Source organism: Labilibaculum antarcticum, assembly GCF_002356295.1.
Taxonomy (GTDB): Bacteria; Bacteroidota; Bacteroidia; order Bacteroidales; family Marinifilaceae; genus Labilibaculum; species Labilibaculum antarcticum.
Genome location: NZ_AP018042.1, coordinates 3,575,631 through 4,037,003, shown reverse-complemented (window position 1 = coordinate 4,037,003; position 461,373 = coordinate 3,575,631). Strand labels below are relative to the sequence as shown.

General features: G+C 36.1%; 332 protein-coding genes and 12 tRNA genes (2 of these 344 running past the window's edge). 153 read left to right on the top strand and 191 right to left on the bottom strand.

The window, feature by feature from the left end; genetic code table 11:
* From ALGA_RS15895 to ALGA_RS15865, 7 genes are all read right to left on the bottom strand, one after another.
* On the bottom strand, positions 1 to 547 hold the 5' portion of the coding sequence (locus tag ALGA_RS15895) for a TetR/AcrR family transcriptional regulator (protein WP_162845461.1). 68 nt of this gene lie to the left of the window's left edge; only the first 547 of its 615 coding nucleotides appear in the window; it begins with the start codon at positions 545 to 547; its stop codon lies off the left edge, out of view.
* A gap of 210 nt (positions 548 to 757) precedes the next feature.
* Positions 758 to 3,181, bottom strand: coding sequence for an ABC transporter permease (locus ALGA_RS15890; RefSeq protein ID WP_162845460.1), 2,424 nt, complete (start codon positions 3,179 to 3,181; stop codon positions 758 to 760).
* 189 nt (positions 3,182 to 3,370) lie between these two features.
* The gene (locus ALGA_RS15885) at positions 3,371 to 4,621 is read right to left on the bottom strand and encodes a DUF1015 domain-containing protein (RefSeq protein ID WP_096430789.1); all 1,251 of its coding nucleotides are present in this window, start codon (positions 4,619 to 4,621) and stop codon (positions 3,371 to 3,373) included.
* Between the two features lie 117 nt (positions 4,622 to 4,738).
* Positions 4,739 to 5,662 carry a 3-phosphoglycerate dehydrogenase gene (locus ALGA_RS15880; protein WP_096430787.1) on the bottom strand — a complete coding sequence of 308 codons (924 nt, stop codon included), beginning with the start codon at positions 5,660 to 5,662 and terminating at the stop codon, positions 4,739 to 4,741.
* A gap of 148 nt (positions 5,663 to 5,810) precedes the next feature.
* Positions 5,811 to 6,887 carry a 3-phosphoserine/phosphohydroxythreonine transaminase gene (serC, locus tag ALGA_RS15875; protein WP_096430785.1) on the bottom strand — a complete coding sequence of 359 codons (1,077 nt, stop codon included), beginning with the start codon at positions 6,885 to 6,887 and terminating at the stop codon, positions 5,811 to 5,813.
* Positions 6,888 to 7,326: 439 nt separating this feature from the next.
* On the bottom strand, positions 7,327 to 8,430 hold the full coding sequence (gcvT, locus tag ALGA_RS15870) for a glycine cleavage system aminomethyltransferase GcvT (protein WP_096430783.1): 1,104 nt from the start codon (positions 8,428 to 8,430) through the stop codon (positions 7,327 to 7,329).
* Between the two features lie 152 nt (positions 8,431 to 8,582).
* On the bottom strand, positions 8,583 to 10,292 hold the full coding sequence (locus ALGA_RS15865; RefSeq protein ID WP_162845459.1) for a PD40 domain-containing protein: 1,710 nt from the start codon (positions 10,290 to 10,292) through the stop codon (positions 8,583 to 8,585).
* A gap of 334 nt (positions 10,293 to 10,626) precedes the next feature.
* Here ALGA_RS15865 and ALGA_RS15860 point away from each other — a divergent pair, with 334 nt between their 5' ends.
* The 4 genes from ALGA_RS15860 to ALGA_RS15845 are packed head-to-tail and all read left to right on the top strand — an operon-like array spanning position 10,627 to position 13,404.
* A complete protein-coding gene (locus tag ALGA_RS15860) occupies positions 10,627 to 11,082 on the top strand; it encodes an Hpt domain-containing protein (RefSeq protein WP_096430779.1) in 456 nt (151 codons plus the stop codon).
* Between the two features lie 24 nt (positions 11,083 to 11,106).
* On the top strand, positions 11,107 to 11,457 hold the full coding sequence (locus ALGA_RS15855; protein WP_096430777.1) for an STAS domain-containing protein: 351 nt from the start codon (positions 11,107 to 11,109) through the stop codon (positions 11,455 to 11,457).
* Between the two features lie 9 nt (positions 11,458 to 11,466).
* Positions 11,467 to 13,029, top strand: coding sequence for a fused response regulator/phosphatase (locus ALGA_RS15850; RefSeq protein WP_096430775.1), 1,563 nt, complete (start codon positions 11,467 to 11,469; stop codon positions 13,027 to 13,029).
* Between the two features lie 57 nt (positions 13,030 to 13,086).
* Positions 13,087 to 13,404 carry a PQ-loop repeat-containing protein gene (locus ALGA_RS15845; RefSeq protein WP_096430773.1) on the top strand — a complete coding sequence of 106 codons (318 nt, stop codon included), beginning with the start codon at positions 13,087 to 13,089 and terminating at the stop codon, positions 13,402 to 13,404.
* A 48-nt stretch (positions 13,405 to 13,452) separates the two neighbouring features.
* Here the strand turns inward: ALGA_RS15845 and ALGA_RS15840 are convergent, their stop codons facing one another.
* The 5 genes from ALGA_RS15840 to citD all read right to left on the bottom strand — a co-directional run bounded on the left by ALGA_RS15840 (position 13,453) and on the right by citD (position 18,955).
* Positions 13,453 to 14,526 carry a [citrate (pro-3S)-lyase] ligase gene (locus ALGA_RS15840; RefSeq protein ID WP_096430771.1) on the bottom strand — a complete coding sequence of 358 codons (1,074 nt, stop codon included), beginning with the start codon at positions 14,524 to 14,526 and terminating at the stop codon, positions 13,453 to 13,455.
* Between the two features lie 157 nt (positions 14,527 to 14,683).
* Positions 14,684 to 16,096: a triphosphoribosyl-dephospho-CoA synthase gene (locus tag ALGA_RS15835; protein WP_096430769.1), complete on the bottom strand. Its 1,413-nt coding sequence runs from the start codon at positions 16,094 to 16,096 to the stop codon at positions 14,684 to 14,686.
* 85 nt (positions 16,097 to 16,181) lie between these two features.
* Positions 16,182 to 17,741, bottom strand: a complete 1,560-nt coding sequence (gene citF / locus ALGA_RS15830; protein WP_096430767.1) for a citrate lyase subunit alpha — start codon at positions 17,739 to 17,741, stop codon at positions 16,182 to 16,184.
* Between the two features lie 30 nt (positions 17,742 to 17,771).
* Entirely contained in the window at positions 17,772 to 18,644 is an 873-nt protein-coding gene (locus ALGA_RS15825) for an HpcH/HpaI aldolase/citrate lyase family protein (RefSeq protein ID WP_162845458.1), read from the bottom strand.
* Positions 18,645 to 18,667: 23 nt separating this feature from the next.
* Positions 18,668 to 18,955: a citrate lyase acyl carrier protein gene (citD, locus tag ALGA_RS15820; protein ID WP_096430763.1), complete on the bottom strand. Its 288-nt coding sequence runs from the start codon at positions 18,953 to 18,955 to the stop codon at positions 18,668 to 18,670.
* A gap of 875 nt (positions 18,956 to 19,830) precedes the next feature.
* Between citD and ALGA_RS15815 the strand changes: the two genes are divergently transcribed.
* Positions 19,831 to 22,113 (top strand): GH92 family glycosyl hydrolase, encoded by a 2,283-nt coding sequence (locus ALGA_RS15815; RefSeq protein WP_096430762.1) that lies wholly within the window; start codon positions 19,831 to 19,833, stop codon positions 22,111 to 22,113.
* A gap of 187 nt (positions 22,114 to 22,300) precedes the next feature.
* Here the strand turns inward: ALGA_RS15815 and ALGA_RS15810 are convergent, their stop codons facing one another.
* The gene (locus tag ALGA_RS15810; protein WP_096430760.1) at positions 22,301 to 23,734 is read right to left on the bottom strand and encodes an ADP-dependent glucokinase/phosphofructokinase; all 1,434 of its coding nucleotides are present in this window, start codon (positions 23,732 to 23,734) and stop codon (positions 22,301 to 22,303) included.
* 248 nt (positions 23,735 to 23,982) lie between these two features.
* Positions 23,983 to 26,574: an ATP-dependent chaperone ClpB gene (gene clpB / locus ALGA_RS15805; RefSeq protein WP_096433693.1), complete on the bottom strand. Its 2,592-nt coding sequence runs from the start codon at positions 26,572 to 26,574 to the stop codon at positions 23,983 to 23,985.
* A gap of 264 nt (positions 26,575 to 26,838) precedes the next feature.
* Between clpB and ALGA_RS15800 the strand changes: the two genes are divergently transcribed.
* Positions 26,839 to 27,252, top strand: coding sequence for an OsmC family protein (locus tag ALGA_RS15800; RefSeq protein WP_096430758.1), 414 nt, complete (start codon positions 26,839 to 26,841; stop codon positions 27,250 to 27,252).
* Between the two features lie 381 nt (positions 27,253 to 27,633).
* Positions 27,634 to 28,215 carry a peroxiredoxin family protein gene (locus ALGA_RS15795; RefSeq protein WP_096430756.1) on the top strand — a complete coding sequence of 194 codons (582 nt, stop codon included), beginning with the start codon at positions 27,634 to 27,636 and terminating at the stop codon, positions 28,213 to 28,215.
* A 1-nt stretch (position 28,216) separates the two neighbouring features.
* Here the strand turns inward: ALGA_RS15795 and ALGA_RS15790 are convergent, their stop codons facing one another.
* The 8 genes from ALGA_RS15790 to ALGA_RS15760 form a co-directional block, all read right to left on the bottom strand.
* Positions 28,217 to 29,050 carry an AraC family transcriptional regulator gene (locus tag ALGA_RS15790; protein WP_096430754.1) on the bottom strand — a complete coding sequence of 278 codons (834 nt, stop codon included), beginning with the start codon at positions 29,048 to 29,050 and terminating at the stop codon, positions 28,217 to 28,219.
* Positions 29,051 to 29,155: 105 nt separating this feature from the next.
* Positions 29,156 to 30,586 (bottom strand): glycoside hydrolase family 47 protein, encoded by a 1,431-nt coding sequence (locus tag ALGA_RS15785; RefSeq protein ID WP_096430752.1) that lies wholly within the window; start codon positions 30,584 to 30,586, stop codon positions 29,156 to 29,158.
* A 170-nt stretch (positions 30,587 to 30,756) separates the two neighbouring features.
* Positions 30,757 to 30,891 (bottom strand): 4Fe-4S cluster-binding domain-containing protein, encoded by a 135-nt coding sequence (locus ALGA_RS22825; RefSeq protein ID WP_145957649.1) that lies wholly within the window; start codon positions 30,889 to 30,891, stop codon positions 30,757 to 30,759.
* Between the two features lie 197 nt (positions 30,892 to 31,088).
* Positions 31,089 to 34,157 (bottom strand): ATP-binding cassette domain-containing protein, encoded by a 3,069-nt coding sequence (locus tag ALGA_RS15780; protein ID WP_096430750.1) that lies wholly within the window; start codon positions 34,155 to 34,157, stop codon positions 31,089 to 31,091.
* A gap of 1,611 nt (positions 34,158 to 35,768) precedes the next feature.
* Positions 35,769 to 36,224, bottom strand: a complete 456-nt coding sequence (locus ALGA_RS15775) for a GNAT family N-acetyltransferase (RefSeq protein ID WP_096430748.1) — start codon at positions 36,222 to 36,224, stop codon at positions 35,769 to 35,771.
* A complete protein-coding gene (locus tag ALGA_RS15770; RefSeq protein ID WP_096430746.1) occupies positions 36,224 to 36,658 on the bottom strand; it encodes an SRPBCC family protein in 435 nt (144 codons plus the stop codon). The genes ALGA_RS15775 and ALGA_RS15770 overlap by 1 nt, the downstream gene beginning before the upstream one ends.
* On the bottom strand, positions 36,655 to 36,906 hold the full coding sequence (locus tag ALGA_RS15765) for a putative signal transducing protein (RefSeq protein WP_096430744.1): 252 nt from the start codon (positions 36,904 to 36,906) through the stop codon (positions 36,655 to 36,657). Before ALGA_RS15765 ends, ALGA_RS15770 begins: the two co-directional genes overlap by 4 nt.
* Before the next feature lie 69 nt (positions 36,907 to 36,975).
* Entirely contained in the window at positions 36,976 to 38,100 is a 1,125-nt protein-coding gene (locus ALGA_RS15760) for a hypothetical protein (RefSeq protein ID WP_096430742.1), read from the bottom strand.
* 372 nt (positions 38,101 to 38,472) lie between these two features.
* Between ALGA_RS15760 and ALGA_RS15755 the strand changes: the two genes are divergently transcribed.
* Both ALGA_RS15755 and ALGA_RS15750 read left to right on the top strand, forming a co-directional pair.
* Complete coding sequence (locus tag ALGA_RS15755; protein ID WP_096430741.1) at positions 38,473 to 38,862, top strand: BlaI/MecI/CopY family transcriptional regulator; 390 nt, start codon at positions 38,473 to 38,475, stop codon at positions 38,860 to 38,862.
* A gap of 2 nt (positions 38,863 to 38,864) precedes the next feature.
* On the top strand, positions 38,865 to 40,439 hold the full coding sequence (locus ALGA_RS15750) for a M56 family metallopeptidase (RefSeq protein WP_096430740.1): 1,575 nt from the start codon (positions 38,865 to 38,867) through the stop codon (positions 40,437 to 40,439).
* Positions 40,440 to 40,649: 210 nt separating this feature from the next.
* Here the strand turns inward: ALGA_RS15750 and ALGA_RS15745 are convergent, their stop codons facing one another.
* Together ALGA_RS15745 and ALGA_RS15740 are read right to left on the bottom strand one after the other, a co-directional pair.
* Complete coding sequence (locus tag ALGA_RS15745) at positions 40,650 to 40,970, bottom strand: thioredoxin family protein (RefSeq protein ID WP_096430739.1); 321 nt, start codon at positions 40,968 to 40,970, stop codon at positions 40,650 to 40,652.
* 322 nt (positions 40,971 to 41,292) lie between these two features.
* Positions 41,293 to 42,804: a sulfatase-like hydrolase/transferase gene (locus ALGA_RS15740; RefSeq protein WP_096430737.1), complete on the bottom strand. Its 1,512-nt coding sequence runs from the start codon at positions 42,802 to 42,804 to the stop codon at positions 41,293 to 41,295.
* A gap of 345 nt (positions 42,805 to 43,149) precedes the next feature.
* On the opposite strand from ALGA_RS15740, the gene ALGA_RS15735 reads away from it, so the two are divergent.
* Genes ALGA_RS15735 through ALGA_RS15720 form a run of 4 tightly spaced genes read left to right on the top strand, consistent with a single transcriptional unit; the run spans position 43,150 to position 47,831 of the window.
* Positions 43,150 to 44,436, top strand: coding sequence for a cytochrome b N-terminal domain-containing protein (locus ALGA_RS15735; RefSeq protein WP_096430735.1), 1,287 nt, complete (start codon positions 43,150 to 43,152; stop codon positions 44,434 to 44,436).
* A gap of 22 nt (positions 44,437 to 44,458) precedes the next feature.
* A complete protein-coding gene (locus ALGA_RS15730) occupies positions 44,459 to 44,920 on the top strand; it encodes a QcrA and Rieske domain-containing protein (protein ID WP_096430733.1) in 462 nt (153 codons plus the stop codon).
* Entirely contained in the window at positions 44,921 to 47,215 is a 2,295-nt protein-coding gene (locus ALGA_RS15725; protein WP_096430731.1) for a tetratricopeptide repeat protein, read from the top strand. It abuts the gene before it with no gap.
* 28 nt (positions 47,216 to 47,243) lie between these two features.
* A complete protein-coding gene (locus tag ALGA_RS15720) occupies positions 47,244 to 47,831 on the top strand; it encodes a DNA-3-methyladenine glycosylase I (RefSeq protein ID WP_096430729.1) in 588 nt (195 codons plus the stop codon).
* 51 nt (positions 47,832 to 47,882) lie between these two features.
* Here the strand turns inward: ALGA_RS15720 and ALGA_RS15715 are convergent, their stop codons facing one another.
* Both ALGA_RS15715 and ALGA_RS15710 read right to left on the bottom strand, forming a co-directional pair.
* Positions 47,883 to 50,177 carry a M56 family metallopeptidase gene (locus tag ALGA_RS15715; RefSeq protein WP_096430727.1) on the bottom strand — a complete coding sequence of 765 codons (2,295 nt, stop codon included), beginning with the start codon at positions 50,175 to 50,177 and terminating at the stop codon, positions 47,883 to 47,885.
* Position 50,178: 1 nt separating this feature from the next.
* Entirely contained in the window at positions 50,179 to 50,550 is a 372-nt protein-coding gene (locus ALGA_RS15710; RefSeq protein WP_096430725.1) for a BlaI/MecI/CopY family transcriptional regulator, read from the bottom strand.
* A 176-nt stretch (positions 50,551 to 50,726) separates the two neighbouring features.
* Between ALGA_RS15710 and ALGA_RS15705 the strand changes: the two genes are divergently transcribed.
* Positions 50,727 to 51,182, top strand: a complete 456-nt coding sequence (locus tag ALGA_RS15705; RefSeq protein ID WP_096430723.1) for a hypothetical protein — start codon at positions 50,727 to 50,729, stop codon at positions 51,180 to 51,182.
* 141 nt (positions 51,183 to 51,323) lie between these two features.
* Positions 51,324 to 53,252 (top strand): BamA/TamA family outer membrane protein, encoded by a 1,929-nt coding sequence (locus ALGA_RS15700; protein ID WP_096430721.1) that lies wholly within the window; start codon positions 51,324 to 51,326, stop codon positions 53,250 to 53,252.
* Positions 53,253 to 53,274: 22 nt separating this feature from the next.
* On the opposite strand, the gene ALGA_RS15695 is transcribed toward ALGA_RS15700, so the two are convergent.
* Positions 53,275 to 54,606 carry an MATE family efflux transporter gene (locus ALGA_RS15695; protein WP_162845457.1) on the bottom strand — a complete coding sequence of 444 codons (1,332 nt, stop codon included), beginning with the start codon at positions 54,604 to 54,606 and terminating at the stop codon, positions 53,275 to 53,277.
* 143 nt (positions 54,607 to 54,749) lie between these two features.
* Positions 54,750 to 56,906, bottom strand: a complete 2,157-nt coding sequence (locus ALGA_RS15690; RefSeq protein ID WP_096430717.1) for a S9 family peptidase — start codon at positions 56,904 to 56,906, stop codon at positions 54,750 to 54,752.
* Between the two features lie 254 nt (positions 56,907 to 57,160).
* Between ALGA_RS15690 and ALGA_RS15685 the strand changes: the two genes are divergently transcribed.
* Genes ALGA_RS15685 through ALGA_RS15675 form a run of 3 tightly spaced genes read left to right on the top strand, consistent with a single transcriptional unit; the run spans position 57,161 to position 61,644 of the window.
* Positions 57,161 to 58,093, top strand: coding sequence for a hypothetical protein (locus tag ALGA_RS15685; RefSeq protein ID WP_096430715.1), 933 nt, complete (start codon positions 57,161 to 57,163; stop codon positions 58,091 to 58,093).
* A 21-nt stretch (positions 58,094 to 58,114) separates the two neighbouring features.
* Entirely contained in the window at positions 58,115 to 58,534 is a 420-nt protein-coding gene (locus ALGA_RS15680) for a hypothetical protein (protein WP_096430713.1), read from the top strand.
* Between the two features lie 41 nt (positions 58,535 to 58,575).
* Positions 58,576 to 61,644 (top strand): ATP-binding cassette domain-containing protein, encoded by a 3,069-nt coding sequence (locus ALGA_RS15675; protein ID WP_096430711.1) that lies wholly within the window; start codon positions 58,576 to 58,578, stop codon positions 61,642 to 61,644.
* 72 nt (positions 61,645 to 61,716) lie between these two features.
* On the opposite strand, the gene ALGA_RS15670 is transcribed toward ALGA_RS15675, so the two are convergent.
* The 4 genes from ALGA_RS15670 to ALGA_RS15655 form a co-directional block, all read right to left on the bottom strand.
* Positions 61,717 to 62,097 carry a DUF1987 domain-containing protein gene (locus ALGA_RS15670; protein ID WP_096430709.1) on the bottom strand — a complete coding sequence of 127 codons (381 nt, stop codon included), beginning with the start codon at positions 62,095 to 62,097 and terminating at the stop codon, positions 61,717 to 61,719.
* A gap of 21 nt (positions 62,098 to 62,118) precedes the next feature.
* Positions 62,119 to 62,658 carry a SiaB family protein kinase gene (locus ALGA_RS15665; RefSeq protein ID WP_096430707.1) on the bottom strand — a complete coding sequence of 180 codons (540 nt, stop codon included), beginning with the start codon at positions 62,656 to 62,658 and terminating at the stop codon, positions 62,119 to 62,121.
* A gap of 83 nt (positions 62,659 to 62,741) precedes the next feature.
* Positions 62,742 to 63,905, bottom strand: coding sequence for a THUMP domain-containing class I SAM-dependent RNA methyltransferase (locus ALGA_RS15660; RefSeq protein ID WP_096430705.1), 1,164 nt, complete (start codon positions 63,903 to 63,905; stop codon positions 62,742 to 62,744).
* A 199-nt stretch (positions 63,906 to 64,104) separates the two neighbouring features.
* Positions 64,105 to 65,718: a S41 family peptidase gene (locus ALGA_RS15655; protein ID WP_096433691.1), complete on the bottom strand. Its 1,614-nt coding sequence runs from the start codon at positions 65,716 to 65,718 to the stop codon at positions 64,105 to 64,107.
* 104 nt (positions 65,719 to 65,822) lie between these two features.
* Here ALGA_RS15655 and ALGA_RS15650 point away from each other — a divergent pair, with 104 nt between their 5' ends.
* Complete coding sequence (locus ALGA_RS15650) at positions 65,823 to 66,557, top strand: response regulator (protein WP_096430703.1); 735 nt, start codon at positions 65,823 to 65,825, stop codon at positions 66,555 to 66,557.
* 95 nt (positions 66,558 to 66,652) lie between these two features.
* Here the strand turns inward: ALGA_RS15650 and guaA are convergent, their stop codons facing one another.
* The 6 genes from guaA to rpsA form a co-directional block, all read right to left on the bottom strand.
* Positions 66,653 to 68,185, bottom strand: coding sequence for a glutamine-hydrolyzing GMP synthase (guaA, locus tag ALGA_RS15645; protein WP_096430701.1), 1,533 nt, complete (start codon positions 68,183 to 68,185; stop codon positions 66,653 to 66,655).
* A 121-nt stretch (positions 68,186 to 68,306) separates the two neighbouring features.
* Positions 68,307 to 68,567, bottom strand: coding sequence for a SemiSWEET transporter (locus ALGA_RS15640; RefSeq protein WP_096430699.1), 261 nt, complete (start codon positions 68,565 to 68,567; stop codon positions 68,307 to 68,309).
* 52 nt (positions 68,568 to 68,619) lie between these two features.
* A complete protein-coding gene (locus ALGA_RS15635) occupies positions 68,620 to 69,867 on the bottom strand; it encodes a C1 family peptidase (protein WP_197705590.1) in 1,248 nt (415 codons plus the stop codon).
* A gap of 61 nt (positions 69,868 to 69,928) precedes the next feature.
* Positions 69,929 to 70,858 (bottom strand): ribonuclease Z, encoded by a 930-nt coding sequence (locus ALGA_RS15630; protein ID WP_096430697.1) that lies wholly within the window; start codon positions 70,856 to 70,858, stop codon positions 69,929 to 69,931.
* Positions 70,859 to 70,861: 3 nt separating this feature from the next.
* Complete coding sequence (locus tag ALGA_RS15625; protein ID WP_096430695.1) at positions 70,862 to 71,221, bottom strand: STAS domain-containing protein; 360 nt, start codon at positions 71,219 to 71,221, stop codon at positions 70,862 to 70,864.
* 17 nt (positions 71,222 to 71,238) lie between these two features.
* Complete coding sequence (rpsA, locus tag ALGA_RS15620) at positions 71,239 to 73,044, bottom strand: 30S ribosomal protein S1 (protein WP_096430693.1); 1,806 nt, start codon at positions 73,042 to 73,044, stop codon at positions 71,239 to 71,241.
* A gap of 294 nt (positions 73,045 to 73,338) precedes the next feature.
* Here rpsA and ALGA_RS15615 point away from each other — a divergent pair, with 294 nt between their 5' ends.
* From ALGA_RS15615 to ALGA_RS15580, 8 genes are all read left to right on the top strand, one after another.
* Positions 73,339 to 73,917, top strand: coding sequence for a PhnA domain-containing protein (locus ALGA_RS15615; RefSeq protein ID WP_096430691.1), 579 nt, complete (start codon positions 73,339 to 73,341; stop codon positions 73,915 to 73,917).
* Positions 73,918 to 74,125: 208 nt separating this feature from the next.
* Entirely contained in the window at positions 74,126 to 75,466 is a 1,341-nt protein-coding gene (locus tag ALGA_RS15610; protein ID WP_096430689.1) for a UDP-glucose dehydrogenase family protein, read from the top strand.
* Between the two features lie 26 nt (positions 75,467 to 75,492).
* Entirely contained in the window at positions 75,493 to 76,446 is a 954-nt protein-coding gene (locus tag ALGA_RS15605) for a UDP-glucuronic acid decarboxylase family protein (protein ID WP_096430687.1), read from the top strand.
* On the top strand, positions 76,447 to 77,349 hold the full coding sequence (gene rfbA, locus ALGA_RS15600) for a glucose-1-phosphate thymidylyltransferase RfbA (RefSeq protein WP_096430685.1): 903 nt from the start codon (positions 76,447 to 76,449) through the stop codon (positions 77,347 to 77,349).
* A complete protein-coding gene (gene rfbC / locus ALGA_RS15595; RefSeq protein ID WP_096433687.1) occupies positions 77,336 to 77,896 on the top strand; it encodes a dTDP-4-dehydrorhamnose 3,5-epimerase in 561 nt (186 codons plus the stop codon). The genes rfbA and rfbC overlap by 14 nt, the downstream gene beginning before the upstream one ends.
* 3 nt (positions 77,897 to 77,899) lie before the next feature.
* Positions 77,900 to 78,772 (top strand): dTDP-4-dehydrorhamnose reductase, encoded by an 873-nt coding sequence (gene rfbD / locus ALGA_RS15590; protein WP_096430683.1) that lies wholly within the window; start codon positions 77,900 to 77,902, stop codon positions 78,770 to 78,772.
* A gap of 25 nt (positions 78,773 to 78,797) precedes the next feature.
* Positions 78,798 to 80,543 (top strand): phospho-sugar mutase, encoded by a 1,746-nt coding sequence (locus ALGA_RS15585; RefSeq protein WP_096430681.1) that lies wholly within the window; start codon positions 78,798 to 78,800, stop codon positions 80,541 to 80,543.
* Positions 80,544 to 80,588: 45 nt separating this feature from the next.
* Positions 80,589 to 81,809 carry a response regulator gene (locus ALGA_RS15580; RefSeq protein ID WP_096430679.1) on the top strand — a complete coding sequence of 407 codons (1,221 nt, stop codon included), beginning with the start codon at positions 80,589 to 80,591 and terminating at the stop codon, positions 81,807 to 81,809.
* On the opposite strand, the gene ALGA_RS15575 is transcribed toward ALGA_RS15580, so the two are convergent.
* The gene (locus tag ALGA_RS15575; protein WP_096430677.1) at positions 81,806 to 83,239 is read right to left on the bottom strand and encodes an ATP-dependent DNA helicase; all 1,434 of its coding nucleotides are present in this window, start codon (positions 83,237 to 83,239) and stop codon (positions 81,806 to 81,808) included. The genes ALGA_RS15580 and ALGA_RS15575 overlap by 4 nt on opposite strands.
* A gap of 87 nt (positions 83,240 to 83,326) precedes the next feature.
* Between ALGA_RS15575 and ALGA_RS15570 the strand changes: the two genes are divergently transcribed.
* The 13 genes from ALGA_RS15570 to ALGA_RS15510 all read left to right on the top strand — a co-directional run bounded on the left by ALGA_RS15570 (position 83,327) and on the right by ALGA_RS15510 (position 91,037).
* On the top strand, positions 83,327 to 83,968 hold the full coding sequence (locus ALGA_RS15570; RefSeq protein WP_096430675.1) for a hypothetical protein: 642 nt from the start codon (positions 83,327 to 83,329) through the stop codon (positions 83,966 to 83,968).
* Positions 83,969 to 83,979: 11 nt separating this feature from the next.
* On the top strand, positions 83,980 to 84,828 hold the full coding sequence (locus ALGA_RS15565) for a DUF3822 family protein (protein WP_096430673.1): 849 nt from the start codon (positions 83,980 to 83,982) through the stop codon (positions 84,826 to 84,828).
* The gene (gene rsmD, locus ALGA_RS15560) at positions 84,819 to 85,367 is read left to right on the top strand and encodes a 16S rRNA (guanine(966)-N(2))-methyltransferase RsmD (protein WP_096430671.1); all 549 of its coding nucleotides are present in this window, start codon (positions 84,819 to 84,821) and stop codon (positions 85,365 to 85,367) included. The genes ALGA_RS15565 and rsmD overlap by 10 nt, the downstream gene beginning before the upstream one ends.
* A 152-nt stretch (positions 85,368 to 85,519) precedes the next feature.
* Positions 85,520 to 85,593 (top strand) — tRNA-Asp (locus tag ALGA_RS15555).
* Between the two features lie 72 nt (positions 85,594 to 85,665).
* Positions 85,666 to 85,742 (top strand) — tRNA-Asp (locus ALGA_RS15550).
* Between the two features lie 54 nt (positions 85,743 to 85,796).
* Positions 85,797 to 85,873 (top strand) — tRNA-Asp (locus ALGA_RS15545).
* A gap of 54 nt (positions 85,874 to 85,927) precedes the next feature.
* Positions 85,928 to 86,004 (top strand) — tRNA-Asp (locus ALGA_RS15540).
* Between the two features lie 54 nt (positions 86,005 to 86,058).
* Positions 86,059 to 86,135: transfer RNA gene (locus ALGA_RS15535), tRNA-Asp, on the top strand.
* Positions 86,136 to 86,622: 487 nt separating this feature from the next.
* Complete coding sequence (locus ALGA_RS23645; RefSeq protein ID WP_394339916.1) at positions 86,623 to 86,829, top strand: PLP-dependent transferase; 207 nt, start codon at positions 86,623 to 86,625, stop codon at positions 86,827 to 86,829.
* Between the two features lie 59 nt (positions 86,830 to 86,888).
* Positions 86,889 to 87,233: a PLP-dependent transferase gene (locus tag ALGA_RS23480; RefSeq protein ID WP_197705588.1), complete on the top strand. Its 345-nt coding sequence runs from the start codon at positions 86,889 to 86,891 to the stop codon at positions 87,231 to 87,233.
* Entirely contained in the window at positions 87,190 to 87,462 is a 273-nt protein-coding gene (locus ALGA_RS15520; RefSeq protein ID WP_096430665.1) for a PLP-dependent transferase, read from the top strand. Before ALGA_RS23480 ends, ALGA_RS15520 begins: the two co-directional genes overlap by 44 nt.
* A gap of 12 nt (positions 87,463 to 87,474) precedes the next feature.
* Positions 87,475 to 88,278, top strand: coding sequence for a DUF1338 domain-containing protein (locus ALGA_RS15515; protein ID WP_173804020.1), 804 nt, complete (start codon positions 87,475 to 87,477; stop codon positions 88,276 to 88,278).
* 131 nt (positions 88,279 to 88,409) lie between these two features.
* Positions 88,410 to 91,037 (top strand): M1 family metallopeptidase, encoded by a 2,628-nt coding sequence (locus ALGA_RS15510; protein WP_096430661.1) that lies wholly within the window; start codon positions 88,410 to 88,412, stop codon positions 91,035 to 91,037.
* A gap of 185 nt (positions 91,038 to 91,222) precedes the next feature.
* On the opposite strand, the gene ALGA_RS15505 is transcribed toward ALGA_RS15510, so the two are convergent.
* From ALGA_RS15505 to ALGA_RS15485, 4 genes are all read right to left on the bottom strand, one after another.
* Positions 91,223 to 91,666, bottom strand: a complete 444-nt coding sequence (locus tag ALGA_RS15505) for a DMT family transporter (protein ID WP_096430659.1) — start codon at positions 91,664 to 91,666, stop codon at positions 91,223 to 91,225.
* An 857-nt stretch (positions 91,667 to 92,523) separates the two neighbouring features.
* Positions 92,524 to 93,306 carry an HNH endonuclease gene (locus ALGA_RS15495; protein ID WP_162845456.1) on the bottom strand — a complete coding sequence of 261 codons (783 nt, stop codon included), beginning with the start codon at positions 93,304 to 93,306 and terminating at the stop codon, positions 92,524 to 92,526.
* Positions 93,307 to 93,415: 109 nt separating this feature from the next.
* On the bottom strand, positions 93,416 to 94,723 hold the full coding sequence (locus ALGA_RS15490; protein WP_162845455.1) for an AAA family ATPase: 1,308 nt from the start codon (positions 94,721 to 94,723) through the stop codon (positions 93,416 to 93,418).
* Positions 94,724 to 94,961: 238 nt separating this feature from the next.
* Positions 94,962 to 95,561 carry a hypothetical protein gene (locus tag ALGA_RS15485; protein ID WP_096430651.1) on the bottom strand — a complete coding sequence of 200 codons (600 nt, stop codon included), beginning with the start codon at positions 95,559 to 95,561 and terminating at the stop codon, positions 94,962 to 94,964.
* Positions 95,562 to 96,286: 725 nt separating this feature from the next.
* Between ALGA_RS15485 and ALGA_RS23475 the strand changes: the two genes are divergently transcribed.
* Entirely contained in the window at positions 96,287 to 96,412 is a 126-nt protein-coding gene (locus ALGA_RS23475) for a hypothetical protein (protein ID WP_262496402.1), read from the top strand.
* Between the two features lie 215 nt (positions 96,413 to 96,627).
* Here ALGA_RS23475 and ALGA_RS15480 read toward each other — a convergent pair whose 3' ends face one another.
* From ALGA_RS15480 to ALGA_RS15440, 9 genes are all read right to left on the bottom strand, one after another.
* Positions 96,628 to 97,206 (bottom strand): DJ-1/PfpI family protein, encoded by a 579-nt coding sequence (locus ALGA_RS15480; RefSeq protein ID WP_096430649.1) that lies wholly within the window; start codon positions 97,204 to 97,206, stop codon positions 96,628 to 96,630.
* Between the two features lie 100 nt (positions 97,207 to 97,306).
* Complete coding sequence (locus tag ALGA_RS15475) at positions 97,307 to 97,840, bottom strand: GNAT family N-acetyltransferase (protein WP_162845454.1); 534 nt, start codon at positions 97,838 to 97,840, stop codon at positions 97,307 to 97,309.
* Positions 97,841 to 98,088: 248 nt separating this feature from the next.
* Positions 98,089 to 99,285 (bottom strand): PAS domain-containing sensor histidine kinase, encoded by a 1,197-nt coding sequence (locus tag ALGA_RS15470; protein WP_162845453.1) that lies wholly within the window; start codon positions 99,283 to 99,285, stop codon positions 98,089 to 98,091.
* A gap of 1 nt (position 99,286) precedes the next feature.
* On the bottom strand, positions 99,287 to 100,462 hold the full coding sequence (gene ercA, locus ALGA_RS15465) for an alcohol dehydrogenase-like regulatory protein ErcA (protein WP_096430643.1): 1,176 nt from the start codon (positions 100,460 to 100,462) through the stop codon (positions 99,287 to 99,289).
* A gap of 260 nt (positions 100,463 to 100,722) precedes the next feature.
* Positions 100,723 to 101,343, bottom strand: a complete 621-nt coding sequence (locus tag ALGA_RS15460; protein ID WP_096430641.1) for a hypothetical protein — start codon at positions 101,341 to 101,343, stop codon at positions 100,723 to 100,725.
* Between the two features lie 80 nt (positions 101,344 to 101,423).
* Positions 101,424 to 102,005: a Crp/Fnr family transcriptional regulator gene (locus tag ALGA_RS15455; RefSeq protein ID WP_096430639.1), complete on the bottom strand. Its 582-nt coding sequence runs from the start codon at positions 102,003 to 102,005 to the stop codon at positions 101,424 to 101,426.
* 551 nt (positions 102,006 to 102,556) lie between these two features.
* Positions 102,557 to 103,417, bottom strand: a complete 861-nt coding sequence (locus ALGA_RS15450) for a YkgJ family cysteine cluster protein (RefSeq protein ID WP_096430637.1) — start codon at positions 103,415 to 103,417, stop codon at positions 102,557 to 102,559.
* Between the two features lie 226 nt (positions 103,418 to 103,643).
* Positions 103,644 to 105,140, bottom strand: coding sequence for an IMP dehydrogenase (locus ALGA_RS15445; RefSeq protein WP_096430635.1), 1,497 nt, complete (start codon positions 105,138 to 105,140; stop codon positions 103,644 to 103,646).
* Positions 105,141 to 105,343: 203 nt separating this feature from the next.
* Positions 105,344 to 106,285 (bottom strand): radical SAM protein, encoded by a 942-nt coding sequence (locus tag ALGA_RS15440; RefSeq protein WP_096430633.1) that lies wholly within the window; start codon positions 106,283 to 106,285, stop codon positions 105,344 to 105,346.
* A gap of 355 nt (positions 106,286 to 106,640) precedes the next feature.
* Here ALGA_RS15440 and ALGA_RS15435 point away from each other — a divergent pair, with 355 nt between their 5' ends.
* Both ALGA_RS15435 and ALGA_RS15430 read left to right on the top strand, forming a co-directional pair.
* Entirely contained in the window at positions 106,641 to 107,384 is a 744-nt protein-coding gene (locus tag ALGA_RS15435) for a slipin family protein (protein ID WP_096430632.1), read from the top strand.
* 136 nt (positions 107,385 to 107,520) lie between these two features.
* Positions 107,521 to 108,186 (top strand): CPBP family glutamic-type intramembrane protease, encoded by a 666-nt coding sequence (locus ALGA_RS15430; protein ID WP_096430630.1) that lies wholly within the window; start codon positions 107,521 to 107,523, stop codon positions 108,184 to 108,186.
* On the opposite strand, the gene ALGA_RS15425 is transcribed toward ALGA_RS15430, so the two are convergent.
* Both ALGA_RS15425 and ALGA_RS15420 read right to left on the bottom strand, forming a co-directional pair.
* Positions 108,183 to 108,917, bottom strand: coding sequence for a DUF6320 domain-containing protein (locus tag ALGA_RS15425; RefSeq protein WP_145957648.1), 735 nt, complete (start codon positions 108,915 to 108,917; stop codon positions 108,183 to 108,185). The genes ALGA_RS15430 and ALGA_RS15425 overlap by 4 nt on opposite strands.
* Complete coding sequence (locus ALGA_RS15420; protein ID WP_096430626.1) at positions 108,892 to 110,199, bottom strand: hypothetical protein; 1,308 nt, start codon at positions 110,197 to 110,199, stop codon at positions 108,892 to 108,894. Before ALGA_RS15420 ends, ALGA_RS15425 begins: the two co-directional genes overlap by 26 nt.
* A 257-nt stretch (positions 110,200 to 110,456) precedes the next feature.
* Between ALGA_RS15420 and ALGA_RS15415 the strand changes: the two genes are divergently transcribed.
* Entirely contained in the window at positions 110,457 to 110,903 is a 447-nt protein-coding gene (locus ALGA_RS15415) for a hypothetical protein (protein WP_096430624.1), read from the top strand.
* A gap of 101 nt (positions 110,904 to 111,004) precedes the next feature.
* Here the strand turns inward: ALGA_RS15415 and ALGA_RS15410 are convergent, their stop codons facing one another.
* Positions 111,005 to 112,852 carry a glycoside hydrolase family 13 protein gene (locus tag ALGA_RS15410; protein WP_096430622.1) on the bottom strand — a complete coding sequence of 616 codons (1,848 nt, stop codon included), beginning with the start codon at positions 112,850 to 112,852 and terminating at the stop codon, positions 111,005 to 111,007.
* 32 nt (positions 112,853 to 112,884) lie between these two features.
* Positions 112,885 to 113,748, bottom strand: a complete 864-nt coding sequence (locus ALGA_RS15405) for an alpha/beta hydrolase (protein WP_096430620.1) — start codon at positions 113,746 to 113,748, stop codon at positions 112,885 to 112,887.
* A 246-nt stretch (positions 113,749 to 113,994) separates the two neighbouring features.
* Between ALGA_RS15405 and ALGA_RS15400 the strand changes: the two genes are divergently transcribed.
* Both ALGA_RS15400 and ALGA_RS15395 read left to right on the top strand, forming a co-directional pair.
* Positions 113,995 to 115,059, top strand: a complete 1,065-nt coding sequence (locus ALGA_RS15400; protein ID WP_096430617.1) for a sensor histidine kinase — start codon at positions 113,995 to 113,997, stop codon at positions 115,057 to 115,059.
* Between the two features lie 91 nt (positions 115,060 to 115,150).
* On the top strand, positions 115,151 to 115,876 hold the full coding sequence (locus tag ALGA_RS15395; protein ID WP_096430615.1) for a LytR/AlgR family response regulator transcription factor: 726 nt from the start codon (positions 115,151 to 115,153) through the stop codon (positions 115,874 to 115,876).
* Between the two features lie 461 nt (positions 115,877 to 116,337).
* Here ALGA_RS15395 and ALGA_RS15390 read toward each other — a convergent pair whose 3' ends face one another.
* The 8 genes from ALGA_RS15390 to ALGA_RS15355 form a co-directional block, all read right to left on the bottom strand.
* Entirely contained in the window at positions 116,338 to 117,717 is a 1,380-nt protein-coding gene (locus tag ALGA_RS15390) for an alpha-amylase family glycosyl hydrolase (protein ID WP_096430612.1), read from the bottom strand.
* A 152-nt stretch (positions 117,718 to 117,869) separates the two neighbouring features.
* Positions 117,870 to 119,522: an alpha-amylase family glycosyl hydrolase gene (locus ALGA_RS15385; protein WP_096430609.1), complete on the bottom strand. Its 1,653-nt coding sequence runs from the start codon at positions 119,520 to 119,522 to the stop codon at positions 117,870 to 117,872.
* Positions 119,522 to 121,927, bottom strand: coding sequence for a glycoside hydrolase family 31 protein (locus ALGA_RS15380; protein ID WP_096430606.1), 2,406 nt, complete (start codon positions 121,925 to 121,927; stop codon positions 119,522 to 119,524). Before ALGA_RS15380 ends, ALGA_RS15385 begins: the two co-directional genes overlap by 1 nt.
* A 39-nt stretch (positions 121,928 to 121,966) precedes the next feature.
* Positions 121,967 to 123,820 carry a glycoside hydrolase family 13 protein gene (locus ALGA_RS15375; protein WP_096433686.1) on the bottom strand — a complete coding sequence of 618 codons (1,854 nt, stop codon included), beginning with the start codon at positions 123,818 to 123,820 and terminating at the stop codon, positions 121,967 to 121,969.
* Positions 123,821 to 123,925: 105 nt separating this feature from the next.
* Positions 123,926 to 126,238, bottom strand: coding sequence for a glycoside hydrolase family 65 protein (locus tag ALGA_RS15370; protein WP_096430604.1), 2,313 nt, complete (start codon positions 126,236 to 126,238; stop codon positions 123,926 to 123,928).
* Between the two features lie 36 nt (positions 126,239 to 126,274).
* The gene (pgmB, locus tag ALGA_RS15365; protein ID WP_096430601.1) at positions 126,275 to 126,922 is read right to left on the bottom strand and encodes a beta-phosphoglucomutase; all 648 of its coding nucleotides are present in this window, start codon (positions 126,920 to 126,922) and stop codon (positions 126,275 to 126,277) included.
* Between the two features lie 13 nt (positions 126,923 to 126,935).
* A complete protein-coding gene (locus tag ALGA_RS15360) occupies positions 126,936 to 128,270 on the bottom strand; it encodes an MFS transporter (RefSeq protein ID WP_096430598.1) in 1,335 nt (444 codons plus the stop codon).
* Between the two features lie 571 nt (positions 128,271 to 128,841).
* A complete protein-coding gene (locus tag ALGA_RS15355) occupies positions 128,842 to 129,861 on the bottom strand; it encodes a LacI family DNA-binding transcriptional regulator (protein WP_096430595.1) in 1,020 nt (339 codons plus the stop codon).
* Positions 129,862 to 130,283: 422 nt separating this feature from the next.
* Here ALGA_RS15355 and ALGA_RS15350 point away from each other — a divergent pair, with 422 nt between their 5' ends.
* From ALGA_RS15350 to ALGA_RS15330, 5 genes are all read left to right on the top strand, one after another.
* On the top strand, positions 130,284 to 133,256 hold the full coding sequence (locus ALGA_RS15350; protein WP_197705587.1) for a SusC/RagA family TonB-linked outer membrane protein: 2,973 nt from the start codon (positions 130,284 to 130,286) through the stop codon (positions 133,254 to 133,256).
* An 18-nt stretch (positions 133,257 to 133,274) separates the two neighbouring features.
* Positions 133,275 to 134,840, top strand: coding sequence for a RagB/SusD family nutrient uptake outer membrane protein (locus ALGA_RS15345; protein ID WP_096430592.1), 1,566 nt, complete (start codon positions 133,275 to 133,277; stop codon positions 134,838 to 134,840).
* A gap of 19 nt (positions 134,841 to 134,859) precedes the next feature.
* Positions 134,860 to 135,963 (top strand): SusE domain-containing protein, encoded by a 1,104-nt coding sequence (locus ALGA_RS15340; RefSeq protein ID WP_162845452.1) that lies wholly within the window; start codon positions 134,860 to 134,862, stop codon positions 135,961 to 135,963.
* 3 nt (positions 135,964 to 135,966) lie between these two features.
* Complete coding sequence (locus tag ALGA_RS15335; protein WP_096430585.1) at positions 135,967 to 137,706, top strand: SusF/SusE family outer membrane protein; 1,740 nt, start codon at positions 135,967 to 135,969, stop codon at positions 137,704 to 137,706.
* 140 nt (positions 137,707 to 137,846) lie between these two features.
* Entirely contained in the window at positions 137,847 to 140,894 is a 3,048-nt protein-coding gene (locus tag ALGA_RS15330; protein ID WP_096430583.1) for an alpha-amylase family glycosyl hydrolase, read from the top strand.
* Between the two features lie 73 nt (positions 140,895 to 140,967).
* On the opposite strand, the gene ALGA_RS15325 is transcribed toward ALGA_RS15330, so the two are convergent.
* The 4 genes from ALGA_RS15325 to ALGA_RS15310 form a co-directional block, all read right to left on the bottom strand.
* Positions 140,968 to 142,422, bottom strand: coding sequence for a hypothetical protein (locus ALGA_RS15325; protein WP_096430580.1), 1,455 nt, complete (start codon positions 142,420 to 142,422; stop codon positions 140,968 to 140,970).
* A 173-nt stretch (positions 142,423 to 142,595) separates the two neighbouring features.
* Positions 142,596 to 145,043 (bottom strand): sensor histidine kinase, encoded by a 2,448-nt coding sequence (locus ALGA_RS15320; RefSeq protein WP_096430577.1) that lies wholly within the window; start codon positions 145,041 to 145,043, stop codon positions 142,596 to 142,598.
* 136 nt (positions 145,044 to 145,179) lie between these two features.
* On the bottom strand, positions 145,180 to 146,556 hold the full coding sequence (locus tag ALGA_RS15315; RefSeq protein ID WP_096430574.1) for a sensor histidine kinase: 1,377 nt from the start codon (positions 146,554 to 146,556) through the stop codon (positions 145,180 to 145,182).
* Positions 146,546 to 147,910 carry a sigma-54-dependent transcriptional regulator gene (locus tag ALGA_RS15310; protein ID WP_096430571.1) on the bottom strand — a complete coding sequence of 455 codons (1,365 nt, stop codon included), beginning with the start codon at positions 147,908 to 147,910 and terminating at the stop codon, positions 146,546 to 146,548. The genes ALGA_RS15315 and ALGA_RS15310 overlap by 11 nt, the downstream gene beginning before the upstream one ends.
* A gap of 281 nt (positions 147,911 to 148,191) precedes the next feature.
* Here ALGA_RS15310 and ALGA_RS15305 point away from each other — a divergent pair, with 281 nt between their 5' ends.
* Together ALGA_RS15305 and ALGA_RS15300 are read left to right on the top strand one after the other, a co-directional pair.
* On the top strand, positions 148,192 to 148,890 hold the full coding sequence (locus ALGA_RS15305; RefSeq protein WP_096430568.1) for an ABC transporter ATP-binding protein: 699 nt from the start codon (positions 148,192 to 148,194) through the stop codon (positions 148,888 to 148,890).
* Positions 148,891 to 148,907: 17 nt separating this feature from the next.
* Positions 148,908 to 151,340, top strand: a complete 2,433-nt coding sequence (locus ALGA_RS15300) for an ABC transporter permease (RefSeq protein ID WP_096430566.1) — start codon at positions 148,908 to 148,910, stop codon at positions 151,338 to 151,340.
* Positions 151,341 to 151,884: 544 nt separating this feature from the next.
* Here ALGA_RS15300 and ALGA_RS23220 read toward each other — a convergent pair.
* Positions 151,885 to 155,325, bottom strand: a complete 3,441-nt coding sequence (locus tag ALGA_RS23220) for a hypothetical protein (RefSeq protein WP_197705586.1) — start codon at positions 155,323 to 155,325, stop codon at positions 151,885 to 151,887.
* Positions 155,326 to 155,933: 608 nt separating this feature from the next.
* Between ALGA_RS23220 and ALGA_RS15285 the strand changes: the two genes are divergently transcribed.
* The 3 genes from ALGA_RS15285 to ALGA_RS15275 all read left to right on the top strand — a co-directional run bounded on the left by ALGA_RS15285 (position 155,934) and on the right by ALGA_RS15275 (position 159,134).
* The gene (locus ALGA_RS15285) at positions 155,934 to 156,797 is read left to right on the top strand and encodes a CvfB family protein (RefSeq protein WP_197705585.1); all 864 of its coding nucleotides are present in this window, start codon (positions 155,934 to 155,936) and stop codon (positions 156,795 to 156,797) included.
* A gap of 49 nt (positions 156,798 to 156,846) precedes the next feature.
* Positions 156,847 to 158,433, top strand: a complete 1,587-nt coding sequence (locus ALGA_RS15280) for a dipeptidase (protein WP_096430560.1) — start codon at positions 156,847 to 156,849, stop codon at positions 158,431 to 158,433.
* 161 nt (positions 158,434 to 158,594) lie between these two features.
* Positions 158,595 to 159,134: a glutathione peroxidase gene (locus tag ALGA_RS15275; RefSeq protein ID WP_096430557.1), complete on the top strand. Its 540-nt coding sequence runs from the start codon at positions 158,595 to 158,597 to the stop codon at positions 159,132 to 159,134.
* Positions 159,135 to 159,197: 63 nt separating this feature from the next.
* Here ALGA_RS15275 and ALGA_RS15270 read toward each other — a convergent pair whose 3' ends face one another.
* Both ALGA_RS15270 and ALGA_RS15265 read right to left on the bottom strand, forming a co-directional pair.
* Complete coding sequence (locus ALGA_RS15270) at positions 159,198 to 160,835, bottom strand: ABC-F family ATP-binding cassette domain-containing protein (protein WP_096430554.1); 1,638 nt, start codon at positions 160,833 to 160,835, stop codon at positions 159,198 to 159,200.
* A 162-nt stretch (positions 160,836 to 160,997) separates the two neighbouring features.
* On the bottom strand, positions 160,998 to 162,284 hold the full coding sequence (locus ALGA_RS15265) for a citrate (Si)-synthase (protein WP_096433679.1): 1,287 nt from the start codon (positions 162,282 to 162,284) through the stop codon (positions 160,998 to 161,000).
* A gap of 279 nt (positions 162,285 to 162,563) precedes the next feature.
* On the opposite strand from ALGA_RS15265, the gene ALGA_RS15260 reads away from it, so the two are divergent.
* Entirely contained in the window at positions 162,564 to 162,926 is a 363-nt protein-coding gene (locus tag ALGA_RS15260) for a DoxX family protein (protein ID WP_096430552.1), read from the top strand.
* A gap of 109 nt (positions 162,927 to 163,035) precedes the next feature.
* On the opposite strand, the gene ALGA_RS15255 is transcribed toward ALGA_RS15260, so the two are convergent.
* The 3 genes from ALGA_RS15255 to ALGA_RS15245 all read right to left on the bottom strand — a co-directional run bounded on the left by ALGA_RS15255 (position 163,036) and on the right by ALGA_RS15245 (position 166,399).
* Positions 163,036 to 163,905 carry a Cbp1 family collagen-binding glycoprotein adhesin gene (locus tag ALGA_RS15255; protein ID WP_096430550.1) on the bottom strand — a complete coding sequence of 290 codons (870 nt, stop codon included), beginning with the start codon at positions 163,903 to 163,905 and terminating at the stop codon, positions 163,036 to 163,038.
* A gap of 292 nt (positions 163,906 to 164,197) precedes the next feature.
* Positions 164,198 to 165,163: an ROK family protein gene (locus tag ALGA_RS15250; RefSeq protein ID WP_231705979.1), complete on the bottom strand. Its 966-nt coding sequence runs from the start codon at positions 165,161 to 165,163 to the stop codon at positions 164,198 to 164,200.
* Positions 165,164 to 165,172: 9 nt separating this feature from the next.
* Positions 165,173 to 166,399: a sugar MFS transporter gene (locus ALGA_RS15245; RefSeq protein WP_096430544.1), complete on the bottom strand. Its 1,227-nt coding sequence runs from the start codon at positions 166,397 to 166,399 to the stop codon at positions 165,173 to 165,175.
* A 254-nt stretch (positions 166,400 to 166,653) separates the two neighbouring features.
* Here ALGA_RS15245 and ALGA_RS15240 point away from each other — a divergent pair, with 254 nt between their 5' ends.
* Positions 166,654 to 167,514 (top strand): AraC family transcriptional regulator, encoded by an 861-nt coding sequence (locus tag ALGA_RS15240; RefSeq protein ID WP_096430541.1) that lies wholly within the window; start codon positions 166,654 to 166,656, stop codon positions 167,512 to 167,514.
* Between the two features lie 19 nt (positions 167,515 to 167,533).
* On the opposite strand, the gene ALGA_RS15235 is transcribed toward ALGA_RS15240, so the two are convergent.
* Entirely contained in the window at positions 167,534 to 168,406 is an 873-nt protein-coding gene (locus tag ALGA_RS15235) for a metallophosphoesterase family protein (protein ID WP_096430538.1), read from the bottom strand.
* Positions 168,407 to 168,520: 114 nt separating this feature from the next.
* Between ALGA_RS15235 and ALGA_RS15230 the strand changes: the two genes are divergently transcribed.
* The 4 genes from ALGA_RS15230 to murB all read left to right on the top strand — a co-directional run bounded on the left by ALGA_RS15230 (position 168,521) and on the right by murB (position 171,729).
* A complete protein-coding gene (locus tag ALGA_RS15230; RefSeq protein ID WP_096430535.1) occupies positions 168,521 to 168,859 on the top strand; it encodes a hypothetical protein in 339 nt (112 codons plus the stop codon).
* Positions 168,860 to 168,983: 124 nt separating this feature from the next.
* Positions 168,984 to 169,535, top strand: a complete 552-nt coding sequence (locus ALGA_RS15225) for a hypothetical protein (protein ID WP_096430533.1) — start codon at positions 168,984 to 168,986, stop codon at positions 169,533 to 169,535.
* A 123-nt stretch (positions 169,536 to 169,658) separates the two neighbouring features.
* Positions 169,659 to 170,684, top strand: a complete 1,026-nt coding sequence (locus tag ALGA_RS15220; RefSeq protein ID WP_096430530.1) for a threonine aldolase family protein — start codon at positions 169,659 to 169,661, stop codon at positions 170,682 to 170,684.
* 31 nt (positions 170,685 to 170,715) lie between these two features.
* On the top strand, positions 170,716 to 171,729 hold the full coding sequence (gene murB / locus ALGA_RS15215; protein WP_096430527.1) for a UDP-N-acetylmuramate dehydrogenase: 1,014 nt from the start codon (positions 170,716 to 170,718) through the stop codon (positions 171,727 to 171,729).
* A gap of 948 nt (positions 171,730 to 172,677) precedes the next feature.
* Here the strand turns inward: murB and katG are convergent.
* Both katG and ALGA_RS15205 read right to left on the bottom strand, forming a co-directional pair.
* On the bottom strand, positions 172,678 to 174,882 hold the full coding sequence (katG, locus tag ALGA_RS15210; protein ID WP_096430525.1) for a catalase/peroxidase HPI: 2,205 nt from the start codon (positions 174,880 to 174,882) through the stop codon (positions 172,678 to 172,680).
* Between the two features lie 35 nt (positions 174,883 to 174,917).
* Positions 174,918 to 175,343: a Fur family transcriptional regulator gene (locus ALGA_RS15205; RefSeq protein WP_096430522.1), complete on the bottom strand. Its 426-nt coding sequence runs from the start codon at positions 175,341 to 175,343 to the stop codon at positions 174,918 to 174,920.
* A gap of 728 nt (positions 175,344 to 176,071) precedes the next feature.
* On the opposite strand from ALGA_RS15205, the gene ALGA_RS15200 reads away from it, so the two are divergent.
* The gene (locus tag ALGA_RS15200; RefSeq protein WP_096430519.1) at positions 176,072 to 177,136 is read left to right on the top strand and encodes a zinc metalloprotease; all 1,065 of its coding nucleotides are present in this window, start codon (positions 176,072 to 176,074) and stop codon (positions 177,134 to 177,136) included.
* 267 nt (positions 177,137 to 177,403) lie between these two features.
* On the opposite strand, the gene ALGA_RS15195 is transcribed toward ALGA_RS15200, so the two are convergent.
* From ALGA_RS15195 to mltG, 13 genes are all read right to left on the bottom strand, one after another.
* Positions 177,404 to 178,138 carry a DUF6261 family protein gene (locus ALGA_RS15195; RefSeq protein ID WP_145957647.1) on the bottom strand — a complete coding sequence of 245 codons (735 nt, stop codon included), beginning with the start codon at positions 178,136 to 178,138 and terminating at the stop codon, positions 177,404 to 177,406.
* A gap of 2,175 nt (positions 178,139 to 180,313) precedes the next feature.
* Positions 180,314 to 183,670, bottom strand: coding sequence for a type VI-B CRISPR-associated RNA-guided ribonuclease Cas13b (cas13b, locus tag ALGA_RS15180; RefSeq protein ID WP_096430507.1), 3,357 nt, complete (start codon positions 183,668 to 183,670; stop codon positions 180,314 to 180,316).
* 4 nt (positions 183,671 to 183,674) lie between these two features.
* Entirely contained in the window at positions 183,675 to 184,400 is a 726-nt protein-coding gene (gene csx27, locus ALGA_RS15175; RefSeq protein ID WP_096430505.1) for a type VI-B CRISPR accessory protein Csx27, read from the bottom strand.
* 535 nt (positions 184,401 to 184,935) lie between these two features.
* Positions 184,936 to 185,643 (bottom strand): ZIP family metal transporter, encoded by a 708-nt coding sequence (locus ALGA_RS15170; RefSeq protein WP_096430502.1) that lies wholly within the window; start codon positions 185,641 to 185,643, stop codon positions 184,936 to 184,938.
* 298 nt (positions 185,644 to 185,941) lie between these two features.
* Positions 185,942 to 186,844, bottom strand: a complete 903-nt coding sequence (locus tag ALGA_RS15165) for an NAD-dependent epimerase/dehydratase family protein (RefSeq protein ID WP_096430499.1) — start codon at positions 186,842 to 186,844, stop codon at positions 185,942 to 185,944.
* Between the two features lie 363 nt (positions 186,845 to 187,207).
* On the bottom strand, positions 187,208 to 188,197 hold the full coding sequence (locus tag ALGA_RS15160; protein WP_096430496.1) for an aldo/keto reductase: 990 nt from the start codon (positions 188,195 to 188,197) through the stop codon (positions 187,208 to 187,210).
* Positions 188,198 to 188,285: 88 nt separating this feature from the next.
* A complete protein-coding gene (locus tag ALGA_RS15155; RefSeq protein ID WP_096430493.1) occupies positions 188,286 to 189,170 on the bottom strand; it encodes a helix-turn-helix domain-containing protein in 885 nt (294 codons plus the stop codon).
* Between the two features lie 341 nt (positions 189,171 to 189,511).
* On the bottom strand, positions 189,512 to 190,441 hold the full coding sequence (locus ALGA_RS15150) for a DMT family transporter (RefSeq protein ID WP_096430491.1): 930 nt from the start codon (positions 190,439 to 190,441) through the stop codon (positions 189,512 to 189,514).
* A 298-nt stretch (positions 190,442 to 190,739) separates the two neighbouring features.
* Positions 190,740 to 191,456 (bottom strand): DUF3592 domain-containing protein, encoded by a 717-nt coding sequence (locus tag ALGA_RS15145; RefSeq protein WP_096430488.1) that lies wholly within the window; start codon positions 191,454 to 191,456, stop codon positions 190,740 to 190,742.
* 73 nt (positions 191,457 to 191,529) lie between these two features.
* A complete protein-coding gene (locus ALGA_RS15140; protein ID WP_162845451.1) occupies positions 191,530 to 192,177 on the bottom strand; it encodes an ankyrin repeat domain-containing protein in 648 nt (215 codons plus the stop codon).
* Between the two features lie 121 nt (positions 192,178 to 192,298).
* The gene (locus tag ALGA_RS15135) at positions 192,299 to 194,356 is read right to left on the bottom strand and encodes a hypothetical protein (protein ID WP_096430481.1); all 2,058 of its coding nucleotides are present in this window, start codon (positions 194,354 to 194,356) and stop codon (positions 192,299 to 192,301) included.
* Positions 194,357 to 194,359: 3 nt separating this feature from the next.
* Positions 194,360 to 195,070, bottom strand: a complete 711-nt coding sequence (tssD, locus tag ALGA_RS15130; RefSeq protein ID WP_096430478.1) for a type VI secretion system tube protein TssD — start codon at positions 195,068 to 195,070, stop codon at positions 194,360 to 194,362.
* A 509-nt stretch (positions 195,071 to 195,579) separates the two neighbouring features.
* Complete coding sequence (gene mltG, locus ALGA_RS15125; RefSeq protein ID WP_096430476.1) at positions 195,580 to 196,650, bottom strand: endolytic transglycosylase MltG; 1,071 nt, start codon at positions 196,648 to 196,650, stop codon at positions 195,580 to 195,582.
* Positions 196,651 to 196,874: 224 nt separating this feature from the next.
* Here mltG and ALGA_RS15120 point away from each other — a divergent pair, with 224 nt between their 5' ends.
* On the top strand, positions 196,875 to 198,002 hold the full coding sequence (locus ALGA_RS15120; RefSeq protein WP_096430473.1) for a M14 family metallopeptidase: 1,128 nt from the start codon (positions 196,875 to 196,877) through the stop codon (positions 198,000 to 198,002).
* 185 nt (positions 198,003 to 198,187) lie between these two features.
* Here the strand turns inward: ALGA_RS15120 and ALGA_RS15115 are convergent, their stop codons facing one another.
* Positions 198,188 to 199,627 carry a S8 family serine peptidase gene (locus ALGA_RS15115; RefSeq protein ID WP_096430470.1) on the bottom strand — a complete coding sequence of 480 codons (1,440 nt, stop codon included), beginning with the start codon at positions 199,625 to 199,627 and terminating at the stop codon, positions 198,188 to 198,190.
* A 199-nt stretch (positions 199,628 to 199,826) separates the two neighbouring features.
* Here ALGA_RS15115 and ALGA_RS15110 point away from each other — a divergent pair, with 199 nt between their 5' ends.
* Positions 199,827 to 200,807, top strand: coding sequence for a transglutaminase domain-containing protein (locus ALGA_RS15110; protein ID WP_145957646.1), 981 nt, complete (start codon positions 199,827 to 199,829; stop codon positions 200,805 to 200,807).
* Positions 200,808 to 200,899: 92 nt separating this feature from the next.
* Here ALGA_RS15110 and ALGA_RS15105 read toward each other — a convergent pair whose 3' ends face one another.
* Positions 200,900 to 201,946 (bottom strand): nucleoid-associated protein, encoded by a 1,047-nt coding sequence (locus tag ALGA_RS15105; protein WP_096430464.1) that lies wholly within the window; start codon positions 201,944 to 201,946, stop codon positions 200,900 to 200,902.
* Between the two features lie 167 nt (positions 201,947 to 202,113).
* On the opposite strand from ALGA_RS15105, the gene ALGA_RS15100 reads away from it, so the two are divergent.
* Positions 202,114 to 202,746: a carboxylesterase family protein gene (locus ALGA_RS15100; RefSeq protein ID WP_197705584.1), complete on the top strand. Its 633-nt coding sequence runs from the start codon at positions 202,114 to 202,116 to the stop codon at positions 202,744 to 202,746.
* A 121-nt stretch (positions 202,747 to 202,867) separates the two neighbouring features.
* Here ALGA_RS15100 and ALGA_RS15095 read toward each other — a convergent pair whose 3' ends face one another.
* The 3 genes from ALGA_RS15095 to ALGA_RS15085 all read right to left on the bottom strand — a co-directional run bounded on the left by ALGA_RS15095 (position 202,868) and on the right by ALGA_RS15085 (position 206,875).
* Positions 202,868 to 204,481, bottom strand: a complete 1,614-nt coding sequence (locus ALGA_RS15095) for a PepSY-associated TM helix domain-containing protein (protein WP_145957645.1) — start codon at positions 204,479 to 204,481, stop codon at positions 202,868 to 202,870.
* 123 nt (positions 204,482 to 204,604) lie between these two features.
* The gene (gene hcp, locus ALGA_RS15090; RefSeq protein ID WP_096430458.1) at positions 204,605 to 206,251 is read right to left on the bottom strand and encodes a hydroxylamine reductase; all 1,647 of its coding nucleotides are present in this window, start codon (positions 206,249 to 206,251) and stop codon (positions 204,605 to 204,607) included.
* A 258-nt stretch (positions 206,252 to 206,509) separates the two neighbouring features.
* Positions 206,510 to 206,875: a hypothetical protein gene (locus tag ALGA_RS15085; protein ID WP_096430455.1), complete on the bottom strand. Its 366-nt coding sequence runs from the start codon at positions 206,873 to 206,875 to the stop codon at positions 206,510 to 206,512.
* A 306-nt stretch (positions 206,876 to 207,181) separates the two neighbouring features.
* On the opposite strand from ALGA_RS15085, the gene ALGA_RS15080 reads away from it, so the two are divergent.
* The 3 genes from ALGA_RS15080 (at position 207,182) to uvrB (ending at position 210,974) form a co-directional block, all read left to right on the top strand.
* Positions 207,182 to 207,766: an HAD family hydrolase gene (locus tag ALGA_RS15080; RefSeq protein ID WP_096430452.1), complete on the top strand. Its 585-nt coding sequence runs from the start codon at positions 207,182 to 207,184 to the stop codon at positions 207,764 to 207,766.
* A 19-nt stretch (positions 207,767 to 207,785) separates the two neighbouring features.
* The gene (locus tag ALGA_RS15075; RefSeq protein ID WP_096430449.1) at positions 207,786 to 208,802 is read left to right on the top strand and encodes an endonuclease/exonuclease/phosphatase family protein; all 1,017 of its coding nucleotides are present in this window, start codon (positions 207,786 to 207,788) and stop codon (positions 208,800 to 208,802) included.
* A gap of 162 nt (positions 208,803 to 208,964) precedes the next feature.
* On the top strand, positions 208,965 to 210,974 hold the full coding sequence (gene uvrB, locus ALGA_RS15070) for an excinuclease ABC subunit UvrB (protein ID WP_096430447.1): 2,010 nt from the start codon (positions 208,965 to 208,967) through the stop codon (positions 210,972 to 210,974).
* Positions 210,975 to 211,025: 51 nt separating this feature from the next.
* Here the strand turns inward: uvrB and ALGA_RS15065 are convergent, their stop codons facing one another.
* Together ALGA_RS15065 and ALGA_RS15060 are read right to left on the bottom strand one after the other, a co-directional pair.
* Positions 211,026 to 211,886 (bottom strand): sigma-70 family RNA polymerase sigma factor, encoded by an 861-nt coding sequence (locus ALGA_RS15065; protein ID WP_096430445.1) that lies wholly within the window; start codon positions 211,884 to 211,886, stop codon positions 211,026 to 211,028.
* Between the two features lie 105 nt (positions 211,887 to 211,991).
* A complete protein-coding gene (locus ALGA_RS15060) occupies positions 211,992 to 213,440 on the bottom strand; it encodes a Do family serine endopeptidase (RefSeq protein ID WP_096430442.1) in 1,449 nt (482 codons plus the stop codon).
* 275 nt (positions 213,441 to 213,715) lie between these two features.
* On the opposite strand from ALGA_RS15060, the gene dapF reads away from it, so the two are divergent.
* Both dapF and ALGA_RS15050 read left to right on the top strand, forming a co-directional pair.
* A complete protein-coding gene (gene dapF / locus ALGA_RS15055; RefSeq protein ID WP_096430439.1) occupies positions 213,716 to 214,501 on the top strand; it encodes a diaminopimelate epimerase in 786 nt (261 codons plus the stop codon).
* A 26-nt stretch (positions 214,502 to 214,527) separates the two neighbouring features.
* Positions 214,528 to 217,332: a cache domain-containing protein gene (locus tag ALGA_RS15050; protein WP_096430436.1), complete on the top strand. Its 2,805-nt coding sequence runs from the start codon at positions 214,528 to 214,530 to the stop codon at positions 217,330 to 217,332.
* Here the strand turns inward: ALGA_RS15050 and ALGA_RS15045 are convergent.
* From ALGA_RS15045 to ALGA_RS15025, 5 genes are all read right to left on the bottom strand, one after another.
* Positions 217,329 to 217,895, bottom strand: a complete 567-nt coding sequence (locus ALGA_RS15045; RefSeq protein WP_096430433.1) for an LOG family protein — start codon at positions 217,893 to 217,895, stop codon at positions 217,329 to 217,331. The two genes, ALGA_RS15050 and ALGA_RS15045, sit on opposite strands and share 4 nt — an antisense overlap.
* 142 nt (positions 217,896 to 218,037) lie before the next feature.
* On the bottom strand, positions 218,038 to 219,999 hold the full coding sequence (gene gyrB, locus ALGA_RS15040; RefSeq protein WP_096430431.1) for a DNA topoisomerase (ATP-hydrolyzing) subunit B: 1,962 nt from the start codon (positions 219,997 to 219,999) through the stop codon (positions 218,038 to 218,040).
* Between the two features lie 346 nt (positions 220,000 to 220,345).
* Positions 220,346 to 220,786: a hypothetical protein gene (locus tag ALGA_RS15035; RefSeq protein ID WP_096430429.1), complete on the bottom strand. Its 441-nt coding sequence runs from the start codon at positions 220,784 to 220,786 to the stop codon at positions 220,346 to 220,348.
* A gap of 193 nt (positions 220,787 to 220,979) precedes the next feature.
* Positions 220,980 to 222,686, bottom strand: coding sequence for a TonB-dependent receptor (locus tag ALGA_RS15030; protein ID WP_096430426.1), 1,707 nt, complete (start codon positions 222,684 to 222,686; stop codon positions 220,980 to 220,982).
* Between the two features lie 21 nt (positions 222,687 to 222,707).
* Positions 222,708 to 225,893, bottom strand: a complete 3,186-nt coding sequence (locus ALGA_RS15025; protein ID WP_096430423.1) for a tetratricopeptide repeat protein — start codon at positions 225,891 to 225,893, stop codon at positions 222,708 to 222,710.
* A gap of 265 nt (positions 225,894 to 226,158) precedes the next feature.
* Between ALGA_RS15025 and ALGA_RS15020 the strand changes: the two genes are divergently transcribed.
* Together ALGA_RS15020 and ALGA_RS15015 are read left to right on the top strand one after the other, a co-directional pair.
* The gene (locus ALGA_RS15020) at positions 226,159 to 226,872 is read left to right on the top strand and encodes a cell division ATP-binding protein FtsE (protein ID WP_096433675.1); all 714 of its coding nucleotides are present in this window, start codon (positions 226,159 to 226,161) and stop codon (positions 226,870 to 226,872) included.
* Between the two features lie 59 nt (positions 226,873 to 226,931).
* Positions 226,932 to 227,612 carry a rhomboid family intramembrane serine protease gene (locus ALGA_RS15015; protein ID WP_231705977.1) on the top strand — a complete coding sequence of 227 codons (681 nt, stop codon included), beginning with the start codon at positions 226,932 to 226,934 and terminating at the stop codon, positions 227,610 to 227,612.
* A gap of 273 nt (positions 227,613 to 227,885) precedes the next feature.
* Here ALGA_RS15015 and ALGA_RS15010 read toward each other — a convergent pair whose 3' ends face one another.
* The 5 genes from ALGA_RS15010 to ALGA_RS14980 form a co-directional block, all read right to left on the bottom strand.
* A complete protein-coding gene (locus ALGA_RS15010; RefSeq protein WP_096430420.1) occupies positions 227,886 to 228,401 on the bottom strand; it encodes a hypothetical protein in 516 nt (171 codons plus the stop codon).
* Between the two features lie 98 nt (positions 228,402 to 228,499).
* Complete coding sequence (locus ALGA_RS15005) at positions 228,500 to 229,303, bottom strand: M48 family metallopeptidase (protein ID WP_231705975.1); 804 nt, start codon at positions 229,301 to 229,303, stop codon at positions 228,500 to 228,502.
* A gap of 1,086 nt (positions 229,304 to 230,389) precedes the next feature.
* Positions 230,390 to 232,516, bottom strand: a complete 2,127-nt coding sequence (locus ALGA_RS14990; protein ID WP_197705582.1) for a thioredoxin domain-containing protein — start codon at positions 232,514 to 232,516, stop codon at positions 230,390 to 230,392.
* A gap of 680 nt (positions 232,517 to 233,196) precedes the next feature.
* Positions 233,197 to 235,413, bottom strand: a complete 2,217-nt coding sequence (locus ALGA_RS14985) for a sodium-translocating pyrophosphatase (RefSeq protein ID WP_096430411.1) — start codon at positions 235,411 to 235,413, stop codon at positions 233,197 to 233,199.
* Positions 235,414 to 235,440: 27 nt separating this feature from the next.
* Positions 235,441 to 236,217, bottom strand: a complete 777-nt coding sequence (locus tag ALGA_RS14980; RefSeq protein ID WP_096430408.1) for a hypothetical protein — start codon at positions 236,215 to 236,217, stop codon at positions 235,441 to 235,443.
* A 1,424-nt stretch (positions 236,218 to 237,641) separates the two neighbouring features.
* Here ALGA_RS14980 and ALGA_RS14970 point away from each other — a divergent pair.
* The 14 genes from ALGA_RS14970 (at position 237,642) to ALGA_RS14905 (ending at position 254,040) form a co-directional block, all read left to right on the top strand.
* Positions 237,642 to 237,977 carry a YegP family protein gene (locus tag ALGA_RS14970; RefSeq protein WP_096430402.1) on the top strand — a complete coding sequence of 112 codons (336 nt, stop codon included), beginning with the start codon at positions 237,642 to 237,644 and terminating at the stop codon, positions 237,975 to 237,977.
* 1,335 nt (positions 237,978 to 239,312) lie between these two features.
* Complete coding sequence (locus ALGA_RS14965) at positions 239,313 to 239,540, top strand: hypothetical protein (RefSeq protein ID WP_096430399.1); 228 nt, start codon at positions 239,313 to 239,315, stop codon at positions 239,538 to 239,540.
* A 129-nt stretch (positions 239,541 to 239,669) separates the two neighbouring features.
* A complete protein-coding gene (locus ALGA_RS14960; protein WP_096430396.1) occupies positions 239,670 to 240,140 on the top strand; it encodes a hypothetical protein in 471 nt (156 codons plus the stop codon).
* 296 nt (positions 240,141 to 240,436) lie between these two features.
* Positions 240,437 to 241,828 carry an ice-binding family protein gene (locus tag ALGA_RS14955; RefSeq protein WP_197705581.1) on the top strand — a complete coding sequence of 464 codons (1,392 nt, stop codon included), beginning with the start codon at positions 240,437 to 240,439 and terminating at the stop codon, positions 241,826 to 241,828.
* Positions 241,829 to 242,021: 193 nt separating this feature from the next.
* Positions 242,022 to 244,376, top strand: coding sequence for an Ig-like domain-containing protein (locus ALGA_RS14950; RefSeq protein ID WP_096430393.1), 2,355 nt, complete (start codon positions 242,022 to 242,024; stop codon positions 244,374 to 244,376).
* Between the two features lie 271 nt (positions 244,377 to 244,647).
* Positions 244,648 to 245,229 (top strand): helix-turn-helix domain-containing protein, encoded by a 582-nt coding sequence (locus ALGA_RS14945; protein ID WP_096430390.1) that lies wholly within the window; start codon positions 244,648 to 244,650, stop codon positions 245,227 to 245,229.
* Positions 245,230 to 245,271: 42 nt separating this feature from the next.
* The gene (locus tag ALGA_RS14940; RefSeq protein WP_096430387.1) at positions 245,272 to 248,130 is read left to right on the top strand and encodes an ATP-binding protein; all 2,859 of its coding nucleotides are present in this window, start codon (positions 245,272 to 245,274) and stop codon (positions 248,128 to 248,130) included.
* Positions 248,123 to 248,572 (top strand): response regulator, encoded by a 450-nt coding sequence (locus ALGA_RS14935; protein ID WP_096430384.1) that lies wholly within the window; start codon positions 248,123 to 248,125, stop codon positions 248,570 to 248,572. Before ALGA_RS14940 ends, ALGA_RS14935 begins: the two co-directional genes overlap by 8 nt.
* Before the next feature lie 396 nt (positions 248,573 to 248,968).
* A complete protein-coding gene (locus ALGA_RS14930; RefSeq protein ID WP_197705580.1) occupies positions 248,969 to 249,814 on the top strand; it encodes an ice-binding protein in 846 nt (281 codons plus the stop codon).
* 394 nt (positions 249,815 to 250,208) lie between these two features.
* On the top strand, positions 250,209 to 250,397 hold the full coding sequence (locus ALGA_RS14925) for a general stress protein CsbD (protein WP_096430382.1): 189 nt from the start codon (positions 250,209 to 250,211) through the stop codon (positions 250,395 to 250,397).
* Between the two features lie 257 nt (positions 250,398 to 250,654).
* Complete coding sequence (locus tag ALGA_RS14920; RefSeq protein ID WP_197705579.1) at positions 250,655 to 251,392, top strand: ice-binding family protein; 738 nt, start codon at positions 250,655 to 250,657, stop codon at positions 251,390 to 251,392.
* A 260-nt stretch (positions 251,393 to 251,652) separates the two neighbouring features.
* On the top strand, positions 251,653 to 252,531 hold the full coding sequence (locus tag ALGA_RS14915) for a hypothetical protein (RefSeq protein ID WP_096430377.1): 879 nt from the start codon (positions 251,653 to 251,655) through the stop codon (positions 252,529 to 252,531).
* 245 nt (positions 252,532 to 252,776) lie between these two features.
* Positions 252,777 to 253,274, top strand: a complete 498-nt coding sequence (locus ALGA_RS14910) for a hypothetical protein (RefSeq protein ID WP_096430374.1) — start codon at positions 252,777 to 252,779, stop codon at positions 253,272 to 253,274.
* Between the two features lie 178 nt (positions 253,275 to 253,452).
* On the top strand, positions 253,453 to 254,040 hold the full coding sequence (locus ALGA_RS14905) for a hypothetical protein (protein WP_096430371.1): 588 nt from the start codon (positions 253,453 to 253,455) through the stop codon (positions 254,038 to 254,040).
* A 578-nt stretch (positions 254,041 to 254,618) separates the two neighbouring features.
* Here the strand turns inward: ALGA_RS14905 and ALGA_RS14900 are convergent.
* A complete protein-coding gene (locus ALGA_RS14900; protein WP_096430368.1) occupies positions 254,619 to 255,062 on the bottom strand; it encodes a hypothetical protein in 444 nt (147 codons plus the stop codon).
* 142 nt (positions 255,063 to 255,204) lie between these two features.
* The gene (locus ALGA_RS14895; RefSeq protein ID WP_096430366.1) at positions 255,205 to 255,666 is read right to left on the bottom strand and encodes a sll1863 family stress response protein; all 462 of its coding nucleotides are present in this window, start codon (positions 255,664 to 255,666) and stop codon (positions 255,205 to 255,207) included.
* Between the two features lie 970 nt (positions 255,667 to 256,636).
* Here ALGA_RS14895 and ALGA_RS14890 point away from each other — a divergent pair.
* From ALGA_RS14890 to ALGA_RS14885, 3 genes are all read left to right on the top strand, one after another.
* Positions 256,637 to 257,356 carry an amidohydrolase family protein gene (locus tag ALGA_RS14890; protein WP_197705578.1) on the top strand — a complete coding sequence of 240 codons (720 nt, stop codon included), beginning with the start codon at positions 256,637 to 256,639 and terminating at the stop codon, positions 257,354 to 257,356.
* A gap of 90 nt (positions 257,357 to 257,446) precedes the next feature.
* The gene (locus tag ALGA_RS22815; protein WP_145957644.1) at positions 257,447 to 257,635 is read left to right on the top strand and encodes a hypothetical protein; all 189 of its coding nucleotides are present in this window, start codon (positions 257,447 to 257,449) and stop codon (positions 257,633 to 257,635) included.
* Between the two features lie 758 nt (positions 257,636 to 258,393).
* Entirely contained in the window at positions 258,394 to 258,699 is a 306-nt protein-coding gene (locus tag ALGA_RS14885; RefSeq protein ID WP_145957643.1) for a hypothetical protein, read from the top strand.
* 14 nt (positions 258,700 to 258,713) lie between these two features.
* Here the strand turns inward: ALGA_RS14885 and ALGA_RS14880 are convergent, their stop codons facing one another.
* From ALGA_RS14880 to hutH, 5 genes are all read right to left on the bottom strand, one after another.
* Entirely contained in the window at positions 258,714 to 259,457 is a 744-nt protein-coding gene (locus ALGA_RS14880; protein WP_096430359.1) for a hypothetical protein, read from the bottom strand.
* A gap of 496 nt (positions 259,458 to 259,953) precedes the next feature.
* The gene (locus ALGA_RS14875) at positions 259,954 to 261,741 is read right to left on the bottom strand and encodes a C45 family peptidase (RefSeq protein WP_096430356.1); all 1,788 of its coding nucleotides are present in this window, start codon (positions 261,739 to 261,741) and stop codon (positions 259,954 to 259,956) included.
* A gap of 323 nt (positions 261,742 to 262,064) precedes the next feature.
* Entirely contained in the window at positions 262,065 to 263,087 is a 1,023-nt protein-coding gene (gene hutG / locus ALGA_RS14870; RefSeq protein ID WP_197705577.1) for a formimidoylglutamase, read from the bottom strand.
* Between the two features lie 72 nt (positions 263,088 to 263,159).
* Complete coding sequence (locus ALGA_RS14865; RefSeq protein ID WP_096430353.1) at positions 263,160 to 265,157, bottom strand: urocanate hydratase; 1,998 nt, start codon at positions 265,155 to 265,157, stop codon at positions 263,160 to 263,162.
* Positions 265,158 to 265,170: 13 nt separating this feature from the next.
* Positions 265,171 to 266,661, bottom strand: a complete 1,491-nt coding sequence (gene hutH, locus ALGA_RS14860; protein WP_096430350.1) for a histidine ammonia-lyase — start codon at positions 266,659 to 266,661, stop codon at positions 265,171 to 265,173.
* Between the two features lie 82 nt (positions 266,662 to 266,743).
* Between hutH and ALGA_RS14855 the strand changes: the two genes are divergently transcribed.
* Positions 266,744 to 267,628, top strand: a complete 885-nt coding sequence (locus ALGA_RS14855; protein ID WP_096430348.1) for a LysR family transcriptional regulator — start codon at positions 266,744 to 266,746, stop codon at positions 267,626 to 267,628.
* Positions 267,629 to 267,657: 29 nt separating this feature from the next.
* On the opposite strand, the gene ALGA_RS14850 is transcribed toward ALGA_RS14855, so the two are convergent.
* The 7 genes from ALGA_RS14850 to ALGA_RS14820 form a co-directional block, all read right to left on the bottom strand.
* On the bottom strand, positions 267,658 to 269,151 hold the full coding sequence (locus ALGA_RS14850) for an ASKHA domain-containing protein (protein ID WP_096430345.1): 1,494 nt from the start codon (positions 269,149 to 269,151) through the stop codon (positions 267,658 to 267,660).
* 2 nt (positions 269,152 to 269,153) lie between these two features.
* Entirely contained in the window at positions 269,154 to 269,861 is a 708-nt protein-coding gene (locus ALGA_RS14845) for a vitamin B12 dependent-methionine synthase activation domain-containing protein (RefSeq protein ID WP_096430342.1), read from the bottom strand.
* Between the two features lie 11 nt (positions 269,862 to 269,872).
* The gene (locus ALGA_RS14840; RefSeq protein WP_096430339.1) at positions 269,873 to 270,790 is read right to left on the bottom strand and encodes a GTP-binding protein; all 918 of its coding nucleotides are present in this window, start codon (positions 270,788 to 270,790) and stop codon (positions 269,873 to 269,875) included.
* 102 nt (positions 270,791 to 270,892) lie between these two features.
* Positions 270,893 to 272,251 carry a uroporphyrinogen decarboxylase family protein gene (locus ALGA_RS14835; protein WP_096430336.1) on the bottom strand — a complete coding sequence of 453 codons (1,359 nt, stop codon included), beginning with the start codon at positions 272,249 to 272,251 and terminating at the stop codon, positions 270,893 to 270,895.
* Between the two features lie 86 nt (positions 272,252 to 272,337).
* A complete protein-coding gene (locus ALGA_RS14830; RefSeq protein WP_096430333.1) occupies positions 272,338 to 273,006 on the bottom strand; it encodes a cobalamin B12-binding domain-containing protein in 669 nt (222 codons plus the stop codon).
* Positions 273,007 to 273,037: 31 nt separating this feature from the next.
* Entirely contained in the window at positions 273,038 to 274,066 is a 1,029-nt protein-coding gene (locus tag ALGA_RS14825; protein WP_096430331.1) for a GntR family transcriptional regulator, read from the bottom strand.
* Positions 274,067 to 274,199: 133 nt separating this feature from the next.
* Entirely contained in the window at positions 274,200 to 275,066 is an 867-nt protein-coding gene (locus ALGA_RS14820; protein WP_096430329.1) for a helix-turn-helix transcriptional regulator, read from the bottom strand.
* A 166-nt stretch (positions 275,067 to 275,232) separates the two neighbouring features.
* On the opposite strand from ALGA_RS14820, the gene ALGA_RS14815 reads away from it, so the two are divergent.
* The 3 genes from ALGA_RS14815 to ALGA_RS14805 all read left to right on the top strand — a co-directional run bounded on the left by ALGA_RS14815 (position 275,233) and on the right by ALGA_RS14805 (position 278,170).
* Positions 275,233 to 276,267, top strand: a complete 1,035-nt coding sequence (locus ALGA_RS14815) for a uroporphyrinogen decarboxylase family protein (RefSeq protein WP_096430326.1) — start codon at positions 275,233 to 275,235, stop codon at positions 276,265 to 276,267.
* Positions 276,268 to 276,357: 90 nt separating this feature from the next.
* Positions 276,358 to 277,428 (top strand): L-rhamnose/proton symporter RhaT, encoded by a 1,071-nt coding sequence (locus ALGA_RS14810; protein WP_096430324.1) that lies wholly within the window; start codon positions 276,358 to 276,360, stop codon positions 277,426 to 277,428.
* Between the two features lie 292 nt (positions 277,429 to 277,720).
* A complete protein-coding gene (locus tag ALGA_RS14805) occupies positions 277,721 to 278,170 on the top strand; it encodes a KTSC domain-containing protein (RefSeq protein WP_096430321.1) in 450 nt (149 codons plus the stop codon).
* A 73-nt stretch (positions 278,171 to 278,243) separates the two neighbouring features.
* Here ALGA_RS14805 and ALGA_RS14800 read toward each other — a convergent pair whose 3' ends face one another.
* Entirely contained in the window at positions 278,244 to 278,837 is a 594-nt protein-coding gene (locus ALGA_RS14800; RefSeq protein WP_096430318.1) for a 2OG-Fe(II) oxygenase, read from the bottom strand.
* Between the two features lie 204 nt (positions 278,838 to 279,041).
* On the opposite strand from ALGA_RS14800, the gene ALGA_RS14795 reads away from it, so the two are divergent.
* The 6 genes from ALGA_RS14795 to ALGA_RS14770 all read left to right on the top strand — a co-directional run bounded on the left by ALGA_RS14795 (position 279,042) and on the right by ALGA_RS14770 (position 287,797).
* The gene (locus tag ALGA_RS14795) at positions 279,042 to 279,650 is read left to right on the top strand and encodes a hypothetical protein (protein ID WP_096430315.1); all 609 of its coding nucleotides are present in this window, start codon (positions 279,042 to 279,044) and stop codon (positions 279,648 to 279,650) included.
* A gap of 64 nt (positions 279,651 to 279,714) precedes the next feature.
* Complete coding sequence (locus ALGA_RS14790) at positions 279,715 to 280,080, top strand: cupin domain-containing protein (RefSeq protein WP_096430312.1); 366 nt, start codon at positions 279,715 to 279,717, stop codon at positions 280,078 to 280,080.
* Between the two features lie 9 nt (positions 280,081 to 280,089).
* Complete coding sequence (locus tag ALGA_RS14785; RefSeq protein WP_096430309.1) at positions 280,090 to 280,623, top strand: dihydrofolate reductase family protein; 534 nt, start codon at positions 280,090 to 280,092, stop codon at positions 280,621 to 280,623.
* Positions 280,624 to 280,705: 82 nt separating this feature from the next.
* Entirely contained in the window at positions 280,706 to 281,188 is a 483-nt protein-coding gene (locus ALGA_RS14780; protein WP_096430306.1) for a CIA30 family protein, read from the top strand.
* Positions 281,189 to 281,361: 173 nt separating this feature from the next.
* Positions 281,362 to 283,188, top strand: a complete 1,827-nt coding sequence (locus tag ALGA_RS14775) for a BamA/OMP85 family outer membrane protein (protein ID WP_096430303.1) — start codon at positions 281,362 to 281,364, stop codon at positions 283,186 to 283,188.
* Positions 283,189 to 283,210: 22 nt separating this feature from the next.
* Complete coding sequence (locus tag ALGA_RS14770) at positions 283,211 to 287,797, top strand: translocation/assembly module TamB domain-containing protein (protein ID WP_096430300.1); 4,587 nt, start codon at positions 283,211 to 283,213, stop codon at positions 287,795 to 287,797.
* Between the two features lie 80 nt (positions 287,798 to 287,877).
* On the opposite strand, the gene ALGA_RS23640 is transcribed toward ALGA_RS14770, so the two are convergent.
* The 6 genes from ALGA_RS23640 to argS form a co-directional block, all read right to left on the bottom strand.
* On the bottom strand, positions 287,878 to 288,462 hold the full coding sequence (locus ALGA_RS23640; protein WP_394339915.1) for a CPBP family intramembrane glutamic endopeptidase: 585 nt from the start codon (positions 288,460 to 288,462) through the stop codon (positions 287,878 to 287,880).
* Between the two features lie 250 nt (positions 288,463 to 288,712).
* Positions 288,713 to 289,189, bottom strand: a complete 477-nt coding sequence (locus tag ALGA_RS14760; protein WP_096430295.1) for a flavodoxin domain-containing protein — start codon at positions 289,187 to 289,189, stop codon at positions 288,713 to 288,715.
* Between the two features lie 9 nt (positions 289,190 to 289,198).
* Positions 289,199 to 289,561 carry a hypothetical protein gene (locus ALGA_RS14755; protein WP_145957642.1) on the bottom strand — a complete coding sequence of 121 codons (363 nt, stop codon included), beginning with the start codon at positions 289,559 to 289,561 and terminating at the stop codon, positions 289,199 to 289,201.
* Positions 289,562 to 289,950: 389 nt separating this feature from the next.
* Entirely contained in the window at positions 289,951 to 290,832 is an 882-nt protein-coding gene (locus tag ALGA_RS14750) for a bifunctional 5,10-methylenetetrahydrofolate dehydrogenase/5,10-methenyltetrahydrofolate cyclohydrolase (protein ID WP_096430291.1), read from the bottom strand.
* A 67-nt stretch (positions 290,833 to 290,899) separates the two neighbouring features.
* Entirely contained in the window at positions 290,900 to 292,231 is a 1,332-nt protein-coding gene (gene ffh / locus ALGA_RS14745; protein WP_096430289.1) for a signal recognition particle protein, read from the bottom strand.
* A gap of 195 nt (positions 292,232 to 292,426) precedes the next feature.
* Entirely contained in the window at positions 292,427 to 294,220 is a 1,794-nt protein-coding gene (gene argS, locus ALGA_RS14740) for an arginine--tRNA ligase (protein WP_096430287.1), read from the bottom strand.
* A gap of 387 nt (positions 294,221 to 294,607) precedes the next feature.
* Between argS and ALGA_RS14735 the strand changes: the two genes are divergently transcribed.
* The 3 genes from ALGA_RS14735 to ALGA_RS14725 all read left to right on the top strand — a co-directional run bounded on the left by ALGA_RS14735 (position 294,608) and on the right by ALGA_RS14725 (position 299,056).
* Positions 294,608 to 297,586, top strand: coding sequence for a tetratricopeptide repeat protein (locus ALGA_RS14735; protein ID WP_096430284.1), 2,979 nt, complete (start codon positions 294,608 to 294,610; stop codon positions 297,584 to 297,586).
* 70 nt (positions 297,587 to 297,656) lie between these two features.
* Entirely contained in the window at positions 297,657 to 298,643 is a 987-nt protein-coding gene (locus tag ALGA_RS14730; RefSeq protein WP_096430281.1) for an isoaspartyl peptidase/L-asparaginase family protein, read from the top strand.
* Positions 298,644 to 298,714: 71 nt separating this feature from the next.
* Positions 298,715 to 299,056 (top strand): avidin/streptavidin family protein, encoded by a 342-nt coding sequence (locus tag ALGA_RS14725; protein ID WP_096430278.1) that lies wholly within the window; start codon positions 298,715 to 298,717, stop codon positions 299,054 to 299,056.
* A gap of 42 nt (positions 299,057 to 299,098) precedes the next feature.
* Here ALGA_RS14725 and ALGA_RS14720 read toward each other — a convergent pair whose 3' ends face one another.
* A complete protein-coding gene (locus ALGA_RS14720) occupies positions 299,099 to 299,389 on the bottom strand; it encodes a hypothetical protein (RefSeq protein WP_096430275.1) in 291 nt (96 codons plus the stop codon).
* Positions 299,390 to 299,603: 214 nt separating this feature from the next.
* Between ALGA_RS14720 and ALGA_RS14715 the strand changes: the two genes are divergently transcribed.
* Positions 299,604 to 300,416, top strand: a complete 813-nt coding sequence (locus tag ALGA_RS14715) for an aminotransferase class IV (RefSeq protein ID WP_096430272.1) — start codon at positions 299,604 to 299,606, stop codon at positions 300,414 to 300,416.
* A gap of 5 nt (positions 300,417 to 300,421) precedes the next feature.
* Here ALGA_RS14715 and ALGA_RS14710 read toward each other — a convergent pair whose 3' ends face one another.
* Entirely contained in the window at positions 300,422 to 303,460 is a 3,039-nt protein-coding gene (locus ALGA_RS14710) for a sensor histidine kinase (RefSeq protein WP_096430270.1), read from the bottom strand.
* Between the two features lie 388 nt (positions 303,461 to 303,848).
* Here ALGA_RS14710 and ALGA_RS14705 point away from each other — a divergent pair, with 388 nt between their 5' ends.
* Together ALGA_RS14705 and ALGA_RS14700 are read left to right on the top strand one after the other, a co-directional pair.
* Positions 303,849 to 304,409: a hypothetical protein gene (locus ALGA_RS14705; RefSeq protein ID WP_096430267.1), complete on the top strand. Its 561-nt coding sequence runs from the start codon at positions 303,849 to 303,851 to the stop codon at positions 304,407 to 304,409.
* Between the two features lie 14 nt (positions 304,410 to 304,423).
* Positions 304,424 to 306,859, top strand: coding sequence for a cache domain-containing protein (locus ALGA_RS14700; protein ID WP_096430264.1), 2,436 nt, complete (start codon positions 304,424 to 304,426; stop codon positions 306,857 to 306,859).
* 23 nt (positions 306,860 to 306,882) lie between these two features.
* Here ALGA_RS14700 and ALGA_RS14695 read toward each other — a convergent pair whose 3' ends face one another.
* Together ALGA_RS14695 and ALGA_RS14690 are read right to left on the bottom strand one after the other, a co-directional pair.
* Positions 306,883 to 307,908, bottom strand: a complete 1,026-nt coding sequence (locus ALGA_RS14695) for a PorP/SprF family type IX secretion system membrane protein (RefSeq protein WP_096430261.1) — start codon at positions 307,906 to 307,908, stop codon at positions 306,883 to 306,885.
* Positions 307,908 to 320,987: a T9SS type B sorting domain-containing protein gene (locus tag ALGA_RS14690; RefSeq protein ID WP_096430259.1), complete on the bottom strand. Its 13,080-nt coding sequence runs from the start codon at positions 320,985 to 320,987 to the stop codon at positions 307,908 to 307,910. The genes ALGA_RS14695 and ALGA_RS14690 overlap by 1 nt, the downstream gene beginning before the upstream one ends.
* A 615-nt stretch (positions 320,988 to 321,602) precedes the next feature.
* Between ALGA_RS14690 and ALGA_RS14685 the strand changes: the two genes are divergently transcribed.
* The 10 genes from ALGA_RS14685 to ALGA_RS14640 all read left to right on the top strand — a co-directional run bounded on the left by ALGA_RS14685 (position 321,603) and on the right by ALGA_RS14640 (position 338,629).
* Positions 321,603 to 324,614: a SusC/RagA family TonB-linked outer membrane protein gene (locus ALGA_RS14685; protein ID WP_096430256.1), complete on the top strand. Its 3,012-nt coding sequence runs from the start codon at positions 321,603 to 321,605 to the stop codon at positions 324,612 to 324,614.
* Between the two features lie 19 nt (positions 324,615 to 324,633).
* Entirely contained in the window at positions 324,634 to 326,169 is a 1,536-nt protein-coding gene (locus ALGA_RS14680) for a RagB/SusD family nutrient uptake outer membrane protein (RefSeq protein WP_096433661.1), read from the top strand.
* A gap of 28 nt (positions 326,170 to 326,197) precedes the next feature.
* The gene (locus tag ALGA_RS14675; protein ID WP_096433659.1) at positions 326,198 to 327,913 is read left to right on the top strand and encodes a LamG domain-containing protein; all 1,716 of its coding nucleotides are present in this window, start codon (positions 326,198 to 326,200) and stop codon (positions 327,911 to 327,913) included.
* 87 nt (positions 327,914 to 328,000) lie between these two features.
* Positions 328,001 to 329,707, top strand: a complete 1,707-nt coding sequence (locus ALGA_RS14670) for a family 43 glycosylhydrolase (protein ID WP_096430254.1) — start codon at positions 328,001 to 328,003, stop codon at positions 329,705 to 329,707.
* Positions 329,708 to 329,718: 11 nt separating this feature from the next.
* Positions 329,719 to 331,152, top strand: coding sequence for a glucoamylase family protein (locus tag ALGA_RS14665; RefSeq protein WP_096430251.1), 1,434 nt, complete (start codon positions 329,719 to 329,721; stop codon positions 331,150 to 331,152).
* A 58-nt stretch (positions 331,153 to 331,210) separates the two neighbouring features.
* Entirely contained in the window at positions 331,211 to 331,990 is a 780-nt protein-coding gene (locus ALGA_RS14660) for a carboxylesterase family protein (RefSeq protein ID WP_096430248.1), read from the top strand.
* A 75-nt stretch (positions 331,991 to 332,065) separates the two neighbouring features.
* Positions 332,066 to 334,333, top strand: a complete 2,268-nt coding sequence (locus tag ALGA_RS14655; protein WP_096433657.1) for a glycoside hydrolase family 3 N-terminal domain-containing protein — start codon at positions 332,066 to 332,068, stop codon at positions 334,331 to 334,333.
* An 84-nt stretch (positions 334,334 to 334,417) separates the two neighbouring features.
* Entirely contained in the window at positions 334,418 to 335,251 is an 834-nt protein-coding gene (locus tag ALGA_RS14650; RefSeq protein ID WP_096430245.1) for a sugar-binding domain-containing protein, read from the top strand.
* Positions 335,176 to 337,023, top strand: coding sequence for a glycoside hydrolase family 2 TIM barrel-domain containing protein (locus ALGA_RS14645; RefSeq protein WP_096430242.1), 1,848 nt, complete (start codon positions 335,176 to 335,178; stop codon positions 337,021 to 337,023). The genes ALGA_RS14650 and ALGA_RS14645 overlap by 76 nt, the downstream gene beginning before the upstream one ends.
* Before the next feature lie 10 nt (positions 337,024 to 337,033).
* On the top strand, positions 337,034 to 338,629 hold the full coding sequence (locus tag ALGA_RS14640) for a sulfatase family protein (RefSeq protein ID WP_096430240.1): 1,596 nt from the start codon (positions 337,034 to 337,036) through the stop codon (positions 338,627 to 338,629).
* A gap of 63 nt (positions 338,630 to 338,692) precedes the next feature.
* Here ALGA_RS14640 and ALGA_RS14635 read toward each other — a convergent pair whose 3' ends face one another.
* From ALGA_RS14635 to ALGA_RS14615, 5 genes are all read right to left on the bottom strand, one after another.
* A complete protein-coding gene (locus ALGA_RS14635; RefSeq protein ID WP_096430237.1) occupies positions 338,693 to 341,551 on the bottom strand; it encodes a helix-turn-helix and ligand-binding sensor domain-containing protein in 2,859 nt (952 codons plus the stop codon).
* 169 nt (positions 341,552 to 341,720) lie between these two features.
* A complete protein-coding gene (locus ALGA_RS14630) occupies positions 341,721 to 342,446 on the bottom strand; it encodes a pseudouridine synthase (RefSeq protein WP_096430234.1) in 726 nt (241 codons plus the stop codon).
* A 110-nt stretch (positions 342,447 to 342,556) separates the two neighbouring features.
* Positions 342,557 to 343,096, bottom strand: a complete 540-nt coding sequence (locus ALGA_RS14625) for a carbonic anhydrase (protein ID WP_096430231.1) — start codon at positions 343,094 to 343,096, stop codon at positions 342,557 to 342,559.
* Positions 343,097 to 343,214: 118 nt separating this feature from the next.
* Positions 343,215 to 344,060 carry a sulfurtransferase gene (locus tag ALGA_RS14620; protein ID WP_096430228.1) on the bottom strand — a complete coding sequence of 282 codons (846 nt, stop codon included), beginning with the start codon at positions 344,058 to 344,060 and terminating at the stop codon, positions 343,215 to 343,217.
* 2 nt (positions 344,061 to 344,062) lie between these two features.
* Positions 344,063 to 344,977, bottom strand: coding sequence for a glutaminase (locus tag ALGA_RS14615; protein ID WP_096430226.1), 915 nt, complete (start codon positions 344,975 to 344,977; stop codon positions 344,063 to 344,065).
* Between the two features lie 268 nt (positions 344,978 to 345,245).
* Between ALGA_RS14615 and ALGA_RS14610 the strand changes: the two genes are divergently transcribed.
* Positions 345,246 to 345,962, top strand: coding sequence for a hypothetical protein (locus ALGA_RS14610; RefSeq protein WP_096430223.1), 717 nt, complete (start codon positions 345,246 to 345,248; stop codon positions 345,960 to 345,962).
* Positions 345,963 to 345,981: 19 nt separating this feature from the next.
* Here the strand turns inward: ALGA_RS14610 and ALGA_RS14605 are convergent, their stop codons facing one another.
* The 14 genes from ALGA_RS14605 to ALGA_RS23210 form a co-directional block, all read right to left on the bottom strand.
* On the bottom strand, positions 345,982 to 347,313 hold the full coding sequence (locus tag ALGA_RS14605) for a hybrid sensor histidine kinase/response regulator (RefSeq protein ID WP_096430220.1): 1,332 nt from the start codon (positions 347,311 to 347,313) through the stop codon (positions 345,982 to 345,984).
* A gap of 113 nt (positions 347,314 to 347,426) precedes the next feature.
* Positions 347,427 to 348,485, bottom strand: coding sequence for a CNNM domain-containing protein (locus ALGA_RS14600; RefSeq protein WP_096430217.1), 1,059 nt, complete (start codon positions 348,483 to 348,485; stop codon positions 347,427 to 347,429).
* A gap of 109 nt (positions 348,486 to 348,594) precedes the next feature.
* The gene (pbpC, locus tag ALGA_RS14595; protein WP_197705575.1) at positions 348,595 to 350,937 is read right to left on the bottom strand and encodes a penicillin-binding protein 1C; all 2,343 of its coding nucleotides are present in this window, start codon (positions 350,935 to 350,937) and stop codon (positions 348,595 to 348,597) included.
* A gap of 141 nt (positions 350,938 to 351,078) precedes the next feature.
* Entirely contained in the window at positions 351,079 to 356,643 is a 5,565-nt protein-coding gene (locus ALGA_RS14590) for an alpha-2-macroglobulin family protein (protein ID WP_096430212.1), read from the bottom strand.
* Between the two features lie 176 nt (positions 356,644 to 356,819).
* The gene (locus ALGA_RS14585; protein WP_096430210.1) at positions 356,820 to 358,181 is read right to left on the bottom strand and encodes a DEAD/DEAH box helicase; all 1,362 of its coding nucleotides are present in this window, start codon (positions 358,179 to 358,181) and stop codon (positions 356,820 to 356,822) included.
* Positions 358,182 to 358,322: 141 nt separating this feature from the next.
* Positions 358,323 to 358,553 (bottom strand): hypothetical protein, encoded by a 231-nt coding sequence (locus ALGA_RS14580; protein WP_096430208.1) that lies wholly within the window; start codon positions 358,551 to 358,553, stop codon positions 358,323 to 358,325.
* Between the two features lie 130 nt (positions 358,554 to 358,683).
* Positions 358,684 to 359,388 carry a type 1 glutamine amidotransferase domain-containing protein gene (locus ALGA_RS14575; RefSeq protein WP_096430206.1) on the bottom strand — a complete coding sequence of 235 codons (705 nt, stop codon included), beginning with the start codon at positions 359,386 to 359,388 and terminating at the stop codon, positions 358,684 to 358,686.
* A gap of 48 nt (positions 359,389 to 359,436) precedes the next feature.
* The gene (locus ALGA_RS14570; RefSeq protein WP_096430204.1) at positions 359,437 to 360,429 is read right to left on the bottom strand and encodes an NADP-dependent oxidoreductase; all 993 of its coding nucleotides are present in this window, start codon (positions 360,427 to 360,429) and stop codon (positions 359,437 to 359,439) included.
* Positions 360,430 to 360,504: 75 nt separating this feature from the next.
* The gene (locus ALGA_RS14565; RefSeq protein WP_096430202.1) at positions 360,505 to 361,167 is read right to left on the bottom strand and encodes an NAD(P)H-binding protein; all 663 of its coding nucleotides are present in this window, start codon (positions 361,165 to 361,167) and stop codon (positions 360,505 to 360,507) included.
* Positions 361,168 to 361,174: 7 nt separating this feature from the next.
* On the bottom strand, positions 361,175 to 361,753 hold the full coding sequence (locus ALGA_RS14560) for a TetR/AcrR family transcriptional regulator (protein WP_096430200.1): 579 nt from the start codon (positions 361,751 to 361,753) through the stop codon (positions 361,175 to 361,177).
* An 18-nt stretch (positions 361,754 to 361,771) separates the two neighbouring features.
* Positions 361,772 to 362,158, bottom strand: a complete 387-nt coding sequence (locus ALGA_RS14555) for a DoxX family protein (protein ID WP_096430198.1) — start codon at positions 362,156 to 362,158, stop codon at positions 361,772 to 361,774.
* Between the two features lie 253 nt (positions 362,159 to 362,411).
* A complete protein-coding gene (locus ALGA_RS14550; RefSeq protein WP_096430196.1) occupies positions 362,412 to 362,996 on the bottom strand; it encodes a DUF1287 domain-containing protein in 585 nt (194 codons plus the stop codon).
* A 462-nt stretch (positions 362,997 to 363,458) separates the two neighbouring features.
* Complete coding sequence (locus ALGA_RS23215; RefSeq protein ID WP_197705574.1) at positions 363,459 to 363,917, bottom strand: sodium:calcium antiporter; 459 nt, start codon at positions 363,915 to 363,917, stop codon at positions 363,459 to 363,461.
* A 142-nt stretch (positions 363,918 to 364,059) separates the two neighbouring features.
* Entirely contained in the window at positions 364,060 to 364,416 is a 357-nt protein-coding gene (locus ALGA_RS23210; RefSeq protein WP_197705573.1) for a sodium:calcium antiporter, read from the bottom strand.
* Positions 364,417 to 364,805: 389 nt separating this feature from the next.
* On the opposite strand from ALGA_RS23210, the gene ALGA_RS14540 reads away from it, so the two are divergent.
* The gene (locus tag ALGA_RS14540; protein WP_096430194.1) at positions 364,806 to 365,516 is read left to right on the top strand and encodes a hypothetical protein; all 711 of its coding nucleotides are present in this window, start codon (positions 364,806 to 364,808) and stop codon (positions 365,514 to 365,516) included.
* A 247-nt stretch (positions 365,517 to 365,763) separates the two neighbouring features.
* On the opposite strand, the gene ALGA_RS14535 is transcribed toward ALGA_RS14540, so the two are convergent.
* The gene (locus ALGA_RS14535; RefSeq protein WP_096430192.1) at positions 365,764 to 366,561 is read right to left on the bottom strand and encodes a 4Fe-4S binding protein; all 798 of its coding nucleotides are present in this window, start codon (positions 366,559 to 366,561) and stop codon (positions 365,764 to 365,766) included.
* 683 nt (positions 366,562 to 367,244) lie between these two features.
* Here ALGA_RS14535 and ALGA_RS14530 point away from each other — a divergent pair.
* The 11 genes from ALGA_RS14530 (at position 367,245) to ALGA_RS14480 (ending at position 378,143) form a co-directional block, all read left to right on the top strand.
* Positions 367,245 to 367,553, top strand: a complete 309-nt coding sequence (locus ALGA_RS14530) for a hypothetical protein (protein WP_096430190.1) — start codon at positions 367,245 to 367,247, stop codon at positions 367,551 to 367,553.
* Positions 367,554 to 368,559: 1,006 nt separating this feature from the next.
* Positions 368,560 to 369,075, top strand: coding sequence for a helix-turn-helix domain-containing protein (locus tag ALGA_RS23390; RefSeq protein ID WP_231705973.1), 516 nt, complete (start codon positions 368,560 to 368,562; stop codon positions 369,073 to 369,075).
* A gap of 185 nt (positions 369,076 to 369,260) precedes the next feature.
* A complete protein-coding gene (locus tag ALGA_RS14520; protein WP_197705572.1) occupies positions 369,261 to 369,905 on the top strand; it encodes a DUF6448 family protein in 645 nt (214 codons plus the stop codon).
* 29 nt (positions 369,906 to 369,934) lie between these two features.
* The gene (locus ALGA_RS14515) at positions 369,935 to 370,267 is read left to right on the top strand and encodes a cupin domain-containing protein (protein ID WP_096430186.1); all 333 of its coding nucleotides are present in this window, start codon (positions 369,935 to 369,937) and stop codon (positions 370,265 to 370,267) included.
* Between the two features lie 20 nt (positions 370,268 to 370,287).
* A complete protein-coding gene (locus tag ALGA_RS14510; protein WP_197705571.1) occupies positions 370,288 to 370,587 on the top strand; it encodes a cupin domain-containing protein in 300 nt (99 codons plus the stop codon).
* A gap of 958 nt (positions 370,588 to 371,545) precedes the next feature.
* Complete coding sequence (locus ALGA_RS23635; protein ID WP_394339900.1) at positions 371,546 to 371,728, top strand: hypothetical protein; 183 nt, start codon at positions 371,546 to 371,548, stop codon at positions 371,726 to 371,728.
* 473 nt (positions 371,729 to 372,201) lie between these two features.
* Positions 372,202 to 374,448, top strand: a complete 2,247-nt coding sequence (locus ALGA_RS14500) for a nitric-oxide reductase large subunit (protein ID WP_096430184.1) — start codon at positions 372,202 to 372,204, stop codon at positions 374,446 to 374,448.
* Positions 374,449 to 374,981: 533 nt separating this feature from the next.
* On the top strand, positions 374,982 to 375,416 hold the full coding sequence (locus ALGA_RS14495; protein WP_096430182.1) for an RrF2 family transcriptional regulator: 435 nt from the start codon (positions 374,982 to 374,984) through the stop codon (positions 375,414 to 375,416).
* 357 nt (positions 375,417 to 375,773) lie between these two features.
* Positions 375,774 to 376,505, top strand: a complete 732-nt coding sequence (locus ALGA_RS14490) for a ZIP family metal transporter (protein WP_096430180.1) — start codon at positions 375,774 to 375,776, stop codon at positions 376,503 to 376,505.
* Between the two features lie 6 nt (positions 376,506 to 376,511).
* The gene (locus tag ALGA_RS14485; protein WP_145957640.1) at positions 376,512 to 376,847 is read left to right on the top strand and encodes a hypothetical protein; all 336 of its coding nucleotides are present in this window, start codon (positions 376,512 to 376,514) and stop codon (positions 376,845 to 376,847) included.
* Positions 376,848 to 377,504: 657 nt separating this feature from the next.
* On the top strand, positions 377,505 to 378,143 hold the full coding sequence (locus ALGA_RS14480) for a hypothetical protein (RefSeq protein WP_145957639.1): 639 nt from the start codon (positions 377,505 to 377,507) through the stop codon (positions 378,141 to 378,143).
* 762 nt (positions 378,144 to 378,905) lie between these two features.
* Here ALGA_RS14480 and ALGA_RS14470 read toward each other — a convergent pair.
* The gene (locus tag ALGA_RS14470) at positions 378,906 to 379,202 is read right to left on the bottom strand and encodes a tyrosine-type recombinase/integrase (RefSeq protein WP_262496503.1); all 297 of its coding nucleotides are present in this window, start codon (positions 379,200 to 379,202) and stop codon (positions 378,906 to 378,908) included.
* A 692-nt stretch (positions 379,203 to 379,894) separates the two neighbouring features.
* Between ALGA_RS14470 and ALGA_RS14465 the strand changes: the two genes are divergently transcribed.
* Positions 379,895 to 380,275 (top strand): hypothetical protein, encoded by a 381-nt coding sequence (locus ALGA_RS14465; RefSeq protein WP_096430172.1) that lies wholly within the window; start codon positions 379,895 to 379,897, stop codon positions 380,273 to 380,275.
* 1,038 nt (positions 380,276 to 381,313) lie between these two features.
* Here the strand turns inward: ALGA_RS14465 and ALGA_RS14460 are convergent.
* The 4 genes from ALGA_RS14460 to ALGA_RS14445 all read right to left on the bottom strand — a co-directional run bounded on the left by ALGA_RS14460 (position 381,314) and on the right by ALGA_RS14445 (position 385,329).
* Positions 381,314 to 381,388 (bottom strand) — tRNA-Arg (locus ALGA_RS14460).
* A 48-nt stretch (positions 381,389 to 381,436) separates the two neighbouring features.
* A tRNA-Arg gene (locus ALGA_RS14455) sits at positions 381,437 to 381,511 on the bottom strand.
* A gap of 101 nt (positions 381,512 to 381,612) precedes the next feature.
* A complete protein-coding gene (locus tag ALGA_RS14450; RefSeq protein ID WP_162845449.1) occupies positions 381,613 to 383,394 on the bottom strand; it encodes an aconitase/3-isopropylmalate dehydratase large subunit family protein in 1,782 nt (593 codons plus the stop codon).
* 120 nt (positions 383,395 to 383,514) lie between these two features.
* Positions 383,515 to 385,329 (bottom strand): aconitase/3-isopropylmalate dehydratase large subunit family protein, encoded by a 1,815-nt coding sequence (locus ALGA_RS14445; RefSeq protein WP_197705570.1) that lies wholly within the window; start codon positions 385,327 to 385,329, stop codon positions 383,515 to 383,517.
* A gap of 307 nt (positions 385,330 to 385,636) precedes the next feature.
* Between ALGA_RS14445 and ALGA_RS14440 the strand changes: the two genes are divergently transcribed.
* Positions 385,637 to 386,809 (top strand): MFS transporter, encoded by a 1,173-nt coding sequence (locus tag ALGA_RS14440; RefSeq protein ID WP_197705569.1) that lies wholly within the window; start codon positions 385,637 to 385,639, stop codon positions 386,807 to 386,809.
* A 60-nt stretch (positions 386,810 to 386,869) separates the two neighbouring features.
* On the opposite strand, the gene ALGA_RS14435 is transcribed toward ALGA_RS14440, so the two are convergent.
* From ALGA_RS14435 to ALGA_RS14390, 10 genes are all read right to left on the bottom strand, one after another.
* On the bottom strand, positions 386,870 to 388,432 hold the full coding sequence (locus tag ALGA_RS14435; protein WP_197705568.1) for a sulfatase-like hydrolase/transferase: 1,563 nt from the start codon (positions 388,430 to 388,432) through the stop codon (positions 386,870 to 386,872).
* Positions 388,433 to 388,451: 19 nt separating this feature from the next.
* Entirely contained in the window at positions 388,452 to 389,888 is a 1,437-nt protein-coding gene (locus ALGA_RS14430) for a glycoside hydrolase family 28 protein (RefSeq protein WP_096433647.1), read from the bottom strand.
* Between the two features lie 8 nt (positions 389,889 to 389,896).
* Positions 389,897 to 390,103, bottom strand: coding sequence for an alpha-L-fucosidase C-terminal domain-containing protein (locus tag ALGA_RS23630; protein ID WP_162845448.1), 207 nt, complete (start codon positions 390,101 to 390,103; stop codon positions 389,897 to 389,899).
* Entirely contained in the window at positions 390,054 to 391,613 is a 1,560-nt protein-coding gene (locus tag ALGA_RS14420) for a sulfatase-like hydrolase/transferase (protein ID WP_096430168.1), read from the bottom strand. The genes ALGA_RS23630 and ALGA_RS14420 overlap by 50 nt, the downstream gene beginning before the upstream one ends.
* Positions 391,614 to 391,623: 10 nt before the next feature.
* Positions 391,624 to 393,021, bottom strand: a complete 1,398-nt coding sequence (locus ALGA_RS14415) for an alpha-L-fucosidase (protein WP_096430166.1) — start codon at positions 393,019 to 393,021, stop codon at positions 391,624 to 391,626.
* A gap of 13 nt (positions 393,022 to 393,034) precedes the next feature.
* A complete protein-coding gene (locus ALGA_RS14410) occupies positions 393,035 to 394,996 on the bottom strand; it encodes an arylsulfatase (protein WP_096430164.1) in 1,962 nt (653 codons plus the stop codon).
* A gap of 32 nt (positions 394,997 to 395,028) precedes the next feature.
* On the bottom strand, positions 395,029 to 396,453 hold the full coding sequence (locus tag ALGA_RS14405; RefSeq protein WP_096430162.1) for a glycoside hydrolase family 28 protein: 1,425 nt from the start codon (positions 396,451 to 396,453) through the stop codon (positions 395,029 to 395,031).
* A gap of 221 nt (positions 396,454 to 396,674) precedes the next feature.
* On the bottom strand, positions 396,675 to 398,756 hold the full coding sequence (locus tag ALGA_RS14400; protein ID WP_096430160.1) for a LamG domain-containing protein: 2,082 nt from the start codon (positions 398,754 to 398,756) through the stop codon (positions 396,675 to 396,677).
* 216 nt (positions 398,757 to 398,972) lie between these two features.
* Complete coding sequence (locus ALGA_RS14395) at positions 398,973 to 400,796, bottom strand: FAD-dependent oxidoreductase (RefSeq protein ID WP_197705567.1); 1,824 nt, start codon at positions 400,794 to 400,796, stop codon at positions 398,973 to 398,975.
* Positions 400,797 to 400,799: 3 nt separating this feature from the next.
* Positions 400,800 to 401,969 (bottom strand): hypothetical protein, encoded by a 1,170-nt coding sequence (locus ALGA_RS14390; RefSeq protein WP_096430158.1) that lies wholly within the window; start codon positions 401,967 to 401,969, stop codon positions 400,800 to 400,802.
* A gap of 183 nt (positions 401,970 to 402,152) precedes the next feature.
* Between ALGA_RS14390 and ALGA_RS14385 the strand changes: the two genes are divergently transcribed.
* The 9 genes from ALGA_RS14385 (at position 402,153) to ALGA_RS14345 (ending at position 416,680) form a co-directional block, all read left to right on the top strand.
* Positions 402,153 to 403,367 carry a hypothetical protein gene (locus ALGA_RS14385; protein WP_096430156.1) on the top strand — a complete coding sequence of 405 codons (1,215 nt, stop codon included), beginning with the start codon at positions 402,153 to 402,155 and terminating at the stop codon, positions 403,365 to 403,367.
* 356 nt (positions 403,368 to 403,723) lie between these two features.
* The gene (locus ALGA_RS14380) at positions 403,724 to 405,049 is read left to right on the top strand and encodes a sulfatase-like hydrolase/transferase (protein WP_096430154.1); all 1,326 of its coding nucleotides are present in this window, start codon (positions 403,724 to 403,726) and stop codon (positions 405,047 to 405,049) included.
* The gene (locus tag ALGA_RS14375; protein WP_096430152.1) at positions 405,042 to 405,266 is read left to right on the top strand and encodes a hypothetical protein; all 225 of its coding nucleotides are present in this window, start codon (positions 405,042 to 405,044) and stop codon (positions 405,264 to 405,266) included. Before ALGA_RS14380 ends, ALGA_RS14375 begins: the two co-directional genes overlap by 8 nt.
* A 29-nt stretch (positions 405,267 to 405,295) precedes the next feature.
* Complete coding sequence (locus ALGA_RS14370; protein WP_096430150.1) at positions 405,296 to 407,116, top strand: arylsulfatase; 1,821 nt, start codon at positions 405,296 to 405,298, stop codon at positions 407,114 to 407,116.
* Between the two features lie 24 nt (positions 407,117 to 407,140).
* Complete coding sequence (locus ALGA_RS14365; protein ID WP_096430148.1) at positions 407,141 to 408,673, top strand: sulfatase family protein; 1,533 nt, start codon at positions 407,141 to 407,143, stop codon at positions 408,671 to 408,673.
* A 438-nt stretch (positions 408,674 to 409,111) separates the two neighbouring features.
* Complete coding sequence (galB, locus tag ALGA_RS14360; RefSeq protein ID WP_096430146.1) at positions 409,112 to 411,583, top strand: beta-galactosidase GalB; 2,472 nt, start codon at positions 409,112 to 409,114, stop codon at positions 411,581 to 411,583.
* Between the two features lie 106 nt (positions 411,584 to 411,689).
* Positions 411,690 to 413,282, top strand: coding sequence for a sulfatase family protein (locus tag ALGA_RS14355; protein ID WP_096430144.1), 1,593 nt, complete (start codon positions 411,690 to 411,692; stop codon positions 413,280 to 413,282).
* Positions 413,283 to 413,296: 14 nt separating this feature from the next.
* Positions 413,297 to 414,952: a glycoside hydrolase family protein gene (locus ALGA_RS14350; protein WP_096430142.1), complete on the top strand. Its 1,656-nt coding sequence runs from the start codon at positions 413,297 to 413,299 to the stop codon at positions 414,950 to 414,952.
* A gap of 168 nt (positions 414,953 to 415,120) precedes the next feature.
* Positions 415,121 to 416,680: an alpha-L-fucosidase gene (locus ALGA_RS14345; RefSeq protein WP_096430140.1), complete on the top strand. Its 1,560-nt coding sequence runs from the start codon at positions 415,121 to 415,123 to the stop codon at positions 416,678 to 416,680.
* A 67-nt stretch (positions 416,681 to 416,747) separates the two neighbouring features.
* Here ALGA_RS14345 and ALGA_RS14340 read toward each other — a convergent pair whose 3' ends face one another.
* Positions 416,748 to 418,376, bottom strand: a complete 1,629-nt coding sequence (locus ALGA_RS14340; RefSeq protein ID WP_145957637.1) for a helix-turn-helix transcriptional regulator — start codon at positions 418,374 to 418,376, stop codon at positions 416,748 to 416,750.
* 202 nt (positions 418,377 to 418,578) lie between these two features.
* Between ALGA_RS14340 and ALGA_RS14335 the strand changes: the two genes are divergently transcribed.
* Positions 418,579 to 420,411 (top strand): sulfatase-like hydrolase/transferase, encoded by a 1,833-nt coding sequence (locus ALGA_RS14335; RefSeq protein ID WP_096430136.1) that lies wholly within the window; start codon positions 418,579 to 418,581, stop codon positions 420,409 to 420,411.
* An 86-nt stretch (positions 420,412 to 420,497) separates the two neighbouring features.
* On the opposite strand, the gene ALGA_RS14330 is transcribed toward ALGA_RS14335, so the two are convergent.
* Both ALGA_RS14330 and ALGA_RS14325 read right to left on the bottom strand, forming a co-directional pair.
* Positions 420,498 to 421,265 carry an MBL fold metallo-hydrolase gene (locus tag ALGA_RS14330; protein WP_231705971.1) on the bottom strand — a complete coding sequence of 256 codons (768 nt, stop codon included), beginning with the start codon at positions 421,263 to 421,265 and terminating at the stop codon, positions 420,498 to 420,500.
* A gap of 45 nt (positions 421,266 to 421,310) precedes the next feature.
* Complete coding sequence (locus tag ALGA_RS14325) at positions 421,311 to 422,234, bottom strand: bile acid:sodium symporter family protein (RefSeq protein WP_096430134.1); 924 nt, start codon at positions 422,232 to 422,234, stop codon at positions 421,311 to 421,313.
* Positions 422,235 to 422,390: 156 nt separating this feature from the next.
* Here ALGA_RS14325 and ALGA_RS14320 point away from each other — a divergent pair, with 156 nt between their 5' ends.
* Positions 422,391 to 423,098 carry an SAM-dependent methyltransferase gene (locus ALGA_RS14320; RefSeq protein WP_096430132.1) on the top strand — a complete coding sequence of 236 codons (708 nt, stop codon included), beginning with the start codon at positions 422,391 to 422,393 and terminating at the stop codon, positions 423,096 to 423,098.
* 132 nt (positions 423,099 to 423,230) lie between these two features.
* On the opposite strand, the gene ALGA_RS14315 is transcribed toward ALGA_RS14320, so the two are convergent.
* Positions 423,231 to 424,259 (bottom strand): DHH family phosphoesterase, encoded by a 1,029-nt coding sequence (locus ALGA_RS14315; RefSeq protein ID WP_096430130.1) that lies wholly within the window; start codon positions 424,257 to 424,259, stop codon positions 423,231 to 423,233.
* A gap of 198 nt (positions 424,260 to 424,457) precedes the next feature.
* On the opposite strand from ALGA_RS14315, the gene ALGA_RS14310 reads away from it, so the two are divergent.
* The gene (locus ALGA_RS14310) at positions 424,458 to 424,877 is read left to right on the top strand and encodes a nucleoside-diphosphate kinase (protein WP_096430128.1); all 420 of its coding nucleotides are present in this window, start codon (positions 424,458 to 424,460) and stop codon (positions 424,875 to 424,877) included.
* 54 nt (positions 424,878 to 424,931) lie between these two features.
* Here ALGA_RS14310 and ALGA_RS14305 read toward each other — a convergent pair whose 3' ends face one another.
* Together ALGA_RS14305 and recF are read right to left on the bottom strand one after the other, a co-directional pair.
* Positions 424,932 to 425,222, bottom strand: a complete 291-nt coding sequence (locus tag ALGA_RS14305; protein ID WP_096430126.1) for a DUF721 domain-containing protein — start codon at positions 425,220 to 425,222, stop codon at positions 424,932 to 424,934.
* 5 nt (positions 425,223 to 425,227) lie between these two features.
* Positions 425,228 to 426,328 (bottom strand): DNA replication/repair protein RecF, encoded by a 1,101-nt coding sequence (gene recF / locus ALGA_RS14300; protein ID WP_096430124.1) that lies wholly within the window; start codon positions 426,326 to 426,328, stop codon positions 425,228 to 425,230.
* A 176-nt stretch (positions 426,329 to 426,504) separates the two neighbouring features.
* Between recF and ALGA_RS14295 the strand changes: the two genes are divergently transcribed.
* The 7 genes from ALGA_RS14295 (at position 426,505) to ALGA_RS23625 (ending at position 428,777) form a co-directional block, all read left to right on the top strand.
* Positions 426,505 to 427,197 (top strand): tetratricopeptide repeat protein, encoded by a 693-nt coding sequence (locus tag ALGA_RS14295; protein WP_096430122.1) that lies wholly within the window; start codon positions 426,505 to 426,507, stop codon positions 427,195 to 427,197.
* 472 nt (positions 427,198 to 427,669) lie between these two features.
* A tRNA-Tyr gene (locus tag ALGA_RS14285) sits at positions 427,670 to 427,751 on the top strand.
* 40 nt (positions 427,752 to 427,791) lie between these two features.
* Positions 427,792 to 427,864: transfer RNA gene (locus ALGA_RS14280), tRNA-Gly, on the top strand.
* 23 nt (positions 427,865 to 427,887) lie between these two features.
* Positions 427,888 to 427,969: transfer RNA gene (locus ALGA_RS14275), tRNA-Tyr, on the top strand.
* A gap of 37 nt (positions 427,970 to 428,006) precedes the next feature.
* Positions 428,007 to 428,079: transfer RNA gene (locus tag ALGA_RS14270), tRNA-Gly, on the top strand.
* Positions 428,080 to 428,161: 82 nt separating this feature from the next.
* Positions 428,162 to 428,246: transfer RNA gene (locus ALGA_RS14265), tRNA-Ser, on the top strand.
* A 309-nt stretch (positions 428,247 to 428,555) separates the two neighbouring features.
* Complete coding sequence (locus ALGA_RS23625) at positions 428,556 to 428,777, top strand: Arm DNA-binding domain-containing protein (RefSeq protein ID WP_394339897.1); 222 nt, start codon at positions 428,556 to 428,558, stop codon at positions 428,775 to 428,777.
* On the opposite strand, the gene ALGA_RS14260 is transcribed toward ALGA_RS23625, so the two are convergent.
* The 12 genes from ALGA_RS14260 to ALGA_RS14205 all read right to left on the bottom strand — a co-directional run bounded on the left by ALGA_RS14260 (position 428,715) and on the right by ALGA_RS14205 (position 448,104).
* Positions 428,715 to 429,167, bottom strand: a complete 453-nt coding sequence (locus ALGA_RS14260) for a hypothetical protein (RefSeq protein WP_096430118.1) — start codon at positions 429,165 to 429,167, stop codon at positions 428,715 to 428,717. The two genes, ALGA_RS23625 and ALGA_RS14260, sit on opposite strands and share 63 nt — an antisense overlap.
* A gap of 72 nt (positions 429,168 to 429,239) precedes the next feature.
* Positions 429,240 to 430,907 (bottom strand): hypothetical protein, encoded by a 1,668-nt coding sequence (locus ALGA_RS14255; protein WP_096430116.1) that lies wholly within the window; start codon positions 430,905 to 430,907, stop codon positions 429,240 to 429,242.
* A 21-nt stretch (positions 430,908 to 430,928) separates the two neighbouring features.
* Positions 430,929 to 432,704 carry a RagB/SusD family nutrient uptake outer membrane protein gene (locus ALGA_RS14250; protein ID WP_096430114.1) on the bottom strand — a complete coding sequence of 592 codons (1,776 nt, stop codon included), beginning with the start codon at positions 432,702 to 432,704 and terminating at the stop codon, positions 430,929 to 430,931.
* 47 nt (positions 432,705 to 432,751) lie between these two features.
* Entirely contained in the window at positions 432,752 to 435,859 is a 3,108-nt protein-coding gene (locus ALGA_RS14245) for a SusC/RagA family TonB-linked outer membrane protein (protein ID WP_096430112.1), read from the bottom strand.
* A 583-nt stretch (positions 435,860 to 436,442) separates the two neighbouring features.
* On the bottom strand, positions 436,443 to 439,091 hold the full coding sequence (locus tag ALGA_RS14240) for a PQQ-binding-like beta-propeller repeat protein (RefSeq protein WP_096430110.1): 2,649 nt from the start codon (positions 439,089 to 439,091) through the stop codon (positions 436,443 to 436,445).
* 33 nt (positions 439,092 to 439,124) lie between these two features.
* Entirely contained in the window at positions 439,125 to 440,642 is a 1,518-nt protein-coding gene (locus ALGA_RS14235) for a T9SS type A sorting domain-containing protein (RefSeq protein WP_096430108.1), read from the bottom strand.
* A gap of 1 nt (position 440,643) precedes the next feature.
* Positions 440,644 to 441,861: a glycosyl hydrolase family 28-related protein gene (locus ALGA_RS14230; RefSeq protein WP_096430106.1), complete on the bottom strand. Its 1,218-nt coding sequence runs from the start codon at positions 441,859 to 441,861 to the stop codon at positions 440,644 to 440,646.
* A 32-nt stretch (positions 441,862 to 441,893) separates the two neighbouring features.
* Entirely contained in the window at positions 441,894 to 444,728 is a 2,835-nt protein-coding gene (locus tag ALGA_RS14225; RefSeq protein WP_096430104.1) for an outer membrane protein assembly factor BamB family protein, read from the bottom strand.
* 553 nt (positions 444,729 to 445,281) lie between these two features.
* Entirely contained in the window at positions 445,282 to 445,611 is a 330-nt protein-coding gene (locus ALGA_RS14220; RefSeq protein WP_096430103.1) for a DUF3817 domain-containing protein, read from the bottom strand.
* 231 nt (positions 445,612 to 445,842) lie between these two features.
* Positions 445,843 to 446,691: a nuclear transport factor 2 family protein gene (locus ALGA_RS14215; RefSeq protein WP_096430101.1), complete on the bottom strand. Its 849-nt coding sequence runs from the start codon at positions 446,689 to 446,691 to the stop codon at positions 445,843 to 445,845.
* A gap of 113 nt (positions 446,692 to 446,804) precedes the next feature.
* Positions 446,805 to 447,668 (bottom strand): AraC family transcriptional regulator, encoded by an 864-nt coding sequence (locus ALGA_RS14210; protein ID WP_096430099.1) that lies wholly within the window; start codon positions 447,666 to 447,668, stop codon positions 446,805 to 446,807.
* A 49-nt stretch (positions 447,669 to 447,717) separates the two neighbouring features.
* Positions 447,718 to 448,104, bottom strand: a complete 387-nt coding sequence (locus tag ALGA_RS14205; protein WP_096430097.1) for a winged helix-turn-helix transcriptional regulator — start codon at positions 448,102 to 448,104, stop codon at positions 447,718 to 447,720.
* Positions 448,105 to 448,334: 230 nt separating this feature from the next.
* Here ALGA_RS14205 and ALGA_RS23620 point away from each other — a divergent pair, with 230 nt between their 5' ends.
* The 3 genes from ALGA_RS23620 to ALGA_RS14195 are packed head-to-tail and all read left to right on the top strand — an operon-like array spanning position 448,335 to position 449,766.
* Positions 448,335 to 448,445: a 4Fe-4S binding protein gene (locus tag ALGA_RS23620; protein ID WP_145957706.1), complete on the top strand. Its 111-nt coding sequence runs from the start codon at positions 448,335 to 448,337 to the stop codon at positions 448,443 to 448,445.
* 3 nt (positions 448,446 to 448,448) lie between these two features.
* Positions 448,449 to 449,042: a peroxidase-related enzyme gene (locus tag ALGA_RS14200; protein ID WP_197705774.1), complete on the top strand. Its 594-nt coding sequence runs from the start codon at positions 448,449 to 448,451 to the stop codon at positions 449,040 to 449,042.
* A gap of 55 nt (positions 449,043 to 449,097) precedes the next feature.
* Positions 449,098 to 449,766 carry an NAD(P)H-dependent oxidoreductase gene (locus tag ALGA_RS14195; RefSeq protein WP_096430093.1) on the top strand — a complete coding sequence of 223 codons (669 nt, stop codon included), beginning with the start codon at positions 449,098 to 449,100 and terminating at the stop codon, positions 449,764 to 449,766.
* 179 nt (positions 449,767 to 449,945) lie between these two features.
* On the opposite strand, the gene ALGA_RS14190 is transcribed toward ALGA_RS14195, so the two are convergent.
* The 6 genes from ALGA_RS14190 to ALGA_RS14165 form a co-directional block, all read right to left on the bottom strand.
* Positions 449,946 to 452,504, bottom strand: a complete 2,559-nt coding sequence (locus ALGA_RS14190) for a sialidase family protein (protein WP_096430091.1) — start codon at positions 452,502 to 452,504, stop codon at positions 449,946 to 449,948.
* 35 nt (positions 452,505 to 452,539) lie between these two features.
* Entirely contained in the window at positions 452,540 to 454,972 is a 2,433-nt protein-coding gene (locus ALGA_RS14185; protein WP_096430090.1) for a glycoside hydrolase family protein, read from the bottom strand.
* A gap of 36 nt (positions 454,973 to 455,008) precedes the next feature.
* Positions 455,009 to 455,866 carry a LamG domain-containing protein gene (locus ALGA_RS14180; RefSeq protein ID WP_096430088.1) on the bottom strand — a complete coding sequence of 286 codons (858 nt, stop codon included), beginning with the start codon at positions 455,864 to 455,866 and terminating at the stop codon, positions 455,009 to 455,011.
* Positions 455,867 to 455,887: 21 nt separating this feature from the next.
* Positions 455,888 to 457,297, bottom strand: a complete 1,410-nt coding sequence (locus tag ALGA_RS14175) for a sulfatase-like hydrolase/transferase (RefSeq protein WP_096430086.1) — start codon at positions 457,295 to 457,297, stop codon at positions 455,888 to 455,890.
* Positions 457,298 to 457,411: 114 nt separating this feature from the next.
* On the bottom strand, positions 457,412 to 459,769 hold the full coding sequence (locus tag ALGA_RS14170; protein WP_096430084.1) for a glycoside hydrolase family 3 N-terminal domain-containing protein: 2,358 nt from the start codon (positions 459,767 to 459,769) through the stop codon (positions 457,412 to 457,414).
* A 56-nt stretch (positions 459,770 to 459,825) separates the two neighbouring features.
* Positions 459,826 to 461,373 carry the 3' portion of an apiosidase-like domain-containing protein gene (locus ALGA_RS14165; RefSeq protein WP_096430082.1) on the bottom strand. It continues 105 nt past the right edge of the window, so 1,548 of the gene's 1,653 nt are visible here — the last part of the coding sequence; its start codon lies off the right edge, out of view — the gene reads right to left on this strand; it ends in the stop codon at positions 459,826 to 459,828.

The window sequence follows — 461,373 nt, the reverse complement described above, 5'->3', positions numbered from 1 at the left end:
TATTAATATCTTTATACAACAATTCCTGTGCTATAGGACGAGCAGCAAATGGAAAAACAGACAAGCTGATAATATTCAGAATTAATTCTCTTGAATCAATAGATCTTATTATTCCAGATTTAACTGCTTCGCTAATTTGTAATGCCGTATTTTCCATTCCTTCCAAAACACCTTCAGCATCTAACAATTTAAGTATTCTTGTTGGGTCTGAATTTATTTCATTAATTACAAAGTTGGGAATGAATGGATATTCAATTAGCACTTCATGATAGAGTCTGCAAATATTTCTAATCTTTTGGAACAATTCAGAATTATCAGCTAAAAATGCGCCTAGTGGTCTAACAATCTGCTTAAATGCTTCTTCAAAAACCTGCTCAAATAATTTATCCTTACTTCTGTAATAATAATGTAATAAGGCCTTATTTATACCAGCACTATCGGCAATTTCCTGCATTCTAGCTCCTGCAAGACCCTTTTGCGCAAAAATTTGCCTTGCTGCAATTAAAATTGTCTCCTGAGTTTCTGAAGATTTCTTTCCTTCTTTCATCTTTTTAACCATTTGGTTAATCAACCATTAAAAAATTAACCATCCGGTTTAACCGTTTGGTTAATGCAAATGTATTTGTTTTTTTTTAGCCAACAAATAAATCAACTGCTTTTTTTAACCAAATGGTTAAAAAATCTAATTCTCTCTATGAAAAAAGCTCTCATCATTTGCGATGAGAGCTATTTCAACATGTATTATAATCGAAAAAATCTATTCGTATTTTAATGATTCAATCGGATTTGCTCTTGCAATCTTTAACGAATGTCCACTAACTGTAACTACAGCTAAAATAATTGACATCAATAAAGCAAAAATAAAATAATACCAAGGAAACTCTATTCGATAAACGAAGTTTGATAACCAACGCTGCATTATAAAATAGGTTAATGGCCAGGCCACAATATTTGCGACTATAACATTCAAACATAGTTTTCGACTCAATAATACCATTAAACTAAATTCAGAACTGCCTAATACTTTACGAATTCCAATCTCTTTAATCCTCAATTGCATCTCAAAAGAAACCAATCCCAGCAGACCAAGAAGTGCAATAAAAAAGGCCAAAATAGTAAATGAACTAAGTATGTTTGCAACTCTTTCTTCACCTTTAAACAGGTTATTAAAATCACTATCTAAAAAGAAATATTCAAACGGTTGTCCTGTTGTCATTTTCGTCCAATACTTTTTCACAACCTTAACACCATCCATAACATTTTCGGGTTTCAATTTCACCAACATATACCGTTTAAAATCATTTTGATTTGAGACCAATAACATGGGTAGTATTTTATCGCGCATCGATTCGAAGTGGAAATCTTCAACCACACCGATAATCTCCAAAGCCTCTCTCCCTTTTTGATTAAAACCAGGCTTGTAAATGTTACGCCCCACGGGATTATCCTTATACCCCAATGCCGCAATCGCCGCCTGATTGGCAACAAATACAGAAGTATCTGATAATCTATCAACATCGAACTTTCTTCCATCAATTATATTCAATCCTAACAAATCAATAAAATTTTCATCAACATGCATCAATCGAAAATTGATCATGTCCTCATTACTGGCACCTTCCTTATACATCGACCAGCCATTTGTTCCCCGACCAGGAACCATACCTGAAAATGAAACGTCTTCAATTCCAGAATACCCTTTTAACTTCTCCTTAATTGATATTTTCTGTTCATTTTCTAAAGCATATGCTCTATCAACCACTAATACACGATCCTTATCAAATCCCAGCTTTTTTTCCTGCATAAAATCAACCTGCTCTTTAATTACAAATGCAGATATTAAAATACCAATGGCAACCGTAAATTGAAAAATCACAAGACCTGCTCTAATACGTTTCCCAAGTCGTCCTTTTTGAACCTCACCTTTTAATACACTCAATACTCTAAAACCCGATAAAGAAATTGCAGTATAACTTCCGGCGAATAGTACAACAAATGCGATCACACCTCCCATAAATAAGAAATACTCCCCTTTCCACAACAGCGATGACATCAAACTTTTTTTGGCTATTTCATTAAAATAAGGCAACATCAATTCGACCAAAAAGAAAGATATAACAGCAGCCAATAATGCCATTAATAAAGTTTCGGCATAAAATTGAATCATAAGCATAGATCTACTACTACCAAATACCTTTCTCACTCCAACTTCACGAGCTCTGGTATATGAGCGAGCAGTAGTTAGATTCAAAAAATTTACACACGCAAGCAGTAGAATAAAGAATGCAATTGCAGAAAATATATAAATGTATTTGATATCGCTTACCGGCTCAATCTGATTTTCTGTGGTAGTTTTTAAATAAATTGATTCCAATGGTTCCAAATAAAACTTAAATTCATTTCCATTTTTTTCCCACTCATTAATATCAATTCCTAACACTTCAATCAATTTAGGGCCCATATGGCCAACTAAAAAATTACGAAATTTAGCTTCTAAATCCTGATAGTTCGATCCTGGTTGTAACAAAAGATAAGCTTGCATATAATCACTAAACCAATTATCTTCCTCCTCCGCACTTAAATTTAACAAGCCAACTAAATCATAATGAAAATGAGAATTCTCAGGCACATCCTCTACTACTCCACTTATAGTGTAGAGATTATCTTTATCGCGAGTCAATATTTTCCCAACAGGATTCAAATCACCAAAATATTTTTGAGATGTACTTTGAGTCAATACAATATTATTCTTGCCTTTTAAAGCTGTTTTTGAATCACCATATACAAAAGGACGCGAAAATACATCGAAAAAAGTAGAATCAGTACGAAGAAATTTATCCTCAACAAATTGTTTATCTTCAAACCTAAACAACACGTTGTTCCAAAAATTAATTCTTACAGCATATCTCACTTCAGGAAAATCGGCAACTGCGTTTGGTGAAAACGGGGCACAAATGGTATTGCCATCCATTTTTCGTTCCCCCATCTTAATTTTAGAGGCTACACGATAAATGTCATTCGATTTAGGATAAAACTTATCGTAACTCAATTCATCCTGTACAAACAGATAAATAAGAAACACACAAGCTAAACCAACAGCTAAACCAACAATATTTATAAAGGAATAGCCTTTGTATTTTCTCATATTTCGAAAGGCGACCTTAAAAAAATTCTGAATCATAATTTGGGGATTAGATATGCAATTTATTATATCAATCCACATGCCACCACACACAAAACACTAACAGTGTGAGAATTAACTCAAAACCACTATCAAGTAATCTGTTCGATTAAGCACGTACGTGTACGATTTCGCACAAAAAAAAAGGATGCCATTAGGCATCCTTCATATTTTTTATAGAGATTAAGCTTAATCCAACTTGTGAATTAATAAACCTGAACGAAGTTTAGGCTCGAACCAAGTAGTTTTTGGAGGCATAATATTTCCTGTATCAGCGATATCGATTAATTGTTGCATAGACACTGCATACAATGCAAAAGCAACTTTCATACTACCACTATCCACACGCTTTTTCAACTCTCCCAATCCACGAATACCTCCTATAAACTCAACACGGGTTGTGGTACGAAGGTCTTCAACACCTAATAAGTTATCCAAAACGTGACTTGACAAAATAGTTACATCTAAAACACCAATCGGATCCTTATCATCGTAAGTACCTTCCTTAGCATTTAACTTGTACCACTTGCTATCCAAATACATTGAGAATTCATGCAATTTAGCAGGCTTGTAAATCTCTTCACCCATGCACTCAACATCAAATGTCACATCAAGCTTAGCCAAAAATTCAGCTTCAGTCATTCCATTCACATCTTTAACTACACGATTGTAATCGATAATTGCTAATTGATTATCTGGAAAATGCACAGCCATAAAGTAATTGTACTCCTCATCACCTGTGTGATTTGGATTCTTAGCCGCAAATTCATCACCAATACGAGCAGCTGCAGCAGTACGGTGGTGACCATCGGCAACGTAAGTAGCAGGAACTTTAGTTGCAAACAACTCTTCCAACTCTTTATTGATTGCAGGATTATTTACAGGCCAAAAGTGATGACCAAATCCGTCTTCGGCTACAAAATCATACTCAGCCTCTTCATTCTTTACGATATCAGCAACAATTGCATCAATTTCCGGAACCGCTTTATATGAAAAAAATACCGGCTCAAGATTAGCTTCGGTATAACGAGTTAAAATCATTCGATCTTCCTCTTTATCAGGACGAGTTAATTCATGCTTCTTAATTACACCATTCTTGTAATCTTCACAAGCTGCATTTGCAACAATACCGTACTGAGTTCTGCCATCCATGGTTTGAGCATAGATGTAAAACTTAGCTTCCTCATCTTGAACCAACCAGCCCTTCTCCTGGAACATTTTTAAATTGGATACAGATTTTTTATACACCTCTTCTGAGTGAACATCTGTTCCATTCGGGCAATCGATTTCGGCACGAGTGATATGAAGCAAAGATACATCCTTACCTTCAGCCATTTGAGCAGCTTCTTCCGAATTCATTACATCATATGGCAAACAAGCCAAATCTTTTGAAATCTCTTTTGGTGGGCGCAAGCCCTTAAATGGTTTTAAAATAGCCATCGCGTTCTATGTTTTTGTTGTGTTTGTTGTTGTTGTACTCTATTTGAATGCAAATTGCGTTCAAATATATAAGGTAGAAAACAAGAAGAAAATGACTTTCCTCTTGTTTTCCAAATATTACTTATTTACTCTGTAAGTTTCATCTCCTTTTTCGATGCAATTCACAATTTGATTTGCTCCGGCAATACCAGCATTGATATTTGCTTCAGCAGTTTGTGCACCCATTTTCTTTGGAGTAAAGAAAAATCGACCTTCAAATTTGGCAGCAATCTCATCTTTACAATCAGGAGCAATATCAGAAATGTATGCAAAATCTTTACGAGCAGCCATTAATTTAATCAAACCTTCTTCGTCAATCACCTCTTTACGAGCTGTATTCACAAGAACACCACCTTTAGGCATCCTGTTCAACAAATCGAAATTGATTGATTTTTTAGTTTTATCATTTGCAGGAATGTGAAGAGAAACGTAATTACAAGTGCTGTATAATTCCTCAACAGAATCAACAACTTTTACGCCATCAGCTTCAATTGTCTCTTTTGCTACAAATGGATCGAAAGCATATACTTCCATTCCAAAACCTTTAGCAATTCCGCCTACATAACGACCTACGTTACCATATGCATGAATACCGATTTTTTTACCGCGTAATTCAAAACCAGACGTTCCGTTGAAACCGTTTCTTGCCAAAAATACCATCATTCCAAAAACCAACTCAGCAACAGCATTTGAATTCTGCCCTGGAGTGTTCATAGCAACAACACCATTTTCCGTACAAGCCTCCAAATCGATATTATCGTATCCTGCACCAGCACGAACAATTACTTTTAGGTTTTTAGCAGCCTCAATTACTTCGCGAGTTGCTTTATCACTGCGAATAATCATGCCATCAACATCGGCAACTGCGGCTAACAAGTCTGCTTTATCAGTATAAGATTCCAACAAAACCAATTCGTAACCAGCACCTTCAACAACAGTTCTGATACTATCAACAGCTGCAGGAGCAAAAGGTTTATCGGTTGCAATTAATACTTTTGTCATTTTATTTGATATTTGAATTATGAAAAAATAAAATGTCATTGCCAGCCAAATCGAAGTAATCCTTGGATTACTTTAGTCGTTCCTCGTGCACTGAATGACAAATAAGCAGGAGATGGATTTCCCCATTCCTGCCCATTTACTATTATATTTATTTTACGTGAGTGCTTTTGAATTCTTGCATGCAATCAACTAATGCCTGTACACTTGCTTTTGGCAAAGCATTGTAAGTAGAAGCACGAAAACCACCAACAGAACGGTGACCTTTGATTCCAGACATTCCTTTTGATGTAGCAAATTCATAAAAATCTTTTTCTAATTCTTTGTACTCATCATTCATCACAAAGCAGATATTCATTAATGAACGATCTTCTTTATTAATGACAGTTCCTTTAAACATAGGATTACTATCAATCTCATTGTACAACAAAGCAGCTTTTTCTTCGTTCATTTTCTGTATTGCAGAAACACCACCTTGCTCTTTGATCCACTTCAAAGTTTGAAGAGCAGCAAAAACGGGAACAACTGGAGGAGTATTAAACATTGACTCTCCATCGATGTGTGTTTGATAATTTAACATTGTAGGAATCTGACGATCTACTTTACCCAGTATTTCGTTTTTAACGATTACAAAAGTAACACCTGCTGGTGCAAGGTTCTTTTGAGCTCCACCATAAATCAATGCATACTTTGACACATCAATCGGGCGGGAGAAAATATCCGATGACATATCAGCTACCAATGGAATATCACAGTCCATATCTTCCTTAATCTCGGTACCATAAATGGTGTTATTTGTAGTAATGTGGAAATAATCCGCATCAGCAGGAACTACATATCCTTTAGGAATGTAGTTGTAAACAGTCTCTTTTGAAGATGCTACTTCTACTACTTCACCAAAAAGCTTAGCTTCTTTTTGAGCTTTATTTGCCCAAGCACCAGTATTTAGGTATGCCGATTTCTTAGCCATCAAATTGTAAGGAATCATGCAGAACTGTGTTGATGCACCACCACCAAGAAATAAAACTGAGTATCCTTCAGGTATACTAAGTAATTCCTTAAACATGGCAATAGCTTCATCCATTACAGCAACAAATTCTTTGCTACGATGAGATACTTCCATTAAAGAAAGTGTTGTTCCGGCAAAATTTTTAATTGCTTCAGCTGTTTTTTCAACTGTAAAATCAGGAAGAATTGAAGGGCCTGCAGAAAAGTTGTGTACTTTCATTTTTTCAAACGTTTTAAATTTTTGTATTATTCCATATCCAAAGGCAAATTTGCAAATAAAAATTTATTTTAAGATGGTTTTATCTGTTAAAATGTATGTTTTAAAACAAATAACTTATCATCTTATCCCCCTTCGTATAGATTAATATTTACAATCTGAAAAACAGAAACTTAACCCTCAGAAATTATTATCTAATATTCATTCACAAAATGGTGTTTTTTATCCAAATCCAAATAATCGAATTATTCTGAATAATCTTCATGAATCAATATAGTAAAAAGGTAAATTCAATTCAATTTTTCGAATTCAACTTACCTTAAACACCGATCCAAATATAAGTATTTATGTTTTAAATACCCCTTTAATAATTGGAATAATAACTAAAAAAGCGGATACATCAGTATGCATCCGCTTATTCTATATCATTAAAAAATTCTCTTTATGCCTTATAAAAGGGAATTTTCGTGATTTTAGCTTTAATTGCCTTATTTCTAACACGAATAAAAATCTCTGTGTCAAGTTTATAGAAACCTTCCTTAACATAGCCCAATCCAATTGATTTTCCAATCATTGGAGCCATTGTTCCTGAAGTTACTTCACCAATTTCATTTCCTTCCGCATCTTCAATTTTATATCCATGACGAGCAATGCCTCTATCCACCAATTCGAAACCTTTTAATCTACGCTTTGGCTTTTCTTCTTTTTGCTTTTCGAAAAACTCACGATCAATAAAATCATTTCCTTCCACAAATTTAGTAATCCAGCCTAAACCGGCTTCAATTGGAGTATGATCATCATCAATATCATTTCCGTACAAACAGAATCCTACCTCTAAACGTAATGTATCCCGAGCAGCTAAACCAATTGCCTGAATTCCAAATTCTTTTCCTGCTTCCATCACAGCATTCCAAAGCTTCACTCCATCTTCGTTTGAAACGTAAATTTCACATCCTCCGGAACCTGTATAGCCAGTAGTTGAGAAGATTGCATTTTCGATTCCGGCAATAGTCACTTTTTGAAATGTATAATACTCCATATCTTCGATAGGGCGATCTACAATTTTTTGCATTGCTTTTAGCGCCAAGGGGCCTTGTACTGCCAACTGACAAATTTCATCAGAAGCATTATAAAGTTCAGTTCCAACTTCCAATCCCATTTCCTTAGCGTTTTGACAACACCAATTCCAATCTTTCTCAATATTTGCAGCGTTTACAACCAATAAATAAGCCTCGCTATCAATTTGATATACTAATAAATCATCAACGATTCCGCCTTTACCGTTTGGTAAACAGCTATACTGAACTTTTCCATCAGAAAGTGCTGCGACATCATTGGTTGTAAGCTTTTGAACAAAACTAAAAGCCTTTGGGCCCTTTACCCAAAACTCTCCCATGTGAGAAACATCAAAAACTCCTAGTTTTTCACGAACACATTTGTGCTCATTATTAATTCCTGTATATTCAATAGGCATATTATACCCAGCAAATTGTGCCATTTTAGCACCTAATTCTTCATGAAAGCTAGTGAATACTGTTCTTTTCATTTGTTTAAGTATTTGGGGCAAAATCTTCAAATAAACATAAAACCCAATGGCTTTTTTATTGAAGATTTACCTGAGAAAAATTTGTTAAATTATGTTTGCGTTAGCTTTTGCAAATTTAAAAAATTTTCTCAGATATCGTTTGCACCTATACATTAGTTTCCTTCAAAAGGTCTTCTTGCAAGTCCTAATCTATAACCACCTTTAAACAGAACAACAAAAGCATCCTTAACTCCACAAGAATCTCTATACTTTGCCGCCTCTTTAAAAGTTGAAAATTCTCCAATCGTATACCTATGCCAACCTTCCACAAACAAATGATCAATAACTTCGCCACCTTTGTATCTATTAAAAATATCTTTAGGTTCCATTACTTTTCTTGCTGCAGCAATTTGAACTCTATAAACAAAATCCTCTTCAATCAATTCTTGTCTTTCAGGAGTTTTTGCAATGGAATCACTCTTCGCACTTACAACAGGTATTGTAACAGGAATATTAATTACGGGCTCCTCTTTAATCTCTTCAACTACTGGTTCTGGTATTTTCTGACAATAAATATCAAACCCTCCTTTACCTCCACTGCGCTCGGAAGCAAAATAAAACACACCGTCACGATCCTCACTGTAAGTAATATCATTATCGGAACTATTAATTGGATATCCTAGATTTTGCGGTTTCCCCCACACACCATTTTCTTGACGGTCACATGTAAATATATCGTATCCTCCCATGGTATTGTGCCCTTTTGAACTAAAAAATAGCTTTGTCCCATCAGCACTTACAAACACATCTCCTTCATCATATTCTGTATTAATATCACCACCAATATTCATTGGTTTGGACCATTTAGTTTCCGACTCCTTTTTGCAATAATAAATATCGCACTCGCCAAAACCTCCTTTACGATTACTTACAAAATAAATTTCATCGCCCGATTGAGGAATACTTGCAGAACTCTCTCTTGAATCCTTTTCGTTGATAAATTTAATCGCGTTCCCAATTTTCCATTTGTCTTTCACTTTTTCAGCCAAAAACAAATCACCTGCTCCTGAATTACTACTATAAAAGACAAACTGCTTATCATCAAATTTTGAGAACAATGTAAAATTTACATTGTCACCCAAATCATGTTTCTCTTCCTGTATTTCATTCCACCTATTTTCTCCCTTGTAAGATTTAAAAAGTTTTTCAAAAAACTTTTGATCGTCCAGCGATCTATTATCATTTTCCAATCCTCGTCGTGAACTAAAAAATAGACAAGTATCCAAAAATTGAGGATTAAACTCATCAAATTCTGAATTTACGTGCCCCTCAATAGGTTGCAACTCTATCTCTGTACTATTTCCCAGTAACAACCTACCATTTCTGCACTCCTGAATGTGTTTATCACTAATGGGTAAAAGTTCTTTTTGCTCTTTATAATTGTTCTGTTCAATTAGCTCTTTATTCATTTTAAAATGAACAATAGCCTTCGTGAAATTATTTTGATACTTATATGCCAATCCAATTAAAAAATGAATATCAGCACTAATATCAGGATTAACTGATTGGGCAGATAACAAATAGTTCAGCGCTTCCTCCTTTGGTCCTGCAATTAAATAGCAAACGCCAATATTATAATTCAACTCAGGATTATTATCGTTTAACTTGTGGGCACGTAAAAAAAGATTTAAACTATGTGGTGCATATCCTATTCCTTTCTCGTAGAGCGCTACCGCCTCCTTCACAAAAGCATAAGCCTGTTTTCGGCTCGACTCATTTTCAATAAAGCCCGATTTCTTAACAGATAATAATTCTTGCCCGGTTAAGTTCCCCGATAACAATAAAACGAATAAAAAAACAATGCTAGTAAACTTCCAGATCATAGACATTAAGTTATAATTGTGTTCAGATAAAATTCTATAAAAACTGATGGTACGAAAAAAAAAAACTTTTGTTGAGTTTAATCCTTATTATTATATAAAGATTATATTTTCAATATTAGTGTGTTTTAATCAATAGATAACCAATAAAACCAAGGATTTGAAGCACCGAGAGAATAGTAGGTGTAATAGGTAAATTGAAAATAAATTAGTATTATTGCATATATGATAATGAAGATTTTCCTCGATATTTAATATTATTTTCATATCGATTTAAGAGTTTAATTTATTAAAACAGGTAAACAAAAGTTAAATTTAACACGCTGATCCCAACTAAATGACTCAAGGTAAAAAGATTACTGATTTGTCCTATTTAAAGGAGATGTCGGGAAATGACAATAACATCATCGGAGAAATGATTGATATCTTTTTAGAACAAATCCCTGAATTTGAAGAAGAAATATCAAGTAGTTTTGAAACTCAAAATTGGCAAGAATTAGGTGCTATTGCACACAAGGCAAAATCATCAGTTCGAACAATGGGAATGGAAAATTCAGGCGATTGTTTAGAGCAAATAGAACAATTTTCAAAAGGAAATCTTAAATTTGAATTACAACTAAAAAAAGAGAAAGGCATTGAATTTAGTCCCCAAGATGAAAAAAACTGGAAAAATGTCAAAAATGAAACCATTAATGACATTGAACTAAAACATATTCCTGAATTAGTTGAGGAATTTTTAAAACAATGTCCTATCGCTAAAACTGAATTAGAAGAAACTTTAGGACAACTTTAATCACAACAACCATATTTTACTGCTATGAATATTGAAACCAAACAGGTAAACTCTATAACAATAATGAAATTGGGAGAAACCAATCGTTTGTATGCTTTAAACGCAAATATTGCTAAAGAGAAGATGAATGAATTCTTATCTCAACCTAAATCCCGATTAATTGTTGATTTTGAAGAAATAAGTTTCATTGATAGTTCTGGATTTGGAGCACTTTTATCAGCACTTAAAACATCAAAAGAACATAAAAGTTTTATTAAACTTTGCAATATCAATAAAGATGTAATGGAACTTATCGAATTAATGCAATTGGATTCTATTTTTGATATTTTACAGGACCAAACTGCATGTATTAACAGCTTTTCATCAGTCGAATAAAATACTGATATGGCAAAAGTATCGCCAAACATACTAGTTGTTGATGATGACATAGTTATCCTAAAGTTTATTGAGTTTACTCTAAAAGGCTTGGGTTATCAAACAGCTCTTGCAAAAAACGGGAAAGAGGCCATTGACAAAGCTAAGAACCAGCACTTTGACCTTATAATATCGGATTTATACATGCCATTAATGGATGGCAACGAGCTGGTTAAAAGACTAAGACAAACACCTGAATACCAGCACACCCCCTTCATCTTCCTGTCTGGCAATAACGAGGAAGAAACATGGATTAAAAATCTCAATGACGGTGCGGATGACTTCATTACCAAACCGATAAAACAAAAGGTCTTTATATCGAAGATAAAATCTCATTTAAAAAAGGCATACCTACGAAAAGATATTCTTGACGGTGCCAGAAAAGATGATATCAGCTTTGAAAAAGGGAATCTAATTTATTGTGCAAATAGAATTAAACCTTTTCCTCTTCCTCGAAAACATCTCAAAACAAACATAAGAGTTGTTTACACTGACTCTGATTTTTTTATGGCGCTTCAAGACACCAATACTTGGGGCATTATTATTGATGATAAGGCAGATTGGGCTATTTCCATTTTAGATAAGATCACTGAAATTGTTTCAAATCATATACCTATCAATATCCTTGTATCCGATGCCGATGATATGGATAAAATGGATAAATTATTACAATCTCGAATAAGTGGATTTCTATTCAAAAAACTGAATACTAAACTCATCATCCATCAAATAAACTCTAATGTTCAGAGAGAACACGATTTAAAAAGCAAGTATTTAAACGCACTAAACTCAGCCGCAAAAAGATCCCCAATTCGTTTTGAAAATGAATTTCAGGATAAGATACGCGACTATAGTATTCAAATTCTGCATCAACCATACGACAAATTACCTGGAGGTGATTATTACGAAATTTTTGATGTAGATCAGAATAGAAAAATACTAATAGTGGGTGACGTAATGGGAAAAAAATGGGACGCATGGTTCTTTGTTCCTGCATATATTGCCTACATCCGAAGTACCATTAATTTTTTCATTAACCGACAAGAGTTAGATTTTGTAGAATCGCCCGGTAAATTCCTCGAGATTATCAATGAGTATCTTTTTAAAGACATTCAGCTTACTGAAGTATTCACAACTCTAAGCATTATCTCTCTTTGTTCATCTTCCAATAAAATCAGCATTGCTTCGGCAGGAGCACTTCGACCATTTTACTTTGATAGTACTGAAAAAGCCATTTCTCAATTAAATATTGTTGGAACCTTATTGGGTGTCGTTAAAGAGTGCAAATACAGGAGTTTAATTCAAGAGTTTAACAAAGGAGATAAACTATTTCTTTATACCGATGGATATACAGAAGCTGTTAACGACAAAACTGGTGAAATGATTGGTGATGAAGCAATGTTTTACATTCTTGACAATAATAAGGAAAATGAAATTTTCAAGCCCAAAGATGTAGAGTCCGAATTAAAGAGGATCTACAATGTCTCAAAATTTGATGATGACCGCACACTACTTTTAATCCAAAGAAATTAGGCCAAAGCTTTACTATTCTCCTTTGTTTTGTTCATTTTTGCATGAAAATACGACAACATGCAGGCAAACGAAATTATTGGATGGATTGGAAGCATTCTATTCGCAATTTGTGCTCTACCACAAGTAATCCATACATTTAAAACAAAAAAAACAGATGATCTTAATGAACTGTTTTTATGGCTTTGGTTTTGGGGTGAAGTATTAACTCTATGTTATATTTTCATAGATGACGTAGCCACTAAAAACTACCATATTCCATTGTACTTCAACTACCTGTTCAATATACTTCTGCTTTTTTATCTGATATTTGCAAAATACACCTACAATTCAAAGCCAACTACACTTTCAATTATTAGAAAGCGACTTGGCTTGTAATTACGGCATAATAAAAAAAAGGCCGGATGATCATCCGGCCCGTTCAATTTAATGTCTGCAAACAGTGTTCCTTATCTTTTCTCTTATTTCAGCCGACTCCTCCGATAACAAATAATTCTTTGTTGAATCGGGTAAACAATCTAATACATCATTCAGCCGATCTTCTCGAATGGCTTTTCTAATTTTCGAAGCCGAAATATAATTATCCGCACTACCTTGTGTAATTCTTGGAATCTCAAGAAGCTCAACCCCATTAGTTGGCAAATATTTAATCATGGCTTCGTTGTATGCAGCAGTAACCGGCGAATACATTTCGGTTCCAACGTATCTTCTATTGATTTTTAAAATTGGAACAATGTAATGTAAAAAGGTAATTACGTCCAATTCAGCTTGTTTGGCAGCAATGTCACATTTTTTCTCGTCTTTCAAAAAATAACAAGGGAAAATCGTTCCCGAAACGACATAGTCTCCCCCTTTCACCATTACCAGATTTTTAATCTGCCCCAATTCTTCTTTAATCAATCTCCATCTAATATCAAATGTAAAAGAAGAACGATCCTCCTCTACAATAAATAAGTAGACAACCCGATTCTCAGCACAAGCCTTTTCTATTAAGTATTTGTGTCCTTTAGTAAAGGGATTGCAATTTACAACTATGGCTGCGATGCCACCAATGGTTATATCTTGTTTTATTGATCGCAAATAATCCTGATAGGTTTTGATATTCTCATAACCAAATTCCAAGACGGAGAACAATGGTTCTGCTGTTGCAATTTCTGTAAATCCTAAGCCTTTAAAAACTTCTAAATTATGAGGCTTCGTATAAACAAAAATATGTTTATGCTCAAGAATCACCAATTCTATTAAATGTGTAACTATTTGCGCAAAAGCCGCTCCCTCTCTAAATTTAGGACAAACAGCGACATACTTAAGCACTCTTCCTTTATATGACCCAGTTCCAATAACCTCCTGATTCAAATTAAACAAAATCATTGTATAATCGACATCTGTAGGATCGAACTCAAAACCCAATTCCTCTAAAAATTCAGAAACTAGTTTTACATCAAAGGGATTTTGCAAGTCTAAAGAACCTTCCCTATAATCTGTATTCTCAACGCCCATCCGTATTTGTTAATTTTAGTATTGCTGTGTGTGATTGTTTTCTTTATTTCAACATTCAATAATATGCATTTTACAGAAAATACATCGCTAATTTCATATGTTATGAAAGGGGTTAATTATCCGTTAAAGCATGATAAATGTTGTTTTATTATTCGATTTAAATTGTATTAAATATTCCCGAATTATATTTTTTATTTACCAGATATATAAAATAAGTAACTGCCAACAAATCAGCAGAGCCTCCTGGTGATATCTGATTTACATCGCAATACTCTATTAACTCCTTGTACTTTGAATCAAAAGTATTAGTTCCAAAAACTTTAAAAGACTGCTGAGAAATCTCCATTAATTCATCGAGAACCTTTTCTCCTTTGCGATACAAAATATTACTATCCTTATTGTTTGCAATTAATATCAACAGAGTTTGGGTAAGTCCTGCCTGAATAACTTCATCAGTTTCTGTTTCCATTAGATCGAAATGAGAACTTAAAACCGGAATCGCGTAATTAAAAACACAAGGCAAGCCGGATTGAATTTCCCCTCGGATACCTCTTCCTTTCGCTCCATATTTCTCAAAACACTCTTCTCCATGGGTTTTTATACTGCTGTAAAGTTTCTTTCCCAATTCATTTTCAACCAAACTACCATTTAATTCCTTTATCTGATTAACAAATGAGAGATAGGAAAAATTATAGTTTTTAATTTGATTGGCACTTACAAATAATGAAAACCCCAATAAAAATATTGCCCCTTTGTGTGTGTTCACTCCATTGGTTTCCCTAAACATATCCTCTTCCATTTGCAAACCAAATTGACGTAATTTTGGCAATGCATCTTTTATATGGACTGAAGAAAAAGAAAAGCCAAACTCGGCTATCTCTCTAAAATAAACTGAAAGTACGGCACTGGAATTTAAAAACGTAGCAAAATCCATATCGGAATGCGATCCGTTCGAAAATCGATCGACTAAACCTGGTTTTGGAGAAAGAGAAACTTCGTGCAAAAGTGCTTTTAGAGCAAATACCGCCAAATCCTTACAAACTCTGCTTTTCCTTCTTTCCTGCAAAAAGCCACTTATATCATTTTTAATAACATTTCTCATTTTTGAATAATCATGAGTTTGCTTTCTCATGCAATACACTGCCGGATGCTCTTCACAGAAATAGCAATTTTTAGCTTTTCCCGACGAAACAGGATTCCCTTGACCATCAGTAATATCAACATCCAATAGTCTGCCCAAAGAATGTTCCATTTCAAAAAGCTCTGTAATCTCTTTTATTTCTTTTGCAGAGATTTCTTTACCATATACAGGCACCAGATAAAAATCTCCTGCCGCATCAGATTGAAAAATCTCCCTCTTCTCATCAATAATAATTCTGTAAGAAAGTAAAAATCGCTTTAAATCAGATAAGCACTCGGCGAAGAACAACTTAAACTGATCATCTGATTTTGGAGCGCCAGGAATGTTTATGCTTAGACTTACGGAAATATTTTTAACCTCAGAAATCTTCAGTCTCTCCTTCGATCGCATCTCTTTAGCCTCTAAAATTTCTTTTATGACATTCTCCATTTGTGTCTATTCCTATTTATAAATACACCCTAAAAGTAAAAAACAATTAGGGTGTACAGTATTTGTATCGTATGGTAGCCTCTAGTTATGAGAGATTTTCTACATTATAAATTACGTCAATAATTGTTCCGTCGCGATACTCAACTAAAGCAACGATTTTATCGCCTAATTGTTTTTCGGCAGGTACACCCGTCATACATTCCACTTCCTCTTTCAGATCACGAATATCTACAACTTTTAGGCCAGCCTTTTTAAGAGCCGCTGCAAGATTTGGTTTCGATGGATTAACACAAACACCCCTTTCCGTAACAATTACATCTACACTTTCGCCAGGAGTTACTACAGTATGAACACGATCTTTTACAATTGGCAACCTGCCACGAAAAGCTGGACAAACAACAACTGTTAAGTTTGCTCCCGAAGCAGTATCGGAATGACCTCCCGATGCACCACGAATTTCGCCTGAAGCACCAGTAATCACATTTACATTAAAATCAACATCCACTTCCAGTGCACCTAAAACCACAACATCCAATTTATTCGTCATGGATCCACAGTTATTCGGATTCGCATATTGATCACACGAAATTTCAATATGATTTGGATTATTTAACACAGAAGTACTTACTGCGGCATCAAAAGATTGAACATCAAAAATAGAGTGAAACAATCCTTCGTTCAACATATCAACCCCATAAGAAGTTACCCCACCAATCATGAAACTACCGATAATTTCCTTGCGCTTCATATCTTCGCGAAGAAATTTGGCAACTGCAAGAGAAGCTCCACCAGCACCTACCTGAAATGACATTCCATTTTTAAACAAACCTGAATGTTCAATTACAGTTGCTGCGATTCGGGCAATGCGCAAATCCATAGGTGAATTGGTAATACGTGTTGTGCCTGAAGCAATTTTTGTTGCATCACCAATACTATCTACTTTTACCACATAGTCGATAAAATGCTGACGAATAGTGGACGGAATACAAGGATAATCCACCAAATTATCAGTAACGATAATTACGTTTCTGGAATATCGAGCATCAATATCTGCATATCCCATTGATCCAAATGCCGACGGACCATGAGCACCAGTAGCATTACCTTCTTCATCAGCGGCAGAAGCAGCTAAAACAGATAAATCAGGCTTAATTCTGCCTGTTAAAAAATCACGAACACGTCCACCATGTGAATGAATTACTGCTGGGTATTTCAATTTCCCAACTGAGATTGCATCTCCTAAAGCACCTCTAATACCCGAAGTGAAAATTCGGGTAATCATCCCTTTTTCCAGATAAGAAACCAGACCGTCATGAGCAGATGTTAATGAAGAAGAAGCCAAAGTAATATCCTTGATTCCCATCTCATCGAGAATTTTTATGGTTTGCATCAGCACACCATCCCCACCTCTTAAATGGTGATGACAAGTAAGAGTCATTCCATCAAATGGTTTGCATTTTTTAATAGCCTCCTCTAAATTTTTACAAAGTTTTGAAGCGTGTGGTTTCTTAGCCTTTAAGGTTCGGGAAATATTCGTTACCGGAACTTCATCTTCTATGATACTACTCCAAACTCCCTGGAAAGGTTCAAGTTTCCCAAGACCTTCTATATATTCAGGAATTTCAACTCCTATTGCATTTTTCATTTGTCTACGTTTTAAATCCAAGCTTAAAAACTAACCAGCATTTTTTTCAATTTCTTTCAAATCTATTTTGGCATATTCCAAAACTGTAATTGCTCTCTGAACAACAGGAGCATCTATCATTTTTCCATCAATTGCAAAAACGCCAATACCGGCCTTTTTATTTTTAATAAACTCTGAATAAACACGGTACGCTTTACGAACCTCATTTTCAGTTGGATTAAACACCTCATGAACAATATCCACTTGTCGTGGATTGATTAAAGCTTTACCGGCGAAACCAATTTTTTTAATGTATTCAGTTTCCTCACGCAAGCCTTCATCATCGTTTACATCAGCAAAAATAGTATCTAAAACATCCAAACCATTCGCTTTGCCTGCCATTACGATTCTTTTACGGGCATAGTCAATTCCAACTCCATCAGGAGTTTTAATAATCCCCATATCAGCCGTTAAATCCTGACCACCAATAGTTATCGCATCAATTCTTGAATCAGAAGCAGCGATATCGTAAACATTCGCAACCCCCTTAGCTGTTTCAATCATAACATGAATGCTCATTGTCGGATTCTTTATTCCATAGTCCTTTTCAATACGTCGCACTTCTTTCATAAATTCCTTAACATCCGCGACAGTTTCCGTTTTTGGGAAACGAATATTATCGGGTTGCAAAGGTACAATCTCTTCCAAATCGGCTAATCCAAAAGGAGTATGAAAATTATTTACACGTACACATACTTCGGTCTCATAAAAATTAACCGTTTGAAGCATGTTACGAACCAAAATTCTTGCTGCATCTTTTTGATTTAATGCTACAGCATCTTCCAGATCAAGAAGAACAGCATCACAACCATAAACACCTGCTTGTTGAATCATTGCCGGATTATTGCCCGGAATGTACAACATTGATCGTCTTTTTTTCTTTGCCATTACATTGTCCCCTCCTGAATACCTAAAGATCGTTTTACTGCCGTTTCAACTCGAGCTTCAATCGTTTGTGTTAGTGCTCCTTTATCCTTAGCAATAAGGTGTAAGTCTTGAATTTGAAGTTTGTCAAGCACTTGGTCTATAGTCTTTTTAATATCTTTTTCGAACTGCAGCATTACAGTTGAAGAAATATCAACTTTGCGACCAGAATCTTTTTCAAGAGGCTCAATTAGAATCATAATGTCGCTTGATTCAAAAGTTCCGGCTTGCGCTTTAAACTTGGGTGTCATTGTTAGTAGTATTTGTTAATTTATCTTGTGTGATAAGTAATATTTGCTTCTGCAAATTTTAATGTCTTTCGATACAATTCAAAGCACTTTGGCTTATTTTTAACCTAATCCTTAAGTGTTATAAAACACCTGCTGAAAGCGATTACAAATCAATCTTTTACTTTATCATGAAAAGAACCTAATTATTTATAGATCTTTAAATTCTGTTTATTAATTATTTTTTTCCTAAAATTCAAATTTTAATTGGATCACATTAACATTCCATCTCCCAAAAGGACTATCATCCCAAAAATAGTGAATCCAGAAGTAAAGGTAATTTGAAAAAAAGGGATAAAAAAAGATCCTGCTTATTTAGAATAAGCAGAATCTGATTGCTAGTGATTAGTTAGTGGTTAGTAAGATCTCACCAAATAAATGGTGAGCAAAATAAATGTAATTCGATGTGATCACAAATGGTATTTTTCGTTTTTCTCACAAAGGATTCACAATATAAGTGTAAATAATTGGCTTACGCAAACGTTTTCAGGAATATTTAACTTATTGACTCATAATTTTCATCAATTCTTAATAAAAAACACCCAAATAGAGTATTTATAGCACTTTCTACCACTCATAAACTTTGTGATGAGTGGTAATGGATGAAAGCTAATTCAATAGAAATTGCCTTTACGTAGCAGTGATAAACAAAAAAACAGCCGGTTTAGAAAAACTCTATCACGAAAAAAAACAAACACAACTCCCTCACGAACTACCAATTAAACCTAACAGCAAATACTGATTAATAATTTAATTTACTGAGTTAATCTACAATTAAATTAAAATTAATTGCCTGACCTTATTTTCACACTTAATATCTTACTCAGAACATTATTTAAATGAAGAAACTAATCTTACTACTCTCTTTACTTTTTTCTTTTACTCTATTTGCGCAAAAGAATATTGTCGATTATGTGAATCCAAATATTGGAGGCATTGGTCATATGCTTGAACCAACAATTCCATTAGTGCATCTTCCGAACAGCATGATGCGCATATCCAAAGAGCCAAACGGTTACCAGAGTGAAAAAATCACCCACTTTCCGTTCTCAATTGTTTCTCACCGAAAGGGAATAATCGGGAAATTTATGATTTCGCAGAATCCAACATCAAATCAACCGAAAGACTGGGAATCGGCCTACGATCATGATCAGGAGACAGCAAGTCCTTACTACTACTCTGTTTTATTGGAAGAATCTGATATTAAAATGGAATTGACTGCAAGCCAGCATGTTTCCTATTCAAAATTCATTTTCTCGAACAATGCTCCAGCCAATTTATATTTACAATGCAGAAATAATGGTGAATTTAAAATCTCCGCAAAAAATAATATGCTTACAGGATTTGATATGATTTCTGCCGTTGATGGTCTGGATCTTGAACATCCTGTAAAAGTTTATTTCGCTGCGAAATTCGATCAAAATACATCTGATTACGGCACTTTCGACTCAAATGGTTTACACTACAAGAACAATTATATTTCGGGAGATAAAAACGGAGTGTTTTTAAGCTTTACTGATACTACGAATGCTTTGAATCTTAAAGTTGCTATTTCGTATATTTCGACAGAAGAAGCTGAAAAACACTTAAAAAGCGAAATGCCTGATTGGGATTTCGATCGATATAAAGAATCTCATAAACAGATATGGAATAAGGCACTGAGTAAAATACTTGTGAAAGGTGGAAGTGAAGATCAAAAAACAGTTTTCTACACAGCACTTTACCGTTGCTACGAAAGAATGGTTAACATTTCGGAAAACGGCAAATACTTTAGTAATTACGACCAACAAATACATACCGATAATGGCATAGATTTTTTTGTTGATGATTGGGTTTGGGATACTTACAGAGCTACCCACCCATTAATGTGCTTGATTGATCCAGAAAATCAAGCGAAAAAAATCAACTCTTACGTTACAATGTATGAGCAAAGTGGCTGGATGCCATCCTTTCCTTTATTTACCGGCGATCACACGTGCATGAATGGAAATCATGCTTCTTCTATAATTGCCGATGCATATTTTAAGGGAATACGAGGATTTAACATCGAGAAAGCCTTTGAAGGCCTAAAAAAGAATGAATTGGAAGCTACCATGTTGCCATGGAAGAATGGTCCGGCAACAGAACTTGATTCATTTTATCATGACAATGGCTTTTTCCCAGCCTTAAAGCCAGGAGAAAAAGAATGGGTAAAGGAAGTTCACCATTGGGAAAAGAGACAAGCAGTGGCCTTAACACTAGGACATAGCTACGACGATTGGTGCATTGCTAGGTTGGCAAAAGAATTAAACAAGGAAGATGATTATCAGCTTTTCTCAAAAAAGTCGAATAATTACAAGAACCATTATGATCCTGAAATTGGTTTTATGGCACCAAAATCATCTGATGGAGAATGGATTCGACCATTCGATCCAAAATTGTCCGGTGGTTTAGGTGGGCGAGCCTATTTTGCCGAAAACAATTCATGGACCTACACTTGGGATATTCAGCATGATATTGCCGGGCTTATACATTTAATGGGTGGAAATAAACCTTTCAACGCTAAGCTTGATCAACTATTTGTAGAACCATTCGGCATTCCGAAGTGGGATTACTGGGATATTTTCCCGGATGCAACTGGTTTAACAGGTCAATTTGTAATGGGAAATGAACCAAGTCTACACATTCCCTATTTGTATAACTATTCGGGAGCTCCCTGGAAAACTCAAAAAAGAATTCGTTCCCTTATGGAAGTTTGGTTCACCAACTCTCCTTTCGGAATTTGTGGTGATGAAGATGGTGGTGGTCTGTCAGCATTCTATGTTTTTTCGGCCATGGGATTTTATCCGGTGACCCCCGGTGTTCCGGAATACAATATTGGCAGTCCGATATTTAGCGAGATTACAATTGATTTAGGCAATGGAAATCAAATGCAAATACTAGCCAATAACTGCTCGGCAAAAAATAAATACATTCAATCGGCAAGTTTGAATGGTAAAGAATTAAAAGGACCCTATTTTAGGCATTCGGAAATTATTGACGGAGCAAAACTAGTATTAGAGATGGGTCCAAGACCAAATAAAACATGGGGAACCAATCCAAAATTTGTTCCCTATTCGATGAGTAATACCGACTCATTTTAATATTAAAACAGAATAAAGATTAGTTAGTTAGTGATTTAGATTAGAGTTAGTTGGACTATTTCCACACAAGTAGTTCATTAGTAAGCCCCGAATGTACCATATCGGGGCTTTTCTATGTCATAAAAAAGGGAGGTAATAAAATCTGATGATTTTGTTACCTCCCTTTTTATTCTTATTTATTTCTTCTCTAACGAGCCCCAACCAGTGAAACAGAAGAGATTGTATCTCCCATACCAACAAGAGTAACTGGTTTATCAATTAAGATGGTTGGAACAGCAATAATTTCGAATTTTTCATTGCTAAAAATTCCTGTTTCTAAAAGCTGATTTTCTCCCAAAAGATTGGTTACCATATTCTTCAGATCCGCTAATTCCTTTAAGCCAACTTCTGAAACCGTCTGACCTTTTGCCCATAGCAAAACCTCTTTTTGATCAATTGCGCCTGTACCCGCTTTAGCCGCGGCAACAGTTGCAGCCAACTGCATTCCATCTCTATTTTGAGTAGCCGAAACTTTAAATCCTTTTTCCTGAAGAGTAAGGTACAAACCAAACATATGAAGTTGCATTCTGGAGCACTTGGTATATTCATAAATCTTCAGCATTCCTTCAAACAGATTCGAACTATTGGTATTTTCTTCACATTTCTGTGCCAATTCGTCCTCACCTATCACTTCTAAAATATCAATTAATTCCCGTTCGTTAAAACCTAAGCTATCAACATTTTCAACCAAACTGTCAATTAAATATTTACGAATTACTTTATCCTGAGTAGAAGCAACTTCTAAATGCAGTAAGCTTTCAGGACAAGATTCTCTCCATTTAGCAATCATTGCTTTTGAAAAATCGATTCGTTCAGTTCCTTTGGTGCCATCATGAAGAGTTTCGTGAAGCATTTGATAACCGGAAAGAATAATATATTCTGGATTGATATCGTTTTGCGACATTTTATTCGCAAAATTCTCGTCGATATGCAATTTAAAATTTAATGGATCGTAAGTAGCAATAAAACGATTCGCCTTCGGACATACAAAGGTTTCACCATTTAAAGTTATAGAATCGCCTTTATCAAATTCGATAATCCAATGAATCAGCGCTAAATCACAAGAGCGATTTACCTTAGATGCCTGCTTAATTTCGCCGTTTTCATCGTTTGTTAATAAATTAGGCAAATCTAAAAACAATTTCGCCTGATCTTTTGGAGCAGAAGCACAATGCACATAAACCGAATTCACACCACAAACAGCCATTACGTTTGCAACAATACCACCCTGGCCTCCCATCTGCATTTTGTCGTAACCAACATTTTTGTTTAGCCATTCAAAAACTTCCTCATCTTCAATCAGCCATTCTTCGGCAATTCCATTTTTAAAGCAATTCAGAAAACCACGTATCGCATCTTCGTTGGAACGAATGCTTGTCTCACCTTCACAAATAATCAAATCTGTATTCAGATTATTCTCTGCAATTAGTTTTTGAATTCCTTCACCATTCACCTTAATTACTGCATCAACATTGGCATTAAAAGCACTAATTAAGCCATTAATTTCACCCATTTTCTCTAATTGAGCTGGTGCTGTTTTGTAGTTTTCAAGCCATTTGGCTTTTAATTCGATCGAAGACATTTGGTCCTATTTTAGAGTTAGAATACTAGTTGTCAAAACTTATCAATTAGCAAAGAAATTGAATTAAATTTCAATTTATAAAAATTGCGCATGAAAAGCGATAAAAAATCTCCGCAATGGTTTGAAATAGCAAATTTAAAGATCAATATCAAAATAGAATCAGTAATGTACTTGTCGAATTTTGAGTTAAGCAACAAAAAAATCCTGCTCGCAATGCAAGCAGGATTTGTATTTACATTTAACTCATATTACAAATTTCGAAAAACTAATTCACCGTCCTCGGCATCAATTAAAATCTTCTGATTAGGAGCAATGCTTTCCGACAAAATTTGTTTTGAAAGTTCATTAAGAACCTCCCTTTGCAGTACCCTTTTAATTGGACGGGCACCGAACTGGGGATCAAAGCCTGCATTTCCAAGATAATTGACTGCCTTTTCGCTCAATTCAATACTAATCTCATTTTTTAAGAGCATGCTCTTTACCATTTCGAATTGCAAGCGAACAATTTGCTTCACCTCTTCCCTATCTAAAGGAGTAAATACAATGGTTTCATCAATTCGATTTAAAAATTCAGGACGAATGGTCTTTTTCAACAAATCGAGAACTTCATTTCGGGCTTCCCATATTAATTCCCCCCTATTTTTTGAGTTCATGTTCGCAATTTTTTCCTGAATCAGGTAAGAACCTACATTTGAAGTCATGATGATAATCGTATTCTTGAAATCAACAACTCGTCCTTTGTTATCCGTAAGTCGTCCGTCATCCAATACTTGCAAAAGAATATTGAAAACATCAGGATGTGCTTTTTCAATCTCATCCAATAAAACAACAGAATATGGCTTTCTACGAACAGCTTCGGTTAATTGTCCACCTTCATCATACCCAACATATCCCGGAGGAGCCCCAATCAATCTTGAAACTGAGTGACGTTCCTGATATTCCGACATGTCAATTCGAGTCATGTAGTTTTCATTATCAAACAAAAATTCGGCCAATGCTTTTGCCAATTCTGTTTTCCCTACTCCCGTTGTTCCCAAAAAGATGAATGAACCAATTGGCCTTTTCACATCCTGCAAACCCGCTCTACTTCTTCGAACAGCATCGGCAACAGCCGAAATTGCTTCCTCTTGTCCTACCACTCGTTTATGAAGTTCTGTTTCCAAGCCAAGCAATTTTTGTCTTTCACTCTTCAGCATTCTGTTTACAGGAATTCCAGTCCAGCGAGATACTACATAAGCAATATCTTCACTTCCAACCTCCTCTTTAATCATGGCATCTGAATTCTGATTGACTTTCAGTTGTTCATTCAAACGCTCAATATCTTTTTCAACCTCCTGAACTCTGCCATAACGTATTTCTGCAACCCTGGCATAATCACCTTCACGCTCTGCTTTTTCGGCCTCGTACTTCAGATTTTCCAATTCCTCCTTATTCTTTTGAATGCCATCAATTACTTCGCGTTCAGCTTCCCATTTTGACCGAAGACGATTTCGTTCATCATTCAACTCGGCAATTTCCCGCGATAAATCTTCTAACTTCTTTTTATCACCTTCCCTCTGAATTGCCATCCGCTCAATTTCCAGCTGCTTGATACGTCTTTCAATCTCATCCAACTCTTCGGGCAATGAATTCATTTCCAAACGTAATTTCGCTGCAGCCTCATCAATCAAATCAATGGCCTTATCCGGTAAAAACCGATCTGAAATATATCTTTGAGATAACTCAACAGCAGCAATAATAGCCTCATCCTTAATCTGTACTTTATGATGATTCTCGTACCTCTCTTTCAATCCACGAAGAATGGATATTGCACTTAAAGTATCGGGTTCATTCACCATTACCTTTTGAAAACGCCTCTCTAAAGCTTTATCCTTTTCGAAGTATTTCTGATATTCATCTAAAGTAGTAGCCCCAATTGCCCGCAAATCTCCACGAGCCAATGCTGGTTTTAAAATATTGGCAGCATCCATGGCACCTTCGCCTTTTCCTGCACCAATTAAAGTATGAATTTCATCAATGAACAACACAATATTGCCATCCGATTGCTCAACTTCTTTCACTACTGATTTTAAACGCTCCTCGAATTCACCTTTGTATTTTGCTCCTGCAATCAATGCACCCATATCCAGGGAAAAAACCTGTTTGTTTTTCAAATTATCCGGGACATCGCCCTTAACAATACGATGAGCCAATCCTTCGGCTATTGCAGTTTTCCCAACACCAGGTTCTCCAATTAGAATCGGGTTATTTTTCGTTCTTCGCGATAAAATCTGCAGGATTCTCCGGATTTCCTCATCGCGCCCAATTACAGGATCTAATTTCCCGTTTCGGGCCCGTTCATTTAAATCAATGGCAAATCTTCGTAAAGAATTAAATGTATCCTCTGCCGTTTGAGAATCAACCTTTGCTCCTTTTCGTAATTCATTGATAGCCGCAGTAAGATCTTTCTCATTAATTTGATTGTCCTTAAGCAGGTTTGAAATTTGATCCTTCCCTTTTAAGAGTCCCAACAATATATGCTCAAGAGAAACAAATTGATCGCCCATTTTCTTCGAGATATCAGTTGCTGATTGCAAAGCGCCCGAAGCCTCTCTTGATAAATAAGGTTCCCCTCCTGTTACTTTTGGATAGCTTTCAATGATCTGATCGACCACCAATGTAAAGTTTTGTACGTTAACCCCTAACTTCTTCAAAAGAAAATTGGTAATATTCTCTCCCTCAACCAGAACTCCCTTTAAAAGATGTCCTGTATCAACTGCCTGCTGTTGTTTTCCTGAAGCAATTTGAAATGCTTTTTCAACTGCCTGTTGCGATTTAATTGTGAAATTATTGTAGTTCATATTTTTGATTTTTACAACTTCATTTATTGCAAAATAACTAATTGCTATTCGAAACGAATCAATCAAAATATTTGCCAAATCGACAATTGGGTCAACAAACAGAAAAAATGTCTGAACAATCGCATGGAAACCAGCCAATTTGTCATACTACCAGCAACTTACCTGAAAACATTTCTGATATGCTGTTAAACAAATGAAATAATAGCTACACATCTGGATAATTATATATATTTACAAACTGAAATTTAAAATAAAAAATACAATATGAAAGCAACTACAACTTGGACAGAAGGTTTTGCCTCTACAATAACCGATAATCGAGGACACGAAATAATTACAGATATTCCGAAAGAAAAAGAAGGAACAAATACCGGAGCAAGTGCATTTGAATTACTTTTAATGAGTTACTCAGGATGCGTGCATACAATTTTCAATATGGTTGCAAAAAAAATGAGGATTGAATTTACGGCTCTTGAAGTAGATGCTACCGGATCTCAGAAAGATGAAGCTCCAACCTTTACCGACGTTGAGATTGAATTAAGAATTGACTCTGAAGTAAGTGATGAAAAAATCGACAAGTGCTTGCAACAAACTTTAAAAACCTGTCCTGTAGGTATTTTATTTCACCAAGCTGGCGTGAACACAACATACAAAATTGAAAAATTTCAAAAAGCATAAGCTGAAACGAATTCAGTAATCTAATCCCTTGTTTGCGCAAGGGATTTTTTTATTCCCTCTATTGTAAAACTAAAAAATACATTTAACAGGTAGTTATAACAAATACGCCCTTTTTATAGTATATTCAGACGACACACAGGGAGCACCCTCTGAATTAGGAAGGCTATGTATGTCACCAAAATGAGCATCTACCCAAATGAGAGGGGTGTGTGTGTCTCTAAAACAGACATCCACGCAAGTGAAATGGGTATGTGTACCATGAATATTGCCTCTACTGCAAGCAATTAACAAATCATTAACTCCCGTATTATCAAGATCATCATTGATTATTGCGAAATAAAAGACTAATTTGTATTTTATTATTTAATCAATTAATAAATCATGAAGAATTTACTGATAACAGCAATATTACTGATCAGCTTTACAAGCTATGGTCAAAAGGAAGAAAGCAGTATTTTGATAGGCCAAAAGGCCCCCATGTTTAAAGCAATGGATCAAAACGGGAAAACAATAAAAAGTAGTGATATTTTAAAAAACGAGCAATTAATCCTTGTATTCTACCGCGGACAATGGTGTCCTTTGTGTAACAAGCACCTATCTCATTTACAAGATCATATTGAAGACTTTAAAAAAGCAGGAGCAAGACTGGTAGCTATTTCACCGGAAATTCCTGTGAGTGTTGAAAAAACGATAAATAAAACAAAAGCTGAATACTCCATTCTTCACGATGTGGATTATAAAATTATGAAAGAATACGGTGTTGACTTTGTTTTACCTCCAAAAATGGTTGAGAAATACAAAGAATACGGCATCGATCTTACTGTTTCTAATGGAAATGATGATCAAACACTTCCGGTGCCAGCGACATATGTAATTGGAAAAGACGGTATCGTAAAATATGTGCAATATGATCCGGATTATAAAAACCGATCGAATGCTGAGGAGATATTAAAGCATTTATAAATTAAATAATCTTCTTATTGGAGACACGGTAATCCTTTGGAGACATATTGAATTGCGATTTAAAGACCCGATAAAAGTAGCCCATATTGTTGAATCCACAATCCGAAACGATTGCCTTAATGGATGCATCAGTCATGATTAACAATCTGGCGGCATAGGTTATTTTGGCCAAATTTAAAGTCTCTGTTAATGTTTTACCAGTACCTTTTTTAAGAATACGATTGCAATGATCCAAGGATCTATTCGTCAAAGATAAAAAGCCTTCAACTCCCTGTTTGAAATACAATGGGGAGTTGTATTTTTCCAGAGAAGCCTGCATCCAATAAGGAATAAGCGAATTCTCATTCCCCCCTATTGGAGTGATAATCTCAAAAATGAACAGTAAAAACTGATCCAGATGAATATTATTCTTCGATTGAGTAATTACCTGGTTTGCCTTATTACGAAGTAACTTCAAGCCTTCCTCATCCATTCGCATGCTAAAAGGGAGCTGACTTTCACTCCAAAAATAAAGATTCGTATTTAAAAAATATCTGTTTTTAAGATATTCCAAAGTATCCTGATGAAATGCCAGATTGGAAATTGTTATGCCTTGCTTCGCCGTTTTTGCAATAAAAGTATGCTTATCTGTTGCTCGAACAGTGCATAAATAACCCGGCGAAATTTTGATTTTATCTCCATTTATTAAATGGAAACCTTCCCCTTCTTCAATCCAAAAAATCTCGGCATAGTCATGGGTATGCATCTGAATGTCACTCTTTGAGCGCAAAGTAATTCGCGACAAATGAAAAACATCTTTCGTGTTGGCAAGAAATGATTCCAGATTAAATTGCATGATGAAGTTATGTGATTTATTCACTTGCAAAATAGAGTTTATATTCAAAAAATAAAAGGGGCTGAATTTGTAAAACAGCCCCCAGGTAATATATAATTTTCAAGTTTATTCCAATCCAAGATTCACCTTCACCTTTTCAGGATCGAATGATTTTTTCGCAAACGGATGAGCCTCGGTATTAAAGACATAATCATCCAGATTGAATTCTCCTGTTTCTTCGGTAAAAGTCAGATACAAATACTTCATAGTTTCAGCAAAAAAGAAAGTTGGCATGTAATCTTTCTTTTCCATAGTTCTTACATCTTCAATTGAAGAAAATGCAATATCTGTTCTGCAATATTTTTTGATGTCAGACCAGTAGGTATCAACCCGATCGTAATACTTCTGCTTACCTGTAATGTGATACAAGTAATACGCCGATTCAATAATTTCTGGATTTAAGTCGTAAACCGGATAAGTTGGCTCGCCTTGCTTATAGTCATAAATCATTGGTTCCAAACCATATTTATTCCATAAACCGTTCCATGTATCCTGCGTTTTCTCAGCTCTTCTTACATCTCCATCTAAAGCCAGTATTGATGGGAAAAATGCATCGTACAAAGTCACAATACTCGAGAATTGTCTGCCACTGTTCGTATCAATACAATCACGAACACCTGTATTCATATTTACACGACCATACCAAAGTGTTGAGTCTGTTTCTTCAGCCACATGCAAGTTGATTGCAGCAATACTTTCGTCCCACATTTTCTGGGAATCCTTATCGCCAAATAACGACATGCTTTTATATAAATACTCGTAATAAGAATCGGCACCTGCGCAAATGTGCGAGTCATCGTTCAACCATTCACCAGTTTCAACATTAATCAAATCTCCAACTAAATTTAAATCAGATCTGCGTTCCCAAATAGCAAGATTAGCCTTTTTTGCTGTCTGATAATAAACTTGATTTCCTGTGTAATAACTCAGGATTCCCAATTCGAACATATAGGAAGCGGCTTCGGCTAAATTAATTTTAGCTCCTTTTGTTGCACCTGTTTTCAAATTCACCCAATAATATGGTATTCCCGTTGGAGAATCAAAAGCCTTCAACATTCTTTTTCCAAAATCTTCTGCCTTTTCCAAGATTCTAGGATCAGGATTGTATTCATACATCGCCAATAGGCCTCCCATAATTCGGATGTTTACTTCGAAAGTTTTCACAAACAAATCCTTATCCCAGCTAATGCTGTCAATCAAATAATTCTCAATCTCTTTGGCCTGCTCATCCAATCCCATTACTTTCATGGTGCTGTAAGCATCAATTGGTGAAATGTGTAATGATTCTTTGTACCAATCCTGATGTGATTTTGACAATGGAAGCAACACATCATGTCCCCATGCATATTTTTTATAAGCATCCCAAGATCTCACAAACTCGTCCTTTACTTCTTGAGCAACGGAACTAATCTTCACTTCTTTTTTCTTCTCTACCTTTGGTTGGCAGGCTACTGTTGCAATAACGAGTATCAGCAAAAAATAACTTAGTTTCTTCATTATATTTAGGTTTAAGTACTTTTTATTTTCTCTTTATCAGGATAAAAAATTCAATACCTGAATCTTTTACAAATTAAATGATGAGCAGTTAAATTCCTTTTAATTCAAGATTAATACGCAGAAAATTGAGTTAATCTCACGAAGTTATACGATTATTAATTAATTGAAATTTAAAGACTTGCCTCCCAAGTCTCCAGATTATGAAACCAAGCACAACGCATATTACAACCTTTAGTAAAAATGGTTGTCTCCATTCCTGATCCATCATGAATGGACATGATTTGTATTTGTGTTATTCTTTTCATATTCATCAAGACAAAGATAGAATACCGAAATACATTATTACAAACACAAACTACTACAAAAACAATAATTCATTACACTACAGCGACATCCTGTATTCAAAAATCCCGTTCTGTTTAAGACCAGTAAATCTTAAATAGCACGGGATTCATGACAATTTTAAAATAAGATATATCACTCCAAAACGAAACTCAAAATACTACGATTGACGCTTCCTCTTAATTCGAATGTGACCTTCAGGGAGTAATTTGATCCATAATATTTCGATCATAAGTATAAATCGTCTTAATACATCGAAATAAAGTGTACCGTAAAAAAACAAGCTGGTTAACCATACAATAACAACATTGAACCAAAAAGTATCAATAAGGTAATTTCCTATTCGTTTCTGCGATGCAAATAATTGAGCTCGGCCCAATTTGTCTTGTGGAATTTGAAATATAGGATCTTTTAACTGAATCAATTCACCTTTAAATGCAACAATCTTATTTGCCTCTCTACGATTCAAAACAATCTGTTCAATTGCCTCATTATGGTGTTTTTGTTTGTAATCAAACAATTCCTTTTTACCTCCGTATTGTGCCAACAAGTTTGTATAAACTTGATCTCTTTTATCTGATTCCTTTTTATAATCCAGCCATCCATTTTGTTTTATTTTCTCAATCCATTGAAGCAGTTCTACCGAAGAGTTGGTCAAACCGTTTTTGGTAAACTCCAGCCCCTCAGGCAATGAGTACAAATCGGTTATTTTTTGGAATTCATTCTGTAATAGTATGAGTTGTTTATCATCCCCCGTTCGCAACCAATTTTGGTACCGTTGCTTTATTTCCGGAATATAGAATGATGAGCGAAAAGAAGCCTCACTCATTTTTTGTTCAAGCTCAAAAAATTGAGTTTCAAAATCATTATTTCTGAACTGTTCAACGATCAAAGCCTCATAAGCCCAACGCGAAGTCATTAAATCGCCTACAAACGGAACATGTTTTTGGGAGGTTATGGCCGGATGTAGTTTGGTAAAATTAACGATTACCCCAGAAAACAATAGTTGTGGCACCAAAATAAAAGGAATGGATACATAAACCGCCACGACAGTATTCAAAGCTGCCGACAAATTTAAACCAATCATGTTCGCGCAGGCTGATGCTGTGTATAAAACCAACCAATATTCTAAAGTCAATCCTTTAATTTCAAGAATAGTATTAGCGATTAACACAAACAGTAATGTTTGAATTGCTGATATTACCAGCATAACGATCACCTTAGAGTTTAAGTAGCTAAACCGGCTTAAATTCAAAAACGACTCCCTCTTCATAATTCTCCGATCGTGAAGGATTTCTTCTGCCGAAATAATTAAGCCTAAGAAAAGAGAAACCACAACTGCCATAAAAATAAAGGAGGGGATATTCTCATTATTCGAAAATACATAAGCATTTGCATCGCCATCCGAGCCACTGATATATTTGGTGAAATATCCCAATATCACGGCTAAGATAGGAGCCTCCAGCAGTGTAATAAGAATGTATTGTTTATTACTAATTTTAGCCTTTACATCACGCGCTAAATATATTTTCAACTGCTCCGCTCGTTTAGGAATACTGAAATGATTTATTGGAATCAATCTTTTCCGCTTTGGTTCCTTAACCGGATTTTTCGATTCAATATTCTCTTTGTACAGTTCATACCATTCATCGGAACCTCTTTTCCTTTTACGAATTTGTTTACCGTATTCATTCATCATTCGGCTTTCCACGATTCTAAGAATCTGCTCCGAATTCACATTACCACAAGTCAAGCATTCGCTTTCATCAGCTTTAACATATAGACTCTGCGTTTTAAAATAAACGACTGCATCAATCGGATTTCCAAAATAGATTACTTTCCCACCCTGATCCATAATGATCAACTTGTCCAATAGCTTAAAAATATCTGATGATGGCTGATGAATGTTACACATCACCAATTTCCCCTTTAAAACCTGCCTTTTCAGCAACAACATCACTTTCTCCGAATCCATACTTGATAATCCCGAGGTGGGCTCATCCACAAACAAAACTGAAGGTTCCCGCATCAATTCCAGTGCGATATTTAAACGCTTTCTTTGTCCGCCACTCAATACTTTATTAATCGGATCTCCAACCTTTAAATCTCTTGCTTCAACCAAATCAAAATTTTCAATGGTATCATCTATGATATTCTCAATTGTTTCATCATCTAAATTATCGAAACAAAGCTTGGCATTAAAATACAAATTCTGATATACGGTTAATTCCTCAACCAGTAAATCATCCTGAGGAACGTAACCGATAACTCCCTCAAGTTCTTCTTTATCTTTATGGAGATTATATCCATTAATAAAAATATCGCCCTGATTAAGAGGCAAATTCCCATTTAGAACATTTAGCAAGGTCGATTTACCAGTCCCGCTACCGCCCATAATTCCAATCAGTTGTCCCGACTCGACATGAAAATTAACTGGAAAAACGCCATTATTAGAACCCGGGAACTTGAATTCAATATTTTTAGCTACAAAACGAATATCCGAATGATTTTTCCTTTCAATAAATACCGACACAATCTGGGAATAATATATTGGGTCAATTCTATGACTTCGAATCACTGATCCGTACGGCAAGATGTAGGCACGATCCAATTTAATGTTGTGCCCGTTTAGAAAAAGATTGTACTCTCCAAAATATTTCATCAGGAAAGTATTGGTACTCTCCAAATGAAGGATAAATAAACGACCTCGCAATCTTGGCCTAAGAATATGCTTTACGACCTCATGTTCAAAGGATTCATTAGCATCAATAATCAATAAATACGGATTAAAAGGGATTGTATATTCGGTTCCCAAAATAAACTGAAGACTGTATTCAAATTCATCTTTTGGGACTTTAAATGCTTTCGAAACGGTCTTTACAAAATCGATTTCTGCAGGACCCGTAAATTCTGAATCATCAATAAATTCAAGCAATTGGAGCATTATCCATACTTTCTGTTCCTGCTCCACCTCCTCAACCAATTTTGAGCAAACATCCGCAACCTGCTTGTGCTTATTTTTAATTGTATCCTTATTTCCTTTAATGTAATGGGATTCACTTAAATAACGGTCGAAATTATCCAGATATTTATGAAGCCATTCTTTATTAAATCTCTTCTCTAAGTACTTAGAAACGACATTACGGGCAACGCCCTCAAAACCAATCTGTTGCTCATCAACAATAATCGCGAAAAGTTGCATTACAGCATTTAGTACTGACTCATTCATGGGCAATTATAGAATTTTATTTTTTGCTAATGGTCTAATTTAGATAAATTCCTCGAGCAATGGAAAAGTTCTATCTTATGAAGCATAAATTCCACAAAATAATCTGATCTGAATTTTTCGAATATGACCTTAAGTATCTTCGATAAAACTTAAATAATTAATTGCATTAAGGATTTTTAACATTTAATTATAACATTTCGTCAAAGGTTTTTGTATATTCATAACATGAAACGAAATTAAAAAGGTTTTTCATAGATTTTAGATTTAGGTTATTGATTAGATTAAAAAAAGCCTGGGTGGGGACCTAGGTTTTTTTTTACTATTTATTTTATAAAATCTATAGGCACCAAAAATATAACACTTTTAGCATACTTTAACATCCTTTAAATGCACTTAACTAAACAATGCCGTATGTTTGTAATGTAGAACAAAGAATAAAAGTTTTTTCATAGATTAAAGATTTAGGTTAGTAAATAGTGGTTAGTAGAAAAGCTTGGGTGGGGATCCAAGCTTTTTCTGTGTTGTATACTTTGCAATAATTTACAGATATGACATCAACCGAATCAGTCCTTGACTTTTAGCATACTTTAACATCCGTTAAATGCACTTAACTAAACAATGCCGTATGTTTGTACTGTAGACGGCTGGTTACCGTTTTTTTCATAGATTAAAGATTTAGGTTAGTAAATAGTGGTTAGTAGAAAAGCTTGGGTGGGGATCCAAGCTTTTTCTGTGTTGTATACTTTGTAATAATTTACAGATATGACATCAACCGAATCAATCCTTGACTTTTAGCATACTTTAACATCCGTTAAATGCACTTAACTAAACAATGCCGTATGTTTGTACTGTAGACGGCTGGTTACCGTTTTTTTCATAGATTAAAGATTTAGGTTAGTAAATAGTGGTTAGTAGAAAAGCTTGGGTGGGGATCCAAGCTTTTTCTGTGTTGTATACTTTGTAATAATTTACAGATATGACATCAACCGGATCAATCCTTGACTTTTAGCATACTTTAACATCCGTTAAATGCACTTAACTAAACAATGCCGTATGTTTGTAATGTAGAACAAAGAATAAAAGTTTTTTCATAGATTAAAGATTTAGGTTAGTAAATAGTGGTTAGTAGAAAAGCTTGGGTGGGGATCCAAGCTTTTTCTGTGTTGTATACTTTGTAATAATTTACAGATATAACATCAACCGGATCAATCCTTAACTTTTAGCATACTTTAACATCCTTTAAATGCACTTAACTAAACAATGCCGTATATTTGTAATGTAAACGGCTGGTAACCGTTTTTTTTCATAGATTAAAGATTTAGGTTAGTAAATTAGTGGTTAGTAGAAAAGCTTGGGTGGGGATCCAAGCTTTTTCTGTTTAATAAATGCACGACAACAATCACCAATAAATTATTCTATCCACAGAGAACCATTATTTTGTAATTACTTAAGATCCTCGTACTATTGTTTGCTCTATATATGCCTTTTTTTGAGGCATTAAAACACACAGATATTTTTTTTTCATCGATTAGTGATTGTAGTTACTATTAGTGTGTAGATTAAAATCCGGGTCGAAATCCGATTTGTTTCAGATCAACAGGTCTAATTTTATTAGCTCGTAATTTTTTTATCAAAACAAACACTTTCCTTCACGCCAGTATATTGTCCGTAGTTAGGAATAAAATGGTAGTTGTTTTTTTTGTAGAGTCCAATTGCCTCGGGTTGTTTCACTCCTGTTTCTAAAATACATTTTTCAAAAGACAGTTCATTGGCCCATTTTTCCAATTCCTGTAAAACTTTTGATGCAACTCCCTTTCCTCTGCACTCTGGCAATACAAACATTCGCTTTATTTCCATAACCTTTGGCTCATATTCCTTTATGGCACCGCAACCCACTGGTTCTTTATCGTCATAAGCCAAAACCACATACTTAATTTGATCTAATTTATTGAATTGAGAATAAAAAGCATAATCTTCTCCATCGCGAATTACCAAATCTGCATCAAGTAATCTAACAAGATCAATAAAATCTTTACTATCGGAGTTTGTTCGTTTAATATCTATCATTAGCTCTCTATAAACTCGTTTAATCTCTGGTTAATAAAATATTGCCAGCCACCTTTGCATGACTCTCTAGAAAATTCAGGTATATCCTTTGGGAATGAATCCATTCCTTTGTTTGTTAAACGAAGAAGAATTTGTTCTCCCTCCTGCAACAATTTAAAACTAAGGGTACCAACCCCACTTATATTTTCATATCTCCAATCGTAAACAATTTTTTCTAAAGGAACAACTTCTGTAATTTTCCATAGGTGCATAAATTGTCTTTCTCCTGCATCTACATTAAACCTGGTTTCGAAACCAACTTCGGGAATAAAATCGGGAATGTTTTCGAAGAACCATTGTTGCATTTGCGTCAAATCTGTAATGGCATTCCAAACTTGTTCTCTTGTCTTGTTAAAACTTTGCTGGACGAAAATTGCTTGGCTTCTGTCGCTCATGTTGCAGGATTATTGCCTTTGGTAAAATCATTAATTAAACGAAGAGCCTCCTCTTTGTCTCTTGCGAAAATCTGAAGTTCAATAGGATTAATACCACCTGCTGAAACATGCCATGGTGCAATGGTTCCCATTAGCTCATTTTTTACATTTACAGCAATTCCATTATCTGTAAGAATGTCCTTTATTATCTCAGAATCTATCGGGTTTCCCGAATAAATTACGATCAAATCATTTTGTTTTGCTGACATATCTTCAAGTTTAAAGTGTTTAACTAATTTAATATGCTACTCTAAGTATCAATAATTAACAACTAAACATTAACTCTTAATAGCTAGCTCTGAATTATGATACAGTGCTAAAAACTTTTTCCATTCGACTATAAAAGTAATAAATAGTATAAATACAAGCACAAAATAAAATCTAGAATCAAAAGACGGGAACAGTACATATTTAATAGAAAAGGAAAAAATACATGCCAATACAATTTTACCTCCCCGAAGCAGTAATAATTCTTTTAAACTTATATTCTTCAGGTAATAATAAGCCAAAATAATTGATAAAAACCAAGGGAAATAGTCTGGAGTCTGCATAATCATAGTTACCACGTAATCTTTAAATGTTAAAGCAGGGGTTAATGATAAAGGGAAATTTTGTATTTGAATGAACGAATGGTAAAATAGTATTTCCCAACCACCATTCTCATGAGTCACATTTAATGTGAAATAGATTACAATTAAACAGACACCAAAGGATATAATAAGCCATCTGTTTTTCTTATCGGAAGGAAAAAATGTTTCGAAAAAAAGAAGTAAACCGCACCAAATAATATTATCTGTTCTTGTCATTATTGATAGTGCCATAACTAGGAATATTAAAAACCAATTGGAATTATAAATATACATTACAGTTATCAACAATAACAATAATGTGGATAAGGCATCTGGTGTTGATAATCTTGCCAAATGAATCGTTTGTGGAAGAAATAATACAATAATGGAAATTACACTTGCAACAAAAGTATTATTGAATTCTTTACTTAACACTCTGTGTACTATTAAAATAATAAAGAATACACTTATTAGCGAAGGCAAAACAGTTGAATAACTCAATGGAATGCCAAGTTTAAAGAAAAAACCAACTAATGCTAAGTAAACAACTCGAATTGTGTAAAAGGGTAAGTTTTCACTAAAGGCATTGTGGTCACTTTCCATTGTCTCTCGGTAGTTATTACCAGCAGACAGCCAATTAGCCCTCTCATCTCCCATTTCCTGTCGCAGTATTTCATAGGTTTTTTTATGAAGAACTTCAGATTCTGGCGTATTATTTTGAACAACACAGCCCATATACGCAATCATATCCCAATTATAATTTGGCTTTAACCCTGCATAAATAATTCCAAGAAAAAGTAAAATCCAGAATGATATTTGTGTAATTATTTTCATCTATATATATTCTTTTTAAGCTTTTATTCCTCTAATCTAGCTCGTTTAGTTTAAAAATAGTAATGGTTATTCGTCTTAATATGCAGCAATACTCTAACTTTTAGGTATTGTACTCCTTCAATTCAAGCTATAAATTTAATTATTCATAACAAACAAGTCATAATCTATGATAAAATAAATAGTAGAATTATTATTAATAAAAGGACGCTTTTAGAACAGAATCAATACCCATCCTCAATTAACCACACAACAACCTAAAGAACAAAGGACTAAAAGAATTCTACTATTTAAATAAAACTTTTACTATAAATATAGTAGTCTTTTAAAATACTTCTACTATATTTGTAGTAGTAATTAAAAACGATAGACAGTATGAATATAAAATCATTGACAAAAGCCGAAGAACAAATCATGCAAATCATCTGGAAATTGCGTGAAGCTGTTGTTAAAGATGTAGTAGAACAATTTGAAAAACCGAAACCAGCCTATACAACTGTTGCTACGGTATTAAGTGTTTTGGAAAAGAAAGGTTTTGTATCTAACCGAAAAATTGGCAATACGAAACTGTTCACACCTGCAATAAGTAAAGCAGAATACACTAAATTTCAGTTTAGCTCATTACTTGGTAATTATTTTGGTGGATCGTTCCCAAAAATGGCCAGCTTTTTTGCTAAAGAAAACGATTTAGACATTTCCGATCTGGAGAACATACTGAAACAGGCCGAGGAAGAGATGAAAAAAGATCAACAAAAAGAAAACTAATTATGGAAGCATTGTTTGAACTATTACTCAGGGCATCGGTGAGTATCGCAGTTTTATTCACCTTGTATTGGTTGCAGTTGCGGAATTCAACTCATTTTAAAGCAAACCGTTTCTTTTTACTGTTTAGCCTTATAATCTCACTTGTTATTGCTCTTATACCTATACATTATCAGGTAATAGTGCAAGCATCTGCAAAAGAAACATTTAACGAATTCATTGGCGTTTTCAATAACAATATAACTAATGAAAATACAGACATCAACACAAGTAATGGGTTATCAATTTCGAGTCTTTTGTATCTGATTTACTTTATTGGATCGGCACTTGTACTAATCCGAATATTAATACAATGTCGAAACCCTTTTCTGATAATGACCTCATCGACTCCTAAGAAGATCGACAATTGTTTGATCCATGAGAATGAAGTTTACAATTCACCATTTTCGTTTTTCAATCGCATTTTTATCAATACTGAATATTTTAAACAGCACGAAATCAACGACATATTAACTCACGAAAAAGTGCACATTCACGAGCGTCATTGGATCGACCTGTTCATTATAGAGCTGTTAACAGTGTTTTTCTGGTTCAATCCATTTATATGGTTCTTTGAACGAGCAATTAAACAAAACCATGAATACCTGGCCGACGAAGGTGTATTAACCCGGGGCCATTCACTTGTCAGGTATCAGGCATTATTAATTAACCAGCTAATGGGCACTCAGGTAATTGGATTAGCCAATCACTTTAGTTCTGCCCTAGGCCCAACCCGATTTAAAATGATGACGAAAGAAAAAACAACGAAACGAAAATTGTTTCGAATGGTATGGGGAATTCCCGTACTCGCAATTCTACTTTTGGCTTTTGCAGAACCAGAATATAAACAAGAAACTGTAAATACCGAAACAGAAGCTTTTGTGAGCTCTGAAATCAATGCAGATAATATAAAAATTAGTGGCAAGGTGGTCAACGAAGATGGGATAAATATGCCCGGAACCTCCATTATTCTGAAAGGAACGAGTATTGGCACTGTTGTAGATAAGGATGGAACTTTTGAACTGGATATTCCCAAATCAGAAAAAATGGCTCTTGTAATTTCCTATGTCGGCTACAAAACCATTGTTGAGAAAATAAATCCCGCAGAAAAGAAAGTCCATTTCGATTTTGAATTACAGCGAGGCATAGTGAGTATCGACAGCAAATCTATGAATTTGGATGGTGATGTTCCTCCTCCACCACCAGCACCTGAATTTGACAAAAACTCTGACAAATCTGTTTTCGTAATTGTTGAAGATATGCCACACTATCCAGGCGACCATTATGGTTTAAGTCAGTATGTAAAAAAGAAAACAGCTGAACTTAAAAGTAAGTTTGGCAATAAATTAAGTGGCAAAGCTACCGTTGGTTTTAGTATAAATGAAAAAGGGGAAGTAACCAATATTCAGATACTAGATAAAAGTAATGATGTAGCGGCCAAAGCTGCAAACAGTATTGCTTCTGGTATGGAGAACTGGAAACCCGGCACTCAGAGAGGTAAAGCCGTTCCTGTTAATTTTGCAATGGAATTAGAATTTTAGAGATATTCCACTCAATAACAACAAAAAAAGTGCTGTTAACACTCTTAGAGTAGTTTACAGCACTTTTTTCATGAACTATATCCAAATTCCAAGCGCGCCTGTTATACGATTTTAAATACAAAATTACACAATTGTATAATACCGATAGATATCTAAAACACAGTCATAAACGAAGTGAAATGAATCAGTAATTTTAGATACTAATCGGTATTAGGCGTGAAGTAGATTATCTAATTTCTCTTTTAATGCTGATTCTGCTATAACTCCAACTGTTTTATCAACAATTTCTGACTCTTTAATAAAAAGTAAGGTCGGAATACTTCCAATTCCATACTTTGTTCTCAATTTCGGGAATTTATGTACATCCACTTTTTGAATATCGATCTTTCCTTTATATTCTTCTGCTAATTTTTCAATAGTAGGCATTAATGCCTGACAAGGAGGACAGGTATCAGCATAAAAATCTAACATTATTGCTTTATCCTCTTTAAGTAGGTTATCCAATTCTTGAGCACTTTCTATTTTTCTCATATCTCTATTTTTTTAGTTGTAATCTTATTCATGTAATTTGTTGATACAAAGATGAAGACAATTAAATGAACTACTGTTGGTGATAATTCCTTAAGACTTGGCAATTTTTCCTTTTGAAGTCTTTTTTTTACTTTAATTCATCTAGAAACTCATTCAAATACATTTCAATCAACCCTTAAATCCCCTAAAGGGGACTAAAAAAAAACCTCTGGCTAAAACATTTCATAATCCACGAGGAATTAATTTTACTACACGCAAGGACATAAAAAAAGGATGTTCAGAATTCGCAATTCTAAACATCCTTTTTTTTCGTTCAGTTCAATTATAATGAAGTAAAGATCTTAGTCAAATCCAATGGATCATCCATGTCTTTTTGGAGAGCCACTAACTTCGTAAATAAGTCTTTAATTTTCTCTTTGTATTCTGGATTTGATGCCAAATCGTGCATCTCTTTTGGATCCTTATTTAAATCGTACAAACGCAATACTTTTCCGTGAGGATAAACAATCAATTTAAACCCTTCGGTACGAATCATTCGTTGCAGATCTGGTTTATAGCAACCATAAATGGCTGAATAATTCGATTTTGTTTGCTCACCACGAGCCAAAGACATTAAGCTATTGAACTCAATGTACTCAGGTTTTGGTAATCCTGCCAACTCAATTGAGGAAGCCATAATATCCTGCAAGTACACTTCAGCATCTATCTTTTTCCCTTTTTCAATATCAGGACCAATAACAAACAAAGGAGGACGCATAGAATGATCGTACATATTTTGTTTCCCAACCAATCCGTTTTCTCCAATTGCTAAACCATGGTCTGCAGTATAAAAAATATAGGTATTATCCATTTCACCAGATTCTTCCAATGCTTTAATAATCTTTCCGATTTGGTAATCCAAATGAGTAATTAAAGCATAATATTCCTGACGGTGCTTTTTCATAGAATACTCGGTACGTGGAAATGGAGCCAAAGCAGCATCACGCAATGCTGGTCCACAGCCAATACTATCCTTGTAAGGATACAAAGGCAAGAATGATTCAGGTACAGAAATATTCTCTAAAGGATACATGTCTAAAAACTCTTTAGGAGACTGACGAGGATCATGAGGAGCATTAAATGCCAAATACATAAAGAATGGTTTGTCTTTTCCTTTGGCTGAATCGATAAACGTAATTGCATCATCCTTTAGCACTTCGCTCCAGTGTTTTCCACCTTGCCAATAGCCGCCATTGTTTTTGTCCCAGGGAGTCCAGCTAGTATCCGATACACTTTGCGGACGATTATAACCAAATGGCATGATATCTTCAGGTTTACCCTGTTTTGTTCTCTCCATTTCGGCAAAAAGTTTCGCTTGCTTCGCATGATTCCAGTTATCTTTAGGCATTCCCCCACGGATATGTACTGTATGATTAAAAATCTTAGATGGAGCTGTTTGCACATGCCATTTTCCTGTCATGTAGGTATCGTAACCAGCAGTTTGCATAATCTGAGACCACATTTGCCCCTTCTCTACCAATTCATTTTGCTTGTCTTCAAATCCGTAGGCTCTCCACACAAATCTTCCTGTATTCAACATCGCTCTACTACTTGCACAAACGGCACCAGTCCAGGATCCCATGTTGAAAGCATGTGTAAAAGTTGCTCCATTCTCAACCATTTTATCAAGGTTTGGAGTAATTACTTCTTCATTTCCTAACGCATGCACTGTGTTATAACACTGATCGTCAGCAAAAAGAAAGATGATATTTGGCTGTTTCTTCTCAACTTTTTTCTCTACACATCCCACCAGTAGGGATACCATAAAAATGGATAACAACAATTTTAACTTCATCTTATTTATTATTTAGATTTTCAAAATACGTTAACGATCAATATCCAGTCACAGAAATTATTTTTTTGATTTCTTAAAACATCGATTTACACTGTAATTATGATATTCGAAGCCTAAAATTAAATAAAAAAAACTTATCCTCCTCTATTTAAAACTTAAAACAAACTTTCAATACACGCACGCAATCACCTTACAAACAACACATTACACACCAATACCCAATATCCCCCTTAAATTACCATCAATACTACCATTACCTACCAGTAGTGTTCATTATTTTTTCTTTCAGATTCAAAGCATTTTCACTTCCTTTGTAATCTTACTGTAAAACCCATAATCCGAGTAATGACAAATACGAATCAAGAAGATAAAACCCCCTCATCGATAGAAAAATTTATTCTGCATTTGCATCCGGCTAAGATCGATTCCAGAGCCATTAAAATTAACCGCACTTTCGGTTTGGGTGGAGTATGTGCATTGCTTTTTATAATTCTATGCCTTACCGGATTACTACTTCGTTTCTCTTATATCCCTACTGTTGAGCATGCCTACGATTCCATTTTAGGATTAAAAAACAATACCGTATTTGGTCAGTTTATTCGCAACCTGCATCATTTATCGGCCAAACTTATGATTGTAGCATCCTTTCTTCACTTGGTCAGAGTTTACTACACACAATCTATTTTCCTTAAACGAGGTGAGAACTGGATTTATGGTTTATTAATGATGTTTTTGGTGCTTGCATCTAGTTTTACAGGATACCTGTTACCTTGGGATCAGCTTGCCTACTGGGCAGTTACTGTTATTACCCAAATTATTGAGTACATTCCGTTTATTGGCCATTCGCTGGCATATGTTGTTCGTGGAAGTGAAACGGTTGACGGGAATACTTTACTCAACTTTTATACTTTGCATACAGGAATCATACCTCTACTATTCATTTTCTTAATGTGTATGCACTTTTGGCTGGTTCGCAAAGCTGGAGGGATTGCCTTGCCTCAACAAGAAGAACAACAAAAAGTTGATGTCATTCCAAATTTGGTATCGAAAGAAATCATGCTTGCATGTATTGTAATCGCAGGATTGTTTTTAACTGCGGCATTCTATGATGCTCCTTTGCTTGATCAGGCCAACCCATTAAAAAGTCCAAACCCAAGCAAAGCTCCGTGGTACTTTCTAGGTGCTCAGGAATTACTTCTTCATCTTCATCCTTTCTTTAGTGCGGTTATTATTCCTTTCGCAACGGCTCTTTTCTTTTTTGGTCTACCCTACTATAAATACAACAATTTAAATATCGGAGTTTGGTTCAACTCTCCATTGGGTAAGAAAATAACCATTCAATCGAGTATTATTGCTTTTGTATTTACATTTGCATTGATTTATTTATTTGAGCACTTTTTCCATTTTGATTTATGGCTTTCCAACTGGCCTGGCGTGATCTCAACAGGACTTATCCCCTTTCTATTCTATGCAGTACCTGTTGCGGCTTACCTTTTATTTTGGAATAAAAAACATCAGGCCAACCGAACCGAATTAATCATGGCCTGCACGAGCATTATACTATCATCCTATATATGCATGTTACTCATTTCGCTGCTATTAAGAGGGGAAGGAATGTTGATGATTTTTTAAAATATCGAATTACAATAGCATAATGAAATTGAACAGACGGAAATTCATAAAGCGAACTCTTATTGCACTTGCAACTGTAGAAGCTTTTTTCTTACTAAGAGGAAGTGTTAACAAAGTTGATACCTCATCTGGCACAACCGAATTATTTAATGCGGGTAAAGCTACTGCTTTCGACAAGAACAAACTATATCCATTTTTAACGGGTCAGTTCTTTCTGAAACGTTTCGAAGATGGTGGATTTTTGGCTATGTCTTTTAAGTGTACCCACTTGGGATGTGTCGTGAATACCAATTCGAAAACAGGTGGTTTCAATTGTCCATGCCATGCTTCGCAATTCAATAAATTTGGAGAAGTTTTATCGGCACCTGCAACCCGCCCCTTAGATTACTTTCCTATTACAATCGAAAAAGGAGAATTACTTATTGATACCAGAAAACCAATAAGAAGATCATCATTCAATAAATCGCAGTTAACCTACTTATAAATGGAGAATCGTAAAAAAACAGAGCGAATCAGCTTACTTGCTGCTTTAATAGCCGTACTATCGATTCCCTTGTACCTGTTGCTAAATACTTATGGCGCCAGTAAAGAAATATCAGCGGAAGCGCAATATGTAGGCCGTGAAACCTGCGTAGAGTGCCACTTAAATGAATACAACGATTGGGTGGGATCAGATCACGATAAAGCCATGGATCATGCCAATGATTCTACTGTTTTAGGCGATTTCAAGAATCAATCGCTTGAGTACAATGGAATGACGCACAAAATGTACAAAAAAGACAATCGCTTTTATGTACTAACCGATGGTGAATCAGGAAAACTGGAAGAATTTGAAATTAAATATGTATTTGGTTACTATCCTTTACAACAGTATTTGGTTGAATTTGACAGAGGCAGACTGCAAACTTTGCCATTAACATGGAATTCGAAAGACAGTATTTGGTATCACATGTCTACCCAAGTTTATAAAGATGAAATAATTGAACACGACAATTGGTTGCATTGGACCAATCAAGCCCAAAACTGGAATGGTATGTGTGCTGATTGTCACTCGACTAATTTGGTAAAAGGATACGATTCTAAAACCGATTCTTATCACACCACATGGAGCGAGATTGATGTGAGTTGTGAGGCTTGCCACGGACCCGCATCGAAACATTTGGAGTGGGCCGCAAAAGCAGATTATGCCAGAGATGAGCACACTAATTTTGGATTGGTTGTAAAAACAAGTGGAATTGACAACAAGGAATATGTTGATTTATGTGTTCGTTGTCATGCTCGTCGTGGTTCCCTTTCCGATTTTACACACAGTGCAGATATCTACAATCACACCATTCCCAATTTACCCAACGGAGAAAATTACCATATAGATGGTCAGATATTAGATGAAGATTACGTTTACGGCTCATTTACACAAAGTAAGATGTATATGAGAAATGTGAAATGCAACGACTGCCATAATGTTCACAGCACCAAACGACTATTCGAAGACAATCGATTATGTACTCAATGCCATAGAGCTGACGATTACGACACCAAAGCACATCATTTTCACAAGTTAAAAGGCGAAGAAGGGAAAGCGGTTATTGCTGATGACGGAGTAAAATTTGAAGTTGGAGATGGCGCACATTGTATCAACTGTCACATGCCGGCACAATTTTACATGGGGCCTGATTACAGAAACGATCACAGTTTCCGAGTTCCTCGTCCTGATTTAACACAAACACTGGGAACTCCTAATGCATGTAATCAATGTCATGCAGATAAATCAACCCAATGGGCTATTGATTACATTGACAAATGGCATGGTACTAGTCGTAAATCGCAATATGGTGTTGCTTTTAAAGAAGCTCTAACTGGCAGTCAGAAAGGCTTCGATGGCTTAGTTCATATTTATAATGATGAAGTATATCCTGAAATTATTCGGGCAACAGCAATTCGATTGTTAGGCATGAATTATCAGAAAAAAAGCAAGGAAATATTATACGATGCTTTGAATAATTTTAACGGTCATATTCGTTACAATGCCCTTCAAAACGTGATAATGGATGATCAAAAATCATTCAATATCGTTTTGGGAATGCTCAACGATCAGACCAAAGCCATTCGCGTTGAGTGTGCTACAAAACTGAATACGGTTAGCAGAGATCAAATACCGGCAAAGTATAACGAACAGTTTCAGCGAGCAGAGAAGGAATATCTGGAAGCTCTGGAATACAGTGCTGATTTTCCTGCAGGTAAATTTAATTTGGCTAATTTTTACTACAACAGCAAGCAAACAGATAAAGCCGAAGAGTTTTACAAAAGAGCTTTGGAGCAAGATCCTCTGCTTCATCCGATAAAAATAAATTTGGCCATATTGTACAACAACAAAGGTGAGTACGAAAAAGCTGAGATATTGCTAAAAGACTACTTGAAACATATTCCGAATGATGGCGCAACAATGTTTACCTATGCCCTTTTCTTATCTGAGCGCAAGCGTTACGATGAATCGATGACCTATTTACTAAAAGCATCGAAACTAGCAACGGGTAATCCACGGATTTTCTACAACATTGCCATGATGTATGATTTTAAAAATAATCCGAAGGATGCAATCAAGTATTTAAAAACTGCAATCAATATTAATCCTGAAGATCAGAATTACTATGTGGCTTTATTAAACCTTCACGTGAAATACAAGCAAACTAAAGAGTCGAAAACTGTAGCGAAACAAATACTTGAAAAATTCCCCAATATTAACGACAAAGCGAATATTGAGGCTGTTTTAAATCAATAATATCAGATTAATCGTATTATACCAAGTCATGCAAAATTCTTCTAAGAATAACACAAACATCACAAGATGCAAATGGGCTGGTGACGATCCATTGTATTGCGAGTATCACGATAATGAGTGGGGAGTTCCTTTGCACGATGATCAGATGCTGTTTGAATTTCTGATATTGGAAGGAGCGCAAGCTGGTTTGAGTTGGATTACCATTTTACGCAAGCGTGAAAACTACCGCAAAACTTTCGATAATTTCGATCCGAATGTTGTGGTAAATTATACCCAGGAGAAAGTAGATGAATTACTCCAAAACGAAGGGATCATTCGAAATAAACTGAAGATTACTTCTGCCATAAAAAATGCAAAGGCATTTCTTGAGGTTCAAGAAGAATTCGGCTCTTTCGACCAATACATTTGGAGCTTTACGGATGGAAAAACCATTCTTAATCATTGGGCAAGCATGTCTGAAGTTCCTGCCTCAACTCCCGAATCGGAAGCCATGAGCAAAGACCTAAAAAAACGAGGTTTCAAATTTGTTGGTCCAACCATTTGTTATGCATTAATGCAGGCAACAGGAATGGTAAACGATCACACAACAGATTGCTTTCGACACAAAGAGGTGTAAACGAAAATGCCCCTGACAGAAGTCAAGGGCAATCCTTTTTAAAAGCTTACTCTATGCTCCAAAATTAATTGGTACGGTATACGATACATTTACTGCTTGCCCTCTTTGTTTACCTGGCTTCCATTTTACAGAACTTTCCACGATCTCTAAAGCTTTTGCATCCACCTCCATATTACCTGTACCTCTTACCACCCGAGCTTTTTCAACCAATCCTTGTTTTGTTACCAAAAATGTGATAAAGCATCTCTTGCCAATTATATAGTTAGCATCCAATTTAGACACTTCACTAACAAAAAACTCTTTTAATTTCAAAGCTCCCCCTGGATACTCCGGCATTTCGTCTACAATTACAAAAACAGGCTCGTCATTATAAATAAATTCTTCCTTTTTAGACTCAATCTTTGAATCCAAACTTGCTTTTCGATTCGGCTCTACTTTTTTCTTTTTATCATTTTCTAAACTAAAATTAATTGGCACGGTATAAGAAACATTTACTGCTTGTCCTCGCTGTTTACCAGGTGTCCACTTAGGAATTGAATTCATCACTCGAAGTGCTTCTGCATCCAACGATGGATCAACTCCGCGAACAACACGGGCTTGCACAACATCACCTTCTTTACTTACAATAAATGTCACAAATACTCTACCGCTAATCTCCTTTTTCAGAGCCTCTGTCGGATACTTTACATTATCAGCAATGTATTTTTGCAATGCTAATGACCCGCCAGGATACTCTGGCATTTCCTCAACAATTACAAACACTGTTTCGCCTTTATAAAGATTATCTTTCTCAGGTTCAGCGACATTCACTTCATCTATTTTCTTATCATCTTCTAAACTAAAATTAATTGGAACTGTGTAAGATACATTCACAGCTTCACCTCTTTGCTTTCCTGGCTTCCATTTTGGCATTGATTTTATCACACGAACTGATTCAGCATCAAGAGATGGAGAAGCACCACGAATAACACGGGCTTGATCTACTTCACCCTCTTTATTTACAACAAAAGTCACAAATACTCTTCCGCTAATGCCTTTTTGCTGGGCATCTTTTGGATATTTTACATTTTTTGCAATATATTTTTGCATCTCCAACTCCCCACCTGGAAATTCAGGCATTTGATCTACTGTAACAAAAACTTGCTCGTCTTTGTAATAAGCTTCATCCTTTTGAGCTGAAGATTCTGAGTACATTTTAATCTTTACAAAATATCCGTTTTCTGTCTTCTCAGCATATTTAGTCAACTCGTCTAAAATCAACACTTTTCTTGCATAACCTTCACTTCTTACTCCTAATGTAGCATCTTCTACTACCAGAAGTTTAAATTTCCCGTTCCTGTCGGAAGTAACTCCCACTTCATTACTTCTGTTAAGAATCGTTGCTCCTTCAACAGGAGTATCGTGTTCATCAATTAATTGTCCGGTTAATTCAATAATATTAACCACTTTCTCAATTTTCTTCTCCTGAGCTTGAACTTCCACTATTTGCAGATTGAATAACAAAACAGCACATACTACTGGAATAACAATCAATAATTTATAGCGCCTATTTAGTGGGCTTTTTTCTTTTGACATCATAATCATACGTTTTTTAGTGATGGAATAGTTGAAGTTATTGGCTAAGCCCAAAACCTCAGTCCCCATAATTTGGTTCATTAAAATTGCCTGATATTGTCCAATGTTAAAGCCGCGCGCTATCACTCCATCATCAGCCAAAAGTTCATGCGTCTGTTTTACCGCAACCTGATAAAGCCATACAAAAGGGTTGAACCAAAATACGATGGTCAACAATTCAACAAACAGCAGATCGATCCAATGCTTTTGCTGAGCATGTACTTTTTCATGCGCAAATATATTATTCAGAGACTTGTCGCGAAACTCCTCTCTGTTCATTACAATGTATCCGAAGAAAGAAAAGGCAGGTATTGATTGATCCAAAAGAACCACCTTCTGTTCATCAACAATTTGATATTCTCCGGCATTAATTAATTGTCGTATTTGGAAAACCTTTAAAAGACTTCTTACAAATAGAATGCTACACACAGCCAGATAAATTAAAAGCAGCATCGATCCCAAGGAAATTATAGATTTGGCATGTTGAATTGCTTCCCCAAGAATGGGATCAACAAAAAAATCTCCCATCGCATCATTTACAAATGCGGATTCTACAGTAATCGAGTAGGAAAACTTCAGAAGAGGCAGAATTAATGCTAACAAAGCACTTCCCAATAGGTAAAAGCGAATCTCTGCGAAGAATCGTTCATTTCGCAATACCAAAATGTAAATCAGATAAAACAAAACCAGAACAGCCGATGACTGTAGTAAGTAGTCCGTCATTGCTTCCATATCACTTCTCTTTATTTATTTCACGTTTAGCAATCTCAATCATCTCTTCCAATTCCTGAATACTCAATTTGTTATCCTTAGCAAAAAAAGAAGCCATTCTCGAAAATGACCCATTAAAATAATTGTTTACCAAGCTTCCAGCCTTATAACCAGAATATTCATCTTTGGGTATTTTCACCGAAAACAGATGCGATTTCCCTGCTGGAATTTTATCTGTAAAACCTTTCTTTTCCAATGCATTCATAACAGTTGCAACTGTTGTGTATGCCGGCTTTGGTTCCGGAAATTTCGCAACAACATCTCTAACGCTCGTTTTTTTTAATTCCCATACAATCTGCATTACCTGTTCCTCTGCTTTGGTCAATTCCTTCATAACAAACTTTTCTTTACGATTAATCTACTACAAACTTAGTACTATTTTTTTAGTAGACAAATATCACTACTAAAACTTTAGTAATAAATGCGAATTAATTCTTAATTGACCGCGATTATAATCTCCCTAAGCTTGATTACTACTAGCTATTTTGCTAACTATGCAAAAAATACACAATGGAAAAATTTGAATTAAGCCCATCTGAATATCCTTTGGGTAAAAGAGTAAAAAAGGAGCTTTCCTTACTCGCACTTTTAATAGTCATTCTCCTGTTTTTTGTTGGTATAAACGTAGTTTACCTAACTACAGTATTATGTATGTACGTGTTACTATTACTCTTAAAAAGAAACCGTATTATTTATAAAATTGAGTTCGATGATGATGCAGCAGAAATGTGCATGTCCTACTACTACCTGATTTTTTTTCGCGGAAAAGAAATAACCAAATACGATAAGGTTATTTTTAAATTAGGATTGAAACGGTTTGGATTTGGAAGTGCTGTAGAGACTCTTGAGCTTTTTAAAGGCAAAATACTAACTGGTGAAATTAGAAAAGAAGGTAAATGGAAATGGACTGCCGATAGCGTTAACCAACTCAATAAAAAGCTTACAGATATTACCAATTTAAAATAACTTAACAATTCAAAACCTATCAAGGTATGATTCTTGTGCTTCGGAACGCATAAATCAAATTACAATTTATATATCTTTGGAAGAAGATGATCCTGTTTGTAATTAAAATTTTGACTCATCAGTAAAATAAGTACATATTGTTTGATTCTTTTTCTATTGATAGGAAATCTTCTCCATGCAAATGGACAAAGGATTTCGCGAAGAGACACGCTTATTGAAAAACTCCAATATTCCCAGTTACAAGACAGTACATTTATCATTTCCAGAGATACTCTCATCTTTCTCTTAGATACAGTAAATGAAAGCAGTCTTGAAAGTAATTCTAACAATGGATCTAAATTTTACAATTCCCTTAAACGAGGTGCCGGCAAACGAAAATTCACAAAAGAATTATACAACCTATTCTTTGTATCGCCCGATAAACTGAACCCAACAGATACAATAAAAACTGAACGAAGCGAAGTAGCTTTTTTGCAATATCAGGGCAAAACAATACGAAACATTAGTATTCGGGTTTTAGAACCTTTTGGTCCTACCCTATATGACACTACTCAAATTGCACATACCTGGTTAGAAACGACTGGAAACAAACTACATAACACAAGTAGAAGAAATCACTTACGCAAACTGTTGCGATTAAGCGAAGGCGATGCTGTTGATCCATATAACCTTGCAGATAACGAACGACTAATTCGTGAATTATCATACGTTAAAGATGCCTATTTTAGAGTTATTCCGGTTTTAGGCTCACAAACGTTAGTCGATCTTCAATTGTGGGTTAAAGATCAATTTTCATGGGGAGCCAACATGAAAGTTGGATCTCTATCCTCTACCGAATTTGAAATATATAGCCGAAACCTATACGGACTAGGACATGAATTCAGCAATAGTTTTGAATTTGATTCAGACAAAGATCAGAAATACGGTTACACAGGAAGATATAAAATTCGAAACATCCGAAAATCATATATCGATGCAACTTTCACCTACCAAAACACCTATGAAAAAGCTGTTGTTCAAGTTGATTTAGACCGGAGTTTCGCGACCTACAACACCAAATATGCCGGAGGCTTTACACTCTCCCAAACCATGAGATCAGACGAAATTCAAAAAGATGATCCGATTATTAACGAAATACCTTTGGACTTTAATTATGGAAATATTTGGTTTGGCCGTTCTTATAAGATTAAATCCAGAAATAAATTTGCACGAAGAAAGTTATATATAACAGGAAGAATATCAGGTCGGGAATTTTTCGAGAGACCCGAAGTTGGTCCTGCACTAAATCAATCTTTCCATAATAACATTCATTATCTGACTAGTATAAGCTTAAGTCAAATACAATATTACAAGAGTAATTTAATTTACAATTTTGGACGAACCGAGGATATTCCATATGGCTCTTTAGCGCAACTTACCATGGGATACGAAGACCGAGAATACTCACATAGAAGATATTTGGGGTTTGATTTCCAAAAAGCGGCTTACCTTAGTAAAAGCAGAACATATTTCTTTAATCGTGTTGCTCTTGGAGGTTATTTTAATTCACAGAAATTTGAACAAGGTGTTTTACTCGGACAAACAAAATTCTTCAGTCGCATTCGTAATCTCGGACCTCTTCGTCTTCGTAATTTTGCAGATTTGCAATATACACTAGGAATAAGAAGATTTCCAGATGAATTCATAAGCCTTTTAACTGATACTGGAATTCGGGGTTTTTCCAAAGAGGATGTAATCGGGACTCAGAAATTAGTCCTTAATCTGGAAACTGTAGCCTTTACACCTTACACTTTAGGTGGCTTTCGTTTTGCTTTTTACACCTTTGCCGACATGGGGTTTATTGGTAGTAATAAAAAGAATATTCTTAAGGAAAAATTCTATTATGGTGTGGGATTTGGAATTCGTTTGAACAACGAAAATTTAGTTTTCAAAACCATACAATTACGCCTTGCTTTTTATCCAAAAGCCCCCTCCGATTTCAATCGATTTGAATATCGCATATCTGGGGAAGAAAGACCTAAATTCAATAACTTTAGAGTGACTCAACCAGAAGTTGTTCCTTTCGAATAGTAATTCTGGTTTTCCTCAAAAACTAAATATTACTTTCTTTCCAATTTGCATATTTCAGATACAACCATGAACTCAAACCCATAAAGCCGGCATAAAAATACTCCGTAGTCCAAACTCCCGAAATTGACGATTTAAAAACTACGATTAACAGGTATACTGCACCTAAATAACATACTAAAACCGCCATTTCGAGTAACATTGCATGAAAAGTATTTCCAGTACCTGAAACTCCATGAAAAAGCGTAACTGCAATTGGAAAAATCAAAGTAGCCCCAAAAACCACGTACAATACAGGTTTGGCTTCAGCAATTAAACTAATTTCTTCGGTATATATTGAAATTACCAATTCGGGATTAATAATACAGATCCCAACCAATGCCAAAACTGAAAAAAATGAGAGTTTTACGGTTCGCCAAATCACCGGCATCACCTCTTCGTAGGCTCCTTCTCCAATAACCTGACTCACTAATGTATTAGCTGCTGATGCAAAGGACCACACCGGCACCATCATCAACACATAAATACTTCTTATAATATTTGAAATTGCCAGCTCTCTTTCACCCATTCTTTCTACCATCAAAAAGAAAATAAACCAACACGATAAGGCGAGAAAATTCTGAATCATCATTGGAAAAGAAACCTTAATTAATCGAGTATACAGCTCCCAATCAATCTTTATAAATTTGAATAATTCATAGGTTTTAACAGGCACTTTTCTTAGTGTATAAACAATAAAAAACACCATTACAAAAACCTCTGCAATTACAGAAGCAACAGCTGCACCTTTTATACCCATTTCAGGAAATCCCCACTCTCCAAATATCAAAACATAATCGAAAAAGACATTAATAATTGCCATAAAGACGGTACTCCAACCAATTATTTTTGTTTTTGCAATTCCAATATAAAAAGCTCGAAACAATAGGTTTACACATGCAAATATGATTCCCCATGCACGATACGAGATGTATTCCATACTGGCATCGTATATGGCATTTGATTTCACGATGGCTTTTAAAATAGGTGGAGCCTGAAGTTCCATAAATCCTATCAACACAACAGCTAAAATCAGTAAAAAAAACAAGGCATGATCGAAGGTTTTACCGACAAGTTTTAGATTTCCTTCTCCGACTCTTCTGGCAATTACAATTTGAACTCCCAATCCAAAACCCCAGGCAAGCATTACAATAGCAAAATAAAATATTGTTGCAATAGCGGCAGCTCCCAAAGCTGTTTCACTTAGGTGACCCAGAAATGCAGTATCAGTAAGGGCAATTATATTCTGTGCTAAACTTCCTAAAATAATCGGATAAGAAATTTTCCAAATGCTTCTGTAATTGGTTTGCGTTTTCAATTTGATATTTTATTAAAATCAGCGACACTTACGTTCATCACGAGCGACACTACTGGAACAAAAAAATCGTCGTCCCAAATTTGCCGAAAAATATCGGAATTGAGATGACGATTTATTTATTTTTACAGCTTTTTTTTCGTCTCTTATTTCAAATAGTCATCGAAATAATTGCTCACTTTTTGTTTTAAATGAATACGGTCGCGCCCACGTACGTTGTGCTCCGCACAAGGATATGGGAAATAATCAACCTGAACATTATTCTTTATACACTCACGAACAAAATTCAAACTATTCTGCCACAACACAGTATTATCAACTGCTCCCTGACAAATTAAAAGCTTTCCTTTTAAATCTTTTGCTTTCGCGATTAACGAGGTCTTTGCATATCCTTCAGGATTCTCTTCCGGAGTATCCATATAGCGCTCTCCATACATCGCTTCGTACCATTTCCAATCAATTACAGGACCACCCGCCACAGCAACTTTAAATACATCCGGGTAATTTGTAATTAACGAAATGGTCATAAAACCACCATAACTCCATCCATGAACACCAATACAATCGGCGTCAACATATGGCAATGATTTCAAGAACTCAACACCTTTCATTTGATCCGCCATTTCCGGCTGACCGCACTGTCGGTGAATTACAGCTTCAAACTCTTTTCCTCTATTTGCTGATCCTCTGTTATCCAAAACATAAATCAAATATCCATTCTGAGCCATATATTGCTCCCACAAAGCTGCTCCTCCCAACCAACGGTTGTTCACCATTTGTGCATGAGGACCTCCATAAACGTAAACAACAACCGGGTATTTTTTGTTTGGATCAAAATCAGCAGGCTTTACCATACGATAATGCAAATCAGTTTTTTCATCAGCCGATTTAATTGTTCCCAAAGAAATTTCGCCCAAATCATAATCAATTAGCTTATTTTCTGCGTTCACCAATTCTTTTATCTCTTTGCCTTTTGCATCAGCAACAATAATTTTTCGTGGCACATTTAAGCTACTATAATTGTCAATAATATATCTACCATCAGCACTTGCCTGAACTGCATGAGTTCCCTCATCCATCGTTAATCGAATGCGCTTGCCTGTTTTTAAATTCAGTTTATATGCATGTCTTTCTATTGGGCTCACTTCCGTTGATACAAAAAATAGGTTCTTTTCCGATTTATCGAATCCTAAAATATCCGTAATCTCCCAATTTCCTGATGTCAATTGCTTGATCAGTTTACCTTCAATATCGTATAAATAAGCATGATTAAAACCATCTCGATTATTGGTCTGATATATAAATTGACTAGGATTACTTTTTAAGAAAATCAGTTCATGTGAAGGCTCTACCCATCGATCATCTTTTTCTTCGAATAGTGTTTTCACAAATTTACCAGTAGCAGCTTCGTATTTATTTAATTTCGCATGATCCGAAGCACGATTCAAAACCTGAATGTAAATGAATTTCCCATCTGCACCCCAGCTAATATTCGTCAAATATTGATTTACTCCAAAATCATTAGGCTGAATCCAAACGGTAGATTTATCTTTGAGATTATAAACACCCAAACTTACCGTTTCACTTCCCATGCCAGCCATCGGATATTTAATTTCCTTCAAATCACCAACACGTGTGCTGATATCAACTAATGGAAATGTTGCAACCTTACTTTCATCTTTGCGATAAAAAGCCAGATTCGCCCCTTTGGGTCCCCAAAAAATTCCATCCGTAATACCATATTCACTTCTGCTCACTGTCTGCCCGTTAACAATATTCTTATCCTCATCAGAAGTTACAGTCAACTCATTTCCATGGGTACTACATATATACAGATTATTTCCAATGGTATAGGCAATAGACGAATTAAGCTCGCAAAACTCTGTATTTTCAGCCTTCGGATTAATTTCCAATTTTAATACAAGCTTCTTATTGAGTAAATCAATTTGAAGTAATTTTCCATCAGTATTGAATTGAATCAAGTCATTACTTATCCATGAAAACATTGGAAATCTATTTAATTCTTTAATTTTTGCTGACTCTAATACCTCATTTAAATCAGTTAAACGATAAGCTACCTTCGCCTCTTCTCCTGGCTTAGATACCCTAATTTCATTATTTGAAACATAGGATATCAGGTTACTCTCACCTTTCCATGATAATTGAGATAAGTATTCAGGGTAAAATTTGCCCCTTGGTCCCATAATTGCATCTTCCATACTCAACTTTTTTGTTTGAGCATTAGCAGCCGAAAAAAGGGCACAAATGATTAGTAAATAGGTTAAAAGGAATATTTTTCTCATAATGTTTTTGTTGCTGTTATAATTCTTTTCAAAAAATTCGTCTCCAAATGTATCCTTTTTACTAGAAATAGAGTACTAATGGAAGAATAATTAAACAAGACAATCACCAATTGCTTTGTACAAAATTCAAAGTAAGATCGAAAAACTTAATCAACAGCTATTTGTAGTGCAAATCAGTAGTACCGCATACACTCAAGCTTTGAGAAGTAGTTTATTCTTTCTAAATTGGCTTAATAAATTTTAAGTTATACAAGATGCCAAAGAAAAAAACACCAAATAGCATTAAATTTCTTATTTTAATCTCAATTGCTGCGATAGTAACATTTTTGATTTTACGGAATAATGATGCAGAAAATAATGTAAGCCCTGACGAAATAGCAACAGAAGCTTCTCTCATGGAAGATGTAGATCAGTCTGCGAATATTTTCAAATACAATAATATTCTGTTCAGCATGCCTTCACCTTATCAAATTTCTTTGCTTCTTGAAAAATCAGGAATCCCTTATAATAAGGATTTATTGCATTCCACGAGCAAAGCAAGTGACTATGTTGAAAATTTCAGTAAAGCAATAAACTTCGGTATTTACGGATCTGATTTAGGATACATTAACATTTATCGCCAAACACAAGATGCGGCCAGTTACTTTGCTGTTTTAAAAATCATTTCTCAGGAAATTGGATTATACAATGCAATGGATAAACCAACCATTGAACGCATTGAAAATAATATAGAAAATAGAGATTCGCTATTAGTTATCGTGAGTAATACCTATCGTAAAATAGATAATTATTTAAAAGCTAATGATAGAGAAAATACCGGAGCATTAATCTTAGCAGGAGGATGGATCGAATCAGTTTATATTCTCACCCAACAAATCAAGACCGTTCCAAACAAAGAATTAACGACTCGGATTTCAGAACAAAAAAGACCTCTTGAGAATTTAATAAAGCTTTTAGTACCTTACTCTAATGAGTCCAAAGATTTCTACTTTTTGGTTGATCGATTAATTGATTTAGCCTATACTTTTGATGAACTTGAAGAAAAATACACATATGTTCCTCCAATTACAGATTCTCAAAATAAACTAACCATTGTAAAAAGTAAATCTGAGATAGTGATGAACAAAGCTCAATTGTCTTCAATTACTGATAAAGTAAGTATTATTCGTAACTACATCATTAAGTAATCCAATAAAAAAACACAACTTATGAATAACTACTATACTTTTTTTCTTATACTATTTTTTACCGGTATTAGCCTTAACTCTAATGCGCAGTCGGACATTACTCTTCAAAACTGCACAAAATATTTAGAACCTGAATTTATTTCAGATGGTCAACAATATAAAGCTTTGTTATCTGGAGGGGAAGTTGCAGAATTCCACACAACTTTTTATGCCAATAACTACTACAGAATAGTTGCAGCGACAGGTAAAATGGAGAAAAATGTAATCTTTTCGATTTACGATGAAGAGAACCATTTACTATTCTCCAATAAGGATCATAGAAATTCACCGTATTGGGATTTTCAATTTACAAATGCGATAAATTGTACTATTGAAGCGAAATTAAATCAAAAGGAAGTAACATCAGGTTTTGTTCTTCTACTTATTGGATTTAAGCAATAATACCGATTCTTACATACCATTACAACTAACTCTCACATTTTATGAGTGAAAGAATTCTTAAGGCTTTAATGCAACTTTTTGCAATCATTGCTCACCCAAAAAGTTCAGCAATTGAAAGGCGAAGAATGGTTTCAAAGTATCTCAAGCAACAACTTGATCAGGAAACAGCTGAAGAATATCTCAGCTTATATGATCAACACTATGAGGCTGTCCAAAAACGGACTACTCGAAATACAAAAATTAAGAAATACACTTCGGCCAGTTCGGTTAGAGTTCTTCGTATTTGCACAGAAATAAACGAAGAACTTGTTGTTCGTCAGAAAGTTATAGTTTTAATCCAATTATTGGAATTTCTTAAATCGGAAGATGAGATTAGCGAACAAGAATTTGCCTTTGTGGAAACTGTTGCCGATACATTTAATCTGCCTGAAGGTGGATATGAACGCCTAAAGAATTTTGTTCTTAACGATTTTGATGCAATCATCCGATCAGAGCGATTGCTTACCGTTAGTAATGAAAAGAAATCATTTGAGATCGGAGAACATTATTACTCAGCAGGATTGGTTGGAGAAATTAAAATTCTTCGTCTTAAACGAGTTGATATGTTTGTGTTGCGCTTTAAGGGAATAGAAGAGCTCTACATGAACGGGCAAAATCTTAATCCTGATAGAGTACATCTTTTAACTCAAGGTTCGTCCATCCGAAATCCAAAAATTGATCCCATCTATTTTAGTGATATTACAACCACTTTTCATCGCGATCAGGAACACAAAAGAGTTGTATTTGAAACCAAAAATATAGAATACCGATTTAAAGAGAATAATATTGGTATTCATGATCTTTCTTTCAAGGAAGAATCAGGAAAAATGGTTGGTATTATAGGCTCGAGTGGTGCTGGTAAAACAACTCTTTTAAATGTTTTAAATGGTTCAGAAAGTCCGAGTAATGGAACCGTCGAAATTAACGGATACAATATTGTTACCGACAAATCACAATTAGAAGGAGTTGTAGGACATGTATCTCAAGATGACCTACTTATTGAATCATTAACAGTTTTCGAGAATTTATATTTTAATGCAAAACTTTGCTTCGACAAATACAGCACCTTTCAACTAATCCGAATCGTATTAAACTTACTTAAAGATTTAGGCCTTTATGATGCCCGAAATCTTAAGGTAGGCAACCCATTGGATAAAAAAATTAGTGGCGGTCAGCGAAAGCGATTAAATATTGCTTTAGAACTGATTCGAGAACCTTCTGTATTATTTTTAGATGAGCCAACCTCAGGTTTATCATCTAGAGATTCTGCAAAAATAATGGATCTCCTTAAAAATCTGGCATTAAAAGGGAAGTTGATTTTTGTCGTAATTCATCAACCATCTTCAGAAATATTTAAAATGTTTGACCGTTTGCTAATTCTAGATACTGGCGGTTATCTAATTTTTAATGGAAATCCCCTTGATGGAATAACCTATTTCAAATCTCAAACGATGCGTGCAAATCGCACCGAAAGCGAATGCTCCTCTTGTGGTAATGTTGATGCTGATCAGATTTTCAATATTATTGAATCGGAAGTATTAGATGAATATGGTAATCCTACTCAGGTAAGAAAAGTATCACCAACTCAATGGCATAAAAAGTATCATGAATATGTTGGCGTTAGTAAAACAATTGAGGATACAACGGAGCTTCCTCCTGTTACATTCAAGATTCCAAATATCTTTAACCAATTTCGTGTTTTTGTAAAAAGAGATGTAATCTCCAAACTCGCAAATCGCCAATACTTATTCATTAATTTATTTGAGACGCCATTACTGGCCTTCCTTTTAAGCTATATTATTAAGTATTACAATATTGATGCTGGCAATAATCTAGGTTATACTTTTAGTAACAACAGCAACCTGCCTGTTTACCTTTTCATGTCGGTAATTGTAGCCTTATTTATTGGCCTAACCCTTAGTGCTGAGGAAATTATTAAGGACAGGAAGATTCTTAAAAGAGAACGATTTCTAAATTTAAGTAAATTTAGTTATCTACTCTCAAAAATTGTCATTCTGTTTACCATATCGGCCTTTCAAGCTTTTTTATTTACCATAATAGGCAATTCAATACTTGAAATTAAAGGAATGTTCTTTGAGTATTGGCTGGCTCTATTCAGTGCTTGGTGTTTTGCCAATATGTTAGGTTTAATAATCTCTGATAGCTTTAAAACAGTTATTACAATTTACATACTAATTCCCTTTATACTAATTCCACAACTAATTTTAAGTGGTATAATCGTAAAGTTCGACAAACTGAATCCTAACATTTCAACGCCTAACAACATTCCTTGGTATGGTGAAATCATAACTGCTCGTTGGGCTTACGAAGCGTTAGCTGTAAAACAATACAAAGACAACAAGTACACAGCCAATTTTTATATCTACGAAAAGTTAATGAGTAAAGCTGATTATCGAAAAAACTATTGGCTACCAATACTAAAGAATAAATTAAATACCAGCGAACGATATCTTAAATTACCTGAAAAAAAGAAGGAACTTGCAGAAAATTTATTGCTCCTTCGTAATGAGCTTTTGATAGAAGAAATTGATAAAATGGCAATTCCATTTGACAATTTAGACCAACTTAATCCTGAAAATTTAAATGCCGAAGTTATTAAGGCTACCAGAGATTATTTCGACAAATTGAACCGCTATTACATTAATTTATACAATGTATCCAACCGTAAAAAGGATGAACGCTTAACAGACTTACAAAAAGGATTTTTAGACAAGCAATCATTCGTAAATATGAAAAAATCGTATGCAAATGATAGGCTTTCAGAAGTTGTTCGGAATTCTAATGACATTGAAAGAATAATTGAATATAAGGGTAAATTATTCCAGAAAATAGATCCAATTTACAGGAACCCGGAAGGACATTTTATAAAAGCACACTTTTATGCTCCTCAAAAAAGATTGTTTGGGGAATATTACGATACCTACTGGATTAATATAATGGTTATTTGGTTCTCCACATTCACTCTATATATTATCCTATACTACAGCCTGTTAAAAAAACTACTTGGGATTTTTGATCAGAAATTTAATAAGAAAAGGTTCGAACGATAAATCTTAAAATAGCAATTCATAAAAAAAAACCGCAAGTCAAAACTTGCGGTTTTTATTTATTTTAAAATGAATTTATTCATCTTCTTCTATCATAGTAAATGGAATCTTAATTATGGACTGATAATCCTCTCCTGCTTCTAACATATCCTCATCATCAGCTTCATAATACCAATTAATCCCAACCTTTTGTCCACGCTTGAAAATGATTTCAAGCTTTTTGAACACATCAAGTAAACATTTCGAAGAACTGGTATTAAAATATTCCAATCTAATATTTACAATTGTTTTTTCCTTTGGTTCACTAATATATGCGTCAAGCCACTCAACAATTGGCTTATAAAAGTCTAAGGAATTCTCTGGAATTGAACGTCCGGAAATTAAAAAAGAACCTTCATTTCCATCAAAATTTATGTTTGGTGTTTTAGGGCTACCTTCTATAATAAGTGAATTCATGAAAATCTATTTTGTTTGTTATTAAATAATTACATCTATTGCGAGAAACAAAAAACTAGGATTGTATTCAAAAAACTGGTATTCCATATTATTGCCACTCTTCCTTGCAATATCAACCATGCCTAATCCACCGCCACCTTTTCCAGAGAATTGATCATTACCTAAAATAATCCGATACAAACTTTGAGTCTCTGTCGAAGACAAAGTATTAATCTGATCAATTCGATCCCGAATAAGCCTTAATCCATCTATTTTAATAAAATTTCCGGCGCAAATTCGATATTGAGTTCCTTCGTCACGAAGAATTAAAATACCAAATTTATCATAGGAAACATCAAAATCAGAAGGAACCTCACCATGGTGATGTAAATTCTGAACGAGTTCAATCAATACATTAAAAATTTTTTTGAAAAGCTTTGGTGATTCATTTCGATCCTTCAAGATACGCTCAATTGCACTCAAAATCTCAGTAACATCTTCATCTTCAACTCTACCCTTATAGTCGAAAATAGCATCTTCATCTATTTTTTCGGAATACCACTGATTTAGATCAAAGTTCATAAATAATATAATTATTTTTACTCGCTAGACAAATATAATAAAATATCACAGAGCTGATGAAAATCGAGAATCAATTTTCTTAATTAATCGTTTTTATATTTATCACTCTTTTTCCCGTCAAACATGGAGTATTTTTGAAATTTACATTCTAAAGGACCATTGAATAACGTAATTTTTCTAGAAGGACGCAATCCTATACTGTGAAAACACTCTTCAGAGTAGCTCAATATCCAAGCATCATATCCGGCAAAATTGTGCTTTAAACGTTCCCCTATCATAGAATACAATCCTTCCAAATCTTTAACCTTTAATCTCTCACCATATGGAGGATTTGTAATCATCAAACCTTTTTCGGCTGGCGGTACAAACTGTTGGAACGGAGTGATTTTAAGATCTATTTTTCTACGCAAACCTGCATTACGAATATTCGCCTCAGCAATTTCCATTGCCTTATCAGATATGTCTGATCCAAAAATTTTCCCGTCGAAATCAACTTCCGTTTCTTCATTGTAGATATCTTCCCACATATCTTCATCGTAATCTTTCCATTTTTGAAAGGAAAATTCTTTACGATACAATCCTGGAGGAATATTATAAGCAATAAGAGCTGCTTCAATTAATAGAGTTCCAGAACCACACATTGGGTCAATAAAATTCATTTTTTTATCCCAGCCCGAAAGCAAAATCATACCTGCAGCCATTACTTCATTAAGAGGAGCTGCTGTTTCTGCAATACGGTATCCTCTTTTATGTAAGGATTCGCCTGAACTATCAAGAGAAACAGTACAGGTGTTTCTGTCAATGTGAATATTAAGTCTTAGAGTTGGGTTAACAACACGAACATTGGGACGATCTCCAGTTTTGTCAAAAAACTGGTCAACAATAGCATCTTTAACACGATAGGTTACAAACTTAGAATGTTTGAAATCTTCTGAACTAACAGTACTGTCAATGGCAATTGTTTCACGATTTGTAATGTATTCACTCCAGTCTATTTCCTGGATTCCTTTGTACAACTCATCCGTATCTTTAGCGGTAAATTTATGGATTGGTTTAAGAACTCGGGTTGCTGTTCTTAAATGAAGATTTGCTTTATAAATTAAGCTTTTATCTCCAACAAAGCTCACGGCTCGCTTTAAGATTCTAATCTCTTCTGCACCTAATTGTTCCAATTCCTGAAACAATACTTCCTCTAAACCTTGAAAGGTTTTTGCAATTAATCTGAATTTACCCGAGTCTGTTTTCAAAACTTTCTTTTTTTTTAATGTCTCTTAATTATTTCAAATAACGGTTACAAGAAAAACAATTCCTTATGAATTTCAAAAACCAAAGCTTCCGATCCGTATTTCGAGTACAAAATTAATCTTTAGCACTTAAAAACATAGGCTTTTAAGAAGATATTATTAAAAAAAGCCAGAAGTTAAACTTCTGGCTTAGAATCATTACCTATTCGTTTGCTAGTTCTTTGTGATAAATCTTGGGACTACTTAGTACTTCCAATGCTTTTTTAATAAAATCATTACTCTTATTTACAACCTTATAGTACTCCGAACTTTCCCATAAATCTCTGGCTAAAAGAGCTTTAATATGAAGTTTTAAATCACTGACAGAAGCTAAATAATCCTCTTCATTTTTCTCTATCCCTTCTTTTTCACCCATAGTAACAATCTCTTGAAGCATCTCTTCACTTACCTCAAAGTTTTTATCAAAATCTTCGAATCTCGAGTATTTACTTCTCAATTTACCCAAGTTTGAATCCATATAATTCACAACAAAAGGATAAACTACATTTTTACGAACTAACAAATTAAAATATTTAAAATTGGCCGTTGTATCGATAGGTATAAAAATATCAGGCATAATACCACCACCACCATACACGACTCTTTTTTCTACCAAGGTGTTATATTTTAACGAGTCGGGAAAGTGAATGCTATCTGCACTTATCATTTCTCCCGATTTATATCGATTTAATATATCCAAATGATAATCTTCCAAACCTTTTTCATAAGACTTCTGAATACATCTTCCCGTTGGAGTGTAGTAATGAGCCGTTGTAAGACGAATCATAGATCCATCAGATAATGGGAATTGACGCTGAACCAAACCTTTTCCAAAAGATCTTCGCCCCATAATTATTCCTCTATCCCAATCCTGAATTGCCCCGGAAACAATTTCTGAAGCGGAAGCCGATCCTTCATCAATAAGCACAATTACTTTCCCTTCTTTAAAAATACCTTTCGCAGTAGATATATTTTCGCGCCTAGGAGTTGTAAGTCCTTTGGTATATACAATCAACTGTTCTGGTTCAAACAACTGATCAACAATCTCTATTGCTGCTTGCATATATCCACCGCCATTCCCCCTTAGGTCGAGAATCATATCCTTCATATTCTCAGCTTTTAATTGAATCAAAGCTTCCAAAAATTCTTCCGAAGTTGTTGCTGAAAACCGATTAAGCTTTACATAACCGATCTGCTTACCAATCATATAAGCTGCATCCAAACTATGAATAGGAATATTATCTCGTGTAATCACAAAATCGATTAGTCCTTTTTCCTTTTTCCTTTTTACCACAAGACTTACTAACGTTCCTTTATCGCCACGCAATTTCTTGCGAACATCGTTATTTTTCAATCCTATTGCCGCAACATTCTCTTCATCAATTTTCAATATCCGATCACCAGCACGAAGTCCAACTTTTTCCGATGGACCTCCAGGAATGGTTGCCACTACCATTAAAGTATCTCGTAAAATATTAAACTGAATACCAATTCCACTGAAACTGCCTTGCAATGGCTCATTCATTTCCTGAATCTCATCTTTACTGATATAAACAGAATGTGGATCTAATTCAGCCAACACTTTTACAACTGCATCTTCTGTTAAACGTTCAAGGTTAACCGTATCAACATAAAATGCATCAATTAACGCCAATAGATTTTGGTATTTAATTGCCTGATTCTTTACCGATTGAGCCTTTAGTCCCCCGACATACACAAACAGGCCGACCAGACAGATAGAAACCACGTTCCTCAAAAATAATTTCTTACTACTCATATAAATTATGCTTTTTAATAAATTTTGCGCAAATTGATTTCTCATTTCAGAAGTCCCCGAAAGATACAATTTTTTAAGAACTAAAAGTATTGAATAATACAAACATGAAACATAAACCGCACATACTTCTAATTGGTTTTCATAATTCATTGAACATTGATTCAATGACTCAAATCGTTTTTAGAAATTGTAACACAGGACAGGAAGCAATTGAATTAATCATCGAAGAAAATTTTGATTTAATAATTTCGAAATATCAATTAGATGACCAAAATGCTATCGAATTAAATCAATCCTTTGAATCTGTTAAAAGCTACTATACAAATACTGCTCCAAAAAAAATAAAACTGCTTGTTATTACAACTAATTTGGAGGAAGAACAGATTTGCAAGGACAATAAACTACTTTTTTTCCCTGACACTTTCAATTTAAAATCACTAATATTGAAACTCATTGATTTACCAAGAGAAGCAAAAAGAGGTGACAAGAAAACCACCATTATTAATTTCAAAGATCTTTTTATTCGGGTTGATAACAATCGTGAGTTTATAAAAACCGTAATCGAAAAGTTTTTTGAAATCAAGGATTCCCGAATTAATGATATCAAGCTTCCTTTAGCTAATGGTGATTTTAAACTTGCAAAAGATGCTGCCCATAAACTAAAAGGAGTACTTGCAAATTTCTCCATGGAGGAAGCAAGAACCACCATCATCGAATTGGAAAAACATATTTTAGATAAAGATCAGGAATTATCGCTCCAAAAATTAAATCAATTAATTACTGATATCGAGAAGGCCCGCAAATTTTATCTTGACAATCAAGATCAATTCAAGTCCTAACATTTCAATTAAAATAAAAACGCAATACCTTCAATCGAAGATATTGCGTTGCAATTTATGTATAGCTATATTTTTCAGCCTTTACTGTGGCAGTATTACTCCCATTCAATAGTTGCCGGTGGTTTTGAGCTTATGTCATAAACAACTCTATTAACACCTTTAACTCCATTAATAATCTTATTCGAAATTTTCGCAAGAAATTCATAAGGCAAATGTGACCAGTCAGCTGTCATTCCATCCGTAGACCCAACAGCTCTTAAGGCAACAACACTCTCATAAGTTCTCTCATCTCCCATTACACCAACAGACTGAACTGGCAACAGCATCGCTCCTGCTTGCCAAACTTCATTGTACAATCCATCTTCTACCAATCCTGAGATAAAGATATGATCCACTTCTTGAAGAATTCGAACTTTTTCAGCTGTTACATCCCCTAAAATACGAATCCCTAAACCTGGCCCTGGAAATGGATGACGACTTATGAATTTATCCTCAAGTCCCATGCTTTTTCCTACTCTTCGAACCTCATCTTTAAAAAGCAACTTCAATGGTTCAACCACCTTCAATTTCATGAAATCAGGTAATCCACCAACATTATGATGAGACTTAATGGTTTGAGAAGGACCTCCATTTACTGATACTGATTCAATAACATCAGGATAAATAGTACCTTGACCTAACCACTTGGCATTTTTAACTTTATGAGATTCTGCATCGAAAACCTCAATAAAAGCATTCCCTATTATTTTTCGCTTAGTTTCAGGATCGGTAACGCCAGCCAAAGCAGAAATAAATTTCTCGCCAGCATCAACACCAATCACATTCAATCCTAAGGTTTCATATTTCTTTAATACATCAGTAAACTCATTCTTACGCAACAAGCCGTTATCAACAAAAATACAATACAAATTTTTACCGATTGCTTTGTGTACCAACATAGCAGCTACTGTCGAATCAACACCACCTGATAAACCGAGAATAACTCTGTCATCACCCAGCTTTTCTTTCAACTCAGCAACTGTCGTTTCAACAAATGCATCAGGTGTCCAGTTCTGTTGACAACCACAAATACCTACGATATAATTCTTTAACAAAATACTTCCTTCGGTTGTGTGATACACTTCAGGATGAAACTGAATTCCGTAGGCTGTCTCACCTTCAATCTCAAACGCAGCATTCTCTACATCTGAAGTACTTGCAATTACTTTAAAATTTGAAGGCATTTTCTCAATGGTATCACCATGTGACATCCACACCTGAGAATTTAGACTAATGCCTTTCAATAATTCGTTGCTGCTATTTACAGAAGTAAGATTAGCACGACCATATTCACGTTTATTAGAAGCCATAACTTCTCCACCAAAACAGTGAGCCAAATGCTGCGCTCCATAACAAACTCCTAGAAGAGGAAGTTTACCTTTTATTTCTAATAAATTTGGAATTGGAGCCTTTTCGTCACGAACAGAAAAAGGACTTCCAGAAAGAATAACTCCCTTAATCGATTCGTCGATAACCGGAGGATTATTAAAGGGATGAATTTCACAATAAACGTTTAATTCACGAACTCGTCTGGCAATCAACTGTGTATATTGTGAGCCAAAATCTAAAATCAGAATTTTTTCCTGCATAAAATCTATAAATTGAGGGGGTTGTTCAGCACTCCTATTTGGCGTACAAAGATATACAAATTTTGTTATCACAAACTACATTACCTGAATACACGAATCAAAAAAACACATGATTGTAAATCTATTTGTACTTTATCTTCAAAACCAAAATTATTAAAGTCAATCCAAGAGTAATAACATTTGCAATTATAATTGGCCAGGAATCTATCAATACGCCATAAATTAGCCACAAAAGTATTCCAACATTAAACATGGAATACATTGCGAGAGACAAATCTTTCGTGTGTTTAGTTTTAATCACACGCAATGCTTGCGGGATAAATGAAACAGTAGTGCAGAAAGCTGCAACGAAACCTAAAATCGATACAAAAGTAGTTTCCATTAAGTATTTCAATTAAAACAAAACCCCTAAGGAAAGCTTAGGGGTTTGCAAATTATTTAAATTTTTTCAGAAGGTCTTTCACGGCATCTTTATGAACCGTAAAACCCATCATTTTCAATTTCACGTAATCTTCCTGGAAGAAATAATATCCAAATTCATCTGAATTTTCATCAATATTTCTTGAACCCGAACTTGAATCTTTAATCAAATACCAATCTTTACCAGCCTTATCTACATAGTAACCTACCAAATGCATTCCATGATCATCGGTTGTAGAACCATTAGAAAAACGGAACTGACGAGCATCTTCGTTGATATACTCCGAAGGAATATCAAAAGAAGGAACCATTGCACAGTTTGTTGTTCTTAAAAAACCAGCTTCAGAAACATCACCACCAATACTCATTGTGTAGCCTTCTCTAACGGCTTTTTTTAGCGCAGTCATATAATCATCCAAAGGCACATTGTAATACTCTTTAGAGTGCCACCAGTTGTCTGGCACCTTATATTCTACTTGTTGCCAATATGGCTCTTGTTTATACGAAAGAATTTCCACGTAATTATCCATATCTAACTTCAAATAATCAGCAAGATAAGTTTTTGGAGTATATTCCTTTCCTTCAACAGTAAATTTTGCAGGAGGTGTTCCTAAATAATGATTCATGATAGACTTGATTGTAGCAAGTGCTTCTTCTTCATTCCATGCATTACTCTGCTTAAGTCCATTTAAAAAAGCCATCATCTCCTTATACATTTTTGCATGTGTATGAAATTTACGACCATTTAACAAACCTGAGAATTCACTTTGAGGACAAGCTCCGTATTCTTTCCACATTCTGGCAACAGAGTTACCTTCTGCACCTTCTTCGAAATGAGAATCACCTCTTTCCTGAATAAAACGACGAGCTTTTTCAACATATTCCCAATACACAGTATAGAGTTCTGAAATTTTCACTTCTTTTTTGTGTAAACGATACACTTCCGACTCATAAAAAGAGGTAGTAGAAAAACACCAGCAAGTTCCAGTATTTCCTTGCGATAGAGTTGGCTGAGCCCATTCTGTGTTGTTCTTGTATAAGGATACTTTATTTGGCAATTCATAGGAACTTTGATCCATAAAAAACCGCTTATCCACATCTTTACTTTCCAATTGCTCATCCACATTATGGATATCTTTCAGAATTGAATTTTGATAATAACCAGGTTCGTACTCCTGAAATTTTGATCTATCTTGCTTTTGTTGTCCCATTGCCGATGAGCAAAAGGCAAAAGCAAGACCAATAAATAGTAATTGCTTCATTTGTGTATGTGTTTTAAATTTTATGAACTGCTAAAGTAAAAAAAAACTTGATTCAAGATAATTAATCCCGATCAAGTTCTACAGAAAACTTTCTTCCATCTTCGGCAAGAGCTGTATTTGGGAAAATTTTTTTTGCTTCTTTTAGGTGTTCATTTAAATCGTCAAAACGGGCAGAAAAATGACCAATTAGTAATTTTTTCACTTTAGCCTCTTTGGCAATCTTAGCTGCCTGTTCTGCTGTTGAGTGATATGTTTTCTTTGCTCTCTTTTCATCCGATTTTAAAAATGTTGCTTCATGATACAACAAATCAACAGATTCAATTATTGGTGCGATTTTTGGCAGGTAAGCTGTATCTGTACAAAATGCATAACGTCTAATTTTTGGAGGGTTTTTGGTCAATTTCTTATTCGGGATTACTTCTCCATCTTCACGAATAAAATCTTCACCTTGCTTTATACCATGCCTATTCTTAATGGGGATATTATAAAAGTTAATCATATCCGTTTTTAAAGTCCGAGGTCTCTCCTTCTCTTTAAATAAAAATCCAGCACAAGGCATCACACCATGTTTTAATGGGAAAGATTGAACAATTACAGAATCATCCTCGAACAAAGTCTGTATTTCCGTTCCAAAAATAGTATGGTAATAAATCTCATAACCCAATTTTGTTTCCAACAATTCGAATTGAAAACGAATCAGTTTTTCCAGTTTACTATGCCCATAAATATGAAGATCCGATTTTCGTCCCTGAAGCGAGAAGGTTGAAAGCAAACCAATCAATCCGAAGATATGATCACCATGCATGTGTGAAATAAGAATATGATTAATACGGCTCATGGGAATCCTGAACCGCTTCATTTGAATTTGTGTTCCCTCTCCACAATCTATTAAAAAAAACCGCTCAAGTACATTGAGTACTTGAGCGGTTGGGAATCTTTTGGTAGTTGGTAAAGCAGAATTACTGCCTAAGATTGTCACTTCAAATCTCACAAACTATTTGTTTAACTCGATTTGACCTTTCATAGTTGAAACAGCATCGTCCATATTATAAGAAATATTTAGAACTGAATCCAACTGAGAAATTGAAACTAATCTTTCAACGGCAGGCTGCAAGCCATGAAGAACAAATGCTCCATTGGCATTTTTACACAACCTATTGGCTACAAGAATTGCACTAAGACCAGAAGAATCACAATATGTACAAGGAGTCAAATCCAAAAGGATACTTTTCTCACCATTTCCAGAGATTAAAACCAATTCTGATTTTAAAGCAGGAGCAATATGAGTATCCAACTTGTCTTTCAATACCTGTACAAGGGTATAACCATCTTTCTTGTCAATCTTGAAATCCATAATTACCTAATTTTTAATTATTTCTTGCCATTCTCATCACTTTCCATTTGTGATTTTAAAGCAGCTAACTCTGATATATCACCTAAGGTAGTCTTTTCTAGTGAATCTTTCACTTTTTTAACTCCTTTTTTAGCGATTTTAGCTACTTCTTTTTTCTTGGCAGTCTCGTCAGCTTTCTTGTCATCTTCGAAAGTTCTTGAGTGAGAAAGGATTATTCTTTTCGCAGCTTTAGAGAATTCAATAACTTTAAATGTTAACTTCTCTTCAACTTTAGATTGAGATCCATCTTCCTTCACAAGGTGACGTGGAGTTGCAAATCCTTCTACTCCGTAAGGAAGAGCGATCACTGCACCTTTTTCGAAAATTTCAACGATAGTTCCTTCGTGAATAGAATCAGTTGTAAAGATTGTTTCGAATACATCCCATGGATTTTCTTCCAATTGTTTGTGTCCTAAACTTAATCTTCTGTTATCCTTATCTATTTCTAAAACAACAACTTCAATATCAGCACCAATTGTAGTAAATTCAGCAGGATGCTTAACTTTTTTAGTCCATGAAAGGTCCGAAATATGAATTAATCCGTCAACACCTTCTTCGATTTCAACAAATACACCAAAATTAGTGAAATTGCGAACCTTAGCAGTGTGCTTAGAATTAGTAGCATATTTAGCCTCAATTCCTTCCCAAGGATCTTGCTTCAATTGCTTGATACCAAGAGACATTTTTCTCTCGTCGCGATCCAATGTTAAGATTTGAGCTTCTACCTCGTCTCCAACTTTCATGAAATCTTGAGCAGATCTCAAGTGTTGTGACCAAGACATTTCTGATACATGGATTAATCCTTCAACACCAGTAGCGATCTCAACGAATGCACCATAATCAGCCATAACAACAACCCTACCTTTAACGTTGTCACCAACTTTCATTTCTGCATCTAAAGCATCCCATGGATGAGGAGTTAATTGCTTAAGACCAAGAGCGATACGTTTTTTATCATCATCAAAATCAAGGATAACAACGTTCAATTTCTGATCTAATTCAACAATCTCGCTTGGGTGAGATACTCTACCCCATGACAGGTCAGTAATATGGATCAAACCATCTACTCCACCAAGGTCAATAAACACACCATAAGAAGTGATGTTCTTAACAGTTCCCTCAAGAACCTGACCTTTTTCAAGCTTAGCAATAATTTCTTTCTTCTGTTGCTCCAATTCAGCTTCGATAAGAGCTTTGTGAGATACAACAACATTTTTAAATTCATGGTTGATTTTCACAACTTTGAATTCCATTGTTTTTCCAACGAAAACATCGTAATCGCGGATAGGCTTAACATCAATTTGAGATCCTGGCAAGAAAGCCTCAATTCCAAATACGTCAACGATCATACCACCTTTAGTACGACATTTGATAAAACCTTGAATAATTTCGTCTTTTTCAAGTGCAGCGTTAACACGATCCCATGAACGTAATGCACGAGCTTTTTTGTGTGAAAGAACTAATTGTCCTTTTTTGTCTTCTTGATTTTCAACGTAAACTTCAACTGTATCACCAATAGTTAATTCAGTATTATATCTGAATTCATTCAAACTAATAATACCGTCAGATTTGTAACCAATATTAATTACAACTTCTCTTTTATTCATTGCAATAACGATACCATCGATTACTTCTTTTTCTGCAATTGTAGATAAAGTTTCATCATACAAAGCTTCCAAATCTGTTCTGTTATCACCAGAGAATCCTTCTTCACTGGTAAATGCATCCCAATCAAATTCTGCGTCTGGTGCAGAATCGTCTACTCTTTTGTTTTCTTTAATCATCTGTTAAATTCCTTTATTACTAATAAATTAGACATTATATATAAAATTCCGTGCAAAAGTATACAATTATTTTGAGGAATATATAAGTTACGGCTATTTTTTCAGAAAATCCCTTAAAAAAGAGCACTACAAATCAGATTTCTAAATAAAAGCCACACCCCATGACATAAAACTATTTACGTGCACTATTTACATTTTAAATAAACTCGTTTAACTTTGCGCAAATTATAATACTCCGAGCAAGCAAGTAAAAAACTTGCTCGATCTATAAAAGCAAACAAAACCTTATCAAATATGAGTATCGAGAAAGAATTACATAGTAGAAGTGGCTCCCTTTGTGAATTGTGTGGAGCAACAGAAAATTTGACAGCATATGAAGTGGCTCCGGCAAAAGGAACTGTAGATAAAAACATATTAGTTTGTGCAACCTGCCACACTCAAATTGAAAATCCTGAGCAAATGGATGCTAACCACTGGCGCTGTTTAAACGATAGCATGTGGAGTACAATACCTGCAGTTCAGGTAATCGCGTGGCGTATGTTAAACCGTCTTCGTTCTGAAGGATGGCCTCAAGACCTACTTGACATGCTTTATCTTGACGAGGAAACTTTAGAATGGGCAAAAGCAACCGGCGAAGGTGTAAGTGACGAAGATGCAGTAAAACACATCGATAGCAATGGAGTACAATTACAATCTGGAGATACAGTTATTCTTATTAAAGATTTAAATGTAAAAGGAGGAGGTTTTACAGCAAAGCGAGGAACTGCTGTACGAAATATCTCTTTGGTAGCAGATAACGCAGAACACATCGAAGGTCGCGTTGAAGGACAACAAATTGTGATTTTAACTAAATACGTTAAGAAATCGAACTAGATTCTATTTCTAACAAAATGGACACAGAACAATGTAGGGATGCTATTAAATTAGCATCCCTACTCTTTTTCAGACCAATACCTTTTAGCGAACTAAGATCTCCCACAAGCGCTGAAATCAGCTTCATAAATCATTTCATTAGTGAATAAATTTCGCTTTATTTACATCATAATTTACACCATCCAAATAGAACTCTAAAACAAACGAAATGAACATTACTATTGTTGGTACCGGTTATGTAGGTTTAGTTTCCGGAACTTGCTTTGCAGAAACGGGAATTACTGTTACCTGCGTTGATGTAGATCAAAATAAAATTGACAATTTAAATAAAGGTATACTTCCAATTTACGAACCTGGTTTAGAGCCAATGGTGAAACGCAATATGGAAAAAGGCCGTTTGTTTTTTTCGAATAGCTTAAAAGATAGCATCTTAGATGCCGATGCCGTTTTTATTGCTGTTGGCACTCCTCCTGATGAAGATGGGAGCGCAGATCTTCAATACGTAATTGCTGTAGCCAAGGAAATAGGACGATATATTGACCGCTACCTTGTTGTGGTTACCAAAAGCACAGTACCAATTGGAACGGCAGAAAAAGTTAAAGCCACTATTAACGAAGAACTTACCAACCGAAACGAAGACATTCAATTTGATGTTGCTTCAAATCCGGAATTTTTGAAAGAAGGAGCCGCAATTGATGATTTTCTGAAACCTGACAGGGTTGTAATTGGAACAGAGTCGCAAAGAGCTCAGGAAGTAATGAGTAAGCTTTACAAACCATTTCTAATGAATAATCATCCGGTAATTTTCATGGATATCCCTTCTGCCGAAATGACAAAATATGCGGCGAATTCAATGCTGGCAACAAAAATCTCTTTCATGAACGACATAGCAAATCTTTGCGAGATTGTAGGAGCTGATGTGAACAATGTTCGCCGTGGTATTGGATCAGACAGCCGTATCGGAAATAAATTTATTTACCCAGGCACTGGATATGGTGGATCATGCTTCCCAAAAGACGTACAGGCACTTATCAAAACGTCAGAACAAAGGGGGCATCCTCTTGAAATCTTAAAATCTGTAGAATTAGTAAACAACCGCCAAAAAAGTGTGCTTTACAAAAAAATAATGACACATTTCGATGGAAATCTGAAAGGCAAAAAAATTGCTATTTGGGGATTATCATTCAAACCAAACACTGATGATATGCGAGAAGCTCCATCACTGGTTATCATCAACAAACTTTTAAGTGAAGGTGCCGAAGTAATTGCTTACGATCCTGTTGCAGCAGAAGAATGCCATCGAAAAATTGGCGATACAATTAGCTATGCTAAAGACCAATACGAAGCGCTAATTGATGCTGACGCTTTACTAATTGTTACAGAATGGTCGGAATTCAAACTTCCAAATTTTAAAGTGATGGAGAAATTAATGAGGGAGAAATTAATTTTCGACGGAAGAAACATCTATGATCTTTACGAAATGAAAGAACTGGGCTACACATACTATTCCATTGGCCGGGAGATTGTTAAAAAAGAATCTATTGGGTAACCAAAACTGGATCAAGGATTTAAATTATGAAAAGAATTTTAATTACCGGAGGAGCTGGATTTATTGGTTCACATCTTTGCGAGAGATTACTAAAAGAAGGCAATGATGTGATCTGTTTGGACAATTATTTCACGGGTTCAAAGAAGAACATTGCTCATTTAATGGATAATCCATATTTTGAACTTGTTCGTCACGACATTACGCAACCGTACTATGCCGAGGTCGATCAAATTTACAATTTGGCATGTCCAGCATCTCCTGTGCACTACCAATACAATCCAATTAAGACCACCAAAACTTCAGTAATGGGCTCAATCAACCTGCTTGGTTTAGCCAAAAGAATAAATGCCCGAATTCTTCAGGCCTCAACAAGTGAAGTCTATGGTGATCCTGAAATACACCCACAAACAGAAGACTACTGGGGAAATGTGAATCCAATTGGAATTCGTTCCTGTTACGATGAAGGGAAACGTTGTGCCGAGACTTTGTTCATGGATTATCACACCCAAAATAATGTTGCCATAAAAATTGTCCGTATTTTCAACACCTACGGTCCTAACATGCATCCAAATGATGGTCGTGTGGTATCGAATTTTATTGTTCAGGCACTAAAAGGTGAGGACATTACTCTTTTTGGCGATGGTCTTCAAACCAGAAGTTTTCAGTATGTTGACGATCTACTGGAAGGTATGATACGAATGATGAACTCAAGAAAGGAATTTATTGGTCCGGTTAATGTTGGCAACCCTAATGAATTTACAATTCTTGAATTGGCTCAAAAAGTAATTGAACTAACCAATTCAAACTCTAAAATCATTCATTTGCCTTTACCTAAAGACGATCCAACACAAAGACAGCCGAATATTAGCCTTGCGAAAATGGAATTAAACGACTGGGAACCAAAAATTCAATTAAATGAAGGTTTACTTCGAACAATTTCGTATTTTGATAACTTATTATCAATCAAACCGACACACTAAATGAAAGGAATTATATTAGCTGGGGGTTCGGGCACAAGACTTTATCCGATCACAAAAAGCATTTCGAAACAAATCATCCCGGTTTACGACAAACCAATGATATACTACCCTCTTTCTGTTTTGATGCTTGCAGGAATAAAAGAAATCCTAATCATTTCAACACCAAAAGATTTACATCTTTACAAAGATCTTTTTGGAAATGGAAACCAGTTTGGTCTAAACCTTTCGTACGCCGAACAACCCTCGCCAGACGGATTAGCACAAGCATTTATTATTGGTGAAGAGTTTATTGGAGACAGCCCAGTTTGTATGATTTTAGGTGACAATCTTTACTACGGATATGAATTTGGCAAGCAACTGGTAGCTTCGGCGAAATTAACCGAAGGAGCACTGGTTTTTGGATATCATGTTAAAGATCCGGAAAGATATGGTGTTGCTGATTTTGATGAAAATGGCAAAGTCAAAAGCTTGGAAGAAAAACCAGAACATCCTAAATCCAACTACGCAGTAACTGGCTTGTATTTTTACGACAACACTGTGATTGAAAAGGCCAAATCATTAAAACCATCGAAACGAGGCGAACTCGAAATAACAGATCTAAACCTAATTTACCTGAAAGAAGACAATCTAAAACTTCAGGTTTTAGGACGCGGAATTGCCTGGCTGGATACAGGAACTCACGACAGTATGCTTCAGGCATCTAATTACATTGCAACAATAGAACAAAGGCAAGGATTAAAAGTTGCCTGTTTGGAAGAGATTGCTTATCGTAATGGATTTATAAGCAGAGAAGACTTAATTGAATTAGCGCAACCATTACTTAAAAATCAATACGGGGAATATTTGATGATGGTGGCCAATGAAAATATTAAAAACAAGGGAATTCGAAATGGAAATTATTAAAACAAAAATCCCAGACTTATTAATAATCAAACCCAAAGTTTTTGAAGATGAACGAGGATATTTTTTCGAGAGTTACAATGAAAAGATTTTCCGCGAAAAAGGTCTAGATCTGTCATTTGTTCAGGATAATGAATCCAAATCGGGATATGGAGTAATAAGAGGACTTCACTATCAATTGGCACCTTACTCACAAACGAAATTAGTTCGGGTAATTGAAGGTAAAGTTTTCGATGTTGCTGTTGATCTAAGAAAAGACTCTCCTACTTTCGGGCAATGGAGTGGTATTGAATTGTCGGCGGATAACAAAATTCAGTTTCTGATCCCTAAAGGATTTGCTCATGGCTTTTCTGTCTTAAGCGAATCTGCAACCTTCATCTACAAATGTGACAACTTGTATAATCCGAAAGCCGAAAGAGGGATCAATTTTAACGATCCATTCTTAAATATTAATTGGAGAGTAGAGCCTAACAAAGCCATTATCTCCCCAAAGGACAAAGTGTTTCCAAACTTTAAAGAGGTGGAGAAAAATTTTAAATACAGTAAATAAAGCATGACAAACATCCTAATTACAGGCTCTAAAGGACAGTTAGGCTCCGAAATAAAAGAGTTATCGATTCAGTTTAATAATCTTCAATTTTTCTTTACGGATATTGAGGAACTGGATATCTGTGCTTTGGATGCAATAGACAGTTACATTACCGACAAACAAATTTCCTACATCGTAAATTGCGCAGCATACACTAATGTTGATCAGGCGGAAGAAAATGAGCAAGCAGCCAAATTAATCAATGCTGATGCGGTAAAAAATCTGGCTACGATAGCCATGCAGAACAATATTATTTTAGTTCACATATCTACCGACTATGTGTTTTCTGGAGATAATTCAACACCATACACTGAGGATCAGAAGGCTAAACCCATGGGTGTTTACGGCAGAACCAAATTTGAAGGTGAAGAAAATGTTCGAAACATTTGCCAACAACATATTATCATACGAACCTCTTGGTTATACTCTCCATTTGGGAAAAATTTTCTTAAGACAATGCTAGGCTTAGGCAAAGAAAAAGATTCACTAGATGTTGTAGGCGACCAAATTGGCTCTCCCACCTATGCGCACGACCTGGCTTACACCATTTTGCATATCATTCAAAGCATCACTGAAAAGAGTCACTTTACTGATTTTGGAACCTATCATTATTCCAACGAAGGCGTATGTAGTTGGTACGATTTCGCCACTGAAATACAAAACACATCGAAAAATAAATGTAAAATTAACAGCATCGAAAGCAAAGATTTTCAATGCCTTGCAAAAAGACCACACTACAGCGTATTGAATAAATCGAAAATTAAACATATTTTTACACTCGAAATACCACACTGGAGAAGCAGAATTGAACATTGTATTAAAAGAATTACTGAATAGTTAACCGAAAGAAATTGTATCAAAGATGAACGAGACTGAGATTTTTAAAATCGTAAATGAAAAAGCCCAAGCATGGCTTGAGGGGAAATATGATCAGGAAACTAAAAATGCTGTAAAATCATTATTAGAAAAGGAAGACAAAACTGATTTAATAGAATCATTTTATAAAGATCTTGAATTTGGAACTGGAGGCTTACGTGGTAAAATGGGTCCAGGAACTAACAGAATGAATATTTACACTGTTGGTGCCGCTACTCAAGGATTAGCCAACTATATTAATAAAGCCTTCGCAGGACAAGAAAATCTTTCTGTTTGTATTGGCTATGATTGTAGAAACAATAGCAAATTATACTCGGATACTGTTGCTAATATTTTCTCGGCAAATGGTATTAAAGCATATATTTTTGAAGATTTAAGACCAACACCAGAAATGTCTTTTGCAATTCGTCATTTGGGTTGTCAATCAGGTGTTATTATTACTGCATCACACAATCCTAAAGAATACAATGGATATAAAGCATATTGGGAAGATGGTTCTCAATTGGTTATTCCTCACGATAAAAATGTAATTGACGAAGTTAAGGCAGTAAAACTTGAAGAAATCAAATTCAAAGGGAATCCTGCTCTAATCGAAGTTCTTGGCGAAGATATGGATAAACTTTTTCTTGATAAAGTTAAAACATTAAGTCTTTCTCCTGAAGCAATCAAAAATCAAAAAGATTTAAAAATTGTTTTTACGCCATTACATGGAACAACAGTAAGATTGGTTCCTGCTTCACTAAAAAATTACGGTTTTGAGAACGTAATTCATATTCCAGAACAAGATGTAGTAGATGGTAACTTCCCTACTGTTTGGTCGGCAAATCCTGAAGAACCAGAAGCGTTAAAAATGGCAGTTGATAAAGCCAAGGAAGTTAATGCTGATATAGTAATGGCTTGTGACCCTGATGGTGACCGCTTGGGCATTGCTGCTACGAACGATAAAGGAGAATGGGAAATAGTAAATGGAAATCAGACTGCTCTTATTTTTAACTACTACTTAATTAGAAGAAGAAAAGAACTTGGACTTTTAACTGGTAACGATTATGTGGTAAAAACTATTGTTACAACAGAGTTATTCAAAGAGGTAGCAGAGAAAAACAATGTACAATGTTTTGATGCTTACACAGGATTTAAATGGATTGCTTATGTAATCAGAAAAAATCCTGAGAAAAACTATATCGGTGGTGGCGAGGAATCTTTTGGCTATATGCCTGGTGATTTTACCCGTGATAAAGATGCAGTATCTTCTTGTAGCATTATGGCCGAGATTGCAGCCTGGGCTAAAGAGCAAGGGAAAAACGTATTCGATATTCTTAAAGATATCTATGTAGAATATGGTTATTCGAAAGAGAAAATGATTTATATCGTTCGTGAAGGACTGCAAGGCGCACAGGAAATTGAAAAATTAATGTACGACTATCGCTACAATCGTCCGAAAGAAATTAATGGATCGACCTTAGTTTTGGTGAAGGATTACACAACAAGAATAGCTACAAACCCAGTAACTGGTGAAGAAACGGCATTGAATTTTGAGACTACTGCTGATGTTCTTCAATTTTATTTGGAAGACGGAACAAAGATTTCTGTTCGTCCATCGGGAACTGAGCCAAAAATAAAATACTATTTCGAGGTGCGCGAAACACTTGCTTCAATTGAAGATTTTTACGCTACTGAAGAAAAAGCCAACAAAAAAATTCAAGGAATTATTAGCTCTTTGAAATTAAACTAATATTTTTAGGGTAGCTTTATGCTGCCCTATATCTTTTAACTCATTATGGATAACAAAAGAACCATTCTATCTGTTGACGACTCTCCAATTAATAATAAATTAATTGAAGCTTATTTCAGACGCGATTATACTGTCATTTCTAAGGAGGGTGGTCAGCAAGCTCTCGACTGGTTAAACGACAACGTTCCAGATGTTATTCTTCTCGACATTATGATGCCGGTAATGGATGGCATTGAGGTGCTCGAAAAAATGCAGGAGAATGAAAGATTAAAAAACATTCCTGTCATAATGGTTTCGGCCAAAACAGAAATGGAGTCCATAAAAGCCACCTTAAGTTTAGGTGCACAAGATTACGTTAAAAAGCCAATTGATTTTACGGAACTGCAAACTAAAGTATTAATTGCATTTCAAATCAATGAACAAAAACAAGAAATTTCAAAATACAAGTCATACTATGACATTCATCAAGGTATGATTCATGCAGGTAGAATTCAAAGATCTATTCTTCCTGATGCTGAAAATTTCAGAAGATTATTCTCCAAATCCTTTATTATTAATCTGCCCAAACATGTTGTGAGTGGAGATTTTTATTGGATTCAACAGAATTTCCATAAAAAAAACATTGGCTTATTTGATTGCACCGGACACGGAGTTCCTGCTGCGATGTTAACAGTTATGGGACAAATGGAACTGCATACTCTTTCTCAAAATGGAAACGAAGTTAGTGCTGAACATGTTTTTCCTCTGTTAAGTCAAAAATTTAGTCGAATTCTGAACACATCTGGCGATACTTATACTCAGTACGACGGCATGGATGGGTTATTTTGCTCCATTTACCCACAAGACCAGATATTGGAATTTGTAGGAGCAAAAAGATCACTGGTTTTGATCAGGAAAAGTTCAGAGCCTGTAAAATGCGACAATGAATTGACTGAAGCAAAAGTTAGTAATGAGGACTATTCTCTTTTCGAAATTCAAGGTGATCGAAATTCAATTGGTAAAGAATCCGAATTTGCTGAATTCACAACTAAAAAGATAGCAACACAGGCTGGTGACAGGATTTTCTTGTACACAGATGGGATTACAGACCAACTTGGCGGACAACAGCTTAAAACACTTAAAAAGAAGCAATTTTACGACAAATTACTATCCATTCAAAACAAATCCATCAACCTGCAGAAATCAGATATCTTCAACTGGTTTGAAAGTTGGAAAGAAAACAATGAACAAACCGACGACATTCTGATTATTGGCATTGAGCTTTAAATCTCATTCTCATCAGGAAAGAATTCTTTTTTAAAATTAACAAGAAACAATTTTTCGGTAGCACGAGTTACCGCCGTGTAGAGCCAACGGTAATACTCTGGCGTTAACAACTCATCGATTAAGTATCCTTGATCTACAAATACTGATTTCCATTGTCCTCCCTGAGCTTTGTGACAGGTAACAGCATATGAAAATTTCACTTGCAAAGCATTAAAAAACTTATTGTCCCGCACTTTTTCGTATCGCGCTTTCTTAGAACGAATATCCGCATAATCTTCGGCAATGGTAAAAAATAGTTTTTTATTTTTCTCGTATCCAAGAGATGCCGTTTCAATATCAAGTGTGTCTAACATGATCATGGTATCTAATTCAATATCCTTGTAATCCGGAAACCGAATAGTGACCTCAGCATAACGAAATCCATACATTTCCATATACTTATGTATTCGTACGATTTCTACAATATCGCCATTGGCTATAAAATCCATTTCCTTTATATCCTGTGCCCAGAAATAATTATTCTTCACAACCATCAAATAATCTCCACTGGAAATCTCTTCCTCGCGATACAATACCGCATTTCGAATTCCCTGATTGAATTTATTTGCCCTTTTATTAGAACGACTAATTACAATAGTATCCTCAAGACCAAACTCAGAATGGGAGTTCGAAATTTCCTCAATCAATTCGGCTCCTCCAATTCGTTTTATATCAGGATAATTTTTTGTAAACAAAACAGGATAGCCTTTTTTTTCATCGGCCAGCATGCATCTTAAGTTCGTTGCGTTCATTAAAATACCCGATTCTTGATTTTGACGAACAACCTGAGTTAAGATCATCTCCTTTACCGGCATATTGTAGCATGACTCCAGTTCATGAGAATCAAGAGCAGGACTAATATCCAATCCTATTGGAGGCAACTGAGCCGTATCCCCAATCAAAATCAACCGACAATTTTTCCTTGAGAATACATATTGCATTAAATCATCCAGCAATCTGCCAGAACCAAAAACCGATGCCTCTGCAGAATAATTTGAAATCATTGATGCCTCATCCACCAAAAAAACAGTATTATTGTTCATATTTCGATCTAGAGCGAACAAACCGAGATCATCAGTAAGAGATTTCTGACGATAAATTTTTTTATGGATTGTATAAGCTGATTTTTTTGAATAGTAAGTAAGAACTTTTGCCGCTCGTCCAGTTGGAGCGAGAAGCACTGAATTAATTTTCATTTTATCCAAAACAGATACCAAAGCACTCACCAAAGTCGTCTTTCCTGTACCGGCATAACCTTTTAACAAAAAAATTCCACATTCGTCATTATTGGTTACATAATCCGCCAAACAGTCAATTGCCCTGTGCTGGTCTGCGGTTGGATCGAAGTTCAAACTTTCATTAATCAGTATTGCTACATGATTTTTTAACATTTTTGATAATTTTAATGGCTAGAAAAATAACCAAATAGATTTTTTTTTTAAATTTGCAGACAAACTTACAAACTAATAAGAATAAAAATGAAAAAAGTCCTTCAAATTTTACTTGCCATAGCTATTGTTGTACTTGCCTTTTTAGGCTACCAAAGCATAATGAAACCTATTAAATTTGGTAAAATAAAAGATCAAAGATACGAACGAATTACTGAACAATTGAAAGATATCCGTAAAGCTCAAGGTGCTTATAAAGATGTTTATAGTAAATATACCGGAAGCTTTGACACTTTAATCAGTTTCATCAAAACAGATTCTATGCCTTTGATTAAATCTATCGGTTCTCTTACTGATGAACAAGTTGAAGCTGGTATGACTGAAAAAGAAGCTGTTATGAAAGGGTTCATTACTCGTGATACGATCATGATTGCTGCTCTTGACACTGTTTTTGGAAAAAAATATCCAATCGAGAATTTACGTTTTGTTCCATTTACAAAAGGAAAAACACAATTTAAATTAGGCGCTACTGTTTTTCTTACTGGTTCTAATGTAGCAGTTCAAGTATTTGAAGCCAAAGTTTCAAACATGGATATATTTGATGATATTATGAATGTATATCGCGAAGAAATTCTTGAAGAAAATGGTAATCGTATTCGTTTAAATAAATATCCAGGCCTAAAGGTTGGTTCTCTTGAGGAAGCAAACAACAACGCAGGTAACTGGGAATAATAGAATTCTACATGAACGACCTTGTATTTGTTGATTCATCATTTGATAAAAACAAAACAAAAGAATATACTCTATCCATCCAGCTTGGTCTGGATGGATTTTCTTTTTCTATACTCAACGAGAATAAGAAATGTATTGCTTTGAATAAATTCATTCCTTTCAAAAAGAATAGTGATAATATTCCAATCAATTCATTTATTGAAATTATTCGAAATAACGAACTCTTGAATTTAAATTTCAGAGAGGTTTCGTTACTTTGGATTTCTGATAAGGTATTACTTATTCCTTCTGAATTTTTCTCGGAGGACTTTGCCTATGACAGTTTTCAGCTATCTCATAGTATTCAAAAGCAAGAATGTTTGGAATGGAATGAGTTTCCTGAGTTAAAATCATGGATCGTATTCTCTTTCCCAAAAAACATTAAAGAATTTATTCAATCTCACTTTGATAACAGCAAGCTATATCATCAGTGCTTACCCTTTTACAGAGAGGCTTTGAATCAAAAAATTGCTGAGAACCACCCACCGGTTTTTCTCAACGTACAGAATTACTTTTTCCATGTAATCATCCCCGATCGAAATGGTAAACATTTCATAAACACTTTTCCATATAGCTCAAGTTCCGATTTGGCTTACTATGTTCTCAACATCTTTAAACAACAAAAATTGAATAATGAGAGAAGTAAGTTGACTATAGATGGAGCTGTTCAAGAGGATGAAAAAGTAATTATTTTACTAAAAAAATACCTAGGTCAGGTTGAGGTTAAATCACTTCCGTCGGAGTTTAGAATAAATAATAGTATTTCGCAAAAGGAATACAATCAATTCATTAACCTTTTAAATTTATCTAGGTGCGAATAGTAAGTGGAACTCATAAAGGAAGAAGAATATCTCCGGATAAAAATTTCAAGGCTCGTCCAACGACTGATTTAGCCAAGGAAAACCTTTTTAATGTATTAAATAACATTATTGATTTCGAAGATTTAAAAGTATTAGATCTTTTTAGTGGTACAGGAAGTATTAGTTACGAATTTGCCTCCAGAGGAGCGGGAAAAGTGATGTGTGTGGAAAAAAATCACAACCATTTCTCCTTTATTCAAAAAACGATCAAAGAATTAAAGTTTGAGCAAATTCAAGCCGTTAAATCGGATGTTTTTAGATTTCTTCGGAATTTCCCTCAAAAATTTGATTTGATATTTGCAGATCCACCATTCGAAATGAAGTCACTTGAAACAATACCAGAATTGGTGTTCGAAAAGGAATTGCTAACAGAAGATGGTATCTTAATTGTTGAACATGGCTCAACAAATGACTTTTCAACACATCCAAACTATTACGATAAAAGGGTTTACGGAAGTGTCAATTTTAGCTTCTTTAAGTCGATTAAAGAACATGAATAATTCTCTGTTAAAAAAAATGCATTTTTTTCACAAGTGTAACACGCTCAAAACCGCGATTTTACTACTGCGAAGAAGAGTTTCATACAAAAAAGTTGCATACAGATATTGCAAGTAAGGAAACTTGCATTATCTTTGCATCGCAATCAAAAAAAGGTTTGGTAGTTCAGTTGGTTAGAATACATGCCTGTCACGCATGGGGTCGCGAGTTCGAGTCTCGTCCAGACCGCTAAAAGAAAAAGTTCTTTGCACTATTTTTGATTTGCAGTTTCCCTTTTGGGAAATGCAATTATTACATTTTGGTTTGGTAGTTCAGTTGGTTAGAATACATGCCTGTCACGCATGGGGTCGCGAGTTCGAGTCTCGTCCAGACCGCCAAAATAAAGAGTTTTGATTTGTTACTCTTAAAATAAACAAGTCGTTGAATATTTTGGTTTGGTAGTTCAGTTGGTTAGAATACATGCCTGTCACGCATGGGGTCGCGAGTTCGAGTCTCGTCCAGACCGCCAGAATAAAGAGTTTTGATTTGTTACTCTTAAAATAAACAAGTCGTTGAATATTTTGGTTTGGTAGTTCAGTTGGTTAGAATACATGCCTGTCACGCATGGGGTCGCGAGTTCGAGTCTCGTCCAGACCGCCAGAATAAAGAGTTTTGATTTGTTACTCTTAAAATAAATAGATCGTTGAATATTTTGGTTTGGTAGTTCAGTTGGTTAGAATACATGCCTGTCACGCATGGGGTCGCGAGTTCGAGTCTCGTCCAGACCGCCAAAATAAGCAGAAAGCCTCCGATTATTTTGAGTCGGAGGCTTTTTTGATTTTATATATTCGGTAAATTCAGCAATCAAGCTTTGACTCACGAATTATGCGAACTGCCCTAAGGTTCGCATTTCAACTTTTCAAGCTTCGAGGATAAGCCTTTTGCTATTCCGACGCAAACGCGAATTGCTTTCCAAATGTTTTTTTTACCTGCGCCGGTACTTACTGCCACATTTATATCCCAGGGTGGCATTCGCTGTGCTCATTTACCCCGGGCTATTATCTTTGAGCCCTTCAGGCTCGAGAAAAGAAGGATATCAAAGGGACGAATGTAAAATACTTCCCTTTTCGCTTGACTACAATTTATGCCTGATTAGTCAGGAGACCCGAAATTATCTCCTGATCCAAAACTATGGGTGATGTTTTAGAAGTTAAAGTAGAGGGATGCTATCTTTACTCACGACACAGGAACCCGAGTAATCATTATCTTTCGTAAAGTCTGGCCAATTCGGAAGGCACCGAAAATGCTTTGGTTACCTCCTCGGGAATGGCGGCCACCTGCTCTGCCCTACTGCAAATTTGCAGTGCCGGAGATAGAATTGTATCCAGCAGGACTATTTATGGCGGTAGCTATGCGCTCATGAAGAACTTTCTGCCCAAATTTGGCGTTACTACAAAATTTGGGAACACTACTGATCTCACTTAAGTGAAAAACGCCATTACAGCGCGCACAAAGCTCATTTACTGCGACACTATGATAATCCTGTGTTAGAAACAACAAACATCAGAGAGCTCTCTAAAATAGCAAAAGCGAATCATTGCCTTTTAGTGGTTGACAATACATTTTCTCCTTTAATTTTTACTCCAGCACAGGAAGGTGTCGATGCAGTAGTTCACAGCTTAACGAAATTTATAAATGGCATGAGCGATTGTGTTGCAATTCCATATCCGGGACTCGAAACTCCTCTACAATATCAGTTAATAAATGCAATGGCTCACAAAAACTATGGCTCGGGTGGACTCTTTGCAATTGATTTAAAAGAAATAAGATACCGCAAACCAATTTATGAAAGCCATACAAAAAGGCAAGCTTGGGTATTTAGCAGTTAGTCTGGGGGCTTACAAAACGCTCTTCTGTTCGCCGGGCGGAAACACTTCTTCGGAGATTCCGGAAGATGAGCGGATACAAATGAATTTAACAGTTGGTTTGGTAAGAATTTCGCTTGGATTGAATGATGATATTGACCAAACCTATCAAAAAAATGAGCGAATGTTAAAAAGAAATCTGGACACAGACATAAATCCAGTCAATAAAATGCATAGCTTACCAAATAATTAAAAAACATAGATTATGCAACAAGAAATATTTCATAGGCTATGGAAGGAATACGCCAAGCAGAACCCTTCCGCCCAAGCTATACTTGATTTATTCATTAAAGAAAACGAACAAGTCGTTAATGATCATGTAGCATTTCGAACTTTCGATGATCCAAGAATGAATATTAAGGTTCTGGCGAAGAGATTTATAAAAGCAGGCTACGAATTTAAAGGAGAATATGTATTCGAAGATAAGCATTTAAAAGCAGTTCATTTGGAACACCCAAGCGAAGAAAATGCACCCAAAGTTTTTATTTCGGAACTGATCTTATCTGAATTCTCCGAAGAATTTCAGAAAACTGTAAAAAGGAGACTCAATTCGGTGGGCAATGCCTATTATGCCGATCCTGAAGTAATTCATAAAGGAAGTGTATGGGGAAAACCATCTTATGTCGACTATCAATTGCTTCGCAAAGAATCGGAATATGCAGCATGGCTTTACGTTCACGGATTTAGAGTGAATCATTTCACGCTTAGCATCAACGCACTCCAGAAATACAACAGCATCGAGAAAGTGAATCAGTTTATTAAAGACAATGGTTTTGAAATGAACACTTCGGGTGGTGAGATTAAAGGCACGCCTGAAAAACTATTGCAGCAGTCCTCTACCCTTTCCGATATTATTAAAGTAGAATTTGAAGAAGGTGTATACGAAATACCTGCATGCTTCTATGAATTTGCCATTCGTTATCCGGATGAAAACGGACAGCTATTCTCAAGTTTTATAGCCGACAATGCCAATAAAATTTTCGAGAGCAGTAATTTCAGAGAGAAATAGATTAAAATAGTACTACTATATATCGGCCCGCCCAAACGAATCTGTTTAGGCGGGCTTTTTATTTGGCATCCTTCCTCTTTGTCCATTAAACCTTTATCTTTAACCAGCATATCTAACTTAAACCCAAAACCGTGAAAACCGCACAAACATTTCTGGTTCTTATTGCATTGCTTGTTTCATTGTGCCACACAAGCACAAAACAGATAAGCATTGAAGCAGGAGTTGCCAAAACAATGGCTGAATACCGAAAAGCCAATATCTCCAATTTGAAATATCAGCTGAATTTTGACATTCCCGAAGCTCGTAAAGAAGCAATTTCAGGAACAAATAAAATCAGTTTCGATTTACTGTCAACCAATCAGGATCTTCAAATTGATTTTCGTGAAAATGCCGACTTAATCCGTAAAGTAGTTTGTAACGGGAAAAGCTCCAACTACCTATTTGAATTGGAACATTTGATTATCCCGAAAGGGGAATTGGCAGAAGGAAAAAACGAGATTGATATTGAATTTACTGCCGGGAACAGCTCCTTGAATCGTAACGATGAATTCTTAGACACTTTATTTGTACCGGACAGAGCCAGAACCGCTTTCCCATGCTTTGACCAACCAGATTTAAAAGCAGCCTTTCAGTTGAATTTAACGGTGCCTAAAAATTGGAAGGCCATTGCCAATGGCAAGCTCGATTCTAAAAAAGAGGAAGGTGAACAAAGCCATTACAGCTTTCTTACGACCAAAGCTCTTCCCACCTACTTATTTTCTTTCGTAGCCGGAAAGTTTGAAGCTATAACTAGGGAACACAAGGGGCGGAAACATACCATGTATCACCGTGAAACTGATCTCAAAAAGCTGGCTGACAATACCGATGAAATATTTAGATTGCTATTTCAATCGCTGGATTGGCTGGAAGAATATACCGATATCCCTTACCCTTTTGCCAAGTACGATATTGTTGTGATTCCATCCTTTCAATATGGCGGAATGGAGCACACAGGAGCGACCTTGTACAATGCTTCAAAATTGTTTTTGGATAAAAATGCGACCAACAAAAGCACCTTGTACCGGGCAAATTTAATTGCACACGAAACTGCTCACATGTGGTTTGGCGATTTAGTGACTATGAAATGGTTCGATCAGGTTTGGCTAAAAGAGGTTTTTGCCAATTTCCTTGCCGATAAAATTACGAATCCAAGCTTTCCGGATATGAACCACAAGTTAAAATTTCAGATGGCACATTTCCCTAGTTCGTACAGCGTAGATCGCACAAGCGGAGCCAATCCAATTAATCAGGTATTGCCAAACCTTAAGGATGCCGGATCGGTCTATGGAAGCATCATTTACCACAAATCGCCCATTGTAATGGATATGCTGGAACGGATTACGGGTGAGGAAGCATTGCAAAAAGGCTTACAAACTTATCTGAAAAACTATTCCTACGACAATGCTACATGGGAAGACCTTATTGCCATACTCGACGCAAGCACTACAAGCAATTTAAAGCAGTGGAGTAAGGTTTGGGTAAACAAGGCTGGAAGACCGACCCTATCAACGGATATAACGACTGAAAACGATCAGATTACTGACTTTACAATCATACAAACTGATGCCAAAGGCAATCCTGGTGACTGGAATCAGGATTTGAACATCCTTTTAGGCTATGAAAAAACAAGTGAAGTTTTATCCGTAAAATTTGATCAGCCACAGCTTGTGATTTCGAAAGCTAAAGGCAAAAGAACACCTGATTATATTATCCCAAATGGAAAAGGAAATGCCTATGGATTTTTTAAATTAGATGCTAAAACCAAGCTATTCCTTCTTGAAAACATGCACAAAATTAAAGATGATTTGGTGCGTGGAGTTGCCTGGATCAACCTTTATGAGAATCTTTGTGAGGGAGAAGTAAACGGAAAAGAATTTGTGCTTGCCGTCGAAAAGCAACTACCAAAGGAGAAAAGCACCTTGATTTTGGAACGCATGTTATCTTATATGCAATCGGTCTATTGGCTGCATTTAAGTGCCGAAGAGAGATTACAAATTGGGAAACATTTGGAAGACAGCCTTTGGATTCAATTGAACGCGGAAAAGGACATGAGCAAGAAATCGAGCTTGTACTCTACTTTAAGCAGTATTGCAGAAAGCAAATCGCGTTTGGAACAACTCTTTGCAGTTTGGAAAGAGGAAATTGCCATTGGCGGATTTAGTCTTTCGGAAACCAAAGCAACTGCCTTAGCTTGCAATTTGGCTATAAAAATGCCCGAAAAATCAGACGAGCTTGTTGCTGTACAAACGGAGCGAATTGAGAATCCTAATCGCAAAAAACGCATGCAGTTTGTGGCTCCTGCCCTTTCTGCCGATCGGCAAATTCGTGCAGAGTTCTTTGCCAATCTGCACAAAGCTGAAAACAGAGAAATTGAACGTTGGGTTTTAGATGGCTTGGGGTATTTAAATCATCCCTTACGGGAAAAGGAAGCATTGACCTACTTGCCACAGGCTTTGGAATTACTGCAAGAGATTCAGATTACAGGCGATATATTCTTCCCATACAATTGGCTGAGCACTAGTTACAGTGGTCTTCAATCGAAAGAGGCTGGAGATATTACCCGTCAGTTTTTGGCTGAACGTCCTGATTATCCTGAGAATTTAAAATTGAAGATTCTTCAGGCTTCGGATTTGGTGCTGAGGAAGGAACAAGGATCAAGTTTCAAGGAACAAGGTGTAAGGATCAAGGGAAAAGGAGAAAGGAGAAAGGAACAAGGATAAAGGATCAAGTCCGGAGTAGGAATAATCAAATTGAGCTTACTTTTTAAATATAGAGATGGTGCATCCGTTAAAAGGGAGTGCCATTTTTTTACTCAACGCAGTCAGGTTTCAAACAGACATTTTAAGATTCCGATTATCCTTAGTGTTCCTTCGTGGAAAGGCTTTGTGGTTAAATCCTTAATTGATTAAAACTTCTGAATTACCAATACGCCGACTAAAATTAGAAGAACCCCGGCAATTCGTCCCCAGTTAATGGGTTGAACAGGTACTCCGAACATTCCAAAATGATCCAGTATCAAGGAGAACACCAACTGACCACACACAATTAAACCGAAGCTTAAGGCTGCTCCCAATCGAGGTATAAGAAAAATTATGGAACTAACGTAAATACAACCCATGAGACCGCCTATCCATGCATATATTGGAGCCTCTTTTACCGCCAGCAATAAGTTATTTGGCGTACGGGTTCCTAAAATGACCAACAAGAGTATAAAACTACCCACCATAAAATTGACCAAAGCTGCCATTAGCGGCGCTTTTAAAAATGCACCCAATTTGGCATTAATGCTTGCCTGAATAGGCAACAAACAACCAACAGCAAGAGCCAACAACATCAAAAAATATCTCATAGAAATCGTAAATTATGAATGCAAAAGTAGGAATTTAAAATTCTCGGAGACCTGCAAACAATAAAATAAGCCTTCTGGTCTTTCACTGCCCCACGCATAATAAGCCATCTTTTGGTTTGGTGGGCTCATTCTACTCTCAGAAAAGCAATCTTTTTGCTTGGTGAGCTCATTCTACTCTCAGAAAAAGCAATCTTTTTGCTTGGTGAGCTCATTCTACTCTCAGAAAAGCAATCTTTTGGTTTGGTGGACTCATTCTACTCTCAGAAAAGCCATCTTTTGGTTTGGTGGGCTCATACTGATGCCGAATAAGACAACTTTTTGCCTGGACAATAAAAAAGGCCAGGCTGAGAGCTTGGACTATTGGAAATATCTGCTGCAACATTCCCCTAATAGCCCATATTTGCTGGGTGTACCCTACCAAATTTAAACAATCACAAAACCCCGAGCTAAAGCACGGGGCAATGGATGTTGTGGGTGCCCTTCAAAATTTTACAAATGGAATTGAGGCTACTGAGACAGTTCTACTCACTAGTAAAATATTGTAAGAAGAAAACAAAAAAAAGCTGCAGATTAATCCACAGCGTTACAATATTTTTAAAATAAATCCATTTTAGGAACTTCATTTCCTAGCATTCTCTTTACTAAAAGTTCCGCAAATTAGATCAATAGTTCTTTTTCTTCTGTTCCGATACCATAAATAGCAATTGCAGTTATGATAATCGGATGCCATAAGCTTATTTTTACACTTAATTTTTTATTGTTTTTTCTACTTTGCAGAGCACGAGCTACAAGCTCGCGCTAACAGGTGCCGAAGGAATTGTACTTAGGTCTTGTTGTATTCTGTAAAAATGAGTGGTCTATATAGGATTATCTATCCTACCATACTCTAGTATTTCTATAGAATATTTTTCATATAGTTCTTTTATTAAATAGTAGTGAGGAGCCTCATAATCTAAATAAGTTCGATTCTTGATATTTATTTTTAAATCTTTCCTAATTTTCTTCGCCAATTTTTGTACTTTATTCGCAAATAGTTCCTTATTATGTCGAGTTTCAAGCTGAATAAGTTTGATGAAATCATTTGAAACATTATCAAGTCCACTAATTTTAAGTTCCTTTTTCAAATCAAAGTGAACTTTCAAACCAATTTCTGTTTTATATAAATTATAATATTGGTTTAGAAAACGATTGCCTTTTCCATAATGCTGATTGTTGCATGCTTGACAGCAAGGGAATAAATTCTTTTCATTAAGGTAAAGCATTGGGAACTCGGATTTCGGTAATAAATGATCTATTTCAAAGTTTAATAAAGTTAGATCTTCATCAGAGTCACAATATGGACATATACAATTACCTTGGTTTTTAAACAATTGTTCTTTTAGTTTCATTTTACTAAACCCTGATTCATCTATTTCCTTCCAATATGTTGGATAAAACAAAATATTATCATAAATAAATTCGGCTAAATTAGTAACGCTGACCGATACCTGAAATTTATTGACTGAAAATATATTTTGATGTATCCGACCATTTTGTACCGCTGATACACGTAGCCCTCTTCTCGCATCTTTTTTTGAAATAAGTGAAACTAGTTGGATTAAAAATTCTTTTTTAACCCGTAAAGCTAAAATCCGTTCCATATACATATTAGACGAAAAGTCTAAAGAGTTTCCGTTAGCAATCAGGGACAGAATATTCTCAAATATATATATGCGAATAATTGCGACTTTATCAAATGCTTTTGAATTCCTAATGAGTCTCATCGTCTGTTAAATACGTTTTTCTCAATTTCATTTTTTCTTCAACATTACACATTGAGTTTATCAATTGCGCTTTTTCAAATCGGTTTAATTTATGGTAAACCTCAATTAAATCACTATAAATAAAAGAGATTGTTTTTTCGCCAATTGCTTCAAAATCATATTCATCACAAAGAAGAATTTGAGTGTCAATTTTATTAATTACTCCATTTGTAACATTTAAGACACAATCGTTATGTAAATATCTAATTATTCTGTAGTCATGCGTTGTAAATATTAAGATTGAATTGTAAGCAGTTGCTACTTTATGTAAGGCAGGGATTACCAATTCTCGCCATTTGGGATTTAAATGATTTTCAGGCTCTTCAACTACAATAATTGAATCATTTTCTATACCCGACAATATGGAAATATATCGAATAATTAGAAATTTCTCACCAGAACTTAGGTCATCAAATCCTAAATCAACATCTTCTTTAATTAATCGAAACCCATTCAAGAATATTTGTTTCCCAATATATCCAGAGTAGTCTTTACAAATCTCTAATGTTGTAGGAGTATCTAATATCTGAGGTTCAGAGGTAAATTCTAATCTATTATCATTTTTAATTTTTTTATATAATATAGATTCTGCAGATTCCAGCGAGCTATCCCAATACCCATCAGTAATTGAACGTACGATTTTAATATCCACTTCACCAGACAAACGAAATCCCATCCTCTCAAGGAACGAACCTGCAATTGACTGTTTTTCATCACTCTTCAAAAATCTAATAATTCCTTCCGTTATAGATGGATATCCAAAAATATTTTTACCATAAATTGAAGCCACATCATACTTTAAAATTGGATCGTCTCCAAGATAATTTGAAGGTTTTTCATTTGGGTATTCACCACATGTTTCAAACGTTGAAAGGATAAATTTCCCATTCCAAAAAGAAATAACTCTTTCATTATGTATTATCTTATCTTCATACTTAAGTCGTGAGCCTAACTTGAAATCATAGATAGTTTCACCATCGACAGCCAGCCAAACGTAATTATCTACACATTTTAATACTCGCTTACTTGATTTATATTCAAATTCAATTGATATATCAAATTCTAGCTTCGATCTAGTTGAAATAGATTGGAAAACCCTTGCAATCATTGAGCAAAAAGTAGTTTTTCCACTGCCATTTGAACCAATTAGTCCTAAAATCTGACTCCCTTGAGGAAATAGTTGAAAATCGTTCATTTCAACTAAGTTTTGTTTTAGTATTTTATAACCATTAATTTCTATTCTAGATATTTTCATTTTTTTATAATAGTTAAAATTCCAATTGTCCAAATTTTCAAGTTGCATCAACTTTTTTAAACAGATACTGGAACTTTTTTTTATTATTTACAACGGTTTTGCTAAAATTTGTGGGTGACCTACAACTACCGCCTTATCAAAACCGCTTGCGTTTATTGTTTTTGTTTCATTATCAAGTTGAGCGTCACCGCCCATTAATTTTAACTTTTGTTGAACGCTTAGTTGTTGTAGCCAGTAATTAACTGTTTTTTTCTAGACCGGTAAAATCTTGTCCAAGATAGTGATCAGTCCCTTCAAGTAGTTCAATAAAATTTTCATACGCTCGCGCCCATTGAGCTACATCTAATATCATTAGCCATTTAGATTTACCATGAGCTCCCGTCAATTGGATTTTCCCATTCCAGTATTGATATTCTATTCCATTATTTGAACTCTTTGCCCATAAAGGTTTGACATTTACAGCATGAATAATTTTATTACAAGATTCTCTTAAGTTAAGTTTGAAATTACCTTTTATAATTTCACCAATGATCAATTTATTGCATGCTTTCTGATCAAATAAATTCAGGTTGATATCCTTGCCAGTATTGGAGTCTTGTATTATACTATAATTGACATTAAAAGTATCTTGAATTACTCTCAATTTGATAGAACATTCCAAAATATAATTACTAACAAGACTTTTCGTCCACCCCCAATAATTATCTTCTTCATATCCTCCTTGATCTTCAATACTGCCTATTAATCTATCACTACAATACCGCTCACTTCCATAGCTAAAGTGCTGCAATAACACTAGTTTTTCTAAAATTCCGTCTAAATCTATAAAGTGTGACATTTGTTTGTGTAACGTAAAAGTATTTTATCCTTTCGTTTTTTAAAATTAACAAAACATTATTTAGAAAACTGATTTTAGATTCTGAGAATAGTTCTAAATAAACCAAAATTGCTAAAACTCTTACAGGTCTCCGACGCTTTCAGTATTTAGCAATTAGCAGATGTAAAATAAAAAAACCACCTTGAGAGTATCAAATAGGAATACCGCAGTCAGTGCTTACCAAGTAAGACAGCAGTTAAAAAATACAGGATTAATAAATGAATTTAGAATAAGAAGAACTTGCTAAAACTCTTCTCGACTCATCGAATATATTTATGTGGCTAAAGCCAATTTTAAAATTTCTTGTAATCAGTTGCTTACAAGTAAAGCGATAGATGTTCAGCTTTCATCAACAAATACTTTGCAATTTCATCTATTGCAGTTTGGCTTTAGCCAACTGTTTTTTAATATTCTACTATTGTTTAAACTATGTAACACCCAGGATAACTTTTTCTTGTACCACAACAAATACTAATTTTGTTTTGATAAATACATGTTGAAAAATATCACGTCTCAAAGAATAGTGACATTGTATTGTTATTTTGGCATCATTATCTGACTTTATGCCACATTTAGCAGTATGGCTCACTTTTTGTGACGTAGTAAATCGAGCAGTCCAGCTATGATTTATAACCGAACACGACTCAAAATTAATTTATTTTGTTTAATTAAAAAGGAGATCTAAAATGGGAGCATCTGGAAACAAACAGCCAAAAAAAGTCAAATCAGGTAAACATGTTAAGCACATTCCGTCTTATCAGGTAGAACATACAAACACCGATCCTGACGATCTAAAGAAGAAGAAAGTATAATTTTCCCTTTAGATTTAAATCAAACAGCAATAAAACGTAACACTTTATTGCTGTTTGAGTTTAAATAAGTTTCCCCCATTGCAATGAAAATCCATATTTGGTAAGAAAAGCAAGCTCTTTTGTTCTAAGAGTAGCCGGTTGCGGGCTTCATGTCAGTCAAGTTACACAAGAGTTAAAAACAGCTTAAACCTATGGATTAACAACTGTACAATCTATTATTCACTCCAAATCCCATTTTTAAACAATTGAAACCATTTCTCAAGGTCAATGTCATTATACAATTCCATTTTCTTAAAAATTTCTTTTGCAAATTCAATTGGAGCAATTCCATTAGCTGTAATCATATTCTGGTCAGTTACTGCCAGCGAGCTTAAATAATTCTTCTCCCCATTATATTTCGGAGCCACTCCTTTTAAATAATTTAAATCATTACTGGTGTGCTTCACATCATCCAACAATCCTAATTGTCCCAGATAAGCAGTTGCAGCGCAAATTGCAGCAATTGGTTTTCCTATTTCGAAAATATCTTTGGTAAATTGGCTTATCTCTTCATTCTCTCCTTTTTCCCATGCTGTTCCACCTGGCAGAATCAGCAGATCTAAATCGTCAATAATTAATTCTGAAAGTGAGTTAACTGTATTAATTTGTAATCCTCCCATTGATGAGACTACACCTCCATTTTTTGAGAAAAATACTAAATCAAATTTTTCACTCTTATTCAGCTCTGGTGTGAGGAAAGATATTTCCCAATCGGAAAATCCGTCAAATAGGAAAATAAATATTTTTTTCTTCATCTCATTTCTTCTTTTCGTTTTATACAATCCTTTTTAATTAATGCACAACTAACTTCTACTAAAGGAGATTTTCTATATCAATAGCTTTCGTATGCTTTAGCTATTCAAAATATGGAACATAGCACATTTCCCGAAAGCTTTCTTTGAAAAGAGTCAGACTAGTTTCTGTTAACCCATTAGGATAAGTCATTAAAAGCATTTGTATGGGAACTCCATTTTTTCGCATGGGAAGTTGTCGGTAGTCGTCCCTATTTAGGGTAAATCCCAAGCGTTCGTAAAAAGCAATTCGCCGCTTGCTGGTATCACAATTGGGCAGTTCCACCTCTAGTATTATAGCTTCACTAGCTTGCGAAAGAAACTGCTCAACAATGCATTTACCATATCCTTTGCCCCTATATTCAATCAGTGTGGCCAAATGTTCAATATACCTCAGTCCAGCAAATTGCCACCATAATATAAAACCCACAAAAACTCCATTATCGCTTACAATATCGAAATGATAATTTACATTCTGTATGATTTTTTGCTGCAAATCAAGCTCCCTGCGTTCCTCTTTTGGGAAAGCATCCTCATACAATTCCCAGGCTTGTAAAAAGCCTGTTTCATTCGTTTGGTTTAGTCTGGTTCTTTTCACTGTGGGTATTAAATTTCTTTTTAGTTATTGTCATTCCGATACTAACCAAGAGTGGTACTGAAACAAAAAAAACCGAGCTGAGGGTTTAAACAATGTATTTTAGTTGTAGAGCTTACGGAATTATTGGATCTCGATTTTAAAACACGATTTCTCCCTTAATCAATCACAATCCATTTTATTAGGATATAAATTCAGAGTACTTTTCTATATCAATTCGTTGGTATTTATTGGCAGTTTTTTACGAACACTTACTTTACAGGGAGGTACTTAATGGTAAAATAGAATGTTGAGCCTTTGTTTACATCAGATTCTACCCAAATTTTACCTCCTAACAATTCAACGAATTCTTTTGCAATAGCTAAGCCTAATCCATTCCCACCATAATTGAACTTCACAAAATCACTTGCTTGCATAAACCGGTCGAATATTAAGGAGTGCATCTCTTTCGGTATACCAATACCACTATCAGTTACATAAAAAACCAGATCCTTGTTTATTAGCCGATATCCAAACTCAATACCTCCTTCATGCACAAACTTAAAAGCATTGTTCAGTAAATTCGTAACTATTTGAATCAATTTAGTTTTATCAGTATATATGGCTGATTCCTGATCGGATAGTGCTTGATGAAGCTGAATTGATAAATGGCGGGAAAACGCCTGTTTTTCGTAAATAATCAATAAATCTGATAAAACCTGATTGATATTTATTGATTCTATATGAGCCTGATCCTGATTTGTTTGTAAGGTATAAATGGTAAGTATGTCGTTTACGATCGAGAGAAGCTGATTTGCACTATTTACAATTATGGATGTAAATTTTTTACGTTTTTCAGGTAATAAATCCGAATCGCCAAGTAATTCTGAAAACCCAACAATGGAATTCATTGGGGTTCGAATTTCATGAGACATATTTTGTAAAAAAGCTGTTTTTAAGTGATCACTTTCTTCTGCCTTTTTTTTAGCTTCCAGCAACATTTCTTCGTACTCTTTGCGCACCGTAAAATCGCGAATAACAGCTACAAAAACATGTAAGCCATTCCAGAAAGTATTATTGATAGAAACTTGAACAGGTATTTCTTTTTTAGTTTTATTTTGTAAAACAATCCATTCTATGGTTTGCGGCTTGTTATTTCTTACTTTGTTCCAAATATCAGGCAGACTATTTATATATTTTTGGGCAGCAGATATATCCATTACCGTTAGGTTATCACCCAATTCAGCATTCAACAATAATTCAGCAGGCTTGTTTAAAAATAAAATCTTACCCGAAATATCATGAATGATGATTCCATCGCTGGTGCTGTTAATAATGGTATCCAGATTCTGCCGTGAAGCTTCCAGCTCTTCAATTTTATTTTGTAACTCTGGATAATAACTTTTCCTATGTGAATTCTCACCAAGACCTATTATTTTATTTCGATCATTAATCCATTTATCTTCCATATTATAAAGCATCTTTATAAACCACTTCCAAATCTTTTTTTACCGGAGGTCGTGGATTGGTTGCATTACACGGATCATTAATTGCTTTGTTCGCCAAAACTGAAATTATATCTAAACTTACCCCCTTTTCCTGAAGGGTTTTATCAACACCTAATGTTTTATTCATTTGAAAAAGGTAGTTCATCAGCGATTTTTTATTTTCCTGATTATTAATCCCAACCGATGGCAACTGAAGAGTTTCGGCTATCTTTTTATATCTATCTTTGGCAACATCAAAATTATAATTTACCACATGAGGTAATAATATGGCATTGCACTCACCATGTGGTAAATCTAAATACCCACCCAAACTATGAGCCATAGAATGTATGCATCCCAAACTGGCATTTGAAAATGCCAATCCTGCATAAAGACTTGCCAACATTACTTTTCCTCTTGCCTGCAAATTGTTTGGTTCTTGTATTGAATGCAGTAAATTTTTATCGAGCAGTCGGATTGCCTCTAGTGCATATAAATCGGTAAATGCTGAACTTGCATTAGATACAAACGCCTCGAAGGCATGAGAAAGGGCATCCATTCCGGTACATGCGCTTAAATACTTGTCCATACTTGTCAATACATAGGGATCAATAAGAGCCACATCAGGTACAGTTGCCTTACTAATAATGGCCATCTTATATTTCTCTTCGTAATTATTGATGATTGCGAATTGCGAGACATCGGCTGAGGTTCCTCCTGTGGTAGGAATACACACTAAGGGAGGCATGGGTTTGTATATTTTGTCTACTCCTTCAAAATCTCTGATATGACCATTGTTGTTAGCAATGATCCCAATTCCTTTCGCACAATCGATAACACTCCCGCCACCAATTGCCAGAATCATATTACACTTGTTCTGAAGATACACTTGTGCGCCTTCCATTACTTCGTAATCTCTGGGATTAGGAGAAACATTGGAGAAAATCACATAATCAATGTCAGCTTTCTTCAACTTATCTTCTGCCTCCAATAACCATTGTGTTTTTAAAATTACGCTATCGGTAACTAACAAAACTTTCCGTCCGCCAAGCTTTTGACAATATAAACCCACGTAAACTCTTGAATCGATTCCGAAAATGTATTCCGGAGCTACGAATTTTCTAATTTCCAGTTGAATATCATCAAATTCTTTATTCATTACGATTTTTTAAAGTTGCCACTATTTATATTCTTCTCACACAAAAATATCTTTAGAAATACCCTTTCTAAAGATAGTAAATATGTACAACTATGTATTCAATTAGAATCTTTCTGTAAATAAACCTCTTTTAAAAAAAACAAATAAAAAAACTGAGATACAAGAGACTTACATAAGGGATGCAAGTCGTAAATACTAAAATCAGCCAAACCTGTCCGTACTCACAAAGCCTGAAATTGGTTTCCATCAATGCTCACAATTTAAAAATGCCAACCTATTTTCAGGGATAGCTCTCCTTGAAACTTTTTGCTTTTGTATTCGGAAGCACCAACAGCTACCTTTTCGTTGTTTAACACGTAGTGCACTGCAGCCCAAGGTTCAATATAAAAGTTTTTATACACCTTAAGAATATAACCACTTCCGGCCGTGGCCACATAATCTGTAAAGTCATAAGTCTTGTGATCAATTTTCGAGCTTATCGTGTTGTCCCACATCTCAACCCCTGCTCCTAACCACCATCCCTCGAAGTTGTTATTTTTAAAACAATCAAAAATCAAAGCGGTGGCTGTTATTTTTAAGTCTTTAAAATCATCATCCCCCATCAATTTATCCGGCATCTGAAACCCTGCAAACACAGCACGAACCCGAAATTTCTTATATCCATACCACAATTGCGCTGAGTAACCCAGATTACCCGTTGAGGCGCTCATAATTGGAGGAAGCAAATCGATGGCAACACCTACCGTTTGTTGGGTTCTTATGCTGTCTGGTTGAGATTTGAGAATTGTTGGGAAAGAACTTGTTTCAACTGCATCGGATTGAGCTGAAACTACTGAGGCAAAAACGATCATTGCCACAAAAAGAAAGAATTGCTTTTTCATATCATAAAGTATTAAAGTTTACGATGCAAATATCGGCATATGAGAAGCTAAGATTCCTCCGCATTTGTTACCAAATTGATTTACTGAAAAAACTCTTTGCGAATTCGACTTAAGGACTTTGGAGCAACTCCCAGATAATTGGCAATATGGTAAAGTGGCACTTTTTGAAAGATTTCAGGATGATTGCCCAATAAGCTTTCGTAGCGCTCCTTTGCCGAAAGCACTTGCAAATCGATACTCTGCCGGGCAATCTTCACAAATGATTGTTCCATTAATATTCGACCCAAGCGTTCCAATTTTGGGATTTTAGTATATAGATTGGATAAATCCTGCTGTTTAATCATTAACAATTCAGAGTTTTCGATGGCCTTGATATTGATTAATGATGGCAAATTACTCAAACGGCTTTCGTTGATGGTTACCCAATCGCCATCAAAAGCAAAATCAGTTGTTACTTCATTGCCATTTTCTATGGTTTTGAAATAAATCAAAACCCCAAAATTTACAAACCCAATAAAATCACACACTTGTCCTTCTTGTAAAAAGAGTTCACTTTTATTAATTGTTTTCACTTTCAGATAATCAGAGAATATCAAGAATTCCTCATCTGTTAATGAAACGATGGAATCAATACTACTTTTTATTCTATTCAACTTATCCATAAACTATTTGATTAAGGATTTTTTGACAGGTGATAACAACTTCTTTACAGGGTATGCAGACCAAAACTCCACAATCCTAAATTAAGCATTTAATTACTGATTCGTGTTTAGTATATTTAAATCAGGATATAAAATTTATGAATCTTTGGCACTCTCACTTGCCTTGAGTGTATCAATTGTTGCATTCACTAAGAGCCTCACTTACAATAAGCCCCTCAGGTTTAAAATCGGGAGCTTGGGAGTTTACTAGATGGGTTTGTCTTTATTGAACCAAATTCTTGGAGGAAACGCTGAGGTCTTCTGCGAGGATATAGCAATTATGCGGCATAATAAATTGAAGATCGTTATATTGGATCGCCTCTACGAAATAGAATTCCATTAATAAGAGAATCAGAGATTACAAATCTGCAGGAGTAACTTGTAATTCCTGAAACTATTCAGCTTACTACTTAGAAGCTGTTTAAAATTTATCCTTCCGTGCTTTTATATCATTTTAATGTGCCCAACTTCTAAGACCGATGGTCTTTATTTTGTTTCAAAGTAGTAAAATACTATTCCTGAGCTCCATAACTCTTTGCCGTAGCGATCCAAAGTTCAGCAAGGTCTTTAGGATTTGCACCCAAACCTCGAGCAAGATGTAAGGCCAATCCCATTACTAAAACAGAAGCTTCATGAAATTCTTGCGTTGTTTGTGAGCTTCCAAATTCTTCTTGTATTTTTAATTGAAGCAATTCATTATGCTTTTCAACAAATGCGATCGAATCATCATCAGAAATCTCTGGAATCATCAAACAATCGATCCACTCATGCCCTATCCTATCTACCAATACTTCGGGAAGTTCATTGCTCATTTTTCGCCATACTGGCAATGTTTCCTTATCTCCCGATTCAGCCAAGCCAGTATCAAGCAGAAGCTCAAATGCCATATCAGCAATATTTTGCATTAACTCTAAATATCCATCTTGAGCCTTTTCGAATTGATCTGTCATCTGCCCTTTTAGATAGTCACCAACACCCAAATGAGGTAATTCTAAAACTTCAGGGCATGCTTCCAAACAAGGAAATTCATCTCCTTGATACATATAGTGAACCTTTTCACTTTGTAACTGACGACCTAGCGGATATAAACGACAAGCCAAGGGTCGCCCCAAGTGCACGCTGCATCCAAAATTATCAATATATTGAGAGCAAGCTTGCTGCTCTTTCCATCCTATTTTTCCGTTAAAACGCAAGCGAATTCCTCCGTACTCACAATAAAGATCACGAAACTCCCTTGTGGTAATTTTTTTCTCTCTGGCAAGACTAACCAACTCCCATGGATTAAGCAGTACAAGTTTTCCAAAGCAGCAATTTCCAGTTCGTGAGCAGGTAAGAGGCAATATATCTTGAGTATTGAGTTTGCTTGTTTGCATTATTTATTTCTTTTTTGATGGTATACTTATTACAAATAGCAACTGAAAGAATGAATCAGTTCCTAAATTGTTAAAACCTTATTTAAAAAGCTACAAATCTATTAATTTCTATTAAATGATCTTAGAATACTGATTTTTACTTCTCGGATTAGTTCCTAATAAAAGATAAAATGAAAAAAGACCAAGCCTGAAGCTTGGTCTTGAAATATATTTGAATTTAAATTGTTTAGTTCTTTGAGTCTTTAACAATTACATCATGAGCACCACCTTCAATAATACTTGTAGATGAAACCAAAGTAATTTTTGCTTCAGCTTGTAATTCAGCAATAGTAGTTACACCACAACTGCACATGGTAGACTTAATTTTACCTGTGGTAATCTCTAAGTTGTCTTTTAAACTACCTGCATAAGGAACGTAACTATCTACACCTTCTTCAAACTTAAGGCTGTTGTTACCACCCATATCATAACGTTGCCAGTTTCTTGCTCTGTTCGAACCTTCGCCCCAATATTCTTTTACGTAACTGCTTCCAATCAAAACTTTTCTTGTTGGACTCTCATCAAAACGGGCAAAATACCTTCCCATCATCAAAAAATCGGCTCCCATCGATAATGCAAGAGTCATGTGATAATCCTGTACGATACCACCATCTGAACAAATTGGAATGTAATCTCCTGTTTTTTCGAAATACTCATTGCGAGCTTGTGCGACTTCGATTATAGCAGTAGCCTGACCTCTACCAATTCCTTTTTGCTCTCTAGTGATACAAATAGATCCTCCGCCTACTCCAACTTTAATAAAATCGGCTCCAGCTTCAGCTAAATAAAAGAAACCTTCTTTATCAACAACATTACCAGCACCAATTGCTACTTTACCCTTGTAATGTTCTTTTACCCACTGAATTGTAATTTGCTGCCACTCAGAAAACCCATCCGATGAATCGATACACAACACATCAACACCAGCTTCAACCAAGGCAGGCACGCGTTCTTTAAAGTCACGGGTATTGATCCCTGCGCCTACAATTAGTCTTTTATGATCATCTAACAATTCATTGTGATTCTCTTTGTGATTATCGTAATCTTTTCTGAATACAAAATATTTCAAATTTTGATTCTTATCGACAATTGGAAGTGTATTTAATTTATGCTCCCAAATGATATCATTTGCTTCCGTTAAAGAAATCCCAAGCTTACCAACAGCAAGTTCATCCAAGGGTCTCATAATATCTTTCACTTTTTTATTCAAACTATCTTTACTGGTACGATAATCGCGCCCGGTAATAATTCCTAAAAATTTCCCATTTGAAGTACCATCATCAGTTACTCCTATTGTTGAGAAACCCGTTTTTTCTTTCAAATTTAAAATATCCTCTAAAGTTTGCTCTGGAGTAATGTTAGCACGACTTTCAACAAAACCAGCCTTGTGTTTCTTTACTCTTTGAACCATTCCTGTCTGTTGTTCGATGGATTGAGAACCAAAGACAAACGATACACCACCTTCTTTTGCCAAAGCAATTGCCATTCCGTCGTCGGAAACAGATTGCATAATAGCCGAAACAAAAGGTGTTTTTAAATTGATATTTGAAGATTCTCCTTTTTTAAACCGAACCAAAGGTGTCGTCAGACTTACTTTATCAGGAGTACAATCGACCGTAGTTAGTCCAGGAATTATTAAATACTCACTAAAGGTTCTCGAAACGTCATTAATAATCTTAGCCATAATTGTTTAATCGTTATGCAATGGTTGTTCAAATAAAAAATTTTACGAAAGTACAAAAATATACTCTTTTTAGCATGAATAAAGAGAGGAAAACTATATTTAATCAGTAAAAACACCAATATTAGTCTGGTTTTATAGCAATATCCACAAAAAAGCTCCCACAAATAATTGCGGGAGCTTATTAGATATTTGAACAGGACCTTTTATTCTCCCTCTTTCGATTGATAAAAAACCCCTCTTTCTTGTTCTATTGTTTCAATTAAGTTTTTTTCGACCAATGCATCCAAACATTTACTGACTTCATAGTCACACATGCCCAATATGGTCGTTAAATCCTCAAGAGTGCATGGTCTGCGCGATACGGTTTCCAAAATAGCATTTTCCGTATCCTTCCGAGAGCCTTGCTCATTATTTCCTTGTTTCGCTTTCGCGATGATTTCAACATGATCCAGTTTCCAGAAATCGATCACTTGTTGCAGTTCATCTTGTGTTGCACCTCTTAAATTTGCTATTGTTCCCGGGCGATCCAATGTGTTTAGCTGTACCGAATCATGTCTGATTTTTAAAATCAACTTTTTAAGCTCGCTCAGCTCCTTTTCACTGTCGTTGTAACCTGGCAGAATAAATACTTCCAACCAAATTTTGCCTGTAAATTCCTTTCCGAAATCAATTAATCCTTGAATGTATTGTTTAAAATCCAAGTCTTTGTGCGGACGGTTAATTCTTCTAAAAGCCTCTTCGGTGCCAGCATCAAGAGAAGGAAGTACAAGATCCACATCCTTTATGGCCTCTCTTACCTTCGAATCATGCAAGAGAGTTCCATTTGTTATTAAAGCAACAGAAACCTCAGGTTTTGTTTGCTTTACGAACCGAATTATTTCGCCCAAATTTGAATTTAAGGTTGGTTCTCCCGAGGCTGTAATTGTAATGTAATCTGGCTGCGGATTGTTCTTAAAATAATGCTCTAATTCAGTCTTTATTTTATCCGATGAGATATAGTCTTCCCGGGTAACCGATAGTTTAGTGGTTTTACCAACTTCGCAATAAACACAGTCTATCGAACATACTTTTTTCGGAACTAAATCAACACCTAAAGAGACTCCCAGTCTTCTTGAGGGAACTGGTCCAAACAAATACTTATACATTTTGCTATTCTTTATACGTAATCAAATTTCGCTCAATTCAGAGAACAAAGTTAATCGCTTTTGTATTGTTTTAATCAGGTATTCCTCAGTAAATTCGATATTCGTTCACCCCCATAATTTCTGTCCTTATTCTTATGTGTATCATCAATTAAAATTTTGGTAAAACTTAGCTCTACAATAAATCGGCAATAAATAATACTTGAACAGCACCTGTCCTTGTTGTTTGCCCCTTAATAATTTCGTAAATTTAATCGAACACCCTTCTGCAGAGAATAAAATGGACCGTCACTATTCTTTTGTATAACTCTCTCAATTTTATTTTTTAATTCACACACAACCTCTAAAAACCAAAAACATGAACGCTCTACTATTTTTATTTGTCGCTGTTGTTTTTTTCTTGTTGGCCGGAGTCCGTATTATTTTCGAATACAAAAGAGCCTTGAAATTCCGCTTCGGAAAATACATTAAAATATTAAAACCGGGTTTCAGGTGGATCATTCCAATTGTTGAAACCATTAGCATTGTTGATATTCGGGTGATCACCATCAATATCGACTCTCAGGAAGTAATGACGGAAGATAACGTTCCATGCAGCATCGATGGCGTGGTATTTTTTAAGATCAACGATCCCGAAAAGGCAGTTTTAGAGGTGGAAGAGTACACTTTTGCCATCACCCAGTTGGCACAGGCCGCTTTACGCGATGTGTGTGGTAAGGTGGAACTGGACACTATTTTATCGAAACGGGAGGAAATGGGGAAAAATATCAAAAAGATTGTGGAGCAAGAAACTGCAGTTTGGGGAATTATAATTATCGATGTAAAGATTAAAGACATTCAGCTGCCCGAAAATATGCGACGAATGATGGCTAATCAGGCCGAAGCCGAACGATCAAGAAGAGCACGAATTATTCTGGCAACAGCAGAAGAACAGGCTGCAGAAAGTTTACTTGCCGCTGGATTACTCATTGACAAATCGCCATCGGCCATTAAATTGAGACTATATCAAACCCTTGCCAATATTGCTTCGGAAAAGAATTCGACCATTCTGTTTCCATTCCCTGAAGAGGTGCTGCCACGAAAACCAAAAGAGGATTATTAAAAACTGTTTATGCAGGTATTATACCGATTGGATAAATTAGCGGGCTACATTTCACCATGTACAATATAACTTCCTATTTATTCCATCGGCATTAGACCGTATTTTTTTCACTCGCCATTCTCACTTATTACTAAAAATGGCATTATTGATCAGGTCAACAAATAAAATCTTAAAAATTACGAATTACCCTCGTATAGAATTGATTGCCGCAGTCCTAACCGGTATCCTAAAATACATCCTGATGGACTGGTTGCAGATGCGGGCCATTTATATTGCAGGCATCTGCATTTTCTGGGGCGTTTATATTCTTTCCAGATATTCTACCAATAGGGAAGTATTGAAACACTGGGGTTTTACAAGAGCTAATTTTAAACGCTCTATGGCCTTTCTGCTTCCCCTTGTTGTGCTTAGTATTTCGGTTTCCCTGATTTATGCTTACTACAATAATTCCCTGATATTTACCTGGCACATTCTGCCAATTATTTGCCTGTATCCCATTTGGGGAATTATGCAACAATATTTAATGCTCGGACTGATTACCAATAATCTGATTTCATTGACAAAACCCAGCATCAATAAGTATGTGCTCATTTTTTTGATCTCAGTTCTTTTTGGTCTCGTGCACTATACAAGTTACTTTTTAATGATTTTTACTTTTGCCATGGAAGCCGTATTTTTGCTGGCTTACTTTAAATGGAGAAACCTTTGGGCCATAGGCATTGCCCATGGTTGGATCGGAAGCTTTTTGCTCTATTTTGTCCTCATGAGGGATCTTTGGAGCGAACTGTTCGCATGGTTTTAAATGTGAAAGAATCTTTTTAAATCAACACCCTTTTTCAATCGGTAATGAACAAAAAATAAAAGGGCCGAAATAGGTAAAATCGAAATGGCAACGATGATACTCCACCTAAAATGAAAATGATTCGCAAAATAGAGCGAAATAAATCCTTCGATACAAACCGAGAACAAACCAATGGCCACAAATACAATCGCCAAAATATTAAACCCCCGTTGTTTCGAAATGCGAATTAACCAAATAACTAGTAACAACAACGCATAAAATGATGTTAGTATAGGAATACCAAGATTGATTCCCCACCCAATATTTGTACTAAATAAATCCAACAACACCAGAAATACGGCTGTTGATATAAAGCTGCCCCAAATTAAGAGCGTTTTTTTGTGTCGCCAAAAAGTTAAAATGCTAATATTGGCCAATAATGTAAGGCATCCCGCTATGCTGTATCTCGACCACGTTATGCTTTTATCCAAAAGAAGATTAATAATAAGCGTAACCAAAATCACCGACACAAGGATTATACAAGACAATTCCCAGAACAATTTCTGTCTTTGTACTTTGGTCAGACTTCCGTAGTCATCAATAACCATATCCTTCTCAATGCTTTGTGCGGATTTGGAAGGCGCTGCCCCATCAGGGTTTTCACCAGTAGATAAACCGCACAAGGGACAAAAATTCATATTGACATCCAGTTCAACTCCACATTTATTACAGTAATTCATCTCGCTGTTCATGACATGTATTTAAAATTTTAACCTTCACATTTTGCTCTACAAGAAATCGCAAAAACCGACGTTCAAACTCCTTTGAATTGGTAATGTTCCCAAAGCTCATAACCAGTTTGTCTTTGTATCCAATCACTCCGCAATTTATCTTCACTTTTTTATTGGGTGGCGGCGGTGTTAATACAAAATAGTTTATCTGATCGGCTATGGCATCGGGCACACGCGTATTTCCCAAATTAGTTACCACTCCACTGAATTGGTTGGTGCCTTCGGCATAGTACTTGGCATGCAAAATAAGACTCTTTAACAGAATAGGAATACTTCTCACAAAAACATTTCGTTCGCCACCAACATTACGCGATATAATTTTACTGATGAGCTTTTCATCGGTCTCCAGTTGCATCTTATGATGCACAAGGTTCACGATTTCATCAAAGGAGTAAATCCCTAACCTGAAATCCAGTTCCGGCAAAACAAAGAGTGAAAAGTTTCGCATGGTTTTGGTTGGGTAGATGTTCCGCAAATCTATCGGAACCTGAATTCTGGCAAATTTACGACGAACTCTCTTTCCTTTGGCCTTGCATTCATGAAAAATATCCTGAAGCACCAAGAGGTAAATGGCCACCAGAAAGACAGTGATACTAACCGATTTTTCGCTTGCTCTCGTCTTCAGATCTTTGGTTGAAATCATTGCCAAAAGCACATCAAAACGGGGTTTGGAATTTAAATCAAAAGGCAAATGAAAAGCTTTTGGCTGACTGATTACATGCGGTATTTTCTCTTTGAAGTATCGGTTGTAGGCATCTTCGAATTCTTCGGGACTTGCTTTGCTGGTATAAAACGGATCTATTTGCTCCGCAGAAATCATTCCTTTTTCATTAAAATAGTAAATCAGTATGGCTTTAAGAAATTGCAGCAAGCCAGCTCCATCGGTAAGAATGTGAGAAAATTCAACAGTAATTTCGTTGTTACGAACCAAAATGCGAAAAAGAAGTTTGTTTGAATCCTTCCTGTCGAAAGCCTTACAGAGTCGACCATTATCGCTTGTCACTTTAATGGGATCATCAATCTGCTCCAGGTAATACCAGAAAAATCCTTTTCGCAGACTCACTTTAAAATAAGGGAATCTTTTTTCAGCCAGTTCAATCGCCGAAAAAAGGTGTTTAATGGAAACCCGCTCTTTAAGAACTGCGGTAATTCGTGCCACTGTAGAATGTTCTTTTGTGCGTATGGCTGGAAATATTTTTGCCGCATTATCGAGAGGTGCCCAAAAACTTATTTTTTTATCCATTACAAGAGTAAGTTTTTCAACGAAAATCCTTCTTTATCGCTGTAAAGTTACGAAAAAAAGACTTTCCCCGTGGTTAATTTCATAACTTGCGAAATATTCACACATTAAAATCCAAGCAAATACAAATCCATTAAACTATAAATTGAAATACCGCTTAAAATTGAGAGATCATGTATTCTTAAAAGTTACAACTCTCAATCCTGACATTTAAACTCTTATACTTTGTACCCAAAATACTTTACTATTATAATCTTCCGATGAAAGTACTCCTAATTATTCTTTCGAGCACCTGGAAATTTGCAGCAACCTTTCCCGTTGCTGTCTATGTTTTTCATATGTCGTTTTATGAAACCATCTTATACACAAATATTGGTGGATTCTTTGGCATCCTGATCTCTGCTTTGGTTTCCAAAGGTCTAATCAAACTATTGAATACTTATGGGTCAGGTCTGATCAAGTCAAAAAAGAAAATCAGAAAAAAATTCAACAAACGAAACAGACGCTTGGTCTATTTTAAAGACAAGTATGGACTTGCAGGTATTGCGATCCTTACCCCAGTACTCTTTTCCATTCCTATTGGTGTTTTTTTAAACACCAAATATTACGGACATCGGAAAATCAGCTATCTGTATTTACTCATCTCTCAAATTGTATGGTCATTTGCCTATACATTACTTTTTACCGCAATAAAAGTTAGTCTTTAAGATCTCGAAACCAGCGGGGTCATCCTTGTTGCCACAAGACAAGCCAGCATAAAAAAAGCCCCGGAAGCTATCCAGGGCCATTAACTAATTCTAATTTACTCTTACTTTATCTCCAAAATCATTGCCGATCGGGCCGGAACTTCAATGCCCTCATTCAGCTGAAATATTTTGCCTGTGATAATGTCTTTTGCTGCTGTATGATTGCTAAGCATTTCATGATATCGCTCTGTTTCTACGTGAACCGATTCGGTATTCTTATTCAAAATCACCATCACTTTTCCTTTATCGGTATATCGGAAATAGCTGTATATTCCGAGTTCAGGTGCATAGTGCATTAATTTACCTTCATGAATAACAGTGCTGGTCTTTCTCCAATTCAATAATTTCTTTAAAAAATACTGAGCTTCCTTTTCTTGTGTACCAAGACCTTTTCCGGTAAAAGCATTCACTTCATCGCCTTCCCATCCGCCGGGAAAATCCATGCGCAACAATCCGTGATCACCACCTGCATCGCTGTTTGCCAAAATCTCTGTTCCGTAATAAATTTGAGGAATTCCTCTCATCGTAAGAAAGTAAGTCATTGCCATTCGATACAAATCATAGTCTTTATTCAGCTGATTAAAAATTCGAGGCATATCATGGTTATCAGGAAAAATGACCAAATTATTTGGATCTGGATATTGAACATCATTTACCAACATCTCATACAATTTGATTAATCCTGTCCCCCAGGTATCTTCCTGGGTTAATCCTTCAACCAATGCATTTTGTAAGGGAAAATCCATTAAACTTGGAAGGTAGGAAACATAGCCATTCTTATTTACTTTTCCTTTTTGCCAATAGGATATGATGGCAGGATTAAGACTCCACTCCTCGCCAACAATATTTAGGTTCGGATATTCTTCCAATAATCTGCCAGTCCACTCAGTCAAAAATTTAGAATCTGAATAAGGATAAGTATCCACTCGAAGTCCATATAAGTCGGCATATTCTATCCACCAAATGGTATTTTGAATCAAGTATTTCGCCATGAACTCGTTGCGTTGATTCAAATCGGGCATGCCTTTCACAAACCATCCATCGGAAAACTGTTTTAAATCCTCTTTTGATGCATATTTATCCTGAACTGTGGTTCGTTTGTGTGTACAGCTTGTAAAATCCCCTTCGTTATTGATCCAATCCTTAGAAGGTAGGTCTTTCATCCACCAGTGCCCCGAACCACAGTGGTTCAATACCACATCCATAATGATTCCGATTCCGTTTTCCTTTGCTAATTTCGATAATCTACGATAATCCTCGTTCGTTCCAATTCGTGGGTCAATTTTATAATAGTCGGTTATTGCATACCCATGGTAAGAATTGATTTGCTTATTTTCCAATAATGGAGTCGACCAAATGGAAGTAAATCCCATATCAGAAATGTAATCCAAATGATCAATCATTCCCTGAATATCTCCACCATGACGACCATTTTTGGATTCACGATCCAAACCTTCCCGTAATCCTTCTACACTATCGTTAGCCTTATTTCCATTGGCAAAACGATCGGGTGTAATCAAATACATAACATCAGCAGGGGTATAACTTAATCGCTCAGCAGAACCTGCTTTTCGCTCCAAAAGCTGATACTCGTATTTTAAGATGGTTTTTGTTCCTTTCTTAAACAAGATATCAAAACTTCCTGCTTTTGCACTTTCACTCAATTTTAAATCAACAAACAGATAATTTGTATTAGACACTCGACTGACCTTCATGATGCTGACACCTGTATAATTTAACTCAGGCTTTAAATCGGCAATATTCTCACCATGAACTAACAATTGCAGATTCGTATTCTTCATGCCGGTCCACCAAAATGCCGGTTCCAAATGATCAATTTTGTATTTTGCATATACCGAACTACTTCCTACGAGAAGTATCGTCAATACGATCAATAGTAATCTTTTCATATTTTTATCTATTTGATATGTATAGTTTGTACTTATTTCTTTTTCCCCAACATAAATTCCAATGGAATGTGTAATCGATCACGCCAAGCATTTTCATTGTGCTCAGCACCTTCAAATTTTCTTGTCATCCAGTTTTGATCTTGCTTGTATCCTCTTTTTTTCATCATTACATCTACCTTTTCCTGATATGGCTGATAAAGGGAATCTAAAGTTGCTGTCCCATGATCGAAATAGATTTTGTGTGATTCAGGATCAGGTAAATTTACCTCCACGTAATCCAAAAATACACCATCCAGTGCGGGCCAGTGAGTAGACATGCACACAGCCCCTCCAAACACAGATGGATATTCAGAAATTGCATAACAACTGATTAATCCTCCCATGCTCGATCCCAAAATAAAAGTATCCTCTGGACCAGTCAGAGTATTGTATTTTTGATCAACAAAAGGTTTCAATTCTTCAACCAAAAATTTTAGGTATTGATCTGAAACAATTTCCCCTTTAAAATAATCGGGAAGAGTAGCCAGCTTCAATTTCTCCTTTGGTTTTGCCGGCATGTATTCGGCGGATCTATTGTCAAACCATACACCAACAACTATTACCGGTCTAATTTTTTCGTTTTGAATCAAATCTCCCACCACCTCATCAACACCCCATTCCTGATGATTCCAGGTTGTATTTGCATCGAAAAGCATTTGTCCGTCGTTCATATACAAAACAGGGTACTTTTCATTCTCATCGTAATTTGGAGGCAACAATACCTCAACTGTTCTTTCGCTAATATTTTGCGATTGAAATTCAAGATATTTATGAATAACAGTGAGTTCTCCTGATTTGTTTTGCGAATTGGCTATGAGGCCACACAAGATAAAGGCTAGCAAAATTATATTTTTCATTTCCTTAAATTTGATTTAAACTCAAGTAACTAATCCACTGAGAAATATGCAAATAAATATCACAAACAGCATTACTATTTGTACAGATTACCGAAAAGCTTACTTGTACACAAACATCCCTTACAAATAGTAGTTGGTAGTAACGAACTTGTTTTATATCCAAAACTACTTATCTACTTACTACATATTTGCAAAATGCCTGAAAATGCCTTACATATGTAGTTTAGGAATATTTATCTTTAGGATATGAAAATCATTGCCCCGGAAAATAGTTGGCTGTCCAAAATCGTAAACAACAGACTTGTTCAGCATCTTACTTACTGGATCATCTTTGTCCTTTTCTTTGCTTATGCCTGGGGTACATTCGATGCCAATTATATCAAAACGGTAAAAGTTGAATTAATCAATCTACCTGTTAAAATACTATTGGTTTATGCTGTGATATATGCTTTGTACCCTATGTTTCTATACAAAGGGAAAATTTGGCAATTCCTTTTTTGTCTCCTTGCACTTATCAGTTTTACGGCCGTTCTTCAACGCATAACCGATAATCTGATTATTGTTGATTTATTTTTCCCTAAATGGCAAAAAGCACCTACATTTTCTTTCTCCCAAATAGTTCGAAGCGCTGTTAATTTAGGAGCTGTACTCGCCTTACCCATGACAGTAAAACTGATGGAATATTTAGCAAAAATTCAGCAAAACGAACAGATTCTGGCCAAAGAAAAACTGGAAGCGGAACTGATATTTCTAAAAAATCAGGTTCAACCTCATTTTCTCTTTAATACTTTAAACAGTTTGTATTCCCTGATATTAAAAAAGTCTGATCAATCACTTGATGTGATTCTAAAACTATCGGATTTGCTACGATACATGCTTTACGAAACAAATACAACTCAGGTAGATGTACGCAAAGAAGTAGATAGTATCAAGAGCTATATGGACTTGGAAAAAATAAGATATGGAGATCGCATTGATGTAAGTTTGAATATTTGGGGCGATTTAGACAGCAATCTCATTGCTCCAATGATCATTTTGCCATTTATTGAGAACAGCTTTAAACACAGCGCCAAAGGATTGGATAAAAATGCATGGATCACAATCGAACTTGGAGTTAAAGCAAACAAACTGGTACTGAAAATTGAAAATAGCATTCCGAAAGTAAGCTCCAATCAAGATTCGGTAGCTGGTGGCATTGGTTTGCAAAATGTAAAAAGGAGATTATCTTTAATCTATCCTGAAAAACACGAGCTTAAAATTAATCATACTGAGGAATCGTACAATGTCCATTTAAATTTGAAATTGCTATGAAACGTCCATGTCAAAGCGATTTTGACACACAGGGAAATGATTATCCCAGTATGGTAAATTACATATGGCAAAAACTTAAAAATATAATCATATGAAAGTAAAGTGTTTACTAGTTGATGATGAAGATCTTGCTCTTGATGTAATGGAAGAGTATATCAAAAGAATTGACTATTTGCAATTGGAAGGAAGATGCAATAGCGCAGTTGAGGCTTTATCCGTTTTAAACAACAAGAAAATAGATTTGCTTTTTCTGGACATTCAAATGCCTGGATTAACGGGTATTCAATTGCTCCGGAATATTTCCAATCCTCCAACAGTAATTTTCACCACTGCCTATTCGGAATATGCATTGGAAAGTTACGATTTAGAAGCCTTGGATTATTTAATTAAACCGATTCCATTTGAACGCTTTATTAAAGCTGTAAACAGATATTTCAAGCTCAAAAAACACGATTATCAGATTCCTGAAAAGAAGGAACACAATAGCACCGATCAAACTTTTATTTTTGTAAAATCAGAAAAGAAAATGGTAAAAGTCTTTTTGCATGAAATACTTTACATCGAAAGTCTGAGGAACTATGTAAGCATTTATCTGGCAAATGAGCAAGAAATTGTTACACTGAATACCATTAGTAACATTGAAGAAAAACTGCCGGAGACTAATTTCCTAAGAATCCACCGATCATTTATTATTGCAATAGATAAAATTGAAAGTTTTACGTCAAGCATTGTTCAGATCGAACAAAAGCACATCCCAATAGGCCGAAATTACAAAAGCATGGTAATGGATGTGCTCAAGCAAAACAGCATCAGCTAAAATTCAAATCGACACGATCTCCCAAAATGTGTAAATGACATTTATAGGGGCAGCGTTCCGGCATCACAATCTCCGGGCACTGTACGTTTTGCTCCAGCCTATCTCCAAACTATTTTTTGATTGCCTGAGTTGCGCCAGCCTGTCTCCAAACAAATTTTTGATTGCCTAAATTGGTACAGCTTGTCTCCGAGAAAGCCAATATGATGTAACGGAAAAGCAAGGGGCTGACAAAGTTCATAGAGTAGACCCGGGTTTATGGGGTACTGCTTTAAGAATCGCACTAAATTGGAAAAGCCGCTCATATGAACGGCTTTTCGCTGGAATATCTGTTTTCCGAAACATCGGAAATCGGTTTTACTTATTTAATACCGATTATCAAATTGTAAAAATAAATTCTTCGCTTCGCTCCCAATTCCTTACAATTTGTATATCGGCACTACACAATTATATCTTTTATAAAATTACTGTGCAGTATACACTTTGTACTCCCAAGGCTTTAACGACATTTTCTCTTCTGAGCTTAATGTAGTCTCTTCCTTGCTAAAGTAGTCTTTATAGTCTCCTGCTAAGGCTTCCGATGAGAGAGTTATTTCCTGAGTATCGGCAGTAAGATTCAATACCACAAGAACTTTATCGCCTTCTGCCTCACGGGCAAAAGCATATACTTCTTCGTTCTTATCGGAAGGAATTCGAACAATCTCACCCCCTTTAATTCCGTTCTGTAATGCCTTATTATTGCTTTTTAAGCTAAGTAATTGCTTGTAAAAAGGCTCTAATGTTTTATTACTCCAGTCAATCGTATCTTTCTCAAAGAATTTTAATCTCTTTGCCATTCCTGCTTCCTGTCCGCTATAGATCAATGGCATTCCAGGCATGGTAAAAGTCAATACTGCAAAAGTATTTCCAGCCTCTCCCATTCTTTCCTTAACGGTACCATTCCAAGAGTTTTCGTCGTGGTTGGTAATAAAGTTCATGGTATAAGAATCAGCAGGAAAAATGGTGTCAACCTTAGCAAAGAAAGCTTCAATATCATTCGCATTTTTTTCACCTTTGGCAATATCATTCATGATGTGATGGAAATCCCATCCATAACCCATATCAAATGCATTCTCCAATAATTCGTGTCCGCCATCTTCAGCCAACATAAATACTGGCTTGATTGAATCTAAGTCTTTGCGTGCTTTCTCCCAAAAATCGGTAGGAACCATTCCTGCTACATCGCAACGGAATCCGTCAACATCAGCATTCTCAATCCAATATTTTAATGAACCGATCATGTACTCACGCATGTCGTTGTTCTCGTAGTTCAAGTCTGCAGTATCCGACCAGTCTGTTCCTTCAGGAATAACTACTTCTCCTTCTTCGTTTCGGGTATAATATTCAGGATGCTCGTTAATCAGGAAATTATCCCAACCTGTATGGTTTGCAACCCAGTCTAAAATAACATGCATGCCCATTTCGTGAGCTTTGTCTACCATGTTTTTCAAATCATCCATGGTTCCAAATTCAGGATTCACCGCACGATAATCTGCCACAGCGTAGTAACTCCCCATGCTTCCTTTTCTGTTTTTCTCAGAGATAGGAAATACTGGCATCACCCAAAGAATATCCACACCCATTTCCTTTAAACGAGGCATGTGCTCAATAAATGCATTAATGGTTCCTTCTGGCGTGTACTGACGAATATTTACTTCGTAGATGTTTGCATTTCGGGTCCATGCAAGAGGTTTTTCAACTTTTACGTCTTCAGCAACAGTTTTTGTAGCTGGCTTATTTTGACATCCTACCAACATTCCTGTTAGCACGACCATGCTCAAAACAATCTGATAAATTCGTTTCATTTCAGTTATTTAAGATGACTAGTTTGTGTGTTCATTATCTTTATGTTGCGGCTTTAATTTTCATTTCCTCACCCCTAAAGGTATACTACAGGAAATTAGATATTCCTTTTTTTATAAGCCCCTTTAGGGGTTTGGGGTAATTGTATGAATAATTACAACAACTCTAGAAGCAGAATATCGTATTCGGTATCAATGCTGACCTTTCCATTTTCAACTTTTGTTTTCTTACCGGAATAAGCATCCCGCAATTTGGTTCCATCCTCTAAATCAGCAATTACCAATTCTTTTTCGCCTTTTGGTAAATCCAATCCAATAAAAACCTGATCCTGCAATTCAGCATTGCTGTAGGTTCTGCTGAACACGTAAGGCGATTCTGAAATCATTTTATGCATTCCTGCACCTACTGCCGGATGATCTCTTCGAAATTTGCCAAGCTTTTGCCAGTGAGCCAATACGGCTTGTGTATGCTTATCAGTTTCAATTTTTCCCCAGTTCATAAACGAACGTAAGGTTGCATCGCCAACAGTTCCTTCTATTATCAATGATCTGGCTGTTTCATCCCCATAATACACTTGTGAAGTTCCCGGGCACAACAACAATTTATTTGCCGATTCAATGCTTCTTTCTCTCTTTGGATCAAAAGGAGAACCATCATCATGAGAAGTCAAGTAATTCAAAACACCATAACCTTTTAAATCGCCATTTAATATTTCAGAATATTTAGAGAACAATTCTTCGTAGCTCGATAGTGCGTTGTATTTAAATTCGAAGTTGATTAAATCAGTAAATCCATTGGCATAATAATTCACTTGTTTGTCGCCAAAATCGTAAGCAAATTTATTACTTATACTATATCCGTATACCTCAGCCACCGAATAGAATTCATTATTGTCCAATACCTTTTCAGGATTATTTTTCTTCCACAATTGAAATGCATATTCACACTCAACACGAAAATCAGCCCAAACCGATTCTTCGGTATGCTTCACTGTATCTGAGCGATAACCATCAATTCCAAACTGAATGATGTAATCGCACAACCATTTAATCATGTGGTATTTTGGTGTACGAGGATATCCTGTGCGAGCAAAGAATTCATCCAATTCTTTCATTTCCTGATCGTAACGTCCTTCGTTTTTCCATTTCTCAGCCAAGCTTGCAGGAATAGTCACTTCCTGTGTGCTTTCTGTTTTAAGATCGGGCAGATTATCAGTCAGCGTGCACTCAGTCGTAGTTTCGAAATTCTGATAAGTGCAGGTTGGTCCAGTTCTCACCCACTCTTTTTCCCAGGCAGGATCGGTCTCTGTCGCTGGTCCGGTATGGTTGATTACGGCATCCATAACAATTCGAATTCCATTGGCATGAGCAGTCTCTACCAATTCAGCCAAATCCTCCATTGATCCGAAGTTCGGATCTAAAGCAGTCCAATCCTTGGCCCAATATCCGTGAAAACCATAAGTATTACCTGTTCCTTCATCCACAGATCCGTGAATTTGCTCGGTAACCGGCGTAAACCAAATGGCATTAATTCCTAAATCAGTAAAATATCCTTCTTTTATTTTCTGAGTAATTCCCTTGATATCACCACCTTCAAAACCTCGTAGTTTACCTGTTGGCAATTCCCGCTCAAAGTTCACATCATTATCTGTAGTTCCGTTGCAAAAACGATCTGTCAATAAAAAGTACAAGTTAGCTCCCTCCCACACAAATGGCTTATCTTTTTCTGCCACTTCCTTTTCTGCTGTTGCGCATGCCGAAAACAAAAACAGTAGCGCTACAAATATGCTATATCCTAATTTCTTCATTATTTCGCTAGTTTAATCGTAATAGATTGATTTCCTTCTAATTTAACTTCTCCTTTAAAGTGGAGGATTTTTGATTCTTTATCCCAAGTGAAATCCGTAGATTTTCTCCCTAAGACTACTTTCTTTGGTTGCTTCTCTATATTGTGAATTACCCAATTGATTTTCTTTTTAACAGACTTGTAGTTGCTCCCTATTTCAGTATTGACAGCAATCTTCAATTTCGATTTTGAAAATGCCGAACTGAATGATAACAGCTCGTATTGTCCTTTTTCAAATGCTCCCGCCGTTTCACCATCATCATTATACAGTTGGCCATTACTAGTTGAAACTGATTTGTCGTGATAGTAATGTAAAGTCATATTCTTTAAAGAATAAGCATTGGTATTTTGCATTCCTTTAATCATGGGAATGAAAGAACCGCCACGCACAAAAACAGGAATATGATCTTCTTCTGTCGTAATGGTGTAGCTTTTCCCGCCTTCAAATTTCTTTTCGGATACAAAATCAAACCAAACCGAATTGTTCGGCATATACACGTCTTTCTCTTTTAAGCCAGCATCAGTAATAGTCGATACCAAAAATGCATCTCCCCACATGTAAGTATCCGAAACAGATAGTAATTCTTTGTTATTTTGCTCTTCGAAAAACAGAGGACGCATCAATGGCAAGCCAGTCTGATTATTTTTGAAAGCCAAAGTGTAATTGTACGGCATCAACTTGTATCTCAATTGAATTGATTTCTTTGCCAAAGCTTTCGTTTTTGCTTCACGAAATACTGGCTCGGAGGCAACAGCTTCCTGTGCATGCGGACGAAAAATCGGTTGAAAAACGCCATACTGCAACCATCGCGTGTACAATTCATCATCTAAATTATCACCTGCAAAACCGCCTAAATCGGAATGCATGTAAGCAATCCCCTGCAATCCCATCTGCAAAGAGATTTCGGTTTGTGGCTTTAGTCCATCCCACGAGCGACTCACATCGCCGGTCCATGGCACCATTCCGTAACGTTGCGATCCAACAGCTCCCGCTCTCATCAAAATGAACGGACGTTGATTGGGAAAGTCTTTCTGATAACCTTCATACACCAATTTCGCCCAGTAATGACCGTAAATATTATGTACCTCATCGGCTGAACCATTTGCATGCTGAAGTGCTGATGGATGAACTTCCGGTTCTCCCAAATCGCCCCACCAGCCAGCAACTCCTTTGTTGGCCAATCCTTTGTAAATATTCCAAAACCAATCAATCGCTTTCGGTTTAAATACATCCACCAATCCGGTGTTACCGAAATAAAAATCGTAGGTATAAGGATTCCCAATTGAATCGGTTCCCAAAACTTCTTCTTTTACAGCTTCGTCCCATCGTTGAGATGTGGTCAAAATAAAAGGCTCAGTAATCAGGATTGTTTTTACTCCTTTGGCATCGAAATCAGCAATCATTTTTTCGGGTGTTGGAAATGAATCACGCTCAAAAGCTAAATTTCCCATTTCCCCTTTCATCTCTTTTCCAAACCAAAACAAGTCTAAAATAATCGCATCAACAGGAATCGAATCCTTCAAAAACTCATCGATTGTTTCTCTGCACTCCCTCTCCGAATGATATCCAAAACGGCTCGAAAAATTCCCAAAACTCCATCGGGGAAGCATGGGTTGTCTGCCCGTTAAATTTGTAAATTCGTAGGTAAAACCCTCCCAAGTATCGGACGCAATTACTTGATATACTTTTCGTCCGCTACTGCTTTCGTAGCGCAATGTATTTGTGTTTTCACTATCCAAATCCAAGTATCCAATGGGTGCATTATCGAAGTGAACGGCATACATTTTCGAAGAAATCACCAAAGGCATGGTGTAATTCATCAATTTGGAATGAGTTCCGTATCCATAATCAGCTCTATTGTATAATTGAAGTCGGTTGCCGCGTCGGTTCATGCCCAAAGCACGTGCACCACCACCGAACAAAACTTCATCCTTATCCAGAGTGAAATCGATATTTTCGGTGCTATCCGTATTAACGTATCCTTCTTTTTCAGAGATCAAATGCTTGCCTTTATAGCTATAGCTGATATCAAAAGGAGACTTAGAAATGGAAACACTCATCCCCTTAGACAAGAATTGCAATTCATTCCCCTTTTCAAGCAAAGTAACAGAAGTCTGTTCCGGTTGTAAAACTACAGCGTATGATTCTCCTTTTCCAGCTTCACCATTTGGGATAAAAGCCGTTTCAACAATGTTTTGATTGTAAAACTGAATTTCATAACTGCCATCATTGGTAACAAGTACCAATTGGTTGCCATTCACTTTATGCGATTGATAAACCCGTTGACTATTTTGTGCAAATGCCGAAAAAGATGCAAGAGCAACAATCAATAAAATAGAAAACCGTAAAACAATTCTTTTACTCATATTCAGAGGTTAATTATTCCGGTGATCACCCGATCACGCTTATTTTAATTCTAATATAACTGATGTGTTTGGAGCCAAAGAAATACTATTCTTCGACAAATCGAACTCTTTTTCACTAATCACATCTATTCCCGCAGAAAATGAGCTTAAACTTTCAGAAAACCGTTTCAAATCCAGATCCTGTGCCTTTCCATTTTGGTTAATCGCCACCATTACAGTCTTTTGCAAATTGCTTCGGAAATAAACATAGGTGCCATTTTCAGGTACGTAATGCATCAATTTACCTGTATGAATTACCGGATTTTGCTTTCTCCAATTCAATAGTTTCTTTAAATAATTGAATGCTTCATTTTCTTTTGCTGTTCGTCCTTCTGCAACAAATGCATTTCTCGCATCACCTTCCCATCCTCCAGGAAAATCAACACGCATTTTACCATCACCATCACTCTTTTTGCCTTCCAGCAAGATCTCTGTCCCCGAGTATAATTGCGGAATTCCTCTTGTTGTAAGAAGGAAAGTCATCAGGTTTTTGTATTTCTGTATGTCGCCTTCTAAAACCGACATGATATGGTCTGTATCGTGATTCTCAGCAAAAATAAATAAGTTGTCTGTGTGTGGATATAGGTAATCAAAAGAAAGAGAATTATACAATCGAATCAATCCTGTATTCCAACTTTCATCTTCAATAAAAGCCTTTGTCATAGCATCAAACAAAGAAAAGTCCATAACACATGGCAAATTAGAATTATAGCCATCATGATTTACAGCATCTTTTTGCCAGTAAGCAATCTCGGCAGGAGAGCTTAACCATGTTTCTCCCACGATATTCAGATTTGGATATTCCTCCATAATTGTACCTGAATAAACCGCCATCGCATCTTTATCGTTGTAAGGATATGTATCGACTCTAATTCCTCCTAAATCGGCATATTCTATCCACCAAATGGTATTCTGAATAAAATAATTAATCAGTAAATCGTTCTTTTGATTCAAATCAGGCATAGACCGTGCGAACCAGCCATCAAAATTCTTTTCGTAATCTCCTTTGGAAACATATGGATCATTCGTGGTACTCTTACGATGATTGGATTGGGTGTATTCAGGAAAAACATGCACCCAATCGCTTGAAGGCAGGTCGTTCATCCACCAATGAGCCGAAGCACAATGGTTGGTCACCACATCCATAATAATTTTAATTCCTCGTTTTTTTGCTTCCGCGGATAAACGGGCATAATCCTCATTACTTCCAAAACGTGCATCTATTTTGTAATAATCGGATATTGCGTAAGTATGGTAAGACGTTTTGGGTTCGTTGTCCTCCATTAATGGTGTATTCCAAATTGCAGTAATTCCAAGCTCCTGCAAATAATCCAAATGATCGATAATCCCTTGAATATCTCCACCATGGCGACCATCAGGATTTTCGCGATCCAATTTATCTTTCATTCCTTTAACAGAATCATTACTTGGATCTCCATTTGCGAATCGGTCGGGCATAATCAAATACACAACATCTGATGCATCGTAGCCTTTTCGACTTGCCGAATCTTCTTTTCTATTTTTTAATGCATAAGTATAAGCAGCTTTCTTTTTACCATCTTCAGAAAATACAATCTCGAAGCTACCTGCTTTTGTTCCTTTTTTAATCAGCAGATTTACAAATAAATAATTGGGTCTATCCGTCTTTATTATCCCTTCAATTGTAACTCCCGGATAATTCATCGAAACATCACACTTCGAAATATTTTCGCCATGAATCAGCAGTTGCAAATTTGGATTCTTCATATCCACCCACCAAAACATAGGTTCTACTCTTTCAATTTTCAACTTCTCAGCAAGGCAGTTCATGCTAAAAAAAGAAACCATTAGTAAAGATATCAAAGAAGCTTTCATATGCATATAATTTGTTTTTCAGTGCCATTAAAATTAAGGCCATTATATAATTTCAGGATAAGAGAAATCCCCTTATCCTGAAATTATTATTATTGTTATCATAAATTAAGAATGCTCAATTACCAAACTACTATCCTTTTTAATTACGTATTCGTCATCAATTAGGAATAAGGAAATATCATCACCTTCTTCGTTGATTACACCCACTTCATCGGCAGATACTCTCACATTCAGTAAATTTCCTCTAAATCGAACTTTAAATGAATAGGATTTCCATTCCTTAGGAATTAGAGGCTTAAATATTAATTGTCCGTTTTGAACTCTCATTCCGCCAAAACCTTCCACAATCGACATCCATGTTCCAGCCATACTTGTGATATGCAGACCTTCGTGCACTTCCATATTGTAATCGTCAATATCCAAACGGGAAGTTCTTAAATACAGATCGTAAGCTCCTTCAATATCACCAATTTTAGCTGCAAGAATAGAGTGAATACAAGGTGAAAGTGATGATTCATGAAGTGTTCTTGACTCGTAAAAATCGTAATTTTTCTTGATTGTTTCTTCATCGAACTGATCTTCGAATAAGTAAACGCCTTGTAAAACATCCGCTTGTTTGATGAAACATGATCGCAGGATTCTATCCCATGACCAATGCTGATTGATTGGACGTACTTTAGGATCTAAATCGGCAGCCAGAATTTGTTCTTTATCCAAATAACCATCCTGCTGTAAGAATACACCTGTTTCCTCGTCAACCGGATAATACATGTTATCAATGATATCATTCCATTTTGCCGTTTCAGCATCAAAATCGAATTTCAGATTGTTCATGATTTCATTAAACCGAGAAGAATTGGTTTCCTTCACATGAGCCATAGCTTCCTGAGTATATTTCATACACCAATTCGCAATGGTACTTGTATACCAGTTGTTGTTGATGTTATTTTCATACTCGTTAGGTCCGGTAACACCAAGCATCACATACTTCTTCTTCGCTTCAGAATAGTTAACCCTCTGACTCCAGAACCGTGAAATACCAATTAATACATCCAAACCAAATTCTGCTAAATAATCTTTATCATCCGTATGACGGATATAATTGTAAATAGCAAAAGCAATGGCACCGTTACGGTGAATTTCTTCAAAAGTAATCTCCCACTCATTGTGACATTCTTCCCCATTCATGGTTACCATTGGATACAAAGCCGCACCATTGGTAAAACCTAATTTTTCAGCATTCTCAATTGCCTTTTGCAAGTGTTTATGACGATAAATCAATAAATTACGGGTAACCTCAGGCTTAGAAGTACTCAAATAGAAGGGAACACAATAAGCTTCTGTATCCCAATAGGTAGATCCACCATATTTCTCACCAGTAAACCCTTTTGGTCCAATATTTAATCTCTCATCTTCACCCGTATAGGTCTGATTCAATTGAAAAATATTAAAACGAATGGCTTGTTGAGCAGCAACATCGCCTTCAATAGTAATATCACTATTCGCCCATTTAGATGCCCATGCAGCCACATGTTCCTCTAAAAGAGATTCATATCCTTTTTCGTATGCTTCTGCAACTACTTTTTGCGCATCCTCAAGAATTTCATTCTTATCGTGATTTAATGAACTTAAGACACCTGCATACTTATATAGGCTAAGTTCTTCTCCTTGTTTAACGTCAAACTCAACGGTATTGGATACGTATTTAGTCTCTTCCTTTATAGAAGGTAGCATTTCCAATTTCTGTCCATCTTTGTATACGTCATATTTCATTCCTATACAAACATGGAAATCCAATTTCTTGGTTTTTGCGGTAATAAAACCTTCACCATTACTGGATTTGCAGATTAATACATCCCAGAACTTCTCATCGTAGTTTGAATCCTCATTAGCTACATCTGCATCGAGGTACGGATTGAAACTAATTTGTCCATCAAAATTTAAAGCCGCAACAGAATAACGAATTGCTCCGACTTCGGAAGTCACAATACTCAAAAAACGTTTTGCGTTTACCTGAATCTGGTTCCCGTTTGACATTTCAGCAACAAATGAACGAATCAAAACACCTTCCTGCATGTTTAATGTGCGAACAAATTCGCTCACTTTACATTTCGCAAGATCAAGCATTTCACCATTGATTTTCACATCAATTCCAATCCAATTTGGCGCATTCAATACCTTCGCAAAATATTCCGGGTAGCCGTTTTTCCACCAACCTACTCTGGTTTTATCAGGATAATAAACACCTGCGACATAAGTTCCTTGTAATGTTTTTCCTGAGTAATGTTCTTCAAACATGGCTCTTTGGCCCATATTTCCATTACCCAGACTAAATATGCTTTCAGATGAGCGATGATTCTCAGGAGTAAATCCCTCCTCGATCATGCACCATTCATCGTGTTTTAAATATTCATTCATATTGATTTCCTTTTAAAAATAATCCTACCTATGTCCTTAAAAGTTCAATTGACTCATAGAAAACCCGACAAAACCGGGAACTACAATATTTGCTTTTCCCAACACATCAGGAGAACCAATTCCAACACACTTCATTTTGCCGTTAATTGCAGCTTCAACTCCAGCTTCAGCATCCTCAAATACCACGCATTCAGAAGGTGCAACCTTAAGAAGCTCTGCTCCTTTTAGAAACACTTCCGGATCCGGCTTTGCATTGCTCACATGAGTTCCATCAACAACCACATCAAAATAATCGGTAAGCTCTAACTGATTCAAAATAGTCATCGCATTTTTACTCGCAGATCCCAAAGCAATCTTCACCCCGTTGGATCTAAGTACCGTTATAAATTCTTTCACTCCAGGAAGAATTTCATCAGGAGTCATTCTTAATATGTACTCCAAATAGTTTTTGTTTTTCTTATCGGCCAATGCCAGTTTAGTTTCCTGATCAAGCTCAACTCCACCAATCGAAAGAAGAATATCCAAAGAGGTCATTCGGCTCACGCCTTTCAATCTCTCATTATCCTCCTCGGTGAAGTCAAAGCCTAACTCGTTGGCTATACTTTTCCATGCGATGTAATGATACTTCGCTGTATCTACCACTACTCCATCTAAATCAAATATACATGCACTTATCTTTTCCATCAGTAAATAAAAATTATAATTTTGAATCCTCTTGTGTTTTAATAAAAAAGACTGAAACTGAACCGAATAACATTAAAACGCCGCAGAGTACCAGAATATAAATAGCTTGTTCCTGGAAGAATACTTTTAAAATTGTTCCTCCAAATACCCCACTAATAATTTGCGGAATTACAACTGTTAAGTTGAATAGTCCCATGTAAACTCCCATGCTTTTTGCTGGCAGCACACCCGATAAAATTGCATAAGGCATTGCTAATATTGCAGCCCAGGCAAAACCAATTCCTACCATAGACACTAACAACATGTATTGATCGTGAAAGAAGTAGGTTGAAATATATCCTAAGCCTCCAAAAACCAGAGCAAAAGAATAAACAAATTTCCGGCTTGTTTTGCGAATAAACCAAGGCATGATAATTGAAAACAGGGCTGCAAATAAACTATAAGCGGCAAAACAAATACCAACCCAATTAGCTGCTTCATTGTAAGCTGGAGAACTGGCATCACCAATTGGAGTATTCCAATAATGTTGAGCAATAGCAGGAGTTGCATATACCCACATCAAAAACAGCGGAAACCACGAAAGAAGTTGCACCAAGGCAAGCTGTTTCATCGTTGTTGGCAAGTTTTTTAGCAAGGAAAAAATACTTTCGTTTTTTTCTTTATCTTCTGCCGTAATATTATTATATGCTTCAAATTCTGCCGGCGGATGTTCTTTCGTTTTAAAAACGGTTACCAATACGCTTAATAAGAGAATCGATCCACCTAAGTAAAACGACCAAATTACAGAATCTGCAACTTCTCCTGCCGGAGCATCATTTTGCACCCCAAAAGCAGTTAAAATAAAAGGCAAGGCAGATCCAATAACCGCTCCAACATTAATTAAGAAACTTTGGACAGAATAGCCAACATTTCTTTGTTCTTCAGGTGTCATATCTGCCACTAAAGCTCTAAAAGGCTGAAAAGTAACATTAAACGAACCATCCATTACGGCAAGCATAACAGCACCAAATAGTAAGGCACCAATACCACCAGCCGAAATAACATTAGGCGCATTAGGCATGAAAAACATTGCTATCATTGAAAAAATAGCCCCTCCTAATATATAAGGTGTTCTTCGACCAAGTCGGGTCCAGGTTTTATCGCTGGCGGCTCCAACTACAGGTTGTATTAAAAGTCCCATTACGGGAGCAACCAACCAAAACAATGATAATGAGTGCAGGTCGGCACCTAAATTTGATAAAATCCGACTGGCATTTGCATTTTGCAAAGCAAAACCAAACTGCACACCTAAAAAACCGAAACTCAGATTCCAGATTTGCCAAAAACTTAAACGAGGTTGTTTTTTCATTTGATAGTTAAATTATGTCTTTTCTGTACTATGCTTTACATATTCTATTCACATGCAACAAATCGCTAGTTGATATGATCCATAAAATACATACAGATCATACTCCCCAATAATGAGCAATACTACAAGCAATTTTTATTACTGATAAAATTTTGGAATAATAGATCCACATACAGGTGATAATAACCTGCAACAGAATGGACTAACCTAATCATTTAACACAACATATGTATTAAACAAATAGTAGATCTGTGTCATTTCCATCTTCTTATCCGGAAACGAGATCATATTAATAAGGAAGTAAATATAAATTAAGTCGGAAAGGAGGTTTCCCTCCACCGTCAAAAATAGAAAAAAAAATACGATTTGTCAAAATCCAAATTCAACAAAACCCAATAAACCCAGTTAAAATAGGCTTAACAGCCTATATCAAACGTTTGCAACGAATTCTAAAAAAATGCATTATTTAATAAAGCAAGATGTCTTTTATGCAATTATTACGAATTAGAAGACTTTTTGGGGCATAAAAAAAGTTGCCCGAAGCAACTTTTTATACATGTAGTAGGGAATATTATATCTGTCTGGTTGATCCTCTTACAATCAAACTGGTTTTAACCACTTTTGTAACAGGCTCATAATCCATTTCTCCCGACGAAATTCTTTCCACAATCAGCTCTGCAGCTTTCAAACCTATCTCAAAACCATGCTGTTCAAGAGTGGTCAATGATGGATCAGTAATTCGGGAAACCACACCATCAGTAAACCCAACGATGGAAATATCTTCAGGAACTCGTAAGCCTGATTTCTTCACCATCAAAAGTGCACCGGCAGCAGTTAATTCATTCACAGCAAATATCGCATCAGGTGGTTCAGGCAAAGCAAGCAAATCAGGAGTTTTTAGAATTGCCTCATCAAAACTATCACATTTAATAATTAAATTTTCATCAATTGGAATTTTGTGTTTTAACATAGCCTGGCGATAACCTTTCTGGCGGTTTTGAGCCAATAACATATGCTGAGGTGCCGATAAATGTGCAATTCTTCTGCACCCTATTTTAATTAGATGTTCTACTGCAGCAAAAGCTCCTGCAAAATCATCTACAATTACATTATCAGAAGACAAATCATTACAAACACGATCAAAAAATACAATTGGAATTCCATTGTCTCTTAATTCACGAAAATGGCTGTGATCTTTTGTTTCCTTTGACATTGAAACCAAAACACCATCAACACGACTCGAAAGCAATGCCTGCACATTAGCCATCTCTCTTATATAGGACTCATTCGATTGAAAAATCATCACATTGTATCCAGCTTTGGAGGCAATATCTTCAATACCACTAATTACCGAAGAAAAAAAATGATGAACAATTTCAGGTATAATAACACCTATTATATTCGTTTTACTATTTCGCAAACTAAGGGCTACTAAATTTGGCTTGTAATGCCATTTTTTGGCCAGTTCATTAACAGCCTCCTTAGTTTTAACACTAATATCAGGATGATCTTTAAGTGCTCTTGAAACAGTGGAGGCAGAAATTCCTAATTCTTTGGCTATGTCTTTGATTGTAACTTGCCCGCTTCTCATATAAAATTTGTATAATAATAAATATTAACACCCTAAGAAAACCACACGCAACAAATTGGCATTGAGCACATTACAACACACGAACTATACTTGTTACAAGCTTTGTAAATATAGGAAAAATTAAACAATTCCCTGTTGTAATTGCTGTTTATTCTGAATTAATTCACTTATAGATATATTTAAATATCAAACGTTTGCGGTGACGTTTGCAGTGATTTATTTTCACTTATTTACCAAACATTTAACAAAAAATTACATCTTCATATATCTTTGATTACAGAATGAAAAAAGGCTAACTTAACGTTAGGGTAATTTTAGAAAGTTAAAAAGGAAGAACCCAAGTCGGAAACACGAGTTCATATTTTATCTAAAACACCTTAACCAATTAACTAATTAACTAATTTATCTTAAATTTCTCATTTATGAAACTTAACATTAGTAGGCTTAGAAAACTACTCCTCATGTTTGTAATGGCATTTTCTTTTACCATTATACATGCACAGGAAAAAGTAGTTACTGGTTTAGTTACCGATGCAAACGATGGCATCGGAATTCCTGGTGTTTCAGTAGTTGTAAAAGGAACAACTATAGGAACATCCACCGACATTGACGGAAGTTACACGTTAAGTGTAGACGCCAACGCCACTCTTATTTACTCTTTTGTGGGATATCGTCCGCAGGAAATTTTAGTGGGTTCACAATCTCAAATCAATGTAATTTTAAGTATTGAAACTGAAAACCTTTCCGAAGTAGTAATTGTTGGATATGGTCAAGTCAGAAAGGACGATGCTACGGGATCGGTCTTTACAGTAAAATCAGATGATTTTAACCAAGGTACAACTAGTTCACCTCAAGATTTAATTGTAGGTAAGATTGCTGGTGTACAAATCGTAAATGATGGAGGTGCTCCAGGTTCAGGATCAACAATTCGAATTCGTGGAGGTTCTTCAATGTCCGCAAGTAACGATCCATTAATTGTAATTGATGGAATGCCTTTAGATAACAGGGGAATTGATGGAATGAGTAATGTTTTAAGTTCATTAAACCCTAATGATATTGAAACCTTTACTGTATTGAAAGATGCATCGGCAACTGCTATTTACGGATCACGCGCTTCGAATGGTGTAATTCTTATTACAACTAAAAAAGGAAAAGCAGGGCAAAAAATACAAGTTACCTATGACGCTAAATTTTCAATAGGTAAAATTAAAGAGACTTTAGATGTTTTAAATGCTGATGACTATAGAACTTTAGTGACTGCAAGAGCTGTAAATAATTCTTCAGTTAATCCTGATTTATTGGGGGCAGCTTCTACAGACTGGCAAGATGAAATATACAGAGATGCAACAGGTCATGAGCATAATGTTGGTATTTCGGGTTCGTACAAAAATGTCCCTTTTAGAGTTTCGGCTGGTTACACTGATCAGAAAGGTATTTTGCGGACTTCTGAAATGCAAAGAACAACAGGAACTTTAAATGTTAATCCTAGCTTTTTCGACGAATATTTAAAGATAAATATAGGTGTGAAATATATGCAGATTGAAAATCAATTCGCTGATAAAGGTGCCATAGGGAACGCTTTACGCATGGATCCTACACAATCTGTTTTTAATAACACAGGTATCTACGGAGGCTATACAACATGGTTAATGAGTGACGGTTCGCGAAATGTGAATGCAACACGTAACCCTGTTGCTCAATTACAACAAAAAGATGATAATTCTGATGTTTCAAGAGTAATTGCAGACTTTCAGGCAGATTATAAATTACATTTTCTTCCAGATTTAAAAGCAAGCATGAAATTAGGCTATGATTACTCTGATAGTGATGGTGATGTAAATACTGATATGGATGCTTCATGGGTAAGAGCTTCTTCTACAGGTGTAAAAAGAGATTACACTCAGGAGAAAAAGAATGAATTAGTCGACTTTTACCTGACGTATGATAAAGACCTTCCATCTTTGGATAGTAAAATAAATGTAATGGGTGGTTATGAGTGGCAACATTTCTGGTCAAAATCATCAGCTTTCGAAGTTGACAGAAATAATGATCAGATTGAAGATTCAAAAAATGAAACAGAAAATTATTTGGTTTCATTCTTCGGTAGAGCCAACTACACATTTAAGAATAAGTATATCCTTACAGGTACAGTACGTCAAGATGGTTCCTCAAGATTCCACGAAGATAACAGATGGGGTGTTTTCCCTTCAGCAGCATTTGCCTGGAGAATGAGTGAAGAGTCATTCCTTAAGAATATCGATGTAGTAAGTAATGCTAAAGTTCGTTTGGGTTACGGTATCACGGGTCAGCAAGAATTAGGACAAGGAGACTATCCGTATATGGGAACTTACCGATTAAGTGATTCAAGAACAAGATATCAATTCGGAGATCAGTTTTATACTTTATTAAGACCTGATGGATACGACGAAGGATTACAGTGGGAAAAAACGACAACCTATAATGCAGGCCTCGACTTTGGATTTTTTAATAACAAAGTTAATGGTTCTATCGATATATATAAGCGTAAAACAAAAGATCTGCTAAACACTATTCCAGTACCTGCAGGAACAAATTTTACCGACTTACTGTTGACAAATGTTGGTGATTTGGAAAACAATGGTTTCGAATTCGCTATTAATGCAATAGCAATCGATACAAAAGATTTGTTTTGGGAAGTTGGCTTTAATCTTTCTTACAACAAGAATGAAATTACCCGTCTGACAAATTATGATGATCCTAATTACAGAGGAGTTGAAACAGGTGGTATTAGTGGAGTTGGTGTTGGAAACAATATCCAGATCAATGCTGTTGGACACTCTCTAAATACTTTTTATGTATACGAACAAGTATATAATAGCTTAGGGAAACCAATTGAAGGTCTTTATGTAGATAGAAATAAGGACGGGCAAATCACAACAGCCGATAAATACTATGCTGAAGATCCTGCGCAAGATTATAATATAGGATTCTCATCAAGCATAAAATATAAAGATTTTGATTTTGGATTTAACGGTAGAGTTGGTCTTGGCGGACAAATATACAACAATGTTATTGTAGGTGGTCGTTATCAGGAAATGACTGTCAATGAATACTTAACAAACATGCCAACTGAGATTAATAAATCAAAGTTTGAAACTGCTCAACAATATTCTGATTATTTCCTTGAGGATGCATCCTTCTTTAGAATAGATAATATAACTCTAGGATATAACTTTACCAAAATATTAAAACCACTTTTAGGTTTTGATATTAATGCCAGAGCATTTGCAACCGTTCAGAATGCTATTGTTATAACCGATTATAGTGGATTAGATCCTGAAGTAAACGGTGGAATTGACAATGATGTATATCCAAGACCAAGAACATTCTTGTTTGGATTAAATGTGAAATTTTAATCTATAAATGTATTAATTATGACTAAAAAATATTTTAAAACAAATTATATCATGATTGCATTTGCATTATTATTTGCATTTGTATCATGTACTGATGATTTGAATACGGAACCTCTTGATGAGGATATCAGAACAGCAGAGACTGTTTTGACTGATGCTGATTCGTATAAACAACTCTTAGCAAAATGTTATGCTGGCCTGATTTTAGGAGGTCAAACAGCAGTTGACGGCGAACCAGATATTAGTAGTATTGATGGTAGTTTTTCATCTTATTTAAGACTATTATGGAATCACCAGGAACTACCAACCGATGAAGCTATTTGTGCCTGGAATGATGGTAATTTAAGAGATTTACACGATCAAGACTGGGACAGCTCAAACGAGTTTGTAAAAGCAATGTATTATCGAATAGCGCTTCAAATTACTTATTGTAATAATCTGATTAAACTAACAGATGGCCAATCTGAGTACAAAGCTTTTAGTGATGAAGCCAGAGCTTTAAGAGCATTAAGTTATTACCATATGTTGGATATGTTTGGACGTGGTCCATTTGTTACGGAAGAGGATGAAATTGGTTCGTTTTTCTTCCCTGAGATGGCTACACAACAACAAATATTTGATTATATCGAGTCTGAACTTACAACAATTGAGACTGAATTAGCTGAGCCGGGAACAAATGAATATGGTAGAGCTGATAAAGGTTTAGCATGGGCAATTCTGGCTAAGATGTACTTAAATGCAGAGGTTTATATTGGAGTACCTAAATACACCGAAGCTATTACGTATTGCAATAAAATTATTGGTGGCGGATATTCTCTTGAACCAGTTTATGCGAACCTATTCTTAGCTGATAATCATTTAAGAACTAATGAGATCATTTTCCCTATAATATCAGATGGAAACAGCACTCAATCATGGGGAGGTATGACATTTTTACTTCACTCAACAGTTGGAGGTGATATGCCTGCAAGCGAGTCCGGTATCGACGGTGGATGGGGTGGTAACAGAACCACAGAATCTTTTGTAAACCTTTTCCCTGATGCTACAGGAACAGATAAAAGAGGAATGTTCTATACTGAAGGACAAAATCTTGAAATAGAAGATATTTTCAACTTTAGAGATGGATATGCGTTGCGTAAGTTCAAAAATGTTACTTCAACGGGAGCTGTTGGTTCAAACCTTTCGTTCCCTGATACTGATTTTCCACTTTACAGACTGGCAGACTTTTACTTAACATATGCTGAAGCTGTTGTTCGTGGTGGTACAGGTGGCGATATGGCAACAGCTATTGGCTATATCAACGAACTAAAAGAAAGAGCATATGGAGATACATCAGGAAACATTATAGCATCTGATTTAACTCTAGATTTTTTACTTGACGAAAGAGCTCGTGAGCTTTATTGGGAGTGTCACAGAAGAACCGACCTTATTCGCTTTGGTAAATTAACAGATGGAAATTACAATTGGCCTTGGAAAGGTGCTGTAGCAGACGGAAAAAATACGGATGTAAGATATAATGTATTCCCTATTCCATCGTCGGATATAAATGCCAATCCAAATCTGTCGAATATCACGGGTTATTAATAGATTAAAAAGACACGTTATGAAAAATATAAAATACATACTAATATTACTTCTCGCAATTGGCTTTTCTTCATGCGATGATGATGATATCCTACAACTAAATGACTCAGAGTACACACCAGCAACGGGCATTAACGGTTTTGGTGAAACTTTGGCCATATCAAAAGCTACAAAAGGCGAAACCATTCAGGTAAATTATACTCCTGCATCTTACGGCGTAGATCTTGTTACAACACATAAACTTCAATTTTCTACTACAACTGAATTTTCTAATCCAGTTACTTTTGATATTAATGCAGCTGATAATGCATTCACATTCACCGTAGGTACTCTTAACGAGGTTCTTACAGAAGACCTTGAATTAACTGTAGGTGAAGAGACTACAGTATCTGCAAGGGTAATAACCTATTCACTTCAAGGAGTTGATACATTATACTCTTCAGTAGTAAACTTTAAAACTACTCCTTACCTGGATATTCTTTTTGCTCCAAATACTTTTTATCTTTTTGGTGATGGTGTAGGACGCGTTGCTCAAAACAATAAGCTTAAATTTATTAAGGTTAACAGTGAACCTGATGATACTTGGATTATTGTTTGGATGGAAGCTACAGGAAGCTTTAAACTGTGTTCGGATGAGAACTACAAGGGAGTGATAGGAAGAATTGGAAATGCTGTTAGTGGCGAATACACATTGGGAACTAATTTGGGAACTGATGAAGACAGAGGTATAGATATACCAGTACCAGGAACCGCTGGATATTATACTGTTGGTGTAGATATGGCAAATAATAAGCTGTTGGTTGAACCTGCTAATATTTATATATGTGGTGAAACAATCGGCACAGTGTGGCCTGTTGCTTCTGTTGTAGAAGCTAACAAATTTAAGTTGGATGCTGACAACAAGACAATGTATTTGACTAAAACCTTATCAGCTAACGAACTAAGGCTTCATGTTACACATCCATACATTTCCGCTACAGACTGGTGGCATGCTGAATTCATATTCCTTGATGGAAAAATTGAATACAGAGCTGATGGTGGTGATCAGGATAGGTTAAATATTACAGCAGGTGAAAAGACTATAACGCTAGACTTTATTAATCAAACTGGTAAAATTGAATAAAAAATGAAAAATATAAAATATTTATTTATATCACTATTGGCTGTTCTCTTTATCGGATGCGAAGACGATTTTGATACACCAAATGTAACTGAGCCAGTTCAAGGAACTGCCCCGGTATTAACAGAAGTAACCGAAGCTATAGATCTGATTCTTGAGAAAAAGAATGAAAAAGAAACTATAATCGATTTAAACTGGTCTGCTGCGACATATGCTGATCCTATTGGAGTAAGATACTATGTCCAAATTGATACTGTAGGTAATGAATTTAAAAATGCCTTAGAGTTTGATCGAGTATCGGAGACAAGTACATCAATTACTGTTGGTGGATTAAATACTTTGATTTCTAGCAGATATGCTCCTGCAAAAATGGTAGAGCTTGAAGCAAGAATCAGGGCATTTGCTAACGAGGATCTTAATAGTTTGTACACTGCTTCGTTTGCAATGAAGGTGACACCTTATCTGGATGTACCTATTCCTACTGATTTTTATATCTTTGGTTCAGCAACTGCTGCTGTTGAAGTAACAGAAGCATTAAAATCATATGGCGCAGATAACATCTTTACAAAGTATCTGAAACTTACAAAAGATGGTCTATTTAAATTTTCGGAAAAGCAAGCAAGCGATGGTTACGATTACAACTTTAATAAATTCGCTGCGGTTTCTGACAACATTATGGCTGCCAATGATGAAGCAGAAAACTTCAAATTTACGGGTGAAACTGGATGGTATGCTGTTACAGCAGATTTTGTAAACAGTACTTTGACAATTGAAGAATATGTATTTGGTGGAGCTACATATAGCTATGACTATGACAATCTTTACATTGCAGGCAGTTACAATTCTGTAGATGCAGAATGGAGTCCTGAGGCAGGTATTGCTTTCACAAAACAAGAAGAAGGTGTATTCTCTATTCAAAAAGTGCTTAAGGACGGAGCTCAAATTAAGTTTTTAGGTCAAACTTCATGGGGCGATCTAGATTGGGCTGATGCAGATGGCGATGGTAATTCCGGTATTTTAGCACCAAAGGATAAGAATAACAACATTACTTTTGACGGAGGTGATTTGGAATATACTATTACTGTAGATCTTAACAAAGGAATATATACAATTGAAGCAGTACCAGTTTTCCCTACTGAATTATTTATGACTGGAAATGGTGTTGGTCTACCTGAAGAAGATTGGAACTGGTTTCAACCACTTCAATTAGTTCCTGTTAACAGTCATCCTGAACTTTTCTGGAAGATTGTTTGGATGAAAGGATCAGGTAATTTCAAAATGGCACCTCAAGCAGAATGGGCAGGCGGAGATTTTGGTATCACAGGAGATGCAACAAATGGCGTGTATGCTATTGGTGGCGGTGATATTCCAGTTCCTTCAACTGCAGGTTACTACATGGTTGTAGTAGATCTTTCTAACAATACTATCGAAATTGCAGAACCAATAGTTTATGGTATGGGTGATGTATTTGGTGGATGGGATGGTGCAGATCCTAATGACTTATTTACTATTGACAACACCAATGAAGGTATTAAATTTGAAGGTGTTCCTAATGATGGTGAGTTGCGGATGTATGTTGCAGCTTCGACACTAAACTGTGATTGGTGGCAAGCCGAATTTATGGTTCTTGATGGAAATATTGAGTTTCGTGGAACTGGCGGTGATCAGGCAAGAGTTAATGCTACTGCTGGAGATAATATTTCCCTTAATTTTAGAACTGGAGCTGGTTCAATAACAACACCATAACCAGTGATCAATTAATAAGGTAGCCCTAGGCTACCTTATTTTAAATAATTTGATGCAATTAGTAACAAATCTGGTTGCTAATTGCATTTTTTTTTAGCTTAACACTATACTAAAAACTTAATCAAGAGAAGAAGCTAACTATGAAGAAACTATACACATATCTCCTTTCTTTACTATTGCTGATTCCATCAATAGGATTTGGACAAATCTCAACCTCTCCTACCTTTCCTACCGTAAGTGATGAAATTACCATTACTTTCGATTCCTCACAGGAATCAAGCCTTGGAACTTTCACAGGAGACTTATATGCTCATACCGGAGTTATAATTGAGGGAAACACAGAATGGCAACATGTTATTGGTTCTTGGGGGGATAATACAACACAACCCCAACTAACCAATAATAACGATGGAACCTACACTCTTATTATCACACCAAACATTACAGATTATTACTCGGTAGGTAACGGTGAAGTTGTTACCCAAATTGCTGCTGTTTTAAGATCAGCTGACGGTGCTCAACAAACCAATGATCTTTTAATTGATGTATACAAAGATGGTTTAAATGTAAGTTTCTCCATTCCTTCCGACAATAAAATGATTGCAAAAAATGAGGCCCTTCAATTAGAAGTTAAATCAAATATTAGCGAAAGCCTCAGCCTTTACCTTGATGATGTGTTAGTGGAAAACACCATTACAGAACAAGAAATTACGACAACTGTTCAATCCGACATTTCAGGAAGTCACGAATTAATTGCTGTAGCTACATCTGGAACAGAAGAAGCCAGAGACACAATTCATTTCTTCGTGCGAGCGGATGTGCTTACAGGAGACTTGCCAACAGGCATTATTGATGGTATCAATTATATTGACGACAATACAGTTACCCTATCACTTTATGCTCCAAATAAGGAGTTTGCATATGTTATTGGTGATTTCACCAATTGGGAAATTGATAATACTTATCAATTGAAAAAAGACGGAGATTATTTTTGGATTACTCTCGACAATCTTACAGCAGGAAAAGAATACATTTTCCAGTATGTTATCGACGGTACTATCAAAATTGCAGATCCTTACGCCGATAAATTATTGGATCCGTGGAATGATCAATACATTTCCAGTACCACTTATCCTAATTTAATTCCCTACCCTACTGATAAAACAAGTGAAATAGCCAGCGTTTTCCAGACAGCACAAACGGCTTTTACATGGTCCGATTCACAATTTACGCCACCTACCAAAGAAGATTTGGTAGTCTATGAATTACACGTTCGTGATTTTGTTGAGACGGGCAATATCAAAACAGTAACAGACACATTGGATTATTTGGAACGCCTTGGTATAAATGTTATTGAATTGATGCCATTTAATGAATTTGAAGGAAATGATTCCTGGGGATACAATCCATCCTTCTATTTTGCACCAGATAAAGCCTACGGGACAAAAGATGATTATAAAGCATTTATAGACGAATGTCACAGTAGAGGAATAGCGGTTTATATGGATATGGTTCTAAATCATACCTATGGACAATCTCCGTTTTTACGCATGTACTTCGATGGTTCAAAACCAACGGCAGACAATCCATGGTACAATGTTGAGAGCAATTTTGAAAATACCGATGCCCATTGGGGTTATGATATCAATCATGCAACTTTAGATACGCAAAAACTGGTGGATCGGATTAATACCTACTGGATGAACGAATATCACATTGATGGATTCCGCTTCGATTTCACAAAAGGTTTTTCAAATACACCCCATACTTCTTCAGACCCTTGGGGCGGACAATACGACCAAGAACGCATTGATATATTGAAACGTATGTCTACAGCAATTTGGAACGTCAAATACAACGCAGTAGTCATCTTCGAGCATTTATCCGATAATCCGGAAGAAAAAGAATTGGCTGCTCATGGTATCATGTTATGGGGAAATGCCAATCATGAATACAGCGAAGCTTCCATGGGCTATACTTCTGATTTCAGTTGGTATTCATGGCTTGAACGAGAATGGGACAGTCCAAAATTGGTTAGCTATATGGAAAGTCATGATGAAGAACGCATGATGTATCGTAATCTTAACTTCGGAGCCTCTTCAAGTACTTATGATATTACAGAACTAAACACTGCCCTTTCGAGAGTTGAGGCAGCGTCAACCTTCTTTTTCACCGTTCCTGGGCCAAAAATGATATGGCAATTTGAAGAATTAGGCTACGATGTATCCATCGATTTCAACGACAGAGTTGGCAAAAAACCAATCCATTGGGAATATCAGGATGATCCGAACCGAAAAAGACTTTTCGAGGTATTTTCAGCTCTCATCAAGCTAAAAAAAGAAGAAGTTGCTTTCGAATCAGAAAATTTCACTCTGAATACAAATACTGTTTTAAAGAGTATTGAAATCAATCATTCTGATATGGATGTAAGAGTAATTGGAAATTTCGACACAAAGGCAGGAGAAATTGATCCTAATTTCAGTAAAACTGGAACCTGGTATGATTACTTTACCGGACAAACAATTACCGTGAATGATAAGAATGCATTTATTGATCTTGAAGCTGGGGAATATCATATTTACACAACAAAACAACTTTCAGTTCCAGATATTAAATCAGCACCTATTGCTTCAAATATTACTATAAGCGGGACTTTCCGTGAAGATGAAACTCTAACTGTAGATTATACTTACACCGATGTAAACGGTGATCTTGAAGATGAAGAAAGCTCTATTTACCAATGGTACAGAGCAGATGATGCGAAGGGAACGAATGAAGCTGTTATAAGCGGCGCAAGTGCTCTAACTTATACACTTGTTAGAGCCGATCGTGCTAATTTCATTCGTTTTTCAGTGACTCCTGTTGCTAAAACGGGTGATTTACTTCAAGGTGAGACTATTTACAGCTCGTACAGCGAAGAAATCGCCTACTCAACCGGAATTAATGATATCCTAAATAAAGAATTACGCCTGTATCCAAATCCAGTTCGTGATATTCTTCATCTTGAAAATCTAAAACAAGTTAATAGATTACAGCTTTTTGATTTATCAGGAAAAGCAATTGTAGCTGTAAATATGCCAAATGAATCAGCAAATTTAAACCTGAATAATCTAACAAAAGGAACTTATATTTTAGTTTTTGAAATGGAGGATGGTTCGCAACTTAGTAAAAAGATAGTGAAGCAATAAACAGCATTTTTTTCATTTAGTTTATAGATTAGATAAAATCCCGCTTTTCGGAACTCCGAAGCGGGATTTTTAATTACTTAACTGTTAGCTCTAATCTATATTTTATTTCCGATCCTAATGGCATTATCAGTAATTGATAATCTCCGGGAATCAAAGAATCATCGGGCATTGAAACTTTAAATACGAATGGAGAATCGCCGTAATTGCCAATTTGTTCTTTAACTAACTGCTTCTCAGCATCCAATATCTGCAATTTGAGCATCGTATTAAAAAATTGCCTCAAATGAAACTGTACAAATATATTTTCCGATTCCGAATAATAATAATCCTGATCGGCTCCCATAAACTCATCCCTATCCTGCACATTGTTCTCATTCAAATCAATAAATCCTGTAAAGAAGAAAAACCCTTCCTGCCCTTTCTTAAATTCCGGCGCTAAATTATCCACATTTTCAGAGGTTCCCATACTCATTTGTGGAACTGTTGGTGTTGTATCTTCGGTTGCAACTAACTCTGGCTCCGTTGGTAATTCTGCATTTAAATCCGGTTCTACAGCTACTACTTGTTCCGACACAGGAGTCTTAGTGGTATCTATAATCTGTATGGGTATCTTGTATTGCATCACCTTTTCATCTACAACCGAGGCTGTTATTAAATAATCTCCTACCGGAGCAACATTTAAAACCATCAAAAAATCGTTTCCCTTTCGAAGAGTATCCACATTCATCGTAAAATGTTGCAAACTATCCAATTTCGCAATTTTCATACTCATTAATTGATGCTTATCATCCCAAACCTGATAAACAACTTGCTTGCTACTTGAAGGAAGATTTAAACCCAGTTCAAAATTCACATCGCCTAAAACAAATTGTTTCTGATTTAAAGCAATAACTTCTGTGCTGTCCAATTTCATATCTCCATCCTCATCAATCCATCTCTTAAATACATACAAATTCTCAGGAAGTAGTTTTTTGCGAATTTGAGAATAAATATTTCCATTGGGTTCTTTTAAGGAAAAACGGATTTGGTAGGTTGTTCCGGTTTCCTCAGGATTAATAGTGATAATATAATTCCCGACAGGAAGAAAGGAATCAAAACTCGAGTAGGTAAACATCGGTGTTGAAGTATAATTCTTTTTAATGGTACGAATTAAATTACCACTCGTATCCCAAATTCGAAGTTTCAAATTAGTACCATCGCTCAAATTTGGATCATGCAAAGAGGCACTGATAGGCTCTCCTTTTGCAAATGAATCTTTTCCCAAACCAAAAAATTCATTGCTTTCTACAAGGCCATTCTCATTTAAATCAACCCATTTATTATAGGCAAATAATCCAATGGGAATTTGATTTTTCTCCTTTTCCTTTTTCTGAGGTTCAGAAACCTTTTCTTCTGGTTCAATCTGGTTCAACTCTCCCAGATTATCTTGTGGTTGTTGCTGACTTTTAACGAGTAATGTACTAAAACAAATGAAGGTAAGCGACAACAAACACCTACCGATTGTGCGGATGTATTTTTGCAATGTCATGGCTATAAGTTTAAAGCTGAATAAAAAGTAACCTATTAACTAAATTACGATTTTAAAAGAGCATTTGTTTTATTATCAGGCTTATAGTTTGATGAATTGCATGCTAAAATTGGTTAAAAAACTTACAGGGAAAGAACTGAAGCATTTTGATCTTATTATTGAATTGTTTTAGCTTATTTAATAGGATGTGTAAAATAAAAAGTTGATCCTTCTTCAGGTATTGAATCAAACCAAATTTTCCCTCCCAATAATTCAGTTAAGCTCTTCGATATAGATAAACCGATTCCGACTCCATTATATTTCCGTGAAAGCTTTTCATTGGCCTGTCTAAACAGACCAAAAATACTTTCTTGTACTTCTTCAGGTATTCCTATTCCTGTATCTTTCACATAAAACTGAAGAACGATACCCGATTTCAAATCACTTTTTGTAAACCCATATTCAATACTTCCCCGATCGGTAAACTTTAACGCATTTTTCAGTAAATTCAAATATACCTGCTTAAAACGATGAGGATCAGTTTTTATAAAAAAATCATTATAGTCCGAAGGAAAATTTATCTTTAATTCAATATGCTCTTTATTAAGCACTTTCTGTTCTACATTAATCACTGCGCTTATCTCATAAAATAAATTAAGCAAGCTATAATTTTCCTGTTTAATTTTAACAGCACCCGATTGTATTAGACTAATATCGAACAAATCCTCTACAATGTTTAATAGATTCTGACCGCTCTGATTAACCATTTTACTATATTCAACTGCTGTTTCAAGATCTATTTCATTATTGATTAATTCGGAAAACCCAATTACTGCATTTAAAGGTGTGCGCAATTCATGTGACATCGTAGCTAAAAATACAGACTTTAAACGATCAGATTCCGTAGCGTCACGCAAAGCTTTATGCAATTCCTGTTCAGTTCTTTTTTGCTCAATAGAAATACTAATCTGCTGAGAGACCAACTCAAGCATATTCTTATCCTCTTCGGTAACCACATTCTCGTCAATGTAACTTTGAATGACCAACACACCAATCACTTTTTCTTTTCCCTTAAGAGGCATACCAAGCCAAATCTTTGATGGTTCACCTACAAGATCAATTTCTCCTTTAGCCTCCAACTCATCCAATTTTTCTGCTGTCGCTAAAAGTGCCGTTTCATGATCAACAACCCAGCCCGAAATAGTCTTGCCTTTAGGGAATTTTTCAAATGAATCATGTTCGTCGTCATGAAAAGGCAGGCTAAACAACTCCGTTTCGTCATCATATAATGCAACAAAGAAATTCGTTGTGTCCATAATAGAAGATAATTCTTCTCTGATAAATTGAATAAACTCTACTAAGGTCATTTGAGTAAATACAGCATTCGAAATATTCAATATAATTCGTTGAATTTGTTCTTGCCTCTTCCGATCTGTAATATCTTCTTTAACAGCAATAAAATTAATAATTTGCTCTCGGTCATCCTTTAAAGGTGATATTGTTGCAAATTCCCAAAATAGCTCTCCGCTTTTTTTCTTATTCTGAAATTCTCCTCTCCACACATTACCCGACTTAATCTCCTGCCACATGGATTTATACAATTCAGCTTTATTATTTCCAGAGCTTAAAAGTCGGGGATTTTCTCCAATTACTTCTTCCAAAGAATAACCGGTTAGTTTATTAAATTTCGGGTTCACATACTCAATATCTCCATCTACATTTGTTATTACAACAGATACCGGACTTTGAATGATTGATTGAGATAATTTACTTAATTCTATTTTGGCATTTATGTAATTGGTAACATCTCTTACGGAAAGTAAACAAACCACTTTACCTTTGAAAGTGGAATTTTTAATACGAACAATAACACTTACGTTTAGGCCATTTTTATTAACACCGACAGCCTTAATTTTATGTCGAAATTTTCTGGATTCATCAGAGTAAGGAGTAATCCAATATTCTTTAGCAAGAAAATTATAAATTGACATACCAGATAATTCCATTTCAGAATAACCCGTTATTATTTCTGCTCGCTTGTTTACTTCAACTATTTTATCGCCTTCAAGAATAAAAATTGCTTCATTACCTGCATTAGCCAAAACCTTATATTTATTTTCGCTTTCCTCCAGTCGTTTAATGATTTTATAGCGATCTAGAACAATTGCAGTAAGGTCTGATAGTTCTGAGATCAATTCCAGATCTTTTGGATTTGGCGAATTTGGCGTACGATGATAAATGGCAAAAGTCCCTAAAACCTTACCCGAAGGATCCTTTATGGGTTCAGACCAACATGATCCTAAATCTGCTTCTTTCGCAAGATTTTTAACATTCTTCCAAAAAGGATGAGTGGAAATGTCTTCAACAATAACTCTTTCACCAGTAAAAGCTGCGGTTCCACATGATCCGACTCCATGTCTTATAGGAGTACCATGTATTACTTTATTGTAAAAATCGGGTAAATCAGGTGCCGCTCCCAACAATAAACGCTTTCCTTTCTCATCAACACACAATATTGAACAAATAGAGTCAGATGCAATCAATTGAGCCTGATGCACCAATTCATTAAGAATTGCAGACTCAGATTCACCTTTAAACAACAACTCTAATATTCTCGAACGTAATACCTTTTGCTCAACCATTCCCCTAAAATATCATATTTTAACATTCGTTAGTCCTTGTTGTTCTATTTATTTTCAATTCACACTCAATTTAAATAAATATTTATGACAGCTAACCTAACAATAAATCAATATACTGAAAAAAACAAAACCAAATTTAAACAAGCATTTTCTCCTTAGATAATTCCTGGATTCGTTCCCGAAATGAAATAAGCACCCTTGTACCTTCGCCATAAAAAGACTCCAGATTTATATTGCCATTGTGCAAACGCATAATGGATCTTGCGATAGATAAACCAATACCCGAACCATTTTCTTTTGTTGTAAAAAATGGAATAAAAACACTCTGCATGTCTTCGGATTTGATACCTGAACCGTTATCCTCTATCGAAATTATTACAAATCCATCCTCATTGGATTCAGCTTTAATTTGAATGATTCCCTTTTCAAAGATTGCAAACTGTGCATTCTTAATTAGATTCACCATCACTTGAACAATAAGTTGCTCATCGATAGCGATTAATAAATCCTCACCCTCAATAATAAACTGATAATGAATATTGACATTCTCATCCAAACAAAATAAGGACTTCACATGCTCAAACAAATGTTTTACTGCGACATCTTTTATTTGTGGTTTTGGTATACGGGATAATTCGCGGTACGTTTCAACAAAATGCATCAAACCCTCACCCTGCTCTTTAATTACCCGTAATCCAGTTTTAGTTTTTGTGAGTAATTTCTCCGAAATCAATGTCCCTGAATTTATTTCTTTATAACTTTTTTCCAGATTCTCAGACAAGCACGTTAAAGGGGAAACAGAATTCATTATTTCATGGGTAAGAACGTTAATTAAACTCTGCCAAGACTCCAGTTCTTTCGCGTCCAGCTGATTCTTAATATCCGTAAAAGAAAGTAATTGATACGTTTCTTCGGCTAAAATTAACGCACTACAATTAACTAACAAATGCATTTTAGTCTGGCTAATTTGCGTTTCAACAATACGGCTTTCGCCCGACTTTATCTGTTGAAATAAAAAAACCAGATTTGAATCAGATTTTAATAGAGCTTTGATGTTAACCAAATGATGAACACCAAGTAATTCTCTTCCTTTTCGATTGATGCATTCAACCTTTCCCGAAGAAGTAATGGTTAAAATACCAACAGCAGCATTCTCAATTATTGCATCACTAAAAATCTCCTTTTGTTGGAATTTAAGACGTAAATCTTTTATTATTTGGTTGACATTCTGCATGCTAACACGAAGTTCATTAAATGATCTTCCTTCAAATACTTTGGGTATTTTAAGGGTAGAATCTTCATTCTTTACGGATAAAAAAAACTGACTTAACAAACGGTTCGTAGAATTCAGAAAATAGATCAATTTAACAACCTGCCAACAAATAAGAATAAATACAACAATTGACAAATTCGGATAATTACTTTCCCAAAGCAACCAGCCAAAAAGAAATGAAAGAAGAACAATCCCAATAATCCGGACAATTATCTGAACCAGCAATTTTTTATAAATCATACTTTTTAATTTTATGATATAAGGTTGGACGAGTTACACCTAATTCCTTAGCAATATGACTCATATTGCCTTTGTGCCGGTCCATTGAAGAGCCAATCAATTGCTTTTCCATCTCTTCGAATGAAACAGCTTCATTTTTTATTTCATTGATGCGTCTCTCTTTAAAAAGAAACTCTTCAGCTAACAATTCCGGATTATCAGTTAAAATAACTGCCTTTTCGATTGTGTGCTGCAGCTCCCGAACATTTCCAGGCCAAGAATATCCCATTAGTTTATCAATCGTATTTTTAGCAAACCGAAGATTTTCCTTGTTGTACTTCGCTGCATATTTTCTCAGGTAATACTCCGCCAATACTGCAACATCCCCATTTCTATACCTTAACTCAGGCACATCAATCTGAATGGTGTTGATTCGATATAGCAGGTCTTCCCGAAACTCACCATCCACAACCATCTGCACCAAATTTTTGTTGGTTGCACAAATCAATCGGATATCTATATCACGAACCTGATTATCGCCTAAGCGAATGATCTTATGTGTTTGCAATGCACCAAGTAACTTGGCTTGCATCGGCATGGAAAGATTGCCTATTTCGTCTAAAAACAGCGTTCCTCCAGAAGCAATTTCGAACCGACCAATTCTACTTTCCCTTGCATCGGTAAAAGCACCTTTCACATGCCCAAAAAGTTCACTTTCGAACAATGATTCGGTAATTGCTCCCATATCAACAGTAATAAAAATGCCATTGCATCTTTCCGATTTCTGATGCAATTCTCTTGCAATTAACTCCTTTCCAGTTCCATGTTCTCCAAGAATCAAAATATTGGCATCGGTACTTGCAACCTTTTCAACAATGCGCAGCATTTCCAGCATTGGTTTTGATCGACCAATCATTTGTGTTGATGCTTGATTCATCTCTCGTGCCAACCCTGCTTTTTCATTCTCCAACTGAATAATTTTCTGTTTCGATCGCCGCAGTTCCAATGCCGTTTTCAGGGTACTAACCAATTTGTTATTATCCCATGGCTTTAAAATAAAATCGGATGCTCCTACTTTTATGGCCTTCACGGCTAACTCCACATCACCATATGCAGTCATCAAAACAACAGCCAGATCAGTATCTTTATCCAGTATTTTTTTCAACCAGAACAAACCTTCATTGCCCGTATTCACTCCTGCTGAAAAATTCATATCCAGAAGAATAATATCATATTGATTAGTTGCTAAAGTAGAAAGTAAAGAATTGGGATTAGACAAAGTCTGCACTTCTTCAAATTCATCTTGAAGTAAAATCTGCAAAGCGGTCAACACCCTTTTGTGATCATCAACTATTAAAACCCTACCTATTGACATAATCTAAATTTTAGCCTTTCTCAAAAGTAAAAAACCTTCCCTAACAAGTCTATTAATTGTAAAGAAACTATACACTAATAATAAAATTTATTTACAATCCACATCAATAAAACACCACGTAAATTAAGCTAACAAGCTGACTATCTATTATATTCGATAAGAGGCATAATAATTGGCAACGAAATACAAATAAGATAACAAGTCTTTAAAGTTTCATACTATTTAATTCACTTGTGTTTATAGTATGAAACCTGTACAATTGTATTACCAATCTGATTAACATGATAAAAATAGAGAACTTAAGTAAAACCTTCCAGACAGAAGAGGTTGAAACAACAGCCCTAAACAATATTAAACTGGAAATTAAAGAAGGTGAATTCGTTGCCATTATGGGGCCTTCGGGTTGCGGTAAATCGACCTTGCTCAACATCATGGGAATGTTGGATAGTCCATCTGAAGGAAAGTATTATTTTGACAATCAGGAAGTCGGATCTCAAAAAGAAAAACAACGCAATAAAATCAGAAAAGGCAATGTCAATTTTGTGTTCCAGAGTTTTAACCTAATTGATGAACTAAATGTTTACCGAAATGTTGAACTGCCACTTAATTATTTAAATATTAAATCAGCAGATAAGAAAGCACGCGTTTTGGAAATACTAGATCGTATGAAAATTGGGCACCGAAGGAACCATTACCCACAGCAATTATCAGGTGGACAACAACAGCGTGTTGCCATAGCCCGCGCGGTAGCGGCCAACCCAAAACTGTTGCTTGCTGATGAACCAACTGGTAATCTGGATTCGAAAACAGGATTGGAAGTGATGAATTTATTGAGCGAATTAAATAATGACGGAACAACAATAGTGATGGTCACTCACTCGGAAAGAGATGCGGAATTTGCACACAGAGTAATTCGCCTTTTCGATGGTGAAATAGCAGCGGAAAGTACTGCAAAAAAAATGCCCAGCATTAATTTCTAACCCTCAATACGACACCTATGTTTTTCAATTATTTCAACAAAAATAAAAAATGGTTTTCGATTAATATCATTGGCATTGCAATTGCCTTTGCTGTTGTTCTTATTGTTTTCTCATACACTCAAAAAGAGCTCTCCTTCGATAAATTTCATTCCAAAGCAGACAATATTTACAGAATACAAATTGACAAACCAGGAAGAGCAAACAAACTTGATCAAACTGATGATATCAGTTCTGCCTCTATTGACAGAAACTACATCGTCAGTCTCTACGACCGTTTTCCTTCCATTAAAAAGATTGGATTTATTGGCAATTTATGGCAAGCAAAAATTCAGATTGGAGAAAATGAGTTTTCCCCTGAAAACATCTACTACACCAACGAAACTTTCTTTGAAGTTTTTGATTTTAAAGTAGAAAAAGGAAATCGAAATACGCTTCTAAAAAAACCAAACGAAGTAACAATTAGTACAGCAACAGCAATTAACTATTTTGGCAGCACAGATGTTATAGGAAAAGAAATCACGATAAAAGAACCTTATGCAAAAGACAAAATAGTTACCATTACTGCGATATTAAAAGATGCACCAAACAACTCCCACTTTAGACCAGAAATACTACTTTCAAGATCTTTAAAGGAAATGAAAGAAAATTTCGGAGGTTATTACACCTATTTGCTTCTGCATGAAAAAACGTCCATTTATGAACTCGTAAATTCAATTAATGATTATTGGTCTAAGAATGTTAAAGAAGGTGAAGTAGCTCCAAGCTTTAAACTTTTAAAGCTAAAAGATATTCACTTAAAAAGTCATCAAGGAAATGAATTAGGTCAGAATGGGAATATTAATTCGTTAATCATTCTAATTGCAGGCGCTGTAATTATTCTTTTAATTGTAATCATCAACTATTCAAATTTAAACTTTGTACAATTTATAAACAACAGTAAAGATTTTAAAATTAGAATGGTGAACGGAGCTTCAATTTTTAATCTTTCGCAACTTCTCTTTTTAAGATCTATAACACAAAACATAATAGCAATAGGAATTGGAGCATTTTTAGCTTACAATTTTAATGAAGCAACTCATTTCGAATATCAGTTGGAAATAGCTTACAGTACCGTATTAATTTCTGCTCTTCTACTTCTGATTGTATTTGGTATTCTTGCCTTACTTCCATTATATCTTACAGGTTTATCAACGAATTTAAGTAAAGCTCCCGATCAAGGATCCAGAAAATTTGAGTTGTCGCTCCTGTTTCAATTCGTTCTGTCCATCTCTGCCTTAATTCTAACCCTAGTTCTGTACAATCAAATTTCATACGTAAATAAAAATCATTTAGGCCATGGTGATGAATCGATTCTTGTTATTCCCGAAGCTCCAATGATTGCCATCGACAAATATGATATCTTCAAGGAGGTCGCTTTAAAACACCCCGAAATTTTAGCCATAAGTGCTTCTACAGTACCTCCAGGAAGTATTGCTCCATTTAAATACGGATTCAAAATGGAAGGTGTTGAAAATGATAAAGAATTACGATTAACCGTTTTAACCATCGATGAAGATTTCTTTTCGCTTTTTGATATAAAGCCAGTTGCAGGAAGTCTAAAAATGGGCCCGATATCAACAGCAGAATGGGAGCATATAGCGATCAACCCAAATTTAGACATAGCAGGCAAAACTCTTAAGGAATATGAGGCTAATCATGTTGGATTTAAAGAACAATACATTTTAAACAGGGCTGCCGTTAAAATGCTCGGTTTTAGCAATCCGGAAGATGTAATTGGCAGAGAATTTAAATACAACTTCATAGCCACCTATATGTTTGCAAAAGGAGAAATAATCGCCGTTGTAGATGCAATCCATTACGACAACATGTTCACAAAAGAAGAACCCATTGTGATGGCTTCCAAAAGGATATTTAACGCAACATACTTTGTTAAAATTGATGATCAAAACAAAAAAGCAGCAATTGACGCTCTTACTCAAGAATGGAATCAACTTTTTCCTAATGATCCTTTAAAATATGAATTCATCAGCGATATGTATGCCGAAATCTATCGAAATCAGTACAACGAAATGAAGGCATTAACACTTTTTGCCATTCTGTCCATATTACTATCTACCCTTGGCATGTTTGCTCTTTCGTCATTCAGTATTCAGCACAAAACAAAGGAGATCGGCATTAAAAAAGCCAATGGTGCCACTTCCAGTGAAATACTAATTCAATTAATTGGAGAATATACAAAATGGGTAGCACTCGCTTTCATTATTGCCTGTCCGATCGCTTACTATGCAGCATCTAACTGGTTGAGTAATTTTGCCTATAAAATTGAATTAAGCTGGTGGATATTTGCCTTATCGGGAGTAATTGCCCTTTTCATTGCCATTGCAACGGTAAGCTGGCAAACCTGGAAGGCCGCAAGTCAGGATCCAGTTCATGCCTTAAAATATGAATAGAATACTCATTTTTTTTCATAAACCAGGAGGGTCTCACTTCGGTGAGGCTCTCTTTTTTCACAATAAAACCTCACCTAATAAAAGGGAAAACACCAACAGAAATGAAAGTGTTTTTCCATTACTAAATTATATTTGTTCGCTGTCGCTGTAACACTCCTTATTAACGCTATACCACCATCTACGAGGCTCTTCTGGCATCGTAAATATTGCCAACTACAATTTAGCGCACCTAACTGGGCTAATCCAAATCCCGGAAGCATGTAATAATGGTTTTAATCAGTAGAAAAAGACACTCTTGGGACAGAATTAAGCTGCAAGCATTTTTGTTTTTACCTGACAATTGTGATTTTCATTAAAAACCACGAAGATCCTAGAGAAAACAATCCTATATTTTCGACCTTCTCATCCGCGATAATCATCGCGGAATCATAATGATCTGCGTCCAATAAAATCTGAATTTATTATTACCACAAAAAAAAATCATAAAAAAAAGCGCCACTCCGAAGAGCAGCACTTTTAAGGTTGCGTATATAAAGAGAAAACTTTATCCTACTAATTTGCTTTTAGGTCTCATCCTATTAAGCATTTCTTTGGTTTTAAGATCCAAACGAGACTCTTTTTCTTCTGGTTGAGTAATGTCACCAGTAGCCTCAATTGAAGTTCCTCCCAAACTATATAATCCTCTAAGCAATATTGCTTTCTTCTCGTCAGCAGGAATTGCTTTGTAAGCCGCTTTTTGCTCGTCGATGATTTTTTGTTTTTCAGCCTCTTCAGCTTCAATAACTGCGTAGTAAGCATCTGCTTTACGATTCTTCAAGAATGGACCTGCAACCATTGGAAACAATTCCAACAACAACATTTCTTTCTCGTTCTCAGCAAGCTTAACGCCACCAAACTCTTCCAATATTGGATTCTCTGGTGATTTGTATTTGCTTACATCAAAAACTGTAGCATCACGCTGTCCGCAAATCTTCATACGGTACTCTGGATCGATATTAATCGGAGTATCACCATATTCACCTTTTACAAGGTTAGCAAATTGATTGTTCACGTTTGTATATGGAGCTTTTCCGCTATTCACATCCAAAACATAGTTTACAGCCTGCACACCAATAATTTGTGATGATGGAGTAACCAATGGAGGACAACCGGCAGCAACACGTACTTCTGGAACTTTCAAGAGTACAGTTGGTAACAAATCGGCCAAACCTAAACCTTTCAACTGAGCCAACATGTTGGTATACATACCACCTGGAATCTCAGCAGCTTTTACTTCTTCGTTTGGTGCAGGGAAGTTGAAGAATTTATCGATAGCGTTACAAACGTCTAACAATTCTTCTTCCTTATCCGCTTTCGCTAATTCAATAGCTTTATCGAATAATGCATCAATATCTTTTGGAAGATAATCAGCTGTAATATCGAATTCCAATGGGAACATTTTGTATGAATCGAATTCTGAAATTCGCTCACGTATTCCTTTTAGCTCAGCGTTAATTTTAACAACAGCATCTAAATTTACACCTGTATCCAAGCCTAACTTATCAGCAAAAATCTGAATGATTTCGAATGCTGGAGCAGCTGGTCCACCTGCAAAGTTCAGGATGTTTGTATCAACAATATCAACACCATTGATAATTGCCATTAAAACAGCACCTAATCCGTAACCAGGAGTACAGTGAGTATGAAAATCAATTGGTACATTCAATTCACTTTTCATTCTTCTGATAATCTTACCTGACAATGATGGTGGAATCAATCCAGCCATATCTTTAACGGTAATCATATCAGCCCCCATAGCTTCCATTGCTTTTGCCTTGTTTAAGAAGTAATCTACATCGAAAATCTTCTTAGGCAATCTCTTTCCGGATAGCAATGCTTTCCATCTTTGTTTTTTGCTGAACTTAGGATCAACAGTATAACAAACAGCACAGTCGGCAATACCGCCAGCCTCTTTCATATACTTTATTGTTGTTTCCATGTTCTTCACATCATTCAGACAATCGAAGATACGCATGATACCCAAACCGGATTTCACTGCATTTCTGTTGAAACCTTCGATTACTGATTCAGGATATGGAGAATATCCGAACAAGTTTCTACCACGAGATAGAGCTGTTAAGTGAGATACATCACCAATCACTTCTTTGATTGACTCCAAACGATACCATGGATCCTCGTTTAAGTAACGCATTACTGAATCAGGAATTGCACCACCCCATACTTCCATTGCATAAAAGTTAGCCTCCTTATACATCGGAAGAACTTTTTCAATTTCAGCCTGAGGAACACGTGTAGCAAACAATGATTGCTGACCATCACGAAGAGTAAGGTCACGAATCTTTAGTTTACCTGTACGTTTGATTGCAGCTCTTTCAGCAGCGATTTTCTTACGATTTGATTCTCTTTTAGCTTCAAATTCAGTTTTACGCTTTCCTTCCAAATAGCCTTTAGCTACCAATGGGAAAAGCTCCAATAGCATGAATTCTTTTTTATCAACAGCCAATTTCACGTTTCCGTACTTTGACAATGTTGGATTTTCAGGAGATACATAAGCATCTACATCGTATGCTGATCGTTCTGCTTTCCCGGTAATTTTTTTACGGAATTCAGGAGCAATGTCAATTGGAGTTGTTCCGTACTCTCCTTTTACCAAATTGAAGAACTGGTTGTTTACGTTGGTATAGAACGGACGACCGGAATTCTCATCAAGTACACAATTTACAGCCTGCACCCCAATAATTTGAGAAGAAGGGGTTACCAATGGCGGACAGCCAGCGTCCAAACGAACCACTGGTACCACTTCTAGCACTCTCTCAAGCAGGGTTTCCAAACCTAAAGCTTTCAACTGGTTAAGCATGTTAGTATACATCCCTCCAGGAATTTCCGCATCCTTAACCATTTGATTAGCTGCTGGGAAATTAAAATATGCTTCAATTGCGTGACAGGCAACAAGTAATTCCTCTTCCTTATCGGCTTTGGCATACTTAATTGCATCATCGAAAAATTTATCGATGTTAGCAGGCAATTTATCTTTTGTAATATCAAATTCAATTGGGAACTGCTTGTAGCTATCAACATCAGCTAAAGCGTTCGTACGAATCTCTTTCAGAATTTTGTTGATTTCAACAACAGTCTTAGCATCACCATCTAATTCAATGCCTAATTTCTTGCAGAAAATATAGATCAATTCGTAAGCTGGTGCTGCAGATCCACCTGCAAAATTCATGATATTGGTATCGATGATATCAACGCCATTGAGAATTGCAGTAAGAGCAGAAGCCAAACCATACCCTGGTGTAGAGTGAGAATGGAAATCTACAGGAATATTTAATTCTTCTTTAAATCGGCGGATGATTTGACCTGCATACGAAGGTGAAGCCAATCCAGCCATATCTTTTAATGTAATCATATCGGCACCTAAAGCTTCAAGCTTCTTAGCCATATCAACAAAGTAATCCAGATCAAAAATTTGATCAGGAAGATTCTTTATCGTTAATCTTTCAAGATCTTCTTTTTTTGTAGGAAATTTAGAATCAACCGTAAAACAAACCGCACAATCGGCAATACCACCAGCAGCTTTCACATACTTGATAGTTGACTTCATGTTTTCGATATCATTCAAACAATCGAAAATACGCATGATACCCAATCCAGATTTAACTGCCTGAGTATTGAAATCTTCAATTACTTGTTCAGGATATGGAGAATATCCAAAAAGGTTACGACCACGAGATAAGGCAGTAAGTTTGGAAACATCGCCTATCACTTCTTTAATCGACTCCAAACGATACCATGGATCTTCATTAAGGTATCGCATAACTGAATCAGGAACTGCTCCACCCCAAACTTCCATTGCATAGAAATTGGCTTTCTTATATAGGTGCAATACCTTTTCAATTTCTGCCTGTGGCATTCTCGTAGCAAAAAGAGATTGCTGACCATCTCTTAATGTAAGATCTCTAACTAATAACTTCCTTTTTTTCATACCCTGACTTGTTAATTTATGATCCCCAATTATTACTCGAGAGAGTTGCTTATAAATTGGAATCGAATCAATGTGATTTAATTCTGAAACAAAAATAAAAACAATTTTCCATTAAAGAAATAATTCTACATTATTAGCCACATGTTGTACAATACCCCATTTAATGGGTGTTTACACCCAATATCATTAGTGATTTTTTTCTTTAATAATCCCAAGTCAAGGATGCAATCGATAACGGAAGTTGTAATCTCCACATATCAAAACACAAAAACACTACTGAAACCAACACACGCAGAATTACTGATTGTAAACTATATGTATTTAACAGATAATACCTACTGTTAGTAACTACGTAAGCCTAAATACCCATTTAAAATTTTCTGTTTTTAAAAATCTGCTGTACAACACAACCGATTTTGAAGAGTCAAAGAAATTAGAACCTCTTTTCCATGAAAATTTTAGAGAAAACCAATTTGAATTTGAAATTGCGGAATTGGATCTGCAAACGAATATTTCATAAAAAGATGCTTACCTTTGCCGTGTTAAAATTTTGAGTAGTAGAAACCACACTTTAAAACTGTAAATGATTCTTATTCAATACAGATAAGGTGATAAAATATAATATTGTGAGTATGATTGGTCAGTTTGCGGAATTAAAAGTTGCTAAAATAGTCGATTTTGGAGTGTATTTACAGGGAGAAGATGAATCTTTAATTCTTTTGCCAACCAGATATGTACCTCTAAAAACCCAATTGGATGATACTATTAAAGTATTTATCTATCGTGATTCGGAAAATCGAATTATTGCAACAACTCTTATTCCTTATGCTACGGTAGGAGAATTTGCTTACTTAAAAGTGAAAACAGTTAATAATTTAGGAGCATTTCTAGACTGGGGAATAGCTAAAGATTTATTTGTTCCGTTTAGCGAACAAAGAGACAATATGCAAGTTGATTATTCCTACTTAATATTTGTTTACCTGGACAACGCATCGGAAAGAATTGTAGGAACAGCTAAAATTGAGAATGTTCTTAGAGATGTAGAGACTACATACGAAGAAGGTGATGAAGTAGAGATCCTTATCACTAGAAGAAATGACATGGGTTATCAGGTATTGATTGGCAACGATTCCCTTGGAATGTTGTACCAAAATGAAATTTTTGAACCCGTTCGAAGTGGAGATATACGCAAAGCATATATTAAGAAAATTAGACCTGATGGAAAAATTGATGTTAGTCTGCAAAGACAAGGTTATGTGAATGAAATTCCTCAGGCAGGAGAACAACTTCTTGCACTATTAAAAAAAGAAGATGGTTTTCTACCAGTAAATGACAAGAGCTCCCCTGAAGATATTTACAGCTTGCTTAACATGAGTAAAAAGAACTTCAAAAAAACTGTAGGTCTGTTGTATAAACAAAAACTGATTACCATTGAAGATTCAGGAATTTTTCTTGTGAAAGGGAAAAAGTAAAAAAGGAAAACAAACAACACACAATTGCTAAATAACACAACACTAACTTATGAATAAACAACTTAGAATGAGCCTGTTCATTTTAATGGCGTCAATTTCATTTTCAACCATGGCTCAGGACAAATCGGATTGGAAAAACGGTGTTCCCGAAGGTTGTACAACCATAACCGTGGGTAAAATGGCTACTGTCGATGGTTCTGTTATCACATCGCACACCGATGATAGTCACCGAACCCGAGCATGGATGGATATTTCTCCTGCAAAGAAACACGAGAAAGGAAGTAAGTTTGAACTGTTTGAACGATCGGCATACGATAGTCTGGCAATGCCAACCTATCAGCACAAAAAAATTGGAGAAATCGAACAGGCTGAAAAAACCTACCAATTTTTAAATACAGCCTATCCTTGTATTAACGAAAAGCAATTGGCCATTGGCGAATCTACTTTTGGAGGTCACGAAGAACTATTCTCAACCGAATGTTTAATCGACTGTCAGCGTTTGCAGCAATTAATGCTGGAAAGATGTTCTTCGGCTCGCGAAGCAATTACTTTAGCTGATGATTTGCTAAAAAAGTACGGATGGCGCGATTATGGAGAATGTCTTACCATTGCAGATAAAAAAGAAGTTTGGCATTTTGAGGTTGTTGGTCCTGGAAAAGGAAAAATAGGAGCCGTTTGGGTTGCTCAAAGAGTTCCAAACGATCACATTTCAGTAAATGCGAACGCCAGTACCATTAAAGAAATCGATTTAAAAAATCCTGATTATTTTATGGCATCGGCTAATATTTTTGATGTTGCCAAGGAAAATGGATGGTGGAAAGAAGGTGAAACATTCCGTTGGAATTACGTTTATGCACCTGAGAGTCGTTTGTCTCTGGCTTCAAGAAGAAGAGAATGGCGAGTACTTTCTATGGCCGCTCCTTCTTTGCATTTGGATGCCAACGATAAGGATTATCCTTTTTCGGTAAAACCGGATGAAAAGGTAACAATGGACAAATTGGTGGAGATCTTTAAAGATTACTACGAAGGAACTCCTTATAATTTTGTGAAAAATATAAAACAGGCAGATAAAGAAGGGAATGAAGTTATCTCTCCTTTTGCAAATCCTTTTATGCCTTATGATATGAATAAATTGTTTGGTGTAAATGGCGGATGGAATGAGCTGGGAGAAAGAACAATCGCTCGTTGGTACACCATGTATGCAACAATTATTCAGTGTCGCGACTGGTTGCCCGACGAAGTTGGTGGAATTGTTTGGTTGGCTCAGGATAATGTAGCAACATCCATTTATATTCCTGTTTATGCAGGTGCTACCGATTTGGCTGAAAGCTATAAGGTAAAAGCCCGGATATTGGGTTATACCCGTACATCCGCATGGTGGGCTTTCAATAGGTTAGGTACATTATCGGCTCAACGATGGGGAGATATGCGAAAAGACATCGATAAGGTGTTTATTCCTTTGCAAAAGAGCTATTTTGCAGAACAAGCTAAGATTGATGAGCAATTCTTGAGTTTGAATAAGAAAAAAAGATTGGAATTCCTGACCAACAGAACCATTCAACTTGGAAACGAAGTGGTTGAAAAAGCATGGGAAATTGGCGATGGAATTTGGACCAATTACGATGAGAAATTCTAAGAACACTAAATATTGAATGAGATAAGAGCAACTAACTGGTTGCTCTTTTTTTATGTCCCAAAACAAGACCGAAAAAAAACCTTGTAAGTATTTGGTATTCCGATGTTGTTTTCGAACAAAAAAGCGACTAATTTGTTTAATGGTTACTTAAATCATAAAATATGAAACGAATATTAACAATAGTAATTTTGATTGTGGCTTCCAGTCTGGCAAGTTATGCCCAAGAAAGCATTCATCAATTTACCGTTACTTCAATTGATGGTTCCGAATTTAATTTTGCTGATTTGAAGGGCAAAAAAGTCATGGTCGTTAATACAGCATCTAAATGCGGATTGACTCCTCAGTACGAATTACTTGAGGCTTTATACCAGGAATATCAAGCTGAAAACTTCGTGATTGTAGGCTTTCCTGCCAACAACTTTCTTTGGCAAGAACCTGGAACTGATCAGGAAATTAAAGAATTTTGCACGAAGAATTATGGTGTTAGTTTTCCCATGATGTCAAAAATATCTGTAAAAGGAGATGACATTCACCCTATTTACAGTTGGTTGACACAAAAATCGGAAAATGGAGTTATGGATTCCAAAGTAAAATGGAATTTCCAAAAATACCTGATTGATGAAGATGGAAAGCTTGTTGATGTTCTTTCTCCAAAAGAGAAACCGAATTGCGAAAAAGTGATCTTATGGTTGCAACAGTAAATCATATTCAACAAAAAAAGAGACGCGATGGCGTCTCTTTCTATATAATTGTATTTTAATGATCTAATTTTTACGTTCAAGCTCATTTAAATTCTCCATTTTCTTCTTGCTCAGGAATGAGTAAATATCTCCCAAATGTTCCTTTACCTTTTTGTTTCCAAATTCGTATACCTTCTCGGCCAAACCATCCAGAAAATCACGATCGTGAGAAACCAGAATTATAGTTCCATCAAATTCTTTCAATGCAGTTTTCAAAATATCTTTGGTTTTCATATCCAGATGATTTGTTGGCTCATCAAGAATCAACAAATTAACAGGCTCCAGCAACAATTTAATCATTGCCAATCGAGTTTTTTCTCCTCCCGAAAGAATTTTCACTTTCTTGGTTGAATTATCCCCGCCAAACATGAAAGCCCCTAATATATCTTTAATTTTTGTTCGCACATCTCCCTTTGCAATATCATCAATAGTCTGAAAAACGGTAAGATTTTCATCCATCAACGAAGCCTGATCCTGAGCAAAATACCCAATCATTGTGTTATGCCCTAAATTTAAAGCACCTGAATGCTTAATTTCCTGCATAATGGCTTTTACCAAAGTGGACTTCCCTTCTCCGTTTTTACCAACAAAAGCAAGCTTCTCTCCTCTTTGTATCGTAAAATTAACGCCTGAAAACACAACATGATCTCCATATTTCTTCTCTACATCTTCAGCAATTACAGGATAATTTCCTGAACGTGGTGATGGTGGGAATTTTAAACGCAGTGCAGAGTTATCTTCCTCATCGACTTCAACAATTGTGAGTTTTTCGAGCATTTTAACTCGCGACTGAACCGCCAATGTTTTCGAATAAGTGCCCTTGAAACGATCAATAAAAACCTGATTATCCGCAATCATTCTTTGTTGCTCATCAAATGCTTTTTGCTGATGAACTCTTCGGTCTTTTCGAAGCTCCAAATACTCAGAGTAGTTTACTTTGTAATCGTAAATTCGGCCCATTGTTATTTCAATGGTTCGGGTTGTTATTTTATCAACAAAAGCCCTGTCGTGAGAAATAATAACAACAGCTTTTCCTGAATTTATTAAAAAATCCTCCAACCATTGTATCGATTCAATATCCAAATGATTAGTCGGCTCATCCAAAAGAATCAGATCTGGTTTTTGTAAAAGAATCTTTGCCAATTCGATTCTCATTCTCCATCCACCACTAAATTCGCTTGTTGGTCTTGTAAAATGTTCTCTCACAAAACCCAATCCAAATAGTGTTTTTTCAACTTCAGAATCGTAATTTATTTCTTCTATAGAATAGTATTTTTCACTTAAAGCAGAAACATTCTCAATCAGTTTGTAGTAACTATCCGACTCAAAATCAGTTCGTGTCCCCAATTCCACGTTCATTTGCTCAATCTGCCTCTCCATTTCGAAAACAGAGGCAAAAGCCTGAGCTGCCTCATCAAATACAGTACGGCTATTATCGGTTGTTAAATGCTGTGGCAAATAGGCAATCACCTTATCCTTAGGAGCTGAAATTCTCCCACGAGAAGGACTTTCGGCTCCTGCGACAATTTTTAAAAGAGTCGATTTTCCAGCTCCATTCTTCCCCATCAAAGCAATTCTATCCTTTTCATTAATCACAAAGGAAATGTCTTTAAACAATGTGGTCCCTCCAAATTCAACCGCTAAAGCATCTGCACTAATCATCTCATTTATTTAAGTGAGCCGCAAAGGTAATCACTTTGAGTAGATCTGAAATTAGCTATGCCATCATTTTTATTTTTTTTCAACTAATTATAAAATCCATTTATATAAAATTCATTCAAATTCTATCAAAGTACATCTATCAGACTTAAACGCAAAACGCATTTATCCGGGCACTGTAAGCTTTTCAAGTACCCATCTGTTAGTAACACTTTTAGGTCTGATAATTGGCTGTCCTAATCCCAGTGCAAGAATATTTTGAGCACAGAAACCCATTACTCTCGACACACCAAATAAAACGGTATAAAAATCGAACTCATTCAGTCCGTAATGATTCAGTAGTGAACCAGACATCGCATCAACATTTGGCCATGGATTTGCTACTTTACCTCCTTTATAATGAATTAAAATATCCGGAACAACCGAGAAGAGTTTCTTTGCAATCTTAAAACAATGATTACTTGCGCAATTGGCCTCACCAAAATTCATAAAAGCTGTAAATCGAGGATCTGTAACTCGCAATACAGCATGCCCGTAACCAGGAATCACTTTACCCGAATTCAAAATATCTAAAATATAGGCTCTCAACACGTCCTCATCCGGATCGTCTCCAAATTTATCATGAATTTCTAAAATAAACCGTAAACATTCCTGATTCGCCAATCCGTGCAATGGGCCTGCCAAACCGTTAAGTCCTGCGGAAACGGCATAATACAGATCAGAAAGAGCTGAATTCACTACTCTCGATGTAAATGCACTTACATTCCCTCCTTCATGATCGCAATGTAAAACCAAATACAGACGCATTAAATCCGCAAACCCCTTATCATTACTAATGCCAAGCATATTTGCCAAATTACCTGACCAATCTAAATTGGAATCATGAGGAATTAAATTTCCATCGCCAAACCTTATTTGATAGATACCTGCTGCAAGTCCTGGTAACTTTGCGAGTATATTCATAGCATCCTCCAAAGTATATTCCCAATATTCCGATTTTTTTAATCCCTTTTGATATTCCTTCTTGAAAACGGACTCATTTTCCATGGATAAAATACCCAGGCTCAACATGGTCATTGGATGAGTATCTTTATGCAGACTGCGCAAAACATTCCAAGTATATTGAGGTATTGTAGCGCGGAGACTCAAATCATTTTGAAACTCAGCAAGTGATTTCCTGTCGGGAAATTTCCCTGTAGACAAGAGAAAAAATATTTCCTCAGGCAGCTTATCCGAAAATTCATCTGTTGTATACTCGCTAATATGAAGTCCTGAATAAGGATCGACATAGGATGTGTTGCAAGCCAATGCAATCAATCCACGCATTCCACCATATATTTGCCCAATGGTCACTTCCGAAACTACAGAATCACGGCCTTTGGCAAAAATATCATCAATTTCTAACTGCAATTCAAGTAAATGGTTTTGAATCCCTTCTTTTATATCAGACATATCCATCTAATTATTCCGTTTCAACACAAATCAACAGCACAGTGTATCAGGCTACACTTTATAGGGGCAAAAGGATGAGTAATAAGTTACAAAAAAAACGCTTAATTAAGAAATTCAACACCCAGACTACTAATAGTTTATTGAGTGAAAAATAGTAGAACCAAACAGAATATTATCGGCTACATTGCAAATGGAACAGATTCACAATCACTCCTATTTGGAATCAATTAAAAAGAGCTAACTTTTCTATCAATTATTAATCGCAGAAAATCACAACAGATGGAAAAAAGAAATAAAATAATTTATTGGGTAGCAACAGGCTTACTATCCGGACTTATGCTAATGTCTGCAAGCATGTATTTTATGAAACACGAAATGGTGAGTGAGACATTTAGCTTTTTAGGATTTCCAAGCTTTATAATTTACCCATTAGCCGTTGCCAAACTAGTTGGCCTTTTGGCTATATGGTCTAATAAATCGAAACTTCTAAAAGAATGGGCTTACGCCGGATTTTTCTTCGATTTCGTATTGGCACTTGGAGCTCATCTCGTTGCTGCCGATGGACAATTCGGCATGGCTGCAATCGCTATTGTATTATTGATTGTATCAAGAATATATGACAGTAAAGTAATTGTCAATTAAATACTTTGCAATACCATAAGAACAAAGGCCATCCTAACAGATGGCCTTTCTACACCACAAAAAAAGCACCCCAAAAAGGGATGCTTAAAACCAAGCTATTTTGTTTTTATTATTTCACTGCAACAACTAAATATTTTGACGCTTTCCAGAACTCATTCGGATCAAGAATTGTAATTGCTTCAATTTCTTTATCAGTTCCTTCAAATCGGTATGAACTACTTGGGTGAGATGTTACCAAACTAACTTTCCTTCCTACTACTGGAATCGTTAATGTTTGAGTAATATCAATATTATTGAAATTATCAGGATTAATTTTCTGATTCAACTTGTTAGTTGTTCCAATTCCTAAAATACCGCCAGTACTTGTCACAACTTCCTTCTGCTTCAACTCCTTAATATCACCAATAACGTAATGTGCTGTGTTTAAGTTAGCAGTTCGTTCAGCAATCGCCTTATTTATACTGTCATTCTCAGTATTTAAAGCTATAACAGCTCCATTCAAATCAGTTACCTGACCATTCAAGCTACCTACTTCAACAGTAAGCTGTGCAATTTGCTCAGACAAAGCATTAATGGAAATATCTTTTGCTTCAATTTGTGACTTTAAACCAGCAACCAATTTATTCAGTTTTGAATTTTGGTACCAACTATTTTTCAATTTCTTATCAAGGTCTTCCAATTTTGCTTTATTTTCTTCCAAAAGATCTCGCATTAATCCTAAATCTGTAACGATTTGTTCCTTTTCTCCAACGCTTGGATTTTCACCAGCACTTACAGAAATGATATTTTCTTTCTCTTTAATAATTGCAAGATTTGCAGCAATGACATCAAACGATTCAACAAAATCATCAATGGTAGAATCTTTTTCCTGAGCCATTTGAGTTAATTGAACATTTTGCTCACGCAATTGCTTTAATTCTTTCTGATTACAAGCTGTAAACAGAGGTAATACTAACAGTGCAAAGACTAACTTTCTCATAATTTATAATTTTAACAAGTTTACATCAATTCAAATTCACAGATCAATATGAGAAATCTGTGCCAAAAACAGAATGACACAAAAACCCATTCAAAAAAAGACGAATAAACACTCATTATCAACACAATAACGAATCTCTAAAAAAACCCATTCAAAATCTAACAATTTCAAATTTCGGAAAATGTGTGGAATCTTTCCCACAGATTGTGGGAACAATTTCTACAAACCAAAAATGCCTGCACGAATGCAGGCATAAGAGGTTAACTTTCAATTTAGGTATGAAAGCTACAGGTTATCTTTTGTTCCATATTAAGGAAGCTGCACCTAAAACTGCAGCATTCTCTTTAATTCCTGAAGCCAATACTTTAATTTTCCCTTTGTAGATAGAAAGAAGTTGTTCTTCCAATGTTTCAGCAACCGGTTTAAAGAGAATATCTCCCGCTTTTGTTAATCCCCCAAATAAGAAGATAGCTTGTGGGCTGATTACAGCCACCACATTAGCCAGCACTTCTCCCAGCATTCTTGCAGTATAAGCAAAAGTCTCTTGTGCCACTACATCTCCCCGACTCGCAGCTTCAGCAACCATTTTTGCGGTCAACTGACTAAAAGGGATATCTCTTAGTTCACTATCTCCCATATGTCTTGCAAGCAGCTTGTAAACCGTTCTTTTCACACCTGTTGCCGACACATAAGTTTCCAAACAACCTTTGCGACCGCAACCACATTCCCGTCCGCTTGCGCGAACAATTATGTGACCCACTTCTCCTGCAAAACCATCATGACCATACAACAAATCACCATTCACAACAATTCCACTTCCCAATCCTGTTCCCAGAGTAATCACTATGAAATTATTCATTCCTTTTGCGGCTCCAAAAACCTTCTCTCCCATTGCCGCAGCATTGGCGTCATTCGTTATAATAACAGGAACATCAATTCTCTTTTTCACTAAATTAGCTAAAGGTACACTCCCCTTCCATCGCAAATTAGCAGCGTTTTCAATTGTTCCAGTATAAAAGCTGGCATTAGGCGCACCAATACCAACGCCAATTATTTTCATTTTTTCCAATGAACTATACATAGCCGACTCAACATCAACAAACAATTCATTCAAATAATCTTCTATATCCGCGTATTTTTGAGTTGGTAAACTTCCTGTTACCAAACAATTTCCCTCTGAATCAATACAACCAAATACGGTATTGGTTCCTCCTATATCTATACCTAAAGCAACTTCTTTCATTACTATTGTTTTCAAAGATTAATTTTAATGCTTATGCCCTTTTAAAGCATAAAAGAGAATGTAGCCATAACATACAATTGCCACAACAAAGGAATTGGCCAAGCCAAATCTATCTGCCAAAACACCCATAATCATAGGTACGATTGCTCCACCCACAATTGCCAAACAGAGAATTCCAGATCCCTGACTGGTGTGTTTTCCTAAACCATCAATTGCTAAAGTAAAAATAGTTGGAAACATGATTGAATTAAACAATCCGACCAAAACAATACTCCAAAGAGCCACATAACCGGTAGTCAGCATACTAATAACAATTAAAATAGCCACCATAACCGAGTTAAAAGCCAATACTTTTGCAGCAGATATTTTCTGCATCACTGCAGAACCGATGAAACGTCCTACCATAGCGCCACCCCAAAAAATAGCTACATATTTGGCAGCATCCGCTTCCCCATACAAATGCAAACCTTCGTCACCAAAATACATTACCAAAGCGCTGCCAATTGAAACTTCGGCACCAACATAGGCGAATATTCCTAAAGCACCCAATATTAAATGGCGGATTTTCCAAGCCGATCCTTCTGCTTTAGTCTCCTCTGAATCCTGTATTTTAGGCAATTTCACAAAGGCAAATACCAAAGCAATCACCACCAAAGTAATTGCCAAACCTACATAAGGAGTCTGCACGGATTGCGCTTGGCTCGCCAAATCCTGACTTGTATTATTTAATATTAACCATCCACCAAAAATCGGAGCAACCGTAGTTCCTAATGCATTAAATCCTTGTGTTAAATTCAATCGACTTGATGCTGTTTCGGGCGTACCCAATGCGGCCACGTAAGGATTTGCAGCCACCTGCAGAACAACAATTCCCGAAGCTAAGACAAAGAAAGCGCAAAGAAAAAATCCGTAAGAATGTAATGCTGCAGCAGGATAAAACATAGCAGCACCGATACCAGCAACCATCAATCCGCTCACAATTCCCATTTTATAACCAATCTTTCCTATAATCCAGCCTGCAGGCAAAGACATTAAGAAATATGCCCCAAAAAAGGTAAACTGCACAAGCATGGCTTGCGTAATTGTCAAATCGAACAATCCTTTTAAATGAGGTATTAAAATATCATTCATGCAGGTTAAAAATCCCCACATAAAAAATAGAGTAGTTAGCAGAGACAATGCTCCTTTAAAATTCATTCCTGAAGCTTGCGAGCCTGAACTACTTTTAACATTCGTACTAATTGAGACCATAAGTATATTTTTTCAATCGTTTGTATTCGTTTACAAATATCAATCAATTCCTCTTAAATCGATTTTATTATCTTATCCTTTTATTGTACTATATTTGCACACACAATATAATAAAAGCAAAAATACGATAATAATACACAAGTGTTGTTTTTAAAGGTGTTCTTTCAGCATTCGTATTTAACACCAGACACAAGAAGTAATATATTACCTTTTATTATCTAATTTTAAATCATTACAGGTAAAATAATCCAATAATGTCAATAGTACTTGAGGAGATTTCAACAAAAAACGAGCATTCGTTTCGATCTAAGATTGATGTTTTACCACACATCGAGGTTCCGTGGCATCACCATCCTGAATTTGAGTTAATCCACATTGAAAAAAGTAGAGGTACATTAATTGTTGGTGACTGTATTGACAATTTTAATGATGGAGATTTAATATTTATTGGTCCCAATACTCCTCATGTGATGACCAACGATGAATCTTACTTCCAAAAGAAATCGGACCTAAGAGTTATTGCCTGGGTGGTTCATTTCAAAGAAGATAGTTTTGGCAAAGAGTTCTTTCTATTGCCTGAAATGTATCGAATCAAAAAGTTCCTAACCAAATCGTTTCAAGGTGTTCGAATTGAAGGAAGTACCAAATACAAGATTATTCAATATCTAAAAACTCTTCATTCTTCGGAATACTCGCAACGAATTATTATTTTACTTCAGATATTGCAGGTTTTGGCCCAATCGGATGATTTGGAATATTTGGCATCGGATAATTTTGTAGAAACCTTTCAGCAAAGAAGCAACCAAAAATTATATCAGATATATGAATTTGTAAGCAAAAACTTTCAGAAAAAAATAGAATTGGATGAAGCCGCTAAAATTGCAAACATGAGTAAAACTGCATTTTGTCGCTTCTTTAAAAGCAAGACTAAGAAAACCTTTTCTGAATTTTTAAATGAAATGCGCATCAATTACGCTAAAAAACTACTTGCCGAAGGAAGATTAAGCGTTTCTCAAATTGCCTATGAATGTGGATTCAATAGTCCTTCTTATTTTAATAAGACTTTTAAATCAGCGACAGGAAAATCGCCTCTTCAGCTGAGAGAAAAAGAGTAGAATTTTTCAGCGAAAAAAATCAGTAAAGATCGTGACAGCAATCCAGTAATTCCATTGAATTGGTGTAAGCTTTTTCAGCATCGATAAGCAGGTATTTCTTTTCCAAATCGCGTAAGCAACCTGCGCTGCTGCACAAACGTAGTTTGTATTCGCCTATCATTTCGGCTCCATAATCGACACCAATATGCCCGCTAACCAATGCTTTTAGCGGATCATGTTCCCGATCCTTACTTGCGAACTGAAGCAAATCTGTTACCATATTGAGATATTCTTCTCCAAACTGCCGTTCATTCCCGTTCATCAGCACTTCCCACAAATAATCTCCTTCAGCTGTGCTCATAAATTGGGAACCAATTTGTGGATCGTAGCGATGAATATGATCTATATGTGCCGCAAATTCACCTTTATGCTGGTAATTTTTAAACCAATTAAAATCAAAACTTTCAGTCTCGGAATAACGATTAGAACCACCGGTATGATTCAATAAAACGCCTCCTTTTGTTCTCAGCATAAATGGCATATCCATAAAAAAGCGTATAATATCTTCCCTGTTCTTTCGAATTCGGTTCTCGAACCATGATGTAAACTCTAAATTGCCACGCTGCAAGGGAATATGATAGATGTGAACGAACTCATGGTTTCCCAGCAGACAAATCACATCGCTTCCCTCCTGATTTGCACCCATTTTAATGAGCTCCTGAACCATTTCCAGAGATTCATCTTTTCGCTTACCGGGATAAGCATGAATCAAATCGCCCAAAAAAACCAGACAATCAGCTTTCCCATCGCTTTTTAGTTTTCGATACACCTTCAAAACCTGACGGAAATCCAATCCGTTGCCATGCAAATCCGACACAATCATTAATCTCCCCAACTGAATATCACAAATCATTTTTACTTATCTTTAAAATTCAAGACCTTTAATACCTGCAAAAGTTCTAAAAAATTTATAAATTATATATGCAAACTTACAATTACATTCAGGTAAAACTAAAAACTTTAAGATATGCTTGAAAAATTACTTACAAATCCAGAAAAATATTTTTGGGCCATTAATGCAGATGGCGATCTCGTTCTAGGAAATGCAGATCTTGGACTAAAAGCGAAACTCACGATAACCTTAACTAATAAATGGACCAACTTGGCTCCTTTAGTTGAAAGCAGTCCGGGAATTTACATTGGACAATCTGAAACATATTTGAAAGACTCGAAAGAATATGAGCAGGTTTCAGAACTTTATAAATTAATCAAAAGTCAATTAAAAGAGCCTTCGATAATAGAACGAATGAAAACCTCTAAGAATACATATACTTTTCTGCTCAATCATTATCAAGAACAAAAATAATACCGATTGGATAAATTAGTGGGCTATCATTCGCCTTGCTCGGGATAGCTTCCTATTTATTACATCGGCATTGGAGCGAGTACTTCTAGCTCGCCAGGGCTCACTAATTATTCAAAATGGTATAATGATTAAATCAATTGCAATTGCTTTGCTTCTAGGCATTGTCATCATTTCGCAAGTGACGGCACAGAATCCGAACAAATTAAAATCAGGGGATCTTTTCCCTGAGATAAAAGGTGAATTATTATCTTCCAAAATGATCTCCCTACCCGATCACTGTAAAGGAAAAGTGAGTGTGCTGATTATTGCGTTTAAAAGAGGAACTCAGCCACAAATCGATGAATGGACAAAACCTCTGATGAAAGAATTTAGCATTCACAGCGATTTTCGGTTTATTGAGGTGCCCATGATCAGTAATCTTTACAATTGGATGTCGCACTATATCGACAATGGAATGCGAAGTGGTATTGCTGAATCGATGCACAAAAATGTAATGACCTATTATGGTCCTTTGGGAAGCTATTTTGACTACTTCGATGTACAGGACAAAAAGCTGTGTTACCTTTTTCTGCTCGACAAAGAAGGTATTATTCAATTCATTGCAAAAGGAGAGCCTAATCCTGATAATTTATCAGACTTACTTCAAAAAATTAAAATCCTTTTAGAAACTGTTTAACTATTTCTCTTCCCAACAACTAAAATACTTTGTTTGGATGTCAGGAGTGCATTTTCAGGCGTTTTATTGAAATATTCAGGGAATAAAGTTTACTTTTAATGCTTCGAAATAAACACACAGAACATGAACAAAAGAGGATTTGCAAGCGACAATTTTTCAGGAGTATTGCCAGAAGTAATGGAGGCTATTCAGAATGCTAACCAAGGTCACGTAGTGGCTTACGGAGGAGACCCCTACACAGAGTCAGCAATCAAAAAATTCAAAAGTCTTTTCGGACAAAATATCGATGTGTACTTTGCATTCAACGGAACCGGAGCCAATGTTATTGGTCTTTCGACCTTAACGCAATCCTATCATTCCATTATTTGTCCTGCCACAGCGCACATTCAGGTAGACGAATGCGGTGCCCCGGATAAATTTACAGGATGTAAGGTAATTCCTATTGAATCTCCTGATGGAAAAATAAGTCCTGAGCTAATTCTCCCTCATTTGCATGGATTTGGTTTTGAGCATCATTCGCAGCCAAAAATGATTTCGATCACTCAGTGCACCGAATTGGGAACTGTTTATACGCCCGAAGAAGTGAAGGCAATTTGCGATTTGGCACACGCCAATAACATGTACGTTCATATGGACGGAGCACGTCTGGCAAATGCTGTTGTGAGTTTGGATGTTGATGTAAAAGAATTTACGACCCATGCAGGTGTTGATGTGCTAAGCTTTGGCGGTACTAAAAACGGAATGATGCTGGGCGAAGCAGTCATCTTTTTTAATCCGGAATTATCGAAAGAAGCCAAGTATGTTCGCAAACAAAGCATGCAGCTTTTCTCTAAAATGAGATACATAGGTGCGCAGTTCGATGCCATGCTCACCAACGATTTGTGGTTGAAAACGGCCCGTCATGCCAATAAAATGGCCAAGCTTCTCGAACAGGAAGTTCAGAAGATAGATCAGGTTAAAATCACACAAAAGGTACAAGCCAATGGTATTTGGGCCCTCATCCCTAAAGATAAAATAGAAAAACTTCAGGAAGAGTACTTTTTCTGGGTTTGGGATGAACATGCAGGAGAAGTTCGCTGGCTGTGCTCTTTCGACACTACTGAAGAGGACATTCTTGGTTTTGTAAAGCTTCTGAAACAAGTACTTTAAAACCGTTTACTGATAACTGATAACTGAAACAATGGCTGCACTTCGTAAAAACGTTGCTTTAAAAAATTACAATACATTTGGCATAGAAGCCAATGCCAGATATTTTTTCGAATTCGATACTACCGAAGAAATACAAGATTTCCTGAGTAAAAATGATGTTATCAACATTCAGTATTTACTATTGGGTGGAGGTAGTAACCTCTTGTTTACCGAAGATTTTAACGGTCTGGTTATTCACCCAATGGTAAAAGGAATAAAAATTATTGAAGAAGATGAAGATTCGGTTTTGGTTCAGGTTGGTGCCAACGAAGATTGGGACGCATTTGTAGGCTGGAGTGTTGAAAACAATTTACCGGGAATCGAAAATCTTTCCCTAATTCCAGGTGTGGTTGGTGCAGCACCTATCCAAAACATTGGAGCTTACGGAGTAGAGGTAAAAGAAGTGATTGATAGTGTTGAAGCCATATCCATAGAGAGCAACAAAAAGGTAACTTTCAACAATGCACACTGCGAATTCGACTATCGCTACAGCGTATTTAAAAACGAATACAAAAATCAATTCATCATTACACACGTTAACTTCCGATTTAGCAAGCAAGCCCAATTCAAAGTTCACTATGGTGCAATTGCGAAAGAATTGGAAGCTTACGATAAAGTGAATCTCAAAAATATCCGCGAAGTAATTATCAAAATCCGCGAAAGCAAATTACCCGATCCTAAAGTACTTGGCAATGCAGGTAGTTTTTTCAAAAATCCGGTTGTTGCCAAACAGGAAGCCGATGCCCTAAAAGCCAAACACGAAGACATGCCCGTTTACGAGCTAAACGAAACACAAAGCAAGCTGGCCGCCGGCTGGTTAATTGAACAGTGTGACTGGAAAGGCAAACAAATTGGCGATGCTGGTGTACACAAAGATCAGGCTCTGGTTATCGTGAATCATGGCAATGCAAAAGGATCTGAAATTCTTGAACTGGCCAACGAAATTAAAAAATCAGTACTGTACAAATTTGGCATTAAGCTGGAAATGGAAGTAAATGCGATTTAATTAGCTGAATGCCATGAGTCACTCTCTACCTAAAAGAGACTCGTTTAACTTTAACGGGTTCTTCACAAAAAAGAGATGGTCTCAAATTCGATTTTAGTATTTAAAAATATCGGATCAGGAGATAATTTTGGGTCTTGTTAAAATCAGGGGAAAATTTTGCATTCGTCCCTTTGTTATCAATTTTTTCTCGAGCCTGAAGGGCTCAAATATAATAGCCCAGGGTAAATGAGCACAGCGAATGCCACCCTGGGATATTAATGTAGCAGTAAGTACCGGCGCAGGTTAAAAAAAACATTTGGAAAGCAATTCGCATTTGCGTCGGAATAGCAAAAGGCTTATCGTCGAAGCCTGAAAAGTTGAAATACTAACCTTAGGACAGGCCCGATAATTCGTGAATCAAAGCTTGATTTTGGGATGGTTTCGAATGTTACCAATTTTCAATAAAAAAAATGAACCTCATTATTTTTGCTTGTCCTTTAGCCGGACGGGCTTTTCATTTTTTCTAGGATAAAAAACGAAACAAAAAATCATTGACAACGTCCTCAATCACCCGTTACTAGTTCGATTGCTAAACAAAAAGAACTCGCTACGCTCAAACAGCTTTTTGTTCTTAACGCTCCCTTCACTAAACGGGTCCCGATCTCCGGACTCAATGTCAAATCTACATCCTCGAAAGATTGCAATTTTGCAAATTCATGAACTTAATATTAGAGCTTAAAAATAGCTAATTCAAATCTCAGGCCCAACTTTTATCGGTGGTCCAAAACATCCCACAACAGGAACATATAAAAAGAGGCTGTCTCACAATTGTGAGACAGCCTTTTAAGGTTTTATTGCAATCTGTGGCCATTCATTTGCTGGGCCAGCTGCAATGCTCTTACAGTATTAATTGACTGGAGGGCAAAATCATTTTCCTTACATCTCACAAAACTCCAGAGTCAGGAAAAGTTAAACCAAATCGAAACGATCCAGATTCATTACTTTGTTCCATGCCGCAACAAAGTCTTTAACAAACTTATCATTTGCATCAATACTACCATAAACCTCAGCTATCGCCCTAAGTTCAGAGTTTGAACCAAAGATAAGATCAGCGCGGGTTCCGGTCCATTTAACGGCACCCGTTTTGCGATCGCGTCCATCAAAAATCTCTTTATCCTCAGATGCCGGCATCCAGGCAGTACCCATATCAAGCAAGTTTATAAAGAAATCGTTGGAAAGAAGCCCAGGCCGTTTTGTGAAAACACCATGTTTTGAGTTGTCGAAATTTGCGTTTAACACACGCATTCCCCCAACAAGAACAGTCATTTCGGGAGCTGTCACTGTTAGCAGCTGAGCTTTATCAATCAACAATTCTTCTGTTGATATGGCATATTTTGTTTTAAGATAGTTGCGGAAACCATCGGCTGCCGGTTCCATCACTACAAACGATTCTACATCGGTTTGCTCTTGCGATGCATCCATACGACCAGGTGTGAAAGGTACAACAACATCATGTCCGGCATCTTTGGCCGCTTTTTCTACTGCTGCACAGCCTGCCAATACAATAAGATCGGCAAGTGATATTTTTTTGCCACCCACTTGAGAACCATTAAATTCATCCTGAATTTTCTCAAGCTTCTTTACTACTTTGGCAAGTTGAGTTGGATTATTTGCCGCCCAATCTTTTTGCGGAGCAAGACGGATGCGTGCGCCATTTGCACCTCCCCGTTTATCCGAACCACGAAAAGTAGAAGCAGAAGCCCATGCTGTTGATACCAATTGACTTACTGTTAATCCGGAATCCAACACCTTAGCTTTTAATTCAGCAACATCCTTATCATCAATTAATGCATGATTTACAGCAGGAACAGGATCTTGCCAAATAAGTTCTTCCGAAGGTACTTCAGAACCTAAATAACATGCTTTGGGTCCCATATCACGATGAGTTAATTTAAACCAGGCACGTGCAAAAACATCTGCAAATTCAAGAGGATGTTCGAAAAATCGTCTTGAAATTTTTTCATAAGCCGGATCGAAACGTAAAGCAAGATCGGTGGTTAACATGGTTGGCAAATGCTTTTTTGATGCATCATGCGCATCCGGCACAACTTTGCCCGCATTTTTTGCTGCCCATTGATGTGCTCCTGCCGGACTTTTAGTTAGTTCCCATTCATAATTAAACAAATTTTCGAAGAAGTAATAACTCCATTTGGCAGGAGTCTGTGTCCAGGTAACTTCCAAACCGCTACCAATTGTATCGCCTCCTTTTCCCGAGCCAAAGCTGTTTTTCCAGCCCAAGCCCTGCTCTTCGATACCGGCAGCTTCAGGTTCCGCCCCTACATGTGCGGCATCGCCCGCTCCATGGGTTTTCCCAAAGGTATGTCCGCCTGCAATAAGAGCAACCGTTTCTTCATCGTTCATGGCCATGCGGGCAAAAGTTTCACGAATATCTTTAGCCGCGGCAACAGGATCAGGATTCCCCTCAGGGCCTTCCGGATTCACATAAATAAGCCCCATTTGCACTGCTGCAAGTGGATTGTCAAGATCGCGTTCGCCTGTATAGCGTTCGGCACCTTCGAGCCACTTGGTTTCATTTCCCCAGAATACGTCCTCTTCCGGCTCCCAAACATCTGCACGTCCACCACCAAATCCGAAGGTTTTAAATCCCATTGATTCCAAGGCTGAATTTCCAGCAAGAATCATCAGATCGGCCCAGGAAATTTTCTTACCATATTTTTGTTTGATTGGCCAAAGTAGTCTTCGAGCCTTATCGAGATTCACATTATCGGGCCAACTGTTAAGGGGAGCAAAACGTTGCTGTCCGCCTCCTGCACCACCACGACCGTCGCCTGTGCGGTAGGTACCGGCACTGTGCCAAGCCATACGAATAAACAAGGGACCGTAATGACCAAAATCGGCAGGCCACCATTCTTGTGAATCTGTCATCAGCTTGTGAAGATCATTTTTAATTGCTTTTAAATCTAAACTTTTAAACTCTTCAGCGTAATTAAACTCTTCCCCCATTGGGTTCGATAAAGAAGAGTGTTGACGTAAAATATTCAAATTTAAGTGGTTTGGCCACCAATCCTTAATTTTTGTACCACCACCACTACTTGGTTTTCCCATAGCTCCGGTTACCGGACACTTACTAACATGATCTGATTTATTTTCCATTTTTAATACGTGTTATATATTAATGAACAATCAATTTACTGATCCCCTTTTGTGAACTTCCCAATAATTTGCAGCTTAATATCTTCAATCTTAAAATCGGGAATTTCCTTTTTCTTAAAATACATTTCAAGAATATTATTTAACTCCTCATCATTAAAATCCTCAATTCTATCCGATTCCGAACAATACAAATGATGATGTTTTTCTAAAATAGCATCGTATCTCATAACATCTTTTTCAGTCTTTACTTTTTTTATTAATTCGTTTGAGACCAAAGCATCAAGAACTTTATAAACAGTTGCTGTTGCAATATTGGGATGTTTATTTCTTATGTAGTCGATAACATTATCGGCAGTAGGATGATTGCTAAGCTTACTAATAGCTTCAAAAACAGCAATCCTTTGAGGAGTCACTTTTAGTCCTTTCTCATTTAATTTCGCACTTATTTCTCCAACTTTCATATGTAATTAATATCTAATGAGAACCATTCTCCTTTAAGAGTAATTAAATTAAGATATTCTGATGAAAAAGTCAAGATGTTGTAGAAACTATTTTAGAAGCGGGCTAGCGGCAATAAATCGGCTCTTATACAAGCCTTTGTGTTTTTAAATTGGAATAGTGCAGACTGCCGGAGATGCTGCAATTTGGTTTTATTTTGCAGGCAGAGAAAACGAGATTTTCCTCAAATTGCTACCCCAAAAGTTCATTGGATTGCAGGAGGTATGAATCGTCTTCTTCTTTTAGAACAGTGTGGATGCTTAAATTTATTGCTGAAACTCTTGTATCCAATCTAAAAATATTTTATCCTTTTACTTTTTGAAAGAAGCTTGAACGAAACCGAAAATCTGTAATTAGTACTCTAAATTCCATTTACCATACATTTTTGCATTGACTGAAAGTCTTTTCATCAGTTTGTAGAATTACTTGCTTGTCTACTAAAGACTAACACAAAAACAATAACTGAATGAATAATCACACACAAAAAACTCCCTTCATAATTTATTTTCACTCTTAAGGAATATTTAAAACACGCCATAAACAGTACTGTTGCCAAATATTCGTATTCAAAATACAAACATTCATCACTAAAACTGAGCCGTTTAATTTCTTTTTATGGATTCTTATCTTTAAATTCAATCGAATTTTAATATACCAAATCACATTATTAACTTAGAAAGTACATTTTATTATGAAAAAAATTATTTTTTCAATGGCATGCTTGGCTCTTATTTTGGGTTCTTGCCAAAAAAATGCAAACGACATTACTCCAGAGCAACAAGAAATCGCTGTCGATATGAGCGATTTTTACGTTTACACAAGTGATGACAACACTGTTAAATCAGGACATGTTCATGGTCCAAAGTGTGGAAGTATGACCGTTTTAAACCGACAGCTAAAGGAAAACCCAGGTTTAGAAAACCGCTTGTATGCAATCGAAAAACACACAAGACAATTAATTGCAGCCAAAAGTTCCAGCAGCACCAATAAAGGTAAACCAGTTAAACCAGGTGATACACCAGATCCAACACCATATCAGGGAAGCATCACAATACCTGTTATTATAAACATTCTGGAGGATGCAAATCATCCTGTTACGCAAGCAAATATCGATTCTCAGATTGATATTTTAAATGATGATTATAATGATCTTAATCCTGCAACAGGTGCTGTGCCAAGTGAATTTAACAATGCGATAGCCAATGTTGATATTACATTTGTATTGGCTGGTATAAACAGAAAAGTATCCACCAAAACATCATGGGGAACCAATGACGCAATGAAACTCTCAAGTCAGGGTGGAATTGATGCCACAGATCCTTCTTTCTATCTAAACTTTTGGATTTGTGAAATTGGTGGTGGTATTTTAGGATACGCTCAATTTCCTGGTGGAGCATTAGCAACCGACGGTGTTGTTATTGGAAGCGATTACTTTGGACGAAACACACTTGGGGGACAGTATGGTTACGGCAGAACTGCAACCCATGAAGTGGGTCACTGGTTAAATTTACGTCACATTTGGGGCGATGGCAACTGCAGACAAGATGATTTTGTAACTGACACACCTGGTTCTGATCAGGCAAACTACGGATGTCCTTCCTACCCAACTGTAAATTGCAGATCAAACGACATGACAATGAACTACATGGACTATGTAGACGATCAGTGCATGTATATGTTTACCAATGGACAGAATGATAGAATCAGAGCTATTTTCGCTGCAGGCGGAGAAAGAGAAAGCTTTGTAATTCAATAAGCAGTATTACAATATTAAAATTCATAAAAAGACGCCTTTACCAAGGCGTCTTTTCTTTTTTAAATGGAGCGTCATTCCTATTCCTGATAATCATCTGATGCCAGGAAGTTAGATTTTAAATTGAAGTTTATTGAACTGGATTCTTTATCCGTGAATTACAGATTCCCAACACGAAACCAATAGATAACAATGGCAAACACATAAAAAAACCCCTTCGAACAATTGCTCGAAGGGGTTTGCTTCAGTATGTAGTTACAATAATATTCTCTAATTCAATTCAGGATTTATCTTTTCCTTTTTACGCTTAAAAGCTGCCAAACGGTCGCGAACCTTGTTATTGCTGTCTTCAATCAATGTATTTACCACATCGGCATAAGGCTTGTATTTCGTTGGATTTGCCTTTGACATCGCTGCTAAATAAATCAACAACTCATTATTAATAATACCCTTCAGTTCCTGGCCAACGACCGATGCCGATTTGGCATTTTCCCGTTCGTTTTTGTCTTCGATCAGTTTCGATGCCGAAACATCAAATTCAGCCATCGATTGCTCTGCATTATCCAGTAAAATTTTAAAATCGGCATTAGAAGCAACACAGTCTTCCAGTTCAGGAGCATTTAAATCACTCAACATGGCCCGTACCCCGGCACTTTCTATGGTGTAAGAATCTTCGGTAATTTTCATCCCGTAGCGATCTAAAACTTCTTTTATCCGCAAAGCTTTTTCCTGATCGGCACTTGGGCGGCGCATGCATTTGGCCTTTACTTCATAAAAAATGGCGCGCACATCCAAATCACGGGCATCATCCTTTTCCTTTAGTTCACTATTCAGCCAGCCTGCATTAATCTTTCCGACTAATTCGACCGATTTTCCGGATAATTTTTGAAATATAAAGATGAAATAGTCATCAAGCTCAATTGGGTATCTTTTACTTAATTCTATTATTCCTTTGCAGATCTCTGCAATTTCATTGGTAATTGCATTTGCATGTACTTTTTTCATTACTATTTGGGTTTGGTTAAAAAAATAAAAATCTAAATTATCAATAATATTATTAAAAACAAACATTAGTACAAATATTATGAGCATACACAACAACACAATCGACTCTTGGTAAGAGACCAGAACAAAAACAAGCAACATCACCAATCAAAATAAACTAAATTTATCATGCTGTATTAAGCAGACTTCAGCTTTACAAATAATCAAGAATATTTTTTTTTAAAATAATTTTAAACTCCTCAAACAAGCTGCCCCGTATGCTATTTAACCAATATTTGCTTCACCCTAACTTAAGTTCATACAAAACATTTTTCCCGTTGAACGGGATATCTGAAACTCATGCGAGACTTTCTTTTGATTGGTGGGCTCATATGAAACTCATGCAAGACTTTCTTTTGCTTGGTGAGCTTATCTGAAACTCATGCGAGACTTTCTTTTACTTGGTGGGCTCATCTGAAACTCATGCGAGACTTTCTTTTACTTGGTGGGCTCATCTGAAACTCATGCGAGACTTTCTTTTGCTTGGTGAGCTTATCTGAAACTCATGCGAGACTTTCTTTTACTTGGTGGGCTCATCTGAAACTCATGCGAGACTTTCTTTTGCTTGGTGAGCTTATCTGAAACTCATGCAAGACTTTCTTTTGCTTGGTGGGCTCATATGAAACTCATGCGAGACTTTCTTATGCTTGGTGAACTCATCTGAAACTCATGCGAGACTTTCTTTTACTTGGTGGGCTCATCTGAAACTCATGCAAGACTTTCTTTTGCTTGGTGGGCTCATATGAAACTCATAGAAGTCATTTTTTTCATTGGACAAGAAAAAAAACCAGGCTGAGAGCCTGACCTTTTAGAAATATCTGCTGCAAAATTCCCTAACATGCCATATTTGTTGTGTGTACCCTTCGAAATGGAAATATTCACAAAACCCCGAGCTAAAGCACGGGGCAATGGATATTGTGTATACCCTTCAAAATAAAAACTCTCACAAAACCCCGAGCTAAAGCACGGGGCAATGGATGTTGTGTATACCCTTCAAAATAAAAGCAATTGCAACAATGTGAAATTTCAAATCATGGGAAAGAGTTGTGCATACCCTTTAAAATCAAAACCTTCACAAAACCCCGAGCTAAAGCACGGGGCAATGGATGTTGTGCATACTCTTCAAAATCAAAACTTTCACAAAACCCCGAGCTAAAGCACGGGGCAATGGATGTTGTGTATACCCTTCAAAATAAGAGCAGTTACAACAATAAAATCTCTTTGAACGCATCATTAACTGTTGTGTATACCCTTCTAAATAAGAGCAAGTACAACTCAAAATTAAAATTATGAGCATTGAAAATTGTTGTGTATCCCTTCAAAATCAAAACTTTCACAAAACCCCGAGCTAAAGCACGGGGCAATGAATGTTGTTTATACCCTTCAAAATAAGAGCAATTACAACCGATATGATTAGAGATTTAAAAAATTACAATGTGTATACCCTTCAAAATAAGAGCAACTACAACTTTCTTCATTGATGGAGTATTAACCTACAAGTTGTGTATACCCTTCTAAATAAAAGCAATTACAACATGTTTGTCACAAAACTCTTTGCTATACGTGTTGTGTATACCCTTCAAAATAAGAGCAGTTACACCAGATTTTATTTCTTTTATGCAAAAATCAAAGTTGTGTGTACCCTTCAAAATAAGAGCAAGTACAACAAAAGGTTTATCGGGCAAACCCGTTGATAAGTTGTGCATACTCTTCAAAATAAGAGCAATTACAACTGGAATTCAAGTGACAATAACTTATTTCATGTTGTGTATACCCTTCAAAATAAGAGCATTTACAACAGAACTTAAACAACACAATAACCCAACTTAGTTGTGTATACCCTTCAAAATAAAGACAATTACAACTAAAATACTTAGTCAGTATATGTATTCAACGTTGTGTATACCCTCCAAAATAAGAGCAATTACAACTTTCTAGCAATTATTTTGTGTGTAGTTAGTGTTGTGTATACCCTTCAAAATAAGAGCAATTACAACAACATGTTTTGCAACATACAGATATATAGCGTTGTGTATACCCTTCAAAATAAGAGCAATTACAACCTGCCTGTTATAAATGCCTTATTTTCAAAGGATAAACCGTTTTTCGCCCCGCAAAAAACGGAAGTATTTTCTACTATATGGCTAGTATGGCGTCAATTTTTTCATTGTAAAGTTCTGCTATTTGCAGGGCAAAATTACCATCAGCCCACTGGCTAACAAACAAACTCATTGTGTTTTTTGGGGGAAATTGGTTGTGCGAAAAACAGTTCCTTACCCTATTTAAAAACTGAAATTCGTTTTCGTTTATCATCCCCTCTTTTTTTAGCCATTGCAAATAGGCTTTGTGCGGAATGTGTCCGGTTTTACTGTCGGCATCCATAAAATCATCGGCATGATTATTTGCAACTAGTGCTTCTTCGAATTTAAATACCGTAGCAAGAACCATTTGTTTGGCATTATTATAGGCCTCCAATTCGTTTTTCAGATCCTGCAAAGGAATTTCGTTTTCGGCAAAATATTCGAACAACTCGGGCAATCGTCGGTCGAAAACATACTTATGCAGCATGCTGTGATCTTTTCGCTTGCGCTGATCGATAATTCTTCTTGTTATTTCGGCATTGTTATCGAAAAATAAGTTTCCGCGAACCGGTTCCTTAACGGTAATGGTCTCGTTTAAAAGAATATCGATTTGGTTCAGCTTCAGGTTCAAGTCCTGATCGGAACTTATCAGTTTTTCCAGCATGAGAAGCAATATTTGATCTTCTTCCTGCAACAGTCGAATTTGTTTTTCGGTATTCGAAATGCTTCGCTTAAACACTTTTTCGACCTGACTAAACTGAATATCCGGCAAACGACGGTTGGTTTTTTGTTCTATTCTTCTTGCATTTTGCTTTGCTCTAAAGGCCTTTTTTACACTAAGGGAATAAAAATCGGCAAACATTGCATTTTCCTGCAGCTTAAAATTCACTTTCTCATCAAAAATAAAATACTCCCTTTCGGCATGGTAAAAACTTTGCGTGCTGTCGCCACGATTTCGCCACCAAATTTTAAAAAGCTCGTTGTATTTGGCATCTGCCGAGTATTCCACCTGCTGCGCGTCCAAATCGTTTTGCAGCAAACGAATTAGGGGTTCATCGAACAGGTTGGTTGGTAAATTGATTGGCGTTTTACCATCATTTGCTTCATTTCCTTTTGTTAGGTTATGCAGCCATTCATCCAGATTAGAGCTTATTTTCTCTTTTAGCTGGCGAAGCGTAAAAGGAATGCTTGACAAATTATCGGGCAACTTCACTTCGGTAAGTTGTTTGCCGGCTTCCTGATTCCACTCTCTTTTATAAAAGGTGCACATCATCCACGATTTATCGATGGTACTTGTCTTTCCTGATCGAAAGTTTTTAACATCTATCATTTTATTTACCTTCTCCTGAAGATAAATCAAGTAAAGATCTTGCGTGTAACGTATTTTACTGAATTCAATATTTTTCAAAAATGGATGTCCGTCTGCCTCGTTAAGATGAAGCTCTTTACTGATAAGATCAACAAACAGAGATTTTTTTTCGGGATCAGCAAACAAAGCCAAACACTCCTGCATTTTATCGTAATAAAAAGAGGTGATTTTTTTCTTTTTATCAGTACTGATCACCATATCAACAATATCCTTTGCCAGGAAAGTAGCCATTTCGCCAATCTTAGGGATTTTCCCCTTTCCGGTTTTGGTAAATTTCTGATACGCTTTTAGCCGATCCATGCCCTCACGCTTCATTCGTTTAATTCTATCGGAAATGGCCCGATCGGCATTAATATCAACAATGCACAACCAGTAGTCTAAAATGCGTGTTGGTATTTGTTTGTGATTCAAATTGTATGGCGCCAACACCTCATCTACAATTTTTTTACGCATTCTTAAATAAGCCAATGCATTTGGTTTGTAGGCAGACTCTTTTTGCGAATCCGATCTTTTACTGAATTCATTCCAGTCGTTTGGCAACTTCCTCTTCACCTCATCAATAAACTGTTTATTGGTGATTTTACTGTTGCAGGCCAAAACAAAATCATTAATCAGTTCTTCCGATTTTCCTTTTTCCAGATGTTCCAATACAATAATTTTTGGCAACTCGTGTAAGCTAAGAAAGGCTTCGGGCAAGGCTTGCTTAAGGCTTTTCTTAACTTTCGATTGTGAATTTGGCTTGTGAATTACGATCGCTTTCGCATTGTTGGTGTGTAAACCAATTTTATTGTTTTTTGTATGATAAAAGGGTGCGTATTGCTCAAAGCCCAACGAATTTCCGTCTTTGTCGATCTGTTTTAAGACTTCGGCCCCATCTTCAAAATCACTTAATTTTCCAAATGCTTTTACATCTTGCACAATACTTCGCGGATACATTTCACGATTAATGGGCTTTTCATATTCGTCAATTAATAGTTTACCCAGATTAATCTGGAAACGTAATTTGCTAAAGATATCCGTTTCATCGATAAACTTTAATGCAAAATAAGAGAAGCGGTTGCTGTGTCTTATTTTTCGTGTAAGAGCCTCGATATACTTGTCGTAATCTTCAACATCAGCCTTGTCGTTGGTGCTGTTATCCAACAAGTTTTCAAGATTTAGCTTATCCAAACATGGTTTGAATGCTTTCCTTTCCTCATCGGTAATTACACCATATAATTCTTTGGGACATCGGTTCAGAGTATTGATGATATCCAATGTGAATGCCTGCTTTTTATCTTCGCTCACAAATCGATCGTGCGGTAGTTTGGCACAAAAGGCCATTAACACTTCTCGTGTGGCAATAAAACTATTGAACTGTGTTCCTTTTAAGCCTTTAATTTCCCCAATAAACTGAAAGGCATGTTCCCGCTCTAAAAACATCGAAATTAAAAAGACAAAACCATCAGTCGTAATTGTGTTATCCTGATTTACAAGTACACGTTCTTTTACAGGTTCAAAATCGTCATCGTTTAAAACACCATTGAACCTCTCCTTTGTATATTCAATAGCCCGTGCAAAATTAAGCCTAAGAAATTCAGCCAATTCTCCCGAGATTATCGTTTTCCTTTTAGTCCCATTTGCTATGGAATAATAATGAGAGTAATCGTTTCGGAACTCTTGAATTTCGCGAAACAAACATCGTAAAGAAGCTGCCATTGCGGCAAAGTCTTTTCCTGTATTCAGATTATTCAGGTCTCCGGTTCTTTCCGATTTTGGTAGGCTCTCAAAGTCAAAGACCTTTATAATTGGCAGAAACTTAACTGCAATAGAATGGGCCAGATTCCAGTTGAGATGCTTTCTATTGTTGTTGCATAAAAAACTATCCAATATTTTTTCTTCATCAGGAAGAGTTGATATTTTAATTTTATGGGCCACAGAATTGTTAATACTAAAGATATTTGACCGCGCCATATTCAGGTATCCACCAAAATACTGAGGATCACTCTTCAATGTTTTGTATACATTCAATCCCTTATGCTCTGCTTTTTCGATTGTTTCCATGGTACTAAATTTGTTTTAGGTGAGTAAAATAAGCCCAATACATTTTCATTACCATTCGTTTGCGATACCATTGGGCAAGTCGTGCCGAAACAAAAAGAATAGAGAACAATAATCCATCAAGCAAAAGGGTGGCGAATATATCAGATTTACGTGTATGCGGTTTGAAAATAAAATACAAGGCAAATAATACAATATTCAGTAAGAGAAGTATGATGCAGGCCAAGGCGGTTTGCCGAAAGAAAAAATGAAAGCTTTGGACCGTTTTTGCATGTTCTATTTTACCATGATACTCCAATTCGTAATACATACGGTCGTAAAACTCATCCTGCAAATCTTCCGTTTCTTTCTGTTTTTCTGCCGTAAGAATATCGAAATCAGCTTTATTAAAAAAGATATTCTTTCCGTACCATTCTTTTGATTTTATATTCAAAGTTTCATTCATCAATTGATGAAGAAATTTCATTTTTAAATAAAGAACAGTAACATGTTTGTACATTCCCAAAAGCCGGTTGTACCATGATTTTTTTACTAAATGGAAATTTGTCGCGTAAAGCGTAGCTCCAATAATAAGGGCAAAGCAGAGTGTAATGCCAATATTTACTTGCCAATTAAGTACTCCGAGAAATGCTGGTAGCAAGCCATAAATATGACTTATCACACCGCTAAAAAACAAAAAGAGAACTCCTGGCAGTAGCAGCCCTAATAAATCGTAAAGTGAAAACTTCCCCATCTTATTATTGTTTGATTAAACTCCGGTTTTCGCTGGAAGGTAAATTCTAGCACAAAGCCAATTGCAAACTCGAATCTACGAAACAATAATTGGTTAACAAAATATTTAATTGGTAATAAAACAAGAAATTATTGTTAAAACGCTGACAGGCCTTCCACGCCTTCTGGATTTAGCAATTTATTGCATGCACTGAGAGCCTCACCTAAAGTGAGACCCTCAGATTTTAAGTCGGAGACTTGTAATTAAACCAAATTCTTTCACTCTGAGAATTACAGATCCTAACCGAAATACCCTTAGATTACAAATATACAGAAGCGGCATACTTAGCAAGCAGTTGATGCAAACTTGGGAAAGCTAACTGCTCAGGGAGGATGAAAAGCGCCTTGAGGGTAAGCTTGTCAGCACTTGCAAAATCGGTAAGAGGTTTTAAATGGATAAGATAAAAAAGAAAAAGCTAGGACTTGGCCTATGGGGATTTAACGTTTTAGGGTATATCGTGCAGAATTACGAGGCGATTTTTGATCAGTAAGTAGTTTTATACTATTCCTGCAAGTATTATTCCTACTAAAAATCCAAGCGATGCTCCAAGTGAGGTTAAATAATTTTTCTTCAACTTACTATCAGGAATAATATCTTGAATTAATAAATACAAAATACCGCCACTCGCAAAAGTCATTAAATGAGCAGTCAAATCGGGATAACCGCTTAAAAAAAAGTGTCCTATTAAGGCTCCTATGATCCCAAAGAAACTTAAGAAAAAGAATATCACTAAGGTTTTTTTTACCGGGTAACCACTTTGTACTAAATCTCTGAATGCATTAAATGATTCGGGTAAATTTTGCAGACCAATGAATACTGCCAAAAGAGTAGCCATATCGGGCTCAATAGCGAATAAAGCACCAAGGGCGATAGCCTCTGGAATAAAATCCATCATCATTGCTAATAATGTAGCTGTTTTACCTCCTTTTTTAGCCAAATATCTATCGATAAACATGAAGATGATCGTTCCTGCTAAAAATGAAATGGCCAAAGGAAATAATTCCAATTCCTCCATTCCTTTCGGAATTAACACTAATGCTAATGCAGATAAAATAATACCGGCACCAAAAGACTTCAGAGTATGGATAATTTCATATTTAATAGGACTCTCTTTAATATGATGTTTAAAACAAATTGCCAAAAGTCCTCCTATAAAAACGGTAACTCCGGCAAATCCTGAAAACAAGATGATTTTCTGCAACATAATTCAATTTTAAATAGTTTGTTCCTTAAATTTACTAAGCAAGTTTGATGGTATAGTGTCGTGCGAAATTACAAGGCTATTTTCTTTTAGTTTACAGCAACTTTTTTCACGAGCCGCAAACTTCGCTAAGCTATGAAGCCCTCATGCACCAGAGCTTGTGTTAGCCCTTCGTTGTTTTCTTCAAACATTTACCTTTGTATACATTTCTATTTAATGTGCGTTTTTTTGTCACACCAGTAAAGTCAAGTTCATTGGGAAAAATTAAGGCCGTATTTTGGTGGGATTTCCAAACTGACAATCAGTCCTTTTTCAAGTATTTCTGCCAGTTATGTTGTTCTTTGAAGCCCAGAACTTCGCGGATTTTGCGATTTGAAAACAATGCTTCATGTTCCTCCAATTCACGGGTAATTGGCACATCAGGAAAAAACTGTTTAGCCAATTCTTTGCTGGGGATAATCGCACCGTTGTGATCGTTTCCTGCATTGAAAACCTGATAACCAAGCTCATCTTTGTTCAAACATAAATCCACAATCTGTCCCAGGTCACGCGCATCAATATAACAGAACGCATTTCTACGGCGCACTTCAGGCTTTTCAAAATAATGCGGAAACAGTTCAGTGTATTCATGAGGCTCAATCACATTTCCGATACGAAGGGCATAAATATCAAAGCCTGACCGTCGCTGAAAGCTGCGTGCCGTTTTCTCATTCACGACTTTCGATAATCCATAACTATCCATGGGATCAACATCATAATCCTCCTCCAAAGGCAGAGCAGTAGGATTGGTTTTGCCATCTGAAAAGCAGATCCCGTAGGTAGTCTCTGAGGAAGCAATAATAATCTTCTTAATTCCAAGTTTAACAGCCGCTTCAATCACATTGTACGTGCCTATGGTGTTGATCCGGAAAGTTTCGTTATCAGGTTTAAGCAATATTCGGGGCACGGCTGCAAAATGTACTACAGCATCAAATTTGGGTACGCCTTTACCCGATTCCAACTCATCTAAGCCGGCATACGAACTCATGGCATTAAAGATTTGACCTGAATCCGTAATATCAGCTACCAGATTGTCCACCCCTGGACAATCCAAAGGCACCAGGTCTACATTCATCACTCGATGTCCTTGGTCGAGAAGGTAAGGTATCACGTGCTTTCCTGCTTTTCCTGATCCTCCCGTAAAAAATATTCGCTTTTTAGTCATGATCTCCTATTTAATAATGATTTTATTTAGCACCAGCCAAGAATGTAGGCGCGGCATATTCCATGTCAGTTTCACAATGTAGTTATCACAAATGTAAGAATAATGGGATACAATGTTTCGTAACTGATAACCGATTAATGGCTACTAAGCTACAAAATCACTAACCCTAAGCTTAACTATGCAAACCTAGAGGATAGCTATTGGGATTAGAAGTTCACAAGAGCTATCGAAATGGGATATATGCGAATTAAAAGTTCGCCAATACTCATGCAAATCTTCGATACAGTTCCAGTGTAGCAAGCAAAAAAAGACCGAGCCTGATGCCCGGTCTTTAAATTTTGATATAATAGTTCCTAATTGTGCTTAGTCTTGATCTACCAATCTCATTGCCGCTTCAGGATAACGCTCGCCGGTATTGGGATACTTCGCAATAATGGCTTCAATTGCGGCTACTTCATTGGCTGTAAATTCAATATCGGCAGCGCCCGCATTCAGTCCCAGGTATTTGCGTTTTTTTGTTCCCGGAATCGGGATGATGTTATCGCCTTTTGCCAACAGCCATGCCAATGCCAGTTGAGCCGTATTGATGCATTTACCGTATGCCAATTCATCCAACGCTTTCATCAGATTCTGATTGTTAATTAGATGTTTCCCCTGAAAGCGAGGCATATGCATGCGGATATCATTTGAAGCAATATCATCTACGTTAAAATTCTCGGTAAACATTCCTCTACCCAAAGGTGAGTAGGGAACAAGTGTGATGCCCATTTCTGCGATTTCGGGCAGTACTTTCTTCTCTACATCTCTTGTTAAAAGCGAATATTCACTTTGCAGTGCCGAAATAGGATGTACGGCATTCGCTCTTTTGATATTGCTAAGGGATGCTTCCGAAAGCCCTAGGTGACGTACCTTTCCCTCTTTTACGAGTTCCGCCATGGCTCCCACAGTTTCTTCAATCGGAATGTTTGGATCCACGCGGTGGGCATAATACAAGTCGATGGTTTCAATACCCAATCTTTGCAAACTTAGCTCCACAGCCTTACGCATATATTTGGGCGAACCATCAAATTTACTGGCGAGTAGGTCTTCCCCACCATATTGAAACCCAAATTTAGTTGCTATAAATATCTTGTCTCTATTTGGTTTCAGTACTTTTGAAATAAGCTGCTCATTCGCTCCTCCTCCATAAAAATCTGCCGTGTCCCAAAAATTAATCCCCAATTCCAATGCTTTGTGCATAGTGGCGATACTTTCCTCATTATTCTTCTTACCATAAACATGCGACATCCCCATGCAGCCTAAGCCAATTATAGAAAGCTGATCATCTGTTTTTCCTAATTTTATGTATTTCATAATGATATTTGAATGATTAACAAAATTACTGATCCTGTTTCAATGGAAACGATAGGAATCAAACAGAAAATTATAAAATTCAAACAATTCACAATCTTGCTTCCTTTGGAGTCATACCCGTTGCTTTTTTGTAAAAATTATTAAAATAAGCGGGATACTCAAAGCCCAGACAATAGGCAATTTCAGCAACCGGCCAATCGGTATGTACAAGCAATTCTTTTGCCTCAATAATTGTGCGGCCGGCAATATGTTCCGTTGTAGTTTTCCCCGTAACCTCTTTTACCGCTCTGTTTAGATGATTGGTATGCACAGAAAGCTGACATGCATAATCATTCGCAGATTTTAGTTTCAATTGATTCTGCATTGAATCAATAGGGAACTGACGCTCCAGCAATTCCATAAAAAGAGAAGCGATCCGCGATGCGGCATTTTGTGTTTGCGCGTCATTTTTTGCAGGTTCCATCTTAAGGGCATAATGAACAATCAAATGCAGGTAATTGCGCAGAACATCCTGTTTGTAGATATAAGAACCTTCATTTTCCGCCATCATTTTTCGATATAAATCAGTTATTTCTTTCACTGAATTTTCATCCGGGAAATAGACTTTATCGTATCCCAATTGAAACATCGGAAGATCCGTTAGCAACTCATCCCTCTGTTTTACGAAGAACTCGTTAAAAATACAGAACCAACCAGTCTGTTCTTTGGAAATATTCTGCCAATTATAGGGAATCAACGGATTCGAAAACAGTAAAGCCGGTCTGTCTATGTGAATACTTTTATCGGCATAATCGAGTCTTCCTTCGCCCAATATCAAAGTTAGTTTGTAGTAATCTCTTCGTGAATAAGTGAGTGGCCCTGTACAAGCTGACCGTTCAAAAACATTAATATGAGGTTTACTCAAAGACAGTTCCTCATCAGGCTTGTATTTTATTCTATCGTAAAATGCGTTTAAATCTTCACTCTTTTCCATGAAGCTAAATTACAAAATTCAAACAGAACGAATGGGTCTAGATTTCATTTTTTTATTCTCCCATTTAGTCAAGTAAATAATCAGGCTTGCTGCCAGAGTTCATGAAAAACAACAATTGGTTTGTAAACTGTTTAAAATTTATCCTTCCGTTTTTTTATAGGAAGAAATAATCCCGATTGGAGAAATCGGTGCGCTTTATTTATTCACGAATAATTACAGATGTGTTTTTCGATACCCTAAACAGACCATGAGCTCTCCCGATAAAAGTTAAGACCGGCAACTTGCCATGGTTCACTAATTATTCAAAATGGTGTTACAAGCTGTTGCTAGATTAATAAATACTAAGCTCTTCTGAGTCTGCGGGGAGTTAATTTGCGGAAAAGCATTCGGTATTTTGGCTTCTTATTGGTTTGCACCACAATAAAAACAGAAGTCAATATCAGAAGAATGGCCAAAGAACTTTTCAAGTCCATTACATCATTAAACACAAACACGCCTACCATTACTCCGGTAAGAGGTTCAAGGGTTGACAGAAGAGATGCATTCCCTGGTCCGGTATATTTCATGCCCTTGTAAAACAACACAACTGACAAAAAAGTAGACCAAAAACTAAGGTTTAGGATATAAAATAAAGACATGGCACTGGGATTTGTCTTGATGCCATCTACGAACAAGCATTTGCCAAAAAATAGAAGTGCCGTAATGCCAAAAACCCATAAAGCAACACTATAAGGCGAAATTTTCCTTAGTTCGGGGTTGGCCATACATAAAATGTAGATGGCGTAAAATAAGCCCGATACCAAAGCCCATAAAACACCTATCGTATTAATTTCGGCACCGCCACCCACCGATAACAGAGCAATTCCGATGATGGATAAAACAAGAGCAATGATTTTTTTTGCCGTAAATTTCTCTTTATAGATAATGCCTGCAAAAACAATGGTGATAATCGGGTACACAAAATGAAGTGTGCTTGCCAATCCCGACGAAATATACTGATAGGATAAAAAAAGTGTGTAGGTAGTCATCATGGTGCCACCAAATGCGGCAATCAGCAATAGAAAAAATTGTTTTTTATTGATTCGGGGACTAATCTTTTTGTAGATACAAAACAAACCAATCAGCACAAATGCAAAACTGAACCGATAGAACAACAGGTTACTAACATCAAAACCTTCGGCATAGGTTTTAATGGCAAAAAAAGGCATCAAGCCAAAAAATATTGCTGATAAAAGAACCATAATGGTCCCTTTTGTTTGTGCTCCAATCATTCAGTTTACTTTTTTGCAATGATAACAAATCCTTTGCTACGGAATGTGAGACGAGCCACTTATTTTTGAAGGCTATTAAATTTGTAATCTGAAGTTGAAGAGTTCTCGATTTTCAAATTGCCTTTACTCAACCGAACAACTTAATTCAGAGGATCGCCAATCCCCCATACACATTTACAGAAGCAAGAGTGCGATTTATTTCATGATGCCTCTTTGGTTGAGGGCTTGTTGATAGAGATGCGATACTTCTTAAAAATATTCTTTTGAACTGTTGTAAGCTAAAGATCCGACTGCACCTCTACTCTGCCATTTCAGGAATAAAGGATGTATCCATCCAATATTTTTTATAGTTGGCAGGGTCGGCCTTAACTGCAATGGTATCGTGTAAAAATTCGCTTGGATCAAACCAGAAGTTTTTACTCTTAAAGATGTAAATCTTGTTGCTTTGCTCATCATGCCATTGCGCATGTATTTGAAATGGCGACCTGCCGTTTACTTCCACGCTGGTATTGTATATTACCTCGCTTACTTTGGCATCGACGGTGGCGCTGTATCTTTCCGCTTTTTTCTTCCTGCGTTTATCTCTCTTGGAGAAAAATTCAATCAGGAAACCCGTAATTATAAACACGATGGCTAAAATCCATACAATCAACATTCCTCCCCACATGTGTCCAAATGTTCCAATTTTACCATCAGAAGGGTTTTCTGGCAAATAAAGAACTTGAATCCCTTCTCCTATTTCACACTCCGGACGTCCACTACCCATACTTGAATTTAAAACATGCTGTGCGCCATTGGCATCAGTATATTCAACAACAGGATAGTAATAGGTTTGACTGACACCTTCTGAGTCTGTTTTATCTTTAACTTTCATATCCACAACCGTACCCAAGGTTTCTGTACTTTTTTTTATAAAAGAAATATTGTCCCAGGTACCGTTCATTCCAAATAATAAAAAGATTATCCCAACTCCGGCAAATAAATAACTTATAATTTTAATCGTTTTCTTTTTCATGAGTTTCGTTTTTTTATCCGGAGTTCTTTTTGTCAATCTTTAAATAATCACCCCTTCAATTGGGATTATTAACTTATCGCTTACTTTCATCAAAATACAACATGCCTTTAAACTGATTTTTGCCATGCTTGGCGCCTATGCTTTGCATGTAATCGGCAATGGCTTCTTGGTCGCGATAGGGAACTAACCAAAGTGCTTCTTTGGCTTTCGGATTGGCATAGGCCATGGCCCAATCCAAAGGACTATTGCCATCTAAAAGGCATAAGTTTATGTCTGCTCCTGCTTCAACTACAGCTTTTACAGTTGCTAAATCACCCGCATTTATAGCATGCCACAATACAGTACCTCCATAATCAGGATCTCCATTTCTGGAGTTAATATCTAAACCTAATTTTACCAAAACTGGGATCATCTTCTCTCGACCGCCGTTGGCTGCTAAATGCAATGCATTTAAATTATTCCCGGACGTCGTGGCATGAATATCAGCTCCTTTTTTTGCCAAGTATTTCACGATTTTTACTGCTTCAATTTCCATGGAGTCTATTTCTCCAGGACGACGCTGATCTTTCTCTCGTAAACATTTTAAGGCACCTGAAGCGTTAAGAAAGGGGGTTGTATAAGCCTTTTTACTGGAATCAATGTATTCAATATCAGCTCCTCTTTCTAGAATTTCAAAAACATCATCAAAAGAATTACTCCAAGGTTCAGTTGTCATTATCATTAATGCATAATTTAACGAATTATGATCGTGTCTTTTGTATTTGTTCCTATTACTCTTATTTCCGCATGACAAGAATATCAAAACAACTATAATAGAATATAATAAAGTGCTTTTTTTCATTTTATCGATATTTAATATTTCTTAAGTAATCTAATCTATCTTGCTGAGAGAAATCTACTAAATCATCAATAAAAATAGCCTCTCTACCAGTACCTTGTTTAGGTGTTTTTAAGTTCTCTTCGATTTTCTTAAATTCCTCACTATTCCTACTGCTCTCCAATACAGCAATTACCGCATCTTCCTTATCTTCTTCCGAGAATCCCCCAAAAGCACCCGAACCATCATGGCGCATATCGTAAATAAGATCAATTTTCATTTGCCAAGTGGCATAGTTCCAACTAATTTTATTTTGTTGCGCTTTTTCTACCAAAGCTATTGCAGCCTCTTTTTCTGATAAATTTTCATTTCTTTGCTTTAAGGAATAATAAGTACTCTTCAAAACTAAAAAAGCCAAATTATACTGCTTAAAACTAGAATACCCAGGTACATTTTCATCCCAATTATCATCTGCAATCTTGAATTGCTCAAGACCCTTTTCTGGTAAATCTCGCAAGTCCTGAATCGTGTCCATGATCTCCTTAAACTTCCCTTCCAGCTCTCCATACACCTCAGCAACTGTTCTTTGTAAATAAAAACAGTTATTCATAATGGTATGGTATAATAATTCTGTTTGCTTATCTAAAGCATCCGACATATTCTTCCAGTTAAGACCATGTGCGACAGTAAGAATAAATTTACCAACCAATTTAGCATCCACAAATCCTTTCATGAATGTACCCCCACCAACTTTAACAACTAAGGCAATTTTTGCTTGATATCTTAATTGTCCATCAAAGTATCCTACTGCAAAAACGCCACTAATACCAGCACCCGCTGCAACAAATCCACCAATTTCAGCACTGCCTAACTTTTCCCATTTAGATAATTTGTCAGCTTCAATTTCTTTACTAGATACTACCGTTTCTCCTCGCTCACCAACCGTTTTCAATCGGTCTCGCATTGCATCCATCACATAGTCCTCAACAAACATCATCTTAATTTCGAATGAAGCTTTCGCTTCACCTTTAGCGCCAGCAAATATGTCAAGACCTGCTTGTGCTGAACCATTTTCTTTCCCTTCCGTTACTGACAAACCTATTTCTCCAGAAACAGAAGCACAAATACCAACGAATGCTGAACCATCTAAACCTAAAATGATTTTTAAAAATATTTCAGTATAATCATCATCAATAAAATCTGGAGCAATACTTTTACAATACTGCATTAATCCAAAACCATATTGATCAGGTAAAGCCACGGAAAACTTACCTGTAGCCTCAGCTAGACTAAAAGATCCACTTGCTTTTGCTGTCGCTTTGAGTTCTTTTTTATCCGTCCAATCGAACTTTGTATCCGCTGCGGCCTCGGTAGTATATCTAAATAATTTTGCATCAAGAGAAGAATTGATATTATTATTATCTTCGAAAAAATCCTTGTGTAAATCTTTGTTTATTGCTTCAAACTTATCATTAATAGCGCCATCTTCGCTCCAGAATTTTTTCTCAAGTATTTTAATTTCTGCGGATTTTGCAGTCTTTGCAGTCTTTTCGTTTTCACTTTCATTACCAGCTTCGATCTGCTGTTGAACTTGCTTTTTTCCAAACCATCGGTTATGATTTTTTATTTTTTCAGATCGAACTCTAACCATTCGTTTGCCTTCAGCCCATAAGATTTCAGAATGCACCTTATCGCTAATATTAACAGCACTAGTATCTATTGGTCCATCGGCTTTTAACTCCTCTTTCTTTTCATTTATCTTAGCATCCAAATGATTAATTATATCAGCGGCGGTAGCATCGTTAGAAGCATTAACAAACTCATCATAAATAATCAAAGTTGCCAATGCTAAATATTTGCGATCTTCTTCTTTTGCCTCATCCTGCTCTTTCTTTTGAAAAGAAGCCATGTACGGAGTAAATGCATCCATCCAATCAACCTCTTGTTTAAAAGAACTTCGTTGATCTTCCCTTATAATTCCAACTTCATTTGTGTTGATATCGTATACCACTTCTCCTTGTATACTTTCTTCGTATTCATATTTTTGGGTTTGTCCTTCGATTTCGAGTTCTATATATGCCATGACTTAAGAGTTGGATTGATCTTGTTCGATTACTTTTAGAGATAACTTATCCTCATTGCTATTAATGATGTAATTTTTTAATTTATCATCAATCAATCTTTTCCCTTGATATAAGAAATCATACTCTTCGTTGTGTAGGTCGATGGTATTGATCGTTTTGCCAATCAATCCCGTGGTTTTAATAACTAAAGTTATATCCTGTTCCTTATCTAAATCTTCTATTTTACTTCCACCAGAATCCAACAAATAGACCTCAGTAAATTGTTGTTCCTCACTAGCAACAGGAGTAGCTGTAGGCTCCACATTCTGTCGACTCAAATCGCTTACTTTCCAGTTTTTTTCGACGAGAGTTTGGCCATCCTGAACGATGATGGCGGGTGAGAGTTGAAGAACGCTGATCATGGGATCTTTACTTTCGTGGTGAAAGTAATCGTGATGGCGAATGCATAGGGTATCGTACAACTCGATGGTTCGGCTTTTGGAAGCCAGAGTAAGGGGTGAAAACACCAATTTAACGTACTTCATATCCAAATTACTGGCTCCCCAGGCATACAAATGGGTATTTTTAGGACTTTCGACTTCTATATTGAATAATCCACCCAAAGGCTGAGTGGAAGCAGTTCCATTTGTATTTATTTTTTGATCGAAACCAAAATCTAATTTTCGTATGTTGTAAACCAGATCGTCTACATACATTTTTGCTTTTATACTCATTTTATGTTTCGCTTAACTGTAAAAAGATGTTAACTTCTCCCGTAAAACCTGAGCTGGAGAACATTATTCTTTTGCTTAACTATAATTTACAAGTAGTAAAGATAATAAAATTAAATTATGTGCATTTAACAGATAGGAATTATTGTAAATAAAATTCAGCTCTAAATTAATTAAAAGCACATTAACCGCTTATCCACAGACATGTGCAAGGCAATATTTATTTCACCAAGTGTAATTAAGCTTACGAAATCGACCCAAGAAAGACCATTTTTGAACAAATAGGCTGACAACTAAATTTAAAAACAAAAAATTGAATGAGTGATGCGTTAGGGATAGTAGCGGTACCCCGCAACGAGCCAAGGCGAGTGAGGAGTTTAGCGTAAAGCCCGCCCGAAGGGAACGCCCAGATAGGAAAGGTTGGAGTTCAATTACAGAGTATTCATTATTTAAGAGAATCACAAATCCTTAACCAGAACCCGCAGATTACAAATACAAAGGAAAAACAAAAATTATTTCATGATGCCTCTTTGGTTGAGGGCATTCTGATATCGGCGGGCATTCTGATTGTGTTCGCGAAGCGATTTGGCAAATACGTGATAGCCGTTAAATTCGGGACTGGCACAAAAGTAGTAGTACTTGTGATTTTCGCAGTTTAGAACGGCTTCGATACCAGAAATAGATGCCTGACGAATTGGGCCTGGCGGTAATCCACGATACTTATAGGTATTGTATGGAGAATCGATTGTTTTGTGTTTGTTAAGCACTCTGCGGATGGTAAAATCGCCCAAAGCAAACTTTAAAGTTGGGTCGGCATCTAATTTAATTTTACGCTTTAAGCGATTCATGTATACGCCGGCAACACGTTTTTTTTCATCGCTCTTAATGGTTTCCTCATCGACGATTGAAGCCAAGGTGCTAATCTCGATAGGTGAAAGACCTAAAATCTCAGCCTTTTGCAGGCGCTCAGCATTCCAAAACTTGGCATACTCTGTATTCATTCTATCAATGAAATTTTCAGCACTTAAATTCCAGTTAACCTGGTAAGTGTTGGGGATAAACATTCCTATGATGGTATGAGGCGCAAATCCGTATTTTTGAAGTTTCGATTCGTCTTTTAACAGCGATAGAATACTAATTGAATCAGCTTCGATTTGAGCAGCAATTTTGCCTGCAAACTCTTCCAGCGTACGAGTATTATTGAAAGTGAGATTGAGTGGCGATTGCACACCCGAACGCAACAAATCGATTAATTCATTATTGCACATGCCATTTTTAATTTGGTAGCGCCCCGGATGAATGTGACTGGCATAATTTTTCTTTTCCATCACCCATTGGAGTGAAGTGCTATTTTTAAGCCAGTTGTTTTCTGTTAAAATTCGCAGAACATCTGCCTGATTCGAATGGGTAGGTATGTACAGAAAGCTGGTTTCTTCTTCGCCTAAATTAATGTTTGCTGAATAAACATCCTGATAAAGTTTAATAAATACAGTTCCTGTTACTACTAATACAAGCATTACAGCAATCACTATAAACTTCCGCTTTTTTGAACGCACGCCTTTCAGACGAAATAAATTGATCATTAGTTTGAATTAAAAATAAATACAAGCTTAGGCCTGCAAAAATAAAGAAATAATATTTCCCAGATGAACAGACTCCCAAAAATAAAAGAAATTGTGATGATTTAAACGTTTACTAGTGGTGAATTAGTACTTCGTTAGTGTGATTTAAGAATTCGCCAGATTCCTTGGCTGTAAAAATCAAAAAATATATCTTTGAATGAATCTCAAAAAAAAACAACTCACACATGAACATTTCATCGAATTTTGATGGTGGTAAAATTGAAGTTATTGATGCTTCCAATCCTCAAAATATACAATTAAGCATACCCAACGATACGAATTCGGAACATTTTCAATGGTTTTATTTCAGATTGATGGGCGCTATGGAAGAATCTGTTAAAATACGGATTACAAATGCCAGCAAAGCATCTTATCCGGAAGGATATGAAGGTTACAATGCTGTAGCATCCTACGATCGGGAGAATTGGTTTCGGGTTCCATCGAACTATGATGGCAAAGAGTTGACCATTGAGCATACACCGGTTTACAACTCGGTTTATTACGCTTATTTTGCTCCTTACACCTACGATCAGCATCTTGATTTGGTTCATCAGGCGCAAATGTCGCCGGAATGTGAATTGGTTTCCATAGGAAAAACTGTTGAAGGGAAAGACATCGACATGCTAATTGTTGGTGAAGCGGACGAAGAGAAAAAAAGCATTTGGGTAATTGCCCGTCAGCATCCTGGCGAACCCATGGCCGAATGGTTTATGCAAGGTTTACTGGATCGACTGTTGGATCAGGATGATCCCATTTCGAAAAGTTTGCTAGACAAAGCTGTTTTTTATTTGGTGCCTAACATGAATATTGATGGCAGTATTGCGGGTAATTTGCGCGTAAACACAAAAGGAATCAACTACAATCGAGAATGGGCAGAACCTTCGATTGAAAACAGTCCTGAGGTTTTCCATGTTCGTAATTTAATGGACGAATATGGTTGTGACTTAAATTTGGATATCCACGGGGATGAAGGTTTACCTTATAATTTCATTTCGGGCATAGAAGGTATCCCTTCTTTCGATGAAAGATTGAAAAAATTAACAGAAAATTTCATAGGCTCATGGATCGCTACATGCCCTGATCTTCAGGACACTCACAGCTACCCAAAGAACGAACCGGGAACAGGAAACTTAGCAATTTGCTCCAAACACATTGGGGAAAGATATAAATGTTTATCTTTAACACTTGAAATGCCATTCAAAGACAATAATGATTTACCAGACCCTGAATATGGTTGGTCTCCCGAAAGGAGTATTTTATTCGGAGAATCCGTTCTTCAACCAATCTATCAAGTGGTAAATCACTTAAGATAATTTCAAAGCATATACTACTAAGTATATTACTCGAAAGGCCCATTCTCAAGCTTCCGTGAGTGTGGGTCTTTTTTGTGGGGTAAATTCTGCTGTTTCATTTCCATCATCCAACTTATCTATCTAAAACAAAAAAAGTTCATGCTTCTTTCAAAACATGAACTTTCAATTATTTTAATCTATTTTATTTACTGAACAGCCCTTGCTGCATTTACTCTACCATTTCCGAAGTAAGCATCTTTCCCTGGCTTACCAAGGTCATCAGCACTTTGTCGTAACACAGTCATTACCTGAGCTGGTTTAGCATCATCTCCCAATTTTTCAAATACCAAAGCAGCTACACCTGCTGCATGAGGAGAAGCCATACTTGTTCCTGCTGAAAACCCCCAACCACTGCTAATGGTGCTAAAAACCATATCGTAATACCATAAATCACCCGGGTGATCAAAATCCCCTCCCGGAGCCGCAATATCAATTAAAGACTGTCCGTAATTGGTATAACTGGCAGGCACATCCAAATCGGTTGTTGTATCGTAAGCATAACCATAAGGAGCTGTAGCCGATACTGCCATTAAATGATTAAGACTAGCAGGAATAAATACCAAATTACCGGTATGATTCGCGTCTAAACCATCGTTGGAAGCAGCGACAATCACAAGTGAACCCATTTGGTAAGCATAGGTAATTGCCTTTTGAGAAGCATTAATGTAGGCTGCAACTTCGTTTGCTCCTACTTTTACAATGGAACTATCAGGTAATTCTACAAAGAAACCATTTCTTGGCAAAGAAGTACCCAAACTCATATTAATAACATCAGCACCATTATTTGCAGCATAAACCACACCTGCATTAATTCCTGAGAAAGAACCACTGCCGGTATATTCCGAAAGAACTTTTACGGCAACAATTTCTGCTTTTGGTGCAACACCAATAACTCCAAAATCTCCACCAAGACCTGAAGCAGGACCATCAGCCGCAGCTATAATACCGGCAACATGAGTTCCATGGTTAAAGTAATAGCCCGGCTGAATATTATAATCTTCACCCGGCACAAAAGAAGTTGACAAGCTCGTATTTAAATTTGGTGCTAAATCAGGATGTTCTGCATCTATTCCACTATCAAGAATAAATACCTTAACTCCATTACCAGTAAACCCTTGATCCCAAGCTCCCGGAGCATCAATTGCATCCATTCCCCACTGATAAGCATAGAAGGTCTCATTGGAACCAATGTGCATGGGTACGAACTGTGCCTCGTCTGTAGTCTTAGGCTCTAACCATTGCAATTGAAGATCCGGCAATACGTCGCTCACCCCTTTTATCTTTTTTGCTTTTGCAATAAAACCAACTTCATTCGATTCAACCACATACATTCCTATTTCTGAAAGTTTACGATTAATCTTTCCGCTGGCCTTACCAATTTCAGCTTCCATTTGGGATGAGAAATCATCCGACAAAATAAGATATCCGCTAGCCTTGAAGGTTGGACTTTGAGCTGCTGACAACTTTTGAGTTTTAACTTTGTTAACTGATTCTTGACTTTGAAGGTCTAAATCCTCTTCAACAAACTGATTAGAACAGGCACTAAAGAATAGTCCTGCCACTAAAAAAACGATAATTTTTTTCATAGTAACTATTAGTTTAAAGTGTTAGAACTATTAAATGTAAAACATAAAAATACCAATGTCAATACTAAAAACAGACATATATCTAAATTATAAGATACAAGAGAAGCGATGATGGCATTACTTATGCAATTAAATAATGGCATCGTAATTGCTTTTTCCATTCGAACAAGCTACTTTACAGCTTGTAATAAACAAATACATGAACAATACTTTTAAATATCGGTTTATAATAGTGACATTCCTTTCTCTTCTTCATTTTGTAAGTTTCTCACAAAACCAGATAGATGATATTGTCAGTAAATACCCAAGCAAATCCGACTCCTATGAGGAATTAGCGGATAAAATATCAGCTGATTTTACCACAGATGAAGATAGAGCCAGAGCGGCCTTTGCATGGATAGCCATGAATGTTGAATACAAAACAAAAGGAATAGACAAGATTCAGAAAATTCGCTTTTCGTATACTTCGGAAGAAGATTTGCAGGCACAAAAATATCAGTTTAGAAAGGAGCTTGCGCTAAAAACAATTAAAAGTAGAAAGGCTTTGTGTGAAGGCTACGCAACCCTTTATCAGGAGATTTGTGCTTTGCTAAATATTGAATGTGTACTAATTCCCGGAACGGCAAAACGATTTATTTCCGAGATTAGCAAGTCTAATTTGCCTTCGAACCATGCATGGAATGCAGTGAAAATTAATGGCAAATGGAAACTGGTAGATGTAACATGGGCCGCAGGTTCTGTCGACTACGCGAAAATGGAATTCCATAAAGAATATACTCCTGCTTATTTCGATACCGATCCGGAAGAATTTGCGATGAAGCATTATCCGGACAATCAGGAATGGTTGCTTTTAAAAAGGCCCTTTACCAGAGAAGAATTTACTCTTCAGCCTGCCGTTTTCAATCAATTCCTTGGCAAAGGATACAAAATAATTAGTCCGAAAAATGGTTCTCTTTCTGTAAGAAAAGGAAATAAGATTGACTTTTCGATTGAAAATATTCCAAGTGGCATTCAGATTGCTTATCACTTTAAAAGTGATAAATTTGGACAACTTGTAAAGCCAATTAGAAAAAACAAGCAAATTAACTTCTCGGTACCAACTAAGTCGAAAGGCAATAATGAGTTGATCATTTACTTCAACAACGAGCCAGTTCTGGGTTATAAAATTACCGTAAAGTAGTTAATCTGTACCATTTACGCTATCAGGTACAAAATACTCTAACAGGTCTACTTTAAACTTGATCCTTCGCACTTTTTACTTGGGCACTTGATTTAATTCTCGTCTCTGAAAAACAGTTTGTAGTAGCTTAAATCACGAGCAGCGTCGTATCCTTTTTCGATGAATTTTCTTTGTCCGTGAATGTAAACATGAAAGTTTTTATCCAGTTTCAGAATGTGCTTAAAGTGTTTTTGCTCTCCCTTTACAGCATCATTATTGATTGTAAATTCAGGAGTCACTTCAGTTCCCTGTTCGTTCTGATAATAGGTTTTGTATTCATCAAAGGCAGTAGCAACCTCAGGCTGTTCAATCACTTCTGTTTTAAATAATTCCTCGTTGAATTGTTTTTTATCCTTAAAGAAATTGATTGATTTGTTCATTAAATCGATCTGGTCGGCCTTGGCCACCTCATTCTCGTCGTTATACACATCGCCAATAAAACCCTTACACATATCCAAGTAGTTTTGGGTATGATAAAAATTATCTTCGCGAAGTTTCAAATTCAAAAAGTCTTCTTTCCAGTACAATGCCTCTTTGTTTGAATTGGTTTTATCTACAATACAAACTTTAAAGCCCTTATCCTTTTCAGAGTTAAAAATCAGGCATCCTTTATCCAATTTCTTGATATTGATCCCATTCTCGCAACCCAATTCAATATTTTCCTGCTTCTGGTATACCTTTAAAAAGGTATCTTTATTTTCTGATTTAAAAATACCCAATGCATCACACACTTCGCCATCAACAACACAATTGGAGAAGCCTACTAAATAAAATTCCCCGCCTTTAATGTTCGGATGGTTGGATTTTTCGTACAAATGAACAGCGATATTGGTTGACTGATCGTAAAAGGAAACATTCTCCTCAAAATACTCAGAGGCATAGCAGAAAACCTCATTCATGTTCAAATCTGTCTCATGCTGAAAATTATAGAATTCCTCCCTATTAAAGGCTGTTAGAAAGTACTTTAACAGGACCTCCTTCACGTCATCATCATCCAATTGGATTTCTGATTTAGAAAGTTTCAAATCTTCATCGTGATGTTTATTTCCTACATTGTGAACCACAATACGGTCCAGATTTATATCTTCGAAATTGAACATGGCTTTCTTTTTTTTAATCTGGCGATAAAGATACAGACTTTAGTTAAATAATCTTTTCCCTTTTGAACTAATCATTTACAATTAGTAGATTTATAGAAACAACGTATTATAACATGTACAGGCACACAATTTTAGCAACCTCAGTTTTACTTTTTTCGTTCATTGGTATGAAGGCACAACAAGTTGAGAAACAATCAAAATTAGGAGTACACTATTGGGAATACTTACCCAGTGAAAAACAATCGGAAGAAAAGCTTCCTTTGCTGATTTTCCTGCACGGAATGGGTGAACGAGGCAATGACCTAAACCTGGTGAAGTTTCATGGACCTCCTTCTTTTTTGGATAACAAAAAAGATTTCCCATTTATTTGTATTTCTCCACAATGCCCTGACTCTGTTTATTGGAACGAAGACTTGCTTCTTCCCTTTTACGATGAAATAATTGTGAACTATCCGATTGACAAGGATAGGATCTACATAACCGGATTGAGTATGGGAGGCTTTGGAACCTGGGGTTCAATTGTTGCCAAACCAGATCTTTTTGCTGCGGCAGTTCCTATTTGTGGCGGTGGTGATCCAAGTAAACTAAAATCCATTAAAACAATCCCAATCTGGGTTTTTCATGGAGCAAAAGATGATGTTGTTCCTCTTATTCGTTCAAAAGAAATGGTTGATGGATTAAAAAAATTGGGAAGCAATGTGAAATTCACGATTTATCCTGAGGCCACTCACAATTCATGGACTGAAACCTATAATAATCCTGAATTATACGATTGGCTTTTGCAACAAAAAAAGAAGTGATTCTTTCATTCCCGACATAAAAAAAAGAGGCTGAATCACTACGATTCAGCCTCTTTTAGTATACTAATTCGATTAGTATTTTAAACATCCTTTTATTCATCTAATTTCCTAAATCAGTAAATTATTTCTTTCCTTTTCTCTGCTTATGATACAATATATATCCGGTAATCAAGATCCATAAAATACTTAATCCTGCTAATGGAATAAAAAGGATATAGAATTTACCAAAAACATATTGATAGATTCTTCCAGTATGAATTTCCAAACACAAATTCCATAGTGACATGGGCGAATGCAGAATATTTTCAGGCATCTGAGTAAAACCCGAAGTATCACTTAAATTTCCGGCACCCAAATTATAATCAAACAAAATTTCTTTTCCTTTTACATCTTTTAAATACCCTGCAATTGGGTGAGCCGAAATCGGAGGTCCCATGGTTTTTACCGGAACATGAGGTTTCTTAGTAATGTAATTGAAAACCATTCCTTTTTCTGGGATCCAATAAAAAAGTCCACTAAACGAACCTACCAAATAACTCCCGCTATTTGCTTTCTCGAAAACATTCACTCCCATTACTGAAATTGGAGGCTGCACGATAAAGGCCTTAGGAGCAGAAATAAAAACATCATCAGAATAATACACACTCTCATTGGTTGCCAGTAGAATTCGGTCTAATTCTTCATCGTACATTATTCTGCGCAGTTGATCGTACCATGGATTTGGGTTATCCAAATGTGTAAATGGAATTTTAGGAACCCGATTGGAGACTATTGCAATTAATAAAGGCGGACGCAAGAACATTCCAGTCAATGTCGTTAGGACAAGGAATACAATTAACCAATTCCCGAAATGATTGTGCCATTTCAAATTGAATTTTAAGAAATTAATCTTCCTCTTAACATCCTTCCCTTTCTTTTTCAGTTTTTTAATCCAATCAGGATAAATAAAATAAATGAAGCCACTTACACAGAGAAATATGAACACAAATCCTATAAAATCAACGAACAACTGCCCAAACAATCCAAAAGCCTCTCCACTATGAACTTCCCACAGAGTTTTAAACAAACTAATCTTATTATCAAACGTTTCGGAAGGAAGAAGTTCAACTATTTGAAAACCTTCATTTGTTTTTTTCAACAAATTCGATCGGGTAAGCACAAATAATTCGTCTTTTATTTCAACCAAATCAACAATCCTCTCTTCGGCTACCGGTAAGCTTAATGCTTCCCAACTTTCAGTAGCTGTATTTTGATGAAAGAGCCCCAATAAAGTTCCTGCGTACATTTCACCAGAGTCAGTCTTAATGATTTTTTCAATTTTCCGATTGTCAACACCAGATTTAAAACCAGAATTAAAATCCTCAAAGGTTTTAAAATTATCTGTAGTTTTCCAGATTCCGATATTACCGTAAATCAATGCTGTATCTCCTTGAATTGTAACACCCGACTTAACTGCAGCCTTATTCCAATTAGAGTACTGATACTCACTTCCCAAATATTGCCGATCTACATCAACAGACGAAAATACGCCTCGGTGATTCATTACTATTCCCGATATTGAAAATAACAATATGAAGATAGTTAGAGCCAGCGAAGGCCACTTATGATATTTTTTTAAGAATTTTATTGTTTTAAATCGATCCATAACTGCATATAATATTACACAAATTGTTCCCCAAACGACAACAAAACCACACATAAAAAAACTGCCTAATGCAGAGTTTATATCATCCACATTAGGCAGTCATTTACCCTAACAAACTATTATATAACAAACCCTTAAAAAAAACGCTCCGATTACAATTCACCTCTATCATTCATCACACACGAAACGCTTTTTAAAATTTCAGACTTAATCTTAGTTTAAAAACATTTTCATGTCTTCGTCAACAGTACCAATTCCAGCAATTCCGAAAGTATCAATTAACACTTTAGCTACATTTGGAGAAAGGAAAGCTGGCAATGTTGGTCCTAAGTGAATGTTCTTAACCCCTAATGAAAGAAGAGCTAACAATACGATAACTGCTTTTTGCTCGTACCATGCAATATTGTATGCAATTGGTAGATCATTGATATCGTTTAGTTCAAATACTTCCTTCAATTTCAATGCGATAACAGCCAATGAATATGAATCGTTACACTGACCTGCATCCAATACTCTTGGAATTCCTCCGATATCACCTAACTCTAATTTGTTGTAACGGTACTTAGCACAACCTGCAGTTAAGATTACAGTATCTTTTGGTAAAGCTGCTGCAAATTCAGTATAATAATCACGACCTTTCATACGACCGTCGCAACCTGCCATTACAAAGAACTTACGAATAGCTCCTGATTTTACAGCATCAACAACTTTGTCAGCCAATTGCATAACTTGATTGTGTGCAAAACCACCTACAATAGTTCCTTTTTCAATCTCAATTGGTGCAGCACACTTCTTCGCTACAGCAACAATCTCAGAGAAATCTTTAATTCCATTTTCATCAGCAGTAATGTGCTTGAATCCTGGAAAACCAGAAGCTCCTGTAGTATATACTTTATCTTGGTATGTAGATGTTGCTTTAGGAGGAACAATACAGTTGGTTGTAAACAAGATAGGTCCGTTGAAAGTTTCAAACTCTTCGTTTTGCTTCCACCATGCATTTCCGTAGTTACCTATAAAGTGCTTGTATTTTTTAAATGCTGGATAGTAGTTAGCTGGCAACATTTCAGAGTGAGTGTAAACATCAACACCAGTTCCTTCAGTTTGCTTCAACAATTGCTCCATATCTTTCAAGTCATGACCCGAAATCAAGATGCCTGGCTTATCGCTTACTCCGATATTTACTTCAGTAATTTCAGGATTACCGTAAGCAGTTGTATTTGCCTCATCAAGAACAGCCATAGCAGTAACACCATTAGCACCACATTCCATAACTAAAGCAACCAATTGGTCAACAGATAATGTATCATCAGTAGTTGCTTCTAAAGCTTTCTGCATAAATGCATACATTTCAGCTTTCTCAAGACCTAAATTGAAAGCGTGCTCAACGTAAGCGGCAAATCCTTTCAACCCATAAATTGTCAATTCTCTTAGAGAGCGAACATCTTCGTTTTCTGTAGATAAAACACCAATCACACGGGCTTTTGCATCAAAATCATTCTCTTTATCAGCAAACCATGTTGCAGAATGATGAAGGTTTTCAAAAGTAACACCTGCCGCTTCAGCCTGAGTTTTAATTTCTTCGCGTAATTTAAGACCTTCGCGAATAGCTGCAACAAATTTCACTTTGTCAAAGTTGGCGTTAGTAATAGTCATGAACAATCCAGTCATGATAAAGTTATTTACCTTATCATTCTCAACACCAGCTTCACGAGCTTTAGTACTGAAAACTGAAATACCTTTCATCACGTACATTAGTAAATCTTGAATATTTGCAACCTCATCGGTTTTTCCGCAAACACCTTTAACTGTGCATCCAGTTCCTTTTGCTGCCTCTTGGCACTGATAACAAAACATAGCCATAATTATATTTTTTAGTATTATTGATATTTGATTATTCAAGTTACGATATTGTGAAGGGAGCAACTAAATAATTTCTAAAAAGAAATCCGATTCCCTCTTTCAATACCACAAAGATGCGACAGGAGAATTGCAAAAAGTGTAACGGATGTTACAAACACTAAAATAATTCAGATTTTTTTATCTTTTTATCTCATTTAAAATTTCAGACAAAAAAAATCCCAACCTTAATCGATTGGGATCCTATTATTTATAAATTAATTATTTCAATTCTTTACAGTTTCGTTTAAGTTCTTCCTTCAACTCACATTTACATTCAATGTAGCTCGCCAACTGTTTCTCAGAAAGAACATCTCTCATCTCAACTTCCTTTCGTTTCAAACTATCACGCACTGCCTGCATGCAAGGAAAGCCTTCTTTTTCTAATGTTAGATTTTCTATCTCATTTTCGTACTTCAAATTTAGAATCTCTACCTTAGAAATCTGATCAGCAGATAAATCCAATTTCTTCTCCATCCAGGATGTAATTAGATTTGCTCTTTTTGTAACCGCAGAATTATTTTTAGCACTCACAGTAAAACTCACCAACACAAATAGTAGAACTAAACTTCTAGCTATAATCTTCATATACTGATTTTTAATTTTCACATCAATCAAACAGTTGTAATAACGACTAATTAAATAAAAAGTTGTTAAAACAATGGAAATTTAAATAAATTTAACGGAACATCCAAACGAAACGCAATTTAACAGGCTGTTATTCAGACCATATAGCATATCTTCCCGAATCTATAATTAATAAAAACGCAATGCAATTAATTAAAATTAATTTAATACTTTAGGCATCCCTTTCTAAGTAATCTAAGGTAAATTTGCACAATCACGAACATCAGAAAATAATATACTTAAAAATAGGTAATTAAAACAAAAACCATGAAGACCATAGATATATTTCCAACCACTAAAGCATTTATTTTTGATTTAGATGGAACATTAGCTGACACCATGCCTTTGCACTATGACGCTTGGGCAAAAACAGCCGAAATCATGAACTTAGAATTTAGTCTCGATTTTTTAAAGAGCTGTGCAGGAATGCCATCATCTAAAATTATCGATTTACTAAACGAGAAAAACAACCGTACTATTGATCCACAAAAATTCTCTGATATAAAAGAAGAATTTTTTGCGAAGGAAATGCACAAAATCAAAGAGATTACTGCCGTTACCGACTTGGTATACAAATACCATGGTAAAATACCAATGGCAGTAGGAACCGGCGGAAAACGCAACATTGCAGCTGAAACATTACAAATTTTAGGTTTAGACAAGTACATTCCCATTCTGGTGAGTGCCGATGATGTGGTAAATCACAAACCAGAACCAGAAACATTTTTAAAATGTGCTGAATTAATGGGGATTTCACCTGAAAATTGTCAAGTGTTCGAAGATGCAACATTGGGATTTCAAGCGGCAAAAGCTGCTGGCATGAAGGTAACTGATGTGACTCCTTTTTATTAGAATCAATTAAAATTATTACATGTTGAAAAAATTACTATTCTTTCTTATGGTGGCTCTCATTGCCTTTTCTTGTTCACAGGAAAAAAAAGAGTACACAATTGCTTTTTACAATGTTGAAAATTTATTTGACACCATTAATGATCCAGATACCAGGGATGACGATTTTACCCCTGAAGGAAAATTAGAATACACAGCGGAACGCTATCAAAAAAAGTTGACAAACCTTTCTTCTGTATTGTCTTCTATCAACAAAAATAGTTTCCCTGCAATTATTGGTCTGTGCGAAATTGAAAATCGCTCCGTATTGGATGCTCTAATCGGTCAAGACAAATTGAAAGATGCTGAGTATGGCATTGCACATACGGACAGTCCGGATGCAAGAGGAATCGATTGTGCCTTATTGTATAAGAAAAACGAATTCAAATACTTAAATCACAATACCATAGGAATTCACTTTCCAAATGAACCAAACTTTAAAACACGTGACATCTTATACGTTCAAGGAATTTTGGGGGCTGCGGATACCTTGAATATATTTGTTAACCATTGGCCTTCGAGAATTGGCGGAATGGAGAAATCGGAAAAGAACCGTGTGTTTGTTGCGGAACAATTAAAATTGGCTGTAAATAAATTACAAGAAAAGAATCCAAAAGCTAAAATCATCATCATGGGTGATTTTAACGATGAACCTAACAATAAATCTGCTGAAGAAGCTTTAGCTGCAACAAATAATACCAACACCTCAAATCCAAAAGCTCTTTACAATCTAATGTATGATTTAAAGCTGGAAGGCAAAGGTACTTATAACTACAAAGGGAATTGGAACATGCTCGACAATCTAATTGTTTCCAACAGCCTTATTAGCAATACAGATGGCATTCACACAAACCACAAATCTGGAAGAATATTCACTGAAGAATGGATTTGTTACAAAAACCCGGATGGATTATCTCTTCCTAGTCGCTCTTATGCCGGACCAAGATACTTTGGTGGTTATAGCGATCATTTCCCAGTCTACTTTCAGTTAAGCCGTTAAGAAAATTAAACCCCTAAAAAAACAGCTGGTCACCAATACGGTAATCAGCTGTTTTTCTATCAATAAACTCGAAAAACAATAGATTTTTACGATAAAACTACCTTGCTTTGTATAGTTTCTATACTTTTGCAAATTAGACTAAGAACCATTCAAAAGTGTTGCATGAAATTTAAAATTGAATCGAAATTTAAACCAACAGGAGATCAGCCAAACGCGATTAAAGAATTGTGTAATGGCTTAAATGATGGAGCTCCTTTTCAAACTCTGCTTGGAGTTACCGGTTCTGGTAAAACATTTACCATTGCCAATGTAATTGAGCAGGTACAACGTCCTACCCTAGTTTTAAGTCACAATAAAACTCTTGCAGCACAATTATATGGCGAATTCAAAACATTTTTCCCAAATAATGCAGTCGAATATTTCGTTTCCTACTACGATTACTACCAACCAGAAGCCTATTTGCCGGCAACTGGTACTTATATCGAAAAAGATTTATCTATTAATGATGAAATTGAAAAACTCCGACTAAGTGCTTCCTCGGCTCTTTTATCAGGAAGAAAAGATGTAATTGTAGTTTCATCCGTTTCCTGCATTTACGGCATTGGAAACCCCGAAGATTTTCATGCTAATGTTACCGAAATTAAAAAAGGGCAATTAATTTCACGCAACAAACTTCTTCTCTCCTTTGTTGATGCCTTGTATTCAAGAAATGAAATAGAGTTTCAGCGTGGAAATTTTAGAGTAAAAGGAGATACGATTGATATCTATCCTGCTTACGCTGATTTTGCCTACCGGATGATCTTTTGGGACGATGAGATTGAAGAAATTTACTCATTCGATCCTCTTAATGGATCAAAACTGGATTCCTACGACAGAATCACCATCTATCCTGCAAACATATTTGTTACCAGCAAAGACCGCGTGCAGCAAGCCATTCACCAAATTCAGGATGACATGGTAGCACAAGTTGCTTTTTTAAAAGATATTGGAAAGCATTTAGAAGCAAAAAGAATAGAAGAAAAAGTAAATTTCGATTTAGAAATGATCCGAGAATTAGGACATTGTTCGGGAATCGAAAATTACTCGCGATACTTTGATGGAAGAGTTGCGGGAACTCGCCCCTTCTGCCTAATGGATTATTTTCCTGATGATTTTCTTGTTGTAGTTGATGAGAGTCACGTTACCCTTTCGCAGGTTAAAGCCATGTATGGTGGTGATCACTCCAGAAAAATCAACTTGGTTGAATACGGATTTAGATTGCCTTCGGCACTGGATAATCGCCCCTTAAAATTTGAAGAATTTGAACAGATCGCAAAACAAACAATCTACGTAAGTGCAACACCGGCCGATTACGAATTGGAAAAATGCGAAGGCGTTGTGGTCGAGCAAGTAATTAGACCAACAGGTCTGCTTGATCCTCAGATCAGTATTCGTCCTAGCCTGAATCAAATAGATGATTTAATTGCTGAAATTCATCAACGAACTGTAATTAACGAAAGAGTATTGGTAACCACGCTGACCAAAAGAATGGCGGAAGAATTATCAGAGTATTTCACCAACTTAAATATTCGTTGTCGATACATCCATTCCGATGTTACGACTTTGGATCGTGTGAAGATCATGGAAGATTTAAGAAATGGTGTTTTCGATGTTCTTGTCGGTGTTAACCTTTTGCGTGAAGGATTGGATCTTCCGGAAGTGTCACTCGTTGCAATTTTAGATGCCGATAAGGAAGGATTTTTACGATCTACAAGATCGCTAACTCAAACTTCAGGAAGAGCCGCCCGTAATATTAACGGAAAAGTGATCATGTATGCAGATAAAATTACCCGATCGATGCAGGAAACAATGGATGCCACCGATCATAGAAGAGAAAAACAATTGGCCTACAATATTAAAAACAACATTACTCCAACCCAAATTACCCGATCGAAAGCAAGCATGATGAATCATGGAAAAGACAAAGAAAGCGTGGCTTATTCCGGACCTGATTCAATTGAAATTGCTGCAGACCCTGTTGTTCAGTACATGAGCAAAAGCAGCTTAGAAAAAACAATCGAGCAAACAAAGAAAGCCATGCAAAAAGCTGCAAAGGAAATGGACTTCTTGCAAGCAGCGCAATATCGCGATGAAATGTACAAACTCCAGAAACAGCTGGAAGAAAAAAAATAAAAAAAAGCAGTTTCTTTCGAAACTGCTTTTTAATTATCGTAATGAGATTTACTATCCCAAATAAGTTTTCAATAATTTACTTCTGGATGTGTGACGTAAACGACGAATCGCTTTTTCTTTAATCTGGCGAACACGCTCACGTGTTAACCCAAATTTCTCGCCAATTTCTTCCAAAGTCATTTCCTGAATACCGATACCAAAGAAAAGTTTGATAATGTCACTCTCTCTTTCAGTAAGAGTAGCTAGTGCACGATCAATTTCTTTTGTAAGAGATTCATTCAAAAGATTTCTGTCTGCAATTGGAGAATCATCATTCACCAATACATCCAATAAACTGTTATCCTCACCATCAACAAATGGAGCATCAACAGAAATGTGACGACCAGAAACACGAAGCGTATCTGCTACTTTATCAGCAGGTAACTCTAAAGATTCAGCTAACTCCTCAGGAGAAGGCTTTCTTTCGTGCTCTTGTTCGAATTTAGAAAAAGCTTTGTTAATTTTATTCAAAGAACCAACTTGATTCAATGGCAAACGAACAATTCTTGATTGTTCTGCTAAAGCTTGTAGAATAGATTGACGGATCCACCAAACGGCATACGAGATGAATTTGAATCCTCGTGTCTCATCAAACTTTTCAGCTGCTTTAATCAGACCTAAATTACCCTCATTAATAAGATCAGGTAGACTTAAACCTTGATTTTGATACTGTTTTGCAACAGAAACAACAAAGCGTAAGTTGGCTCGGGTTAATTTTTCCAAAGCTTTTTGGTCGCCTTTTTTTATTCGCTGCGCCAATTCAACTTCTTCCTCTACCGTAATAAGATCTTCTTTACCAATTTCCTGTAAATACTTGTCTAAAGAAGCACTTTCACGATTGGTAATTGATTTGGTTATCTTTAATTGTCTCATAGTCCCTTTTCATCGAAATATTTTGCAAAATTAGCCTTTTTAATACTTAAAGTCAAAATTAATTGCTCTTTTATTCGGATTATTATTAATTTCCCACTTATTTTCCTAATCTTTATTAATTAAAGAAAAGGCATAGTACTTTACGCTTCCATCAGGATAAATTCCTGAAATAAAAACTCCTCCATCTTTCACACTCTGAAGCGCATCTTTAATATCATCTACATTGGAAATTGGGGTCTCATTAATTTTATAAATAATAAAACCCTCTTTAATGTCCTCGTCTTTAAACTTTCCACTGCGCAAACTCTTTATCCTAACCCCTCTGTTTATTTGGAGACGATACTTCTCCTTCGTTGATATAGGCTCAAATTCTGCTCCAAGAAAAGCTAGATCTTTTGACTTTATAACATTGGTATTTCCTAGTTTATTACGTAAGATTACATCAATTTGTTTCCTTTCCTTGTCTCTTTTTATTAAAACACTAATTTTGTCGCCTGGATGAAACTTACTTACCTGTTCTTGAAGTTCAGAACTAGAATTTACAACTTGCCCATCAATATTCAATATTATATCTCCTTTTTTTATTCCTGATTCTTCTGCGGCACCATTTTCATTTAGATCGGCAACATACACTCCCTCAATTTTATCAATTTTATATTCATCCGCTAAATTAGCATCTACAGTTCGAATAGAAACTCCAATAAATGCTCTTTGAACTTCACCGTATTTTTTCAAATCCCCGATTACTTTTTCAACTATAGTTACAGGAATTGCAAAAGAGTAACCCGAATAGGAGCCCGTTCTTGATTCAATGGCAGTGTTAATTCCAATTAACTGACCTTTCGCATCAACCAGAGCACCTCCACTATTTCCAGGATTAACGGCAGCATCCGTTTGCAAGAAAGACTCAATGCTCATTCTGTTGCCAGTTAAACCCAAGGTTCTTGCTTTTGCACTTATAATACCCGCCGTAACGGTCGAAGTGAGATTAAAGGGATTACCAACGGCCAATACCCATTCACCAAGCTTTATAGCATCCGAATTTCCAAAATCCATTTTCGGAAGATCCTTTTCATCAATTTTAATTAAGGCCAAATCGGTATACGGATCATGCCCTACCAATTTACCTTCGTATTCTCTTTTATCATAGAGTACAACATTTATGAGATTAGAGCCTTGAACAACATGATTATTAGTTACAATGTATCCATCTTCCGAAATGATCACTCCTGAACCAGATCCCAAAATGGCCTTTGGCTGTTGTTGTCTCCCATTTTCGCCAAACAAAAAATCGTAAAAAGGATTGGATTGATACTCCTCATTTGAATAAAGTGTTTTCACATGAACCACTGACTTCACCGACCTTTCAGCCGCATAAGTTAAATCCACCTGAGCAACACTTGCAAAAGAATGATTCGCAAGCTGTGTCGTTCGAGCTTCCGGAACCGAAATAATCCGCTCTTTTTTATCAACAAATAACACAAATAATAAAATGGCAATTGTACCGCCTAAGACAGCAATTGCTAATTTTCCCAAAAACAATTTCACTTTCATCTGAAAAAACTTTATTAATTAATACCCCTAATATGCCTGCTTAAAATTGAAACAGGATTGTTTTCTTATTATACAACAAAAATAAATATCGAATGTTGCCTTTACGATCAAAATAAAAATCAATTTATTTTATTGATCGAATTATTTTGAGTTTCTTGAGTGGCGAAAGAGCCGCTACCGATACGATTCTTACATTTATACGACAATTTTAACGATATTACTTAACAAGTGTTCATAAATTATTGGTATTTAACACTTCTTAACAAGATTTAAAAATGAAAGTTGAATTTTCAAAATATCAGGGAACTGGGAACGATTTTGTTTTAATAGATAATCGTAATAACATAATTGATGCTAATAACTTTACATTAATCAAAAAACTTTGCGACAGAAGATTTGGTGTTGGTGGAGATGGACTAATGTTACTGGATAATGCCTCAGGATTCGACTTTCGGATGAGATACTACAATTCAGATGGAAAAGAAGGAAGTATGTGCGGAAATGGAGGACGATGCATTGTTGCTTTTGCCTATCACCTAGGACTTATTTCGGAAACTGCCAAATTCATTGCTGTTGACGGCGAACATGAAGCAAAAATCATTAAGACTGAGAATGGAGTTCAGGTTAGTCTTAAAATGATTGATGTTTTAGATGTTGAATTGGGTGACGATTTTTATTTTTTAAATACAGGCTCACCTCATTTTGTTCGATTCATATCCAAACATGATAATTTCGACACATTTACCGAAGGGAAAAAGATTCGATACAATAATAGATTTGCGGAGGAAGGAACAAATGTAAACTTTGTCTCATTTCAGGATCAAGACATTACAGTAAGCACCTACGAACGAGGTGTTGAAGATGAAACATATTCTTGCGGAACAGGAGTTGTTGCATCGGCCATAAGTGCCAGTTTTAAAACTGGCAGAAACCAATTTAAGATTAAAACTAAAGGCGGCCATCTGGAAGTACATTTCAGAAAAACAAACGACACACAAATCGAAAACATTTGGTTGGTAGGGCCTGCAACACATGTTTTCACAGGAACTATCACAACCTAACAATCAAACTCCCTTTTCAGCTCAATATGAAATTCATTCTTGCTAAAATTTTTGAAGACAAGAGTATTTCCAAAGTCTTTTTGGTTTCACTTCTCTCTACTTCTCTGCTCTTGATATCAATTCTTGGAATTTTTTGGGTGCAGCAAGAAAGGCAAAAATTCAATAAAGAGTCTCAACAAATTAAGTCCGACTTTTTCAGGATGCAAGAAAAAACCCTGCAACACGAAACGCAAACTCTTATTAATTATATTGAAAACGAAAGAGAGCAAACAAGAAATGCACTAAAGAAAGACATAAACAGCCGAGTTCATGAAGCACACTCAATTGCAACAAACATATACAACAGTTGTAAAAACGACCTATCGGAAAGCCGAATAAAAGAACTAATCATTAACGCTTTACGCTCCGTTCGTTTTAATGATGGAAGTGGCTTTTTCTATATAAACAGCTTGACTGGAGTTGTGCAAATGGATCCTGAAAATCTAAACTGGGAAGGACAAAACAAACTAATTTTAAAAGATGTTTTTGGAATTCCGATTATTAAAAATGAAATCAAAATTGCGAAGACTCAAGGGGAAGGCTACTCAAACTACTCTTGGCAAGAAGATAAAGGACAAAAAATCCATCCCAAAATATCTTTTGTAAAGATATTCAAACCCTACAATTGGTATATCGGTTGCACACAATATGTCGAAAATTATCGTCTGGGAATTCAAGAGAAGATCCTCAATAAAATTACAGACATGAGATTTGATGAAAGCTTCTCAATTGCAGTATTTAGTTTTGATGGAACTTGCTTAGCTCATACACGAAAGGAGCTTGTTGGACAGAATCTCTGGAATGAAGAAGACAAAGAGGGTGTAAAAGTTGTGCAGGAGATAATTACCCGAGGAACAGACAAAAATGGAGGCTTCGTCAGATATCTTGATCCTTTTAATCATGATTCAACAAAGCTAATGTTTGCAAAATCGTATAAGGACTGGCAATGGGTTATCGGCAGTGGTGTTCATATTGACAAACTTACAGAATCAATTAAAAATAAAAGGAATGAGTTAAAAGCAAATCTGATTGAGTATTTTATCAAGGCAGGCTTGGTATTTTTATTGACACTCTTCATCATTATTATTTTCACCCGATTTGTTGTTGAAATCAGTAAATCAGGGCTAGAGATTCTAACCCAATTTTACAGGAATGCCGCGACCGATTCACACTTAATTGATGTATCTAAACTTCATTTCAAAGAGTTTAAAATTCTAGGTGAGCACGCTAACGCAATGGTTATAAGACGAAAACGGATCGAACACCAACTCAGTATTGAGACTGCCTATTTTGAACAACTTTTCGAAAATTCGCCGGAAGCAATCGCAATAACAGATAATGAGAGTAAGGGAATAAAAATTAACAAACAATTCACCTCTCTTTTTGGCTACACAAAAGAAGATCTTAAAGGAGTTGTTATAGATAGCTTACTTGCTGATGAAACAAAACAAGGAGAGGCTAATAGTCTGAATTACCTTACAGCTAAAGGGCAGCTTGTAGAAATTGAGACGATGCGAAAATGCAAAGATGGTAGATTAATTGATGTTTCTATTATGGGGAACCCAATTGAAGTTGGAGGCAAGCAAATTGCAATATTTGGAATATACAGAAACATTACAGAAAGAAAAGTATATGAAAAGCACCTAACCGAAGCGAAAAACAAAGCCGAAGAATCTGATAAATTAAAATCAGCCTTCCTGACAAATATGTCACATGAAATTAGAACTCCAATGAATCATATTCTTGGATTTACTGAAATTATGACATCTCAGCAAATAGACGAAAACGAAAGACGAGAATACGGAGCACTAATAAAACAAAGCGGGGATAGTTTACTGCAACTCATTAACGACATAATTGATCTATCAAAAATAGAATGCAAACAAATCAATCTTGCACTTTGTCACACCCCTGTTAATATTTTACTATCCGAATTATATGAAAAATTTTACGCTCTTAAAAACAAAAATAACAAGGCTCACTTAATCTTGAGAATACAAAAGGCTTTAAGCGACGAAGACTCAATAATTTATACTGATCCTCGAAGATTAGAACAATTATTATCCAACATAATTGACAACGCCATCAAATTTACCAATGAAGGTTTTATCGAACTAGGCTACCATCTTATTGATCAAAACAAAATTGAATTCTTTGTAAAAGACACAGGAATTGGAATCTCCAATCAATCCATAGATCATATTTTTAAAAGCTTTAGACAAATGGATGGTTCGGATACAAGGCAGTACAGCGGTACTGGTTTAGGCTTAACAATATCGAACCGATTAGCCGAAATACTTGGCGGAAATATTAGAGTTGAATCGGAGGAGAATGTAGGAACTTGTTTTTTCATAACTCTCCCATACAATACGGACAAATCTAAAATTGAAAAAATAGAAGTTGTTGAAAAACAAGACCACAACTGGACAGGAAAAAGTATTCTTGTTGTAGATGATGAGAAAAACAATTTCACCTTCTTTAAAGCAAGCCTTGCAAAAACCCAGGCTGATATTCTATGGGCCAAAAATGGACGCGAAGCAATAACAATGTGTCAATCAAATACAATCGATCTTATTCTAATGGACATACAAATGCCGGTTATGAATGGCTATGATGCAATGAAAGAAATCAAATCTCTCTACTCGAGAATTCCGATTATTGGGCAAACAGCTTTCTTTCAAAAAGAATACAAACAAAAAGTAATGGCAGCTGGTTGCGACGACTATTTAATAAAACCAATTAAAACTTGTAAACTACTGGATTCTATTGAAAAATTGATTTCAAAAAACTAATCCCACTTCGTTTTTAATTGTACTTTTTTATAGTTAAGAACATAAGCCATAACGTCATCATAATTATTTACAAACTCATAATAATTCCGATAATCTTCTTTGGCAAAATTCTCCTGATAAGAAAGTTCGAATTGGTCTTTTAAAAAATCATAAAACCCATCCGTATTAACAAACACGATTGGTAAATTATGATATCCCAACTGCTTTAAAGTTATCACTTCTAAAATCTCCTCAAGAGTACCAAAACCACCAGGCAAAGCCACAAATGCATCCGACTTTTCACGCAAAACTTTTTTTCGTTCCGCCATATCAGGAGTTATAACTAATTCATCCAAAAAATCAGCCGATACACCAAAGTCATCAATCAACTTTGGCACCACACCAATCACCTTGCCCCCAGCCTCTTTCACCGAAACGGCAACCTGATTCATAAGCCCTATATTGGTTCCTCCATACACCAAATTATGTCCAGCAGTACCGATTGCCAAACCTAAATTTCTAGCTTCCTGGAAATACTTTTCAGCTACAGAATTACTCGAAGAACAAAATACACAAACATTCATCTTTTTACGATTAAAATTTACGACTAGTAAAGTATTCAATTTCCCTTACATGACAAAAATAAGAGTCAAAACATCTCTTGTGAAATCATAAAAAAAAGCCCTTGAGGTATTCTCAAGGGCTTCACATTATGTATCTTACTACTTAGGCATCAATATTTGCATAAGTTGCATTCTTTTCAATAAAGGCACGTCTTGGTGGAACATCGTCTCCCATCAACATTGAGAATGTATGATCTGCCTCAGCAGCATTCTCAATGGTTACCTGACGTAAAGTTCTAGCCTCTGGATTCATTGTTGTTGACCACAATTGCTCAGCACTCATCTCTCCAAGACCTTTGTAACGCTGAATGTGCATACCAGATTCTTTTCCACCACCCCATTGTTCAATTAGGCGTAGGCGTTGACCTTCACTCCAACAATATTCTTCATTCTTTCCTTTTTTAACCAAAAACAAAGGAGGTGTAGCAATATACAAGTAACCACTTTCGATTAATGATTTCATGTAACGGAAAAAGAAGGTCATGATAAGAGTTGCAATATGACTACCATCAACATCCGCATCACACATGATAACAATCTTGTGGTAACGAATTTTTTCAACATTAGCAGCTTTACTATCGTCTTCGGTTCCTATTGTAACACCTAAGGCTGTAAATATATTCTTGATTTCTTCGCTTTCGAAAACCTTGTGTTGCATGGCTTTCTCAACATTCAAAATCTTTCCTTTTAGTGGAAGAATCGCTTGAAATTTACGATCACGACCTTGTTTGGCAGTACCACCCGCCGAATCACCCTCGACAAGGAATACTTCACAGTTAACAGGATCTTTATCGGAACAATCAGATAATTTACCTGGCAAGCCAGACCCGCCCAAAACAGTTTTCCGCTGAACTAATTCACGAGCCTTTCTAGCTGCATGACGAGCCGTAGCAGCCATTATAACCTTCTGTACAATAGTTCTGGCATCTTTTGGATGTTCTTCCAGATAATTAGCCAGCATTGTGCTTACGGCCTGATCAACAGCAAGACTTACTTCTGAGTTTCCTAATTTTGTTTTGGTTTGACCTTCGAACTGAGGTTCTGCAACTTTCACAGAAACAACTGCAGTTAATCCCTCACGAAAATCATCGCCACTAATATCAAACTTCAATTTTGACAACATTCCTGATTTATCAGCAAATGTTTTTAAAGTTCGGGTCAATCCACGACGGAAACCTGTAAGGTGAGTTCCCCCTTCGATTGTATTAATATTATTCACGTAAGAGTGAATATTTTCAGAATAAGAAGAATTGTATTGAAGAGCTATTTCAACAGGAACTTCATTCTTATCGTATGAACAATGAATCGTTTCCTCTATTAATCGTTCCCTTGTGCTATCAAGGAATTCAACAAACTCTTTTAACCCTTCTTCTGAATAAAATGATTCGAAACGGCATTCGCCATTCTCATTCAAATCCCGTTTATCTGTAAGATTCAATCGAATCTCTTTATTTAAAAAAGCAAGTTCTCTTAAACGTGCCGCTAAAATATCGTATTTATACTCTAAAACTAGAAAAATTGAATCATCTGGCTTAAAAGTAATATAAGTTCCTGTCAAATCAGATTCTCCTATTGTTTCGACAGGAGCCAAAGGTTTCCCTTTAGAATATTCCTGACGATAAACTTTCCCATCACGATGGATTTCAGCAGTTAAAAGTATTGACAATGCATTAACACAAGACACACCAACACCGTGCAAACCACCAGATACCTTGTATGAACCCTTATCGAATTTACCACCAGCATGCAGAACAGTCATTACTACCTCAAGAGCCGATCTATTTTCTTTCACGTGCAATTCAGTAGGAATACCACGACCATCATCCTTAACGGTAATGGAATTGTCCTCATTGATAAATACATCGATATTTTTACAATATCCAACCAAGGCCTCATCAATTGAGTTATCTACCACCTCATATACCAAATGGTGCAAACCTTTAACGTTTACATCACCAATATACATGGAAGGGCGTTTCCGAACCGCTTCCAATCCTTCCAGTACCTGAATACTATCCGCTGAATATTCATTCTTCACTCTTGGCTTATTTTCTGAATCACTCATTTATCCGATCTTTAGTTGTCAATCAAATAATAAGACCAATAATCAAATAATTATTGATCAAATCATGATCTTATATTCTAATATTTTTTTTGTACAAAAATTAATTTATTCTCAGGGAAGCTTTCCTCTAAAAAAAGAGATAAAAAACAGCAACGGAAGAAAAGACAAAACACATTAACAATCAACACATTACACTCCTTCCAGAACCTGCAAACAAAAGTAAAACAAAGATAGTAAAAATGATGAGTTTTCAGGCTGTTTCATTTAGAAAAATCGTGCTTTTTCATTGTTTTTGACGAAGTATTTTTAAAAGGCTTAATCACCAAAGAAATGGATTCCTTTATGTTTAAAACTGTATAGAATTACTTCGGCGGGGTCTTTTCATCTTAAACCGGATGATAAAACTACTGACCTCAGGACCCGAATCCGTAACTCCATATTCTTTAAGCTCAAATAAAGTAGTTACGTTCTTAAATCTTTTCGGCATTGCTTCCCACATCTTGTGAAAAACAACCTGAACGTTTTCCAAGTCAATATCATCCAACTTTATTTTAAGCACTTCTTTATTCTTAGGCATCGCACAAACACTAATCCCATGCGTATTCCAGTCAACAGATTCTTCCGCAACAAAAGCCAGGTTAAGTGTATCTCTGGTGATATCAAACAAATAGATTACTCCCTTAGCATCCGCACCAAGATCCATTACTATTTCAAGTGCTTTACGGTCCTTATTAACTGAAAGCTTCCAACGTTCTTCTTTTTGAGCACTAAGCTTACTTACATGCATAAAAAGTATGAACGTAAATAGAAGTATATATTTAAATTTATTGATCAATTTCAAGAGCCTAAATTTGATTACTAATTAATAATAGTATTAAAATTAGCAAAAAGCGTGCTAAAAACAATTTACAAACATAAGCAAAATAAAAAAAGGATGCTCTATGAACAGAACATCCTTATATAAATACTTTTAACCTGATCTAAAATACAACTTTCACACCTAATAAAAAATTTAGTCCCTGAGAAGGATATCCATCCCACTGGTAATATTTATCTGCAAATAGGTTATTGATTTTACCAAAAGCCGTAAAATGCTTATTTAAACTATAATTAGCACCAATATTCAGATCATATACGGCATCTATAGTTTGAGTCTGAGAACCTACCAAAATTGATCTCTCGCCTAATAAGTTTACTCCTGCCTGAAACTCCAATTCTGAAGTAAAAGCATAAGTAGCATTTACATTCATTTCAAATTCCGGTTTATGCCAAGCTTCATCCTGTTTATCGAGAGTATACTTGTTAAACCAAACCGATGAATTCAATTGCATTTTATCGGTCCAACCAATGGTTACTTCTGCTCCTAAACGAAACAAACTGATGTCATCGTAAACCACATCGAATTTATTTGAATAAGTTGGGCCAGAGTAAGCCGTATTTGCAGCACCAGCACTTCTTTGCACAAAGAAATACTGATCATCAACAGAACTATATTCTGCAGATAATTTAAATGATGAATTAGAAGACAGACTCCCTTTAAAGCCACCAAACAATCTGTATTTCTGATTGGAAGACATTACATCCAAACCTGAATAAACGAATGGATTCTCTGCAATAATATTGTTGTAATTATTCATATTTAAATTCCCATCGATACCAGCAAACAGGGTCATAATGCCATCAATCGCTTCAAAATCGATAGCGATATCAGGATATATTTTTGCTTCTGAGTCATCACCGATTGCAATTACGGTATTCACGCCCAATTTAAGATTCAACTGACCGGTTTGAAGCGAATATTGAGGATTCAAATTCCAAAGCATGGTTTTTCTTTCAGATAAACCAAGCTGATCAAGATTATACAATCCATCGGTTGCAAAATAATCAAAAGCAGAACGCAAACTCCAAAAGCCATCACCACGACGAATTTTAGCCTCTGCGCTAATCAAAACATCATTCTCGGTAACAAATATATCATCCGAGAAATGCTCGTATTGCAAGCCAATGCCAAAATTCAATTTTTCCTCATCTTTAAAGGTGGTTTTAAAGTCAGTAGCAAAACCAAAACGATTTTGAACCTGTTCAGAATATGGAAATAAATCAATATAATTTGCAGGAAGATCATCGCTTAATTGAGAACCAAAAAAGTTATATCCTTTGTGTTTGTAATAAACCCTTCCTGCAACTTTAGCCTCATCTAAATAGGTACTGCCATATGCTTCAACCAATTGTTCTGTCCAATCAGGTTTTACCTTTCGGTCATTTTTCAATTCCAATTTCCCATTGGTTGAATAGTGGCGAATATGAATTCCAAAATCAGTAGTCTTAGAACGCTGGTTATTGAATCGATAATCCCCTAAAAGGGTAGAATAATTACCGCCGGCAAGAGTTAACACGTGACTATTTATTGATTTTAAAGGCTCACCAACAATTCGAGCTGCTGGAATTAAAGCCGGCGAAAATCCAACTGTAAGAGGCTTCGTTTGTATAAAATAAGAAAAGGAAGGAGTAAAAGTTGCCGTATCCTGAACGACAGGCAATTCACCAATTCGTTTTGATTTATTGATTTTTGGCTGGTAAGCTGTTTTTACCTTAACCTCTTTATTTAAATCTCTTTGTTCCTGAGCGTTTGACACAGAACATGCCAAACCAGCTATAGCAACAGTAAATATGATCTTTCTAAACATTGATTCTTTATTATTGATTTTTTATTTTATTTCTAATCTATTCAACATCTTCTCCAACATGATTCTCTCCTCATCCAAGCCAAGAGAATCTGATTTTACTGATGCATTTTTAAATAACTTATTACTTTCGGTACTATCGGCTCCTTCGAACTGAATTTTTACTTCTTTATTGGTTATTTTCTCTTCTTCCTTTTTATCTGCAGCAAGCAGAATATCTAATTTAGCCTGCGCTCTCTCCACAATTCCATCGTCCTTTACGTCATAATTATCGACAATACTTTGCAGCGTATATCTAGCCTGAAAGGCATCATCCTTTTTTAGGAATACATCGGAAAGTAAAAGAAAACTTTCTGCCAGCCAATAATGATGCGGAGAATTCATTTCGATAAACGAATTGATTTCTTTTTCGGCCAAATCGTATTCGGTTTTTTCCGAATGTATTTTTGCCAATAGATATTTTGATTCAGCTCCTTCGACACTCTGAGTCTCCTTCGACAATACTTTAAAGTCACTCATTGCCGATGCAGTATTTCCCAAGGCCAAATAAGATTTTCCTCGTTTGTATCTTGCTTCTCGAATTAACTCCTCCTTCGATTTGGCTACCTCCAACACATCGCTTACTGCCTGAATTGTATTTTCATACTCTTTAAGACTATAAACGGATCTCATGTAACCCACTTTAGCCAATTTTACATTCTCCGGAATCTCAGCCATCCCTTTTAATCTTGAAAACTGGCCTTTCGCCTGCAAATAATTCTTATTCCGATAGTTTAGTTGAGATGAAGCCAACAATGCTTTTTCAGTAAACAAATTGTTGGGCTGATTCAAAACCTGTTCGAATCCGACCAGCGCTTCATCGTATTTTTCCAGATCCAGAGCTGCATTTGCTTTGTAAAACTGGGCATTCAATCGGAACATTCCATTTGGAAAATTAGATAAATACTCACCCAATGCATTCGTTCCTCTTTCTGTTTCGCCCGACATGTATAATCGTTCAGCAGAAATGTAGGAAAGAGAATCTTTCTCGGAACTCCTAATAACTCCACCACCTTGGAAGGACTCTGCAAAAGCAAAATAATCATTCACCTTATTCATGTCCACGTACACATTTTTTAATCCGATAAAGGCACTTTTCTTTTCTTCGCTTTGCGGATATTTTAGAACCACTTCTTTGTAATAACTAATGGCTTTTTGATATTCTTTGGCATTGTAATTCAGCTGTCCTAACTGCAATAATGATTTTGGCGCATAACTACTTGTTGGAAATTTGGAGACCAACTCTTTATAAATAGATACGGCTGTTGCCTGATCGTCTAATTTCACTTTTGCTTTGGCTAGTTCAAACAAGGCATCATCCAAATACTCTGAATCGGTGTAAGAGCTACGTATCTGTTCCAGCAAACGCGATTCCTCTGCAGAGTCACCCAGCAATCCTACCGAAAGGGCTTGCTGATACAAAGCATAATCAGGATCCCACTTGCCGGCATTAACCGATTTATTGTAGTATTCTGAAGCATTTCGATAATCTCTCTTCAAAAAGAAACAGTCGCCAATTCGGTTACAAGCATCCGAAACAAAATTGCTTTTTTCATCTGATTGATTGACAAACTTTCGAAACCAGTCAGATGCGTCATCGTATTTATCCTGTTCGAAATACGCATAAGCAATATTGTAGTAAGCACGCTTATAGTAATCCGAAGATCCTGATCCCGGTGATACGATGAACTCATTATAAAGTGCTGTAGCCTCGCTAAATTCACCCATTCGGTAATTAGCTTCAGCTTTCCAGTAAATACACTCGGCAGCTATTTGCGAGTTATATATTGGGTACTGCAATGAAGCAGTAAAAGACTCAATTGCCTCCGAATAATTAAGCTGTTTCATCAATTCTAAACCACGAAGCCAGGAAACTCTTTGATATGCCTTTTTAATCTCAGGCGTTTTGCTTACAATTTTATTCATCGACAATAATGCATCGCCATAGTTCTTGCTGGTCATGTACACTTTCACCAAATAATCGTAGGCCTCATCATTTCGATCAGAATTTGGATACTTCTGCAAATATTCATCGAAGGCTTTTATGGTTTCGTTAAAAGGAGAATAAGAAAGCTCGTAGGTTAATTTGGCAAAATTGAACAAGGCATCCTGTTGCATATCCTTGTCAAAATCCATTCCTGCAGTTGCTGCAAAAGCAACTTTTGCTCCGTTTTTATCTCCCGACTGCAAATAACAATCTGCCAAGCAGTAATTGGCCACCATTAACAGTTCATCATTTTCGCCACCAACGTTCTCGAATTGCTCAATTGCTTCATCAAACTGCTTTTGTTTGTAGAGGCAATACCCATAAGCAAACTTATCCTCACGTGTCAAACTAGTCTTTCCTTTATCCAGAAATGGAATTGCCTTTTGATATTCTTTTAACTGATAATGCGAAAGACCAATCATTTTTGCGATTTCCTCACTACGCTTTACGGTAGCATCATCTAAAAATTGTGGCGCATACTCAATTACCTTCGCATACTTTTCCTGCAGGTAATAAATTTGTGTGATGTAGTAAGGAACAATTGGTTTAAAGGTTTTATTCTTAATTAGCTTTTCGAATCCGATTAATGCCGTTTGATAATTCTCATTCAGATACGCAATGTGTGAATAGTAATAGTTTGCAGGAGCATTATACTCTCCCGCCACCTCTGTAATATCAAAAAAGTACTTTCTGGCCTCATCATATTCCTTTTCACTGAAATAAGAGTATCCCATTTTAAACTGATATTCTGTTAGCTGATCACGATCCAAAGCATAGGTATCAACCTGATTGAACCAAACCAAAGCATCCTTGTATTTTTTGCTTCGATACTGCTGTCTTCCCAATTGAAAATAAGCCGATTGCTTTAAATTACTCTCGGGGTGTTTTCGAATAAAGGATTTCATTTCCTTTTCTGCTTCAGGACGAAAAAGTTCAATGGAGCACCATGCCATATAAAAATCGGCTTTTGTTGCTCTATCGGAATAACGATCCTGCTCCATATTCACAAAATCGGCAAATTCGTGCCTTGCTCCTCCATAATTTTTATTTTGGAACATTTCCATGGCCGATTGCCAAACTTGATTACTGCTTTTATGAGTTAATGATTTTTGGGCTTGAACGGTAAATCCCAAACATAAAAAAAACAGGGAAGTTAAAATCCACAAACTAAATTTGTTTCTCATACTGCTTTGCGTGTGTAGGTTCTATAAGTAAAAAAAGCTGATTACGTGTGCCTTGTTGCGGCTGATTCATAACTCAAAACTCCGTTTACAAAATCAGCTTTAAAGGTATAAATAATCTGTAAGCTTACCGTATCTGAAACGGAGGAATAAAAGAAAAATTGCATGCTTTTTGGATAAAGAAAAAGCGCAATTAAAAAGCTTCTGCCGAAATATTTTTTAGATTTGTATGTCAGCACAAAATTTGAATTCTAAAAAATCGAAATACATGATCGAATCTCCTATCATTGAACTTAAAAATGCCATTATCCGTCAGGCGGATAACATTATTCTTACAGATGTTAGCCTTGAAATTGAAAAAGGAGAATTTGTTTATATCATTGGCAAAGTAGGTAGCGGCAAAACGAGTTTAATGAAAACATTGTATGCCGAATTACCAATTAAAGAAGGTGGTGGATCTGTTGCTGGTTTTTATCTTCCTATCATCAAAACAAAACAGGTTCCTTTTCTAAGAAGAAAAATTGGGATTGTATTTCAGGATTTTCAGTTGCTTACCGATCGTAATGTTCATGACAACCTGGAATTTGTTTTAAAGGCTACCGGCTGGAAAAGCAAAAAGGAAATTGACAACAGAATTGAAGAGGTGTTGGAAAAAGTGAAAATGGGCAAAAAAGGATACAAAATGCCTCATGAGCTTTCGGGAGGAGAACAGCAAAGAATAGTGATCGCCCGCGCTTTACTAAATTCTCCGGATATTATTTTGGCTGATGAGCCAACCGGAAATCTTGACCCTGAAACCTCTGATGAATTGGCCGAATTGCTAATGGATATCAGTAAAAATGGAAGAACAATTGTAATGGCCACTCATCAGCACGATTTGTTAAAGAAATTCCCTGCTCGTACTCTTGAGTGCAAAGATGGAAAAGTGATTGAGATATCGAATCCTAAAACCGATGAAGAAATAGAGATTGAATTGGATTAAAACATCCGAAAACACCACAAACCCGAAAGGGACTTCACATACCTAATAAGGCCTGAATTTTGAGAGAAACGAGACCATATGACAAGGATTTTGAAAAATTGAAGCTGAAACACAGTTTGATTTTTCCTTTGACCTTCATCTTCGTAATGTGGGCAGTTAAACTATTCGAATGGGGACTTGGTTTGAATCTGTATTATTTAGGAATTTTCCCTTTGCACACAAAAGGATTGATTGGAATTCTCACCAGCCCGTTCATTCATAAAGATTTTAGTCATCTAATGGCTAATACGATGCCTTTTCTGGTATTAAGCTGGGGAATCTTCTATTTCTATCGTCCGCTCGCCTACAAAATATTCATTTTGTGCTACTTAACTGCAAACATCTTAGTTTGGTTTGGTGCTCGAGAAGCTTACCACATTGGTGCCAGTGGATTGGTTTATGCGTTTGCCTCATTCCTTTTTTTCAGTGGAATCATCCGAAATTATTATCGTTTAATTGCAATCTCATTTATTGTCGTTTTCCTTTATGGCGGGCTGTTCTGGGGCGTGTTTCCGATCCTGAAAGATGTTTCGTGGGAAGGTCATTTGTTTGGTGGATTCTCTGGAATGATTTACGCATTGGCTTATCGCAACCAAGGGCCTAAAAAACCTAAAATTACTATTCCCGAAGATGATGATTCAATACCCGAGGAAATATGGAATTCGGAGGATTTTGAAGATAAGGAAGTGTTGAGAAAGTGAAAGCAGTTAGTAGTTAGTAGTTAGTAGTTAGTAGTTAGCGAAAAATAAATTATTGTAGGGAAAGCGTACCGAAACATTTACCTCTTTTATAATTAAAACCTCACCCTTTCCGATAGATAGCTAGGCCTTTCCTAGAGAAGAGTATATGGCTTCAAAATAAACATACGAAGTCTTCGACGCTGTTTGGTTTTAAAAAAGCCTCACTGTAAAGTGAAGCTCTAATATTTTTATAATACTACTGCCAGAGATAAGGACCACTGATAGCGGTATGGATTAAAAACCGTAACCGATATGAATACCTATGCTAAAATGATGATCTTCCGCATCGTAAGCAAAGCCGACAGCCGGGCCAATGTGAAAATCATGTAATTCAAATTCGTAAGAGGTTTCGATGTGAGCGGCAAATTTGGCTTCAGGATGTTCATCTTCCAGTGTTACTCCCGGTGAAAAGCTTACGCTTAATTTTTCGATTGGTCGGTACACCAATTCAGGACCAAATGTATTGTGACCGTGCTCATCGAATATTCTTTCGTAACCAAATCCGATTCCCAATTTTGAATTTGGAATGCTTTTTACGTAATGAATGTGAAATCCGTACGCAAATTCTTTTTCCTTGGCAAAATAAATGATAGAATTTCCTACTCCAATCTCAGAACCAGGATGCTCGTGATGGTGTACTTCAGCTTCTTCATCATGTTCATGATCGTGTGTATGTTCCTCCGATTGGGCAAAAATGCTTGATGTAATTACTATAGTGAATAGTAAAAGCAAGAAGAGTTTTATTCTCATTGTATTGTACTAATTTCTTAATTTAATGATATGGCATCCTCATCTATAATGAGAACGCCACATTTTATATTCTAGAAAAGGTTTCCCAATAAAAAGTTCTACTTCTTGTAATACTTCATTGCTTCTGGCAGGTATGCCTGTAGATCTTTCACACGAGTATCATCAGCTGGGTGAGTCGATAAGAATTCCGGTGGCTTTTCGCCTCCACTCTCAGCCATTCGTTTCCAAAATTCAATTGCTTCTGCAGGATTGTATCCGGCCATAGCCATAAATATCAAACCCATTTTATCGGCTTCGGATTCGTGAGAACGCGAGAAGGGAAGCATTACACCAACATTGGCACCAACACCAAAGGCAGTCATCCAAATTTGTTGTGTTTCGGCAGGCTTCTCATTTAAAGCCATTGAGAGTCCTGTACCTAGAGCCTGAATACCCATTTGCTGACTCATTCGCTCGTTACCATGACGGGCAATGGCGTGAGCAATTTCGTGTCCCATCACAACAGCCAGACCCGTTTCGGTTTGTGTGTAGGGTAAAATTCCGGTATAGAAAACCACTTTACCGCCTGGCATGCACCATGCGTTAGGGGTTTCATCATCAACTAAGTTGAACTCCCAAACGAAATTTGCAATGCGATCGCTCAGACCATTATCAGTCATGAATTTTTCGACTGCCGCAGAAATTCGGGCACCGCAGGATTTTACCATGGCGGTTTGTTCCTTGTTGTCGGAGAGTTTGCTCTCCTTTAAAAAAGCATCGTATTGAGTTAAACTGGTAGCAATCATTTCTGTTTCCGGAAACAGATTCATTTGTTTTCTTCCGGTGATAGGCACTGTTGCACATGCAATTGCAAACAACAAAAAGCCCGAAAGCAAAATGGTACGCATGTTTTTCTTCATCATTTTCTTATTTTGATTTTTAGTAATTGGTTCTTTTTAATATTCATTTCCGTTTCGTCGCAAAAAACATTCATTCTTTAATTGACGATTGCTCGTGCGACGGTTTACACCCATGATTCAATTCCCAGGGCGTTGCCCTGGGCTGAAATCTTAAAGCCCTTCAGGCTTTCTATTTGTTCAAACAACTTTATATTCTTAATCCAATCTTCGCTAAATGGCTCCCGGCTTGCGGACTTAATGCCAAAAATACCATCTCTTTTTATTCTTGCATGTTTCGTCGCAAAAAACATTCATCCTTTAATTCACGCTTGCTCGTGCGACGGTTTACACCCGTGATTCAATCCCAAGACGATGCCCTGGTCTTAAATCTTAAAGCGCTTCAGGCTTTCTATTTGTTCAAACAACTTTATATTCTTAATCCAATCTTCGCTAAATGGCTCCCGGCTTGCGGACTTAATGCCAAAAATACCATCTCTTTTTATTCTTGCATGTTTCGTCGCAAAAAACATTCATCCTTTAATTCACGCTTGCTCGTGCGACGGTTTACACCCGTGATTCAATCCCAAGACGATGCCCTGGTCTTAAATCTTAAAGCGCTTCAGGCTTTCTATTTGTTCAAACAACTTTATATTCTTAATCCAATCTTCGCTAAATGGCTCCCGGCTTGCGGACTTAATGCCAAAAATACCATCTCTTTTTATTCTTGCATGTTTCGTCGCAAAAAACATTCATTCTTTAATTAACGGTTGCTCGTGCGACGGTTTACACCCGTGATTCAATTCCCAGGGCGTTGCCCTGGGCTGAAATCTTAAAGCCCTTCAGGCTTTCTATTTGTTCAAACAACTTTATATTCTTAATCCAATCTTCGCTAAATGGCTTCCGGCTTGCGGACTTAATGCCAAAAATACCATCTCTTTTTATTCTTGCATGTTTCGTCGCAAAAAACATTCATCCTTTAATTCACGCTTGTTCGTGCGACGGTTTACACCCGTGATTCAATCCCAAGACGATGCCTCAGGCTAAAATCTTAAAGCCCTTCAGGCTTTCAAAAAAAATCATCCCCTCTGTTCACTGTTCACTGATAACTATTTACTGATAACCGTTCATTGTGTTTAATTGTTTTAGCAGATCATTCACATTGGATACAGGCAATTTACAGGTATGATTTTTACAAAGATAGAAAGTTGTTTGTCCATTTACATAACGATTTTGAAGTAAGGGCAGAATACTTTCTGATTTGCTCCCAGAAATCAAGACATTGGGTAAAAACAATTCTTCAATTTTCCGTTTCTGAGCTATGGCATCTTCTCCTACAACAACAATTTCGATGAGTGGATTTACCAACCAAAAATACAACTGTCCCCAATTGGAATGATAGGATATTGATTTTTCGAGGCGTGGCTTCACATTCGCTAGCATCTGCCCGGAACGCTCTATGTATCTGCCCTTATCTAAATAAGTTCCTACTAAAAACAAGCTTTTTGCAATGGATGAATTCGATGATGGAATCACATTATCAATCAATTCCATTTTGCGGGCAATTAAATTAGGATCTTCGTCGGATGTATAGAAAAACATGCCCGACTGCTCATCGGAAAAATGAAGGATAACATGCTCGAGCAAATCATTCGCTTTCAGCAACCATTCCTCGTTAAAAGTTGCCTGATAAAGTGCAACAAAAGCTTCGATGGTAAAGCTGTAATCGTCTAAAAACCCATTGATTTTCGAATTCCCATCTTTGTAATTGCGGTGCAAATGTGCTTTCCCTTTCCAAAGGTATTTCTGAATGAACTCAGCATTTTTAATGGCTTTATTCAAATACTCTTCATCACCCAAAGCCTTGTACGCATCTACGTATCCCTTTAGCATGAGCGCATTCCAACTGGTTAGCGATTTATCGTCCAAACCTGGCCGAATTCGGTCCTTTCTTTTCTCCAGAAGAGCTCTTCTCCCCTTCTCTAAAACTTCTTCCAGTTTCTTTACGGATATCTGAAATTGATCGGCCAATGTCGCTTTTTCGCTCTGAATCATGAGAATATTTCCTTCCTCCCAATTGGCTCGATCAGTAATGCCATAATACTCACAAAACAGCTCGGATTGATTGCCCAAAAGCTGATCAACTTCCGCCTTTTCCCACACATAAAATTTACCTTCAACCCCTTCGCTATCGGCATCGAGCGAGGAGTAAAAACCCCCTTCGGGCAAGCTTAATTCCCTATCGATAAACTCGAGTGTTTGTTCTATTACCTGTTTGTACTCGGGAATTTTAGTGAGCTGATAGGCCTCGGCATAAAGGCTTATTAACTGTCCGTTGTCGTATAACATTTTTTCGAAGTGCGGTACTTTCCAGATGGCATCGACCGAGTAACGGGAAAAACCTCCGCCCACCTGATCGTAAATACCTCCCATGGCCATTTTATCAAGCGTAAGCGTTACCTGATTTAATGCGTCCATATTTTTAGTGAAATAATAGTAACGCAGCAAAAACTGAAGAGAATTGGGCAATGGGAATTTTGGGGCCCGATTAGTCCCCCCTTCGCGGGTATCGAATTCGGATTCCCACTGGCGAAATGCTTTTTCTAAATCCGCGACAGCGAATGGCTCTGCTTCGGCCTTTACCGTAATTATTTCGTTTTCACGGATTCCCTTGGCCAACTGTTCCGCTACGCCCTTCACCTTTTCAGTTTCGTTGACCCAGGCATTGTGAATTCCTTTCAGCACATTCATCCAATTATCGGCAGGGAAATAGGTCCCTCCAAAAAATGGTTTCCCATCGGGCATGGCAAAACAATTTAAGGGCCATCCCCCACTGCCAGTCATCATTTGCACGGCATCCATGTAAATTTGATCGATATCGGGCCGCTCTTCGCGATCGACTTTTATGCAGACAAAAAATTCGTTCATCAGCTTGGCGACTTCTTCGTTCTCGAAACTCTCCCGCTCCATTACATGACACCAGTGGCAAGCCGCATAACCAATGCTCACCAATATGGGTTTGTTCTCTTTTTTGGCTTTAGCCAAGGCCTCTTCGCCCCAAGGATACCAATTGACCGGATTGTGAGCATGCTGTAACAGGTAAGGACTATTCTCCTTAATTAAGTGATTTGTATGTGCGTGTTTCATTGTATTATTGTGATTTTGAGAATGAGCAAGATTTCCTTTTATCAGCAAAAGCGATAAAAGCAATACCGCCCGTGTAAATTTAATTCGCATCATCTCCTTTATTTTAAAGTAAACTAAAGATAGAAATTATTTTTAATCATTTTAAATAAGACAGGAAAAACACATTCCAACCAAGGAATAAATTCATATAAATAATACCACACACTTTTAAAAAAAATCCTGCTAAAGAGAAACCAGCACTTACCAATAGCGGGATGCAGTAAAAACCTTTGACGATAGATTGTTTCCGAAGACCGCAAGCAGAAAAAAGGATTTTAGCGGAGGCGATTCCCAAATAGTTCGCGGAAAAGTGGAGCAATGCCTGCTCAAGGCATAAAAAGCACACTGCCCGGCAAGGCAACTAACAATTGATGGCTAAAAAGCAGACTGCCCGCTGGGGCAGAATACTTATTATGCTTCGGAAGCCCACTGCCCGGCGGAGCAGTGGTTGTTTGTTGCCTAAAAAGTGAATTGCTCCGCAGGGCAGCACACTATTATTCCTTTAAAAGCAGACTGCCCCGCAGAGCAGTGTAGTTTGAATGCCTCAGAAGTGAACTGCTCCGCAAAGCAGTGAAGTTTTGAGCATTAAAAGCCACAGATATCGCCTCGCCAACATCCTGTACTAACAAATACGCAAAAATTATCCGATTTTCAGTTACATCTGAACGCAAGAATGGGGTTGAACAATTTGTTCAACCCCATTCAAATTTATATTTTATCCAAAAATAATTATTTTACATTAAGCTATAGGCAACGGTTACTCCAGACATTACAATGGCAACCATACTCATTAGTTTAATTAAAATATTAAGACTTGGACCTGAGGTATCTTTAAAAGGATCTCCAACAGTATCACCAATTACGGTTGCTTTGTGAGCTTCAGAACCTTTACCTCCTAAATGTCCGGCTTCAACATATTTTTTAGCATTATCCCAAGCACCCCCGGAATTTGCCATAAAAACAGCTAAAACAAAACCTGCACCTAATCCACCAACTAATAATCCCATAGTACCAGCAACTCCGAACACCAAGCCGACCACGATAGGAACAGAAATTGCCAAGATAGAAGGCAACAACATTTCTTTTTGAGCCCCTTTAGTCGAAATGGCAACACAATTTGCATAATCAGGTTCGTTTTTTCCTGTTAGAATACCTGGTATTTCGCGAAATTGTCTTCTTACTTCATCCACCATTTTCCCTGCAGCCCGGCCAACAGCATTCATGGTTAATCCACAGAATACAAATGCCATCATTGAACCAATAAATATTCCAATTAATACTATTGGATTCATTAGGTTAACCTTAAAAAAGTCCATGAAATCCATTAGGCTTATTGAGCTAACGTCGCTAGCTGTAAACACTACATTCCCATTTGGGAAGGCATAACTTTCAGCAGTTTCAAGCAAACGAATAATTCCAATTTTAAGTTCTTCGATATAAGAAGCCAATAATGCCAAAGCAGTTAAAGCGGCAGAACCAATAGCGAATCCTTTACCTGTTGCTGCGGTAGTGTTTCCAAGAGAATCAAGAGCATCAGTACGTTTTCTAACTTCAGGTCCGAGTTCACACATTTCGGCATTACCACCTGCGTTATCGGCAATAGGGCCATAAGCATCAGTAGCTAAAGTGATTCCCAAAGTAGAAAGCATTCCTACTGCAGCAATACCAATACCATATAATCCTAAGCCCATGTTATCCATATCAAATCCGGAAGCAAATAAAAATGAGAAGATAATACCTACAACAACTGCCATAACAGGAATTGCTGTTGAAATCATACCCATTCCCAAACCCGAAATAATAACGGTAGCAGCTCCTGTACTGGAACTTTCCGCAATTTTCTGTGTTGGTCGGTACTCTTCTGATGTGTAATATTCAGTTGCCCGTCCTATGATTATTCCTGTAATCAATCCGGTAACAATGGCACCCCATATTCCCCAAATATTTTCAAGTTCGAGAATATAAAGAATTACCCATGAGAATACGATAATTAAAGCTGAGCTTATATTTGTTCCTCTTCCCAATGATTTTAGCAATTGTCTTTGAGTGGCACCCTCGTTAGCTTTAACCATGAAAATACCAATAATCGAAAGAATAATTCCAACAGCAGCAATCAACATAGGGGCCAAAATTGCCTTCATTTGTAATTCGGCATTTCCCATAAAAGCCGCAGCACCAAGAGCCGCAGTAGCCAATATTGAGCCACAGTACGATTCGTATAAATCGGCACCCATACCAGCAACATCACCTACGTTATCACCAACATTATCAGCAATCGTAGCCGGATTTCTTGGATCATCTTCGGGAATACCCGCTTCTATTTTTCCCACAAGGTCACCACCAACATCAGCAGCTTTTGTAAAAATTCCGCCACCTACTCTGGCAAATAAAGCCTGTGCTGATGCTCCCATACCAAATGTTAACATGGTAGTGGTAATAATCATCATCTTTTCTGCCACACTTGGCTCATCAACAAAGTAATTAAGAACAATAAACCATGCCGAGATATCAAAAAGTCCAAGCCCTACTACAACAAGGCCCATAACTGCACCACTTCTAAAAGCTACCCGAAGAGCCAGGCTAAGAGAAGTTCGAGCTGCATTTGCTGTTCGGGCTGAAGCATAAGTTGCCGTTTTCATCCCAAAAAAACCAGCCAATGCTGAAAAAAATCCTCCCGTTAAAAAAGCTCCGGGAACCCATTCATTTTGTAAATTAAAACCATATGCCAATACCGAAAACATAACCACAATAACCAGGAAAAAGATACCTACTACTTTATATTGCTGCTTTAAATAGGCCATTGCTCCCTTTCGAACATGAGAAGCTATTGTTATCATTTTATCGGTACCTTCACTTTCTTTCATTACCTGTTTAAAAAAGTAAAAGGCAAATCCTAAAGCAACTAAAGAACTAAATGGAATAAACCAAAAAATATTATCAACGTTTTGCATTATTTTTTAAATTTTCGTTTGTTTTTCTTAATTAAACCGGTTCGATTTAGCTGATCTCCACCATACATAATTCTTATCATTCAACTCTTCTTCTGAAGGGAAAGGATAATAAACCATTTCATTACTATCACCAATAAAAAAACCATTCTTAATTGTTCTAAAAAGAAGATCCCGTGAAAAGAAACGCCTAATGGTTTTTTGAATTTTACCTGGCTCATTATTAAGAATCTTCAGACAATCTCTTAAATGATCTAACTCTGGATAAGGCAAATTATGGGCCGGCGAATTTTCAAAATCTTCTGTCAATCCATTCAATTGCAATTCTACAAATGCCAGTTTAGGAAGATTAATTTTTTCTGTTCCTTTTGTCATATAATCTATGAATTGCAAGGGAGCCAATTTACTAATAATCCTTGGTGTAACCGGGCAAAGTTCCTGATACAAGTGTGCACTGGATTTAATATCGCCAGGATAATCTCCTTTTTTAATTTCCATTGTTCGCCCGTCATCCGTTGTCAGATATAAACTTTTTAAAGCTGAAACAGGAATGCTTTCCAATACACGGTAAATGGAAAGATAAACGGAGCTTTTTGGTCGGCCCTCTTCCTGAGGAACGCATCTTTCATTTATGTAGTCCATTGGAAGAATATCCTGGATAGCATTACTGTCAACCTCAAGAAAAAGAACCTGACCATGCGTGCGTTTTTGGGTACCAACCGCCATATAGCTTCCAAATTCTTCAGGTGAAAGCATAGAAGCAATTAAAGCTTCGGGCGTTAAATTCAAATAAATTTTTGGTTTCATTATTTAATTTGGTTTAGGGTAAAAACAATATGTTACACTCTATTCGAGTAAAAATAAAGAGTCTTTATACGAATTAAATATATTCTCAGGATTTTGGGTAATAACAACATCAGAGCACATAAATACTCTTCCTGATTTTATCATTTTTGAAAACATTAATCTTTCCTAGACAAAATATGGCTAAGCAAGACAAGAACAATATGTTTAAATAGAGTCACAAATATATAAGAATAATTCAGAAGTTATTCTAATAATCAAGAGTTAATTACTAATTGTAACTGTCATAATTTATAATAATAAAAGACATTTATATCGTTTGTATCTTCTTCAACACCTCTGTTCGGGTGCGCGCACGGGGTAAACTCAGTAAATTGAATCGCCCTCATGAGCAATAACAAACACCTCGATTGTGGACCTTTATTTAAAATAGCTTACTCCATTAGGACTTTCTTTTACGAAACTTAACATTAAAAAGGCCTTTTATTAAATTTACCATTCAGGGCGCACACAAAAGCTAAATTGCCACGGGCCATGATGAGCAGTTTTATTGTTCGGTACGATTAACAAACACCAGCAAGCCTCTATAATTGGTTTTCTCAAAATATAAATAAGTGAATTTAATCGGCTTGCTTACTTGGCGCATTGATAAGAGTTGAACTATGAGCAGTCTGTTAGAGCCGGCAATGATTTCATATCCTTGCCCGATTTGGCTTCGGGATTGAACTACATCCCAGTCAGTAGGCTGGGTTTTGCCTTTCATGCTTTTATCGACAGTTTATGCTGTTTTGGGAAGTATTCTTTGGAAATAACCGGATAATAGAGAGGATTTCATTTTCCAAACTAGAGCACTTTAAATGATCCGTATTCAATAAAAACCTAATGGAAAGAGTGATGCCGTAATTGTCAATTTTCTTAGATTAATCACTCTGTATGACTTAAAACGAACCCAAATTAAAAGGATTATTTCATATGTTTTTTTATTCGTTTTTTATTTGTCATATGGAAGTTACCATGCTGGAATAATCATCTCCCTGTGTGTAGAAAGCTTTATACATGGACGTTTCATATGATTATAATTTGTTTTTTAGTTGCCATATGGAACTTACCATGCTATGATAATCATCTCCATGTGTGTCAAAATCACTTTGGCATGGACGTTTCATATTGTAACAGCCGTTACTTTAATATGTGTATGATGTAATTCTTTTATAAAATTGTGTAATATTCCAGAAACAAAGGTGCTTACCTTTACAGTATTATCATTCAGATGATATTTTAATTAGTTAATATAGGTGAACCCGATCAACTGTATGCTGTGAAAGAGAATTAACGAGTTAGCCTGGGAATTCTTAATTGACGAAAAGGCTATTGAACATTGACGTAAAAGGGTCACATCATTTTAACTCACATAAAAACAATAAATCATGGAAAAATTTGAAATTACAAAAAGAGTAGACGCAAGCTTTATGTTTAACCTTAAAGCGCCAAATGGCTTAATTATTATGACAAGCCAGGGTTATACAACAAAAGAGGCTTGCCAAAATGGAATTGAATCTGTTAAAACCAATAGTCTTGATAAGGAAATGTTTAAACAGGAAACAGCTTCAGATGGAAGTCCATATTTTAACCTGACCGCGGTAAATAGTCAAATTATTGGCACAAGTCAAATGTACACATCAAAACAAAGTAGAGACCAAGGGATTGATTCAGTAAACAAGAATGCGCACAAAGCTGAAGTTATTGATTTGACTATTGATTAAGGCATATTTTGAGCTCATTACCCAACATTTACGATGGCTTCGGCTGAGTTGCTCATGACATAAATCCAAAGGAATTCCAGATTTCCGCTCCGCTCCAATTCTCATCAGTACCAAAGCTTGGTTGATTCGATCTCCCTTGGTAAGGTAAATGTCCTTCCATCTAATTCTGCAGTACCTTTAGCTTGGCGCGCCCCATCTACATTGCTATCCTTTTGGTAATCATGGGTTTTGCAGAAATAAAACAATACCTCCTATTCCGTTGATTCATTCCTGCCTTTCTAAAATGGTATTCACGAGCTAGGCACTCTTCGTCAGTTCAGACTTTCACTCTCTGGACTTTATTTTATTAAATTTACCATTCGCACACACAAAAGATAAACTGTCATGAGCGTTGATGAACAAATTGAATGCCTTAAAATAAAGTAATATGAAGTATTACTAAAACAAAAAAACTTTATCGTAAAGCCATTACATCTGTTGTTGTCATTATTCTATTGGTTTATTAACTGATTTTTTATATTCAAAAGTAAATGACAAAAAAATATTTTCTTCACCATTAATAAACACTTCAACTTATTTAATTTAGATATGAAAAAATTCAGAACATTCGCGATATTAGCTTTGAGTATATGTCTTTTATTTGGAACATCATCCTGCGTTGTAGGTTATAAAACAAATAACGGAAAACATAAGGGATGGTACAAAAATTCTAATAACCCACATAATTCCCATCAGTCAAAATCAAAAAAACACCATGGGAAACATCATAAATAATTCTATTTAAAAACACCTCAATTCAATTGTTCACAAAAAAATAATTTTAATTAACAGCATTGAAAAAGATTACATATCTAATTTTCATTTTATTCTCAAGACTACATTATTCTGAATTGTCAAAGCGTTTACTCAAAAATTTCACGTGATAACAATGCATCTTCAATATCAAAATTTAGTATTTTTAGAGAACCCATTGGAAGAATGCTTTTTAAATAGGGATCCTTTACGTAAGATCAACTTCATTTTTCGTACACGAAATGTGTGAATGATGTAATATTCAGTTAGAGTTGTGTAAGCTATTTTGATTTGAACATGCTCATCTTTGTCTTGTAAAATAATTACTTGTATAAATTAAAAAGAAATAGATACAATAATAACTTTGCTCTATGCATCCCCTGCAGGATGTACTATAATATAGATTATCAACTGCTTTGGATGTAATACAGGTGAAGCTATTCACATTCTATTTACCATTGCAATAGTAGCTGCACTTATCAAGGATTATCCAGGATAGAGATTTTAAAAAAAAATTACAATTTATTACTAATAATTTAAGATATGAATAAAGGGAACATAAAAAAAGGGGGATTAATTATTCTGCTTATTGGTGTAGTTATGACCATTTTCACAACCTTCAGTTTCTTTACTAAGGAAAATGTAATTGACATGGGCGATATTCAAATTACAAGAAATCAACACCATAACCTGGAGTGGTCGCCATTTATAGGACTAGCGGTAATGGGACTGGGTGGTATTGTAATCATCTTGGCTACAAGGAAAAAATAATTTGAAATACAGACGGTATCATTACCAACTGGTCTGGATTTAAAACAATTACAGATGGAGTCTGAAAACCATTTCAAACGAGGCGTACCCGAAAAGCCAAACGAGTAGGAATTAATTAATTTAAATATCATGAAAAAAATTGTTGCGACTTTATTGATTCTATTATGTGTGTCTTCAGTCAATTTTGCACAAGATTACAACACTGGAATCGGTCTAAGGGCCGGATATTCAAATGGTTTAACAATTAAGCATTTCATTAGTAATAAAACGGCTCTTGAAGGTATTCTTTCATCAAGATGGCAAGGGGTTGAACTAACAGGCCTTTATGAAATTCAAAATAGGATTGCCAATGCTGAAAGGTTGAATTGGTATTTTGGATTCGGTGCTCATATTGGAATCTGGGATGGTGATCATGCAGATTGGGGAAACCGTGGAGAAAGCTATACCGTTGTAGGACTTGATGGTATTATTGGATTGGAATATAACTTTACTGAAATACCAATTAATATTGGCATTGATTGGAAGCCCACTTTGAATGTTTTTGGATATAGCGGTTTTTGGGGTGACGGTGGTGCACTTTCTATACGATATATATTTTAGGGATAAAGCAGAAGTGTTTCAAAACGTTCTGCAAACTATCTTTCTTGCGTAGGCCGAAACCTGTAATTTATAAGCATTCAATAGATTTGCTCATGAAAACAGTTTCGGCCTTCGCAGTAATAGATATCTGTTCGAGAAACGGCTTCTGGACACTCTTTACTGATTTACCTTTCCTATTCAACAACGTAAATCTCTAAGAGGTGTGAATGATGTAACTTAAGAACAGTCTTGTGTAACATTTCAGGGTGTTAATGTATTTACCTTTGTTTTATTGAAATATTAATTAAAACAATTATATGAAATTAAAAAATCTATTTTCAACCCTTGCAATTGCAGCGGTTGTTTTGATGTCGGGTTGTTCAAAAGATGACGATACCGATTTAAATATTGCACCAACGATGGTTTCTTCTGATCCGGTAAACAATACCGCAGATGTAGCTCTTAATAGAAACCTTGCTGTTACATTTAATGAGGCAATGGATCCTTTAACGATCAATACTTCAACATTTATAGTAAAGCAAGGAACAGATGCTGTTGCTGGTGTTGTGGATTATTCAGGATTAGTGGCAACATTCAATCCAACAAATGCTTTATCTGCTGAAACTATTTATACGGCTACAATAACAACCGGAGCAGAAAATTTAGCCGGCAAAGCACTTGCTGCTGATGTAGTATGGAGTTTTACAACTGGCCTTTTACCAGATGATATATCACCGGAGATAACTTTAACAGACCCTGCAAACAATGCAGTGGATTTACTTCGCAGTAAAATAATTACTGCTGAATTCAGCGAAGCAATGGATGCTTCAACGATAAATACTGAATCATTTATAGTAATGCAAGGAACAAACACAGTTTCCGGCGTTGTGGATTATTCAGGAACAACAGCAACTTTTACACCAACTAATAGCTTAGTCGCTTCAACAATTTATACTGCAACCCTAACTACCGAAGCAAAAGATTTAGCTGGTAATGCCCTTGCTGCTGAGAAAGTATGGAGTTTTACAACTGAAGATGCACCAGCTGGCCTGGCTGCAGTTGAACTTGGAACTGCAGGTGATTATGCAATTCTTGCTAAAACCGCGATCAGTAACAATCCTACTTCTGATATTACCGGAGATTTGGGTTTAAGTCCGGCAGCCACTTCCTATATAACAGGGTTTGCGTTAACAGATGCAACGGGGTATGCAACATCTGATCAGGTTACCGGTCAAATTTTTGCATCCAATATGGCAGATCCAACTCCAATTAATTTAACTACATCTGTTGAAAATATGATTACCGCTTATAATGATGCGGCAGGTCGTCCCTCTCCTGACTTTCTTGAGTTAGGAACTGGAAATTTAGGAGGTAAAACGCTTGTTCCAGGTTTATATAAATGGACAAGTACTGTTACATTGCCTACTGATGTTACTATTTCGGGTGGAGCTGACGATGTTTGGATTTTCCAGATTTCAGGTGATCTTAATATGAGTGCTGCAGTAAATGTAACGCTTGAAGGTGGAGCCCAAGCTAAAAATATTTTCTGGCAGGTAGCCGGTGAAGCAACTTTTGGAGCAACATCTCATTTTGAAGGTATCATTTTATCAATGAAGGGGATTAATTTTCAAACAGGAGCATCCTTTAATGGAAGAGCCTTAGCACAAACTGCTGTAAGTCTAGATGGTAATGCAATTGTAGAGCCATAATAGAATATTATAACCAGATTTAAAAGAGGTAGTCTAATAAGGCTACCTCTTTTTTTAATTTACAAAAGCATTTTGTAAAAGTGTCACAAAAAAAAGTGCGTGAATGATGTAACTTAATAGCATTTTGGTGTAACATTTCAGACTGTTAGTGTATTTACCTTTGTTTTGTTACAATATTAATTAAAACAATTATATGAAATTAAAAAATTTATTATCAACCCTTGCAATTGCAACGGTTGTTTTGATGTTTGGTTGTTCAGAAGACGACGATATCAATTTAAATACTGCACCAACAGTGAATTCTTCCGATCCGGCAAACGAAGCTGCAGATGTAGCTCTTGATAAGATAGTTGCTGTTACATTTAGTGAGGCAATGGATTCTTTAACGATCAATACTTCAACATTTAGAGTAATGCAAGGAACAGATGCAGTTACAGGTGTTGTGGATTATTCGGGATTAGTGGCAACATTCAATCCAACAAATACTTTATCTGCTGAAACAATTTATACGGCTACTATAACGACCGGAGCAGAAGACTTAGCAGGCAAGGCACTTGCTGCTGATAAAGTATGGAGTTTTACAACTGGTCTTTTACTAGATGATATATCACCTGCGATAACTTTAACAGACCCTGCAAGCGATGCTAAAGACGTAGTTCTTAACAAGACAATTGCTGTTACATTTAATGAGGCAATGGATGCTTCAACGATCAATGCTGAATCATTTATAGTAATGCAAGGAACAAATGAAGTTTCCGGTGTTGTGGATTATTCTGTAACAACAGCAACTTTTACACCAGCTAACAGCTTGGACGCTGAAACTATTTATACTGCAACCTTAACTACTGAAGCAAAAGACTTAGCTGGTAATGCACTTGCAACTGCTAAAGTATGGAGCTTTACAACTGGTCTTTTATCAGATGATACATTACCGGAAGTAACTTTAACAGATCCTGTAAACGATGCAGTGGATGTACTTCCTAGTAAAATAATTACTGCAGAATTCAGCGAAGCAATGGATGCTTCAACGATCAATGCTGAATCATTTACAGTAATGCAAGGAACAAATGTAGTTTCCGGTGCTGTGGATTATTCAGGAACAACAGCAACTTTTACACCAACTAATAGCTTGGTCGCTGAAACTATTTATACTGCAACGCTAACTACCGAAGCAAAAGACTTAGCTGGCAATGCACTTGCGACTGCTAAAGTATGGAGTTTTACAACTGGTATTATACCTGATGATACATTACCTGAGGTAACTTCAACAGACCCTGTAAACGATGCAGTGAATGTACTTCCTAGTAAAATAATTACTGCAGAATTCAGTGAAGAAATGGATGCTTCAACGATCACTAATTCAACATTTACAGTAATGGAAGGAACAAATGTAGTTTCCGGTGCTGTGGATTATTCAGGAACAACAGCAACTTTTACACCAGATAATAGCTTGGCCTTTGCAACAATTTATACTGCAACGCTGACTATTGAAGCAAAAGACTTAGCTGGTAATGCACTTGCAACTACTAAAGTATGGAGTTTTACAACTGAAGATGCTCCGGATGAAACATCTCCGAAAATAAATTCAACAGACCCTTTAGATAATGCAGTGGATATAATTCGCAGTAAAAAAATTACTGCAGAATTCAGTGAAGAAATGGATGCTTTAACGATCACTAATTCAACATTTACAGTAATGGAAGGATCAAATGTAGTTTCCGGTGCTGTGGATTATTCAGGAACAACAGCAACTTTTACACCAGATAATAGCTTAGTCGCTGCAACAACTTATACTGCAACGCTAACTACTGAAGTAAAAGACTTAGCTGGTAATGCACTTGCTGCTGATAAAGAATGGAGTTTCACAACTGAAGCTGCACCAACTGGCCTAGCTGTAGTTAATCTTGGAACTGCAGGTGATTATGCAATTCTTGCTAAAACCGCGATCAATAACAATCCCACTTCCGATATTACCGGAGATTTGGGTTTAAGTCCGGCAGCCACATCGTACATTACTGGACTTTCCTTAACCGATTTTACAGGATATGCAGAATCGGCTCAAGTTACTGGTCAGATTTTTGCCGCCGATATGGTAACTCCTACTTCAAGTAATTTAACTACAGCTGTTGAAAATATGCTTACAGCCTATACAGATGCTGCCGGTCGACCTACTCCTGATTTTTTAAATTTAGGAACTGGAAATATTGGTGGCAAAACCCTTGTTCCAGGATTATATAATTGGGGAACTGCTGTTACATTGCCTTCTGATGTTACTATTTCGGGTGGACCTAATGATGTTTGGATTTTCCAAATTGCAGAGGGGCTTAACATGAGTGCAGGAGTTAACGTTACTCTTGAAGGAGGCGCACAAGCAAAAAACATTTTCTGGCAGGTAGCCGGTGAAGCAACTTTTGGAGCAACATCTCATTTTGAAGGTATTATTTTGTCGCAGACAGCTATTACTTTTAAAACAGGAGCATCATTTAATGGAAGAGCTTTAGCACAAACTGCTGTAATCCTAGACAGTAATGTAATTGTAGAGCCATAATAGAATTAGAATAGCCAGATTTAAAAGAGGTGGTCTTATAAGACTACCTCTTTTTTTAATTAAAAAAAGAGTATTTTTAAAAAACTAAATTGATAATTTCCGTAAGAGAACTTAACTATTGTTTCACGATTAAGAATCATTCCATTTTTCTAAAAACATATTAAGTATTATATGTTATCAGAAGTGCGTGAATGATGTAATTTATAGTAAAGGTTGTGTAACACTTTTCGAGTTAAAAAGGACCATTTTTGTAAGGATTTATATAAAAAACATGAAATTATATATCAAGTACATGGTAAGTAACCGTTGTAAAACCGCGGTTAAAGAGGAGTTAAAAAAGCTTCGACTACATTTCATTGTTGTAGAATTAGGCGAAGTTGAGATCATGGAAAACATTTCGGAAGAACAAAGGGAAGAACTGAAAAAAGCTTTACACATCACAGGACTTGAATTAATGGATGATAAGAAAGCTATATTGATTGAAAAAATAAAAACTCTAATTATTGAAATGATCCATTATACGGATGAAATGATTAAAACAAACTTTTCTGATTTTTTAAGTGAGAAATTAAATCACGATTATACTTATCTCTCTAATTTATTTTCAGAAGTACAAGGAACTACTATCGAAAAATTTATGATTTCTCATAAAATTGAACGGATAAAAGAATTGATTATTTATGATGAGTTAAGCATTACCGAAATTGCATGGAAAATGAATTACAGCAGTGTAGCTCATTTATCTAATCAGTTTAAAAAAATTACAGGGCTTACCCCCTCTCATTTTAAAAAATTGAAGAATAAAAGACGAAGACCTATTGAAGAAATTGGAAACACGCCCGATTGTATTTAAACGACAAAACTTACTGTTTCAATAGCAGCACAAAAAAATAAGATGGAAACAACAAAAAGAAAACCCGATAGATATAGAGATCAATACACCAGAAGTTTGATAGAAGCCAGTATAGATCCACTGGTTACGATCAGTGCTAAAGGAAAGATTACAGATGGTAACGAAGCCTTGATAAAAGTGACCGGTGTTTCGCGTGAAGAGTTGATGAATACTGATTTCTCAAATTATTTTACAGATCCTAAAAAAGCACAGGAAGCTTATCTTCTGGTTTTTGAAAAAGGTTTTGTAGTTGATTACGCCTTAATTCTAATACATAAAAACGGGAGTTTAACCGATGTATCATTCAATGCTTCCGTTTATAAAGATGATAAAGGAAATATTATCGGCGTTTTTGCGTCAGCCCGTATTGTTACAAATCAAAAATGGGTAATGGAGTTAAGAAGAGCGAATAAAGAACTTGCTTTTCAAAACGAAGTGAAAGAAAAACGAGCTGCTGAGTTAATCGTTGCCAACAAAGAACTTGCTTTTCAAAACGTTGAGAAGGAAAAACGGGCTGCTGAATTGGTCGTTGCCAACAAAGAACTTGCTTTTCAAAACGTTGAGAAGGAAAAACGGGCTCAAGAACTAATCATTGCCAATCAAGAGCTTGCTTTCCAGAACGATGAGAAAGAAAAACGAGCAGCAGAACTTGTCATTGCAAACAAAGAACTTGCTTTTCAAAATGAAGTCAAAGAAAAAAGAGCGGCTGAATTAATCATTGCCAATAAAGAACTTGCTTTTCAAAACAATGAGAAAGAAAAAAGGGCAGCTGAGTTAATTATCGCCAATAAAGAGCTTGCTTTTCAAAACAAAGAAAAAGAAAAGCAGAAAATTGCAACAAAAGAACTGGAGGCGTTTAACGATGAGATCGAATCAGATTCTCAATATACACTAAGTCTTATTGAAGCGAGTCTTGATCCTTTGATTACTATAAATATCGAAGGTAAGATAACCGATATGAATGAGGCTTTGACAAAAATTACAGGGCTGACACGTGAAGAATTAACAGATACTGACTTTCTGAATTATTTTACCGAACCACTAAAAGCACGTGAAGTTTATTTAGAAGTTTTCGCTAAGGGATCTGTTGCCGATTCACCACTTACAATTCGCCATAGAAATGGTAAGCTAACCGATGTACTATTCAACGGATCGGTTTATAAAAATGAAAATGGAGATGTAGATGGAGTAGTGATTGTTGCAAGAGATGTTACCGAACAAAAAAGAATTGCTACAGAGCTTACAGAAGCTATCGTATTTGCCGAAATGGCAACATTGATTGCTGAAGAAGCAAAGAGTAAAGCAGAAAAAGCCACATTAATTGCTGAAGATGCGGTAAAAGCAAAACAGTTGTTTTTATCAAATATGAGTCATGAAATTCGCACTCCTATGAATGCGATTATCGGATTTACCAAAGTAATGCTTAAAACCGAATTGTCTGAAAAACAAAAAGAATATTTAAAAGCCATAAAAATAAGTGGTGATGCATTAATCGTTCTTATAAATGACATACTCGATTTGGCAAAAGTAGATGCCGGAAAACTGACATTTGAGAAAATACCTTTCAAAATATCTCAGTCTATAGCAGCAATGCTGCATCTTTTTGACATTAAAATTCAGGAAAAGAATTTAAAATTAGTAAAAGACTACGATACCAATATTCCTGATGTGGTGGTTGGCGACCCGGTTAGGTTACACCAGATTATTTCAAATCTGTTAAGTAATGCTGTGAAATTTACTTCGAAAGGCAAAGTTACATTCGGGATTAAATTGTTGGATGAAGATGAAAAGAAAGTAATCCTTGAATTTACCGTTTCGGATACTGGAATTGGAATCCCTGAAGATAAAATAGAAGCGATTTTCGAGAATTTCCAGCAGGCAACCAGCGGTACTTCACGTTTGTTTGGAGGAACTGGTTTGGGGCTTGCCATTGTTAAACAATTAGTAGAAACGCAGGGCGGCAGCATTCATGTATCCAGTAAAATTAATGAAGGCTCTACTTTTAGATTTACATTAAGTTTCCAGAAAACAAAGGCTAAAGCTGATTTTGAGCCAGAGATGGCTGAATTGTGCACTGACCTTAAAAATATAAAAGTATTGGTGGTTGAAGATATTCCTCTCAATCAATTACTGATGAAAACGCTCTTGGATGATTTCGAATTTGAAAGCGATATTGCTGCTAACGGAAAAATTGCTATCGAGAAAATGCAAACCAAATCGCACGATATTATTTTGATGGACCTGCAAATGCCGGAAATGAATGGATTTGAAGCTACCGAATATATTCGGAATACATTGAATTCCAATATTCCTATCATTGCCTTAACAGCGGATGTTACTACTGTTGATTTGGCGAAATGCAAATCTGTTGGAATGGATGATTACATAGCGAAACCTGTCGACGAAAGACTATTATATAGTAAAATGGTTGGTCTGATAAAAATGAATCCCAATAGTATAGAAGCTGAAAAAAACAGATTAGACCCTAGTGAAAAGGAGAAATGTACTGACTTAGATTATTTAAATCGCAGGACAAAATCAAATCCAAAACTAATGATGGATATGATTTCGCTTTATCTGAAACAAACTCCAGCTTTAATTACTACAATGAAACAAGGTCTGGAAAATAAAGACTGGAAATCACTGTACACAGCTGTTCATAAAATGATACCATCATTTTCGATAATGGGTATTAGTACCGATTTCGAAGACATGGCAAAAAAAGTACAGGAATATGCCAGCACTCAAGAACAATCTGAAGGAATCTCTGAAATGGTTCTGCAACTTGAAGACGTTTGTATACAGGCATGTGAAGAATTAGAAGAAGAGTTTAATGCAATTAAAACACAAAAAAATGAGTAACAATAATAACTCAGATAGCAATCGAATCAAAATTTTTCTGGTTGATGATGATGCTTTGTATCTAAAATCATTAGAGATAGATTTTATGCAACAGGCTGATTTTGAAATTGAAACATTTGAAACAGGCGAAGTTTGTTTAGAGAATTTATCACACAAACCCGATGTAATAATTTTAGATTATCATCTTGACGGAATTAATAAAAACGCGATAAACGGAATCAAAACATTGGATGAAATAAAATCGTTCAATCCGGATATCCCTGTTGTAATGCTGTCATCTCAAGATAAAATTGATGTGGCTATCAACTGTATGCATCACAAGGCTTTCGACTATGTCGTGAAAAGTGAAACTGCCTTTATGCGTTTGCAAAAAATTATTACAACTATTTTTTCATACAAAAAAATGGAAAAAGAATTAAGTTGGTATATGGATCGGATGTAAGCACTTTTTACCCCATCATACTCCGATAAACGCAATTCAACAGCTATACTCAATCATAAAAGACAAAGCTTATTATCTGGCAACCATTTGCAGAATATAATAACGCTTTGTCATTTCAAGCACGAATAAAAAAAACGACTGCAGCCTCTAAGGCTATAAACAGCAAACTTCAGGTAACAGTAAGTCCCCGAAATCAAACTTTGCTTTCTTATTTCAAATAAAATATAAGTTTATACCTAAACAATCGTTTAGGCAGTCATTTTATCTGCTGTAAAAATAATATTGCAAAAAAAATGTGTGAATAACACAACTTATAGACACAATTATGCAACATACGACCCTGTTAAGTTCCCTTACTTTGTTTTATCAAAATTATTCATAAATAAAACAAATAAAATGAAACTGAAAAATGCATTTCTAATCTCAATCGTATTAATGGCAGGATTAATTTCTAGCTGTGATAAAAACATGGGTGTAAATCCAGCATCAGAACAAGCTGCAGTAGCGAACTCAGAAACCTTAGCTTCTGAAAAACTGGCAGCACAATCTGCTTCAACGCTTTCGTCAGACATGTCATTAAAAAGTACAAATAGTAGTTTGGAAACAGTAAATCTAGGGCTTGCAGGCGAATTCGCAATTCTTTCAAAAACAGGAATAACTAGTGTTTATAAATCTTCTATTTTAGGAGATATTGGAACAAGTCCTATCACCGGTGCTGCTATTACATTAAGTTGTGATGAAGTAACAGGTTCTATATTCTCTGTTGATGCAGCAGGCCCAGCTTGCAAAATTACAAGTGCTACCAGATTAGGAATTGCTGTACTTGATATGCAAGCAGCTTACACAGACGCAGCAGGAAGATCTAATCCTGATTACTTGAATTTAGGTGCTGGAACCATTGGTGGCAAAACCCTTACTTCAGGTCTTTACAACTGGTCAAGTTCTGTTGAAATCCCAACTGATATCACAATTTCTGGTAACTCTACAGATATTTTCATTTTTCAAGTTGCAGGAAATCTAAATATGAACTCTGCAGTAAGAGTTACTTTAGAAGGTGGTGCTCAGGCTAAAAATATTTTCTGGGTAGTAGCTGGGTCCGTAACTTTCGGAACGACTAGTCATTTTGAAGGAAACATTTTAGGACAAACAGCTATTAATATGAAAACAGGTGCAACTTTGAATGGAAGAATGTTAGCACAAACTGCTGTTACCCTTCAAATGAGTACTGTTGTAAAACCATAATAAGTTTTAAATAAAAATCTTAAAAGATGCTGTCTGAAAGTTAGTTCAGGCAGCATCTTTATTTATATTACGTTTAACTAGTATCGTCTCAATTATGATGTAGAGTGATCGATTTCTTCATTTTACGTTATCACAATGGCAAGGTACAAAGATGACGCAATCTTTCTTTGCCTATGGCTTTAAGTTACTATCTGCAAAACTCTATATTATCCACACTAAATTTTTCGAGTGATTCTTAGGTAGAATAAGTCTAAAGAAGTTTAGGATTTAAAAAACAAATTTTCAATAAGTGTGAATGTTACAACTTTAATCTAAATTTATGTAACTCCTTTCGTGCCTAATATACTCACCTTTGTATCTAGAGCATTCAATGATAAAATATAACTAGAGTATAATGACAGATACATCAAAATCATATCGAAACTGGGAAAATAAAAAAGATAAACTTAAACAGAAATTTGCTGTACTCGTAAACAATGATTCATTGTTTGAAAAAGGTAAAAAAGAAGCATTGGAGGAAAGACTTCAAATTAAGTTAGGCAAAACAAAAAAAGAGGTGCAAAATATTATTGAATCGCTGTAAACTCAATTATTTTAAGTAAAATACACCCTCCTACTCCGTCCATACATCAATCGGAACAGGCTGACTTTCAGATTTATTCCCAACAATTCATGAAAGTCTTTTTTATCCTTAAACAACATTGAATTATAAGTACTGATTTTTTTCCCAATAATATGTGAACAATGTAACTTTTATAAAAAGTTGTATAACACTCTCAACAGCTAATGATCTTAGCTTTGTTCTGTGATATTTTTTCAGACACATCAATAAATCCCAATATGAAAATAAAAAATATACTACCAATTTTTGCGATAGCATTAGTTATTTTAATAGCCGGTTGCAACAATGATGATGATGATTTAGGCAACCTAATAACTATTCCTGTTCAAACAACAGTTCAAACAACAATTTCACTTGATGCTGCATCTAACTTTGCGATTCTTGCAGGTTCAGAAGTTACCAACACGGGAGCAACAGTGATTACTGGTGATATTGGATTAAGTCCTGGTACTTCAATAGGAGGATTTCCTCCAGGAATTTTGAACGGAACACAGCATATTAATGATGCAATAGCTAATCAGGCTAAACTTGATATCGTTGATACATATAATGATATTGCAGCAAGAACATGTGCTGACGTAGTAACATTGTCAGGAAATATTGGTGGACTTACACTTACTCCCGGACTCTATTTTTCTACTTCATCCCTAGATATTTCATCAGGCGATCTTACTTTTGATGCACGGGGAGATGCAGGTGCCGTATTTATAGTACAGATAGCATCAGCATTTACCACAACATCAGGCCGTAAGGTTATTCTTAGCGGAGGTGCATTAGCATCCAATATTTTTTGGAATGTGGGTAGTTCTGCAACTTTTGGGACTACATCTGTTATGAAAGGAACTGTTTTAGCAACTGAATCAATAACCTTCAATACAGGAGCAACACTTGATGGTCGGGCATTAACAAGAACTGGCGGAGTTACTTTGGAAGGTAATACTATTGTAAAACAGTAAGCATTTGCAGAATACGTAAACGAGTTGCCCCAAAAAGGCGGCTCTTTTTTTATGCGATTAAAAAAGAGATCTGCATATAATTAAATTTGAGGCTACTCGGTCATAAAAGTTATCCATAACAACATCATGATTAATAAATATCACATCTAAAAATGTGTGAATGATGTAACTTATTGTTAAAGTTGTGTAATAAGCTTTTTTACAAGCCTAAGTACCTTTAATCAGGTGAAAAATCACTTGCCATTTAAAAAAATATTATCATGAAAAAATCTTTTGTTAATACCATATACCAATCTATAGCAGGTAATCTAAAATTACTTCTTTGTATCATTACCATAGGATTCTTTAGCTTAGGAGCATCGGCAAATCCTAAATTGGCATCAAAACAGCAAATCGGAATGTTTAAAAACTCTACCCTTTGTGTGGTGCTTGAAGATGGTACTATTGAATATAATATACTTATTAAAGAAGCAGTTAAAAAGCACTGGAAATCTACCGATTATGAATTTATTAGTCAAGAAGAGTTTAATCAGCGTCACTTCGACTCGAAGTATTCTTTTTTAGTACTCATGAAAGGTGTTTTTGACAATGACCCTGATGGGGTGAGCTATAATTACCTTAGCCTTGTGTTGGGCGACAAATCAGCCGACCTTACTAACATGCCTGAATTGTGCAGTTTTCCTATTTCATACAGTGATGACAATACGATGGATTTTGGATATGTAATTCCCGCAATGGTTAAATTCATGCAGAAACATGCATTAAAGCTTGAATCACATCGTTTCATGATATCATTGAGAGGATTAAAATATTACAATGGTTCATCAAGCTTTAAAGATAAAGTATTGTTACTAAACAAAGATATGATGGCTATAGAAGCCAATTCACCTGAAAAAATAAAATCGACATATTCCTATTATGTGAAATTTTTAAGTGGAGACGAAATCCAAAAAGAAATAGCAACCGATCCTTCTAATGCCTTGTTTAATTTTCATGTTGGTCCGGCACAGGAAGACGCTGCAGGAAAATGTTTTGAAATGATTTTTGATGTATATGGAAACCTGTACTATTACAATTCACGCAAAATCACAAATGAAAACAAGGATGGTTTTAACCTGAAAGATTTCAGAAGACTATAGATAATTAAACACCTGTGTTTTGCAAACACAAGCCAATCAAAAAAAGATTGTCGATGATGTTATTGATTAACAAGAACAATTTTATTTTTAATACTACCTGTCGGGATATAAAACCCCGGCAAGTTTAGTATTTTAACCCGCATTATTCATCAAATTTAATAAAGTTGAATATAAATGCGGGTTGCTTGATTTTATGATATTTACCTCCAGAGAGGCAGGTTTCTGATCATTAAAAATGTAAACAAATGAAATTAATAAAGCTAATTGCTCTTCTTTATTTGTCAATTGCAGTATATTCCTGTCATAACAAGAATATCAAAAAAGAAGATTCGGTCAATTATGAAATCAGGAATCAAACAATTGATAAATCTTTAAGTAAAGAAACAGAGGAAAATTTGCAGGCAATAGAATTGGCAGTAAAAGAAATACTGACCACTTCTCCACGCTATATAAAGTTGACAAAGGGTTTACAGAAAAAGGTAGTGAAAAATGGAGGCTTATACTTTGGCGTTTTTCTGCAAAAAAGTCCTCAAGGAGGAAAGCAAAAGGAAAGCAACTATTCTAAGACTTACGACTTTAGAATTTATGAAATGTATGAAGACAGACAATTAAACACTTCCAGATTTTCATTCAATCCTGAGAATAAGCAGTTATTTGAATATGATATTGCAAATGATAGTCTGATGCCAATAGAATTTGACAGGACTTTACTAGTCAAATATGATTCCTTAAACAAACATTAATAAGTGTGCTCCTAAAAATGTTTTTTTGTGAAATTAAAGGCAAGCATTTTTTTAGCCGTAGTTATAAAAGCGCAAGTAGCTTTAGCAGATAGAGTGTTACTGCCATTGCTTACTATTTTGATATAGATAGTAAAGAATGATTTACTAGTTGTAATGATATAATCTAAAATTTTAAAATATGAAAGCAATACATTTAAACACAAATCTACTGGTAATAAGCATCTTGCTGGGTCTGTCAAGTTGTAATACTCTTCGGGTAAATGAATCTGAAAAGCCTATTTCGGAGGAGTCTATTTCGGAGGATACTTTACACTATAATACAAAATTTATAGATATTAATTCGAATAATGCTGCAAGCTATGAGTGTGATAATTTTGTATCAAATGCCCTGGATAATTATTCGATTGCATCCATTAGACAGGATTATCAATTTTTGAAATCCTCTCAGAAACCTAAAATAAATATACATAACCCGGCTATCATCGATACAATATATACTTTCTCAGACAATAAGAATATAATACAGTTTTACAGAACACAATCCAAAGATTTTATCTTTAATCTTGATGTAACCAACTCTAGATTTAAGTTCCCAGGAGATATTACAACGGGTATGTCAAAGGATGCTTTTATTCGAAAATTTAAAATAACTGAATTAATTAATGAAAAGGTGCAGTTAAATAATTCCAATGGTAATGCAACATACTTGTTCTATTTTAAACGAAATAAATTAAAGCGAATAAACGCTAATTTATATCTCGATTAATCGCGATGCACTAATGACGGAACCACGAATAATATATTCGTGGTTTATTTTTTATACATAAAGAATTAATACCAATAATAACTCCGGAAAGGGATCTGGTCCAAAGTACACGCAAATTTAATAAATTCTGGAATCATCGTAGCTCGTGATCGGGATGCCACTTTCAAACTTATCCTTGCACATGAGAAATGGTTAAAAGTCTGAAGATATTCATTGTATCGCTCTTCTCGAAGAGAATGAGTAATAGTGACATTCAACAGCAAATTCAGGGGTTTATAATTCTAAAGTCTGTACCATCTCCTGTATTCCCGATCAAGTAATTTCGAGTTTCCTCTGAAGATTAGAAAAATTAGCAAGTACAAGGGTAAATTGTCCTTCCCTCTGATGAAATGGTAATAAAATCAGCCTATTTCGGGACGAAGAAAGCAGCTGTAAAATAGACTTTGTCAATCCAAAAACGAGCAGTGATATACAAACAGCTTTTAACTATATTTGGAAAAAGGGTCAGACTTCACTAAAGTCCAACCCTGGAAATATCACTTACACTTTGCGGGATAGTGTCTCTTATCCTTATTTATCTACTTAGACTTAGTCACAAAGCTCTTTAAAGCTATACCGAGTTCTTCCAAGTCATGATTTAGTTTATGTTTAAACGAGTCCCAATTTTCAGTTCCTTTTGTATTGTATTCCTCAACCTTCGTTTTTATTTTGTCTTTCATTACTTCCAATTCGACGATTGTTTCTTCATGCTTTGATTTTATATTTTCGCTATTAAAAACTGATGAGGAATCAGAATTATCATCCAAATTATTCTGAGCTTCTTTTTTCTTACTCTCTATTTCAGTAATTATTTCATCCAAAGCTCCGTTTAGTTTTTTCTTTGCTATTTTCAACTCTTTTTTAGCAATCTTAAATCTACCCTTTGCCTCATTAAATTCTTTTTCTAATAGTTCACAATTGGATAAATCAGAGCTATGGGCAAAACCTTCTACTGTTATATGCCTTAAAATATTTTTTTTCATGATAATATCGTTTATTAAAAGATTAGAAGCCAGTTTCAAGTGTTTTTTTGTATTTAGCCGACTTTTTCAAAATATTCTTTCACAAAAACATGCATTTAATTTTCCGTTAAATAATCAGTTGTTGCAAGTTCAATCTTATTAATTAATGGGCGTTATTTACAGTCAAATCTTTAAACGCTTTGCCCAATTCATCCATATCACGATCAAATTCAACTTTGAAAGCTATCCATTTGTCTTGACCGTCATCTTTAAGATCGGCTAGCTTCTTTTTAAAATCACTGTTTTTATTCTCCAATTCAACCAATTTTTTTTCATAGTCATCTTTTACTTCCTTTTTCTCTTTTGCTATTCTTGATTTGAATTCAGAAATGCTTTTTTCACGAGCCATTATTTTTATTTCAGCTTCTTTTTTGAATTGCTGATAATCACTAATAGAATCTTGTTTGGCATAATACAAATCAGTTTTAGAATCTGACAAATCCTTTTTGGCTTCCTGTACTTTCGCTTCTGCATTTTCAACTTTTTTTGCTGATGATTGGCAGCTGGAAAATAGTGTTACAGTCATAAGTAGTGTGCTTCCCAGGATTAAAATTGATTTTCTCATAGTTATATTTTTATTAATTTATTTGTCTTTTAAAAGATTAAAATTGCAAATATAGATTCTTAAATATGGGACGAGTGTGTATTTCAAACTCTCTTGCCAGAACTATTTTTGCCTTCTGTTTTTGAGTTTAGCTTTTTTTCCAGTTTCCTTTTAGTTCAGTTATCTTCATGACTTTGAATTTTAGCTGTTGCAACTGGCAATACAATGGTGAATAAAATTTCACCTTACAAAGGTTCACCGATTAATTAAATAAAGCATTACATATTTCTGTATATCAGTTACATAATTTACACATTTGGATAAACACAAATGTATTTAGTTGTAAATTAATATCAGGAATTATGTGAGGAATAATGCTATAATGACCCAAAACAGGGTAATTACATGAGAAAAGTTTTCAATGTCACCGAAATATTGACAAGATCGCCAAATTACTAAAAGGAGTAACCGTTGCACCTCGCTCTAGCATTTCAAAAACAAGATTTACCCTTGTGAATTGAACATTTATTTGGCTTTTAGGACTCTATTTTTCCGGCGTATAGATTTCAATTTCATCTGCCATAAAAGAAACTGAAAAAAGCCAAGCTGGCTTGTAATAAAAGAAAATCAAGTAATGGCCTGATTGACCATTATCTTAATCTTTTACTAACATCCGCTGTAGTCCATTATTGAAAAGGACTTTCTTTCATTATCCTTAACTTCAAAAACTCTTACTATATTCATTATTAAGGGCATGCAAATTCTCTAAAAATGGAATAGTACCCGATTTTAGTAAATAGTACACCTGAAAAAACTTTCGCTGAGCTAAACAAATATCCCATAAATAGGCTATCTTTTAAGTCACAAAACCTCCTTAACCTTATAAAAAAACATTGCAAATATGATTATTGACGTTCACACACACATAAATAATTACCACGAAGAAAGAGTAACTTCCCTTGAAGCAAGCCTTAACCACCTTTCAGACACTATGAAGGAAAATAAGGTTGATTACTCATTGGTTTTATCCTCATACAAAGTCAACCAACACAGACCAAGCACCAAGCAGGTAGTTGAAGCAATAAGAGGAAGAGATAATCTTGGTGTAGTTGCTGGCATTAGTTATCTGCACTATAATCATAGAGATCTAAGGGAAATTAGTGAATATCTTGAAGCCGGACTCATTAAAGGCTTAAAATTTTATCCAGGTTACGAACCTTTTTATCCCAACGACAGCAGAATGAAAGTGATGTACGAAATGGCTATAGAGTTTGATGTACCTGTGATGTTTCATTCCGGAGACACTTATGCACCAACGGGAAAAGTGAAGTATTCCCACCCTCTGCATATTGATGATTTAGCTGTTGATTATCCTGATCTAAAAATAGTAATTTGTCACGTTGGAAACCCCTGGATTAGGGACTGTATGGAAATGGTGTATAAAAATAAAAATGTGTACGCAGATATTTCAGGATTGGTGCTAGGCGATTTCTCAGATAAGTTTGAACGCCATATGAAAAATGAAATTGAAGAAATGATTAATTATGCAGGCGATCCTAATTATTTGTTATATGGAACTGATTGGCCAATATCCAATATGAAATCCTATTTAAAATTTATGGATCAGCTAGAACTGGCAGATGACAAAAAGGAATTGATTATGTGGAAAAATGCGGCAGAACTTTTTAAAATTGACACATCAAAATTCTAATCTCTTTTTTAATGTCCAACAAAACGATAGACCCTATTTGCAAAGAGAAATCAAAACGAATTAATAAGCTGTGAGATCTTGTAAAAACTGATGAACTGGACAGCACTGACTATATGGAATATAGTGCAAAATATGTTAACATCCTATGGTGGTTATTCAGAAGTTGTTGAGAAAACAATTAGGTTTTACATTGAAAAAACTGGCGAATGGAAATTAGAAGGTAATCACAAATATTGCCGAGACGCTAAGCAAATTGAAAACAAAGGTTTGAAGAAGTAGGCAATCTAAAGGAGCCCGAAAATATCACAAAAGAACACAAAGAAAATAATTTGCACTGTCAATTCAAGATGGGTGGAATAAGCAAAGCAGGTGGGGACCCCATAGGTGAAAATGATGACAAAAAAAGAAATTCTGTGGAGCGAGGGACGAACTACACTATTATTTCTTTTCATCATTGATCCGTTATGGGTCACCGAGGGCTCTCTCCTAGTCCCGAAAGCTTTCGGGATTGTTTACTTTTCATCAATGTACCGATCGAAGTGAGATCATGAATGCCCGTGAAAATTATGAATGAATCAAAAGTAAAAGTCCGTCCGACTTGAGGACAATACAAAAAACACAAAGTAAGTTTCAATAAGAACCTATTACCAGAAGTCTGATTCAAGTCATACCCTGACATGAATGGCTTACTCATAGTCAGAGCATGACAATCAGTTTCAACCACAGAGAGCGCAGATTTACACAGGGGAACACAGAGAAAAAATCAGAATCCAGAGGAGTCAAATGTTTATAGATAATTCAATACAGCGAGAAACATCACCCCGCTGGGGTCAAATACCATTTTTCCACCAAATGCTATAAACATCAAATCCCTATGGCATTAATTCACCAACAAAAAGTATTCCTGATAAGGCAAAAGAAACCTACAATCCCCATGAACACTAATCCGTAACAATGCTTATCCTTTCCGTAACATGATTCAAGGCTTACGTAACATCCGATAGACGTTCAGTAACACGGAACATAGCTTCAGATACATGAATAGACGCATCCGTAACAAACTTTTACTTTTCCGTAACATCGCAATGGCTTGCCGTAACAAGAAGGAAACCCTACCAACTGTTACGGAAGAACAGAAGTGGTGGACAGATGCACAACTTGATGTTACGGAGCAAGTGACTTACCGTACAGAAGACAAAACACCTGTTACGGAACTCTTGATAGCGCGTACGGATTTGCAAAGTCCTGTAACGGAAAGCATCCACCTTTGCACAAATGAAGCTTCTACCTGTACAGACAAAAAAAATGGAGTGCATTTCTGCCTCCAAAATATTAATTTATAGATGTAAGTGTTAATTTACATTGCTTCTGACGCTTTTGTCTTACGGTAAGCAGTCACACGCTCGCGATTGTATTTGCTAGCATAAGCTTTGCGTTTTTCATCATTATTTCGAAACACAAACTTGCCATAAGTTCGAATTTCGTCTACGAGCACTTTACACAAGGTGTAAGACTTGTCTCTGGTTAATTTCAAATCATCTGCGAAATACATTCTACCATTAATGTCTCCTAACAACCCACCCATATGGTCGGCCATTTGAGCAGCGGTATCCAATGATGCCAAGTCAAAATTAATAGCTTGTAGCAATTCTGCATTCTCCTTTCCCAAGACTGCTAAACTTGCCATATCTTGAATCATATCCGCCTTTGATTTTCCTTCTTTTATTCCATTCAACGTTCTTAGCAAAGCTTCATCTCCTCTAAATGCAAATCCCATGTGATCAATAATTTCACTGTGAAGATCATACATTTCAGGAGCCTCGTTTCTCCAACACTCTTCACGTTTTTGCTTATCGGTTTTCTTGGCTTCCCAATTCGATTGTGCGGTGCGCAATGCTCCGGTTAGCGATAGCAAGCGATCCAGTTTTTCTGGATTAAAATTAATTGCTTGTAGCGAAGGTAAATCGATGCTCGCATGAGTGTGCAATGCCTCTGCTTCGTTAATAAAAACCTTATAGGGTATGCTGCAATGCAGAATTTTTTCTTCGGTTAGTGCTGTTATTTCTTCCAGATGATCTAGTAAATTTTGCTGATCTGACATAACAATAAATTTAAACTGTAAATATTATCCCTCTCCACTAATCTCCCCTCAAAAATGATTTTAAATAAGTGATTTCGGCTAACAATCATTTTTTTGATAAGGATAACTAAGCTAAGAAATTACAGTTAAATAATAAAACTTTTACACACAAATACAACTAACAAAACAACCACCACGCAACTACTTATAAGAAAGAATTCCGCCTCAGCCCTAGCCTTTTCAGTTTCCAAAACCAGTAGCATGCCTAAAAATTAAAGCCAATAACGAACAAGTCTATTACATACAATTAACCTGACAGAACAAAACTGCTAGAAACCTACTGTCTCAACTCAAAAAGAGTAAATAGTAATCCTTTTTATGATTTCTTGAATTGCTAGAACTGGCAGAACTGGCAGAACTGGCAGAACTGGCAGATGCCAAAAAAGAATTAACTGTATTCGAAAAATCCCGAACAAATTAAATTGCTCAGGATTTTTTAATATTTCTTTGATTGCCTCTAATTGTACTTGGCTACAATTTTATCAATTTGAGATAAATCTTTTTTGATCCTCTCTGCTAGAAAGTATTTATTTGCCTCTTCCGTAATCTCCTTAGCCAATTGCCTAATTCTATCGATATTTTTTTGATCTGGAGATTGTACTTGTAATTTATCGTATGCAATTACTAAATCTTTTTTTACATAAAATTGATCTGCTGGTGTTACAATTGCAACTTTTAGCATCTCATCGATAGTACTGATTACTGCTTTATAATCTTTAAAATCATTTAGAATATTAATTTTAGTAGTATACGCTGAATTATACTTTGGTCTGTTCTCAATGTATTTATTAGCAAACTCCAAAGCTTTATCTTGATTCCCTATATTCGAATAACAAACGGCAATCAATCTATTTTTATAAGCCGGTTCAAACTTCGAACTTTTTGCATATTTAATTAAAGCCATATAATACTCATTATCATGCTTCTTTCCACTAGCAAAGTTCTCTCTATGCCATTTGAAAAAAGCTAACTTGCTATTTAAATCGTTTAAAGTTGGGCTGACTTTCGCTTCTTTAAAAACAGATACCTTTCCACTTGTAATATCATACTCTAAGAACTGCCCTAAACCAGCTAGTCTTTCAGAATATGAGAAATATATTTTATTGTTCGTATTGTCCATAATACAGCTTTTCACAGTCATATCATTATTAATAGCAATGTAAAACGGATCGTGTTGAAGATGATAATATTCGGTTGAAGAAATCATTTGATAGGCTTTTTCAACCAAATCTTGATTTTTGATTTCCCGATTTAGTTCCTTCAATTTATCCTCTCTGGCAATATTCAAATCACTGTGCATGTTGATAGGACTGTATTCAAATCGTCCTTTATCCGATAAAGAAAGATTGGTAACAGCTATCATGTTGCCCTTCATATCGTTTTTAATGAGTTCACCACGAGTCAGTTCATACATAGCAGCAGAATGATCTTTTTTACTACCTACCGTAATAAACCATGCATGAGTGCTATAATTTTTAAACATTTCATCTACCTCCGATAATTCGTCGGCATTTTCCATTACCTGTCTTAATTTATATGGCATGGGCATGTCGGTGTTGTAATCGCTCTTTTTTTTCCCTTCCGGGACAGGGCAACCATTCATATTAATCGACAAGCTCAACCCATTATGGTTCATTCCGGTGTAGGCTCCTGGATAGCTTACAAAGGTCAAAATAGTTGTTGGAATTTTTCCTTTGCGGTGATAATTCACAATTAATGGGTAATGGGTGAATATTTCAATACCCGGCCAATCTAAATTTCGCCCATGAACAATTCCATCTTCATTTTTCAGAACAAAAGAAGTACAACTGATATCAAAAAATATCTGGGGAAAATATGCAATGGTTTTTACCTCTTTTAAATTCAAATCACAACCTTCTGCCATTCCTTCCAATTCTTCCAAAAACTCTTTGGGCATTCTTTTTTCAATCTTCCTAATCTTAGATTTTAATACCTTATTGGCAATCCATTTTTTCAGGAAGAATTTACCAACGAAAGTTTCAACAATACTATCCACTTTCACATCTAATTCTAGAATCTGATCATTCATCAGAACTCCATATTGCAAGCCCATTTCGTACGATTCACCTTTAACTGTTAAAAAGGGAACGCCCTCTTTGATAAACATACTGCCGTCATGAAAGGTTTTTACACCATCATTATCCTTGTATTTATACTCTTGCGAGAAAAGAAGTACAGAAGAAAAAACACAAATAAGAAGTAATAGTAATTGCTTTATTTTCATGGTAGTTAATGTGATGATTATTAAAATAGTGAAAAACACAATATCTAATAAAAATTGTATGTTTTTAAATCAATTGTATTGTAAATGCACCAAGGCTAAAAACGCACATAATAATTATAAAGTGTGAATGTACATAATTTTATTTCTGAAGACAATTAAAAAATCAAACACACAAGTGAAAATCTCAATTGTAGATGAAGCTCCAATATCATGATTTGAGAAAAAGACCATTTGCTCCGTTCCCATAGAACTACGGAATTTGGAAACATAAGAATAAGGAATCCTAATTCTATGGCATTAGTTAAAACGCCATCCCCTCCACTTTATATCGATGATTCATAATTTATTACCACAAAATCAACAATTTTAGCAGCCAAACTAGCCGTATGCATATCCCTATCGAGAGAAGGATTTAATTCAGCGATATCGAAAGCAATTACTTTCTTTGTTACGAATAGGAAACTCAGCAATTTAAACACAAAATAAGGCGTAAAACCCAATGGAGACGGAGCACTGACACCAGGTGCATAAGCAGATGAAAAGCCATCCATATCGATGGTAATGTACAGGTAATCGTTATTCGCAATGATTGGCGCCAACTTCTGTTTTAGGCTCTCCATTTCCATTGCTGATGATTCACAATCGTAGTTGATGGAATAGTTGACATTCTCTTTCTTTGCGACATCAAACAGCTCTCGGGTATTGGATTGTTGCTGAATACCAATGGCATAATAATCTACCTGATCGCCTTTTTCATGGCATTCCGAAAGAATCTGATTGAAAGGAGTCCCTGAATTCCCTTTAGTTTCAACTGGTCGAAGATCGAAATGAGCATCAAAATTTATGATTCCGATACGTTGCTTTGGACTGTCTAGTATCGCATTCTTAATGCCCATAAAATGTGCGTAAGACATGTCGTGACCACCGCCTATTGCAATTGGAAATATATTTTGTTTTAGCAGATCCGAGATCGCATTTGAGAATAAGTCCTGGCAAGCTTCCATATCATCATCAATACAGACAATATTCCCTGCATCAATCACGCGTTTCGATTCAAAATGAATGGGCAATTTGGCCAATCGATCGCGAATCACCTTAGGTCCTTCGTGCGCTCCCATTCTTCCGCGGTTACGACGCACTCCCTCATCGCAAACATAACCAAGCAAAGCAATATCGATCTTTGGTAAATCTGCAGCATGCTTAGGCAGATCGTTCCAATCCACAAATTCAATTTGCTGGTGCCAATACTGTTTTCCAATGTCTGGATTTGACTTGCGTCCTTCCCAATGGCCTTTTTCTGCAGGCCTGTATTCAGCATTTATTGATTCTGTTTCTCTTCTTTCCACAATTTCTTATATGTAAAATTGGTTCAGGAAATACCTGAACCAATTCTTTATTTATGCAAAATATAAATTCTTTTAAAAAAGCTTTTCCAGCAAATTATCATCTACAAGATTTGGGACTGTTACCTTTAAATTAGGTGTGCGTTCCATTTCTCTTTTAACAGCGAAGATTGCTCCTTCGTTTCTCGCCCAGCTACGTCGGGCAATACCGTTATTTACGTCGTAAAACAACATGCTTTTTAAACGAGCATCGGCTTCTCTAGTTCCATCCAATAGCATTCCGAAACCGCCGTTGGTAACCTCTCCCCAACCAACGCCACCGCCGTTGTGAATCGATACCCAGGTTGCACCTCTAAAGCTATCGCCAATCACATTCTGAATGGCCATATCAGCAGTAAACTTACTACCATCGTAAATATTAGAAGTCTCACGGTAAGGAGAATCAGTTCCACTTACATCGTGATGATCGCGACCTAAAACTACAGGTCCAATTTTACCTGCTGCAATCGCATTGTTGAATGCTTCTGCAATTTTAGTACGTCCTTCAGCATCGGCATATAAAATACGAGCCTGCGAACCCACTACCATTTTATTCTTTTTAGCATCCCTAATCCAGGTAATGTTATCCTGCATTTGCAATTGGATTTCTTCCGGAGAACTTTCCATGATTTTCTGCAATACATTCATTGCAATTTCATCAGTCTGATCTAAATCTGATGCATTACCAGATGCACAAACCCAACGAAAGGGTCCGAATCCATAATCGAAACACATCGGTCCAACAATATCCTGAACGTACGATTTGTATCTGAAATCAATTCCATTCTCGGCCATTATATCCGCGCCAGCGCGAGAAGCTTCCAATAGGAATGCATTCCCATAATCGAAGAAATAAGTTCCTTTTGCAGTATGATTATTTATCGAAGCTGCGTGACGACGCAATGTTGCCTGAACCTTTTCTTTAAATAACTCTGGTTCCTCTCGAATCAATCTATTGGCTTCCTCATAAGAAGTATCCACAGGATAATATCCACCAGTCCAGGGAATGTGCAAAGATGTTTGATCCGAACCAATATGAATATAGATATTCTCCTTATCGAAACGCTCCCAAACATCAACCACATTACCAATAAAGGCAATAGAAACAACTTCATTGTTCTCCTGAGCTGTTCGCACACGAACAAGCAATTCGTCCATAGAATCAATCAAAACATCAACCCATCCCTGTTCATGACGCTTTGTAGCTGCTTTTGGATTCACTTCGGCTGCAATGGTAATGCATCCGGCAATGTTTCCGGCTTTTGGTTGTGCTCCACTCATTCCACCTAAACCGGCAGTTAAGAAAATCTTTCCTGCAGGAATCTCCCCTTTTTTCAAGATTTTACGAAAAGCGTTCATCACCGTAATGGTAGTACCATGAACAATTCCTTGCGGACCAATATACATAAACGATCCAGCCGTCATTTGTCCGTACTGGGAAACTCCTAGCGCATTAAATTTTTCCCAATCATCAGGTTTGGAGTAATTAGGAACAACCATTCCATTGGTCACCACCACTCTTGGTGCACCCTTCGAAGAAGGAAACAATCCCATTGGATGACCTGAATATAGATTTAAAGTTTGCTCATCGGTCATGGTCGCCAAATACTGCATGGTAAGCAGGTATTGCGCCCAATTTTGAAAAACAGCTCCGTTACCACCATAAGTAATCAACTCCTCAGGATGCTGAGCTACCGCTGGATTCAAATTGTTTTGCATCATCAGCATGATTCCTGCTGCCTGCATCGATTTAGCAGGATATTCCTGAATCGGCCTTGCATACATTTTGTATTCCGGCTTGAATCGGTACATGTAAATACGCCCAAAATCAAGTAACTCCTGAGCAAATTCAACAGCCAACTCTTTGTGCCAATTCTTAGGGAAATAGCGCAGGGCATTTCGAATTGCCAATTGCTTTTCCTCTACCGATAAAATATCTTTTCTTTTAGGAGCTCTGTTAGCATCCTTTGGATATGCTTTTTTTGCAGGTAATTCAGCTGGAATCCCTTGCAATAGCTGTTCTTTAAATGTCATACTTTCGTCTTTACTATTTCACAACAAATGCTCTTGTCTTCACAAAATCAATCATTGCGTAAATATCATCTTTCAACACGCGATCGTCTTCCAGCTTATCAACTTTACTTCTGATAATCTCAAAGTTCTCTGTCATGATATCTGAAAAATGATTAGGACTTCGGAACTCCAATGCCTGAGCCGCATACATCAATTCAATGGCAAATATTTTCTCGATATTACCCAATATTTGATTAAACTTTCGTCCGGAAATACTTCCCATAGAAACGTGATCTTCCTGTCCTAAAGAAGTTGGCACACTATCAGCCGATGGAGGAAAACAAAGTGATTTATTCTCAGTTACCAAAGCTGCAGTAGTATATTGAGGAATCATAAAACCAGAATTCAGTCCTCCGTTTGCAGTTAACAAACGAGGCAAACCAAATTTACCTTCCAATAGCAAATAACATCTTCTGTCAGAAATATTTCCAAGCTCAGAAGCTGCAATGGAACAGTAATCCAAAGCCATTGCCAAAGGCTGTCCGTGGAAGTTACCACCAGAAATGGCTTCCGTATCGCTTAATACAATTGGATTATCAGTAACTGAATTCATTTCGATTTCAGCCAACTCACTTAGGTGATACCAGGCGTTTCTAGATGCACCATGCACCTGAGGAATACAGCGCAATGAATATGGATCCTGAACACGTTCACAATCAATGTGACCCGCTAAATTCTCTGAATTTTTCAATAACATTTGCATGCGTTCAGCCACCTTAATATTCCCTTTAAACGGACGAATAGCATGCAATTCCTTTCTATATGGAGCTGCACTTCCCTGATAACCTTCCAAACTCATTGCACCTGCAACATCTGCCAAATCAAGAAGATATTCCATTTTATATAAACCACGAATGGTATGAGCTAAAATAAACTGAGTCCCATTAATCAGTCCCAAACCTTCTTTTGCTTCCAAACGAATAGCCTCTAAACCATGCTTTGCCAAAATTTCTTTGGCGGGAACGATATCTTTACCTACCCAAAATTCACCTTCCCCTAAAAGAGGTAAAAACAGATGAGACAATGGAGCTAAATCTCCCGATGCACCTACTGAACCTTGCTCAGGAACAACTGGTAATAAATCATTTTCAATAAAGAATAGAATACGTTCAATAAGCTCTAAACGAACACCCGAAAAACCTTGAGACAATGCTTGCACCTTGCAAATCATCATGATCTTCGACAACTCTTTACCAATAGGATTTCCAACACCTACAGCATGAGTAATCAGTAAATTTTCTTGAAGCTTACTTGTTTGTTCAGGAGAAATTTGAGTATCGCACAAAGGTCCAAATCCTGTATTGATTCCGTAAACAGCTTTTTCAGATGCAGCCATCTTTTCAACCTTAGCTCTGCAAGCATTTACTTTACTGATAGCTTCTGGAGTTAAACCAGCTTTTAGCTCCCCTCGAGCTATCTGAATTGTCTTGTCAACAGTTAGTTGATCTATCCCGTATTTAAACATAGTTCTAGTAGATTTATTTTTTAGTAAAGTTATTCGTATTTTTGATACCCAACAAGACTATTACTGTCCATATTTAATAACCATGAGTAATCAAATAGAGTTTCGACATTACAAATATTTCCTTGCTTTAGCCGAAGATCTGCATTTTAGAAAAGCTGCAGAACGCTTGTTTATCTCTCAACCTGGACTAAGCCGACAGATTAAACAAATGGAAGAAATTCTTGGTATGAGCTTATTCGAACGCCATAACCGTAAAGTTAATCTCACAATGGCAGGTCAATACCTTCAAAAAGAATTAACGAATAACTTTAAACGTTTGGATGAAATTGTAAATCATGCCAAATTATTAAGTGATGGATTGAATGGAAATTTAAACCTCGCTTATGTTGGATCTGCCATGCAGGATGTGATTCCAGAACTTTTACTGAAATTTAAAAAGACACATCCTGATGTTCTTTTCAGTCTAAAAGAAATGGACAACAACAAACAGATCCAAGCACTTCTTAATCATGAAATTGATGTCGGTTTTGTGAGAATGGAACGAGTGCCCAGAGGATTGAGCATTCAATCGGTTTTTGAAGATACTTTTTCCTTAGTTCTGCCCATAGATCATCCAATTAATGAATCGACCTTCACGAATTTGTCTCAATTTAAAAATGATTCTTTTATCTTTTTTGATGCATCGTACAGTGAATCGTATTTCGAAAAAGTAATGCAGATTTTCGATGAAAGTGGTTTTACTCCATTAATCTCACACAATACCGTTAATGCCAGTTCGATATTCCGATTGGTAGAAAATAAATTTGGTGTTTCAATTGTACCGACATCTTTAAAACTAGGCTACGACATGGGAATCAAATTTATCGAATTAAATAAAATACCTCAACGGACCACCTTGCGTGCTGTCTGGAACAACAAGAACACGAATCCAATTTTAAAAAACTTTCTACAACTTACTACAGCTTAAAATTTAGAAATAGTCAATGAACTTAGTTTTTAAAAGAACATATTCATGGCAAATTCTAGTTCAAATTCAGCATGTTTAGACAATTCAATGTTCTCGCATTTTTCTACTATTGCATTAAGATAGTTATCGAAATCGTCTGAAATAACGTGCAATACCACACCAGCACCAGATGTATTGCCTACCATTACAATTTTCCCTGCAACTTCGGCCGGCAACAAACCTACTTTCACAGCACTTTCAGGGTTCATATAATTCCCAAATCCTCCAGCCACATAAACCGCATCCAGATCATCAACGGTAATACCCGCTGCCTGAAGTAGTATTTTAACACCTGTAATAATTGCACTCTTAGCCAATTGCACTTCACGAATATCTTGCGGTGTAACAACAATATTTTCACCTGTCCCCGACTCTTCTGCCTTTGCAAGTACAAAATCATTTGCCAATTCCCCATCCGACAATATCATCTTATTATCAAGCAAATAAGCAACTGCATCAAGCAAACCTGAACCGCATAGCCCAACTGGTTTATCTCCTGAAATTGTCTGATAACCATCCTTGTTATATACAGATATGGCTCCATCAAAAGCTCCCATTCCACAAGAAATATTGGCTCCTTCGAATGCTGGTCCTGCAGCGGTAGCACAACAGTAAATTTTATTAGGCGTTACAACAGCCATTTCGCCATTGGTTCCAATATCAATAAAAAGATATTTTTTAATATCCGAAGACGGTTGTAAGGAAGCTAATCCCGATACAATATCAGCCCCCACATAGGCCGAAATGGAAGGTAAAAGATGAATCGTGGCATCTTGATGTGCTTTAATATTCAACTCCGAAGCTTTCACACATTTTGCCTCTGTAAATTTAGGTTTAAATGGAGCCAATGCAATTGACATTGGGTCAACTCCCAACAACATGTGAAGCATTGTTGTATTTGCAGATACTGAGATTTTCACCAAATTTTCCCTCGCGATATCCTCTTTCTCTGTATATTCTTTTATCTGTTGGTTAATAGCACCAATAATTTCCTGTTGCAGTTTTTCAATTCCGCCTGTAGTATTGCTATAGCTAATTCTACTAATTACATCTGCACCATATTTACTTTGCGGATTACCAATGCCTTTTGTTTTTAAAATACTACCCGATATCAGACTTACCCAATAAAATACAATGCTTGTAGTACCTATATCTATTGCCAAACCCAAAGGATATGCTTCCTGTGAAATAAATGGCGCAGTTTTTAAAGGCAAATGCAAGGTATTTTGATACTGATTGGTAAGAATTTTCTCCTCTCTTTTATTTGGCAAAACTACTTTTAAATCCGAATTAGGATAATAGCTACAAGAATTTACAAAACCATTTCCTTTTATTTGAACCCTACATTTTCCACATGTTCCGTTTCCTCCACATGGGGAAGAAACATGAAAATTCCCCTGTCTTAAAATCTGCAGTAAGCTTTCACCTACGGCATATTCAATTCTTTTTTCTTCACCGTTCTCAAGAACAAAAATATCTGGCATATTTATTTCTTTTTTTTATTCCGATACAAACAATTCCGACTACTACAGGCACTGCAAACATGTTTCTGAAACGACACCTTTTCACCAATCCCAATAATTCCACTCACCGATTTAGCAGGACTCATTAAACTGGATTCACTCAATAAAATGCCACAAAATTGATCCGGGAAAAATGAAAAAAGTTTCTGTTGTTCACCCACGTTCCAGTTACAATAACCAGGACTATATCTATTGGTGATATTTAATCCATCCTGCAAACACTCAGCATGAATTATAGCCTGCAATTGATCCATGGCTTTCTCAACCAAAACCGATCCCAGCACATCAACCAAATAACCTTCTAAAAAATCACCATTATCAAACAACTCTTTAGATCTCTTACTTACCTCATCACCAGCTGTACAGACAAACAGAGCAGCTTTTTCCATTCCTGTATAATAGCCACTAACCTGCTCTCCAACTTGGAACTCCATCCCATCAATTTCAACCGAAGCTTTTTGAAGCTGAACAGGTGAAATAATTGTGTAACCTCCAGAAACAGATGCTACTTCATCTAAAAAAGAAAGTTCTTTATTTATAAAATCTTGATAAGAAGGCATATCATCTCCCATTTGAGCAAAAACCTCCACATCTTCGCTGGAAATTGCCAAATCTTTAACTCTAAATATTATTTTTCTCACGTCCTTCCCGATTTCAGTTCCTTCTTTCATCAAATCCAAACTTATTTTTTAACTGCGTATTGCTTAAAGGTAGCTCGTAAATCACTTACCGACAAGTTATGCCCAAAAGCGATTAATTCCGAGGGTCCCATATAGTTTTCCAGATCTTTTATTTCTGCCTTTTCATAAACACTATTAACAGATACTATTTTGCCATCAGTAAGATTAAGGAAACCTTTTATTCGAGGACATGTAGATTGTAGATGTTTAAGAAACAGTTGAAGATTTGAGCGTTCGATCTTATCATGAGTTCTTAATACACAAGCATTCATATCAGGTCTTCCTTCAGATACAACTCCAAGATATCTATTTGCTGCAATGCTTTTATTCTCCTCTTGAACTACAAGTTTCTCCCAATTTACCTTTGCATAAACCGAAGGAATAATTTCGGCAAATGGATTTAACTCCTTAATCGCTTCCTTCACTTTTTCCATCCCATCATCCAATAAATCAGTTTTATTCAAAATGATTTTATCGGCAATCATAATTTGATGCTTAAACCGAACCAAAGTAGAAAATCCCTTAAAAAAATTTGGAGTATCAACCAAACTAATAATCTTGTCCAGACTAATTTTATCCTTTAATCCAGGCGACTGTAACAATTCAATTATACTTATCGGATCGGCAAGACCTGAAGCTTCTAAAAAGATCATTTCAGGTTGATAATCGACAATTAATTTTTGCAGGTTATTCTCAAAATTCCCCAGCTGACAAACACAAAAAACCGATCCGTTATTGATTTCCACCAACTTAAAATCTGCATTTGTTTGTTTAAGCTCCTTGCCATCGACTCCCGAAGGCGCAAATTCATTCTGAATGACTGCAATTCGTTTACTTGCTGACAATTCATTCAGTAAATTACTTAGCAAAGTGGTTTTTCCACTCCCCAAAAAACCGGTTATCAAATTAAAAGAAATCATCTTGCTATCGCTTGTTTTTATCGTAAATGGTTATTTTCTTACAGATATATAAAACCCGATTCGGCCTGAACCGGAACCGGGTTTCCACCAACTAACTTCTAATTAATTTTTACCTGCTAAATATCCTTCAATTTTTGTCTGAATCTCAGAAAGAGGTGGAATTTGAGAACTAAATTCAATGTGTCCATCAATAACAATAGTCGGTATGTTTTTAACACCCAAACTAGTCATCATTTGAATACCTTCTACCCCTTTAATGCTAAATTCTTTATAAACTACTTTATCTCCATAAGGTTCTGCTGCACGCGAAACAGCATCAACCATGTATTGACAAGGTGCACATGAACCTGAATCTAAGGTAATCACATCAATAATCACTTTATTTTCATCCCAATGATTCGTAAGATCTAACAATTCAATATCAGCAGTAGTTGCCTCTGAAGCTCTCAATTCTCCTTGTAAAATTTCATCGTGAACCAATTCTGAAACAGCAACCAAATTTGCTATTGGAGTCTCCATTGCTAAATCGCATCCTGGAGCCAGAATAAATCCTTTTTTACCTCCAATATCCATACATTCCAATGCATCTCTTCTGGAAGCGTCTTCATCGCCCATTAGCAACACAACCGTAAGCTTCATATTTCCACCAAAACTAACATTGTGTTTTAATGCCATATCTCTTACAACATCCAATGGAATATTCTCATCAATGGAAATATTATCCGGTTTGGTCTTACACATCACGTCGATATTTTGTATTGCGTTACCGCAAACAAAGAATGAACTTAAAGCATCAGCCTCTCTAATAAAATCGTTAATTTCTTTCACGCAAGGAGATACGAAAGTTTCGAAACTTTCAGGATCAATCTGACTCGTCATTGGATCAACAATCGCAATAATATCTGCTCCGGATTCAATGTAATTACCTGCCATCATTTTAGCCACATCCGTTGCAAAGCGCATCAAATCATGTGTCTTTTCTGGTTCCATCATCATTTGCATGAAAATATCTGTTCCCAAAAGGTGAAGTGCCAAAGTAAATGGTCCGGTAATTAGCCCATAAAGAGCAATATCAGGATGCTGTTCTCTCAATCTTCGGGTTGCTTCCATCACAATTGGAATACGATCTTTACAAGCACATGGCACTTTAAGATCTTCCAGTTTTATTCCGTTCATTAACGGATGAGAAATAACTGCCGGCGGATTATCGTCAGCCCACACCAATTTGCAACCCAATGCTTCCGCCTCAATCTGTAGATCGAAAGCAACAGGAATCCCATCAGGATTATACAATTCAATTGCTTTATTTACTCCTTCAACAATATTATCAGCTGACTTCAGAAAATCGGTTGCCGAAAGTCCAATAAGTTTACCAGCATGAGCTCCCACAAAAGGAACCCACGGAATTCTGTCCACTGTTTCAAGCTTCATTGCTTTTTTAATCAATTCTAATCCTTGCATATCTTTTATTCTTAAAAATTTCAAAAAGCCACAAACGTTCAATCGATTGAATTTTCGAGGCCAACTCTAACACAATTTCCTCGTTATTAACAAGCAATTGAATTTAAAAACTCAACCACTCCCTGTGGATCTGCTTTGTAACTATCTGCTCCAATTTTATCTGAAAAATCCTGTGTTACAGGAGCACCACCAATACATACTTTAAAATCAGGATTATGCACTTTAATTTTTGCAACAATGCTTTTCATATTCGACATCGTTGTAGTTAAAAGAGCTGAAATACCAATTACACATCCTGGATACATTTCTGCGGTCTCAATAAATTTTTCTGCCTTCACATCAACACCAAGGTCAATTACCTCGTATCCATTCCCTTCCACCATCATTGCAACCAAATTTTTGCCAATATCATGTAAGTCACCTTCTACAGTTCCAATTACAAAAATACCTTTTCGCTCAGCTTCTCCAGAGGTGAAAAATGGCTTTAAATGTTCCATTGCTCCACTCATGGCTTTAGCACTCATCAATACCTGAGGAACAAACACTTTATTTTCGCGAAATTTCAGACCTACTTTTTCCATTCCAACCATAAGGCCAAATTTCAGGATATCACCAGGAGTTACACCTTCTTCCAAAGCTTGTTTTGCCAATTCATCGGCTCCATCCTGTCCTTTCATATTCGGCGGATAAGACGAGGGCTTGTTAATTTTCCCAAATTCAACACATGCGGCAATTTGCTCTAATAACTCGTTCATAGCTTTTAATTCTGTTAGCTGATTTTATAATTTAAGTTTCTCTTATTATCAAATTGGGTTGTACAACCACTTGCTTTCCACTCAAATCTGGATCATTCTTAATCAATTGAGTAATTCGTAAAGCCATCTCACCATATTTACAATCCACCACAGTAATAGATGGTGTAAACAACTCACTCAATTCAGTATTTCCGTACGACACCAATTTTAAATCTTCAGGTATTTTAAATCCCCATTTTTGGAGTCTTCCAATGAGTCTAACCGCTATTGAATCTTGTATCGTAAGAATCCCTTTTATTTTATTTTTAGTAAAAAACTCGGAAGTCAGCTCCATAATATCTGAAGATAAGAACAACTTTCTATCTGGATATTTCAGATCCAAAATCATTTCAAAAGTTTGCTTCATCATTTCAAAAACCAAATTACGCCCCTGCCATTTTTCATTACTCAAGAGTAAATAATTTCCTTTTTCTGTCTCCGTTAAATAATCAACTGCTCGCTTTACTCCTAAATCGTAACTCTGAATAGCATACTCAAAATAAGAACCAGCCATGGTATTATCGGCCAATACAATCTTCGTTTTACCCGGATGTACCTTTCGATAAAACTCTCCGGTTATCGACTCATCGTAATTCGGAACAACGATTATAGCCTCATAGCCTTTCTGAATGAGTTGTCCGATCGATCTCATTTCCTCATCAGGATTGTTGTAATGAAGAAAATACTCCAATTTTCGACCCGAGGCTTGAGCATGAATATTTATTTGTGATATTAACTGCTCAATATTGGAAGAATAAAAAGGAATCACCATTCCCCATTTCTTAATTAGGGTGGTCGCAGTATTAATAAAAGTACCACGTCCGGCCTGCGAAACAACTAAATTCTCATCAATAAGAGCTTTCAAAACTCTCTTTGCCGTTTCCCGCGACACTTGATGCCGACTCATCATCTTATTTATGGAATCAATTTTACTACCGGGTATGTACTCCTGAGAGATGATACGTGCCCGATAAAACTCTGTGAGTTTTTGGTAAATTGGTATGTGTCCTTTTAAGTTCAATGAGTAATAATCTATTGCATAAATCTACAAGTTATTTTTAACCTACCATCACATACCATCACAGTTAATCACATACCATCACAGTTTTAACGAACAAAAAATTCACAGTATATCAATGACTTGCGATAGCTATTTATATCAACCCACCCATCTTCCTATATTCTTCGGGTGTGCTGTTCGTGATTTTCTTGAATATTCGCGTGTAGTATTGTTGGCTATTAAAACCTATTTCTTCACTTATGTTTTTTTGCGATTTTGTCGTTGTTATCAAAAGTTCCTGTGCTTTCTCTACCCTCTTCCTATTAATAAACTCCATGGGTCGCATACCTGTGATACTTTTAAATTGCCTTGTAAAATGATCTGTGGAACAACAGGCAAGACTCGCTAATGATTCTAATCTAATTTCCTCATAAAGATGATTCGAAATAAATTCGAAAGACTTTTTAATAAACGATTGCTTCTGAAGATGCAAGGTTTCGGTATTTCCACTTCGAATAAATCGGGAAAACAACTGCTTTATAATTCCTTCTGTTTCTAATTGAATAGTATTGGACCGATGATCCATGGGATTTCTTTTCCAACTACTTTTTTCATATACATTCGGATCGGAATGTTTCAAGCCCAATGTTGGGTTTATTTCAAGAAGTCGTTTAAATAAATGGATATCGATGGGAAGGGCTTCAACTTGATGTGTGACGGGAATTTGATCGAAAATTTTTAAACCATCCGACATTTGATGAGAAAAATGCAGATAATACTGACTTAGACTTTCGACACAATGATACCCACATAAAGTATAACCCGGAACCAGATACAAATACCCTGGTTTCAACTTCAGCATATTATGATCAGGCAATATATACCCTTCTCCTTCGGTAATAAGGTAAATCCTTGAAAAAGGACTTATAATATTAGAATAATTCCATTCCTGCCCAACAGTACATTTGGCCGTATTATAGATCTGAATTTTTATTTCATTTATTAAACCAGGAGATATCATTTGCCATAAATTTATATTCAAACATAGTGATAAATGTCGGAAATGTATAAATGACTACCGATTTTTTATTTAAATTATAAATTTTGACACTTACTTTTGAATCATCTAATAGTCAAGTTAAACTAACTATTAAAAATGGAAAATATATTTATAAAAACAGTAGATCATGAATTCAAAAGAGCGAGTATTTGCAACAATACGAAGAGAAGAGGTTGATTATCCTGCAAGTTGGTTGGGCTTACCAGTACCACCAGCACTACCTGCTTTATACGACTATTTTAAAGTGTCAAGTATCGATGAGCTTAAAAAACGCATTAAGGATGATGTGTGGCCAATTATAGTACCCTATAATAACGCTCCTCACTTTGATGTGGGCTGTGCTCTTAATTTTGCAAAAGAAGATCCTTCAAATGGCACTCAAGATGAACGAACACTTACAGCTCCAGGATATTTTGAAGGAATGAACGATCCTGCCGAAGTTGAAAAATATCCATGGCCAAATCCTGCCGATTTTTTAGATGTTGAAAAGGCTAAAAAGGATGCCGAAAATGCTCCGGACGATTATTTCAAAATGGGAATTATGTGGAGTGCTCATTTTCAGGACACATGTGCTGCTTTTGGAATGGAAGATGCTCTCATAACCATGATGATGTATCCGGAAATGTTTCAGGCTGTGATCGATAGAATTACAGAATTCTATCTTGATTTAAACGGACGATTTTACGAAGCAACAAAAGGAAAATTAGATGGCGTTCTTATCGGAAATGACTTTGGCAGCCAATCGGCTTTAATGGTAGATCCGGATATGCTGCGTGAATATGTTTTTCCGGGGACTAAAAAACTCATTGACCAGGCAAAAAGCTATGGCCTTACAGTTCTGCATCATTCCTGTGGCTCAATTTTCCCAATTATAGGTGATTTGTATGAAATGGGCGTTGATATTGTACATCCAATTCAGGCATTAGCGGCAGATATGAGCGCAGAACATTTAAGCGGTCAGTTTACCTCAAAAGCATTTTGTGGTGCCGTTGATGCACAGGAATTATTAGTTAACGGCACACCAGAACAAATAACTTCACGAGTACTTGAGTTGAAAAAATTATTCCCAACCGGATTAATTATCTCACCTAGTCATGAGGCCATTTTACCAGACATAGCTCCCGAAAACATAGAAGCTCTTTTCGATGCTGTAAAAAAATAAAAATCATTGTTAATATCTTAAAAACTTAATTAAAATAGCATATTGAAGCCAAACACAGTATGCAAATCATCTCACTATAAATAACAAAACATGATAACTCCTAATCCTTTATTCGGAACCGGCCTCCACGCAATAGGCGGCATGTCAGCGGCCAGTTGTTACATGCCTTTCGAAAAGGTAAAACAATGGTCTTGGGGCACATTTTGGCTCGTACAGTCTCTCTTTGCCTGGCTACTAATGCCTCTTATAATTGGCTACTTCACAATTCCTGATTTATTTATTGTTCTTAAACAAGCGCCAGCGTCTGCATTTTGGCCAGCCTTACTGCTTGGTGCTACTTACGGATTTGGAGGCTTATCTTTTGGTTACGCCATCAGAAATATCGGATACTCTCTTACTTACACCATATCCATAGGAATATCAGCCGTTTTAGGCACGATTATTCCATTGGTACTTAAAGGACAGTTAATAGAGCAATTCTCCAAAGTAGGTGGAGGCATCGTGCTTTTTGGGATGATTGTTTCGGTACTTGGTGTTGCCTTGTGTGGCAGAGCAGGCTTTTTAAAAGAAAAGTTCTTGTCTAAAAACAGCACCAATAATGCCACTGGATTTAATATGAAAAAAGGAATTATCCTTACGTTAATAGCAGGATCATTATCAGCAATTTGGGGTGTTTCATTAGAAGTAGGGCAACCAATTTCGGATATTGCAGCCCAACATGGGGCTGGACATTTCGAAGGAAATGCGAAATTAATCGTCTCTTCTTTAGGATGTTTACTAACCAATCTAATTTGGTTCAGTATCGTCACAATAAAAGATGGCTCCATTAAAATGCTGTTTTCTACGAAGAAAACCGGCGGAAAAAGATATTTATCAAACTTTTCTCTTTCCGCCTTAGCAGGTTCCTTGTGGTACATCCAATTCTTCTTTTATGGCTTAGGTCATGTTAGAATGGGTAGCTTTCAATTTGCAAGTTGGGTACTTCACATGTCTATGCTAATCTTCTTTAGTTACATTATTGGTGTACTAATGAAAGAATGGAAAGATGTGAACCGAAAAACATATGTAACGCTTATTTCGGCTTTACTAATATTAGTTATCTCCTTTGTGATTATGACCTACGGAAGCTACATCGGAGAATTGGCGAACGGGATACATTAAAGATCGAATATAAAAAGCAAGTTTGCTTGTTGAGATGAGTTTTGAAACGATCGCACATATCAAGATTCTATTCTCAACAAGCTTTTTTTATTTACTCTGTTAATTATTCGAAACAGGAACGATAAGCTCATTTAAAATTAAAATACGTATTGTAATTGAGAAAATAATTAATACGTGGCAATAAGAAAAAATAAAATACGTACTTTTGTGGCTGCTTTTGAAAAATCTTGAATAATTGTATTCAAAAAAGCAAGTAAGTATTTATCTATCAGGAAATTTAGAAAGAGTCTGTATGAAGCGAGTTAATGCGTACAAAAAATTATTTAATGTTGATCAGGACACTGATCTTAAGAAACTAAAATCAACATATCGAAATTTAGTTAAGGAATGGCATCCTGATAAATTTCAATCTGATGATGAAAAATTTGCTGAAGCTGAAATCAAAAGTCGCGAGATTATTGATGCTTACCATTTCTTAGTAAGTGTTGCTCCAGAAACAATTGAAGCGAATTTAGAAGAATATACTAGTACAACAACCCAATCGGGTATTGCTGATTACAAACACAAAGGCTTGTTACTTGAAATTTCTTTCACCAATGGTACTACTTATGAATACTTTGGGGTTCCAAGAAATGTATTCAATAAATTCATCAACTCTGATAAGCAATATCGCTTCGCTAAAAGAAGTATATTCAATTCTTACCTCTACCGAAAGTCAAAAAAGGATGCAATAGCAGCCTAAATAATATATTTAAAATCATATCCCAAATTCCTACGAGTTTGGGATATAATTTTTAAACCTCCCAACAAACCAATCAATTGGTTTTTAACCATCCGGTAATGCTTAGCCTAGGCTTATGACTCAGCAACACTTCGTGCTCGAGCTCACTACTCTTAAAAAATACACATTTGCCATTTAGTGGAGCCACGCTCTGTTTATGATCCGAATGATAAATACACAATTCACCTCCATCACCCAACTTCCAATCTAAATTTAGATACATGATCATGGTAAAGGCTCTGCCCTTATTATTTTTAAACTGATCGAGGTGTTTTTTATAGAAAGTTCCCTTTTCATAAAGAGCATAATGAAATTCGTATCCGGTAATTCCGGTATAACAAGTCTGATTTAAATAGGCTACAAAACAATCCATGAGATCAAAGAAACAGTCCTCATGTTCATCCTGATGTTTGCGATCTAGCCAATGTATTTTATCACTGCGAATTAGCTCATTGTGAATCAAAACAGTATCATTCCCAATCCCTGCAGGAAGCATCTGCTTTTGCGACAGCAATCTTAATAAATTGCCTCTAAGCTGAGAAGCCAGAGTTTCACTCAGGAAATTATCTGCCAAGCCAACATTATTTTCTAAATAAGTGCTGACCAAATCATCGAATGTAGTATTCAATTGAATTGATTAATATGTATGCGGAACAAAACCGCTTACCATACAAGGTAGACTATTAAACTGACACATGATCTAATCACAATAACATTCAAAGTCGGTAATTATCATCTCCTAAAATAAATTTAATTTAACGGTTTCTATATAGATTATTATTGATAAATTTAAAAGAAAAGTACATATCAAAAATTCAAACAGATTATATTTATGGGATTTGGCGGATCAGTTCAAGCAATGATTAGCACGATAAGAAACAATGCAAGACCTAAAAAAACAGCTTTTAGAACAAGGAAAAAGGATAATGATATTTTTCATTTAAAGAGCCGGCACCTTGTGTGCAAAACAATTCCGACCCCTGATTTAGAACGAATTAAGAATGACATTCGTATTAAAGCCAAAAAAGAATCCAAACGACAGCGCCTACTAGCAGTCCTAATTATCAGCCCTATCCTAATCACTATTTTTCTAATGGTCGGTTACAAAATTGATCAGTATCCGGAAAATAAAAGATTGGAAGACCGCAAGTACAAAAAAATGATTAGCACTGAAAAGAAGATAAATTACATTTTAGAAGATGGTAGTTACTTTGTAAACAGAGGGGATTACAAGAAAGCCAAAACAGTATTATTCAAAGGGCACCAACTAAAACCAAAAGATTTTCGCATCAATTTTGTAACTGCCAACGCTTATGTCTTAGATTGTATCGAAAATGAGAAACAATGTGATACTGCCACTACTCTAGTTGCTGAATTGAAAAAAGAATATGGTGATAAATCTGAAATCCTTGATTTGGAATTTCTTCTTGAACAAAAATAGACTTATCGGATAAGCTTCTTTGTTTCCTTATTAAATAGTTTTACTTTTCAGAAAACAACTAGAAATGAAAACCAACCTACTCGAAAACTTCACAAAAATCAACGATTACTTCTCACCCAAAGTTATTGGAGAGGTAAACGATTCTTACATTAAAATTGCCAAAATAAAAGGTAATGAGGTGCCGTGGCACGATCATAAAAATGAAGATGAATTGTTCTATGTAATTGAAGGCAGTCTTTTGATGGAAGTTGAAGGTTTGGAACCATTTGATATGAATGCCGGAGAGATGTACATTGTTACGAAAGGCACTCAACACAGAGTATCCGCAAAGGAAGAATGCAAAATCATGCTGATAGAAAATAAGACTACGGCTCATACAGGAGATGTAAAATCGGAAATCACGAAGGATATTACTGAACAATTGAAATAAAGCACTACAATGAGAAAGATAAAATTATATATCGCCATGAGTTTGAATGGTAAAATAGCGAGAAAAGGTGGAGAGGTAGATTGGCTTGAGGCTATTCCAAATCCTGCACAATCAGATTATGGATATGAAGAATTTTACAAATCGATTGATGCTACGATCATGGGAAAAAAAACCTATAATCAAATCATGAGCTGGGGAATTGACTTTCCATACACGGGAAAGAAAAATTATGTTTTCACAAGCAATACAGAATTAAAAAACACAGAGCATGTTAATTTCGTAAGTGAGAATCATCTTGATCTAATTAACAAGATCAAAAAAGAGGAAGGAAAAAACATTTGGTTAATAGGTGGAGGTAACTTGAACAGTGTTCTCATTGAAGAAAATCTAATTGATGAAATGATCGTTTTTGTAATGCCTATCGTATTGCCGAATGGCATATCTCTGTTTGATACCTTTCTTACCGACAAAAGCATTCAGCTTAAGTCAACCAAGTCTTATTCGTCGGGTGTAGTCCAATTGGTTTATTCTTTAAAGAGCTAAACAAACAATTTTCACACTTATCTATTTTACTGATATGATTATACAACTTATTCTTTTACAGCATTTAATAAACCCCAATACAATGACATTGGTAGAATTTAATTCAACGAGTAGTATTTCCGACTGGTTCGTAGTAGACGACATAATCATGGGTGGCAGATCTGATTCTGGTTTTTATTTGAATCCGGAAGGGAATGCCGTTTTCAAAGGCTTTGTTTCGCTTGAAAACAATGGCGGTTTTTCCATGATAAAACATCCAATTGAGAATATGGAAGTTGGTCAATATAGTAAAGTGGTTTTGAAACTAAAAGGTGATGGAAAAAGATACCAATTCAGACTTAAATCGAATGCCCGCGAGCAACACTCCTACGTTTCATATTTCTTAACATCGGGCGACTGGCAAATTATTGAGATTCCTTTATCGGAACTATATCCCACCTTTCGTGGACAAAAACTTCAAATAGAAAACTATCCAAACAAAGTTTTGGGAGAGATTGCAATACTTATTGGTAATAAAAAGGCAGAAAGCTTTCAATTGGAGATCAAATGGATTGTTTTAAAATAATTCACGGCACAATAAAGTAGGTTTAACTCTGTATAATCAGAGAACAGACTCTTGTAAGTCTGAAGCCTCAACTTATCAAAATCACCTCGTGAAACTTTTCTTTCACTTCGATATCTTTCGACCTAAAATTGCTTCAAAATTCTATATCTTTATTCATTAAAATAAGCTGGGTAATGAATATGGTGCATATTAGAAGGATTTTTCTGCAGATTTTAATTTTAACGGGGCTTCTGCTGAATGCATCTGCACAGGATAATACAATAGTTAACAAAATAAGGTTTACAGGAATTGATACGCTGCAAAAGGAAATCCTTTTGAAGCAGATGAATACCAAAGCCAGACCTTTTACCGGGAAATTAACCTTTTGGAAAAAAAGCACCCGTTTTTCCAATTTCACATTTGATGAAGACCTACTTAAACTGAAAAAATATTATCAGCAGAATGGTTTTTTAGATGTATCTATTACCTACGATCTTCAACCTGATAAAAGAAACAAAAAACTTGACCTTCTCATTCACATCCGGAAAGGAACTCCTGTTTCCCTTGGTGAAATTAATTATTCTCTGACAGGAACTGAAGAAAACATGCAGATTTTAGAGTCCTTAAAAGCGATTATCACCCTTAAACCCGGACAGCTGTTTCAAGATGACAAAATCATTATTGCAGAAAATTTAATTCGTGAAAAATTCAACCACAAAGGATATCCTTTCATAAGGGTGGAAAAAAGCATCAGCCTAAATGAAAAACTGCATATTGCTGCTATTAATTTCACAGTAACGCCAGGAAACAAAAGCTATTTTGGCGAAATTAATTTAACGGGTGATTCATTAATCAATAAATTATATATCCTTAAACATGTTGGCATTAAAAAAAGTGAAGTGTTTTCGCAAGCAACAATAGAAAAGACCCAAGAAGAATTGTTCGACATGAATCTTTTTAGGTATGTAACCATTCGGGCAATGTTGGATAGTGTCGAAAATAATGCAATACCTATTGCCATTCATTTGAAAGAGTTGCCACGCTGGTCCTTAAAAGTTGGTGCCGGCTATGGTACTGAAGATAAAATCAGGACTTCCATATTATTCAAACGCTTGAATTTTCTGGGTGGCGGGCGAACTTTATCGATCAAAGGACAACACTCCTACTTTACTCCACTTAGCATAGAAACCAAATTCATACAACCCGATGTATGGAGTAAAAACCTGGATCTTATTTTAAATCCGTTCTTTTCGCGCGAAAGAGAAGAAAGTTATGAGGTAGACAGATTGGGTACTTCTGTTACCTTGCAAAAGGAGCTAACAAAAAAATCAGCGGCCTATGTATCTTACACTTTTGGTAAGGATAAAGTGGATTTATCAACCAGTAAAACCGCTTTGTCGATTGAAGAGGCCGACAAACTGAGTCACAATAAATCAGGGGTGACATTTGGCTACAACCTGAACACCACCAACGATCTTTTTTCGCCCGAAAAAGGATGGAAATACGAGGGAACACTAACCTTCATGGGTATTGGCTTTAATTCTCAATTTCATTACTACAAAATTATGACAGAAGTAGCGTATTTCCATTCTCTTGGAAATAATGTTGTTTTGGCCGGAAAAGTAAAAAATGGAATTATAGAACCAACACAAGGTGATTCGCAAACTCCAATTGAAGACCGTTTTTTAATGGGAGGCGCATTATCCTTGCGTGGTTGGGGACGTAATCAAATCTCACCAGAAAACGAATTAGGAAGCAAATTGGGCGGAAACAGCATGATGGAAACCAGTGCGGAAATAAGATTTCCCTTATATGGGATATTTTCAGGAACTGCTTTCATGGATCTTGGTAATTCATGGCTAAATTCATGGGAGTTCAAACTAAACAAGCTAAATTATGATGCAGGCTTGGGCTTACGGGTAAAAACCCCGGTTGGTCCTATTCGTATAGATGTTGCAAGCCCACTATTCGAGGGGAAATTTAGAACCCAATTCTTTATCACCATTGGACATGCATTTTAATAGCTTATCAAATTAGAGTAAAATGAAGCGATTTATAAAAATAGCGGGTATTGTAAGTGCAGGAATAGTAATTCTCCTGTCAATTCTGCTATTTCTCATTTCAACCGGCCTTTTCAACAACTGGATTTCCGGAACTGTTTGCCAAATCGCAAATCAACAATTAAATGCACAACTAACGATAGAACAAATTGAGGGCAATCCTCTCTCCCACCTTCATGTGAAGAAAATTCAATTGGAGCAAAACAATAGCACGCTGATCGGACTTGAAGAACTCGAAATTAAATACAACATTTGGAAAATTTTAGGAAAGAAACTGGAAATTACCTATTTGAAACTAAATGGAACATCAGTTTTCCTGCAACAAGACAAGGATGATTTATGGAACCTTGAAAAACTGATTCCTGCTACAGAAAATTCGGAACCTAAAGTCTCTTCGAATCCATTTTCATGGAAAATAGAATTGGCAGATGTATCTGCGACGAATTTTGAGGCAAAAATCGTGGCGAACGACAGCACCAAATTAATTCCCCAAATTGTAAAATTTGATGTTTCTCTCGATTTCAAATTTGCAGTTGATTTGATGAATCTTAATCTGCATCAACTTGAACTAAGCACACAAAAGCCATCTCTAAAAGTTAATAAGTTACAATTTCAGGCAAGTTTAATTGATTCTGTTTTTAGCTGGACAAATTTTGAACTTCAGCTTCCAAATTCAAAGCTTAACTCAAAAGGCTCGGTTCCTTTCGACCAATTGCTTCATTCTGAAGTTTCAATCAAGGCAAGCCCCTTTGATTTCGAAGATGTAAACGAATGGATACCTTCCATTCACGGCAAGGCCGACGTAAGCTTAAATATCACAAAGAAAGAAAACAAAAGTCAGATAGATTTCTCTCTAAGCCAACAGAGTCAGACTCTTAAAATTATTGGGGAGATTAACGATATAAACAACTTGCCAAGCTATCATTTTTTATTGAAAGCCGATAGCATAAATGGCCAATACTGGACTCATCGAGCTGATCTAAAGTCGAACATTAAGGGCGAATTTGAGATGACTGGAAAAGGACTGGATTTTAAGGAAAATACAATTCACGCCAAAGCTAAGTTTGCCGATTTAAAATACCAGAATTACCAACTTGATGATTTTATTCTGCTTGTTGACAAAAACAAAAATGAACTCAATGCAAATGCTAAGGCAAGCACCATTTTCGGAAACTTAGATTCAAAAATCCATATTGAAAAGCTTTTTGAATCAACCAATTACAATGCAGAACTGAAAATTTCAAATTTGGATTTGAGCAAACTAATCTTAGATGAGAATCTAAAATCAGACCTGAATTTTGAATTGCAAGCCGTTGGACAAGGTTTCACCCCTGGCGAACTGCAAACAAAACTTCATTTAAAATCAACAAAATCAGTACTTTTCAATCAGCCTGTCACAAATTTAAATGCCAACATTGTTATTTATAAAAACGAATATCAAATTAATAAGATCCACTTTGAAGCTCCCTACTTAAAGGCAATACTTTCGGGAAAGGGAAACATTACGGAAAACAATCTTCTTCATTTGGAGCTGAAAACAAAAAATATAAACGCACCGCTTGTTGCACTGGGCTTTCAACCAGTCGATTTTAACGGAGAAATTACAGGCGATTTGTCAGGACCTTTTAATGCTTTGGATCTTAGAAGCGATATTACCATTGCAAATGCCAGACTAGACTCTCTTATTGTGCAAAACTTCAAAGCTAAGCTCCATTCACGCTTTTCGGGGGATGAATTATTTGCAAACATCGATTCTATTGGGAAAAAGCAAACAAGTGCGGATATCCTTTTAAAAACCCTCTATTTAAATGCGAAAGCAAGTGCAGATTATATTGCATTTGAAAAGTATTATCTGGCAAACACAGATTTGAATTTTGAGATAAACAAAGAAAACGGTAGTGGCAGCATGACTTCCTCTACTGTTTTAGGAAATCTAAAAACAAGATTCGCTATTCAAAATCTGTTTTCAATTCCTGAATATAAAATAGAAAGCAGCTTGAAAAACATTGATCTTTCCATGATCACAAAAAACGAAAAGTTCCGTTCCGATTTGAACTTCGAAATAGTAGCAACAGGAAAAGGGATTCAACCCGAATCGCTGAATGCTGATCTGGAAATTCATTCCGATGAATCATCCATTTTTGATTTGCCTCTTGAGAAATTCAAAGCAGAAATAAACTATACGAAAGGAGAATATCAGGTAAACGGATTCCATATAGAAACGCCCTTCGCTTTAGCTGATTTAAAAGGAAAAGGAAACTGGGAAAAGGACAATCACCTTGAATTGAATATCAAAACCACAGATATTCAGCAACTAAACTCGGCTTTAGGAACCGACGAATTGCACCTTGTGGCCCAATTGAATGCTGAGATCAACGGTTCTGCCGATTCACTGCAAATAGCCTCTTCAGTGAATATAGATGAATTAAAACTCGACACAATCAGCATCAACAAAATAGCAATTGATGCGAACATCCAGTTTGCAGACACAACATATTCCGGATTCGTAAACCTTTTAGTGAGCGACTCTCGAATTCAAGACTTTAGTCTTCAAGAACTTCATTTCAGAAGTGATTTTGATCAACAGAAAGCGGTTAATTTGTTTAGCTTTTTTGCTAATGATTCCCTACAGGGTAAAATTATTTCCGAAATAGAAATCAATAAAAACCCAAGCATTTCCTTTCAGGAGATCTCACTAAACTTAAATAACCAAAATTGGAAGCAAGGAAACAATTCCAACCACATCCGTTTCAGGCAAGATTCCATTGAAATAAACAACATAGAAATCAATTATCAGGAAAGTTCATTAAAAGCAAATGGAATATTCGCTTTGGAAGGTACGGAAAACCTGCATGTTGAAATTCAGGATCTCAACCTAAAGAATATTTCGGATCTACATTTTTTGCCCTACCAGATATCCGGAAAAGTGAATGCTTTGCTCGACATTACAGGAACAGCAAAAAAACCAATCGTAAAAGCCATTGTAACAATCAACAATCCTGAAATTGACAGTCTTCGATTTAGCAAATTCCACTCCGAAATAAACTATGAAGACGAAAAGCTTCGTTTTGAAACTTATCTTGACGGTTATTCGACACAATTGGTAAACGCAGAACTTGAACTGCCCTTGCATTTTTCGCTTACCGAAAAGCTAATGCTTCCCAAGGAAGACAACCCCATTCATGCCATTGTTAAAATTGATCAACTGGATATAAATAGATTTAATCGTTTTATTCCAACAAAAGGAATTGAAGCAACAGGCTTGCTAAGCGCACAAATAAATGTTGATAACACCATTAACAATCCCAACATTGCAGGAAATATAGACTTTGCCAATGGAACTTTTCAATATAAAAAATTGGGAATGGACTATAGCAATATCGAAATGCGCAGCAGTCTGAATAAGAATCTTTTTAAGCTTGACAGTCTATTGATTATCGCTGGTAAAGGAAAATTGAAATTGAAAGGATCAGTGGAAATGGAATCCATTATGGACGGAGAATTAAAATACATCGATATGAATCTGACAGGCCAAAATTTCAAGGCTTTCGACTCCGAGATCTTAAAGGCTGTTATCAACACAAATCTAAGCTTGAATGGTTCCCCTGAAAATCCAACATTCAATGGAAAAGTTGCCATTTTAAACTCAACTCTAAACACCGATATATTTCTAAAAGAATTTAATCGTGTTTACGATGATTCTAACCAGCCACTGCTGGTAACGGCCCGAAAAAATGCAGAAAAAGCAACAATTCATTACACGGTTAAAAAGGATACCAGTAAGAAAGATCCTCCTTCAATTTATAAAAACCTAAAGGGCCATTTCGATATCGAGATTCCTAGAAACACTTGGGTAAAGGGTAAAAACATGAATTTTGAACTCGCCGGAAATTTAAAAGCGATCAAAGAAAATGAACAGATAGACATTTTCGGAACCATGAGTGTGAAAAGAGGATTTTATAAAATTTACGGACGAAGACTTGAGTTTGAAGAAGGTGAAATTACCTTAACTGGTGGTGCCTCCCTAAATCCGATTGTCAATTTCAAAATTGCTTACAAATTCCGTGATCCGGATAATCAATTGCGAAAACTAAGCGTAAATGTTACCGGACGAATTTCCAAACCAGAAGTAAAGTTTTTTCTTGACGATGTCTCCATCGAAGAAAAGGATGCTATTTCCTATCTGATATTCAACAAAAGCACCAACCAACTCGATACGCGGGAAAATACGACGATGAAGAGCAGTAACCTTGACATTGCTAAAGATTTTGCGATCGGCCAATTCTCCAATGTAATTAAAGATGCCCTACAATCATCGCTGGGACTGGATGTAATTGAAATATCGGGAAAAAGCGGTTGGACCCAAGGAAGTGTCTCCGTTGGTAAATACATTACAAATAATTTGTTTCTGAACTACGAACGAACCTTTGCCATCGATAAAAAGGATAAAGTTATTGAACCTGAAAAAATATCAATGGAATACCAATTTTATCGCTCATTGTTTTTACAAGCCACCAATCAGAGTGCAAACTCCGGTTTTGATTTCATTATTAAATGGACCTGGAAGTAAGATCAGAACTGGTCTTACCAAATGGAATCAGTAAAGACTCAATTGAAATTAAATTGGCATCCCTTTTTCGCACAATTGAATTACATGGGCAGATAAAAATAAATACCCAAACCATTTGTAAAAAGGATGTTTCCATATAATGAATGCTCTAAAAAAACTGCATTCAGTGATTTGTTACGAAGGTAGGTAAAGGAAAAAATCAAACTCCCTACAAAGGTAAAAATCAAAGCCAGCCAATTTCTAAAAATAATATGAGCCATGGCAAAACAAATAGCATTTATCAAGAGCATCACTATCGGATTCGAAAAAAGACGTTTATATCGATGAAAAAAGAATGCGCGATAAATAAATTCCTGTGTGTATGCTGACCAGATGGGATAAGTGAGAATTACCGCAAGCCAAATCCAAAAATTGTTAAGGGGAAAATGAAAAAACACGTCGGCCCGAAAAACGTAAACCCAGATCGATGTTATAAATAACAAAATGAATCCTTTCAATAAAATTTGCTGCCATGGATAATCACGCTTAATTCGAAAAATATCCCGATCGAAATTTTTATCCCTAAAAACGATGAAAAGACAATAAAGAAACACAATAATCAAAGGAACAGCCTTATGAACGGGTATTAACTCATAAAAATACAAGACTGGAATCACCAAAAACATAAAAATCATTTCTAACCACAGGTATAATTTTTTCATTGCACAATCCTCTAAAAATTTGAAAACAAAAGAAAGCGACTAATAATAAAGGGCGTTCATTATTAAGACTCGTTCTACTTAATTTACAAATTTCAGATGGATTTTGTTCAAAAAAATATCCTGTAATTTAGGAATGCATCGTTTTTGTTGATTAATGAAAAAACGGTTTAAAGCAAGCGTGGCTAAAAGTGATGGATAGCATTAAATTAGGGATCTAATTTTTTAGACTAGTGACAAAAGAGGCAATTGCTTCAGAATTTATTTTAGATTTACTCACCTTCACCCCTACAATTTTTCGAACAATTACTTTTTCGATCCAACGCATTTCTGAAAAAATAAATTCGCCACCGGTAATTGCAGTTGCTTTAGCATGTGCAATCAAACTATCGGGAAAGGCTGCATTAAATTGTTGTTTGGCAACTTCCCCTTCATACATGCAACACAGAAACAAGCCAAGCCGCTTTTGAAGTAAAAGCGTTAAATTATTCTTGCAAAACAGCTGAATTCCCTTTTGAATACTCCCTGCATGAATGGACCCACCAATAACAATTGTATCGTATTGGGATAGGTCAGGTAATTTTGTTGTCTTTAGATTAACCAAAAGAAATTCATCACCCAACAAATTTTGCATTTGTTGGGCCACCTTTTCGGTAGTACCATGCTTCGACAGATAAATCAGAACCCCTTTCATAGCATTTGCTTATGAATTTTTTCGTTGCGCTCTCCTTGCTGCAACAATTAATAAATAACCAGCTATTACAGGTCCATAAGACAAAAAATAATATCCATTCATATCGAACCATTTAAAATAAGTACCAAGGGTAATTACACCACCAATAATCATCAAAATCCATCCAATTAAACGTAAATCCCGAGGCTTAAACATCCCTTTTTTCTTCGTCTTCACTTCACCGCTCAACATTCGATTATCAATTGCACGAACAATATCCTTAATCAGTTCAGTCTCAATATTTTTCTCTGCCAGTTCTTTACGGATTTGAGAAAAATCCATTCCCTCTATTTTCTTTTGGTGATACAGATCCACCAACTCTTTAAAATCCATTTCCATAATTCAATTGTATCGTTAATTCAACAAAACTAACTACAATTGAACACATATTCAAAACAGGATCGGTAAATCTTTTAACCATTAAATAAAAACCAATCATAGACACCAGGCAATACAAACTACTACTAGAATACAACTCATTAAATACGACTAATTACCAAATGACTGGAATATACAACCATATAAATAGAATCCATCACCAAATTACTGGAATATACCACCGTATTACTGTAATCCATTATCGAATAAACAGAATCCATTACCATATAACTGGAATACACCCCGATAAACTAACCATTTAAAGAGTAAAAACGATTACCATTAAAAAAAACAGGCTTCCCTATTTGGGAAGCCTGTGATGTATCTGATTAAAAATATTTGTTCTATTTATAAATTGCCTTTTTAGCGGCAAGTAAAGTATTCTGCAATAAGGAAACAATTGTCATTGGACCTACACCACCCGGAACGGGAGTTATGAAGGAAGCTTTAGGAGCCACCTCGTCAAACTTCACATCGCCCAACAGTTTCCAACCCGACTTCGTTTTATCTGACTTTACACGGTGAATTCCCACGTCGATTACAACAGCGCCTTCTTTAACCATATCGCCTGTTAGAAACTCTTTCATTCCAATAGCAACTATCACGATATCCGCCTGACGGGTGATATCGGCAATATTCTTGGTTCTGCTATGGCAAAGAGTTACCGTACAATCACCATACTCCGCTTTACGCGACATTAAAACGCTCATGGGTGTTCCTACAATGTTGCTTCGACCAATAACAACACAGCTTTTACCTGATGTTTGAATTTTATATCTCTTCATCAACTCTACAATTCCGGCTGGAGTTGCAGGAAGATAGGTTGGAAGACTTGACACCATTTTACCAACATTCATAGGATGAAATCCATCAACATCCTTTTCCGGACGAATGGTTTCAATCACTTTCGATTCTGAAATATGTTTTGGTATTGGCAACTGAACAATCAATCCATCGATGTCATCATTATCATTTATCTTTCTAATTTCAGCAAGCAATTCTTCCTCTGTAATATCCTCTTCGAAACGAAACTCTGAAGATTTAAAACCAACCATATGACAAGCTTTCACTTTTGCAGCCACATAAGTTTCACTGGCTCCGTCGTGTCCAACAATCATTGCGGCCAAATGAGGAGTTTTTCCTCCAGCTTGTTTGATTATTTCCACCTCGGCAGCAATCTCTTGCTTCACCTCATTCGATATTTTTTTTCCGTCGATTAATTCCATGGTCGTATATTTTGCTTTATATAAAAAATGCCTGACCAAGTGGCCAAGCATTTCTATTTGTAAGTTATTATCTTCGGCCTCCCATATTCCCCATCATTTGGGACATATTTCCACCTTTAGTCATCATTTTCATTAATTTTCGTGTCTCATCGAATTGTTTGATCAAACGATTCACGTCCTGAATAGTAGATCCACTACCATCGGCAATTCGCTTTCTTCTTGATCCGTTAATTAGTGTAGGAGTCTCTCTCTCTGCCGGAGTCATCGAAAAGATAATCGCTTCAACACCTTTAAAAGCATCATCATCAATATCTACATTTTTCAATGCTTTTCCCACGCCTGGAATCATAGAAGCCAAATCTTTCAAATTACCCATTTTCTTGATCTGAGAGATCTGAGATAGGAAATCGTTGAAATTAAATTGATTCTTGGCAATTTTCTTCTGAAGTTTCCTAGCCTCATCAGCATCAAATTGGTCCTGAGCACGTTCTACAAGCGAAACAATATCACCCATACCCAAAATACGATCGGCCATACGGCTTGGATGGAAAACATCAAGAGCTTCCATTTTCTCACCAGTACCTACAAATTTGATTGGCTTATTAACAATTGAGCGAATAGAAAGAGCCGCTCCACCTCGTGTATCACCATCTAATTTGGTTAATACCACACCATCAAAATCCAAACGATCGTTAAATTCCTTAGCAGTATTAACGGCATCCTGACCCGTCATTGAATCGACAACAAACAGAATTTCAGAAGGCTCAATCGCTTTTTTAACAGCTTCAATTTCCTTCATCATTTCCTCATCGATAGCCAAACGACCAGCAGTATCGACAATTACCAAATCATTTCCATTGGCTTTAGCCTGTTTAATCGCATCCTTAGCAATCTTAACAGGATTCTTGCTTTCAATATCTGCAAATACAGGAACTCCAATTTGCTCTCCCAGTACTTTCAACTGATCGATAGCTGCAGGACGATACACATCACAAGCAACCAACAATGGATTCTTAGCCCGTTTTGTTTTCAGAAGAAGTGCCAGTTTACCTGAGAAGGTGGTTTTACCCGAACCTTGCAAACCAGCAATTAATATTACGGAAGGTTTTCCCTCAATATTGATATCAACCTGTGTACTCCCCATTAATTCAGCCAGTTCATCGTGAACTATTTTCACCATTAACTGGTTTGGCTTCAATGCGGTTAGTACATTCTGTCCTAATGCTTTTTCTTTTACAGTATTAGTAAAGGACTTGGCTATAGTAAAGTTTACATCGGCATCCAAAAGGGCACGTCTCACATCTTTCAGTGTCTCTGCAACATTGATTTCAGTAATTTTTCCTTGCCCCTTTAATAATTGGAAGGATCGCTCAAGTCTTTCGTTAAGATTTTCAAACATTATTATACAGATTTATATTTCAATGCAAAATTAAAAAAATCTACTTAGCGATAAAGGCTATATGATAGAAATGTGAATAATTTTATCAATGATTTTTCCATTTTCAATCAAAATTACGGAAAAACTACACTATTACGATGAAAAAAGAACGAATTCCAAAAATGAAATTCGTTCGATACTATCAAAAATATATTTTTACATTCTCTCGGGAACACCAATTCCCAATAGTTCCATTGCACTTTTTACAATTTGAGAAACCTGCTTAGACAATACAATTCGGAAAGCTCTTAAATCTGTGTTTTCCTCTTTTGCAATTGGACAATCGTGATAAAATTGATTGTATTCTTTTACCAATTCATATACGTAGTTCGCAACTTGCGCCGGACTTGTTGTATCCCCAGCTTCTTTAATAACAACTGGGTAAGTCGAAATCAACTGAATCAAGTTCGATTCTTTCTCAGAAATAGTAATATCTGTTTTAGCAACTTCTGCATCCTCGATTCCTGCCTCAATAGTTTTTTTCAAAACTGATTGAATACGAGCATATGTATATTGAATAAATGGCCCTGTGTTCCCGTTGAAATCAATTGATTCTTTAGGATTAAACATCATATTCTTTTTAGGATCAACCTTAAGAATAAAATACTTTAATGCGCCCATTGCAACCTTATTGTAAACATCCTCAGCTTCCTCTGTTGAATAGCCTTGCAGTTTTCCTAACTCGTTAGAAGTTTCGCGAGCCGTATTCACCATTTCATCCATTAACTCATCAGCGTCAACAACTGTTCCTTCACGGGATTTCATTTTACCTTCAGGCAACTCGACCATACCATAAGAAAGGTGCTGAATTTTATTGCTCCATTCGTATCCCAGTTTACCCAAAACTAAAGACAATACCTGAAAGTGATAATTCTGCTCATTCCCAACAACATAAATATGCTCATCGATACTGAATTCATTGAAACGTTCGTATGCAGTTCCAATGTCCTGTGTCATATAAACAGAGGTTCCATCATCACGAAGTAAAAGTTTATGATCCAATCCGTCAGCTTCCAAATTCGCCCATACAGAACCTGTATCCTTGCGATACAAAACGCCTTCTTCTAATCCTCTTTCAACAATTGCTTTTCCTTGCTTATAGGTCTCCGATTCGAAATAAACTTTATCGAAATCAACACCCATTTTCTTGTAGGTTACTTCGAATCCAGCCAATACCCAATCGTTCATCTTTCTCCACAAACCAACAACTTCTTTGTCGCCAGCCTCCCACTTCACCAACATATCCTGCGCCTCAACCAACAAAGGAGCTTTTTTCTTAGCTTCATCAGCATCCATTCCATTGGCTACTAATGTTTCAATTTCTTTTTTGTATTCCTGATCGAATTTCACGTAGTACTTCCCAACCAAGTGATCGCCTTTTAAACCGGTTGACTCAGGAGTTTCACCTTCGCCAAAACGCAACCAGGCAAGCATCGATTTACAGATATGGATACCACGATCGTTCACCAAATTAACTTTGATTACCTCGTAACCATTCGCTTTTAATATTTGAGCAACAGAATATCCCAATAAATTATTTCGAATATGACCTAAGTGAAGTGGCTTGTTTGTATTCGGTGAAGAATACTCAATCATCACTTTTTTAGCACCTGCCTCTAACTTTTTAAAGCCATAATTATCAGATTGCATTGCAGAATTCAATACTGATATCCAATAAGAATTGTCAATTACTAAATTCAAAAATCCTTTCACAACATTAAAAGCAGTAACCACTTCAATATTTTCCTGAAGATAAACACCAAGATCGTTGGCTGTAGCTTCCGGTGATTTTTTTGAAAAGCGTAAAAAAGGAAATACAACTACCGTTAAATCACCATCAAATTCACGTCTTGTTTTTTGAATTTGAACTGTTCCCTCATCAATTCCCTGACCGTAACAACTATTTACAGCCTCTACAATTTCACTTTTTATAATGCTTTCAATACTCATCTGAAAATTCTTTATTTCGAATTCAACTATTTACAACAAACTCTTTTTTTAGACTGGAATGATTTTTTGTTTAATCTGATTTTCTTATCAGTAAACGAACCAAAATTTCACCCACAATCCGAATGCGCAAAGATAATAGGAATAAAATAAATAGCTGCCTACATTTAGAAAAAAGTCATTCGTAAGCCTATATATGGAATCCCTCAAATAGCGAGCTCTATCCAATTCCAATAAGCCAACAATACTTATCTTTGATAAATTGCAATAAGCTTGTTCATTTCCATTTGATATTGCTTACTTGTATTTAAATGAATCAATATAAAAAACAATAAAAGCTTTTAATCAAAGTTATAATAGTTAATTGCACAAATCCGTAAGCCCAAAAGAATGAAAATCATACTTCTAATTCTATTTTCATTAATCATTAATTGTCCACTTGCAGCAACCAACGAATACGAAACTGTAGATTTTAAGATTAAGTATTCGAATCTTGATAAAGTAATAGAGCTTGCCCAAGAAAACTTCGATTCAAATAATACTAAAGCTTTAAAATTAAGTCTGCTGGCAGCCGAAAAAGCACTTGAATTTGAAAATATGCAACAATATGCAATTGCAAATGAACTATTGTGTCGTATCTATTCCTACCGAGGTGAATTGAAAAAAGCTGAAACTAGTATTGAATCTTCTTTTGAATACTGGAAAAGTATGCAAGACACTCTAAAGATGAGTTTCTGCTATGGATATTTAGGTGATTTACACTACTCAAAATGTGACTATCCTAAAGCTGAATCGTATTACCTAAAAGGATTTGACTTAAAAAGACTTACCAAAGACAGTATTAATTACAATTATAGCTACAATGCCATAGGCAATATAAAATTAGAGACTTGCAAATACCATGAGGCAATCACTAATTACGATAAAGCATTAGCCCTAAACGTTAAATTTAAGAGTATTTCCGGTATTTGTTACACTCACAACGCATTGGGAAATGTTTATTTTGAAATCAATGATTTAGAAGCCTCTAAAAAACATTTCGAAGAAGCTCTCAGAATTGGAAAAGAAAATCATCTGGACAAAAACATTGCCTATACTCTAAACCAATTGGCAAAACTATACAACAGACTAGGCGATAGAATCACAGCCATTGATTTATACAATGAATCTTTAGTGATCAGTGAAAAATTATTATCAAAGATAGGTGTTGGAAGTTCCTACATGGGCATTGGAGAGGTCTATCAAACACTCATGCAGAACGACAAAGCAATTGAATATCAACACAAAGCGTTAAATTGTTTTGAGCAAATTGGATCTCAAAAAAACATTGCAAATTGCTATTTAAACATAGGCATGGTTTTATACGAGATGAAAGACTATCCCCTTGCAAGAGAAACCTTTCGAAAATCAATAAAGATAAATGAACAAATTGGTTTTTTAAAGGGCTCTGCTGAAGGTTATCGAAAAGTTGGAAACACTTATATTCAGGAAGAAAAATATAATCTTAGTCTTGATGAATACAAGAAATCACTTACTATACAGAGAACAATTGGCAATTTAAAGGGAGTAGCCTCCTGCTATACCAACATTGGTTTAATTCATGTAAAAAGAAATAATCTTGATATAGCTGAAGATGTTTTTAACAAAGCAATTGAAATCAATATAGACATTAATAACATTGGTGGTGTTGGATCGACCTACAATAATTTGGCTGAATTATACAAAAGGAAAAATGACCCTGAGCAGGCTATTCAGTACCTGCTAAAAAGCCTTGACATTGCGACTAGTATTGACCGTAAAACCCTTAAGGCTGAATGTGCTCGAAACCTTTCCGAAATTTATTATGCAGAGAAAAATTATGAACGTGCTCTACATTTTCACAAATTGTATTTCGATTTATACAATCAAATGTACAATGCCCAAATGGAGAATCGAATTGGTTGGATTCAAATGGAAAATGAAAGAGAAAAACGCGTAACTCTTGAGAAATCTTATGCAAATGAACAATCAATCGAAAAAGAGAAACTACATAAACAATCACAAATAAATTCATTTTTAATGGTTATTGTAGTACTCATACTGCTTTCAATAACCTTAATTTACGGTATTTATCTTGCTGTAAGAAAAGCAAATGAAAAATTAATTATCGAAATTGCCGAAAGAAAAAAGGCGGAATTGCAATTAGAAGACAATCACCGAAATCTTGAGAGTCTGGTAAAAATCAGGACACTGGAATTGGTTAAAGCAAAGGAAAAAGCAGAACAATCGGATCAATTGAAATCCTCCTTTTTAGCAAATATGTCTCATGAAATTAGAACGCCAATGAATGCAATTATTGGTTTTTCGAAATTGTTAACGATGACTAATTCTGCAACAAAATTAAATGATTACACGTCAATAATTACTGAAAACGGACATATTTTACTTACACTTGTTAACGACATTATCGATATCTCGATGATTGAGTCTAAGCAATTAAAAATCAGAAAATCCCATTTCCTAATTTATCCAATTCTTGAAGAACTGAAAAGCATTTTTGATGATCAAATACATCCCGATAAAAAGAATGGTATAGAATTTACTATTCACATTTCTAAAATACCAAGAGATCTTACAATTTTCTCAGACCCATTTAGAATAAAACAAATACTAACAAATCTATTACGAAACGCTTTAAAATTCACGAACTCTGGTAGTATTGATTTTGGTGCAGAATTGATTGAAGACAAAATTCGTTTCTTTATTAATGATTCTGGAATTGGAATTCCCTATGAAGATCAATTTCTAATTTACGATCGATTTAGACAAGCTAGTAATAATGCGGTGGAACATGGAGGGACTGGCCTAGGTCTAACAATTTCAAAGAATTTAGTTGAATTACTGGATGGCAATATTTGGTTCACGTCAAAACCTAATGTGGGTAGCCAATTTTATGTAGACCTTCCTCTAGAATTGATGCCTGCAAAAACAGTAGCAGAATCTTCTAAATCTGGTGAAAGGACCGATTTTACAGGGAGAAAAATTCTCGTGGCAGAGGATACTAAATCTAATTTCCTTTATATTAAAGAAGTTCTTCGAAAAACAAATGCCGAAGTTACTTGGACTAAAGATGGAATCGCAACTGTTGAGCAATTTGGATTAAATAATTTCGATTTAGTTTTAATGGACATTCAGTTGCCAAAATTGAATGGGTATGAAGTCACAAAGAAAATAAAATTACAAAAACCTAACGTGCCTGTAATCGTTCAAAGTGCCTTTAATAATAGTGATTACGAAGAAAAACGCTCCGAATTTGGCTTTGATGACTTTATTACGAAGCCATATACCGAAGCTCAACTTCTTTACATTATATCACAAAATCTATCTTAAAACGATCTTTGCAAACTCTGACATTCCTCCTACAAATCATTTCCTATTTACGTAAAAAAACTTCTCTTTCATGAAAAATGCAATTTTACCAATATTGGTTCTATTACTATTCATAGTGAGTGCTTTCCTTCTATATCCAGATAACAATCCTAAATATGCAATAGTAATTCATGGAGGCGCAGGAACACTATTAAAAGAAAATTTTACTCCTGAAAAAGAAGTACAGTATAAAAAAGTACTCCAAAATGCACTTATGATTGGTGATTCAGTATTAAAAAATGGAGGAAGTAGTCTTGATGCTGTTGAAAAAACAATTCATATTCTTGAGAACTCCCCCTTATTTAACGCTGGAAAGGGTGCGGTATTTACAAACTCCGGAAGAAACGAACTTGACGCCTCAATTATGTGGGGAAAAGATTTAAATGCTGGGGCGGTAGCTGGAGTTGACGATATAAAAAATCCTATTAGCGCCGCCCGAAAAGTAATGGAGAATTCCGAACATGTGATGCTAAGCGGTCATGGAGCTTCTGAATTCGCAAAAGCACAAGGACTGGAAATAGTTGACAACAGTTATTTTTTCACACAAAACAGATGGGATCACCTCCAGAGAATCCTTAAAAAAGAGAAGGAGATGACTCCGGAAGATCGTCACGGAACGGTTGGATGTGTTGCTTTGGATAAAGACGGAAACCTGGCGGCCGGAACCTCTACTGGAGGCATGACCAATAAGCGTTTCGGTCGTATTGGAGACTCTCCGATTATTGGAGCAGGCACTTATGCCAACAATGAGACCTGCGCCATTTCTTGCACGGGTCATGGCGAATTTTTTATCCGACTTGGTGTAGCAAAGGATATTTCAGCCATGATGGAATACCTGAATATAAGTCTGGATGAAGCTTCCAATAAAATGATTGAAAAACTAAGCAAAATTGGAGGTGCAGGTGGTGTAATCGGGCTCGACAAAAATGGTAACATTGTGATGAAAATGAATACGAATGGAATGTACAGAGCGTATTTAAATTCAAAAGGGGAAACTGAAGTGTTAATTTATAAATAAGAGTGAATTATTTTGTGGATTGAACTTTTCGAAGTAAATTAAACTTAGACAACAATCCAAAAAAAAATATCATGAAGATCAATCTTAACGGAAAATGGAGAAACCAATATAATTCAGAGATGGATTTAGCGGTTACTGAAAATCGTGTGAGTGGCACTTTCCAAACGGCTATTGGGCAACCTCGATTTGAAGAAAAATTTGAAATAATAGGAAAAATAAATGCCAACGTCATTGTATTCATGGTAGATTTTGAAAAATATGGATCTTTAGCTTCTTGGACTGGTCGTTTTGAAATCGATGAAATTGGGCCGGTTATTCATACAATGTGGCACTTGTCGCAAAGTGAAGGTGGTGAAGAAGAACAACTAGCCAAAGCAATTCTTACCGGGGTAGGAACTTTTAGAAAACCATAGGGCATAAAAAAGGGGCTAAACAGCCCTTTTTTGTATTTAAAATTAGATTCTACTATCTATATTATCAATTTTATCTAGTAGGTCGTAAGTTGAATTCAATAAATCATCGTAAATAGTCTTGTAATGATTTTTAATTTCTTTTGCTGTTTTATCCCTTAGGTTCTGATTAAGACGAGCGATATAATCATTTCGTGATGATGCTGCCTCATTCATGATATCATACACATCTTTTGATTTTTCACGTCCGAAAAAATTTAGATGAATGATTCCTCTGGTTAAGATCTCGTTTGTTAGGAAATTTATGTCTTTTTTAAAATTTCTTCTACTTGCCATATTTACAATTTTAGAATTTAATTACTGCTAAATTACTAAAAATACTAAAAGCATGTAGTTCTATTATTTAGAAATTAATTTTTATTTACGAGCTTTCAAATTCTAGTATTTATAAGATCTACTACGAATTAATAATCCTCATATCATTGCAATTGGTGAGCAAAAAAAGTTTATTTGTATAGTTAATTTCCATTTAGAATAGAGGCTGTTGATTATGAGTGAATGTTTCAGATATATTTTCATAAAAAATAATAAAACCAAACCTGCGAAAGATTTTGATGACAAAATCTTACTTCGAGGAATAGCTCTGTACGAAGTTATTCGAATAGTATCAGGGAAACCGTTATTTCTTGAAGCTCATTTTGAACGTTTAACAAATTCTGCATCACAATTAAAGCAAAACATTTGGTTAAACTTCGATCAGATTAAAGAAAACATTGCAAAACTAATTGCATTAAACGATTGTCAATATGGAAATATCAAATTGGTATTTCAATTTGATGGTAATAATAAAACGTTGCTAGCTTATTTTATCAAACATTATTACCCAAATGAAGAACAGTATCAAAATGGTGTCAGAACTCTTGTTCATCCGGCAGAACGGCCAATACCTAATGCAAAAATATACAATCACTCACTTCGTTCTAAAACCAATGATTTAATTAAAGATGCTGAAATATTCGAAGTTCTTCTTCTTAACTCCTTGAGAAACATAACAGAAGGAAGCAGATCCAATCTGTTTTTTATTAAAAATAATGAATTACACACTGCTCTCGATGCAGATGTTTTACACGGAATTATTCGTAGCAAAGTAATTGAATCGGCAGTAGAGCTTGGGATTCCGATTCGAAAACATTCTATTCAGTATGATGATCTACCAAATTATGATGCAGCTTTTTTAACTGGTACATCCTTACGTATTCTGCCGATAAAGAGAATCAATTCAATTAGCTATTCAAGTACTCATGATATCGTAAGCAGGTTATCAGAAGTTCTTCAAGCTAAAATTAATGACTATTTAAAGTAGCTTATCTACTGTTTAGGAAATCCTATTTCAATCTTGGTTCCATTTGGTAATCCAGCCCCATCTGCCAAATCTTCAATCGAATAACCATATACTCTGCCATTATTCTGAACTTTATTCAATAGCTTTATCCTATCCTTAGTGATTGATAGGGTTTTATGATGAATTTTAATGTTCGAATCCTCATGCAAACCTTTTGCTTTTTTTCGCCCAACGCCATTATCTGTAATGACACATCTCAAATATCCATCTTGTTCAAGCTCAAAACTCACATCAAGATTTCCCTTTTTCTCAGATCCAACTAATCCATATTTAATCGCATTCTCCAGAAATGGTTGTATCAACATTGGAGGTAATTTATACTTATAAGGGTTAATGGAAGCATTTACATTAATTTCGTATGAGAATTTATCAGAAAATCGCATCTGCTCCAATTTTAAATAAAGCCGCAGATAAGCAATTTCATCTGATAAGGAAATAAAATCCTTATTTGCATTACCAATATTCTTCCGCAAGACATTTGAGAAATCTGAAAGATATTCTAAAGCCTTCTCTTTTTGTTCTTCCAGAATATAGCTCTGTATAGAATTTAGTGCATTAAATATAAAATGCGGATCCAATTGGTTTTGCAGCGATTTCATTTTCAAACCAATAAGTCTGTTAAACTGTTTGGTTCGTGCTTTTTCTCTCTTTCTAATAAAATAGGTATATAACCACATGGCTAAATAAACAATACCTATAAATAGCAAGCTCGACAACATGATAGACCACCACGTTTTCCACCAAGGAGTTTTCACCTTTATCTGAAACCCAAAGGGCATAACCACTCCTTCACTTAATTGTTTTCCTTCAACTTTTAAAATATAATCCCCACTGGGTAAATAAGAAAATACAGCTTGGGGGGATTCACTCCAATTCGACCATTTATCATCGAATCCGTCTAATAAATATCTAAAGCGAACATTTGAATCATTCTGACAAAAATCAAATCCAAATGTGAAAGTCAAATCATTTTCATCATACTTAAAACTAATTGGTTCAATCGGTGCATTTGTCCATATATTTACCTGCGTGCTATCTGCCTCCCAATCTTCATTATGAATTCGAATTGATTTAAGACTAATTTTACTTTCAAAAATCTTTCCAATTTCAGGACTCGTTTCAATCTTCAATAATCTATTCTTTGCCTTTACCCAAATATTCTGATTTTCATCAATAATTGACTTCTCTCCTGTTTGGTCCAAATATCCACCTTTCGAGTTCCAAAAATTAAATTGCAATTCTGATTCATTTCCCCAAGAATTGTATTCAAAACGATGTACTCCCAGATTTGTTCCACACCATAATGAACCATCCGAAAGATATTGAATTCCTTGAATAGAAGTCCCCATTAAACCATCTAAACTAGTAATGGAGTCAACTACAACTAACTTATTAGGTTTACTTTTAATCTTGTAAATCAGCCCATTATTCCCGCCTGCAATTATAGTTGAATCCGGCAATACCAGAATATCATTTATAACATTGTGAATATTTGAATTCCGCCTATTGAAGATGCTAAATTTGTGATTCTCGTATCGTACAATTCCTTTTTGGCGAGTTGAGATCCATATGCTTGAATCCGTTGCAATCATTTTACTAACATCAATAGTAGCCGATTTTAAAAATTCAAAGATTGGCTTTTGTGATTTCAATCCGCTCTTGGTATAAAACTGAAGCTGATTCTGCCAAAAACAAAGTAACTCGTTATCATCAGTGAAGACAAAATTCTTGGCTGGAGTAATGCCAATATATTCTAATTGAAAACTATTTGTGTTGACGGTAAAAAAACCTTTACTGGTTGATATCCAAACTAATTCATCCTTATCGACAGCTAACTTATAGATCGATAAATTTTTGGAACAGTTAAATTTCCCATTACAAAGCCGACACAAATCCTTAGCTTTTAAGGAATGTTTAATTTTAAAATCTTGAATAAGGCTAATCTCATTTCTGCTTGCCACAATAAAATTTCCTTGCTTATCAGAAATAAAATCTTGTATAAGAGAATTTTGTAATCCCAGCAAATCAGAATCCAGATAAGCGAACTTTGATTTTTGCAATAGAATTAAACCCTGATTATGAGTTCCAAGCCATAATTCATCATATCCTTTTCTTAAAAAAATAGTATTAATAATGTATTTACCCAACATCTTTTCTACCGACAGATCTGAAAGTAAGCCACCCGTAAGCTTTACTATTTTTTGTTTCTCAATGTCCTTTTCAAAATACCTAAGCAAATAAAACCCCAGCTTTTCATTTTCTTCAACTTCAGTTACATCACAAACAAATTTCTTTCCTGTATTAGTATGAAGTGTGAATGGTTTGCCCGATTTTAAAACATCTTTTAGTGTATTAGGATCGTTTTGCAAACCGAAATAAACATTGGGTAAATTTGAATCAATACTATATTCCAGAACCTTGCCCGACTCTATTTCGAATTCAAAGTTTCTATTTTGAGTTAAACCATTCGCAACAAATTTATTTTGATATTGTCGGATTTTAAGAACTGGATTCTTACATGAATCACATGCCTGTTCCAATTTTGAGTTTTGAACATCACAGACAAATACTCCTTCTGAAGATGCGAGAATTAAATTATCACTAGTTGAACTTTTTATAAGGCTGGTAATATCATTCTCTATCGCAACTGAGTCTAACTGAATAATTGAGAGTTTATTCCCATCAAATTTACAAAGTCCAACACCTCGTGCTGAAAACCACAAATTTCCTTTTTCGTCTTCGCAAATTGAATTAATTCTCTCTCCCTGTAATCTTGAGAGTTCTTTTCGAAACTTAATGTCTTCACCCAAAAACTCGAATAATCCCGCATCAGTCGCGAGCCAAACCAATCCTCGCGAATCCTCAAAAATATCAAGTACAATATTACTGGGAAGACCATCGGACAATGAGAAATTCCTGATCGGCTGCAAATCCGCTTTTACGCACATTGGCAAACCAACAAAAACCAACATTATCAAGATTAAAACTCTTTGTCTAAAAATCATGATGCAATATTAATAAATATCAATAAATTAAAACGGTGTCAAATGTGCCAAGTTTGATTATTCGTATTTATTTATCGATAAAATAAGTTGAACATCTTATAATGATTGTTATTTAACAGAAATACACTCGTTATGAATCTTCTTAAAATACAAATCCAACTTTACGTTTCATTTAACTTATCTACTCTGATTCTTGATTAACAAAACCAATTCGAACTATCACTAATTGTGATATTAAAATGCAAACCATTTCTGCTAAAAAATCGTATAGAACTCATGAGGTTCGGTAAAAACATAAAAAAATACGATTTCATATTTATTTCACCAACAATTCACATAATTTCACTTCTTTTGTCGTATTAAATTACCAATTTCGAAAAATCGTCTTATGAGATATCCTTTCACTGCTGTAAATTTAGAAAAGCTTAGCCAAGAGTATTCAGGAAATCAAAATTTCGTTCACAATACACTCCCTAGGTTAAAAATTCTTCACGCAATAAAAAAAGACCTTACTACAATTCCCAATTTGGATTGGCATGTAGAATTCAATCATACCGATGTAAATATGAATCGTGTCACCATACATTATCAAAATAAAGCATACAAAGACTTTAATTTCTTTTACGAAATTCCACTTTCATTAAAATTTGAACTTCGGGTGTTTCTATCTAATTCATCCATCCATTTTATTGACTTGTACAATTTCCTACTCGAAAAGGAAATAATGAGTAAGGATCAGTTTTCAATAAAAGCAGCATACCACACCATTCCGCATTTCGTAATCAACTCAGAAACCAGACGTTACGACATGAGTATCATCAACAAGCATTCTGTCCATGATGATTTAAATGAAAATTTAATTGATGATAAAGTAAAAAATGACATTCAATCAGGATTTGAAATATTCAATCCAATTTTTGACCAATTAATATCACAATTCAAAATTTGAATTAATTTTAGATCATGAATTTCAAACCTTTACAAGACAAACAAAATAATCTGAGTATTAATAGAGCTTACTTTCTGCTATTTCTAGTCTTAACAGTTACTTTTCTTGTTGGAATAGGCGGCATTTGGATCTATAAAGAAGTATCAAATTTCACTTCTGAATCTGAAGCACTTAGAATTAAATCCATAGCTCAACAGAAAAAATTACTCATCAGTAAAACAGATGAATGTACCGACTTCATCAATTATCAAAATAATCAAGCTGAATCCAGAATAAAAAACAGACTTAAGAACCTGGTTAATCAAGCAGATGCAATTGCCTCAAATATTTACCAGCAAAACAAAGGGAAAATATCCGATAAGGAAATAAAACTGAGAATTAAACAAGCTATTTCTCCATTGCGATTTGCAAATAGTAGAGGATATGTATTTATCAACACCATAACCGGAGTTGGTGTTCTATACCCTTATTCCAAAGTAAATGAAGGTCGAAATTTAATTAATCTACAGGATCTAAATAAAAATTATCTCATTAAGAATGAAATCAACTTAATGAAGTTCCAGAATGAGGCTTACACTAAATATGAGAATACTAAAAAAGTAAAAAACAAATTCAATGCATACACAAAAGTATCGTTTATAAAGAAATTCACACCCTACAATTGGTACTTTGGAAGCTACGCTTTTTTAGATGACCTACAGGATGAAAACCAAAAAGAAGCATTAAATAGAATTAGTCAGATTACTGTAGGCGAAGACAACTATTACTTTGTTTATAAAAAAGATGGAACTTGTTTATTTCATAGAGACTCAGCAAGTATTGGAAAAAATTACAGAGATTATAAAAATATTCATCGTCGAAAGAATGTTGAAAGCTTTTTATCACATGCAGAGATTGAAAAGGAAGGCTTTGTTGAATATGAAGATCCAAGCTCGGACAAAGGAACTAAGATCTCATATATTACAACAATTGATGATTGGGATTGGGTAATTGGGGCAGGTATATATACAAAAGAAATAGATGAAAATATTGCAATTGCAAGTACTGAATTACGCGAAACCGTTTTTAATTATATTTACCAGATAATTATTCTAATTGGAATCGCTATTCTTATCTTTTATTTCACTTCAAAATTTATTTCAAAGAAAATGAATCGAAACTTTGTTTCGTTCAACAATTTTTTCCGCAAAGCATCTACTCAATCTTTTAAAATTAATCCTGACGATTTGTATTTCCCTGAATTTCGAGAGATGTCAAAAACAATCAATAAAATGATTGATATCCGAAGTCAAAAAGAAAACGAGTTACAGATTGCTAAAGAGCATGCGGAAGAATCGGATCGCTTAAAATCTTCCTTCCTGGCAAATATGTCGCATGAAATACGTACTCCAATGAATGCAATAATTGGATTTTCGGAGTTGCTGCAACAAGATGACTTACCCATGGAGACTAGAAAACAATTTTTCAGTCATATAAGTAACAGTGGTAATTCCTTACTTAATTTAATTAATGATATTATCGATTTTTCAAAAATTGAATCGGGAGAATTAAAAATATCGAAGACCATTTTTAATCTGAATCAGCTTTTTGAAGAGCTGCATCAAACATTCAAAAAAATTAAAACCGGTAAAGGCAAAGATCACATTAACCTCCAGTTCTCTAAAGGATTAAGTGATGAACAATCTATTATTTATACAGATCCATATCGTTTAAAACAAATCATAACAAATCTTGTTGAGAATTCTTTGAAATTTACTGAAAAAGGAAGTATTGTTGTGTCATATCAACTAAACGAAGATGAGATAATTTTTTCTGTGAAAGATACTGGTATCGGGATCTCAAAAGACAAACAAGATGTTATTTTTAACCGATTTCGACAAGCAGACGATTCCCATGCTCGAAAATATGGGGGAACTGGTCTGGGACTTTCTATTTCGAAAAAACTTACCAAGCTTTTAAATGGTAAATTATGGTTAGAATCTACGGTGGATGTTGGGAGTAGCTTCTTCATAAGTATCCCTTATCAGAAAGATAAAACGCCAAGGCCAAATAACACCTCTCTTAGTGATGATTTAAGTTCTAAAAAAAAGCTGACTGGGAAGAAGATACTTATCGTGGATGATTATAAAGTAAACCTCACTCTTTTAGAAAAAATGCTTAAAACGACTGGTATTGAAATTATAATTGCAAAAACAGGTGAAATGGCGATTGATCATTGTACAAAAAGCCATTTTGATTTGATTCTTTTAGACTTACAAATGCCAAATTTAAATGGGTATGACACGCTTAAGTTAATAAAGAAAGATAGACCAGACACAAAGATAATTGCTCAAACAGCATATGCCAAAGCGAATGAAAGAGAACAGGTTCTGAAGTCAGGATTTGATGGCTATATTGCCAAACCAATTATCAAACAAGAACTCATTGAAATCATACACAAAATGATTTAATAAAAACCTAATATTTTAGACATTTAAAATTTCGGACATTTAATTCTACCAATTTGTCTTCGACGCCGAAGATTTTTTTCCATGGAACCTGATGATCTATTTTTAAATCTCATTAAAAAAGAAATTTCGTGGGCTCCAGTATTTGTGTGTATTAATTTTGAGATCGTTTTATCGTAACTATAGGAAACTTGCCACCAATCACGAATTATTCCTAATTGCAGGATTATTGCATCGTATTCCAACTCCAAATTATCCCTGTACCACATTCCGTAAATAATTGATCCTTTTGAAAGGTACAAACCATAATTCAACTGTTTATTTGTTGATTGCTGCTGATATAAGAAACTAGGAGCTAAACTGAAAGAAGATCGATGTAAACCATTTCGGAAAACTGGCACATTAACACCACAATGCAAGGTGTATTTCCTTGGCAATCTGGAATAGTCACTCTCATCTTTAAAAGTTTCATTTGGTTCCGTTACGTGATGGGCAGCAAATCCAATAAACCAATTTTTGTAAGCGGCTATTACTCCAGATGAAAAATCAAAATAATTCCTGTTTAAGCGATCAATTGCTCCTTCTCCGGTAAACGGATTTATTAAGCCATTTATATAGAATTCATCTGTCTGGTCTGGATATGTGAAATTAGAAGTATTCAATTTTCGCTGGATAAATGAAACCTGAAAACCTGTTTTTATCGACAAATTACGCGAGACTCTCAATGTGTAGGCATACATTCCACTTGCCGTTGTGGTACTAATTGTTCCATCGCCTTGTTCATCTTGCATAATCTGCAATCCAACACCACCGCCAAGGGCATTTACATATTGATCGTAAGCTACACTATAACTTATGTATGCTGAATTTAATTCGGGCCATTGATTTCTGTAGCCAAATGAAATTCTAGGATCAAAATCAGAACCAGCAAATGCCGGATTCAAATAAATTTTATTCGCGTAGAACTGAGAGAACTCTACATCCTGTGCAAACAGATTTAAAGAATTCAATAATAGCATAACAACACTTACTATTTTCAGTTCGTTTCTCATTATCTAAATAAAGTTACAGTACCATGCGCACGTTCTTTTCCACCGTAAAAAATCATCCAAACGTAAACACCAATTTCCGATTCTTCTCCTTTGTAGGTTCCATTCCACCCGTCATATTTAAGCTCATTATTGCTTACAACATCTCTTCTCAACTCAAACACTTGTTCACCCCAACGAGAATAAATATACAATTCAAAATCGGTAACGACACCTTTGAAAACAGGATAAAAAATCTCATTTGGACCTTTCCCATTCGGTGTAAAAACATTTGGAACAACCATTTTAGGCTGTAACAATTTCACCGCGGCTGCAGATTGTGCAACACAACCAAAATCATTTATTACCTGAACGGAATAATCTCCAGGCTCGTCCACCTCAATACTTCTCCAATCGGAACCAGTACTCCAGTAATAAGAAGAGTACCCAGAACCAGCATCTATTGTAACAGTCTGACCTTTGTAAAAGCTTAAAGTATCAGCAGTCAAACTTAACTCCGGACTAGGGTAAACCTCTACATGCAATGTATCTGTCCCCATTATTCCGTATACATCCCAAACACTTACGATGTAATCACCCGTTTGGTTCACATTAATTGTTCTTGTTGTTTCACCTGTACTCCATTTATATCTTTCCCAGTGTCCTGGATCCAACAAAAGAGATGTTCCTTCACAAATGCCAGCGTTTCCACCTAAATGGATACTAGGAACAGGATTCACAGCAACTTTCACTTTTCCATTACCCCTACAGCCGTTCACATCTATAACACTAACAGCATATTCTCCATCACGATTTACTTTTAAAAATTGTGAACTTTCCTGATTACTCCACTCATATTGAACATATCCGCTTCCTGCATCAAGTAAGATCGTTGTTCCCTCACCAATTACAGTATCGCGTCCTAAATAAACATTAGGATTATCGTGAACAAATATTCGAATTTCATCATGGCCGACACATCCAAAATTATCGGTTGCTTTCAAGGTAAATTCACCCTCATTGTACACATAAATTTCTTTTGTTTGTCCTCCGGGAATCCATTCTGACTGATATCCATCAGGTGCTTCAATAATCAATTCTTCCCCTTTACAAATAAATAGGTCAGGCCCCAAGTCAACTATTGGAAGATCATGAACAATTACGTTCACGGAATCGTAACCAATACAACCATTATAATCTCTAACTTCTACAGAATAAACACCACTTGTGTAAGCCAATCTTGTCTGTGTTGTAACATCATCGCTCCATAAAAAGCTTTCTCCAGCTCCTATATCCAATAGTACTGATTCTCCAAAACACATATCAATCTGATTCGGTAGTGGGTTGTTTGGAAGCTGAATTATTTCTACATGAACACTATCAGAAGCAAAACAAGCATTTTCATTAAATACACTAAGAGTATACCATCCTGTATCTCCAGCTTTTATAGAATAATTTGTTTTCCCAATTAATGGAGAACCATCCTTATTCCATTGATAAGTATATCCTGCTTGAATTGGACCTTCAATATAGGTAGAGTCTCCATGACAAACTAAATTTGTTGAGTAAGACAAATTAAAATCAAATGCCGGATAAAATTCCACGGTAATACTATCAGTTGCAGTACAAGTATTTGCATCAGTAAAATCTACAAAATAATTACCTGAAGTAGAAACCGTAATAGTTTGTGTGGTTTCACCTGTATTCCATAAATAGCTACCAATTTGATTGCCTGAATCAAGAACAATACTTCCTTCACAAAGTGCCTGATCGGCTCCCAGATCAACTGTTGGATTTGCATGAATAGTTGCATTCACATCATCACTTGCTGAACAACCATTGGCGTCAGTTATAACGACTGAATAGTTACCTGAAACAGATACAGTGATTGTCTGTGTAATTTCACCTGTATTCCATAAATAAGTAGAACCAACATTTCCTGCATCAAACGTGATGCTGTTACCTGCACAAGTTTCCTGATCAATTCCTAAATCAACAACTGGATTCGCATGAATAGTTGCATCCACATCATCAGTCGCAGAACATCCGTTGGCGTCAGTTATAACAACTGAATAGTTACCTGAAGCAGAAACTGCAATTGTCTGAGTGGTTTCACCTGTAGACCATAAATAAGTTAAACCGATATTTCCTGCATCAAATGTAATTGTACCACCTGAACAAGTTTCCTGATCAATTCCTAAATCAACAACTGGATTTGCATGGATCGTAGCATTCACATCACCAGTAGCAGAACAGCCATTGGCGTCTGTTACTGTTACGCTATAATTATCACTTGTCGAAACTGCAATTGTCTGAGTGATTTCACCCGTAGACCATAAATAATCTGATCCAGCATTTCCTGCATCGAAAGTAATCGTTCCACCTTCGCAAGTTTCCTGATCAGCACCCAAATTAACTATTGGATTTGCATGAATGGTTGCATTTACATCATCTGTTGCTGAACAACCATTGGCGTCAGTTATAACAACTGAATAGTTACCTGAAGCTGAAACTGCAATTGTCTGAGTTATTTCTCCAGTAGACCATAAATAATCTGACCCAGCATTTCCTGCATCAAATCTGATGCTGTTGCCTGCACAAGTTTCCTGATCAATTCCTAAATCAACAACTGGATTCGCATGAATGGTAGCATCCACATCATCGGTTGCAGAACATCCGTTCGCATCAGTTATAACAACTGAATAGTTACCTGAAGTTGAAACTGCAATTGTTTGAGTTATTTCTCCGGTACTCCATAAATAAGTTGAACCGATATTTCCTGCATCGAAAGTAATCGTTCCACCTTCACAAGCTTCCTGATCATTTCCTAAATCAACAACTGGATTTGCATGAATGGTAGCTTCCACATCATCAGTAGCAGAACAACCATTGGCATCAGTTATTGTTACTGAATAATTTCCATTTGCTGAAACTGTAATTGTCTGAGTAGTTTCACCTGTACTCCATAAATAAGTTGAACCGATATTTCCTGCATCAAATGTGATGCTGTTACCTGAACAAGTTTCCTGATCATTTCCTAAATCAACAACTGGATTTGCATGGATCGTAGCATCCACATCATCCGTTGCTGAACAACCATTGGCGTCTGTTATTGTTACTGAATAGTTACCTGAAGTCGAAACGCTTATTGTCTGAGTTATTTCTCCAGTAGACCATAAATAATCTGACCCAGCATTTCCCGCATCGAAAGTAATCGTACTTCCTGCACAAGTTTCCTGATCAATTCCTAAATCAACAACGGGATTCGCATGAATAGTTGCATCCACATCATCCGTTGCTGAACAACCATTCCCGTCAGTTATAACAACTGAATAGTTACCTGAAGCAGAAACTGCAATTGTCTGAGTTATTTCACCTGTACTCCATAAATAATCTGATCCTGCATTTCCTGCATCGAAAGTAATCGTTCCACCTTCACAAGTTTCCTCATCAATTCCTAAATCGACAACCGGATTTGCATAAATAGTAGCATCCACATCATCCGTTGCTGAACAACCATTACCGTCAGTTATAACAACTGAATAGTTACCTGAAGTTGAAACTGAAATTGTCTGAGTAGTTTCTCCGGTATTCCATAAATAAGTTGAACCGATATTTCCTGCATCAAATGTGATGCTGTTTCCTGCACAAGTTTCCTGATCGATTCCTAAATCAACAACGGGATTCGCATGAATAGTTGCATCCACATCATCCGTTGCTGAACAACCATTGGCGTCAGTTATAACAACTGAATAGTTACCTGAAGCAGAAACTGCAATTGTCTGAGTAGTTTCACCTGTACTCCATAGGTAAGTTGAACCGATATTTCCTGCATCGAAAGTAATCGTTCCACCTTCACAAGTTTCCTGATCAATTCCTAAATCAACAACTGGATTTGCATGAATGGTAGCTTCCACATCATCAGTAGCAGAACAACCATTGGCATCAGTTATTGTTACTGAATAATTTCCATTTGCTGAAACTGTAATTGTCTGAGTAGTTTCACCTATACTCCATAAATAAGTTGAACCGATATTTCCTGCATCAAATGTGATGCTGTTACCTGAACAAGTTTCCTGATCATTTCCTAAATCAACAACTGGATTTGCATAAATCGTTGCATCCACATCATCGGTAGCAGAACAACCGTTCGCATCAGTTACTGTTACACTATAATTACCACTTGTTGAAACCGTATTTGTTTGAGTTGTTTCTCCGGTAGACCATAAATAAGTTGAACCGATATTTCCTGCATCAAATGTGATGCTATTACCTGAACAAGTTTTCTGATCATTTCCTAAATCAACAACTGGATTTGCATAAATCGTTGCATCCACATCATCGGTAGCAGAACAACCATTGGCATCAGTTATTGTTACTGAATAATTTCCATTTGCTGAAACTGTAATTGTCTGAGTAGTTTCTCCTGTACTCCATAAATAAGTTGAACCGATATTTCCTGCATCAAATGTGATGCTGTTTCCTGCACATGTTTCCTGATCAGCACCCAAATTAACTATTGGATTTGCATGAATGGTTGCATTTACATCATCTGTTGCTGAACAACCATTGGCGTCAGTTATAACAACTGAATAGTTACCTGAAGCTGAAACTGCAATTGTCTGAGTGGTTTCACCTGTACTCCATAAATAAGTTGAACCGATATTTCCTGCATCAAATGTGATGCTGTTTCCTGCACATGTTTCCTGATCAATTCCTAAATCAACAACAGGATTCGCATGAATAGTAGCATCCGCATCATCCGTTGCTGAACAACCATTACCGTCAGTTATAACAACTGAATAGTTACCTGAAGTTGAAACTGAAATTGTCTGAGTAGTTTCTCCGGTATTCCATAAATAAGTTGAACCGATATTTCCTGCATCAAATGTGATGCTGTTTCCTGCACAAGTTTCCTGATCGATTCCTAAATCAACAACGGGATTCGCATGAATAGTTGCATCCACATCATCCGTTGCTGAACAACCATTCCCGTCAGTTATAACAACTGAATAGTTACCTGAAGCAGAAACTGCAATTGTCTGAGTTATTTCACCTGTACTCCATAAATAATCTGATCCTGCATTTCCTGCATCGAAAGTAATCGTTCCACCTTCACAAGTTTCCTCATCAATTCCTAAATCGACAACCGGATTTGCATAAATAGTAGCATCCACATCATCCGTTGCTGAACAACCATTACCGTCAGTTATAACAACTGAATAGTTACCTGAAGTTGAAACTGAAATTGTCTGAGTAGTTTCTCCGGTATTCCATAAATAAGTTGAACCGATATTTCCTGCATCAAATGTGATGCTGTTTCCTGCACAAGTTTCCTGATCGATTCCTAAATCAACAACGGGATTCGCATGAATAGTTGCATCCACATCATCCGTTGCTGAACAACCATTCCCGTCAGTTATAACAACTGAATAGTTACCTGAAGCAGAAACTGCAATTGTCTGAGTTATTTCACCTGTACTCCATAAATAATCTGATCCTGCATTTCCTGCATCGAAAGTAATCGTTCCACCTTCACAAGTTTCCTCATCAATTCCTAAATCGACAACCGGATTTGCATAAATAGTAGCATCCACATCATCGGTAGCAGAACAACCATTGGCGTCAGTTATAACAACCGAATAGTTACCTGAAACAGAAACTGCAATTGTCTGTGTGGTTTCTCCGGTATTCCATAAATAAGTTGAACCGATATTTCCTGCATCAAATGTGATGCTATTACCTGAACAAGTTTTCTGATCATTTCCTAAATCAACAACTGGATTTGCATAAATCGTTGCATCCACATCATCGGTAGCAGAACAACCATTGGCATCAGTTATTGTTACTGAATAATTTCCATTTGCTGAAACTGTAATTGTCTGAGTAGTTTCACCTGTACTCCATAAATAAGTTGAACCGATATTTCCTGCATCAAATGTGATGCTGTTTCCTGCACAAGTTTTCTGATCATTTCCTAAATCAACAACTGGATTTGCATAAATCGTTGCATCCACATCATCGGTAGCAGAACAACCATTGGCATCAGTTATTGTTACTGAATAATTTCCATTTGCTGAAACTGTAATTGTCTGAGTAGTTTCTCCTGTACTCCATAAATAAGTTGAACCGATATTTCCTGCATCAAATGTGATGCTGTTTCCTGCACATGTTTCCTGATCAGCACCCAAATTAACTATTGGATTTGCATGAATGGTTGCATTTACATCATCTGTTGCTGAACAACCATTGGCGTCAGTTATAACAACTGAATAGTTACCTGAAGCTGAAGCTGAAACTGCAATTGTCTGAGTGGTTTCACCTGTACTCCATAAATAAGTTGAACCGATATTTCCTGCATCAAATGTGATGCTGTTTCCTGCACATGTTTCCTGATCAATTCCTAAATCAACAACAGGATTCGCATGAATAGTAGCATCCGCATCATCCGTTGCTGAACAACCATTCCCGTCAGTAATAGTAACACTGTAGTTGTCTGAAGTCGAAACGATTATTGTCTGAGTTATTTCACCTGTACTCCATAAATAATCTGATCCTGCATTTCCTGCATCGAAAGTAATCGTTCCACCTTCACAAGTTACCTCATCAATTCCTAAATCGACAACCGGATTTGCATAAATAGTAGCATCCACATCATCAGTTGCTGAACAACCATTGGCGTCAGTTATAACAACTGAATAGTTACCTGAAACAGATACAGTGATTGTCTGTGTCGTTTCACCTGTAGACCATAAGTAAGTTGACCCAGCATTTCCCGCATCGAAAGTAATCGTACTTCCTGTACAAGTTTCCTGATCAATTCCTAAATCGACAACCGGATTTGCATGAATAGTAGCATCCACATCATCCGTTGCAGAACAACCATTGGCGTCAGTTATAACAACTGAATAATTTCCATTTGCTGAAACTGTAATTGTCTGAGTAGTTTCTCCGGTATTCCATAAATATGTAGAACCGATATTTCCTGCATCAAATGTAATTGTACCACCTGAACAAGTTTCCTGATCAATTCCTAAATCAACTGTTGGATTTGCATGAATAGTAGCATCCACATCATCCGTTGCTGAACAACCGTTTGTATCTGTTATTGTTACTGAATAGTTACCTGAAGTCAAAACGCTTATTGTCTGAGTTGTTTCACCCGTAGACCATAAATAATCTGATCCAGCATTGCCTGCATCGAAAGTAATCGTTCCTCCTTCACAAGTTTCCTGATCAGCTCCCAAATCAACAGTTGGATTTGCATGAATAGTAGCATCCACATCACCGGTAGCAGAACAGCCATTGGCGTCAATTATTGTTACGCTATAATTTCCATTCGCTGAAACTGTAATTGTCTGAGTTGTTTCACCTGTATTCCATAAATAATCTGATCCAGCATTTCCTGCATCGAAAGTAATCGTTCCACCTTCGCATGTTTCCTGATCAATTCCTAAGTCGACAACTGGATTCGCGTGAATAGTAGCATCCACATCATCGGTTGCTGAACAGCCATTGCCGTCAGTAATTGTTACTGAATAATTTCCATTTGCTGAAACTGTAATTGTCTGAGTTGTTTCTCCTGTACTCCATAAATAAGTTGACCCGATATTTCCTGCATCAAATGTGATGCTGTTTCCTGCACAAGTTTCCTGATCAGCACCCAAATTAACTATTGGATTTGCATAAATCGTTGCATCCACATCATCAGTTGCAGAACAACCGTTCGCATCAGTTACTGTTACACTATAATTACCACTTGTTGAAACCGTATTTGTTTGAGTTGTTTCTCCGGTAGACCATAAATAAGTTGAACCGATATTTCCTGCATCAAATGTGATGCTATTACCTGAACAAGTTTTCTGATCATTTCCTAAATCAACAACTGGATTTGCATGGATCGTAGCATCCGCATCATCCGTTGCTGAACAACCATTACCGTCAGTTATAACAACTGAATAGTTACCTGAAGTTGAAACTGTAATTGTCTGACTAGTTTCACCTGTACTCCATAAATAAGTTGAACCGATATTTCCTGCATCAAATGTGATGCTGTTACCTGAACAAGTTTCCTGATCATTTCCTAAATCAACAACTGGATTTGCATAAATCGTTGCATCCACATCATCAGTTGCAGAACAACCGTTCGCATCAGTTACTGTTACACTATAATTACCACTTGTTGAAACCGTATTTGTTTGAGTTGTTTCTCCGGTAGACCATAAATAAGTTGAACCGATATTTCCTGCATCAAATGTGATGCTATTACCTGAACAAGTTTTCTGATCATTTCCTAAATCAACAACTGGATTTGCATGGATCGTAGCATCCGCATCATCCGTTGCTGAACAACCATTACCGTCAGTTATAACAACTGAATAGTTACCTGAAACAGATACAGTGATTGTCTGTGTCGTTTCACCTGTAGACCATAAGTAAGTTGACCCAGCATTTCCCGCATCGAAAGTAATCGTACTTCCTGTACAAGTTTCCTGATCAATTCCTAAATCGACAACCGGATTTGCATGAATGGTAGCATCCACATCATCGGTTGCAGAACATCCGTTCGCATCAGTTATAACAACTGAATAGTTACCTGAAGTTGAAACTGCAATTGTTTGAGTTATTTCTCCGGTACTCCATAAATAAGTTGAACCGATATTTCCTGCATCAAATGTGATGCTATTACCTGAACAAGTTTCCTGATCATTTCCTAAATCAACAGTTGGATTTGCATGGATCGTAGCATCCACATCATCGGTTGCTGAACAACCATTACCGTCAGTTATAACAACTGAATAGTTACCTGAAGTTGAAACTGTAATTGTCTGACTAGTTTCACCTGTACTCCATAAATAAGTTGAACCGATATTTCCTGCATCAAATGTGATGCTGTTACCTGAACAAGTTTCCTGATCATTTCCTAAATCAACAACTGGATTTGCATAAATCGTTGCATCCACATCATCAGTTGCAGAACAACCGTTCGCATCAGTTACTGTTACACTATAATTACCACTTGTTGAAACCGTATTTGTTTGAGTTGTTTCTCCGGTAGACCATAAATAAGTTGAACCGATATTTCCTGCATCAAATGTGATGCTATTACCTGAACAAGTTTTCTGATCATTTCCTAAATCAACAACTGGATTTGCATGGATCGTAGCATCCGCATCATCCGTTGCTGAACAACCATTACCGTCAGTTATAACAACTGAATAGTTACCTGAAGTTGAAACTGAAATTGTCTGAGTAGTTTCTCCGGTATTCCATAAATAAGTTGAACCGATATTTCCTGCATCAAATGTGATGCTGTTTCCTGCACATGTTTCCTGATCAGCACCCAAATTAACTATTGAATTTGCATGAATGGTTGCATTTACATCATCTGTCGCTGAACAACCATTCCCGTCATTAATAGTAACACTGTAGTTGTCTGAAGTCGAAACGCTTATTGTCTGAGTTATTTCACCTGTACTCCATAAATAAGTTGACCCGATATTTCCTGCATCAAATGTGATGCTGTTTCCTGCACAAGTTTCCTGATCATTTCCTAAATCAACAACTGGATTTGCATAAATCGTTGCATCCACATCATCGGTTGCAGAACAACCATTAGCATCAGTTATATCAACCGAATAGTTACCTGAAACAGAAACTGCAATTGTCTGTGTGGTTTCTCCGGTATTCCATAAATAGGTAGAACCGATATTTCCTGCATCAAATGTAATTGTACCACCTGAACAAGTTTCCTGATCAATTCCTAAATCAACTGTTGGATTTGCATGAATAGTAGCATCCACATCATCCGTTGCAGAACAACCATTGGTGTCAGTTATTGTTACTGAATAATTTCCCGAGGTAGAAACGCTTATTGTCTGTGTGGTTTCACCTGTATTCCATAAATAGGTAGAACCTGCATTTTCAGCATCGAAAGTAATCGTACTTCCTGCACAAGTTTCCTGATCAGCTCCCAAATTGACTGTAGGATTTGTATGAATAGTCGCATTCGCATCATCGGTAGCTGAACAGCCATTAATATCAGTTAAAATTACAGAATAGTTGCCAGATGTAGATACCAATATTGCTTGCAATGTTTCACCTGTACTCCATAAATAAGTTGAACCAGGAAGACCAGCCTCAAGCATTATAGTATTTCCCGAACAAGCCTCCTGATCTAAACCCAAATCAACAATCGGATTTGGATAAACCATTAGATTCATATTATCACTCCCCAAACATCCATTTACATCCGTTATATCAACAGAATAATTACCCGAAGAGGATATAATAATAGTCTGAGTAGTCTCACCTGTACTCCATAAATAAGCAGAACCAGGATGACCTGCATCTAAGCTAACTGTATTTCCTTCACAAATCGCCTGATCCGAACCCAAATCAACATTCAGATTACTACTAATATCGACACGAACGGTATCTTTAGCAGGATCGACACAAGGAAGAATAGGTTGAGCACTTAATTCCAGCTCTACAAATCCATTCGAAACATCCAAACTACCAGGAGTATATGTTGCATTCAATAGGTTTGAATCATCAAAAGAACCATCACCAAAACTTCTCCATACAAAAGATGATGCATTGGTAACACTACCATTTAGAGAAGCCTTCCCAGCCTCGCAAATAGCAAGATCTGAACCTGCATCAGCCGTTACATGTTGAATTACTTCAACCGTTACATCCAATGGAATCTCAGATAATTTAAACATACTAATACCATCCAAAGCAAAAGCATTATCAACACCAGTTGTACTAGTATTATTGATTTGAACATTTAATGTACTTGAAGCATCTGAATAAACTAATCTCTGATACTTGTTCCAGTTGCATGGAGTATTCGTACTAAAACTTTCAATAACAACTCCATTTATTACAAGTTCAAAATCGTCATGACTATCATTTTTAAGATTTGTAATATTCAGAGCAAAGACATAATAACTATCTGTATCGACATCAATATCTTGCTCCCAAACCGTACTATTTAAATTTCCTCCTTCAATCACCATCATTCTATCCGGAGAATTACCGGTCACACCATTACAATCACTTTTATCATTACCGAAAAATTCAGTATTATCACTTACAGTATATTTACTTAATGTAAATTTGCAACTACTAGCATTTGAACAATAATTGTAATCACTTTTGATTTCTATATTTCCCAAAGTAAAATTACCATTTTTCACCAGCTCCAAAGTTTCATCAATATAGAAAACACGCAAATTGTATGTTGTTGTTGAATCTGGTGAAACTACAACTCTGGAAGATAAACCATCTACATCCCAATTAAATAGAAAATCATTTCCTGCATAAAGCTCAACAGATTCATCTCTACAAATAATTGTATCATTTAAAGTTACGTCAGGAATAAAACCAGTCGCACTGGTTATATTAATCATATCCATAGCTGAACAGCCATTCATATCAAAAACACGAACAGCATACAAACCAGGCTTATCAACATCCAAGTATCTATTTCTCGACCCATCGTCCCAAATATAGAAGAAATGACTTCCAGCATCCAATCGAATTACATCTCCTGTATTTAATACCTGATCAGGTCCTAAATTAACAACCGGAGGTGGAACTAAAGTCACATTTACATCATCTGTTGCAATACATCCATCTGAACTTGTAACAGTAAGAGAGTAATTACCATCATCATATACAATAATCTCTTGCGTTGTTTCTCCAGTACTCCATAAATAAGTTGCACCTGAAATACCTGCATTTAATACCACCGCGTTTCCCGAACAAACTCTTCGATCGCGACCTAAATCAATTATTAGATCTGGATAAAAACCAACAAAAACAGTATCCGTTTCAACACAATGAAATGAATTGGTAACCTCAACAGAATAAGTTCCACTCGTCGAAACCTCAATAGTTTGAGAAGTTTCTCCAGTATTCCAAGAATAAGAGGAACCTGGATTTTCTGCATCCAAAATAACATTTTCTCCACCACAAGAGGCCTGGTTATCTGCAAAACCGATAAAAGGAACAGGATTTAAAGTAAGAGTCATAAAATCCGTAACAACTCCACACGGAGAATTCGAATTAGCCGTTGCGATAAGAACTACACTTCCATTAGAAGTATCATTGTTTCCAGGAGTATAAGTTGAATTAATATCCGAAGGATTAGAAAACGTACCATCACCGGAAGTTGACCACAAAAAACCTGTTTGATTAGACACCGTTGCCCCTAAACTTGCTGTTTCATTTCCACAGACAGTTAAATCGGAACCTGCGTCAATAATTGCCGGCTGAATAACTGTAACGGTTCTACTATCCGGCACTTCAACCAAAGGATTAAACGAAATACCGTCCAAAGCATAATCGTTACCACTTCGAATTAAATTTTTATTTACAATAGAAATTTCAATAGAAGTTTTTGTGCCAGAATACCATAAGGAATAAAACTCTTCCCAATTACAAGTCAAATTAACACCAGGTTCAATATAATCACCCATTAGAACTCCATCAATCATAAATTCCAGTCTGGCTGGATTGGTTGGATGAACATTTGCCGCCCAAGTTGAAAAGGCATAGTATTGATTTGGATTTACGGTAATAGTCTGACTCCAAACAACAACATCTTCTTCGGGTGCTCCATTAACAATTAGCATTTTATCAGGACTATTTCCTGTTTGTCCATTGCAAGGAGAGAAATTAGCATGATATGCCTGAGGATTGCTATCAACAGCATATCGTCCCTCCATCCATAAAGATTCATTATTTGAATGATCATCTGTAGAAAGAACAGGATCCGGACAATACACATACTCGCTATAAAAACCAAAATTCCCCAATTCAAAATCTCCATTCGTAATTAACTCTGTTCCTGTATCCGGAATAAAAACACGAAGATCGTAAGTCGTTGTAGCAACAGGAGAGACACTAATTGTCGGTGAAAGTTGACCGGTACTCCAATTGTACATATAAGAACCTGTTTTCGCCTCCAGAATAACAGATTCGCCAACACAGATAGTTGTATCATTAGCAGGTCGCAGTATTTGTGCTGTTCCTGAAGAATAACTAAATACTATAACTATCGTAACACAAATAAGCTGTAGAAATCTTTTCATATTCACCCTTTCATTAAAACCGTCTACTCCAAATCTCCAGGCATCTGCCTTTTGACGAAAGCTTTGTTTTTTTACTTTAATTACGTAAATTTAATGATTAATGTTTGGTTTTTAATGAATCACTTGGCTCCCCTCGTCAAAAAAACACATAACAAACAGGATATGAGTAAATTGCCTGAATGTTTAATTTTTATTAAAACACAGACTAAATAAAGAAGCTATCACCTTAAGTTTATTCACTTCTGCTCAGTCAAAATTTTTCACTATCTTATTAATGAGGCTACGAAACTGAAATCGATTGCATGAAATAATGCTTTTCATACTCTCCATAACTCAATTATGCTTAATGGTATTGCATTAATATGCAAATCATCACCCCAACATACTCACTACTTAAATATAAAACCACTATGTAAATGCACTATTCAATAAAAACATTTCACATACATTAACACATCTACACTCGCTCATATACTGGGCATTAACAACTTGGTGTTGTGGTAATGTAGTACCACATATTATTCTTGTTGAGGTTTAATAGCTACGATGGATTTGGAATAAACACCTATATAGGCCGACCTTTAAGGTGTTATTAATAATCAAATATAAAAGAGCATGAGATTACTATTATCTAACCTAATTCTTTTGCTGTTTTCTATGTCTGTATTTGCACAAAGCAATACGAATATCACAGGTATAGTTACAGACCAATCCGGAATACCATTAATTGGTGTTACTGTATTTGTTAAAGGAACCACTTCAGGAACCGTAACAGATATTGACGGAAACTACACCATTGCAACTTTAAGCGATGCTACACTCGTTTACAGTTTTATTGGTATGGAAACACAGGAAATTCCTGTAAACAATCGTAACAACATCAATGTAACTCTTATCGATTCCACAACAGGCTTAGATGAGGTAATCGTTGTTGGATATGGAACACAAACTGTAAAGGATCTTACATCATCGATTACCACAGTAAAAGCTGAAGAGTTAATGAAAACACCTTCCGGCAATGTTATGCAATCGTTACAAGGGAAAGTAGCCGGACTTCAAGTTATTAGTTCCGGGGCTCCAGGTGAATCACCAACCATACGTCTTCGCGGTATTGGTTCCTATCCTGGGCATGGCAATGAAGGTCCTTTGTTTGTTGTCGATGGAGTATTCTACGACAATATCGATTTTTTAAACACGGCTGATGTTGAATCAACCTCAGTACTTAAAGATGCCTCAGCCGCAGCAATTTATGGAGTTCGGGCTGCAAATGGAGTTGTGTTGATCGAAACGAAATCCGGTAAACGAAATCAAAAAGCCCAAATCAACTACAATGGCTATTACGGTTACCAAGTCGCACAGAATGTGCTAAAAATGGCAAACGCCGAACAATACACTACAATGGCTATGGAGTCAGGCTCTGCTGCAGACGAACAATATATTTTAAATGCGATGCAACGATATGGTCGTAGTCGTGTAAACCCAAATGTACCAAACGTAAATACAGATTGGTATGACGAAATTATGCGTACTGCTGCTATTCAAAATCATAGTTTAAGTGTATCCGGAGGTAACGAGAATACAACCTACTCTATTGGAACAAGTTTTTTTACCCAAGAAGGTGTTTTGAATATGAAGAATGAGTACGAACGTTTTAATCTTCGTTCAAAAATTGACTATCAGGCAAATGAATGGTTCACAATCGGTGGTAATGTGATTTTGAGCAATGCGACCAAATATGCACCTGAATCAGCCGCTTGGAATGTTGCTTATTTTGCGGTACCAATAATGCCTGTGTACGATGAACTCAATACAGCGGCAAGCCCAACCAGATATGCGAGCGCTGAAGATTTAGGATATCGAGGAGGCAAAAATCCTTTTCCAACAATGGATTTAAGTGAAAATCGTATTAGAACAAAAAAAGTACTTGCAAATTTCTATGCTAAACTGGACCTAATACCAAAAAAATTAAGTTTCAAAACAACTTACAGTCAAAATTTCACTTCACAAGAAGAACGATTTGTTGATCTTGCGTATTTTGTAAGTACTAATTTTAAACGTACGGATGACTCTGTTCAAAAAACCTCTCAAACCACAACGAACCAAACCTGGGATAACATATTAACCTATACTGACAGCTTTGGAAATCATAATCTTACACTTATGGCTGGATCATCTTACAGAGATGAGACATGGAATTATCTTAGCGCAACCGGTTTAAATTTCCCATCAGGACTAGAAGAAAACTGGTACATCAGTCAATCAGACAGTAAACCAACTGAAAGTGTTAATGATGGCGGCAATAAACAGCATGGCATGTCTTATTTTGGAAGAATGTCTTATAACTTCAATAGAAAATATTTACTATATGGAACTATGAGAGCGGATGGCAGCTCAAAGTACCAGGAGAAATGGGGCTATTTCCCAACTATTGGTGCTGGTTGGGTTATTTCAGAAGAAAACTTCATGACGGATGTAGAGTTTGTTGACTTTTTAAAATTTCGCGCAAGTTGGGGAAAACTGGGAAATAATAAAATCGCAGCCAGCGATGGTGCTAATTCAACTACTGTTGTAACAACTGCGATTGATGATGCTTTAGTTTCTGGAACAACAACATCAAGTACATACTCCTCTCTTAAATGGGAGGTTACCGAAGAAACAAACTTTGGTGTTACGACAACTCTTCTTGCTAATAGACTATCTGTAGATGCTGATTATTATATCCGCGACACAAAAAATGCAGTTATTAATGTTACAAATCCTCTTGTAGGAGGCACAGTAAGAAAAAATGTTGGAGAAATCAGAAACTCGGGATTCGAGCTGGCTTTAAATTGGAATGATAATATTACAAAAGATTTAAAATACTCAATCGGAGCAAACGTTTCTACTCTTAAAAACGAAGTAAGAGATTTATTTGGTCAGCCTTATATAGACGGTGGACAAGCAGAATTTCGTCAGCGTTCAATTGTAGGTGAACCATTATTGGCATTTTTTGGACGTGAAGTAGCGGGTGTTTATCAAAACGAGGCTGAAATAGCCGCTGATCCTGTTGCTGTAGAAAATGGGTTAGCTCCTGGAGATTTTAAATACAAAGACCAAAATGATGATGGAGTAATTGATGACGACGATAGGGTTGTTTTAGGCTCTTATTTTCCAAAATTCATGTACGGTGTAAATCTTGGCATAACATACAAGAACTGGGATTTCACAATGAATATTTTAGGACAGACCGGAAACAAAATTCTTAATCGTAAACGCGGTGAATTAATCTGGACAAATGATGGAAACATGGATGCTGATCTTGCAAAAAATCGTTGGCATGGTGAGGGAACTTCAAATAAATATCCTTCCTCTGCAGGATTAAGAAAAGGCTGGAACCAAAAAATGAGTGATTATTTTGTCGAGGATGGATCCTACTTCAGAATTCAAAACATTCAAATTGCTTACAATATAAGACAAAAGGTAATGTTTGGTGTGAAAGTTCCTGAATCTAGAATTTCATTCACAGCAGATCGTCCTTTAACTGTCTTTAGCTACAACGGATTTAATCCTGAAGTAGAAAATGGAATCGATACACAAACTTATCCTATTCCAGCAGTATACACACTTGGCTTAAATGTTAATTTTTAATTCAAAAAAACATTTCAACATGAAACTATTTAAATATTCTACAAATATCACCCTGGCTGCGCTTGCAATTCTGTTTGCTACAGCCTGCGATGACAAATTAGACGAACCAGCCGAGAATATTGCAATTGCAGACAGCACTAATTATTCTATTGCTGAAAATATGATTTCACCTTTAATCGGCCTTTACGCTGAATTTAACAATAAAGGCTGGGAATCAAACCCATTAATGTCTGTTCGGGGAGATGATGTGAATGCAGGAGGTTTAGGAGATCAACAAGATTTTGCAGAGACTGACTTGTTCAATTACAACAAAGATTTCTGGATGTACAATTCCGCTTGGGAAGGTGAATACCGCGATGTAATTACATCTCATAGTGCAATGGAGCAAATTCAATTGTATGCTGATGAAACAGGAAACCAAAGCTTGGGAGACCAATACATTGCAGAAGCAAAAACAATACGGGGATGGACTCTTTTTAATATATCCCGCACATGGGGAAATATTCTAATTCCAACCAGTGCTGATCCTACCGAATTGCTTGTTGCAAGTATAGTACCAAAAAATGATGTAATGCAACATATCTCTGATCAAATGGACGAAGCAATTCCTCTTTTACCTGATATGAATCCAAACGAAAGAACTGATATTCGCGGCGGTGTTACTAAATACACTGCACTTGCGATTAAAGCTCTTGCAAATTTAGAGTTGAAAAACTATCAGGCTGTTGCCGATGCCACTTCGCAAATCATTAGTTCAGGTAAATTCAATTTAGAAGCTGATTTTTATGAATTATTTAAGATTCCTGGCAAACTAAACAATGAGAATTTACTGGAAATGCAATATTCAGATTTCGGACAAGGCGCAGGAGATAGCAAAAGTTACCTGTTCGAATTCTTTGGTCCTCAAGGTTGGACTCCATCAGTTGAAGGAGCCGGAAGTGGTTGGGGATTTTGGGAACCTAGTTTAAAGTACATCAAATTCATGCTCGACAGAGAAGAAACTGTTCGTTTGGAAACCAGTGTATTATTTACAGATAGAGGTATTGCTGAAATTCAAAAAGATCCGAATTATGCAACTCTGCCTGCATGGGTTTCAAATACAACCCGATCCGGAGATGTTATTAATGATTATGCCCGTGCACTTTTTGCCAGTGGCAAGCATTATTTACCATCAGATCAACTTACACCAGGCCGTACTGTGTATGGGACAAACAAAAATTTCACCTGTATTCGTTATGCCGAAATCTTGTTAATGCATGCCGAAGCCATAACTCAAGGAGCATCAAGCTCATCAATATCTGCAGATGCTGCAGTAAATTTAGTTAGAGAAAGAGCGGATTTAGCAGCAATTTCAGGAGTTTCAAATGCACAGGTTATGGATGAGAAATTTGCTGAGTTAGCGATGGAATGGGGAACACGCTTTTTTGATATGGTTCGTCTTGAAAAATACAACGAGTTAAGCTACGAAGGAAGAACCTTTAACGCTGATTTAATTTATTTACCATATCCTCAAAATCAAGTTGATTTACTTCCTGTATTAAAAGGTAAAAATTAATAATTTTTGATCATTAAAAATGAAGAAAATGAAATTATTTAAAAATATACTTATCGCAATGATTGCCCTCGTATTTGCCACGGCATGTGACGATGGAATTGATCCGATTACAGCGGTGAAACCAGGAGTGGATGAAACAGCTCCGATGGTCAAAATAAACTACCCTACTGAAGGAACAATAATCAAGGTTCTCGATTTAGTCACTTCAATTGACATTGATATTGAGGTTACCGATGATATTGAAATTGGAAGCATATCTGTTTTAATGGATGGAACTGAGATAGCCAGTTTTACAACATTTACTGATTATCGAATTGCTCTTAAAGCATTCACCTATGACAACGTAAATACTGGAGATCACATTATGACCGTGATCGCTGCTGATTTGGAAGGTAAAAGTACCACATCGTCGGTAAATTTCTCAAAAGAACCTCCTTACACAGCTTTATTTGACGGAGAATTATTCTATATGCCATTTGATGGAGATTATTATGAATTGGTAAACATTGTACAAGCAACGAAAGTTGGATCTCCTGGTTTTGCAGGGGAAGGCATTATTGGAATTGATTCTTATTCAGGAACAACAGATTCTTATCTAACCTATCCAATTGCTTCATTACTTACACCTGAATTTACTGCTGCATTTTGGTATAAGGTGAATCCATCGCCGGATCGAGCAGGTATTTTGGTTATTGGAAATGATCTCCCTGAAAATCGTAATCAGGGATTTAGATTACTCAGAGAAGGAAATGGTGCCGAGCAAAGAATTAAGCTTAACGTGGGTATTGGCACAACCGACGTTTGGAATGATGGTGACGTTATTGACGTAGCCGCCGGAGAATGGGTACACATTGCCATGACAATTTCACAAACAAAGTGTACAATTTTCTTCAATGGCATTGAAATGCGATCTTCTGATTTGGCCACTGGTATTGATTGGACAGGTTGCGAAACAATGACTATTGGTGCCGGAGGCGAAACTTTTAGCTATTGGAATCACCTTTCAGATAATAGTGCGATGGATGAATTACGTTTATTCAATAAAGCACTAACTGCAGACGAGATTCAAGATATGATTAATGTTACCAATCCATATGAGCCAAAATATGGTGAAACATTCTATATGCCTTTCGATGGAGACAATACCGATTTAATTAGCTACAATGAAGCCACGGTAGTAGGTACAACAGGTTTTGCAGGCGAAAGCGTACTTGGAGGAGATGCTTTTGCTGGAGCTACTGATTCTTACTTGACTTTTCCTACAGAAGGGCTTTTTGGAGAAGAGTTTAGTACTGTATTTTGGTATAAAGTAAACCCAAGTGCAGACCGAGCTGGTATTCTTGTTGTTGGAGATGACGAAACTGATCGTAATCAGGGATTTAGATTGTTCCGTGAAGGAGATGCAACATCACAAAGAATAAAATTAAATGTGGGTATCGAAACAGCTGATGTATGGAATGATGGAGGTGTTATTGATGTTACCGCTGGCGAGTGGGTGCAAATCGCTGTTACGGTTTCTCTAACTAAAAGCAAGATATATTTTAACGGTGTTGAAATGTTATCCTCAGATCTTTCTGCAGGTATTGACTGGACAGGATGTTCCACAATGACGATTGGTGCAGGAGGTGAAACTTTCAGTTACTGGAATCACTTGTCAGATTCAAGCTTCCTTGATGAATTACGTATTTTTAATACGGCTCTTTCGCAGGAAGAAATTCAAACAATATATGATGCAGAGAAGTAATCTCTTAGTATAGAATTATTAATTCCGGAGGTTTCTCAAAACCTGAAACCTCCGGAATACATTTTTATCAAAAAGAATCGAAAACCAATGCTCAGACTATTAACCATCCTTTTAACTTTTGTAAGTGTTTCAACTTTTGCTCAGCGTACAGCAGAAACTTATTGTAATCCGCTGAATATTGACTACACCTACATGATATACAATTCCAAGAACGACCTTTCCTATCGCTCTGGAGCAGATCCTGCTGTGGTCGAATTTCGTGGTGAATATTACATGTTTGTAACCCGATCATTAGGTTACTGGCATTCAACAGATTTGCAAAACTGGGATTTTATTCAGCCAGAGAAGTGGTATTTTCAAGGATGTAATGCACCTGCCGCACACAACTATAAAGATTCTGTTCTTTACATGACTGGAGATCCTTCCGGTTCTATGAGTGTGTTATATACAGATAATCCTAAAAAAGGAGATTGGAAAATTGTCCCTGCCATTCTAAATAATCTTCAAGACCCTGATCTGTTTATTGATGATGATGATCAGGCTTATATCTTTTGGGGATCTTCCAATAAATTTCCCATTAGAGCCAAAAAGTTAGACAAAAATAAAAGATTTATTGCAGAAAAAAACACAACTGAATTATTCAGCCTTAATCAAGAAATACACGGATGGGAACGATTTGGAGAAAATCATTCCGATACCATTCTTAAAGGATATATGGAAGGTGCCTGGCTAACAAAGCACAACGCAACTTACTACATGATGTATGCGGCACCGGGAACAGAGTTTAATGTTTATGCCGATGGTGTTTATACTGCTAAAAGCCCAATGGGCCCTTATACTTACCAAGCTCATAATCCGGTTGTTTACAAGCCTGGTGGATTCATGAACGGAGCCGGGCATGGAAGCATCGTAAAAACAACTTCCGGTGCTTACTGGCATTTCGGATCGATGGCACTTTCTGTCACCGAAATCTGGGAACGCAGACTTTGTATGCATCCTATTTTCTTTGATGAAGACGGACTCATGTACAGCAATACCCGATTTGGAGATTATCCGCATTATGCCCCAAATTCAAAAGAAAAAACCGGTGAATTTCGTGGATGGATGCTTCTATCATACAATAAACCAGTTAAAAGTTCATCTCCCGAAGGAATCAAAAACCTAACGGATGAAAATGTGAAAACATTCTGGTTGTCAGAAACAAACACAGGCGGAGAATGGTTTACCATCGATCTGGAAAAACCAATGGATATAAGAGCAATCCAGATCAATTTTCACGATTACAAGTCGGATATGTATGGCAGATATGAAAATTTGAAACATCGATATCTAATTGAATACTCTACTGATGGTGCAAATTGGAAATCACTGATTGACAAGTCCAAAAGCTTTAAAGACACTCCCAACGATTACGTTGAACTGGATCAAGCCTATAAGGCAAGATTTATAAAATATACCAATATTGAGGTTCCTACTCCATCGCTTGCAATTTCTGATATTCGAATATTTGGAAATGCTTCAGGCAAAGCACCATCAACAGTAAAGAATTTTAGCGTTGAACGCTTAAAAGATCGCCGCGATGCAAAAATCAGTTGGAAACAAGAGGAAGACTGTCAAGGATATAACATCATATGGGGAATAGCTCCTGATAAGTTATATAATTCATGGATGATTTATGGTAAAAATGAACATTTGCTGAAATCACTTGACTCCGACAAAACCTACTACATTACAATTGAAGCATTTAATGAAAATGGTATTTCGAAAACATCTCAGGTTATTGAAGCAAAATAAGAACACGAACAATGAACTATACAATTTTACTATCTCTTTTCATGCTTCTTTCATCATGTGGTAAAGATAAAGAGGTAAATATTCCTGAAAATGACACCACTAACGATGGTCCAAGAATATATCAAGGGCTATCCGATGGGATGCTATTAGATACTATTCAATATTATACTTTTCAATATTTCTGGGATGGTGCAGAACCCAATTCGGGTCTTGCTCCAGAGCGAATTCAATTATCGGGTATATATCCGCAAAACGATCAGCATGTTGTAACAACAGGAGGTTCGGGTTTTGGGCTTATGGCCATACTTGTTGGAATCGACAGAGGATTCATATCCAGAGATGAAGGCATACAACGATTTGAAAAGATTGCCGGCTTTTTGGAAGAAGCAGATCGCTTTCACGGTGCCTGGCCACATTGGATGGATGGGAAAACAGGGAAAGTTGTTCCCTTTGGACAAAAAGATAACGGCGGCGATTTGGTTGAAACCTCTTTTCTTGCACAAGGATTAATCTGTGTTCAGGAATACTTTAAAACCGGATCAGAAAGAGAAAAACAATTGAGCGAAAGAGTTAAAAACCTTTGGCATGACATAGAATTTAATTGGTACGAGAAAGGCGATAGCAATGTACTTTATTGGCATTGGTCACCAGATTATGCCTGGCAAATGAATTTTCCTTTGGAAGGCTACAACGAGTGCTTGATAACCTATATCACAGGTGCCTCCTCTCCCAGCCATTCAATAAAAGCCGATTCATATCACAAAGGTTGGGCCCGAGATGGAAACATTGTTCAGCCTAGTTCAAAATACGGATACACATTAGATCTAAAACACAATGGAAATCATTCTGCTGGTGGTCCTTTGTTTTGGGCACACTATTCCTACTTAGGTTTTAATCCGAGCATCAGTTCAGATAAATATGCCAACTATTGGGATATCAATGTAGCTCACACCATGATCAACCGTGCTTATTGCATTCAAAACCCAAAAAAATTTGAAGGATATGGCGAAAATCTATGGGGATTAACAGCCAGCTACTCCATAAAAGGGTATCGTGCTTGGGAAGATGGTGGAGGAAGAGATCGAAATGATTTGATAGCAAGTGATCTCTATTTGGGATATACCGCACATTCTCCTGACCAGGATTTTGGAATCATCTCTCCCACTGCTGCTCTATCCTCTTTTCCTTATGCACCAGAAGAATGCATGAAGGTTGCTAAGAATATTTACTTTGAATTAGGTGATAAAACCTTTGGTAAATATGGTCCATACGATGCTTTTAGTGTTGAACACAATTGGTATCCGAGAAGTTATTTAGCCATCGATCAGGGTCCTATTGTTTGCATGATTGAGAATTACAGAACTGGTTTACTTTGGGATTTGTTCATGAATTGTCCGGAAGTTAAAGAAGGTTTAAATAAGCTGGATTTCATCATTGAACAGTAAATCAGCAATCAAAAAAACACTTTTAAAATAATAAGAATCCGTAAGGCAAAATAAAAAAATGAAAACTATATATCTCGGATTGATCCTTTTTTTGAGTCTAGGTCACACTTACGCCCAAGACTTGAACTCGTATCAGAAGGACAATTTTATTCTTGGGCAGGATAGCTTAAAATATCGCATCCTTTATCCGGAAAACATGAAAAAAGGAAAGACATATCCATTGGTATTGTTTCTTCATGGTTCCGGTGAAAGAGGGATTGACAACCAAAAGCAGTTGACTCATGGAGCAAAGCTTTTTTTAGATAAAAAAAACCGAAGGAAGTATCCTGCTATTGTTATTTTTCCTCAGTGTCCCCCTGATAGTAAGTGGACACATCGATTAAAAGAAAAATCAGCAGAAGGAGACTGGATTTTTAAATTCCCTACAGAATCAGGGCCAGCAAAACCAGCCTATATGGTCGATCAGTTAGTAAATAAAATAGTAGCAGAAGAGAATATTGACCAGAAGAGAATTTACATCATGGGCTTATCAATGGGAGGAATAGGAACGCTCGAGTTTTTATACCGTTGGCCGGATAAGTATACCGCTGCAGCTGTTATTTGCGGTGGACACAACCCGGAATTAGTCACAAAATATTCTCATGTTCCAATTTGGTTTTTTCATGGGGCCAAAGATGATGTTGTGCCTTGTAAGTATTCTCAATTGGTCTACGATGAGCAAAAAAAACACAAGACAGAATCAAAATACACACTTTATCCAAAGGCCAATCACAATAGTTGGGATCAGGCATTTTCAGAACCTAATTTATTAAAATGGCTCTTTAGCAAGAGAAAGTAATTGATCACAAGAAAGCATCCAAACAAAAAAAGCGATTACAGTTAATTACAGATTACTATGAAAATGATTACGAAAATGAAAACTAAGCTTACATTATTCATCATATTGGTATCCATTGCAATGTTTTCATGCAATACATCCAAATCAAAATACAAAAGTTACAGTGGCGATGTTAAAATCGAACGAAAAGTTGATTCTGTTCTCTCATTAATGACATTAGAGGAGAAAATTGGACAAATGACTCAGTTTTCAGGAAGAGGAGATATAACAGGACCAGCAATGCAAAAGGAAGTAATGCCATATCTTAAAAAAGGTTTGGTTGGAAGTATGTTTAACGAAGCAACTGTCGAAAAAGTAAGAACACTTCAGGAAGCTGCTTTGTCGGAATCAAGACTAAAAATTCCTGTGCTTTTTGGATACGATGTAATCCACGGCTTTAGAACCATATTTCCGATGTCGCTTGCAGAATCATGTTCCTGGGATCTTAATTTAATGAAAGAAAGTGCCCGAATAGCTGCAACAGAAGCCGCTGCCGAAGGTGTTTCCTGGACCTTTGCTCCAATGGTTGACATTGCCAGAGATGCACGCTGGGGACGCGTAATGGAAGGTGCCGGAGAAGATGTTTACCTTGGAAAACTGGTTGCCATAGCAAGAGTTAAAGGTTTTCAGGGTGAAGGTTGGAGAGATTTAAAATCGACCAACACGGTTTTGGCCTGTGCGAAGCATTTTGCGGCATACGGAGCGGCAGAAGCTGGTCGTGACTATAATACAGCTGAAATTTCGGAACGCACTCTAAATGAAATCTATCTTCCTCCTTTCGAGGCTGCCAAAGATGCTGGAGTTGCAACCTTCATGACAGCTTTTAACGAAATTGGTGGTGTTCCATGTTCTGCCAGCAAATATTTATACAAAGATATTCTTAGAGACCGATGGGACTTTAGAGGTTTCGTAGTTACTGACTATACTGCAATTAACGAGTTGGTAGAACATGGTATTGCAAAAGATGAAGCTCAAGCTGCAGAACTGGCCGTAAACGCCGGGATTGACATGGATATGACAGGTGGTGTATACTTAGAGAACTTAAAATCTCAGGTTGAAGCTGGAAAAGTAAGTGTGGAAAGCATAGATATCGCGGTGCGTCGAATTTTGGAAATGAAATTCTTACTTGGTCTTTTCGAAGATCCGTATCGATATATGGATGAAGCCAGACAGGAATCAACTCGAATGAAACCAGCATTTCTGGCATCAGCAAGAAATATTGCGAAAAGATCAGTTGTTTTATTGAAAAACGAAAACATATTCCCGATTGATAAATATTCAAGAAAAACCATCGCTTTAATTGGACCCATGATTAAAAACCAGACCAGCTTAAATGGTGAATGGGCAGGCCGAGGAGATAGAAACCAAAGTGTTTCTTTGTTCAACGGTTTACAAGAAAAATACAAAGATTCTAAAGTTAAATTTACCTATGCTCAAGCCTGTGGTTTAGATGGAAACGATAAATCAGGATTTAAATCGGCACTAAATGTTGCGCGTAAAGCTGATATCGTTCTTGTTGCCATGGGAGAAGATTTTAATTGGTCAGGCGAAGCGGCAAGTAGAACAAATATTCAACTACCTAGCGTTCAGCAGGATTTTCTAAAAGAGCTTAAAAAACTAAATAAACCAACAGGTTTAGTACTTATGAACGGACGTCCTTTGGATTTATCATGGGAAAATAAGAATATGGATGCGATAATGGAAGCCTGGTATTTGGGAACAACAGCAGGAAATGCTCTTGCCGACGTAATCTCAGGTGATTACAATCCATCCGGAAAGCTAACCTTATCTTTTCCACGCAACATTGGTCAGGTTCCAATTTATTACAATGCTAAAAACACAGGTCGTCCAATCCCTAAGAATGATCCTGATGCAGATTATAAATCCACCTATATCGATGTTGAAAACTCACCCCTTTATCCTTTTGGATATGGTTTAAGTTATACCACATTTTCGATAAAGGATGTGAAATTAAATACGAATACTCTTAAGTCAGGAGAGCAATTAACAGTAAATGCAACAATAAGCAATACTGGAGACGTTTACGGGGAAGAAGTCGTGCAATTGTATGTTCAGGATTTATACGGAAGCGTAACCCGTCCTGTGAAAGAATTAAAAGGATTTGAAAAAGTAGGATTAGAGCCAGGAAAAAGTAAAGAAATACAATTTACAATTTCTGAAGATGATTTAAAATTCTTCGATATTAACATGGATTTCCTTGCCGAGGATGGTGATTTTAAACTTTGGGTAAGTGATAATTCATCCGACGAATCGAACGAACGTTCATTTAAATTTAAGCATTAGTGTATCAGTAATAGTTAGTGAAATCAGTTATGGTGGTGCAATTTTAAAATTGTGCCACCATTTTACTATTTTAAAATCTATCAAATGAAAAAACAGTTAGTACTGATATTGATCTTGTGCATTTCCAAAGTTTGTTTTTCTACTCAAAAGCAAAGCATTAATAACAATTGGCAGTTTTCTCTTGAGAATAGTGAATGGAAAACAATTGACCTCCCTCATACTTGGAACAGTGAAGACAGCTATTCAGACTTACCCTACTACAGAGGAACAGGATGGTACAAAAAGAACATCACAATAGACAAAGAATTGCTGCCTAAAGAACTCTACCTGCAATTCGATGGAGTGAATGCTTTCGCAGATTTATACATCAATAATGAATTTGTTGGTTCGCACAAAGGTGGTTACACCGCATTTCGTTTTAATATCTCAAAATTCACCAAGGAAGGCATCAACGAAATAAAAGTAAAAGTAAACAACGAGTTGAATGAAAACTATACTCCCCTTGGCGGAGACTTTACCATCTTTGGAGGAATTTATCGAGATGTAAGCTTACTCATTGGCAACAAGATCCATATCGATATGGATAATTTGTCTTCATCAGGAGTCTTCTTAAAAGCACAGGAGCTGGACGAAACTTCGGCAAAAGTAAATTTGCAAACCAAGCTTGTCAACAGAGGAAAAAACGACAATAAAGTTTACTTCGAAGCCAAAATAAAAAACAGAGAGAATCGAATTGTTACTGAATTAAGAAATACATTCTCAAAGAACAAGACTCAAAGACCATCGATATTGTATTCCCTGAATTTAAAAATCCTGAACTATGGAGTCCAGATTCGCCTTATTTGTATCATGTTGAAATCAATTTATACAACGCCAAAAACGAACTCCTTGATCAGAGAACTGAAACACTTGGCTTAAGATGGTTTACGATGGATCCAAAAAATGGATTTTTCCTAAATGGAAAACACCTTAAATTAATTGGAGTCAACCGACATCAAGACTATGAAGGTTTTGCCAACGCACTGCCTGATGCCATGCATATTAAGGACATGAAGTTGATCAAACAAATGGGATGCAACTTTTTACGCATAGCTCATTACCCTCAAGATCATGTAATTTTGGAGGAATGTGATCGTTTAGGAATTCTCTCTTGCATTGAAGTCCCGATGAACAACAAGAACAATGTAGAATCAGAAATTTACAGAGAAAATGCCATACTGCGACAAAGAGAAATGGTTCGACAAAATTACAATCATCCGAGTGTGGTTATTTGGGCGATGATGAATGAGTGCTTGTTACGATTTCCTGGAAAATACAATTCGAAGGATCCTTACCTGCAAAAAATGGGAGAATTGGCAGCTGTCATCAATTCTACATTGAAGGAAGAAGATCCATATCGATTAACGATGATTGTCAACAGTCAATTACCGGAAAGACATTTAGACGCAGGAACTGGAAATACTCCTGATATTATTGCCTGGAATTTATATCATGCATGGTATGGTCCGGAAATCTTTGATGGAAGATTGAATGATTTCATCAGTGAAATGCACGAAAAATTCCCTAGCAAAGGATTGATGATTACAGAATATGGCGCCGGTGCCGATCAAAGGCTTCATTCCTTCTCGCCTACTCGTTGGGATTTTAGTTGTGAATACCAGGTTAAGGTTCACAAGTACTTTATGGAGAGCATTCTAAAACGTAACGATGTAATTGGAGGCGCTGTGTGGAATTTTGCAGATTTTGCTTCAGATTCCAGACAGGATACCGATCCAAAAATGAACAGCAAGGGATTGGTTAGCTACAATCGTACGCCAAAAAATGCATACTACTATTACGAATCGATGCTAAACAGCAAACCTATAGTGCGTATCGCTTCCAGAAACTGGAAAAACAGAAGCGGCATTGAAGATGAACTTAATTCAAATACCTGCAGTCAGGAGCTTGAAATATTTTCAAATCTCGATAGCATCAGTTTGTATGTAAACGATAAATTGATCGAGACTAAGAAAACAAACGATCACAATTCTGCCATTTTCACGATTCCATTTGTTACTGGTTCAAATAAGCTTGAAGCTAGAAGTGGAGGCACGTCCGACATCATTTTTATTGAATTTCAAGTTGTTCCTCTTTCTTTAAAAAACAAGTACATCAATTTCAATGTATCCCTCGGCTCAAACAGACATTTCACATCACGAATTACGGGTGAAAATTACCTTCCTGAAAAGGAATACCAGGAAGGTAGCTGGGGTTATGTAGGTGGAACGGCTATCATACAAAAAGGTTTGCCTGCAGTTGGAACAGCCTTAAACATATACAGAACCGATGAAGATCCTGTATATCAAAGTCATCGTGAAGGAATCGTTGCCTATCAATTTGATGTTGATCCTGGCAAATATGAAATCACCTTGCTATTTACAGAACCGATAACTGCAAAAAAACGGAAAACTCTCATCTATGAACTAAATGCAAACACAGAAACGGAAATTCAATCTCCAGATCGTATTTTTGATGTTACTGTCAATGATATTACCTTCTTAAAAAATTGCAATATATTTAATGAGTATGGTGATCGAACAGCAGTTAGTAAGAAACTAGAAGTTGAAAATCAGGGTGATATCAAGCTTAACTTTATCCCAGTAAAAGGAAAAACAATACTTAGCGGAATAAAAATCCGTAAAATAATTTAATACTAGCCCAATGAATTTACAAACTTTAATTTGCCTGTTTACACTGCCTCTTTTGGCATCTTGCAATCAAACAGCTAAAAAAGAAATACAAAGGCCCAATATCCTTTTCATCATGTCCGATGATCATGCTTACCAAGCCATTAGCGCTTACAACAACACGTTAACCAATACGCCGAATATCGATCGCATTGCGCAACAGGGAATGCGATTTACCAATGCCTGCGTTACCAATTCACTTTGTGCACCTTCCCGAGCGGTTCTTTTAACGGGAAAGCATTGTCATATTAATGGAAAAGTAGATAATCGATTTCCATTCGACACAACTCAGGTTACCTTCCCTCAGTTAATGCAGAAAGCTGGTTATCAAACCGCAATGTTTGGAAAACTTCACTTTGGTAACAATCCTAAGGGATTTGATCAGTTCCGAATTCTCGATGATCAGGGAAGTTATTATGCGCCTGATTTCTTTACAAAAAATGAAGGGAAAATCAATATTAAAGGCTATACAACGGATATTATTACAGACATGACTATTGATTGGCTGAAGGAAGAACGCGATCCGAATAAACCATTTCTGTTGATGCTTTTTAATAAAGCACCTCACAGAGAATGGTTCACTGCCCCCAGACATCAAGCCGAATACACATCAAAAACATTTAAAGAACCAGCAACCCTTTTCGATAATTTTGAAACTCGTGGTACTGCTGCTAAGACTGCCGAAATGAATTTGGCTGATCACATGAACTGGTCCGGTGATTCCAAGATCTATCCGGAGGTGATGAAGGAATTAGGTTTGAAAGAATATATGAAATGGGACATTTCTGCCTTTGAAAAGGAATACAACCGAATGACTCCAGAGGAACGTGAGTCTTGGGATAAAAATTACAAACCAATCAATGAAAAATTCAAAAAAGAATATCCAAACATGAGCAGAGAGGATTTGATGCATTGGAGATATCAGCGTTATATGCAGGATTATTTAGGATGTATTGCTGCCGTTGACGAAGGTGTTGGTCGTGTTTTAGATTGTTTGGGAAATCAAAAACTTTCGGACAATACGATTGTTGTTTATACTTCAGATCAGGGATTTTTTCTGGGTGAACATGGTTGGTTCGACAAGCGTTTTGCCTACAATGAATCTTTTAAAACCCCTTTATTGATAAAATGGCCAAACGTTATCAAACCAGGAATTACCAACGATGAAATGGTTCAAAATCTTGACTTTGCCCAAACTATTTTAGATGCAGCCGGATTAAGTGCACCAGAAGATATGCAGGGAGAAAGTTTAGTGCCGCTATTTAAAGGACAAAACGAAGGATTTAGAGAAGAAGTATACTATCATTATTACGCATATCCTTCTATTCACATGGTAAAAAGACACTATGCAATCGTATCAAAAGAATATAAACTAATCCATTTTTATTACGATGTGGATGAATGGGAATTGTATGACCGCAAAAATGATCCCAACGAAATAAATAATGTTTACAATGATCCTGCTTATGCCGAAATTGTTGATGAATTAAAGATAAAGTTATCTGACATCAGAATAAAATATAAAGATTCTGACAAATTGGATCAAAAATATATGGAAGCCTCCAAATAAAAATTGACAAAAAAAATGAGAGTTCCGACTCTCATTTTTCATATCTGAAAATGCCATATATGGCTAATATTTCATAATCACTTTTGTAAGGTTTTCTTCAGCCTCCAAGCCCATTTTCTTCCGTAATCTATATCTGCTCACTTCCACACTTCGAACAGTAATTCCCAAAAGAAGAGAAATTTCTTTCGAATTCATATTCATTTTCAAGAGAGAACACAATCGTAGATCCGCTGGTGTTAAATTCGGGTAATTCTGCCTCAACTCATCGTAAAAACCACTTTGAGATGCAGCAAAATGTCGCTCAAAATCGAGCATGTCCTTTTTCTGAGTCAATTGCCCATTTATTACCTTCAAAATCTTATCGTAATCGCGATTAGGGAAACGTCCTTCTAATTTTTGGAACATGATTTCCAATTCACGTTTAATCGTATTAATAGATCTGTCCTTTTCGACAAGAGCATTAGCCGAAACAGACAATTTCCCTTGCAAATTCTCCAATTCTTTCTGCAAAACATCATTCTGAAGCTGCTCTATTGTCGTTTGATTTTTCTTGTGTTGGTCGGTATGCTTTTTCTCGATGATATAGGTCTGTTTCTCCAAAATGCGCTTATTAAACACAATTAATAACCCAACACAAACTACCAGAGATAAAATGATAACAACCACGCCTGTTTTTGAAGCAAACCAAGGAGGTAATATCACGAAAGGATATTCTACCACATTTGATCTGTTACCGTCTGAGAATACGGCTCTAGCCTGATATACATATTTTCCGTGTGGAATATCATTTATTGCATTTACATTTTGTGTTTCACCTTCAATCCAATCGTCATAAAGATTCACAATACGGTATTGATAGGTCACGTCATTAGGGCCATAATTAACCGAGTTAATCGTAAATTCAAGAGAGTTATCCCGCTGTTTTAATTCCAAAATATTCTCACTTTTCAAAGGCAGTAAAATCCCCTTACTATCGACTCCCTTTTTTGCATTAACAACTTTAGTGATGACCAATGGCTGATGTTGATACTCATCATTTGATTCATTGGGAAGAATAGCAAAGCCATTTTCCAAACAAATAACACTTGCATCTTTATTAATAGAAATATTCTGATACTTATCTGGAAATGAAAATTGCTTATCCAAGGTGAAAGCTCTTACAAAACTCATCGAATCGGATACATTACTCATGTAAACAGCTTCATTATCGGCAATAGCCCAAAAATGGTTTTGATCAGCAATTACAATATTAACAGCCTTTTTAAAACGACCCAGATTGTTATTCAACTTATCAAAAGATACCATGCGATCCGTAAGATCATCATAAGTGTAAATCTCCTCTCCTGTTGTTACCACCACCCGATTATTAACTGTGAAAACATTCAGCTGGTATTCAGTAGGTAAGCCCGATTCCAAACCAAAATACTTATTGGATACTACCTTTCTAAAATCATCAGATAGCTTCAAACGATTCAAGCCTTTAATTTCATGACTAATCCAAATATAACCTGCATGATCAACCTCGATAAAGCGACACGATCCCTCAAAACCATCAACAAAATGAGAAAAAACCCATTGGTCATTTTCTCTTTTAAACATTCGAATCTTGAAGTAGGTAGACTCTATTAACCATTCCTGCCCGTTTTTTTCAATAATTTCAAAATCTGTACCTCCTGTTGCTGTTGACAATGGATAAATGTTTCCTTGATCTAATCTAAAGATCCCATTATTACTGCCACACAAGAGCTCTCCTCTTAAAATTTCTAATTTCCAAATATGTCCGGAAATCCCCTCTAAAAGGGATAATTCTCTAAAATCAAGATCTGCATAATCCTTATCAAATTTTGAACAAAGAACACCACTATTTGTTCCAACATAAATATATCCATTGTGTTTTATTACAGAATAAATTGCTGATGGAGCATTATCCATATCAATTTTATACTCAATGGTCGAATTTAAATCGACATAGGACAATCCATTATCCATTCCCAGCCACAAGTCTCCCGAATGATCAAGAGCCATCCCTAAGACAGTATTGTTTTCTAATTTAGACTGTCGGTCAATGTGACTAAGGATTTTCCCATCATGACTAATAATGTATAAACCTCCCAACAAAGTTCCTATTGCGTAAGCATTATCACCAATGGTAACGGCAGAATTTACATCTTTTGAAGATAGTACCTCATTGGCTTCACACTTCCATTTCTCGGTTTTTCCATTCTTTAAAATATGGAGACCAGATTTACCATCCCCAACAATAATACCTCGCTCATTAGGTAAATAAAATCGGATGGTTGCTTCTTTCGCAAAATTGGAATTATCAACAACTTTAATCTCGCCTGCTTCAATTCTACAAATCCCACGACCCCTTACTCTTGAATAGACTGTATCATTTACCTTTCCTAAAAACATCAGTTCACCTTTCGGTGCTAAAGGCTTTACTTCTTCTGTTTCTGTATTATATATAAAAAGTGTTGGGAATGACTGGAATAGAATTTCTTTTCCGCTCTTAACAATAGACCATATTCTCTCACTGGAAAAACTATAATCTTTTAGATTTTCGGCTAATGAATAATAATTAAGTACGCCCACACTATCCCTCTTCCAATATCCAAAATCTTCATAGCAACCAGAATATAACCTGTGGCTCTCCTCATCAAATAGTAATGCGCGAATTGCTGATTTAGATTTGTGCTGATGTAAAACCCAATTTTTCCCATTGTATTCAAGAACACCACCACTGTTACCAAAATAAGCTCTCCCCAGGTCATCAAATGCGACCGCCCAATTCTGGCTCATTGCCTGATACTCACTTCGATCGTGATTGATGACAAAAATCCCAAACGGATTTTCGATTGCGGAAATAAGAGTCGTCTGAAAAAGTAAAAATAAAAGAAGAATTAAATTGGCAGGTTTCATAGTTGCAATTCGATCTGGTTCCCTACAAATATAAAAAAATCAGGCAGGATATTACCTGATTTAGTAGCTCTTGCACCAAATAGTAAAGAAAAATGAAATTATAAAATAAAACGACTTTCAACTAGGTGTTAAAAGAAAGCTTGATTAAAAATATAAGAATCGTACTATTTTAAATTTCGTCGAAAGTTTTAGCAGAATCCTCGCACAAATTAAGCAAGGTTTCTAATTCTGTTTTAGTGAAAGATCGATACTTTCCAACTTTTAAATTACCTAAGGAGATATTCATAACCCGAAGTCTCTTCAGACCTTTCACATCGTAATCCAAATATTCGCACATTCTGCGAATTTGTCTATTCAAACCTTGGGTCAGAATTATTTTAAATGTAAAATCATCCACTCTCCAAACTTTACATTTCTTAGTCACAGTATCTAAAATAGGAACACCATTGCCCATTTTTTTAATAAAATCAGAAGTAATTCGTTTGTTCACCCGAACAAGATATTCTTTTTCGTGATTGTTACGAGAACGAAGTATTTTATTTACAATATCCCCATCATTGGTCATAAAAATAAGACCTTCACTCGGTTTATCTAATCTCCCAATGGGAAAAATTCGTTCCGGATAATTAAGGAAATTAATAATATTTCCTTGAATATGAGTATCTGTGGTACAGGTGATACCAATTGGTTTGTTAAATACCAAATAAATATTTCCGACTTTCTTAGAAATGATTTGTCCCTTGACCTTGATTGTATCCTCACTGGAAACCTTAATTCCCAAATCAGCAGTTGTTCCATTCACCTTAACCCTGCCACTCTCAATTAGCTTATCTGCCTCTCTTCGTGAACAATAGCCTGTTTCCGCAATCGCCTTATTTAGTCGTTTTAATTCCATTTTTTATCTACTTCCATCCAATTGAAATACAAAATTACAGGAATTAATCAAATATCTGCTATAATCTTACTTTTCTTGATAAAAGGATAAGTTTATAATCGCCTAATTTTTTATTCTTCAACGATTGACAAACGGTTGGTTTCAACATGATAAAACAGAGGGGCAACTGTAATTTTCGGATATTTCACCCGCAATCTTTTGGCTTCACTCACTACAAATTCAATTGCATTTCCAATTTCAAACATTGGAGCAAAATTGGTAAAATGTTCCTCTGCTCTTTCAGCAGTCCAGCCAGCAGATTCAACCAATCCTCTAATAAACTCTTGCTTTCTGGAATGCAGATTCACCATCCCGCAATTATCGTGACCAATCAATGCAATGTGCTTAATTTTACCCACAGAAATAGCATAGGATACTTTAAACTCACTATATCTTAGGTTAGCACCTCCCGATCGAATTATATAGGAGAAATTTTCAGGAATGTGAAGATGCTTTCTATTATCCATGCACATACCTACCAAAAGTTGGGCTTCAGAATAAATAGCAAAAGGTCGGTGTAAATTATGGAATTCAAGAAGTAAACCGATTGGTGTGTTTCGATATTTGGGTAAAATATCCTCAGCACATTTAATAGTTAGTAGTTGATTCATGTAATAGGTATTTCGGTTCCACTAAAAACTAATCTTTTCACAGTGGTGTGGGTTTATGAATGATTCTAAAGATAGCCAAATGATTCTTCTGTGCAAATCATAAATATCAAGAAAATAATTATTCAATCGGATAGTTTTCCAACTGTCCCCATTCCGCCCACGAACCATCATAAAGGTATTTTTCATTTTCCAGAACCAATTCGCAAGCCAAAAGACCAATACAGGCACTTACGCCCGATCCACAACAAAAAACCAAGGACTTATTATTTAGGGGTAAAGATTTAAAAAGTACAGACAATTCCTTATCTGACAGAAACATACCATTAGCCAACACTCTATTAAAAGGAAGATTAATTGAATTTGGAACATGACCACCTCTTAAATTTTCTCGTGGCTCTGGAACTCTGCCAAAAAACCGATCTTCGGTACGAACATCAATCACAAGACGATGTTCAGTATTAATATTTTCAAGAATTTGTTCTGCATTCAAGACCCGTTTCGAATTAAAACTGGCCTGAAAATCGCCCAATTCTACTTCTGCGGACTCCTTTATTTCAACCTCACAAAATTCATTAATCCAAGCAGGTAAACCGCCATTCAAAACGGCAATATTTTCATGTCCCATTACTTTAAACAGCCACCAAACCCTAGGACTCGAATAAGTTCCAAAATTATCGTAGACAACTATTTTGCTGTTTTTATTAATGCCTAACTTCCTGCACTCCGTTGTGAACCTCTCAGCACTGGGAATCATATTTGAGATTCGATGATCAGGATCACAAAAGGTATTTTTTAAATCGAAAAAGCGTGCGTTTACAATTTGAAAACCTTCGTGTTCTGATTTCAACCCGGCCTTATTATCCATAAGACTTGCATCAAGAATAATCAAATTAGGATCATGCAAATGCTGAGAAAGCCACTTGACTGATACTACCGGTTTTAATTTGGCTTGAGTTTTCAACATGACTAAAAAATAGACAATTCAGTTTCACTGGTAAACAGTTCTAAAAATTTCATTCCCTTACTCGAATTTCCTTTCTTATTTAATCTGGGACTCCACACAGCAATGCAGTAATGATTTGGAAGAATGGCTACAATTCCCCCACCTACACCACTTTTCCCGGGTAATCCTACTTTAAAAGAAAATTCACCAGCCTCATCATAAAAACCGCATAATTGCATCACAGCATTTACTCTTTTCGATTTACTTGAACTTAAAAACCTTTCGTTTGTAATTAGATCTTTACCATTTGAAGCTAAAAACAAAAATGTTCGGGTCAACTCATTACAAGTCATCTCAATGGAACACAAATTGAAATAAAAGTCTAAAACGGTATCTATGTCATTACGGATATTCCCTAAATCCTTCATCAAATTAATCAATGAAGCATTTCTAAAACTTGTCGCCTTTTCAGATTCGGCAATGCGAGAACAATATTCAAGCTTCGAATTACCGGATAAACTTCTTACAAAATTCAGAAATTCTTCTTTTGGATTTTCCAGGTGCTCCACTAAAACATCGCAGATCACTAATGCCCCAGCATTAATAAAAGGATTACGAGGAATCCCCTGATCATACTCCAACTGAATCAATGAATTAAAAGGAGTGCCAGATGGTTCAACTCCCACTCTTTTCCACAAATCCTCATCTATTAATTTATACGCCATCACCAACGACAGCACTTTTGAAATACTTTGAATGGAGAACTTTTCTTCAGAATCACCAATACTGTAATTTTTATTCTTATTTGTGATCAAATGAACTCCAAATTTACTTGGATCTACATCTCGAAGTTCGGGAATATAGGATGCAGGACTCCCTGAATCCTTATATCCATCCATCTTTTTCAATACTTCTGTAAATATCTTTTGATAGTTCATAAATAGCTTGATTAAGTTGACTTAAAGTTACATTTTGAACTGTAAAATCCTATTAAATCAAAAATAAACTAATCCGGACTATCTATCACACCAATCAAAATAGAACTTTTTATTATTTCCTGTTTAAAATTTTTTAGCAGATTATCAGATCTCTTTATCGCTATACATGAGCTATTTATCAGAACAACACACTTTTGTGTGATTTTTTCATGCAATATAAAAAAAGGATGGACGTTATAATCGAAAATAACTTATCCAATAATTAACTATGCAACAAAAAAATTTCAGAAAATACTCATGGGCTTTGCTACTCACATTACTATTTACAAATGCATTGCAAACAAAAGCTCAAGAACAATCAAAATTCAAACAAAAAACTGATTTTCAATTTACTGCAGGACTAAACAGAGGAGTTAACCTAGGTGCAAATCTTGTTCTTCATGAACTATCAACAGACTTGCCCTTCGATATTCGCCTTGGAGTTGGCTATACCTGGTTAAATCCAGGCAATTCGGCCGATGCTCGTAGAATATTCATAAACAATGCAACCAATGGAGTACCTGAGGAAAAAGGACGCAGTTTAGATTTACGAATTGATTTTCTAAAACCGATGACATTAATGGGGAATTCATCTTCCTACTGGTTCATTGGCCCTCGATATTCAAAATTCCGAAGTAATTTTAAATACATTGGAGGTAATGAAGATTTTGATGTTACAAGTTCACAATTTGGACTTGGTGGTGGTTTTGAAAGCCATTATAAAATTTCTGACGGACTTCAATTACTAATTATTGGAGGATTAGATTATTATCTATCTGCAAAACTACAAGGACATGATACATCCTACTATCCAGATAATGATAATGTAAATGCAAGAACTGATAACGAGACAGATACCAAGTTTAGATATAAAGATGCTGACAAAGCTGTCGACCAACCGAAATTTATGCCTCGCTTTTTAATCGGAATACAATTGGATTTATAGATAGAAAAGAGGTCAGTAATCACCTTAGATTTTGTCTAATCTTGTCCAGCAGTTCACCCCTCTTAAAAGGTTTTGCGATGTAATCATTACACCCAACATCCAAAGCCTTCTTTTTTTCATTTCCAATTGCAAAAGCTGTCTGAGCAATAATAGGAATGTCATTCTGAGATTCCCGAATCATTCTAACAGCCTCGTAACCATTCAGTATTGGCATTTTAACATCCATCAAAACCATTTTCACATTTGCGTTATTTCTACAAATATCCACGGCTTCCTGTCCATTTTCAGCTCTTAAAAAGTCAATACCCGCATCTTTCAGAATTCTTGATATATAACTAAAATTCAATTCTTCATCTTCTGCAACAAGCAAACAACCAGGCTTTAAAGCAGTCTTAAATTTTTCTTTTTGCTCTTCTTTAATTTCCGATATCACAAATTCGCCGGGCATTGTAAAATAGAATTTAGATCCATCCCCAAGATTAGATTCCACCCAAATTTCACCCCCTAATAATTCAACATTACCTTTGCATATTGCCAAACCTAAGCCTGCACCGCCAATGGTTTTAGTCGTCTCCACTTCAGCTCTGTGAAAACGATCAAAAATTTTCTCATGATATTTCGGAGCAATTCCAATTCCTGAATCCTTTACAAAAAAGAGCAATTGATCTTCCTTCATCTCACAGCCAAACTCAATCAATCCTTTTGGAGTATATTTTATTGCGTTACTAATTAAATTATCAAAAATTTGTCCCAGCTTAATTTTATCTGTGAAAACAATATAATCTAAACCAGAAAGGGTATTATTTAATTGAAGAGAAATATCTTTACTTAGAATTGTGCCATGAACAGAATAAATCTGATTCATGAATTCATTAAGATTAAATTGAGTCTTATTAATGATCACATTTCCCGAATCTATTAACGAAACATCTAACACATCATTAACTACGTTAAGTAATTGATCCGAACTTTTAGTAATGATATCAAGATACATATCCTTTTCATCTTGGGTAAGATCATTTTCTTTTAAAAGACCTGCAAAACCTACAATTCCATTCATAGGTGTTCTTATTTCATGCGATATATTCTGTAAAAAAGCAGTTTTCAAGTGATCACTCTCTCTTGCTTTCTTTTCTGCATTTCGAATTTTAATCAAATGCTTCTTTAGTAAAAGGTAAAACAAAATCCCAGTCACCAAAACATAGAACCAACCTTTATAGGTTTGCACCTGAGTAAGATAATTAGGGTCAGAAACTATATTCTGCACCAATAGGTCTGAAAATGAAATCCACATCCCACCCACTAACAAATATGCGATGAGAATTTTATATTCAAATTTAAGTTTTGACATCAGTAGTATTTGTATTGGTTTTTCATACAAGTTATAGGACAAACAGTAAAAATAATATCATCAACAATATAGACAAATACATTTTTATTTTTGTTACATCGTATGAAAGGATTTTACGAATCTTCCGACTCATCGAAAATATTATACTTCGCTTTTCGCTCATTCCACCTCTCTCTTGCGAATTGTTGCATATCAACAATTTTATCCCGCTCGTCAACTATTTCAAATCCTAAAAGTGTTTCTATAATATCTTCCATACTCACAATACCATCCATTCCTCCATATTCATCTACAACCAAAGCTATTTGCTCCTTTTTATCCAATAAATTTTCCCACGCTTTAAGCAGAGTTTGAAACTTTGGGACTACAACTATCGTCCTCTTGATATCCTTCAATTTCAAACTACTTTTGCCTTCGGCCAGATATTCAAAAACAGATTGTCTGAACACATATCCCGTAATGTTATCGTTCCTTTGAGAGAAAACAGGAATTCTTGAATAGTATAGAAACTCCTTTTGATGAAGAAATTCGTTAAGACTCATTTCCTCATTGGCAACACAAACCACAACTCTTGGGGTCATAATCTCATTGACACTAACCGTTTTAAGGCGAATTAAATTCTGAATTATCTTGTTCTCATTTTCCTCCAAGGCACCTTCCTTTGTTCCAATATGTGCCATTGCCGATAACTCTTCTCTGCTAACCGACATCGTTTTATCTTTTGGAGAAAATAATTTCGTAATATAACCCGTTAAAATAACCAAAGGGTAAGTTATAAACACCATTGCATTCATTATAAGTCCTGAATTCATGGCTAGACTTCGCCAATATCTTGCTCCTATGGTTTTCGGTATTATTTCTGAAAAAATGAGAATTAGCAAGGTTAAAACTGCGGATACCAATCCAAAATAAAGCTCGCCAAATAATTTTGTAGCCTGTGCGCCAACACCAGCCGCTCCAATTGTATGAGCAACTGTGTTTAAAGATAAGATTGCCGACAAAGGTCGATCGATATTGTGTTTGAGTTTTAAAAATGAGATCGCTCTTTTATCTCCATTTTTTTTTAGAACATTTAAAAATGAAAGAGGCGTTGATAACAAAACGGATTCCATTACCGAACAAAGAAAGGATACAACAAGTGCAAGAAATAAATAAAATATCAGAAGAAGCATTAATAATTTGTGTTAAGTAAATTTCGGTTTGCAATTTACTTAAAATTTAACGCTTAAAAAAGAGCAATATACTATTCAACATCCTGAATTGATGACGATTTCATTCCTTTTAGTAGTAATCAATTTCATTCTCCTTTTTCCCTACAATAGTAAACTTTTTATACAATGTATTGCCATGATTGTCAACCAAGCTAAGCAGGTGTTCTCCTTCATCGGGACTTAATTCCTTCTGATGCAGAAGAACCGTTGTCCCTATAAAATCGCCATCGAGATGCCAGAAAACTTCTGCTTCGGGATCATGATGAGCCATTTCGAAAACAACTTTCCCGCGAATTCCATCCAAATCTACGGGAACAAAAATCTGATCGTTGCCTTTCGGATAAATTAGCTCCATTACTTTGTGATTTTGAACCCCGGAACAATCATCCCGAAAGGGTGGTAAGGGACGATACAAGGCATTCCTTTTTTTATAATACCATTCCATTGCGGGTGGTAACACAAACCAATTTACATGTTGCATGTTACTCACTTTCTCGCATTCAGAATTCACCTGATACCGCTTACTGGCATCTAAATGCACGAGCCTATGATAAGGACAGGACTTGGTCGCTAAACCAGTTTTACAAACCAACATCGTATCAACAATCTCACACCATCGTCCAGCTCTATAACCACTTTGCCTGCAAACAGGAATCTCTTCCATTTCCTCGAAAGGAATATCAAACCAAGAACCCGATGGCAACAAATTGAAGACATCAAACATAACCGGTGCTGCAGCACTTACGCCTGTTAACCCTGGTCGGCCAACTCCATCCGCATTTCCTACCCATACGCCTACTACGTATTTTGGTGTAGTTCCAATAGCCCAGGCATCGCGAAAACCAAAGCTGGTCCCTGTTTTCCAAGCCACTTTTCGTGATGAAGAAAAAGATTTCCACCCACTTTCGCCATTTGGTCTGTTCACTTCCAATAAAGCTTCGAATGTTTGATAAATGGAAGCTGCACTTAATCTTGATTGAGATTCTGCCTTCCCTTTTTCCACAGAATCCTGAAGTCGATAAGCAGGTTCCCGAATATCATTCGGAAAATAGGTTTTATTATATTGATTGTAATGCTTCAAAGTTCTCGCTAAACCTGAATACATCCCACATAAATCCCACAATGTACCTTCAGCGCCACCTAATATTAATGACAAACCATAATGTCCTGATGGTCGATTGAGTGTAGTGAGTCCCAATTTTTTAAGCATATGGTGAAAAGGCTCAACTCCGTAATCGCGCAACATGCGAACCGCTGGCACATTTAAAGAGCGCGACAGAGCCTTATGGGCAGGAACTGCACCATCGTAACGAAGATTAAAATTCTTTGGTGAATAGCCTGCTATCTGCGTTGGAATATCAGGAACAAGTGTGTTGGGAAGAATTTCACCACTTTTCAACATGCTGGCAAACAAAAATGGTTTTAAAACGCTGCCTGTGCTTCGCGCTGCACGAATAACATCAACCTGATTCCCATTATTTTCCTCATCAAATTTAGCTGTATTCCCAACATATGCAAGGCTCTGACCCGTTTCCACATCTAAAACCAAAACGGCCATATTATGAATCTCATTGGCCTCAAAATTTCGCTGGTATTTTCGAACAAGCCCATTAACCTGCAATTGAAGTCGATCATTTAGCGAGCTCGTAATTCGTTCTCCAGTAAACTCAATATTTGCCTGATCCAATAAATGAGGAGCCAACATCGGCAAAGCATGAATTTTAGATGGAAGGACTTCCAATTTTGCCAATTCACAAGTCGTAGAATCGATAATCTCTCGTTCCACTAATCGATCTAAAAGGCGATTGCGTTTATCACGAAGCTTTTTACTGTTTCTTCCCGGATAAATTAATGCGGGAGCATTCGGCAATACAGCTAAAGTGGCTGCTTCGGCCCATGATAAATCACCTGCATTCCTTCCGAAAAAACGCCAGGAAGCTGCTTCCAATCCAACAACATTCCCACCAAAAGGAGCATGAGAAGCATACAAAGCAAGAATCTCTTTTTTAGAATATCCCAACTCTAAGCGAATCGATTTTATTAGCTCAATCAATTTCTGATAATAGTTTCTACTCTTTCCTTTTCTGGAAATGCGAATCAACTGCATGCTTAGCGTACTGCCTCCACTCACCACATGACCAGCCTTTATATTTAGAAGAAAAGCTCTTCCCAACGAAACCGGATTCACTCCGGGGTGATAATAAAAATACTGATCCTCAAAAGCCAAAAGAGACTTCTCAAATTTTTCGGGTACCAGTTCCGATTCCGGAAATCGCCATTGACCATCAGTGGCAATTCGCGCACCAAGCAACTTTCCTTCCCGGCTAAAAAGAATTGTAGATGTTGGGTCTTGAAACAGTTCAGACGGCAGAGAAAACCAGAAACTGATTCCCCACAACAAAAATGCCAACATGATTATGCGGCATTTTTTAGATTGGCAATATTTTATTTTCGGTATGATCATTTACAAAAGAAAATATCCTTTCGGATTTACTGTATTTCACACAATAACGCTGTCAGGTCTTTCAGACTCTGACAGGTTATTAATTTCATCCTATTTCACAACTTCAACCCATCGCCCCGGTTTGCGGGCATGGATACGATCATCGTACATGGCTTCACAGTTTACCGTTGGCAGGTAATATTTCCCAACATAGGCAGCATTCATAGTAATCGAGAAAGTCTTGCTCTTGTTTCGATCCAAATCGAAATAGGTATACACACGATCATCACGGATATCCTGATAAGTCGGCACATCAGATTTTACGACATCATCAACATCACCGAAACGAGTATTTACAATTTCCCAACCCGATGGGAATATCTGGGTTAAAGCCATTTGCTCATAATTCTCCATCACACCTGGATTTTCAATTCTAACATCCACTTTAAAATCAGTTCCCTGTTGCAAGCTCTTCACATCAATTGAATTTCCCTGCATGTCTTTGTAAGTAATCTTCATTTTCAGATTCTTTTCGGCTGAGGTCTGATCTCCCGTCTCCGGAATTCCACTTATGCTTACCCGCGCATAAAGAACACCATCAGAAAGGTTATTTACCTTTACTTTAGGCTTGCCAGAACTTAAATCCAAAGGAATTTGAATAATCGGGTTATTGCTCGACAATTCCTCTGTTTCTCCACCGTTTAAGGAATAGGAAATATTTAATTCTTTCGAATCACCGCGACCCGCAAACTCAGCCATTCCGATTAAACAAAAGGCTGTTGTTTGTGTACTCATCCATGAATTACTTGATAATTCAGCTGATAATTTTTGTACCAATGGGAAAGCCTCTGTTCTTTTATTAAGCAAACTTAATGTTTCCAGAATCATAGCCCTATCGCGGGTATCAGAACCAAAAGAGCCTGAATGTTCACGATAAGCTTCCACTTCTAATCCCAAATTTTCAATCAGCTTCTCGGCAACTTCAGTTTGACCAATTAAACGATAAGCTGCAGCCAATCTCCATTTAGCTTCTGGAGACAGTTTGTTTTGTTCTCTCATTCTATTCATCGAGGCCAAATCAGGAACCTCTGCTTCGGCAAGAGTGAATAATCGATATGCCTGCAACAAATCATGACGAGAATAGTAAACACCATTACGATAAGAAGAGCTCTCCCAGCTTTTAGCTTCAGATTTTTGATATCGCAACCATGCCGATTTCAAACCAATAGGTAAAGTATATCCCAATTCCTCAGCCTTCAACATAAAATGGCCAGCATAACTAGTTCCCCAATCGCTACCATAATCTCCTCCCGGCCAGTAGCTAAATCCGCCGTTAGCCATTTGAAAACTCAATAATCTATTTAAGCCAGCCTCAACATTTTTAGTGATCCGAACCTTTTTATCCGCATCCAAAGTCACCACTTTACCCAAAAACAACTGAGGAAAAACCGATGAAGTTGTCTGCTCAATACATCCGTGAGGATATCCGATAAGATACTCTAAGCGACGACCAAAATCGATTGGTGGAATGCTTGATAATTCCAAAATACCTTTATTAGTTCCTTTCATTCCAGGAAGATTCAATAAATCCGCCCAGCTTTCACCTGCTTCTAAAAGGGTGTCGTTTACATTTACAACGCGAGGATTTGGATTCCGCACATCCAATTCTATCTCGTAAGTCGTTTTTACATTTCCACTTTCAGCAAAAACTTTTACTTTGGCAATTCCCAATTTGGAAGCTACTTTCAGATCAAAATCAATTACCTGCTCTCCTGTTTCCTTAAAAACAAGGCTCTTTTCAAGACCACTTTCGCTGATCAAAAATTCATTAGGTTCAATTCTTACCTTAACATTCTTAATTTTAGGATCCATAGCAAAAACAGTGACCGGTAATTTTACCGATTCAGCTGGACCAAGCACTCTTGGTAAGGTTGCCAATATCATTAAAGGCTTGCGAACCGGACTCGTTTTTTCAGCAGAACCATAAGCTCCATTATCTCCTGCAACCACCATAGTACGAACAGATCCAACGTAATTAGGCATTGTTATTTTGTGCAATTTACTATCACCGGCATGCAATGTATATGGACCGTAGAACATCACTACAGGCTTAAAACGATTGGCTTTGGCTTGTTTCTTATTTCCCGCATCCTCATCACCACCAATTGCAAATGCTTTTTCCAATCTGGCGCCAAATGCACCCATTACAAAATCGTACATATCCCATGTTTTCACGCCAAGAGCTTCTCTTGCATAAAAAGTATTCCAAGGATTTGGTGTTTTAAAACGAGTCAAATCAAGCAAGCCATCATCAACCACAGCCAAAGTATAGGTCATTGCTTTCCCATCTTTTTCCGATACTGTCACCTCAAATTCTTTCTCAGGTTCCAATACATCAGGCATTTTAATTACCGGACTCAAGCGAGTGTTTGGATCTTCAACCAAAATTGGAATAACACCATACATCCGAATTGGCAAATCATTCTCTGTTTGTGCATGAGGCTGAATCAAAGTCACACTCACGTATGCGTTGGGAGCCATTTCCGGAGTAATATCAAAGGAAAATTCTGATTCCTTCAATTTTGTATCTACCCAGAAAGCCTGCAAAACCTTTGCTCCAGTTTCGATACTTACCAAAGCCTTTCCTGATTTTGAAGAAGGGATTGTTACTGTTGCCTTTTCGCCTACCTGATATTTATCTTTATCAGAAGTAAAAGAAAGCATGCTTGCATTGCCGGGCATCCCCTCAGGTGTGCGACCATACCATTTCGAAAAATACGCTGTTTCGCCAGTTGAGTGACCACTTACAGGGTCGGTAACCCGAATTAAATAACGTCCGTAATCATTCCAGTCGTTGTATTCTATATTGAGCTTAAAGGTTGCTTTACCTTGCTTTGTGCTCAGCTTTTTATGAGATACGATTCTTGTTGAAGAACGACTAATATAGGAAGCCAAATTTTCCTCACCGGCATCCCACCACCATCGCCAATCAATCTTATACACCTTTACTTCCAGTTCTTTTCGGTCAACAGGTACTCCATCGGAATTTACCGTAGCAATTTCCACTTCATGATCTGTATCCGTTAAATACCAACCCCTCTCCGATTCCGGCATTTTAATACCTACAAAAGATTGATAAGGAGCAAACTTTACTCTTTGCATATCGATACTAAAATCACCACCCTTTTCAAATACGCGGGTTATAAAATTGGCATTCAACATTCCAGGAGCCGATTTATTTCCTTTCAAATTCAAATCAACCACTGCCTTTCCATCCTGATCTACCTTTCCATCAAAAATAATTTGTTCATCGGCATAAAACTCTTTCGAAGGATCATCAAAAGTATATCGCGTATATTTATCAAATGAGGTTTTAGTAGGAGTCAATCGCAAGCTAATGTTTGATTTTAAATCGCGGGCAATAGCTCCGTGAAGCCATTTCACTTCCAAATTTGCTTTTTGATTCGCTAAAGAAGACTTTAAAACTTCTGATTCAAAATCGAGTTTAATTTTCAGTCTGTTTGGTTTAACGGTTTCAATTTTAATCGTTTTAGTAAAAGTTGCACCACCCACTTTTATTCTTGCTAACCAATTACCGGTTGGTGCTTCGGAGTTGGTTGGTGTAACAAAAGAATAAAAGCCTTTTACTCCTCCTGTACTCACTTTTTGAGTTACCGTTTTTCCTTGAGGATTAATCAATTCAAAAACAACGGGATGGTTATCGGGCAATAGATTCTCCGAATCTTCCAATACAAAAGTCAGGTATAGATTATCCCCTGGACGCCACACACCACGTTCACCATACAAATACCCCTTTATTCCTTTTTGAACGACTTGTCCGCCAACATCAAAATTACTTAGCGAAAGCGACGAACCATCATCCAAACGCAGATAAGCACGCTGATTTCCTTTTTTAGCAACCAATAGAAATGGTTTCCGATTCAATTGAACCTTAGTCAAGCCATCTTTATCCGTTTTACTTCTTGCCATTAATTGATTTTGGTAGTTATACACTTCCAGCTCAACAGAAGCTTCAGGCTCTGCAGTAATCAAATTGGAAACAGCAAATGTGATTGAATTATCATTTCCTCCTTTGGCAATAATTCCCAAGTCGGAAGCAAATATATTTCGACTCACAAAACGCCCACTATAATAATATGATACATGACATGGATTATCTTCTTCTCTCCAAGTATATCCGGAAGGATAATAGTATGACTGATACCATCCTGGATTATCCCATTCATTCATTTCATTTTCCCACTGCTGTTCAGCAACCAAATCATCCATATTAATTAATTGATCTTCAGCTTGCTCTTCTGAACCACATGCATACATTGCATATTCTTTTCTAAAGCGCAATTCTAGTCTGTAAATCGATCCAGGCTTCACATCAATATAATTTGAAATATCCAAAGTATAGGCATTCCATTTCCTCAAATCAACGGCACGATTGGTTCCTAAATCAATCTTTTTTTGCAAAATTAACCGAGCTACTCTTTTGATATTATCCGATTCGCCCATTCTATTATCCTGCAAAAACTGATGTACATTGTTCTCGAATATTTCGACAACCCGTAAATCAACAGCTTTTAAACTAACCGCTTCAAAGGGTAAAATCAATCCTTGCGATGAAGGAGAAATAACACCCTTTCCTATTAAACGAACAGCTGGTTTGATGTCCTCAAAAGTGAGTTCCATTTTTTTGCTTTCCGTCAAAGCGTATTCCATTGCGTTTTTAATTCCTTCTTCGAAACGAACCGTTTTAGTTCCAGATAAACGATAACTGGGATAAACTCTGACTTCATTCCCTTCCACTATAAATTTCAAAGAAGAAACCCCTTCAATACGAATTAATCCATTCAATTCTTGATCCTTTTGCAAAGGATCGGAGAAACGAATCGACAAATATTGTTCTGGTTGCTGAATTACCTTAGCGCTCATCACCTTAAAAACATTCAATGCCGGAATTTCCACCTCTTTATCTCCTTTCTCATCCACACCAATTGAAGATCCATTCCACTCTAAATTTAATTCACCTTTCTCCTCTTCTCGTTTCAAGCTATCAACAACAAAATGGTGTTGTTTCCCATCAGCGGAATGCATCCATTCAATATTTTTTTTCTGCGAATTCAAGCTTGCTGTCAAAACGGATTCTATCTCATCATCAAAAATTACATCGGCAGTAGTAATATATCCTTTGTATTTCTGATAAAGCATATTTGTTTTATCGTAAGATTGCAATCCTTCTCCGGTAAGAGCAAAGCTTTGTTTTATGGTTTGGAAATTAAATCTCAGATTCGCAAATTCAGAAGGCACCTCCATCAATTCTGATAATTTTACATTTACCAGGTATTGTGTACCTGATTTCATTCGGCTTTCAGGGCGAAATTCGAAGCACCGAGGATCTTTCCAATATACTTTCCCTTTTATCGAAGGTGTAATGCTTACAATTCCCTCTTCCAACTCCTGACCCGATTCAATTTTTTTATCGTAATCATTTACCAGACGAATTTGAATTACGGATTCTGCAGATACAACACCGGAAGTAAAAGCTGAAATATATTGCCCAAAACCAGGATCAACTTTCTGTTTTACACTCTTTTTATCTTTACAAGAAAACATCGCAGGAATCAATATGGCCAGCGATAGCAGGAGGTAGAAACTTTTTCTCATTTTATATCGTGTGGATTAGTAAAGTCGCATAATGGTAAAGATAAGAATTGATTTATCAAAGTATATAAACAATCATAATTACTGATTATTTTAATATTCCCTGAATAAAAAAAGCCGAAAAAGAATATCCTTTTCGACTTTATATATATTTTAGAATTTACTTCTATTCCTCTTTCTTACTCAGTTCGTTTCTTGGAAGCAGTATTACCACGTCTCCATTCTTTGTTTCCCGAATATGACGGTTTCGAAGAATTCGAAGAATTTGGCGTTCTTGAAGACTTTGAAGAATTCGATGATCTTGAAGGATTAGACGATCTTGAAGAATTTGAAGATTTAGATGACCTAGGCTGTTGCCTTCTTTTATCTGGTTTTACATCCTCAACTGCATTATCCTCAACTCCACCCGGAAGAAATGGATGATCCTTAACCACGTCAATATCTTGCTTAATTAACTTCTGGATATCCTTCAAATATGGTCTTTCTTCTGTATCACAAAAAGAAATGGCATTACCACTGGCACTTGCACGACCAGTTCTTCCGATACGATGAACGTAAGTTTCTGGAATATTTGGCAAATCGTAATTTACCACCAATGACAATTCTGAAACATCAATTCCTCGTGCCGCTATGTCTGTAGCAACAAGCACTTTCGTTGAGCCAGCTTTAAAATTACTTAAAGCAAGCTGTCTTGCATTCTGAGATTTATTCCCATGAATTGCTTCCGCCTGAATACCTACTTTAATCAATCCTTTAACAACCTTATCAGCTCCGTGTTTTGTTCTCGAAAACACCAATGTAGATTCTACATCTTCCGTTTTCAACAGAAAAGCAAGCAATTTTGGTTTTGCTTTTTTGCTCACATAGTAAAGAGATTGTCCAACCTTCTCAGCTGTAGTCTGCTCTGGTTTTATTGTTACTTTATCAGGATTACCTAAAATTTTACCTGCAAGAGTTACAATACTTTGTGGCATTGTTGCAGAAAAGAACAATGATTGTCTTCGTTTAGGCAACATATCGATGACTTTTCTAATGTCGTGGATAAATCCCATATCGAGCATCTGATCTGCTTCATCTAAAACGAAATATTTAACGTCTCTTAATGAGACATAGCCTTGCCCTATTAAGTCCAGCAATCTACCTGGAGTCGCAACCAACACATCAACGCCAGCATTTAAAGCCTTGGTTTGAGCGCCCTGTTTTACCCCTCCAAAAATTACTGTATTTTTAATTCCTGTATACTTTCCATACTCTGAAAAATTATCCTTAATCTGAATAGCCAACTCACGTGTTGGAGTTACTACAAGAGCTTTAATTCTGCGACGACCTTTTTCCGGTGTTGCATCATTAAAAATGTGCTGCAAAATTGGAATTGCAAACGCTGCTGTCTTACCAGTTCCTGTTTGTGCACAACCTAATAAATCTCTTTTTCGAAGTAAAATTGGTATTGATTTCTCCTGAATTGGAGTGGGATGTGTATAACCTTTAGCCCCAATCGCTTTTAGAATGGGCTCTATAATCTCTAATTTATCAAATGTCATAAATGTTCTTAATTTTGATCCGCAAAGATAGTCTAATAGTTTGGATTAACAGCAAAAAGAGTAAAATACCTGATTATCAAGACTGAGCCCCTGCAAACTATCAGATACATCTAAAACAAATATTCTGTATCGGAAACCTGCTTATTTAGCGGATGGAGAGTCTTTTTTCTTAATATGTATCAGCTCCATTTTTCGGATTCTTGCTCGAATCGCTCCTTTAGTGCGTTTTAGTTTAATTGCCATTTCACCAACTGCCACTCCATCAAAAAACAGGTTAATCAACTCATCATCATCTTTTCTTGACCACGGATTGTAGGCTTGCTTATTTTCTTTTTTGATTTTCTTGATGGCATCGAAATCATCTTGGTCCATGGCTATAAATTGTTTGATATTACTATTTTCGTTGCAAAGGTAGTGAGAAGAATTCATTTCAAAGAGAAAGAGCCACCAAATGAAATGAATTCACTCAATGGCTCTTTACTTATTCAATACTAAGTTTAAATTACTTCTTTTGAAGCATTTTCAATAACATTTCAGCTACAAGTGCTGATGATGCAGGATTCTGACCTGTAATTAAATTACCATCTTCAACCGCATAAGCAGCCCAATTGTCACCTTTACTGTAAATTCCACCCTTCTCTTTTAGCATATCCTCCACTAAGAAAGGTACCACATTGGTCAACTGAACAGCCTCCTCTTCTTCATTGGTAAATCCAGTCACTTTTTTGCCTTTCACCAAGAATTCTCCTTTTGCATTTTTCACGTGCTGCAAGGCTGCAGGTGCATGACAAACAAAAGCAATTGGTTTCTTAGCCGCATTAAAATCCTCAATTAATTTCGCTGAAGTTGCATCTTCCGCCAAATCCCAAAGAGGACCATGTCCGCCAGGATAGAATACCGCATCGTAATCTTCAAAATTGATATCTGCCAAAGCAATGGTTTCATTAATCTTTTTCTGAACTGCCTTATCCTTATTAAAACGCTCTGTATCCTCAGTAGCATTTTGAGGCAAGTCAGAAGTAGGATCAACCGGTGCGACTCCTCCTTTTGGTGTTGCGATAGTAACATCAACTCCCTGATCAACTAATGTGTAATATGGATTTGCGAATTCTTCTACCCAAAATCCTGTTTTGTGTCCTGTATCTCCCATTTGAGAATGAGATGTTAACACGAATAATATTTTCAAAGTACCTGCTGTTATAGACATATCTTTAAATTTTAAATGTTTATTATTTGTAAATATTCTTTCTTACTATTAAACTTCCACTATCATTTTACCCTTGTTCTTTCCTTCGAAAAGATCGATAAAAGCCTGCGGAGTATTCTCAAATCCTTCAACAATTGTTTCAGTAGATTTTAATTTACCTTCCTGTAACCATTTGGCCAATTGAGGAGTCGCTTCGCCCCATCTTTCAACATAATTGAAAATAATAAATCCTTGCATCAGCACCGAGTTCTTAATTAGAAATGGCTGCACTCTTGGTCCCATGGGCACACTGGTGGCATTGTACATGGATATTGCACCACAAACACTGATTCGTGCAAAACGATTCAAATTCATCATCACACCATCAGATATTTCGCCGCCTACATTGTCGAAATAAACATCTACGCCATCAGGACAAGCCTCTGCTATTGCCTCTGCCATACTCCCGGCAGTATTGTAATTAATTGCAGCATCAAAACCAAATTCCGAAACCAGCTGCTCAACTTTCTCATCACTCCCGGCGATACCAACCACACGACAGCCCATGATCTTTGCAATTTGTCCCACAATGCTTCCTACAGCTCCTGCTGCTCCGGAAACTACAACGGTCTCTCCTGCTTTAGGCTTACCGATTTCCAGCAATCCGAAATAAGCCGTTAAACCTGTCATACCCAAAACTCCCAAGTAAGAAGATAATGGTGCTTTCTTCGCATCTATCTTTACTAAGCCTTCGCCTTTTGATACCTGAACCTCTTTCCATTCCAGCATGCCTGATACAAAATCACCTTTGCTAAAACCAGCCAATTTTGATTCAGTTACTTCGGCAATCATGCCCGAAGTAATTGCTTTATTCAACTCAAAAGGCTCGATATACGATTTGCCTTCCATCATTCGACCTCTTAAGTAAGGATCGACAGAAATATGTGTTGCTTTTAAAAGCATTTCTCCGTCCGTAATCTGCACTTGCTGTTCAGTCACAAATTTAAAATCGGATAATTTTGGTACACCTACTGGTCTGCTATTTAATTGTATTGTTTTCATATCTAATCAAAATTTATTATTGTTTTATTAATGAATGTTCATTCTCTTTCGAGGATAAAAAAACGGATCTATCTCTTAAAGATAGGCCCCAACCTCTTGTATTTTGTCTGATTCAATTATTTTATAATCTGGTTTTGCCTGAGCCAAAGCGTGTAATGCATTTGCAATTGTCTCTGCCTTAATCGCCCGATACATTTTCCATTTCCCCAATAAAAAGGGACTTAACACTTTCATGAGAATGGCTCCAATTTTTTCACCCAATCGATCTTCATCTCTTTTTCCATTAATTAGAGAAGGTCTTAAGATATAAGTATTTGCAATCCCCTGACTAAGAACTGCCTGCTCCATTTCTCCTTTTGTTTTATTGTAGAAGACATTGCTCTCTGAATTTGCTCCTAAAGCAGAAATTACAAGGAAACTTTTAATCCCATTTGCCTTAGCCAAACTTGCCGCTGTAGCAGGAATACCAAAATCAATCTTCCTGTAAAGGACCTTATCCTTCGTTTTCTTAGCCGTAGTTCCAATACAACAAAATACTTCATCTCCGGTAAAATCCTTCTTAAATTCTTCCAAACTAAGCAGATCTCCAATGAACTCTTTTAACTTAGGATGAACCAGACCTAAGCTTCTGCGGGTGAAAATTTTCACTCTTACATATGTTTCATCTTCTAAAAGCCGATTCAACAGAAGTTTCCCTGTTAATCCGCTTGCTCCTAATATGATTGCTGTCTTTCCCATAACTCTATTATATTCGAATGCTATCCCATGCTGCCTGAAAAGCTTGTTCTAAACTGTCTTGATTTATTTGGTAAAGGCCGTGCTTTTGCATATTCATTAAAAAAGCCAATGGATTGATGGCATAAGCATAGAGTATGTAGGGTGAAACATCTTTAATGATGCCTTCCTTCTGACCCCTTTCCCATAAATCCAACAAGGGCTGTAAATGTTTCAAACCTTCCTGTCTGCCAGCCTCATCAATCATGGTAGTATTATCGCATTGTGATAAAAACCAAGCCTCATCAACTTGTTTTAATTTATAATCAGCAATGTTGTACCAGATCAACTCAAAGGCTTTTTTTACCGGCATATTTTCGGAATAATCCTTAAAAGCCTGTTCTGTATATGATATTTTCAATTCCAGATATAACTGGTTAATCAGATCCTGTTTGTTCTCAAAATAAATATAAATAGTTGCCGGTGACACATTCGCCATCTTTGCTATTTTAGACATCGGAGCATCGTGAAAACCATTGTTGTTCACCAAACTTAAAGTAGCCTCTAACAATGCATTCCGCTTCTCCTTACTTTTTTTTCTTATCGCCATAGTGCTGTTCTATTACTACTAAAATTTTTCTGAAACTTGTTTAATCTTCCAGGCTATTGCCATAAAAAGAAACTGAAATGGCAATCGGATTAATGCTGCCTTGTGACTCCCAATTGCCGGTGCATCAGAAAACACATCCCAAACATGAATAGGCAAAAACAATATCATTAAAATGAAAATACCCAATGCCGCTATTCTTGCATACTTTTTATAAACAAGAATCAATCCTAAACCAATCTCCACAAGTCCTGATAAATAAATAATTGCTATTGGAAAAGGTAAAAAGGCCGGTACAAACGGCAGATAAAAATCTGGTTTTAAGAAGTGTTGAACTCCTCCCATTATCATGAAAATGGCAAATAGAATTCTAACGCCTGTCCATATTTTACTTGAAATATTCTTCATCTTATTAAATCTGTTTTTAACTTTCTCGACTTTAATAAAACAAATATAAGACAAATAAATCACAAAGTGAATGAACGTTCACTTTTTTTAACATTTAAAATGTAAATCACCAATAGTATCGATTCAATTTTACTTTAAAACATTACAAAAGAAGCTCTTAGGTGCATTGCCGCCAGGATATCTAAGTATCTCAGGAGAATAAAAAAGCTTTTAGGCTCCATTTCTGTAACTAAACAAGAAAAACAACAGGCATTTATTTCGATCCGGAATACGTATAATGCCCAATGATGGTAAAATCGAACAAGCAATCTTCAATCACCTGCCCCGCACCAATATTGTGGACAATCAAGAAACGTTTTCCATCTCTTGATTTTTTACTAATTACGATACCAATATGTGTAATTGCACCGCCTAAATTCCAGCACACAACATCACCAGGCATATAATCTGCAGGGTTTTGGCTCATCGGTTTTAGCTGTCCGTGACGTTCAAAAAACTTCATTAAATTGAGTACTCGTCGGTGATCAATATTTTTATCGGTATGTTTCAAGCCCCAAATAACCGGATACGAAGCAAAATTAGCTTGCATATCCTCATGAACCTCCTTCTGTAAATCGATTCCCAATTTGCGATAGGCTCTAATTACCACATCAGTACACACACCTCTGTCAGCAGGCACATCTCCATTGGGATAAGCTATAGAAAAGTAAGATGGATCGTAAATCACCTCTTGTGCGGTTAGTTTTATTGCCTCTACAGAAAGGTGCTCAGATAAGTTTTGGGCCTTACAAGTAATTGAGAGAAGACAGAAGATCAGTATGTATAAAAGGATTCTCATTGGGGTGTATATAAGGTTTCTATTTTTGATCTACAACCAATCGCGTCCTAAATGTTTTAAAGAATAGCTTTTATTTTATTCATTTAGACGTTATTGATAGTGTATGTCTTTTTTAAAAGGGTATTATTTAAATTACAGGTTGATTGGCATCTATTTTAAAGAGTTTTTGTTTTGCCTCTAGGATTTAGTAAGACCGGGAAGCTGAGCCCCGATAGCTATCGGGGTTGTTCGAAGATCACCCGGCCGCACTTAAGCTTGAGGTAAATAAGGAAGTTTTTTAAAATGTAGCCTTGATTTTTTTGCTTCCGTTTTTTGTATCAAGACAAAAAATGAAGTCGGGTTTGGGCGGATAGCCCAATACAAAAAATAAACAGGACAATATTAATCTACAACCTACCAATCTTAATTAATTTCACATTACAATTAAGCAATAAAAAACGGAGGTAGAATCACCTACAAAGCCTACACCTCTTTAGCAATTAAATAAGTCGTGTAAGCCAAATAACTGATTAGGAGAAGTGCCGCTTCCCATCTATCCAGTTTCTTCTTTACTCCTGTAAACATGGCAATAAATAAGAATATAGTACCTCCTGCCAAAATATAAATATCGATATTAAATATAGATGCGAACTCAATGGGTCTAATAAACGAGCTTACAGATAGAATCAAGAAAATGTTGAAGATATTTGAACCAATAATATTCCCGATTGCAATGTCATTATTCTTTCGTACAACTGCCACCACCGAGGTTACCAGTTCGGGTAATGATGTTCCGGCCGCAACAATCGTTAAGCCAATAATTTTTTCACTTACACCCATACTTGAGGCTACCTCAACAGCATTATCGACAACCAGCTTACCTCCCAATATCAAACCTGATAAACCCAGAATAATAAAACTCCAAATTTTAAGAGTTGACATTGGTATTGTTGCGATTTCAGGCACAAGAGTTTCTGTTTTTAATTGTCTGTAAACGTAAAACAAGAAAAGCCCAAACATCACAATTAATACAAGTCCATCGAGTCGGCCGAGGACCGAACTATCCTGAAAAAAGAAGCTATTGCTAAGCAGATATAAAATTAGAACGGCAAAAAGGGAGAGCGGAATCTCTTTCCAAACAGTATTCGACTGCACAACGATTGGAGAAATAAGTCCTAACAATTCCAAGAATAATGAACAAGTTAAAATTATTACTTCCAATTACATTGCCAAACACAATGTCGGAATGCCCATGAAAGGAGGCAAATGAATTCACCACCAATTCGGGTGCAGAGGTACCAAAAGCCACAATTGTAAGGCCAATAGCAATGTTCGAAATATTATTCTTTTTAGCCAAAGCTGATGATCCGCTAACCATCCAGTCTGCACCTTTAATCAGCAAAACAAAGCCCACTACTATTAACAGAATTGGCAGCATCATATTTTTAAAATTAAATTAATACCTACTCTTTGATTTTGAATTATCCTTATTCAAAATCGAAGTTATCGTTTTTAAGGATAGCTTAAACATCTAGATTGAAATTTTAACATCACACGAAATCAAGAATAGCAGCTCCTATGAATTTTTAATTTGCAGGTAGGGAGTTAAGGATTTGTAATCCGGGGTTGAACCTATATCACATCAAGAAGCCCCTTTTCAGCAGCATAATTGCAGGCAAAACTGTACTTGTAATCAAAAGACTCATCAACTATCGCTGTCACAACAGGAGTAAACATCGAATTATTTTAAATACATTTCTTATAAAAGAACTGCTATTTTAACATTAAAAATTATACTTTTGCATGCCGTATATGTAACGAACAAAACTCATGCCCAGCTACTCGACTTCATTCTTAAGATTTTTAACTCTATTCTTACTATTGTTCTCATTTTCGGAAAACTCATATTCCGAAAAAATAACGCTGAATAATAATGTTTTAAGCACAAAAAAACTAACTATTTCAATTGGACGGATTGGTGGTAACAATATCAATTTTCATCATTTCAATAGTACAATGCTCATCACCAAGGAGAAATGGAATCATCAATATTTTTTGAACCCGGAGCCATGGTCTACAATCAATAGTAATTCTGTTTGTTCGTTGCAAATTGAGTTTGAAATCTCAACTTCTGAGTTAGAAAATAAAATTGGATTCCATCTACCATTCCAAAACACATCTGATATTTTATTAAAATTAGGTAATAACAAGGTCGTTAATATCAGAAGACATAAACTATACTATTATTCAGATAATGCTTGGATCGAGAGCAAGTACATGCACAATCATAAAATTGCTCAGAAGGATGTTAGAGTATTAATAAATATCCCAATTGTAAATTCCGAATTAGAAACTATAATCAAGAGCAATTCAAACTCTATAAAAAAAATTAGAGTTTTGTTTGATAATGATGAAAACTACATTGATTGGGATCTGGATGAAAATAATGAAATTTTTAACGAGCTTAATAAAATTGCAAGAATTGATTATAGTGAGCGTATAAAAGAATTAAAAAGAATCCAAATACTTAAGGATTTTTAATCACATAAAATTACTAATAACAGAAAGATCGTCATGCAGACGATCTTTTTTTTTGCTTAAATAGCAAGATTCACAAAACCTTTGATTGCAAATTTATAGGTAAGAAGTTAAGGATTTGTAATCCGCAGAAAAAACAGAATTGAAAATTCCAAACTTGTAAATCGCTTATTACAAGTCAGGGGGTAGCATTAAGAAACAAAAAAAGGACAGCAAATCTGCCATCCCTCTATTTTTTTCCTGAACTCTTTTAAATAAAAAACTCGGGCTCTTTACGTTCCGAACAATTTGCAAAGAGCTTATCTCTTATGCCATCAATCAACGGAATATCAAAAACACGAGCACCCTTAGGACAAGCCTTTATACAAGCACAACAACGAATACAAGCTTCCGCATTAGTAACAACCTTATCGGCAACTACAATAACATCTACCGGACATACGTCGGCGCAAATACCACACAAATCACAAAGTTCTTCCTTAGTCGTTGGAGCTATATCAGGCATTTTCCCTTTCGCCTTGTAAGGAATATTTCCGGGAACATCACAAACTTTAAAACCATTTACTTCTCCATCTTGTATTTTAAGCAACAGCTCTTCTCCAAATTGCTTTGCCTTTAGCAAATCAGGATTATCCGGACGATTTTTAGCAATTGGTTTACTATCTATCGAAAATGAATGCTCTCCGATAAATGCAGCGGCTGCAAAAGGTGTAAATCCTATTTCTAATACGAAATCTTTTAATTCAAGTAAGGCATCATCGAAATCTCTGTTTCCATAAACAGCCACTAAAACCACAGGTGCATTTTTAACTTCGAATTTCTTTAAGTTTTCCAAAGCTTGTTCCGGCACACGTCCTCCATATACAGGAATAGCAATTATTGAAAGCTCGCTCTCAATTTTCAGATTTTCTGATGAAGCAAAAGCCAAAGGTGTTATATCAAACTCGTTTATTTGCTTAGCACCTAATTCTTGTCCTATCGCTTTTACTATTTTTTCACTTGTTCCTGTTGGGGAAAAGTAGATTAAATTGACTGTTGATAGTTTCATATAATTATAATTTGCTTTTTAGTTGCTATATGGAACTTACCATGCTGGAATAATCATCGCTCTGTGTGTCAAAATCACTTTGGCATGGACGTTTCATATGAGTGTAATTTATTTTCATTTACCATATGGAACTCCCTAATTACACTCATTCTCCTGTGTGTAATACTTTTCACATGGTCGTTTCATATTCTTTCCTTTATTCTTACAATTGTTATAAAGGTAGGAAGTATGACAAGAATTTAGATTTTTTAGGGCAAAAAGAAAGGACAGCGGCTCCTGTAAATTTGTAATTTACAGGTCTGGAGTTAAGGATTTACAATTCAAATTACTAAGACAAACGAATTAAAAATTCTAAACTCGTGAATCCCTGATTGCAAATCAGGGATAGCGGTATTAGACGACTAAAGGATACAAGATTTAATGACTGATCAAGCAGGAATTTTCAAACACAGCAAACCCGATAACAAATTGTAAAAATTTGAAAAAATCAACAAATTAAAAAAACCAGAAAATGAAATGTGAAGTATGCAAATGAACCAATAAGAGGAAAGTGGTCTTACAGTCGCTATTGTTCCTCTGCCTGTAGAAACAAGGCATATAAAATGAGAACCACTGAAAAACATCTGGATGAACTGGATGGTACTTATCCACTCATCGATATAGATAGCAGGGAAAATCAGTAAATGAACCAAACTACTTCGGCAGAATTACAAACCGTTGAACGGGAACATTTTAATACCATCCTAAACCAAAGAAGCGAGTACGGGGATAAGATCAGAGCTTTGGAGGACACGAATCTAAAGCCTGAATTCACGATTGAAAAGCTAAACGATAAAATAAGCGACCTAAAGGACAAACACACCAGAGATATTGCGGAGGCCAGTACAAGTACAACCAAGGACATGGTTAATGCAATTTCTCAGATGCCCGCAATTCAATCCGTATTAGGGGCTTTTGCCAGCAATTACCCATTGAATTATTCCATTTCCTAAATTAGCCGTCTTATTTATCCTGGCATCATGGGGTGGCGAAACATGAACATAATTAACTTTTAATTATCCCGTAATCAGGGGACTACCGTAAGTGCCTTTACTTTTCGTATGTATTTCGCGTATCCGCCCCATTAATCTATGGCTCTCAATAGCTCCTTTTGAAGGCTTTCCGTTTATTTTATTAAATTTGCGAATTCTTAATTTTGTATTGGACGGTTTAATTATTTCTTATGGAAAGAAATTTTAGCTGTACTGCAAGACCCGTGTTTTCTGTGTTTAAAGTAGAGGAGTATTAGGATATACTGTATTTTAATTCCTGCGCAAAACTCAAAATTAGATAATAAATAAAATTGTGATTTAATTTATCAGGACTTAAGCAATATCAATGAAATTCATTTTTTACATCGCTGCTTTTAATGCCTTTTTCTTTGCGCTACTGCTTTTTCAAAAGAGATCCCGAGGAATACATGATAATATCCTGATAACTTGGCTTAGCTATTTGGGTCTCTTTATTGGTGTATATTCCTTTTATTCTCACAGTTTATTTACTCACTTTCATTTGCTTTCGATAAGCCTTATCTCCTTATTCCTTCTTCACGGCCCTTTCTTGTTTATTTATGCTTCTCGTTTAGTTTCACATAAGAAAATATTTAACAGAAAAAACCTACTCCACCTTATTCCGTTTTTGGCATTTAATCTTTACCTGTTTGTTGTTTCATTTTTTCCTGACACTGCCCATGAATTAAGGATAGAACGTGTCCATTCATATATTCATCCCCCTTTGCTATTTGTATTTTTCCTTATCCTTACAGCATTATCGGGCCCCTTTTACTTCGCGCTTACCCTGAAACAATTTAGGAAGCATGATATTAACATATTCAACAACTTTTCCTCTACTGAAGAGATCAATCTTGAATGGCTACGAAAACTAGTAACTGTTTTTGGAATTGGATGGACAATTCTGATTTTTATTACTATAATCCACCATGTATTCAACTACTTTTCAATGGTTTTCTGTACTGATAGTTTATTTCTGGCTTTATCGTTATTTGTAATTCTTATAGGTTATTTTGGGCTGAAACAGAAAGTGATTTTTGGGTATGATGATAAATTAGAACAAAGATTAATTACTGAGGAAAAAACCAAATATTCAGGCTCCACATTAAAAGAAGACGAAGCAGATAAATATGCCGGGCAACTCAGCGAATTTATGATTACTGAAAAACCCTATATGGACCCAGGATTAACACTCCCACAGCTAGCTTCGCAAATACATATCACCTCACATCATTTATCGCAGATTATAAATGAAAAGTTTAGTCAGAATTTCTTTGAATACATCAACCATTTCAGGGTTGAAGAGGTTAAAGCTAGAATTCAGAATCCAAAATACGAAAGCTTCTCTTTATTAGGTATAGCTTTAGATTCGGGCTTTAATTCGAAATCGGCTTTCAACCGTATTTTTAAAAAGGTTACCAACCAAACTCCCTCTCAGTTCAAGTCAGGTCTCAAGCCTGAATAAGTTCGTTCCACCTATTTCTCAAGTCTCACTTTATAAAGTATCCCTGTTTAAGGTCTTCAAACAGGTCTCACTTTATAAGGTAAAACGATTTGTCTGTATTGGCACAATATATTTGCTCAAGAAATCAGTCACCAATGAGTGATTCCAAAAAAGTAATTATAAATGTTTTACTAAAAATCAGACAAATGAACTTACAAATTACAACACAAAAATCAAATTTCTCAAAAAGTCAGAAAAAGGGAACTCGTATTTTAAACGTAAAAGTTATTACCCTCCTTCTTTTTTCAGTCCTTTTCTTCTCAGCACAAAATACATTTGCACATTGTGACTCCTATGATGGCCCTGTTATTAAAGTCGCCAGTCAGGCACTTGAAACGAATAATGTAAATCTTATCCTAAAATGGGTAAGTGAAGCAGACGAATCTGAGGTTACTTCTTTGTTCCAGAAAACCTATAAACTAAAAAATGGGGACAAAGAGACTTATACAATTGTAGAGCAACATTTTTTCGAAACCCTTGTTAGATTGCATCGAGCAACTGAAGGAATGGGTTATACAGGAATAAAGCCTGCGGGCAGTGCCTCCCCTATTGTAAAAATGGCTGATAAGTCAATTGAAAGCCAAAGTGTGGATGAACTGGCAACAAAATTTACAGCTCACATTGAGAAAGTCGTGCGTGAAAAATACGAGAAGGTGCAAAAACTAAATCTGGTTAAAAATGAATCTCTAGAAAAAGGAAGAGCTTACGTTGTGGCTTACGTTGATTATACCCATACACTGGAAGGGATATCTGGAATTATTAAAAACGGTCACGGAGCACATCAGCATTAAAAAATGATAAGAATTCAAAAAAGAAGATCATGAAAATTACGAATTATAAGGATGTTCAGACAAAGAAAAATCCGCATGGAGTTGATGTACGAAAGATTCATGAAAATGATGATGTACAAGTGATTCATTTGCTTTTAAAACCCGGAGAAAAGTTAAAACCACATAAAACGCCAGTTAATGTATTCTTTTACGTTGTTGAAGGTACAGGCATTGTTGAGGTGGGAGAAGAAAAAAAGACCGTTTCGGTAGACGATATTGTGGATAGCCCTAAAGATATTCCGCATTACCTCTATAATGAAAGTGAAAATAATTTTAGGGTGTTGGTAGTAAAAACACCAAACCCTACTAATACTCAGGGCTGAAACTATTAAAACAAAAGAAAATGGGGATTAATGAATTTGAAAAAGGAAAGAAATTCTCTTTTAATCAGGATATCGATTATGCCTCTAAAGCAATCGTCAGTAAGAATATTATAAAAAAGGAGACAGGGAATATTTCGTTATTTGCCTTTGATAAAGGGGAGGCTCTAGCAGAATATACCACTCCCTATGATGCAGTAGTATACATAGTGGATGGAAAAGCTGAAATCATCATCGATGGAAATTCAAATATTCTGGATGCGGGAGAGACTATTGTGATGCCGGGAAATGTTCCACATGCTGAAGGCTGTAGAGCAATCTAAGATGGTACTTACGATGATTAAGAGTAAGTTTTAGGTTCGTTTTTATTTAATGTTCATCGAAGCTTTCTGCTGTTCATTTTTCAGCGGAGAGCTTCAACCCTAAATTACCACCAAATAAATACACTACTGGTTACGATTAAAATAGAGTTTACTAAAACGATAAGAGAAAGTGATAAAGAAGAAAATAATTATTGTTGGAGGTGATTTGCGGAGATTCAATTAGCCCGAAGATTGGATGATCGACTATTTGATATATTGCTGGTCGATAAGATAAACCATCATCAACTTCAACCTCTACTTTATCAGGTCGCTACTTCCCAATTGGAGCCTTCCAGCGCATCCTTTCCTTTACGTCATGTGTTCCGGAATAAAAAACATACAAATTAGGTTGAGCAAACTACAAAAAGTAGATGTTGCTGACAGCAAAGTCCATTTAGACATTGGTCCTTTTGATTACGATTATCTGGTTTTGGCAATGGGATGTAAAAGCATTTTTTTTTGGAAATGACAACATAAATCAACACGCGCTTACCTTAAAAACAACTAAGGCAGTAAGCATACCTTAAATTAGATAAGTGATTATGCTAATACCGCACCGGGTAATTACCTAAGAGAAATGCGAATTGATCTGCGAACTGAAACCTTCGTGAAGGACTACGATGGAGAAATAATAAAAACCAAAACAGTAATTTGGGCAGCCCGAATTATTGCAAATAAAGTTCTTGGAATTCCTGAACAAAATATCACCTTCGGGAGCCGCATAAAGGCAACAGGATTAATAAGGTTGAGGAAACTAATAATGTATTTGCAATTGGTGATCTGGCTTATATGAAAACGCCTAATCATTCAAAGGGGTATCCACAGGTTGCCTGTGTAGCAAATTAATCAAGCTACAAATCTTAAGAAGATAGAGCTCGGGAAGAATACCATAGATTATATCTATAAAGATTTAGGCTCGATGGCGACCCTTGCAAGAAATAAGGCAGTCGTAGATTTTCAATTTGCCCAGTTTAAAGGATTTATGGCTTGGTTGGCATGGATGCTCCTGCACCTGATACTCATATTAAGTCTAAGAAATAAGCCAATCATATTTACCAACTGGGCATGGTCCTATGTTACAAAGGATGCTGCGCTAGATTGATTTTAAAAAGTAATAAATAATAAGACAGGTATTAAAATCGCTGTTTTTAGTACTAAAATGTAGGACAAAAAATTTCTTAGTGAATTTAATAGAGTCTCAAATTGGATAAATCAGAAATTATGGCAGGCTCTAAAAAACAGAACACAATATATCGAAATAAGTCGTATATTAACAACTTAATTATCAGACACAAAGATAGATTATTACAAATACAGAATGCCTTTGGAGAATGTGTCAACAAAAAGTAAACAATGGGAATTTCTTAAAATGGACCAATTAAATACAGGGAATATTAAAAAGGACTGATAGAAGAAGATAACGCAATTTCAATACTGGGCTACTAATTATTCTCTGAAGATCATCCCTATAAGAAAGCTTGATATGTAAAGAAAGTAAACGCAATGCACCTCCTTAGAGAACCACATAATTATATTATGTTTTATTTCCAATAAACACATTAAAAAAATGAAGCTATGGGAAAAATGAGAAGACTCTGGATTTATTTTATCCTTGTGGTAACTATTTCATTTGCCATATTGGGATATCTTGGTGTCGAAATATATAGAGAAGCACCCCCCATACCGGAAAAAGTAGTTGATGCTGATGGCAATACTATTTTTACCAAAGAGGATATACAAGATGGTCAGCGCATCTGGCTATCAACTGGTGGACAGGAGCTCGGAAGCATCTGGGGACATGGCGCTTATGTTGCTCCTGACTGGAATGCCGATTGGATCCACCGAGAGGCTGTTTTTATTTTAGACACTTGGTCGAATCGAGATTACGAAAGTAATTTCGAAAATTTAAATAATGAACAGCAAGCTGTTTTAAAATCTAGACTGCAAGATGAAATTCGTGAAAACACTTACGATGAAACTTCTGGGGCAATAACTATTTCTGCGGTTCGATTACAAGCCATTCAGGATAATATTGCCCACTATTCTAGTCTTTTTTCTGATGATCCTGATTTTACGACATTGCGAGAACAGTATGCAATGAAGAAAAATACATTGACAGGTAAGGAAAAGTTATACCAATTGAATGCCTTTTTCTTTTGGACCTCATGGGCATGTGTAACAGAAAGGCCAGAAGCCGATATAACCTATACCAATAACTGGCCTCCTGAAAAGCTAATAGGGAATACTCCTGCAGGAACCCTAATTTTATGGACTGGTTTCAGTATATTAATGTTACTTATGGGAATCGGGGTATTAGCCTTTTATCATGCTAAAAACAGAGAAGAAGAGATTGATGAAGCCCATCTTCCTGCCGTCGATCCACTAATGGGATTGAGTTCAACGCCTTCAATGAAGGCAACCTTAAAATATTTTTGGATTGTTTCCCTCTTGATTTTAGCTCAAGTGGTATTAGGCGTGATTACTGCTCATTATGGAGTTGAAGGCCAAGCTTTCTTCGGAATTCCTTTATCCGAGATTCTTCCTTATACTGTTACCCGAACTTGGCACGTTCAGATTGCTTTGTTTTGGATTGCGACCTCATGGTTGGCTACTGGGCTGTACATAGCTCCGGCTGTTTCAGGTGTCGAACCTAAATATCAAAAATTGGGTGTCAATTTCTTATTCTATTCGTTATTGGCTATTGTAGTTGGATCACTCATAGGGGAATTATTGGGAATTATGCAAATGCTTGATTTGACAACCAATTTTTGGTTTGGTCATCAAGGTCTTGAATATGTGGATCTGGGAAGATTCTGGCAAATTTATCTCTTCGTGGGTCTATTATTATGGTTGCTTTTAATGGTACGTGCATTAAGGCCAGCTTTAAAACGTAATTTAAAGGATAAAAATCTTTTGATTCTTTTCGTTATTTCGTCGGTAGCCATTGCTTTATTGTATGGTGCTGGCTTAACCTGGGGACAACACACTCACCTATCCATTATTGAATATTTTAGATGGTGGGTAGTTCATTTATGGGTAGAAGGATTTTTTGAGGTATTTGCTACAGTCGTTATTGCGTTCTTATTTGTAAGAATGAAAATATTAAACATTCAAACGGCAACTTTCGCTTGTGTGGCCTCTGCAACTATATTCCTAACTGGAGGAATTCTTGGAACCTTTCATCACCTGTATTTTACAGGTACTCCAACGTCTGTTCTGGCTATTGGTGCCACTTTTAGCGCATTAGAAGTAGTACCCTTGATATTTATGGGTTATGAAGCGTTTCACAATTACAGGGTGATGCAAGCAACAGAATGGACCATTAATTACAAATGGCCGATATACTTTTTTATTTCAGTATCATTTTGGAATCTGCTGGGAGCAGGCGTATTCGGGTTCATGATAAATCCTCCTATTGCCCTTTACTATATGCAAGGACTAAATACGACTGCAGTACATGCACATACTGCACTGTTTGGTGTTTATGGTATGTTGGGAATCGGACTCCTACTATTTGTTGTTAAAGGTTTGTCCAGAGCAGGGCAATGGCAGGAAGGAATCATCAAATTCTCTTTCTGGTCATTAAATATTGGGTTAATGCTTATGTCAGTTGTCAGCTTATTACCAGTAGGCTTAGCACAAACAATAGCTAGTGTTGATACAGGAATGTGGTTTGCCCGCTCTCCTGAATTCATGCAACAAGATTACCTGATTGTTTTTAAATGGCTACGCTCTATAGGTGATACCATTTTTGCAATTGGATCGATCACCTTAACCTACTTCGTATTCGGATTGAAGTTTGGTTGGTCGTATAAAAAATAAAGTATAAGTTTTTAGTTTGGAATGTATATAGCTATTGGATTGCCAATAGTTATATACTTACAAGCTATCCTAGTATTCATTGTGGACCATCAGTTCATATGATAGCTTGTCCCCGAGAACCAATGTCTTAGGGGAACTTGTTCCAAAACCACCTTTATCCAAATCATCAAGTGAATTCAAAACGAGATTTTATAGTTTTGGTAGCGTTTTAGGAGTTATAACAGTTAAGTTTTCCTTCAATATTTTTTTTTAAATGTGAGGGCTAATATTTATTTCTGTCCCATTGGTAAATAACAATGGATATTTCCAACATCTTTATCCTCCGATTCCCCAAATTAAATGGCAAATCGAAAGGTCGTATTTTGCTTTTTTCTGCTTATCTGATCTTGCTCGTCAGAACAACATCCGCTTCCTCAATTTTCTTATTCGGTCAGGTATTATCATTAACTAACAATCTTCTCTTTTTTTAATTCGGACATTTTTGTCCGGTATTACTCAGAATCTCTTATCTTTGTAAAAAAAACAAAGATTTTATGTTTTCGAAAGCGTGTGAATACGGAATAAAAGCAAGCATTTATATTTCTCATCAATCGCAAAAAGGCGAACGAGTGAGTTTGGTGGCTATTGCCAAAGCCATTGATTCTCCCCTTGCATTTACAGCTAAGATATTACAGTCTTTAGCTAAAAATAATATCATCGTTTCATCAAAAGGATCAACTGGAGGTTATGAGATACCTAAAGATATGCAAGCCAAAATCATGCTTTTTCATATTGTAGAAGCTATTGATGGCGATAAAATATACAACGGATGTGGTCTTGGATTACCGCAATGCAATGAGCGAAAACCCTGTCCTATCCATTTTCAATTCAAAGCCATCAGAGACGACTTGAAGGTAATGTTGAAAACTACTGCTATTGAAGAATTAGCGAACGGATTGCACAAGGGGATAGCTTTTTTGAAACGATAATTTTTTTGACAATAAGTAGGACAAACTTGTCCTAAATAAATACGAAAGAACAAAACAACATTTTGATTTTAGAGGAATCTTTTATTTTCCCAAAATAAGACAGTAAGAATAAGTTAATCAAAAGAATTTTAAGGGAACATCGATAATATAAAAGATTATTTAAGACGTCAGAAAAAATTAAAAGGAACATTCAAAAAATATGGCATAAGAATGGAACGATCAATTCTGGGTCAAAAAGAAAAGTGAAAATTAAGCCAGCAGATAACATGTCTAATTGCAAGAGCACCTTCGTCAGCCCAATCGGCGCGAGAGTTTTTCAGGAAGTTATTTCAGTAAATATTTTAAAAAAAAGTAGACATGGAAAATTCTTTATTAGTAATTGTAGTAATCTCTGTTTTAGGTCCAATTTTAGGATCTTTATTGGGAGTTCTTATAAAACCCTCAGAAAGATTTATATATAACATGCTTGCTTTTGCAGGAGGAGTAATGCTAGCCATTTCTTTTTTAGAGTTAATTCCTGAAAGCATTCATTTTTCTTCTATTTGGGTTGCAGTGGGAGGAATTATTTCTGGTTCATTACTGATGTTTGGGGTAGACAGAATCATTCCCCATATCCATCCTGGATTGAGTCAGAAAAAACAGGGTAAAAGCCTTAAGAAAACAGCATTTTATTTATTGATTGGAATTTTTTTACATAATTTCCCTGAAGGCATGGCAATTGCAGTTGGTGCTGTATCAGGAGTTAAAGTTAGCATAACTGTTGCTCTAGCAATAGCTGTACATAATATTCCTGAGGGGATTTGCACTTCAGCACCTTATTATCAAGTCTCTAAAAAAAGACTAAAATCATTCTTAGTTTCTTCTACAACAGCGATACCAATCCTTATAGGTTTCTTATTTGCTAATCAACTATACCAATATATTTCAAATGATTTTATAGGATTTATTGTTGGTGCAACCGCAGGACTAATGATTTACATAACGGCAGATGAAATAATACCCTCTTCATGTTGTAAAAACACTGATCACAAAACGATTTTTTCATTAATTACTGGAGTATTATTTGTTGTTTTATTAGGATTAATATAAAAATCCTTGAGTGCGTCTTACAGACTTTTGCTTGCGATCAACTTCGATCTTTCTTTGCTCGATCGAGCAGCAGAAGAATCTGAACGAATGGCTGCGCTTCGAGGCCAAATTAACGGACGAATGTATTTTGAAGATGATCAATTAACAATCCGAAATAAGGCATTTACCTTACTAAAAGAATGTGTTGATGAAATACGTTCGTACGGACAATTCGCCTTTCGTGATGATGCTGATATTGCCAAGTCCTACTCGAGCAAGTACAGGAGAGAAAAACAACAGGAATATCGAAAAAATTGCAAGATGGATAAGTCCACTCACGATTCCGATACCCCCACATCTTAAGCTAAAGAACCCACATCATACCCTACATCCGCCACATCCTATTTCAACACCTCCACATCATCAGTCATCCCTTCCCCATCAATCATGTATTCCTAATTAGTGATGTAGAGCTAATGATTATTGATGAGTATTAGATACTTTAAGATGTGGGGAAGATCATGATTGATGTGTATTAGATTATTTACAATGTGGACACGTAACTGCTTTTCGTTCTTTATCTTCTTCTAGCTGTGATTCAGAGGCAGATATTCACAATAAGGCATTTACAATTTCTTGTTGTACAATGGTATTGCTATTCAAAAAATAATCTCTAAAATCTGATGGAATCATAGTTTTCCTTTTTGCAAAAAAAACACATATTTATTTTAGAACTTAGCCTTAAATTTTAAAGCTTTAAATGCATCTCCTCGCCTAGTTAAAATACTTTATCTCTTTCATATACAAGCACTTCCCCTTTTGTTAGCTCCACTTTATCAACTTTGTTTTTATACTTAGCAAGTAAGATTCATTTATTTTTGAAATGCTTCTTAAGGGAAAAATATATCTTGAAGTGATGTAATTTGCCAAGATCAAAAAAAGATGGTGTAACTAAGAATTTTCTTGACTTGCTTCATATCTTTTGAAAACATATATTATCAAATAACAAAACACAAGCTTATGCTTTATAATATGATATTATTAGGGTTACCTTTTTTGATAAATGAGAATAAAGGGATACTACTAACTTTTAATTTAAACATTATGAATTTTAAAAATTATTTTTTTGTAGCTTCATTACTTGTAGTGGCTTCGTTTTACTCTTGTGATGAAAATAAAATGGAAGAGCCGGAAAAAGAAACTATTAGTGTATCCGTAGATGGTGACAATGTAACTCTATTTAATAATCAGATGTATGAATGTTCGGAAGATGAATTTGTTATTACTGGAGAAACTACTGAATCTTTTGAATCTGAAAAATATGGAAAAGGGAACATTACTTTAAATTTAGATCTTGAAGGAAATTTACATTATGCAATTATAGATAAAAAATTATACGACAATTTATCTAAAATGTATAGCAATGAATTAATAGTTTTGGGATTAACTCCCTTACAGTATGTGCATGAAGAAATAGGAAGCAAAACTCCAGGAGATAAGACAAAAATGACTTCAGATGAATTTATTGACGGCTTGAAGAAATGTGCAGATAAACCAACTAAAGCTGGTGTTTTTACATGCGCTACCGCACATACTCTTAAAATGTATAAAGACTGTATCGATTCTGAAGGTGCAGATGAAGCGACTCATTGTTGGTAATAAAACTTAAAATTATGATACTCTTAGGAATTCCAGGAAAATTTCAATTATTTATAGGACTAATGCTTATTCTTTGTATAGTAATATATGCATATGCATTTATTAAAGTATGGAAATCATCCATGGATGTATCTCATAAATTAATATACTCTCTAATCTTAATACTATTTCCATTTTTAGGATTGATTCTTGTTTATGTCTTAATGAGGAAATATTATATCTCAATTAATAAGTTATAATTTTTATTAGAATGGCAAGAAGATAAAGTATCATCCTGCCATTCTAAAAGTTCTATGAACTTTTAGAATATATCTACTCGAAAGGGATAGGGAATTTCCTAGAAGCAAATTTATTATATCTTTTATTAATAAACCTGCCCCTTACGAGTTATATTCTATTTACACTATTATTTGATTTTTAACTTGCAAAGCTATTAGGATATTCATATACTATTTTGAAGTCAAATAATTTATCACAGAATTAATAAAGTACAATAGAAATGGCTTAGTTAAAAAAAGGCAAGCACTGCCAAATCACTAATTTAGCTATAAGGCGAATAATCTAACCCAAAATGCAATAATTGATTTCATAGCTTATGAAATGAGATCCCGTTAAATTTCATTTAAGCTTCCTAGAGATTATCATTAATCCGCAAAAGTTAATTGAAGTAAATTAGTACAACCTTTTAAATTGTACCCATAAAAAAAACATCTTTAATCTCAGAACTATTGTTCAAGTAAGACTGACTCTCACAATACACTCTTAAACCTGTTCTATCATTCTTAGCCTGAGAGCATTCATATCGCTCTTCATTTTCTCATCAACAACCTTAGCGTATATTTGGGTCGTTTTCAAATCGGAGTGTCCTAGCATTTTGCTAACGGTCTCAATCAGCACATTATTACTCAAGGTAATTGTGGTTGCAAATGTGTGTCGAGCCATATGAAAAGTTAAGTTTTCTTCAATCTCGCAGAGCGTTACAATTTCCTTTAAATACTCATCAGTCTTTTGGTTCGTTTTTACGGGTAGTAATCGCTTACCAAGGTTGTAGCGGTTTATTATTTAAATTTTCTTCTAAAGAATAATCGAAGCTTCTAAAATAATCAATGAATTATTAATGCAGGGGACAAATAAGGGTATATTCACCTAAGGAAAAATTCAGTAAAACAATAATAATAATAAACAGGTTGAAAGTTTTAAGTTGGGCTCTGTTGGGACTATTACCTGAAAAACATCTTGTTCTTTTCTGATTTCTTTATCTGGTTAGCTAGATAAATACCTCTTAAGTACCCTTTACAATAGTTCTACTGTTATGTATTCTGCTTTATACAACCCGATTTATCTGTTAAAAAGAATCTACCCAATGGATGATTCAAAATTATAAATTTGTGAAAATTTCCATGATCTATTCTGTAGATGTAATATTTATTGTTTAAGTTTATTTAGCTTTTGTAATGGCCTTGTTGTAGTGGTTAAAAACTTTATCAAAAACCATTACTATACTAGTTATGTACAATCTGATATACTTAAAGAAATATATAAGATGTTACATCAATTATATTCAGTATTTGGGATAAAACAATCCAAAATTTTTACAATTCTCTTTCATGTTGTTTGTAAAAACAATGCGATTAATAACGTGATGATATTTGTGTTAGGTGTCTTAAGTTTATAACTTATACTTTCTGAAATTCTACCAATTGCATTGTTTTTAATCAGTTAATTTAATATTTAACTAAAATTCAATTATCATGAAAAAGGTAGCAAAAATTATTAGCGGTTTTGTTGTATTGGTGTTTTTAAGTTTCCTATTTAGTCCATTCACAGCATTATCAGCTCCGCCAAATGGTGAGAAAGGTGTTGTCGTTGAAGTTATCAAAGGAACTTGGAATTTGTATATTACTGACTGTGAAGGTGGTATGTTGAATATTCCTTCTACAGAAAATTCAACTACGACGCAGTTTAAGGATGGATTACCTCATATGCTAACTCTTGTTTTTATACTTCCAGATGGACATTGTTATATACCTGATAAAGCTGTTAAAGAGAAGTATGGATCTGGTCTTTGGAGAGAGACTAAGCTTTGGACACCAGATGGGAAACTTATTGTAAAAATGATATATACTAAATAACCTTTGATATGTCTTTTATTTAGGATGTCAAAATACTGACTATTAAAGGCTAGTAACAGTACTTGTTTCTATATTAATAATTTATACTAAAGGGCGGTTGATTATCCGCCCTTTCTGATCAAAATTTCTATGTGGAATATGAAAGTAAATATCGTATACCAGATATATTTTATACCACTAATCTCTGTAAATACAATGCTTATGCCTTCGGGTCATTTTCATTGTGGTAGGATTTCTGATTACAGGTTAAAAGTCAAGGTATAAAGAATATCGATCTTTAAAAATAGCCATTATCCTAGGAGTAACTTTTGTACATGACATGACTGCTCAAATTTTGGAATACTGTACTTCTTAATAACAGATCATATTGCATGCCGCGGTTTGGCTCGGCTGGATGCAGAAGTGAGATTTGAATATCAAAACTATAAACAACAGACCTGCAGTACAAGCGGCACGACGACACACCCACGGAACATTAACGTCCTAAAAACCAACGGGGCGTAGACTTAGTGTATATTCACAAAAACCATCAACACGCTCAAAAACACATACTTACGCAAATATAAGTTCTGGAGGGACTTAAACTATGACAATAATTATTTTTTGTTTTAATCTTGCTCTATCATTTTTTGTCTGAGAGCATCCATATCACTTTTCATTTTCAATATTGTATTCTATTCTTTTTATCATACTGTAACATACTGAGAAACAAATTTAACATTTCAACATGAAATAGAAAATTATTTAAGTAAAATATAATGGAAGGTTAAATTTAAATAGAATTAAAAATTCCTAACTCGCAAATCAGGGACAGCAGCTCTTGTGAATTTGTAATTTACAGGTAAGGAGTTAAGGATTTTAAATCCGTATTTCCTTTACAATCGAATTGGAAATTCGAAACTCATGAATCCCTGATTGCAAATCAGCGACATCGGCTTCTATAAATTTGTAATTGGCAGGCTTGGAGGGAAGGATTTCAGAAGGTGATAAGGAACATTAGGGCACAAAAAAAGGATAACATTTCTGTTATCCTTTTAGTGATCCAGCCAGGGCTCGAACCTGGGACCTATAGCTTAGAAGGCTATTGCTCTAATCCAACTGAGCTACTGGACCGTCCTTGTTTTTTTTCTTTTTTTTTTCTTTTGCCTTTAAAAAAATGAGTGATCCAGCCAGGGCTCGAACCTGGGACCTATAGCTTAGAAGGCTATTGCTCTAATCCAACTGAGCTACTGGACCATTCCTTTAAAAGGCGATGCAAATATAGGGATTTATTGCCTTCCCAAACAAGTATTTCCTTGTTTTTTTTCAGTAAAAATCACCTCCCAGCAAGTAAGAGCTTAAATCACAGTTCTTACCCAGTTTACAAGGCCTTTGGATTTAATTATTTGTTGCAGTTTATCGGGCAAAGCGGGTATTTCGAATCGTTTTTCGCCAATATGAACGACTCCTTCCTGAAAATCAAGCGTAAGCACATCATTTTTTTGGTAAGAACCGACAATTTCTCTGCTTACAATGAGTAATAATCCCTGATTTATTGCTGACCGATAAAATATCCGGTTTACCGATTTTACGACAACAGCACGTACACCGGCATGTGCCAAACCAACCGCCGGATGCTCGCGGGAACTTCCGCAACCAAAATTTTCCCCGCCAATCAAAATATCACCTTCCTCCACTCTACCAGCAAAAGAATCATCAAATCCTTTGAACAAATGGGGGTGAATTCCTGCCGGATCGGAACTCAAAACTTCGTAGGTTAAGTTTCCTGCAAACATCTGGTCGGTGTTTAAATGATCAACATCGGAGTAATCCCAAACACCATTTGATTTTCGATTGTCCGATTCCTGAATCAGAATTGTGGCATTTTGTTCTTTTTGAAATGGAAATTTTATCTGATAGGAAGCATCTGTTCTTGGATCTGTTATTTCACCCGTAAGTGCAGAACAGGCAACAGTTGCTGGGGAAGCAAGATATATTTGAGCATTTTTATTGCCCATTCGACCTAAAAAATTTCGGTTTGCTGTTGAGATCACCGTAAATCCATCAGCAGGAATTCCTTGTCCGGTACCCAAACACGGACCGCAGGAAGAACCCAAAATGGTAGCACCGGCTTTCATCAATTTGGTGATAATGCCCTCTTTTATCGCATCCAGATAAATTTCTTTGGAAGCTGGAGCCACCAACAACTGAAATCCTGCAGCAACTTGTTTTCCATCTAATATCTTGGCTGCAATTCGCAAATCCTCCAATCGCCCGTTGGTACAGGTTCCTATTAAGCCCTGATTTAGCTTCACGCCTTTTACTTCGGCTATGCTTTTTACGTTATCGACATGATGCGGTGCGGCAACCAGTGGAACTAGATCGCTTAAATCAATTTCGTATTCTTTAAAATATCGTGCTCCTTCATCCGCCCAAATGCCTTTTACTTTCTCTCCATAAAACGCTTCCAAAACCTGATCGGGAGGAAAAACGGCATTTTTGGCTCCCATTTCAGAAGCCAGATTTGCCAATGTCATGCGCTCAGAAATGGACAAATTCTTCACTCCGTCGCCATGATATTCAATAGACATGTAGTTGGCCCCTGCCGAACCAATCATTCCAATAATCCATAAAGAAAGATCTTTGGCATAAACGCCTTCTGGCAATTGTCCATTTAAAGTGATTTTAATGGACTCGGGCACACGAAACCATGTTTCGCTCCTTTTCCACAATCCGGCAGCCTCAGTACGGTCGATACCCACAGCCAGAGCATTAAATGCACCTGCCGTGCAAGTATGGCTATCGCTACCCACGATTATCATTCCCGGTTTGGCATGATAAGACATGATTTGATGACAGATACCTGAGCCTGCATCGTAAAATTTCTTGATTCCCTGCTCCTGCACCAATTCCCGAACCGTTTGATAATCGGTAGCTAATTTAGCGTTGGTTGGCGGTGCATTGTGATCCAATACAACCAATAGCTGATCAGGATTTTTCACCTTTTCGCCACCCATATTTTCAAATGTCTTTTTGATACTAACTGTATTGTCGTGTGTCAAGACAATGTCTGGAGTTTTAAAAACAATGCTTCCACATTTTGCCCACAATACTTTTTCAACGAAAGTAAAATTTTGCATGATCGTTATGTATTTCTTAACCACTAAGGTAAACGAAGGATATCACGAAGAACACAAAGTAAAAAAAATCCTTTGTGTAATTTTGCGAAGTATTTAGAGTCTCCTTTGTGGTAAAATTTCCTAAAACAAACCACCGTTTTGATAAATCTCTAGTTGAACTTCAGAGAAACGTTCTCCCTGTACCGAGATGTTTTTAGATATATTGGTAATTTCACCTGTTTCTAAATTCAAACGAACCGTATCTCCATCGGTTAAATTCAGTTTTGAAATCACGTTACAAGTCACGATTGGAAAAGCTGCATTAATGGCATTCCGCTCGTAAATTGCCCCGTAAGATTCGGCAACAATAGCTTGAATTCCCAATGCTTTAAAACAATCAACTGCCTGTTGACGAGAACTACCACTTCCAAAATTTTTGTGCGTAATCACAATATCTCCGGGCATGGCTTTTCGTGCGAATTCTTCGTATCCTTCCAAATTATCGAAAGTATATTGTCCCATCTCCTTCATCTCCGTAATGGATAGATAGCGATTATGGAAAATCATATCTGTATCGATATTATCAATTGGAATGTACCACACACGCCCTTCAATTCTTTTAGGCTTATCGCGCAACTCAGCACCTGAATGAACCATTGCACCCACCTCTTTTTGTTTTGCTTTTCCGGTACCAAATGTAACGGGAAGCTCTGGAATTTCATCGTGTGGAACAATGCAACCGGCAATAGCCGAAGCGGCCACTGTAGCAGGTGAAGCCAAATAAACTTTGCCTTTCCCCTGTTTGCCAGGAAAGTTCCGATTCCCGGTGCTAATGGTCACTTCCCCAACTCCATTTTGTCCAACCTGACCTGCAGCGCATCCGGCGCATCCGGCGTTAGAAACCATAGCTCCTGCTTCTTTAAAAATATTAATAATACCTTCTTTTAAACATTCATTCCAAATCTCATCGGTTGCAGGAACAATTTTAAAAACGACACCCGGAGCCACCTTTTTCCCTTTTAGGATACCCGCAGCAATTCGAAAATCTTCCATTCGCCCGTTGGTGCAACTTCCAATAAAAGCAGAATCGATCTTCACCCCTTTGGCTTTTCTAACCGGAACGGTATTATGAGGCTCGCCCGGCAAAGAAACCCGGGGAACAAACTTTTCAAAATCTATTTCAAACACCTGATCGTACTCAGCATCAAAATCAGCTCGCACCACATCCAGTTTCTTTCCACTGCGATACTCAGAGTATTCCATAATGGCTTCATTAGGCGTAAATAAAATGATGATGCATCCCATTTCCGTCGCCATCGATGAAATTGTGATTCTTTCATCAAGAGTAAGATGATCTACTTCCTCGCCATAAATTTCAACTGAATAACCGAGTAATGAATTAGCACCAAACTGGTTCAGTAAGCCCAAAACGATATCCTTGGCATAAATCCCCTCTGGACGCTTTCCATTTAAATTTATTTTTACGGTTTTAGGAACTTTGAACCAAATTTTCCCATTGTGAATGGCTGCTGCAATATCTTTATCGCCCATGCCTTGTCCGAATGCTCCAACAGCACCCAAAATATTAGCATGAGAATCTGTAGTTACAGCTGTTATTCCTGAGTAAGCAAGGCCTTGTTCCAGTAAGACATGAGTTCCAATACCGATATTGATATCGAATACTTTTACACCATTATCTCGTGCAAACAATCTGCAGATTTGCTGATTTACAGCATATTTTTGATCCGAACCAGTCGGATTACAATCAAATGTAAAATAAGTTTTTTTCGGATCGGCAATCTTCAAATTATGCTCCTGGATATTTTTAACCACATTGGCCCCACCAAAATCGCGGGCAGCACGAATGTCAATTTCGATATCAACAATATCGCCAGGTTTTACAACACTCTCTTTGGAGTGATTTGCTAAAATCTTCTCGATTAATGTCATTCCCATAGTTCAAGTGTTTTAGATTTGATAACCTCTCTCGTCTATTATACTACAGCCCACATAACCAACACCACTTCTTCTAATTTACACAAAATATCTTCGCCACCATCACCATTTTATTCAGATTTACGAATAGCTTGATTGAATGCCAAAAAAAAGGACATATGAGTTGCATCAAGACATATAATACTCTATATGAACACTAAAGCCATTCAATCTTTCCCACACCAGAATTCAAACAGGCCTAAACAATCGCAAAGAAAGGCTTTTCTAATTCAATTCTGCGAGTATCTTTGCAACTCAAATGAAAGCGATGACAAGATCAATTTCCGGAAATATTTCCAAACTGTATTTGATTAAAATTGCCAAGTGGTTCATGCTAACCATGCCCATTATTGTTCTTTTTTATCAGGAGAATGGTTTGAGCATGCAGGATGTGCTTACTTTAAAGGGGATTTATTCTGTGGCAGTGGTAGCCTTGGAAATTCCTTCGGGATACATTGCCGATGTTTGGGGCAGAAAAAAATCATTGATTTTAGGTTCGATTCTAGGTTGTTTGGGTTTTGTTGTTTATTCTTTCAGCTCTGGTTTCTCGGGCTTTCTAATCGCCGAATTAATACTTGGAATTGGCAGTAGTTTTATATCTGGTTCCGATTCTGCAATGCTATATGATAGTCTTTTGAAAATGGGTAAGGAAAAGGAATATCTAAAGCAGGAAAGCAGAGTGATGTCTGTTGGAAATTTCGCTGAAGCTCTAGCAGGAATTGCAGGAGGTAGTTTGGCTTTAATTAGCTTACGAACACCCTTCATCTTCCAATCATTTATTGCATTCATAGCCATTCCTGCTTCCATCCTATTAGTCGATCCTAATCAGAATTCCATAAAATTAAAAGTTGGATTTAATCATATTCTAAGTATTGTGAAATTCTCGCTTTGGGACAATGCCAAATTACGTTGGAACATTGTGTTGTCCTCTGTAATTGGATGCGCAACACTAACACTGGCATGGTTTATTCAGCCTTACTTGCGTGATTTAGATATGGAAGTTAGTACCATTGGTGTAATCTGGACGCTTTTGAACCTAACGGTTGGCATTACAGCCCTTTCGGCACATAAAGTGGAAGGCTTTTTTGGAAAAAAAGGAACTTCAATTTTTATTGTGATAGGAGTATCGGCTGGCTTTATTTTAACGGGATGGTTTAATTCTTTGATTGGCGTTGGCGTACTTTTCTTTTTCTATTTTGTGCGTGGAATTGCAACTCCTGTTTTAAAAAATTACATCAATCAAATTACAGAATCGGAAATGAGGGCAACGGTTCTTTCCGTTCGAAATTTTATCATTCGAATTTGTTTTGCCATTATTGGTCCATTTTTGGGTTGGTACACCGATCATTTCAACCTTTCATCTGCTTTGATGCTGGCGGGTGGAATCTTCTTTGTACTGGGTGGAATTAGTGTGTTTTTTATGATAAAAGTGGAGAAATAAAAAAACTGCGCTCAATCTACAAAAAGATCAAGCGCAGCTTTCAGTTATTCAATGTCTTGATTAATAAAAATCCCAAAAATCATAGGCATAATCAACGTGTTCTTTATAATCGCCTAATTCAACAGCCTTTTCTTTCATTTCTTTCTGCATTCCTTCCAACACTTCTTTGTATTCTGGCAGAAAAGCCAAGTTAGTTGTTTCCCAAGGATCCTTCTTGTAATTGAACAATAGCGTAACTCTTGAACCCGATACAATCTCGCTTTTTGACTTTCTATCGTAATCTTTAGCTCGTACAAACTCAATCAGCTTGTAATCTCCTTTACGATAAGCTCTTTGATGCTGACGGTATGCATGGTAGGTATAATCTCTGATTTGCTCTTTTTCTTCCTTAATAACCGGCACTAAACTTTTGCCATCAACAGATTCAGGAATGGACAAACCTGTTAGATCACAAATAGTTGGAAAAATATCGAACGTATAACTTAGAGCATCAATTCGTTTCCCTTTATCGGCCACATTAGCACCTGAAATTATAAACGGAACATGAATGCCATCCTCATCGTAAACACTTTGTTTTCCCATTAAACCATGACAACCAACAGCCAATCCACTATCTCCTGCAAAAACAATTAATGTATTCTCATATTGTCCGCTTTCTTTCAGTGACGCAATTACGCGTCCAATCTGAGCATCCAAATGGGTAATAATCGCATAATAATCTGCCAATTGCTGACGTGCAATCTCTGCTGTTCTTGGCCATGGAGCCAATGCTTCATCGCGTAAAACCATGTGGCCGTTATCAAATGGGTGTTGAGGCATATACGACGGAGTCAACTGAATGCTGTCAGCTGGATACATATCGCGATATTTTTTGGGTGCCTGACGAGGATCGTGTGGCGCATGAAAAGCCAAATACATAAAGAATGGATCTTTCTCCTTATAATCCTTGATGTAGTTTATCGCGTTATCAGCAAAAATTTCGGAAGTATGTGGTGCTGTTTTCTCGGTACCTATTGGGCCTCTTTTATCATCTTTAGTGATTGCCCGGCGAACCGTTTTCCCATTTTCATCATACTCCAACAAGTAAGCATCTTTTTTGTCGAAAGTTCCTTCCTTATCCCAATCCCACAGAGGCATACGATAGTGATCAGTTAGGTAAACACCAATTCCCATAACTGTAGAACCGGAATCGAACGATCGTACCAAGGATTTGGTATCCTGATGCCATTTCCCAACCATGTTGGTATTGTAACCAGCCTGTTTAAATGTCTCGCCAATTGTAGTTTGATCTTCAGGAATCTCGCGTCCTTGACCTTTTAACCTGAACAACTGACGCCCAGTCAGTAACATGGCACGACTTGGCATACAGGTCGCTCCAGAAAAAGCGCCCATCAAATAAGTATTTGTGAATACAATCCCATTATCAGCCAAAGCATCAATATTTGGTGTTTTCACATCTTGTTTTCCCAATGCATGAACACCCGAATACCGATGATCATCAGTAAAAATGAGTAATACATTTTGTTTTTTGGTCTTCTTTGCAGCAACAAGTTTCGCATTCGAAAACACAAACAAGCTCATTACTAGAAGCAAAGCACTGATACTTTTCAATTTACAACACATAAGTTTTCTATTTATTCTGTTATTGAATTTGATACTTTTCACCATTAATTTTGACATTTTCCACATCCTGATTTACCACATCTTCCATCAACACAGGCTTTCTAAAATCTTTTGTTTCTATATTTATTTGTAGATTTTTTGCTTGAAGAGATTGGATGTGGCGCCCCATGATACCATAACTAGGAAGCACACCAAAAAAACTAAATTCAGGATACTTCGTTTCAGCCTCAGGCACAATCACCTGGCTGTGTTCCTTTAATCCGCCACCAGGCAAATGAATATGAATATTCTCCAATTTCACAGTTCCAATTTTATGGTTTGCTGTGCCTGTCATTAAAATTCCCGAAGGAGGAGAAACTCTCGATTCTTCCAAATTCCATGTGGTAGCATCCACATTACTGATAAACACATCCGTAATGCTTCCAACCTTTTGCTTTGGAGCATCGCGATAGGTACGAAGTCGTTCACCCAATCGAATAAAAATTGGCATATCCACTTTCTCCATCTGAATACTGTCAATTCTAATATTACTGATATTAGAACCATCTACACTTAAAATTTTAATTCCGCCACCGCGAGTCTCGTGGATGTAACAATTTTTTATCGTGATATTGCGAAAATCGCCCATGGATTCGGTTCCAAACTTGATGGTTCCCCAATCACTTTTCAAACGACAATCGCTAACTGTAATATTTTCGGTCGCAATCGGACTGGTTGTTTTAAAGCAGATTGCATCATCACCAGTATCTATATTACAATTTGTAATTACTGCATCCTTGCTTGAGTCCATATCGATTCCATCATTATTTTTATGAGCATGGTTGTATATATCAATGCCATCAATTTTAATTTGCTCGCATTGAAATAAATGAAGAGTCCAGGCTGCTGATTGTCTTAAGAAAATCTCAGTAACCGTAATTCGTGAAGATTTAACAAAACGAACCAAAAAGGGACGATTATTTGCAAACTCCTTCAATCTGCTTTTGTCTACACCCATTTTTTTCATTGTTTTAGCCAACTCAGCAGTCTTGAAAAGATGACCTCTACCATCAATAATTCCCTTGCCGCTAATTGCAATATTCTTGGCGTTTAAAGCACCAACCAAACATTTCCCTCGTTGTTGTCCTACTGCATCGGTAAAAGGATCAATGGTTTGATAATCCTTTGGATTTGCACTCCCTAACAGTTGAGCCCCTTCTGCAATTTTCAAGTTGACATTATCCTTCAGAAGAATGGTTCCTGAAATATACTTTCCATCACTAATCAAAACTATACCTCCGCCAGCTTTACTGCATTCGTCAATGGCATTCTGAATAAAAGAGGTGTTAATCGTTGTATTATCATTAACAGCGCCAAAATCGCGGATATCCCAAACCGTTTTTTTTGTGCATCCTATCAACAACACAATCAAAACAACTCCCACAATACTAAAGCCTTGCAATTTATTTTTGAACATTTTCATTCTTATTTAATTTTCAATATTTTTTTTCTCTTAATTTTCAAACAATAAGCAAAATCGCAAGGTTTTTCCTTTGGAAAAGTAACTGTTAGCTCCCCTCCTGTTTGCTCCCATTCAATCTTTTCATCAGAACCGATCAGGATTACATTTTTACTTCTATTATTACGGTCTGGGAAATTTCCTAATCTTACTATAGCGTTTGTAGCTGTCAAAAATCTCCTTGTCCGGGCCAACTACCCGAGGATCATTTGTCCGAACCAATTCGCGGATGAGTTCTCTTTTTAATTGATCGGCAATTTCTTTATTAGCCTCGTTATCGATAATATTCAAAACGCTCGATTCATCTACTGAAAGGTCAAACAATTCAAATTCATCACGTTTCTCACAAGCCAATCTGAAAAATGAATTTGTCTCACCACTTGCAATTTCATTCAATAAAAATGATTTTGAAGGTGATCCATCGATATCTGCAAAAACAGTTCCCTGATACATTTCCTTCAATTGAGTCGTATCCTTAGTATCGTAGGTTTGTGGAGCTCCAGCAGGCCAACGTTCGGGTTTTACATTCCAAACCAATAAGTAATCCCCTTTTCGAATCACTCTTTGAGGGTAACCCCAATTTTGATAACGTGCTGATGTATGACGTTCTCTTCCAGAAAACACAGCGGTATTTTCATTCGCCTTTCTCTTGTTTTCTAACAGTTTCACCATGCTTTTACCCGTTATTGCCTGCATGTTTTTGGCATCGGTTTGGCACATCTCCAAAATGGTAGGTGCAAGGTTGATAAAGCTTGCAGGAGCATTCACAACCCGATTCCCTGGAAAGTCTTTCGGATAACGAATGGCCAACGGGACATGAGCACCATATTCATAACAATTTGCTTTCGCTCTAGGAAATGGCATTCCATTATCAGAGGTTACAATCACAATGGTATTTTCCAATTCTCCAATCTTTTCCAGATGTTCTAACATGCGTTGCAAATGCAGATCAAACCATTCAATTTCAACCGCATAATCCAACAAATCCCCACGAATTATTTCATTATCAGGCAAAAACTTAGGCACTTGAACATCCGTTAGTTTTTTGCCTCTCTGCTTCCAAGATCCCTTTTCATACCCTCGATGTGGTTCTTTGGCTCCATACCAAAAGAAAAAAGGTTTATCCTGCCTCACCGAATCCAAAAAATATTTGAAATCTTCGAAATAGTTCATGTTTTTTATGCCGGTTGCAAAACGCTCGTCATCAGATTCATCGTAAGAAATCTCACTATGCAGAGTTCCTCCGGCATTACCCACTCGCCAAAGCGAATCTTTTGCACTCAGAGCATACCGAAAAGGATCAACTCCTTTTCCTGTTCGGCCAACAGCATAACCGTTATCAGCTAATTCATCCACAAAAGGCACATACTTTTTCATCCAGGATGAAGCGTGTTGCCCAGATTGCTCATTTTGCCACGGATATCGACCTGTGACGATCGAACTACGTGACGGAGCACAGCCTGGTGAACCAGCGTAACAATTGGAAAAATAGATTCCCTCGCCAGCTATTCTATCAAAGGCAGGTGTATTTACAAAAGTGCATCCGGCAAAACCAGTGTGAGCAAATGTTTGATCATCGCTTATCGCAAATAAAACATTAGGCCGCTTCTTATTCCCAGCATTACTGCACAGATGGATCGCAAGGAATAAGGCCACAAAAAAATATACTTTCAATTGTCTCATTTATTAGATATTACAAATCAAAATTCAGTTCAATTTTAAAGGCATTAGCCATCTCGTCCAGAGCAATATTATCGAGTTTTAAGTCTAAACCCTTTTCGTTATGATCGAATTCTACCGATTTCCCTGATCCCAAATGCTCTACAGAACGGATATCACCTTTACGAAGTTTAAATGCCGAATTCAATGCTTTAATCATTAAGTTTCCATCGGGTTTACCCAAACATGTTGCATATAAATAATCACCATTTACCGTAAATCGGATATCCTCTTTCGAATATGAAATCTGTCCAAAGTGATTGTTGTGATGAAAAGTATAATTTCCTTCAGGAATTTCAGTTGGTCCTTCCCCATAAATAAACCAAGGAGATGTATTGTAAACGGCTTCGCCATTCTTCTTCAACCAATCGCCCATTTTTGTGAGATTATCTCTTACTTCTTTAGGAAAGCTTCCATCCGCCAATGGAGGAATATTCAAAAGTAAAACCCCATTTTTACTGACTACATCCATCAACATATCAACCATTGTATTTGCCGATCGAAGAGGTACACCTTCCCGATAAAACCAACCATGAGTAGCCCAATCAGGAGGAAGGCTCATATCCATATCCGTCATCCAAACATCATATGATGTTTCGTTTAGAATGCCGTTTTCAAAATCGCGCATTCCAACACAGGGTGGAATATCATTCGATTTATACACGAACTCAACTGCCTTCTCGCGTTCTATTGCTTTGTTATAAAAATAGGTAATAAAGCTACGCTGATATTTCTCATTAAAAACTTGACTTGGCTTCTCTGATTCTCCAATGTATTTCGATTTCCGTAAGGTTTTTTCATGATTCGCACCTTTGGTTCCTCCAAAACTCGCATCTACCCAAAAAATATCCGGATCATACTTATCAACTCCCTCTTTTGCATAATCAATCCAATCAGCATCTTTAATAGAATGATAAGAAACTAAAAATTTCATGCCTCGTTTCTTTACAGCCTTTGATACCTCGCCAACAATATCAATATGAGGACTCATTTTAAAAGAATTATAATCTGAATACTGACTATCCCAATGCTTGTAATCACTTCCGTGCCAACCAATAACACCGCCAAACTTTGCCCCAGCTGTTTCAAACATTTTAGCCCATTCATCACCATCGAATTTTTCACCTTTAAACAAGGGAATCAATTCATCCTTCGAGAGATTCTCGTTTTCTTTTTGGTAAGAAAGCGTTTGAATTCCCCAGTGGCAATAAATTCCAAACTTTGCATCAGCTAACCATTCCGGCGTTTGATGATTTCGAAGCGATGCCCAATTGTTTTCAAAGCTTTTCTGCTTTTTTTCAGTTGTCTTCTGACTGCAAGAAATTAGCACAGCTACCATTAGTAATAATACGGGGATTGTGATCTTTTTCATTTTGAGCTACTATTTAGTTTACTTCAATAGATGATGTTTTTACTCGAATTCGTTCCTGAATATTCCAAACTTCCAGACATATTGATCCAGCATTTGTACAGTGTTGACGAGAAAGCTTTTTATTTTTATCCCAATCTGAATAAAGGCTTGCTAATTCCTTATTGGAGTCTTTGTATTTACGACCACTTTCAACAAACCCAAAATAAGACATTGGTGTTTTTTCCATCCCTAAAGTCGTTTTCATTTTTACATGTTGTTGCTTGAGAATTTCTACAATAGATAAACCAATGCTTCGTCTGTCTTCAAGAAGTTTCTTCAATATGGAATCTGATTCCATTTTCGTTGCTACCTCCCTTTGTTCTTTTGTGTAACGAGGTTGAAAATATTCGTGCTGTTTTATTCCTGTAAGATGATCCGTCTCATCAATCCAGTTTCGATAAATTCTATCCAAAGAATCTACCCTATTGGGATATTCACCTGCTAAATCTTTCGTTTCCGTTCCATCGTTCTTTAAATCGTACAATTCCCATGGATAATTGTATAAATGAAGTATTGCAGCATCTCCACCATCCGAAACAATTTTCCAATCATCCGAGATCATCATTCTAGCTCCTTGAAAATAACCGAAGAAATGCTCGCGTTGTGTTCTATCGGTATTTCTAATTATCGGAAGCAAGCTCTTGCCCGAAAGTGGTTGAATTATCCATTCTGATTTAAGAGAAGATTCATCTTTTACTTTTAAAACTTCCCCTTCCGGATATTTGATTCCTGCAAGTTCCGCGAATGTAGGCATCAGGTCGGCTATGTTTCCTTTATCACTTACAATCTTCCCTTTATCAGAGATATGTTCAGGCCAATAAATAATAAATGGACTCAATTGACCGCCATTAAATGTTGAACGTTTGTATTTCCGAAATGGCGTATTAGATGCATGTGCCCATTCAACGCCAAGTTTAGCTTGTGAAGTTTTTCCTCCGGGTTTTGTTTTGGCATCCTTTCCATCCCACATGTGTCCTTCAGCGCAAGCACCATTGTCCGATAAAAAAATTACAATTGTATTTTTATCCTTTCCGGTTTCTTTCAGCTTTGCCAATATGCGTCCCACATTCTGATCCAGGCGATCTATCATTGCGGCATAGGTCGCCATCGTTAAATCAGCGGCATCCTTATTTTGGTAATCTTCCCATGCCTGTACGAGTGTATCTCGCATTGGCAGCGACCATTCTTTTGGAACAATCCCCATCTCTTTTTGTCGCTCATACCTTTCATTCCGAATTTGATCCCATCCTTTTAAATACTTCCCTTTGTATTTCTCTATATCTTCAGGCCAAGCCTGAAGTGGCCAGTGCGGAGCATTGTAGGCGACATACAAGAAAAATGGATCATCATCATTTTTATAATCATCTAAGTATTTGACAGCTTTATCCGTAAAAGCATCTGTAGTATAAAACTGATCCTTATTTTCAGGTTTATATGGTGAAAATATTTTTTCATCTTCCATATATATTTGCTTCAGTCCAGGTTTAAAATAGTTAAAAGCACCATTAGTCACTCCAAAGAAATGATCGAAACCACGCTTCACAGGATTCTCTTTTGCATGCCATTTTCCAGACATCAATGTTCTGTATCCAGCTCGTTTTAGTAATTCGGCAATGGTAATTCCATTTTCCATTTGTGTAGGAGGTCCCACACAGCCAGTTTCGATTGGATATAAGCCAGTTAATAAGGAAGCTCTTGAAGGAGCGCATTTTGAACCTGTCATAAAATTGGAAAACCTCAATCCATTATATGCCAAACAGTCGATGTTTGGAGTTTTAATTTCACCTCCATAACAACCCAAATCTGAATAGCCCAAGTCATCCGCAAAAATCACAACAAAGTTTGGCCTTTCAGCCTCAACACGATCAGTTTGAGCATTTACGGCAATTGCTGTAAATAGACCTAGACATATAAGAATCTGTTTTGAAAAGAGCATGGTTTTATAGTTTATAAAAGTTGAAAATGCTATTAGTTCTTATAATTTATCTTCTTCCCATTCAAATAAAACTTCTCCACATTGCCATTGGTCACATCATTCAGTATGATTGGCTTACGAGCATCGTCACCAACAACGGTTAAATGAAAATTTTCGATAAATACATTTTCCATATGTCGCATGTAAACACCCGATGCTGGCAAAGTGCCAACGAGACTAAATTCAGGCCACCATCCTTTTAGAGTTTCTAATGTGTATTCATTCAAATCAGTTTTCGTTGCATCTTCTTTGGTTCCGCCACCAGAAACAAAAAACTGTATGTCCTTAAGAATGATGTTCTCGATATTATGACCTAGTAATCCAGAGAATAGAAATGCTGAATTCTTATCCAATTCTGTATTGTCTACAATGATATTTTGAAATGTGAAATTCTTCATTTCTTTCATTGGAAACATTTCTTCAGGCGTATTGTCACCCGCACGTTGCTGGCAGAAAGTCATAAAAATTGGGCGCGGTACATTTTTCATCACCAAATTCGAGAAAGTCATATTTTTCATGGCTCCACCTTCATTCATTTGAATTTTCAAGCCTGAATCTTGAATATTTTTAAAGGTGCAATTGGTAACAGTTACAGACTCAAAATCTCCTTGCGACATTAATCCGATTCGCATACCGCCCCATTTGGTCTCGAAAATACAATTTGAAATCACTACATCTTTACAAGGTTTGTCTTTCGATGATGATTGCAAACAAATAGAATCATCGCTATTATCAAACGAACAATTACTTACTCGCACATTGGTACAACCATCAAAATCGAGACCATCGCCATTATTATTCGAACGACTATGAATACGAATCCCATTTATACTTATTTCATTACAATACAACCAAGCTGATGTCCAGGCGGCCGGATTAACAAGTGTAATGTTATTCATATGAATATCGGAACAGTTCAAAAAGCGCATCATCATTGGACGCCCTGTCTTTCCATTAAAAAATTTCTGATGACCATTTCCGTCAATTGTACCATAACCTTCAATGGCAAACGACTTAACATCCTTCGCGAAAATAAGGCACTTATCCATATGTGGCTCATTCTTATACATGTTTTTGTGGGTATCATTCGCGTAGTCGGAAATATCAGGACTGCCCAATAATACCGCACCATTTTCAACATGCAGTGTGACAAAATCCTTCAAGTAAATCGTTCCTATCACAACAGTTTTCCCACCAGGAATAAGAACAGTTCCGCCTCCATTTTCAGTGCAAGCATTAATTGCCGACTGCACTGCTTTGGTATCTTTAGTAATACCATCCGCTTTGGCACCAAAATCAATAACATTGTAATTTTTTGAGAAAGCTTGTACTGTAAACAGGCCTAACAATACAAGCACAAAACTTAGGCGACTTGCAATTCTCTTACCATTCAGAAGATTTAATTTTCCCTTTTTCATATCTTAAATAGATTAACGAATAAAACCAATACCCAATTCAATTTATAACAGGCTGAAATGTTCAATTACAAATTAAAAAAGTATAAGGTTCCAAAAAAGGGTAATGAGGGGGTAATAAATGGGGTAAAATACAGAACACCCCTCTATTTAATAAGATTTTACTGAAATCCGAATTGTGTTGGGAGAGAACAAGAATAGGAACAATATTCGTAGCTTATCGCTTACGAATTAGGCAAAATACAAAGCTCAAAACTTAGTTTGAAATCTTCATTAAGCATACTCTTGTAGTTGGTCGCAAAACGGTTATAAGTATTCAATGCCTTTTGCTTTTGCTGGCTGTTAACAAGAGCTGTTACCAAATAACTAAGAGCCTCCTCGGTTAGAGGATCTATCGAAATCCAAAGTGAGGCAAACTTTTCCAAAGGCTTCCACTCTTTCTGAGAAAAAGCAATGCAACAATAACTCTTTAGCAGATCAATATACTGATCGTTAATTAACCGAACGATTGAATCAAAACACTCATTTTTCAATGGCTTACATAAGTGCATACTTTTAAAAGGAAAATCAAACCCCTTTACAGGTAAATTATCTTTCAAATAAAAGAGATCAACAAACACATGATCAGGAATATCAATCTCCCATTCTTTGTTGCTATAAACAAGAGATAATCCATCAAACTGCTTAAACAAAGTTCGCAGACGGTGAACATTTGTACCTCTGTTGTTTTTCTTTTGTGCCACATCATCATTTTCCCAAAGGATATCCGATAGTTCCTGCGAACTAATTTTTCGATTATAAATTCTAGGATATAACAGAATCAAGGCAAACAAGCGAATTAAGGTCGGCGTAAAGTCATGAGATATATTTGTTCCTTTCCTATCAAAAGCTTGAAATGTCTCGAAAAAACAGAATGCATTTTTTTGTGGAATATTGTGACCGGCATCTTCATTTTGAGGTTCATCACGAAGCTTTTTTAATCTATTTTGTGTTAGTTTCCACAAAAAGAAAATCACAAAAAGTAAGACAATTGCAATAACTGCGATATAAGTTGAATAGGAATTTTGGGAGCTTGATCGAAGAGCCACATCCAGTTTCCCATTATATACCTCCTTAATTTCAAACTCGGAAAGAGCCCGGTCCCAAATAGCAAACTGCGATAATTGTCCATTAAACGTATTCTTCCAAATGCTCTGCCCTATCATTAGAGATTCTTCCCTACCCGCTTTTCCAGAAATACTTTTACTATCGACCAATTGTCCATTGATGAAGAATTCTATTTTGTGATTGTAATTTACGGCAATAGCCAAATGCACCCATTCTTGAGGATAACCAATTCGTTTATCTGCCTGACAGCTATACACCATTGGAATATTAAACCACAAACGACCTTGATTAATGATATATCGCATACTAAAATCGCGATTCCCCGCAAGAGCCATCACCCAATCTTTATCAGTAGGTTTTGCCCAAACTGCAATTGTTAATTGATTATCAAATGAAAATCCTGATGTTTCAATACGAGAATCTTTATTCTGAAAATCTGCAACAAGTCCTTTTAAACTATCAGTCACAAATTTCACATGCGAACTCTCCACCAACTTTTTAGGATTCTTTGCTAAGTCTGAAAAATCACCTTTCAGAGGCATATAAGATTCCAACTTGTAGGACAAATCTGGTATCAATCTGGTCTCTCGAAACACCTTCTTCATTTCGGCAGGGGACAGAGCACGATTCCATATTTTCAGGTCATCAATGCATCCTTCTGCATCAACATTGTACCTGTCTTTACCAACAACAATTTTTCCTTTTTTTTGCCACCACAAAGGAGAAATCTGATCATTCAAGATACTCTCCCCATTCAGGTAAATAGCTAAACGCCCATCTTTTTGCAAACTAAAGCCAAGGTGTTGCCACTCATCATTAGTTAACACACCTGCAGTATTCAAGTCTTGTTTTAAGTAATGATTAAATTGAATTCCCCGATTGGGCAGGTAACGAAAATAAAAAACGGAATCTTCACCAATAAGGGTCCCTGGATGAATATCAATATTTTTAGGTTTAAACCAAAAAGCCACAGTTATCGCTGTATCTCTCTGATTAGCCACTCCAAATACATCTTTACTCTCTTTAAACCTAGCAACTTCAGCTCGAACTTCATCTTGCAAGAAAGCTTCCAAATTCACTTCAGATTGCTGTGCTAACACACTTAAATCATCTGAGAAGAATAAACCTTTCTCGTAAGATTGTGCATAAATATCAGTAAGAATAAAAAATATGAAGAGAAAAGCAGACCAGATTTTCATGAAAGACCTTTGTGTATAATGATTTCCGGATTTTGTATTGATTATTGCGATATACAAATTAACAAAAAACAATTTAGTCTTTCAACATAAGCTACAAAACAAGACAAGATTATTATTACACATTAAGATACACACAACACAAAAGCAGCAGTTTTCAGCCAATTAATAGGCTAAAACTGCTGCTAAAAAAAATCACTTGCAAATATTTTGCCTTTGTTATTTACCCAACAAATAAATCCGTAAATCCTCTATGTGTTTTTCATAAATACCCCTAGGATTGGTATTGTTTTTTATTGCCATAGCTGCAGCAATACCCACTAATTCGCCCATCATACCATTGGTTCGCATTACTCTGGTTGAACCAAAAGCAACGTGGGTTGCACTTAAATCTCTGCCAGCCATAAAAAGGTTGCTAATGTTCTTCGAATACAAACAACGATATGGAATTTGATATGGCTTTACCCTTGTGTGTTGTGTTGCAGTCAAAAATTCCTGTCCCTCAAAATATTTATGATTTTCAGGTTCCGGAAAGTGCAAATCGATAGTCCATGTAGCCGTTACAAATGCATCAGCTTGAGTTGGAATTGTACCATCACAATCCATTTCACTAAGAATATAATCTCCTAAAAGTCGGCGCGACTCACGCTTCCCGCCAATATAACCAAGCCAATCTAACTTGTAATTGCTGTATTTTTCTGATTTCTGATTTTTCAAAAATGCCCAATTACCATAAACAGCTCTAAAGTTATGATCGCGAATTTCTTCCGCTTCTAAAATAGGATCAAAATTTGAAAACCCAGTTTCCCAATACCATTCCGATGTTGGAGAATCTAAATAGTAAGCCTCCGAAAATTGCAGAGCCCAAGGTGTTTCAGGAAAAACCGATTTTTCATCTTCTAAAGAAGAATGCCAAAGATTGGAAGTTCCCATCACAAATCCATCCGCTTTATCAGGAGCTAAAGATTCGTTCGTTTGCGCTTTACTTTCTCGGCCAATTCTATATTCTGCTCCAGCAACATAACCTATTGTTCCATCGCCCGTGCAATCTGCAAATAACTCACCTTCAAATCGCAGTTCCTGATTGGTAGAAATATGTCTGGCAATAACCGCTTTTATTTTATCACCATCCATTTCAACATCATAAGCATGCATATTTAGAAACAAATCGATATTCGGTTCCATTTCAACAACGCTCAATTTTCGCTTATCGCCATACAATTTGCCATCTTTATTCGCATTATGAGGATCTCCATTATCCAATTCACGTACAATCCTTCCCAAAACAGGATAATCATTTCCTTGACTAAGTTCGCCCATTAAATGCACTCTAATTTCAGAACTATTATTTCCCCCCAAGACAGGACGATTCTGAATTAACGCAACCGTAACTCCCTGTCGAGCAGCCGACACTGCAGCACAAATACCAGAAATACCACCACCAACAACTACTAAATCATAAGTTCCAGCTGTTTTAGGTGTATCCGTTAAATTCAATAATTTTTTCCGCCACTCATGCATTTCAACCAATTCATTTGGTGGCACATCCTTTTTATTTGTAGTTAAATAAATGGCATCACACCGACCATCAAATCCAGTCAAATCATTCAACACAACTTTAAGCTTTGCCGGATCTTTAATATCCACTTGATCTCCATAGTACCATTTCCAGCCTTTTTCACCCGATGAACCAAACTCTTTGCTGTAATCCGCACCAATATTCAGCTTAAATTTGCCAGGTCCAACAGGAAACGGAGCCCAATCTTTGGTACGAACCCAAACATGATATTTCCCTTTTGCAGGTAAGTCAATAGTCGTTATAGCATCTTCAACAGCCTCACCCATTCCATGAGCCAACAAATAAGAGGATCCCATAATATCAAAATATTGCTGATCAACCTTCCATCCTCCACTTGTGGTAAAAGACTCAGCCTCTAACAAATAGTGATTTTGCGCCTGTAAAGCAGGACCAAAAAGAAGTAATAAAACCAAATTGGTTATCATCCAAAATTTGCAACGTTTAAAAACCATAGCTCTTTTCATTGTTTATATTTTTAATAATTGAAGTATTTTATTCTGTATCGAAATCATTTTTTCATCGCCAGCATTTACATCAAGAGATCGTATCGACTCTCCACTTAACTTTCCCCTTCTCGCTTTCGCTGATTTCACTATCAATTTCACTTGATTTTCACTAATCAATTGCTGATTCAAGAAGATTTTAAGGAATAGTACATATTGACTTTCATTTGCTTCAAAAGAATATGAAATCATCTTATTTAATAGCTTGGAATCAAGTTGATGATTTTTCTTCAATTGCTCCAAAACCAAAACTTGCGATTGATAATGTAAATTCCCATACAAATTCCACAAGTCTTCTACAAAACCATTGTCCCTTATTAGCTTTACTGGCAAAGCTTTACTAATGCGATCAGTAATAAAAGAGTTACCAACACTAAGAATCTGAATTAGATCATCTTGATATACATCAACACTAAAATCAACCAACTTATTTAGTGCAAAATCAAACTCCTTCATTTTGTTCGAAAGCAACATTTCATGCAACAATTGCTCATTAAAAAGCTTCGAATCGGTATAATTTAGCAATTGCTCCTTTATAAGACCATGACTGTAAAACCATAACGTATAGCAGGTATACAAAGCACCTTCAACAACATCATTTTTAATTTTTTTAGGCGTTGCACCTGAGACTGCATCTACCTCATCATAAGCTCCTTCTTTCTTTTTCTGATGCAAGGATGATAGATTTTCCTTACTAAACGATTTTAATACAGAGTATTCATTAGATAATACTTGATGCAATTTTTCGTAATCCTCATCAGAGAAATTTGTATGATCCCGTTTGCTGAGCAATTTATTAGCGTCTACCCTATAATTCTTATAGTTCCCTAACAAATTCCATATTAAAGTGATGGTAACTGGTTTGCAAACCGTATCATCACACACAGGAGTAAACAGCTTCTGAAAATAAAATACCGGCATCCTATCCCGATCAAAAAACAAATAAACTGAGTCTTTAATTTCCTGAAAATCATCAGTTTCAAAATCCACTTTAACAGAAGTTCCATCCTCGAAAATGGATTGATCAAGAAACGGACTTTGCGCATTTACAAAATCGCACAAAAACACAAGAACGATTGCCATCGAAAAGGCAAACAACTTAAATGCGTTAATGATATTTCTTCTCCCGTTCATTTCTAATCTATCTCTCTTTACAATTAATTCCCTCTGGTTACAATCACTTTTAAAAGTAAATCTATGGATTACTGACAAAATATTTCCATATTCGCTTATTCAACAGTAGCCCAAACAAGAGAACAAGCTAACCGAATAACCTACAGTAACTTAAAAGCATAACTCAAAATTTCAAATTGACCCATGAACAAAAATCAACATCCTAAAATCCTTAAATCTGTTGAAAAGAAGTTCAATAAAGGGAAAAGTCAATCTTGGAAAAATAAAGATTTTGAAGACTTAAGTTTTCGAATTCACCAAAAAACCAAAGTTCTTATTAGTGTTGCTACCCTTAAGCGATTATTTAAAAAAGTAAAAACCAGCGACAGCTATTCTCCACAGGAAAGCACGATAGGCGCACTGATAGATTACGCCGACTATCAAGAAGTTTCCAAAACCCTAAATTTAAAATGGCTTTACGTAGCTCTTCCTTTTATAGCAATTATAATCGGTACCCTTTTTATACTTTCGAATAAGCAAAATCAAGTGCCCAAGCAGGAAGCAAGTATGGGCAAATTAAAATTACTTAAACTGGAAGGAAAATGCCCAACCACTGCTTTTTTTGAATTTACAATCCCCAAAGGACAGGATACTGCAAGTATCGACTTTGGAGACAAAACAAAAAGAATTCCGATAAAAGATCAAAAACAAATATCCCATTTTTACGCTTATCCAGGATATTTTGAAGCCGTTCTTCTATCCGGAAAGCAAAAAAAATCGGAGCATGTTAAAATAATTGCCCCAACTGAGGGTTGGCTAGCTATGTCCCATTACTTTAAAGAGGATCAAGATGGCCGATACTACCCGATTCCATTATCACAAAATCAGAAAAATGGAATTTTTCATGCGACTCCAAAGCACCTTAATTCTCTGGGTATCGACACATCTAAAATAGTTGAGGTACGTTTGGATAATTTTCAATCGACCAATTTCTCCGGAGATTCATTCCAGTACAAAACCAAATTCAAAAACCGTTCTTTTTGGCCGGCAATTAGATGCTTTTCTGTTTATCTCAGCATAACAGGTACAGATGGCAGCGTTCTTTTTAAGTTTGTAAATGAAGGCTGTAGTACTTATGGTGAATACATAATAGGCGAAAAATCGGGAGATGGCAGAAGTGAAGATTTAAGTCGCTTTGTAATGAATCAAAACAATTGGATGAATGTTACTATTGTAAATGAAAACAAAACCATAGTAGTTACTGCGAATGATTCCATTGTCTTTTCGGATAATTACCAAAAATCTATTGGTAAAATCATTGGAACCACCCTGTTATTCCACGGTAGCGGATCCGTTGACTACATTCACCTTACATCGGCTAATAACCAATCAGTATTTTGCGCTGATTTTAACGAGTAGATAATTTTAGGCCTTACATTCTTAAAGTGAAAATATTAAAGTCCCTTACTCTGTTTATAGAGTAAGGGACTTTATTTTATCCTCCTTTTTCAAACCACAAGAAAAAAAATACAGGTGTTAAAATATCTTACAAAAAGGGGGCATACGCCAATAAGTAAGCCGCAAAACACTAACACACAAACAATTACAATCACGCGCAAGGGGTTTCAATTGCGAAATTAAAAAGATCAAATTAAGCTCTGCGTAGAGTATTTGTAGAGGCCTACATTATGAATTCATTAACAAGTAGTCGGTATATTTGGAATTATTAGCCGATAATAAAAGCCAAAGAGAATCTTTCATTGAGATACAATATAATGATACAATTCAAATTAATACTAATTGCTATTCTTGGTTTTCTTGCAAGTACTACCTATTTAAACGCTCAGGAAAAGCCAAATATCATCTTCTTGCTTTCCGATGATCAAACAAGTATTGCTACAGGTTGCTACGGAAATGATCAAGTTGTAACTCCGAACATGGACAAATTAGCTAGTGATGGTGTAATGTTCTTAAATCATTACAATACAACTTCTATTTGTATGGCTAATCGAGTAAATATTCTAACAGGAATGTATGAATATAAAACTGGATGCAATTTCATGCATGGAGATTTGAAACCTGAAAAATTAGATAAGAGTTATCCTGTATTGTTGCAAGAAGCAGGATATTTCACTGGCTTTGCCGGAAAAGTCGGTTTTGAAATGGATACAACCGAAACGGATAAAATTAAAGATAAACTGCCTGTCGGTTACTTTGACATGTGGGCTGGCGGTCCTGGTCAAACCCTATACAAAACAGCTAAAAATCCTGGCATTGCTAAATATGCTGAAAAATATCCTCACAGTACCCGAGCATATGGTGCTTGGGCTAATGATTTTATTAAAGAAGCTAAAAAATCGGGCAAACCATTTTGTATGTCTATCAGTTTTAAAGCTCCTCACCTACCTTTTACTCCCGATAAGTATTTCGACCACATATATGAAGGTGAAAAATACAAAAAACCAGCTAACTATGGCGCTAAAAATGCCAAACACCTTTCAGCACAGGCTAAATCTGGTCGCCAATACAATGCTTATAACTTCTGGAGAGAATCAGAAGAATCTTATCAAGAAGCTATTACAAAATACAACCAGTTAATTTATGGTGTTGATTATGCAATAGGCATGATTCGCAAATCGCTGAAAGAACAAGGAATGGATGAAAACACCATCATCATATTTACTGGTGATAATGGATATAGCTGTGGTGCTCATAACCTAGCAGGGAAAGTACTTCCTTACGAAGAAGCTTCCAAATCGCCATTTATTATTTACGATCCATGGGCTCCAAAAGCTAAAAGAGGATTAAAACGCGAAACAGTAACTGCAAATATCGATATCGCACCCACCATTTTAAGCTATGCAGCTATAGATATTCCTAAAAATATGGATGGCGTGAATCTTTTGCCTCTTATTGAAAAGCCAGAGGGGATTAAGCGTGAAGTCATTGCCTTAACCAACATGTGGGGAAATGATGAAATTCAAGCCATGTCGGTGGTTTCAAAAGATTGGAAATACATCTACTGGCAATATTCCGATGAAAGAATGAAATCTACCGCAAGAACTTTTCAACATTGGAAAAGATCGATTGGAAATGAATAACTATGCGAAAAATCCTGAATACAAAAAGAAATTAGTTGAAATGCGCAAGTTGTACGACGAACAATACAAACAAATGGTAAACAATGCGCTTGACTACAACGATTACCAAAAATACTCTATCCTTTTCGATCGTCATGCCAAAGCTATTGATAAAAAACCTCATTTAACTGGAAATTACGAAGAGGTACTCAAGCAGGAAGCTTTGAAAAGAAATTAAGAAATAAACAGAACCATAAACAATAAAACATGTCATTTCTAAAGAAACTTGTATACACAGCAGCTACAATAGCTCTTTGTATAGGAAACATCACTACAAAAGCACAGAACAGTAAAAAACCCAATGTTATCCTTATCCTAACAGATGATCAAGGATACGGTGACGTTGCTGCTCACGGTAATAAAATAATAAAAACTCCTAATATGGATAAAATGCACGACAATGGTGTGCGTTTATCCAATTACCATTGCGGTACAACCTGTGCTCCAAGCCGTTCCGGTTTAATGACTGGTGCCGATGGAAACCGGGCAGGTGTTTGGCATACTATTGGAGGATGTAATATTCTCAGAGAAAAATTTGTAATTATGCCACAGGTATTCAAAGAGAATGGTTATTCTACAGCCATGTTCGGGAAATGGCACTTGGGCGATTCTTATCCTTACCTACCTCAAGACAGAGGTTTTGATGAAACAGTTTCCCTTGGTGGTGGTGGAGTTAGTCAAACACCTGATTATTGGAATAATGACTATTTCGATGATACTTATTTTCGCAATGGAACGCCAGAAAAATTTAAAGGATACTGTACCGATGTTTTCTTTTCAGAAGCAATGGATTTTATCGAACGCAAAAAAGATGAGCCATTCTTTGTTTACTTATCCACAAATGCACCTCACGGACCCTATAATGTAGAGAAAAAATACTACGATATTTACAAATATGAAACCTCCATCACAGAAAAACAAAAAGCTTTTTATGGTATGATTACCAACATTGATGACAATATGGGAATCCTCGATAAAAAGTTGGAAGAACTTGGTTTGAAAGACAATACAATTCTAATCTTCACGACTGATAATGGAACTGCAGCTGGACATACTGGAAAACCAGGTAACGAAAAAGGTTTCAATGCAGGAATGAAAGGCCACAAAGGATCACAATATGAAGGTGGTCACCGTACTCCTTTCTTTATTCGCTGGAAAGATGGCAAACTAACTGGAGGTCGAGAAATTGATCAACTAACTATGAACTTCGACATCCTTCCAACTCTTATGGACCTATGTAATTTAGGAAAAGTGGATGGTCCTGCTCAAGATGGAATCGACTTAGCCCCAGTAATTACAAAACAAGTAGACAAATTACCTCATCGTTATTGTGTTGTTGACAACAACAGACTGCAACAACCAGAAAAATGGAGAATGTGCTCTGTAATGGATGATGAGTGGCGACTAATTGATGGTAAGGAATTGTACAACATCAAAAACGATCCAGGACAAGATAAAGATATTGCTTCTCAACATCCTGAGAAAGTGGAAGAAATGAGAGATGCTTACGAAAAATGGTGGACCTACACATCTCGTGACTTTGGACATTACGAAGCTTATAAAATTGGAACTTCTGAAAATGAAGAATCTACAATTACAGTTCACGATTTGCATACCTTCACGGCAAATGCTTGGAATCAATCTTATATCCGCGATCCTTTTTCAGGAAAGAAACCAGCTTTAGCCAAAGGTTATTGGATGATTGATGTTCAAGAAGAAGGTGAATATGAAATTTCATTAACCAGATGGCCTCGTGAATCAGGCTTAGCGTTTAAAGATATCGTTCCACAACAAGGCGTTAAAACCAATTGGACTGAAATTAAACCTGCCGGCATTTTTATCCATTTGAAAAAAGCGACACTTGATATTGAAGGAATCCACCAAGTAAAAGAAGTTGACATGACTCAAAAAAAAGTCAGTTTCAAAGCATACCTTTCAAAAGGACGTCAGCATTTAGAAGCTTTGTTCACCAATAGCGAAGGAATTGACTTTTCAGCATTCTACGTCTATATCAAAAGAATAAAATAATTACAGATCGTAAATCGATAAATCATGCTTAAAAAAATATTTATTGCCTTCCTACTTTCAATCTTTGCTTGGAGTAATAGTTTTGCAGACAAGCGTCCCAATGTCATTGTGATATTAGCAGATGATCTGGGCGTAGGCGACGTTTCTAACTATCGTCGCATGCATACGAATCAAATCATTTTGGAAACGCCAAATATTGACAAATTGGCGAATTCAGGAATGAAATTCACCAATGCTCATGCACCAGCAGCCTTGTGCGCAACATCTCGTTATGCTATTATGACAGGAAACAGTTGCTACCGAAGTACCCTTCCCTGGGGTGTTTGGGGTGGTTACTCCAAGTCAGTAATTAAACCAGACCAATTAACTTTGGGCCGATTAATGAAACAAGCTGATTATCAAACAGCTTTTTTGGGCAAATGGCATTTGGGAACTACATTCAACAGAAAAGACAATCCAAATGTTGAGTATGTTCCGAACAAAAAAAAGAAAATTGAAGACGAAGTAGACATTACTAGAATAGTAGCTAGCGGTCCGAACCAAAATGGGTTTGACTATAGCTTTAATTTGCCTTCTGGAATTCAGAATGTTCCTTATGCAGCCTACGAAAATGACAAATGGTTTCCATTAACAAAGGAGTCTAAAATTGCTATAATTGATCAAGAATACATGGCTTCTTTAGATCTTGAATTGGATAAAAAAGAAGGCCTGGGCGATTCCAATTGGGAACCAAGAAAAATTGGTCCTTTATTGGTAAACAAAGCTGTCGATTACATTAAAGGTCATGCCAATAAAAAAGAACCATTCTTTATGTATTACTGTTCACAGGCCGTTCATACACCACATTCTGCAGCAAAGGAATTAAATGGCGTGAAAATAGCAGGTACCACTCCATCAAGACATATGGATATGATTAAGGAGTTGGATGTGCAAGTGGGAATGATTGTGGATGAATTAAAAGAACAAGGCATCTATGAAAATACCGTATTAATTTTCACTTCTGATAATGGTGGATTACATGTAGATGGAGACACTTGGAATTCTCATCATGAACCAAGCGACATTTACAGAGGTTGCAAAAACGATCCTTATGAAGGAGGACATCGCGTGCCTTTTATTGTGACTTGGCCAAAAGAAATTAAGGCCAAGCAAAGTACAGAGCAACCAATTCTAGGTCTTGACATTATGGCTACATTAGCTGCAATTACAGATCAAAATATTAGCGCAGATGTAGCAATGGATTCATACAATCTACTTCCTGTGTTACAAAATACAAAAGGAGCCAAAACACACCCTTTCTTAATGGTTCAAGGAGGTTCTCATAAAGAGGTTATTATAATCGACGAAGGTTGGAAATTGATCATTCAAATGGACAAAAAAGACAAAACCGATAAAATAAGAACTCCAATTGCTCTGTTTGATTTAAACAACAATGAGAAAGAAGATGAAAGATACAATCTGATAAATGACAAAAAATATCAGGATAAAATAGAATATCTATTCAAGAAATACAACGACACAAGAGACAATAAACCTTTTACAGGAAAACACTTGTAGCGTTTTATTACGTATCAATTTCACAAGAAAAAAAGTATATTTCGGAGAAGACAATTAACCCATTGGGTTAATTGTCTTTTTTTTCTTTGAAAAAAATAAGGACATTAGTTTTCATTCTCCTTAAAAAAATCAGAAAAAACAGATATTTAAAATACCCTATAAAAATAGAGCTGAAAACAATTAAAATCTCCCCCAGATTTTCAGAAACAAAAAACTAAAAAAACAAGACTAAACCAGCAAAACATCAAATCCCCCCTCAAAAAATGACTATCTAACCATGTATAACAACACAATTCTAAAAACATTCAAATTTTGAGTTCTTTAAAGTCTTGACTTCAATATTCTGAAGAACGAAACACACCCCTTTTTAGAAGAAATATCTCACCCGAAATACACCCAAATTTCCTGAAATTTGTAAAAAGGAAAATTATATAACACATGAACATAGCTAAAAAATTATTGGGGAGTCTGTTTTTCTTGGTTCTAATTTTGAGTGGATATCAATCAGCTCAGGCTCAAGACATAAATTTTAATGACTCATGGAGCTTCTTTAACGAAGAAGCCAAAGGTGCTGAGATGGCAAATTTTGATGATTCCAATTGGCGAAAATTGGATTTACCTCACGATTGGGCAATTGAAGGTCCATTTGATGAGAAATACAATGCTCGCTGCGGCGGACTTCCATTTCATGGAACTGGTTGGTACCGTAAACATTTCAAAACTCCTGAATCAGCAAAAGGAAAAGTGGTTCGACTTGAATTCGAAGGTGCTATGTATGATGCTCATGTTTGGGTAAATGGCAAATTTGTTGGGAATCGTCCTTATGGCTATATCGGATTTGAATTTGATATCAGTAAAGAATTAAAATATGATGGTTCGGAAAATGTAATTGCCGTTCGCCTGCAACCTCAGGATCTATCATCACGATGGTATCCAGGTGCTGGACTTTACCGTTCTGTTTGGCTAAAGATTGACGAAGCTGTGCATGTTGCACAATGGGGAACTTACATTACGACTCCTACTGTAACAGAAAAAATTGCAGTTGTTCAAAACGAAACAACTGTTGTAAATAAAAGTGATCAGAAAGCAAGTGTTACCGTAAAACATGAATATTTTGCTCCTAATGGGGAAATGGTTGCTTCCGTTGAAGAACCAATTGAAATAGAAGCCAATTCGTCTAAAGTATCTGGGTTATATTGCAAAATTAACAACCCGCTTCGTTGGGATACAGAAACTCCAAATTTATATTCTGCGCTAACTACTATTACTCAAAATGGTAAAGTGGTAGATACTTACAAAACACGTATTGGTTTGCGTTCGATTGCTTTTACGAAAGATGGATTTTTCTTAAACAACAAAAAAATTCGTTTCAACGGAGTTTGTTTGCATCACGACAATGGAGCTTTAGGTTCTGCTGTTTACCGTAGAGCCGATCAACGAAAGTTGCAAATTATGAAGGACATGGGTGTGAATGCCATTCGTACCAGTCACAATCCTCCATCTCGAGTTTTTCTTGAATTGTGTGATGAACTAGGATTAGTCGTATTGGACGAAGCTTTTGATGTTTGGAAAAAAGCAAAAGTTCCAAATGGCTACAATGTTTTTTTCGAAGAATGGGCAGAGCGCGACATCAAAGATATGGTGAGAAGAGACCGCAATCACCCTTCCGTAATCATGTGGAGTACGGGTAATGAAATACTGGAACAAGGAGATAAAAAGAATGGTTGGAAAGTAGCCAAAATGTTGAATGACTACTGCAAAGAAATTGATCCAACACGTCCAACTACAGTAGGAATGAATAATTATACAGCTCCTTACGAATCTAATTTTGCACAACAAACAGACATTGCTGGAATCAATTACAAACCAACAAAATATGCTGAGATTCGTGAAACTTATCCTGAATTACCAATTTATGCTTCAGAGACCTCAAGCTGTACAAGTAGTCGTGGTGTATATCATTTACCAATCGAGAAATACAAAACTCATGAATCAATTCATGTTAGCAGTTACGATTTAATCGGTCCACCATGGGCATATCCTCCTGATGTTGAGTTTCATTTTCAGGAACAAAATCCTTACATCATGGGCGAATTCATCTGGACTGGTTTCGATTATCTGGGAGAACCAACTCCTTACGGAGGGAAAGACAACTCAACCAATGGTTATTGGAATGGAGACTGGCCATCGCATAGTTCTTATTTTGGAGCTGTTGATTTGTGTGGATTTCCTAAAGATCGTTTTTTCCTTTATCAGAGTCACTGGACAACAAAACCTATGATTCACCTACTTCCTCATTGGAATTGGGAAGGAATGGAAGGAGATACAATTCCTGTGTATTGTTATACCAACTGCGACGAAGCTGAACTTTTTGTGAATGGCAAGTCAATGGGGCGAAAAGTTAAAGGAAAAGATTTAACTGAACTAATCGTTAAATTCATTCGTTACGAAGGAGAAACTTTTCAATCGAAATATCGCTTATCTTGGAATGTTCCTTACGAGGCTGGAACCATTAAAGTGGTCGGTTATAAAGATGGAAAAGAGATCTTGACAGAGCAAATATCGACCGCTGGAGAGCCTGCAAAAATAAACCTATCGATTGATCGTAGTGAGATTGATGCTGATGGAACCGATTTAGCTTACGTTACTGTGCGTATCGAAGATAAGGATGGAAACATTTGCCCCATGGCAGATAACTTGGTGAACTTCTCGGTTAAAGGTGCAGGTGAACTGATCGCTGTTGATAATGGAAACCAAATAAGTTTGGAGTCTTTTCAGGCAAATCATCGAAAAGCTTTTAGCGGAATGTGTTTAGCGATTTTGAGATCCTCAAAAAATACTGGTGAAATCACATTAACAGCTAAATCTAAAAAACTGAAAAGTTCACAAATCAGTATCACAACAAAATAAACTCAATAAATGCCATATTGGTTGCAGAACCGACCTTGCATTTACTGATTTAAATATAGCATTACAATTAGTCACAAAGATTACAGAATAAGCAAAATCATTGATCATGATAAAGAAAAAACATCTTATTAGTATCTGTCTTTTAATCCTGTGCAGCATTGCATTTGGTAAAAAGAAACAACCTAACATTCTGTTCATCATGTCTGATGATCATGCGGCGCAAGCAATTGGCGCTTATGGTGGTTTATTGAGCAGCTTAAACCCAACACCAAACATCGATAAACTGGCATCGGATGGTATTCGATTTGACAATGCGTTTTGTACCAACTCAATTTGTACTCCTAGCCGGGCATGCATAATCTCTGGACAATATTCTCAAACCAATGGTGTACTAGACTTGGATAACCCTCTGGATACCGATAAACAATACCTGCCAATAGAATTAAAGAAATTAGGGTACACAACAGCCATGATTGGTAAGTGGCATTTGCATAACGAACCTGTAAATTTCGATTATTACAAAGTTCTTCCCGGACAAGGAAAATATTTCAATCCTTCTTTTCTAGAAAAAGGCAAAGGGGTATGGCCAAATAATTTGGTGAAATCCAAAGGCCATTCTTCTGATGTAATTACCGATCTAACAATTAATTACCTGAAAAACAGAGATCAGTCAAAACCTTTCTTTTTAATGCATCATTACAAGGCTCCTCACGATATGTTTGAGAATGCTCCCCGTTACGATGATTATTTGAAAGATGTTGAGATACCAGAACCTGCAAGTTTGTACAATCAACCATTTTGGGGTTCGGAAGGAACACGAGGCAAAAATGATAGCCTCATCCATTACATTGGAACATCCGTATCACCAAGACATAATGTACATCATAAAAAATCAACAAATTATACCAATCGTTTTTTCGGAGATAGCATTGATGCTAAATTAGGAACACATCTTGCCTATCAGAAATATCTGAAAGATTATTTACGATGCGTGAAAGGTGTTGACGATAACCTGGGTCGTTTATTCGACTATCTGAAAAAGGAAGGTTTGTGGGAAAACACCATTATCATTTATACGGGTGACCAAGGAATGATGCTTGGCGCACATGATTTAATTGATAAGCGCTGGATGTACGAAGAAGCAATGCGCATGCCTTTTATAGTACATTATCCGGAACTAATTGAAAAAGAACAGGTATCTGATTTATTAATCAACAATACCGATTACGCTCCAACGATGATTGAACTTGCAGGGGGAACTACTCCTGATTACATGCAAGGACACAGTTTCATCAATACATTGGAAGGAAAACCAGAACAAGATTGGCGAGAAGCAACCTACTACCGTTACTGGATGCACATCATTCATCACTATGTTCCAGCTCATTTCGGAATCAGAACCAAGCAATATAAACTGATGTTTTTTTACGGAGCTCACTATATGCCCAAAGAAGAATTTAAAGGACATTACTGGGCTACACAATACGAAGGTATAGATCGGGAAACACCTCATTCATGGGAACTTTACGATCTTAAAAATGATCCAAATGAACTTCACAACAGGTATAAAGATCCAAATTACAAGGAGATTATTAAGCAGCTTAAGAAACAATTACTTGATAAGCGTAAAGCCTTGAACGAAACAGATAAAAACTATCCTAAAATCGAAAAAATAATTGAAGAAAATTGGGATAATTAACTAGAAACAGCCTCATGAAAAATCATTTATTACTACTAACGATACTAGCGATATTTACGGCAAATATCTCCAATGCACAAGATATTGAGCGAGAACGCCCTAAAGAATGGAACGGACTGGTTGAGGGTAGCCTATTTATCGATCGGTTTTTACCCATTCCAACAATTGGGAAACTAAGTTCAGATACTTGGGGCGCTAAAGGCGTAAAGCCTCGTTATACGGATAATGGAATTGAAGATGATGAATGGTCCTACTGGGGCGGAAATATTAAACAAGATGAAGAAGGAAACTATCATCTGTATGTTTGCCGTTGGCGGGAAGATTCACCCAAAGGACACATGGAATGGCCTCGTTCTGAAGTTGTTCATGCTATTGCTGATAATTCATTAGGTCCATTCAAATACAAAGAAACCATAGGCAAGGGACACAATCCTGAAATTTATCAGATAAAAGATGGTCGATATGTGCTTTACGTGAATAATGGCTACTATTTATCGAATACGCTAAATGGCCCCTGGGAATACAACAAATTCGAATTCGATCAACGAAACAGACCCGTTTTCGATCACATGGCCAACTTTACTTTTGCACAACGCGAAGATGGCTCCTACTTAATGGTTTGCAGAGGTGGTGGTATTTGGTTCAGCGAAAGTGGTCTCCCTCCTTTCTATGAGGTAAGCGAAAAAAGTGTTTATCCTCCATACGATGGCAGATATGAAGATCCTATAGTTTGGCGCACCAACATTCAATATCACATGATCGTGAACGATTGGTTGGGACGAATAGCCTACTATTTACGTTCAAAAGATGGAATCAGCTGGAAAGTTGAACCCGGAGAAGCTTATATGCCTGGAATTACAGAATATGAGGATGGGACCAAGGTTGATTGGTACAAATTCGAGCGCATAAAGGTATTACAAGATAAATACGGGCGAGCCATTCAAGCTAATTTTGCTGTTGCTGATACCATTAAAAAACAAGATATGGGAAGTGATCATCACAGCTCAAAAAATATTGGTATTCCTTTAACTGTTGGTCGTTTAATTACCATTCTTGATCAAGAAAAAATAGACTCTTCGACTAAAACCATACGAATCAAAATAGAAGCCGAAGAAGGTTTTAATCCTCATAAGGATATCAATATTAAATCGCTGCGTTTTGGAGCCTCCGAAAAAGTAAACTACGGTGGTGGTTGCAAAGTAATGAAAAAAGAGAAATCGGGTGATGATTTAATAATCACATTCGATGCGACAGAAAATGCTTTGAACGAGAACAATTTTGCGGCAAAACTATTAGGGAAAACAAGAAAAGGAAAGTTACTATTTGCTTATGCCCGTCTGCCTTGGATCAATTACAATGAACAAGCACTTTCGTGCAGATTTCCTATCCTTTCTTTAAATGGTCGCGAATTGAAAATTGAACTAGAAATTCAAAATTTCGGTCAAGTTTCATCCTCTTTATCAGATGTGAAAATTGAAACCCAAAAGAATGGGAAATGGATAGAACTAGCTCAAGCGAATGCTCCAAATTTAAAACCTTTTGAAAAACAAATACTGACATTATATGCCAATAAATTCACAGAAAGTGGGAAAACCGCTCAATTAAGAATTACAATCAATCAAAAAGAACAAAAATCAGTTGTTCTGGAAGGAGCCGTAATTATCAGATAATGTCTGACGAAGGATTTTACCAAAAACTAAGGAAACTGGTTTACAAGGAAGAAAAATAAATAATTATATAAAACCATCATGACAGAAAGAACAAATATCACACAAAAAACATGATTGTAAATCATTTGATATATGCACTTTAAGTTGTCTTGAAGCAAATTTAAAATCATGAAAATTAATCACTTCCGAATAATTGCGTTCATTCTAATTGCAATGAACACAGTAGGATCCGCGAAAGCGCAGAAGCCCAAAAAATTTGAAAAAAATTGGGAGTCATTGGAAAAGATAGATCAAGTACCAGAATGGTTTCAGGATGCTAAATTCGGTATTTATGCCCATTGGGGACCTGTATCGAATGCTTTTGAAGGAACCGATCCTAAAAAATTCTATGCAGGCTGGCACGGAATGAAAATGTATGAAGATGGTGTTAAGGTACCTACCGCATCGGGTAAACCATCTAGCAATTTCATTCATCATTCCGAGCATTTCGGAGATCCGGCAGAGTTTGGATACAAACAACTAATTGAGAAGTTCAACCCATCAGGTTTTGACGCCAAAAAGTGGGCTGATTTGTTTGCTCTTTCAGGAGCTAAATTCGCCGGACCGGTAGCCATGCACCACGATAACTTTGCAATGTGGGATGCTAAATCGACCCGTTGGAACTCAATGAATTACGGTGGAATTGATCCTTCAGCAGAATTGAAAAAAGAAATTGAAGCACATGGCATGAAGTTTATGGCTTCATTTCACCATGCCTTTACCTGGAAATATTTCGCCCCTGCTCATAAATATGGTGGTATAAGTCCTGATGATTACGATTTATACACAAATCCTCACGAATTAGATTCTGATACACCTGACGATCGTTTCTACAAAGAATGGTGGGCTAAACTAAAAGAATACATTGATGTATATCAGCCTGATTTAATTTGGTTTGATTGGTGGTTGGAGAACATGACTGAGGATTGTCGTCAGGAATTCTTAGCCTACTATCACAACAAAGGATTGGAATGGAACAAAGATGTTGCTGTTTGTTACAAAGAAAGTACATTCCCAGCCAGCACTGCCATTAAAGATTATGAACGAGGCAGACCAAATCAACCTGTAGATCAGATGTGGTTAACCGACACTTCTCCAGGAGCTTGGTTTTACCGTCCGGGTGCAATATTTAAAACACCTAATGAACTGATTGACATCTTAGTTGATATTGTATCGAAAAATGGTTGTATGTTGCTAAATGTTCCTCCAAATCCAGATGGTACGATTCCTCAGGTTATGGTTGATTTGCTAACCGACATGGGTAAATGGTTAAAAATAAATGGTGATGCTATTTACGGAACACGAGTTTGGACTGTTTTTGGTGAAGGACCTACCCGTTTACCTGAAGGAGGACATAAAGTTGAAAAGATTGAAATTGTTTACACAAATACGGATATTCGTTTCACTAAAAAATCGGATAAAGAATTTTACGCGATTGTAATGGACAAACCTGTAGGAGAAACAGTTATAAAGACCTTAAGCACTCAAATTGGTGTTTTAAACTCGAAAATAGAGAAAATTGAATTATTAGGAAGCGACGAGAAAATTGAATGGGAAAGAAACGAAAGAGGTCTTGTTATTAAGGCTCCTAAAGTTTTCCCATCGGACTATGCATCTTCTTATAAGATAACTTTAGAAGGTTATACCGAAAATTCTATTGGTGGTGATACCGAAGCACATGTAGAATAAATAATAGAATATCAGGCATTATAAAAGGGCGACACAATTTTGAAGTGTCGCCCTTTTACTGTCTCACTTAAATTGAGGAAATGAAATTACTCAAGTTTATGTTTCGTTCCAAATCCATTTTTTTTCGTAAGCGATGTCTTGCCATATGCACACTATTAACAGATATCCCCAGCAAATGAGCCATCTCTTTCCCTGAGAAATTTAACTTGATTAAAGCACAAATCTTCAAATCTGTAGGACTAAGATCAGGGACTTCTGTTCGTAAACGGTCATAAAAATCTTCATTTACCGACATGAATCGATTATTAAAATCCTCCCACAAACTAGTGGAACTCTTATTTATGGAATTCATCATTGCATCAGTCATTTTGCCTTCCTGCGTTACATTTAACTGATCCACTAACGTTTTAATAATTTCTTCCTTTTCAATCAATTTTAAGGTAGTAGCCGTTAGTTCTTTGTTCTTTACTTCCAATAATCCTTTCGATTTCTGTTGTTTTTTATTACTGGCCTCCTTTTCCAATTGATATTTTTTTCGCTGTTTTCTGTTACGAATGATTAGTCCAACAAAAACTAAAATACCAAAGAAGAAAACAATAAAGATTCTAAAGCTTAAAATAGCCTGCTCTTTTTCGGCCAATTCCAGATTAACACGATTAAGTTCCTTATCCTTACGCATTAATTCCTCATCGTAGCGATTCTTTACTTTTAGGAAACCACTATTCCTTTTCCGTTTCGTACTAAAGTAAGTCTCATTAATATTCTTAGATTTTCTGATGTTCTTATATGCTTTTTCGTAGTCACCTTTCCTTGCCTGTAACCATGCAAGCCTTTCCAGCAAATAAGCTTTTTGAATGGTATTTTTATTATCCAATTTTAATATTTCGGTCGCTTTATTCAGGTAAAGTAAAGCCAATTCATCCTTATTTACCTTTCTGTATTGCTCGCTAACTTTTGAATAGATACTACTTAAGAATTTTGCATTTCCGATTGTATTCTCTTTTGTGTTTTCCAGAACATCTATAATTAAAAGCATTAAGTCTGTAGCTTCCTCAAATTGATTATTTTGATATAAAAACACGGCCTTCTTCGAATCAAGATAGGCTCTCTCAAGTGCAGTTTGATTTATAATATCAGAAATCATATAACAACTATCCAAATAACTTCTGGCACTTTTTAGCTCTTTATATTTTAAATCCAAGAGCATTTTGTGGTAAAAAGAAATAATCATTTCAGAAGATGATATCTTCTTTTCACGATACGAAATCCGGTTTAAAGCAAGCGATTTTTCGATGTATTTTTTGGTCTCTTCCTCTTGATTGAAAGTATAATTCAACATTCCAAAATCATCATAGGCTTTTGCCAACAGAATTGTATCTCCAAATTCTTCTGATAAAAATAAAGCCTCCCCTGAATGATCAAATGCATCACTAAAATCCAATAGCTCCCTCTTAATTTCACTTAGCGATAACAAGGATTGAATAACGCTTACTGTATCTTTCTTATTAATCCCAATTTCGTATGCTTTATTTAAAATGAAAACAGAAGAGTCCACAGCAATTTCCTCTGACGAGTCATCATCCTTCACTTGATTTACCAAAACCTGTGATTGTAAAGGTTCAATTCCAGTAAAATTCACAAACAGAAAGATCCACACGACTACACACATAGAACTAAACTGCATCTTAAGTGTCATATTTAAAACAGATTATAAAATATCATTTAAAACAAACACAAATGTATGTAAAGTCTATGTAAATATCTAAAATGAGTCATGTAGAGTTTTTGTGAGCAGAAAAAGCAATATTTACAATCTAATTTTGCTTATTATTGCTTAGTCGATTCAATTAAATATCTCAATATTGATTTCGGAAATCGTAAGAACTAATCAAACAAGAATGAAAATACAAAAATTAATAGTTGCTATATTTTTCATGTTACTGTCTATCGTCACAATTGCACAGCAACAAAAACCCAATATTCTTTGGATCATTACCGATGACCAAAGAGCTGATGCCCTGGCTTGCTTTAATGAGGCAACAAGAGGTGAAAAAGCAAGTCCTTTGGGATACGTTGAATCGCCAAATATTGATCAGTTTGCCAAAGAGGGAGTTCTGTTTTCCAATGCCTATTGCAATTCTCCTGCCTGTGCACCATCACGTGCATCAATGCATACTGGAAAATATCCGCATCACTCCGGAATATATGGTTTCGAACAAAATCATCCGAATGCAAAATATTACAATTTAGTGCTTCCTGAAGTTTTACGGGAAAACGGATACAACACAGCAAGAATAGGTAAATTGGGCACTTACATTTTTAAATGGGGACCTGGATTAACCTGGACAGATCCAGAATTTTACAATCATGTTGTAGATATAAAAAACAACCTACAGAGAAAGGGTTTTACCGATTACTACAAGGAAAAAACGCGTAGCAAAGGAGAAAAAGAAACTTGGTATTACCCAGATGGCAGCAAAAAATCATACTACTATAAAGTAACAGATGGAGAAGTTTCAAAGGAAGATCTTGCTTTAAACCAAAAAACAGATGGAGAGCAAGACATTTTAAGAGCCTATACCAGATTTCAAACAAGAATGATTTTAGGGGGTGAAAGCACCATGCCAGGACCAAAAACCATTGATGGCAGAATCACGGAGGAATTTCAAAACTATTTTAACAATGCTAATAAAACTTACAAAGGTTTAGATGGCAGAACATTGAAAGGACCTAAAACATCAGAACCTCAATTTATAAATTTGGGTTATCACTTTCCGCACTCGCCTGTGTTGCCGCCAAAATCGTTCAGAGACCGATTTAAAGATAAAGTTTATAACATCCCGGACTTTAATAGATCTGAATTGGAAAAATTACCAGCACAGTTAAAGAAACTGTATGATAAAATGAAAGTAGATGCCATGAGCTACGATGAAAAACAACAGCTAATACGTGATTATTACGCTTTTTGTGCTTTTGGTGATTCATTGGTTGGAGCTTCCATCAAAACATTTAAAAACTACTGCACTACCAATAAACAAGAATATTTAATTCTTCTTGTTTGTGGTGATCATGGCTGGCATTTGGGTGAGCAAGGAATTAGCGCCAAATTTGGCCCTTACGATAAATCGAACCATAGCACCGTAATTGCAGTATCATCCGACAAAAAGAAATTTCCCGCCGGAAAAATTGTTGACGAATATGTTGAATTTGTTGACTTCGCGCCTACATTTTATGCCTCTGCCGGACTTGATGTAAATGCTAAAGAATATGATTATTTAGATGGATATGACTTAGCTGAAGTTGTAAACGGCAACAAAATACCGCGCGATTATGTGCTGGGCGAAATGAACCATGTAATTGGTGACAGAGCCTACATCAGAACGAAAGATTTTGCCTTCTCGATGCGGGTTCGTGAAAAAGACGCAAAACCCAAAGCCAAAACTCTTAATGTTGACATAAAATGGGCTTTAACAAGCTCGTCAGAAAATGCAGAAATGGCTCTTTACGATTTGCGTGTGGATACCGGTGAGCAATCAAATGTTGCCTATGCCAAGAACTATGAAAAATTAGCAGAATGGTTTAGAAATAAACTAGGAAACATTGTACTAGGCGATGGCAGAATTGAATGCGATTGGTCTTTTGAAGACAAATGGACCCGAAGTGATTTTGCAGTAGGTGCTGATAACAAAAAGATTGATATTCCGAATAAAATCATTCCAAATATAGATTAGATTAGAAATCAAATCTTGACCGTAAGTGCCATTATCATTATGATGATGGCTCTTACTTTTTCTAAAAACTAGACTCAACAGACCTATTAATCTATTTCGAGCTCCAACTGATCGTAGGCCAAAAATACATTATCAGGCAATTCGGCTTCCACTTCATCGTGAAAACCCAATTGATGACTAATGTGAGTAAAATAGGCCTTCTCAGGTTTTAATTCCCTAACAACTTCAAGAGCTTCGGAGAGTGTGAAATGCGAAATATGTGGTTCCCTTCGAAGCGCATTCAGCACCAAAACCTTTAATCCTTTTAGCTTCTCTTTTTCTTCCGGAGAAATATAATTCGCATCAGTAATGTATGCCAAATCCCCAATTCGAAAGCCATAGACAGGCAGTTTCAAGTGCTTCACCCGAATTGGAAGAATACTTGTCCCATTTATATGAAAAACTTCATTAGTTAAGTCAATTAGGTTCATTTGAGGAATTCCCGGATATTTAAACTCGGCGAAAACATAGGAGAATTCTTTCTTTAAAGATTCCTGTACACGCTTTTCAGCATAAATGGAAACCGCTTTTTTATTCACCCAATTAAATGCACGAATATCATCCAAACCTGCCGTGTGATCTTTGTGTTCATGCGTGAATATAATTGCAGAAATATTCTCAACTTTTGCCCGTAACATCTGATATCTAAAATCGGGTCCGCTATCAATCACCAAATTCTGACCATCAACAGTTATTAAAACGGAAGAACGCAAGCGCTTATCTTTGTGATTATTCGATTGACAAACCGGACATTTACATGCTATAATAGGAACTCCTTGTGAAGTGCCTGTTCCTAAGAAAGTTAATTTCACCATACAATTTTTCTAATCCAAATTCTCTTGCAAAGCAATCTGAAAGATCTATTTTGAATCCCTGATTTCTTTTCGAACGGACAGATATAACAAATAAGCCAATACAAAAATTGCCATCACAGCAGAGGGTATTGCCGCTTCCTCTCCAAATAAAGTTAAGGCTGTCACCACTGCAAAACCAGAACTTTTAATCGTAACTAAAAGATTCTGAGTCATCGCAACCGGAGCTTTAACACCTAATTTACGGCTAAGCAATTCATAAATCCATCCCAAACCAAAAATCCCAAGAAACAAAACCAGAGACACCAGCAAGAGTATATCAAAATTAGAAAAAAATACTTGTCTATTTAAGCCAACAGCAGTAAAAATGATCAGAGCAAATCCCCAATCCACAATTTTACCCCTAAACTTCTCTACTGTAGGTTTAATTGGTTGCCAAAGAAGTAATCGTGATATCAGCAAAGGAACCAACACAAGCTGTACCATGGTGATAAATAAATCAAGCGGGTTGATGCCTCCATCGATATTTGAAAACAAGCCTACAATGAGCGGGGCAAAAAATAAGGAAGAAATAAAAGCGCCCAAAGTCCCGACTATGGCATATTTTAAATCACCATCTAAAATATGTGAGAATGGAATTACAGCAACGCCAGGCGGTGTAGAAGCAATTACTACAAATCCAAGAAAAAGTTCGGGCGTTGGCATTAACCAGTACGACAAAGAAATAATTACAGCTCCAAATACTACGTAATTCAAAAATGATCCCATCAGCATTGGCAGTATCATCTGCTTTAAAGGAAACAATGCCCTTGTTGAAATACCTGTTGTTGAAAAGGTCATTACAATTGCCAATATGTAAAAAGTATACTCTTTTAACAGGTTTGCCCAATCGCCAATCAGCAATCCGAGAACAACAGCAAGAACAAGAATGAAGTTTCGATTTAATATTATTTTACGGGCAATCTGTGTCATATTGTAACAAATATTGTCGATGAACTGCAAAGATGTAACAATTCAAGTTAACTTCAAAATTATTAAGAATGAATACAGATAAGGAAATCACATTTGATTACGATCCATTAATTAGTGACAGACTTATTTTGTACATTTGCCGAAAATAAATCATTTATGAAGGGCAAACTTTTTTTAATCCCAATGACCTTGGGTGATACGGAAATCGACCAGGTAATACCAAATCACATTCAACAACTGATTCCAGATATTAAACACTTTATTGTTGAAAATATCAGAACAACACGACGTTATCTTAAAAAAGTAAATCAAGATATAAATATAGATGAGCTTACTTTTTATGAGCTAAACAAACACACCTCTCCAAAAGACATATCAAGCTATTTAAATGCCATTACCAATCATGACATAGGAATTATTTCGGAAGCTGGATGCCCTGGAGTCGCTGATCCTGGAGCTGACGTAGTTAAAATTGCTCACACAAAAGACATACAGGTTGTGCCACTGGTTGGACCTTCCTCCATATTGCTTTCTTTAATGGGATCGGGCTTTAACGGACAAAATTTTGCCTTTAACGGATACTTGCCAATTCAAGCTGGAGATAGAAGCAAAAAAATAAAGCAATTAGACAACCGTTCATTGAACGAAGGTCAGACTCAGATGTTTATCGAAACTCCTTTTCGAAACATGAAAATGATAGAAGATTTACTTCAAAATTGCAGTCCTGCCACAAAACTATGTATTGCCGCCGACATCACACTTGAATCGGAATACATTAAAACCATGTCGATACAAGCATGGAAAAATAAAGTGCCGGATTTACACAAAAGACCTGCCATTTTTCTAATCCACAGAGAAAAATAAGATCTAAAACCAAAAACAGCGCAGATGAAGAATCTGCGCTGAATATATCATAGATTAAACTTTAGATGGCAATCCCAAGCTCTTAAATTGGGAACTATCTAAATCATTCTTGGTTTCATTTATTCTCTAACCTTACAAGCTCTTGTAAAATTCAGGCAAAACCGCCTTGAATTGATCAATTGCATCTTTTAAGGATGTCTCTGTTCTTCCACCTGCGGCATTCATATGTCCCCCACCATTAAAATACTCTCTGGCAACCTTATTAATAGGAACATCACCTTTCGATCGGAAAGATATCTTAACTGCACCATCCTTTTCAATAAAAATTACAGAAATCAGCATATTCTGAATAGACAAAGGATAATTCACAAAACCCTCGGTATCACCATCCTTATAGCTAAAATGGACTAAATCTTCCTTCGTTAAAGTAATAATTGCTGTTTTGTATTCCGACAAAACTTCCAATCCCTGATCCAGACAATGGCCTAACAATTTCATCCTTTCAGGAGAAAAGTTATCGTAAATATTCGAATGAATTTTACTTTTATCAATTCCTTTTTCAATTAAACTACCTACAATCTGGTAGGTTCTTGGTTGAGAAGAATTGTAACTTAAACCTCCTGTATCGGTAATAATTCCAGTATAAATGCATTCAGAAATTTGCTCATCAATCAATTCCTCATCTCCCAAAGCTTCAATGAATTCATACATCATTTCGCAGGTAGAACACATTTGAGTATCCGAGAACATAAAATCAACAATTTGTTCAGGTTCGGGATGATGATCGATCATGATTTTTTTTGCAGTCGCTTTTTCGAGCACCACCTCTAAATCGCCTGAACGCTTAAATGAATTATGGTCTACAATGAAAATAAGATCAGATGAATTAATAAATTCTTCTGCCTTTTTCTTTCCATTGGTATAGATCCAAACATCAGAATTTCCAGGTAACCATTTTAAGAAAACAGGATAAGCACTTGGACTAATAATTTGTGCTTTTTTCCCTTTTTTAATCAGATACTGATACAATGCCAATGAAGATCCAATGGCATCACCATCGGGTCCTGAATGCGGAATAATTGAGATTTTTGTGGATTCTTCAAGCAATGCTGCTGTTTCCTTAATCAGCTCTTGGTCGATCCTATTTTGCAAATTGTTCATTCTTTTCTCTCTTGGGATGATTAAATTAAGAGGTCAAAGATACAATAGATATTGAAATAGGATCAATTTTCAAATGATCTATTGCAAGGAAGTAAAGCTGAAAAAATAAAATCCTCCATCTTGTTTTGATAAATTAGCTATTGCACAGGTGCTCAGAATCATTATTTTTGTATTTGGAACATTTAACTATACAAATATATGAGAAGCGATAGAACCTTTACCATGATAAAACCAGATGCTGTTGCAAACGGTTATATTGGCGCTATTCTAGCAAAAATTAACAAGGCAGGATTTCGTATTGTTGCCATGAAATACACAAAACTCACAAAAGATCAAGCAATGAAATTTTATGAGGTTCATCAGGAAAGACCATTTTATGGTGATTTAACCGATTTTATGAGTTCGGGAACAATTGTAGCTGCAATTTTGGAAAAAGACAATGCTGTTGCAGATTTCAGAAAATTAATTGGAGCAACAAATCCAGCTGAAGCTGAAGAAGGAACAATTCGCAAAGAATTTGCAGAATCAATGTCGCGTAATGCAGTTCATGGATCGGATAGTGATGAAAATGCTTGTATTGAAGGAGCCTATCATTTCTCAGGAACAGAAATATTTTAATCAAAAAACTATAAAAATACAGAGCGCATTAAGATCATCTTAATGTGCTTTTTTTTATCGCACAACAATATCGTCGATAATATTTGCTTGCGCTTCTCGGTTTAATGCCCGAATTAAGCCTTCGCGAATCATTATCAGTTCATTTCTAATTACCGACGAACGCACCTTAACGAATAACTTTCTGTTGCGAATGTATATTTCAGTAGTGGCATTGGCAACCGATTTACCAATTACTTTCTCCCAAGAATTCACCAACTCGTACTCTTTCAAACGCCCATCCAGATTGTTTTCCTTTAGTACCTGTCGAATTAATTCATCAATTTTTTTAGTATTACTTCTTCTCATTTTATTTAGCTTACAATGGCACCCTTATCGATAACAAACAATTGATATTCCTGTTTCATACTTGAAAGTATCTCATTCAAATGATCGCGATTGGTATCGGATATAAAAATCTGACCAAAACGATCTTCCGAAACCAATTTTACAATCTGCTCTACTCGTTGTGAATCCAGTTTATCGAAAATATCATCGAGTAAAAGAATTGGGTTAAATCCGGCAATTTGCTTAATAAAATCGAATTGTGCCAGCTTTAGAGCAATCAAATAAGTCTTTTGTTGTCCTTGAGAACCCATTTTTTTAATCGGATATCCTCCTAGAGTCAATTCCAAATCGTCCTTATGAATACCAACAGTAGTATATTGTGTTACCTGATCTTTCCAACGGGCATTAATTAATAAATCGCGCAGTGAGTTTTCATGCAAAAGCGATTTATATTCCAAATTTACAGTTTCATTCCCCTGAGAAATCATCTGGTAATACTCCTGAAAAACCGGCATTAATTTATTCAAAAAATCTTTTCTCTTTTCATAAATAGAAGTTCCCAGAACAATCATCTGTTCATCCCAAATGCTTAAGGTGTCTTCATCAAATTTGCTGCCTGACGCAAAATCTTTCAACAACTTGTTTCGTTGCATCAAAACACGATTGTAACGAATTAAGTCTTCCAGATATTTACGGTCGTACTGCGAGATTACACTGTCCATATACTTTCGGCGCTCATCACTGCCATCAGTAATTAGACTAACATCAGCAGGCGAAACCATCACTATTGGCAGCAAACCAATGTGCTCCGACAGCTTTTTATACTCTTTTTTATTTCGCTTGAAATTTTTCTTCTGCCCGCGCTTTACACCACAATACACCAACTCATTCAATTCCTTGCGTTGATATTTCCCCTCCAACACCATAAACTGTTCATTGTGATTGATATTTTGCTGATCGCTTACCGTAAAATAAGATTTACAAAAACTTAGGTAGTAAACCGCATCCAGTAAATTGGTCTTTCCCATTCCATTATTCCCAATAAAACAATTGATCTTTGGTGAAAAATTCAATTCTAAATCAAGTATGTTTTTATAGTTTAAAAGGGATAATTTTTCAAGATACATGTATGAATGGATTAGATGAATGCTACAAAATTAAGAAATTAAATCAATTTGATTTTAATTATTTAAATCTGTGACAATCTAAATTTATCGCTACACTTTTTACTGAAAAAATGGTTAATATTTCGTAAAAAAAATTACATTTGCGTAAGAAAAAATAAAACTAATAATATTTGAGCATGTCAAAGAATAAAAACGATCAGGTATCTGAAGATAATTTTGAAAATTTAGAACAAGCGTTAAGCAAAACCGAACAATATATTGAAAAGAATCAGAAAAAACTGACCTCTATCGCAATAGTTATAGTCCTTATTACTTTAGGATTTTTTGCTTATCAAAAATATTACAAAGCCCCTCTTAATGAGCGCGCTCAAAATCAATTATTCCAAGCTCAAAGATATTTTGAGATCGATTCTTTTAATCTTGCATTAAATGGTGATGAGAATTATCCTGGATTTATAGATATCGTTGATGAATTTAGCTCAACTACTGCAGGAAATATTTCAGAATATTATGCTGGCGTTTCGTATCTAAGAATAGGTGAATTCCAAAATGCTATTGATTATCTGGAAAGATTCAGTTCTGATGATTTCTTACTTAGCGCTCTGGCAAAAGCTGCTATTGGTGATGCTTATATGGAATTAGGAAAAACTGAGAAGGCTGCTTCAAATTATATGGATGCAAGTTCATTCAACACGAATGATTTTACAACTCCTATTTATTTGCAAAAAGCAGGAATTGCCTACGAAATGTTAGGTGAATACAATAAAGCACTTGCTGCTTACGAATCGATCGAACAAGATTTTGCTAAATCAGCAGAAGCTCGTGACGTTGAAAAATACATTACAAGAGCAAAATCAATGATAAAGTAAAATACACTTTAAATATAAAAACGGAGATCATTTAATTGGTCTCCGTTTTTTTTGCCCATTTCCCCAGAGACATTCCTCTCTGCACATATCTGACGATTAGAAGCCATATAAAGCAAGATTCAATAAAGAATGAAATCTTCTGCCCAACAATTGTTGCTTGTTCGTGTAATGGACTAATAATACCTGATTTTAAAACTCCCACTCCTCCCCTTATTCCTTCAAACAATTTTTACAGATATCGTGCAATTTCCGTTTTGAAATTCGATCTAGAAACAGGTAATTTCATAAAAACACGCCCCCTTTATTCTCTTTCAGGATTATAAGACAAAAATATTTCCTAGTAAATCAATCACTTACATAAATATTTGAGTTTTTTTGAAAAAAAAACTCAGGCACCCCTTGTATTTTGTAGTAAAGCTCCTATATTTGCATCCGCAATCAAGAGATAAAGTTCTTTAAATACATTGCATTTGGGGAGATACCAAAGTGGCCAACTGGGGCAGACTGTAACTCTGCTGACTTCGTCTTCGTAGGTTCGAATCCTGCTCTCCCCACTTTAACACATTAGCTAAGAAACAAAAGTGTTTCTTACCTGCGGGAATAGCTCAGTTGATAGAGCATCAGCCTTCCAAGCTGAGGGTCGCGAGTTTGAGTCTCGTTTCCCGCTCATTTTTTTTGAAATTATTATTTGGGGAGATACCAAAGTGGCCAACTGGGGCAGACTGTAACTCTGCTGACTTCGTCTTCGTAGGTTCGAATCCTGCTCTCCCCACTTAAATTACCTAAGAAACAAGCGTGTTTCTTGTCATGCGGGAATAGCTCAGTTGATAGAGCATCAGCCTTCCAAGCTGAGGGTCGCGAGTTTGAGTCTCGTTTCCCGCTCAAAATATTTTGGAGAGATGGCAGAGTGTCGTCCCGATAGCTATCGGGAGCGGATTCTTGAAAATCAACCAAGAAAAATATTGGAGAGATGGCAGAGTGGTCGAATGCGGTAGTCTTGAAAACTATTGTGCGGCAACGTACCGGGGGTTCGAATCCCTCTCTCTCCGCAACTTAGGAATCATCCTAAACCAAAAGACTGTAAATCTACTGATTTACAGTCTTTTTTGTTTTTCCCCTATTCATTCTACTACAAATAATATCAATAGGAGTAAGAACTCTCCGGTGAACAGATTTCAAAATCCACTTTGTTCACCAAAACCAATATAACAAACTGTATCAAAACAGGTTAAACCGCACAAACTTCAAAAATAAAATTTTAATTGTACTTGATTTTTAGTAAATTTATTAAACATCATTCAATAATTAATCAAAATTCTGAAAAATTCACATTTAGTATGAATTGATTTTATTAAAGCATGAACACCTTTTCAGCACTTAATATCAGTTTCTTAATTAGAAAGAATCGCTCTAATAAACAGGGTGAGGCTCCTATCTATATGCGTATCTCTGTAGATGTGGAACGTAAAAGGGTGCCCAAATACAGGCACCCTTTTCTATTTCATAAAACTCAACGATTATTTGTATCGTTCGGAAGTGTTAATCTTTATTGCGTGTTCAGTAAAAATGGTGTCCGTTAGCGAAACCACTTCACCAATTTTTAAAGTTCCTATATTCAGTGCTTTCTTAGTTCCCTTAATCTCATATAAATTTGTAATTAAGGTATCAGCTCCTAGTGTCGTAAGGGCTGGTCGTTGCATCGAATAAGTAAATTGATAGGTTGTATCTGTTGAATGATCCAAGTAGGATGCAATATCATAAAATACTGCCACGTTAGCATTTTTAAATTCAATCATAAAATCGTTATTTCGATAGACATCAATAGCGTGTGGCGCACTTTTGCCCTGAATGTCAGTAATGGCATAAACAGGAACTTTCTCAATATCTGCAGCTTCCCATTCTTCTTCATCGCAACTTATGGCGAAAACCAATACTACTAGCAGACTTCCTAAATATATTATATTTCTCATGTTTTAGATTCTTTATATTTTACCTCCTGATTGAAACCAACAAGCAGGAGGTTATTGATTACAATAATACAATTACGGACGTTCTTCCAACAATACGAATGAATGATTATCCAAATAAAGCTTCACATCGCCAGCACCTGGATTATCAGCTGAAATCATCTTTAAATCGTATCTTTTTGTTGGCAAACTAGGAAAACTTACAACTTGATTTAACGTCACCCATTTTCCTTCTTCAACGCCAGTAACATCCCAAGTAATTGGTGTAAATGGATCCAGAACAATTGTAGTTAGTTGTGTTAAATTCGATCCTGTTTCAATATAAATCTCGAACGAAATTTGATAAGTATAAGAACCTTCATCAGGTAGCATCGCTTTAAAATTTGATCCCATCAATACCAAATCGGTTACACCACCCGCACTTGTATAGTTCATGCATGGTTTTTCTGATGGAGATAGACTTCCTTCTACACGAGAGAAAATTGGAGCGCTTGCTGTACCATTTTTGTTACCTGCAAAATAACCTTCGCAAAATGCTTTTTTCCAATTATCGTTAGAAATCTCAAAACCAGCCCAATTAGGATCTAATTGAGAATTTGGAAAATTCATCTTCACTTTTTGAGGAGTTGTAAAGGCTTCTAATTTACGATCATCAACCGATTTAATATTTCCTCCTGCATAGGTAATAGTCACAACATCAGTATTGTAAATCACTTCTGCCAACTCCAATTCAATTTTAGTTCTGTTATCTTCATTTACTTTTGCAGATGTTACAGCAATATCCTGACTAAATCCGGAAGTTGCATTTTCCACATGCACTGTAAAGTTTGCTTCTTCGCCGCTAAAATCTTTCACTTCTCCTGAAACATTAAAGGAAATAACTTCATTAACATCCTCGGTAAAGCTTCCATCAGCAACAATAAAAGGTTGCGACGATTGAATTACCTTTACGATGTAGGGTAGGTTTTTAACAACTTTACCATCTGGGAAACCAACACTTCTCTCTGCTGTGATGGAACCAATATAAGATCCCATTCCGAAATAATGAACCACCGCAATTGAATCGGTATTCTTACTTTCAAGAAAATTAGCGCCTTTTAAATTCCAGGTTCTTTTTGTTGAACGCCCAACAGTTGAGACATCAATATATTTTAAGCTTGAACCTGCTTCAACATAAATGGTATCCCATGTTGCTTGCTCCTCTTCCAAAGGATCCTGATCAAACGTAACACTTCCCACCAATACCTCATCTTGAAAGATTTTCACCTCAGGATTAATGGTTTGATAAACATCAACCACTAAGGATGTATCAATTACCCAAACATCTCCTTTACGAACAGAACCGTAAGGAATTGTTCCCGGATAAGTTACAGAATCGCTAAAAGTATTGTAAAGTCGTACTTTATTTAAACCAGTATTATTAAACAACACATGTATTGTTGTTTCATCAGTTGTTAAAGGAGCGTCTGCAATAATAAAATTCGTTAAATCATCGCCTACTGAAAATTCAGGACTCAGATAATTGTTTCCTTCATCTATCGACCATTTGTGCGACAGCATCCCTTGAGATATATCCATGAACGAAACATACTCACCAATATTAACTGCATACAATTCTCCAGGATGAATTCCTGTGTACCAAGAAACATCCGATAATGTATCCGGAGCTGTATAATCGTCCTCGTCACATGCCACAACAAACAGCATTGCAAAAAGTAATATGATTATTGATATATTTTTCATTTTAATTGTTTTTATAGGTTACTAATTAACGTTTGAATTGGAAATGGTCTCGTTTGATGGAATCCCAAAATAATCATGAACAGCAGGATTATAATTTAAGACTGACTGGTCATATTCGTAATCTACAATAGCGGTTTTTCCAGAATATCCAGGAGGCACACTTTTAACCAATGAAGCTCTTGACAATGTCTTATTTGTTCCATTAGTGGATACGAAGCTATAATCAATCGCGTAGTAAACTTCATTTGACAATTTTTCAAACACCTCTGCAGTTATTCCCCAACGTCTCATATCAACCCATCTTATTTCATGTCCTTCGTTTGAAAGTTCCAACGGCTTTTCAACAAACATGATTTGATCCATTAATTCATCAGCTGTATAGGCTAATCCATTATAGGTATGAGAAGCATCGCCATTTGCATTTCCAAGTAATACAAGTCCCCATCTGCTACGAATATCATTAATCAAATCAATCGCATCCTGAACATCACCATCTGTTTTCAAAATACATTCTGCTAAATTCAAATACACTTCAGCTAACCTGTCTATAGTCACGTTCTTTTCCGAATTATTGCTGCTTCCTCCCGATTCAGCTTCTTCGGTAAGATGATCGTGATTAGTGTATTTTTTAGGTCGGCTAAAACCCCAGCCATTCCATGTATAATTAGTATTTTCAGTAACGGTTCCTCCGTAATAAGCAGTTTGCTCATCTTCAACTAATGTTACCATTGCTGAGGCTCTTAAGGGAACATTTCTTAAAACGCTAACTCCTGGATTGGATTCATCCTCATAATAATTACGAGAATCCAATGGATCCATATCTTCCGACTTGTATGCATAAGCCAACCAAACTGGAGTTAAACAGCCAGTATTACCAGCAGTTCTACTAGCCCATCTCGACCATAAACTCTCCTCATCCCAACTGCTTAATTCTGTTCTATACTCAACATTATAACAAATTTCCAAAATCGATTCAGCATTCAATTCTCCAGCTTGTGTAAACATCAAATCCAAATCCTGAACCAATTCATATCCATATTCGTCGTTGTTAATTACATCTTCGAAATATGGTTTGGCCGCGTCATACTCCCCTTCAAACAAATAAGTATTTCCAAGAATTGTTGCTGCCGCACCAGCTGTAATTCGGCCTTGATCTTTCGCTTCAGTATATCTAGGTACCAAATTAGTATAAGCATAAAGTAAATCTTCACGAACAAATTCAATTGCCTCTTCAGCTGTCGATAAGCTTTTATTAAAGTCGGTTAGATCCAAAGGAACATCTTCACGAATCACAATACTTCCATTGTTATATGTTTGATAAAGGTAAAAGTGAAACAGGCCTCTAAAAAATCGAGCTTCTCCCATTTGGTTCGTCCACTCATCCATATTATCCTCAGTCATATCAGCTTTAATTATTTCAAGACCTTCAATTACTTGATTTGCTCTAAAAACACCAAGGTATAAAGCTTGCCATTTACGTTCAACTTCGGTCGTCGTACTCGAATAAGTATGATAATACCAATTTACAGGTCCTCCTCCATTTGGAGAAGGTCGTCCATATCCTGGCCATCCCATATCAGCTCTACAGCTTTCTTCCGGAATATTCAGAACGTAATGATTTAATAATGATGCATAAGTGGCTGTTAATCCAGATTTTGTATCATTTAGGTTTCTCCAGTAAGTTTCTGATGACAACAAATTGGGATCCGTCTCTTCCAAATAATCTGAACAGGATGATAATCCTATCGTTACCATTGAGACTAAGATTAATAAATACTTGAATATATGTCGTTTCATATCTTTAAAATTTAAATTTTTAACAGCACTTTTAATTTCCGTAACAATTAAAAATTAAGATTTATACCCACTAAATACATTGAGGTGACAGGATAATTTCCTTTATCAAGACCTCTAGCTTCAATTCCTCCACCAACTTCAGGATCGAATCCCGAATATTTTGTAAACGTTAACGGATTTTGTGCACTTACATAAACTCTGGCTTTTGAAAGACCTAATTTTGCAAGCATGCTGTTTGGCAAACTATATCCCACGGTGATCGATTTAAGTCTTACATAGGATCCATCTTCCAACCATAAATCTGTATATCCTTTATAATTTTCATGCGATTTCATATCTGCTCGGTAAGTAGGAATAGAAGTTTCAGGATTGGCTTCGGACCATGCATATAATAGATCTTTGTGACGTCCCCAACCATAAGCAGTGGCTTTAGCTCCATTCATAATTTCGTGTCCCAAAGCAGCATACCATTGCATCGAAAAATCAAATCCTTTGTAGTCTACAATAAAGTTTAATCCACACTCATATTTCGGAAGACCACTACCCTGATAAACTCTATCTTGTTCTGAGATTCTCCCATCACCATTATTATCTTCATAAACTAAATCGCCCATTCTTGCTGATGGTTGAATCTGTTGATATTTAGCTAATTTCTCATTTGTATCGACAATACCATCAGTGGTGTAAATAAAGAATGCTCCCGCTTCATACCCTTCTGCAAGAGCTGTAATCTGAGAAGAAGATCGAGCTCCGCCGATCAAACCAGAGTCATCAGTAAGGATAAAATCACTACCAGTAATCATACGGGTAATTTCATTCTCGTTTGTACTAAATGTACCGTTAATTCCCCATTTCACTTGTCCTGTTTGCGTTCTGTAGCCCATTGCTAATTCAAAACCCCTATTCGTCATGTCACCAACATTTAAAGTTACAGTTGTTGGTCTTCCTCCTGCAGAACCACTTGCTGAACCAGGTACTGTTACCGGAAATAACATATCTTTTTTACGAGTATCATAAACCTCTGCAGTAAGGGTTAATTTGTTATCGAACATTGCAATATCAACACCAGCATTCCACTGAACCGAAGTTTCCCATTTTATATCAGCATTCGCAAACTGGCTTTGTGTTGAACCTAATGAAAGTATATCAGAAGCATCGGTTCCAAAAGCATAATCTTTACCATTTGTGACACCTGCAGAATATGCGTAACTATTAAATCTATTATTACCTACAGTACCACGACCAATTCTTAACTTCATATCGTTAACCGTATTTTTTATAGGATTCCAGAAGTTCTCGTCAGAAATATTCCAAGCTCCGGATACTGAAGGAAACAATCCCCAACGGTGATCTTTAGCAAATTTTGAAGAACCATCGTACCGCGCACTAACACTCAACATATATTTGCTTTTGTAATCGTACAAAATACGTCCTAATGTTCCAATTTGCTTATTGGTATAGTTGGTTCCTGATCCAACCTCTGCATTTAAAGAAGTTCCATCAAGCACATCAATTGTATTGTCCAAAACACCATCTTTCTTTGCGAAAAATGCATCATAAAGCTGATCTTCCATGGTATAAACAGCTTGTACGGTGAATTTATGATCCTTGAATTTCTTCTGGTACTTTATTCCTGCCTCAAAATCTAACTTGCGGTTTTTGCTGGAAATCATGTGCACAGAACTTGAAGAAGGGTCACTTTTCAGATCTCCATTGTTATCGTATACTTCCTGATAAGGATTAAATTTCTTTCTGTAGTCTTTTGTTCCATTATAACTTAATCGGGTAGAAAAATCTAGGCCTTTAAGTAAATTATAATTAATTCTAAAACTTGTAAATACTTTTGTTCTATCTCCTTCATCGGTATTTTGAAAACTCTCCAATACAGAACCTAATCGAGTTTGCTCATCACCACCTTGCGTATAAATAGGACTCGCATCATCTTCAAGATTAACTGTTGGTTGCGTTGGATAATACTTAATTGATTGTAAAATAATGTTGCCTGGTGCACTATCGGTATCTTCTTGTGTCATACCTGCACTAGCATCAATTGTCCATTTATTTTTCTTATAAGTTGTATTGATACGCGTATTAAAGCGTTCAAAATTAGAATTAACAATTACACCTTCTGTTTTGTGATATCCTGTACTTACATTATAAGTAATTTGTTCGGTACCTCCCGATATATTCAAATTATAATCCTGAACTGAAGCATTATCTATAAAAACAAGTTTTCCTAAATCCGTATCATTTAAAAATCCTTTTGGCGATTTTGCCAGATTCAACACAATTTCATCATCAGCAGTATATGATACATTTCTATCTTTTACAACATTAAAATAAGTTTGCTCTGCGGCATTCATTACAGGTGTAGAAGATCTAATATCCTGAATACCAAAACTTGCATTTGCAGAAACTCTAAGCGATCCGGCTTTACCTTTTTTAGTGGTAACCAGAATTACTCCCGCCGCACCTCGTGTACCATAAATAGCACAGGAAGCTGCATCCTTTAAGATATCAATTGTCTCTATTTCATTTGGATTCAATCCTGGATCTCCATCAAATGGAACTCCATCAACTACATAAAGTGGATTATTTGATCCTCCAATTGAGGATAAACCTCGAATTAATATTTCTGAAGAAGCACCCGGAGCTCCCGAACTCGCAATTACATTTACCCCAGCAACCTGGCCTTGAAGTGCTTTTCCAACATCCGAAGTAACAATACGTGTTAAATCCTCTGCTTTTACTCGAGCCACAGCACCGGTTAATTCCTTTTTCTTAACAGTACCATACCCAATGGCAACAACCTCCTGAAGACCTATAACATCAGTTGCCAAATCAACATCCAAGAAGGATGCTGAAACGGTTTTTTCCTGTGAAGTCATTCCAATAAAACTAAAAATCAAAATATCACCAACGTTTGCGGAAATCTTGTAAACCCCGTCTACGTTAGTAATAGATCCAATTGTAGTACCCTTTATAACGATACTAACACCAGGAATAGGAAAACCATCCTCGGCTCCACTTACAGTTCCCTTAACAGTAAGCTCCTGAGCTTGAGCCCCAAAACTAAATGTAAATAGTACAAACAAAGTAAAAAGCAAGTATCGCCATTTTACTCTTTGTGATATGATTAAATTATTTTTTTTCATACGATTATTAGGTGTTACTTTTTATTTATCCTGAAACCTAAAATGTTCTGAATACATTCTTTGCACGCACATAGAATCTACAGACATACAGACTCTTAAATTCAAGATTTAGTAAAAAAATATTTCTTAGAGACCTCCAAGAAAAGGTAATTCCATTCATTTTTTTATCGACCTAAAACAAACAGGTATTTAATCTGGATCAAAAATCGATGAAGATAGATTCTTAGTTTCTTTCATTACAAATAGTATTTTAGATTAGTGAATTCTTTTTGTAGCATGACCAGATTAAAGTCCAACTACATGCATACAAATATCCTACATATGATAAAATAGGAGTAATTAAGGGTAAATTTAATGTAGTCCACAGTTTATAATTTGTTATGGCCTTAGGACCTAAACTTAACACCCTCATTATAGTGTTCTGATAATGAGATATCTACTTATAATTAAACTCACAATAAGAAACAACAATCAATATATTACTTAACATTATTTTAAAATCAGAAAAAAACAAAAAAAATACCCGTAAAAAAAAGTAATTCAACTTCTTCCACGAGTATTTCTTTAAACAAAATCGGCAATCCTACTTGTAGGTCACATCAATCAATCGAATGGATCCTGCAGGTACAATTACCTTACATTTCTCATTCTTCACCTCTAAATCTTCCTTACTTAAAATATCATTCACCTTTACGGGTTTTCGGTGCTGAAAATTGATTTCAACCTCTCTATCTTGAGGATCAATATATCCGGGATCAACTAAAATAACACGAACATGATTTTTATCTAGACGCACAACACTCCAAGAAGCTCCTTTTACAGCAATCAACATTTTTTCCTCTCCAACCTCAACCACTTCTTTAATTACGGGACCGAATTGTTTTGCTTCTATTTTTGTTGATCCATCGTAACCCACTTTGCAATCACTCACAAAATATGGTATTTTCTCTTTTTTGAACTTCGCCTGCATTTCAATTGGAGCCATTGGCACCATTCCATGAGGCATTTTGGGCATGTAATTCATCCATCGATACTCTACACCCAAAGCCAATTTTGAAAAATCATGATCAGGAAGACTTGTTCCTGCCCAATGCATCTGTGCTAAAGAAACAACCGCATTCTCATCTTCCTCTGAATATTGCAACAAGTTATGATGATCATCAACAGAATGAACCAATTTTTCATCAACATCCTTAATTAAATGCCACGAACCAATGGAAAGAATATCCTCTCGCTCGACAATTGGCAAGGCTCCCGATTTCATTAAAGCATATAGAATATTTAAACCTGGCTTTTCCAGATATTGATTATTGAATAAAAGTCCTGTTCTGGCTCCATAAGCTGCAAGCATAACCCCTGTCCTCAAATACGGAGATACTGAACGCTGACCTCCCGGAGTTAGCGGACGCCAACTGGTTGGATTATCATCTACCAAACGCATGCAAAAATCATCAACGTAATTTCCGGCGAACATTCCCACTCTACCTACAAAATTGATATCCTGAGTACGAGAGCTAGTATCTTCTGAAGCAGGCACTAAAATATCATTGTATTTACCTGAAAAGAACAGACCTTTCCATGGTTCTTGATGAGAACTGGCTGCCCAGAACATATTTTTATATCTGAAATACAGCTTCGCTTTTCCATTTTTACGACAAGCCTTGGCTAATCTTGGGACATACTCATTGATAAAATGATGAACACGAGGATCTTTCGTATTGTCCATTTCCGCGTAAACAAAACCATAACAAGTATTTGGTGCTACTTCCAATATGGCCTCCAATGTTTCAATTCTTAAATAAAAAGGATCGTTTCCATGACCAGCCCAAACAGCAAAAGGGATATTATTGGCTTCTTTTTCTTTTGCCATATTTACAATTTCCTCTCTTGTTAAATTGTACTTTCCTCTTCTATCCTTTTTAATTGCGTCTTTACCAATCTTAGCAACAAGATCCGATCTATCGGTATTCTCTTTCCATGAATACTGCTCAATTATTTTTATTTCAGCACCATTCAAATTTTCTACTTCAGCATTCATTTGAGCTCGAGTAATCATCAACCACTCCTTACTTGATGGTTTCTGATAAACTGGCGGTGTAAAATTCAAAGTCTGTTGGTAGAGTTTATTCAAATTACCATTCACCTCGGTCATGCGCCCTTGAAGCTGCTGTTTGCTTTTCCACCAATTCTTTTTTTGCAACGAATAGGTATAAATTCCATTTCCACCACCAACTTGACCGGCACAAATTAATTCATCAGTATCAGCCTGGTAAAGAAGATCATTAAAAATAATTCCAACATGTCTTTCCCCCCAAGTCTGAAGCATTTCCCCTTTTGAATTGAGTAGGTAAGAAATACCACCATACTGCATAACAATTTGATTTTTGTTTGGCAACAAACTTGTTCCAATCGCATGAGCATATCTTTGTTTGTCCTTTGCTTTGCCTACAAAACTTACAATCTCTTTAAATTCTCCATTCCAAGCTTTAAAAACGGCACTATTGGCATGACCAAAAAACAATAGATCATCTCGATTATCACCATCAATATCAGCAACAGATAAATCATTTACCATGAACTTGCTCCATATCTTCACTTTATTCTTCTTGTAGTCTAAAGAACTCAATACCTGTTTGGAATCAGGATCAATAAAACCCATAAAATCCCAACGATACTTATCGTGCGCATAAGTCATTACGAAAATTGTATTACGATCTTCTTCCAAAAAATCACCAATCTCAATTTTACGAACCACTCCTTCTATTTTCGTTTTGGATAACAATTTCCCTTTCGCACTCAATTCATACAACTGATAGTCATTACCTCCGGCATATATTCTTGGTTTATTGGAGTCTTTCAAAACTGCAATCTCAGAGAAGCGAACTCGATGTTCTGGTTTAAACTTCCATAAAAGTTTACCATTACTTCCCCAGCAATAAATATGTCCATCGCCACTTGCAACAAGCAGGTCATCATTGCCATCATTATTTATATCTGCAGCTTCTATTTCAAATAAAACTGCTGGCGACTGAGTTGGATTTCGCCATATTTTTTCTCCACTGGTATCATAACAAGATACACTTCCATCCAATTCTGAAATATAATAAACATTTTCTCCCTTCACTTTTGCATTCACTATATTTTGAATACTGTTGCCCTCAATTGTGAAATTTTCGGCATGCGAAAAACTAACCAAAAACAATAACAACAATGTGCTTACATATTTTATCATGATACGATCTGATTTAACGTTTTCAATGGGTACTTAATTTTTTAGAACCTTCTTTATCAGGCAAATATTAGCCCCTACTATTTTAACAAAGTACATTCCTTTTCTCAAATTCAATTTCTCTCCCGAAATTTCGAATGAGGAACCTTTTCCTTTTATATTTTGCTGATCAATTACTTTACCATTTACATCAATAATCTGAAGAAATTCAAACCCCTTACCTTCCGGCAAATTAAGCCTAAATACATGTTTGAATGGATTGGGATAAATTTTAAATTCTACCTCTAATAAATTATCCCCGATACCCGTAATAATTTCTGTATCCTCACAATCGAATGTATCTTCTTCCCCTATTATTGCATTCTTTTGACTCAAAAATCCTGATGCATTAACATCCTGAATATCTACCTTATATTTTCCATCGCCCTCTCCCTCAGCTCCATTTAATATTGCTACAACCGATGGACCAATATAAATTTCCTCTAAAGGATCCTCTTTTTTATAAAGTTGATCTCTTAAATCACAAGGAATATACTTTTCATGTTTCAACTTTAACTGAGCCGAAGAACCAAAAGTAGCCTTAACACCTGTAATTTTTGAGCTATTGGCAAAATGTCCCGGACTGATTCCAAGCTCTTCTTGTTCCTTTTTCACATAGCCTTTTCCAATACGAACTGCAAAACCACAATTTACCGAAATCACATTTTTCACCTCAACATGTCCATTTTGAATGGCATGCGGAGAAATCATTAAAGCCGCATTTCCATCTACGCAAGAGATATTTTCTCCATACATATCAAAAACACCACCTACTTGCAGCTCATTCATTTTATCGTATCCCGTTTCGAAACGAAGGGTAACACCTCCTGCGCCACTTAGATCTTTAAACAGAACATTTTTGGCTGCCTGTGCCTGAATTAAGCCATATCCGTAATGTGCATTACTGATATTCGAATTTTTAATTACACCATTTTGCGGACTGGAATACGTTCCATTGTTTTCGACATAACCAAATGTGATTGCCGAGAATTTCGTTTCCTCATCCTCCACATCCAGATCAGCTAGTAAAAAGTTCTGAACATTCTGTAATTGAAATACCCGAACATTGGTATTTTCAAGATTGGTAAGATCAAGCTTATACTTCCCCCCAATTCCTCGAATACTAACATTAGTAATCGCATTATTCTTATCTCCCAATACAAAGATTGTATAGTTTTTACTATCGATACGAGGAGTTGGATGAATTACTGCACTTTTATCAATCTCCAGATGCACATTCGATTTTAACTTTACCTCTGAAAAGTAGAAGGCTCCTTCCGGAATAATAATTCTCCCACCATTTTCCAAAGCTGTGACCTCATCAATTGCTTGTTGCAATACTTCTGAATCATCAAGATTATCATTCCCATTTGCAGCATAATCATCCACCAAGTTTTTTACCACTCCCAAATGATTGGTTTCAGTATAAAATTCATTCTCTTCCTGCGCAAATCCCTGATTTACATTGAAATAAATCAACAGAAATACAATCGGTATAAACAATCCTGTTTTCATCTTATTTAATTGCGTCCTCACCTGTAATCACTACTTTTGGCTGACTTGTAAAACCAATGGCCTTTACATTTTTAACTTCAATCTTGTATTTTCCTTTCCCTTCACCTGCAGCATCATTTACAACAGCTGCAATAGATGGAGCAATATGCACTTTTGGATCATCTGTCTTTTGAATTTTCTTGCGCAAATCAACAGGCATGTACTTAAAATGCTTCGACTTAACCTGTGCAGTCTCTCCAAATGTGGCAGTTACATTTTGTACTTTCGAAGTGCTGGCATAAGAACCTGGCTTAACGCCCAATTTTATCTGATCTTTCTTCACATAACCATTGCCAATGCGAACAGCAAAACCGCAATTCACAGACTTGACTCCATCTACTTCTACATGACCATTTTGAATTCCGTGTGGTGATATCATTACAGCTGAATTTCCATTCTCACAAGCAATGTTTTTTGCAAAAATATCGGAGATCCCTCCCACTTGAAGCTTGTTCATCTTATTATTTCCAGTTTCTAAACGAAGCGTTACTCCACCTTCACCAGATAAGTTCTTAAACAAGATATTGTGTCCTGCTTGTGCCTGAACCAAACCATATCCATAATGAGAATTATCTGTACTGGCATTTTTCACCACTCCATTTCTCGATTTGGTGTACCCTCCCTTGTAATCTGTATAACCAAAGGCAATAGACGAGAATTTGGTCATCTCATCTTTAACATCAAAATTTGCCAATAGGAAATTATCTGAATTGTTCAGCCTAAACACTGTTACATTTTTGTTTTTCAGATTTCTTAAATCAACTGTAAAGTTCCCACCAAGACCTCTTACACTCACATTTTTTACAATGGTTTTATTATCGCCCATTAGAAAAACAGCGTAGTTTTTGTTATCGGTTCTCGGTGCTGGATGAATAATCACATCATTCTCAATTTCAATATGTACATTCGATTTTAAATTGATCATGGAAAAATAATAAGTACCTGCAGGAACAATAATTCTCCCTCCATTTTTCATAGCCGACAGTTCATTAATCGCTCGTTGCAATTTTTTTGAATCATCCTTTTTATCATTCCCTTTTGCTACATAATCATCTACCAAATTCTTTACAATCCCCAACTGATTGGTTTCTGTATAAAATCGACTCTCCTTTTGTGCAAACACTTGATTTACATTAAAGATAACCGCTATTAATATAATTTGGACAACTAATTTTCTCATCTTAAAATGAATTTTAATTTACTTAATTTGTTTTATTTGTCTGCTGATAAAGAATCCTCTAGTTCGATATCTATGAAGCGAAATGCTCCACAAGGAATTTCAATACTAGCTGTTGAATCATCGGAAATGGAAATCATTTCTCCTGATAGAATGTCTTTTACTTGCTTTATTTTTATAGAACTGAATTTTACAATGGCCTTACGATCTTTAGGATTCACATAACCTTTATCGATAAGGGTTAAGCGCAAATATTTTGAATCTGTTTGAGCCACGACCCAGGCTACATCGCCTGAAACTGTAAGAGGCAATAAGCTTGCCGACTTCTTGATATCCTCTTCAATCACCTTGTAATATTCATCGGCATTGTATTTCTTTTCTCCGTCAGCCGAATAGTAGTATCTGCCATCGGTAATGTATTCCTTTAAAATGTTCTTGTAAATCGGATGAAGATGATCTGCTAATTGACCTCTTTTGCTCTCGGTAAAAAATTTTCCTTTCTGTACTGGCGTGATTAAAACCAATCCATTCTCGTAGGTCGGCATAAAATTTAACCTACGTTCCTTTGCTCCTGCTGCATATCTGGAAAAATCCCATTCTGTTAGCGGTGCTCCTGGCCAAGTTCCATTCAATCGACTAAATACAAATGCATTATTTTCTTCGAATTCTTGATTGTAGAAAGTCGTCCATTTCACATTACTTCCTTCATCAAGAAAAGTCATATCAGGATCTTTCATGCTTAGATGAACAGGTGAAAAACTTAGAATCTCATCGCGTTTAGGGACGTATAAAGCACCTTTGGCAATTAAATCCCAAAGCAAACTCATGTATTCCTGATCTACAGCAAAATTATTGATGTATTGCGCTCCGTTTGAAATATTATAAATTAGGGTACGAAGAAAATGATTGGGTAGCATTTGATGTGAGTGTTGTCTTGAACGATCAAAACTAGCATTGTCTCTTGCGCAACGTGCTCCCCAGCTATCAACTGCTCCACTTGCCCAAACACCCATTCTTGAAGCTAAAGACAATTCCATCGATTTGTCTGTCGTTTCCTCCATAGAAGGCACAAAAACATCGGCAAATTCTCCTGACATCAATCTCGACCACAAAGGCTTATAAATAGTTGTTTGCCAAAAAGTATGCTTTGTTCGAATGTACAATTTTGCGTTCTTCCCCTTGTAGTATTCTGCAAGTGGGTAAAAATGATTGTCCAATACATATTTAAAGTTCACATCGTATTGTTCCAATTCTGGATAAATACTAACAACAAACTTTCCATTGGCCTCGTCAACAATTCGTTTTTGTGTTGCCAGACTAACTAAAAAAGGATCGTTCCCATGTCCGCCCCAATAAGCTATTCCAGGAGCATCTTTTAGCTCAGGCCTTATAAAATCAAGCACTTCGTTGCTGCTTAGCACATATTTTTTTCTGCGATCTCTCTTTGCTTCGTACACTTGATTCCCTAGAACAGAGCGATCCCATTTTTCTATTTTAGACATATGAAGCCCATTTAAAAACACCGGACTTTGCTTATTCATGTTAATATCACGAACCATATTCTCAAGTGAAGGCGTAATTTTTTCCGTCATCAGGTAAACCGGAAGTGGCTCTCTTTCCCAATCTGGTCGTTTAAAATCAGCAACCTGTTCTTTCACTACATTGGTATTGGAAATAATGCTCGAAATTTTGCCTGGAGGTGTTAGTTTTCTATACGCCTTTTTCCATTTCAAATTGGTAGGATCGATTACATGAATGCAACTACCACCACTCTGACTACTTGCCAAAACAATCAAATTACGGCTCTCATCTTTCCACATATCATTAAAGGAAAATTTTGACTTTAGCACTTCTGCTTTTTCCTTATTAAATTCATCGGTAAGCAAAATAATACTATTTCCAAACAGACAAAAGTAAAACTCCTTTTCTCCATTGGATATCCGTTCTGTTTGTACAACTCGATATCCGAAATGTCCAACTTTCTTATTAGCCAACTTAGACATGGGTAGATCCACTTGTTCGCTACTTTCCAAATCTACACGCTTAATTACAGCATTTTTTATAGCACCACTAGATCCCAATAAAATTTCCGCACGTTTATCTGCTCCAGATTGCACCACACGCAAATCACCAAAAGGACCACCTTTTTTAAGTTTGATAATTTTAGAAGGTCTATCCTCCAAAGCATCAAATAAGTAAAGTGATCCACTGGCACTCATAGAATTTACAATTCCGTGCACACATAACTGCTCACTTCCATCAGCATTTTTAATTTTTCGAAGAAAATTAGCCGTATGATTATTTGATTCCGGAATACGTTTATACCCCTTTTTGCCCCATGGCTTTTCTATAGAATAAAGAGAAGATGGAATTTCTTTTACCAATTCTCCTTTTGCAGATAGGTAGTAGATATTTTTATCGAAGCCGCCACACACAACGTAAGGCGTATTGTTTTTACGAATAACACAGAGCCCATACATGGGCGCATTGTTCTTTTTAAACGACCAAATTAATTTTCCCTTATCATCAAGGCAGTAAATTGTTCCGTCGGCATTTGCCAGCAGAATTTCATCTGAACCATCATTGGTCAAATCTTCGCACCAAACATCATGATTCATAAAACCGGACAGTTGATTCTCCCATAATACTTTACCACTGTAGGAAACGGCCAGAACCGTTCCTTCGTAGCTACTGGCAAGCAAATAAGTACTGCCGTCTTTTTTTGCTGTCCGCACCTTCGAAATGGTATAAGCAGTTTCGATGCTAGTGATTCCATTTGCACTCAATTGCTCTTTTGCTCTTTCAGCAAAAAGCGAAGTTCCAATCAACAGAAGCAATGCAATCGTTAGAGTGTAGGTTCTCAGTTTCATTTTAAATATCTTATTTTCGATAAAATCTTCCGAGCAAAGAACATTTTAAATCACATAAACAATGTACTCTGCAATATATTTAATGTCCCTAATGGTAAATATAGCCGAAAGCCTACTGAACTTAAGGCTTTCCAGACATTCAGAACTTATAAAATATTTTGGTTCAAAAAAAAACATAAAATACACATTTCACTCTATATCATTCTCTAGAATTATTGTGCTACCCCACAATATATCAGCCATTTAAAATGCTTATTATTCCTCCTAAAACTCATTCTATTTTTAGAATCAATTAAGGAATAAACTATTTAGAAATGTAATAGTAGATAAACTGAATATCTAATAACGAAGAATAATTACACGAAAAAACCCCAACATAAATGCTGAGGTTAGTAACTAAATGGCAACATTTTTTAACAAGTCTACTTGTGCTAATTAGAAGTTAAATTTACCGTTGGTGTTTTTCGCTTCCGCTTCAGGAGTTAATTTCTCAACAGTATCCCAATGCTCAACCATTTTCAATTCTAAAGATATCATGTGCTATTCGCTTAAATTAGGACAGATTGTTCGTAGCCGTCTGTAAATCAGCATCAGCTTCCATTTTAAGAATTCTTTGGTCTACTATGAACGTAGCAATGGGCAATAAGGATGCAGTCAAACAAATGAGTGTTTTCATAAGACGCCACTTCTTTTTTAGGGCATAATACACCACCCAAACGCAATATAAGATAAATAATAACCCGTGAATGCTTCCTACTATCTTATTTGGCAGCCCCATTTCAAACCCATACTTAAGAATAATGGTTGGGATCAATAAAAGGTAAGAGATTCCTTCAATAATAGCAAGGATACGCAACTGACCGAGAACTGTGGTTAATTTCATTCTATATGGGTTTGTATTGACTCGTTTATTCTGTCAATTTTCAATTTATAATTTTGAATAGGACAAAGATTAAAAATTTACTGAATATATTCGCATTCCTTTATCTTTATCTTATCGGAAAAGCCACTGAATAATTGTTCCTACAAAAAAACCCCAGCATAAATGCTGAGGTTGTCTATATATTATGGCCAAAAATTAGGACTGCATATGAGTTTTAACTTTTTGTATTCATTAGAAGTTAAATTCCCCGTTGGTGTTTTTTGCTTCTGATTCTGGAGTCAATTTTTCAACAGTATCCCAATGCTCAACCACTTTGCCATTTGCAATTCTAAAGATATCATAGAATGAAACCTTCTCTTTCATGAAGATCCCTTCGGATACAGATAAAACGAAATTTCCTTCTCCTAAAATGATGTAATTCTTTTCGTAAACCATTGGCATTCCTGCTTCGGCCAATGAAGCTAATGCTTCCCCTAAACCTGCCAAACCATCATTTACACCAGGATTGTGCTGGTCGTACTGCTCTGTAGAAATATAGTCAGTTATTTTATCAGGATTAGCACCTAAGAAAATATCATTAATCAAGTTAGTAACCAAAGTCTTGTTTTCTTCTGTTTTATCTAGATCTGTAATTTCTGTAGGACCATCAATTTGGCTGCGACCTGATGCAGTGTCAGTCACTTTTTCATGAAAGTTATCCCAATGCTCTACAATTAATCCATCTTCGAAACGGAAAATGTCAATTCCGATTTTTGGACCAAAAAAGTTATAGTCAGTATGAGCAATAACATAGTTCCCATCACCAAAAACACGAACCGTGTTTACTTTTGCACTGCCTTCGGGCAATTGAAATAACACTTTTCCAAAGCCAGCTAATCCATCGCCTACAGCTTGGTTGTGCTGAATGTAATTAGTTGGGTTAATATATGCTATTGGCTCACCAGCTCCTGTTTCGATAGCTTTTAAAAGTTCTGTTACTTTTTGTTTGTTTGATACTTCCATTTTTGCATTGTTATTATCTGCATCACATGAAACGAATGATGACACTGTTAATACTGTAATAATCAATAATCTTCGCATAGCTTTTGTTTTATATTTACACTGCAAAGATGAGGCAATAAGGAAGGCACAAAAAGGTTGTTCTAATCCCTTCTATGATACATTTACTCCAAATTGAAAATTCAGGAGATTATTTAAAACTGTTCTCTGAATTCGGAAGGAGTAAAATTGGTGTGTTTGCGGAAATATTTGATAAAATTAGTCGGTTCTTCGTAACCCAATTCGTAGGCTACTTCCTTTATACTTTGATTGGCATGCACTAACAAACGTTTTGCTTCCAGCAATATACGCTCGTCAATTATTTGTTTAGGAGTTTTGTCTACTAATGTGGTGGTTGCTTTGTGAAGCTGTTTTTCTGATATGCTAAGTTCCGACGCGTATTTCTTCACCGATTTTTCTTTACGAAAGTTTTCCTCCAAGATATCTTTAAATAATATCAGGTAATCTAAATTGGCACTGGATTTAAGTTCTTCAAAACCTTGCTTATGCATATCGCGTTCTGCATGCAATAACAGTACATGCAAAAGATTATGCAATATGTGATATTGTTCTGAATCAGGACTTCTCAAATATTCTGTTTCCATCATATTGCGGCATACTCTTACATCGGACACCTGAGGATTCACTTTTATTTTGGCAATGTCATACAAATCACTGAACAACATGCTTGAATGCAGAAACTGCATATCTTGCTTATTCTTACAAAAAAAGCTGTCGGTAAACAGAATGACTTTTCCTTGATAAGTCCCCTTACTATCAAAACGGTTTACACAATTATGCGGAATAAAAATAATGCTATTATCCTCGATATTTATTGGCTTAAAATCTATAAAATGCGTCCCTTCTCCTTTTTCAATCCAAAGAATATGATAAAATTGTGCCCTGTGAGCTACTGTCATCATCTCCCCCTTTGACTTCAAGATCTCTTGTAAGTCCAGAATCTCAAATTCTAATTTTAATCCGTCTTTAAATGAATATTTCTTGATTTCCTTTTTCATAGCAGATTTTATCACTCACTATACCCCTTGTAAAACGAGACGTTCCATTTTATTTTTCCTGTTCAATAAACTCGCCTTTTGCGATAGCCGCAGTAATCCCCCATTCAATAATAGTTTGCAAAACAGGAATAACAGTATTGCCAAATTTCGTTAACGAATACACAACTTTTAAAGGAGGCTTTTTTGTGAACACTTTTCTAGAAACTAAGCCATCTACTTCCAACTGCTTTAATTGTAAACTTAAAGTACGTTCAGTTATAGTAGGCATTTCTTTTCGTAATTCGTTATAACGTTTTTCACCATCAATTAAATGTGTTAAAATAACGCTTTTCCATTTCCCGCCAATTAGTTCCATAGCAGCACTTGCCGGACAAGGAAATAATTTATCGTGAAGTTTTATTAATGGCTTCTTTTCAAACAATTCTTCTCTATTCATTAGTATCTATACGTTAACACTATTCATATTTACGAAGGCAAAGATAACACACATTAATAATGTTGTGCAACTATATTTTTTATAGTTTGTCCTCCAATCACAAACACACTTAAATACAGCGCTTTAACTTATTTCACCCTTTGCAAATTAGCACTATACTTTATGACCGTTATTGTGAGGAGTTTAAACTATACATACTTTTGTCACTATAAAATTGATAGTAACAAAGAATATATATATATGGAAGCAATTGCATTACATGTAGCAGGAAGAACTTACACTGTGGAATTTGCGAAGAGGTTTGTCGCGTGAATGCAATCATTCAATGGAACGAAAAATAAAATATTCAAAATTTTAAGATAATACATCATGACAAAAAAATTAGTAGATACCCAGTACCAGAACTTAACGAGTTACCAGAAGACATTCAAGCGATCCTAAATGGCGCAAAAGAGAATTTTGGCTTTATACCAAATGTAATAAAAGCACTTTCGCACCGCCCTGCAGAGTTGCGTGCTTTCTTGGCATATAACGATGCATTGATGAACAAAGAAAGTGGATTAACTGCAGCCGACAAGGAGATGATTATCGTAGCTTTTTCTGCTAAAAATGGCTGTTCTTATTGCGTGCAGTCGCATGGAGCATCGCTTCGAGTTCAATCTGGAAATCCTTACATTGCCGATCAGGTTGCTATTAACTATAAAGAAGCTGATATTACTGAGCGTGAGCGTGCAATGATTGATTTCGCAATGAAGGTTTCTTTTGATTCAGCCTCGGTAAACGAAAAAGATTTTGAAATATTAAAAGGTTATGGTTTTAGAGACGAGGATATTTGGGATATTAATGGCATCACTGCCTTTTATAATATGTCTAATAGACTGATGAGCTTTTTAGCTGTTCACCCTGATGAGCCGTTTTATAGCATGGGACGCAGCTAATTTAAAATTATAAAATTTACTCTAGTGTTTATCACTAAGATTAAAACAGAATATGATGCAAGCAAAAAAAGACGAAATACTAAAAGCACATGCTTACCGTCGTGCCATAAAAGAGTTTGAACCAGAGCAAAAAATCACCAATGAAGATTTTGAATTTATTTTGGAAGTTGGAAGACACTCACCAAGTTCATTTGGTTGGGAGCCTTGGAAATTTGTTGTAGTTCAAAATAAAGATCTTCGCGAGAAATTGTCAGGGCCAAGCTGGGGAGCACAAAAACAATTGGCTTCAGCAAGTCATTTTGTTGTTCTTTTGGCACGAAAAGGAGATGAAATGCGTGCTGGTTCGGAGTACTTAAAGTACAAATCGCAACAGATTGACAAACTACCCGCAGAGGTTGAAGAAATGAAGGTCGGTTTCTTCAAAAACTTCATGGAAAATGAATTTGACTTGACTGATGATCGTAAAATATTCGACTGGGCTTGTAAGCAAGTTTACCTTCCTTTTGCTAACATGATGACAGCGGCGGCACAAATTGGAATTGATTCTTGCCCAATTGAAGGTTTCGACAGAGCTAAAGTGGAAGAACTTTTAGCTGCAGAAGGTGTTGTTGATACGAAACGTCTTGGAGTAGCGGCAATGGTTGCATTTGGCTACCGAAAAGAAGATTCTCCATTCCCACAGTCTCGCTTCCCAATGGAAGAAGTCGTTGATTGGGTTAACTAACTGAAATAAAAAAATAGAAGACCTGACTGGTGAAAATTGGTCAGGCCTTTTTCATATGTTTATAATTTTATGTTTTTACCATATGGAACTTACCATATAATCATCTCCCTGTGTGTAGGAAGCTTTATACATGGACGTTTCATATGTATCTATTCTTCTTTAAAAATTTAGAAATAGCTCTATTTTTCCGACCAGCCTTTCGTTGTTCCTTTTAGGTAACCAATAGCCCATCCACTCCCCTTTTGAGCACACCAGAATATATCTTCGCGATATGGATCAGGTTTAAGTTCGGTAATTCGATCAATCTGACCTAAGTTATTATTGATTTTATTCCAGGTTTCACCAGCATCCAGAGACAAATAGGCTCCCGGATTTAATGTTGAATTCCCCTTTGCACGTGGAGGCAAAGCTGCATTAGCCACAATAATATCAGGATTTATGGGAGATGTTTCACATTGCCATACGAAAGGCATGTCGAATATTTTAGTCCATGTTAGGCCTTGATTTTCACTTCGCCAAACACCACAGCCTTTATCTGTAGCCTTTTCATTTCCGCAAGAAATAAAGATATACTTTGTGTTGCGGTCAATGAATACATTGTTTACCGATCCTATTTCTGAAGGTATCTCTACTTTCTTCCAATTGTTCCCTTTATCAGATGTTTTATACAAAGCACCATTTTCGTCATTAGCAGCAGCATAAAGAGTTTCTGACTTATCAGGATCCATGATAACTCTTCGTATGCTTGCTCCCTTATGAAAACCGTTGTTGCTCAACTCCCAGTTTTTACCTTCATCGAATGAACGATAAAATCCATATCCACCTCTGGTTAATTTATCTGCATTGGGCCCGTGCACTTCGGAAATAGGTTTCTTCGTTGTGCAGAAATACATATTATCAGGATTAACGGGATCAATCATCAATGAATTTTGAAATGCAAGTCCCATCCAACTGCCATTGTCTGCTTCTAATATCGTAGCAATATCTTCCCATGTTTTTCCACCATCGGTTGATTTACGAAGTTTTCCACGATGCTCCTGACGCCAAGCCAGGAAGTAGATGATATCCGGATTGTTAGGATGAACGGCAACGGAAGATATTGAATGTGCTCCGCCATGATTTTTCTGACCTTCTATCTGCTCAACTGCTACAGCCATTTTATCAGGATAATTCCCTAATGGAGCAGTTTGCCACAATCCGTGCTCACCACTACATAGCAAATACCGGTCTTTAATGCCAGTTTCCAACAACATCACCCTGCCAGGCAAATTACTGTCGCCACTACCTACCCAATGCTTACTTCCCGGTTCTGTTTCATTGTCGTCTATCTGTTCCCAGCTTTCCCCATTATTCCTTGTCTCAAGAACTTGTTGATCAAGACAGATATAGGCAGTTCCGTTCTGACTAATTTCCAAAAAGCGATTTCCCCAAGATTCTTCCCGGCTATCCATTTCAGGCTGAAGATGAGCAAATTTAGTATTTGTGCCAATCGGGTTGTTTCGTGACTTCCAATAGTCATTGTCAACCCCATCTAGCCAGTATTTTCCTGTTCGTGCAGTGGCTATCCAAGTTTTACCACCATCGGCACTTTTCCATGCACCACCGGGCAAAAATGCTTTGTCGTGCTTGTTATTCTGCGAAAGGTAAATTTCATTCTTATCATTCGGGTTAACCTGAATTCTGTGAAAAATTGAATATACCGATTTCGGTAATTCCGGATATTTCGTCTTTACAGTCTTAACATCGGTTTGAAACCAAAAGGCAAGTGAATTCCAATATTTATTTCGAATAGCAGAACTGGTAATTTTATTTAAATCAACACCCAAATTACCAGTAATATTCTGCCAGCTTTTTCCATGATCGGTACTTTTAAAAACGCCACCTTTTACATCTACTGTTTTGCCTCTTCCTTCAAAGGCGGTCTGATCAATTAGGTACAAAACAAACTTCTTCGCCTTTTTGTTGAAAAAACAGTCCATATCCCGCGGACGATTTACCGAAAGGCCATTTCCACTTTCTTCCCATGTTTCACCTTGATCAGTACTCCTGTAAACCCCTTTATTTGTGGCTGCAATTACCACATTGGAGTTGCTAGGATCCACAATAATCCGACCTACATCTAAATCAGAATATTGACCTATCTGAATTTTATTCCAGCTTTGTCCTTTATTTGTACTTTTATAAATTATACCATTTGGAAGGCTTCGTGATTGACCTTTTTGGTGGCGATGGTTTGCTTTTACATTCCAAAAATCACCAGGTCCCATATACCAAATCTCATCATTATTCGGATCGACAGACAGCTCGGCAAAACGCCCTTTAAAAATCTGTACTAATTTCCAGCTTCGTCCTGTATCTTCAGTTCGATAAAGCTTTCCGCCACCACTAATTGCCAAGCCAAAGGCTGAATTTTGCTGCGAGAAAGTAAACTTTCGAATTCGTGGTAAATCTTTGCCATCCCCATCACAATCCTTTATGGTTTGCCAAGTCTTACCCGCATCCCACGAACCATATGTATTGAACATATCAGGCGACATCATAATCACATTTTTGTCCGTTGGATGACACCAAAATTCTTCGCAATAACCAGCCATTCCAGGCCCAAATTGCTTCCATTCAACCAAATCGGTCGATTCAACACGTTTTGAATGTAATTTTTTGAAATAAGCCTTGTCAACTTGGGCATTTGCATTCAATCCCAATAGAAGAGATAATGCCCAAAATGCTATTTTTTTCATTTGATCTTTTTTTTGATATTTCTTTTAGACTTTAGCTAGTCTGCTGATAATTTAGAAAACCCAATGATCAACTTTCCTTTTTTGGTTTTACCCAAGAGCTTGCAAGCAAAATTATTATTGGTGATACCATTTTCTCTCCCATTAAATTCAACAAGTAAGTCGTTACCACTCTTTTCAGTTTTAATAACCAAACACCCTCTTCCAAAGTCTACTTCTTCTGCCGCTCCCAATCGAAGAGATTCAATATCAATGTCTTTTTGCGCATCAAATCCTTCCTCTGAAAGTATCTGGATTCTAATGCGTTTAGTAGATGCATTTACTTTTTCTTTGTTGAGTATTTGAATACGCTTATGCACAATTAATGGCATAATTATGTTCTTGGAGTTATGCTTATCCCCTGCTAAATCATCCTCTTTAGGCACATCAATAACTGCCAACGACAAATGGGTAGCACGGCCATATTTGTCGGTTAATACATGCGGACGTTCCAATTTATACCAATTGGTTTTAGTTCCATCTTCGTAACTGGTATTGTTTAGTGTATAAGCAGTTCCAGAATTAAATTTCCAATGGATACCATCTGCAGAGCGCAGATAAATAGCACGATAATCCAAGAAAGCATTGATCATCATGTAATACTGCACTTCATCTTTCCATAAAACAGGATCTTCGTAGTTGGAGTTTCTGTATTTTTCAGGTATAATTTCGTTACCTCTAATTTCATCCGAAATTACTTTATATGGCCCTAATGGATTTTCATCTTCACTCCTCATCATTTCGCCACCTTTTGTAACAAAAAGAAAACGCCCGTCGTCCATCTGTACTCCAGATAAATTACGACAATACCGATAAGATAATTTCTCATTTTCGTTAGAAGACTGCCAATCAACAGTCATTTCACCTAAACGTTTCCAAGGTCCATGCATTGTTTCAGAGCTAAACAAAATTGCTTTCCAATCGATTAGCGAATAAAGCAAATAAGTACCATCCTTCAATAAAATAATATCAGGATTATGACCGAGTCCGTCATGAAAATCATAAGCAAAATCATCTTTCACCTTATAGGGTCCGGTCGGTTTATCCGCGACAACATGTGCTACCGTGGAATTTGGCCATTCCCAATGTCCTTTTAAAGCATTTCCCGGCCAACGTGTTACCAGCATGTGATATTTACCATCTTTATCTTCAACAGGGCGACCTCCCCAATAGGTCCAATCCGGATGCTCAATTCCATTATCCGGATCGCGGGGAATTACGCCTTCTGCACCCCAAACATCAGAACGAAGTTCTTTGTAAATGGGCATAGGCAGAATTAAATCACTAAATGAAGCTCCTGCCACCATCTTCACCTTTGCCTTTACAGCTTGCGATGCAATACTCACATTACCACTATAATCATGTGCATAAACCACATAAGTATTTTGGATGTCTTTTGTGGGTGTAAAATCCAGATATTCATTTTTCACTAAATCGTGAGCAATTTCCTGCATGTTGTTTCCTTCTGCATCTCCTCTACAAATCGAATAGCTAGCCACATCAACATCAGTACTTTTTGTCCAGCTTAGCTTTATTTCGGTATCGAAAATTTCAGTAACTATATTTGCAGGAGGTACAGGAGCATCTTTATCCGTTTTTACAATTTTCACTTTATTTGAAGCAGCTGATTCTTTTTCATCAAAGCGGGTAAGTACATAGGTATATTCAACACCATTAATTACTGATTTATCTAAAAAACAAGTTCCTGCAGTTTCTCCCAACTTTTTATATCCCTGTTTAGGGCTAAATTGTCGATAAACAGTAAACTTGCTGCTTTCACTCGCCAAGTTATCCTTCCAGCTTAGGAAAACACCTTCATCTTCAAGCTTCACTGTAAGTTCCGGGCCAGCAATGGAAGCATCAACAATGCTAATATTTACGTAATCAAGATAAACTTTTATTTCGTGTTCCGAATAAAATGTAGCCCGAACAAAAGGCAAACCTGAATCAGCATCATCACTGGTTATTGTATATGTTCCACTAAAATGCTCTACAGTTTTGTCCGAACCAATTAGCTTAACTTTATTGGCGAGTACACTTTCGTGATTTCCAAAAAAGAGGCTCAACGAAATGCTTCCATTACAGATATATTCCAAATCGGCTCCAAAACTCCAATTGATTACATCTCCTGCTTTGGGATTTTGATAATTGGGATTGGTATTCAATAGCTTCGATTCTGCAACTCCTAAATCATTGTTACTGAAAAGGGTCCCATAATGCAAACCCATTCCATATTCTCCAAGTCCAGCAACATTTTTGGTAGTCCAAAATGGCGATTGCTTGGATTGACGCCAATATCCTCTAACAGCTTCAAAATCTCCATCATTTACATTGGCATGTGGTGCGTTATCACCAAGCAACACTATTTGAGCTGAAGTATTCATCCCAAAAAGCAGAAAGATGATACCAGTAATGATCGTTCTTACATTCATTTCATCTTACATTTTAGTTCAAAAACTATAAAGATATTACTGTAAGGTCCATGTTCTTATCCATTCGTATTGCGTAGTGCGTTGTTCCCATGTTCCACTTTCCACCAAGCCACCATCATCAGGAATTGGATTCCAACTGTAGGTTTCAATGGCCATGTGAATAAATGCCGGCATATCCCACTCCACCTTCGGATTAATGGAATATTGGTATTCTCCATCCAGGAAAAACTGAATTTCTTCGGCCGATTTCCACCAGGCAGCATAAATAAAATAACGTGAATAATTAGGCTCTTTCAGCTTTGTCGCATTCTGTAATTGTAGTTTTTCCACACATGGTGTTGAGCGGTGAATGGCATTGGAATGAAAAATACTGTCCCAACCTTGCGCCCACTTATCCGTTTTGTCGGTAGTTCGCCCAACACATTCCTGAATGTCCGTTTCTAGTTTTTTATCACAATCGTATTTGGTCATCAACCAAAAAGTAGACGACATCACCGTAGCATTGGCTTTCATTTTACACTCGAAATACATTCCTACATTTCCAGGCTTTATCGAACGTACAATTCCTCCTTGATGCGTGAAGGTTTTTCCGTTTTTAGTTACAGGAGCATCTAGTTTTCCAACTGTCACACACATTTTTCCATTTTTAATGGATACATTTTCAGCTCTGAATAATCCTGGCGGTCGACCATCCCAGCCCCAATCATTTCCAATGGGATTGATTTGCCACTTGTCGACATCCATGTTCTTGTGCTCAAATTCATCAGATAATTCTTCGACTGCTACCCATTTTATATCAGCAGGTTTAGGATCATTCCCTTTTTTAAAGCTGGGTTGAGCAAAACTTGCAGTCACACTTATAACAAACACTATAATTGCTAATATCCTCTTCATTATTCGTTGTTTTTACGGTGACTATTTATCTAAAACAGGCGTTCTTTTCTCGTCGATACGTTTCATTGCATTTACTTCGTAAATACGCTTCAATTGCCACAACGGACGTTCTAATCCACCTTCCCATTCCCAAAGTAGCTTATACATTTCGCGTACTTTCTCAGGATGCTTGTAAGCCAGATTATTACTTTCCGTAATATCTTTGGCGATGTTATACAGTTCTGCTGGTCGATCTGGGAAACGAAGTAATTTCCAATCTCCTTGTCGCACGACTCCTCTGTTTTCTTTTTTCCAAAACAGCATTTCGTGCGGAGCTGCCATATTTTTGCCAGTAACATATGGTAATAAATCCACTCCATCCAAACCTTTAATTTCAGAGGCATTTCCTGCAGCAGCATTCACAAATGTTGGTAGCATATCCAGCATACTAACTGCTTTTGTATATTCTGAACCTGGCTTAATCACATTTGGTAATTTCATAATACATGGAACTCTAATTCCTCCTTCAAGAAAATTAGACTTGCATCCGCTTAAAGGATAATTGCAAGTAGACGTTCCATCAGGACCGCCATTATCGTTGGCAAAAACAATCAATGTATTTTCCTCCAAACCAAGCTCTTTTAGTTTATCGAGAATCATACCGCATGCACGATCCATTGCTAGAGTCATGGCTGCAAGCTGCTTGCGCTTTCCTATTAACCCTTCAAATTGATCCAAATCAGACTTTTTTGATTCCAAAGGAGAATGCACTGCATTAAACGAAACATACATGAAAAAAGGTTTTTTCTGATTTCGGTCAATAAAGTCACATGCTTCATCTGCTATCTCATCGGTCAAATATTTTTCAGGCTCTTCAAAATTCCCAAATCCTTTTTCCAATCTATTTTCTGGTCTCTCAAAAGCCTCTTTTTGGTTCATGGCGAAAAAGCTTCGAGCACCACCTCTGAATCCATAAAACTCATCGAAACCTCTGCTTAATGGATGATATTTATCTGCATCACCCAAATGCCATTTACCCAAAATTATGGATTGATATCCTAAAGGATGTAGATAATCTGCAACAGTTTTTAAATGCAAGGGCAAGCCCATTTCATCCCCTAAAAGCTTAGATGATTCGCTCATATAACCCGGCACATTATTTTCCTCTATTCCATATCGTTGTTGATATATTCCGGTCAATAAACCAGCCCTTGAAGGTCCGCAAACCGCAGCTGTTGTATAAGCCTCATTAAAAACCATTCCTTCTGATGCCAATTGATCAATATTTGGAGTTTTAAATGTTTTACTTCCTTGGAAACCAAAATCATGATATCCAGCATCATCAGCGAAAAGCATGACAATATTTTTCTTTTGTGCAGACAAACTAGTTGAAAACAACAAAAGTAAATTGGTTACTATCCCGAATAGGATAATGCTTTTATAATTCTTCATTTTATGTAATATTTATAATTTGTGGTTCTTTACACAAACTAACATTAAATAATTATTCCCTTCAGGCTGTAAAAAGTATTTTGGCAGTAGGTATATGAATACAAACATCAAAAACTACTCATTATCTGAAAAGAAAACGTCTCTTCCTTTTTCAAGAATTAAATTTCCCCCTGATATTTCAATTTCATCTTTTAAACGTATATCTGTACAAGAAGCACCAAGCTTAAACTCATACTTACCCGCTTCAATGATCCATTGATTTTTTTTGTATTCGACCAATTGTTGTGGAGAAACTTTAAAGCTTATTTCTTTTTCTTCTCCTGCTTTCAAATTAACTCTTTGAAAACCTTTCAATAAAATTGGTTTCATGGTAGAATTGGTATTCTTTGGAGACACATACAATTGAACTACTTCTGTACCATCAACAGATCCAGTATTTTTCACTGTACACGAAATAGAAAAACGCTCATCAGTAATGTCAACTTTAGATTTCATATTCATATTACTGTACTCATATTGAGTATAAGAGAGTCCATAACCAAAAGGATATTGTACCAATTCTTTCTTTTCGTAGCCATCCTGATAGTTAATTTCCACTTTCTCTTCAGTGCGCGGATAAGAAACACATAGCTTGCCGGATGGATTCACATTTCCTAAAAGAACATCAGCAATTGCATTACCACCTTCTTCCCCTGGGAACCAAGCTTGAACAACAGCTGCACATTGATCCGAAAACTTACTAATCACTTGCTGACGACCACCTAACATGACCAAAACTACAGGTTTTCCTGTTGCGATTAACTGCTCAACAAAAGCTTCTTGCTCTCCCGGTAATTTGATGCCATTACGCCATCTTCCCTCTCCATTTAGGTATAGGTTTTCACCCATAACAGCTATTATCACATCACTTTCCTCTGCAATCTTAATCGCATTTTTCAAATTGGGTTGCGGAAGACCGCTTACGGTCATCATCTTAAGTTTTTCAATTCGGCTATCACCAAAACCCTCTTTGTCAATTTTTGCTTCCAATGCAGCACTCCAATCACATCCACGTTCATGTTTAATCTGAACATCCTTAGCCAATCTGCTCTCAAGACCTTCTTTTACGGTAACTAGTTTTGGATTATTGGCATCAAATGTGGTTTGTTTCCAGAAAGAGCGCATTCCTTGATAAGTATAGTCTCCCAGCAAACCAAACACATTTGCGGCATTAGGTCCCACCAAAGCAATCTTTTTAACCTCCTTTTTTAAGGGAAGGATTCCATCATTTTCTAATAATACAATAGATTGGCAAGCTGTTTCGTATGCCAATTTCCGAAATGCCGGAGGATCAAAATCCAAAGCTCCGTCTTTTCCAATAATCGGATTCTTATCTAATAACCCTAATTTGGCTTTCATGATTAAGGAACGCTTCACCGCTGCATCAATCAATTCTTCAGTTACCAAACCTTGATTGAGAGCTTCTCTTAATTTCGGAAACATGCTTGGCGATGATAATTCAATATCCATACCTGCATTTAGAGCCAAAGCAGCAGCCATCGTACTGTCTTTTGCTACCTTATATTTTTTATACAGCATTGTAATGGCTCCATAATCACTTACAACCAAGCCATCGAAACCTGCATCTCTACGTAGTATTTGATCCAACATAGTTGGACTAGCTGCTACGGGTAATGCTTTGTAAACTCCATAAGATGGCATCACACTTTTTGCTCCTGCAATTTTAAAACAAGCTTCATGCGGCATCAAATACTCTTCATACAACATTTTTGAGTTGTTATTTTTGGTACCATATCCTGCAAAGTGTTTCACGGTTGCCGCTACTCCTGTCTTAAAATCGTTTCCTTGTAATCCTTGCACAAAAGCAACTCCCATTCTCGAAGTTAAATATGCATCTTCGCCGTAACTTTCCTGATGCCGATTCCAATGAGCTGTTCTGCTCAAATCGAGCATTGGAGAAAGAGCAAAAGTAGCGCCAGCCGCACGCATATTTTGCGCTGTTGAACTGGTGTTTTTCTCTACCAATTCTGGATTCCAAGTACAACCTACTCCTATTTGTTGAGGAAAAGTTGTTGCTCCTTGCGTTGCAAAACCGGTTATCGCTTCTTCGTGAAAAATAGCAGGTATTTTCAGCCTTGTCTCAGTCATTAAATAATGCTGAATTTCTCTCACCAAGTCTCTCAATTCTTCTGGCGAAAGTGCTTGTCCTGAAGAAAACTGACAAAAATGCCCAATTCCATAAGGAATGTGTTCCCGACATTTTTCGAGTGAAACTTTACCGTCTACCATGATATCCCGAATACGAGTACCCATGATTTGTGCCAGCTTTTCATCCATGGTCATGCCCGACATCAAAGCTTCAACTTTAGCATCAATTTCTGGTGTTGAATAACTAGAATTAGTATTTACCTGAGCGAAAAGAGTGAAATTTACACTCAAACACAAAACCAAGAAGTATATTTTAATTTGCATTTTTTATTTTTTAATATTCGAATAATTCTTACCACGAATAGCTTAAAATTCTTCTATCATTTCTTTTTCTTTTCTAAACCTCTAATAATCAAGATTGCATCTGCTTCACCTTTCCACGGTCTCCAATCCCAAAACTCAAGTGATTTTTTCACATATTTCACCTCTTCCGAAAATTCACCGGTAAGTGTATTAAACCACTGCTTGGTAGCATTTTCAGGATTGAATTTATCTGAGATAATTTTATTTGCACCTACCCAATTGTTTTCTTTTGGAGCATAAACTAAAACAATACCATCCTTCTCGTTGGTTAGGTTGTACCCAGCCGTATTGTATCTGCTAAGTGGTTCGCAATTTTCAAAATGAACGGAATCAAACAAAGATCTCATGTGTTTGAAATATTCAAAATGAGGTTTACTGAAATCTTCTGGCTGTTCAAATGGATTGTGAATGATTGCATTCCACGATACTCCTTGCCAGTAATACGTAGAATATCCACCAGCAAAAATGCACATGTAATTTCTTCTCAAACAAGCTTCTGCATCATCATAAGCACCAGGAAATACAACATATGGGGATTCCTCATATCCACCATGCTCAATATTAAAAATGGGTTTGTTCGGGAAATCTTTGCGCGCATTTAGCATGTTTTGATACAAAGTATGTTGCCAGTTTTGCATGGAGATAAAATCCACTTGATCTTTGTGATTTCTGCAAAAACCATAATCGTGAACAGATACCAATCTATTGTACGAATCCAAATTTCTAGTTCGCTCAATACGCTCTGAAATATATTCTTTTGTGGCTCTTGTGTAATGCAATGCTTCTTTTGAGACATCCCAAACCATATTCGGGAATGCTTGATACCTTTTAACTACATAATCGTAATACATGTTATCGGCTTCCGATTCCATATCAGGCCAGTTCTCCAATTTGTTCCAGACGTAAATCATTAAATGACTAACAATTTCTTTGTCGTGCATTTCTGCGATTACCTTATCGAAATGTTTAAAGAAATCAACATTTAAAGAGCTAAAGTCTGGTTCTGAATTGGATCCTAGAAATGGAAAAATATCTTCACGACTGCCATATTCATGTTCTGGATATTGTTCCAATCTTTTATCCTTTGGCCACGAAACATCGTACGAATACACATTCATTACGATCTGATTAAATTTATATTTATTTACCAGAGATAATAAATGCTTGGTTTTGCTAATTTCTTCTTGTCCATAATCCAAAGCAAATAACCAATCACATTCGAAAGCTAAATTGAAATAGTGCGATCCATCTTCGTAAAACAGATGTTGTGGATTATCCTTTTTTAGAACAATACCACCATGACGGTCTTGTTTTGTATTTTCAGTAATCAGAAATTTTCCTTTTTTGCCACTTAAAGCCTTAATTTCTGATTGAAGAACAAAAGACTTCGCACCCACGCTAGCACTTGAATAACGAAATACCCAATTGTGATCGCCACCATAAAACAAAGGAATTTTCTGCATCCCTTCTTCTCCTGTTACAATAGCAAACACTTCTTTATTGAAAGGCTTATCTACATCTTCTTGAACAGAATACACCAAATCATTTACTTCCCATTGTGCACA

What these genes read in the sequence shown, in the direction of transcription:
- ALGA_RS15890 (WP_162845460.1), bottom strand. Translation starts at nt 3,181, where the DNA reads ATGATTCAGAATTTTTTTAAGGTCGCCTTTCGAAATATGAGAAAATAC.
- ALGA_RS15885 (WP_096430789.1), bottom strand. Translation starts at nt 4,621, where the DNA reads ATGGCTATTTTAAAACCATTTAAGGGCTTGCGCCCACCAAAAGAGATT.
- ALGA_RS15880 (WP_096430787.1), bottom strand. Translation starts at nt 5,662, where the DNA reads ATGACAAAAGTATTAATTGCAACCGATAAACCTTTTGCTCCTGCAGCT.
- serC (WP_096430785.1), bottom strand. Translation starts at nt 6,887, where the DNA reads ATGAAAGTACACAACTTTTCTGCAGGCCCTTCAATTCTTCCTGATTTT.
- gcvT (WP_096430783.1), bottom strand. Translation starts at nt 8,430, where the DNA reads ATGAAAAGAACAGTATTCACTAGCTTTCATGAAGAATTAGGTGCTAAA.
- ALGA_RS15865 (WP_162845459.1), bottom strand. Translation starts at nt 10,292, where the DNA reads ATGATCTGGAAGTTTACTAGCATTGTTTTTTTATTCGTTTTATTGTTA.
- ALGA_RS15860 (WP_096430779.1), top strand. Translation starts at nt 10,627, where the DNA reads ATGACTCAAGGTAAAAAGATTACTGATTTGTCCTATTTAAAGGAGATG.
- ALGA_RS15855 (WP_096430777.1), top strand. Translation starts at nt 11,107, where the DNA reads ATGAATATTGAAACCAAACAGGTAAACTCTATAACAATAATGAAATTG.
- ALGA_RS15850 (WP_096430775.1), top strand. Translation starts at nt 11,467, where the DNA reads ATGGCAAAAGTATCGCCAAACATACTAGTTGTTGATGATGACATAGTT.
- ALGA_RS15845 (WP_096430773.1), top strand. Translation starts at nt 13,087, where the DNA reads ATGCAGGCAAACGAAATTATTGGATGGATTGGAAGCATTCTATTCGCA.
- ALGA_RS15840 (WP_096430771.1), bottom strand. Translation starts at nt 14,526, where the DNA reads ATGGGCGTTGAGAATACAGATTATAGGGAAGGTTCTTTAGACTTGCAA.
- ALGA_RS15835 (WP_096430769.1), bottom strand. Translation starts at nt 16,096, where the DNA reads ATGGAGAATGTCATAAAAGAAATTTTAGAGGCTAAAGAGATGCGATCG.
- citF (WP_096430767.1), bottom strand. Translation starts at nt 17,741, where the DNA reads ATGAAAAATGCAATAGGAGTTGAAATTCCTGAATATATAGAAGGTCTT.
- ALGA_RS15825 (WP_162845458.1), bottom strand. Translation starts at nt 18,644, where the DNA reads ATGTTGTACATTCCGGGCAATAATCCGGCAATGATTCAACAAGCAGGT.
- citD (WP_096430763.1), bottom strand. Translation starts at nt 18,955, where the DNA reads ATGACACCCAAGTTTAAAGCGCAAGCCGGAACTTTTGAATCAAGCGAC.
- ALGA_RS15815 (WP_096430762.1), top strand. Translation starts at nt 19,831, where the DNA reads ATGAAGAAACTAATCTTACTACTCTCTTTACTTTTTTCTTTTACTCTA.
- ALGA_RS15810 (WP_096430760.1), bottom strand. Translation starts at nt 23,734, where the DNA reads ATGTCTTCGATCGAATTAAAAGCCAAATGGCTTGAAAACTACAAAACA.
- clpB (WP_096433693.1), bottom strand. Translation starts at nt 26,574, where the DNA reads ATGAACTACAATAATTTCACAATTAAATCGCAACAGGCAGTTGAAAAA.
- ALGA_RS15800 (WP_096430758.1), top strand. Translation starts at nt 26,839, where the DNA reads ATGAAAGCAACTACAACTTGGACAGAAGGTTTTGCCTCTACAATAACC.
- ALGA_RS15795 (WP_096430756.1), top strand. Translation starts at nt 27,634, where the DNA reads ATGAAGAATTTACTGATAACAGCAATATTACTGATCAGCTTTACAAGC.
- ALGA_RS15790 (WP_096430754.1), bottom strand. Translation starts at nt 29,050, where the DNA reads ATGCAATTTAATCTGGAATCATTTCTTGCCAACACGAAAGATGTTTTT.
- ALGA_RS15785 (WP_096430752.1), bottom strand. Translation starts at nt 30,586, where the DNA reads ATGAAGAAACTAAGTTATTTTTTGCTGATACTCGTTATTGCAACAGTA.
- ALGA_RS22825 (WP_145957649.1), bottom strand. Translation starts at nt 30,891, where the DNA reads ATGAAAAGAATAACACAAATACAAATCATGTCCATTCATGATGGATCA.
- ALGA_RS15780 (WP_096430750.1), bottom strand. Translation starts at nt 34,157, where the DNA reads ATGAATGAGTCAGTACTAAATGCTGTAATGCAACTTTTCGCGATTATT.
- ALGA_RS15775 (WP_096430748.1), bottom strand. Translation starts at nt 36,224, where the DNA reads ATGATAGATATTAAACGAACAAACTCCGATAGTAAAGATTTTATTGAT.
- ALGA_RS15770 (WP_096430746.1), bottom strand. Translation starts at nt 36,658, where the DNA reads ATGAGCGACAGAAGCCAAGCAATTTTCGTCCAGCAAAGTTTTAACAAG.
- ALGA_RS15765 (WP_096430744.1), bottom strand. Translation starts at nt 36,906, where the DNA reads ATGTCAGCAAAACAAAATGATTTGATCGTAATTTATTCGGGAAACCCG.
- ALGA_RS15760 (WP_096430742.1), bottom strand. Translation starts at nt 38,100, where the DNA reads ATGAAAATAATTACACAAATATCATTCTGGATTTTACTTTTTCTTGGA.
- ALGA_RS15755 (WP_096430741.1), top strand. Translation starts at nt 38,473, where the DNA reads ATGAATATAAAATCATTGACAAAAGCCGAAGAACAAATCATGCAAATC.
- ALGA_RS15750 (WP_096430740.1), top strand. Translation starts at nt 38,865, where the DNA reads ATGGAAGCATTGTTTGAACTATTACTCAGGGCATCGGTGAGTATCGCA.
- ALGA_RS15745 (WP_096430739.1), bottom strand. Translation starts at nt 40,970, where the DNA reads ATGAGAAAAATAGAAAGTGCTCAAGAATTGGATAACCTACTTAAAGAG.
- ALGA_RS15740 (WP_096430737.1), bottom strand. Translation starts at nt 42,804, where the DNA reads ATGAAGTTAAAATTGTTGTTATCCATTTTTATGGTATCCCTACTGGTG.
- ALGA_RS15735 (WP_096430735.1), top strand. Translation starts at nt 43,150, where the DNA reads ATGACAAATACGAATCAAGAAGATAAAACCCCCTCATCGATAGAAAAA.
- ALGA_RS15730 (WP_096430733.1), top strand. Translation starts at nt 44,459, where the DNA reads ATGAAATTGAACAGACGGAAATTCATAAAGCGAACTCTTATTGCACTT.
- ALGA_RS15725 (WP_096430731.1), top strand. Translation starts at nt 44,921, where the DNA reads ATGGAGAATCGTAAAAAAACAGAGCGAATCAGCTTACTTGCTGCTTTA.
- ALGA_RS15720 (WP_096430729.1), top strand. Translation starts at nt 47,244, where the DNA reads ATGCAAAATTCTTCTAAGAATAACACAAACATCACAAGATGCAAATGG.
- ALGA_RS15715 (WP_096430727.1), bottom strand. Translation starts at nt 50,177, where the DNA reads ATGGAAGCAATGACGGACTACTTACTACAGTCATCGGCTGTTCTGGTT.
- ALGA_RS15710 (WP_096430725.1), bottom strand. Translation starts at nt 50,550, where the DNA reads ATGAAGGAATTGACCAAAGCAGAGGAACAGGTAATGCAGATTGTATGG.
- ALGA_RS15705 (WP_096430723.1), top strand. Translation starts at nt 50,727, where the DNA reads ATGGAAAAATTTGAATTAAGCCCATCTGAATATCCTTTGGGTAAAAGA.
- ALGA_RS15690 (WP_096430717.1), bottom strand. Translation starts at nt 56,906, where the DNA reads ATGAGAAAAATATTCCTTTTAACCTATTTACTAATCATTTGTGCCCTT.
- ALGA_RS15685 (WP_096430715.1), top strand. Translation starts at nt 57,161, where the DNA reads ATGCCAAAGAAAAAAACACCAAATAGCATTAAATTTCTTATTTTAATC.
- ALGA_RS15680 (WP_096430713.1), top strand. Translation starts at nt 58,115, where the DNA reads ATGAATAACTACTATACTTTTTTTCTTATACTATTTTTTACCGGTATT.
- ALGA_RS15675 (WP_096430711.1), top strand. Translation starts at nt 58,576, where the DNA reads ATGAGTGAAAGAATTCTTAAGGCTTTAATGCAACTTTTTGCAATCATT.
- ALGA_RS15670 (WP_096430709.1), bottom strand. Translation starts at nt 62,097, where the DNA reads ATGAATTCACTTATTATAGAAGGTAGCCCTAAAACACCAAACATAAAT.
- ALGA_RS15665 (WP_096430707.1), bottom strand. Translation starts at nt 62,658, where the DNA reads ATGAACTTTGATCTAAATCAGTGGTATTCCGAAAAAATAGATGAAGAT.
- ALGA_RS15655 (WP_096433691.1), bottom strand. Translation starts at nt 65,718, where the DNA reads ATGAGTAGTAAGAAATTATTTTTGAGGAACGTGGTTTCTATCTGTCTG.
- ALGA_RS15650 (WP_096430703.1), top strand. Translation starts at nt 65,823, where the DNA reads ATGAAACATAAACCGCACATACTTCTAATTGGTTTTCATAATTCATTG.
- guaA (WP_096430701.1), bottom strand. Translation starts at nt 68,185, where the DNA reads ATGCAGGAAAAAATTCTGATTTTAGATTTTGGCTCACAATATACACAG.
- ALGA_RS15640 (WP_096430699.1), bottom strand. Translation starts at nt 68,567, where the DNA reads ATGGAAACTACTTTTGTATCGATTTTAGGTTTCGTTGCAGCTTTCTGC.
- ALGA_RS15635 (WP_197705590.1), bottom strand. Translation starts at nt 69,867, where the DNA reads ATGAAGCAATTACTATTTATTGGTCTTGCTTTTGCCTTTTGCTCATCG.
- ALGA_RS15625 (WP_096430695.1), bottom strand. Translation starts at nt 71,221, where the DNA reads ATGGATTTCAAGATTGACAAGAAAGATGGTTATACCCTTGTACAGGTA.
- rpsA (WP_096430693.1), bottom strand. Translation starts at nt 73,044, where the DNA reads ATGATTAAAGAAAACAAAAGAGTAGACGATTCTGCACCAGACGCAGAA.
- ALGA_RS15615 (WP_096430691.1), top strand. Translation starts at nt 73,339, where the DNA reads ATGAGTATCGAGAAAGAATTACATAGTAGAAGTGGCTCCCTTTGTGAA.
- ALGA_RS15610 (WP_096430689.1), top strand. Translation starts at nt 74,126, where the DNA reads ATGAACATTACTATTGTTGGTACCGGTTATGTAGGTTTAGTTTCCGGA.
- ALGA_RS15605 (WP_096430687.1), top strand. Translation starts at nt 75,493, where the DNA reads ATGAAAAGAATTTTAATTACCGGAGGAGCTGGATTTATTGGTTCACAT.
- rfbA (WP_096430685.1), top strand. Translation starts at nt 76,447, where the DNA reads ATGAAAGGAATTATATTAGCTGGGGGTTCGGGCACAAGACTTTATCCG.
- rfbC (WP_096433687.1), top strand. Translation starts at nt 77,336, where the DNA reads ATGGAAATTATTAAAACAAAAATCCCAGACTTATTAATAATCAAACCC.
- rfbD (WP_096430683.1), top strand. Translation starts at nt 77,900, where the DNA reads ATGACAAACATCCTAATTACAGGCTCTAAAGGACAGTTAGGCTCCGAA.
- ALGA_RS15585 (WP_096430681.1), top strand. Translation starts at nt 78,798, where the DNA reads ATGAACGAGACTGAGATTTTTAAAATCGTAAATGAAAAAGCCCAAGCA.
- ALGA_RS15580 (WP_096430679.1), top strand. Translation starts at nt 80,589, where the DNA reads ATGGATAACAAAAGAACCATTCTATCTGTTGACGACTCTCCAATTAAT.
- ALGA_RS15575 (WP_096430677.1), bottom strand. Translation starts at nt 83,239, where the DNA reads ATGTTAAAAAATCATGTAGCAATACTGATTAATGAAAGTTTGAACTTC.
- ALGA_RS15570 (WP_096430675.1), top strand. Translation starts at nt 83,327, where the DNA reads ATGAAAAAAGTCCTTCAAATTTTACTTGCCATAGCTATTGTTGTACTT.
- ALGA_RS15565 (WP_096430673.1), top strand. Translation starts at nt 83,980, where the DNA reads ATGAACGACCTTGTATTTGTTGATTCATCATTTGATAAAAACAAAACA.
- ALGA_RS15520 (WP_096430665.1), top strand. Translation starts at nt 87,190, where the DNA reads ATGAAAGCCATACAAAAAGGCAAGCTTGGGTATTTAGCAGTTAGTCTG.
- ALGA_RS15515 (WP_173804020.1), top strand. Translation starts at nt 87,475, where the DNA reads ATGCAACAAGAAATATTTCATAGGCTATGGAAGGAATACGCCAAGCAG.
- ALGA_RS15505 (WP_096430659.1), bottom strand. Translation starts at nt 91,666, where the DNA reads ATGAGATATTTTTTGATGTTGTTGGCTCTTGCTGTTGGTTGTTTGTTG.
- ALGA_RS15495 (WP_162845456.1), bottom strand. Translation starts at nt 93,306, where the DNA reads ATGGAACGGATTTTAGCTTTACGGGTTAAAAAAGAATTTTTAATCCAA.
- ALGA_RS15490 (WP_162845455.1), bottom strand. Translation starts at nt 94,723, where the DNA reads ATGAAAATATCTAGAATAGAAATTAATGGTTATAAAATACTAAAACAA.
- ALGA_RS15485 (WP_096430651.1), bottom strand. Translation starts at nt 95,561, where the DNA reads ATGTCACACTTTATAGATTTAGACGGAATTTTAGAAAAACTAGTGTTA.
- ALGA_RS23475 (WP_262496402.1), top strand. Translation starts at nt 96,287, where the DNA reads ATGGGAGCATCTGGAAACAAACAGCCAAAAAAAGTCAAATCAGGTAAA.
- ALGA_RS15480 (WP_096430649.1), bottom strand. Translation starts at nt 97,206, where the DNA reads ATGAAGAAAAAAATATTTATTTTCCTATTTGACGGATTTTCCGATTGG.
- ALGA_RS15470 (WP_162845453.1), bottom strand. Translation starts at nt 99,285, where the DNA reads ATGGAAGATAAATGGATTAATGATCGAAATAAAATAATAGGTCTTGGT.
- ercA (WP_096430643.1), bottom strand. Translation starts at nt 100,462, where the DNA reads ATGAATAAAGAATTTGATGATATTCAACTGGAAATTAGAAAATTCGTA.
- ALGA_RS15460 (WP_096430641.1), bottom strand. Translation starts at nt 101,343, where the DNA reads ATGAAAAAGCAATTCTTTCTTTTTGTGGCAATGATCGTTTTTGCCTCA.
- ALGA_RS15455 (WP_096430639.1), bottom strand. Translation starts at nt 102,005, where the DNA reads ATGGATAAGTTGAATAGAATAAAAAGTAGTATTGATTCCATCGTTTCA.
- ALGA_RS15450 (WP_096430637.1), bottom strand. Translation starts at nt 103,417, where the DNA reads ATGCAAACAAGCAAACTCAATACTCAAGATATATTGCCTCTTACCTGC.
- ALGA_RS15445 (WP_096430635.1), bottom strand. Translation starts at nt 105,140, where the DNA reads ATGGCTAAGATTATTAATGACGTTTCGAGAACCTTTAGTGAGTATTTA.
- ALGA_RS15440 (WP_096430633.1), bottom strand. Translation starts at nt 106,285, where the DNA reads ATGTATAAGTATTTGTTTGGACCAGTTCCCTCAAGAAGACTGGGAGTC.
- ALGA_RS15435 (WP_096430632.1), top strand. Translation starts at nt 106,641, where the DNA reads ATGAACGCTCTACTATTTTTATTTGTCGCTGTTGTTTTTTTCTTGTTG.
- ALGA_RS15430 (WP_096430630.1), top strand. Translation starts at nt 107,521, where the DNA reads ATGGCATTATTGATCAGGTCAACAAATAAAATCTTAAAAATTACGAAT.
- ALGA_RS15425 (WP_145957648.1), bottom strand. Translation starts at nt 108,917, where the DNA reads ATGAACAGCGAGATGAATTACTGTAATAAATGTGGAGTTGAACTGGAT.
- ALGA_RS15420 (WP_096430626.1), bottom strand. Translation starts at nt 110,199, where the DNA reads ATGGATAAAAAAATAAGTTTTTGGGCACCTCTCGATAATGCGGCAAAA.
- ALGA_RS15415 (WP_096430624.1), top strand. Translation starts at nt 110,457, where the DNA reads ATGAAAGTACTCCTAATTATTCTTTCGAGCACCTGGAAATTTGCAGCA.
- ALGA_RS15410 (WP_096430622.1), bottom strand. Translation starts at nt 112,852, where the DNA reads ATGAAAAGATTACTATTGATCGTATTGACGATACTTCTCGTAGGAAGT.
- ALGA_RS15405 (WP_096430620.1), bottom strand. Translation starts at nt 113,748, where the DNA reads ATGAAAAATATAATTTTGCTAGCCTTTATCTTGTGTGGCCTCATAGCC.
- ALGA_RS15400 (WP_096430617.1), top strand. Translation starts at nt 113,995, where the DNA reads ATGAAAATCATTGCCCCGGAAAATAGTTGGCTGTCCAAAATCGTAAAC.
- ALGA_RS15395 (WP_096430615.1), top strand. Translation starts at nt 115,151, where the DNA reads ATGAAAGTAAAGTGTTTACTAGTTGATGATGAAGATCTTGCTCTTGAT.
- ALGA_RS15390 (WP_096430612.1), bottom strand. Translation starts at nt 117,717, where the DNA reads ATGAAACGAATTTATCAGATTGTTTTGAGCATGGTCGTGCTAACAGGA.
- ALGA_RS15385 (WP_096430609.1), bottom strand. Translation starts at nt 119,522, where the DNA reads ATGAAGAAATTAGGATATAGCATATTTGTAGCGCTACTGTTTTTGTTT.
- ALGA_RS15380 (WP_096430606.1), bottom strand. Translation starts at nt 121,927, where the DNA reads ATGAGTAAAAGAATTGTTTTACGGTTTTCTATTTTATTGATTGTTGCT.
- ALGA_RS15375 (WP_096433686.1), bottom strand. Translation starts at nt 123,820, where the DNA reads ATGAAAGCTTCTTTGATATCTTTACTAATGGTTTCTTTTTTTAGCATG.
- ALGA_RS15370 (WP_096430604.1), bottom strand. Translation starts at nt 126,238, where the DNA reads ATGAATGAATATTTAAAACACGATGAATGGTGCATGATCGAGGAGGGA.
- pgmB (WP_096430601.1), bottom strand. Translation starts at nt 126,922, where the DNA reads ATGGAAAAGATAAGTGCATGTATATTTGATTTAGATGGAGTAGTGGTA.
- ALGA_RS15360 (WP_096430598.1), bottom strand. Translation starts at nt 128,270, where the DNA reads ATGAAAAAACAACCTCGTTTAAGTTTTTGGCAAATCTGGAATCTGAGT.
- ALGA_RS15355 (WP_096430595.1), bottom strand. Translation starts at nt 129,861, where the DNA reads ATGAGAAGCGGGCAAGTTACAATCAAAGACATAGCCAAAGAATTAGGA.
- ALGA_RS15350 (WP_197705587.1), top strand. Translation starts at nt 130,284, where the DNA reads ATGAAACTTAACATTAGTAGGCTTAGAAAACTACTCCTCATGTTTGTA.
- ALGA_RS15345 (WP_096430592.1), top strand. Translation starts at nt 133,275, where the DNA reads ATGACTAAAAAATATTTTAAAACAAATTATATCATGATTGCATTTGCA.
- ALGA_RS15340 (WP_162845452.1), top strand. Translation starts at nt 134,860, where the DNA reads ATGAAAAATATAAAATACATACTAATATTACTTCTCGCAATTGGCTTT.
- ALGA_RS15335 (WP_096430585.1), top strand. Translation starts at nt 135,967, where the DNA reads ATGAAAAATATAAAATATTTATTTATATCACTATTGGCTGTTCTCTTT.
- ALGA_RS15330 (WP_096430583.1), top strand. Translation starts at nt 137,847, where the DNA reads ATGAAGAAACTATACACATATCTCCTTTCTTTACTATTGCTGATTCCA.
- ALGA_RS15325 (WP_096430580.1), bottom strand. Translation starts at nt 142,422, where the DNA reads ATGACATTGCAAAAATACATCCGCACAATCGGTAGGTGTTTGTTGTCG.
- ALGA_RS15320 (WP_096430577.1), bottom strand. Translation starts at nt 145,043, where the DNA reads ATGGTTGAGCAAAAGGTATTACGTTCGAGAATATTAGAGTTGTTGTTT.
- ALGA_RS15315 (WP_096430574.1), bottom strand. Translation starts at nt 146,556, where the DNA reads ATGATTTATAAAAAATTGCTGGTTCAGATAATTGTCCGGATTATTGGG.
- ALGA_RS15310 (WP_096430571.1), bottom strand. Translation starts at nt 147,910, where the DNA reads ATGTCAATAGGTAGGGTTTTAATAGTTGATGATCACAAAAGGGTGTTG.
- ALGA_RS15305 (WP_096430568.1), top strand. Translation starts at nt 148,192, where the DNA reads ATGATAAAAATAGAGAACTTAAGTAAAACCTTCCAGACAGAAGAGGTT.
- ALGA_RS15300 (WP_096430566.1), top strand. Translation starts at nt 148,908, where the DNA reads ATGTTTTTCAATTATTTCAACAAAAATAAAAAATGGTTTTCGATTAAT.
- ALGA_RS23220 (WP_197705586.1), bottom strand. Translation starts at nt 155,325, where the DNA reads ATGAAAAAAAGGAAGTTATTAGTTAGAGATCTTACATTAAGAGATGGT.
- ALGA_RS15280 (WP_096430560.1), top strand. Translation starts at nt 156,847, where the DNA reads ATGAATAAACAACTTAGAATGAGCCTGTTCATTTTAATGGCGTCAATT.
- ALGA_RS15275 (WP_096430557.1), top strand. Translation starts at nt 158,595, where the DNA reads ATGAAACGAATATTAACAATAGTAATTTTGATTGTGGCTTCCAGTCTG.
- ALGA_RS15270 (WP_096430554.1), bottom strand. Translation starts at nt 160,835, where the DNA reads ATGATTAGTGCAGATGCTTTAGCGGTTGAATTTGGAGGGACCACATTG.
- ALGA_RS15265 (WP_096433679.1), bottom strand. Translation starts at nt 162,284, where the DNA reads ATGTCTGATATAAAAGAAGGGATTCAAAACCATTTACTTGAATTGCAG.
- ALGA_RS15260 (WP_096430552.1), top strand. Translation starts at nt 162,564, where the DNA reads ATGGAAAAAAGAAATAAAATAATTTATTGGGTAGCAACAGGCTTACTA.
- ALGA_RS15255 (WP_096430550.1), bottom strand. Translation starts at nt 163,905, where the DNA reads ATGAGAAAGTTAGTCTTTGCACTGTTAGTATTACCTCTGTTTACAGCT.
- ALGA_RS15245 (WP_096430544.1), bottom strand. Translation starts at nt 166,399, where the DNA reads ATGGTCTCAATTAGTACGAATGTTAAAAGTAGTTCAGGCTCGCAAGCT.
- ALGA_RS15240 (WP_096430541.1), top strand. Translation starts at nt 166,654, where the DNA reads ATGTCAATAGTACTTGAGGAGATTTCAACAAAAAACGAGCATTCGTTT.
- ALGA_RS15235 (WP_096430538.1), bottom strand. Translation starts at nt 168,406, where the DNA reads ATGATTTGTGATATTCAGTTGGGGAGATTAATGATTGTGTCGGATTTG.
- ALGA_RS15230 (WP_096430535.1), top strand. Translation starts at nt 168,521, where the DNA reads ATGCTTGAAAAATTACTTACAAATCCAGAAAAATATTTTTGGGCCATT.
- ALGA_RS15225 (WP_096430533.1), top strand. Translation starts at nt 168,984, where the DNA reads ATGATTAAATCAATTGCAATTGCTTTGCTTCTAGGCATTGTCATCATT.
- ALGA_RS15220 (WP_096430530.1), top strand. Translation starts at nt 169,659, where the DNA reads ATGAACAAAAGAGGATTTGCAAGCGACAATTTTTCAGGAGTATTGCCA.
- murB (WP_096430527.1), top strand. Translation starts at nt 170,716, where the DNA reads ATGGCTGCACTTCGTAAAAACGTTGCTTTAAAAAATTACAATACATTT.
- katG (WP_096430525.1), bottom strand. Translation starts at nt 174,882, where the DNA reads ATGGAAAATAAATCAGATCATGTTAGTAAGTGTCCGGTAACCGGAGCT.
- ALGA_RS15205 (WP_096430522.1), bottom strand. Translation starts at nt 175,343, where the DNA reads ATGAAAGTTGGAGAAATAAGTGCGAAATTAAATGAGAAAGGACTAAAA.
- ALGA_RS15200 (WP_096430519.1), top strand. Translation starts at nt 176,072, where the DNA reads ATGAAAAAAATTATTTTTTCAATGGCATGCTTGGCTCTTATTTTGGGT.
- ALGA_RS15195 (WP_145957647.1), bottom strand. Translation starts at nt 178,138, where the DNA reads ATGAAAAAAGTACATGCAAATGCAATTACCAATGAAATTGCAGAGATC.
- cas13b (WP_096430507.1), bottom strand. Translation starts at nt 183,670, where the DNA reads ATGGAAACAATCGAAAAAGCAGAGCATAAGGGATTGAATGTATACAAA.
- csx27 (WP_096430505.1), bottom strand. Translation starts at nt 184,400, where the DNA reads ATGGGGAAGTTTTCACTTTACGATTTATTAGGGCTGCTACTGCCAGGA.
- ALGA_RS15170 (WP_096430502.1), bottom strand. Translation starts at nt 185,643, where the DNA reads ATGTTGCAGAAAATCATCTTGTTTTCAGGATTTGCCGGAGTTACCGTT.
- ALGA_RS15165 (WP_096430499.1), bottom strand. Translation starts at nt 186,844, where the DNA reads ATGACTAAAAAGCGAATATTTTTTACGGGAGGATCAGGAAAAGCAGGA.
- ALGA_RS15160 (WP_096430496.1), bottom strand. Translation starts at nt 188,197, where the DNA reads ATGAAATACATAAAATTAGGAAAAACAGATGATCAGCTTTCTATAATT.
- ALGA_RS15155 (WP_096430493.1), bottom strand. Translation starts at nt 189,170, where the DNA reads ATGGAAAAGAGTGAAGATTTAAACGCATTTTACGATAGAATAAAATAC.
- ALGA_RS15150 (WP_096430491.1), bottom strand. Translation starts at nt 190,441, where the DNA reads ATGATTGGAGCACAAACAAAAGGGACCATTATGGTTCTTTTATCAGCA.
- ALGA_RS15145 (WP_096430488.1), bottom strand. Translation starts at nt 191,456, where the DNA reads ATGAAAAAGAAAACGATTAAAATTATAAGTTATTTATTTGCCGGAGTT.
- ALGA_RS15140 (WP_162845451.1), bottom strand. Translation starts at nt 192,177, where the DNA reads ATGATAATGACAACTGAACCTTGGAGTAATTCTTTTGATGATGTTTTT.
- ALGA_RS15135 (WP_096430481.1), bottom strand. Translation starts at nt 194,356, where the DNA reads ATGGCATATATAGAACTCGAAATCGAAGGACAAACCCAAAAATATGAA.
- tssD (WP_096430478.1), bottom strand. Translation starts at nt 195,070, where the DNA reads ATGAGTATAAAAGCAAAAATGTATGTAGACGATCTGGTTTACAACATA.
- mltG (WP_096430476.1), bottom strand. Translation starts at nt 196,650, where the DNA reads ATGATCAATTTATTTCGTCTGAAAGGCGTGCGTTCAAAAAAGCGGAAG.
- ALGA_RS15120 (WP_096430473.1), top strand. Translation starts at nt 196,875, where the DNA reads ATGAACATTTCATCGAATTTTGATGGTGGTAAAATTGAAGTTATTGAT.
- ALGA_RS15115 (WP_096430470.1), bottom strand. Translation starts at nt 199,627, where the DNA reads ATGAAAAAAATTATCGTTTTTTTAGTGGCAGGACTATTCTTTAGTGCC.
- ALGA_RS15110 (WP_145957646.1), top strand. Translation starts at nt 199,827, where the DNA reads ATGAACAATACTTTTAAATATCGGTTTATAATAGTGACATTCCTTTCT.
- ALGA_RS15105 (WP_096430464.1), bottom strand. Translation starts at nt 201,946, where the DNA reads ATGTTCAATTTCGAAGATATAAATCTGGACCGTATTGTGGTTCACAAT.
- ALGA_RS15100 (WP_197705584.1), top strand. Translation starts at nt 202,114, where the DNA reads ATGAAGGCACAACAAGTTGAGAAACAATCAAAATTAGGAGTACACTAT.
- hcp (WP_096430458.1), bottom strand. Translation starts at nt 206,251, where the DNA reads ATGGCTATGTTTTGTTATCAGTGCCAAGAGGCAGCAAAAGGAACTGGA.
- ALGA_RS15085 (WP_096430455.1), bottom strand. Translation starts at nt 206,875, where the DNA reads ATGAAGATTATAGCTAGAAGTTTAGTTCTACTATTTGTGTTGGTGAGT.
- ALGA_RS15080 (WP_096430452.1), top strand. Translation starts at nt 207,182, where the DNA reads ATGAAGACCATAGATATATTTCCAACCACTAAAGCATTTATTTTTGAT.
- ALGA_RS15075 (WP_096430449.1), top strand. Translation starts at nt 207,786, where the DNA reads ATGTTGAAAAAATTACTATTCTTTCTTATGGTGGCTCTCATTGCCTTT.
- uvrB (WP_096430447.1), top strand. Translation starts at nt 208,965, where the DNA reads ATGAAATTTAAAATTGAATCGAAATTTAAACCAACAGGAGATCAGCCA.
- ALGA_RS15065 (WP_096430445.1), bottom strand. Translation starts at nt 211,886, where the DNA reads ATGAGACAATTAAAGATAACCAAATCAATTACCAATCGTGAAAGTGCT.
- ALGA_RS15060 (WP_096430442.1), bottom strand. Translation starts at nt 213,440, where the DNA reads ATGAAAGTGAAATTGTTTTTGGGAAAATTAGCAATTGCTGTCTTAGGC.
- dapF (WP_096430439.1), top strand. Translation starts at nt 213,716, where the DNA reads ATGAAAGTTGAATTTTCAAAATATCAGGGAACTGGGAACGATTTTGTT.
- ALGA_RS15050 (WP_096430436.1), top strand. Translation starts at nt 214,528, where the DNA reads ATGAAATTCATTCTTGCTAAAATTTTTGAAGACAAGAGTATTTCCAAA.
- ALGA_RS15045 (WP_096430433.1), bottom strand. Translation starts at nt 217,895, where the DNA reads ATGAATGTTTGTGTATTTTGTTCTTCGAGTAATTCTGTAGCTGAAAAG.
- gyrB (WP_096430431.1), bottom strand. Translation starts at nt 219,999, where the DNA reads ATGAGTGATTCAGAAAATAAGCCAAGAGTGAAGAATGAATATTCAGCG.
- ALGA_RS15035 (WP_096430429.1), bottom strand. Translation starts at nt 220,786, where the DNA reads ATGCATGTAAGTAAGCTTAGTGCTCAAAAAGAAGAACGTTGGAAGCTT.
- ALGA_RS15030 (WP_096430426.1), bottom strand. Translation starts at nt 222,686, where the DNA reads ATGTTTAGAAAGATCATATTTACTGTTGCTATAGCTGGTTTGGCATGT.
- ALGA_RS15025 (WP_096430423.1), bottom strand. Translation starts at nt 225,893, where the DNA reads ATGAGAAACAAATTTAGTTTGTGGATTTTAACTTCCCTGTTTTTTTTA.
- ALGA_RS15020 (WP_096433675.1), top strand. Translation starts at nt 226,159, where the DNA reads ATGATCGAATCTCCTATCATTGAACTTAAAAATGCCATTATCCGTCAG.
- ALGA_RS15010 (WP_096430420.1), bottom strand. Translation starts at nt 228,401, where the DNA reads ATGAGAATAAAACTCTTCTTGCTTTTACTATTCACTATAGTAATTACA.
- ALGA_RS15005 (WP_231705975.1), bottom strand. Translation starts at nt 229,303, where the DNA reads ATGATGAAGAAAAACATGCGTACCATTTTGCTTTCGGGCTTTTTGTTG.
- ALGA_RS14990 (WP_197705582.1), bottom strand. Translation starts at nt 232,516, where the DNA reads ATGATGCGAATTAAATTTACACGGGCGGTATTGCTTTTATCGCTTTTG.
- ALGA_RS14985 (WP_096430411.1), bottom strand. Translation starts at nt 235,413, where the DNA reads ATGCAAAACGTTGATAATATTTTTTGGTTTATTCCATTTAGTTCTTTA.
- ALGA_RS14980 (WP_096430408.1), bottom strand. Translation starts at nt 236,217, where the DNA reads ATGAAACCAAAAATTTATTTGAATTTAACGCCCGAAGCTTTAATTGCT.
- ALGA_RS14970 (WP_096430402.1), top strand. Translation starts at nt 237,642, where the DNA reads ATGGAAAAATTTGAAATTACAAAAAGAGTAGACGCAAGCTTTATGTTT.
- ALGA_RS14965 (WP_096430399.1), top strand. Translation starts at nt 239,313, where the DNA reads ATGAATAAAGGGAACATAAAAAAAGGGGGATTAATTATTCTGCTTATT.
- ALGA_RS14960 (WP_096430396.1), top strand. Translation starts at nt 239,670, where the DNA reads ATGAAAAAAATTGTTGCGACTTTATTGATTCTATTATGTGTGTCTTCA.
- ALGA_RS14955 (WP_197705581.1), top strand. Translation starts at nt 240,437, where the DNA reads ATGAAATTAAAAAATCTATTTTCAACCCTTGCAATTGCAGCGGTTGTT.
- ALGA_RS14950 (WP_096430393.1), top strand. Translation starts at nt 242,022, where the DNA reads ATGAAATTAAAAAATTTATTATCAACCCTTGCAATTGCAACGGTTGTT.
- ALGA_RS14945 (WP_096430390.1), top strand. Translation starts at nt 244,648, where the DNA reads ATGAAATTATATATCAAGTACATGGTAAGTAACCGTTGTAAAACCGCG.
- ALGA_RS14940 (WP_096430387.1), top strand. Translation starts at nt 245,272, where the DNA reads ATGGAAACAACAAAAAGAAAACCCGATAGATATAGAGATCAATACACC.
- ALGA_RS14935 (WP_096430384.1), top strand. Translation starts at nt 248,123, where the DNA reads ATGAGTAACAATAATAACTCAGATAGCAATCGAATCAAAATTTTTCTG.
- ALGA_RS14930 (WP_197705580.1), top strand. Translation starts at nt 248,969, where the DNA reads ATGAAACTGAAAAATGCATTTCTAATCTCAATCGTATTAATGGCAGGA.
- ALGA_RS14925 (WP_096430382.1), top strand. Translation starts at nt 250,209, where the DNA reads ATGACAGATACATCAAAATCATATCGAAACTGGGAAAATAAAAAAGAT.
- ALGA_RS14920 (WP_197705579.1), top strand. Translation starts at nt 250,655, where the DNA reads ATGAAAATAAAAAATATACTACCAATTTTTGCGATAGCATTAGTTATT.
- ALGA_RS14915 (WP_096430377.1), top strand. Translation starts at nt 251,653, where the DNA reads ATGAAAAAATCTTTTGTTAATACCATATACCAATCTATAGCAGGTAAT.
- ALGA_RS14910 (WP_096430374.1), top strand. Translation starts at nt 252,777, where the DNA reads ATGAAATTAATAAAGCTAATTGCTCTTCTTTATTTGTCAATTGCAGTA.
- ALGA_RS14905 (WP_096430371.1), top strand. Translation starts at nt 253,453, where the DNA reads ATGAAAGCAATACATTTAAACACAAATCTACTGGTAATAAGCATCTTG.
- ALGA_RS14900 (WP_096430368.1), bottom strand. Translation starts at nt 255,062, where the DNA reads ATGAAAAAAAATATTTTAAGGCATATAACAGTAGAAGGTTTTGCCCAT.
- ALGA_RS14895 (WP_096430366.1), bottom strand. Translation starts at nt 255,666, where the DNA reads ATGAGAAAATCAATTTTAATCCTGGGAAGCACACTACTTATGACTGTA.
- ALGA_RS14890 (WP_197705578.1), top strand. Translation starts at nt 256,637, where the DNA reads ATGAAGGAAAATAAGGTTGATTACTCATTGGTTTTATCCTCATACAAA.
- ALGA_RS22815 (WP_145957644.1), top strand. Translation starts at nt 257,447, where the DNA reads ATGAACTGGACAGCACTGACTATATGGAATATAGTGCAAAATATGTTA.
- ALGA_RS14885 (WP_145957643.1), top strand. Translation starts at nt 258,394, where the DNA reads ATGAATAGACGCATCCGTAACAAACTTTTACTTTTCCGTAACATCGCA.
- ALGA_RS14880 (WP_096430359.1), bottom strand. Translation starts at nt 259,457, where the DNA reads ATGTCAGATCAGCAAAATTTACTAGATCATCTGGAAGAAATAACAGCA.
- ALGA_RS14875 (WP_096430356.1), bottom strand. Translation starts at nt 261,741, where the DNA reads ATGAAAATAAAGCAATTACTATTACTTCTTATTTGTGTTTTTTCTTCT.
- ALGA_RS14865 (WP_096430353.1), bottom strand. Translation starts at nt 265,157, where the DNA reads ATGACATTTAAAGAACAGCTATTGCAAGGGATTCCAGCTGAATTACCT.
- hutH (WP_096430350.1), bottom strand. Translation starts at nt 266,661, where the DNA reads ATGTTTAAATACGGGATAGATCAACTAACTGTTGACAAGACAATTCAG.
- ALGA_RS14855 (WP_096430348.1), top strand. Translation starts at nt 266,744, where the DNA reads ATGAGTAATCAAATAGAGTTTCGACATTACAAATATTTCCTTGCTTTA.
- ALGA_RS14850 (WP_096430345.1), bottom strand. Translation starts at nt 269,151, where the DNA reads ATGCCAGATATTTTTGTTCTTGAGAACGGTGAAGAAAAAAGAATTGAA.
- ALGA_RS14845 (WP_096430342.1), bottom strand. Translation starts at nt 269,861, where the DNA reads ATGAAAGAAGGAACTGAAATCGGGAAGGACGTGAGAAAAATAATATTT.
- ALGA_RS14840 (WP_096430339.1), bottom strand. Translation starts at nt 270,790, where the DNA reads ATGATTTCTTTTAATTTGATAACCGGTTTTTTGGGGAGTGGAAAAACC.
- ALGA_RS14835 (WP_096430336.1), bottom strand. Translation starts at nt 272,251, where the DNA reads ATGCAAGGATTAGAATTGATTAAAAAAGCAATGAAGCTTGAAACAGTG.
- ALGA_RS14830 (WP_096430333.1), bottom strand. Translation starts at nt 273,006, where the DNA reads ATGAACGAGTTATTAGAGCAAATTGCCGCATGTGTTGAATTTGGGAAA.
- ALGA_RS14820 (WP_096430329.1), bottom strand. Translation starts at nt 275,066, where the DNA reads ATGATATCTCCTGGTTTAATAAATGAAATAAAAATTCAGATCTATAAT.
- ALGA_RS14815 (WP_096430326.1), top strand. Translation starts at nt 275,233, where the DNA reads ATGAATTCAAAAGAGCGAGTATTTGCAACAATACGAAGAGAAGAGGTT.
- ALGA_RS14810 (WP_096430324.1), top strand. Translation starts at nt 276,358, where the DNA reads ATGATAACTCCTAATCCTTTATTCGGAACCGGCCTCCACGCAATAGGC.
- ALGA_RS14805 (WP_096430321.1), top strand. Translation starts at nt 277,721, where the DNA reads ATGAAGCGAGTTAATGCGTACAAAAAATTATTTAATGTTGATCAGGAC.
- ALGA_RS14795 (WP_096430315.1), top strand. Translation starts at nt 279,042, where the DNA reads ATGGGATTTGGCGGATCAGTTCAAGCAATGATTAGCACGATAAGAAAC.
- ALGA_RS14790 (WP_096430312.1), top strand. Translation starts at nt 279,715, where the DNA reads ATGAAAACCAACCTACTCGAAAACTTCACAAAAATCAACGATTACTTC.
- ALGA_RS14785 (WP_096430309.1), top strand. Translation starts at nt 280,090, where the DNA reads ATGAGAAAGATAAAATTATATATCGCCATGAGTTTGAATGGTAAAATA.
- ALGA_RS14780 (WP_096430306.1), top strand. Translation starts at nt 280,706, where the DNA reads ATGACATTGGTAGAATTTAATTCAACGAGTAGTATTTCCGACTGGTTC.
- ALGA_RS14775 (WP_096430303.1), top strand. Translation starts at nt 281,362, where the DNA reads ATGAATATGGTGCATATTAGAAGGATTTTTCTGCAGATTTTAATTTTA.
- ALGA_RS14770 (WP_096430300.1), top strand. Translation starts at nt 283,211, where the DNA reads ATGAAGCGATTTATAAAAATAGCGGGTATTGTAAGTGCAGGAATAGTA.
- ALGA_RS23640 (WP_394339915.1), bottom strand. Translation starts at nt 288,462, where the DNA reads ATGTTTTTGGTGATTCCAGTCTTGTATTTTTATGAGTTAATACCCGTT.
- ALGA_RS14760 (WP_096430295.1), bottom strand. Translation starts at nt 289,189, where the DNA reads ATGAAAGGGGTTCTGATTTATCTGTCGAAGCATGGTACTACCGAAAAG.
- ALGA_RS14755 (WP_145957642.1), bottom strand. Translation starts at nt 289,561, where the DNA reads ATGGATTTTAAAGAGTTGGTGGATCTGTATCACCAAAAGAAAATAGAG.
- ALGA_RS14750 (WP_096430291.1), bottom strand. Translation starts at nt 290,832, where the DNA reads ATGGAATTAATCGACGGAAAAAAAATATCGAATGAGGTGAAGCAAGAG.
- ffh (WP_096430289.1), bottom strand. Translation starts at nt 292,231, where the DNA reads ATGTTTGAAAATCTTAACGAAAGACTTGAGCGATCCTTCCAATTATTA.
- argS (WP_096430287.1), bottom strand. Translation starts at nt 294,220, where the DNA reads ATGAGTATTGAAAGCATTATAAAAAGTGAAATTGTAGAGGCTGTAAAT.
- ALGA_RS14735 (WP_096430284.1), top strand. Translation starts at nt 294,608, where the DNA reads ATGAAAATCATACTTCTAATTCTATTTTCATTAATCATTAATTGTCCA.
- ALGA_RS14730 (WP_096430281.1), top strand. Translation starts at nt 297,657, where the DNA reads ATGAAAAATGCAATTTTACCAATATTGGTTCTATTACTATTCATAGTG.
- ALGA_RS14725 (WP_096430278.1), top strand. Translation starts at nt 298,715, where the DNA reads ATGAAGATCAATCTTAACGGAAAATGGAGAAACCAATATAATTCAGAG.
- ALGA_RS14720 (WP_096430275.1), bottom strand. Translation starts at nt 299,389, where the DNA reads ATGGCAAGTAGAAGAAATTTTAAAAAAGACATAAATTTCCTAACAAAC.
- ALGA_RS14715 (WP_096430272.1), top strand. Translation starts at nt 299,604, where the DNA reads ATGAGTGAATGTTTCAGATATATTTTCATAAAAAATAATAAAACCAAA.
- ALGA_RS14710 (WP_096430270.1), bottom strand. Translation starts at nt 303,460, where the DNA reads ATGATTTTTAGACAAAGAGTTTTAATCTTGATAATGTTGGTTTTTGTT.
- ALGA_RS14705 (WP_096430267.1), top strand. Translation starts at nt 303,849, where the DNA reads ATGAGATATCCTTTCACTGCTGTAAATTTAGAAAAGCTTAGCCAAGAG.
- ALGA_RS14700 (WP_096430264.1), top strand. Translation starts at nt 304,424, where the DNA reads ATGAATTTCAAACCTTTACAAGACAAACAAAATAATCTGAGTATTAAT.
- ALGA_RS14695 (WP_096430261.1), bottom strand. Translation starts at nt 307,908, where the DNA reads ATGAGAAACGAACTGAAAATAGTAAGTGTTGTTATGCTATTATTGAAT.
- ALGA_RS14690 (WP_096430259.1), bottom strand. Translation starts at nt 320,987, where the DNA reads ATGAAAAGATTTCTACAGCTTATTTGTGTTACGATAGTTATAGTATTT.
- ALGA_RS14685 (WP_096430256.1), top strand. Translation starts at nt 321,603, where the DNA reads ATGAGATTACTATTATCTAACCTAATTCTTTTGCTGTTTTCTATGTCT.
- ALGA_RS14680 (WP_096433661.1), top strand. Translation starts at nt 324,634, where the DNA reads ATGAAACTATTTAAATATTCTACAAATATCACCCTGGCTGCGCTTGCA.
- ALGA_RS14675 (WP_096433659.1), top strand. Translation starts at nt 326,198, where the DNA reads ATGAAATTATTTAAAAATATACTTATCGCAATGATTGCCCTCGTATTT.
- ALGA_RS14670 (WP_096430254.1), top strand. Translation starts at nt 328,001, where the DNA reads ATGCTCAGACTATTAACCATCCTTTTAACTTTTGTAAGTGTTTCAACT.
- ALGA_RS14665 (WP_096430251.1), top strand. Translation starts at nt 329,719, where the DNA reads ATGAACTATACAATTTTACTATCTCTTTTCATGCTTCTTTCATCATGT.
- ALGA_RS14660 (WP_096430248.1), top strand. Translation starts at nt 331,211, where the DNA reads ATGAAAACTATATATCTCGGATTGATCCTTTTTTTGAGTCTAGGTCAC.
- ALGA_RS14655 (WP_096433657.1), top strand. Translation starts at nt 332,066, where the DNA reads ATGAAAACTAAGCTTACATTATTCATCATATTGGTATCCATTGCAATG.
- ALGA_RS14650 (WP_096430245.1), top strand. Translation starts at nt 334,418, where the DNA reads ATGAAAAAACAGTTAGTACTGATATTGATCTTGTGCATTTCCAAAGTT.
- ALGA_RS14640 (WP_096430240.1), top strand. Translation starts at nt 337,034, where the DNA reads ATGAATTTACAAACTTTAATTTGCCTGTTTACACTGCCTCTTTTGGCA.
- ALGA_RS14635 (WP_096430237.1), bottom strand. Translation starts at nt 341,551, where the DNA reads ATGAAACCTGCCAATTTAATTCTTCTTTTATTTTTACTTTTTCAGACG.
- ALGA_RS14630 (WP_096430234.1), bottom strand. Translation starts at nt 342,446, where the DNA reads ATGGAATTAAAACGACTAAATAAGGCGATTGCGGAAACAGGCTATTGT.
- ALGA_RS14625 (WP_096430231.1), bottom strand. Translation starts at nt 343,096, where the DNA reads ATGAATCAACTACTAACTATTAAATGTGCTGAGGATATTTTACCCAAA.
- ALGA_RS14620 (WP_096430228.1), bottom strand. Translation starts at nt 344,060, where the DNA reads ATGTTGAAAACTCAAGCCAAATTAAAACCGGTAGTATCAGTCAAGTGG.
- ALGA_RS14615 (WP_096430226.1), bottom strand. Translation starts at nt 344,977, where the DNA reads ATGAACTATCAAAAGATATTTACAGAAGTATTGAAAAAGATGGATGGA.
- ALGA_RS14610 (WP_096430223.1), top strand. Translation starts at nt 345,246, where the DNA reads ATGCAACAAAAAAATTTCAGAAAATACTCATGGGCTTTGCTACTCACA.
- ALGA_RS14605 (WP_096430220.1), bottom strand. Translation starts at nt 347,313, where the DNA reads ATGTCAAAACTTAAATTTGAATATAAAATTCTCATCGCATATTTGTTA.
- ALGA_RS14600 (WP_096430217.1), bottom strand. Translation starts at nt 348,485, where the DNA reads ATGCTTCTTCTGATATTTTATTTATTTCTTGCACTTGTTGTATCCTTT.
- pbpC (WP_197705575.1), bottom strand. Translation starts at nt 350,937, where the DNA reads ATGTTGGCATTTTTGTTGTGGGGAATCAGTTTCTGGTTTTCTCTGCCG.
- ALGA_RS14590 (WP_096430212.1), bottom strand. Translation starts at nt 356,643, where the DNA reads ATGAGAAAAAGTTTCTACCTCCTGCTATCGCTGGCCATATTGATTCCT.
- ALGA_RS14585 (WP_096430210.1), bottom strand. Translation starts at nt 358,181, where the DNA reads ATGACATTTGATAAATTAGAGATTATAGAGCCCATTCTAAAAGCGATT.
- ALGA_RS14580 (WP_096430208.1), bottom strand. Translation starts at nt 358,553, where the DNA reads ATGGACCAAGATGATTTCGATGCCATCAAGAAAATCAAAAAAGAAAAT.
- ALGA_RS14575 (WP_096430206.1), bottom strand. Translation starts at nt 359,388, where the DNA reads ATGTCTATAACAGCAGGTACTTTGAAAATATTATTCGTGTTAACATCT.
- ALGA_RS14570 (WP_096430204.1), bottom strand. Translation starts at nt 360,429, where the DNA reads ATGAAAACAATACAATTAAATAGCAGACCAGTAGGTGTACCAAAATTA.
- ALGA_RS14565 (WP_096430202.1), bottom strand. Translation starts at nt 361,167, where the DNA reads ATGGGAAAGACAGCAATCATATTAGGAGCAAGCGGATTAACAGGGAAA.
- ALGA_RS14560 (WP_096430200.1), bottom strand. Translation starts at nt 361,753, where the DNA reads ATGGCGATAAGAAAAAAAAGTAAGGAGAAGCGGAATGCATTGTTAGAG.
- ALGA_RS14555 (WP_096430198.1), bottom strand. Translation starts at nt 362,158, where the DNA reads ATGAAGAATATTTCAAGTAAAATATGGACAGGCGTTAGAATTCTATTT.
- ALGA_RS14550 (WP_096430196.1), bottom strand. Translation starts at nt 362,996, where the DNA reads ATGAGAATCCTTTTATACATACTGATCTTCTGTCTTCTCTCAATTACT.
- ALGA_RS23215 (WP_197705574.1), bottom strand. Translation starts at nt 363,917, where the DNA reads ATGTCAACTCTTAAAATTTGGAGTTTTATTATTCTGGGTTTATCAGGT.
- ALGA_RS23210 (WP_197705573.1), bottom strand. Translation starts at nt 364,416, where the DNA reads ATGATGCTGCCAATTCTGTTAATAGTAGTGGGCTTTGTTTTGCTGATT.
- ALGA_RS14540 (WP_096430194.1), top strand. Translation starts at nt 364,806, where the DNA reads ATGCCCAGCTACTCGACTTCATTCTTAAGATTTTTAACTCTATTCTTA.
- ALGA_RS14535 (WP_096430192.1), bottom strand. Translation starts at nt 366,561, where the DNA reads ATGAAACTATCAACAGTCAATTTAATCTACTTTTCCCCAACAGGAACA.
- ALGA_RS14530 (WP_096430190.1), top strand. Translation starts at nt 367,245, where the DNA reads ATGAACCAAACTACTTCGGCAGAATTACAAACCGTTGAACGGGAACAT.
- ALGA_RS23390 (WP_231705973.1), top strand. Translation starts at nt 368,560, where the DNA reads ATGGTTTTCTGTACTGATAGTTTATTTCTGGCTTTATCGTTATTTGTA.
- ALGA_RS14520 (WP_197705572.1), top strand. Translation starts at nt 369,261, where the DNA reads ATGAACTTACAAATTACAACACAAAAATCAAATTTCTCAAAAAGTCAG.
- ALGA_RS14515 (WP_096430186.1), top strand. Translation starts at nt 369,935, where the DNA reads ATGAAAATTACGAATTATAAGGATGTTCAGACAAAGAAAAATCCGCAT.
- ALGA_RS14510 (WP_197705571.1), top strand. Translation starts at nt 370,288, where the DNA reads ATGGGGATTAATGAATTTGAAAAAGGAAAGAAATTCTCTTTTAATCAG.
- ALGA_RS23635 (WP_394339900.1), top strand. Translation starts at nt 371,546, where the DNA reads ATGGCGACCCTTGCAAGAAATAAGGCAGTCGTAGATTTTCAATTTGCC.
- ALGA_RS14500 (WP_096430184.1), top strand. Translation starts at nt 372,202, where the DNA reads ATGGGAAAAATGAGAAGACTCTGGATTTATTTTATCCTTGTGGTAACT.
- ALGA_RS14495 (WP_096430182.1), top strand. Translation starts at nt 374,982, where the DNA reads ATGTTTTCGAAAGCGTGTGAATACGGAATAAAAGCAAGCATTTATATT.
- ALGA_RS14490 (WP_096430180.1), top strand. Translation starts at nt 375,774, where the DNA reads ATGGAAAATTCTTTATTAGTAATTGTAGTAATCTCTGTTTTAGGTCCA.
- ALGA_RS14480 (WP_145957639.1), top strand. Translation starts at nt 377,505, where the DNA reads ATGCTTTATAATATGATATTATTAGGGTTACCTTTTTTGATAAATGAG.
- ALGA_RS14465 (WP_096430172.1), top strand. Translation starts at nt 379,895, where the DNA reads ATGAAAAAGGTAGCAAAAATTATTAGCGGTTTTGTTGTATTGGTGTTT.
- ALGA_RS14450 (WP_162845449.1), bottom strand. Translation starts at nt 383,394, where the DNA reads ATGCAAAATTTTACTTTCGTTGAAAAAGTATTGTGGGCAAAATGTGGA.
- ALGA_RS14445 (WP_197705570.1), bottom strand. Translation starts at nt 385,329, where the DNA reads ATGGGAATGACATTAATCGAGAAGATTTTAGCAAATCACTCCAAAGAG.
- ALGA_RS14440 (WP_197705569.1), top strand. Translation starts at nt 385,637, where the DNA reads ATGACAAGATCAATTTCCGGAAATATTTCCAAACTGTATTTGATTAAA.
- ALGA_RS14435 (WP_197705568.1), bottom strand. Translation starts at nt 388,432, where the DNA reads ATGTGTTGTAAATTGAAAAGTATCAGTGCTTTGCTTCTAGTAATGAGC.
- ALGA_RS14430 (WP_096433647.1), bottom strand. Translation starts at nt 389,888, where the DNA reads ATGTTCAAAAATAAATTGCAAGGCTTTAGTATTGTGGGAGTTGTTTTG.
- ALGA_RS14420 (WP_096430168.1), bottom strand. Translation starts at nt 391,613, where the DNA reads ATGAGACAATTGAAAGTATATTTTTTTGTGGCCTTATTCCTTGCGATC.
- ALGA_RS14415 (WP_096430166.1), bottom strand. Translation starts at nt 393,021, where the DNA reads ATGAAAAAGATCACAATCCCCGTATTATTACTAATGGTAGCTGTGCTA.
- ALGA_RS14410 (WP_096430164.1), bottom strand. Translation starts at nt 394,996, where the DNA reads ATGCTCTTTTCAAAACAGATTCTTATATGTCTAGGTCTATTTACAGCA.
- ALGA_RS14405 (WP_096430162.1), bottom strand. Translation starts at nt 396,453, where the DNA reads ATGAAAAAGGGAAAATTAAATCTTCTGAATGGTAAGAGAATTGCAAGT.
- ALGA_RS14400 (WP_096430160.1), bottom strand. Translation starts at nt 398,756, where the DNA reads ATGAAAATCTGGTCTGCTTTTCTCTTCATATTTTTTATTCTTACTGAT.
- ALGA_RS14395 (WP_197705567.1), bottom strand. Translation starts at nt 400,796, where the DNA reads ATGAAAAGAGCTATGGTTTTTAAACGTTGCAAATTTTGGATGATAACC.
- ALGA_RS14390 (WP_096430158.1), bottom strand. Translation starts at nt 401,969, where the DNA reads ATGAACGGGAGAAGAAATATCATTAACGCATTTAAGTTGTTTGCCTTT.
- ALGA_RS14385 (WP_096430156.1), top strand. Translation starts at nt 402,153, where the DNA reads ATGAACAAAAATCAACATCCTAAAATCCTTAAATCTGTTGAAAAGAAG.
- ALGA_RS14380 (WP_096430154.1), top strand. Translation starts at nt 403,724, where the DNA reads ATGATACAATTCAAATTAATACTAATTGCTATTCTTGGTTTTCTTGCA.
- ALGA_RS14375 (WP_096430152.1), top strand. Translation starts at nt 405,042, where the DNA reads ATGAATAACTATGCGAAAAATCCTGAATACAAAAAGAAATTAGTTGAA.
- ALGA_RS14370 (WP_096430150.1), top strand. Translation starts at nt 405,296, where the DNA reads ATGTCATTTCTAAAGAAACTTGTATACACAGCAGCTACAATAGCTCTT.
- ALGA_RS14365 (WP_096430148.1), top strand. Translation starts at nt 407,141, where the DNA reads ATGCTTAAAAAAATATTTATTGCCTTCCTACTTTCAATCTTTGCTTGG.
- galB (WP_096430146.1), top strand. Translation starts at nt 409,112, where the DNA reads ATGAACATAGCTAAAAAATTATTGGGGAGTCTGTTTTTCTTGGTTCTA.
- ALGA_RS14355 (WP_096430144.1), top strand. Translation starts at nt 411,690, where the DNA reads ATGATAAAGAAAAAACATCTTATTAGTATCTGTCTTTTAATCCTGTGC.
- ALGA_RS14350 (WP_096430142.1), top strand. Translation starts at nt 413,297, where the DNA reads ATGAAAAATCATTTATTACTACTAACGATACTAGCGATATTTACGGCA.
- ALGA_RS14345 (WP_096430140.1), top strand. Translation starts at nt 415,121, where the DNA reads ATGAAAATTAATCACTTCCGAATAATTGCGTTCATTCTAATTGCAATG.
- ALGA_RS14340 (WP_145957637.1), bottom strand. Translation starts at nt 418,376, where the DNA reads ATGACACTTAAGATGCAGTTTAGTTCTATGTGTGTAGTCGTGTGGATC.
- ALGA_RS14335 (WP_096430136.1), top strand. Translation starts at nt 418,579, where the DNA reads ATGAAAATACAAAAATTAATAGTTGCTATATTTTTCATGTTACTGTCT.
- ALGA_RS14330 (WP_231705971.1), bottom strand. Translation starts at nt 421,265, where the DNA reads ATGGTGAAATTAACTTTCTTAGGAACAGGCACTTCACAAGGAGTTCCT.
- ALGA_RS14325 (WP_096430134.1), bottom strand. Translation starts at nt 422,234, where the DNA reads ATGACACAGATTGCCCGTAAAATAATATTAAATCGAAACTTCATTCTT.
- ALGA_RS14320 (WP_096430132.1), top strand. Translation starts at nt 422,391, where the DNA reads ATGAAGGGCAAACTTTTTTTAATCCCAATGACCTTGGGTGATACGGAA.
- ALGA_RS14315 (WP_096430130.1), bottom strand. Translation starts at nt 424,259, where the DNA reads ATGAACAATTTGCAAAATAGGATCGACCAAGAGCTGATTAAGGAAACA.
- ALGA_RS14310 (WP_096430128.1), top strand. Translation starts at nt 424,458, where the DNA reads ATGAGAAGCGATAGAACCTTTACCATGATAAAACCAGATGCTGTTGCA.
- ALGA_RS14305 (WP_096430126.1), bottom strand. Translation starts at nt 425,222, where the DNA reads ATGAGAAGAAGTAATACTAAAAAAATTGATGAATTAATTCGACAGGTA.
- recF (WP_096430124.1), bottom strand. Translation starts at nt 426,328, where the DNA reads ATGTATCTTGAAAAATTATCCCTTTTAAACTATAAAAACATACTTGAT.
- ALGA_RS14295 (WP_096430122.1), top strand. Translation starts at nt 426,505, where the DNA reads ATGTCAAAGAATAAAAACGATCAGGTATCTGAAGATAATTTTGAAAAT.
- ALGA_RS23625 (WP_394339897.1), top strand. Translation starts at nt 428,556, where the DNA reads ATGAACACCTTTTCAGCACTTAATATCAGTTTCTTAATTAGAAAGAAT.
- ALGA_RS14260 (WP_096430118.1), bottom strand. Translation starts at nt 429,167, where the DNA reads ATGAGAAATATAATATATTTAGGAAGTCTGCTAGTAGTATTGGTTTTC.
- ALGA_RS14255 (WP_096430116.1), bottom strand. Translation starts at nt 430,907, where the DNA reads ATGAAAAATATATCAATAATCATATTACTTTTTGCAATGCTGTTTGTT.
- ALGA_RS14250 (WP_096430114.1), bottom strand. Translation starts at nt 432,704, where the DNA reads ATGAAACGACATATATTCAAGTATTTATTAATCTTAGTCTCAATGGTA.
- ALGA_RS14245 (WP_096430112.1), bottom strand. Translation starts at nt 435,859, where the DNA reads ATGAAAAAAAATAATTTAATCATATCACAAAGAGTAAAATGGCGATAC.
- ALGA_RS14240 (WP_096430110.1), bottom strand. Translation starts at nt 439,091, where the DNA reads ATGATAAAATATGTAAGCACATTGTTGTTATTGTTTTTGGTTAGTTTT.
- ALGA_RS14235 (WP_096430108.1), bottom strand. Translation starts at nt 440,642, where the DNA reads ATGAAAACAGGATTGTTTATACCGATTGTATTTCTGTTGATTTATTTC.
- ALGA_RS14230 (WP_096430106.1), bottom strand. Translation starts at nt 441,861, where the DNA reads ATGAGAAAATTAGTTGTCCAAATTATATTAATAGCGGTTATCTTTAAT.
- ALGA_RS14225 (WP_096430104.1), bottom strand. Translation starts at nt 444,728, where the DNA reads ATGAAACTGAGAACCTACACTCTAACGATTGCATTGCTTCTGTTGATT.
- ALGA_RS14220 (WP_096430103.1), bottom strand. Translation starts at nt 445,611, where the DNA reads ATGAAATTAACCACAGTTCTCGGTCAGTTGCGTATCCTTGCTATTATT.
- ALGA_RS14215 (WP_096430101.1), bottom strand. Translation starts at nt 446,691, where the DNA reads ATGCGAAGATTATTGATTATTACAGTATTAACAGTGTCATCATTCGTT.
- ALGA_RS14210 (WP_096430099.1), bottom strand. Translation starts at nt 447,668, where the DNA reads ATGAAAAAGGAAATCAAGAAATATTCATTTAAAGACGGATTAAAATTA.
- ALGA_RS14205 (WP_096430097.1), bottom strand. Translation starts at nt 448,104, where the DNA reads ATGAATAGAGAAGAATTGTTTGAAAAGAAGCCATTAATAAAACTTCAC.
- ALGA_RS14195 (WP_096430093.1), top strand. Translation starts at nt 449,098, where the DNA reads ATGCAAGCAAAAAAAGACGAAATACTAAAAGCACATGCTTACCGTCGT.
- ALGA_RS14190 (WP_096430091.1), bottom strand. Translation starts at nt 452,504, where the DNA reads ATGAAAAAAATAGCATTTTGGGCATTATCTCTTCTATTGGGATTGAAT.
- ALGA_RS14185 (WP_096430090.1), bottom strand. Translation starts at nt 454,972, where the DNA reads ATGAATGTAAGAACGATCATTACTGGTATCATCTTTCTGCTTTTTGGG.
- ALGA_RS14180 (WP_096430088.1), bottom strand. Translation starts at nt 455,866, where the DNA reads ATGAAGAGGATATTAGCAATTATAGTGTTTGTTATAAGTGTGACTGCA.
- ALGA_RS14175 (WP_096430086.1), bottom strand. Translation starts at nt 457,297, where the DNA reads ATGAAGAATTATAAAAGCATTATCCTATTCGGGATAGTAACCAATTTA.
- ALGA_RS14170 (WP_096430084.1), bottom strand. Translation starts at nt 459,769, where the DNA reads ATGCAAATTAAAATATACTTCTTGGTTTTGTGTTTGAGTGTAAATTTC.